The sequence below is a fragment of the Arsukibacterium tuosuense genome (assembly GCF_900215315.1).
In the GTDB taxonomy this organism is placed as follows: Bacteria; Pseudomonadota; Gammaproteobacteria; order Enterobacterales; family Alteromonadaceae; genus Alishewanella; species Alishewanella tuosuense.
The window spans coordinates 518,321-973,570 of record NZ_OBEB01000001.1 but is presented as its reverse complement, the minus strand read 5'-3'; the positions used below and the strand labels follow the sequence as shown (position 1 = coordinate 973,570).

Genomic DNA, 455,250 nt, shown 5'->3' with positions numbered 1-455,250 from the left:
GAAGCCGGCCACAAGATGAGTCATCCCTTAGACTTCGAGTCTACTAAAGGGTCGTTGGAGACCACAACGTTGATAGGTGAGGTGTGGAAGCGTGGTGACACGTTAAGCTAACTCATACTAATTGCCCGAGAGGCTTAACCATACAACGCCCAAGATGTTTTAGAAGTACAGTGTGAGAACTTAATCAGCTTGCTAAATATAGGAACATGTTTTTATCAATTCCTGTCATGGAATTGACCAGACAAAAAAGCACAAGAGTGCCGCACTGAAGGGCGTTAAAGCATGTTCCATACAGTTTTTTGCCTGGTGGCAATAGCGCTGTGGACCCACCTGATCCCATTCCGAACTCAGAAGTGAAACGCAGCTGCGACGATGGTAGTGTGGCATTCGCCATGCGAGAGTAGTACACCGCCAGGCTCCCAATAAAGCCAAAGAGCCCACTCAATCGAGTGGGCTTTTTGCTTTATCCGCTGCGCGGGTGTACTGCTCTCCCACGCCGGCCACAGCCCCTGCGGGGTGTGGCATTGTGCAGACCATCCCTGGCCTGCATCGCTTCGCGACCTGCCTGCGGCAGTCCAAATTCGTTCCTGACGAATTTGTCGCCATGCGAGAGTAGTACACTGATGTCGGTCTTTTGACAAGCCAACCCCTGTGTTTCGCCCTTCGGGCCGTCGCACGCGACGTCCTAAAACGCTCCCGGCGTTTTAGTGCTCGCCCCATCCCTGGGGCTCGTCCCGTTGGGACCTGCCTGCGGCAGTCCTAAAACGCTCCCGGCGTTTTAGTCGCCATGCTGATTCTGCGTATTAAATATCTATCATATATTTAGTCGATGACAGCTTCGGGCTCGTAATAACCTCCCCCTTTGCAAAAGGGGGATTGAGGGGGATTTGTTTAGTCGGCATTTATGCTAAATTAACTAAACCTAGTCTGCTATGTACGTTTTATATGCATTTGAACTACCTGACGCGTTTTTTAGCTTTACCTTTAAACAGGCTTTTGTATAATGGCGCCTCCAACGCTAGGGGCATAGTTCCAATTGGTAGAACAGCGGTCTCCAAAACCGATGGTTGGGGGTTCGAATCCCTCTGCCCCTGCCACTTCTCTTTATTATGAATATATCAGCAAGCCAGGCTCAGTTACTTCGTCAGCTTAATATTAAACCGCTGCATGCTCGGTCGTCTTTTTTTCCCGAGTCAGCTAATCACGCTGCAATTGAAACCTCAGATACTGCGCAGTTGTTGCAGCCTGACGAATGTCTATTAAGTTCTGATATTAAACACCTGCTAGCACAGACTGCTGTGTCTGAATGGCTACTCGACCCCGCTAGCAGCCAATGTGCGCTTAACGATAACGGTAGCCTACTGGTGACCCCATCACTTACCGCACTGCAACAAGCCGCCATTAAGCGACAGCTTTGGGCATTGTTGCAACAACACTTAGCTGACGATGCTGATTAAGCCCCTGACGCTTTCAGATATTCCCGCTTTGCTGGCAATAGAAACGGTGGCGAATCGTTATCCGTGGACTGACGGTGTATTTAAATCCTGCTTCGGCAGCCAGTATTTTAATTTTGGCTTGTTCGATGATGATCAACTGTTGGGCTTTTATTTTGGCCAGTTTATTGCCATTGAAAGTCAGCTATTTAATATCTGTGTTAGTGCCAAAGTGCAAGGTAAAGGGCTTGGAGGGAAGTTGCTTGCTCATTTTATTACACAATCTGAGCAGCGTAATGCTGCAGAGGCCTGGCTGGAAGTAAGGGCTTCTAATCAGTCTGCAATCCATCTGTATCAGAAGCATGGTTTTATTGAGGCGGGCTGCCGGCCAAACTACTATAGCAGCGCTACTGGTAAAGAAGATGCCATAATGATGTGTTTACCGCTTAGCTTTACAAATTAATCCCATGCTGTGCCAGCGGCAGTGATGCTGCTATAATCCCCGACAATTATTTTTCGTTGCTTTGCCAGCCAGCGCTCTGGTTGTTAACTGATATTGGATACCATGAATAAAGATAAATTTCTGCATGAAATAGACAGCAGACGTACCTTCGCTATTATTTCGCACCCCGATGCCGGTAAAACCACCATCACTGAAAAGGTGCTACTTTTTGGACATCTGATCCAGAAAGCCGGTACAGTAAAAGGTAAAAAATCTGGCCAGTTTGCGACCTCTGACTGGATGGAAATGGAGAAGGAACGTGGTATCTCTGTTACCACCTCGGTTATGCAGTTTCCGTATAATGACTGTCTGGTAAACCTGCTTGATACCCCGGGTCACGAAGATTTTTCGGAAGATACCTATCGTACTTTAACCGCAGTAGACTCCTGTTTAATGGTCATCGATGGCGCCAAAGGTGTTGAAGACCGGACTATTAAACTGATGGAGGTTACCCGGCTGCGGGATACGCCTATCATCACCTTTATGAACAAGATGGACCGTGATATCCGCGACCCGGTCGATTTGCTCGATGAAGTAGAAAGCGTGTTAAAAATCGCCTGCGCACCCATTACCTGGCCTATTGGCTCGGGTAAAGAATTTAAAGGTGTTTATCATATTCTGCGGGATGAAATTATTTTGTATAAGTCGGGCATGGGCCACACCATCCAGGACTTAGATGTTATAAAAGGTCTTAACAATTTGGAGCTGGATAAGCGAATAGGTTACTACGCCGCACAGCTACGCGATGAGATGGAGCTGGTACAGGGTGCCAGTAATGAGTTTGATCAGGACATGTTCCTTAAAGGCGAGCTTACCCCGGTGTTTTTCGGTACAGCACTTGGTAACTTTGGTGTTGATCATATGCTGGATGGCCTGACGGAGTGGGCACCTAAGCCCCAATCCCGTTTAACTAACAGCCGTAAAGTTGAGCCAGGCGAGCCTGGTTTTAGTGGTTTTGTTTTTAAAATTCAGGCCAACATGGATCCGAAACACCGCGATCGGGTGGCGTTTTTACGGATTGTTTCCGGTAAGTATGAAAAAGGCATGAAAGTGCGGCATGTCCGGATTGGCAAAGATGTGCTGATCCCACAAGCACTGACATTCCTGGCCGGCGATCGCGAGCATCTGGATGAAGCTTACCCGGGCGACATTATTGGTTTACATAACCATGGCACTATTAAAATTGGCGACACCTTCACCACTGGGGAGGATATGCAGTTTAGCGGCATTCCAAACTTTGCGCCTGAGTTATTCCGCCGAATCCGGTTACGTGACCCATTAAAACAAAAACAGTTGCTTAAAGGCCTGGTGCAATTGTCGGAAGAGGGCGCGGTACAGGTATTCCGGCCACTGGATACTAATGATCTAATCGTTGGCGCGGTGGGTGTGCTGCAGTTTGATGTGGTGGTTAGCCGCTTAAAGTCGGAGTACAACGTTGATGCCCTGTATGAGAGTGTTAACGTCGCCACAGCACGCTGGGTATACAGCGACGATGGTAAGGCCTTGCAGGAGTTTCAGAATAAAGCCAGCGCGAACCTGGCACTGGATGGCGGTGATAATCTTACCTACATAGCGCCAACGATGGTTAACCTGAACCTGGCAACTGAGCGCTACCCGAAAATCTCTTTCCAGAAAACCCGTGAACACTAACAGGCCGGTGATATGAATATTAAGCAACTTCTTACTGACAGAACTTTAGCCGCCTTTACTGCATTAGGTTTACCGGAAGGGACAAATCCAGCGGTGACCCAAAGTACCAGGCCTGAGTTTGGTGAGTACCAGATAAACGGCGCTATGGGCGCGGCTAAGTTACTAAAAACCAACCCCAGAGAGCTGGCTGGCAAACTGCTGGCATTGCTCGATCTTAACGATATTGCTGAGAAAGCAGAGATAGCCGGCCCGGGCTTTATTAATGTGTCGCTGAAAGCCGATTGGCTGGCGCAGCAGCTAAAGCTTGCTGCCGGCGACAAGCGTCTTGGGGTTAGTATTAATAAACAGCCACAAACGGTCGTGGTAGATTACTCGGCGCCTAACTTAGCCAAAGAGATGCACGTTGGTCATTTACGCTCAACCATTATTGGCGATGCCGTAGTTCGTACCCTGGAATTCTGGGGTGATAAAGTCATTCGGCAGAACCATATGGGCGACTGGGGTACCCAGTTTGGTATGCTGATTGCGCATCTGGAAGATAAGATAGCCGCCGGCGTAGATTTAGAGCAGGTGGCATTGGCCGATCTCGAGGACTTTTACCGCGAAGCAAAAAAACGCTTTGATGACGAAGCCGGCTTTGCCGATAAGTCTCGCGAGTATGTAGTGAAACTGCAAAGTGGTGACAGCCACTGCCAAAAGCTGTGGCAGCTGTTTATTGATACCTCAATTAAACACAGTGACGAGGTATATCAGAAACTGAATGTGACATTGAAGCATGCTGATATTAAGCCAGAAAGTGCTTACAACAGCATGTTGCATGGCATCGTCGACGATTTAAAACAGCAGAAGCTGGCTGTTGAGAGCATGGGCGCGTTGGTGGTGTTTTTAACTGAGCTGGCCGACAAAGAAGGCAATCCGTCACCCTTTATTGTCCAGAAAACCGGTGGTGGCTTTTTATATGCAACTACCGATCTGGCCGCTTGTCAGTACCGCAGTCATGAGTTAGCAGCAGACCGGATAATTATTTTTACTGATGCGCGCCAGGCGCTGCACTTTAAACAGGTCGAGTTGGTGTCACGTAAAGCGGGATACCTGCGAGATAATACGGCTTATGATCACTGCCCCTTTGGCACCATGATGGGTGAAGACGGCAAACCTTTTAAAACCCGCACCGGTGGTACCGTTAAACTGGCCGACTTACTGGAAGAAGCCGTGGTAAGAGCTAATACCGTATTGCAGGATAAAGCCACTGATTTAACTGCTGACGAAATTGCTGAGATTGCCAATAAAGTAGGCATTGGCGCGGTCAAATTTGCTGACTTATCAAAAAACCGTACCAGCGACTATATTTTCAGCTGGGATGCCATGCTTAGCTTTGAAGGCGCCACCGCGCCGTATTTGCAATATGCTTATACCCGGGTGCGCAGTATTTTGCGTAAAGCTGAAGTGGCTGATAATTTCAGTGCAGAAATCCTGGTTCAGTCGGTTCAGGAGAAACAGCTGGCAGTTAAGCTGCTGCGGCTGGAAGAAACCCTGCAAATGGTAATAAAAGACGCCCAGCCAAATTTGCTGTGTAACTATCTATATGAGCTGGCTAGTTTGTATATGAGTTTCTACGAGGCCTGCCCCATCCTTAAAGAGGGGGTTGAACCAGAATTACGCGACAGCCGTTTAATGCTCAGTATTTTAGCATCCAAAGTACTGCAGCAAGGCTTAGACTTGCTGGGTATTGAGGTAATGGAGCGCATGTAATGAAAATAGACGATATTCGCCGCAGTTACACTAAAGATAAGTTGGATGCAGATAAGCTTAATTCAGATCCAATTGCCCAGTTCGAGTTGTGGTTGAAAGATGCCATAGCAGCAGAGCTGCCAGACCCGACGGCAATGTGTGTAGCGAGTGTCGACAGCGAAGGCCAGCCGTCACAGCGGCTGGTATTGCTAAAAGATGTTAATCAGGATGGCTTTACCTTTTACACCAACCTTGGCAGCCGCAAGGCAACGGAGCTGGGTGCTAACCCTAAGGTGTGCCTGCACTTCCCATGGCACCCGTTAGAGCGGCAGGTTATTGTCTATGGTACGGCCGAGCGGGTGCCTAATAGCCAGGTAATGAAATACTTTTTGTCGCGGCCCAAAGAAAGCCAGTTGGCAGCATGGGCATCAGAGCAAAGCCGACCGGTATCGACCCGCCATGCGCTGCTGCAGAAATTTGCTGAGATTAAACATAAGTTTCAACACGGTGAAGTACCACTGCCATCGTTCTGGGGCGGCTTTTTAGTGCGGCCGCACAAAATAGAATTCTGGCAGGGCGGCGAGCACCGGCTGCATGATCGCTTTATGTACCGTAAGTCTGCCGATGACAGCTGGGATATAGAAAGGTTATGCCCGTAACCAGTGTCAGGCAAGCCACGGTTAAGCTGTTTGACAGCCATTGCCATCTTGATTTACCAGAGCTTGCTAAAGCGGAAGCACTTCATTGGCAACAAGCACAAGATGCTGGTGTCTCTGCCTTAGTTATTCCGGCGGTTGAACAAGCCGCCTGGAATAATCTGCTTAACTTGCATCATAGCCAACCAAATTGGCATATCGCGCTGGGGATTCACCCCTGGTGGGCAGCTAAACATAAGCTAGTTGATATAGAGCGGCTTAATCAGTTGCTGCAACAGCATGCCGGTGAAGTATGTGCTGTAGGTGAAATAGGCCTCGACTTTGCGCTGGCTGAAGATACATTTGACAGACAACAACAGTTGTTTGCAGCACAGATTACTCTGGCAAAACAATTTGCTAAACCAGTAATTTTACATCACCGTAAAAGCCAACCCCAGCTGCTGGCAGAGCTGAAAAGACAACAGTTTACTGAAGGCGGCATCTTACATGCATTCTCGGGCAGCCAGCAGCAAGCGGGGGCTTTTCTGGATATGGGTTTTAAGTTGGGTATTGGCGGTACTATAACCTATGAACGGGCTCAGAAAACCCGTAACACCGTGCAAAAGTTGCCATTGAGTAGTTTCGTGCTGGAAACCGACGCGCCTGCGATGCCGCTGGCAGGTTTTCAGGGGGAAATTAACACCCCCGCTCAGTTGTGCCGTATTTTCGAAGAGTTTTGTTTACTTAGAACCGAATCCGCAGAACAGATTGCTGTAACACTTTGGCAAAACTCGGTTGAGGTTTTACGGCTTGGTCAAGCGAAAGCTTTGTCTGGATAAACGCGAGAAACTGCGACGCAACAAATATCCAATCAGGCCGGTTACCAGCAATAGTAATAACAAGTGCTGCATCAGTTTTTGCCAGCGGGTAAAACTTGGATTTAACTTGGTATCAGGTTGCAAGCTAATCTTAATATAACCAAGTAGTTGCTGCTCGCTGCGGATTTCCTGAACCAGAGGCACTAGAGGTTGGCTGGCAAACTTACCATACATTACTCTGGCCGCGGCACTTGCTTCGGACCAGCTGATACGCACCCCATTACTGTCGTAAAACACTACGTCGTACAGAAAAGGGCTGGCAGCAATATTGCGGGTCAATTGTTCCAGACCATCTAACTGATCATTTTCTATCAGATAAGCTGCAGCCTGCGACAAGGTAAGCAAATTCTCCCGCATCAATTGTTCAGCCTGGCTTTGCAGAATGGCCTGCCCCTGCTGACTGGTTTGAACCCAACTATGCAATACGAACCAAATACCAACTACCGCAATAGCTAATTGAACCAGCTTAATAAAACTTGAAGTGGAGCTTGGTATTGCGATATTGTTCTGCATATTTTTTTAAACAAACAACTGCTGCTGGCCCGGATGCGCTAAGCATGCCATGGTATTAACTTCAAGTATAGGTTACCCATTGTCGTTTTCAATTTCCGTCAGGCCAACGCAGCTGGCCGGTGCGTACATCACCACACTATTGACTGAGCACTCTGCGCTACGGCTTCAAGCCGATGGTCCGCAGCTGCTTTTGCAAAAAACGCCGTCCGTAAAGTCAGGGGTTGACGCTACACCAGAGCCCATCAAGCCAGCGGAGCTGAGTGGTTATTCAATCCGTTTGTTTGGCAAGCCGGTAGATGGCGCACTACTTTACGAATTTTGCCGGTTAATCCCGACGGATACCGGCATAATAGCTTCATTGCTACAACCACATCCACAATTACCCGCAGGCGTGCTTATTCAGCTCACTGCTGCGCTATCAGCTGAGCTGCAGCAGCGTTTATTTGCTTTTGCTGCTGAGCAGCAGATTGAATTGGTTTATCTGGACCAGGGAGTAACGTTATCAAAACCTGGCTTGCTGGTAATGGATATGGACTCTACCGCTATCAGTATTGAGTGTATTGATGAAATTGCTGCGCTGGCCGGCGTGGGTCCACAGGTGGCTGCTATTACTGCGCGGGCGATGAATGGCGAGCTGGATTTTGCAGCCAGTTTAACCGAGCGGGTAGCAGCATTAAAAGGTGCGCCGCAATCAGTTTTGCAGCGGGTGTTAGACGATTTACCCCTGATGCCGGGTTTAACCGAGCTGGTTAGCACCTTGCAGCAACAACAATGGCGGGTTGCTATTGCCTCAGGAGGCTTTACTTACTTTACTGATGTACTTCAGCAGCGATTAGCGCTGACAGCCACTTTTGCCAATGTACTGGAAATTAAAAATGGCGTATTAACTGGCAAGGTGGTCGGCGATATAGTTGACGCCAATACTAAAGCCAGAGCGGTAAGCCTACTGGCTGAAACTTATGGTATAGCAGCATGCCAGACCGTTGCTATTGGTGATGGCGCTAATGATTTACCAATGTTAAAAACGGCAGCACTTGGTGTAGCGTTTCATGCCAAACCTAAAGTACAAACTGCAGTTTCAGCCAGAATAAACCAGGGGTCATTACTACAATTGTTATACTTACTGGACCCTGCATGAAGCACCAGCAAAGCTCAATGTATGTTGATCTGCAGCAGTATCAGCTGCATCTAAGACGTTTAATACCACTGCAAAATGCACTAAGCCCGGTGTTGTTTTTGCACGGAGCAATCGAAAATGGCCGTATTTTCTACAGCCATTCAGGCAAAGGCTTAGCGTGTTATCTGGCTGATCAGGGCTTTATTGGCTACTGTGCTGATTTCGCTGGCCGGGGCTTATCGCAACCGCAGCTGAGTACGGGTTTTAACCAGAGTCAGCATCAGGTCATTACCCGGGATATTCCGGCATTAATTGAGTTCGTTTATCAGCAGCATCAGCAACCGTTAACTGTCATTGCTCATTCCTGGGGTGGCGTGCTTTTGGCTGCGTCTCTGGCCCGCTTCCCCGGGTTAATCAGTAAAGTACGGGCCAAAGTGTATTTTGGTACAAAAAGGGTTATCAGTATTCAGAGCATTGAGCGCAAAATTAAAATAGATTGGCTCTGGAACCGGCTTGCTCCATGGCTGGGCCGTAAGTATGGTTATATACCGGCAAAGCAATGGCGCTTTGGCGCAGACAATGAACCAACAGAGTTTCTATCAGATACGATTAACTGGATAAAAGGCGCGCCTTACGCTGATATAACCGATGGTTTTGATTATGCCGCGGCCAGCAAGCAGACTGATTGGCCCCCAAGTTGGCACTTTGCCGCGGTAAAAGATACCGTGCTGGGTCATCCGGCTGACGTACAGAACTTTATTCAGGAAACCGGCCAACAGCATGGTAAATATACTTTGCTGGGCCGTGCGCAAGGTTATTTACAGGATTACGATCATATTTCTATGCTTACTCACCCTAGTGCCAACGAAGATCATTTTGTTCAGTTAAATCATTGGCTGGTCAATCTGGCTGAGTAAGCCGGTTGACCGGTGCTACGTCAGCTCTGGCGGCTATCTCTGAGTTGTTGCTGGCGCAGACTCGTGTCATCCACATGCTCCAGGCAACCGTAGCGCCACGCCAACTCTTTGCTGATATCAACTGCATCACCCACTCCGGCGACACTCCAGAGCTCCTCTTCCAGCGTTTTGGCCCTATGAATTGCGTACACACTGATATAACTTATTTCTCGGGCGATATAGTCTGTGTCGGGCCGTCCGGTACGGGACAAAAATAAGCGGAATGCAAACAGGGTTGCTTCGCGCAGAGTATTTGTAATAAATGCCTGTTTTTGTTGCTCGTTATCGAACTCATAGTCGTAATAACTTTCCAGAGAAGCGGCTGACGTTGCTGTAGTTCTTGGCGCTTTGATATAGAGCTCATAACTTTTCGGCGGATCAAACCGTTTCATTGCTTTCAGCTGCTGGGCAAATTGCAAATTGGCGGTGCTGTTTTTCAGTAACAGCTCGAGATCAAGCGGACCATTTTTACTGTGTTGTAATAACAAGGTGTGCAACGCGTTTGGGGTTGCCCCCTGCGCTATAACATTTAGTTCGTAACGAATGCCTTTTCTGTGTAAATAAAAAGCAAAGTTGTTTAGCGCCTTTAAATACATACTGCGTAATGCTTCTGACAGCCCCGGGTATTTCGGGGTTTCTTCCGCCAGGGTTAACTTCGCCCGGTTATTCTGGATTAATTGTTGAAAAAACTGCTTTCCGGTATGACCATCTTCTGTGGGAAGGGCGCGCAGATTCATAATAGTATGGCTTTTACTAACAGCCATGACTTCATAGGGCAACTGAGTCAACTGGTGTTTACTGGTGATTTTTTGCAAATCAACCAGATCCAGCTGCACAATGTCGCCTTTATTGTATTTTACCGGCTCTACTGTTTCTATCTGTAAGCCACCGGTAGAAAAGTCCCGGCTAAATCCCGCTACCATCTGCTCATTTTGATGCAGCTGCACTGTGGTTTTGTATAAATATCGTGATTCAGCCCGCAAATTTATATATTGCACGGGTATCGCTTCACAGGGCGGCACTTGCGCCAATTTGCGATGACCAAATTGATTTAACTGGCTTAAATTAGCTGGGTTATAGTTATATTGCTGGTAGTTAACCGCATTATTCGCGCTAATATCTGTCAGGCTGGCAATATATCGCAGGTTTTTTATTACACCTTGCACTAAGGGCGACAAAACGGGTTTAGCCTCAGCTTGCTCTGTTTTTTGCTGGGCTTTGGGCAAGGTAAAGGTTGCGGTAGCGTGCTGAGCTGTGGTTTTAATCAGATTTAAATGAAATACCCGCCAGCTAGGTTTGGTAGCACCGAAACCGAAAAATGTATCCCGCAATTCAGGCGCGGCCAGCAACTCTTCAGCCGTTGCAGAGTAGTAATACAGTTTGCCTTTGGCTGCATGGGTAAAGCAGTACAGAATGGTTGAGCGTTCGGGGCCGGGCTGCGCTAACAGTGGTTTTAAGCGTTTAACTGATAATAGTGTTATCAGTACCGAGCGTTGCTGTTCATCCAGAAAATAATGCCACACTGACTTATTGTAATCAGTTGTCAGGGCAAAACGGGGGCTCACCGCTCCCTCATTGACAGCAAGATAAACCGGCAGGCTGTTCAGCCTTGGCAGGTAGAATTGCTCATAACCTTTAGTGGTAACGGCGTCAGTAGTATTATCTAAATTAACTTTATAACGGCGCTTATTGCCATGAATAAATTTCTCTAAAAAGTTACTGAAGTTCTGGTCTTGTTCGGTTGGCAGCTTTTTCAGGCGCCAGTAATTTACTTTGTCCAACTGCTCAACATCTACCAGGGTATATTGAATACCCTGAGGAATATCGAGGGTAAATTCCTGTTCTAAACCTGTAAAGTTAATAGTTACGGTATCGCCGGGTTCTGCTGTTCTGCCCTTGGGGATTTTCAATTTACAGCCTGAAATAGACAGGTCGCTGGTGGTGGCGACAAAGCGACTGTCATTTATTTTAACCTCAACATCAATGCCAAAGTTCATCCGTTCTTCAGTACGGTTTACATAATGGCCAAAGGTTACTAATTTGGCCGCACCTTGTTCACCCGGCGTTGCAGCAGAGCTGTTATCGTCACCTGACTCATTGGTTTGCAATGCAGATTTAACCCGTTGCGCCGTTTCTTTTTTATGCATTACCCGAAAGTTGTTGTCGGCGTTCATTACTTCTTCATAGACACCGAGAGTGTAGCCACCATATTGTTTAATACCATTTTCAAATATCTGAATGGCTTTGTCGTCCATATAATGGGTCTTTTCCCGATAAACAAATGGACGAACTTCACCATCAACATGGCCGCGTAAATCAATAAAATAGTCGCATGGCTGTGCCATGCGCTTCAATTCCATTTTCAACAGAAATTGTTTAGATTTGGGCAAGTCTGATGTCAGCAAGCTGAAAACCTGATCAAACTCCGCAGAGTTCATCAGGCTTTTCATGCGCTCAATTACACCAACATACTCTTTCAGGTCTTCAGCGGTCATAGTTTCATTATTCAGATGCCAAAATTCAGGCGTCTTCTGGTTATAATCGTAGTACGCTACGTTGTTATAAATTGAAAAGCAATATCTGTGCCTTTCTTTCAAATTAGGATTTTTGGTAATGGCAAAAGTGAAAACAGCTTACGTCTGCAATGAGTGTGGGGCCGACTTTATGCGCTGGCAAGGTCAGTGTAATGAGTGTGGTGCCTGGAACAGCATTACAGAAATCAGGCTGGGAACAGCGAAAACCAGCGGAACCCGCCAGGGGTATGCTGGCGCTGCTCAGGCCAGAGTAATGCGGCTGGATGAGGTTGACCTGCAGGAGGTACCACGTTTCAGCTCCGGCTTTGCCGAGTTCGACCGGGTGCTGGGAGGAGGCATTGTGCCGGGCTCAGCCATTTTAATTGGTGGGGCACCAGGTGCCGGTAAAAGTACCTTATTGTTACAGTTAATGTGTGGTCTGGCAGAGCAGGGCAGTGCGCTCTATGTTACGGGCGAAGAGTCGTTACAACAGGTGGCGATGCGGGCTCAGCGTTTAGGCTTACCCAGCACCAATCTGAAGATGCTGGCAGAGACTAATGTTGAGACTGTTTGCTTACTGGCGCAGCAGGAAAAGCCACGGATCATGGTTATCGATTCTATTCAGGTGATGCACCTGGCTGATATTCAGTCCGCGCCTGGCAGTGTGTCGCAGGTAAGAGAAAGTGCTGCGTTTTTAACGCGCTTTGCCAAGCAATACAATATTGCCATTATAATGGTTGGTCACGTAACTAAAGATGGCTCATTGGCAGGGCCTAAGGTGCTGGAGCACTGTATTGACTGCTCGGTGATGCTGGAGGGCGATACCGATAGCCGCTATCGCACTTTACGAGGTAACAAAAACCGCTTTGGCCCTGTCAACGAACTGGGTGTTTTTGCGATGACCGGCCAGGGCATGAAAGAAGTAAAAAACCCTTCAGCAATTTTTCTGACCCGCAGTAAAGAAGATCAGTCCGGCAGCATTGTTATGGTGCTGTGGGAAGGTACCCGGCCATTGCTGGTAGAAATTCAGGGGCTGGTCGACCATTCACCACTGAATAATCCGCGTCGGGTTACTTTGGGGATGGAGCAGAATCGCATCTCAATGCTGCTTGCGGTGATGCACCGCCATGCAGGCATTCAGATGGCCGACCAGGACGTATTTGTCAATGTGGTTGGTGGTGTTAAAGTTAATGAGACCAGTGCTGATTTAGCGACGCTGCTGGCGCTGGTGTCCAGTTTCCGTGACAAGCCACTCCCAAATGATTTAGTGGTTTTTGGGGAAGTCGGCCTGGCAGGTGAGATCCGCCCGGTGCCAAGCGGTATCGAACGTCTGAAAGAAGCAGCGAAGCATGGCTTTAAAAGAGCCATAGTGCCGATGGGCAATAAACCTAAAGAGAACATTCAGGGCATGGAGGTTGTGGCAGTGTCTAAACTGGCAGAGGCATTAGAAGCAATTTAAAGCTATTGTCATTGTATTTCGAAAAAGCCCCGGTATTGTCCGGGGCTTTTTTATCAGAATCGGTTGTTCGCCGGAAAGTTATGTTTCAGCACTTTAAAGGTATCCGTTTTCAACTTGTCCAGACCCAGCTTGTCATAGCTTTCTACCATTACTTCCAGCGCCTGCTCAACATGGGGAGAGTCACGATAGTATTCCACTACATACTTACCCCGGTTGGCTGCTGCCAGATATGCGCCACGGCGCATATAATAATCTGCAATCATTAGCTCGTGACGTGCCAGGGTATCTTTAATCTGGACCATCCGTTTTTTGGCTTCAGTGCTGTATTTACTGGCTGGATAGTTAGTAACCAGAATTTTGAAATCATCAAATGCCTGACGGGTACTGCTTAAATCGCGGTCTGCCCGGTCAATCCCAAAAAATTCCTGAAAACTATTTTCATCAGCTTTTAAATTAGCTAAACCGCGCATGTAATAAACATAGTCCAGGTCAGGCTGATTAGGGTTAAGCCGGATAAAACGGTCAATACTGGCTAATGCTTGTGGCAAATTGCCACTTTTATAATACGCATAAATTAAATCAAGCTGCACCTGGCGCGCCAATGGACCGAACGGATAACGCGACTCTACCGCCTGTAACAACTCAACCGCTCTGTTGTACAAGCCGTTATCTAATACTTCTTTTGCCTGCTGGTACATTGCCTGAGCAGTCTGGGTACCTGGGTCAGGCTGAGTGGGCTTACCCGCACAGGCGCTTAATGCTAAAGAAACAACAACTATCAGTAAAAATTTCGCTTTCATGTAAAAATCCGTAACTACTTGGCTAAATGGCTGTCTAGTCGGGTGTAAAATCGCTAAAATGACCGTTATTGCGATTCTACCCCAGATAAGTTGGGGTTGCACACAGGATAACTGCTTCCGTCATGACAAAACAGATAAAACTTTCACAAATCGTCCCTGATGACTTTTATGGTAAGCGCTTAGATCAGGCTTTAGCCGAAATGTTCCCGGATTATTCTCGATCCCGGATAAAAGAGTGGATCCTGGCCGATGCTGTGCAGCTGGACCAGAGTGTTCATAACCTGCCGAAATTCAAGGTTGTCGGTGGCGAACAGGTTGATATTATTGCAGATATTGTCGAAGAGCAACGTTTTGGCGCTGAACCGATAGCACTGGATATTTTGCATGAAGATGAACATATTCTGGTGATAAATAAACCTGCCGGGCTGGTAGTGCACCCGGGTGCCGGTAATGCTGATGGCACCTTGCTAAATGCGTTATTACACCATTGTCCATCTATTGCCGAGGTGCCACGGGCCGGCATTATCCACCGTCTGGACAAAGATACCACGGGTTTAATGGTGGTGGCGAAAACCATTCCGGCGCAAACCCATTTGGTTGAAGCGATGCAGGCGCGGGAAATTACCCGCGAATATGAAGCCATTTGTTACGGCAAAATGACCGGCGGCGGTTTTGTTAATCAGCCAATAGGCCGCCACCAGACAAAACGGACCCAAATGGCGGTAATTGACGGTGGCAAGCCTGCTGTGACCCATTACCGGGTGATGGAAAAATATCGTGGCCATACCCGGTTACGGTTACGGCTGGAAACGGGCCGTACCCATCAGATCCGGGTGCATATGGCGTTTATAAATCACTCCTTAGTCGGCGATCCGGTATACGGCGGTCGGCCGCGACCACCCCGTAAAGCGGCAGAGAGTTTGCTGGTCATGCTACGCAATTTTAAGCGCCAGGCTTTACATGCAGCTATGTTGCGGTTAGCGCATCCGATAACCAGTGAAATTCTGGAATGGCATGCGCCGTTACCTGATGATTTGGTTGAGCTAAATGCAGCACTGCGGGCCGATACCTTGCTGCATGGTATGGACGAAGCCTGAGATGACAGCTTCTGTGCTGGCGACGCCTGAGTTGCTGACTCCCGCCTGGCCGGCACCTGTCAATGTGAAGGCCGTCAGCTCTACCCGGCCAGGTGGCTGTTCAGTTGGGCCATTCCACAGCCTGAATTTAGGTAACCATGTGGGGGATGATCCTGCGGCAGTCAGCTACAACCGCAAGCTGTTTCAGGCTATAGCAAAAATGCCAGGCCAGCCAGGGTGGCTTAATCAAACCCACAGCACCAGATGTGTAACGCTTTCATCAGGCGTTACCAAAGCTGTTAATGCTGATGCCAGTTTCAGCCAGCAGCCAGGGCTTGTTTGCACCGTAATGACTGCCGACTGCTTACCATTGCTGATATGTAACCAGGCCGGCACTGAAGTTGCAGCTGTGCACGCTGGCTGGCGCGGCTTATGCGATGGCGTGATAGAAAACACCTTAAAACTGTTTAGCCACCCGGCCAATTGTCTGGCATGGTTGGGGCCTGCTATCAGCCAGGCTGCTTTTGAAGTGGGCGCTGAAGTGCGCGCAGCCTTTATGCAGCAGGACCCCGCTGCTGGCCGTGCTTTTGTCGCTGGCGAGCAGGGGAAATGGCAGGCAGATTTATATCTGTTGGCTCGCCAGCGCCTGGCACGCTGTGGTGTAACTGCGGTTTATGGTGGAGAGCACTGTACTTACCAGCAAGCCCGCGATTTTTTTTCCTATCGGCGCGATGGCCAAACCGGCAGAATGGCTACTGCTATCTGGCTTGAGTAAGACGTCAGTAGCTAAAGGCTAAGTTGTTTTTCTGATCTAAGTCAAATTTTTGACGTTTGTTGCTTGATATTTGCCCAATTCCACCCAATCTTACTACACATCTAGGTTACATGATGTGGAGCTAAGCATGCGTTTAGACAAATTTACCAGTAAATTCCAGGAAGCTATCGCCGATGCACAATCATTGGCGCTGGGCCGTGATCAGCAGTTTATCGAGCCGGTGCATTTAATGTTCGCCCTGTTAAATCAGGAGGGGGGCACTGTCCGTGATTTGCTGAATAAAATCGCGATTAACTTTAATGAGCTTCGCGCCAAAGTCAGCAAGGCGATTGAACACCTGCCGCGGGTAGAGGGCGAGGGTACCAATTTGCAATTGTCTGCTGCAACTGCCCAGCTGTTGCAGCAATGCGATAAATTTGCTCAAAAACGCAAAGACCAGTTTATTTCCAGTGAGCTGTTTGTGCTGGCTGCGACAGAAGATAAGACTGAGCTTGGTAATATTCTGCGCTTGCTTGGGGTAACTAAAGACAAAGTGAATGCAGCAATCGAAGACATCCGGGCAGGTCAGAATGTCGATGATCCGAATGCTGAGGATAGCCGCCAGGCATTAACCAAATACACTATCGATCTTACTGCCCGCGCTGAAGCCGGTAAACTAGACCCGGTTATTGGCCGCGATGAAGAGATCCGTCGCTGCATTCAGGTATTGCAGCGCCGGACTAAAAATAACCCGGTACTTATTGGTGAGCCAGGTGTCGGCAAAACCGCTATTGTCGAAGGATTGGCACTACGGATAATTAATAAAGAAGTGCCTGAAGGCCTGAAGAACAAACGGGTATTGTCCCTGGATATGGGCTCCTTACTGGCGGGTGCCAAATATCGCGGCGAATTTGAAGAGCGTTTAAAAGCGGTATTAAATGAACTGGCTAAAGAAGAAGGCCAGGTTATTTTGTTTATTGATGAAATTCATACCATGGTGGGTGCCGGTAAAGCAGAAGGTGCTATGGATGCCGGCAATATGCTGAAACCCGCATTGGCCCGTGGTGAATTACATTGTCTTGGCGCCACCACCTTAGACGAGTACCGCAAGTATATTGAAAAGGATGCGGCGCTGGAGCGGCGTTTTCAAAAAGTATTGGTAGAAGAACCCAGTGTTGAAGATACCATTGCAATTTTGCGTGGCTTGAAAGAGCGCTATGAGTTACACCACGCTGTCGAAATTACCGATCCTGCTATTGTGGCCGCGGCAACCTTATCGCATCGCTATGTCAGCGACAGACAACTACCTGACAAAGCGATAGATTTAATCGACGAGGCCGCATCCAGCATCCGGATGCAAATGGATTCAAAACCAGAGGAACTTGATCGACTGGAGCGGCGGATCATTCAGCTGAAACTGGAAGATAATGCCCTGGCTAAAGAGTCGGACGAGGGCAGTAAAAAGCGCCGGGACATTATTCAGGAGCAAATTCAGGAGCTCGATAAGAATTATAACGAGCTTGATGAGGTCTGGGAGTCTGAAAAAGCGGCGCTACAAGGTACCCAGAATATTAAAGCTGAGTTAGAGCAAGCAAGGCTGGACTTAGAAGTTGCCCGCAGGGTAAGTGATCTGCAGCGGATGTCCGAGTTGCAGTATGGTCGCATTCCTGAGCTGGAAAAGCGGCTGGATTTAGCCAGCCAGGCTGAAATGCAGGAGATGACCTTACTGCGTCATAAAGTCACCGAGCAGGAAATTGCCGATGTGCTGTCTAAAGCTACCGGTATTCCGGTCAGTAAAATGCTGGAGGGTGAGCGCGATAAGTTGTTACGGATGGAAGACGCATTGCACGGTACTGTAGTTGGTCAACATGAGGCGGTAACTGCGGTAGCCAATGCGATACGGCGCTCCCGCGCCGGCCTGGCTGATCCTAACAAACCTATTGGTTCTTTCCTGTTTCTGGGGCCAACCGGGGTAGGTAAAACCGAGCTCACCAAGTCACTGGCGCAGTTCTTATTCGACAGCCCAGATGCAATGGTGCGGATTGATATGTCAGAGTTTATGGAAAAACACGCCGTGTCCCGGCTGGTGGGGGCACCTCCTGGCTATGTTGGCTACGAAGAGGGCGGCTATTTAACTGAGGCGGTGCGCCGTAAACCTTACTCGGTGATCCTGTTGGATGAGGTTGAGAAAGCCCATCCGGATGTATTTAATATTCTGCTGCAGGTGCTGGATGATGGCAGGTTAACTGATGGTCAGGGCCGGACTGTTGACTTTAAAAACAGCGTAATTATTATGACGTCCAACCTGGGCTCAGACTTGATTCAGGAACATTATCAGGAATATAGCTACCAGCAAATGAAAGACATGCTGATGGGGGTATTGAGCAAACAGTTCCGGCCAGAGTTTCTGAACCGGTTAGATGAGGCAGTAGTTTTTCACCCGCTGGATACCGGTCAAATTAAGAAAATTGCCCGGATCCAACTTGGCAGGCTGGAAAAGCGGTTGCAGGATCGTCAGTTCGAACTGGAAGTATCCGAGGCCGCGCTGGATAAACTGGCGGCAGTGGGTTTTGACCCTTTATTTGGCGCCAGGCCGTTAAAAAGGGCTATTCAGCAACATCTGGAAAACCCGTTAGCGCAAACGTTGTTACAGGGTACTATGCTACCCGGTGCGACTATTAAAGTTGATCATGATGGCGAGCAATTTGTTATTACCAGTTAACCTGTGTTAGCAACACTAAGCACTAACAGAACAACCGCAACGACGAGACTATAGTCTTATTGTTGCGGTTTTCTTTAAATTTCTTTTTACTGCCAACTGGTTAATTGCTGAAAGTGCAGCAACTTTTGCCCTCTGCCTATCCATGTTAGGGTAAGTCCCTTATAATCTACTTATTGCTAATCAGAAAAGATCTTTTATGACAGATTCAAACAGTACTGACACAGGCCCCCGCAAAGGCATTTATCTGCTGCCAAACCTGCTGACAACAGGTGGCTTATTTGCAGGTTTTTTCGCAATAGTCTCGTCAATGAATGGCCGCTTTGAAGCTGCTGCGGTGGCAATTTTTATCGCGATGATTTTTGACGGACTGGATGGCCGTGTTGCCCGGCTGACGAACACCCAAAGTGAATTTGGCGCCCAGTACGATAGTATGTCAGATATGCTGTCATTTGGTGTTGCGCCGGCGCTGGTTGCCTACAATTGGGGGCTGGTAGATTTAGGTAAATTTGGTTGGCTGGCTGCATTTGTTTTTGTGGCTTGCGCGGCGCTGCGCCTGGCACGTTTTAACGCAAACCTGAGTGTTACCGATGGCCGTTTTTTTCAGGGGTTAGCCAGCCCGGCTGCGGCGGCAATTATTGCCGGTATGGTATGGACAGGGTCAATTTATGAGATAAATGGCGATAAAATTGGTTATCTGGTTGGCTTGCTTACTATAGTTACCGGCTTACTGATGGTGAGTAATTTTCGCTATCATTCATTTAAAGACGTTAACTGGCGCGATCGGGTATCGTTTTTAGCGATATTGTGTGTGGTACTGGTGTTTGTCGTTATTGCCGCCCGTCCGGCAGAAATGTTATTTGGTATCTTTTTTATCTATGCCTGCTCCGGTCCCGTTACTACCATACGAAGTGTGCGCAAGCTAAAGTTGGAACATGTGGTTGGTGATACTAATGATGCTGATTTTGCTGACGAGCTACAGGAACGCAATGATGCAGTAAAAGTTGACGAGCCTGACAACGAACCGCAGCAGTAGCTAGCGTTTTAGTGTGTAAAATTAACTACCGACAAATTTAGCGAAGAAATAGTGCCGTTACTTTTTAAAGTAACGGCACTATTGTTATCGGCCAAAGCTCTTGTTTAAGCTTCTGATTTCACTAGCCTTTTGCTGAAGTTGCTGACTGTTTTCAGCAACGATTTTTATATTGGCCAGATTGCCATCGGCAATATTTTGAATAGCAGCCACATTAGCTTCGACATCCTGAGCTACTGCTCCTTGCTGGGTGGCCGCGGTGGCTATCTGGCCAGAGAGATTGGTAATGGTATTCATCATGCTGACAATTTCTGCTAGCTGCAGCTGACTTTGCTGAGTTTGGCTAACTGACAACTCAGTTTGCTGCTTACTTTGTTGCATCACTTTGCCCCAACTTAGCAGCGTTTGCTGAATCTCAGCAATAGACAATTTAATTTGTTCTGTCGCTTTATGGGTGCGGGTTGATAAGGCTCTTACTTCATCTGCGACCACTGCGAAACCCCGGCCATGCTCGCCGGCTCTGGCTGCTTCAATAGCGGCATTAAGTGCCAGTAAATTGGTTTGATCCGCAATACCCTGAATTTCAGTCATCACCGTGCCAATTCGTTCTGCTTCCGTTGCCAGGCTATCTGCGGTATTCGCCGCGCCACTCACCTCTGTAGCTAACTGCTGAACAGTGCTGGCAGTTTGTTGCATCGCTTGTTTGGCCAATTCGCAAATTGCATGAGTGTCAGCAACATGCTGGTTCGTATCCACCGTTCGGCCTGCAATGTCCTGTACGGTGGCGTTCAATTGATGGATAGCAGCAGCAATACTAATCAGTTGCTGGTGTTGCCGGGCAACGCCTTGTTCCGTTAGTTTTACCGCCTCAGTCTGGCTTTCGGCAATATGACTAAGTACTGCTGTGCTGTCCATGGTCCGGCCTAATACCGTTCTTAAGCGGGCCTGCAACATCTTGTTTTGAAAATCTGCAATACCAAATGGGCCGAAGCCGGAGTAAATCCAGCGGGAGACGCTGTCAAATTGTTGTTTTTGCTGTTGCAGTTTGTCAGGAATAACCACTAGTTCGTCGTAAAAGCAAACCAGCAAGATAATCGGCAGTAGGATTGCAAGTAGAAATGCCACGCCAAAAAACCAACTACCTACTGCCAGGACTATTATTGAAAGCAGCGCAGCCACCAGCCGTTTCAAACCGAAATTGCTGCGCCAGTCAGATGGCGTTTTACCTGCCAGCATTGCCGGATAACTCAGTTCCGCCCGTTTGACAGTCTGACTGTCTGGTTTAACCCGCACAGATTGATAGCCGACCAGTTTATCCTGTTGAAAAATAGGAGTGACAAAAGCATCCACCCAATAGTAACGACCGTCTTTGCAGCGGTTTTTTACAATCCCCCGCCACGACTCTCCCTTTTTTAGCTTTTGCCATAAGTCGGCAAAGGCGGCAGCCGGCATATCCGGATGACGAACAATATTATGATTTTTACCAATCATTTCTTCCGCACTGTAGCCGGCAATTTTACAAAAAGCGGGGTTGGCGTAAGTTACAACACCCCGCAGGTCGGTGGTCGACACCAGTTCTTCATTGGCGGAGTAGCTTATTTCTTCGTTGATTAAATGGCTGTTGCGGCGATTCATGCTGCTCCTGGAGGGTTTTGCGGTCTGTTCTACAATAGTACTGTAAATAATAGTTTATTTCAGCAAACTCACCCGCACATTCGGGTTGTTGAGCGCACTGTCATGACAAAGAGATTGTTGAAATTACTTCCGCGCGGTAAATTAGCAACCATGCTTGAGATTTTGAGGTTGCCACCCCATGTTGGATGGCACAATTTAAAAGTAAGGGTTCCACTTGGCTGATATCCTGCAACATCGTCTGCATGCGCTGGCGACCGATAAAAATAAAGATGCTGTAGTTGGGATAAAGCGAGGTATAGAACGCGAAACCCTGCGCATTAATCACGACGGTAGTCTGGCATTGACACCGCATCCTGCCAGCCTTGGTTCTGCATTAACGCATCCCTGGATCACCACTGACTTTTCCGAGTCGCTGCTTGAGTTTATCACGCCGGCCAGTGACAAGATCGAGACCACCCTGGCTCAGTTAGCAGATATCCATCGCTATACGGTGAAACAGCTGGGAGAGGAAGGTCTCTGGCCAGCCAGTATGCCGTGTTTTATCGATCAGGACACCACCATACCGTTAGCGCAATATGGCAGTTCTAACGTTGGCCGGATGAAGACCTTATACCGCAAAGGTCTGCATAACCGTTATGGCAGTATGATGCAGGCAATAAGCGGCGTGCATTATAACTTCTCATTACCACAAAGTTTTTGGTTGTTATACCAGCAACAGCTTGGTGATCAGAGTCCATTACAAGACTTTATTTCAGAACAATATCTGGCACTTATTCGCAATTACAAGCGCCATGCCTGGCTTATTGTTTATCTGTTTGGTGCGTCGCCTGCCATGTGTAAATCATTTCTGGCGGGGCGCAGTTCACGCTATCCGTTTCAACAGCTTGGTAAAGGTACACTGTATATGCCTTATGCTACCTCGTTGCGGATGAGTGACTTAGGTTATACCAACAGCGCCCAGTCAAGCCTGAGTATCACCTATAACAGCTTACCGGAATATATTGCGGGTTTGCACAATGCCGTTAGTCAGCCATCGGCTGAGTATCAGGATATTGGTGTTAAGAAAAATGATGAGTATCAGCAACTCAATGGCAATGTGTTGCAGATTGAAAACGAATTTTACTCAACTATCCGGCCAAAACGAACCACTGAATCGGGTGAGCGGCCGACCTGCGCTTTGGCCAAGCGTGGGGTTGAGTATATCGAAGTGAGGGCGTTAGACGTTAATCCCTTTAGCCCGATAGGTATAACTGCTGAGCAAATGCGGTTTCTGGATGTATTTTTACTTTATTGTTTATTACAGGACAGTCCGACACTGTCTGATGAGCAACAAATGGTGACAGAGCAGAATCTGCGTAGAGTGGTCACTGATGGCCGGCGTATTAATCTGGAGTTAATTCACGACGGTAATAACAGATTAATGCTGGATTGGGCCGAGCAAATATTTGCCGATATGATGCCAATAGCTAACTGGCTGGATGCCGCTTACCAGGGGACAGCATACCAGGCTGCCTTAAAACAGTATTACCTGTGCTTACTGGACCCGGCGCAAACCTTTTCAGGCAAATTGTTAAACCAACTACTATCTTCCCAACAGGATAATGGTCATTTTATGTTGGCGAAGGCCGGGCAATACCGGACAGCGCTACTTAAAGAAGATTATCAGTTTTACACTGCCGCAGATTTTTCCGCGGCGGCAATAGATTCAGTGCAGCAACAGCAGCAGATTGAAGCGGCTGATACCCTGAGTTTTGACCAGTATATTACCGAGTATTTTGCGGAGGTACCTGCCTGCAGTTAGCTGATCATGGCATCTGATAAAGCAATTTAAATGAAGAACTGTAAAAAAAACGGCTGCCAGGTGGCAGCCGCTAAAAGGAGAATCCAGGGAATAACAAAAACTTGGTTTGCATCCTTGCATCCTGTTAGAATCAGCTCGATGAATAAAGTTCAAATTAGCCATAAGTACTTTAAAACTGCAGTTGCAATAACATTAACCGTGGTGCTCGTCGGCTGTAGTACGTCTCCTCCACAGAACACCTCTGATATATGCGAAATTTTCCGGGAAAACCGTTCCTGGTATAAAGCAGCGGCAGCAGCCAGTGATAAGTGGGGAATGCCGATAGCGTTGCCGATGAGTATCATGTATCAGGAAAGCAGCTTTAAACATAACGCCAGGCCACCTATGCGCTGGTTCCTGGGGTTTATTCCCTATGGCCGCGCCAGCTCAGCTTATGGTTACTCGCAGGCAAAAACCGTTACCTGGGATGAGTATGTTAAAGAAGCTGATCGGTTCTGGGCCAGTCGTAATGATTTTGCGGATGCTATCGACTTTATGGGGTGGTATATCGATAAAACCCACCGGCTGAATAAAGTATCGAAGTGGGATGGCTATAATCAATACCTGAATTACCATGAGGGCTGGGGCGGTTACCGGCGTGGCAGTTATAAAAATAAAGCCTGGTTACTAACGGTAGCACGCCGGGTTGACGACCGGGCCAAGATATATAGCGCCCAGCTGAAACAATGTGAACAGGAATTACAGCGAGGCTGGTTATGGCGGCTGTTCTTCGGTTAATCATGCCGCCTGAAGTCAGGGTATGTTGTCAGTTGGATTATTAGCTTAATGGGCTGATTTTTTTGCAGCCGCTTTCTTCGGATTGACTAACAGCCGGACACTTTTAATCATATTGTCCTGCACATCAACAATTTCCATTGGATAACCCGCCAGTTTTACACAGAGTTGGCCCTGTGGAATTTCCTCAAGATACTCAAGAATTAAGCCATTTAGCGTTTTCGGACCATCGGTTGGAAATGCCATTTTCATTTCCCGGTTTAAATCCCGCAAGTTGATACTGCCATCAATTAAAAAGGTGCCATCGGGCTGGGCCAGGATATCCTCGTTGGTGTCTTCAGCAATGTCTGTAGTGAATTCGCCAACCACTTCTTCTAAGATATCAGCCAGGGTAACCAGACCCTGAATATCACCATATTCATCTACCACCAGGCCTATCCGGTCCTTGGCGCCCTGAAACTTCAATAATTGGGTGTTGAGGGGGGTACCTTCCGGGATGAAATATATTTCACTGGCAGCGCGTAACAGCGAAGCTTTAGTTAGTTGTTCTTTAATTAATAAACGCATCAGTTCGCGCGGGTGAACAAAGCCGATGGCATCGTCAATATTATCCCGATAAAGTAAAATACGACTGTACTGAAAATTAGCCAGCTGCCGTTCGATATCTTTCCATTCATCGTTAATATCGATGCCGACAATCTCATTGCGCGGGATCATAATATCTTCAACGGTCGCATTTTCCAAATCCAGCACGCCAACCAGCATATTCTGATGCTGCTCCGGGATCAGTGCACCGGCTTCATATACCACTGTGCGCAGTTCTTCCGCGCTTAAACTATTGCCCTGGTGCCTTTCCGGGCTGACACCGAGTAAGTTAAGCAGACCATTGGTGACTTTATTCAGTGCCCAGACAAATGGATAAAAAATCTTCAGTAAAACAGATAATACTGCTGATGTTGGCAGTGCTACTTTTTCCGGATGTAATGCGGCTAAGGTTTTTGGCGTGACTTCTGCGAAAATTAAGATAACCACAGTCAACACAATTGGCGCTATAGCGACGCCATAGTCGCCATACAGTCTGACGCCTATAATTGTCGCCACAGTTGAAGCGAAAATATTAACCAGATTATTGCCAATCAGGATAAGGCCTATTAAGCGGTCCGGACGTTTTAACAGCTGAGTAACCCGCAGCGCGGCCTTGTTTTTTGCATTGGTCAGGTGTTTAAGGCGGTACGGGTTAACAGACATCATGCCTGTTTCAGAACCTGAGAAGTAAGCGGAAAGCACAATTAGTACGCCTAAAATTATAAACAGCGTACTGGTCGATATGTCGTCCAAAAGCTAAATACCTTTATTACCAAACATCAGTTTGCATCTTAACAGCAGTTTAGCGCCGGGCGCCATTAAAAACCGTTAAATTCAGCCTAGCCGGTCAATTATCACTTCTTTAACAAAGCGGCTGCCAAAATAAGCCAGAGTTAGCAGGCTGGTGCCAATTATCGTTAGGGTAATAGCGGTCTTGCCGCGCCAGCCTTTGCGGGCGTGGCCCCAGCATAAGCTGACAAAAACCAGAAAAGCCAGAGTGCTTAGCACGGTCTTATGCAGATTGGCTTTGTCCAACCAGTTGTCAATAAATACCACCCCTATAGCCAAAGCAAGGCCCAGTAGCACAGTACCTGCCATTAACAGCCGAAACTGGATTGCTTCTGCCTGCATTAAAGGAGGTAAATACTGGCTTACCGGGATGAAATCTTTTTGCTTAAGCTTAGTGCTGATGTAACTGACCTGAAAGGAATATAAGGTTGCCATGGTAAGTACCACATAAGCCAGAAATGCCACGGTAATATGCACCAGCAGACTAATGTTTTGTTCAAAGTGTTGTAGCTGCAAGTCCTGAGGCACCAGCAAGGTGGCAATTTGCATTAACGCAGCAAAACCGTATACCACAGGTAGCAGTAGTATGGTGGGGGTGCGCAGCGCGGTCAGGGTGACGGCAACTGTTACCAACCAGCACACCAGGGAACTGACATTTATCAGGCTGAAGTTCTGACCGGCCGGGGTAAACAGGGTTTGGGTCAGGGCCAGCATATGTAATACCAGGCCAACCATACCGGCACTGAACATCAATTTAAAATGCGGACCTTTGGGATGAAACAACCGCATTAACACTGAGCCTGTCGCCAGTAAATAGGCAGCCAATGCGAATAAGGGAAGCAGTCCAGTCATCATTAACAATCCTGTAATTCAGTTAGTTGGCTATTGTATGGTAACTGTTTAGCAATGCCCAGTAGTTATACCGGGGAGTTACCACTTGCAACTTTAGCATGTGATAAGCGGCTGACGTAACTGGCTGGCTGCGTTATAATCGACGCAATAGTTGAATACGGGTAATAAAAATGTTTGAGAACCTGTCTGATCGGTTAAGTAAAACCTTAAAAAATATCAGTGGCCGCGGCCGGCTGACGGAAGACAATATTAAAGACACCTTGCGCGAAGTCAGGATGGCTTTATTAGAAGCAGACGTTGCGTTACCGGTGGTACGGGATTTTGTTGCCAACGTAAAAGAGCGCTCAGTAGGGTTGGAGGTTAGTAAAAGTCTGACCCCGGGCCAGGAGTTTCTTAAAATTGTCCGTAAAGCTTTGGAAGAAGCGATGGGCGAAGCCAACGAAGAGCTGGCGCTAAATACCCAACCGCCTGCGGTGGTACTGATGGCCGGTTTGCAGGGCGCCGGTAAAACGACCTCTGTCGCGAAACTGGCAAAATTTTTAAAAGAGCGCAAAAAGAAAAAAGTATTAGTGGTATCGGCGGATATTTACCGGCCTGCAGCCATTAAGCAGCTGGAAACGCTGGCTGCAGATGTTGGGGTAGAGTTTTTTCCCAGTGACTTAACTCAGCAGCCGGTCGCTATTGTTAATGCCGCTATTGCTCACGCCCGTACCCGGATGTTTGATGTGCTGCTGGTCGATACCGCCGGTCGTTTGCATGTTGACAGCGATATGATGAACGAGATCAAAGCGCTGCATGCCGCGGTTAAACCGATAGAAACGCTGTTTGTGGTCGATGCGATGACCGGTCAGGATGCGGCCAATACTGCGAAAGCCTTTAATGAAGCATTGCCACTAACCGGGGTTATCTTAACCAAGGCCGATGGTGATGCCCGTGGCGGTGCGGCGTTATCTATTCGTCATATCACCGGTAAGCCGATTAAATTTATTGGTACCGGCGAGAAAACCGATGCGTTAGAACCCTTTCACCCGGACCGGATTGCCTCGCGTATTTTAGGTATGGGCGATGTGCTTAGCTTAATCGAAGATCTGGAACAGAAAGTCGATAAAGATAAAGCGGCGAAAATGGCCCAGAAGATGATGAAAGGCAAAGGCTTTTCGTTGGAAGATTTTCGGGACCAGTTAGTGCAGATGCGCGGCATGGGCGGTATGATGTCGCTGATGGACAAGTTGCCTGGTATGAAAAACCTGCCGGCAGGTGCCGCCGGCCAGCTGGATGAGAAGCAGTTTGTCCGGATGGAAGCTATTATTAACTCGATGACTCCAAAAGAGCGCAATTACCCGGACCTTATTAAAGGTTCGCGTAAAAAGCGAATTGCCGCTGGCTCCGGCTGTCAGGTGCAGGATATCAACAAGTTGCTGAAACAATTTATGCAGATGCAGAAAATGATGAAGCAGATGTCTGGCAAAGGCGGCATGATGAAAATGATGCGTGGTCTGGGCGGCAAACTGCCACCGGGGATGTTACCCCCGCGCTAAACAGGCTAACGGACCCGCTGCAAAGCCTGAAATGGCTTGCATTTGCAGCAAAAATCCGTACAATGCAGCAGCCCTTCAGTCTGACTGGGGGCTTTATTATTTTTTAAAACCTGAACGATTATTTTTAGAGGACGGTATGGTAACTATTCGTTTACAACGTGGTGGCGCGAAAAAGCGTCCATTTTACCAAGTTGTGGTAGCGGACAGCCGTTTTGCTCGTGACGGCCGCTTTATTGAGCGCGTGGGTTTCTTTAACCCAATCGCTGGCGGTACTGAAGAGAAACTGCGTCTGGACCTGGAGCGTGTTGATCACTGGGTAGCACAAGGTGCTGCATTAAGTGACCGCGTTGCAAACCTGGTAAAAACCGCTAAGAAAGCAGCTGCTTAATTAGCAATTTGGTGTGGAGTGGTAACCTTGAGTGACAAAGACGACAAAGACTTAGTTGTCCTTGGTAAGTTTGGTGCCGTATACGGCATTAATGGCTGGCTTAAGGTAAATGCTTACACCGACATCCCGGAAGGGATATTTGACTACACACCCTGGCAGATTAAATTGCAGGGTAACTGGCTACCGGTGCAGGTTGCAAGCTGGAAGCGCCATAGTAATGGCCTGATAGCGAAACTGGACGGCATCAATGACCGTGACTTAGCCCAGCGTTATGTTAACGCTGAAATTGCGGTAACAGCGCAGGCGCTACCTTCATTAGAAGATGGCGATTACTACTGGAAAGATCTGATGGGTCTGGCCGTAGTAAACGAAGCGGGTTATCACTTAGGTGAAGTGTCGGACATGATGGAAACAGGCTCGAACGACGTTATCGTGGTGAAAGCCAACCGGACAGATGCATTTGGTAAGAAAGAGCGTTTGTTGCCGTTTTTAACCGATACAGTGGTAAAAAGCGTCAACCTGGCTGAAAAGCGGATTATTGTTGACTGGGACCCGGCGTTTTAATGCAGGAAAACACTAAACTCTGGCTTGGCGTAGTAACGTTATTTCCAGAGATGTTTGATGCAATAACGCAATACGGGGTAACCGGCCGGGCAGTAAAGCAGGGCATTATGCAGTTACAATGCTACAACCCGCGGGATTTTACCACGGATAAGCATCGTACCGTTGATGACCGGCCTTATGGCGGTGGCCCGGGCATGTTAATGATGGTTCAGCCTCTGACCGAAGCAATTCGGGCGGCAAAACAAGCCGCAGGAGGCAAGGTTCACACCATCTACTTATCGCCGCAGGGCCGTAAGTTAGATCAACAAGGTGTGGCTGAGCTGGCCGCGCACGATAAGCTACTATTAGTAGCTGGCCGTTACGAAGGCATTGATGAGCGCGTAATCGAAAGCGAAATTGACGAAGAATGGTCAGTGGGTGATTACGTGTTAAGTGGGGGCGAGTTGCCGGCGATGACACTGATTGATGCAGTATCTCGCTTAGTACCTGGTGTACTTGGGCACGACTTATCCGCAGCGCAGGATTCATTTTCTGACGGCTTGCTGGACTGTCCGCATTATACCCGGCCTGAGGTGTTAGCCAATAAACAGGTGCCGTCAGTTTTACTGAGCGGTAACCACGAAGAAATCAGACGCTGGCGTTTGAAACAGGCTCTTGGTAGAACCTGGTTAAGACGGCCAGATATATTAAAACCCCTGGCTCTGACTAAGGAGCAACGCAAATTACTGGCTGAGTTTCAACAGGAACACCAGGCGTTGCAGCAGCAAGATAGTTAATTCCAGGTAAAGTGAGATTGTTATGAGCAAAGTTAGCCAAAACATCATCAAACAACTTGAAGATGAACAATTAAAGCAAGACGTTCCAGCCTTCGCGCCGGGCGACACTGTTGTAGTTCAGGTTAAAGTTAAAGAAGGCGACAAAAGCCGTCTGCAGGCATACGAAGGCGTAGTTATTGCCAAGCGTAACCGTGGTCTGCATTCAGCCTTCACCGTCCGTAAAATTTCTAACGGCGAAGGTGTTGAGCGTGTATTCCAGACGCACAGCCCGTTAATTGACAGTATTACTGTTAAACGCCGTGGTGCGGTTCGCCGTGCTAAGCTTTACTATTTACGCGATCGTTCAGGTAAATCAGCGCGTATCCGCGAAAAGCTTAACTAAGCAACCCGTAAAGGCCGGCATATGCCGGCCTTTTTCTTATGACGTTAACTCAAGCTCCACTCACTAAGCCGGTATTACAGCTGTTAAAAAATCAGCTGGCCAGCCTGATCCACTCTGCAATGTCTGCGAACCGGGTTGACACCCTGACCGAGCAGTATTTAATGTCCCGCCTGGGACTAAAACTCAGTACTGACAGCGAACTCAGCCCCGATTTACAGCGTTTTCAACAGCATTTTGTGCTGTACCACTTATTGTACCGTTTACAAACGGAGTGGCTTGCCACTGGCGAAGGCTTTCTGAGTATTGGCCTGGCAAAGGTAAGCTTGCTTGATACCGGATCAGCGAATACCGCAATACTGGCCGCGGATACTGATAACCGCAGCCGGCGCGAGTACTACACCGACTGGCAAAACTTTTATGCCATGAGTGAGCAATTGTTGGATGACTATCTGCAGCAGTTCTGGCAGTTTTACAGCAAAGGCGAAAGGGACGAACCTCAACTTAGCCCGGCGCAGGCTGAGGAGCTATTGCAACTAACGCACGGTTTCAACCTGGCCCAGCTGAAAAAAGCATATCGCAGCCAGGCGTTGTTATATCATCCCGATCGTCATACCGATCGCACTAAGGGCAATGCTGCTAAATTTATTCGAATTCGTCAGGCCTATCAGTTGCTGCTACGACAATTTTAAAGTCGATGCCCACCTGTATCTAATTATTTACACTTTTAATTTGCTGAAAATAAGTCAGCTATTGCGTATTTATTGGTCTGCAATGGGTTGACGCTAATAGCTTAGATCTTTAGTATGCACAAATCGTATTTAATTAATTACGTGCTGTATTTATAAGTTTACATCAAAGCGTCAGACCAGTTATTACGTCGTTTTTATCTATGCTTAAACACCAGCACAACAGTATCCAGTGGAGTTAGCATGAGCCAGATCGTTGATGATTTAAGAATAGTGGCAACCAAGCCATTAAGCCCGCCGGCAGTAATGAAAAAAGCCCTGCCATTGTCCGAGCAGGGAGCGGATTTTGTCGCCCGGGCCCGGGCTGATATTGCCAATATAGTGCATGGTCGTGATAAAAGGCTGTTAGTCGTTACAGGGCCCTGCTCAATTCATGATCCGGTAGCGGCAATTGAATACGCCACTAAGTTAAAAGCCTTACAGCAACAATACATCGACAGTTTATACATTGTTATGCGGGTCTATTTTGAAAAGCCGCGTACCACAGTAGGCTGGAAAGGCTTCATCAATGACCCGCACCTGGACGATTCGTTTGATCTTGAGACTGGTTTAACCTGGGGGCGTGAGCTGTTGTTAAAAATGGTTGAAATGGAACTGCCGACTGCTACTGAGGCACTGGATCCGATCAGCCCACAGTATTTATCCGATTTGATTAGCTGGGCAGCAATAGGAGCCCGTACCGTTGAGTCACAAACCCACCGGGAAATGGCCAGTGGTCTGTCGATGCCGGTTGGCTTTAAAAATGGTACCGATGGTAATTTAAACGTGGCACTGAATGGCTTACAGTCGGCGGCCAGTGGCCATAGTTTTATCGGTATTAATCAACGTGGTGAAGTAAGCCTGGTGCAAACCGCCGGTAATCCGGATGGTCATATTATTTTGCGTGGTGGGGTTAAGCCTAATTATGATGCTGACAGTGTTAACGCTGCTTTGGCCGAGCTGGATAAACTGAATTTACCACACGGCATAGTAGTGGACTGCAGCCATGGTAACTCGAATAAAGATCATAATCGCCAGCCAGCAGTGGCCGAAGCGGTGTTATCACAGCGACTGGCCGGCACCGAAGCAATTATTGGCATTATGCTGGAAAGTCATTTATCTGGTGGTCGCCAAAATCTGACTAATGGCAAAGCCGAGCACTATGGTGTTTCGGTAACCGATGCCTGTATTGATTGGGATACGACAGCGCAGCTATTGGCCAGTTTGCACCAGCAAATGCAACGTTTGGTGGCAGCAGCCTAGCATGGGTAAATAACAGCATGGACAAACAACAACAGGCACAGCAAGAGTTAGCGCCGCTACGAGAGCAAATTGACAGCATTGACATTAAATTGGTGCAATTACTTGCTGAACGGGCCAAGGTAACGGCGCAAGTCGGCAGGGTAAAACAACAATTTGCCTTGCCGGTTTACGTGCCAGAGCGTGAGCAGCTGTTGTTGGCAGCCCGACGCGAGCAGGCACTGGCGCAGCAGGTTTCTCCGGAGCTGGTTGAAGATGTGCTGCGCCGGATAATGCGCGAGTCTTACGCGACTCAGGAAAGCCACTTCGTGTGCTGCCGGCCTGGCGGCGGCAAAGTTGTAGTAGTCGGTGGCGCCGGCGCGCTGGGCCAGCGCTTTGTCAGTTTATTTCAGCGCTCTGGTTATCAGGTGGTGGTGTTGGAGCAAGCCGACTGGCCAGAGGCCAGTGCGTTATGCGCTGATGCGGCTCTGGTGCTGGTTGCCGTGCCAATCACCTTAACTGAGCAAGTGATTAACCAGCTACCGGCTTTGCCAGCAGATTGCGTACTGGCCGATATTACCAGTATTAAGCAGCAGCCTCTGGCAGCGATGCTGGCTAAGCACCAAGGCCCGGTTGTTGGCTTACACCCGATGTTCGGCCCGGATATTACCAATCTGGTAAAACAGGTCGTGGTGGTATGTGATGGCCGGGCAGCTGAACAGTATCAGTGGCTATTACAGCAACTGCGGGTGTGGGGGGCTGAGTTAGCCAGCCAGAGTGCGTTTGAACACGATAAGGCGATGCAGCTTATTCAGGCGATGCGCCACTTTTCATCGCTGGTATACGGCAGCCATTTAGCGGACGAGCAGGCTGATTTAGCGCAGCTGCTACAGTTAAGTTCACCAATATACCGGTTGGAGCTGGCGATGGTAGGACGCTTATTTGCCCAGAATGCAGAGCTGTATGCCGATATTATGCTGTCTTCGGCTGATGTAACCGCATTGCTGGAGCGCTACCAGCAGCGCTTTAGTGAGCTGCTGCAATTGCTGAAAAACCAGGACAAAGCCGGTTTAATGGCTCAGTTTGCCAAAGGCCAGCAGTTTTTCGGCGAACTGGCCGGCCAGTTTCTGCAGGAAAGTAAGCAACTGCTGCAAAAGGCAGCCGATAGCCGCAGCTAGGTTGCTGATCTGAAATTGGGGTTTTACTCGGGCTGAGTTTGCCCTAACTCATAGTAATCATAAATCAGTTGCCAGGCGTGTTCCGGGGTGTCGGCATACTGAATCAACTCTAAGTCCTGCGGACTGATTAAGCCCTGTTCTGCCAGCATGTCGAAGTTAATCAGTTTTTGCCAGAACGCTTTGTCGTACAAAATAACCGGCACCCGTTCGGCTTTCTTAGTTTGAATCAGGGTTAAGGTTTCAAATAACTCATCCAGGGTGCCGAATCCACCAGGAAAAGCGACTAATGCTCTGGCTCGCTGCAAGAAATGCATTTTACGAATGGCAAAGTAGTGAAACTGAAAACAAAAATGCGGGGTAATGTACGGGTTAGGGTTCTGCTCTTTTGGTAACACGATGTTTAAACCGATACTCTCACCGCCGGCTGCCATGGCGCCGCGGTTTGCCGCTTCCATTACCCCAGGGCCGCCGCCACTGATAATCATTAAGGCACTATCCTGGTGTTTATTGCTGTGGTCAGTCACCAGCTGTGAAAAGTGCTGTGAAGCCAGATAGTATTCACTGTTTTTCTGGTCGCGTTTTGCCTGCTGCAGTGTCAGTTGCAAGGCCTTATCGTCTGGCTGCTTAGCCAGGGTCTGTTCGGCCAGCTCCAGGTTTTTATTAGCCTGCTCAGGTGCCAGAAAGCGGGCACTGCCAAACACGACAATAGTCGCTTTAACCCCATGTTGCTCTAAAACCAGCTGTGGTTTCAGGTATTCCAGCTGCAGCCGGACATGGCGCAAATCGTCCTGCATTAAAAAGGTATCGTCAGCAAAAGCCAGTTTATAAGAGTCATGGTCTTGCAGTTTGGCAATGGCTTGCTGTGACTCTTCCGCTGACGTGAAATGGCGTTTATATAGGCTATGCGCGTCGGACATAACGGCTCCTGCAAAGTGGTGTTTACCACAAACTAACAATATGTTTGATATAGACTAATCTTTTAGCAGGCAAGATGCGATATAAAACAGCAACACAGTAAAGGGATGCCAATATGTCTGTAGCCAATTTAACTTTTTTGGGCGCTGCCGGTCAGGTGACCGGTTCCTGCTATCTTATCGAACATAATCAACAGCGTATTTTGCTGGACTGCGGCATGACGCAGGGCGCTGATCAGGTAAGGGAGTGGCATAAATTCCGGTTTGCTTTTAAACCTAAAGATATTGATCTGGTTATTTTATCTCATGCCCATATTGATCACAGCGGCTTGCTGCCACTACTGGTTGCCAAAGGCTTTAAAGGCAAAATAATTTGTACACCTGGCACAGCAGAGCTATTGCCGGTATTACTGAAAGACTCGGTCGGCCTGTATTTAAAAGATTTGGAATGGCAGAACAAAAAAGCAGCGCGTGGTGGCAAAAAGCAGCATGACCCGGTAATGACAGTGGCTGATGCCGAGCGGGTAAGTGAACTGGTGCAACCGCTGACTTATCGCAAGCGACTGGTGCCTCTGCCCGGGTTGGAGCTTGAATTTGCTGATGCCGGACATATTCTGGGTTCGGCTATTGTCCAACTGTGGATAAAGGGGCCTCAGGCAATGCGTAAGCTGGTGTTTTCGGGTGATCTAGGCAATCCTGCCACGGTGTTAATGCATGACCCAACAGAGATTGGTCAGGCAGATATTGTATTGCTGGAAAGTACCTACGGTAACCGCGACCACCAAACCATAGACAATACAGTGGAGGAGTTTGCAACTGCGCTGGAGCAGGCTTACCACGATGGTGGCAATGTATTTATTCCCGCTTTTGCGTTAGGTCGCTCGCAGGAAGTACTGTACTACCTGGCACTGTTGCATCATCAGGGACGTTTAAAGCAGCAGGCAATCTTTTTAGATAGCCCGATGGCCATCAGCATTACTAATATTTATAACGATTACCTGCATGCGCTTGATCAGGCCGACTTAGACAAATTAGGTGCCGGGCGCAGCCTGCAACAATTACTGCCGATGTTAAAACTGACACCGAAAGTTGAAGACTCTATGGCAATTAACCGGGTAACTCATGGTGCCATTATTATCGCAGGCAGTGGTATGTGTAACGGTGGCCGGATAGTGCATCACTTTAAACATAATCTGTGGAAAAATACCAATCACCTTATATTTGTTGGCTTTCAGGCTCGTGGCACCCTGGGCCGACGACTGGTTGACGGTGAAAAGCGGGTTAAAATGTTTGGCCAGGATATCGTGGTGAAAGCTCAGGTGCATACCATTGGCGGCTTCTCAGCCCATGCCGGTCAGAGTGAGTTGCTGGCCTGGGCTGAAGCCATCGGTGGCCAGCCCCAATTTTACCTGGTGCATGGTGAGCCGGAAGCGCAGCAGGTGTTGCAGGAAAAATTGCAGCAGCTGGGCATCAATGCCCTGATCCCTGCCAAAGGTGACAGTATTAAGTTGTAACCGGATATGTTTTAGCATTGGCAAATGGTTGTCAGCGGGTACAATGCGGGACTGAATTGAAAAAAGGACTGTCATGAAACGGATAACGATAGCTGCCTTACTGCTTAGTCTTGGACTGAGCGCCGAGCCTGTAGAACTGCAACATGAAGTTGCAGCATTGTGGCAGCAAGATGACTTTGCCGCTGCTAAAGTGCTGTTGGTGGATAAAGTTAATCGCCAAACCAAAGATGCCTGGTTGCTGGCAGCGCTCGGGCGCAGCGAACTGGAGCTGGGGCAAGCTTCTGAGGCAGAGGAATTGCTGGCCAGAGCGATAAAAATTGAAGCCGACAACGCCCGCTATCAGTTCTGGTTTGGCCGGGCGAGTTGCGACAGTGCTCAGCAAGCCAGTATGTTCAGTGCCCTGGGGTATGCTAAGCGCTGCCGCAAAGCTTTTGAACAAGCTGTATCTCTTGCTCCGGCAGAGACCGGCTACCTGAAAGCATTGGGTAAATATTATGCCCAGGCCCCCGGTATTGCCGGCGGTGATAAGGAGCAGGCACTGGCAATCGCCGCAAGATTAGAACAACAAGATCCATTGCAGGGTCAGCTGTTGCAGCTGGAAGTATTATTCAGTGCAGAAGATACGGCTGCCGCAGAACAATTAATAAATAACAGTGAGTTGTTGCAAAGCCGGCCTGAGCCGTACTTTATGCGCGGTATTCAACTGGCACAAAGTCGTGATTACCCGGCCGCGATGGCTGAATTCAGCAAAGCCAGCCAGCAAGCTGTTGCTGATGATGATGGCAAGCGCAACCGCTTACTGGCGTTGTATCAGCTTGGCCGGGCCAGTGTGATGGCGAAAGCAGAGTATCAGCAGGGTATCGATGCATTGACCGAGTTTTTAGCAGATGGCAGCCTGCAGGACTTTAACGAATGGGCGCAGTTCCGGTTAAGCCAGTTGTATCTGGCGCAGGATCAGCGGCACCAGGCTGAAGCGATTTTAATACCACTGCTGGACACAACCCGGGATGACAACCTGAAGTCTGAAATTAAAAAAATCCTCTGAACTAACAGGGCTATGCTGATGGAGCCTAACTAATGGTCGCAAAGCTTGGCGGTATTCACCATGTGGCAATAATTTGCAGTGATTATCCGCGCAGTAAGGCTTTTTACAATAAATTACTGGGTATCCAGATAATTGCTGAAAACTACCGGTCGGAGCGTGAATCGTGGAAGCTCGATTTACAACTTGCCGATGGTAGCAAGCTGGAACTATTCAGTTTTCCCAATCCGCCGGTCAGGCCCAGCCAGCCAGAGGCGCAGGGATTGCGTCATCTGGCATTTAAAGTAGCAAACCTGGCAGACTACGTTGCTTATTTAACAGCAAATGGCGTTAAGGTAGAGCCGGTGCGCATTGACGAATATACCGGTAAAGCCTTTACCTTTTTTCAGGACCCGGATGGCCTGCCTTTAGAGTTATATCAGCAGTAGCACAGGAGACGACATGGCATTACAACTTATTCCACTTATTAAAGTGTTAGGGCCTTATCTGACAACTATTGCCACTACAGCTATCCCAGCTTTTACCGCTAAACCTGCAGCAGCAAAAGCCGATCCGGTGCAGGCTCAGCAAATCAGTGAATTGCAGCAGGCTGTAACTAAAAACGCTCAGTCACTGCACACCCTTGCTGAGCAGTTGCAAAAGGTAATAGCACTGGCTGAGCAGGCCTCCAAAGAGGCCGAGCGCCAGATCACTACTTATAAGTTGTTAGTTATCGGCAGTGCATTGATTTCAGTTGTCGCCATTGTTATTGCCGCTTACAGTCTGCTGAGCTGAGCTGAGTCAGCTGGCGCTGACCTGCGTTGGCTCAATGTCCTCACTGGGGTAGCAGCCTAATACTTTGACGAATTTGGTTATATTGTTCAGCTCTTCCAGGGCACGGGTCATAGCATAGTCTGCCAGATTGGCGAAAACATCCACGTAAAACATCTCTTCCCACGGGTTGCCCGGAATTGGTCGTGATTCCAGCTTGGCCATACTGATACCATGTTGTTTTAATACCAGTAACGCCTCGACCAAAGCGCCCGGTTGCTGGCCGGTGTACATTATAAATGTGGTTTTAGCAGGGATGGCTTTGGCTACGCTAACTGGTTTGCGGGCGACCACAATAAAGCGGCTGACATTGTCTTTTTGGTTAGCTAAATCCCGCGCCAGCACCTCAAGCCCATACAACTGGCCGCCTTCTTCACCGCCAATGGCAATAACAGTTGGGTCTTGCCGCTCTTTTACTTTGACAAAAGCCGCTGATGAACTGTCACAGTAATCGATTTTCACATTCGACAACCCCAGCAAATACTGGCTGCACTGGGCGATAACCTGTGGGTGAGCACACACCTGACGCACCTTACTCAGCTCCGCCCCAGGGATCCCCAACAAACAATGCGCGATAGGATGGGTCAGCTCGCCAACAATAGATAAACGGGTATGTTGCAACAGATCGAATACCTCGTTAATTGAGCCTGAGGAGGTATTTTCTATGGGTAGCAGGGCATACTCGGCATGGCCGGTTTCCACCGCTTGAACAATTTCGTTAAAGCTATCACAGCCAAGCTCAATAATCCTTTCTGCCCGGCGGGTAAAGTATTTCTGAGTAGCCCAGTAACTGTAAGAGCCCTGACCGCCAAGAAAGGCAACCCGCACGCTGGGGCCGTTTTCGCCATTTAACTGTCCCTGTACCTTGGCTTGTTGCTGCAGTACTGAGTCTTCAATAATGACATGATAAATGCGGGTAACGTACTGTGCATCTATGCCCAGCGCTTTACCCTGAGCAATCAGTGATAGCAGCAACTCCTGTTCGCGTTTCTGATCGCGAATGGGCTTATTCTGACCCAGCTTTGCATCTGCTACGGCCAGCGCCAGTTCACGTCGTTTCGCCAGTAATTGCAGTAATTGTTGGTCGGTGCTACTGATTGCCTGGCGAATATCGTCCAGTTCCATGATGTTTCCTTTTTAATAAATCTGCCAGTAAGCAGCAAAATAAATGGATAAAGATTTCGCGCAAAAAAAAACCTCCCTTAGGGGAGGTTTCTTGCCATTTGTGCACGCACGGCCAGTTACCTCCCCTAAGGGGTGGTAAAGCTAACAAAACCGAGAGTGCGATTAATTATTTTCATACCTAGCACCATAATCCGTCTGGATGGCCAAAGTCAAGCATCAGGTACCAACCTTAACTGGTATTTTTTCGGTCCGGGTAAAAACGGCAACGCTACTTCATTTAACCAGTATTGATGATCGGCCCGGTAAAACGGCGATAATGGATGGCCTGACTGGCCGGCAGGGATAGTCAGAATACCATCCTGTTCATGACCAGGCGCCACGACCATCCGTTGTGACTGGCCAAAGGAGGGCAGTTGCACCCGGGGCATATGGCGATCACCGGCAAACTCAGACGCTGGCATATTCAGCCAGTCACCAATCAGCGGAATAGCGCTACTTAGCGGATGGCGGATTTTTGCCTGGTTCTGTCTACCCCAGCGGCTGTCCTGCAGACTGCCATGTTGTTGTTCCAGTTGTTGTTTACTATCGAGTACCGCCTTGACCAATAATTGCGACCAGTCAGAAAAACCAGCCGGCAGGGTGTCTGTGCGGCGAGCCTGCAACATGGCCCAGGCAGGCGTTTCCAATGAAAATTTTAAGTTGGCGCTGCGGCTGCCTTGTTGTTCAAGCAGCGCAGATAAAGGGGCAAACAGCAGTTCTATGGTTTGCTGCCGGAACTGCTGCACCAGGGTATAGCCAATATCATCAGCGGCAGCATAGCGGCTACTCTGGCTGAGCAATAAACGATACTCTGCCAGTTGATGTTCGGCAGTGACTTCAGGTGTCAGCACGTCCAGCAGCAGTTGTTGCCAGCGACCTAAAAACAGGGCGCGATTATCTAATTGGATCTGGTGCATTGCCTGCTCATCCAGCTGGCCCTTATTAAGCAGGTTATTGCGTATTTGCTGGCCGCGGGCGCCTAAATCATAGCCGCCATTGCCCAGTAAACGATAAGCCTCGCCGCCAACACTGCGGGCATTGGCGGTCCACAACACGCCGGCTTCAGGGTTGTAGATCCGCGGATACTGCTCTGAGCTAAGGTTTGCGGACCAGAAATTACTGCCGTCGCTCCAGTCCTGGGCGGTATCCCAGTCTGTTACCTGCCGTCCGGGCAAAGGCCCCAGTGGCGTCCAGCCAATATTGCCATCTTTATCGGCAACTAACAGGTTCTGGGTCGGAATACCGGTGATAGCCCCCAACGCCAGCGCTTGTTCTGTGGTCCTGGTGGTTTCTAATTTAAGCAAATTAAAATTTACCGCATTGTTATCGTAAGCCACCCAGCGCAAGGCAAATGTATGCTCACCATAGTTAATGAAAGGTCCCCATTGGGTTTCCTGCAACTGTAGTGAGTAATCTTCAGCGCCTTTAATTTTAATAGTCTCGTAGTGGTTTTGCAGCGGCTGCCAGCCATGTTCAGTTAAATAGGATTTACCGTCCTCTGATAGCTGCAGTTTAATTAAATCGTGCCAATCAGCAGTACTATTGGTAAAGCCCCAGGCAATATGACCGTTGCTGCCTACCACAATAGCGGGCGCGCCGGCCAGACTTAATCCTGTTACCTGTTGCCACTCATTGTCCTGACGCCAGTTCAATTGCACCTTATACCAGGTGCCGGGTGCTCTGATAGTTAAATGCATATCGTTAGCAACAATTGCTTTGCCGTGGCTGGTTAGCCGGCCCATTACCGCCATATTGTTGCTGCCTAAATCAGCGCTGTCTTTCGGGGTGCATTCAATGCATGGCCCCGCGGCGCGTAAAACCTCCGGATAAGGGGCATCGGGCAGGCTTACCGGAGTCACTTCTGAATTATCAATTGCCGCCTGCCAGTCGCTGCTGTGCTGTTGTAAAAACTGAAACCAGGACTCTGGTATCGCCTGACGCAAGACCGTCATGGCATATTCATCCCGGCCCATCTTGCCCTGCAACTCCAGATACATATTATAAATTACCAGAATAGAATCGGTTTCCTGCCAAGGCATGGCGTCAGCACCTAGCAGATGATATTCAAAAGGCACTGAAGCTAATGATGCCAGGCCATCATTCACCCCACGGCTGTAGGCACTGAGGATCTGCAAGTCTGCTGCTGAAAACTCTGTCAAAGTGGTTGCCGCCCGTTCAGCAAAGCGGTGACGGCGCCGTTCAATATCAGTGGCCAGTGCCCGCTCACCAAATAACTCGGCTAATGTGCCTGAGGCGCTGCGCCTGGCCAGGTCCATCTGAAAAAAACGTTCCTGGGCATGCGCAAAACCCATACCATAAGCTGCATCATTGCGATCGGCAGCGGAAACACTCAGGTAACCCAGGGCATCACGGTCAAGATTAACCGGGTTGGCCACGGCTGCCGGATACTCACCCTGGTACAGCGGTAAACTGAGTCTCAGCCAGAAATAACTGGTTACAGCTACCCCAAAAATAATTACCACGGTTGTTAGCAGCAGCCATTTAATTCCTTTCATCATCTTGATCCGCTATCATAAAATCAAAAAGTTAGCATAGCAGGAGCACTCCAGATGGCGCAAAGAATAAAAGTATGGGATGGCGCAGTACGGTTTTTCCACTGGGCTATGGTATTGCTGGTGGCCGGGCTCTGGTTTAGCGGCAGTGAGGGTTACATTGCGCTGCATCAGATACTGGCTTATTGTCTGGCGTCGCTGTTGGTGGCGCGGATAGGTTGGGGAATTTGGGGCAGTCAGACAGCCAGGTTCAGCCAGTTTGCCGCCAGTCCGCAGGCCGCTATCAAATATCTGGGCAATGCGCGGCCCGTAGTCGGCCACAATCCGGCGTCATCCTATATGATATTTACCTTGTTGGCGTTGTTACTACTTCAGATCATCAGCGGTCTTGCCACTTTTGACAACAGCTATATGAGTGACGGCCCGCTAGTGGCATTACTGCCGGCCAGCTGGGTTGATCTGGCCTCAGCCATTCATCAAGTTAATATTGACATTATTCTGATTCTGGTAACGGTTCATATCGGCTTTGCGCTGTGGCATAGCTGGCGCCATGACAATGTAATTAAAACCATGGTTACCGGTAATTCAAAGGTCTCAGATGCTCCGCAGCCACGTTTGCGTAATAGCTGGAGCTTTTTTGCAATGCTGGCAGTGTTGTTGTTGATAGTATATTACTGGCAGGGCAGGGCGTTACTGGCGCTGCTGTAGCGGCAGCGCCATAACGAAACTACTCTTTATAATTGTCGTGGCAGGCTTTGCAATTGCGGGCAAAGTTGCCAAATGCCTTGCGCAATTCATTTTTATCGCCTGTTTGGGCTGCAGCTTGTAACGTGCCGGCATCGGCAGCCAGTTTCTCGCCACGCTCCAGAAAATCGTCCAGATTTTTCCAGATATCTGCTTTGGCATCGCCACCACCCTGCTCGGTGCCGGCAACCTGAAAGGCTTCCCATGGTAAAGTGGTAACCAGTACTAAGGCATCAGCACGTTTCTGAACCCGGGCAGCATCATAGGTCACTTCTCCTTTAATCATTTCATTAATATCCGCCATATTGTGGCGGATAAGCTGAAACGCCGCCTGACGATACTTTACAGCATCCTTTGCATCGGTAAAGGCAGTTGCCGCCGTTAATGGCGTGGAAATAAGCAGGGCAGCGATGCCGGCAAATATGGCTTTTTTCATTTGTTCGTTCTCTTTTGTTGGTTTTGCATGCAATAATGTTAAAGTAATTACAATAGCTCTCGGCTAGAGTCTGTTGTACCAGACTGAATTTACTATAACAATAGCAAGGTCGCTTCATTGAAGGATGTAAACACTAAACCAACAGGGATGAACTCGCTGGGGCTTAAATTCTCAGTTGTTGTGTTTATTGCAATTACCGTGGCAGGCTTGGTGTTTGCTTATGCCGTGCTATGGTTGCAGGAGCAAGCCCTTTCAGAACAACAACTGACCGCAGTGCAACGAACTGCAAAGAATTACGCTCGCCAGGTAGACGCTAAACTGGATGACAAAGAAAAAGCGGCAATATTAGCCAGCCAGGTAATCAGTCGCTATTTAACTGAGCAACGCCGTGCTACCGGCAATATACCCCGGCCAGGCAGCGATAACATAGTTCGTCAGCAGGACAGTTTCTCCGCTGCCACAATACCTGCGGCTAACCTTAAGGCAAACACCTCTTTATTGTTCAGCCACAGTCAGCTGTTGTGGCAACAATTGTCACCGCTAATGTTGCAGGAGTTCTCGGCATTTTATTTTGTCAGTGAACAGCAGTTTATCCGGGTTGCACCGGCCGACTTGTTACAACAACTTAATCCACAACATGATTTAACTGCCGACCTATATTACCGGGATGCTATTCCTGACAATAACCCTGCTAAATTACCGCGCTGGACACCGGTGTATTATCACCCTATCTGGCAAGAGTGGGTTATCAGCATTTTGGTCCCGGTATTTGTCAAAGAGCAGTTTGTTGGGGTCAGTGTTGCAGACTTAGAGTTAAGTGAACTAACCCGCAATACCAATGATATTGGTTACTGGAGTCGCCATACTCAGACGTTACTGTTTGATGCTGCTGGTCAGGCAATCGCCGCGGAAGGGGGGATCAACACCAGCCAGGTCGCAGGAAATATGCTGTATCCGGGAGAGCCTGTAGCCAAGCCCGCGCTACGTGAACATATCAGGAAAACACTGCAACCGTCGCTGCCAGATGTTAGCGCCGACAACAAGTATTTGTTTGCTGCCGCCCCCCTGAAACATCTTAACTGGCAGGCAGCGGTATACGTCGACAAAGCACAGGTGATGGCTACCCTTAAGCAGTTTCGTGGTCGGGTGGTGGTAATATTTATTGCGGTTGCCATCGCTCTGGCAGCCCTGCTACATCTGGTTAGTTATCAGTTTGTATTAAAACGGTTGAACCGCTTATCGGGTGCGGTGGTTAAGCTTAGCCGTGGCGATATTCAACAAGTAGGTTTAGATAACAATAAAGATGAGATTGGCGTATTAAACCGGGCTTTTGCCGGTATGTCTGCCGAAATTGCCCAGCTGGTAACGGGGCTGAATGCCCGTATAGCAGAGAAAGAGCAAGCAGAGCGCGCTGCCCGAAAGTTAAGCAAGGCGGTGTCTTTTTCCAGCTCAGGTATTCTGCTGACTGATCCACATCTGAATATCGAGTACCTCAACCCCTTTCTGACCGATTTGCTGGGCTGTGATGAGCGCAGCGTGGTGGATCAGCCACTTAACATATTGCTGGCAGATGAAATGGAGCAGCTTAGCACCGAAATTACCCAGACATTGTCTGAGCGTCAGCACTGGCGGGGCGATATTTTACTGCAGCATCAAAAGCTGCCCGCCAGACAGTTCTGGGTGTCGCTGGCAATCGCCCCTATCAGGGACGAAATTGGCACTTTGCTAAATTACGTCTGTGCGATGCAGGATATTTCTTTTATTAAGCAAAGCCAGAAGCAAATGGAGCATCTGGCTTATTACGACATCTTAACCGGGCTGGCTAACCGGAGTTATTTCCGGGATCAGCTGCGCAAAGCCATTGCCATGGCCCATCGTGGGTACTATAACTTTGCCCTGTTGTATTTTGACTTAGATGAGTTTAAACGGATAAATGATACTCTCGGTCACGACGCGGGAGATGAGCTGCTTAAAGAAGTTGCCAGGCGGCTGACTTCCCGCCTGCGTGAGGAAGACACCATAGCGCGGCTGGGCGGAGATGAATTCGCGGTAATTTTAAGCGGCATCAAAGACCGGCAGCAGGCCTCAACTATTGCCACTAATTTACAGCAGGCATTTCATGAGCCGGTTAAACTAGGCCACCATGATGTTGCTATCAGTGCCAGTATCGGTATTACAGTAGCGCCGGAAGATGCTTCAGAAGAAGAGCTGTTGTTGAAACATGCCGATTTGGCGATGTATGAAGCCAAAGCCCGTGGCAAAAATACCTTCCACTTTTTCAGCCAGGATTTAAATGATGCGGCCAACGAGCGGCTGCAAATTGAAAATCAGTTACGGGAAGCAATCCGCGAAAATCAGTTTCTTCTCTATTTCCAGCCTAAAGTAGATATCCGTACCGAAATCATTACCGGCTACGAAACGTTGATCCGTTGGCTACGCCCTGACAATACCCTGGTGCCACCCGTTAAGTTTATCCCGGTAGCGGAAAGTACAGGCCTGATTGTCCAGATAGGCGAGTGGATAATCTGGGAGGCCTGCCGTTTTCTGGCTCGCCAGCAAAGCCGGGGTTATGATGTGACCTTGTCAATCAACTTATCAGTTCGCCAGTTTAATGATCAGGATCTGCCATTGATTGTTGAGCGCGTGTTAAAGCGCACGGGCGTAAAACCGCGGGCGGTGATCTTTGAAATTACCGAAAGTATGCTGATGGGTGACACCGATGCGGCTATTAACCAGTTAAATCAGTTGAAACGTCTCGGCGTGTCTTTATCTATTGACGACTTTGGTACAGGCTATTCATCGCTAAGCTATTTAAAACGTTTCCCGGTGGATGAACTGAAAATAGACCGTTCTTTCGTTAAGGATATCCCTCAGGATCGCAACGACATGGATATTGTCGCAGCGATTATCGCGATGGCCCAGAAAATGAATCTGCGCGTAGTCGCTGAAGGGGTGGAAACCGCTCAGCAGGTAGAATTCCTGCGCAACAATGGTTGCTTTGAAGTACAGGGATATTTTTACAGCATGCCGTTGGCCGAGCAGGAGCTTAGCCAGCTAAATTACACAGTTAACACCTAAATATAATTAATATCTAAAATATAATAAAATCAGGAAACGTTTATGACACCAGCTCGCCTGTCCATGTTCAGCATGGCTCTGCTTGGTGCTTTTTGCACAGGTAGTATTGCCGACCAGACTTCACCGCAATTAGGGATCCGCGATAAAACGCCGAACCGGGTTGCTTTAATCAATGCCACAGTGGTAACCGAGCCGGGTAAAAGCCTGCCCTCAGCTATGGTGTTAATCCGTGATGGTAAAATTGAAAGCGTCAGTAGCAAGATAGGGGTACCTGACGGTTATCAGACTATTGATTTAAGTGGTTATCACCTGTATCCGGGGTTTATTGACCCATACAGTCAGTATGGTGTGCCCGAAGCCGGCAAAACGGAAGGCTTTAGTTTTGGTGGTAAGCCGGTATATGAAAACGAGCGGGTGGGTGGCAATGCTGCTAATGACGCTATTCATGCGCAGCAGCGCTGGGCAGATAAGTTTAAGCCTGACCCCAAAGCAGCCGATGAGTTGCTGAAACAGGGCTTTACCGTCGTGCAGGCTGCACGCCATGACGGTATTTTCAGGGGCACCGGTTTTGTTGCATCACTTGATAGCGGCCTGCCGAACGACCTGATCCTGAAAGCTGACAGCCAGCAGTTTATGTCATTCAGTAAAGGCAGCTCGAAACAGAGCTATCCGTCATCGCTGATGGGCAGCATTGCCCTTATTCGTCAGACATTTGCCGATGCCAACTGGTACCAGGCGGCGCAAAGCAAAGAAGACTTCCGCTTCGTTAACGGCGGGGTAGAGTATAATGCCGCGCTGGCTAATGTGGCGAAGGCGCCGCAACGAGGGGTGTTATTTGATACCAGTGACGAGCGGGCCCTGCTAAGGGCAGACAAGTTACTGGCCGAATTTAATATCAGCAACGCTGCTATTTTAGGTTCTGGTCATGAATATAACCGTCTGGCTGCAGTAAAAGCCAGTGGCCGCACCCTGGTATTGCCACTGACTTTTCCGGCTGCACCGGAAGTGACGCTACCTGATCAGCATCTTGACGTTAGCCTGGCCGATTTGCGCCACTGGGAACGTGCGCCGGCTAATCCGGCGGCGCTGGCAGAGGCTGGGGTGCGTTTTGCCCTGACCAGCCATGGCCTGAAGAAAAAAGAAGACTTCTTACCTAACCTGCGTACCGCTGTTAAACATGGTCTGAGCCAGCAACAGGCGTTGGCAGCATTAACAACTGTGCCAGCCAGCATGCTCGGTCTGGACCAGCAATTAGGTAAAATTGCCAGTGGTTATCAGGCCGATATCGTGGTCAGCCGTGGCGACCTGTTCGCAGATGGTGAAATTGTCGCTACCTGGCTGCGTGGCAAGCTGCGCGAGTTTACCCCGCTTGATGCACCACAATTTGCCGGCAATTATCAGTTGAATGTGGCAGGCAATAACTTTGAACTGACCCTCAGCGGCCATGCCCCGAAAGTTAAGGGCGAGCTGAAACTGGCTGAACAGAAAGTAGAATTAAAACATCTGGTGGTACAGGGCCAGAATCTGCAATTCAGCGCATCGCTGCAAAAGTTGATGGGTACCACTGAAGTTGCCCAGTTCAGCGGTGTTTTACGTGGCACAGCATTAACCGGTCGCTGGCAACAGGCTGACGGCAGTCAGCTGACAGTAAACGCTGAACGGACGGCTGCCCCAGCTACCGAGCCTAAAGCTGATAAGATGCCTGCGCCGATGGTATCGAAACTGACGTATCCAAACCGGGCATTTGGCCGGGAAAGCTTGCCCCAGCAGCAAAACCTGCATATTAAAAATGCCACGCTGTGGACAGCAACCGAGCAAGGGGTACTAGAAAACGCAGATATTATTGTCCGGGATGGCAAAATAAGCCGGATTGGTCAGCAGCTAAGTACCCCGCGAGGCTATACCATTATTGATGGCAAGGATATGCATGTTACGCCCGGCATTATTGATGAGCACTCACATATTGCCACCGAGCAGGGTGTTAATGAAGGGAGTCATGCCAATACCGCGGAAGTTCACATCGGTGATGTGGTTAATCCGGATGATATCAATATCTATCGTGGTTTGGCCGGCGGCGTAACAACAGTGCAGTTATTGCATGGCAGTGCCAACCCAATCGGCGGCCGGGCGCAAATTATCAGCTTGCGTTGGGGTGAGGCGGCTGAAGGTATTAAGTTTGCCGGCGCCCCGGGCAGCATTAAGTTTGCACTGGGCGAAAACGTTAAGCAATCAAATTGGGGCAGTGAGTTTACCAGCCGCTATCCGCAAAGCCGGATTGGGGTCGATACCTTTATCCGAGACAACTTTCAGGCAGCAAAAGAGTATCAGGCCAACTGGCAGGCATACAATAAACTGTCTAAGCGCAAGCAAAGCAAAGTGCAGGCGCCACGGCGCGATTACCAATTGGACACGCTGGTCGAAATTCTCGAAGGCAAGCGGCATATCCATACTCACTCCTACGTTGCATCAGAGATTTTAATGCTGATTGAAGTAGCCGAAGAGATGGGCTTTAACGTTCAGACTTTTACCCATATTCTGGAAGGCTACAAAGTCGCCAGCGAAATGCAGAAACATGGCGCCAGTGTATCGACCTTTGCTGACTGGTGGGGGTTTAAAATGGAAGTGAATGACGCTATCCCAACTAACACGTGTCTGATGCACGAACAGGGGCTGTTAGTCAGTGTTAACTCTGATGATCCGGGCCTGTTACGCCGCTTAAATCAGGAAGCGGCTAAATCACCGATGTATTGTGGTATGGACGAACATGAGGCCTTGAAAATGGTGACCATTAACCCCGCCAAACAGCTGAAAATTGATGACAAAGTGGGTTCGCTGGCCGAAGGTAAGCAAGCTGATTTAGTGTTGTGGGATGACCATCCATTGTCGGTTTATGCTCAGGTGCAACAAACCTGGATTGCCGGTGCCCGTTATTTTGACCGCAGTGAAGATCTTGCGCTGCGCTCTGCTCAGGATGCTGAAAAGCAGCAGCTGATCCAAAAAGTGCTGACTGCAGGTGATTCTGCCCGCAATGGCGTTGCCAATGGTTACAAGCAGGATGACCCGGTTTGGCATTGCGAAGATAATGCTGACTGGCTAAAACTGCGTTTTGGTCACGATGCTGAGCATGCCGGTCATGCGCATAGCAGCAATCATCAGTATCTGCAGCATTAGGGAGTAGCATAAGCGATGAAAATATTAAGCAAAATTGTCATGCTGGCAACAGTACTGACGTCAGCAACGGTAGCGGCAGTAAACCCGGTACCCGGTACTAAACAACAACTGCCTCTGTTGTTGCAAAATGCCACTGTACACAGTGTTAGTTCAGCGCCTTCACAGCAGGATGTGTTGCTGGTTGACGGCAAAATAGCGGCTGTGGGCACAAATTTGCCTGTGCCAGCGGATGCGCAGCAGTTAGATCTGACCGGAAAGCATCTTTACCCGGGGTTAATTGCCCTGATTAATCAGCTGGGTTTAATTGAAGTTGAGGCTGTGCGGGCTACCCGTGATGATCGGGAAACCAGCTCGACCAATCCGGATTTACAGGTGCAGGTAGCCTATAACGCCGATTCGGTAGTGATCCCGACAATTCGCAGCAATGGCTTTAGTCACAGCCTGATTTATCCTGATGGCGCCATGTTAACCGGCCGCTCGGCGTTAATGCAGCTGGATGCCTGGAACTGGCAGGATGCCACAGTGCAAGCTAATGTCGGGCTGCATGTTAGCTGGCCGCGGATGAGTATTCAGGATGGCTGGTGGGTAAGGGACAGTGCCGAGAAGCAACGGGAAAACCAGCAGAAAAAATTAGCCGAGTTGCATCAGTATTTTGAACAGGCTCATGCTTATTATCTGGCGGAACAAGCGGGTTTAAACACCGGGAAAGATTCGCGCTGGCATGCCATGCTGGAGTTTTTTAACGGTGACTTGCCGCTATTTGTCCACGCGGACGACCCACGGCAAATTCGTCAGGCCATGCTGCTGGCAGAAAAATATCAGGTACGGTTAGTAATAGTTGGCGGCCGCGACAGCTGGCGCTTAGCCGATGAGCTGGCTAAAGCCAAGGTGGATGTGATTTACACCGCACCTTATGGCCTGCCCACCCGTGGTGATGAAGCTTACGATCAGGCGTTTTCGGTACCCGGCCAGTTGCGGCAGGCCGGTGTCCGGATTGCCCTGTCATTAGACGGCTTCTGGGATACCCGTAATCTGGTATTTGCCGCCGGCCATGTTACCCGTTACGGCCTGAGCAGCGAAGATGCCTTGCGTGCCCTGACCCTGGATGCAGCAGCGATTGCCGGCGTCTCTGACCGGCTGGGCAGTATTGAGGTGGGTAAAAGTGCCAGTTTAGTGGTGTCAGATGGTGATATTTTTGATTATCGTGGCCATAAAATTGAACACTTATGGATTGATGGCCGTAAAGTCGATCTGAATAATCATCATAAACAGCTGCACGAGCGGTTTAAGCAGCGTTATAACAACGCAGAGTAAACACGCTCAGGTAATATTTAGTAATTAAAAGTACTTATTAGCGTTACAACTGTACTTGAAGGTGAGAACAGGTTTGCCCTAAGCCGACCGTTGAAGCCCTGGACGGGCGGAAACGAGACCCCAGGGATGGGTTCACGACGTGTCGGCGTGGGCTAACCTGTTTGAGCCGGCTTCCTAACCTCACTGGTACTTTTTTCGGAGAATCCATGTTGTATAAATTAACCAGCGGCGTCACTTTGGCGCTGTTACTAAGCGCCTGCTCTGTTGGCAATCAATCTGAGCAACCACTTAACGCCCGTCCGGCAGCGATTGCAGCCCACCTGCAGTTTCTGGCCAGTGACGAGCTGGAAGGGCGCGATACCGGCAGCCGTGGCCATCAAATCGCCTCAAATTATATTGCCAGTCAGTTTCAGGCACTGGGGTTAGCGCCGGCAGGTGATAACAACAGTTATTTTCAGCAGGTACCGCTGCGCTCAGCCCGGCTGCAGCAGGAAAGCGTCAAACTGAGCTTTCAACGTGGTGATCAGACGCGGCAGCTAAGCTACCCGCAGCAGTTTTTCAGTGGCGCCACTATTGGTCAGACAGAGGTTGCAGTGACCGCGCCTCTGGTATTTGTCAGTTACGGTTTGGTGTCTGAGGAGTTTGCTTTAGATGATTATGCCGGGCTTGATGTTGAGGGCAAGATTGTCGTACAACTGGCCGGTTTACCGGCATCACTGCCAAGCGAAGAGCGGGCTTACCTGGGGAGTATCAAAGGCAAGCTGGCAGCTGAGCGCGGTGCCATCGGTGTCATTACCATTCACACACCACAGCAGGAGAAAACCCGGCCCTATGCCAATAGCCTGCTTTATCTTAATACGCCACGCTTAGCCTGGCTGAATGCTGAGGGCGAGCCCGGTAATGGCAATAGTAAGTTGCAAGCGGGGGCTTATCTGCATCCAGATGCTGCTGCCAGCTTATTTGAGCAGGAACAACAAAGCCTGGCTGATATTTTCAGTATGCTTGAGGCGGACCAGCATCCGCGTGGTTTTGAGTTAAGCAGTGAAGCCGGTTTAAGCTCGGCCAGTAGTCATCAGCAAATCAGCAGCCCCAATGTGGTCGCGCTACTGCAGGGTAGCGATCCAGATTTACGCAATGAATATGTGGTGATTACTGCCCACTCGGATCATATTGGCTTTAGCAACGACTTACGTTCAGACGATAAAATTAACAATGGCGCTATGGATAACGCAGCCGGTATGGCGATTTTGCTGGAAACTGCCCGGATGTTCAGCGAGCTGGCGGTAAAGCCAAAGCGCTCAATCTTGTTTGTGGTGGTTACCGCTGAAGAGAGAGGGTTACTTGGCGCCGATTACTTTGCCCATAACCCAACCCGGCCAATGCAGAGCCTGGTAGCAAATGTTAATCTGGATATGCCGGTATTGTTATATCCGTTTGCTGACTTAATTGCCTTTGGTGCTAATCATTCCACCTTGGGCGACGTCGTTGCTAACGCAGCCGCTAAAGAAGGTATTGCACTAAGTGCCGACCCGATGCCGGAGCAGGCGATTTTTACCCGTTCAGATCATTTTACCCTGGTAAAACAAGGGGTGCCGGCAGTGTTTTTAATGACCGGCTTCACCTCGAAAGATCCACAGCAGGACGGGGCGAAAATCTGGGGCAGCTTCTTTGCCAAGCATTATCACAAGCCATCAGATGATATTGCCACTTTAAGTGAAGAGTATGGTCCAATCCGCTACGATGCTGGCGCGGTGTTTGCTGATATTAATTTTAATATCGCCCTGGATATAGCCAATACGCCACAGCGGCCGTTGTGGAAGGCCGACAGCTTTTTTAATAAGGTGTTTGGTAAAGACTATAACCGCCAATAGACAGACCGACAGGCAGCCTGAAGGCTGCCTGTCGGGTTTAAAGCATTACTGCTCCAGCAGTTTAAACAGTAATGCTTTTACCAGCTCGGGCTCGAAAGGTTTGTCACACATGGCATTAACGCCGGACTGGGCAATATTACTTAAGTGGGTGTCGTTGGCTTCGCTGGTGACCATTAACACCGGAATATGTGATTGCTGGCTGTTCTCGCGGATGTACTGGGTTAACTCCCGGCCATTTACTTCCGGCATATTGTAGTCCGTTACCACCAAATCAAACATCTGCTGTTTTAGGATCTCAATAGCTTGCTGGCCATCTTCTGCTTCTGTTAAATGCTGAATACCTAAATTGCTAAGTACCCGTTTAATATGGTTGCGCGCCAATCTGCTGTCATCAACCACCAGCACTCTGATGTCATGGACATCAAATAATGATAGTTCAAGCTCACTGGGGCTTAATAAGTCTATGGCAGCATTTAACGCCTTGCCCAAATGCGCGGTAGTAAAAGGTTTCGGTAGAATAGCTACCACGCCAGATTGTTTAAATTCTTCTAAAGTCGCTTTGCGGGTCTCGCTGGACACCAGCATAAACGGGATCTCAGCCAGCTTTGGGTTTTGCTTAATTTTATGCAGCAGATCAAGCGCGGTGCCATCGGCAAAATGCAACGCACAGGCAATTAAATCGGGTTGATGTTCACTCAGTTTTAAAAAGGCACTGCTGACTGAATTGGCCTCGCTGATATGCTGCACTTGTTCCTGTAAGAGGTGGCGACTGATAATTTTACGTTGGGTATCTGACGGCTCAACCAGCAGAATATGCAGATCTGAAGGTGACAATTGTTGCATGATAATTCCTATAGCTTACGCTGACTACAACAGCAGTTGACTTAACCGCCAGACCATTTAACGTTAAAACCGAGCTGGCTTAAATGCTGCTCAATAAGTTGTCGTTTATCGGCCTGAATTTCAATAATGCCATCTTTAACGGCGCCACCGCAGGCACACTTCTTTTTTAACGCTGCACATATTTCAGTAAGTTCAGTTACTGGTTTTGCGATACCGCTGATAGTAAGTACCGTTTTACCGCCGCGGCCCTTTTTTTCCCTACGTAGCCGTATTGCGCCATCAGGATAAGCAATACCGCCCGTTTCAGCCGGTTTGGGTTTTACCACTTTGCCCTGGTCGGTGCTGTATACAAGATTGTCGCTGCTATCATTTTCAGGGTTGCTGGCACTGCGGCCCAGCTGTTGTTGCCAGTCGGCGAGGGAGATTTTCTGAGCCATAACCTATGTTGAAACCATAAAGGGTTGGTTGCAATTAGCGCCAGCTTACCGAGCGAATGACATAGCAGCAAGTTTTTCTCAGGCTGACTTGGCTTTTTAAGCGCTTCTGCTAAAATAGCGCCTCTTTTAGAAATCTGGATGGCTATAGCCCGGTGAAGTATGCAGGCATTTGAATATTTACAACGCAGTGGGTTGCTGGACGAGTATGGCGATATCAGCGCAGAGGTTGAACATATCAGGCGGGGCTTAACTGACTATCTGCAGACGGCAAGCGGCGAGGTGCACTGGCAATTTCAGGTGCCGGAGCTGGGTGAGGGGGGAGCCTGCAGTTTATTTGGTCAGCTGGCGGCCGAACCCTATTCGTTGTTGCCAATTTTAGGTGGCCAAACCCCGGCTAACCAACTTGCGCTGAGTAAACTGAGTGCTATTGCCGGCTACTATCGGGAGTATAGTGGTCAGGACTGGTTTGGTATTTATCAGGCACGGCCGAATGTCGACGCTGAGCAGGTGCTGGTGAAGCTGGCTTACTACGGTGCACCTTCGCGGCCAGAGTTTCCACTTAACAGCGAATTTGCCAAAATCAGTAACAACAGTACCGTTGGTTTGTCCGGCCGGGCCCGGGTGATCAACAGTGTGCCTGACTATTTAGCGGCAGGAGGTGAATATTATACCTGCGATCCTAAAGTACAGGCCGAAGCCTGTTTGCCTCTGTTTGACCAATCAGGCAAAATAGCCGGTATTGTCGATGCCGAGCATTTTCAACAAGCCATTTTTACGTCTGCTGCGATGGCGTTACTGGTGGCGGTGTGTCTGGTCGTGCCGGAGTATTTACCATAAGTACGTTACCCTACGTCAGTTAACAGAATAAGTAAGTTACCAAAATAAGTTACGCTAACAAGTTACCCAAGCAAGTAAGCACGCCGCTTACTTTTATTGAACATTTTAACCAGGTAGAGCCTTATGTTTTCTCAGTTACAATCGGTTGCCACTGATCCTATTCTGGGCCTGATGGCCGAATACAAAGCAGATCCGAACCCGAACAAGGTAGATTTAGGGGTAGGGGTGTATAAAGATGAACAGGGCCATACCGCGGTACTTAAATGTGTCAAAGAAGCTGAGGCACTGCGCCTGCAACAGGAAGACAGCAAAACCTATATTGGTATGGCCGGTGATCTTAATTTTAATGCGCATATTGAAAAACTGGCGTTTGGCCCGGCGCATCAGGTGTTACTGGCTAACCGGGTTACCACCGCCCACACCCCAGGCGGCACCGGCGCCCTGCGGGTCGCCGCCGAATTTATTAAACGGGCTAACCCCAATGCGACTATCTGGGTTACCACGCCTACCTGGGCAAATCATATTTCTTTGTTTCAGGCTGCGGGTTTAAAGGTTAGAGAATACGCCTATTATGACTACAACACAAAAGGTCTGCAGACCGAGCAAATGTTTGCCGACCTGAATAACATCCCGGCCGGTGATGTGGTGCTGGTGCATGCCTGCTGTCACAACCCCAGTGGTATGGATTTAAATTTTGAACAGTGGCAACGCTTTACTGCCATTGCTAAAGAGCGTGGCTTTACCCCGTTAGTGGATATGGCCTATCAGGGTTTTGGTACCGGTCTGGATGAAGATGCTGCGGGCCTGCGTTATCTGGCTGATAACGTGCCGGAGTTATTGTTGTGCAGTTCGTGTTCAAAGAACTTTGGCTTGTACCGCGAGCGGATTGGTGCAGTCAGTATAGTGGCGACAGACAGCAAGGTCGCCGAGATTGCCCGGGTTAATTTGTTAAGTGTGGTGCGTAGCATCTATTCAATGCCACCGGCTCATGGCGCTATTATTGTCAGCCATATTCTGGATAGCAACGAGCTGACCGCGTTATGGCATCAGGAACTGGCCGAAATGCGCAACCGGATCAATGATTACCGCCAGCTGATTATTGATAAATTAGCGGCAGAAGGAGTAACGGACGATTTCAGCTTTATTACCCGCCAGCATGGTATGTTCAGCTTCCTGGGCATCACTAAAGCACAAATCGACCGCTTAAAAGCCGAATTCAGTATCTATATGGTCGGCTCAAGCCGGGTAAGCATAGCTGGCTTGAACCATAGCAATATCGATTACTTCGCCAGGTCGGTAGCCACTGTCCTGAAAGGCTGATCTGAACGTATCAGCCAGCAATTATAACTGAACCGCCATTCTTAAAACTAAGAGTGGCGGTTTTTTATTTCATCAGGCTGCTAAAAAGCTGGCGGAATTTAGCCATTTTCGGAGCAATTATAAACTGACAGTAACCTTGCTCCGGGTTTTGTAAAAAATAACCCTGATGATAATCTTCTGCCGGATAAAAAGTACCGGCGGGGCTCAGTTCTGTCACAATCGGCTGGTCAAACAACTGCTCTGTGGTTAGCTCATTGATAATATTACGAGCTGTTTCTGCCTGTTGTTCACTATGGAAAAACACCACAGAGCGATATTGAGTACCAACGTCATTGCCCTGGCGGTTGAGCTGAGTAGGGTCATGTAGCGCAAAAAACACCTGACACAATTGCTTAAAACTAATCTGCTCAGGGTTAAACTGCACCTGAACCACCTCAGCATGGCCGGTAGTGCCGGTGCAGATACTCCGATAGTCTGGATTGACAGTGTGGCCGCCCATGTAACCGCTAATCGCTTGTTTCACGCCGTTAAGCTGATTCAGCGCAGATTCCAGACACCAGAAACAACCGGCACCAAAAGTCGCAATTTCGTTGCTCATTATTACTCCGCTATTGTTGATATTAGGTTGGCTACTGCGTTTATTTACAAGTTTGCCACTGATTTTACAGATCGACAGGCTATAGCATAACGTACCAGAGAGCATAGCGGTTTGCTAATCAAGGAAGCTTTTATGACAGTGGCAGTAATTGGGGCAGGTATGGCAGGGGCCGCTGCGGCCAGTACCCTCAACATGGCCGGGATCCCCGTGGATGTTTTTGATAAAGGCCGGTCGCCCGGCGGCAGGATGAGCTCTAAGCGCAATGGCCAGAGTTATCTTGATTTAGGTGCCCAGTATTTTACGGCACGAAGTACCGCATTCGTGCAGCAGGTTGAACAATGGCTGGCAGCGGATGTAGTGAGACGCTGGCCGGCAGATTGCTATCGCTATGAGCTTGGCCGCTTAGCAGAGTCAGTCGATCAGACCACCCGCTACATTGGCTGTCCGTCAATGCAGGCACCGGTAAAAGCTTTACTGGACAATAATCCGGTACATTTAGACTGTCGGATCAGCCGACTGCGTTATTTGCAGGAAGACTCCACAACCGAAGCCGCTGGCTGGTATTTGTTTGACCAGCACAACAACAGTTTCGGGCCATACCAGGCCCTGATATCAACGTTGCCACCGGTGCAGTTACAGACACTGCTGGCAACGGTATCTCAACCCGGTGAGCCTGCTTATGGTGAACTGCATAGTCTGATAACTCAGCTGCAGCCCCGGGTTTTGTTGCCGTGCTGGGCGGTAAATATGCAATTGGCTGCGCCGTTACAAACCCGGGCTGACGCGGTGTTTGTAAAAGAAGGCAATATCAGCTGGCTGGCCCGGCAAAACAGTAAGCCAGGTCGGGCCACTACCTCTGACAACTGGCTGGTGCATTTTAGTCCGCAGTGCTCTGCCTTGCTCTTGCAGGCAGAGCCGGCGCAGCTGACCGCGCTTGCTAAAGCTGAAATGGAATTGATATTTCAGCAGACAATTACAGTCACTGGCGCCCTGACTCATCGTTGGCTTTATGCCCAGATAAACCCGGCAGTTACCCAGGTTAAGGTCGATTACAGCTCCGGCTTAAAGCTGGCCATTGCCGGTGACTGGCTGTTAGGTGGCAGGGTGGAGAATGCCTGGTTAAGCGGAGTAGCAGCGGCAAAAGAGGTATTAGCTGATGTCTGAAAACATTTTGATTATTGGTGGCGGTAGTGGCATTGGCCAGGGTTTGGTGCAGCATTATTTGCAACAAGGAGATGAGGTACAGGCGATTAGCCGCCGTGCCTGCCCGGCCTCGCTGACAAAGTCAGATCTGAACTGGCTGCAGCTGAACAGCACTGAGGGCGAAACGCGGGAAGATGCTGAAGAAAATGTGATTAACCAAGCAGTGGCAGAGGCGCTTAAGGGGCAACCAGGCATAATTTTTATCTGTCAGGGCTGGTTGCACGATAACCAGCATGGCCCGGAGAAAACTCTGCGTCAATTAACCGCTGCACAAATGCAGAAAAGTTTTGCTATCAATGTAATGCAGCCAGCGTTGTACTTAAAAGCATTATTTGGCTATCTGACCAAACAAGACCAGGTAAAGGTATTGGTGCTCAGTGCTAAAGTGGGCAGCATTACTGACAATCAGCTGGGTGGCTGGTTCAGCTACCGGGCCAGTAAAGCAGCCATAAATATGCTGGTTAAAACCAGCAGTATTGAACTTGGCCGGTATAATAAAACCGCAGCATTGGTCAGCGTCCATCCCGGCACAACTGACACTGCGCTATCTGCGCCATTTCAGGCCAATATTCCGGCCGGGCAACTGCAAACGGCGGCCGCTACCGCCAAACGACTGGCTGCGGTAGCGGCACAGTTAACAGCCCGGCACAGCGGGCAATTGCTGAACTGGGATGGCAGCGTTTTGCCCTTTTAGGTTGTCGACTGTAGTTATTTAGGAACCACCTCATCAGCTGCATGCTCGTCTGGTGCTTGTTGCTCCAGACGCTCCAGTTCCCGGCTAAGGGCTTTTGGTGAGCCGGTATTGCGGGCTATCGCAATATAGGTTACCGGTACAACATACAGGGTAAGTAAGGTGGCCAGTGCTACCCCGCAGAAAATGACCATACCTATTACCATCCGGCTTTCTGAGCCCGGACCGGTAGCAATAATCAGTGGTAAGCTGCTCATAATGGTAGTAAAGCATGTCATGGTAATAGGCCGTAAGCGCTGTATCGCTGCCCGGCGCACGGCATCTTCAAAGGCTACACCGGCATCACGCAACTGGTTAGCAAATTCCACAATCAGAATGCCATTTTTCGCTACCAGGCCTATCAGCATCACCAGACCAATCTGACTGTAGATATTTAATGACATATCAAAGAAATACAAACCTGATAGCGCGCCAACCAACCCGAGCGGAACGGTGATCATAATCACCAGCGGATGAATAAAGCTTTCAAACTGCGCGGCCAGTACCAGATAGGTAATCACCAGTGCCAGCATAAAGACTAACAAGGTTGATTCGCCACTTTCCTGAAACAGTTGCGATTCGCCTTTGTAATCGATGCCGACAGTGTCCTGAATCTCTGTCTGTACTATGGTTTCCAGATACTCCAGTGCTTCACCAAGGCTGTAACCCGGGGCCAGGCTGGCAGAGATGGTAATGGAGCGCATCCGGTTATAGCGGTTTAATGCCGCGGCAGTGGCCTCTTCGCGCAGGGTTACCAGGTTGTCCAGTGGAATTAGCTGGCCAGTACTGTCAGAGCGGATGAACACGTCTTTAATGGTGCCCGGTGCTTGGAAGTCATCATCCCAGCCTTCCAGAATAACGTCGTACTCGCGGCCGCGGTCTAAAAAGGTGGTAACCCGTCTGCCACCCAGCATGGCCTCAAGGGCCCGGCCAATAGCGCCAACCGAGATCCCCAGATCGCCGGCCCGCTCGGTGTTAATCTCTACTAATACCTGAGGTACGGTTTCTTTGTAGTCGTGATCCAGCATCAGTAAGTTGCGGTTTTCGCTGGCTTTGTTAATAACGGTATCGCGCCAGCGTGCCAGCTCTTCATAGGTGTTGCCCTGTAACACAAACTGTACCGGCCGGCTGCCACCGCCACCACCGCCTAGGCCACTGCGCATAAAGGTGAACGCACGGACATCAGGCAGTTCGTTGATCTTTGCCGCAACTTCCGGCATCAGTTCGGCGGTGCGCCTTTTACCATTACTCCAGTTCTCCGCGCCAACTATGGCAATACCGCCACTGCCACCCCAGCCTGGCACCCGGATTAATAAGCGATTAAATTCACCGTCTTCATAATAGGGCATCAGAATATCTTCAATCAGTCGCATATTGCGGCTGTTACTCTGATAGCTGGCGCCTTCAGCGGGGGTCATCGAAATAAAGAAGGTACCCCGGTCTTCCGACGGCGCCAGTTCAGATGGCAGCATTTTCACCAGCTGATAGCTGGCAACAAAGCAAAGCACAACCACAACTAATACCGGCCAGCGCGTCCGGGTCACCACGTTAAGTTGCTTGCGATAGCCGTTTTCAAGTTTGGCAAAGCCACTGTGCAACGCCTGGCCAAGTTTTGATTCACGCTTACGATGTTGCAGCAGTTTACTGCACAGCATCGGCGAAAGGGTAAGAGCTGTGACACTGGAAAACGCCACTGCCGCGGCAATGGCCAGGGCAAATTCGGTAAACAGTTTGCCCAACTGACCTTGCATAAACACTAGCGGCACAAACACTGATATCAGGACCAGTGTGGTGGCAATAACAGCAAAGCCGACCTCTCGGGCGCCACGGTAAGCTGCCAGTAACGGCGCCTCACCGGTCTCAATCCGCCGGTAAATATTTTCAAGCACTACAATCGAGTCATCAACCACCAGACCAATCGCCAGTACCATTGCCAGCAGGGTCAGTAGGTTAATCGAAAAATCCAGTGCAAACAGCACTGTTACTGCAGCGACCAGGGCAACGGGTACCGTGATTGCCGGAATAAAGGTTGCCCTGATATTGCCAAGAAACAGGAAGATAACCAGCACCACCATGCCCATCGCAATACCCAGGGTGTTATACACTTCTTTAATTGACTCAGAGATAAACAGCGAGGAGTCGTAGCCGGGTTCAATGGTAGTACCTTGTGGCAACTGCGCTTTAATCCGCTCCATTTCTGCCCGCGCGCTTTTAACCACTTCCAGGGTATTGGCTTTCGACTGTTTAATAATGCCGATACCTAACAGGTTTTTACCATCGCCGCGGAACTCACTTTCTTCATTTTCTGAGGTCAGCATGACATCGGCGATTTCACCGAGGCGGACCAGATAGTTATTTTCACCCCGCTTTATCACCAGCCGTCGGAAGTCCTGCTCGGTTTTATAAGTGCGGATAACCCGTACCGTAAAGTCGCGATCAACTGACTTAATGTTTCCGGCCGGTAACTCGACGTTTTCATTACGCAGTACGCTTTCAATATCCTGCACAGTAACGCCACGAGCCGCCATGGCATCGCGATCCAGCCAGACCCGCATCGCATAATCGCGGGAACCGCCTAACTGGATCCTGGCGACCCCATCAACCACGGAGAAGCGCTCGACGATATAGCGGTTGGCGTAATCAGTCAGCTCCAGGGTGGTCATGTTTTCGCTGTTCAGCACAAACCAGGCTATGGTGTCTTCGTCAGCATTGGCTTTAGACACTTCAGGTGGGTCGGCCTGATCAGGCAAATTATTTAACGCCCGTGAAACCCGGTCCCGGACATCATTGGCAGCGGAGTCGATGTCACGCTCAACATTAAACTCAATGGTAATGCTGGACCGGCCATTACGGCTATTAGAGTTAATGCTTTTAATACCCTCTACGCCGCTGATCCGGTCTTCCAGCAACTGGGTTATTTTGGTTTCAACTATTTCTGCAGACGCGCCGGGGTAGTTGGTGTTAATGCTGACGATGGGCGAGTCAATGTCAGGAAACTCACGCAGAGGTAGCATGGTAAAACAAACTATACCAAACACCACCAGCAGCAAGTTAACAACGGTTGCAAATACCGGCCGTTTAACCGATAAATCTGATAACAGCATTATCGCGCTCCGACTTTGTTAATAACGACACCCGGCCGGATCTTCTGAATACCTTCGACCACGATTTCTTCGCCTTCTTCCAGCCCTGATAGAACTTCGACCCAGCCGGGAATACGCTGGCCAACTTCTATCTCACGCTGACTGACGGTGTTATCGCTATTAACCACGAACACAAACTGTTTGTTTTGCTGAGGAATTAAAGCACGCTCAGAAATTTGTAATGCCGGTGTGTTGGCCAGTTCTACGTTAACTTTAAGCAGCATACCTGGCCGTAAGCGTAAATCGCTATTATCCAGGGTAGCATGCACTCTGATAGAGCGGGTTACCGGGTCCAACCGGGTATCAATTGCACTCACTTCGCCAATAAAGTCGACATTGCCATATGCCACGTTAGTAACATTTACCGACATACCACGTTTAATTTCTGCCAGGTAATGTTCAGCAACACTAAACTCTACTTTGAGGGTATTTAGATCGTCGAGCGTCGTCAGCACGGTACCTGTGTTGACATACGCACCCTGGCTTACCTGGCGCAGGCCAAGATAGCCATCAAAAGGCGCTCGAATGGTCAGCTCGTTCAGCTGCGCTTTGGCAATATCTAATTGCGCCAGCGTGGTATTAACGCGGGTCTGCTGCTCATCCAGCAGCGACTGTGCAGTAGCCTGGGTGGTAGCCAGGTTTTGCAACCGGTCGAGTTGGCGGCGCTGATCGGTCAGGACTGCTGATAACTCAGCCACTCTGGCCAGCTGTTGTATATTGTTTAACCGGGCTATAATATCACCGGCTTTTACCTGCTTGCCTTCCTGGATGTTCAGCTCAATTAAGAAATCGCTGGCTGGTGCCACAATCTGCACAGAATTATTAGCCAGGCCACTGCCTAAAGAGGTAATTTTCCTGATCATCGGTTTAACAGATACTTCAGCAGTACTGACTGCGACAGGCGCGCCTGCACCTCTGCCTGATGTTGGCCCTTGTTGCTGTTGCCAGTACAGGTAGCCCAGAAAAACAGCCAGGGCTATTAAAATGACCCAAATAAGACGAGAATGAATTTTTGTCACAATGACTCCGCATACCGCATAATAATACTTTGTGTGTATTGTATGTTTTTAATGGTGAAACAGATGATCTGTTATCGCAATCACGGCGGCGTTGGTCGTATTCCAGCGCCTTTTGCACTGATCCAGTATAACAGTTGCTACTGTACTGCCAGGTAGAGGATAGAAAACAATGGGGCAAACAGGCTATTGGTGAATAAATGGAACCGATTTTAGTCAGTCAGACAAGTCATCAGGGGGGCGCCAGGTTGCTGCTGTCCGGAGCTGGCGCCTTGCTGGGGCTGGTGCTTTTTACTGTGTTGTTTGCAGGACAGTTTAGTTTGTGGCTGGCAATTGCCTATATTGCCGCTGCAATGGCGATATTTCTGGGCTTCGCTAAGTTGGCAGAGCCACGGCATTTTCTCAAGTGTGACGAGCAGGGCGTGCACTATTATCACCGTTACGGCAGCTGGCTGTTACCGTGGAACAGTTTTATGTATTGCGCGGTACCGCAGCTGGAACAGCATGACTTGTCTTTTATCGGCTTTAAAGTGACAGACTATGATGCCGTGCTGCAGCCATTGCGGCTGAGGTTGGCTGTGCGATTAATGACCGAGCAGCGACCCTTGTTTATATCCGCGGTTAAACAAGGTTGTGCTACAGGGCAGTGCGCCAGCGAATTACTGGCAGAAAAAGATACGTTCGCTACTGAAAACCAGCAGTACAGTGGCATAAAAGCAGTTTTTGGGCAAAGAATGCTACGTCTGGCGCAAGCCAGTGGCTTTGATTTATTTGTACCAAGTTCACTCACAGCGGAGCAGACCAGCGCGCTTTGCCAGCAAATTAATAGGGCTCGCTTACAAATAATACAGAATACAGCTACCTAGACACACCGCTGACTGTGTATCATAATAAGCCAAACCTCTTTTCTGGCAGGATGGTGCATGAACAGCTACGATAAAGCATTTCTGGTAAGCGGGCGTAATACCCTGATCCATAAAAATAAAAAACTTGATTTAATCGTGATTAACGATGATAACGACCCGCCATTGATCATCACCCGCCATGGCGTAAAAATGTTTCAGGATGCGGTGCCGACCAATAAGGTTGAAGCGAAAGAGCGTTATATGGAGATAGTTGATATTTCCAGTACCGATGTGTTTGGTGAAACCAAAACCTTGTTGTTTGTGCAGGCGTTGAACAATAAAGAATATAAGGTTGACTATAGCAAGAAAGGTACAGATTTGTTTATCCGGATCCACCAGGACAACTATATCTAGCTTTTTTAGCTTCTGAGGCCCTGAAATGCAGTAAGGGCTTGCCTTTCTGCCTGATATTTGCTTCATTAAGCATAATACTTTCGTCGTAGTACAAGCAGACTATCCACATGCAATTTTCTGAGCACGATAATACTATAAAAATAACGGTGCCGGTCTCGTTAACGGCCATCAGTGCAGCCGAAATTCAGCAACAAATAAATAATCATGGTTATGAGCGTTGCCTGGTGTTGCAGGACCAGCTTACTAATCTGTTGGTCGAGTATCAGCAAATTCAGCAGAAGATCAAAGAAAACCTGATAGCTGAGAATAGCAAAGAATTAAGCTACCGGATTGCTGAAAAACGCGACGCTCAACTCACCTTTGACATCAGCGAAGATAAAATGATGGCCACAGCCATTATAACCGCAGCCTGGGGTGGGGCACCTGTATCAGCCAACGATCTTGTTAAAAGTGCCCAGGCAAATGGCATTGTTTTTGGTTTTAGCAAAGAACAAATTATAAAACTGGTCTCTTATGCCGCTAAAGCCGAGCCCGGCAGTAAAGTTAAGCTGATGATTGCCCGTGGTCGGGCAATGGTGCCCGGCGCCAATTCCCGTTTCGAGCCGCTATTAGCAGAAATGGAAAGTCGCCGGAACCGACCGGTAGTTAAAACAGATGAAAAGGCTGATCTTCGCGATTTCGGTGTTATTCCGGCTATCAGAACCGGCGAAGCCATAATGCGCCGTCATCCGCCTACTGCTGGCGTGGCGGGCATGCTGGTCAGTGGTGAAATGATTCCGGCAACGCCTGGTCTGCAATTAGAGTGGCAACTGGGTGAAGGGGTTGAGTTAGCGCCGGCAGACGGCGATTTGCTTTTAGCAGCACGGGATGGTTTACCACGAGTCATTGAAGCCGGTGCGACGGTTGATGAAGTGTTTACTGTTAAGAACGTCGATTTAGCAACCGGCCATATCGTGTTTCGCGGTTCGGTAGTGGTAAATGGCAGTGTGACAGAAGGTATGAAAGTCGTCGCCGGCGGTAATGTTTTTGTTAAAGGTATGGTTGAGGGAACGTTAATTGAAGCCGGAGGTGATATCACCATTAATGGCTCGGTAATCGGTCACCAGCTTGCTCAGGCCGATCAGCAAAGCGAATACAGCACTGAATTAAAAGCGGTTGGTGATATTCAGTGTAATCTGGCTCAGTATAGCCGGATTAGCTGCGGTGGTAATCTTTATGTCAGTAAACAACTCATGCACTGTGCGGTTGAAGCTGCAATAGTTTATGCCGGACCGGAAGATAACCCCAATGGTAAGTTAGTAGGCGGCTATTTTTATCTGGATCTGGGGCTGTTCTGTGGCAACCTTGGCGCGCCTTCCAGTAGTGCCGTGTTAGTAAAGTTAAACCGGCAGCTTGACCCGATTGTCGAAAAACAAGAGGTGCTGCGTGCCAGTGTCGCTGCGGAACGGACTGAAATGGAAGAATTACGTCAGCAACTGGAAAAACTGAAAAAAATTGAAGGTAATGCTCAGATAGAAATGCGTCGCCTTGAATTGGTCGCCAAATTTGAAGAGCATCGCGAGCTGGCAGTGTCGTTAATTAATGACATTAAAATACTGGAGGCGCAACGCCAGGAAAAACTGGCGGAGTTGCTGATTGTGGTGCGGCAACAACTGTTTTCGGCAGTCGAAATTCATTTTGGTAAAGAACAGGTTAAAAGCCGGCGCGAATATGGTCCATCCAAAGTGGTATTAGTTGACGGCCATCCCTCCATTGAACCGCTGTAATGAGCCGTTGTAAATAGTGATACGCGACAAGCGGTATCCGCTGTGCGGCACAAGGTAGTGCCAATGTCGCGGCTATCAATTAGGCTGTATAAGTGTGTTTAAAGAGATTGTTGTTGTGAAAGCTATACTGCTTATTTTTATCCTGAGCTTACCATCTTTGGCCTTTGCAGATTGCAATATGGCATTTCGCTATGGCTTGCTGATTGCGCCAGACCATATCCGTTTTATGCAGAACACCCGAACCTTTGTCCAGATTAATAATGATCGCCAGTTGTTTGTGGCCGGAGAGTGGGTACATTTGACAGATGACGATACTGAACTGCTGCAACAATACAGCCAGGGGCTACGCAAGTTTGTGCCTGAAATTGTTAGTCTTGCCGTGGATGGGGTTGAAGTGGGGCTGTCGAGCATTGAGTCTATGCTGTCAGGTCTGGGCAGTAAATCACAACAGGCAGAATGGCAGGCGTTAATCCGCGAAACCACATTTCAGTTTATGTCACGCTTTGTCCGTACCGGAGAATACTTTTATCTGGCGCCGCAAAGTTTGAATGAACTGGATCATTTCTTAAACCGCGAATTAAAACCACAGCTAAGTAATCTGGCTCGTCATACCGTTGGGGCGGTCTGGGGGGCACTACGCGATGCGTTGCGTCAGTCTGACAGTAACTTTGAACGCACCGACAATCAGGGCCTGGAATCGGTAGAGCAACTGGTTGATAATATTAGTTTTGGACTGGATGAAAAGGCAATTGAACTGGAAGCCAAATCGGCACTTTTCTGTCAGCGCATGCGGGAACTGGATGAAATTGAAACCAGCCTGCAACAGCGGGTGCCGTTGCTAAGCCAGTATGACGTGGTCACTGAGAAAAACTAAACTTACTGTTTAGCTGAACTTCTTTTTTAAAACCACAGTGATTGTTCGCGCTAAACGACGCCGTATTCATCCCGCAGGGCCGCTGGCATGGCGTTGTCTACCTCATCACTTATCGCATCCAGGGTTTTCTCAGCTTCATCCAGTGAGCTTACTTCAGCCACGTGAAATAATGCTTCGCCTTCATTGACCAGCGGTAAGTTATTGCGGCCTATCACCACGCCATCAAAGGTTGCCGGAATAGCGACCTCAAAATCAGAGTAGGGCGAGTATATATGCGCCATAATATCGCCGGTTTTCACCGTTTGACCCAACGTGACGTAATAGCGGGCAATACCATCATGCTCAGCCCGCACCCAGCTGCTTTTCTTCGAGAACACTGAACGGTTTTTCGGTGCTTTCGTTCTGCCGCTGAGCATACCTAAGTCCTGCATCACGTTAACGATGCCGCGCACCCCGATTTTTATCGATTGTTCATCAAAGCGCAGCGCTTCGCCTGCCTCGTACAATAATAACGGAATGCCCAGGTTGTTAGCGGTACCTCGCATGGTGCCATCGCGGCTGGCGGCTTTAATAATAACCGGGGCATTGAATACCTCTGCCATCCGCAGCGCGGTTTTATCTTTGGCGCTGGCCCGCACCTGCGGCAGGTTAGCGCGGTGAATAGCACCGGTGTGTAAATCAATGGCATGGGTACAGCATTTAAGAATTTTATCGGTAAACTGATAAGCCATCCGGCTGCCAAGCGAGCCTTTTTCACTGCCGGGGAAACTGCGGTTTAAATCGCGCCGGTCTGGCAAATAACGTGACTGCTGGACAAAACCGTAGGTATTGACGATAGGCACCACAATTAAAGTGCCCTTAATCCGGTTTAACCTGGGAAGTTTTAGCAAACGCCGGCAAATTTCCACGCCGTTAATTTCGTCACCATGTAAGGCCGCGGTAATTAACAGCACAGGCCCTTCCTGGCGGCCATGGATAACATGGGCGCCAATATTCAGCTCGGTGTGGGTATACAGCTTACCAAACGGGATATCGACCACCGCCCGGCTACCTGCCGCAATTTTGTCAGGTCCGAGGGTAAAAGCAGCACGGCTGTTCATTAGCCTGTTCCTTTGGTTTTGGCTTTACGCCGGGTTTTATGCGTCGCCACTTTTTTCTCTAAAAAGCTGATAATAAGGCCAGCGACATCTTTGCTGGTGGCACTTTCAATGCCTTCCAGCCCGGGCGAGCTGTTTACTTCCATTACCACCGGGCCATGGTTTGAGCGTAGTAAATCCACGCCGGCCACATTTAAGCCCATGGTTTTGGCAGCATGCACTGCCGTATTACGCTCTTCCGGGGTTAACCGCACTACGGTGGCGGAGCCGCCGCGGTGCAGGTTCGAGCGAAACTCACCTTCTTTCGCCTGACGTTTCATCGCCGCAACAATTTTATCGCCTACCACAAAACAGCGGATATCCGCGCCCTTGGCTTCTTTGATATATTCCTGCACCAGAATATTGGCATTCAGGCCCATAAAGGCCTCTATAACGCTTTCAGCCGCGGTGCGGGTTTCGGCCAGCACCACGCCTATGCCCTGGGTGCCTTCCAGCAGTTTAATCACCAGCGGCGCACCGCCCACCATGTCGATTAAATCGGGGATATCACCAGGTTTATCAGCAAAGCCGGTTATCGGTAAGCCAATGCCCTGGCGGGCCAGCAATTGCATGGAGCGCAACTTGTCGCGGGCCCGGCCGATAGCGACCGATTCATTCAGTGAATAAACCCCCATCATTTCAAACTGGCGCAGTACCGCCGTGCCATAAAATGTAATAGAGGCGCCAATCCGTGGGATCACGGCATCAAAACCGTCCAGCACTTCACCTTTATAATGAATAGAGGAATTGGAGCGGTTAATATTCATGTAGCAGCTTAATGGGTCTATTACCTGCACCTGGTGGCCGGCTGCTTCGGCTGCGGCAACCAGCCGTTTAGTCGAATACAGTTCAGCATTTCGCGACAATATCGCAATTTTCATGCACTCTCCGTTAAAATTAAATTAGGGCTGCGACTTAAGCCATCAGAAACTACGCTAGTAAAAACTAGGCTAGTAAAAATAAAGATCCCAGGCCCAGGAACGCAAAAAAGCCGACAACGTCGGTAACGGTTGTCAGAATAACAGAGCCAGACAGCGCCGGGTCGATATCCAGCTTCTCCAGCCAGATAGGAATAAACACCCCGGAAATGGCCGCTGCGATAATGTTGATGACAATAGCCAGGCCAATGACGCCGCCAATAATCCAGTCACCAAACCAGAAATAGGTGATAACGGCAATTACTAACGCCCACAGCACCCCGTTAATTGCCCCTACGCCGAGCTCTTTACGAAACAACATCATATAGGTTTGCGGAGTGATCTGCTCCAGCGCCAGGCCACGGATCATTAAGGTTAAGGTCTGGCTACCGGCTATGCCTCCCATACTGGCGACAATGGGCATTAACACGGCCAGCGCCACCACTTGTTGCAGGGTGGCTTCAAACAGGCCAATGGTCCACGCTGCCAGAAAGGCGGTTAACAGGTTAATCCCCAACCACAAGGCCCGCCGTTTTGCGCTGTCAAACACCGGCGCGAATAAATCTTCTTCTTCGTCCAGACCGGCTGTATGCATAAACTGGCTTTCCAACGCCCGGCGCACGTTCTCCAGTGCTTCACCAATAGACAATCGGCCCAATAGCTTGTCGTCAGCATCCACTACCGCCAGCGCCGTGTAGCCAGAGCGCGACACGATATCAGAGCCTTGTTCCAGTTCCATCTCGCCGGTTACCACGGGGGCTTCTTTGTCCAGAAAGTTTTCCACCGGTAAATGACTGGGTTGGCCCAGCAGGGCGGTAGCATGCACCAGCCCGGCGTAACGGCCGGTGCGGTCTATGACAAACAGTGCGTCCTGATATTCGGCATCGTCAGCCAGCTTACGAAACATTCTGATGCCATCGCGTACTTTGGCATTTTTATTGATGATCAGTAAATCGTGGTCAGCGTAGCGGCCACACTGGTCATCGTCATAGGTTAGTGCTGTTTCTAACCAGCTGCGCTGGCTGGCGTCCAGTCGCGAGCAGGCATAGTTATAAATCCGTTGTGGTAGTTCATCCAGTAACTCAATTAAGTCATCAACTTCCATGCCCTCAACCAGGGTACGCAGTTGTTGCTCATCAAGTTGCTTAAAAATGTTTTCCCGGGCATCTACCCGCATGTAAGTCAGGGCGGCGACCTGATCGTCGGGGTGTAACTCAAGCCAGGTGCTGACCCGTTGCTCAACCGGCATTGCCTCCAGTACCAGGGCAATTTCTTCCGGTTCCAGCTGGCTGATTTTCTCGATCAGCGAGCTGCTGTCCTCATCAGTCAAGCTGCCGCGGACAATATCCTCAATATCCAGTAGCGGGTTTTCTGCCATTGCAAATCCTTATTACCACCAGTTTTTAAACTTAAACCAGAACAGGCCGCCCACGCCCAGCACGGCCATGGCTAACAGTGCATAATAGTAACCATTGGGGTTAACCAGCTCAGGTATATTAACAAAGTTCATTCCGTACAAACCGGCAATAAAGGTCAGTGGAATAAATATTGTGCTGACCATCGTCAGTACTTTCATTCTTTCGTTAATCTGGTGCGACGTAGTGGACATGTAACCTTCAACCAAATCGCTCAGCTGATCATAATACAAATCGGTCATACTATGCAGCCGCTCAAACTTTTCATAAAAATCACGCACATCCGGCCCGCTGAAGTGATTTAGCAGCGGGCTTTTTTCTTCATACAAGGCATCGGCAAAAATATCTTTCTGATATGCCAGATTGCGGTTTATTTTCCGAAGCACCGAGCGGTAACGCATCATCAGGGCCATTTGCTCGTCACTGCCCCGTTGCAGCATGTTGTCCTCCAGTTCGCTTAGTACGTCCTCAAACGCGATCAGCTTTTCCAGATAGCTACCCGACACCGCTAAAATAAGGTGTTTTACCCAATCGGTAACAATCAGGCTTTGGCCCGCCGCAATTTTAGGGGTAAGTTGCTCGAGCAGTGAGGCACTTTGACAACGCACCAGGCTAATTAAAACTTGCTTAGAGTATAACAAGTTAACCTGGGCACTGCTGCTGTATTCGCTGAAATCAGGGTCGGCATAACCGCGCAGGATCAGCAGGCTGAAATCAGGTTGAGTTTCCAGTTTAGGCGGGTGGCGCTGCCGACTGAAATCTTCAGCCAGAGTGGGAGCGATGGCAAAACGGTGCAGTACCTGCTGTATTTCTTCAGGTGTAGCCTCATTCAGGTTAAGCCAGACTCTGGCATCAGCGCTAAGTTGGGTCGGTAGTCTGGCAAAACTGATTTGCTGCCAGCTATTGGTTTCCGGTTCAAAATAATTGAGTAAAATCATATTGCTGTTCCAAGCCGGGCATAATGATTACAGCATACCCAGCTTGGCGCTGTTTGGCGAAATTTTATGGTCGTTCAGACCATAAATTAATGCCGACAATGGATGCTGGTATTAATTCCTGGTGCCAAATTTTTCGTGCTCACCAAGATCAGGTTTTTCTCCTTTAACCTTGGCCGTCATGGTTTTAACACTTTTCATCATTTTGCTGCTGTCACTATCCCAGTGCTCGCCTTTTTGTACTTTAACTTCCAGCATACCGACATTGGCAGCGTCTTTTCCTTCTGGAAACCAGGCGGCCACAAAGGTGTTCCAGTATTTATCAATCAGGGTTTTGTCACTAACGGTACGACCAACCCCGGTCAGGGACACATACGTCTGGTTATCAGGGTCGGCAAAGGTTACACAAACATCATGGTCCTTCGCTACTTCCATTACTTTTTCTGATTCAAGATCAGTATAAAACCATAAGGTGCCATCGTATTCATCCTGCACCAATACCATAGGGCGGGCGCGCAGCTCACTGCCATGTAACGTGGTTAACATACCGGTTTTGATATCTTTGATAAGATTCCAGATTTTTTGCTTATGTTCAGGGCTCGACATTGTTCCTCCTTTTTTGTCTGAAAAGCCTGGGCAGGCCATCATTGCCTTAGCTAAACCCTAGCATAAAAACCGCGACTTCGTTTTTCAGGTCCAAAATAGATAACTAAACAGCAAAAAGCCGGTCAGGATTCCTGACCGGCTTTTTAATTCTTCGTTGCTTAATTACTCGGGCTTAGCGGCCGCGATATAGTCGTCTACCAGCTGCTCCAGTACATCCAGTGGCACGGCGCCATTGCGCAGCACTACGTCGTGGAAGTCGCGGATATCAAACTGCTCGCCCAGCGCAGTTTTGGCTTTTTCGCGCAGCTCCAGAATTTTAATCATGCCGATTTTATAGGCAGTCGCCTGGCCTGGCAGCACGATATAACGCTCGATAGCTTTGGTGGCATCGGTGGCAGAATTCGGGGTGTTGTCTACCAGATACTGAATAGCCTGTTCGCGGGTCCACTCTTTAGCGTGAATACCGGTATCAACTACTAAACGGCAGGCGCGCCACAGCTCCATCGCCAACCGGCCAAAGTCAGAGTAGGGGTCCTGGTATAAGCCAATTTCTTTTGGCAGTACCTCACTGTACAGGCCCCAGCCTTCTATGTAGGCGGTGTACCCACCAAAGCGGCGGAACTTGGGCATATCTTCCAGCTCCTGAGCGATGGCCAGTTGCATATGATGGCCGGGAATACCTTCATGATAGGCCAGTGCTTCTAACTGATAGGTCGGCATGTCCTGCATTTGATACAGGTTGGCATAGTAAACGCCAGGGCGGCTACCATCCATTGATGGCCGCTGGTAAAAGGCTTTGCCGGCGCTTTTTTCGCGAAACGGCTCAACCGCTTTGACTATCATATCGGCGCTGGGTTTTACCCGGAACAATTCGTCCAGCCTGCCTTTCATATCGTCGATAACCCGGGTCGCTTCAGCCAGATAGGCGGCGCGGCCTTCATCGCTGTCAGGATAGTAGAATTGTGGATCTTCCCGCATAAACACGAAGAACTCAGCTAAGCTGCCATCAAACTCAACCTGTTGCATAATGTCGCGCATTTCCGCATGAATACGGGCTACTTCATCCAGGCCCAGCTGATGAATTTGCTCTGCGGTTAAGTCGGTGGTGGTGATCCGCTGCAGCCGGTGCTGATAAAAGGCAGCCCCGTCGTCAAAACGCCAGACGCCATCATCAGTGGTGGCCTGCTGCTGCAAATTCTGCAAGTAGTTAATCAGGCTTTGGTAAGCCGGGCCGACGCTGGTTAGCAGCGCAACGCTGGCTTCATCCACCAGTAATTTTTCTTCAACTGCATCCAACTCTAACGCCTGTACTTTCTTTTTAAAGTCGGCCAGCAGGGTGCTGTCATCACCGGGGTTAAAAGGCGCGCCATCAATCACATTCCGGCTGCCGCTGATCACGTGGTCAAATACAAATTCAGGGATGATAATGTTTTTCTCAGCGCGTTTAGTCAGTTGCTGCTGTAACTGACTAAACAATAGTGTCACGTTATTTAAACGGCTGATGTAAGCTTTGGCGTCGCTGACATCCTCTACTTTATGCTGATTGATCAGTAATGATGGCACCAGCGAATGAATACCATACATCTGGTTTACCGGATAGCTGTATAAGCGCCACTTGCTATCCTCCAGACTGTTTTGTAAATCCTGCTGCATTAGCTGATAACTGAGGGCCGTGTCAGGGTCCAGCTGGCTTTGGTCGATAGCGCTTAGCAGATCAAGGTGATTACGGGTCATGGTCAGTTCAGCTTCATAAGCTGCATCACTTAAATCCTGCCATTTATCGTAGTCATCTTTAATACCCAGCCGGGTTTGCAGCACCGGATCGAGACGGACCCGTTCCATATAAATTTGCTCAAACAACTGATTGGCCTGCTCGTTAACGTCAAGCTGAACTACCGCAGTTTGCTCACCGGTCAGCCCTGGCTGAGTGGTTTTCGGACCGCAGCCACCTGCTAATGCCAGGCTGACGGCCAATGGGATTAAAGCGAGAGTGCGAAAAGTTGTCTTTTTCATAGTAGGTCCTGTGTTGTCGTTATTATCCGTTACCAGATGTTACTAATTTATGCCCGCTGGCTAAACTGTTAAAGCTGAACTAATCAATAAAAAGCGTAAGCAGGTCATTCAGATAACGGGCACCTTTATCAGTAATTTGCCAGTGCTGACCCGTATCCAGCAGCAGTTGCTGTGTTACTGCGGTATCAATGGCAGGTGCTATACCACTGACCGGCAAACCGGTATAGGCCGTAAAGTCCGAATGCGGGCAGGGCTCCAGTAAGCGAAACCGGTTCATAAAAAATTCAAAGGGTCTGTCTTCAGCAGGCACTTGCTCTTTGCTGTCAAGATAACCGCGACTGATATCCATATAGCCCTTCGGATGTTTAATTTTAACCGTGCGTATAATGGCATTGCGGGTTGCTAAGGTTATTTTGCCATGAGCGCCGCAGCCAATTCCCAGATAATCGCCGTAACGCCAGTAATTCAGGTTGTGCCGGCACTGATGCCCGGGTTTGGCGTAAGCTGAAATTTCATACTGCTGATAACCGTGTTGCTGCAACAATGCCAAACCCTGCTGCTGGATGTCCCACAGTGTATCATCAGCGGGTAATACCGGCGGACGCGAGGCAAACGCCGTGTTGGGTTCTATAGTTAACTGATACCAGGATAAATGCGGTGGTGCCAGCGCAATGGCCTGGCGCAAATCGGCCAGGGCGCCGTTAATATCTTGCCCGGGCAAACCGTGCATTAAATCGAGATTATAGCTACCAAGGGGCAAGCTGCTGGCCAGTTTAGCGGCCCGGATAGCTTCGTCACAATCGTGAATACGCCCCAGGGCTTTTAATTGTGCGGTCTGAAAGCTTTGCACGCCAATAGAAAAACGGGTTACCCCGGCGCTGACATAACCGGCAAACCGGTCTGCTTCAACAGTGCCGGGGTTAGCCTCCATTGTTACTTCCATATCCTCGTTGCAGTTTAAGCGTTGCTTAACCCCCTCGAGGATCCGGCTGATGCCGGCTGCGGAAAATACACTGGGCGTACCGCCACCAATAAAAATGCTGCTTACCGGGCGCTGGCCTACCAGCTGCAAATCCTGGTCTAAATCGGCCAACAAATGGGCAATGTATTCCTGCTCCGGTATGCCTTGTTTCACCGCATGCGAATTAAAATCACAATACGGGCATTTTTGAATACACCAGGGAATATGAATGTACAGCGACAGCGGTGGTAACTGCAGGCTCACTTAACCTGCCTGCTGGGGCTTTAAAAGTGCTATCAGCTGGCGCAATGCCTGGCCCCGGTGGCTGAGCGAGGCTTTTTGCTCTTTACTCAGCTCGGCAGCACTGACTGAGTGGCCAGCCGGAATAAATACCGGGTCGTAACCAAAGCCACCATCACCCCGGACTGTCTCGCTGATTTTGCCCTGCCAGATCCCGTGACAAACCAGCGGGGTAGGGTCACTGGCATGGCGCAGATACACCAGGACACAATGAAACTGGGCACTGCGTTCATGCGCTGGAATGCCATGCATCTCGTGTAATAATTTGCTGATATTATTGCTATCGGTTGCCGCTTCACCACTGTAACGCGCCGAGTAAATACCGGGCTCACCGCCCAGCGCATCAACAGCAATACCGGAATCATCGGCAATGGCAGGTAAGCCCGTTACCAATGAGGCATGGCGGGCTTTTATAATGGCATTTTCAATAAACGTGAGGCCGGTCTCATCAGCGTCTGACACACCCAGTTCCTGCTGCGGTACTATTTGTAACTGATAAGGTAAAAGTAGGGCACTAAGCTCAGTTATTTTACCTTTGTTTGAACTGGCAAGAACTAGTTTTTGCATGTCTTCCGGGCTTTAATAATGGTTAAATGTTAATCGACAAAAAACGTATGACTGAATGTCAGCTGCTGTTGCTGATTTCCCTGGCCAATATTGATAGTAAAATTATACAGCTGTTCATTCTGATAAGGTACCGTTGCCAGATAATAAACTGCATCGCCTTCCACTACCTGATTAAACTCCAGCTCGCGCTGCCGGCCAAACAAGTCTTTTGCTATACCGCTAATTGCTACTTGTTGTGCTTGCTGGCTGGCGCTGTCCAGTATTGAAATATTGATAACGCCGTTAAATTTGCTACGTTGGATCTCATTCTCAACGGCTATTTCCGGCGTTAAAAAAGTGGCCGGAAAGGCGATGTAATGCACATCCCAATTACCCAGTTTCTTCATTTGTTCAGCATCAGCCTGGGTACTTACAAGTAACATCAACACACCAAAGAACAGTGCTAAATAACCTGAATTTTTCATATTTTTGCTCCTGTTACTATTGTTAGCTTGTTGCCCGCTCTCTGCAGGTGAGATTACAGGCCCCGGAAAATGTCGCTAAATAAAAGATTAATAAACTGAATAGCGATAATTAAAACAAACACCGATAAATCGAGGCCGCCCATTGGTGGTATTATTTTTCTAACCGGCCGCAGTAGGGGCTCTGTCAGTTGGTGCATCACCAGTTCTATCGGATTATTGCCCTGGCTGAACCAGCTTAATAATGCCCGGATAATTAAAATCCAGAACAACAGATTAAGCGTTTCTTTTAGCAGCACCAATAGTCCGCTGATAAAGGTCGCCGGTATCTGAATGCTGCCAACCAGCACCAATTGCAATACGATAAGTTTAGCTACCGCCACCAGATACGCCAACACGACCGTCGCTGTATCGAGTTTGCCGATGCTGGGAATTAACCGCCTTAACGGCAGCACCGCCGGATTAGTTACTTTGACAATAAACTGGCTGAACGGGTTGTAGAAGTCGGCTCTGGCCAACTGCAACCACGCTCGCAAAATAACCAGCATTAACAGTAAGTTAAAAGCAGTATTAATTAAAAACAGCATAGCCTGCATGATGGGCTCTCCGGCAACTTAAATTTGTTGTGCCATTTCTTCAGCACGTTTAATAGCGGCATACATGGCGTCGGCGACCATTTTTTCCAAGCCCTGATCAGCAAAGGTGGTCACTGCTTCATGGGTAGTACCGCCTTTCGACGTAACGTTGGCCCGCAACTGCGCAAAGCTTTCGTCGCTCTCTAATGCCATGGTCGCGGCACCCAGTGCTGTTTTCGCGACCATAGCTTTGGCTTGTTCCGGTGCAAACCCGAGCTTTTCAGCCACCTGTTGCATCGACTGCATAAAGAAGAAGAAGTAAGCCGGTGAGCTGCCCGTGACGGCGATAATGTGGTTAATTTGCGCTTCCTGTTCCAGCCAGACATTCATGCCGGTGCCACTGAACATATGGTCAACAAAGGCGCGCTCATAGTTAGAGCAGCGGCTGGGGAACAGCCCGGTGACACCCTGGCCGACTAACGATGGAGTATTAGGCATGGCGCGGACTAATCTTACCTGACCCAGCCACTGCTCATAGCGTTTTACTTCAATACCCGCCGCTATGGTTACAAACAGCTTTTCCTGAATCTCAGGCGCACTTTGTAGCAGTTTCTCGCATAAATCCTGCATCATCTGCGGTTTTACTGCTAACACAATGATATCGGCTTTGGTTACTGCTTCAATGTTATCCAGGGTAGTATTGATACCGTAATCAGCAGCCAGAGCGGTTAACTTTGGCTGGCTGCGGTTTGCGGCAATAATATTCGCTGCCGGGTAGCCGGCATTTACCATGGCGGCAATGACACAGCGTGCCATATTGCCTGCGCCGATAAAGGCGACGGTGTTGTCATTCATTTCTTTCATAAGTCCTTGCGCCAAAAATTGCGGTGCCTAATCTTATCATAGTTGCGCCATATTGCAGAGCAAGCGGCCAGTCGTCTGACATGCCCATTGATAGTTCAGTTGCGCCAGGGTGTTGTTGTCGCAGCTTTTTTGACAGTTGTTGCATTGCGGCAAAGGCCCGTTCACTGTCCCCAGGGGCCGGTATAGCCATCAGCCCTCGTAACTGCAGTTGTGGTAACTTCGCCACAGCGGTCGCTAATTCAGGCAGCTGGGCGGCACTGATACCGGCTTTGCTATCTTCATCACTGATATTAATTTGCAGCAACACCTGCAAAGGCTTTTGCGAGGCAGGGCGCTGGGCTGACAAACGTTCAGCTATTTTTAAGCGGTCAATACTGTGCACCCAGCTGGCATGCTCTGCCACTAACCGGGTTTTATTTGATTGCAGTGGCCCGATAAAGTGCCACTCCAGCTCTGGCAGAGCAGTGAGTTGTTCAGCTTTACTGAGCAATTCTTGCGGATAGTTCTCGCCAAACTGGCGCTGACCTGCTTGATAGGCTGCAGTTATTGCGCTGACCGGTTTGGTTTTACTGACGGCGATAAGTTGCACACTTTGCGGATCGCGCTGAAGCTGGCGGCAATTTTCTGCAATGTTGTGATAGGCGGCGCTCAGTTGTTCTGCTATGTTATTCATATTTGTTGGCAAGTTGGAGTAGATATTGTCATGGATATTACCGAATTATTAGCCTTTAGTGTGGAACATAAAGCATCAGATTTACACCTTTCTGCTGGCGTACCGCCGCTTATCCGGGTTGATGGCGATGTTCGTAAACTTAATATACCGCCGCTGACTCATAAGGAAGTACATGCACTGGTGTACGAAATTATGACGGATAAACAACGTAAAGAATACGAAGAGAATCTCGAATCAGATTTTTCGTTCGAAGTGCCGAACCTGGCACGGTTCCGGGTTAATGCTTTTGTGCAGAACCGCGGCGCGTCAGCGGTATTCCGGACCATCCCCAGTGACGTACTTACCTTAGATGATTTGGGCGCGCCGGATATTTTCAAGACTATTTCTGAAAACCCACGTGGTCTGGTGCTGGTAACAGGCCCGACCGGTTCGGGTAAAAGTACCACCCTGGCGGCGATGGTTGATTATATTAATACCATGCGTCACGATCATATTTTAACCATTGAAGACCCGATAGAATTTGTCCATAACAACAAACTTTGTCTGGTGAACCAGCGCGAGGTGCACCGCGATACCCATAGCTTTAGCAATGCCTTGCGTTCTGCTTTACGGGAAGATCCAGACGTTATTCTGGTGGGTGAATTACGGGATTTGGAAACTATCCGGCTGGCGATGACAGCTGCCGAAACCGGTCACCTGGTTTTTGGTACTTTGCACACCACGTCTGCGCCTAAAACCATTGACCGGATTATCGACGTATTCCCGGGTGAAGAAAAAGATATGGTGCGTTCGATGTTGTCAGAATCGCTACGAGCCGTTATTTCACAAACGCTGCTGAAAAAAATTGGCGGTGGCCGGATAGCCGCCCATGAAATTATGGTTGGCGTGCCGGCTATCCGTAATTTAATCCGGGAAGACAAAATTGCCCAAATGTATTCTGTAATTCAAACGGGTGCCTCCCATGGTATGCAAACCATGGATCAGTGCCTGCTTAATCTGGTAAACCGTGGTTTAATTTCACAAAAAGATGCGCAAACCAAAGCTCAGGACAAAAACACCTTTGGCGCTATGGGCCGGATTTAGAGCCGTCTACTGTAATTGATAAATTGGAATTGACGGAATGGAACTGACAGATTTTTTAACAAAAATGGTAAAAATGGGTGCCTCTGATATGTTTGTCACTGCCGGTATGCCGGTAGCTGCAAAGATCAATGGTGAAATGACCCCTATTGATGATATACCGCTGACCGATGCGGCATCACTGGAGCTGGTGCTGGATGCGATGAATGAAAAGCAGCAGCACGAGTTTAATCACAGTAAAGAATGTAACTTTGCGATTGCCAACGATGCTGGCCGGTTCCGGATTTCTGCATTCTGGCAACGTGATCAGGCAGGAATGGTGGTACGACGCATTGTTACCACCATTCCAAGTGCAGATGAACTTGGCCTGCCACCCATTATGAAAGACATTATTATGTCAAAACGTGGCCTGGTGCTGTTTGTAGGTGGCACCGGTACCGGTAAGTCGACGTCACTGGCGGCATTATTGGGTTATCGGAATAAAAACTCCAAGGGCCACATTCTTACTATTGAAGATCCGATTGAATTTGTGCATGAGCACCAGAAAAGCCTGGTAACCCAGCGTGAAGTTGGCATCGACACCGAGTCATTTGAGGCCGCGCTGAAAAGCTCATTGCGTCAGGCTCCCGACGTTATTCTGATTGGTGAAATCCGTAGCCAGGACACCATGGAATATGCCTTGTCGTTTGCTGAAACCGGCCATTTGTGTATCGCTACCTTGCACGCCAATAATGCTAACCAGGCCATTGACCGGATAATGCATTTAGTACCAAAAGAAATGCATGACAAACTGCGCTTTGACTTGTCACTTAACTTACGGGCGATAGTGGCTCAGCAACTTATTCCTACTGCCGATGGCCAGGGCCGGGTTGCTGCAATAGAAGTGTTGCTGAATTCACCGCTGGTCGCAGATTTAATTGCCCGTGGTGAAGTGGGCGACATCAAGGCCGTAATGAGTAAATCCCGTGAGCTTGGCATGCAAACCTTTGATCAGGCATTGTATGATATGTATCAACGCGGTGATATCAGCTACGCCGATGCCATTCACCATGCTGATTCGCCCAACGATTTACGTCTGATGATAAAACTGCGTAACAATGAAACCAAAGGTGCCGGCTTCTTATCCGGCGTAACACTGGAAGGTTTTGAAAATAAAGACGATAAATAGTTTTTAGCTTGCGTCTATAAACAGCAGGCCGCTTTAATCAGGCGCCCTGCTGATAGCGTTTTTTTAGTATAAGAACCCGCTTGATATAGGCCTGCGTTTCGGCAAAAGGTGGTACCCCCTGATGCCGCCTGACATTACCTGGTCCGGCATTATAGGCTGCCAGACTAAGCGTTAAATCACCATTATATTGTTTAAGTAATTTCGCTAGGTAAGTACTACCACCCTGAATATTTTGCTCAGGCGATAGAGGGTCGCTAATGCCCAGCATTGCCGCTGTATCTGGCATCAACTGCATTAAACCAATAGCGCCCCGCTTCGATAAAGCTGATGGCTGAAAGGCTGACTCAGCATGAATAATTGCCCGGATCAGTGCGGGATCAAGTTTTTGCTCGAGTGCCACCCGATCAATGATTCGATTATAGGGCCGGACAAATAGAGGCGTTTTATACCAGTTGATACTTGAGTTGGGATCGCAGGCGAAACAATCAAAATGCAGCTGCTGATAAGGCCGGTTAAGCGGTCTTCGGTCTGAGAACAGCACTGTGCCATCAGCCTGATTTGATTTAAACACAGCGATACTATTAGCCGCCGTTGCTTTCGCTGTTGGCGATATTTTGGGTTGCTGCAGCGGCCGGGCTGAGTCAGGGCTTAGTTTCAGTTGGCGCTTAGGCTCGCTGCCGGCGTCAGTGCTTTGTTGCATAGCGCTAAGCAGCAACGGGCAAAGCAACACCCCCACCCAGCATGTTTTTGCAGCTAAACCTGACAATTGCTTTTATCCATCTGAAGCGTTATGTACCGTTAGATTGCCACTAAAATCCTATTCTGGTCAAATCTGTTAAGCCGCCCGGTCCTTTTTAAGTTGTCTGCTCAGAAAGAGTAGCAGCAATGCTACTGTCAGTAGCACCATTGGCAAACTGATGCTGCGCCACAGGCTGACATTAAGCCCGGGTAGCCAGAAAGCAGCGGCAACCACAGCTTTATCTGCAAGTTGGGCGGCGTAGTAGCTTATCGCTACAAAAGACAAGCCTTCCACTACCTGCTGTAATTTCAGTTGCTGCCGGGCTTTTTTATCCATTGACACCAACAGCTGCTGGTTTTGCTGCTCTAGCTTTAAGTTAATCCGGGTACGTAAAAGTTCCGTTGAGCGGCCAAGCCGGGCGCTGAGCGCTGTCTGTCGGAGCTGCACTGACTCGCTGGTCCGAAAGGCCGGTGTCAGCCGGCGTTCGGTAAAATCCTGCAGCGAAATCAAATCGCTGATCGCTGTTTCATCCAACGCTTTCAGCCTGTCCTGGGTAAGCTGATAGTAAGCGGCTGTTGCGGACAACCGGGAACTGGTCTCCGCTATTAAGTGCTCGGTCTGGGCGGCCAACTGACTAATCTGATTAAGTAGCCGCTCATCATTATCCCGCTCTTGCTCTATGCGCTGGGTAAGCCCGGATAATTGCTGCTCCAGACTATTCAGTTTATGTAAGGCCTGGCGCGCCACCGGCCAGCCTAACAACGACAGTTTACGGTAGTTTCCGAGGTCAAATAGCTGTTGGGCCAGCCGTCCCAGCCTGGCAGCGCTTAAGCCATAGTCAACCAATAGCAACCTGCCAGCCCCCTCTGCATGTTTCTGAAAGTCGGTCCAGATCCTGGCTTTTTCGTCGGCCAGCATGCTGCTGATACAGGTTTCATCGTTAAAATAGCGACTAATTTCTCCTTTGGCTGGCAGGGCTTTGGCAGGAATCACAGTTAGTTGTACCACCCGAAAAACCTGACCTGGTAATTCATCAAACCAGTCGCGACTGGGTAAAAAACTTAGCGGATCGTCAAACAGCGCGGGTGCTGTGCCGGGCAGAATAAAAGTGTAGCTCGAGAACTCGCCGTGACGCTCCCAGCGCAGTGTGCCGGCAAATAACGAGATATTCAGATCCTGATCGGTCTCGGTTAAATGAGCACCCTGTTGTTCAGCCTGTTGCTGCATCAGGCTGAATTCCAGCTGGCGTGACGCACTGGCTACGGTAAAAGTAAAATGACATAACCGGCAGGGCGCATTGAGTGCCGGAAAAGTCCGCTGTCGAAGTTCTTTGTCCAGTACATCCCGCAATGGATGATTACGTAAGGTCAGTTTGCTCATAGTCATGTCCTCAATCGCAGAAAACCGTAAAGGCAATAAGTCGGTTAGCGTAGAATAAGCAGATCCTGTGCCAGTTGGTTGCCGGCCAAATCTTTAGCTGCAGCTTGCACCTAACTCATTACAATGGTTTGAATTATCTGTGACGCTTTGGCTGAATAGGCTGGTTAAAGCCGCAATAAGCTTGTACTAAAACAACGCATGCTGCTGCAAGATGGGGCAGTGTCGGGTAATATTAGCCCCTTGCTTCTATGTATGATCCGGACTGCTGCTATGGCGCGCACCTTTAATAAAACCTTATTGCTGGCAATTTGCAGCGTGCTGTTGGCAATGGTCACCATTCAAAGCGGAGCCTCACTGGCTAAGCAGCTTTTTCCATTAATTGGACCAGACGGTACCACTGCGTTGCGCCTTGGCTTCTCTGCCATGGTGTTGTGGCTGGTATTCCGGCCCTGGCGGGCGTTGCCGGTGGGCCGTGACTGGCAGGCCATTATTATTTATGGCCTGTGCCTGGGCGGCATGAATATTTTGTTTTATCTGGCGATAGCCCGTATTCCGCTGGGAATCGGGGTAGCGCTGGAGTTTACCGGGCCATTGGCGATAGCCTTACTGGCCTCCCGCCGTAAAAGGGATTTATTCTGGGTAGCTTGTGCTATCGCCGGCATATTGCTGCTGTTGCCGGACATGCGCGGTGCAGATGCGCTAGATCCCGTTGGCGTAATACTGGCCCTGGCAGCAGGTGCCTGCTGGGCTGGTTATATTTTATTTGGCAAAAAAACCGGCTCTCAAGCATCGGGTGGTATTACTGTAGCGCTGGGGATGACTGTCGCAGCGCTGGTGCTGGTGCCGCTTGGCGCAGTGACGCAGGGCATGGCATTACTCAGCTGGCAGGTGCTGCCGCTCGGATTACTGGTAGGCGTATTATCCAGTGCCATTCCGTACTCATTGGAAATGGTGGCGCTACGTCATATGACGTCGCAAAACTTCAGTGTATTTATGAGTATGGAGCCCGCTATCGCGGCGCTGGCTGGCTTTCTTATTCTGGCGGAGTTACTAACATTGTGGCAATGGCTGGCGATTTTACTGGTCATTACGGCGTCGCTTGGCAGCTCATTAACGGCCGGCAGAGCGGAAAAAGCCCCGCCGGTCATTTCGGAACACTAAGCAGCGCAATGGTGCAAAGCACTGCTTTGGAATCGCCAGTTACATTTTTGGCATGATAACGCTGTCCAGTACATGGATTACGCCATTACTGGTTTTAATATCAGTAGCGATAACTTCCGCACCGTTGACATAGACTTTGCCCATTTTTACTTCAATAGCAATATCCTGACCCTGCACGGTAGTGGCAGAATCCATTTTAACCACATCTGCGGCCATTACGTTACCGGCTACTACGTGGTAGGTTAATACCTTGGTTAATGCGGCTTTATCAGCAACCAATGCGTTTAGATCAGCCGCTGGAATTTTCGCAAAAGCCGCATCGTTCGGGGCAAATACGGTGAACGGGCCTTCGCCTTTTAACGTGTCGACCAAATCGGCAGCTTTAACTGCTGTAACTAAAGTAGTGAAATCGCCGGCAGCAACCGCTGTATCGACAATATCGGCAGATTTTTTATGATTGTGCGCCTGCACAGTCAGCATTAACGAAGCGAGCAACAGCGAACCGGTAAGTAGTTGTGAGACTTTCATGATGTTTCCTTCTGTTACATTTTTCAGGACAAAGTTGTCGCAACTAATAACGCCCTAACCAACCAAAGCGATCAGTTTGTTCATAAAAAAGCCCGTCAACTTGCGCTGACGGGCTTATTAAATGTTGCTGATTGGCAGTTACCGACCTGCAATAACCTGGTTCACGTTACTACCTTTCAGCTTTGGGCTGGCTCAGCTGCGCCAGAGGCTTCAGGTTGTAACTGATAATCTCGCGCCAGCAGTAAATACATTGCTGGCACAACATACAGGGTAAATAAGGTCCCTATGGTCATGCCACTGGCAATCACCAGTCCCATCGCGTAGCGCGAGCCAGCGCCGGCTCCGGTAGCAATAAGTAGCGGGATCATTGCCAGGACTGTGGCCGCGGTGGTCATTAAAATAGGCCTTAAGCGAATTGAGGTCGCCTCTTCAATGGCGTCACGCTTGCTGCGTCCGTCCAGTTGTAACTGATTGGCAAACTCAACGATTAAAATACCATGCTTAGCAATAAGACCTACCAGGGTGAGTAAGCCCACCTGAGTATAAATATTGATACTGGTAAAGCCTAAGCTGGTAAAGATTAATGCACCACAGACACTCATTGGTACTGTGACCATGATAATGATAGCGTTTTTAAACGATTCGAATTGCGCTGCCAGGATCAGGAATATTACAATCAATGCGAAAAAGAAGGTAACGACCAATTGCTGGCCTTCGGCCTTAAATTGCCGCGACTGGCCAGCATAATCAACACTGAAGCCGGCAGGCATTACCTCCGCGGCTATCTGATCCAACACGGCCAGGGCATCGCCTAATGGCACACCAGGGCGTGGCACACCTGATATTTTCACTGCGTTAAGCTGCTGAAAACCTTTCAGCGCCTGGGGTTGGACCGACTCGGTTAAGCTAACCAGAGAGGATAGTGGCACCAGTTCGCCATCCCGGTTACGGGTGTAAAAGTCTTTTAGCTGCTCCGGGTTTAGCCGCTCACTGCGTGACACCTGAGGGATAACCCGGTACGAGCGATTGTCCAGGGCAAAGCGGCCGGCATCGGCCCCTGACATCATACTGCCCAGATCAGCGGCAATTTGCTGCATTGATACCCCCATCAGCGCGGCTTTTTCACGGTCGACCTGCACTGTCTGCCGCGGCCGGTTTATTTTCAGGTCACTGTCGACAAAAATAAACCGACCTGACGCCATTGCCCGGCCCAGGATTTCCTGCACCACGTCCTGCAAGGCAGCAAACGGCTGGGTTGAACCGACAATAAACTCGACCGGGGTACCACCGCCCGGTGACGGCAGGGAAGGCGGCACCAGCGCAAAGCTGTTAATGCCTGGCAGGTCTGCCATAAAGGGCTGAATATCCTGTTCCAGCACAGTTGCTGTGGTGCGTTCGCGCTGGTCCCAGGGCGCCAACACAAAGCCAGCGATGGCATTATTAGTGCTACCGGTACCATTAATAATAAAAATATTTTTTATCTCTGGTGCCACCGTACTGAGTTTATTCAGCTCGCTGGTATTTTTTTCCAGATAATCCAGGGTTGCAAAGCTGTCTGCTTCCAGAATAGAAAACACAAAGCCCTGGTCCTCAGGCGGCTCCAGTTCTGACGGGCTGGTAGTAAATAAAAAGTAGCAGGATACCAGCACGATAGCGCCGAACGTCAGGACTACCGGCAAATAGTTCAGGGTACCATGTAACTGCCGTTGATAGCCGCTACGCAGCTTGTCAAAGCGCTGATCCAACCAGTGTTCCAGCGAGTTTTCATTCTGCTCATCGCTTTGGTGTGCTTTTAAAATATAAGCACACATCACCGGTGACAGCGTCAGCGCCACCACACCGGACAAAATAACCGATGCAGCCAGGGTAAAGGCAAACTCAACAAATAACACCCCGGTTAGCCCGCCGACAAAGCCAATAGGTAAAAATACCGCAACCAGGGTGGTAGACATGGTGATAATGGGCCAGGCCAGTTCGCGGGCACCCAGTATGGCGGCATTGATGCGTGACTTACCCTGTTCGATGTGGCGGTGAATGTTCTCCAGCATAATAATGGCATCGTCTACCACAATGCCGATCGCCAGTACCATTGCCAGTAAGGTTAACAGGTTTATCGTGAAACCGAGCAGCCACATTAAGAAGAAAGTACCAACTAATGATACCGGTATGGCCACCGCCGGAATAATAACGCTGCGCATCGAGCCTAAAAAGGCGTAAATGACCAGAATGACAATAACCAGCGCCAATACGATTGAAATAACCACTTCGTCGATAGCGTTTTCAATATATTCGGTAGAATCGTATGGAATATCGGCATCCAGCCCTTCTGGCAACTGTGGAATAATATCGCGGTCCCAGATTTTTCTTACCTCAGCTATTACGTCTAACGCATTGGCGTCTGGTGAGATTTCAATACCCATAAAGGTCGCAGCCAGCCCATTAAAGCTAACCGAGCTGTCGTAGCTTTCTGCACCTAACTCTACCGTTGCCACATCTTTTAACCGAACCAATGCTTCGCTATCGGCGCTTATTACTAAATCGGCGAACTCTTCAGCACTACGTAAGTCAGTTGCGGCATTTAAATCTACGGCTACCATCTGGCCTTTCGTCCGGCCCAGCGCCGCCAGGACATTGTTACTGCGCAGTGAGTTGCTGATATCAGAGCCGGTAATGCCAAATGCCGCCATCTTGGCCGGGTCCAGCCAGATACGCATGGCAAAGGTGCGGGCGCCAAGAATTTCCGCCCGTTGTACCCCAGGAATAGTGGCCAGTTGTGGCTCAATGACCCGTACCAGGTAGTCAGTGATTTGGTTATTGCCCAGCACTTCGGAATAAAACGACAGGTACATGGCCGCTGTGTCCTGGCCTACCTTCAGAGAAATAACCGGATCGCGGGCATTTTCCGGTAGCTCAGAGCGAACTTTATTCACCTGAGCTGCGATCTGGGTCAGTGCTTCATTCGGGTCGTAATCCAGCCGTAAAAACGCTTCAACGGTGCTGGAACCGGCGACAGAAGTTGAAACCAGATAGTCTATCCCCTCAGCGGAAGCTATTTCCCGCTCCAGTGGGGTAGTAATAAAGCCCTGAATAAGATCAGCATCAGCGCCGACATAAACAGTATTAACTGTCACGACCGCGTTCTGAATTTCCGGAAACTGCCGCACATTCATATCCATGATGGCGCGCAGGCCTAACAGGATAATAAACAAGCTGACGACCGATGCTAAAATCGGCTTTTTTATAAATACATCAGTAAAGCGCATTGTGGTCTGTCCTTACTGGTTAGCCGGTTCTGGATTGGGGTTTGCAGTCGGGGTTGCCTGTTGTTTGTCGCTGATTTTAACTTCAGCACCATTACGTAACTTCAGCAAGCCTGAGGTAGCAATCTTGTCGCCTGCGCTAAGGCCATCGGTAATGGCAATAACATCGCCACGGGTCTGGCCGGTACTGACAAATCGCTGATGGGCGGTAAGTTTGCCGTCGTTGTCGCGGATGACAAATACTGAATTGCCATAAGGATTAAACTGAATGGCGGTTTGCGGCACCAGAGTAACTTTTTTGCTCTGGCCCGTATCCATCTGCACCCGGGCAAACATACCTGGCCGCAATTTATGATCAGGGTTAGCAAAGGTTGCCTGCACTTCAACGCTCCGGCTGGACTGCCGCACTGCCGGCGCAATTGCGGTAATTTCACCGCTGAATTGCTGCTCGCCCCAGGCATCGACACTAACGGTTAATTGCTGGCCTTTGCTGATGCTGGCAAGTTGCTGCTCGGGCAGACTGAAATTCAGATATATAGGGTCAAGTGATTGTAACGACACGACGTTATCGCCGGGAGACACCAACTGGCCGAGGCTCACCTGCCGGATACCGGTAATGCCGTCAAAGGGGGCATGAATGGTCTTCTGAGCGATCCGTGCCTGCTGTGAGGCCACTGCAGCTTTTGCCTGAGCGGCTTCACTTTCCCGCCGGCGGACATCCAGCTCCGATACGCCTTTGTCGCGCAGTAAGGTTTGCAGCCGGTCCAGCTCAAGTTCTGCCAGTTTCTGTGCTGCTGCCAGGCGGGTTAAGTCTGCCTGGTCGACACTGTCATCCAGCATTAACAATAACTGGCCTTTGCGCACCTCACTGGCATTATCGAACTGAATACTGGTAATAATGCCGCTGGCTTCAGTGGAAAGCTCGGTACTGTTAACCGCAGCAAAATTGCCCACCGCGCTGACAAAAGGCAGCCACTGCGCAGTGGTAACCGTTGTGGCGGTAATAGTAGCAACCGGCATCGGCATAGTGTCAAAATACTGGTTCATAAAATAATTGCCAACTGCCTTATAACCGAAAATGCCGCCGAAAATCAGGCCGGCAACAATCAGCATCAGAAACATGCGCTTATACATGGATTCTCCTTATCAAATATCAGGGCTAAGTATAACTATTATTGCTGCCTTTATTTGTGAAATTTAGTAACACTATCTGTGTTGGTTTTAATGCTTATAACCGCAGAGTTAATAGTACTGACGACCTGCAGTTATGGTTTATCGTACACCACTGTTATTTGGCCAATTGCGTTAAATAAAACAGAATATCCACATTAAACGTGATCCAGCTTCAGGCAGGACGGTAAAATTTTCGCTATACCTGTATCAGGGTGCTGATGTTAGCCCGACTATTATTATAACCGGACAAGGAGTTATTTTTATGACCATTACGACCGTTGCCGAACTAATGACAGCAGACCCTCTATGCGTGCTTCGTAGCGCCAGTCTGAAAGATGCTCATGATTTAATGCGCCAGAAAAACGTGCGGCATATTCCGGTAATTGACGCTAATGGCGAGCTGGTTGGGATGCTAACCCAGAAAATAATGATCGCTAAGGTGATGGGGCTAATGGCTCAGTATGGCGCTGTGGCATTAGAACGCAAAGAAAAACAGCTGTTGGTAAGCGAGTTAATGGCGACTGATTTTGCAGCTGTCAACGCTGAACAATCGCTCTCTGATGTCGCTGACTTTTTTGTGTCTAACCGTCATGGTTGCTTACCAGTAGTAGACAGTGCTAATAAGATTATTGGTATTTTAACCTCCTCGGACTTTGTCAGGTTGGCAGCGCGCTTGTTAAAAGCAAAGCCTCAGGGCTGATACCAGCAAAACTGATTTTTGCCGCGGCTCTTCGCCTGGTACATTGCCGCGTCTGCCTGGCGTAGCAATAAGTCGGCAGCTGTCTGTTCGCCACTGAACAGCACCAGGCCAATACTGCTATTGCAACAGTGGCTTAGCTTTTTTTCTTTATCAATCATCAGTGGTTCACTAATAGTTGCTGCTATTTTAATTGCGACCTGTTCGGCACGTTGCCTGCAATTTGCTTTGTTACTGGCAATCTCATGTAAAACAACAATAAATTCATCGCCACCAAACCTGGCTACGGTATCGGCTTCCCGTACCACCTGACCAATACGCTCTCCCACCTGACAAAGCACCTGATCACCGGTTTTATGACCATATAAATCATTTACCGGTTTGAAATTGTCCAAATCAATAAACATCATGGCGCAATAATTTTTACTGCGTTTGCTGTTTACAATAGCGTGGTGCAAACGTTCCTCCAGTAAGCGTCGGTTGGGCAGCCCGGTTAAATCATCGTAAAACGCCAACCGGCGAATTTTTTCTGCCGACACGCTGCGGTCGATTGCCAACTCGGCCAGATTACTGTATCTGGTAATTTGCTGACGTTGGCTGGCAGTGGGTTGGCAAGGTTCGCTATGATAAATACCAAAAGTACCCAGTACTTTGCCTTCGGCGTTTTTTATCGGCTGCGACCAGCAGGCGGCCAGATTGGCGGCCTGGGTTAACTCCAGAAAGGGCTGCCAGTAAGGATGGCTGTTAATGTCTTCGACGATTACCGGCTCACCGGTGTAAGCCGCTGTGCCGCAAGACCCCTGGCCGATACCAATGGCCAGATTATCTACTGCCTCATTATAGAAATCAGGCAGGGAGGGCGCCGCACCGTGCCGCAAATGCTGGCCGGTTGGATCCAACAACAATACTGAGCAGCGCATGCCCGGGTGCAGTAATTCAATTTGCCTGACCATACAAGTTAAAATGTCGGTTAGCCCCGCCCCCTGACTTATCTGGCTTAGAATCAGATTTTGTAGCTCAAGTTCCTGCGTGCGCTCGGCAATCTGTTGCTCAACGGTATTAACGGTATGGGCATAGCGTTTATTGGCCATGCTAAGCTCGGCAATTTGTTGTGCCAGTGAGGTCAGTAAATTTAATAGCGCGGGAAGTTTTTCTTCTGCCACTATTGGCACTTCTGCTATCGCACTGAGGTATTCCTGTTCACTGAATCCAAGTTCCTGCCCCTGGGAGGTAAAGAATGCTAAATCGGGTTCAGTCAGAAAGAATTGGCCAATAAATAAATTAGCGAGATGAACATCATCGACAATAAGTGGCGTTGAGCAGTCAGTTAAGCCATTGCCACATTTGTACAACGCGTAATTGCTGCCTTGCTGTAACTGGCTTGCTAAGTCTATGTCGCTCTCGTGGCAGCGCTGGCGGCTGGTTTTATTTACCCGGTGAAACTGAATACAGGCGCGTTGCCATTTCGATGATGCGAGTATTTTGCCGTCTAACCCCACCAAAGCAATAGCGATCCCCATCGCGTCAAGAAAGTGATCAAACAAGCTGTTTAAACGGGAAAAGTCTATTTCTGCTGCGAGATTGCTGGCGGCATTGTCAGGGGCTGAACGCTGTGATTTGTTCCAGTCAGCGGCCAGAGGATCAAGCATTTGAATTAAGCTGGATTCTTTAAGCAAATACTTACTATGTTTAGCCATTGAATCTTAATTTTAGTTGTCATAATTGAGATTAACCAGTTTTAAGCAAACTTTACTATAAAAAAACCTCTGCCAGGCAGAGGTTTTTTACAAAGATAAAGATACAGTAATGGCGGTTTACCCGCCCAGCTGGCTATTGAACGCCGATTTCCTTCAACAGTGCCGTTGCTTTATCTACCTGTTGCATTTGCCATAGCATAAAGCGATGGTCTACCTGAATAGAACGGGTGTTAGCCGGATTATAATCCCAGTCTGAGATGATTGAATCCAGCGTACCATCAAACGCCAGGCCGACAAATTCGCCTTTGCTGTTTAAAATTGCTGAACCTGAATTGCCGCCGGTAATATCCAGGGTAGCCAGATAGTTCACTGGCACTGAATTCAGGCCAGGCTCCAGATAACGCCCGTAGTTTTTGGCTTTTATTGCCGCAAGTTGCTCGGCTGGCGCATTAAACTCACCTTCACCCGTCGCTTTGGCAGTAATACCGCGCAGGGTGGTAAATGGCGCCCAGGCGTTGCCGTCTTCGTTACCATGCGCCCGGCCTTTTACATTACCGTAGGTAACTCGCAACGTGCTGTTAGCGTCCGGATAAACAGCTTTCCCTTGCGCTTGCATAAAGGCCATCTTTGCCCGCATGTAACTGGCATAGGCCTGTTGGATCTTGCCGCCAAGTTCTTCCTCTTCCGCTTCCTGTTTTAAGTCAGCCTTGTACAAGGCAACTGCAGCGCTCACGAATGGATCGGCACTCTGGCTAAATTGCGCTGGTGTGCTGTCAATTAATGCTGTCCGGTTACTTAACTCAGTCAAACCAGTATTGGCGTACCAGCTATCAATAAGCGCTGCCAGTTCACTGTTGCTCATGCTACCTTTAATACCGAGAGCGCTGTCAAAGTCGGCATTGCGCTGTTTTTTCGGCAGGGCAACGTACTTCGTCAGATTATGTAAATCCAGTGCTTTTTCAACGCTGACATCAAAGTTGCGTTCCATGCCGGCGACAAAAGCTTTAAAGCGTGGGATATCCCGTTGCTGATAACCGGCTTTGCGCTCGGTGTCAGGCTTGGTACTTTCCTGTGCTAAACGGTATAAATAGCGGGATACAGTTAGTAAGCGTGGCGTAGCGTTGTTAAGGGCATAATCGGCACGGGCTTTAAGATGTTGTTCGGCTAATAGTTTGTCAATGGTTATCAGGTCTTTGGCGTAAGCTTTTTTGTTATCACGACTGCTGTTAACCCATGAAGTCAGGGCCTGATGCTCAGCTGTTTTCCGTTGTAGAAAGTCACTTTCTGCAAAGCTGTCGAGCATACCCTGACGGTTTTTCATGTAATTGTTAAGGCCCGCCACTCTGCTGGCGTATTTAAGCTCAGCATCTTTGTTGGTTGACGTCACCCGGTCAATGATTGCCAGCGTGTCTTTAAACTGTTGTACGGTATTAGGGTAGCTCCACTCAAAGGTTTCACTTACTTCTGAGGGTAGCCGATGACGGTTAGTCCGGCCCGGGTAACCCAGCGCCATAACAAAATCACCCTCTTCTAAACCTTTGGCTGCCAGCTTAAGGTAATGGTCTGGCTTATAAGGAACATTGTCTTGATGGTAATCAGCAGACTTACCATCCGGGCTTACATAGGCCCGTAAAAAGCCATAATCGCCGGTATGACGGGGCCACATCCAGTTGTCAGTGTCGCCACCGAATTTGCCCACACCCTCTGCCGGGGCATGCACCAGCCGCACGTCCTTAATTTCCAGCTGTTTAATCAGGTAATATTCCAGGCTACCGTAATAAGCGGCTACCCGGCAGCGGTGGCCTTCATCCTGCTCACACTCCGCTATTAATTTTTTCTGGTTTACTTCTATTGCGTCAATCCGTTTTTTGCCGCTCAGTTTGGCGGTTGCTGCGTCAATAACTTGCGTCGTGACATTATCTACAGCTTTGGTGACATATACCCGACTGCCTGGGGCTGCAGGAACTTCGTCAGCCATTTTTGATGCCAGAAAGCCGTTGGCAAGTAAATCGTTTTCGGGGGTGGAATTGTGGGCAATACTGTTATAAACACAGTGATGATTGGTAACGACCAGTCCTTCAGGCGATACAAATGATGCAGAGCATCCTCCCAGACTGACGATCGCCGCCATCGGAAATTCAGTAAGTTTGGTCAGGTTTGCCGGGTTCAGCGCTAAGCCAGCAGTTTCTAATTCTGCGGCAATATCAGGCAGCTGCTGCGGCATCCACATGCCCTCATCAGCCATTGCCATGCTACTGGCAAGCGCCAGTAATAACAGGGATCTTTTCATAATAACTCTTATTCTACGTTGTAGCGTATTATACGCGGGTCGACGCTATACTCGGTGTCAGCAAACATCTTGTCAAGACACTGGCAACCTGTGCACCACTATAATCAGCTAGCTATCGGGTTTTGTGCGGCGGGGTGTCACTGAACCACTTTTCTATGGTTAGCCGTACTAATTTAGGCTGATCTTAAGTTAACCGTGTTTTTTTTGTTCTGAGACAAATAAATTTGCTTAAAAGTTATGCCAATTTTGCCGGTTATAGCCTACGCTCTATTTGGCAATGATAAAAATAATCAATGGTTTCATTCCGGTAATATACTATATAAGCAGCTGATGATGTATGAAGCCGCCAATATAGTTCAGCGAGGTAATAATGAGAAAAAGTTTGTTAGCCCTGTCATTCGCAGTTGCTTTGGTTCCGGCTACTGCATACTCCAATACCACTATCAACGGTTTCGCTTCAATCAAAGCGGGTATCACCACCGGCAGCGATGAGCAATTGTACGGCTATGACGACACCCTGGATTTTAAAAATGAAAGCCTGATTGCACTGCAGGTTAAATCAGATTTGGGCGAAAAGTTATCGGTTACTGCGCAGTTGCTTGGGCGGGGCAGGGATGATTTTGATGTTGGTTTTGAATGGGCGTTTATCAGCTATCAGCTCAGCGACAATATGACGATTAACGCCGGAAGACTGCGTACGCCTTTTTATAAGTATTCTGATTTTAAGGATGTTGGCTACGCCTACGACTGGTTGCGGGTGCCGCAAGGCGTTTATGGCCTGGGTTTTGACACTATTGAGGGGTTAACATTTTATCGCACCGCGCAGCTGGGCAATGTCGATTCTACCTTGCAACTTATTTTTGGTGGTTATGATGGTAACGCCAGCCTGAGCGGCGCTCAGGTCAGTGCTCAGATTGACAATATTGCCGGGATAACCTGGGAGCTGGCGAAAGACTCTTTCAGCGCCCGCTTCGCCTATTTAACCGGTAAAACCAGTATTGATACCTCACCGGTAACTCTCGCGCCGGATTTTACTGTTGGTAATTTATATCAGGCCCTGACAGCAAATGGTCTGGCACCCATCGTGACGGCAATCGATATCGACGATGAAAGCTCTAACTTTATTGGTGTTGGCCTGACTTATGATGACAGTAACTGGATTGCGGTTGCTGAATATACCCGGGTTGAAGTAGAAAATAGCTTTATTTCTACCCAGAAAAACTGGTACGTGTCGTTGGGCAAACGTTTTGATAGCTTTACCCCTTATGTTTCCTATGAACGTGAAAATAATGATGCGGTGGTAAGCATTTACCAGCCGTATACTGCTGTATTACCACCGCAACTGCTGGTGCCGGTTCAGGGGCTGGTAGCCAGTCAGGAGCGGGATGCCAGCACCTGGAATGTTGGTGTTCGTTACGATTTTCATCCTTCCGCTGCTTTTAAAGCACAGTTTAGTTCTGAAGATAATGACACCACCGGCCAGCGTAACGGCGTACTGGCACTTGGTGTCGACTTGGTTTTTTAAGGAGCCTTTATGTTGAGCAGATACTTAGCCATTGTTTTACTCCTTGCAGCTTCTGGCGCCGTGATGCCAGTCGCCGCTGACATAGCTGTTATTGTGAACCCGGCCAACACCACAGCGCTGACTAATGATGAGCTGACCCGTCTTTATACTGGCCGTTCATCAGCACTGGCTGCGGTTAATATTGCAGAAAGCTCGCCATTACGTGGCCAGTTTGATGAAAAAGGAGTGGGTCGTTCTTCCGCTCAGTTAAAGGCCCATTGGTCTAAACTGGTATTTACCGGCAAAGGAACCCCACCTCTGGAATTAGCAACAGAAGCGGCGGTAATTGAGCATGTCGCACAGAACCCGAATGCTATTGGCTATGTTGATGCCACCAGCGTAACAGATGCAGTAAAAGTTGTCCTTACCCTGAACTAACTGCGGCATTGCAGGCAGTTTGCTGGTTGGCGTAAAAGAGTATTGTTATGAAAAATATGTCGATAGTGATGAAGATCTGGCTGGTTATCGGCCTGGCAGTAATTGCATTTTCAACGGTAGTGGCGGTCAGTGTGTTTTTTACAGCAAAAAATAACGCCACTACGCAAAGTATGCGGGACTACATGTATGAAACGTCTAAATTGGCGTCGCAGGTTCACTCAGGTTTTAATTCTCTGGATGAGTTTTTTACTCAGGCAGTGACCTTGTCAGATCCTGATTTACTGGCCACGGCGCAACAACACAGCAATAAGTTGCAACAGAACCTGGAACGGCTGAAAGCCCTTAACCCCCGCCAGCAGCAATTGCTGAATGATTTACAACAAGATGCCACCGATTATGCCAGCCTGGCTGGTGGCATTGCCCAGCAGTTCATAGATGGTAACGTCGACTTTGCCAAAATTCAGGCCAGTGTTGCTACTAAAACTGAGCAGTTTGAAAGTTTAAACACACGCTTTACTCAGTTTGAACAACAGGCTGATGAGCGCTTTTCCCAGGCAATTGAAGATATGTCCGATAATATGGACCTGGCATTAACCGTGATTCTGGCGCTCGGTAGTGTGCTGATACTGTTAACGGCGGGCCTTGGCCATTTTATTGCCAGTCGGATCAGCAACTCAGCCAGAACTTTGGGGGTTTCACTGGCAGAACTGGCCAGTGGAAAAGGCAATCTTGCCAGCCGTTTGCCGGTAACCGGTAATGATGAGCTGGGTGTCGTAGCTAAGCAGTTTAACTTGTTTATTCAAATGCTGCAGACGTCTTTTAACGATTTAGCCAAGACCATAGAGCCATTAAACCGCAGCGCCAAAGATCTTGCTTCAGGCATGAACAATATGGAGAAAATGACCCTGGAGCAGTCTGATAATTCAGAAACTGTCAGCCACAGCATGGCAGAGATGCAGTTGTCGGTGCAGGATATCAGTCAATCGGCCAATGATGCTGCCACCGGCGCAGGTAAAGCAAATGAGCTGGCGAAGCTGGGTTTGGACAAAACCAGCCATGCCGTGAAATACTCGCAGGGTTTGTCTGACGAAATTAAGCATGCTCAGGATGTTATCACCGAGTTGGCTGAGAAAACCAAAAATGTTACTGAAATTCTGAAAAGCATCAACGATATTGCTGATCAAACTAACTTACTGGCATTAAATGCGGCAATCGAAGCGGCCAGAGCAGGAGAACATGGCAGAGGTTTCTCAGTGGTTGCTGATGAAGTACGCAACCTATCGTCGAAAACAGCGAAATCCGTCACCATGGTGCAGGAAGTACTGCGGCAACTGAATGATAATGTCAGTGGTGCGGTCAGTATTATGAGCCAGGCAGTCAGTAATGCTGAACATTCAGCCAGTCTGGCCGCCGATGCCGGCACCTCGATCGAGCAAATTAATCAGGAAGTGCAGCAAATCAGCATGTTGAATGCGCAGATTGCTGCAGCCACGGAACAACAAACCATGGTTGCCGAGCAAATCGCCAGTAATACCGCTAAAATGATAGGATCATTTGCCCAAACTAAGAGCTTGCAGTTGAGTGTGCATGGTATTTCAGACGATTTACGGGTACTGTCCGAATCTCTGGTAACTGTCAGCTCGAAATTTGAGACCTGATTTTAACGCAACCCAGGTTGCAGAGAGGAACCACCATGAGTTCATTAATGAGTTCAGTAGACCAGAGAACCAATATCGTTGGTCAGAACCGTCTGGAATTACTGATTTTCCGTTTAACCGGGCAGCAACCTTATGGCATTAACGTGTTTAAGGTCAGAGAAGTCATTCAGTGCCCGCAATTAACCGATATGCCAGGTGCCAATGCTCATGTCCGCGGCATTGCCCACTTAAGGGGTATTCCGGTTACCGTTATCGACCTGAGCAAAGCAACGGGTGGTAAGGCAATCGAAGATCTGAGCAAAGCTTATATACTGGTTACCGAATATAATCGTGCAACACAAGGGTTTCTGGTAGGGGGGATTGACCGTATCGTTAATATTAACTGGGAGCAAATTATGCCCCCGCCGAAAGGCGCCGGACGTAATCACTACCTGACGGCAGTAACCCAACTGGACGATAAACTCATCCAGATACTGGATGTAGAAAAGGTGTTTGCTGAAATATCACCGCCAGATGAAGAAGTGAGCGAACAGATTAAGCAACGCAAATCAGAGCGCGACTTATCCAAACTGACTGTATTGGTTGCAGACGACTCAGCGGTAGCCCGTAACCAGGTGAAACGAGCATTAAGCTCAATTGGCATTAATGTTGAACTGGTGAATGATGGTCGTTTGGCATTAAACTGGTTGTTGGCAAAAGCTGAAGAACTGGGTGGCGATATCTCGGACCATGTACCACTGCTGATCTCTGATATTGAAATGCCGGAAATGGATGGCTACACCCTGACAGCTGAAGTGAAAGCGCATGAACATCTGAAAAATGTCCATATTGTGCTGCATTCATCGCTGAGCGGCGTATTTAACGAGGCGATGGTGAAAAAGGTTGGTGCGGATCAGTTTATTGCTAAGTTTCACCCGGATGAACTGGCCTCAGCGGTTCAGCACTGGATGGCTATAGATTAAATCTTGCTATCAAAATAGCGCCGCAAGGCGCTATTTTTTTGCAAATTATTCAGCGCATCGCTGCTAATTATGGCGTTGTTGTAATACTTTAATCACATCGTTTAATTCCAATTGCTGGCTGCGCAGCAGAACCAGTAGGTGAAATAGTAAATCTGCAGCTTCGTTAGCCAGCTCTTCCTTGTCGCCGGCCATCGCGGCCAGTGCCGATTCAACCCCTTCTTCGCCTACTTTCTGGGCGATGCGTTTGACACCTTTAGCAAACAGACTGGCAGTGTAGCTGCTGGCCGGATCGGCGCCTTCACGGCTTTGAATAACCTGTTCTAAATCATATAAAAAACTGAGCTGAGGGCTGTTGGCGGTGTTGTCGTGCCAGCAGGTTTCAGTGCCGACATGGCAGGTCGGGCCCTGTGGCTTGGCCAGTACTAAAATGCTATCGCTATCGCAGTCGCTGGCAATGCTGACCAGCTGCAGGGTATTACCAGAGCTTTCGCCTTTGGTCCACAGCCGCTGTTTGCTGCGACTGAAAAAAGTCACCTGGCCACTTTGTAGGGTATGCGCAAGTGCTTGCGGGTTCATATAACCCTGCATCAGTACTTTACCGGAAACGGCATGTTGCACTATTGCCGGCAGTAACTGGTTTTCGGGCCAGCTAAGCTGGCTGATTTGTTCTTGGTTCATAGGTAACCTTTATTTGTTGTTGTGGTTACGACGTGTGCGTTTGTCGGCTCTGAGGTTTAGCTGCACACAGAGACGCCGTAAATACATCCATGTAGGCTCCTCTGTGACATCCCTGCCACAGACGCTCTGTTTAGCAGCTAAGCCTCGTCGCTGGAGACACTCGCTTTGCGGATGGCACGAGCAGAGCAAGCGCGGATGTACTTTTTTCAGCGACCGTTGCAGGCCAGGCCGGACAAATTCGTCAGGAACGAATTTGAACAGCTCCGCTGGCCCGAAGGGTGAACTTCATGGATGAAGTTCATAACCGAGCCCCATGGACGGTTAATGGCGTGTCGCAGAAAAAAATGTACGCAGCGATTGCGCTTTCGAAGCGCTTGCCTCAGTCTGTGTCAGATCCGTATCTGTTTAAGGCCGGATACTTACCCCATCGGCAATCAGTTTCGCTTTTAACGCGGCAATCTCAATAATCGCTTTGTGAAACACACTGGCTGCCAACGCGCCATCGACATCGGCTTGCTGAAACACCTGAGTAAAATGCTCCATAGTGCCTGCGCCGCCACTGGCAATCAACGGCACTTTACAGACATCGCGAATGCTTTTTAACTGGGCAATATCATAACCCTGGCGCACGCCGTCCTGGTTCATGCAGTTAAGCACAATCTCGCCTGCGCCACGCGCCTGCACTTCAGCCACCCAATCGCGGGTAAGCCAGCGGGTTTTCTGGGTACGGCTCTCATCACCAGTGAACTGATATACCTGATACTGGCCGGAAGCGACATCAAAAAAGCTGTCGATACCCACTACCACACACTGCTGGCCGAACACATGATTAAGCTCACTAATCAGCTCAGGGCGGGCCAGGGCAGGGCTGTTAACTGAGACTTTATCAGCGCCCATTTCCAGAATTTTGCCGGCATCGACCACACTTTTAATGCCACCGGCGACACAAAACGGAATGTCGATAACCTCGGCTATCCGCCTGACCCAGCTTTTATCAACCACCCGGCCATCACTCGAGGCAGTAATATCATAAAATACCAGCTCATCGGCGCCGGCTTCGGCATAACGCTGGGCTAAGGGAACAATATCGCCAATAATTTCATGGTTACGAAACTGCACACCCTTAACCACCTTGCCATCGCGCACATCTAAACAGGGAATTAACCGTTTTGCCAGCATGCAATGGCCTCCTTCAGGGTAAATTTACCTTCCAGCAACGAGCGGCCGAGGATCACTCCGGCCACGCCACTGCCGGTTAAGGCTTTAATATCAGCCAGCGAGCCAATACCGCCAGAGGCTTGCCACTGGATCTGTGGATAATGGGCGGTCAGTTCGCGATAAAGCGCCACATTTGAACCGCTCAAGGTACCATCGCGGCTGATATCGGTGCACAGCACATGCTTTGCACCGGCGGCAATATAATCGTCCAGTACCTGTTCCAGCGTAACGTCAGACTGCTCAATCCAACCGTGTGACGGCAGTGTTTTCTCGCCTTTATCGTTAATAGCGACATCCAGTGCCAGCACAATCTGCTCGCCACCGTATTTGCGGATCCAGCCCTGAACCAGTTCGGGTTCGCGAATGGCCAGGCTGCCAATCACTACCCGGCCGGCGCCGGCATCAAGTAAATCAATGACATCCTGTTCACTGCGAACACCCCCGCCAACCTGAATATGCAAGGGTGATGCTGTCATTAGTTCGGTTAACAGCGCCAACTGGCGTTTACTGGCATCTTTAGCACCGGACAAATCAACAATATGCAGCCAGTCGCTGCCATCCTGGGCATATTGGTTACGCAAGTTTATCGGGCTGAACTGGTATTCTGTTGTGTTGTCGTAGCGGCCCTGATAAAGGCGGACCACGGTACCCTCTATTAAATCTATTGCCGGAATAATCACAATTGCCACTCCAGGAAATTCTGTAATAAGCGGGCGCCGGTTTTGCCGGACCGTTCCGGGTGAAACTGGGCGCCAGCCACGTTATCTTTGCCAATTACCGCGGCAAAATCACTGCCATAATTACAAAGTGCAAGTGAATGCTTACTTGGTGCTACGGCAAAACTATGGACAAAATACACATAGTCACTGCTGGTGAAACCCTTCATAAGCGGGTGACTGCTAATATTGTGCAGGGTATTCCAGCCCATATGTGGTAGGCGTAAACCGGCACTTTGCATTGGCAGCACGTCACCCGGTATCAGGTTTAAACAGGGCACGTCACCTTCCATACTATGGCTGCTTAACATTTGCATGCCTAAGCAGATGCCCAGCAAGGGTTGCTGCAGGCTTTGCAGGGTGTCGATAAGATTGCTGTGTTGCAGTTGGGCCATAGCGTTGTGAGCCGTACCCACACCTGGCAACACGACTTTGTCGGCAGCTTTAATTACCGCGGCCTCCCGGCTGATTGTGGCCTCAACCCCCAGTCGCTTAAATGCAAAGTATACCGAGCTGATATTGGCGCAACCGGTATCTACGATCACCAATTGCATTACAATACTCCCTTAGAGCTTGGCAGTGCTTCGCCGGACACGGTAATAGCCTGGCGCAAGGCGCGGCCAAAGGCTTTAAACAGGCCCTCAACCATATGGTGCTTATTGCCCGCGGTAATCGATAAATGCAGGCTAATCAACATAGCATCACTTATTGAGCGGAAAAAGTGCGGTACCATTTCCAGATTTAAACCGCCAACGCTGCCTTCGCCTAACTCAGCATCAAATTTAAACAGCGGCCGGCCGGATAAATCCAGCACGCATTCGGCCCGGCATTCATCCATTGGCAGCACAAAACCAAAACGATTTATGCCTCTTTTATTGCCGAGCGCCTGTTTTAATGCCTGGCCCAGCGCCAGGGCGGTATCTTCGACACTGTGGTGATCATCAATATGGAGATCACCCTCAACCCTTACCTGCAGTGAAAAACCGCCGTGGGTGGCAATTTGCTCCAGCATATGGTCGAAAAAGCCGACGCCGGTGTTAAAGCTGTTGTTACCACTGCTATCCAGATCAACGCTGATTGCAATATCGGTTTCCCGGGTAGTACGCCTGACAGTCGCCTGACGGCCGCGGCTTAGCAGCCGTTGGGTTATCTCACTCCAGCCCAGGTTATCACGGTTATACTGAAATGACGGCAGCCCCATATTGTCAGCCAGTTGCACGTCGGTTAGCCGATCGCCAATGACATAAGAATTGGTAAAATCTATTTTCCCTTGTTGCAGGTAGTCTTTTACCAGCCCCAGTTTCGGCTTGCGGCAACTGCAGTTATCCTGCTCAAAATGCGGACAAATCAGCACGTCAGCAAAGTCAATCCCTTGCGACGTTAGCAGCTGCATCATTTTGTTGTGCGGCGCATCGAAGGTATCGCGCGGAAAGCTATCCGTGCCCAGGCCATCCTGGTTGGTCACCATCACCAGCTGGTAACCGGCGGCTTGCAGTTTCAGCAGGGCAGGCACCAGGCCGGGCTCGTAGGCGAGCTTTTCCAGGCTGTCGAGCTGCTTGTCGATTGGTGGCTCTTCCACCATGGTGCCGTCGCGGTCAATAAATAAAATAGGCTGGCCACTCATGCGTGTTCTCTCTTTTCAAGGTTTTCAGGATCAGGTTTGTCTTCAGAAAAATACTGTTGCATGGCTGTCGCCAGGCGCTGCATTTCGTCAGGGCTGCCAATCGACACCCGCACTACCTGGGATAACCCCAGTTGGCTGGACTGATTCCGGATCAGAATATCGGCATTAATCAGCGCGGCAACGCAGTCTGCGGCGTCGGCAACCTGCAGTAAGACATAGTTGGCATTACTGGGCCATACTCTTTGCACACCCGGTAGTTGCTGCGCTGCGCCGATAAAATCGTTGCGAAGCTTGTTAATCGTCTTAACGCTGTGCTGCATCTGCACAATACCTTGTGCTGATAAAGCCTGAGCGGCAATTTGCGCTACCGGCTCAGCAATCGGGTAGGGTGCGATCATTTTTTTCAGAGCGCAGATTACCGCCGGCGCAGCCAGGGTAAAACCACAGCGCAAGCCGGCCAGACCAAAAGCTTTGGACAGGGTGCGCAGCACCACTAAATGCGGGTAGCGACTGAGCAAAGGCACTACAGATGCTTCAGGTGAAAATTCAATGTAGGCTTCATCGACCACCACCAGCGCTTTGCCTTTGAAATGCTCCAGCACGGCGATAATTTGCTGGCGTGGGATCAAATCACCGGTTGGGTTGTTCGGGCTGCAGATAAACACCAGTTTAGGTTCGGTAGCAAAAATACCGGCCAGATCCAGCTGTTCACTGTTTAACAGCAACACTTTATTGACCGCCGTCTGGTTACTTTGTGCACTTATCGCATACATGCCATAGGTGGGCGGGCAAATGGTAATGCTGTCAATTTTAGGTTCGCAGAAACTGCGGATCAACAGCTCAATGCCTTCATCAGCACCCCGGCTAACCAACACCTGCTCCGGCGATACGCCGGCATAGGCCGCATAAGCATTGATTACCGCTTGTGGCTGACAAGACGGGTAACGGTTAAAGGTGCCATCCAGCTGATATGCCGGTGCCAGGGCATTTTCGTTGGCGTTGAGCCACACTGCGCCGCCACTCATACTGCTGCGGGCCGAGGCGTAAGGTACGAGATCTTTTACCAGCTGCCGGGCAAGGTTGTTTATTTCAGGAACGGTCAGTTCAGACATGCTTACTCTCCGCCAGGACTATTATTGTTTGCTGTTGAGCCATTAAGTGTCGCCAGGCGCAGGCGCACAGCGTTGGCGTGCGCAGTTAAACTCTCAGCTTCGGCTAAAGTCACAATGGCCGGGCCAATGTTGCGCATACCGGTGGCTGATAATTTTTGCACAGTATAACGACGATAGAAGTCAGTTAATGACAAACTTGATACCGTTTTGCTGTACCCGTAAGTGGGCAGGACATGGTTGGTACCACTGGCATAATCACCCGCTGATTCCGGAGTCCACTGGCCGACAAAAATGCTGGCCGCACTGGTAAACTGCTCCACCAGCTCATCGTCAACAGCTGTTTGCACAATTAAATGCTCCGGGGCGTAGGCGTTGGTCACTTCGACAGCCTGCTTTAAATCGGCCGTTAAAATATAACGGCTGTAGCTCAGTGCCGCTTCGGCAATAGCTTTGCGTGGTAATTCAGCCAGTTGTTTAGCGACCTCCGCTTGTACCATCGTAATCAGCTCTGCACTGTCACTGACTAACACAACCTGTGAGTCCGGGCCGTGTTCAGCCTGCGATAGTAAATCGGCAGCAACGAAGGCCGGGTTAGCACTGTTGTCAGCCAGCACCAGTACCTCAGAGGGGCCGGCCGGCATATCAATCATCGCGCCTTTTACATCCTGACTCACCTGTTGTTTGGCCTCGGTAACATAACGATTGCCAGGGCCAAAAATCTTATCTACTTTCGCAATACTTTCAGTGCCATAGGCCAGAGCTGCAATAGCCTGAGCACCACCTATGGTATAAATTTCAGTAATACCGCACAGCTCAGCGGCATACAGTATTTCCGGGGCTATATCATCAGCGGCGGGTTTACCCGGTGGGGTGACCAGCACGGGGCGCGGACAAGCTGCGAGCTGGGCGGGCACCCCCAGCATCAGCACGGTGGAAGGCAGGGGCGCACTGCCACCGGGAATATACAAACCTACCGCACTGATAGCCTGGCTCTTCAGCTGGCAGACCACGCCGCTGCTGGTTTCCACTTCAATATCCCGTGGCAGCTGAGCAGCATGAAATTTCCGGATATTGTCATAAGCCAGCTCGATGGCAGCCTTGCGCTCAGGCAGTAAAGTTGCCAGTACGCTGCGCTTTTTGCTGTCACTCAACCGTAGCGGGTTGTCTGTTAAACCATCAAACTGCTGACTGTATGCGCGCAGGGCCTGGTCACCCTGCTGTTTTACCGAAGCAATAATGGTCCGTACCTGTTCTGATAAACCGGCCGAGTCCGCCAGTTCAGGCCGGGTAAGCGCGGCTTGTTGTTGCTCGCTGGACAATTGCGGCCAGTTAAACACGCCAGCAGAAGTAGTAGCCATAGTTGTAGCCATCGTTACTCCATCATTTTTTCAATTGGCAACACTAAAATGGAACTGGCACCCAGTGCCTTTAATTGCTCCATGGTTTCCCAGAATAAGGTTTCGCTGCTTACCACATGAATGGCCACCATATGATCATTGCCAGCCAGCGGCAGCATGGTTGGATTTTCCGCGCCGGGTAACAGGGCAATCACTTCATCTAAGCGGGCGCGCGGTGCATGCAGCATTATGTACTTGCTTTCATTGGCTTGCATCACGCCATTAATGCGCGGCATCAGTTTATCAATCAGTTTCAGCTGCTTGCTGTCGGTTAATTCTTTGCGCTGAATAAGCACTGCTTTGCTGCGGTAAATAACATCTACTTCTTTTAAACCATTGGCTTCCAGCGTCGCGCCGGTTGACACTAAATCACAAATCGCATCTGCTAAACCTGCGCGTGGGGCAACCTCTACCGAGCCCTTTAAATTGACTACCCGGGCATTAACGCCTTGCTGTTTTAAATAACGGCCCAACAATCTGGGGTAGGTGGTCGCAATAGTTTTGCCATCAAGTGACGCCGGCCCCCGGTACTCATCTTCTTGTGGGACGGCAATGGATAAGCGGCAACCGCCAAAATCCAGCCGCTTTAATACCGTGTAATCGAAACTATCGTTGTCCAGCTGGCGCTGCAGCGATTCTTCTTCCAGTACGTTTTCGCCAACAATGCCTAAGTCACAAACACCGTCCATTACCAGGCCGGGAATATCATCATCGCGGACCCGCAGGATATCAATGTCCATATTTTCAACATGGGCTATCAGACGTTGTTCGCGCAAGTTTATCTTTAAACCGCAACTGGTAAAAAGGGCCTGGGAATCAACCGATAAACGGCCAGATTTCTGCATTGCGATACGTAAGCGTTTACTTTCTGTTGCCGGACTCATAATGGTCTCCATGACGATATTTAAAAATGGATAATATAATAAACAAAAACCCCGGGCCTGGGCTCGGGGTTTTTGTTACGTTACCACCGGAGCGCCAGACTTCAGCCCTCCGAAATATCGGACGGCTAGTGCCTATGATGGTGGTGCAGGGTAGTAACGTTAAGCATTATCTGATTCTTGCGTATTAAGATGTTATACAAGTTACCTGCGAAGCAGCTAAAGTGCAAGCGCGATATGCCGAACATAATTTCAAGCAAAACCTGTTATTATATTGATATATAATGCTTTTAATTATTAAGCCGCTTATTTTTCCATAAATAATTTTTCGAGGTTAACTCGATTTGTGAATTTCGAGGTTAAAATACGGTCAACTTGTATAGTCAATGAGTTGCACTATTCAAGTTTTTTGTTAAGAGGCCGATAACATAGTAATGAATTTTTAGGGGGCAGTTATGGACGCTTTTATGCCGTTTGTACAACGGGTGCCAGGCACGCCGGTTGAGCCTGATCCAAAGCAGGTGGTACCGGTGTTTAAAGAAGCCAGGTTAAGCCCGCTAAAACCGAATGAACAAAAATATCTTATTATGCGCCGGCCATCGTTCAACAGAGGCAGGCGTGCTGAAGATTATCCGGAGCCGCCTTACACGACGCCGGAAGAGGAACAACATGTAGATAAAGACGGCCACCTTGATATTTTTGTCTGAATTTTTCTGCTGATAAAGGCATAATAGCGCTCTTTTTTTAAACCAGGTGCTGTAGTGACGACCTTAAACCCCAGCCTGAAGCAGCAAACCCATGATGAGTAATCTGGCCCGACAGGTGCTGGCTGCGTTCGCGGAAAAGGGCAAGCTTGCCAGCAATATTTCAGGCTTTAACCCGCGTGCTGCTCAGTTGCAGATGGCTGAGGCGGTTGCCGAAGCCATTTCCGGCAACACGGCATTGGTTGTCGAAGCCGGAACGGGCACCGGCAAAACCTATGCCTATCTGGTGCCGGCGTTACTTGCTGGCAAAAAAGTTATTTTGTCTACCGGTACTAAAAACCTGCAGGAGCAACTCTTTCTGCGCGATTTGCCCAAAGTGCAGCAGGCGCTGGCCAGTCCAATTCACAGCGCCTTATTAAAAGGCCGCGCCAATTACTTATGCTTGTTTCGTTTAGAGCAACATTACAACCATGTGCCGGTGCAGGACGAGCAATTAATTCAGGATTTAAGCCTGATTAAAAAGTGGTCATCTGAAACCCAGTCGGGCGATATTGGTGAGCTCAGTTATATTGCCGAAGACTCAAAAGCCTTGCCTTACGTGACCAGCACCACCGACAACTGTCTTGGTAAAGACTGCCCGGTATATGAAGACTGCCATTTACTTAAAGCCCGTAAAAATGCCCAGGCAGCTGACTTAGTGGTAGTAAACCATCACTTATTTTTCGCCGACTTAGCGCTAAAAGACACCGGTTTTGGTGAACTGCTGCCGCAGATGGATGTCATTATCTTCGATGAAGCACACCAACTGCCTGATATAGCCAGTGACTACTTTGGCGAGCAGGTATCCAGCCGTTTACTGCTGGATTTGTGCAAAGATTTAGAGCTGGCCTGTAAAACTGAGCTGCGCGATCACCCACAATTAGTAAAAGTGGCAGAAAAGCTGGCCAGTTTAGTGCGTGACTGGCGGCTGCAGTTTGCGGCAGACCCCAGTCGTGGCAACTGGCGTGATTTAGCTCAGCAGGCGCCGATGCAAACTGCGCTCACCCGGGTAAATGATGCTATCGACATGCTGTATCAGGTATTAAAAAGCAGCCTGGGCCGCAGTGATACCGTAGATAATGTTTTTGAGCGGCTGGCGCAACTGAAAAACCGCTTGCTGAAAATGCAGGATTTAAGTCAGACCGGGGTAAGTTTATGGTACGAAACCAGTCGGCTGCATGTCAGTTTGCATTTAACGCCGCTAAGCATAGCTGATCGTTTTAAAGCGATAGTGGCGGCTGAGCAGCGCAGCTGGATTTTCACTTCTGCCACCTTGTCAGTTAACGAAGGCTTTAACCATTACACCGCGCAGATGGGACTGGATGATGCCCAGACTTTGCTGCTGGAAAGCCCGTTCGATTATGCCAGCCAGGCCATGTTATGCCTGCCGCGATATTTACCGGAACCGCATCAGCAGCAAATGGGCCCGGCGTTACTTGAATTAGCGGTAAAGCTGATTAAAGCCAATAATGGTCGTTGTTTCTTTTTATTTACCAGCCATCGTATGTTGCAGTGGATGGCCAATGCACTGCCAGAACAGATTAGTCAGCCGGTGTTGGTGCAGGGCAGTACTGGTAAGCGCTTGTTGCTGGAGCAATTTGTTACCCTGGACAACGCAGTGCTGCTGGGTACCGGCAGCTTCTGGGAAGGGGTAGATGTGCGTGGTAATACGCTAAGTTGCGTGATTATCGATAAACTGCCGTTTGCATCACCCGACGACCCGTTGTTACAGGCACGCAGCGAAGATTGTCAGCGCCGCGGCCTGGACCCGTTTAGCACGGTGCAATTGCCGCAGGCGGTTATCACCCTGAAGCAGGGCGTAGGCCGGCTTATCCGTGATGTCACCGATCGTGGCGTGCTGGTTATCTGCGACAACCGCCTGGTGACCCGGCCCTATGGCAGTGTATTTCTAAAGAGTTTGCCGCCGATGCGTCGTACCCGCTCGCTGGATGACGCAGTAGCGTTTTTACAACAGACAAGACAGGAAAATTAAAGTGAAGTTACTGGCACTGGATACCTCAACTGAAGCTTGTTCAGTGGCCCTGCTCCAACAGGGCCATATTATTGCGCTGGACGAGGTGTGTCCGCAGCAGCACAGCAAAAGAGTGTTGCCAATGATAGACAGCCTGCTGGCTGAGGCTGGCCTTAGCTTGAACATGCTGGATGGTATCGTGTTTGGTCGCGGGCCGGGTAGCTTTACCGGGGTGCGGATTGGGGTCTCGGTGGCCCAGGGCCTGGCGTTTGGCGCGGACTTACCGGTGTTTGGTGTCTCGACTCTGGCTGCAATGGCACAGGCTGCGGTGCGGATACATCAGGCTAGTCAGATTGTTGCAGCTATAGATGCCAGAATGGCAGAAGTGTATCTGGCCAGCTTTAGCAGCGACAGTAATGGCGAGTTGCAACAATTAACTGCCGAACAGGCGATTAAACCGCAACTATTGGCGCCACTTGGCTTAAGTGACAAAGTAGTAGCGGTTGGCACGGGCTGGCAAACGTATGCCACTGAGCTGATGCGGGCGCAGCCAGCCGATATTGCCAGTGACATTTTGTATCCTTCTGCCCGGGATATGCTAACCCTGGCACAGCCAGCTTTTAGCCAGGGGCTTTTTGTCAGTGCCGAACGGGCTGAGCCCGTCTATGTGCGGGACGAAGTCAGCTGGAAAAAATTACCCGGCAGATAAAACACTTGGTTAAATTGGCAAACTGGTTATAATTAAGCCAGTTTGCTTACTATGAAGATGTTATGAGCCTGACTGTAAATCAAAGCCTGAATGCCACCGCTAATGTTGCCAGCGTATTTGCTGGTACTGAGCAGCGTCGTGCGCCATTACAGGATGACAGTCGGTTAGCTGGATCGACAAATACCAGTGCAGGCACAGGTATCCGGGCCAGTCAGCAGGTAATTAATCAGCTGGATAATGAGCGCAATCAACAAAGCAACTTTCAAAACAGTAATAGCAGCCGCGGTCAGCAAGCAGTTGCAGCCTATCAGAGTCAACAGAACGAACAGCGTCGGGCTGAAGTTCAGTCGTTGTTGGGCGTTGATCTTTACGCCTGAACCAATCCAGCCTCCATGTCTTTGCGTACAATCCTGTTAATAACATCGATATAAACTGCCAGGCAGTTTCGTTATAAGGATATATCATGGCTAAAATTTGTCTGATCACCGGTGCCAGCTCCGGCATGGGCAAAGCAACAGCATTGCGTTATGCCAATAATGGCTGGCAGGTTTACGCTGTCGCCCGTTCAACCGACAAACTGGCAGAACTGGCTGCACAAAATGCCAACATTAAACCGGTAAGTTTAGATGTCACTGACAGCGTCGCACTCGCCAGTTGGGCGGCAGCCTTACCCGCTGGCCAGAAAATAGATGTTGCGATTCTCAATGCCGGAACCTGTGAGTATGTCGATGCAGACGATCTTGATCTGGCTGCATTTGAACGTACCTTTGCGGTCAATGTTCAGGGGGTCGTTTGCTGCACCCGTTATTTATTGCCACTGCTGAACACAGGAAGTCATCCAACGCTGGCTATTGTCAGTTCAATGTCGCATTTTTTTCCGTTTACCCGCGCCGAGGCTTATGGCGCCAGTAAGGCTGCGGTTGCCTATTTTGCTGACAGCTTACGGGTTGACTTAGCTGACACCGATATTAATGTTTGTTTAATTGAGCCCGGTTTTATTGATACACCCCTTACCCGGAAAAACGATTTCGAGATGCCATTTCTGATGGCGCCTGAAAAAGCAGCCAGCCGGATTTTTGATGGTATCAACGCCGGTAAAAGCCGCTTACGCTTTCCGCGGCGGTTAAGTTTTGTGTTAAAAGCGCTCGGGTTACTGCCTTACGGGCTGCGGAACAAACTGGCTAAGAAGATGAAACAACAATGAGTAATGTTAGCTCAGCAGTGCCTGCAGGTTACTTAAGTCCACGCAGGGGTATTCACTGGCGCTCAATTATCGGTTTTGAACTGGCCTGGTTGGCGCTGGTGTATTTTCAAACCCTGGCGATAGTGCCGGCACTGGCTTATTTGTTATATGGTTTATATCTGCTGCCCAATCGTGCGCGACTGGCAGTATTGCTGATAACGCTGGCAGGTCTTGCGGTTGATGCAATACTGGTCTCTTTACAGGTTATTTCGTTCAGCGGAAGTAGCTTACTGCCGGGTTGGTTTTTACTGCTATGGGCATTGTTTTCGCTGGCTGCGGTAGAAACCATGGCGGGATTTTTACGGCCATGGTGGTTGGGGTTTTTACTGGGAGCCAGTGGCGGCCCGTTGTCTTATCTGGGCGGTGCCGCGTTAAGCGGCGGTGTATTGTATTTTCCGTTAGCGGCTTGGTCCTTTGTGGTTATGGTTATCATATGGGGTATTATCGGCGTGATACTGGGGTATAGCAGGAGGTTTTATGCACAAGCTGGTAGTTAGTATAGTGGCACTGGGCTTTGCGGGCATGTTGGCAGCAAAGCCTGATTTGACCACCGTGGGTGAGGGCAGTTATCGCTATTTATTCTGGCAGTTATACGATGCCAGACTGGCCAGCACAGATGGCAGCTTCAGTGATTATCAGCAAACCCGTCCGTTGTTACTGGAGTTAACTTACAAGCGTGATATCAGTAAAGACCAGTTTATTGAAGCCACAGTTGAGCAGTGGCAAGAACTGGATCGTAGCAGTGAGCAGCAGCAACAGCAATGGGCGAAGAGTCTTGATAAGCTGTGGCGCGATGTAAAAGAAGGTGACCGGTTAGCGGCACTTTATACTGAGCAGGGCCATGTACAATTTTATTTTAACGACACCGATATTGGCATAGTGGAAGATAAAGAATTTGCCCCGGCTTTTTTTGATATCTGGCTGCACCCTGACACTACCGCCCCGAAATTACGTCGCCAGTTGATTGAACCTGAGTGAGAACCAACTTGCTCTAAGCTAACCGTTGAAGCCCTGGACGGGCGGAAACGAGCCCCCATGGATGGGTTTACGGCGTGTTAGCGTGAGCAAATTGGTTCGTTTCAATTCTGCAAACACAATCAGCTACTTAGTTTGTTGAATATATTGAATCAGTTTTTTGGCGATGGCGGTATTATCCATAAAACCGTTAAATTCGCCGGCATGTTTACCATACGCCATAACGGGCACATCCGCTGCAGTATGGCCACCACTGGTCCAGCCGGTTAGTGAGGCATCACTGATGAACTGCAATATCTGGCTGCGGCCAACTTTTTCATCTTCGTTGGCAAGCGCCGTTAGCAGCATTTGCAGCTGTGCTTTATCGAGGCTGATACCCGTCAGCTCTGTATAACGCTTGCTGATTTCCTGCTGGTTTTCCAGTTGACGCAGCTGCTTGGCTATTTCCCGCCCTGTTGCTTTCACTTGCTTAATCACGTCAGTGCGCCACTGATAAACACCATTGGCGCCTAATGACAAGCCGCCGGTTTCGTGATCAGCGGTAACAATTAATAAGGTATCCGGGTTGGCATCAACGTAGGCTTTAGCAACTTCAATCGCTTTGGCAAAGTCATGCATTTCCGCCATGGCACAGGCAATGTCATTATCGTGACCACACCAGTCAATCTGGCTGCCTTCTACCATCAGTACGAAGCCCTTATCTGCCTTTGATAGCAGCTGCAGCGCTTTGTCCGTCAGGGGCGCTAACATGCTGTCATAACTGGTGTTGAGTACAGCAGGTAATGCGTCCTCAGTAAGTAACGCGATTGCCGGTATACGGGTCAGACTGTCCAGTTGACGATAGTCATCAGTATACTGGTAGCCAAGTTCAGTGAAGCCATCAATAAGATTACGGTCTTGCCGTACAAAGTATTTAGTGCCTCCGCCAATAATTAAATCGGCAACCGGTTTGCCTTCAATCCGGTAATCCAGGTACATATCGGCTATGTCGTTCATATTACGCCGACTTTTATTGTGTGCCAGAAATGACGCCGGTGTAGCATGGTTAACCTGTGAGCTGGCGACAATACCGTTTGCTTTGCCAAGCCGTTTTGCCAGCTGCATCATGGTACCAATTGGAATATGTTGGCGGTTAACGGCAATCGCGCCGTTATAGCTTTTAACACCGGTTGCAAGGGCTGTTGCACCGGCTGCCGAATCGGTAACCAGGGTATCATCATCAGGGTAGGTACTGGCCATGCCGGTCAGTAAATCGTCATAAACGGTATTGGCTACCTCGGTTGCAGCCGGGTCGTGCTGATAATAGCGGTAGGCCGCAACATATGACGGCCCCATGCCATCACCAATCATATAAATAATATTCTGTGGGGCAGCTACCACGTTTAATGGTAATAAACTTGCCAGTGCCAGACACAACAAAGTTGGGCGCATTGCTTAACCTCAATCTTTTTTAAATTAACTTAAGTGTACGTTAACTCCTATGGCCAACCAAGTGTCATGAGATAAGCTGTCGTTATTTTCACTTAAGAATTCAATTAAGATTATCAATTGAGTGTTTTGCTGGACAATTTTCAGCAGTGCAGGCTATCTTAGAACGATTGCGTTGTGCTGTGGTCATACAAGTATGATGTGTTGTAAGCTGAATAGCAGTAAAAGGAAGCTATGAAAAATATAATAATAAACATAGTACTGACATTGGGGCTGAGTCTTAGCTGGCAAACGCTGGCGGCAGAGCCTGATCCGCGGCAGAAACTAAGCGAGTTAGCACTTAGCAGTGAACGTAGCGCTGAGCATATCGCTCGTAACCAGTATCGACATCCAGCCGAAACGTTGAATTTTTTTGGCTTGAAGCCAGATATGGCAGTGCTTGAAGTATGGCCTGGCCGCGGTTGGTATACGGAAATTCTGGCGCCTTATTTAAAAGAGCAGGGCCATTTTACTATCGCCCAGTTCCGCCAGGATGATGGCACGTTAAAAGGGGAACGGGCGAAGTTCTGGGCACGCTTGAGTGCAAAACTGTCCGAAAGAATTCTTGAAAACGAAGCGTTTTTCGGCACAGTACACGAGGTTGAACTTGACCCACCATATCTGCAGCCAGCTTTAGCTACAGCGCAATTTGACATGGTGCTGTCGTTTCGTAATGCCCATATCTGGGATGAAAGCGGCCATTTATCTGCAACCTTGCAAACCTTGTATGATCTGATTAAACCCGGTGGCGTATTGGGTTTAGTTGAACACAGAGCTGCACCCTTATCAGATACCACCAGCGTGGCAGTAGAAGGGTACCTTGACGAAGCTTACGTGATTGCCGCTGCAGAGCAGGTTGGCTTTCAACTGGCAGCGCGCAGTGAAATTAATGCCAACTTGCTTGATAGCAAAGATCACCCGAAAGGGGTGTATACTTTGCCCCCTACACTGGCGCTGGGCAATTACGATCGGGAAACCTATCTTGCTATTGGTGAAAGTGACCGGATGACCCTGAAATTTATTAAACCCGCTGATTAACTCTGATTAAAAAGCATCTGCAGCAAGCTAATTGTGCAAGGCGGGCAATTGTGGGATGATTAGCACTAGAGTAAATACTCAACATTAGGCTTATTCCCCGGCAGTAATACACAATCATTTATTGCAGGCAGCCATATTTATAACTATAAAATAATAACCTTAATAGAAAGGAGAGGACGGTGGATAAAGTTTGGTTAAAGCGTTACCCGTCAGGTGTGCCCGCAGAAATTGATGCTGATCATTACCCTTCCCTGCTTGATATCTTTTCCCAGAGTATCAGTCAGTTTGCTGACAAAACTGCGTTTATCAACATGGGTAAAAGTGTCAGTTACCGTGAACTGGACAAATTAAGCAAGGCTTTTGCTGCTTATTTGCAAAAAGAACTTGGCCTGAAAAAAGGTGACGCTGTTGCCATTATGATGCCGAATTTGTTGCAATACCCGGTCGTGTTAATGGGGGTGTTGCGGGCAGGCTGTACAGTCGTTAACGTTAACCCGCTGTATACTCCCCGTGAATTACAGCATCAGTTAACTGATTCAAAAGCCAAGGCTATTGTCATTGTCGATAACTTTGCTCATACCCTTGCTGCTGTAGAGAAACAGGTCAATTTGGAACATATTATCCTGACCAAAATGGGTGATATGTTGGGTATGGTTAAAGGCACTATTGTCAACCTGGTTGTAAAACACGTTAAAAAGCTGGTGCCGGCTTACTCGTTAAGTAAGTTTGTTACTTTTAATGCGGTACTGGAGAAAGGGCAGCATTTAAAATATCAGAAACCGGATGTCAGCGGCGCAGATATCGCTTTTTTGCAGTATACCGGCGGTACAACCGGCGTGTCGAAAGGTGCTATGTTAACCCACCGCAATATGGTAGCAAACCTGGAGCAGTGTAGTGCCTTCCTGGATTGTTTCCTCGACAAAGGTAAAGAGCATGTGGTTACAGCCCTGCCGCTTTATCATATCTTCGCCTTAACGGCGAATTTCTTTACCTTCTTTAAATATGGTGGCACTAATTTATTAATTACCAATCCACGTGATATGCCGGCTTTTGTTAAAGAACTGTCGAAATTTCCGTTTACTGCTATTACCGGCGTCAATACCCTGTTTAATGGCTTGCTGAACACGCCCGGTTTTGCGGAGTTAGATTTCAGTCGTTTAAAGCTGTCGTTAGGCGGTGGTATGGCAGTACAGCGTCCTGTGGCAGAGCGCTGGAAAAAAGTGACTAAAACCCGTTTACTCGAAGGCTATGGCTTAACAGAATGTTGCCCGCTGGTTACCTTAAGCCCGTTCGATTTAGCTGATTTCAACGGTAGTATCGGCCTGCCGGCACCTTCAACCTTAATTCGTTTAGTAGACGAAGAGGGCAAAGATGTTGCGGCTGGCGAGCCAGGTGAAATGCTGGTTCAGGGCCCACAAGTGATGCTGGGTTATTTAAACCGGCCTGAGGAAACTGCTAAAACGGTTAAAGATGGTTGGTTATATACCGGTGACATTGCAACAATGGATGACGAAGGTTTCTTCTACATTGTTGATCGCAAAAAAGACATGATTATCGTCTCCGGCTTTAACGTATTTCCGAATGAAATTGAAGAAGTGGTGGCAATGGACGAAAAGGTGCTGGAAGTGGCAGCTGTCGGCGTTGCTAATGAGGCGTCCGGTGAAATTGTGAAGGTGGTTATTGTCAAAAAAGACCCGACACTGACTGAAGAAGACGTAATTGCGCATTGCAAACAACATTTAACGGGCTACAAAGTACCAAAACTGGTAGAATTCCGGGAAGAATTACCGAAAACCAATGTTGGTAAGATCCTGCGCCGCGAGCTGCGGGATTAATCCAGAGCCGGCTTTTGCCGGCTTTGTTTTTATGAGATGTATGCATGAGTTATGTAATAACCGATAACCGCAGCCTGGCTCAGTATTGTCAGAATGCTGCCGGCCAGAGCGCACTGGCAGTCGATTCTGAATTTATCCGCCAAAGTACCTTGTATCCCAAGCTGGGGCTAATTCAGTTGTTTGACGGCAAACAGCTTGCGCTGGTTGACCCCCTGACCATTACTGACTGGCAGCCTTTGGCGCAGTTATTTGCAGATGAAACCATCGTTAAAACCCTGCATTCCTGTACGGAAGATCTGGAAGCACTGGCGACCATTGGCATCCACCATATTCAGCCATTATTTGATACTCAGCTGGCTGCAGAGTTATTGGGGTGGGGCAGTAGTATCGGTTATGCCAAACTGGTAGAGCGGGCTACCGGCGAAGTATTGGATAAAAGTGAGTCGCGCACCGACTGGTTAGCCCGGCCCCTGGCGGTTAAGCAACTGGAGTATGCCGCCAACGACGTAACGTATTTGTTGCCGTTGTATCAGCATTTAATGGAGCAGTTTACCAACCCGGCTTTATTACCATTATTATTGGCCGAAGGTCAGCAACTGCAGCAGCGACGGGCAAATCCGTTACCTCCTCGCTTAAAATATCTGGAAGTGAAAAACGGTTCACTGTTACGCAGCCGTGAGCTGGCGGTATTGCGTGAACTGGTAGCATGGCGGCTGGACTACGCAGCCAGTCGTGATTTAGCACTTGGCCTTGTTATCAAAGACTTTCAGATGCTGGAGCTGGCAAAACGCAAGCCGGGTTCGGTTGAGAGTTTACTGAATATTCCGGGAATGACCGGCCGTGATTTGCGCCGGCATGCCAAAACCCTCATCGAATTAATAGAGCTGGCAAAGCAACTACCGCAAGATGGCTGCCCGCAGGCTTATTATCATCTGGAGCATTTTCCCGGCGAAAAAGTGGTGCTGGCAGAACTGAGCCAGGCTATTAAGGAAACTGCGGCTGAAACCGCTATTCCCGCAGCATTCTTATCGGTTCGGCGACAGCTGCATGAATATTTTAACTGGTGTTGGCGGGTGACAGATCAAGAGAGAACGTTACTGCCGCTGCCAGAGTATTTAACAGGCTGGCGCCAGCAATTGCTTTTACCTCATTTGCCAGTTCCGGCGCATGTGCAAAATTTGATAAAAAATTTGGAATAAACGTTATTAGTTATCAATCAGATCAATAGAAAATATTGGCTAATTTATACACAAATTTGCAATTAAAAAAGCTGATCCCTTTCAGATTTATGTGACGTAAACATTACGCAACTAATAACTGAAGGGTAATAACCATGAAAGGAATACTAAAATTTGCCGTTCCGGCAGTTTTAACTTTATCACTTACAGGTTGTTTTGACAGTGATTCAGATTTACCAACACCGACTCCACCGCCACCACCACCGCCAGTAGTTGATGCTACCCTGCGGGTTATCCACGCGTCATTTGATGCCCCGGCAGTAAATGTCAGTGTGAATGGCGATGTAGCCATTGAAAACCTGGCCTATGGCAGCAGTTCCGAGAACTTTAGCTTACCGCCTGCCGACTACGCGGTAGCGGTCGACGCTATTTTGCCGGGTGAGGGTAACACCGCAACTGTAATAGATGTTGCCGAGTTGGCATTGGCAGAGGCCACCAATTACAAGGTGTTTGCAGTAGGCTTAGTTGCCGATGAAACCCTGGCGCCATTAGTAGTAACGTCTGATGTAGCCGATTTAGCCGAAGGTAACGTCCGGCTGCAAGTTGTGCATGCTGCCTCGGCAGCGCCAGCAGTAGATATTCATGTTACAGCGCCTGATGACGAGCTGGGTGCACCGCTTACCACCCTGGCGTTCACTGAATTTACCGAAGCCCTGGATGTTCCTGCCGGTGATTACCGGGTGCGAATTACCCTGCCGGGTACCGACACTGTCGTTTTTGACAGCAACACCCTGGAGCTGTCCGGTGGTATGGATTTAGTGGTTGCCGCCATTAACAGTGAGTACTCAGGTGCGTCACCGGTATCATTAATTGCCGTAACACCAGAGGGCGATGTATTACCTATTCTGGATGACGGCACAACCTCTTCACTGCGGGTGGTACATAATGTCTCAGATGCGCCGGCAGTTGATGTCGTAGTTAATGATAACTTCGCCGAGCCATTGGTATCAGACTTAGCTTTCCCGGATTTCACCGGTTATGTTGCGCCAGCGCCCGGCGACTACAATGTTAAAGTTGCAGTCGCTAATACTGAGACTGCAGTAATAGATGCTGATGTAACGCTGGAAGCGGGTGCGTTTTACTCTGTGCTGGCGGTTGGCTCACTAAGTGATGCCGATGATTTTGCCATCGAGCCGCTTATTCTGATGGACAACACCCGTACTGTAGCAACTGAAGCCCGTGTTCGCATCGTCCATGGTTCTACCCTGGCTGGCAATGTTGATATCTATGTCACAGCCGATGGTAATATTGCCGATGTAATGCCAGCTTTCAGCGACGTGCCGTTTAAAGCAGAAACCGGCTATGTGCCACTGGCCGCAGGTGAATATTTTGTAACAGTAACCCCAACCGGTACCAAAACCGCTGCCATTGAAACCGGCGCCCTGATGCTGGAAGCGAATAAAATTTACACCGCCATTGCCCGCGACGGCGCCGGCTTAATGGGTGTAGGTTTAACAGTAATGGATGGTTTTGTAGCAGAGTAATAAGCCACTTTAACGGTTCTGTATAAGTCGCTTAAAAACGCCCGCATTAGCGGGCGTTTTTGTATCGGTTATTTTTAATTATTAGCAGTGAAATATTTTGCCTTTTTATGATCACATTTTTACGATGATTCTGCCTTGAATCTTACCTGCCAGTAACGCTGAGGCGGTATCAATGACTTCATCTAACGAAATAACCTGGCTTATGGCGTTAAAATCTTCCGGGCTGAGTATTTCACTCAAATGCTGCCATGCCTGCACGCGATCAGCCAACGGCCGCATTACGCTATCAATGCCGTATAAGGTCACCCCGCGCAGAATAAAGGGGGCAACGGATGATGGAAAGTCCATGCCCTGCGCCAAACCACAGGCCGCAACGGCACCACCATAGCGGGTGCTGGCACAGGCATTTGCCAGGGTGTGACTTCCCACACAATCTACCACAGCGGCCCAGCGCTCTTTTTGTAGCGGTTTTCCTGGCTCACTCAGCTGGCTGCGTGGCAAAATTTCTACCGCGCCAAGTTTTTTAAGGTAGGCACTTTCATCTGGCCGCCCCGTAGCCGCAACTACCTGATAGCCGAGTTTCGTTAATATCCGCACCGCATAGCTACCCACACCGCCATTCGCGCCGGTAACCAGCACTTCGCCATGCTGAGGGGTAATCCCGTGCTTTTGCAGTGCCAATACGCACAACATGGCCGTGTAGCCGGCGGTGCCCACTGCCATTGCATTTTCAGGGGTTAAACTTGCAGGCAGAGAAATCAGCCAGCTGCTGTCGAGGCGGGCTTTTTGTGCCAGGCCGCCCCAGTGTCTTTCACCAACACCAAAACCATTTAGCAATACCTTATCGCCGACGTTAAAGCGCGCAGAGTCAGATTGCAGCACCTCACCTACAAGATCAATGCCAGGTACCATAGGAAAACTGCGCACCACCGGCGCTTTACCGGTAATGGCCAGTGCGTCTTTATAATTGATGGTACTGGCCAGTACGTTAACCGTAACATCACCTGCTGGCAGTTGCTGTTCGTCTACATCGCTTAATACTGCGTGATACCCGTGCTCGTCTTTATTAATTAAAATGGCTTTAAACATGTATTGCTCCAATAAGACTTATCTATTTAGTGTCTCAGTTAAAATATCTTGTCCAGACTAAAAATGAGCGATGTTTAGTCACTTTGCAAGTGACAGGTCACTGATGCTGGTATGTTGCAGGAGGAAATAAAAAGCCCGCAATAAGCGGGCTGGTTATTATTATAACGTTTAAAAAGCTTAACGCTTATCATCCGGGAAGGTGACGTTGAGTTCCAGTACTGAGATCTGGTCGCCGCGCTGCTCCAGCGATACAGCGATTTGATCAGCCGGAATATCAACGTATTTACGGATAACTTCCAGAATATCGCGTTCCAGTTGCGGCAGATAATCCGGGCCGTTACGACGCTTGCGCTCGTGCGCGACAATAATCTGCAGCCGCTCTTTGGCGGTATTGGCGGTGTTTTTCTTAGTTGAGCGAAAATAATCCAGTAATGACATCAGTTATCCTCCGAAAATCCTTTTAATAAAGCCCTTTTTCTCCACGGTAAGAAAACGGAACGGCACTTGCTCGCCTAATAAGCGCTTTATGGTATCCAGATAGGCCTGGCCGGCGTCGCTGTCTTTATCCAGAATTACCGGCTGGCCCGAGTTAGAGGCATTTAATACTGCCTGTGATTCGGGAATAACACCCACTAATTCAATTGCCAGAATTTCTTTTACGTCCTCAACGCTCAGCATTTCGCCTTTTTCTACCCGCTCCGGGTTATAGCGGGTTAGCAGTAAATGCTCTTTAATGCCTTCCAGGCCCTGTTCAGCCCGGCGTGATTTGCTGGATAACATGCCAAGGATCCGGTCAGAGTCGCGCACTGATGAAACTTCAGGGTTAGTTACTACTACCGCTTCATCGGCAAAATACAGCGCCATCATCGCGCCGGATTCAATACCGGCCGGTGAGTCACAAATAATAAAGTCGAAGTCTTTGGCCAGCTCGTTTAATACTTTCTCGACACCTTCACGGGTCAGCGCGTCTTTATCGCGGGTTTGAGACGCGGGTAATATAAACAGATTATCGGTGCGCTTATCTTTGATCAGCGTTTGTTTTAAATTGGCTTCGCCATTAATCACATTCACAAAGTCGTACACTACCCGGCGCTCGCAACCCATTATTAAGTCGAGGTTACGCAGGCCGATATCAAAATCGACGATAACGGTTTTATGGCCGGCCAGCGCCAGGCCGGTGCCAATAGCGGCACTGGATGTGGTTTTGCCAACACCGCCTTTACCCGATGTAACCACAATAATTTTTGCCATAGTGAGTATCCTTACACTAATTCAGAGATGACTAAGCTATCGTCCTGCATCTTAATGCAGGCTGATTTGCCCCAAAATTTGCCCTGCAAACTATCACTGAGCCAGTAATTACCGGCAATAGACACTAATTCTGCCTGCAGGTTATAACAATAAATTCGCTTGCTGGTATCGCCACTGGCACCGGCTATCGCCTTGCCCCGTAGCGAGCCATAGATATGAATGTTGCCATCGGCGATCACTTCTGCACCGGCACCAACCGCTCCTTTAACGATTAAGTCGGTACCTTTGGCATAAATTTGCTGGCCAGAGCGCACCGTTTGCTCAACGACTTTGCTGTCCATGGTCGCGGCTACTGCAGCAACCGCAGAATTGTTGGCAGCGGATGTGTTGTCAGCAACCTCAGCAGCCGGGTTTTGGGCAGGTTGTTGCACGGCTGCCGGCTCTTTTGCTTTTATGCTGGCTTTACCCGCTTGCAATACAGCCAGGCCGGCGGCATGGGCTGCGGCTTTTTGCCCGGCATTGGCCGCAGTTACCCCAACTAATACCAGCTTAAGCTCCATAAACAGGTGTTTTAATGAGGCAAAGTCGGGAGTTTGGCTAACATCGCTAAGGTTGAGGACGATAGGGGCCTGCAGAAAAAATGCAGGCGCTTGCGCCAGTTTGGCGCTTAATAATTTTTGCAGGGTTGCCACGCTTAAATCAGCACAGTGCAACACTGACATAGGGAATAAACTCCCTTTCAGTTCTAACGAATTATCAGACATAAAACTATCGGCGCACGCGTTATTTTTGTCACTGCGATAAGCAGTATTATTTATGCACCTGACGTACTGGTCAGTGCGCATTACCTGTGCTTCATGTTATAGTTTCGCCCTCTGTTAGGCAAGGTAGCGAAGACGTTTTATTGATGTTATGTGTTGTTTATAAAAGCCCGCGCAAAGAGGGCACTTACCTGTATGTTGAACGGCGCGACGATTTCAGTCCAGTGCCCGCTGCTTTAATGACCACTTTTGGTAAGCCGCAGCTGGTAACCATACTTAATTTGGCAAAGCGGGAACATTTGGCCCAGGTTGATATTCATAAGTTACGTTCTGCTCTCAGTTCACAGGGGTTTTATCTGCAGTTACCACCCCCACCCGAAAACCTGCTGGCTCAGCATAAAGCCAGTATCCAGACAGAAAAAGGTTAGTATGAAATTAAAATTAGCGCTGAAAAACCTTGGCTTGCCAGCATTGTTGGCAAGCAGTTTAATCCATCCTGCTGGCAGTATTGCTGCAACCAGCCAGACCAGCAATCAGCCTGAAGCAGCGGCTGCTGAGCAACCGGCTAAGCCCAGCTTTGAACAATACACGGCAGCTTTACGGCAGGAGGCTGAGCAAAAAGGCTATGATCAGGCCCTGCTGGATGAAGTGTTCAGCTCGTTAACTTTTCACGAGCGGGTGGTAAAAGCGGATCAGAGCCAGCCTGAAGTCGTTGAAACCCTCAGTACCTATTTGCCCAAGCGGGTAAGTGATATCAGGATCACCATGGCCCGGGGCTTTTATAAGCAGTATTTGCCAGAGCTGGAAAAAATTGGTGAAAAATATGGTGTGCAGCCACGCTTTATTGTTGCCCTGTGGGGGCTGGAGAGCAGCTTCGGCCGCTTTATGGGCAATTATTCCATTCCGTCTGCGTTAGCCACCCTGGCATATGATGGCCGGCGCGAAACCTTTTTCCGCCAGGAATTTTTTAATGCGTTGGATATTCTGGCCGAGGGCCATATCAGCTTTGCCGATATGAAAGGGTCCTGGGCCGGCGCGATGGGCCAGAGCCAGTTTATGCCAAGCTCATTTCTGGCCTATGCCCAGGATGGTGACGGTGATGGTAAAAAAGATATCTGGACCAATCAGCTGGATGTGTTTGCGTCGATTGCCAACTATTTAAAACAGCAGGACTGGGATAACAGTATTACCTGGGGACGGGAAGTGGTATTGCCCGAAGGGTTTGATGCCGGTTTGGCCATTCAACGTGGCAGCCTGGCGCGGACCGCCTGGCTAGGGCGCTGGAACGACTCTGCCCGCAGCCTGGCCAAATGGAATGAGCTGGGGGTGCGCCGGCTAAATGGCACAGACTTACCTGCGCGGGATTTACAAGCTGCCCTGGTACTGCCAGATGGCGAGGGTGGCCGGGCCTTTTTAGGTTATGACAACTATAAAAGCCTGATGCACTGGAACCGCTCTTATTACTTTGTTACTAGTGTTGGCTACCTGGCCGACCTGATTATTGCTGAGTAAACAATGAGCTATTTTCATCAGCACATCGATGGCAGCCCGCTGGCGCTACCATTGGGTAAAGTAGTGTGTATTGGTCAGAATTATCAGGATCATATTGCCGAAATGCAGAGTAAAACTGCTGCTGAGGCATTATTTTTTATTAAACCCGCTACGGCATTGTGCCCGCTGGCACCGGCTTTTGCTATTCCGACCGGGCGTGGCGCGGTGCATAATGAGCTGGAAATAGCGGTACTGATCAATAAGCCACTAACTGCGGCGTCGGCTGAGCAGGTTGCTGCTGCAATTTGGGGCTACAGTCTGGCGTTGGATTTAACCCTGCGCGACGTGCAGGCGAATTTAAAGCAACTGGGCCGGCCCTGGGAAGTCGCCAAAGGCTTTGACGGTGCCTGTCCGGTGGCCGGTTTTGTGCCGGCAGCCGATATTGCCCATCCGCAGCAGCTGGATTTTAGTTTAGCCGTTAACGGTGTGGAGCGACAGCACGGCAACAGTGCCAATATGATCCGCGGCATCAGTCAGCTGATCAGTGAAATGTCACAGCACTTTACCCTCTTGCCCGGTGATATGGTGCTTACCGGTACGCCGGCGGGTGTCGGGCCTTTACAAGCTGGCGATCAGCTGCGGCTGCAACTGGCCGACTATTTAACCGTAACGACAAAGGTAAGTTAACAATGGCATTAGCAGAGCGCTACTGGGAAACAAAAACCCTCGATGAAATGAACACCGAGGAATGGGAAGCGCTGTGCGATGGCTGTGCAAAATGCTGTCTGAATAAATTTATTGATGATGATGAAGAGCAGGGGCCTACCAGCGTGTTAAAGGCTGATGAGCAGGTGCAGTACACCAATATTGGCTGCCGCTATCTGAACAGCCACAAGTGTGAATGCACTGAGTACAGCCAGCGCAGTGTGCTGGTGCCCGACTGTATTCAGCTGACTAAAGCAAACCTGAAAGACATTTTCTTTATGCCGACCAGCTGTGCTTATCGCCGTCTGCATGAAGGCCGCGGCTTGCCCAGCTGGCATCCGCTTTTGAACAATGGTAAAAAAAGCCTGATGCATAAAAAGCAAATGTCAGTGCGTAATAAAACCATCTGTGAAACCCAGGTAGATATGGATAATTTTGAAGATTTTATTGTTCGCTGGCCATTAAACGATTTAGATTAGCAGTTAAATACAGTAACAACGCATCCTAACAACAATAATAATGCCGGGCACAAATGCGCTTAAAACACATTAAACTGGCGGGCTTTAAGTCCTTCGTTGACCCAACTCAGGTACCTTTTCCTGAACAGATGACGGCCGTAGTCGGCCCGAACGGCTGCGGTAAATCTAATGTGATTGATGCGGTGCGCTGGGTACTGGGTGAGAGCTCGGCGAAAAACCTGCGCGGCGACGCCATGACCGATGTTATTTTTAATGGCTCAGGCCAGCGCAAGCCGGTTTCTCAGGCAACGGTTGAGCTGGTTTTTGAAAACACCGAAGGCCGGCTTAGTGGCAATATGGCCGATCGCAGTGAAATTTCCATTAAACGGCTGGTTACCCGCGAAGCGCAGTCTACTTATTTTCTAAATGGCAGCAAATGCCGCCGGCGGGACATTACCGATATTTTTCTGGGCACTGGCCTCGGGCCACGCAGTTACGCCATTATCGAGCAAGGCATGATCTCGCGGCTGATAGAATCCAAGCCACAGGAATTACGGGTATTTATTGAAGAAGCCGCCGGCATTTCCAAGTATAAAGAGCGTAGGCGCGAAACCGAAAACCGGATTAAACATACCCGGGAGAACCTCGACCGGCTGGCCGATGTGCGTGAAGAGCTGGCGAAGAATATCGACAAATTAAAACGCCAGGCCAGCACCGCCCAGCGTTATAAAGAACTCAAAGCGCAGGAGCGCAAACTTAAAGCAGAGCTTACCACCTTAAAATGGCTGCGCTTTAATAACCAGTTAACAGAGCTGGAACAGCAGTTAGTGCTGCAGGAAACCGAGCTGGAGAAATACCAGGCCGGCATGCAGGGCGAGCAGCGCATACTTATTGAATTAAAAGAGCAAACCACCGATGCCCGCCAGCAAGCTGAGCTGCAGCAAAGTCGCTTTTATCAGCTGGGCAATACCATTAGCCGGCTGGAGCAACAAATTCTGCATCAGCGCCAGCAGCAACAGATCCTCAGCAGCCAGCTGCAGCAAAAACAACAAGCCCTGGCAGACAGCGAGCAGTTTATCGGTACTGAGCAGCAACAGCTGGCAGAGCTGATTAGTGAGCAACAGCAGCATAGTCCGGAGTTAGCGCTGAGCGAAGAGCAACTGGCCGAGCTTGAGCAACAGTTACAGCAGGCGCAGGCTTATCTGACTGAACAACAACAGCAGTGGCAACAGTGGCAACAGCAGCATTTTAACCTGCGCCAACAGCAACAGCAGGCGCAGTTAGCCTGGCAAAACGCCAGTAATCAGGCCGGCCAGTACCAGAGCCAGTTAGCGCAGCGCCAGCAACAATCAGCGCAGTTACAACAGCAGCAACCTGAGCAGAGTATTGAGGCCATTACCGCCCGGCAGCAGCAATTAACTGCTGCCAGCGAGGCCGCTATGCAGGACGTTGAACAGGCCCGGTTAGCGGCGGAGCAAATGGCAAGCCACAGCGCCACACTGAAGCAGCAGTTAGCGGCCATCGCTACCCGGCAACAGATTTTAACACAGGAACAGCAGCGACTGGTGGCACTTGATGGCCGCCAGCAACAAAACCAGCAGGCATTACTGGCGCAGTTAGTGGTGCAGCCGGGCTGGGCTGGCGCAGTAGCGGCTGCGCTTGGTGCCTTGCAACACGCCGGCATTAGCGCTGATGCAGCAGAAAGCGAAAACTTTTGTTATGTCAGGGCACCACATTTACCAGCAGAAAAGTCATTAGAAAACAGCCTGCCCGCACAGCCGGGTACCCTGGCCAGTGTGATTAGCGACGGCTGTTACCCTGATTATTTTCAGACAATTCAACTCGCCGACAATCTGGCCCTGGCCCAGGGCATTGCCGCTAAACTTAGCCCAGGCCAATCGGTGATCACCGCTGAGGGGCATTGGCTCGGTCAGAACTGGGGCCATAGCAGCAATAGTGACAGCACCGACTCCAGCCTGCTGCGCCGCGAGCGGCTAACCGCGATTACTACTGAACTAACTGAATTGAGCAATGAGCAGGATTTATTAAGTGAGCAGTCAGCTGCAGCACAGCAAGCTGACAGTGAAGCGCGCCACGCATTAACAGAGCAACAGCAGTTACTTGCCGAATTACGCCAACAGTTGCAACAGGCCGATACCGAACGTCAGTTGCAGGCTCAGGCTGCAAAAATAGCCCGGCAGCAGCAATTACAGCTGGCGGCGGAATGTCAGCAACTTAGCAGTCGTCTTCTTGAGCTGGAAACCGAACTGGCAGTGTTAGAGGAACGTCAACAGCAAGCAGAGGATACGCTGGCTGAGCATGCGGACGCGGAGCATGTGTTGCAACAGGCGCAGCAGCAGGCACAGCTGGCGCTGCAGCAGAGCAGTCAGCGTTTTGAACAGCAAAAAGAGCATTGCCGGCAATTACACACCCAGTTAACTCTGGCTGAGCGGCAACAGCAAAGCCTGAGTCAGAACCTGAGCCGGGCGCAGCTGCAATTAGCCCAGCTACGGGAGCAAATAGTTGGCTTAGAGCGGCAGCTTGCTGACAATAATGAGCCGGAAATTTTGTTGCAGGAGCAGTTGCAGGAAGCGCTGTTAAGCCGTGAAGATGCCGAGCAGGCCATGGTGGCCGCCACTGATTTACTGGCGGGTTTAGAGCAGCAGATGCGCGAGCTGGAGCAAGGCCAGCAGGGCATTATGCAGCAGCTTAACCAGAAACGACAACAGATTGAGTCGTTGCGCCTTGACGCCGAGGGTTGTCGGATCCGGGCTAACAATATGCTGGAACTGTTGCGGGAACAGCAGGTCAATATTAAAGATGTGATACCACAATTGGCGGCCGACGCTGCTGAAAGCCAGTGGCAGCAGCAACTGGATAAAACCGTTGAAGCGGTCAGCCGCTTAGGAGCGATAAACCTGGCGGCGATTGACGAATATGAGCAACAGGCAGAGCGTAAGCGTTACCTGGACAGCCAGCACGATGATTTAACCTCGGCACTGGACACTCTGGAAAATGCGATGCGCAAAATTGATAAGGAAACCCGGCAGAAGTTTAAAGACACCTTTGAACAGGTAAACGAAGGGCTGAAAGGGCTGTTTCCCAAGGTATTTGGCGGCGGCAGTGCTTATCTGGATCTGACCGAAGATGACTTACTGGAAACCGGTGTTACTATCATGGCCAGACCGCCGGGCAAAAAAAACAGCACAATTCATTTATTATCGGGTGGTGAAAAAGCGCTAACGGCCTTATCATTGGTGTTTTCAATATTCAGACTGAATCCGGCACCGTTTTGTATGCTGGATGAGGTAGATGCACCGTTAGATGACGCTAACGTCGGCCGGTTTTGTAATCTGGTGCGGGAAATGTCAGCAACGGTGCAGTTTATATATATTAGCCACAATAAAATTGCCATGGAGATGGCAGCACAGCTGATGGGCGTGACCATGCAAGAGCCTGGAGTATCGCGGGTAGTGGCTGTGGATGTGGATGATGCTGTCAAGCTGGCAGTAGCCTGATAACATAATAAGGTACGACTATGGCTGATGAGTTAAGATTAGTGTTAATTATTTTAGGGGCGCTGGTGTTAGGCGGTCTGTTTATTCATGGGCTTTGGACGGTACGGAAAAATAACCGCCAGGCTGGCCATCGCTATCATCCTGATACTACGCCAACGGCAGAGCCAGAGCATAGCGAAGGGTTTGATGATTTAGGCGTAGGTCCGGTGCGGGTCTTGAAATCGCGCAGTGGTAATGTTGACGGAGCCGCAGGCCCTGAGCGGACAGAGCCGAAAATCAGCCCGGCTTCAACCCATTCTCAAACGGTAACTCAGCCAAAAAACAGCCGTTCTGCCAGTGATCTGGCCCGGCAACAGCCAGAGTTCGATTTCGACGGCCCGGCAGAAAAAACTGAACCGGCAATAAACTTCAGTGCCCTGGCTGATGACGAAAGCCCGCGCAGCCGACAGCCTGAAAACGATTCTACAACTAAACCGGCAGAGCCGGAGCAGAAACCGGCTCATCAGCCATCTGAAGTGCTTATTTTGTATGTGTTGTTACCAGAGGGACGTGATATCAAAGGTCCCGACTTATTGTCGGCATTGTTACCTCTTGGTTTTAAATATGGCGATATGGATATTTTTCACCGTCATCTGGACAGCGCAGGCGGCGGTGAGGTGCTATTCAGCCTGGCCAACATGTTTAACCCCGGCACCTTTGATTTAGAGCAGATAGATAAAATCAGCACCCGCGGTTTAAGTTTGTTTATGACCTTGCCCGGCCCGGGTGAGCCGCTGCAGAATTTTAACCTGATGCACAATGCCGCCAAAAAGCTGGCCGAGGAGTTCGGTGGCCAGGTTCTGGATGGCCAGCGCAGCGTATTAACCGTACAAACCGTTCGGCACTACGTGGATAAAATTCGTGAATTTCAGCGCCAGCAGCTGATTCATGGCTAGCGGGTGCTATTTATCAAGTACGGCAGGGCTCTCCCTGCCGTTTTTGTTCCCGAAAATGTGTTTTTTAAAACCCTGACAGAATAAGCGCTATGACAACTTCAGATAACAATAATATCGCAGCTCAGTTGCAGCAACTGCGTCAGCAATTACAACAGTACAATTATCAGTACTATGTGCTGGATGATCCCAGTGTGCCGGATGCTGAGTACGACCGGTTATTTCAGCAATTAGTCAGCCTGGAGCAAGCTCACCCAGAGCTTATTACTGCTGACTCTCCCAGCCAGCGCGTTGGCGCAGCGCCGTTAGCCAAATTCAGTCAGGTTAGCCATAGCGTGCCAATGTTGTCCCTGGATAATGCCTTTGAAGATGCTGACTTTCTGGCCTTCAGCAAACGGATAGCTGAGCGGATTGACAGTGCAGACGAGTTTGCCTATTGCTGCGAGCCAAAGCTTGACGGTCTGGCGGTAGCGATTCGTTATGAAAACGGCCTGTTGGTGCAGGCGGCGACCCGTGGTGATGGCTTTACCGGAGAAGATATCACCAGCAATGTTAAAACGATCCGGGCAGTGCCGCTGCAACTAAATGGCAAAGTACCAGAGGTGCTGGAAGTGCGCGGTGAGGTGTTTATGCCACTGGCCGGTTTTCAGGCCATGAATGACAAAGCGCGGCAGGCGGGTGACAAAGTGTTTGCCAATCCGCGTAATGCTGCCGCCGGCAGCTTACGCCAGCTGGATCCGAAAATTACTGCCGCCCGGCCGCTGATGTTTTATGCCTACGGCATTGGTGCCATCAGCGATAGTGATGAGCGGCTGGATAACCAAAGCCATTACCAACGCTTAATGCAGTTGAGAAACTGGGGCTTACCGGTGTGTCCGGAAGTGCAACTGGTTAACGGCAGTGAGGCGGCACTGGCTTACTACCGGCAAATAGGCGAGAAGCGCAGCCAGTTACCGTATGAAATAGACGGCGTGGTAATTAAAGTGACGTCGCTGGCGCAGCAGCAGGCGCTGGGTTTTGTGGCGCGGGCGCCGCGTTGGGCCATTGCCTTTAAATTTCCGGCGCAGGAGCAGTTGACGACGTTGCTGGATGTCGAGTTTCAGGTCGGCCGTACCGGTGCTATTACTCCGGTAGCGCGCCTGACACCGGTTGTGGTGGGTGGGGTGACAGTCAGTAATGCCACCTTACACAATCAGGATGAAATTAACCGGCTGGGTATTAAAGTAGGTGACACTGTTACCGTGCGCCGGGCGGGCGATGTTATCCCGCAAATTGTTGCGGTATTAACAGAGCGCCGGCCGTTGGATGCCCGGGATATTTTATTTCCCGAGACATGCCCGGTATGTGGCTCAGCTGTAGAGCGGGTCAGTGGCGAGGCTGTGGCCCGTTGCAGTGGCGGTTTATTTTGTCCGGCACAGCTTAAAGAATCGATTAAACATTTTGTCAGCCGTAAAGCCATCGATATTGATGGCCTGGGCGATAAGCTGGTGGAGCAGTTGGTTGAGCAGCAGCTGATTAAAACCCCGGCCGATATTTACACGCTGGATATGCCGGCGTTAATTGGCTTAGACCGCATGGCAGAAAAGTCGGCATTAAAGCTGTTAAACGCTATTAAAGCATCGTGTCAGACCAGCTTGCCGCGCTTTATTTATGCGCTGGGTATTCGCGAAGTTGGTGAAGCAACTGCGCTTAATCTGGCCCAGCATTTTGGCAGCCTGCCCGCCATTATGAACGCCAGTCTGGAACAACTGCTGGCAGTAAACGACGTGGGCAAGGTAGTGGCAGAGCACCTGCAAAGCTTTTTTGCCGAGCCACATAACCAGCAGGTTATCGCCCAGCTGCAGCAGGTGGGTATTTATTGGCCCGATATTACCGTACAGCAGGCATCGGCTCAGCCGCTGGCTGGCCAGACGGTGGTGTTAACCGGAACGCTTAGTAGCATGGGGCGGGATGATGCTAAAGCCCGTCTGCAACAATTGGGTGCCAAGGTATCCGGCTCGGTGTCGGCGAAAACCCATGCGGTTATTGCCGGCGATAATGCTGGCTCTAAATTGGCCAAGGCGAACGAGCTGAAGGTGCCAGTGTGGACTGAGCAACAGATGTTAGATTTATTCAGTAGTAACGGAGTGACCTGATGCTGGAGTTGTTGTATCAGCTATTAACCGACTGGGGCTTATTGTTCCGGCCTTATATCCGCGATATTGCGCTGGCAATGGTGGCAACCTGCCTGGTGGTGTTCGGGGATGATATTAACCGCTTTATCCGCCGCCAGATAAGCAGCCTGCACTTTATCTGGCGTACGGGTATTTTTATTCTGGTTTGCGCCTTTGGTTACGGTGCCATCACGATATTCCTGACCCCGGTAGTAGCGGGCTTACTGGTGCGCCTAACCAATATTGAACTGCCCTGGGTTTGTCTGGCAATTTTTATTGCGCTTGGCATGCTGGCGCAGCGTAAGCGCCAGGTTTAATATGATGGTGGCCGCATTCAGATGAGTTCCCAACAGTACTGGCCTTTACTAGACAGTAACGGCTTATTACAGATACCGCTGCGCTTTTACGCCTTACTGTTGTTATTGCTGAGGCCTTATCTGTGTTGGGTAACAGAGCTTAGTATGATGCGCTCACAGCATAGTTTGCTGGGGCAGTTTTACCCGCGGCAGCATGATTTTTTGCTGGCCTGCCTGATAGCACTGCCGTTACTGTTATTGGTGGCGGCGTTAAGTCAGCGCCGGCCAAAAGGGCAGCGTTTCTGGTTTTATTTGTGGCGTCCCGGGCTGTGGCTGCTGTGGTTGGTGACGCTCGCTGATTTTGCTCACAGCATCAGTGGCCTGGATGGTGATGTTATTCTGGATGCACCGTGGCGGCTGATAGCGCCAATGTTGTTAGTGCTGGCTATGCTGTGGCTGGCATTCAGTAAAAGCCTGCCGGCTATTTTTAAAGAATGGCCAGAGCCGGTGCCGGCTAAAAAGAGCACTAAAGCAGTTTAGGCGTGTTGGTTTAAATGTTTTTGTTTTAGTTGCTGGTAGCGCTGCAATTGTTCAGGTTTTAAGTTACTGGTCTCGATCAGCTGCTGGCACTGATTCAGCAGCTGTTGCTTGCTGGACGGCGCACAAAGTGGTCGTGGGCTGGTTAACAGAGTTTGCCATAAGTTTAGCGCGATGCCGGCATTTTTTGGCATGACCTTGTAGGCGAGTTTGAACGCATCAAAGGCTTCCTGCCAATTGCCATGCTTATAAAGGGTGACCGCATTGTTGTTCAACTCACGCGGGCCAAGCCGCATGGCTAAACGCTCTTGTTGCTCTTGTTGGATATAGGCATTAAATAAGGGATCGGCCAGTTGCCGCTGACAGTGGTCGCTTATCTGGCTGAATAATTCAGCCGAGGCCTGGCTTAAGCCGACTTCATGCAAGGCTTTGGCCCGATCCAGCGCGCCTTCCACCGAGTCTATTTTTTGTAGGGGCTGCAGTGCGCTCAGCATGGCCTGGGCTTTGTCTTTATGATCCTGCAAATACAACAGTCTGGCCTGCAGCACCTGTTGCTGACTTTCCAGTGCGCCATGGCTGCCGTTGGTATACTGGCGTTGCACGGTGCTAAGTGACACCGCGGCCTGGCGGTTCAAACGGCTGCTTTGCTCTTCATCATCTACGCTCAGGGCAAAATCAATACTGGCCCGGGCCAGGGTTAAGTATAAATCGGGCTGCTCATACATTGAATAACGGGCGTACTTCACCATATCACGCGCTGCCCGGTACTGGTTTTCATAGTCGTGGTTTATCCGGGACAGCTGCAATAATTTCTGTTGGCGAAACATATTACGGGGTGCCAGCTCAGCCGCCTCCAGTAAATGTTGCTGCGCTTGCTGAAAATGCTGCTGCTTAAATTCCAGCTCGGCCAGTAAATCCAGTGCAAACAAGCGGCTTTCTGAGCGCTCCAGCAAGGCCTCCAGCTCAGTAAAGGCCTGCTGCTCCTTACCCTGAGCCAAATGGCAACGTACCAGGCCCATTCTGGCCCAGCTGAAGGGCTGAATATTTAACATGGCACTGAAAAATTTTTCGGCAATGCTGTAATCGCTCTGGCTTAGCAGCACATCGCCTTTTAAACGAAGCAATAATGGGAACAGCTTATGCTGCTGTGCATCAGCCAGTTGCAGATCTATGGCTGCCAGTGCTTTCTGGTCGTCCTTGGCATCCAGTGCCTGATACACCTCACGCAGCTGTTGCTTACGGCGTAAAACCCGCTCTATCCTCAGTTGTAAGTCTTTAATCACGAAAGGTTTTGCCAGAAACTCGTCGGGCTGCAGCTCAATCACGCTGTGTACCAGCGATGGGTCGGTTTCGGCACTGATAAAAATAATGGCACAGCTAAGCTGTTGCAGGCCTTTGGCTTTAATTTCTTCATATAGCTGAAAGCCATCTTTGCCTTGTTGCTGGTTGTGGGCGCAGATAATTAAGTCAAACTGATTATCCCGGCACAGGTTTAACGCCACGTTGGCCCGCTCGGCCAGAAAAATATTCTGATAGCCAAGCTGCTCCAGGGCAAAGCGTAAAAAGCCCTGAGCTAAACTTTGGTCGTCTATCACCAGAATACGTTCATCGCGGCGCGGCGCTGTGTTCATGCAGTAAAGGGTTCCAACCGGGGATTAAATCACTTTGCTTACTATAGCAAGTTTTGGCTTTGGCAACAGCAGAACAATGGCATAACGTAAACGGCAGTTAGTTGCTGCTTATGCGAACGGAAATAGCGCTGGATAAAAACTGTATTTTAGCTTGATAAGCAACTAGTGTTTACAAGTAGTCGATGAAGTGAAATAGGAGTTCAATTAAACATTCTGCAAAGGGATCCGAAAATGAAAAGAATTACATTAATTCCGCTGGCATTTTTGTTCTTGCTGTGTACGGTTGTAAATGCAGCAGACACTGCGCTGGTTATCTCGCATAAAGACAAAAATCTGCAATGGGGAGCCTGTCCTGATTTCATCCCAAAAGGCTGTGAATTAGCAGTTTTACAAGGTGACCCAGCCAAAAAAAACACTGATGTCTTCTTTAAAGTGCCTGCCGACTTTGAAATACCCCATCATATGCATACCTCAGTGGAGCGCATAGTTTTGGTGTCTGGCACGCTTGATGTCATGTATGACAATCAGGAGAAAGTTACCATTAATACCGGGGAATATGCCTACGGCCCGGCCCAGCTGCCCCATTCTGCCTATTGCCATAAAGGTGAAGCCTGTGTGTTGTATATCGGCTTTGTTGAGCCGCTTGACGCCATTCCTGTGGCAAGCGCAGCGACTAAATAGCTGGGGCAGGCAAATAACAACCACTTCCACACCGGCATCATTGTATGATGCCGGATTTCGGAATAACGCATTTTAATTAATTTATTGATGACTGTTGGTTAATTTATAGTTACCATTGCTGCACTTCACAGTAATGGAATTGTTTATGAGAAAGCAGTGTTTTATTAAAAGCCTCGCAGTATTAGCATTACTTACAAGCTTACCTGCCTGCACCGCAGAGGCAAAAACTACCTTGTCGTTTAGTGCCGATTATAAAATTGCCATTCCCCAATCATTTCTTGCTGACGCCACCGTGTTTGCTACTGACGAATTAGCCGTTAAATCTGCTTCCGGCCAATTGTTTGCCGGCAAAGTGTTGTCTGCAGACTCAGAGCAGCTACCCGCTGATTTTGATTTTAGTCTTTACCCGGATTACTTGCTTAAGTTAAAGGCGGTAGCTGGGCTAAGTTCAGAACTAAGAGCAGTCTTTGAGAACTCAGCTGCCGAGATTGATTACAGCTATGGCCTGGCAAATATCGAAGTAGAGCAGCAAGAAGGCTGGAAGCTTTTCAGCCTGTGCAAAGAGCAGCGCTGTCTGGCTTATGTAATGAAAGACGACAACGTGGAATATATTCTCTCTGTTCATGCTCAGGGGATGAGCAGAGCCGATTTTACCGGTTTAATAAAAGGAGGTTTGCATGTTGAAAACTAATGAAAAAGAGCGCTTGTACGAACTTGTTACGGCGATGATTGGTGAAGATGCTTCGATTAAAGCTTATAAAAGCGGATTTAACCAGAACACGGTAGTCGTAGTTGAAGAGATGATTGCCGCCAGTATTAAGTGCAATGCGAATATGAAAAAGTTGATATCAGACCTGCTTGGTGTTTCCGGAACCTTAACCAAGGGCTGGTTGAGTAAAACGCTTGCTACTGCAAACCGAAATGTATCCATCACAGAGCTAAAGGGCTATGGCTGTCTGGTTTCTGTAAAGTCGCGTTGGAAAATTGCGATTATCAACAGCACTATTTAAAAGTATTTCTAGCAAATGAAATTTATTACTCATACTGCTGATAAATGTCATTAAGCTCTAAGCACCGCAATGTACTTGAACTTGTCGCCCCGAGGCCCAAACATATCTTGAGAGGGTTATTAGCTGGATTGCCAGTTAACTAGCGTTATTGCTAACTTATGGAGGATTAATGAAAAAAGTACTGATATTCGTAACCAACCACGGTACCTTGGGTGATACCGATGAAGCTAACGGCACCTTTTCTCCTGAGCTTACCCATGCACTGGATGTGCTACTGAAAGCCGATGTTTATTATGATCTGGTCTCTGTTAAAGGTGGCAAAGCGCCTTTATATGGTACTGACATCGAAGATGATGAAGTGAATGCCAGAATTCTGGCCAATGATGAGTTTCAGAAACGGATCAACAATACGCTGGTGGCATCGAAAGTAAACGTAGATGACTATGATGCTATTTTCTATCCGGGTGGCTTTGGCTTATTGTCAGATTTGGCAACTGACCAGACAGTAGCAATGTTAAGCGCCCGCCATTATGAAAACGGAGGGATATTGGCCGCGGTATGTCATGGCCCGGCGGGGTTGCTGCCAATTACCCTGAGTGATGGCCAGAAGCTGCTTGAAAATACAGTGGTAACCGGCTTTACCCGGGAAGAAGAAGTAGACTATGGCACTATCGACAAGATCCCGTTTTTACTGGAAGAGTCGTTAACGCGGGCAGCAAAGCAGTATCGCAAAGGCCAGCCTTGGGCTGAACTGGTTGTTGAAGATAACAGAGTTATAACTGGTCAGAACCCGGCCAGCGCCCATGCAGTGGCAGCAGCGCTGGTAAAACAGTTGGTGTAGTTTAGGGTGACCTTGCCGCTACTTTTAAAAACGTCCTTTTACAGGGCGTTTTTTGGTAGTGCGTTTGGCCTGGAGTGCGCTAAAGTATCATCATCATAAAAAACAGGTACGAATTATGTCGCTAGCGTCAATTATGACCAGAAAAGTGCAAGTGACAACGGAAGGCGCGACCTTAGCAAGCTTGCGTACCTTATTTATTGAGGCAAAATTTCAGCATGTGCCGGTGGTGAACAGCCTGCAGCAGCCGATAGGTATTGTGTCGGTTAAAGATTATTTTAAAGCGGTAAGTTCAGTAATGGATACGGCGTCTGAAAGCACTATCGAGTTGTATATGCAAAAGCGTAAGGTCAGCCAGGTGATGTCGTCACCCGTGTTCAGCGTGCCGCAGGATACCGGTATTTTGCAGGCAGCCAGTATTCTGGTTGAACGCAATATCAGTTGTTTGCTGGTTATCGATAGCCAGAAAAAGTTAATTGGCATAGTGTCGTGGAAAGATATTATGCGGCGGATTGTCCAGGCCCAACAAAAGAAACAACAACAACCAGAGCAAAAGAAATAATGAATATAGAAGTGGTGGATTGTACTGGGTTCGAACCAGTGACCCCCGCCTTGTAAGGGCGGTGCTCTCCCAGCTGAGCTAACAATCCACGGGAGAAAAACTGTGGCATCAAATTGGTGGATTGTACTGGGTTCGAACCAGTGACCCCCGCCTTGTAAGGGCGGTGCTCTCCCAGCTGAGCTAACAATCCACGCTGTTTGATGGCGCTCATTATAGGGAGCATGAATTTACTGTCAACTTTATTTTTTAAAAAGCGGTTTGATTGCTGCAAAAGTAAACATCAGCGGCTTTTGGGTTGAAATGGCCGATGAATGGCTGTGCGCAGGTGGTGCATCATTACGTCAGCATTGTTACAATAGCGCCATCTCTGTTTTTGCCTATTTTGGAATAATTATGTCGTTAGTTACCCGTTTTGCGCCGAGCCCTACCGGTTATCTGCATGTTGGTGGTGCCCGTACAGCATTATACAGTTGGCTCTATGCTAAAAAGCGCGGTGGTAAGTTTATTCTGCGGATTGAAGATACTGATATTGAGCGCTCTAATCAGGCATCAGTTGATGCAATTTTAGAAGGTATGCAGTGGTTGGGCCTTGAGCATGACGAGGGCCCATACTATCAGACCCAGCGCTTTGACTTGTACAAAGAAGTTGTGGCGCAGTTGCTGGCTGACGGTAAAGCATATAAATGTTTTTGTACGGCAGAAGAAGTCGACGCAATGCGCGAAGCGCAAATGGCGGCCGGCGAAAAACCAAAATACAATGGCATGTGGCGTGACCGTACTGATCATCCGGCAGACAAACCTTTTGTGATCCGCTTTAAAAACCCGCAACAGGGCGTAGTGGTCATCGAAGACATGATTAAAGGCCGGATAGAAATTGCCAACAGTGAACTGGACGATTTAATTATTGCCCGCAGTGATGGTACGCCAACTTATAACTTAACGGTTGTGGTGGATGACTGGAAAATGGGGATCACTCATGTGATCCGTGGCGACGACCATGTTAACAACACACCAAGACAAATGAATATTCTGGCCGCGTTGGGTGCCGAAATCCCCAAGTATGCCCATGTGCCGATGATCCTGGGCGATGACGGTAAACGTTTATCTAAACGCCATGGTGCTGTTGGCGTAATGCAGTATCGGGATAACGGCTTTTTGCCTGAGGCACTTATTAACTATCTGGTGCGGCTGGGTTGGTCGCATGGCGATCAGGAAATTTTCAGCAAAACCGAATTGGTTGAGCTATTTGATTTAGCTGACTGCAACCGGGCGCCATCTGCGTTTAACACCGAGAAACTGTTGTGGTTAAACCAACACTATATCAAAACCCTGCCGCCAGCACGGGTAGCAGCTGAGCTGCAGTGGCATTTAACTGTCCAGCAACTGGATACCAGCAAAGGCCCGGCTATTGAAGCGGTAATAGGTGTGCAGGGCGAACGGGTAAAAACCTTAACCGAACTGGTTGAAGTCAGTCGTTATTTTTATGAAGACTTCAGCGACTTTGAAGAAAATGCGGCTAAAAAACATTTACGACCAGTTGCCGCAGAGCCACTGGCGTTAGTTAAAGAAAAACTGGCTGAGCTGACAGACTGGCAGGTCGAGCCTATTCACCACGCCATTAATGCTGCCGCCGAGCAGTTAGGGCTGGGTATGGGCAAGGTGGGTATGCCAATGCGGGTTGCAGTTACCGGTGGTGGTAATTCACCGGCGTTAGATCAAACCTTATGGTTGATTGGTCGGGAACGTACCTTAGCCAGAATTGACATGGCGCTGCAATTTATCAGTAAACGGGCAGAGGCTAACTAATCCTGTGTTAAAGCGGCTAGCTGTTATATTGCTTTTGGCGGTTGCGTTTGTGGCCGTCATACCGGTGTATGCCGAGGGTGATGCTGACGGTAACTCTGATAGTGATGGTGTTGCGGCAGGCGACTCACCAACGTTTCAGTTGCCGCTGGATTTTCTGGGTACCATTGGTGGCGATATCGAGCTGGGTTTACTGGTAAACACCGGCAATACCGAGGCGCATGCAATCCGGATAAACAGTGAATTGCAGCATGAGATGGAGTATTTTCGTAATAAATATCAGCTTTATGGCCGTATTCAGCGCAGCAAAGTACTGAACCCGGTAACGCAACATAATGATAACGTCACCACTGCTAAACGTTATGGTATTACCGGTCAGAGCAATTATAAGTTTCTGGTTGGCCGCCAGTCTGTATTTGGCCGTGGTGCTTATTTGTATGATAAGTTCGGTGCGTTCAGAGTACAGAGTTCACTGGCAGTGGGTTATGCCAACCGGGTATACGAAATGCAAACTAACTACATTGATCTGGAAACCGGCCCGGGTTTTGCGCATCAGCGCAGTAGCAGCGGTGTCACTAACACTGGTTTGATCTGGTTTCTGGCATTTAACCTGGAGCAGAAAATTTACGAGGGCAGCAGTTTCAGGCAAACTTTTGAAGGTTCGGTGTCACTGGATGGCGCTAACTCTACTTTTGTCAGTCGCAGCAGCATTACTTCGCAGTTATTCGATAAATTGTCGATGCGCTTCAGCTTTGTGGCCCGCCATAACTCTAGGCCTGAAGGCAATTTAAAAACCATGGACACTGAAACTGCAGCGTCCCTGGTTTATACTTTTTAATTAATAACTTAGTGCAGTACCCGCGCCCTTAACGTGCCCGGAATGGCTTTTAACTCATTTAATGCCAGTTCATGATCTTCAGAATCAACATCAATTACCACATAACCGATATCCTGCACTGTCTGTAAATACTGGCCCGAGATATTGATATTATGCTTGGCAAAGGTCTCGTTGATTTTAGTCATCATGCCGGGCTGGTTCTTGTGAATATGCAGCAGACGTGAGCGGCCTTTATGTTCAGGTAACGACACCTCGGGGAAGTTAACTGCAGATAAGGTAGAGCCGTTATCGCTGTACTTCACCATCTTGCCGGCAACTTCATAGCCTATGTTTTCCTGTGCTTCCTGAGTAGAGCCACCGATATGCGGGGTAAGCAGCACATTATCAAAGGCGCGCAGGGGCGAGATAAATTCTTCGTCATTGCCTTTCGGTTCAACCGGAAATACATCAATAGCCGCGCCAGCCAGTTTTTTGCTTTGTAAGCTGGCCGTTAACGCATCAATATCCACTACCGTGCCGCGCGAGGCATTAATTAAAATGGCACCTTGTTTCATCTGCGCCAGTTCAGCTTCGGCAATCATATTTTTAGTTTGCGGCGTTTCCGGCACATGCAGGCTGATAACATCAGACGTGCTGAGTAAAGTGGTTAGATCGACCTGATTGGCATTGCCCAGCACCAGTTTGCTTTCAATATCGTAAAACTGTACCCGCATGCCGATATGCTCAGCCATAATGCTTAGCTGCGTACCGATGTGGCCATAACCGATAATGCCCAGGGTTTTACCGCGGGCCTCGTAAGAATTATCAGCGGTTTTTAACCATTCGCCACGATGGGCTGCGGCATTGCGCTGCGGAATACCGCGCAGCAGCATAATCATCTGGCCTAATACCAGCTCAGCAACTGAGCGGGTGTTGGAAAACGGCGCATTAAATACCGGGATAGCGCGCTTTAACGCTGCGTCCAAATCGACCTGATTGGTGCCAATACAAAAACAGCCAATCGCCATCAGTTTATTGGCGGCTTCCAGTACCCGTTCGGTTAACTGGGTACGTGAACGAATACCAACAAAATGTGCTTCGCTGATCCTCTCGATTAACTGATCTTCAGGTAATGAGGTTTTCAGATATTCAATATTGGTATAGCCCTGATTTTTAAAGGTTTGTACTGCACTCTGGTGTAAGCCTTCCAGCAGCAGAATTTTAATTTTATCTTTGGCCAGCGAATATTTTTCCATTGTTTTCTCGATACATTAATTTAAAAAAAGTAGCGGTATGTGTAACCGATTATGCTGCTGCAGCTTATTTCATTACTCACTTAATGACTTTGGTGCCACTGCTGCTGCCAACCAGCACAATGTCGGCCGGACGACGGGCGAACAGGCCATTGGTGACAATACCAACAATATTATTCAGTTGCTGCTCAAGCTGCAGCGGATCGGTAATTTGCAAGTCATGCGCATCGATTATCTGGTTGCCATTGTCAGTAATTACGCCCTGGCGCAATACCGGTGTTGCGCCGAGTTTTTTTAGTTCACGGCTAACGTAGCTGCTGGCCATCGGAATAACTTCAATCGGCAGTGGAAAGCAGCCCAGCACGTCAACCTGTTTAGTGCTATCGACAATACAGACAAAGGTTTTGGCAACGGCAGCGACAATTTTTTCGCGGGTCAGGGCAGCGCCGCCGCCTTTAATCATCTGCTTCTGGCCATTAATCTCATCGGCGCCATCGACATAGATGCTAAGCTCGCTGACTTCGTTTAAATCAAGCACCGCAATACCCAATTGTTTAAGTTTGGCGGTTGACTGCTCTGAACTTGAAACTGCACCACGAATATCACTTTTAATGCTAGCCAGGGCATCGATAAAATGATTAACGGTAGAGCCGGTACCCACCCCGACAATACTGTCTTTGCTGATAAATTCCAGGGCAGCCCAGGCAGCGTGGCGTTTCATTTCATCTTGAGTCATAACAGGTCTCTTTTATAGCAGCGGGTTTTAGCGTTTAGCCGTACAGATGGATATTATATCGAAAGCATGGTCAGACAAAAAGGCAAAAGCCGAAAAAGTGCAAAACAGATTAACGAAAATCAAAATACTTAGCAGGGGTTATCAGCTGCTGCAGCGGAATATCCCAGGCCGCAACCGGCACAGCAGCAACTTGCTGGCAGTTATGCGCCAGGCCGATAACCTGACAGCCGCTGTCAGCTGGCAGTTGTGCCAGAGTACGATCATAAAAACCGCCGCCCATGCCCAGCCGGTTGCCTATGGCATCAAATGCCACCAGCGGGGTAAAAATAATGTCGAGTGCAGCAACGGGCATCACCCTGGCGCAATTAAGTTGCGGCTCAGGAATATTGAAACGGTTTATCTGCATTACGCTGCTGCGGTCGTAGTGCAGAAACAGCAGGTAACCTGGGCAAAAAGGGTGTAATACCGGCAGGTAGACGTCTTTACCGGCTTGCCACAATGCTTTTATTAATGGTTCGGTATTCAGCTCGGCGTCGTTGGCCAGATAAAGTGCGAAATGTTGCTTTGCCAGTAAGCTGTCATTGCCGGATATGTGGTGGGCCAGCTCAGTTGCGGCTTCTGTTTGCTCAGCTGCAGATAATTGCTGGCGTAACTGACGCACATGCTGGCGCAGGGCCTGACGGGTTTGAGGTAATGTTGGCGGAACAGGTTGCTGCAGGTGGGACATCAGATTACCTTTGCTGCCAATAACGCTGAAGTACACAGAAATACAAGGAAGTAGGGTTCTCCAGATTGCCGTTAGTTATTTAAGCCCTTGAACCCAGGGTTCAAGGCGGAAGACTCATGGTTGCCGTAGGCTTCCCGGTACAAGCCGGGCCTGCACAAAAGCCACACAAAAGAATTCCTGGATAAAACAATTATCGGCTCAGGGACGTCAATAACATTACAAACAACCCAGAGAACGCAATAAGTATAGCAGCTGAGTTGTCAGCTTATAAGGGGGCAGCCAACAAATGCTTAGCGGATGTGCAGATAACCGACAGCAGTAAAGGTACTGCTGCTTACTGGCAGTTGAGCTGCGGCAGTGGTAGGATATTGCCGAGTAAATTTGTGAAGACTAAGCTATGACTGACCCTCTTATCCAAAGTTATGATCGCTGGAGCAGTGAGCTGGAGCAGGCTCACGTTATGGCCTCGGCCGCAGAGCTGCATGGTCTGATTGCCGGTATGTTAAGTGCCGGAGTAAAAGCTGACGCCAGATCGTTGCTGCCGGTGCTGTACGATTTTCTGAACGATGGCCAGGCTTTACCGGTTGCCCTGGAAAAGCAGGTGCAGTTGTTAGTTGATGCCACCGCAGCCAGTCTGAACCAGGGTGATTTTTCTTTTAGTGTGCTATTGCCCAGCGATGATGATGCCTTGTTTGAACGGTTAGAAGCGCTGGTGGAATGGTCACAGGCGTTTTTAGTGGGGTTTGCGGTGCAGCAAACCGATTTATCGCTGGTATCAGAAGATGTGCGTGAAGCATTGGATCAGCTAACGGAAGTGACCCGGGTCGATATTCATACCGTAACCGATGGCAGCAAAGATGAGAACGAAGAAGCTTATTATCTGGTGCTGGAGCATGTGCGGATTATGGCGTTGTGTTGTTTTAATGAAGTCGGTCTGAAATACAGCCCGCAGCCACCGCATGGCAAAACGCTGCATTAACATCGCTTTGCCTGTTCACTTTTACCCTGAAGGATAGCAATGGAAAACTCTGTTTTTGTTCAGCGGCGAGCGCAGCTAATTGCGGCGTTGCAGCCTGATTCCGTGGCCTTGATCAGTGCTGCCAGCGAACAAAGCCGCAGCCGCGATACCGAGTATCCGTTTCGCCAGCATAGCGACTTCTGGTACTACACTGGCTTTAACGAACCTGATGCCTTACTTATTATCTCTAACCGCACAGATTTAGCGCCAGCGCTACTTTTATGCCGTGACAAAGACCCGGCGCAGGAAGTATGGCATGGGCGCAGGCTGGGCCCGGCGGCAGCCAGCGAAACCATGCAACTGCAGGCGGCAGCACTGACTGAGCAAAGCACCTTGTTACAGCAGGCAATCAATGGCAGCACGGCGGTTTACCTGCATTTAACTGAAAACAGTGCACTGCTCCAGCAGGTTACTGAGCAGATCCAACTGCTGAAGCAACGGGAAAAGCGCGGCGATGTGGCGCCAACACAACTGGTTGATATCGCTCAGCTGACTGCAGCGCAGCGCCTTATTAAAGATCGGAGCGAAATTGCTGTGATGCGCCGGGCAGGACAAATCAGCGCTCAGGCGCATATCCGGGCCATGCAGTATTGCCGGCCGGGGCGGTTTGAGTATCAGCTGGAAGCGGAAATTCTGCATCACTTTGCCCTGAATGGTGCCCGTCATCCGGCCTATAACAGTATTGTCGGCAGCGGTGAAAATGGCTGTATTTTGCATTACACCGACAACAGCAGTGAGCTTAAGGCAGGCGATTTAGTGCTGATTGATGCCGGCTGTGAACTGCAGGGCTATGCCGCTGATATCAGCCGGACTTTTCCGGTATCTGGCAAGTTCAGTCCGGAGCAAGCTGAACTGTATCAGCTGGTACTGGATGCGCAGTATGCCGCCTGTAATGCGGTGCAGCCAGGCAGTAATTTTGCGAAAGTGACTGCCGCGGCCGAACAGGTACTGACCGAAGGCTTGCTGGGGCTGGGTATTTTGCAAGGCGAGCTGCAGCAGCTTATCGCCGATAAAGCCTGTAAACAGTATTTTATTCACGGCATTGGCCACTGGCTGGGGCTGGACGTGCATGATGTTGGTGCCTATAAAGTTAACGGTTCTGATGGTGAAACGGCAGAACAGCCATTTGTGCCCGGCATGCTGCTGACGATTGAACCTGGCTTATACATTCCTCACGGCAGTCCAACCGAGCCGCGCTGGTGGGATTTGGCTATCCGGATTGAAGATAATCTGCTGGTAACCGCAGAGGGTCATGACAATCTGACTACCGCGGTTCCAAAAGAGATTGATGCCATTGAGCAGTTGATGGCCGCAAGTGGTGGCAGCAACTGATGCCGGCAACTATAGTTGGCAAAAACCATTTTGATATTATTATCGCAGGCGGCGGCATGGCCGGAAGCCTGCTGGCCTGGTGTTTGAGCCAGGCCCGGCCAGAGTGGCAAATTGGGATTGTCGAAAGGCAAGACAACCACCCCGGCACTGTGCCAGCCAGTTTTGACAGCCGCAGTATTGCCCTGGCTGCAGGCAGCGTCAGCTTGTTACAACGCTGGGGGCTATGGCAGGAACTCGGCGCTAAAGCCTGTCCGATTGAGCAGATTTGGGTGTCGGATCGCGGCCATTTCGGTAAAACGCAGTTAACCGCCAGTGAGTATCAGCAAGCGGCACTGGGCCAGGTGTTAGAAGTGGAGCATCTGGGCAACTTGCTTAGCACTAAGCTGGCTAATCATCCCAATATTACTTACTTTCAACCCGACTTTATTACCGCTATTACTCCGACCATTTCGTGCCAGACTGTGCAGCTGCAAAGTGGAGCGAAGCTTACGGCCAATTTACTGCTTATTGCTGAAGGCGGCTTATCGCAAAGCCGGCAGTTAGCCGGTTTTAGCGTCAGCAGTGACGATTATCAGCAAAGCGCAATTATTGCCAATCTGGGATTAGCGCAGGCTCATAATAATACCGCTTTTGAGCGCTTTACCGAACATGGCCCTATTGCCCTGTTGCCGCTAACAGCCCAGCGCTACTCGCTAGTCTGGACGGTAGCACGCGATGATGTTGCAGGCTTGCTAGCGCTGGATGACCAGGCTTTTACCACCGCTATTCAACAGGCTTTTGGTTACCGGGCCGGGCTATTTACTGTAACCGGTGCCCGGGCGCATTATCCGCTGGCCCTGCGCCGGCCTGATGAAATAGTGCGCCATCGCGCTGCCTTGCTGGGGAATAGCTTACATAATTTACACCCGATTGCCGGTCAGGGGTTTAACCTGGCTATCCGTGATATTCAGGCCTTGCTGCTGGCGCTCAATGAGGCCACAGATCCTGGTGATTACAAGGTGTTACGTGACTATCAACAACTGCGCGAGCAGGACATTAAGCGGGTGGTCTGGTTTACCGATGCATTGGTCCGGGGCTTTTCCAATAATTCCAGGCTGATAGCGCTGGCCCGCAATGCCGGGCTGGCGGCAATGCTGCTGTGCGATCCATTAAAACGGCCGCTTGCCATGCAGGCGATGGGCCAGGGACAACCTTATGCAAAATACTGATGTCACAATAGTCGGCGGCGGTAGCGCCGGCCTGACGCTGGCTCTGCTTCTGGCCAGGCAGCAACTGCGGGTGGTGCTGGTAGAAAAAGGCCCGGCGCCCTCGCTGACAGACGCTGCACCGGATTATCAGCGGGTCAGCGCCCTGAATATGGCCTCGCGCTCTTTGTTCCAACAATTAGGGATCTGGCCGCAACTACTGGCCGGCGCGGCAGCCTATACCGATATGCAGGTGTGGGAAGCCGATAGCTTCGCCAAAATTGGTTTTACGGCGGCAGAGCAGCAACTTGAGGCGCTCGGTTACATTTGTGATAACGAGCATATTCGCCAGTTACTATTTAGTCAGCTACAACAGTGCAGTAACGTCCAGTGCTATTTTGATGTGGCAATCAGCCAGCTTAAGCAGGGCGAGCGCGACGTAATGCTGCAACTAGATAACAGCGAGCTTATTTTAAGCCAGTTACTGGTTGGCGCTGATGGGGTTAATTCCTTTGTGCGCCAGCAAATGCAGTTGCCATTAACCCATTGGGATTATCAGCATACCGCTATTGTTGCCAAAATTCGCTGCGCCGAGCCACACCAGCTTACTGCGCGTCAGGTGTTTCTTCCCAGCGGCCCGCTGGCGCTGTTACCACTGCCAGACAGCAATTTATGCTCTATTGTCTGGAGTGCCGAAACCAATGAAGCTGAGCGCTTAATGGCGCTGGATGATACTGCCTTTGTGCAGGCACTTTGCGCTGCAACTCAGGCGGTATTGGGGCCGGTTGAACTTTGCAGCCAGCGTCAGGCCTTTGGTTTAACCATGCGTTATGCCAGCCGCTGGCAACGGGGCAGGGTTGTACTGGTAGCTGATGCGGCGCACAGTATTCACCCGTTGGCAGGCCAGGGTATGAATTTAGGCCTGATGGACGTGGCGGCACTGGCCCAGTTAATTGGCGCTCAGCAAGCAGCGGGGGAAGATATTGGTGCAAACCCCATGCTGCGCCGTTATGAGCGCTGGCGCAAAGCGGAAGCACAAAGCATGATAGTAGCGATGGAAGCTTTTAAACGTGGTTTTACCGCCAAACCACCGCTGGCCAAACTGTTGCGCGGCCTGGGTTTAGTAGCGACAGATCGCCTGCCATGGCTTAAACAGCAATTGATGGCCCATGCGCTTGGCCTGAAAGGCGACTTACCCGAGCTGGTAAAAAATTAGCTTAATCCTGGTGACGCGTCAGCTAACTTATCAGCTAACGATTTGCCTTAGTTTTATTTGTAACAGTAGCTGTCGCATTACAAAAAGTAATCCAAATTGGGCTGTTTGCTGCAGGGGCTATGCGGTATAATCGAGCGGTATTTTTTAGTCTCAAGCTTGGCATTTTTATGTAATAGCCTGAAAAATAAGGCTTATTGCTATTGTTGGTTTTACCGCTTGTGGCCCTCACAATAAGTAGGAAAAAATAATGGCTCAAAAAACCGCGTTACATGCCAGCCACCTTGCTGCTGGTGCCAAAATGGTCGACTTTTTTGGCTGGGATATGCCAATTAACTACGGCTCACAAATTGAAGAGCACCACGCCGTTCGCCGCGACGCCGGTATGTTTGACGTTTCTCATATGACCATTGTTGACTTAACCGGGAGCAAAACCCGGGAGTTTTTACGCTATTTACTGGCAAACGATGTGGCTAAACTGACTATCCCTGGCAAAGCGCTGTACACCGGCATGCTGAACCAGAGTGGCGGCGTCATTGACGATTTAATTGTTTACTATATGCAGGATGAGTTTTTCCGGTTAGTGGTGAATTCGGCTACCCGTGAGAAAGACCTGGCGCATATAACCGCTGAGGCGAAAGCCTTTGATGTGACCGTGACCGAACGTCCGGAATACGCAATGATTGCAGTGCAGGGCCCGAATGCTAAAGCCAAAGTGGCTACCTTATTAAGCGCTGAGCAACAAGCTGCGGTTGACGGTATGAAGCCGTTTTTTGGTAAGCAGGCTGGCGATTTATTTATTGCTACCACCGGTTACACTGGCGAAGATGGTTACGAAATTGCCATGCCTGAAGAGCAGGCCGCTGATGTCTGGCAAAAACTGCTGGATGCCGGTGTTGCTCCTGCCGGTTTAGGTGCCCGTGATACCCTGCGTCTGGAAGCCGGCATGAATTTATATGGCCAGGATATGGACGAGACGGTATCGCCACTGGCGGCTAACATGGGCTGGACCATTGCCTGGAACCCGGAAGACCGAAACTTTATTGGCCGCGCGGCGTTAGCCGAACAAAAAGCAGCGGGTACCGATAAGCTGGTTGGCCTGGTTATGGAGCAAAAGGGTGTGCTACGCCACGGCCAGCGGGTGGTGGTTGACGGCGGTGAAGGTATTATTACCTCGGGTACCTTTTCACCGACTTTAGGTTACAGTATTGCCATGGCGCGGGTACCTGCGAACACTGGTGACACGGCTGAAGTGGATATTCGCGGCAAACTGGTTAGTGTCAAAGTGGTTAAACCGGCTTTTGTGCGCATGGGTAAAAAAGTCATCTAAAATAAAACACGTAGCACATCACGTAATAACTAAATTAGAAAGTTAAAGACAGCTAAGGAATTGATAATGAGCACTATCCCTACAGAATTAAAATATGCGGCCAGCCACGAATGGGTTCGCAATGATGGTGACGGTATTTTCACCGTAGGTATTACCGAGCATGCCCAGGAGTTGCTGGGTGATATGGTATTTGTTGAGCTGCCGGAAGTAGGTGACAGTGTGACCCAGGGAGATGATTGCGCTGTAGCGGAATCGGTAAAGGCCGCCTCTGACATCTACGCACCGCTGTCTGGCGAAGTGGTAGAAGTTAACGACGCACTGGCCGACTCACCCGAGCAGGTTAACGCCAGCCCGTATACCGACGGCTGGATGTTTAAAATTAAAGCCAGTGACGAAGCTGAGTTGGAAGCGTTATTAGACGCTGCCGGTTACAAAAGCAGCATCGACGAAGCTTAATTAACAGATCGCTCCAGCATAAAGCCCCGTATACATCGGGGCTTTATCTTACTAACAGCTGTGCTGCACGCTGTATTATTACTAGGACATTCAAAGCATGACCCATACCGCTGTGAAAACCCTGTCGCAACTTGCGAACCACGACGAATTTATTCAACGCCACATTGGCCCGGATGAGGCAGAAACTGCCGCTATGCTGGCTGAACTGGGTGTTGATAGCATGGAAACGCTGATTGCCCAAACCGTTCCGGCCAGTATCCGCTTACCCAAGCCACTGGCCACCGGTAACAGCCGCACTGAAAATGATGCCTTAACCCATTTAAAAGCGGTGGCAGCGAAAAACAAAATGTATAAGTCATACATTGGTATGGGTTATCACCCGACGTTAACCCCGAATGTTATTTTGCGTAATGTGCTGGAAAACCCGGGTTGGTACACGGCGTACACGCCATATCAGCCTGAAATTGCCCAGGGCCGCTTAGAAGCGCTGTTAAATTTCCAGCAAATGTCGCTGGACTTAACCGGCATGGAGCTGGCCAGTGCCTCGTTACTGGACGAAGCCACCGCCGCCGCCGAAGCCATGGCCCTGGCCAAGCGGGTCAGTAAAAGCAAAGCGAATTTGTATTTTATTAGCGACGATGTGCACCCGCAAACTATCGACGTGGTAAAAACCCGCGCCGAAATGTTTGGCTTTGATATCGTGATTGGCAAAGCCAGCGATGCGGCCAACCATGAGGTGTTTGGTGCATTAATTCAGTACCCTACCACTAACGGTGATATCCGCAACGACAGCGCCTTAATTGCTGAGCTACAGGCGAAAAAAGCGGTAGTGGCAGTAGCGACTGATCCAATGGCCTTAATGCTGTTAAAATCACCAGGCGAGCTGGGTGCCGACGTGGTGCTGGGTTCAATGCAACGCTTTGGTGTACCAATGGCCTATGGCGGCCCGCATGCGGCTTTCTTTGCTACCCGCGATGCCTATAAACGCTCGATGCCGGGCCGGATTATCGGGGTGTCGAAAGACCGTCGCGGTGATCAGGCGCTCAGAATGGCGATGCAAACCCGCGAGCAACATATCCGCCGCGAAAAAGCGAACTCGAACATTTGTACTGCCCAGGTATTACTGGCTAATATCGCCTCGTTCTATGCGGTATATCATGGCCCGCAAGGCTTAAAAGATATTGCTGAACGCATTCACCGCAGTGCCGATATTTTTGCTGCCGGCATCAAAGCCAAAGGCGTTGAGTTAGTAAACAGTCACTGGTTCGATACCGTTACCTTTAAAGTCAGCGACCGTGCTGCCGTGGTTAAGCGGGCGCTGGCCGCCGGCGTTAACCTGCGCACCGACGTCAGCGACAGCCTGGCAGTCAGTTTCAGCGAAGCCACGCAGGCTGCTGATCTTGCTGAGCTGTTTGATATCGTGCTAGGCACTGGTCACGGTTTAAGCGTGGAAACGCTGGATAGCGAGATCGTCGCCAATGGCTCTGCATCTATTCCAGCTGAGCTGGCACGTACCACAGCGCTGTTAAGCCACCCGGTATTTAATCAGTATCACAGTGAAACTGAGATGCTGCGCTATATCAAAAAACTGGAAAACAAAGATTTAGCCCTTAATCATTCAATGATTTCCCTGGGCTCGTGCACCATGAAGCTGAACGCGACCGCCGAGATGATCCCGATCACCTGGCCGGAGTTTGGTTCACTGCATCCGTTCGTGCCGCGCGATCAGGCCGAAGGGTATTATGAGATGATCACTGAGCTGGGCGACTGGCTGGTGAATATTACCGGTTACGACAATATCTCAATGCAGCCTAACTCAGGTGCTCAGGGTGAGTACGCCGGTATGGTAGCTATTCGTAAGTACCACGAAAGCCGTGGCGAAGGTCATCGTAATATCTGTTTAATTCCGGTTTCAGCGCACGGTACTAACCCGGCCACTGCCGCCATGGCCAGCTACGATGTGGTACTGGTTGACTGCGACAAGTCGGGCAATATCGACATGGCCGATTTAAAAGCCAAGGCAGCGGAAGTGGGCGATCGCCTGGCGGCCATCATGGTGACCTATCCGTCTACTCATGGTGTGTTTGAAGAAAGTATTCAGGAGCTGTGCGACATCGTTCACTCTTACGGTGGCCAGGTGTATATGGACGGCGCCAATATGAATGCCCAGGTAGGTTTAACCTCGCCAGGCTTTATCGGTTCAGACGTATCGCACTTAAACCTGCATAAAACCTTCTGTATTCCGCACGGCGGCGGCGGCCCGGGCATGGGCCCAATCGGCGTGAAAAGCCATTTAGCGCCATTTTTACCTAACCACCCGGTAGTAAAAATTGACGGCACCGGAGATAACAACGGTGCAGTAGCGGCAGCCCAGTTCGGCAGCGCCGGTATTTTACCTATCAGCTGGATGTATATCGCGATGATGGGCGGCGAAGGCTTAAAACAGGCTACGGAATTTGCGATTTTAACTGCCAACTATATGGCGAAAAAGCTCGACCCGTTGTTCCCGGTACTGTACCGCGGCACCAACGGCCGGGTAGCCCACGAATGTATTATCGATATCCGGCCGTTAAAAGACGCCAGCGGTATTACGGAAATGGATATTGCCAAGCGCTTAATGGACTACGGTTACCACTCGCCCACCATGAGCTTCCCGGTTGCCGGCACCCTGATGATTGAGCCTACGGAATCAGAAAGCAAAGCCGAGCTGGATAAGTTTATTGAAGCGATGACCAGTATCCGCGCCGAGATTGCCAAAGTAGAAGCAGGTGAGTGGACAGTGGATAACAACCCACTGGCTTACGCGCCGCACACTATGGCTGATATTCTCGACCCGGCCTGGGACCGCGCCTACGAGCGCAACTACGGCGCCTTCCCGGTAGCTTATGTCGCCGAGAACAAGTTCTGGCCAACCGTTACCCGGATTGACGACGTATACGGCGACCGGAATTTAATGTGCGCATGTCCTAGTCCGGAAGCGTATCGGTAAGCGTTTAGTTCTTCTAGTGCACACTATAAAACCCCGGCCTGAGAGCTGGGGTTTTTTATGGGGATTGCTTGTGGTTAATATGAGGTTGGTTTTGCTGATAGACTGCTAAGTGCCAAAAGCAGACATAGAGCCAAGTTTGATTTACTTTAAAGCAGTCCTATAGGCACCTGTTTAAGTGACAGCTATTTGTGTTAACCGTACCAACATTTATTGAATCCGAATTTATCAAAGCGGCTGCTAAATTTTTTGGAAGGTAACAGATATTTGTAAATCATTACTTCATTAACTGGGAGTCGCACGGTATGATTTAAAAATTAATAATGCAGCAGTATTGGAAATCGACGTTATGTTTCAGGGAAGATTGTCTAAAAAGCTCGTGTTCTGCATTATGCTAATAAGTGGCGTTTTCACTCTACTTTCAACCTCCTACACTGTTTACCATGATTACAGAAATAGAATCTCGGCGTTAGAACAGCAAGTTAAGGATATAGTTGATTCATACGAACAGCCGCTCGGTGTTGCAATTTATAAATCACAAACGTTAATAGTGACGCTAATTTTAGAAACTTTTCGAGGCCTATCTGATGAGTATTTAGCAGCAGCTAAAGACAGCGACGGCAAAAATGTTATGACGGTAGCTAATATAGAGCAAGATGAAATTATGGGCAAAATGAACGCCCTTGGAACTCGAAATAATTATTTCACTTACAAAAAAGAAATTGATTTTGGCTTGTCGAAATACGTTACAAACGGAGAGGTGGTAGTAATAGAGGGATACGTTGGCTCTATTGAGGTAACAGTGAGTACAGAGCATGTTAAGAGGGAGATTATCGGTAATATTAAAACCATTCTTGTTGCCCAGTTTATTAAGACATTGATAGTTTCGCTCTTCATTCTTTTCTTAATCGATAAACTCATATTAAGTCGTCAAATCAGAATAGTTAATTGGCTACGTGAGTTTTCGAAAAACCAGAGTATTGACCCGCTTCAATTGCGAAAGACAATTCATCCAGACGAGCTGGATGACATGACTTACGTCATAAATGACATGGGCTCTAAAATCGTCTCCCATCAGAAATCGCTTGAAAATACCGTCAATGACCGAACAAGAGAGTTAGTTGTTAAGAACACTGAACTAGAAAATGCCCAGAAAGAGTTACATTTGATGCTTCACTCAAAGAGCTTAGCGTTAAATCACATAGAAGAAACCTTATCTACTGCTCTTTGGGAGACTGATATTTTCGGCAATATCATCAGCATGTCTGAAAGCTTGGATAAAAATGTTCTAAGAACTGATAGCGGGACAAATGTACTTCGTCTGAGCGAAGTGGTCTCATTGCCTAGATCAAAAAATAAAGATTCATTTGATAAGGTATTAAAAGGTATTTTTGACTCCAGAGAGCCGTTTACCATTCATGATACAGAAATTAAAAATTCTTTCGGTAACCGCATTTCGATTCGATTAGATGGGCGGCCAAAAATTATTGATGGTGCATTTACCGGCTATAACGGAACTATCACAGATATCTCGTCCGAGAAAAAATTACGAATGCTTGCTTACAGTGACGGATTAACCGGTTTGGCAAACCGATTGGCGTTAGAGCATCACTTTGAAAAAACGCAGCAGCGCGCAAAAAGGCTTAATTTCTCGAACGGGATTATGGCTCTGGATTTAGATTTCTTTAAATCGATAAATGACAATTATGGTCACGCAGTTGGTGATGATGTGCTAAAAGCTGTGGCTTTGAGTTTATCGGATTGTGTGCGGGAGGAAGACTGTGTAGCGAGAATTGGGGGAGAAGAATTCGTTGTCTTAGTTCAAGGTGTGACATTAGAAGGCTTAATTACTTTAGCTGAACGAATCAACGAATCAGTTCGCTCTTTGCGGCCAAGCTCATTACCAATTGAACGAAAAATAACGGTATCAATAGGACTCACCATCGTCGCCTTAAATGAGCAACTTAGCGACGCGCTCAAGAGAGCAGATGATTTTTTGTACATGTCAAAGAAAAACGGGCGTGATACGGTGTCTTATGATTCAAAATAATTGAACACTTTCTTCTGTTTAACTATTTGACATTAGTTAGCCTCGTTGAGATTGGCGCACTAAAATGTCCGCAATTCGCTCAAAGCAGACCTCCGTTTGGGATGCTCAGTGAGTTTGATGTACACAGAAGAGGGCGGAGACAAGTCTTGTCTTTTGCCAATCAGGATAATCCTATTTATATAAACCGACTCCTTTCTTGACGATCACGATCCTTTCTATCAAAAATCACTCTTGTTATTTTCAATTAATTAACGTTTAATAAACCGAATTTATATTCGACTTGTCGGTGATTGAGCAGGTCTGCAACATGACATTTGTTGGCAATCGATGCGCGACGTCTTAAAAAATAACTAATAATCAAGGAGCTAACATGCTGAACTTTGAAGTCTTGTGGAGAAACTTTCCTGAGAAAAAGAATTTGCAAGGCAAATGTCGGAATGCACAAGATACAAGCTCGGCCCCCTTTGACAATTATTGCGCCATATTGCTGAGCGAAGCGTTGATAAAATGCGGGGTGTCTACTGCTGGCTCTAATGCGACAAAATGCTGGTCACATCAGGGTATGAAACATATTTTACTTGCTGAGCAGTTAGCTGAATGGTTGAATAAATCCAATATTGGTGGGCTAGGTAGTGTGGAAAAAATCAGCCCCGCAAGTTTTTAAGAAGATCTGCAGGATAGAACCGGAATAATTTTTTTCAAAGATTACTGGCGCAGGGGCAGTGAGACTTTCCCGAATAGAAGCGGTGACCATATCGATTTGTGGAATAAAGATGAAATAACCAGTTCTTCGATGTTGACCAGGGGCATTCTTGAGTTTTTCGGCCGGGTGAGTGATTTTAGCGACTCAAAAGAGATCTGGTTTTGGGAGGTTAGGTAATTGCTATGAAAAAACTCGCCATTTATGCACTGCTTGCTGTTGTCACCTTTATCATAAATTTTACCATTTACAACTTGTCGTTTAATTCGCAAGCTACGCCGTTCCTGCATGAAGAGCAGAGAGTTGAAAGCGGCTTACTGATGTTGAAAACCACCTTGCCTGCATACTTTATTGCTGCTGTTGTTATTGCGGCGATGTTTTATTGGTTAGGAAAGCGCAGGTAGTGCGCTTTAGAATAAGTACATGCGGGTGTAGGGTCACAGCGGGTGTAGGGTCAAGTCTTGCCTTTTGCCAATCCAGAAAGGCAACAAACAAAACCTGACGCCGAGACTCGTTATAACTCAACACTTAGGGAAAATTATTTTTCTACCACGGCGTTATACCCCAACTAACAAAGATAACACTCAGTACAATTGCAGAAAGGCCCAAAAGAACAAAGCCGATTAGCGAGCGTTTTCTAAGGGGGCTGTTTTTATGCGCTTTTAGCGTGAGCACAAGCGATGCGATACCCATTAATCCTGCCAACAGCACCAGCAATGCACCAATACCGGCTGGTGGCGCAAAACCAGCAATAAGACTAACCTCGCTGATTTCAATTGCAGCTTGAACACCCAGCCCAATCAGCCCGACACCCACTAGTAAAACAAGCGTCGTGATAAAAGCGATAAGCCGGGGCGTTACCGGGCCAAGGCCTGGCACGTCGACATTGCTTGAGCTAAAGCGTCTGGTAATAGCACCCCAGGAAATCATGATGAAACCTAATAAGGAAATAATGATAGGCGCAGCCGCAAGCAAGCCAGGGACAACAACATTCTTTGGCTCATCCATAGCGCGTGCTGCCAGCTTTAAATGGATATCCGTTTGCAGGTAATCCAAAAACTCTGGTGGCGCTACACCTTCTTCAAGGCAAGATGCATCTAATTCAGCAAGATTTTGGCCTGGCTCGTCGAAAAAGTCAGTAAGTACTCGCGATGCACATTCAGACATGGAACGGGTAGGGCCGTGGCCGGCGTAAGGCACGATGATTAAGCGGCCGTTGCTAAAGCCTGGTGCAATTCGCTCAGCCAGCGCTGGCGGGGTGATTGGATCCCAATCGCCGTTAACCACCAATGTTGGAATATTGCTTTGAATAAGTTGATAGTCCTTGCGATCTCGCGGTGCTAAACCTGCCTCAACGCAGGCGTCGGCCATTAATTGGGAGCCCTCGACTGAAAACGCGCCCTCAGTAAAACCAAAATCTTCTTGCAGATCCTCTGCAGCAATACTGGCTTCGGCAGCCATGTAACCATCGTTGCAACGTATCGCGCTGCCCATACCCAGGCCAGAACTGCGGGAAAATCCTCCTTCGCCATTTGCTAAGGCCTGAAATACTTCGTCGTCCCTGCTGTTAATTATATCGACTAAGCCACGCATAACCGATGGAATAGCGGGGTGTTCGTCTTGTTCATACAGCATAGAGAACGGTGCAAAAGCGGCAATTAACGCCGGCACCTGCGCTTTACCCGATGGAAACAGCTCCTCGTCAAACGCATCCACCATAACAGGGTTAGCAATGAGGGCATTACCTGCAGCGTAAAACGCCTGCTCTAAGCCGTCACAAATTGAAGCGCCCTGACGCTCACATTCTGTAAATACATTCTGATGGTTGCGCGCAACCCAGCGGTGAATGCGCATTAAATCGCCCAGGTCATTAGGTACAATGGCATCGAGCACCAAAGCCCGTATTCCTTCAGGGTCTACATTGACTAACATTTGCCCTAAATGACTGCCGTAGCTAATGCCCCACACATTCCACGAATCGAACCCTAAAGCCTGGCGAAGCGCGCGCACATCTCTGGCATTCTCGACCGTATTGTAGGCGCTTAAATCGACACCCCGGTTGGTAGCCGCTGCAAAACATGCCTTCATTCGCTGCGCATTTTCAATTTCTTGCGCTTTTTGATTATCAGCAAGCACTAGTTCGCGGCTGGTGGAATCGTAATATGGACAAAGCTCTTCAGAATCGCCTATACCGCGTTGATTAAGAATGTATAAATCCCGGGTTTTGGTTAAGTCATGCTTTAAAAAGCGTTTTACATAAAATTCTATGCCCGCGCCAGGCCCGCCGGTAAGGTAGATAATGGGATCTGCTCTTGACTCAAGTACTTGCTCATCCTCTTTGGCTGATGTGTCATCTTCATCAATATCGAGACTCGCCTGGGCAGTAATGTGGGTGAAAATGATCCGAAGTAAACGACTCTCGGGCACTTCTCTGTTTTCCGGCACCGTAATAAAGCCGCAACGCACTCTGCCTGGCTCATAATCGATTTCATTTTTAAAAGGACAAACAACATTGGTAACGTCGCTGACATAATCGTTTATAAAAGCGTTGGTGCTTACTTCAACTGCCGGTGATTCCTGGGCGAAAGCTTGGGTGGATAAACCAAATACAAGTAATACTAAGAGGTATAGCTGTTTGCTCTTTGTCATTGTAAATACCTTATTATTGTCGTTTTCAGGTGATACAGCATAGGGTTTAAGAGGACGGTACTGATGCATCGTACTTTATAAATTACAGTCCGCCTATAAGAATCAAAAGAGTCAATCAAAAGGGGCAGTGTCAGTAATTTTTACAGATATTGAATACTATTTTGAAATAATTAAATTAGCTGCCTCTAAGGTTATGATAACTATGCTGATGCTGTTTTGGCGCATTTTTTGCTACGCATTTTTCGCACGAAGGAAACTAAAATAATATAGGAAGTATATGAAAAACATAATGTTAAAGCTTTGTATTTTGATTGTTTTGGTTGTGATGCAATTTGGTCAATCTGCATTTGCTACCATTATCACCTTAGATGATATTCCGCTGGATTTTCGCTCACAGAATCTACCGTCTTACACTGAAGGTAATTTTGTTATTTCGGCCAGTTGTACCGACTGTTTGAACGTATTCAGTACTACTGAGCCAAATGCTGGCTATGGTGCAAGTACTGCAGCTGCAGGTTGGGGCGCATCAGAGCGCTTTCTGGAAACCTGGAATACTGATGTTATCTTCAGCCTGGCCAGAACCTCAGGCAGTATGTTCAACTTCACGGGATTTGATATCGGCTGGTTCGACAATAACATTTCTAATGCAAGCTGGAGCGTTAAAGCATTCGATGCAATGGGTAACTTGCTTGCGGATGATGTATACACCGGCAAAGGGCACTTTGATTTCGAATATGTGAATGTGTCGTCTGTGACCTTTCAAAATAATGGTGGTTTTAGCTCATTTGATAATCTGGTGGTGTCTGTACCGGCGCCATCTGCATTTCTGCTATTCATCGCTGGTTTTGCCGGGTTAATTGTTGCCAGACGACGCAAGTAACGACTTATTTCATAGGAATACTTGTTACCGTAATATCTAAAAATCCCGGCCAGCAAGCCGGGTTTTTTTATGCAAACGTAATTCTACCAAATATGGTATTTGGTCTGCTCCCTTAGTTTGTACTTCGCTCACGTTCATCCATAGTGACTTTATCTCTAAGTAGCCAGGTGCCGTTTTCTTTAGTTATGATATAGGTTGTATTTATTCTTCTTGTTGGGGTTACCACTTCATTGATAACTTGTCCTTCCCTTTCGTGATATTGATGAACTACAACCACGTCAGGCCTTAAAAATTTTATTTCAGGATCACGCCTAACACTTACAAATGAAGCAGCGTAACCTGCGTTTGAATGTAATCTTTTTTCAAAACTCGTTATCGTATCCTTGCCGCGAAATACCCGGCCAAACGCTTGTAACCAACGACCATCTTCCGACCATATTTTTTCTCTCTCCTTAAAATTTCCACTTTTTGAATGAATATCAATGATATTTTTAATGGCCAAGCGATCCTCAGCAGTTATTTGAAGTTGTTCCTGTATGCTTGAAGTTAGAATCGTTTCAGTTTTTTCTTCCTGTTGAGCACAACCAACCAAAATTACGGTGAGAAAGATTAAATTTATGTTTTTCATATTTTTTTAATTAGTGCCAGCATTTAGGTATGCGTGAGTATAGTAGAGGAGAAAGGAAAAAGGGGGGAAGCTGATTATGGACTTCCGTTTAAACACAAAACACTCCCTGGATATTCGTCAGTCAGCGCTCAGACAGATAAGAGAGCGTTGCGGTATACTTTACCCAGCGGCGACAAACCAACAAAACCATACACCAGGCAATTAAGGGCCACACAATGAGCAAGATTTACGTGCTACATGAAAACAATGAATGGACAGTTCATTTACAAAACAGACTAGATGAATTGAATTACCCTTATGAGTTATGGCATTTGGATGAAGGCTCAATCGATTTATCGGCTGAGCCACCACAAGGCGTTTTTTATAATCGTATGAGTGCATCGTCACATACCAGAGATCACCGCTTTGCCCCTGAACTGGCTGGCGCGGTTATCACCTGGTTGGAATATCATGGCCGTAAAGTAATAAACGGCAGTCGTGCCTTGAGTTTAGAGATCAGCAAAGTACAGCAATACTTAGCTTTAGAGAAAGCAGGCATAGCGACGCCAAAAACCATTGCCGCAGTAGGAAAAAAGCACATTATTGAAGCGGCAAACTCGCTTGGCATGAGCTCATTTATAACCAAGCATAATCGTGCTGGCAAAGGCCAGGGCGTGCAATTATTTCACTCGGTACAGGCACTGCAAGACTATCTTGACGGTCCTGATTTTGATGCACCGGTTGATGGTATTACCCTGATTCAGCAATATATTAAGGCAACCGAACCTTTTATCATCCGGCACGAGTTTATTGGCGGCAAGTTTTTGTATGCGGTTAAAGTTGATACCTCTGAAGGCTTCGAACTTTGCCCGGCCGATGCTTGCGCAATTGGTGATATGTTTTGCCCCACTGACGAAACACCAACACAGCCCAAGGCTAAATTTGAAATACTACAAAATTATCGGCCCGCGTTTATTGAACAGTATGAAATGTTCCTTAACGCAAATGCTATTCAGGTTGCGGGTATCGAGGCAATCCAGGATGCTGATGGCAACAGCTATGCCTATGATGTGAACACCAATACTAATTACAATTCAGACGCTGAGGCAAAAGCGGGGCAATTTGCCATGCGTGAGCTGGCACAGTATTTAAAAGCTGAGTTAGATAAATTAGCGTTGTAAGCATTCGGTTGCGGTCAGAACAACGTTAAACTGAATCGTCGCTTTTCTCCTATAAACGCCGTCCAGATTTTTTAAGCTTATGAAAGCTTCACTCGTCAGAACCTAAAGCCAATTGACGATTGAAGTCAAAAAGGCTACATTCGTAGCTTATTTGGCTTCATAAAGGTTTGCTATGCCGTCACTTGCTGATCTGCTGTTTAAAGAATATCGCCGCCAGGTATTGGCCTTACTATTGTTGCGGCCAGATCAATCGTATCATGTACGTGAAATTGCCCGCCTGACTAATACCCAACCCGGCACCTTACATAAAGAGCTAACTAAACTGGCTGACGCCGGTATCTTAAAAAAGGCGTTGCAGGGTAATCAGCTCTACTATCAGGCAGATACCAACTGTATAGTATTTGAAGAACTTGCCAGCATTATGCGTAAAACCAGTGGTTTAGTCGATGTGCTTCGTCTGGCGTTACAGCCAGTTACCGGGCAACTGCAGTTTGCTGCGGTATATGGCTCTGTTGCCAGCGGTAAAGCAACAGCCAATAGCGATGTTGATTTGTTATTAGTTGGTGATCTCGGCTTTGCTGAAGCCATTAAACTGCTGTATCCGGCGCAGCAACAACTTGGCCGCGAGATTAACCCTAAACTATATTCATTAAATGAATGGCACAAGGCGGTAGCAGGGCAGTCCGGTTTTATCCAACAGCTACTGACAGACCCTTTACTACCTATAGTGGGAAACATGGATGACGTTAGATAATCTGATAGGCAAGCTACTTGAGAGAATTGAGCCAGATCCAATAGCTATTAAGCGTTTGTTGGACGCAGCAGAGCGAAACATAGTAGATGCTGAATTGATTCAGCTTAGCAACGAAAACCGTTTTGACGTCGCTTATAAAGCCATAATGCAACTGGCCAATGCCGCATTACAGGCATCGGGGTTCAGAACCCTAACCAGTAAACCTGGTCATCACCAGACGATGATCCAGTCACTGGTGAAAACTGTCGGAATAGAAACAGACAGAATGATTGTGCTGGATGCCCTGCGCAAACAGCGCAATATTGCAGATTATTCAGGTGATCTGGTAGAAGATGCTGCTGTTGCTGAATGTATTTCACAGGCAAAACAATTGTTGGCCCTTACAAAGGATTGGCTCAGGAATCATTAAAGGATATTTGGGTGAGTTGTGTTTTGCAGGTGTAGAGTCAGGTCTAATGTGATGACTCGCCTCCCATCCTGTCTTAGGATGTAGGTGACCAAACCGATAGAGGCGAATCATCATGACTATCAAAACATTAGGAGTAGATCTTGGCAAGTTCAGTTGTCATGTTATTGGGCAGGATCAGCATGGCAAAATCGTTGAGAAACGCAAAGTCGCATTGACTAAGTTTGCGGAGTATCTGATAAATTTGCCACCCTGTGCGATATTTTTCGAAGCGTGTGGCGGTGCTCATCATTGGTGTCGTAAGGCCAGAAGCCTGGGCCATATGAGTAAAATGATACCAGCCCAATTTGTTAAACCCTTCGTAAAGTCGAACAAGAATGACTTTAACGATGCAGAAGCCATTTGTGAAGCCGCACAGCGGCCAACAATGCGTTTTGCTCATCTACGTAGCGAAGCTCAGCAAGCTTTTGGCTGTTTACTTAAATTACGTGAACAGCTCGTTGAGGAGCGCACAGCCATCAGTAATCAGGCACATACTTTTTTGTTGGAGTTTGGTATTCAGCAGAACAAAGGGCGAGGCTTTATCAGTAAAGTGGCTGATATTACTGAAGATGCAGAGTTTGATTTACCCGCAGCATTACGCTGCGCCCTGTTCCGGCTCGTTCAGCGTTATAAAATGATTGATAATGAAATCAGTGAATTGGAATGGGAAATCACAGCAATAAATAATCAAAATGACAACTGTAAACGGATGCAAAGCATCCCGGGGGTTGGTTTAATCACCTCGAGTTTTATTGAGGCCTGGGTAGGTAATGGCGCACAGTTTAAAACTGCCAGAGACTTTGCAGCCTGGGCCGGATTAGTACCAAAACAGAAATCAACAGGAGATAAAACTAACCTGTTGGGAATTAGTAAGCGCGGCAATTCAACCTTGCGAAAATACCTAATTCACGGCGCACGTTCGGTTATTCAATGGAAGCTCGAAGAAGATCATGCCTGGAGCCCATGGATAAAAAAATTGCTGGCCAGCAAGAAAAAGACGGTGGCTGTAGTGGCAATGGCTAATAAGTTAGCCCGGATAATCTGGGCCGTGCTGACGAAAGAGCAGAATTACGCAGCACACGCTGTTTAAACCGGGTCACACCGAGTTTGCAACACGATGGCAATAAGGCAACAACCATGATCGGAAACCTGGCAAATTCTAAAGCACAATGTTGCTGAAGGTCTTATGAGGACGATGATGGGCGAACAACATAGCGGGCTTGCACAACAAAAAAGTGCAAACTGACCCCGGATACATTGACGCAGACTTATTTGTTATCAGTGCTTGCAATCAGGAGGCGAGTCATACATTGCCTTTTGCCAATCCCCAAAGGCAAGAAACAAGACCTGAATCCGATACGCGTAAATTACAATGTCGCACACCCTTATTAGTTGTCTCTATTGCTCAATGGCTTTTTCCGGCACTAAATCCGGGTTCCATTTTCTAAAGGTGTTGTCTAAAAAGTCATTGGCAAGCTGCTCAAACTCAGGGTGTTGGCTCATTCCGTAAAAGGCGGGTGCAGTTAAGATAAACTTCTCAATCCCTATCAAGTCTGTATCCAGCATTGGCTGGCGCTTAAACATACTCTGAGTTTGCTGCAGGGAAATATCGCCAGTGAAATCCATAAGCCATGCACAGAACCAACTGACCTTATTTTGAGTTTGTTGGCATAGGGAATTTGCATTAGCAAGGCTAGTTTGCAGTGCCAGTGCATAACTGTCGTCGCCCTGGCGTTTTTTAATGGCTGCATAGTCATAAGGCTCAGCTTGATTAAGATCAACGCGTTGCATAAACTCCTCTGCGCTTACCCCTGCCAACTGCTGCTGTTGTTCATACAAGGTTTCGTCGCCTAACAGCAGCTTATAATATGTCAGTAATTCGGTTTTTGTAGACTCACTTATCGCTAATTGTTGATAACGCTGTTGCTGTTGTTCGTTGAGTTTGCCGCGCTTATCTAAATCCAGTAGTAATAAAAAGGCGTTAAAGAATTGTTCTGCATAATCCGGCGACTGGCGTAATTCTTTGGCCATATAGTCCAGCGCGGTATCGATATTGCCGCTCAGGATATTGACTGCAGATTTTGCCCTTCTATAGTCTGCGCTGGGCTCGCCGCGATAGTCGTTAACCAGGGCTAAGGTCGCTTTAATATCCTGTTGGTAGGCGTAACTAAAATAAAGGTTGCTGACGAAGTTCAGTGAGCTGTCAGGAAAGAGCCGTTCCATTCTAGATAACAGTGGCTGAGCTTTCTCCGGCTGTTCCGTTACTGAATACAAATACACCAGGTTGGACATATTGACCTGACTTTGTGGATTGGTTTTCAGTATCTGCTCCCGGCGCAGAATCATATCCTGGTAGTTATCCAGCCTTAACGTACTGATATTTTGAATGAGCGGGTCGTTGGGAGCTTGTTCATAAGCTTGCTGAAACAGAATTTTACTTATTGCGAGCTTAATATTGTTCTCAGCTTGGTTTGCCATTACCAGCGTTTTAAGTGGAAAGTCTGGTGCGGCCAATAGCTCCCAAAACAAGCGTTCCGTTTCTGCCTGGCGCACTTCAGCCGTAAAGCCACCATATTGTAAACCAAAAGTATACACTACGTAGAGTTGCGCCTTAGCCAGATAAAACTGTGGGTCCAGTTTAATCGCTTGTTGCAATAAGTCAGCGGCTTGTTCTATTGATTCCGATGTGCGCTGATAAGCCAGCTCCCGCCCCTGAATAAATAACTAATAGGCGTCGGGATTGGTGGTCATACCGGCTTCATGTTCAACCTGTTCGGGCAACAGATTTAGTTTGAGTGCCTGGGTAATGGCAAAGGTCAGCTCATCTTGCAGGGCAAAAATACTGGTGAGTTCGCGATCATAGGTTTGTGACCAGATATGTGCGCCAGTGGCAACTTCAATTAATTGCGCGGTAATACGCACCTTGTCTTTGTCTTTGCGCACGCTGCCTTCAAGAACGTAATTAACATTAAGGAGTTCGCCGATTTTGCGAATATCAGTTTGGCTGCCTTTAAAGTTAAACGAAGAGGTACGGGATATCACCACCAACTGATTTAAACGCGCCAATGAGTTAAGGATTTCTTCGGCAATGCCATCACCAAAATAGCCCTGGGAATTATCCCGACTCATATCTTCAAACGGTAATACGGCTATAGAGCGCTCTAAACTGTCATCGGCTGAACTGACAAACCAGTTTTGGTAAGAGATAAACGCCAATGCCACCGCTAACGCGGCGGCTAAAATATAATTAATTTTACTGCCGGTTTGCTCACGAATAGACTCGCTAACGTCCACCTCATGAGTGCGTTTAAGCCCCTCAGGTGTCAGTTCAAAGGCCCAGGCAAAAATACAGACAAACGGAAAGGCAATCGCCAGAATGACGGTGGTAATGGTACTGAATAAAGTAGGCAGATGTAAGGCGGGCGAAATAACCGCAACAATTTGCAGGATAATCCAGCAGGTAACCAGATAAACACTGGCAACCTTGAATACATTACGGCGTTTTAGCTCAGTAAATAATGTCATGCGTCCTGCTCATTATTTTTTGTAAGTTAACCTTAAAGGATAAACGGCAGTAGTACAATTAATGTACGAATATATTCATGCTTGAAACCACACGATGCTATTTGCCACCGAACTTACTAAGTACGATCAGAATTAACAGCTGAGCCTGTACCTGCTATTGTGTCGACTGTTTATACCAACGCGTTTATATGATTTGGAGCCAACGTGAAAATCATCCGCAGTAAAGACTTTACCGCCAGCCGCGCCTGGGGCGCTTTGGATATCGCTAGTATGAATGGCATTACCACCCGCTTGCACTGGACAAATCAGCCTTATAAATGGCATATCAATGATGGTGAAGAAGTGTTTGTGGTGCTTGATGGCATGGTAGATATGCATTACCGCCAGGATGGCACCGAACAGGTTAGCCGGTTAGATGCCGGTGATATTTTTTACGCTGGTATTGGCTGTGAGCATGTCGCTCATCCGGTGGGCGAGGCACGGATTTTAGTGATAGAAACAGCGGGTAGTGTGTAACAGGTTTTGCCGCGCTAAGAAAATGACAACGACAATGACAATAACAATCCGATTAATTAAACCGGCAGATATTATGGCAGTCGTGGCACTACAGGATAGCTGCTACAGCGACGCCTTATATGAAAGCCCGACCCTATTGCAGCAACGTTTAAGTGTCGCTGCCGACAGTTGCTGGCTGGCTGAAAACGCTAACGGCCAGTTATTAGCTTATTTATTTAGTTATCCGTCAATCAATGGCCAGATTACGCCGTTGGCGGCGGCTTTCACATTAACTGCTTTGCCTGAACTGCTATACCTGCATGATATGGCCGTAAACCCGGCAGCGCGTGGGCTGGGGCTGGCCAGTCGCTTGCTTGCTACCGCTAAGCAGCACGCATTAAGCCAGGGCTTGACGAAACTGGCCCTGGTAGCCGTGCAGGGCTCGGTACCATACTGGCAGCGAAAAGGTTTCAGGGTAGTCACTAAGCTAACCGATAGCGCAGAGCACGCTCTGAGCAGCTACCAGGGTGAACAAGCGCGTTATATGCAAGCTGCGCTGCTTAGCGATACAAAAGGCTAAAGGGGGGCTTTTGGATATTATCGATACCTTTATCGCACCTGCCTGCAATGAACCTGTGCATATTATGTATCAGGATCAGTACATTTTATTGATCAGCAAACCTGCTGGCTTACTAAGTTTATCGGGTAAAAATCCGCTTAACCGCGATTCGGTGCACTATCGTTTAGTGAATGGTCGGTTGGTACATGGCCAGCCTGGAGTAAGTCCGGCGTTGCCGCAGGCCAAATTACCGCACCGGTTAGATTTTGGTACCTCGGGTATTATGGTGGTGGCGCTGACTCCAGATGCCACCGCGCAGCTTAATAAGCAGTTTCAAGATGGTAAAGTGCAAAAGCACTACACCGCCATGTTGGAAGGCTGGGTTAGCGCTGACGAAGGGGTAATAAACGCGCCGATTGCCAAAGATAACAGCCAGTTCCCGCGGGTGAACATTTGTGAGCGCACCGGCAAAGCCGCGACCAGCCAGTTTAAAGTATTAAAACGGTTAGCTGAGCCACGGCGCAGCCTGGTGCAATTTACCCCGCTTAGCGGCCGCACCCATCAGCTGCGTATTCATAGCCTGAGCATCGGCCATCCGATCCTGGGATGTGATTTGTACCACAGTGACAGCAGTCAACAGCTGGCAGACCGGTTATTACTGCACGCCAGTGATATCTATTTTGAACATCCGGTAACCGGCGAGCCTTGCCACGGACACTGTGCCAGCCCTTTTTAAAAAAATAGCCCTAGCGTGTTTAAAATAATTTAAAAATATTTGTCAGGTTTTATTAGTGCTCATCGACTAAGGGGGTAAGCAAATAACAAAGAGGCTTTTTTATGACAACTATTACTGTAGCTAACCAAACAAATTCAATGCTGTTTACCCAATGGCTTTCTCAGGGTTGGACGTTATTCACACAAGCGCCGCTCAAATTATTTTTTACTTTACTGGCCTTAATGGTTATAGCAGGGTTGTTTCAAGTCTTGCCTGCGCCAACAGGGTTGTTGGTTTCAAAGTGGGTCGGGGCTTGCTTCGCTGCGTTAGTTTGGCCCATGCTAGATCAACTCGCTAAAACCGGTTCTTTTTCCTTCAAAGGATTGTTGGCTTATTCTGGCTGGAAGTATGTACCACTTATCGGCTTGGTATTAATGGCTCCGTTCGTTTTTCAAGTCGGTGTCGCGACCGCCATGCTCGGTAATGCAGGTTTTAATTTAATTATTTTTGGTGAGATTGCTGCAGTCACACCTTGGCAAGTTGCTTGTATTTTCGCTTCTTCCGCCCCTCTGATGGTGCTGCTGATGTTTGTTCCTGCGCATTTATTGCTAGAGCATACATCACCAAAAGATGCATTATCAAAAGGCGTGAAAATGGTATTAACAGCTTGGCAGCCAATGGTAGTATTGATGATTATCAACGCAGTAGTACTCTTTCTGGCACCCTTTACCTTTGCATTAAGTGCGATACTGTTAAGCCCATTATTGGTTTGTGTTAATTATCAGGCTTATCAATCGTTACACCATCACTAGGCAATGTGCTTTTTAAAACTAACAGCAAGGACGCTAAGTGACTCACGCTATTAATATCGAAAAATTATTAACTGAATATGCGCCGTTTTTGGCGCGTATTGTTGCAATTCACGAAGCTAACCCGTCATTAAGAGAAGACTTACTGCAAGAGATTAGTCTTGCCGTATGGCGTGCCTTAGAGAGCTACCGGGGGGAGGCCAGTATTAAAACCTTTGTCGCTCGTATTGCACATAACAGAGGGGTTGATCATGTGTTAAGAGAAACCCGCCGCAATGATTCCATTAATGACCTGCAGTCTGTTGACGAATTACCAACAACGATGACGCAAGCAAACAACGATATGCAATTAGATTTTATTTCTGCCTTATACCGTTTGCCGTTAGGTTATCGGCAGGTAATAACGATGCAATTAGAAGGCTTTACCCAGGCGGAAATAGGCGAAGTCTTAGGTTTAAATGAATCGGCCGTTGCTAAGCGTGCCAGTCGCGCTCGTCAGCAACTGGAAAAACTTTTTTAGAGAAATACTATTTAGAGAAATACAATGGATGACAAATTCAAAAATTGGCAGCAGCAGTATCAGCAATGTACCCCCGACATTGATACCCAGCTATTAATTAAGCAGGTAGCAATAGCGCAGAAAAAGGAAAGGTTAAAAGCATACTCAGAACTTGTTTTGGGGGCAGCGGTTAGTTTGTACTGCATTTATGCAGCCGTGATGTTTGCCCAAAGCCTGATTGCTACAGTGCTATTTGCACTTCTTAGTGTTGTGCCAATAAGTTTTAGTATGTGGAGCTTTAAACTAAGACAAAAACAATGGCAGCAACAAAGTGTTGATGTAAACCAATTACTGGCAATAAAGCGGCAGCATTTGTTTGCCCAATTACGCTACTGGCGAATGAACGCAATTGTCGTTTGCCTGTTATGGCTGGCATTATTAATGCTGCCGATGTTCGATTACTTTTTTGCCAGCAATGAGACTCATTGGATTGTAATAGCTTGCATAAATGGGCTTGTAGTTAGTGCCACATTAGCCAGATTTTTTTATTTAAAAAGCAAATTAAGTAAGCGTTTAAACGACATTTCTGCCTTGTTAGGGATAAATTAAATATTTGATTTAATACTACATATTAATCAATATAGTATGTGCATTAACGAGCAATGGCGGGTGTTGCAATTGTTATCTCTGCATGGCGGATACAACACTCTTCCTCACTCCCCGGCTCCTTCAAAAGAGCTTCTATCCTCTATTTAGTTCAGCCGATGACAGTGCCTGAAACTGCCACTACAATAACCTGCAATACCTGTTACTGACACGGTAAACCTAAGGAGCCTGACGTGGAATTAGATATTTTTATTGTTGATGCTTTTACCAGAGAGCAGTTTAAAGGCAACTCTGCCGCAGTGGTGCCACTGCAACAATGGCTGGCGCCTGGGATAATGCAAAATATTGCTGCTGAGAATAATCTTTCCGAAACAGCCTTTATCCGGGCATTATCGACCAATAAATATGAAATTCGCTGGTTTTCACCGTTAACCGAAATCGACTTTTGTGGCCACGCCACGTTAGCGGCATCCTATGTGATATTTAATCAGCTGGGCGGGCAGGGGGAAGTTGAGTTTGTTACCAGAGAAGTGGGATCCTTATTTGTAAATCAGCATAGCGACGGCAGAATTGAAATGAGTTTCCCCAACCAGTGCCCGCAAGTGATTGAGCAGGTGCCGGGTGCGCTGTTAGCAGGTTTATCAGTAGCACCGATTAAGGTACTAAAAAACCGCCAGGCCTATTTTGCGATAATGGCATCGGAGCAGGATGTCAAAAACCTGAGCTATCGCTCAGAGCAGTTAAAGCAATTGGCGCCTTTTGATGTGGTAGTTAGCGCTAAAGCCAGTTCCACCACCAACACCTATGAGTATGACTTTATTTCCCGCTACTTCTGGCCGGCGAACGGTGGAGATGAAGATCCGGTAACCGGATCTATTCATGCCGGGCTGGCGCCTTATTGGGCGAAGCAGTTGGCTAAAGATGAGTTGGTGGCTTACCAGGCATCAGCTCGCGGCGGCATTTTATTTTGCAGCATTAGCAATGACCGGGTGTTAGTGTCAGGGTTTGCTGTGCTCTATCTCAAAGGCACAGCTTACATTTAGTAGAAAGCTTATTCGCAATCAACATTTATTGTTCTGTTACAAAGCGCTGACTTCTGGCAACGGTAGCAGTATAAATAGGTAAATTTACGGTGGTATCGCAAATCTCAATTCATAGAATATGCGTAATAGCCGCGCTTATTATATAACGCGCTAAACCGCCGGAGAATTGTATGACAATGTTGTTGCAAAGCCTGAAAATCCGCTCGTTGCTGGTACTGGGTTTTTCCTTCACGCTGGTTATTACCCTTGTTATCGCAATAGTGGGTGGTGTGGCACTGCAGTCGGTGGTTGACCGGGTGGATAAAGCTGATGATGCCAACCGTATTATTAAACAGGTGCTAGCGCTTCGGCTGGCAGAAAAAAACTTTGTGCTTGCCGGAAAAACAGAGCAGCAGCAAGAAGTTGTACATACGTTGGCACTAATTCAGTCCCAGCTTGATGAGACCAGTGGCCAGTTTACAGATTCTGAAAATCTTGACCAGTTAACTGAGCTTAATAATAATATTGCACTGTATCGCAGAGCCTTTACTGCACTAACTCTGGCTGATACTAATGCCAAGCTAAAACGGACTGAAATGGAGCAACTGGCGCAGCAGCTGGAACAAGATCTGAATAAGTTCAGGGCGCTGCAAAAAAAGCAGGTACAGCAATTGCTGGCATCAGGTGCAGATATTAGCGCTGTAACGGATGAGCTTAACGAGGCCGACAATGCTAACCGTCTGATTAAATATTTGTTAGATACCCGGCGTGATGAAAAAAATATGCTGCTGGGTAACAACGAAGTGGCAGCAAAGCAAGTAAGGGCGGGTTTGTCAGATGCAAGCCAACTTGCTGATAGCATTTTACAAAACACCGAGCGCCAGGACAGCAAGCAGGTGGTACAGCAAGTTATAGAAGGCTGGCAACGTTACGCCAATGCCTTCAACGCATTTTATCAATATTATAGCGAGCGCCAGCAACTGGACCGACAGCTTACTGATTCAGCGAGAACACTGGTTGATACCGCTGAAGCACTGCGGGCTGATCAACGCAATGAGCTTGACCGCGATACTGGATTTTCATATCAGTTGCTGCTTCTAGGCGGCACAGCAGCACTAGTCATTTCGGCCTTAGTTGCCTGGTTATTAATCCGGGTTATTACCAAGCCATTAAAACATGTCTATAAAGCCATGCTTGATGTTGCACAGGGCGAGGGCGACCTTACCCGGCGATTACCAGTCAAAGGTAAAAATGAGCTGGCATTGCTTGCTGGTGCTTTTAACGAGTTTGCCGAAAAAATGCGTAGCGCCATTGAAACAGTAGCCGGTAAAGTAATGCAGTTATCCAGTGCTAGTGAAGAGCTCTCGGTAACATCAGACCAGTCAAGTGAGGCGATACAACAGCAGCGCTTGCAGACAGACTCACTGGCCGCAGCCATGGAGCAAATGGCTGCAACAACGATGGAGGTAGCACGAAATATTGCCAGCAGTAATGTCATGGCAGAGGAGGCAAAGCAACAAGCTGATGCTGGGACAGAGATTGTGTCAAACTCGGTGCAACAGGTACATAATGTAGCATTGCAAATAACTCAGGCTGCTGAAATTGTTAAACAACTGGCGACTCAGGCACAGGGTGTGTCGTCCGTGCTGGATGTGATTAATAGCCTGGCAGATCAAACCAATTTGCTGGCATTAAATGCCGCTATCGAAGCTGCCAGAGCAGGGGAGAACGGCCGGGGTTTTGCAGTGGTTGCCAGTGAAGTAAGAGTGCTTGCCGGTAAAACCCAAAGCTCAGCTGCTGAGATAAGGGATATGATTGAGCAACTGGAACAAAGCGCCAAACAGTCCGTCGAGGTTATGCAAAATTGTGCAAACGGTACCGGTCAGGCTACCACATTAAGCCAACAGTCGGGGCAGGCATTAAGCAGTATTAGCGATTCAATTAACGATATGTTGGATGTCAGTACCCAAATTGCCAGCGCAGCCGAGCAGCAGCGCGCGACCACTGAGGATATGAACCGCAACACTCAGATGATCCGTGATTTAGCAACACAAAATGCCGATGCTATTAAGCAAACGTCCGCTACAACCCGTGAGCTGGCTGGTATGGCGGAAGAACTGCAGGTAATGACAGGGCAGTTCAGAATTAATTGACGCTGCAGCAAAGTGACGCTAAACAACCGTTAATTTTTGCAGGACCACAAGATAACCACTGCAGCGGAATCGGTAATATCACAGCGGTATTGCTCCAGCGCGTTAACTGTAAAATAGTGGTCTTATTTGGTAAGGGCATTTTTATGCACAAGCACCTTGGGCATATTCTGCCGCAGGCACCAAAGCCTAAACTACAAATTGGCGATTCTGGCTAAAAGCTCTGCTGTATTATAGGGTTTGGCAATAAAACTGAAAGGGCTCGCAGCGCCTTGTTCATGCGGCCCAACGCCAGAATATCCCGACGTCAGCAGAATTTTAATATCGGGCTGAAGTGTGCTGGCAAGGTGTGCCAGGGTGCTGCCTGATATCGCACCCGGGGTGACAATATCAGAAAATATATAATTGAAGTGATGGTGTTCTATTTGCAGCTTCGCCTCATCGGCTGTTGGCACAGCCATAACATCATATCCTGCCCGCTGCAGTACGACCGTTAAATGTTGCAGCAGTAGTTCATCATCTTCCACCAGCAGCAAGCGGTCTTTCTGCAGCAATGAACCTTTATTGGCCGTTTGTGCAGCTGCAGTGTGCACAGGTATCAGCAGGCAGATACTACAACCTTTGGACGCGTTGTCATCAATATACGCGGTACCGCCAGATTGCTGCATAAAGCCGTAGACAAAACTTAACCCTAAACCAAAGCCTTCACCCACCATTTTAGTGGTAAAAAATGGTTCAAAGGCTTTTTGCCGCACATTATCAGCCATACCCGGGCCGTTATCCGTTACCCGCAGTTGCACATAATAAGGCTGAGTTAACTTATACTGGGTAAACACCTCTGGCAAAGCGGGCTCTGTAGTCAGAACAATTTTACCACCGTGCGGCATCGCCTCTCTGGCATTTATCACCAAACTTAACAGGGCGAGAGAAAAATGCTCTTTGTCAAGTTCGATCATCGACTGTTCATCTAACTGTTGCCAGCTAAGTTCTATTGAATCGTTCAGCGCATGGCGCAGCAGTGGTATGGCGCTCTCTACTAGTACTGCCAGTGATAGTTTTTCCGGCTTTAACAGTTGACGCCGGCCAAACGCCAGTAAATGCCTAGTCAGATTGGTTGCTTTTTGCGCCGCTTGCAAACATAGCTGTGCTGATTTTAATGCCGCTGGTTGTTGCTGCAATGTCTCTGTCAGCAGCTCAGTATTACTGATAATTACGGTAAACAAATTATTAAAATCATGTGCTATACCACCGGTAAGTTTAGCCAGGGCATCCAACTGTTGCGCTTGTTGTTGTAAATTTGTAGAGCGCTCAAGTTGCGCCGCCAGTTGCTTTTGCCGGCTAATGTCCCGGAAATAGACCGCCAGGCCATTGTGGGTGGGGTAGGCAGTCACATCAAAATGGCAATCTAATGGCGCAAAATATTCATCAAATTGTACTGTAACTTTGTTTGTAGCAGCGAGTTCATATTGCTGTTGAAACACTGAACCAACCGCTTCAGGGTAACAATGCCAGACATTTTTATCCAGCAGGTTGCGTTTGGGCTTGCGTAATAATTGTTCGGCAGTTCGATTGATAAAGATAAAGCGCCAGTTATCATCGAGCAGAAAAAATGCATCTGAGATTTGCTCCAGGGTGTCGTATAAGTCTTGCTGTACTTCCGCCAGTTGGTCTTTGGTGCGGATCAGCTCGTCAACATCCTGAAAGGCCCCCTGCACGGCGACAATCTGGCCCTTATCATCATACTCAGCCTCGCCGATAGCCCGCACCCACAGGGCGTTACCATGCAGATCAATAAGCTGGCAAATCTCGTCATAGCCAGTGCCATATTGGGCGCAGCGGTTAAACCTTTCTTTCACCAGTTGCCGGTAGGCAGGAGCATAAAAATTAATGGCTTGCTCGGCTGGCATGGTCTGCGGTTGCGAGAAACCATGGATTGCTGCGGTTTGCTCAGACCATTGCGCCTGGTTAGTTTCTAAGTCAACCCGCCAGCCACCTAAGCGGCCGGAGCGGCTGGCGATAGCTAATAAGCGTGATGATCGTTCCAGTTGCTCGCGCTGGTTTTTTTCTGCTTGTAACAAGCCATAGTTTTCAGATTCCAGCTTTAACTGCCTGGTAACGTCCCTTGCACACACCATGACAGCGTCAGTGCCGTCAATTGCGGTTAAATGCGAAGTGATTTCGACAAAAAGTACTTTACCGCTTTTGGTTAGATGACGCCAAACCCCGGCTTTTTTGCAGCCCGAGCTTCCCCCGGCAATGGTTGCCTGAAGTGCCGGCAGGTCCTCTGCCGGGCGAATATCGGCGATGGTCATTGCCAGAAATTCCTGCTCGCTGTAACCATACTTTTGTATTGCAGCGTTATTTACCGCCAGGTATTTCAGCGTTGTGCGTTCATACAACCACATTGGCTCTGGATTATCGTAAAAAAAACTGCTAAACAAAGCACTATGGTTAGAGAGTAAATTGATATTCATTGCAAGCACCTGCGTTGACATAACTCAAGTTTACGATGTTTAATATTAAAAGCTATTAGTAAAATTACTTAGTAACATTGTTCGGCGAATAGCTTAAAACATAAGTTAACAAGTGCGTTGGATTGAGCCTGTTAATAATTAAGGAAAAGTTCAGGGAATGAAATTAGTTATAACAATTGTTGTCGTCGGGCTGTTCTTATTTCTGCTAAGTCGCGTCTTGCTGATGCCAAAGCTACCGGATGAGCTTACTCTGGGCTACAGCCAGGAAGCGCCGTACTCTTATTTAGATGAAAGCGCGGAATTAAAAGGTATTTTTGTTACAGCGGCGCATGATATTACCGAAGAGCTGCAGGTTGATAATGTTCACTGGTTGTTACATGATTTTTTTCAATTGTTTACCAGTCTGAAGGGCAAGCGTATCGATGTTATAGCTGCCGGCATTACCATTACGCCACAGCGGGCTGCAAGCTTATGTTTTACCGAGCCTTTATTGCAGGCACGCTCGGCTTTGCTGGTGCTGGCAGATGCCGCGACTGCGGCTGGCATTACTAAAGATCCACAACATAAGATTGCAGTACTTGCTGACTCAATAGAACACAAGTTATTTGCAGAGCAGGGATATTCGTTGGTATTGGTCAGCTCCGTCAGGGAGGGCGCTGAGGCAATACTGCAAAAAAAAGCACTGGCTTTGGCGTTGACTGAGCCGGCCATAGTGCGGTTGATGCAGCGTTATCCCGAGCAATTTAAATTAGCGCTGGCACCTGGGATGCCGGTATTTGAGCATTATTCGGCTTTTGCGTTTCACCCTGACAATGCCAGCTTAGTAGAGCAGTGGAACCGGGCGCAACGCCAGTTGCAGCAGCAGGCAGAGTTCAAAGCTGAAGTGGAAGCACAGGGCTTTATCGTGCCGCAATTTTCACACACTATTACAGACGATTGTTATGCCGTTTAAAAAAGAGCGGCAATTAATGCGCCGGCTTGAGTTAATTTATCTGGCCATTTTTGTGCTGTCAGTATTGTTATTAGGCCTGTTTATACTGCGCGATCACGCCGTAAGGCAGTTAAACCAGCAGCTACAAACGTTACATTATGCGCGCCAGGATTTTGATGCCGGCGCACTGCATATACTGTTGGCAGATACCAGCCTTGTGCAATGGCAAAGAGAAGTCGGCCAGCAACGTTTTGCGCAAGCGTTGGCAAGTTTACTGGAAATTGCCAGTGAGCATGTCAATAGCCGCAGCAGCTTGCAGCAAGAGATTCTGCAGATTAAGCAAAGCATGGAGCTTTTATTATCCCTGAGCACAGCGCCTGAGGCTGAACTAAGCCAGCAAATTATTAGGTTACGGTTAAACATAGAGCAGTTGTATACACTCCTGAATGCGGAGCTGCAACGGGAGCTTAAAAACAGCCGTTACTGGTTTTTGAGCCTGGTGTTTAGTGCAATATTGTTGGTAGCAGGGTTGTTTATAACGCTGTTACGTACCGAGCGCAAACGTGCGCGGTTTCATAAGGAGTTATATGACTCCGAACATCGTTTATCCTTGATTGCTGACAATATTGATGAGGTTTTCTGGCTTAAAAATGCCGAAACGGGTGAATTGCTATATTTGTCTTCAACTTTTGAGAAGTTATGGCAGCTTCCAGTCCGTGATATTCATGCCAACCCGGATATATGGCTGCAAAGAGTACATCCTGATGATAGGCAGAGTGTGCATGAAGCGATAGCGCAGTCGCGCTTGCAGTCAGTTAGTGTTGATTTCAGAATAGTGCAACCAGATGATGAAATTAAGTGGGTATGCGACCGGCTTTTTCCGGTAAGCACATTTAACGATAACAATGAAGTTATACAGCTTATTATTGTTATCGAATCTGATATTACGCAGGCAAAACTGTTAAATGAAAAATTAAGTATTGCCCAGAAACTAGAATCCCTGGGTAAGCTGACCGGTGGTATAGCGCACGACTTTAATAACCTGCTGACCGTTATTATGGGTAATGCTCAGCTAATTAATGATTTGCTGCTACCCGACTCTCCATTGTCCGAAATTGCCGCTCTTATTGTTAAAGCCGCCGAACGGGGGGCGTCCTTAAACCGGCAGCTACTGGCGTTTGCCAGCAAACAGCAGCTAAAACCGGAGAAAATTGACGTTTGTGAACTGCTATCCGATATGCAGCATTTGCTGCGCCGCACGATGGGCGACAGTATCCGGATTGACTATCAGCCTTGCCCCAACGATGTTTATTGTTTTGTTGATGCCGGTCAGTTGCAAAATGCGCTAATAAATCTCTGTATCAACGCCAAAGATGCGATGCCGGCCGGTGGCACTATTAGCATTAGTCTGCAGCGTTCAGATGACAATAATTATGCGGTAATACACGTGGCAGATACAGGAGAGGGCATTGCTGATAGCGTGCTACCGCATATTTTTGAACCATTTTTTACCACCAAAGCAAAACAGAAGGGCAGTGGCCTGGGGCTTAGCATGGTTTATGGCTTTGTAAAGCAATCGGGTGGCAACATAAAGGTAAAAAGCCTAAAAAGCCAGGGTAGCTGCTTTACCCTGTTATTGCCTTTGTGTACTGACAGCGAGAATGCTGGCAGTATTGAAAACGTTCTGGAGCAGCCCCTTAAGGCAGGTAAAAAATTACTGCTTGTGGAAGATGACGATATGGTGCGTGATAGCGTATTACAAATGCTTGGTAATACCGACTATAGTGTTGTTTCTGCGGCAAATGCTGACAGCGGTTTAGCCTTATTAAATGAACATCTTGATTTTGATATAATGCTGACCGATATCATAATGCCGGGGCAGTTAAACGGCATAGCGCTGGCAGATTACGTGCAGCAGCATTTTCCTGAGATTGCCATTATCCTCACCTCCGGTTATGTTGGTGATTTACAGCAGCAGTACAGCAGTTTTGCCAGCTATGCTTTTTTGGCTAAGCCATTTAGTAAAACCCAGTTGCTTACTGCCCTGGCGCAACTTGAGACGCATTGACGGCGGCTTGCTTCTCGGTATATTTAACCGCGCGTTGCTGCGCTAAATCAAGCTTCATATACAACTGTTGTATTGAGCTGAGTTCACCCATTTTACAGTCCAACTCGGTGGCGGCGTAGCTGAAAGGTATATTGTGCTGTTTTTTATCTTGTTCAGCCGCTGCCAGATTAAAAAAAGCAGTTATCGCCATCTCGATTAACTCTGCATCCTGAGCAACATGCAGAATAATAAAGCTATTTTCTTCAACTCTGGCAATAAGGTCGGCCCCGGCAAAGCTCTTTTTTATCAGCTTTGCGGTCTCCCGGATAATCCGGTCATAGTAAAGGTTAAAAATGTCGGCATGTTCCGGACTGTCAAAATGAACTTTAATATTAACAAGTTGCATATGTAATTGATGGTTTTGACACAGTTTAAGCAACGATAGCGCTCTGTTATCAAAACTGGCACGGTTTTTCAACTGGGTTAGCGGGTCCAGGGTCATTTTGCTATTCCTCGTTAATTCGTCTTCCAGCATAGTTGCCAGGTCCTGCAGCGCCTCGGCATCAAAGTTTGTTACTGGCCTGGGATCAAAATCCAGCATGCATAATGAGCCTATTACGACACCATTCGGGGCTTTAATAGCGTGGCCGGCATAAAAACGGACAAATGGCTTGCCAATCACCATGTTATTCTGGTTAGTTTCGGTATTAAACAGGGTATCAGCAACAAAAAAACTGCCGCTATGTCGGATAGCCAGTTCGCATAAGGCACCGTTGCGCTCGATTTCATTGTGCTTCATGCCAATTTTCGATTTGTACCAGATGCGGTGTTGATCAACTAATGACAGGGTACAAACTGGCACGGCAAAGATTCGTTGGGTCAGCCGGATAATCCGGTCAAAGCGCTCTTCAGGTGCCGAGTCCAGAATATCCAACGCCCGCAATGCTTTGAGACGCGCCAACTCTTTATCATCCTGATGCCTCACTACCCAGTCTTCAACCTGACTGGGTGTTAAAGGCCGGGCGATATAAAAACCCTGGGCGGAGTCACAGTGCTTTTTCTGTAAAAAAGCCAGGGTCTGCCTGTCCTCTATGCCTTCTGCGGTCACGGACAATCCGAGCGCATGGGCCATATCGATAACACTGCTGATTACCAGCCGCGATTCTTTGCTTTCTGCCGCAGTACCGACAAAATTTTTGTCAATTTTAAGCTCGGAAAAAGGCAGCCTGACCAGCTGTAAAATTGATGAGTAGCCAGTACCAAAGTCATCGATGGATAACTGAAAGCCATATAGCCGCAGCCGGGTAAGCGTATCCAGCGAGGCTATCGGGTCAGACATAGCGGCTGTTTCGGTCAGTTCCAGGATGATATTACCGGGTTCAACGTTGCAACGTGCGCACTGCGCAATCAGATAGCTAAAAATATCTGAATGAGCAATGCTAAGCGCAGAAATATTAATAGCAAGTTTTAACACCTTGTTATTGAGGTTTTGTGAATGTTGGCCGGCGCTTGACACAAATCCGGCAAACCAGGGCACCGCCGTATTAATGACAAATTGCGTCAGACGGTCGATGAGACCATGTTGCTCACACAATGGAATAAACTGCTCCGGGCTTATTTCGCCTAAACCAGGCAAATTTAAGCGGCACAGTGCTTCAAATCCAACCAGACTACTGGTTCTGCAGTCAATTTTGGGTTGGTAGACCAGATAAAAATTTTGCAGCTCGAACGCTCGTTCCAGCTCCGCAACAGACAAAACGGCTTTTTGTGGCTGATGGATGCGTTGGTTCAGTTGTGCCGCAGTGGTATGTTTGCCAAGCAACTGCCGTAACGTTTCTGGCGTAAAGGGTTTGGCCAGAGTGCCCAGCACTTTGAAGCCATGGCTGCTGGCAGAGCGGGAAGCGGCTTCCAGTAAACGTTGGTGCGCGCCGCTAAGCACTATTACATCTGGTTTATTAATGGAGGGAGCTAAATCGGTTAGCACGGTTATTCCGTCAGTATCGCCCAGTAATAAATCGACTATGACCACCTGAGGGCGCCAACTGCTTACCAGGCTTAAAAAGCTGCTGCTGTCGTATACTGACTGCACCTGATGTCCGGCAAACCTGATGATATGCTCCAGCGTCAGGCAATTATCAGCATCGTCGTCCAGTACCAGTACTTTAAGCATTTTGTTCACCTGCAGCTTTAAACAGGTTTTAGCCTAGACGTTTTAGGGGGGACGGCACATCGGTATATTTACGTATTTTGCTCTGCAATATTTGCCAAAACAACTAACCGGGTCAGTTGGGCAACAGTTTTTATATTCAACTTTACAAATACGCTGGCTTTATGGGCCTCTACGGTGCGGGCGCTAATATAAAGTTTTTCAGCAATACTGGTGGCTGATAAGCCTTCAGCCGCCAGTCTGGCTATAGCCAGTTCGCGCTCTGATAAAGCACTCAATGCCTGACGGGCTGCTTTTACCGGTTCAGCCTGAGTGCGTTTTAAGTGATGCTGCGCTATTGCTGTTTGGATGGTTTCCAGCAGCACCGGATTACTGACAGGTTTTTGTAAGAACGTAAAAGCGCCGCTGGCCATAGCCTGCACGGCTGAATCAATATCGGCAGCACCACTTAAAAAAATAACCGGTAAATCAATCTGTTGTTGCCGTAAACGTTGCTGCAGTTCAAGCCCGTCTATTTCTGGCATCCGCAGATCCACGATTAAGCAGCCTTGCTGGACATCTTTTACGTTTGCTAAAAAGGTTGTGGCAGTTAAATAGGTTTTGACGGTATAACCGGAACAAAACAGCACGTTTTTTAGTGTTTCCAGAACCAGTTCATCATCGTCAACGATATAAATTTTACTATTTATATTAGGCATTTATAAAATAAGTCGTGCTTATTTGCAATTTTTGTAAAGGTACCAGCTTTCAGCAATTTACGCCAGTTTTGCTGCTGCTTTATCCGCCAAACCAGCACATATTTATTCAGCTGTAACAAATAATACTTAATCCTCTCACTGTGAAATTAGGTAATTTTACCAATAGGCGCAGCCTACAATACTACCTATTATCCGCTGCAGATCAGCGCAACAAATGAAAATAGTTCGGTTGAGGAGACTGACAAGTATGGAATTTATGGTTAGCGACGCCACTAAAAGCCCGCCTGTATCAAAGCTGGTAGCCGCTACTGGCATTATCGTCGCCCTGACCGCCCAATATGCCGTTTCTGCGAGTGTTTATGCGTTGTTGCTAAATGCGGCTTCACTATTATCCCTGGTCATTTTTTATCAGTTTCAATTCAATCGCCAACACAGCAGTCTGTTGCAGCAACAACAGGCCCACCGCCAGTTGCTGAAGAAAGTGCCCCCGCCAGAATATGAGGCTGCTTATAACTGTCTGATGGACAACCTTGATGCGGTGCTGCCAGTCTGGCAGTGCATTCTGGCAACCAGTAATGAGGATATGACCAATGCCACTCAGGCACTCAGTGAACATTTTAGCGATATTAATTTTGCAGTTGAGCAAGGAATGCAGAACGCAAATGATGATGCGGTGCAACAGCGCCAGCAGCGGATTAATAAAGTAGCGCTGGCCGCCAGGGATAGTTTTGACACACTGAAAGTAGCTATAGAAACCGGCGGCAAGCGTGACACTGAAACCTTAAATGTGCTGGAGCAACTGGTCAGTGGTTTGCAGAGTGTGGAAGGCCGGGTAAGCGAGGTGCAGAAAATTGCCTCACAAATTAACTTATTGTCGTTAAATGCAGCTATTGAGGCAGCCAGAGCCGGCGAGGCTGGCCGCGGTTTTGCCGTAGTAGCCGACGAGGTGCGTAAGCTTGCTAATTTTTCTGCGGAGATTGGCCAGCAAATTAATAGTTCAGTAAATGAATTTGGTGAGCAGCTAAAAGCGGCAATAGGGCAGGCTCGCACCTCTGTCACAGAAAGCCGGGGCCAACAACAGCAAAATCTGGGTGTAATAGACAGCACAATGGCGCAGATCAGCAGCGAGCTGGATGTTATCAGCAGTGATACCAGTAGCTTGCTGGCACTACGGCAACAGGTAGCCGGCCATATGCAGGAAGTGGTGTACCATCTGCAGTTTCAGGACCGGTTAAGCCAGGTGTTGCAGCACACCAATGAAGCCCTGGAAGAGCTACAGCAATTGTTGGAGCGCAATAAATACAACAAATTGGGTTTACTGGCCAGTGCAACTGAGCTACTGGAACACATGCAAAGCAGAGCCACCACCGATTTAGAGCGCAAGGCGCTTGGTATGTTGCATCAAGACTACAGAAATACTGAATCTGAATTAACTTTTTTTTAATCGAGGAAAAAACTGATGAGTAAAACCATCCTGGTTGTTGATGATTCCGCATCGGTCAGACAAGTGGTGTCACTGGCGTTGAAAAGTGCCGGACATCAGGTGATTGAAGCCGTAGATGGTGTGGATGCACTGAAAAAGTTAGATGATAACAAAAAGGTTCATCTGATAGTCAGTGACGTCAATATGCCCAATATGGACGGCTTAAGTTTTGTTAAAGCAGCTAAGGCGAAAGCGGAATATCGTTTTACCCCGGTGCTGATGCTGACGACAGAATCGGGCGAAGATAAAAAAGCCGAAGGCAAAGCCATAGGCGTAAAAGCCTGGCTGGTAAAGCCGTTTAAGCCGGAGTTATTGCTCTCTGCCGTAACTAAACTGGCCTGAGGCTAAGACTATGCAAACTGATGACATTCGTTTAGCGCCGGCCAGCCTGACCATTTTCGATGTCCGTCAGCTGGAGGATACCCTGCAAACCAGTCTGAGCAATAACCAGCACTTAATTATTGATCTACAACAGTTAGCCGAGCTGGATGCTGCCGGTATGCAATGGTTAATGAGTTTAGCGCAGCGTGGTTTAATCCGGGAGCAGCGCTTACAGCTGTTAGAGCCAAACGCCTTTTGTCTTGAGCAACTTAGTTTGATGGGATTAACAGAGTTGATTGGAGGCGAAAATGACAGATCCAATTAATACCTTCAGAGCAGAAGCGAAAGAGCATTTAGATGCCCTGGAGCAGGCATTGCTGGATTTGGAGCTTGAGCCGGATAACGCTGGTCAGATAGCCGCCGCGTTCAGAGCGATGCACACCATAAAAGGCTCGGCCGGCATGGTGGGATTTGATCATCTGTCCTACTTTACTCACCATCTGGAAAACCTGTTTGAGTCAGTTCGTAATGGCAAAGTGGCACTAACGCCAGAGCTTTGCCAATGGGTACTGCAGGCTGCCGATCACATTGGTGATTTGTTGCTAAATACCGAGCCCGGCGCTGAATTAACCCTGATAAGTGAAACTATCCTGGCGAAACTGGCCGATGTAATGCCGGCAAACATGGTTGCCGCGCCAGTGGCGGCAACGCAGAAAAAATCAACAAAGACCGTTAAGGTTCAGCTTTATCGTATCGATATTAAACCGCATCAGCAGTCGTTCTGTGAGGGGCTGGATATATTTCCTGTGCTGCGTGAGCTGAATGAGCTGGGAAGCTGTCATACAACCTGCTTTTTTTCTGACACTTTTGTGGCAGACAATTTTGACCCGGAAAGCTGCTATTTGCATCTACAGGTACTGTTATCAACCACGAAAAACAAAGACGCCATCGCTGATGCGTTTATTTTTGTCAATGAAGACTGGTCAGTGCAGATTGTCAAAATAGAGCCGGAAGAAGCACACCGGCTGGGCGATTTGCTGGTTGCCCAGGGCGTAGTTGAAGCCAAAGTCGTTGACGAGATTCTGCAAAGCCAACCAAAAACCGGTGAGCTACTAAGCGGTTCCGGTCTGGTAAAGCCCGAACAGGTGCAGCGCGCCCTGGCCGAGCAGCAATATATCCGTAATCAGGCTGGCAGCAGCGAAGAGCAAAGCATCCGGGTGCCGCAACACAAACTGGACGCGTTGATGGATCAGGTGGGGGAACTGGTGATTTTGCAGGCCAGTCTGGATCAGCTGGCGCTAAGTAGCGGCAATGATCGCTTAGCGGAGCTGGCCGAAGAGCTGAATCGTTTGTCCAATGGTTTACGTGATATTGCTTTTGATATCCGGATGCTGCCTATTGGCAGCACCTTCGCCCGTTTTCGCCGTCTGGTAAGAGATTTAAGCCGCGACTTAGGCAAAGAAGTGTTACTGGAAACCAACGGTGCTGAGACTGAGCTTGACAAGGTGGTGCTGGACAAACTGGCAGACCCGTTAGTGCATATGCTGCGCAACAGCCTGGACCATGGCATTGAAAACCCAGAGCAGCGCCGCTTAGCCGGTAAACCGGAAAAAGGTGTTATCAGCTTATCGGCCAGTCATTATCAGGGCCAGATCCTGATTGAGATAACGGATGATGGCAAAGGTCTTGATCCAGAAAAAATTCTGGCCAAGGCTACTGAACGTGGCTTGGTTGCAGAAGATGCTGTGCTGGACGTGTCGGACATTTACCCGCTGATATTTGCTGCCGGTTTTTCCACCGCAGACAAGGTGTCTGATGTCTCCGGCCGCGGTGTTGGCATGGATGTGGTAAGAAGCGCGATAGATGCCCTGCAGGGACAAATTCATATTGAATCCGAGCCCGGCAAGGGCACCCGTTTTCGCATTCTGCTACCGATGACGTTATCAATAATCGATGGCCTTATGGTGGCAGTGTCTGAGCAGCGCTTTATTGTGCCACTTAATATGGTTGAGGAATGTATTGAGACCATAGAAACCGAGGCGCACCCCCGCAGCGATACTTGCTTGATACAGCACCGTGGCCAGCTGATACCGCGGCTGCGGCTGCGCGACAAATTCAGTCTGCCAGGTAAGCGGCCCGCTATTGAGCAAACCGTGATAGTGCGGGTAGGCGACGAAGCCATTGGCATTACGGTTGATGAAGTAATAGGCAATCATCAGACTGTAATCCGAAATCTCGGTCGGTTATACCGGGATGCGCCAGGTGTTATGGGCGCTACCATTCTTGGCGATGGTGGCATAGCAATGATTCTGGACTTGTTGTCGCTGGCTGTAACAGCGCGCAAGCGTGACATGAATAATTAAGCAAAAGGATCGATAACATGATACGCATAGGCATTAAAACACTGCTGTACATCGCATTTGCGCTGCTGATTGCCCTGCTGGCGGTTACCAGTTATATGGGCTTAAGCGCCTTAGACCGGGCGCGGGATCGCTTAAACGAAACCATAGACGGCCCGGCGGCCAAGGTGCGGCTATCCGGCCAGATCCGGGCTAATTTACTGGAGCTGGACCGGCTACAAAAAGATTACATTATTGCGTTTACCGCAGACAGGAAGACGCAGTTTGAAATGGCGATTGGTGAAACGACGACAAAATTTGATCAGCGCCTGCCTGAGCTTGAGGCGTTGGTAAGTGCTGAAGGCAAGGAGGTGCTGCAAACCCTTAAAACAGCGCTGGCAGAGTACCGGGCAGTTGCGCGGCAAGTGCGCTCGATTTCAGCACTGACAGAAGATTCTGGTGCCAACAAAGAAGATATAGACCGCACAGACCGTGAGGCCTATCTACTGTTGGAAAGTAAAGGCGTACCTGCACTGAACACGGTTGAAACCGCGGTTCGTAAACTGGTGGAAATTAACGAACTGGATATGGTTGATTCGCAACAACGGGCTGAGCTGCGCTATCAGGAAACCAGAACCCGCTTGCTTACCACCTTATTGGTGTCTTTTATTCTGGCTGTATTAGCCGCTGTAATTATTATTTTGCGGATAAATTTGGTAAGCCGGTTAGCCGTGGCTATCGGTGAGGGTGACTTAAATCAGCAGTTTAACCCTAATGCCTCTGATGCTGACATTTATGGTGTACTGCGCAATATGAATGGCAAATTGCGGGAAATAGTCGGTGAGATTAAGGAGTCATCTGGCAACGTCACTGCCGGCAGTATTGAGCTTAGCAGTACTGGTCAGCAGATTGCGCAGGGGGCGACCGAGCAGGCCGCCTCACTGGAAGAAATTTCATCAAGTATGGAGCAGATGAGCGCCAATATTTCGCAGACGGCAGATAACGCCCGGCAAACAGAGCAAATTGCCCGTAAAGCTGCCACTGACGCCGACTCAACCGGTGAAGCGGTACGCAGTTCAGTGACGGCAATGAAAGATATTGTTGAAAAAATAGGCATTATCAGTGAGATAGCGCGGCAAACGAACTTGCTGGCGCTGAACGCCGCTATTGAAGCTGCGCGGGCTGGTGAGCATGGCAAAGGCTTTACCGTAGTAGCTGCAGAAGTGCGGAAACTGGCCGAGCGCAGCCAGAAAGCTGCCGGTGAAATTGTTGAGCGCTCAAAAAACAGCCTGGATGTATCGGAAAAGGCCGGAGCTATGCTGGCCGAGCTGGTGCCGAATATTCAGCGCACGTCAGATTTAGTACAGGAAATTAGCGCTGCTGCCTTAGAGCAGGACAAAGGCGCAGCTGAAATTAACCGTGCCTTACAGCAACTGGACCAGGTAGTGCAGCAATCTGCCGCTTCCGCAGAAGAGCTGGCGGCAACCTCTGAAGAGCTGTCTGCTCAGGCTGAGCAAATGAATGCCTCGGTCGAGTTTTTCCGGGTTGATAACCAACCTGGCGTGAAAACGACAACAGGCCGCAAGAGCAAAGAAGGACAAAAGAATCAGCCAATGAAAAAACGTCCGCTGTCGGCTAAACTGGCAAGCGCCGGTGGTGTTGCGTTGGATTTGGATGATGATGAAGATTTTGTGCGTTATTGAGGTGAATCATGGAAAAACATCAGTTAGCACATCATGACGTCAGTAACCTGCAAGTACTTTCGTTTATGCTCGATAACGAATGGTTTGGCGTTGAAATCAGTGGTATTCAGGAGGTGCTGGAATTTCGTCAGGTAACCAAAGTACCCAGAACTCCGGACTACATGTTGGGGGTAATAAATCTGCGCGGCAAGGTGATCCCGGTAGTGGATTTAGGCAAGCATTTTGATATGCCGGCTAAACCACCTACCCTGGATACCTGCATCATTATTATCCATGTCGATATTGATGGTGAGTCGACCCCTTTGGGCATAATGGCGGATGAAGTAAAAGAAGTGGTGGATATCGCTATTAAAGATATCAGCCCGCCGCCACGTATTGGCAACCGGATTAACAGTGCCTTTATTTATGGCATGGCAAAACATGATGATGCCTTTCTTATTTTATTAAAGCTTAGCCGGATATTCTCTGCCGACGAGCTGAGTAAAGTAGCTGTACAGGTAGACGAAGTGCCAGAGCTGGCAACAGATAATGCTGAGCAGGGTTAAGCATTATGCCAGCACTGTTTGCACAGCCGGATAGCTTAACCGATAAAGACCATAAGCGGGTGGCCAGTTTTGTGGAGCAGGTGGCCGGCATTCAGTTGCCGGTGTATAAACGTCAGCTTATTGAAACCCGCCTGCGTAAGCGTTTAAAAGCCTGTGGTATCAAGCGGATTACCGATTATTTAGACTTTGTGTTGTCGGAGCAGGGTAAAGCAGAACAGACGGCACTGATTGATGTTATTACTACTAACAAAACTGACTTTTTCCGCGAGCCGGCGCATTTTGATTATTTAACCGGTTTTATTTCGCAGCAGTTGACGCGTGGGCATTATCGGCGCGCGCCTTTAAAGTTATGGAGCGCTGCCTGCAGCAGTGGCGAAGAGCCTTATACCCTGGCCATGCTGCTAACTGAGTTACAGCAGGACTGGCCAGATTTTGACTTTAGTATTCGCGCCACTGATATCTGCTCTACGGTGTTAGGCAAAGCGCAAAATGCGGTGTACTGGCACGACAGAATAGCACCGATAGCTGAGGCGCTTAGAAAAAAATACCTGCTGAAAAGCAAGGACCCGACGAAGAAGCTGTTTCGAATTGTTAAACCGCTGCGGCAAAAAGTCGACTTTAGTTTGTTTAACCTGATTAACGGCACCTACCCCGGCGAGCAGCAATTCGACATGATTTTCTGCCGTAATGTGATGATTTATTTTAATGAGCAGGACCGGGCTAAAGTGGTGCGCAATCTGGTTTCTTGCCTGGTGCCTGGTGGGCTGCTATTTCTGGGGCATTCAGAAACCGTGGGCAATCAGCGTATAGGCCTTCGTGCAGTAAGTCCTACTGTGTATCAGCGGGTGGCTTAAATGATCAAAGTACTGATTGTTGATGATTCTGCCGTGGTGCGCCAGGGGCTGAGTGAGATCTTCAGCAGTGAGGCCGACATAGAGGTAATAGGTACGGCTGCCGACCCTTTCGTCGCGGTTGAGAAAATGCGCCAGCTAAAACCGGATGTCATTACGCTGGATATTGAAATGCCGCGGATGGATGGCCTGACTTTTTTGCGTAAAATTATGTCGCAACACCCGATACCGGTGGTGATTTGCTCGTCTTTGGTATCAGAGCGTTCAGACACCCAGCTTAAAGCGCTGGAATATGGTGCTGTGGATATTATCCTTAAGCCCAAGTTGGGTACCAAAGCTTTTTTGTTTGAGAGCCGCCAGCTGATTACTGACGCTATTCGCGGCGCTGCCCAGGCAAAAGTAAAGTTACTTGGCGTGAAAAAAGTCACCAGCCCTAAACTTTCAGCAGATGCGGTATTACCATCTGTGCCATTAAAAGCGATGGCAGAAACTACTGAGAAAGTCATCGTTGTCGGCGCTTCAACCGGTGGTACAGAAGCGATACGGGTGCTACTACAAAGCATGCCGGCAGATTGCCCGGCAATTGCCATCGTACAGCATATGCCTGAGGGGTTTACCCGCTCTTTTGCTGACCGGCTTAATCAGTTGTGCCGTATTCAGGTAAAAGAAGCCGAAACCGGTGATACCTTATTGCGGGGCCATGCACTTATCGCACCTGGTAACCGCCATATGCTGATAAAGCGCAGTGGTGCCCGCTATTATATTGAGTTGCGCGAGGGCCCGCTGGTCAGTCGCCACCGGCCATCGGTAAATGTGTTATTTCGCTCGGCAGCCCAGCATCTTGGCGCTAATGCGATAGGGGTAATGTTAACCGGTATGGGCGATGACGGTGCTGATGGCATGCTGGAAATGAAGCAGGCCGGCGCTGCGACAGTAGGGCAGGATGAGGCGACATCAGTGGTTTATGGCATGCCTAAAGAGGCCTTCAAGCGCGGTGCAATTGATGTGCAATTACCACTGGAGCAGATTGGCAGCAAGGTATTAGCAATAAGTTTGAAAAGGTAATTAACAAAGTATGCCAACAAGTTATAACAAGCCACCTATTGTCCTGCATGCCGGTGAGTTAGTGTTTGGTCGCGGCAGGCGCTTACTGCATACTTTGCTGGGGTCTTGCGTCGCCATAACATTGTGGCACCCGCATAAGCGGCTGGGGGGTATGTGCCATTTTGCCTTACCCGCTGCGCCTGATGGCAGTATTCCGGGCGAACCTGATGCCCGCTATGCCACTGATTGCGTAGCATTGTTTAAAAAATTAGCTGCGGAGCGCCAGACATCATTAAGTGACTATCAGGCCCGTATTTTTGGTGGCGGCAATATGTTGCAAAGCGCACGGTTGAGCAGTGCGGAATTTGCAGAGGTGCAAAAAAGCCCGATTGGCGATACTAACTGTAGTCAGGCTTTTAGTTTGCTGATTGCTGAAGGGGTAAAAATTATTGAAGCTGACGTGGGTGAAAATGGTTATCGTAAAGTGTCGTTTGATCCACACAGCGGTAAGGCACGTTCAGTTTTTTTTGATGTTGCTAAGGTTTAGCCGGCTGCTCTTCCTCACTCATCAGCTTGCCAAACCCGCTCTTGTAGTAAATCAAGGTAGGGACCAGCTTCAGGATCATCATTAAACCAGAGCCCCAGCACTTTTAAAAACTCCGGGTGCCGGCGCACCAGGGGCAGTACCTGATTTATCTTTGCTATTGCCGCCCGGCCCCATTCGGTATTGGTACAACCGATAGCGCCAAGCACATGCTGGCCCTGGGTTTCTGCAATAGGCAGAAAGACCAAATTGCCGGCGGCATTCTCCGCTTTATCAAAATTATGCAGGATCTGATACTCAAGGGTGTAGTCAATCCGGCCCTTTTTAATCATCGACAATATGGCTACTGTCGCATTTTCACCGGTGTGTGCAATCCGGCTAATCTCATTTTGTAATGCTTGATCTAAAATATTTTGTACTGCAGGGTAATGACGGCCATCAGGATAGCCAAAGCGAAAAGAACGGTCATTTATTAAACTGGCAAGACGGACCGGATTACCATGTCGTGCTTGTATAGTGCGCGCCTTCTCAGTGGTGGTGATAATGCCGTGTGGATGATAAAAGTGAGTGGGCTCGCTTTGAATCGTCTCGCCTGGAGTGGGCCGATAAATCATGCACGGAAAGCATTGATTTGCTTTGCGTTGAAATTGCTGGCGAATGCGTGTTTGTGGCAGCACATAACGGTTGCTCGCAAGTTCGGGAAGATGTTCATTTACGACATCTATTAATGCATCACATATTCCCAGACCGGCATGCGGGCCATCTAAAATATGAAAGGGTGGTGCGCTGTTAATCACCCATTCCAGAGACTGGATTTGATATTGCGCACGCTCCCCGGCTGCAACCGGCGCTATATAGCCTGGCGTTAACGTCGCCAGTAATAGCAAATACCGTTTGAGCAACATTTCAGTCTCCTCCATATAAGCAACATCACAGTCAGGTGGCCGGAATTATTACATATTGTCAGAAATCGCGGCTGAACCCAATATTAGCGTCATTGCAGAGTTGTGAAGATGCTTACACTTCTATACGGTTATTTGTTGTCCTTCAGTTCAATGAATCCAGTTAATCTTCGCCGACGCCTGCTTTACCTGGCCGTTTTACTGCTGCACTTTCGCTGCATTATATGCTTCTGTACCCCATAACGGCACGGTAGACAGGCTGTGTTTAAAGCTGCCCGAGGTTTCTTTGGTGGAGTAGGACACATACATCAGGGTTTGGTTTTCGGTGTCCAGAATACGACGGATCTTCATGCTTTTAAAAAAGATACTTTTTGACTTGGTAAACAGCACTTCACCGTTGCTGCTCTTATCTATCCTGGCAATCATGTCAGCGGTAATAGGGCCGGTCTGGCGACAGGCGATCGAGCTGTCAGACGGATCGGCAAAGTCCAGGTTGGCTTCAATGCTGGAGACATGACAGGTAACGCCAGTTACCAGCGGGTCGTTAATGGCATCCAGTTTTATATCTTTGGTGGTAAAGATACCGAGGGAGACGTCGCCCACTTCGTTTTTGTCACAACCGGTAAGTATCAGCAACAGTAGTCCACAGTAAATAGCGCGCATAGTAAGGTTTCCTCGGGTTAATTGTTTCCATTATGCAATTATTCCAATATTGCCATCAGCAAGCTTAACATTGTTATCAGCAAAATTTGTGAATCATACGCTGTGCAATTTTATCGTAACTTGTACCAATCTTTTTGGTTTGCGAGAGACATAAAGCCCTGTTTTCTCCCCAAAGACATAGGTAAACTCAAATTTACACAGACTTTTTCCATTCTGTTGGCAAAGCAAAGGTAAATTGATGAATAAAGACTTTTTCGAGCACAAGGCCGCTGTCTACGAAAGTGATGACAACAGAGTGTCAAATGTCGACAGTATCGCCAATACGATAATTAAAAACATCAAACTCGATCGGACTATGCATCTGATGGATTTTGGCTCAGGCACGGGCTTGTTGCTTGAGCGAATCGCGCCCTATGTCAACAAGATTACCGCAGTCGATATCTCAGCAGCAATGAATGAACAGCTGGCAAAAAAACAAGCACGTATCGCTTGTGACGTTGAAATAATGCCAGTTGATTTAAGCGTTACAGTTATATCCGGCAAATTTGATGGCATTATATCATCAATGACAATGCACCATGTGCACGACATCAATGCGATGTTTATTAAGTTTTATGCGCTGCTTAATAATGGTGGATTTATTGCCATATCCGATCTTGATACTGAAGACGGTAGTTTTCATACAGAAGAGACCGGCGTTTACCACCTGGGCTTTGATCGGCAGGCTATTGCGTTAGCTGCTCAACAAGCTGGTTTTCTGGATGTTAACACCGAAGATGCCAGTGTTGTTCATAAACCACATGGTCAGTACCCAGTGTTTTTATTGACCGCGAAGAAAAAGTAGTGAGATTCATGTACTACGCTTATAGCTGATTTATGTTACGCACTGCTGGTAATAGCCGGCTGTTTATTTTTGCAGCTTAAGTATTGTGCTTAAATGTGCAGCTAAATAGCAGATAGTGGCAGTTATCTGCGGCTTATCCATGTAGAATGCGCGCATTATTTAGCGCGTTCAGCTTTTGAGTGCATATCCGTAGGAATTTTAATGAAAAAAACATTCGCTTTAACTCACTCTAAGCTGAACACGGCCCGTCTGGTTGATGCCATTAAGCATGAAATTAAAAAGTACCTGGCCAGAGAGCGGCGTAAAACCTTGCCTGAGGGCAAAGATTACTGGACCTTTGATTGCCGCTTTGGTGCCTCAGCAGAAGAGGCTGAAAAGATTTTCACCTCGGAAATTAATAAACATATTGATACTGCAGTAACGCAGGAGTTGCCGGCGTTTTATATAGAAATTCTGGCCCGGGCTTGTAACCATAAGCCGCGCGATACTGATGTTACAGCAGACTGATTTTTTCAAACTGCTGCCCTGATTTATAACTGTAGCGAAGCTACAGAGGAACCCTGATGCAATTTTCATCGTTAGATTTAGCTGCGGATTTACAACGTGCTCTGGTCGAATATGGCTACAGCGAAATGACGCCGGTACAAAGCCAGGCCATAGTGCCGGCACGCCGTGGTAAGGATTTACAGGTAACGGCGCAAACCGGTACTGGTAAAACCGCCGCTTTTGCTATTCCGGTATTACAACGGATGCTGGATAACCCCAAAGCCACCGAGGAGCGTCGACCGCGGGCGCTGATCCTGACGCCTACCCGCGAACTGGCCGAGCAAATTGGCGTGGCAATAACGGCCTACGCCAGGTTTCTGCCAATTAGCGTTACGGCACTATACGGTGGCGTAAAAATGGGTGGCCAGGCTAATAAATTAACCGCCGGTGTTGATATTGTTATCAGCACCCCTGGCCGCTTGCTAGAGCACCTGGCGCTGGGCAATGTCATTCTTAGTGACGTAGAATTTGTGGTGCTGGATGAAGCCGACCGCATGTTAGATATGGGCTTTAGTACCGATGTGCTGAAGTTACTGGAAATGACGGCAAGCAAGCGCCAGACCTTGCTGTTTTCCGCCACCACCTCACCGGCAGTCAATGAGTTATCGCATAAAATTCTGAAGAATCATCAGCAAATCCGGGTGGCCAAAACTAACAGTGCCGCAGATACGGTAAACCATGTAGTTTATCCGGTGGAAGAAAGCCGTAAAATCGAGTTGTTTGAGCAGCTGTTAGCGGAAAATAACTGGTTTCAGGTGTTGGTGTTTACCAGCACCAAAGAACAGGCCGACCGCTTATTAGCTGGCCTGCAACAACGCAAAATTGAGGCTGCAGTGTGCCATGGCGATAAAAGTCAGGGTGCCAGACGCCGCGCTATCGCCGATTTTAAATCGGCCAGGTTGCAGGTATTAATTTCAACAGAAGTGGCGGCGCGGGGTTTGGATATTCAGGGCCTGGATTATGTAGTGAATTTTAACCTGCCATATTTGCCGGAAGACTACGTACACCGGATTGGCCGCACCGGCCGGGCAGGGGCTTCAGGTACTGCCATTTCTTTTGTCAGCCGTGAAGAAGAGCAAACCTTAGAGCGCATTCAAAAGCTGATTGGGGTGGACATTAAACGCATTGTTAAGCCCGGTTTTGAGGTGAGTAACCGCGAGTCGCTGTTAAAAAGTATCTCGCGTAAAGTGCTGTCAGGCCGTTCCAATAAAGCGACTGAAACCGTGATTAACCTGGAAACTGCAAAAAAGAGCCGGACCAAAGCGAAGCCCAAAGCAAACGCTAAAGTTAAACCGCGTTAACAGCTTTTCGCGCCAGCAATTGTCTGCAACAACCTGCTTGCTCAAACCTGAATGTGTTCCTGTTCAGGTTTGGGCTTTGCTAACTTGCTTATACTCCCGCACCTGTTTTTAGCTGCCCCGTTAGCGCACCACTCTTCGTTCTTCACTCTTAACTTTTTGTGCGTCACGCTAAACTCAAATCTTCTGCTTATATGGCAAGCTTAGCCGGCTAAAGCCTGCGCAAATTCTGGCATTGCACTGAACTTTGATGCACGGCGCTGCTGATAAGTTAAGCAACTAAATAACATTCCATAATAACAAATGATAATTATTATCATTTGCATTGATCTTTGTCCGCTTTTCCGTTTACCATATGTCCGACAATTTTCGAGCGGTATTGCTCAGGGACATGAGGGGACAACAAAAATGAAGCACGTAACACCAACTAAACTGGCTTTACTTATTGGCGCCAGCTTATCGACGCCGGTTTGGGGGGAGTTAGCCAACGCTCCGGATGGTATTGAACATATAGTGGTCACCGCGTCAGGTTTTGAGCAGAAGCTGACTGATGCGCCAGCCAGTATTTCAGTTATTACTCAGGAAGAAATTCGTCAGCGCTCTTTTACCAGTCTGCTGGACGCAGTGAAGTATCAGGAAGGCATTGATATTGGCACTACCCGCGATAAAACCGGCCAGGGTTCGGTTAGTATGCGGGGGCTTACCGGCGAATATACCCTGCTGCTGATCGATGGTCGTCGTCAGAATAATCATGGTGATATTTATCCGAATAATTTTGGTGGCAACGCGTTTAATCATGTGCCGCCTCTGGCCGCTATTGACCGTATTGAAGTGATCCGCGGCCCGGCCTCGACCCTGTATGGTGCCGATGCGCTGGGTGGGGTCATTAATGTTATTACCAAGAAGCACACTGAAAACTGGACCGGCGAAGTCAGTATGGGTCGCAGCGTGCAATCGGATGATAGTTTTGGTAATGACTTTACTGCTGAAGTGTCACTAATGGGCCCGCTGATTGACAACGTGCTGAGCCTGGGGCTGCGCGCCAGTCTTTACGACCAGCAAGCTTCGTCACCGGCTTTTGCGCCGGCAATTGACCCGAACGGCAATGTGATCGTGCGGGAGCTTGGTTTTGGTGGCGGTGGCCGTACCGTTGATAACAAAGATGAACATATCGGTTTCTCACTTTCCTGGACCCCGGCCGATAATCAGCGGCTGAAGTTTGACTACGATATCTCTAACCAGATATACGACAATACCCCCAGCTATGATCTTGCAAACGATACTATTGTCTATCCGCTGGGCACCAAAGACAGCATAGAAGCATTGTGGCAGGCTAGTAGGGGGCAGGTTAATCCGCGGGCGGGTTATGCTGCTGATCAGGAGTTTGATCGCAGTTGGTGGTCTTTGGCATATGATGCTGACTGGCGCTTTGGTTCAGGGATGTTTGCACTGTCCTATGTTGATACCGCTAATAATGGTCGTACTTTGCCCCTGAGCGTAGCTGAGCGTTTATTGTTGCAGCAAATGTTCGACGGTACCGGTGACTACGCCGGCTTAAGTGAACAAGAACGCCGTGATCTGGCAGAGGATACTTTTTTACCCCGTCCGGCGCGCCCGCTTGAGAGTAATCAGTACACCCTGGATGTGCGCTTTGATATTCCGCTTAATGCATTGGGCTACCACAACCTGGTGCTAGGTGGCCAGTTGATAGATGGTGAGCTGCACGATGGCGTATTCGGCCTGGAAGATGGTAACGCCGGTGCTGTGCAGGACCAGGAGATGTACTCCTTGTTTGTTGAAGACAACTGGATGCTGACCGATGACTTTACCCTGACAGCCGGGGTACGTTACGACCAGCACGATACGTTTGGCAGCCAGGTATCACCACGACTTTACGCGGTGTATAGCATCAATTCACAGTGGACAGTAAAAGGTGGCGTCAGCACCGGCTACAAAACCCCGAACACCACCGATTTATATGACGGTATTACCGGGTTTGGTGGCCAGGGTACCAGCCCTTTTGCCGGCAACCCCGGCTTACAACCAGAAACCAGCGTCAATTCGGAGATTGCCCTGTACTGGAGCTCTGCTGAGCTGGACCACAACTTTAATATCACCTTCTTTACAACCCGGTTTGAAGACAAGATTGCCCGTGGCGACACCATTCAGAGTTGCAGCCAGACCGGCGGCGTGCGCCCTTGCGTAAATTTAGGCGAGTACGACCAGCTGGGGTATCAGACCTACAGCCAGAAAATAAATATTGATAAGGTAGATATTCAGGGGGTAGAGGTTGCTGGCCGTTATCAGGTCTCGCCTGACTGGTCGTTGCAGGGTAACTATACCTGGACTGACAGTGAGCAGAAAAGTGGCCCTGAAGCTGGCCTGCCACTGACTAATACCGCCGAGCATATGGCTAACGTGCGGCTTAAATGGACAGTCGCTGATAACCTGCAACTGTATCTGCAGGGCGAGCTGCGCTCAGACCGTTACCGTGGCTACGACAGCGTTATTGAACAGGAACTCTATTACCAGAATTACAGTTTGCTGAATCTGGGGGCCAGCTACAACCTGACTGAGATGGTACGGTTTGATTTTCGTATCAACAACCTGCTTGATCGTGACTTCACGTCTTACAGCACCCTCTTTAACGACTTAAACGGCGATGGCGAGTATGACTATGTCACCGGCCGTGGCGCGGTCAGTGAAGTGGTGTTTACCGATGATTACAACGTCAAAGACAAAGCCCGTAACGTCTGGCTCGGTATGACGGTTAGCTTCTGATGCGTTTGAATATTGGCTCGGTTCGACAGTGGCACTGGATAAGTGCCGCCGTCACGCTGTCAGGCATGCTGCTGTTTGCGATTACCGGTATTACCTTAAACCATGCGGCTGATATTAGCGGCACTACCCGGGTAACCACTGTTGAAATGGCCGTGCCGGCACCGGTGCTGAAACGCTTGCAACAGTTGCCGGAAGGTAAGGTGATGCTACCAGCAGATTTACACAACTACTTGCGAAAGCAGGGGGTGACAATGCCACCGCAGCAGTCGGGAGAGTGGGACGGTATTGAGTTTTATGTCGCGATGCCCGGGCCTGGTGCTGATGCCTGGCTGGCAATTGATACTGGCCTTGCTGAGTTTACTTATGAGCGAACCGACCGCGGTTGGGTGGCCTACTTTAACGACCTGCACAAAGGTCGGGATACTGGTGCCGTGTGGTTCTGGTTTATTGATATTTTTGCCCTGGTTTGTGTGGTGTTTTGTATTACCGGGCTGATTCTGCTGTTCCGGCAGGGGCCACACCGGCCGATGACCTGGCCCATGGTTACCTTAGGCGCACTTATACCGGTAGTCATTATGCTGGTATTTATATAAATAAGGGACATTAACAATGCGTAAATTCTGGATGGCATTAACAGTCGTGATGATAAGTTTCCAAGCTTTCGCCGCTGACGTTAATTTAACAGTAACCTTGCCACGGCTGAACGTGGCGGAGTATCACCCACCTTATGTGGCGGTGTGGATTGAGGATGACCGCCGCCAGGCAACCCAGGTTGCGGTCTGGTTCGACCTGGCTTTAGCAAACGGCGAAGGCCAGCAATGGCTGAAAGACTTACGTGAGTGGTGGCGTCGCGGTGGCCGGGCCCTGAGTATGCCGGTAGACGGCCTGACCGGCGCTACTAAAGGCCCGGGGCAACATACCATCAGTACCCGGTTGCAACATGCGCTGGCAGCGTTACCTGCCGGAAAATACACCATCAAGGTAGAGGCAGCCCGGGAAGTCGGCGGCCGTGAGGTGCTGCAGTTGCCAATAACACTGCCGTTAGATGAGCAGCGTTTACCAATGGTGGTTGCAGGGCAAAGCGAGCTGCAGTCAATTCGCTTACATAAATAATTTGTTAGATCAGCAAACTGAGGATAAAAATAATGCGTTTACAATTCATGCTGTTAACTGCCATTGCGGCGCTAGTGGTTGCAACTTCAGCGAATGCACATCGTGCCTGGCTGGAGCCAAGTGCGACTGTCCTGTCCGGTGATGATGCCGTGGTAACGATTGATGCGGCAATTTCTAATACGTTGTTTCACCCAGATCATGTGGCGATGCCGCTGGATGGTATTACAGTAACCGGCCCGGATGGTGAACCGGTGCAGATGATAAACGCGGCAAAAGGGCGTTATCGCAGTGTATTTGACGTAGAGCTTGCACAGCAGGGGACTTACAGAATCGCCCGGGCCAATGGTGGCTTACGCGCGTTCTGGCGGGATAAAGAAGGTAACCGGAAAATGTGGCCGGGGCGGGGGCAGCAGGCTGATGAATCTGAATTCGCTGCTGCTGTGCCAGCCGATGCAACGGATCTGAAGGTGTCACGCAGCTGGCGCAGGGTTGAAACCTTTGTCACCGTAGGTGCACCAACAACAGATGCATTGCAACCGGTTATGCAGGGGTTAGAGCTGATACCGCTGACCCATCCAAACGACCTGTATGCAACCGAAACGGCAACCTTTAAGCTGTTAATTGATGGTGAGCCGGCGGCGGGGGCTGAAGTGGAAGTGGTTCCCGGTGGCATGCGATATCGTAACAGTCAGGATCTGATCAAGTCTGTTGCCAACGCCCGCGGCGAAATCAACATTACCTGGCCGCAGGCCGGTATGTATTTTCTGGAAGCCAGCTACAGTGATCAGAAAGCGGCTGCACCGGCGACCATTCGAAGCGGTGGCTACTCAGCGACTTTTGAGGTATTGCCGCTGTAATGATTACGTTAGCCGTTGTGCTTTGTCTGAGCTGGTTGGTCTGGACGCTAAGCGTTGTCTGGCGCCACCGCCAACCCCGTACCGCTGTGGCCGCCCTGCAGCCAGTGCTGGTGGCTTATGCCAGCCAGACCGGCTCTGCCCGGGCGCTTGCCTTGCAGCAGCAATTGGCCCTGGGCGGGCCGGCGCAGGCCAGTGTTATGCCGTTATCGGAACTTGTGCCAAAGCAGTTGTCGCAGGTGCAGAAAGCGGTGTTTGTGGTCAGTACTTATGGTGATGGCGAACCGCCTGATAATGGCCGGCGTTTCTACCGCGAATTACAGGCACTGACTGCAGCCAGCGGCCACAGTAGCAACGGCCAACTGTTCAGCTCACTTGCCTATGATGTGCTGGCGCTCGGTGACAGTCGTTACCCGAAGTTTTGTCAGTTTGGTGCCGATTTGTACCAGCTGCTGGCCCGGCTAGGGGCCAAGGCAAGTTTGCCGCTGCAGACCCGGGATCAGCAACAGGCTGCACAACTAACCGACAACCCCTGGCAAAGCTGGCAGCTGGCAGCACGCACCCGCTTAAATACCGAATCGCAACCCGGTTTGTTTCAGCTGCGCTTTACCTGCAGCGAGCCGCTACCCTGCTGGCGGGCCGGTGATCTTGTTGCTATTAAACCGGACAACAACGAGCAGGCCACCGTGCGTCGATATTCGGTAGCGTCAGTGCCGGCTGACAATGAGCTGCAGCTGGTGGTGCGTCAGCAGGTTACCGAGCATGGTGAGCTGGGGCTTTGCTCCGGCTGGCTGACGTTGACGGCTGAGATAGGGCAGCAGGTAAATTTACAGGTTGTGGCCAATCCGTCTTGTTATATTAATGAGCATCAGGCACCGCTATTGTTAATTGCTGCCGGCAGTGGCCTGGCCGGCATTCGGGGCCATCTGGCTGAACGGGCGCAACAGGCCGGGCCAGGGCCAGTGTGGCTTATTTATGGTGAGCGCGACGCAGATCCCAATCAGAGATTGCATAGCGAGCTTGCGCTGTGGCAGCAACGCGGCGTAATAACTATGTTTGATTGGGCATTTTCGCGTGACAGCGAAAAGCCGGCATATGTCCAGGATGTGATGCGGAATAAAATAGATGAAATTAAGGGTTTTATTGGTGTCAGTGGCCGCGTATATGTTTGTGGACGCTATGAAGGCATGGGCACAGCTGTCGATACTATGCTCCGGACAGCTCTGGGGCCTGAAGAGTATCAGCAATTCGTTGCCCAGGGCCGCTACCACCGCGATTTATATTAGTTTCGGCTCCAACTTTTGCTGGAAGAAAGGGCCCGCAGGCCCTTTCTTTAGATATGTGAGTAAGTTCAACACTTAACACTTAACACTTAACACTTAACACTTAACGATCCAGGTTCATTACCTTAGTCCAGGCTTTAACAAAGTCGTCGACAAACTTCTGTTTCGACGTGTCAAAGGCATATACCTCGGCTACGGCACGTAACTCAGAGTTTGAACCAAAGATTAAATCTACTGACGTTGCTGACCACTTTTTATTTCCCGACTTGCGATCAAAACCTTCGTAGATACCGTCAGTATCAGACTTTTTCCATACGGTAGACATATCCAGCAGGTTAACGAAGAAGTCGTTATTTAAGGTACCGGGTTTATCGGTAAATACACCATGCTTAGCCCCCTGATAGTTTGCATCAAGTGAGCGCAGACCACCGACCAATACCGTCATTTCCGGTACGCTTAAATCCAGTTGATCAGCTTTATCAACCAGCATTTCTGTTGGTGATTTATAGCTGGCATCGGCGTCAAAGTAGTTTCTGAAACCGTCAGCGGTCAGCTCCAGCAAGCTGAAAGCATTAACGTCAGTCATTTCCTGCGTAGCATCACCACGACCTGGTTTAAATGGCACGGTAATGTTATAACCGGCGTCTTTGGCCGCTTTTTCAATGGCAGCCGCACCACCCAGCACAATTAAATCAGCCAGTGATACTTTTCTTCTGCTTTTGTTAAATTCAGTCTGAATACCTTGCAGGGTATCGAGTACCTTAGCGGTCTCAGCCGGGTTATTTACCGCCCAATCCTTTTGTGGCGTTAACGCAAGGCGGGCACCGTTGGCTCCACCACGCATATCGCTGTTACGGTAGCTGGCAGCAGAGCCCCAGGCTACGCGTACCAGTTCTGGTACGGTCAAGTCCGTGTCTAAAATTTTAGCTTTTAACGCTTTAACATCCCGCTCGTTAATAGTGGACTCGGTTTTCTGATCTATCGGGTCTTGCCAGATCAACACTTCTTGAGGTACTTCTTTACCTAAGAAATTACGTGGCGGACCCATGTCACGGTGGGTTAGTTTGTACCAGGCTTTGGCAAATGCCAGGCGGTATTCTTCCGGATCAGCTAAGAAGCGCTCGGCGATCTTGCGATATTCCGGATCAAACTTCAGCGCTAAGTCGGCAGTGGTCATCACCGGTGGGTTAAACTTACCCTCGACATGCGCATCCGCTACCGCTGTATGCAGCGACTCATCAGTTGGTATCCACTGAATTGCACCAGCCGGGCTACGGGTCTGTTTCCATTCGAAGTTAAGCAGATTGCTTAAATACAGCGAAGTCCAGCGGGTTGGAGCCTGGGTCCAGGCGCCTTCCAGGCCGCTGGTGACGGTATCTTCCGAATGGCCTTTACCGCATTTGTTTTTCCAGCCAAAGCCTTGCTCTTCAATGCCTGCTGCCGCGGGTTCGGCACCCACGCAATCTGCTGGTTTGTGTGCACCATGCATTTTGCCAAAAGTATGGCCGCCGGCAATTAATGCCAGGGTTTCTTCATCGTTCATTGCCATACGTTCGAAGGCTACCCGGATATTTTTTGCTGAACCCAGTGGGTCTGGTACACCTCTTGGCCCTTCCGGGTTAACGTAGATCAGGCCCATATGGGTGGCGCCTAATGGCCGTTGCAATTTACCGTCTTTATCTTCCCGATCACTGGCCAGCATTTCAACTTCTGGTCCCCAGTACACCATGTCGGGTTCCCAGTCATCCGCCCGGCCACCGGCAAAACCATAAGTTTGAAAACCCATGTTCTCCAGCGCCACATTACCAGCAAGTACTATTAAATCTGACCACGACAGTGCCTCACCATATTTTTGTTTTACCGGCCAGAGTAAACGCCGCGCTTTATCCAGACTTGCGTTATCCGGCCAGCTGTTTAGTGGCTCAAAGCGTTGCTGGCCACCGCCGGCCCCGCCGCGGCCATCCAGCGTGCGGTAGGTCCCGGCACTGTGCCAGGTCATCCGGATAAAAAACGGACCATAATTGCCAAAGTCGGCTGGCCACCAGTCTTGGGACTCGGTAAGCAACGCATCGATATCTTGTTTCACTTTAGCCAGGTCGAGTTTGCTAAAGGCATCAGCGTAACTGAAGTTAGCACCATAGGGGTTAGAACGGGCATCGTGATCACGCAGTGGCGTTAAATCAAGTTGATTTGGCCACCAAAACTGATTATTTCTGGCGGCCGTGCCTTTGGCTGCCCCTGTGGCAACAGCACCTTGCGGTTTGGCCATTTCAGGTTTTTGTGGCTCGTTGGCAAAAGCAGCACCTGATGCCAGCAGCATGCTCATCATGCCTGCCAGGAGCGTTTTAGTAAATTGTAGTTTTTTCATTGTTCGCTTCCTATAAATTAACGTTTTGTCGTTATACACAGTTGCGTTTTGGTACCGATAAAAGACATTGCCCAATGGCTCTGGGCAGAACCAGCAGGCAACCGGTATTATCCAAGCTGAAATGGCTCAATATCATCTGCTTAGAGGTATTACCGTGTAGATAGTATAGTAAGCTGCTGATAGTTTTATGTGAATTAAACAGATTGTTCTAATCTATAAAGTCGATTTATGCTGGGTCGACTGGCCACAGTGGTGTATGGTATCTGGCATTAGTCGTTATGTTGTTCAATGCACTATCAGAGGACAGGATTATGATCTCAGTGTGGTTGTTAAACAGTGTGATTGTCGCGATTGTGGTTACCATTCACTACGAGTTTTTATACCGGCTTACTGTAAATATTCCAAAGCTGAATATTAAACACCGTTACCGGATTGTAGTGGGGGTTTTTGGCGCTCTGATTGCCCATTCGCTGGAGATTTGGGTGTTTGCTATGGCGTATTACTTAATGCACAACGCTGATGGCTGGGGCGAGCTCAGTGGTAATTTTGATGGCAGCCTGATGGACTGCGTCTATTTCTCTTTTACGGTATACAGCACTGTTGGTTTTGGCGATATTGCCCCCCTGGGCGAACTACGGTTTTTAACCGGTATTGAATCACTGACCGGCTTAGTGCTAATTACCTGGACCGCGTCGTTTTTGTTTTTTGAGATGCAACGGGACTGGAGCAGTCGTAAGTAGTTATTCAATACCGGCAGTCTACCGGCTTAATCGACACCGTTCGCCGATACAGCTGCGTCAGATATATACCAGAGTCTGGTGTACTAAACGGCTGTTCACTGCGTACAATGCTTATCTTTTCCAGATAAAGGATGCTGTTTTGACTGTCCGCTTACCTGCAGACTTATTGCCAGGCCCGAATGATTTATGGTTTTTACCGCTGGGCGGCTGTGGCGAAATTGGTATGAACCTTAACCTGTACGGCCATGACAGCCGCTGGTTAATGGTTGATTGCGGCGTAACCTTTTATAACCCACTGCAGCCGACAGCCAGCCCGATTACTGCGGAAGTGCAGGCTGCCGATCCGACATTTATTGCTAAGCGCAAAGAGCTGCTGGCTGGGATTATTATTACCCACGCCCATGAAGACCATATTGGTGCTTTACCCTTTTTATGGCCACGTTTTGGCTGCCCGGTGTATTGCACACCTTTTGCTGCAGAAATTTTGCGCCGTAAAATCGCCAACAGTGGCTTATCGCAGGATATGCCAATTATTGAAATTCCACCCGGTGGCACCTGCAATATCGGGCCTTTTTCAATTAACTGGCTGAATATCACCCATTCGATACCTGAGCCGCAGGCGCTGTTAATCAGTACGGCTGCAGGCAAGGTATTTCATACTGCCGACTGGAAGATAGACAAGGCGCCGATGACCGGCCGGCCTTTTAAGCCCCAGGTATTTAAGCGGCTGGCGGGTCAGGATATTACCGCTATGGTGTGTGATTCGACCAACGCTTTAAAACCGGGTTTTTCTGAGTCTGAAACGGCTTGCTATCAGGGCTTGTATCAGGTGATTAGTGCAGAGAAACAGCGGGTGGTGGTAAGCGGCTTTAGCAGTAATATCGGCCGGCTGATTAGCCTGGGCCATATTGCCAGGCGCACCGGCCGCTATTTAGCCCTGTTTGGCAGGGCGATGGAGAATATGGTTGGTGCAGCCCGCGCTTGCGGCTACTGGCCGGATGATATTCCGTTGATTGAGCCTTCGCATGTTGGCTATTTGCCGGCTAACGAAGTACTGGTTGTGGCCACTGGCAGTCAGGGCGAGTCGCGGGCCGCACTTAGCCGGCTGGCTCAGCATCGGCATCCACACTTACTGCTTGAAGAGAATGATCTGGTGCTGTTCAGCGCTATTCTGATCCCTGGAAATGAAATGTTGGTCAGCCGCTTGATAGCGCAGTTAAACATGCTGAAAGTACGTACCCTGCAAAGTGCCGACAGTGCCGAGCTTATTCATGTGTCGGGCCATCCGAATCAGGGCGAGCTGGACTTACTCTACCGCTATGTCCAACCGGCCATAGCTGTGCCGGTGCATGGCGAAGCCGCACATATTCAGGCCAATGCCGGCGTAGCCCGTGCCGCGGGCGTACCGCAGCAATTTACCGGCCAGAATGGTGACTTATTTGTGCTGGCACCCCAGCCACGGGTTTGGCCACAGGCGGTAACCGCTGGCCGGATTGCGGTAGAGCATTAGCCAATCAGTCTGAAATTTAAAATTGTGATGGTAACTACTTTTGGTTACTTTATTTCAATGTAACCAATAACGGTTAGGTTGAAATACTATTTTGAGTACGGGATTTACCAGCATGTTTGCCATACCCCCCAGCCCGCGGCTGTGCTTTACTCTGTTAACGGAGCAGGATGCCGGGCTGTTATTTAAAGTCGATCAGGACGAAGAGGTAATGCGTTATCTGAATGGTGGTAAACGCACCTCTATGCAGCAAATTACCGAAATATTTCTGCCACGCATGGCACAGTATCGTAGCCCTGAGCGGGGCTTTGGGATCTGGCAGGTACGCCGGCTTGAAGACAATGCTTATCTGGGTTGGGTGCTTATCAGGCCTATGGGGTTTAATACCAACACACCAAGCAACGACGAGCTGGAAATTGGCTGGCGTTTTATGCGGCCTTACTGGGGCCAGGGTTATGCCAGCGAAGCGGCGGCGGCAGTGGCTGCAACTGTGGTGGCGCGTAATCCTGCTGTTAATTATTTATCGGCTGTTGCCATGCCGGACAATGCCGGCTCCATTGGGGTAATGCGTAAATTAGGTATGCAGTTTATTAAACGCTATTTGCACCAGGATGCATTGGGCGAGGTTGATGCGGTGCTATACAGGAAGAATACTAATGAAAATAGCTAAATTTTTACCCTGGGTTGGCGCAGTAAGCTGCGGCCTGGCGTTGCAGGTAAGTGCCAATACTATTTATCTGGTGCGCCATGCTGAAAAGCAGGATGGTAGCAAAGACCCGGCGCTTTCAGAGTGCGGTCAGGCCAGGGCTGCCGCACTGGCGCAGTATTTTAGCGACATTCCGCTGCAGGCGGTATTCGCCACGCCTTATCAGCGCACCCAACAAACCGCTGCGGCGGTCGCCAATAGCAAACAACTGCCGGTAGTCAGCTACGATCCGGGGAAGCCCGCCAAGTTGCAACGGCAATTAGCGGCTTACACCCAGCCGGTGTTGATCGTTGGCCATAGCAACACTGTACCAGAACTGGTAACGCTGTTAAGCGGCATTGAGATGGCACCGTTAACGGAACAACAATACGGCTTATTGTATCAGGTGCAACTGGGCGAGCAGGCCAGTGTTACGCTGCGCCAGCAACCCTTTGCCTGCGGTAAATAAATTGCCACCAGAGCAGGTATTTAAGTAGCAGGGTCAATCGGCACCCGGCCCGCTTAGCCGGTAAGCGGCAACAGTATTGCCAGCAAAGGTGGGCACGTAAAGCGTGCGGCTTTGTGGATCCCAGCCAATATCAGCGGTATTCAGTTTTTGGGTTCGGGTATCCAGCAGCTCAGTCATGTTGCCATCGGCATACACATAATAAATAATGCCGGCCCAGCAGCTGACAATAAAATCACCATTGCCAACCGGTTCTAAACCATCGGCCCGTTCGGCGAAACCTTTAGTAAATTGTGCTATTTCACCACTTTTGTCAGCTTTTAGCAGCAAATCGGCGGCAGCGATATAGAGATCGCTACCGGTACTTTTTAAACCATTCGCGGCAACGATATTCTGCAGCCAGATACTGATCTCCCCGTCAGCGTATTTATAGATATAGTTTTTCCGCGTGTCAGAAATATACACTACGCCGTCGTCATCTACTGTTACATCATTCAGAAACACCGCATCCGGAGCCGGTATTTTTGCTGTTACTTTGGCGCTGGCAATATCAATAATGACCAGTTCGGTTAAATCAGCGACATACAGTTTGCCATCAAACTGCGCCAAACCCTTGGGGGCATTTAAGCCGCGTAGCCAGTTATGCTGGCGCAGAGTACCGTCGGTATTTAGCAGTGCTATACCACCTTCGCCATCAGCCGCATTGCCGGCGCCATCAATTTCAGACACAAACAGGAAGTTATCATCCTGCTGCTGATGCACCAGTACTGATTCCGGCACCCTGAACCCGTCAGTTTGCCACAGTAGTTCCAGCTTAGGGGCTGCGCTCAGAGGCAGGGTGATACTAAATAACAGGGCCAGATATTTGTTCATTGCTGCTAACTCCGCTGGGTTTATCTTGAAAATGTTATCAACGGCCAGCATAACGTGCTGACAAGCAGATTGCGATTATCTATAAAAGATTATCGTACATTTGCAGTGTACTGAATATTCGACTGACTAATAACATCCGCCAATTTGCACAAGCCCATGACGTTAATGATGTCATAAAGGGCACCTTGTTTGTATTTAATAAAGATACAAAGATGAACTTAAAAGACTTATTGTTAATAAAATAGCTAATATGATATGTAATAAAATGTGGTTTTACAGTATCTGAATTTATATTGGGAAACCATATTGCAATTAAATACTTTGCGGCTAGCTTTAGTAATGTGTCCACTTCGATATCTTAAGAGGCCAACATGAAGAGAAGCAGCAAAATCAAATTCTTAGGTTTTAGTTTAACGGCGTTTAGTGTGGCAGTCGTAACACCCCTGCATGCAGAAGTGAGTTATAGCTTTAACGGCTTTGGTACGATAGCAGCGGGTAAAGTGTTATCCGGTAATGTCACTGATCCCAATTTTGTCAGTTACAAGTGTCCATGCTTTATTACCGATTACAATAACGGAGGGATATACGAGAGAAATGATGGCTGGAGTATTCAGGAAGAAACCAGGCTAGGGGCACAACTAAATATCAATTTTACTGACAGGCTCTCGCTGGTAACACAGGTTATGGCACGTGCGGTAGACAGTGAATTTAGTCTGGAATGGGCTTATCTGTCATATGATCTGACAGACAAGTTTACTATTCAGGCTGGTCGCAAGCGCATCCCCTTATATTACTATTCAGAGTTTCAGGATGTTGGCTTTGCTTATATCTGGCTAAGACCACCGCAAGCACTTTATGGCTGGGAAGCAAGCAATTACAACGGGGCTAACCTGCGCTACACCGACAACTTTACTAACTGGAGTGTAACCGCAAACCTTTATGCCGGTAGTGAAACTGTTGATGATGCGCCTTATAACGCTTTGTACGATACCGTGCCGCAAGACAGTAAATGGGACAAGATCCGCGGTATGGATATAGAACTGAACCGCGACTGGTTTACTGCCAGGCTTATCTACATGACGTCAGAAAACAGTACCACGGAGCGACCAGACAGCAATGCTTTTTATAGCCCGCCCACCGATCAAACCGTCCTGGGGTTATCGTTAAACGCTGATTTTGGTGATTGGTTTATATTGTCAGAGATGAACCTGAACAAACGTGAAGACAAAGCCGATGGCTTAGTTATTCGCTCTCCAGCCTCTATGCTGGGTGTCGGCTACCGATACGGCAAATGGACGCCATTTGTCAGCTGGTCCAGGTTCTGGGATAAATCGAACGATCTTGAATTGTATGAACCTGAGCGTTTTACTGATACGTCGTTCACGCTGCGTTACGATATAAACAGCAGTAGTTCGATCAAAACTCAGCTTAACCGGATTAAAGACAAGTCACTGTATAATTTTGTTGGCGATAGCACTGTTGCTGCCATTTCATATGATTTCATTTTTTAACATAGCACCTGGCGGAGAAAATTTATGAAAGCAGTCATTCTATTTTGCATGGTGTTAATGGGCTCAGCACATGCTGACATTATCATTATCGGCCATCCATCTAATAGCAACAGTGTTAGCGTTGAAGAGTTACAACGACTTTATACCGGGAAGAGCAGTAGTTTTGCAGATGGTGAGTCAGCATTACCATTGAATCTCAGTGATGCCAATACGGTAAGGACCCGTTTTGACGAAAAGGCGCTGGGAAGGTCATCCAGTCAGATTAAAGCCTATTGGTCCAAGTTGGTATTTACCGGCAAAGGCACGCCTCCAAAAGAGGTCGATAGCGAAGCAGAAATGGTTAAGTTGGTTAGCAGCAACCCTAATTTACTGGGTTATGTCAGTAGCAGCACCGATGTATCCGGGGTAAAAGTGCTACTGAAGATTGAGTAAGTAACGCATAAATAGGGACGATAGGCGCTGACACATCATTATCACCAGACATATTGTACGCTGTGATGATGTCGTCAGACGCCGCGCTTTATACAAGCGAACAGCGCGTTGCCTGCTGCGTTGTCCCATAGAGTTATTCTATCGTAATCGTGCGCCAGAATGTGCACGTCAAAGTATGGGCAAAGTAGTGCTTGTAATTCTGCAAAGCTGATAGCAACCATAATATGCTGATCCTGCCAGAGCTGGGTACCTTCAACGCTGGTTCTGGCAATACTTAACTTTAATGCCTGTTGCTCGCCACTGCCGCTATAGTGCCAGCCTGATTCAAATACAAACTGGCTATTGTCGAACCGGGTACTGTGGCGTACGGCAGACAGATTACAGATTGTGTCCTTATCCACCGCATTAAATACAAACAGCCCACCCGGTACCAGCGCCTGGTATACGCTGGCAATGCATTGTTTTAACGCATTAATGCTGGCACTGTAATGAATTGAATATAAAAAACAGGTAATCAAATCAACTGGGTTGTCTAACGTAAACTGACACATGTCTTGCAACATAAAGCTGGCGTCAGGACAACGCGCCCGAGCCAGTTCAAGCATCGGCTGATTCAAATCCAGGCCGCTGCATTGGTAGCCAAAGTCGATAAAATGCCTGATATGTGGTCCGGTGCCACAAGCTAAATCAAGATGATGGTTATTGCCGTTACCAAGCATTTTGTTTAGGCGGTGTACACTGCTACTTTGCGCCAGATAGTTGATATCACGGCACATCAGATCATAGTAGCCTGATAAATCAGTGTACAGAGCATTAGTCGATAGCATAGCGGCATACTACTGGCGCGGAATTTTGGTGGCGCATGATATAGCAATTCAGCGGGTTTGCGTAGCGTGATTACGCGGCCAGGGGCGCAATAGTCGCAAAAAAACAGAATGATCCTCGCCATCAGTCTGATTTGCTATCAGCCAGCGGCTACAATGTAAAACTACTGAGCGATTTCTTCATATCGGTCGCCATCTGCCGCAGTTGCTGGCTTGATACCGATAACTCAGCAGATTTTTCAGTCGTGCTTTGTACTGCATCAGCGATATTTTCCATATTCTGATTAATAGTACCGGAAACGGCTGCCAACTCTTCAGTAGCACTGGCCAATTGGTCATTCACATCGGTAATGCTGGAAACTGCTGTATTTATCCGTTTTAGGGCAGCACTGGCTTGTTGCGAGCACGCTATTGTTTGCTCAGTTTCGGTTTTACTTTGCGCCATAGAATCAACCGCATTGGCAGAGTCTTGCTGGATCCCCTGAATTCGCTGGTTAATATCCTGGGTGGACGCCTGGGAGCGGCTGGCCAGCGTACGGACTTCATCAGCAACCACAGCAAAACCACGACCCATTTCTCCGGCGCGGGCTGCCTCAATAGCGGCGTTCAGCGCTAACAGATTTGTTTGTTCGGCAATCGCGCCAATAACGTCGGTTACTGCGCCCACTTCTTCGCCCCGTTTTGATAGCTGGCCGATAACGTCTGCCACTTGTTCCAGCTTTAATTTCAGGGCATCAATAGCGGTAATGGTTTGTTCCACCGCGGTGACGCCGTTGCGGGCTTCGTCATCTGCATCTCTGGCAGCTTTGGCGGCAGTGGTCGCACTGCGGGCCATATCTTCACAGGTTGCAGTCATCTGGTGTACTGCCGTTGCTACCTGCGCGGTCTGGTCCATTACACTTTGTAAAATGTGCTGTGTTTGCTGGCTGGTTTCGTCCAGCGTTTGCGATTGTGCGGCCAGTTGCTCTGCCATCGCCGATTGCTGGCCAATAATCTGCCGCAATTGGTTAATTAAGCCACTCAGTGCTGCCAGTAAACTGTCGTTATCTCCCGGACGCAGTGCCAGGTTAACTGAGAAATCACCTGCAGCTACCTGCTGCACCAGCTGTTTGGTGCTGGCAACTTCACCACCCAACGCCCGTAGTAACCAACGCCGGATATACAACGAGATACCCACGGTCAGGGCGATAACAATAAAAACCAATACTCCAACCTGTGCCGCTATGCCCCAGAAGGCAGCTTTTACATCATCAATATAAATACCAGAGCCGAGGACCCAGCCCCACTTGTCATCTTTAGCCACATAAGACAATTTGGTATACCGCTCTTCGGTAACCCCGCCGCCCGCTAATGGTTTGGTCCACTGATATTCGACAAAGCCGTCGCCGTAACGGCCTATCACATCAACGAAGCTGACAAATAAATTAGCATTATCCAACGGCTGTTGTTCACTGCCATCGCGGTTGCGCATTAAGGTGGCATAGTTAAAATTGGGCCGGTCCAGCACAGTACCATCCAGGCTGGGCACCGTAGGGTGCATCACCATGGTCGGGATCGGCCTGCCGGTGTCGTTAATCCAGATATACTCGGTACCGTCATAACGGATAGCCCTGATAGCCGCCATGGCCTGTTGCTGTGCCTGCTCTGTGCTGATGGCACCGCTTTGCTCCAGCGCCTGGTAATGTCTGATCAGGCTCATGCCACTGTCAATGACCGCGACCACCCGGTCTTCACGACCTTCAATCAGACTGTTATTAAGTGCGTTGAGTGCTACTGCAGCCAGCACCAGAAAACCAACTAACGCCAACAAAGGCATGCTGAGTAGACGTCCACCAACGGTATTCCAGAAGCTCATATCACACCTCTAAGGCTATTATTATCATTAGTTTTACCGATATTTCATTTGTTTAACCCGGTTTATCAAAATTGAGCATAGCAACTTTGGTTGAAGTTGCCACATAGCCGATAATCTTTCGCTAACCGGCAGAAGAGCTTGCTATGATGAGCCTTTAGTTGATGTTAAGCGTAATGACTTATCTGTGCAGCTTATCCGCTGTCGATTTGAGGTGATATGAATAGTTCTCCCAAACACTCTGTTAATTTCGCGCAGGCGGTACTGCCGTGGCTGGCTGATTTTTTAGTACCCTACCGCTGGCGGGTAGCGGCAGCGATGCTGTTTTTGCTGATTGGTGCGCTGGCCTGGCTGGCGTTGGGGCAGGGCGTAAGGCTGTTGGTTGACGAAGGCTTTGTTGGTGGGAATGCCGGCCGGCTGAATTCGATTATTCTGCTGATTTTGGTGATCACCTGTGTCAGTGCCACAGCGGTGTTCAGCCGGTTTTATCTGATGACCTGGCTCGGTGAGCGGGTCAGTGCCGATATTCGCAATCATGTTTACCAGCATATGCTGAAGCTATCGCCGGCCTTTTACAGTGAAACCCGCACTGGTGAGGTGATTTCCCGCTTTACCGCCGACACCACAGTACTGCAAACGGTGGTGGGTTCCAGCTTTTCGATGGCGTTGCGATCCTTCGTTACCGCTATCGGCGGTTTGCTGATGATGGCTTTTACCAGTTTGAAAATGACGGCATTAGTGTCAATTGCCGTGCCGCTGGTGTTGGTGCCCATTTTTGTATTGGGGCGAAAAGTACGGCGGATGGCCCGGGCCAGCCAGGACCGGCTGGCCGACATTGGCGCCCATGTGGATGAAAGCCTGCATGAAATTCACACGGTGCAGGCTTATGGTCATGAAAGCCTCGATCAGCAATTGTTTGCTGACAAAATTGAGCAGGTCATGGCCGCGGCAAAGCAGCGGATCTTTTATCGGGCGCTGTTAATTGGTTTGGTAATGCTCCTGAGTATCAGCGCGGTAACCCTGGTCGGCTGGGCAGGGGCACTGGATGTACTGGCAGGGCGGATAAGCGCTGGCGAGCTGACCGCTTTTTTATTTTATGCTGTGGTGGTCGCAGGGGCGGTTGCTACCATTAGTGAAGTCATTGGTGAAATTCAGCGGGCAGCGGGCGCGACTGAGCGGCTTATTGAATTATCCAACATGCCGGTAGAGATAACAGCCCCGGTTGCTGCGGCGCAGTTAACGAAACCGGTGGCCGGCAGCTTACTGTTTGACGACGTGAGTTTTTACTATCCGCAGGTACCGGACAGCACAGTATTGCAGCAGCTTAAACTGCATATCAACGCGGGGGAGCGGGTGGCGTTGGTGGGGCCGAGTGGTGCCGGTAAAACGACGTTATTTCAGTTATTGCAGCGTTTTTACAATTTACCGATAGGCAGGATTTTACTCGACGGTATCGATATCAGTACGCTCGACCCTGCTGAACTGCGGGCGCAATTTGCGCTGGTACCGCAGGATGCGGTTATTTTTGCCAGCAGTGTACTGGAAAATGTTCGTTATGGCCGGCCCGATGCCAGCGAGCAACAGGTGATAGCAGCCTGTAAAGCCGCCGAAGCGGATGAGTTTATTCAGCAGCTAGCCGGGGGGTATCAAAGCCAGTTGGGCGAGCGTGGCGTTAGGTTGTCGGGGGGCCAAAAGCAACGTATTGCCATAGCACGGGCTCTTCTGGCTGACCGGCCAGTATTATTGCTGGATGAAGCCACCAGTGCACTGGATGCGGCCAGCGAGCACTATGTAAAACAAGCACTGGAGCATCTGATGCAGGGTAAAACTACGTTGATTATTGCCCACCGTCTCAGCACGGTGTTGCATGCCGACCGTATTCTGGTACTGGATAAAGGTAAGCTGATTGCGTCGGGTAAACATAGCGAGCTGATGCACAGCTGCCCGTTGTATCAGCAACTGGCGGCGTTACAGTTTTTAAAGGCCGACAGTGCTGATTAATTATTATTCTGACTAACTATTATTGCAGCAGTGCCTCGTATATCAGCGTCATAATGGTGCCATAGCGGCCGGTTTCAAAACTATCGCCCGCAAATTCATAGCTTGTGCCACTGTCGGTAATGGGGCTGTGCTTTTTGTTAGTCAGTAGCACCACCATTAAATTATGGGCCGGGTCAATCAGGGTGGCGGTGCCGGTCCAGCCGGTGTGGCCGTAAGCATAGTCACTGGCATAAGCGCCAAAATGCCAGCTTAAATCGCCGCCTGCAGCCGTGCGCCAGCCCAGACCAAAGCGATGATCATAGCCTGATGGCCGGGTAAACTGTTGCACTACTGCCGGGCTGAAAAACCGCTGCCAGCCATAACCGCCTTGTTGCGCTACAACACTCATAAGTACGGCCAGATCGCGGGCACTGGCGAATAATCCGGCGTGGCCGGCCACACCCTGCAGTGCATGAAAGGCTTTTTCATCGTGCACCTGTCCCCGCAACACACCTTGCCGGTTGGCTGGAAAATTTACCCGGCCGCCGCGGCTGTTACCATCAAGCTCAGTGGCGGCGATTCTGACTGGCCCTACGCCCTTTTGCAAAGGGTTAAATAACACGTTATTTAACCCCAGCGGCCGGTAAAATTGCTGTTCCAGGTAACGGTCCAACGGCATGGTGGTTAATCTTTCAATCAACAGTCCCAGCAGCATAAAGTTCACGTCGCTGTAGCGTGCGGTTTTGGCGCGGTCGCTGCTAAATGGTACTTGCCCCAGCAGCAATTGATCGGTGTATGCCTTATTAAGTGAGTAAAACAGTGGGCCATTGCGGTTGTCGGGCCGGTGAAAGTGTACTTCAGGTGCATAACCACTGGTGTGGTTCAGCAAATCGCTGACCAGACGTTGTTCACGACCATCACCCAGATATTCCGGCAGGTAGTCAGTCAGTGGCCGGTTTATATCCAGCATGCCGCTACTGACCAGCTGCATCACCGCATAGGTCGTGGCATACATTTTAGTGTTGGAGGCAATATCAAACAATGTTGTAGTCTTCAGGGGTTCCGGCTCAGGCGATGCTGTGCCGTCTGCCTGATAACGCAGGGCGTAGCCATAAGCGGTTTCTTTAATGATCTGGCCATCTTTTACAATCAGCAGTACAGCACCGGGAAAACCTGCAGCAACTTCTTCGGTAATTAACTGGTCAATTTTACTGAAGCGTTGGGAGTTTGCCGCTGTCGCCACTGGTTGGTTGTTAAGTTCGGGGTAGGGCACGGCAATAGTGAGTTGAGCCGTAGCCGGTTGCAACGAAATTAATTGCAGATGGTTGCCACCACTCCGGGTATAGGGCGAAATATCAATTTTAAAGGGCTGACCATGCTCAGGTCGCGTTAACCGCAGCCTCTGGCCGTTAATGGCTATTGTTGCCGTTTCAGTGTGTTTAAGATCAACTAACAACATGCCCTGACCTTGCCAGCTGCTAAACAGGCGCCGGTTATTCACTCCCTTACGGCTACTGCGCTGTTCCGGCCAATGCACAAAGTGTTGACCGGCTTGTTCTGCCAGGGCCAGTTGCTCGGCGCCAGTCAGCGGTTGCGCCAGCGGATGGTTAATTCCATCCGGTGCCATGGCGCAGCCGCTAAGTACCAGCAGCAGGAGCATGATAATTAACCGCATCTGATTACCTTCACTACATTCGCCAGATAGCTGTTATCTGTTCAGAATAGATTCACTATACCAAGTTAGTCTTAAAACCCGAAATCTTGTTATTTAACTTATTTCGGTAATGGTTAATAAGGTGTAACATTCGTTACCGGAAAGGGAGAAGCATTTACCAGCAGTATGAGGGATTATGGAAGTTGGATTAGGATACAGCAATTGTGAAGATGCATTTATCGCTGGAAAGCAGGCTGCACAGAGCGCGTTAACGCAAGCAGCATTTGCTGAGGCGGATTTAGTGTTGGCCTTTTGCAGCGGTGCGCTGGACCATCAGGCGTTCTATCGTGGCTTGCGTGCTGTACTGGGTCAGGATGTTAATATTTTCGGCGGCTCTGCTATTGGCGTAATTACCAATTTGCATTTGTCTTATCAGGGGTACCCTGCGGCTGTTGCCGTGTTAAAATTTCAGGATAACTATTGCCAGATGGCAGTAGCTACCGGCTTGTTCAACAGCCCGTTTAACGCCGGCGAGCAGTTAGCACAGGCACTGCCAACTATGACCGATGCCTGTTTATTATTACTGCTTTATGATTCAATTAAATTTTCCGGTTCAGAAAACGTTGCGCCGGTAATGAACCCGTCTGCACCACTGCTCAGGGGGTTAGAGCTGAACTTGGCCGCCGCACTGCCTATTGCCGGAGCCGGGTTGCTTGGCGATCAGGGCTTTGGCCACACCCAGCAATTCTGTGGTAAAGCTATTGCTCAGCAAAGTGCCAGCGCCCTGGTGTTTGGTGGTAATTTAAGCTCTTACATTGGAGTTATGCATGGTTGCCAGCCGCTAAGCAGCCAGCGCTATACTATTACCGGCATTTTTGGCCAGTTTTTATATACGCTGGATGGCAAACCCGCGGTCGAGGTTATCGATCAGGCGTTTGGCAGTAGCAACTGGCGACGTCATTCACCGGTCAGCCGGCTTTGCCTCGGGATCCCAGCGGCTGATGCAGATGTCAGCGATGGCAACGCATTCAGTAACCGGCTGATTAGCGGTGTTTTGCCCAACGAAGAGGGCATTATTTTATTCGAACCCGATATGCATGAGGGGATGCAAATTCAGCTGATGCGCCGCAGTCCTGCATTAAGCCGGGCGTCTGCCAGAACCAGTACTGAGGCGTTGCTACAGCAAATAAAGCAGGATGGCAGGCAGCCGTTGTTAGCGCTTTATATGGATTGTGCCGGCCGTATTGCTCAGCCTGCCCCGGTTTCTGCAAATGAACCTGTTCCGGCAACAGCAGGTCAGGAAGATGCCAGAGAAGTGCAAAGCCTGCTGAATGAAGCCAGAATTCCACTACTGGGGTTCTACTGTGGGGTAGAGATTGCGCCCCAGGCTGGCAAAAGCCGGGGCTTAGACTGGAGTGGGGTGCTGGTTATCTTAGCCAGATAACGCTTATTTTGTTGTCGTATCGCCGGCAAATTGCTGGCGCAGGTAGCGAATGATATCGTCTGACTCATATAACCATTGCACGTTGCGCTCGGTCTCAATTGGCGAGTCGGTGGCAGCAATTCGCAGACAGGGTACTTTCACCCGGCCACCGCCATTTTGCAGCTCGTTGCGGTGCGAAACATTATGCTGCGCATCACGTTTTTCAATATTCAGCCCCAGCCGCGCCATTTCTTTGCGTACTTTAATGCAAAACGGACAGGCAGAAAACTGATACAACGCCAGTTGCTGACAAGCCTGATCTGTCTTCAGTTGTTGCTCTGGGCTGCGGCTTATCGCCTTTGGCGTAGTTAACCATTCAGACAGCAGCATAAAAGGGGTGAGAATTAGTCGGATTAAACGAAAAAATAAACGAACAAACAAACGCATTATTCACTCTGCAGGTAATTAATTTCGGGCGCTATTGTATCATTATCTTGGTACGGTAGCCTAGCTGCGATAGGCTGTGCTGAATAGCAGGAGGATTGAGTTGAATTATCTGGCCCATGCAGTTTTAGCAAAACCTAATCAGTACTCGTTGGTGGGTAATCTGCTGGGTGACTTCTGTAAAGGGGTTTGTGTTGAGGCCCTGCATCCGGCCATTAAAGCAGGGCTTTATAATCATCGTGCTACTGACCGTTTTACTGACCATCATCCGCTGGTTAAGGCCGCCAAGGCCCAATTTTCGCCAGCACGGCGGCGGTTTGCTGCGGTGGCACTGGATGTGTTGTTTGACCATTTTTTAATCCGGCACTGGCAGCAGTTTTACCCTGAACCTTTCGGAGAGTACAAAGCGCGTTTATATTTTAAACTGAGTGGGGCAATGCCGCTGATGCCGGTGCCAATGCGTGAAACCATGCAACGGGTTTGCAGCAATGACTGGTTTGCCAGTTATCAGCAGCTACCACGGCTGGGTCAGGCGCTGGATCATATTGCCAGCCGCATCCGTTTTGCCAATAACTTTGGCGGTATTATTACTGAAATTACCCCGCGCTATGCAGCGCTGGAACACGACTTTTTACAGTTTTATCCGCAGCTGCAACACCATATCCAGCAACTGGCAATTGAACAGCATCAATAGGGAATGACTATGCCGCAGCAAATTTTAGATTTTTGGTTCAAAGAAATCAGCCCCAGCCAATGGTGGGCCAAAGACCCGCAATTTGATCAGTTGATCGCCAGCCGTTTTGGTGACTTACTGCAACAAGCTGCCAGCGGCGAGTTGTATCACTGGCGTAATGATGCCAAAGGCCGATTGGCGGAAATTATTGTGCTCGACCAGTTTTCCCGCAATATTTTTCGCGATACCGCGACAGCGTTCTCGAAGGATCCCATGGCATTGGTGTTGGCGCAGGAAGCTGTGACAGCAGGCGTTCTGCAACATCTGTCGGCAGACGAGCGCAGCTTTTTATTACTGCCCTATATGCACAGCGAATCACCAACGATTCATAAACTGGCAGAATCGCTTTATAAAACACATGCACCGGACACTAATTACCAGTTTGAACTGAAACATAAAGCTATTATCGACCGCTTTGGCCGCTATCCGCATCGCAATGCGATATTGCGCAGAACATCGACAGCTGCAGAGCTTGAGTTTTTAAAACAGCCCGGTTCCGGCTTTTAGTTTTTTGGTGCGGCGATGTCAGTTCGGTTTTTTTCCGGTTGCTGTCTGGCAGCATTATATTTTTTGATTGCCCGGTTTAATTTCCGCATAAAATCCGGGTTATCGGCGAGATAGGCTTTACTGATATAAATTCCGTAAGGCAGTTGAATATGTTTATGAATATTGTATTGCGTTTTATCGCGCTGATATTTATTAATTAACGTGGTAGCGGTTAATGCCGGCAGCATAATGGCGTCGACCCGGCCATGGTCCAGCAAATTAAATAACCCTCTGATATCGCTGGTACCCGGGGTTATCTGGTATTGCTGCAGGGCTAACCAGCGGTAGATATTACTGTTCTTCTGGGCTGAGACAACAGCAAGGTCTTTAAATTGCTCGCTGTCTGGCTGAATATCATGCCGTTTTGCCAACCAAACCCAGGCCCAGTCGGTAAAAAAAAGAGGCTCGGAGTATTCAGCCAGCGCACTGCGCTCAGGGCTCTCGGTAGCCAGCAACATGGCATCCAGCTGCTTATTCTCCATATCGATTAACGAGCGGCCAAAGTGCGGTACTGCTTCAGCGTGGTATTCGACACCCAGTTCAGCCATTAAGTCGGTAAATGCCTGATAACCCTCACCGGCAATTTCTTTATTCTGGACATAGGTATAAGGGGGATAATCAGGCACCGCAACCCGCAGGGTTTGGCAAAGCAAGCTGAAGCTGGCGCAGCATCCTGTTACCAGTATGCTGCTAACCAACAGATATTGTGCCAGTTTACTGGCACAAGAATAAAACAAGGTGGTTTGCATAGAGCCCCACTCTAGTTAATAACATTAATCAATGACAACGCTAAATAATTTTATTCTAAAAAGTATAGCTCCATATTCAGATTATTTTTAATAAAATATTCTTTCCCTATCATCTGGTCAGCCTGTCCGCCCATGGGGCAGCTGATAATCTATATCGGGGCCGGCGGGTACCACCTGGCTTGGATTGATCATGGTATGGCTGAAATAATAATGCCGTTTAATATGATAGAAATTAACGGTATCTGCCACACCGGGCCACTGATAAAGCTCGCGGGTGAATCCAGAAAGATTCGGGTAGTCGGCCAGCCGCTGTTTATTGCACTTAAAGTGGCCATGGTACACGGCGTCAAAGCGGATCAGGGTGGTAAACAGGCGCCAGTCTGCTTCGGTTAGCAGTTCGCCGGTAAGGTAGCGGTTTTTACTTAATATCGATTCAACCTTATCAAGGGCAGCAAACAACTGCTGATAGGCCTTTTCATAAGCTTGCTGGCGGGTCGCAAAGCCGCAGCGATAGACGCCATTGTTAATGTTGTTGTAAACCAGCTCGTTAATCTCATTAATTTGCGGCTGTAAATCTGCCGGATAAAAATCGTGGTTATTGCCAGTAAGTTGATTAAAAGCTGTGTTCAGCATGCGGATAATATCTGCTGATTCATTGCTGACAATGCGGTTTTGCTGCTTGTCCCATAGCAGCGGCACAGTAACCCGACCGGTGTAATCCGCCTGATGCCGGGTGTACAGCTGGTGTAAATAGTCATGGTTAAACAGACTGTCGCCGGTGCTATGGTTGCTTTGATCAAATTCCCAGCCATGTTCCAGCATATCAGGGCTGACAACCGACACGCTGATGTACTGGGTCAGGTCTTTTAACTGCAGAAAAATCAGGGTGCGATGTGCCCAGGGACAGGCCAGTGAAACATACAGATGGTAGCGGCCTTTTTCTGCTTTAAAGCCTGCATCGCCGGTGTGGCCAGCGCTGCCGTCACTGGTTATCCAGTTTCGCAACTGGGCACTTTCCCGTTTAAATTCACCATCGTTACTGTCGGTGTCGTACCATTTATCCTGCCAGTTACCGTTAACCAGTAAACCCATGTCAGACTCCTGTTTAAGTATTGAATATTATTCACACTGTAGCCAACTGAGCCGGTAACGGCTATCTGATAATAGTGGCAGGTTTATTCGACAAATTAGAACATAGCGGGTTTCAGCCAGCAGCGGGCGCCCGCCAAGCGCAGCGAATTGATGACTAAGCGCAGCGAATTAGTGACCAGGCGCAGCGAATTAATGATTAAACGCAGCGAATTGATAAACTAACGACGGCAAATTGCCTGTCGTGCTAAAAAGCGCTAGCGTAGGCTAAGATTTAAAAAGGAGTGAGCAGTATGACGGTAAGTCAGGAATACGATATTGGAGTAGCGGGACAGCCCTGGGGCCCGGCAGAAAAAGCACAGTGGCTGACCCGCCAGCAACTGCGGCGCAGTTATCAGCAACAAGTACTGGCCCGGCTGGAGCAGGTCGCGCCCGGCTTTGCGCGTCAGCAATATGCTGAGCTGGATTACCGCCAGTATGGTGCCAGCATTTATCCGTTGTATGCGTTTAGTAATGGTGACAACCCGGATAAACCGACTGTGATCGTTACCGGTGGGGTACATGGCTATGAAACCAGCGGCGTGCAGGGGGCTATCCGGTTTTTGCAAACGGCAGCGAGCCAGTATAGTTCGCACTTTAATTTAGTGGTGCTGCCTTGTATCAGCCCCTGGGGCTACGAAACCATTAACCGCTGGAACCCATTAGCGCTGGACCCGAACCGCAATTTTACTGCCGACAGCCCGGTAGCGGAGGCTGCGGCCGTGGTCAGCTATTTACAACAGCTACAGCAACCCATCCTGGCCCATATCGATTTACATGAGACTACTGACTCGGATAACAGCGAATTCCGGCCGGCAAAAGCAGCACGCGATGGTGAGGTTAATACCAACTGGGATATCCCCGACGGCTTTTATTTAGTCGGCGACAGCGCCAAGCCGGTGGCTGATTTTCAGCAGGCAATTAATCAGGCGGTCAGCCAGGTTACCCAGATAGCACCGGCAGACAGTAACGGCTGTTTAATTGGCGAGCCAATCAGTCAGCCCGGGGTGGTCAACTACCCGAAAAAAGCATTGGGCTTATGCGGGGGTATTACCGATGCCCGTTATGTCACCACGACCGAAGTGTACCCGGACAGTCCGAATGCCAGCCCGGAGCAGTGTATTGAGGCGCAGGTAGTCGCCATTGTCGCGGCGCTGGACTATTTAAAAGCGAATGGCCATTAATACTGCGCTATCAGCGCATAGTTAATAAAGCTTGCTATACTGGTTTGGCGTTTTAATTTTTTGACCAAGATCTGCATACATAGCGGGTGATGTCTGGTTTTCCGGTTTGCAACAAGGAAGACAACATGGACAACCCGGTTATTATTTTACACGGTTGGAGCGACAATAGTCGCTCTTTTACCGCTGTCAGTAGATTTATCAAGCAGTTACCTAATAAAAAGACCGTGCATTTACACCTGGGTGACTGGCTGTCGATGCACGACGATGTTACCTATACCGATTTAGCCACGGCCATGCAGCGTGCCTGGCATGAGATGGGTTTGCCCACCGACGACCGCAGTATTGATATAGTGGTGCACAGCACCGGCGCCCTGGTGGCCCGGCAATGGCTGACCCAGTTTTACAGCGCCAGCCATAACCCGGTAAAACGCTTTGTGATGATGGCGCCGGCTAATTTTGGCTCGCATTTAGCCCATAAAGGCCGTAGCTTTTTCGGCCGCGCCATTAAAGGCTGGGGCCAGCCCGGTTTTCAGACCGGCACCCAGATTTTAAAAGGCCTGGAGTTAGCCTCACCCTATAGTCAACAGCTGGCCTTTCAGGATTTATTTGGCGCAGAAAGTTGGTACGGCGCTGGCAAAATTCTGGCTACGGTAATGATTGGCAATACCGGTTATTCCGGGGTCAGTGCTATTGCTAACGAACCGGGTTCAGACGGCACGGTTAGGATCAGCGGCGCTAACCTGAATTGCAGCCGGATAGAGCTGGCGCTGGATGAGCAGCAATGTGTATTACCCGGCAGTTTGCGCTACAGCCAGAGTAAAGGCGATATCGCGCTGGCCATTATGGACAAAGAAAATCACAGCACCCTGGTGTTTAAAGACAAAGGGCCCCGCAACCCGCTAACCGAAACTATTCTGGCAAAGGCCCTGCAAGTGGAAGATACCGATTATCAGAGTGTCGGTGACAGCTTCGGCTGGCAGCAACAGATTATTTCGCTTGACCCCGGCGCAGCAGAGCGCAGCCCGCAGCGCAGCCAGGTAGTTTGTCAGCTAACTGATCACCTGGCCAATAGCGTGCAGGATTATTTTGTCGAGTTTTACCGCACCGGTAAAAAAGACGAGAAATTTGAGCAGCAGCTGTATCAGCAGTTTTTATGCGGGGTGCATGCCTACAGTGACAACGCGGCTTATCGCACCCTGTATTTTAATCTGGCTACCCTTACCGAAATGCGCCAGCGCTATCAGCTGGACAAGTTGTACCTTAGCTTTAATGCCGAACCGCATTACAAACCACCACGCCAGCCGGTCGGTTATGCCAGTGTTGCCGCCACCGACACTGCCGGTTTAAAGCTGGAACCGGATAATATCGATTGGGTATTTGTACCGCACCAGACCGTGCTGCTGCAAGTGGTGATGCAGCGCAGTATTGATGCCAGTGTATTTAAACTGCGCCGCTAACACTTGGCGCCGTCACTGTATTTAACAAGGAGTTAAATATGAACAATGTTAAGGCAATACTGTTATTTCTTACCCTGGTGTGTAGTCAGTTATCTTTATTAGTGTATAGCGCAGCTGCTGAAGCTGAGTTAATCCGCAATGCCGGTAAAGGCAGTATTTCGATTAGTTTCCCGACCTGGGTAACCATGGTGCCGGAGACCGAGCTGGTGGTCGGTTTATTACGGGAAGAATATTATGCCGCCGGGGTGCCGCAAGCAAGCAGAGGCCCTGGTGAGTATTATATTTCGGCGGTGCCGGAAGAAGACTGTATCGTCTATCTGGATGGCAATACCCCCTTTGAAGGTGACCCTTGCTACTGGCAGTTTTATCAGGGGGAAATGCTGGACCTGTTTGGTTATACCCAGAGTTTTTTTGCCGACGCGCAGTCGCTGCTAAGCTGGACTATCAGTAATGGCTCCGACTCCTGGGTATTTAGCGGGGCGGATGTGGAAGTCGAAGAGGGGTTAGTTTTACAAACCCGGCGCGAGATTTATATGAATGCCGCCATGCCAGCTGGTTTACTGCCGGGTGAGTATACCTTAACGGCCAGCCTGGATATCACCGCACCCGACGGTTATGTGTTTTACAATATTGACACCTTGATCAGCGAGCCGGCCTGTATTCCGGAGCTGGGAGGTTGTTTTCGCTTTGGCAGCAGTTTTGGCGATAGCTGGCTGGTAACCAGCGATCCTGAGCGGTTTGTGGTGCTGCCGCTGGCGGTATCTGAACCGGCAACATTTGGTTTGTTTTCGTTGCTGTTGTTATTACTGTATCGCCGGGCGGGCCGGGTTTAATTAAAACACAGGCTAATCAGGCGAGTTAGGTAATGTAGTTTGCAGCTTAGCCGCCGCTTTCGCCCGATGCTGCTGCAGGCCTTGCTCAATGGTATTGAATAAAGCTTTCGCCTCCGTTGTATCGGCTATTGGCGCCAGTAACGGGTCATGCCGGCTCCACCATTGACGCCAGCCCTGGTTTACTGCTGCAGTGAGTTCGCTTAACGCTTTGGCTGTTTGATTTTGTAATGCCGCCAACCGGGCATTAAGGTAACGGCGGTAAATATCCTGATAACCATTGGGGCCCGCTGGTGGCAGGCTATCATTGCACTGCTGTAGTAATTTTGCCGCGGCTTCAGCTTGCTTGCGCTGTTGATAAGCCCAGGCAATCTCTAAGGCGGGGCTGCACATCGGCAGGCTCAGTAAGTCGCTGGGATCAAAATACTGATGTGCTTGCAGCAGTAGCTCAATACCTTGTTCCTTATCACCCACTAATAACTGATACCAGCCGGCTTCAAATGCCACCCAGGGATCTTCTGGGTTAGCGGATAGCTGAAATGCTATTAATGAAAACAACTCATTATATTGTTGGCTACGCAGCAGAAATGTTGGTTCGTAGCGTGGGTCTGAAGTTTGTCGCTTTGCCGTTTCCAGCATATCCAGTTCGATCAGCAGTCCGATCGCACTACGATGGTAGTTACTGTTATCCGGCGATAAGCGGTAAGCCTGCTGCCAATAGTTCAGACTATCTGCCAACTCGCCAGTCTGGGTCAGCAAGTCCGCCAGGCCTGCGTAGCCCATGGGCGAGTCGGGAAAGTCGGCGATTAGCTGGCGGTATTGCTGCTCAGCACTTGTTAGCTCACCACGTTCCGCCAGTTTAAAGGCCAGATTATATTGGTGGGTAATGGCTATCGGGTCGAGTTTATGCGCCTGCTGCAGTGCCTGCCAGGCATCCTGGCTGCGGCCCAGTTGCTCCAGTGCAGCAAAGCGCCACAAGTGAGCGCTGGCTAAACTGGGGTTCAGGCTTAGTGCTTTATTTAGCGCCGGCAGGGCAGCGTCAGTTTCACCTTTTAAATAAAACAGCATCAGACCACGCACCGCATGGGCTTCGGCCAGTTCGGGGGCCCGTACCAGGGCTTTGGCCAAATGCTGTTCTGCTAAAGTAGCAGCAATATCGGCTTTTAAAATACCAAAGCCGGCGCTGCCCTCAGCCAGTAAAATAATGGTGTCGGCCAATGCAACGTAGGCCATCGCGTATTCCGGATCCAACGCAATAGCCTGCTCGAATAAACGGCGGGCTTCTTTAATAGATTCGGTCGTTTGCAGCCGGTATTGCTCGCGGCCGCGCAGGTACATCAGGTAGGCATCACTGCTGGCGGTATTGTTCAGGTTTTTCAGGCTGCCGGCTGCCAGATAGCGCTCCTGCAGCAGATTAACAATGGCCCGGGCAATTTCGGTTTCAATGGCAAAAATATCAGTAAGCTCTCGTGAGAAGCTCTGGGTCCACAGGGTCATACCGTCGCTGGTACTGATTAACTCCACCCGCAGCCGCAACTGGTTACCGCTTTTGTGAATGCTGCCACTGAGTAAGGTTTCGACCTGTAACCGCTTGCCAATATCGACCGGCAGTAAATTCTGGCGGGCCAGACTAAAACCCGCGCTGGCCGAGGCAACCTGCAGTCCGGACATCTGGCCAAGCAGGCTGGCCAGCTCTTCGGTAACCCCGGCCGCCAGGTACTGCTGGTCGTTATCGGGGCTTTGATCCCGAAACGGCAATACGGCAATAGATGAGGCTTTAACGCTGCTGACCAGGCCCTCGGTTCGCTTAACATAATCGGTACGGGCACTATTAAAATAGTGATAGCCAAGCATAATAGAGCCGGCAAACACCACCGCAAACCCCAGCCACCATTTCAGGCCCAGTGGTTTAGGTGTTTCAGTGGTGTCAACTTCAGTTACTTTAATGCCCTGTGGCGTGATATCAAAATACCATGACAGGTAAAATACCACCGGGAAACAGGCGAATAAAAAGATGGTCAGGCTGGTAGCCACCAGCGGGCTTAAATTAAGTAACGGGGTGACCACAGCAATAATTTGTAATAGCAGCCAGATCAGGCCCAGAAAGGGGATAAGAGTTTGAATAACTTTACGCCGGCGTAATTCTGATAAAAACCGCATTACCACTTTCACTGTTGTCTCCCTGACTTCACCCGCTGTGCCGCTATGAGCTTATTATATTAAATTAAGATAATTTAGCAGCTTAACCCTAACCGGATAAGCCTAGCAGGGGTTGGCAATTTTCACCAAGCAAAGCCACGAAAAGTTTGTTAAACAGGCGTTTGGGTTGCTTTAGCAACAGATGCAGCGGGATCAGCGCGGTGTTGTCGCAGCATGTTGCCGGTGCCATGCGTCATAATGGCTGAGAACCTGCTCCGGCGTATCGGTATACCAGCCATAACCCAGGCGTCGTTCCAGTGATACCTGATGGACATCATAAACCACTATGCCATCACGGTCGGCAAACAGCGCTTTATTGCTGCCAATTTCGGCAAACCTCGGCCAGATCCGGTGGCTGCCGGGCCGGTCAAGCAATACCCGCTTAGTCGGGTGCCACAGCTTATCTGCCAGTTGATGCTGTAAAAACCAGTTGGCGGCCTGCTGCACAGCATTTATTACCGCCGCTGAGGGCTGTTCAATCCGCATTAACAGCCGGGTAATTGCTGCACTTTCGGCAGTAGACAGCGCCACCATTTCATAAGCGCGGGCAGGTGCAGGGGTAAGGCTGCGATGATGATACTGACCGGCCCAGATAGTCATGCCTGCAGCAGTATTGACCTGAAGTTTAAGCAACAAGGCGATGCCATGGTCAAATCGCCGGCTGGCCTGTTGCCGGATAGTATCGCTGACAAAGGCGAAGTCGCCTGTTTGCCTGCTGACATCCAGCAGCAGGTTTAAAATATCGGCGCTAACACCATCATTCAGGGTGATATGATCGTGATAACCGCCGCGTAGCGGGTAGGTTTGCGGCCAGCCGCCATTAGGATACTGCGCGTTGAAAACAAGCTGTAACCCGCGATAAAAAGCGCTGGCATACTCTTGCTGGCTGGTGGCAGTGTAAGCCCGGGCCAGTACCCGCAGCTGCGTAGTGGTAGCGCTGTTATCAAAGGTAGGCACGTAATTGGGTTCGACCCCGAAATGCTGGCCGGGCTGGCGCGGCTGACTCATATCGGTGCGTTTTGACCAGCCCCCCGACGGCGTTTGTAAACTCAGCATACTTTGTAGCAGGGCGGTGCCTTCCGCTGTCTGATACCAGCTGGCAGGGACATTGTTATCAAAACCAAAACGGCGGGCAGGCGCTGGTAATGCCGCTTTATTTTGGCCAAGCCGGACTAATTCAGCCTGAATAGCGGCGGTATCATTTTGCAGCGTTTGGGCCGATTGCTGGTAATAGTGCTGCCAGGCAGCCTCATCCGTTTCGGCAACAGCAAAGGGCGATAACAGGCAACATAAACACAGCAGTAACACAGGTAACGCAAACATAGATTCGCTCCGATAATAATGAGCCACGCTAAGGCGTTGCTAACAATCATTCAAGGGCTTTTGCTGATAACGACCGCATTGCTTCGTATATGGAATTAATCATTGATTGCAGCTGTCAGTGCGGGGGCTGCTGCGCTACTGTAGCTACTCATAGTGCTCTGTCAGGTTAAACCATGTTAAAAATAATGCTCGTTTTACTGTTCCACTGGCCGGTTGTGATAGCGGCTGCCAGCACGCCCGCCGATCCCGTCTCCTTAGCGCCCAATGCACTTGCACCCGATTCAGCCTTACCTGACTTTTATCAGCAGTTACAGCAGCAACAACGCTATCCGGCGAGCTGGGCTTCTGGCAATTTTACTGAGCTGAGCCAGTGGCGGGATAATGGCCGCGCCATTTTGCGGCAAAGTTTATTGTGGCCAGAACAAGTGGTCGATTATGCGCCGGTACTGCTGAAAACTGAACAGCGTGATGGCTATCGGGCAGAACTCTGGTCGGTACAGCTAACCAGCCACAGCAGGACCAACCTGCTGCTGTTAAGGCCGGAACAACAAGTAGAACCGGCCAGGCCGCTGCCCGCCATGTTGCTGTTGCACGACCACGGGGCCCGCTTTGATATTGGTAAAGAAAAAATGATCCGGCCTTTTGCTGATGATCCGCGGCTGGCGGCCGCCGGCAAATGGAGCGAGCGCTATTTTTCCGGGCGTTTTATCGGCGATGAGCTGGCAAAACAAGGCTACCTGGTGGTCGCGGCGGATACCCTGGGCTGGAGTGACCGCGGGCCGATTGAGTTTGCACAACAACAGGCGCTGGCAAGTAACTTTTTATTAATGGGCCGTTCGCTGGCAGGCTTTGCCGCCTTCGAAGATTTACAACTGGTGCGGTTTATCCGGCAGCTGCCGGCGGTAGACCCTGAACGGCTGGGCGTGCTGGGTTTTTCGATGGGAGCATTTCGGGCCTGGCAGCTGGCGGCGTTAACTGATGATATTAAAGCCGGCGTTGCTGTGGCCTGGCTTAATCGCTATCAGCAGCTGCTGGTGCCCGGCAATAATATAGTGGGTGGGCAGTCGGCTTTTTATATGTTGCATCCGGGCCTGGCTGGCCAGCTTGATATTCCCGATGTGGCCAGCCTGGCGGCACCCAAAGCGATGTTATTTATTAATGGTGGCCAGGACCCGCTGATGCCGGTCGAGGGTGTCAACGCAGCTTATCAGCGGATGACGCAGGTTTGGCAGGCTTATGATGCCAGCGCTGCCCTGACCACTAAAATGTGGCCGCAATATGGCCATGAGTTTACTGCACAGCAACAGCAGCAGGCCTTTGCCTGGCTGGCGCAGCAATTACAAACCGGAAAATAGTGCCACCTACCGCAAATCTAAAGTGTTTCAAAATATGTCCAGCGTGATGACTCAGCCTGCTTTAACACTTAAGATGCGCTTGTAAACAAAATGACAACAAGAATAAATCTGGAGAAACTGATTTTGAAATTATCTAAAATAGTGCTGGCAATGGGCCTGGTAGCCGGTATCAGTGCCTGTAGTCAGCAACCCCCTGCATCGCAGCTGCCGCAAGGCGTAAAACTGATAACTGAACATACCCAGCAAAAAGACGGGGTGTCGGTACCTTATAAAAAATATCAGCTGGATAACGGCTTAACGGTAGTCGTGCATGAAGATCATTCTGATCCGCTGGTACATGTCGATGTCACCTACCATGTCGGTTCCGCCAGGGAAGAGCTGGGTAAATCAGGTTTTGCCCACTTTTTTGAACATATGATGTTTCAGGGCTCTGAAAACGTCGGTGATGAAGAGCACTTCCGGATTGTTACTGAAGCCGGCGGTACCTTAAATGGCACCACCAATTCTGACCGTACCAATTACTTCCAGACGGTACCGTCGAATCAGCTGGAAAAAATGCTGTGGTTAGAAGCAGACCGGATGGGTTTTCTACTGGATGCAGTAACCGAGCAGAAATTTGAAGTGCAACGTGAAACGGTGAAAAACGAACGTGGCCAGCGGGTAGATAACCGTCCTTATGGCCGGCTTGGCGAGCGGGTGTCTCAGGCCTTGTATCCTGTAGGCCACCCATATTCATGGCCGGTTATTGGTTATATGGATGATTTAAACCGCGCTAACGTAAATGACGTGAAAGCCTTCTTTTTGCGCTGGTATGGCCCTAACAATGCCACTGTCACTATAGGTGGAGCGGTGACGGCTAATGAAGTGTTGCCATTGGTTGAGCAGTATTTCGGTTCTATTCCTCGGGGGCCGGACGTCACCGCTGCCCCCAAACAGCCGGTATCACTGGACAGCGACCGTTACATCTCAATGGAAGATAACGTCCATTTACCACTGATTTATATGTCTTACCCTACCGTCTACTTGCGCCATGAAGATGAAGCGGCGCTGGATGTGCTGGCGGAAATCCTGGGTGGCGGCAAAAACTCTATTTTCTATAAAAACCTGGTAAAAACTCAGATAGCTGTGCAAGCCAATGTTAATCACCCTTGTGCGGAACTGGCCTGTACTTTCAATTTGTTAGCGCTGCCACACCCGGCGTCAGGTAAAAATCTGGCAGATATTGAAGCGCTGATCCGGCAAAGCCTGACAGAGTTTGAACAGCGCGGTGTCAATGACGACGACTTGTTAAAAGTGAAGGCTCAAATGGAGGCCAACACTATATATGGCCTGCAAAGCGTGTCTGGTAAAGTCAGTCAGCTGGCGATTAATGAAACCCTGACCGGCAACCCGGATAACCTGCAAAACGATTTAAACCGGGTTAATAAGGTAAGCAAAGAAGACGTGATGCGGGTTTATAATACTTACCTGAAAGGTAAAGGCTCAGTGGTGATGTCAGTGGTACCGCGGGGCAAACTGGATTTAATTGCCGCAGCTGACAATTTCAGCCCACAAGTAATGGATTTTGGTGGCCCGTCACAAACCAGCGCCGAGGATTTACAGGTCCGCCGGGCAACGGATGACTTTGATCGCAGTGTTGAACCGCAAGCCGGCGTTAACCCTGCTGTTACGGTACCCGCATACTGGCAAAGCAGTCTGGATAACGGCATTAAAGTACTGGGGGCGGCCAGCGATGAAACGCCTACAACCGCCATGTTGTTAAAACTGAATAGCGGCCTGTACTACGAAAGCCCGGATAAAACCGGCTTAAGCAGTATGTTAACTGCGATGCTGAATGAAGATACCACTAACTTTACCGGCGAAGAAATTGCCCTGGAGCTGGAAAAGCTGGGCAGTTATATCAGTATCAGTTCCAGTGATGAACATATTCAGCTGTATGTATTAAGCCTGAGCAAGAATCTGGATAAGACCATTGATTTACTGATGGAAAAAATGTTGCGGCCCGCTTTTAAAGAGGATGATTTCAATCGGCTGAAACAGCAACGGTTGCAGGGTATTCAGCAATCAGAGAAAAATGCGGGTTACCTGGCCAGCAATGCCTTTCGCAAATTAATGTATGGTGACAGCATTTTAGGGCAGCCAGGTGGTGGTACCTTAGCCAGTGTCACTAACCTGAGCCTGGAAGATGTTAAAGCCTATTACCAAAGCCACTTTAAACCCGATGGCGGCCAGTTAATCGTGGTGTCAGATTTAGCCAAAACTAAGCTGCAACAGGCTATTGCGCCACTTACCGGCTTTACCGGTACAGCGCCGGCAGTGAATGTGCAGGTGCCGGCTGATAGCAGTCGCGGTTCAGTAATTTATCTGGTGCATAAAGATGACTCACCGCAGTCCGAAATCCGGATTGGTAAACGCAGTTTATCTGAGGATATTACCGGTGAATACTTTAAAACCGGTCTGGCGAATTTTACCATCGGCGGTAACTTTAACAGCAGGATCAACCTGAATCTGCGCGAAGACAAAGGTTACACTTATGGTGCCCGCACCGGTTTCAGCGCCGACGGTTACACCGGGGTATTCGTTGCCTCTGCTGCAGTGCGCGCTGATGCCACTGCCGCGTCGGTTAAAGAGTTTATCGATGAGCTTAACCGCTTCAGTGCTGAGGGCGTAACTGATCCGGAGCTGGCGTTTATGCGCCGGGCACTGAATCAGCGTGATGCGTTAAAGTATGAAACACCCAATGCCAAGCTGGGTTTTTTAGCGCAGATCCTGCAGCATGATTTAGCGCCAACCTTTGTTGATGAGCGCAACGCCATTATTGCCAACATCAGTAAACAACAGATAAACCAACTGGCGCAACAACACTTTGATCCGAAGGAAATGGTGATAGTGGTAGTGGGTGACTCAGCGGTACTGCGACCAGAACTGGAAGCACTGGGTTATCCGGTGGAAGATTTATCTTTATAAGATAATTGGTTAAACAAAACGCCACCTGCCGGTGGCGTTTTTATTTCCGGGCTTTTATTGTGGAATGCACCGGGGTATTACTGGCATTTTGCAGGCTAAGCCCCTAAAGTGGCTGGGTATCAGGTTTAAAGGGAAAGATTAATGTTTATCGGATTATGGCTGGCCAGCTTGCTGTTAGCAGTATTAACTTTACTGCCATTGTGGCGGTTTGAAGCCTGGTGGGTGCGTGGTCTGGATTTTCCACGGCTGCAACTGGCCGTGCTGGCTTTGCTTATTATTGTGGTGCAGCTGCTGCTGATCGATTTCAGCCAGGCAAGCCAATGGCCGATGCTGCTGGTGAGTGCTGGCTGCCTGATGTTTCAGTTGTGGTGGATAGTGCCCTACACGCCATTGTTTCGCAAAGAGGTGATGGCCACGGCGGCTGAAAGTGACAGCCCGTGCATTGCTATTCTTAATGCTAATGTGCTGGCGTCTAACCGCAATGCTCAGGCGTTAATTGAGTTGGTCCGGCAGCATCAGCCAGATATTCTGGTTACGCTGGAATCCGATAGCTGGTGGCAGCAACAACTTGACCAGCTTAGTGATGATTATCCTTACAGCGTAAAGTGTCCGCTTGACAATTTATACGGTATGCACGTTTACTCACGCCTGCCGCTGCACAATCCGTCATTGCAGTTTTTGGTGGAGGAAGGCGTTCCCTCGGTTCATGCCGAAGCAGAGTTAACAGATGGTAGCCGGATTGCCGTACATTTTTTGCATCCGGCACCACCCAGTCCCACTGAAAATGCCAGCTCAGCAGAGCGGGATGCTGAATTGCTGGTGGTCGCTGCCAGCGTTAAACAGGTTAAAACACCGGTGATTGTTGCCGGTGATTTAAATGACGTGGCCTGGTCGGAAACTACGCGCTTGTTCCGTAAAATCAGTGGCTTACTCGATCCCAGGATCGGGCGGGGTATGTATAACAGCTTTCATGCCGACTATCCGTTTATGCGCTGGCCGCTGGATCATTTATTTCATAGCAGCCACTTTACCTTGCAGCAGCTACAGCGTTTGCCGTCTATCGGCTCTGATCACTTTCCAATGTTGATCCGTTTATGTTACACCGGCCGGCAACAGCCGCAGGATGGTGTGGACCCGGATCAGGATGACAAAGAGCTGGCGCAGGATAAAATGACAGCCCAGGCGGTAGTACCTGAACAGGTTCACCGCCCTGAAGCGCTGGCGGTAACCCGGTAACCGGCAAAATAGCTGATTTCAGCGTTTTATGAGCGTCATTTTTGCAAACCATAAAACTGCTGAACCAGCAGATTAACAACGGATTATTTATGCAATATTCAGTACTTGGCAGCAGCAACATTGAAGTATCCCGGGTTTGTCTGGGCACTATGACCTGGGGTACCCAGAATACCCAGCAAGATGCCGACGAACAGCTGGCGTTCGCCCTGGCGCAGGGCGTTAATTTTATTGATACCGCTGAAATGTATTCAGTGCCACCAACAGCTGAGTCCTATGGCGCGACTGAACGAATAATTGGTGACTGGCTTAGTCGCAACCGTGACCAAAGAGCAAAAATTATCCTGGCCACTAAAATGGCCGGCAGTGGTTTATCCTATATTCGTGGCGGCGGCATAATGACGCCCGCAACATTGCAGCAGGCCGTAGATGACTCGTTAACACGATTGCAAACCGACTATCTCGATTTGTACCAGCTGCACTGGCCAAACCGGGTATCGCCGCACTTCGGTAAGCACAGCGTTGGCCGTATTGGTTTTTCTGAGGTAAATGCCACAGAGCAAACAGAGCAAATCCTCGGTTTACTGCAGGCGCTGGATAGCTGTGTAAAAGCCGGCAAAATCCGCCATTGCGGCTTATCTAATGAAACGCCCTGGGGTATCAGCCAGTATCTTAAACTCAGTGCTGAGCATAACTTACCGCGCATGGTATCGATTCAGAACGAATTCAGCGTACTGCATACCAAAGACTGGCCTTATTTAATTGAACAATGCCAGCATGAAAATATCGCCTATTTACCGTGGTCACCGCTGGCTGGCGGGGCGTTAACGGGCAAATACCTGAATGGCGCAAGGCCAGCGGGGAGTCGCTGGAGTATGCTGCAGCGCAATGGTTTGTTTCGCGACACGCCACAATCTTCAGAGGCGATAGCGGCATTTACTGAGCTGGCTGGCAGTCATCAGTTAGACCCCGCTACCCTGGCGTTAGCTTGGGTAAATCAGGTAGAGGGTGTTACCTCAACCATTATCGGCGCCACCAGCCTGGCGCAGCTGCAGCAGAATATCGCCGCCTTTGGTGTAAAGATGAGTCCGGCACTAAGCGACGATATCAATCGGTATCTGCAACAGCACCCTATGCCTTTTTAGCAAGGCCAACCAGGATAGCCTATGGCATTTTTAGCCTTTACCCACGAGCTAACCGATTTAAACCTGGCTTATTATGGCCAGCATCGACTCACTCGTCTGGCATGCCACAGTCAATGTATCGTTGGTTGTGATCAGCATGGTTAAGGAGACGGTGATGTCCTGGCAAACTCTGGGCATGTTGGCTGTAGTAGTGGTGGTTTCCATAGTATTCTTTGTCGCGCTGAGCCTATTGCTGCGTCGTCAGGTGCGTGTAGCGCAGCAAAGTCGTGTTCAGGCCAACGGCAAGGTACAACAGCTTAATCAACGCTGGCAGCGGATTGCTTCCAGAGTGCCGGGACTGGTATATGAGTTCCGTTTAGATAATGACGGCAATTTTACCTTCCCTTATGCCAGTGACACCATCAATGAGATTTATGGTGTGACGCCGGAGCAAGCCAGACTTGATGCCATGATGGTATTGCAGGCAATTCACCCTGATGATCAGGAGGCAGTGCTACAGTCAATTTATAGCTCTGCAGCCGACTTAAGCCTGTGGCACCAGGAACACCGGGTGGTAACCGCTGACGGCCAGACTCGCTGGCTGCTTGGTAATGCACAACCACAACGGGATAACGGCGGGGTAAGTTGGAGTGGCTTTATCACCGATATTTCTGCCCGCAAACAAACAGAGCAGCGAATCAGGCAGCTGGCGTATTACGATCCGCTGACCGGCCTGCTGAATCGCGGCAAAATTCAGCAGGAATTACAACAGCTCTGTGATGAGTTGGACCCTGAAGAGCATTTCGTTGCCGTTGTTTTAATTGATATAGACAACTTTAAACGGCTGAACGATACGCAGGGGCATCAGGCCGGAGATGAACTGCTGAAGCAGGTCGCCACACGTTTAACCAAAGCAATACCGCCAGACAGCAGCTGTGGCCGGATAAGCAGCGATGAATTTGTGTTGTTACTGGCAACATTGCCGGCTGAACAACAACAGGTACTGACGACATTGGAGCAACTTTGCAGCCAGTTACGTCAGCAATTGCAACAGCCTTTTCAGTTAAACCAACACTACTATCACTGTTGCTTTTCATTTGGCTATGCTCTGGCCGACTGCACTGGGGGGTCTTCCGATGAACTGTTAAAACGGGCTGATATTGCGTTGTCTCATGCCAAACAGAATGGCGGTAACAGCCAGATGTGTTTTTCACCGGCGATGACAGAACAAATACAACAACGTTATGCGCTGGAATCTGCACTGGCAAACGCAGTCGCGGCGGCGCAATTGCAATTACATTATCAGCCGCAACTGGCAGATAGCGGTCAGGTTATTGGCGTTGAAGCTTTATTGCGCTGGCAGCATCCTGAGTTAGGCGCTGTTTCACCAGCGCAATTTATTCCGCTGGCAGAAGCCAATGGCCAGATTGAAGCCATCGGCCAATGGGTATTGCAAAATGCCTGCTCGCAATTACAGCAATGGCAGAATGATCCACAATTGGCGGGTTTAACCATGTCGGTTAACATCAGTGCCCGCCAGTTCTATCTGCCGGATTTTGTCGGCACAGTACAGCAATGCCTGCAGCAATATCAGTTGATACCAGAATTACTGATCCTGGAACTGACCGAGGGCCTGGTACTGGCTAATCTGGATGACGCCGTTGCCAGAATGCAGCAAATTAAACAACTGGGCGTCCGTTTTTCGATGGACGACTTTGGTACCGGCTATTCATCCTTGTCATATTTATCAAGACTTCCGTTTGATGAAGTAAAAATTGATCAGTACTTTGTTCGCAGTGGCAGCTCGGCCAATCCCCGGGATTGGGTTATCGTTGATGCTATCATCGGCATCGCCAACACTTATGGCATGAAATTGGTAGCAGAGGGGGTAGAAACCGAAGCACAGCGTCAGTTACTGCAAAAAAGTGGTTGTCGCTGTTATCAGGGGTATTTATTTGCCCGGCCGGCACCGGTTGCAGAAACTGAAGAGTGGATAAAGCAGCAATATCGTTAATTGACATTTTGTTGACTTGTAATAAATTTCTCACTACTTCAACAATTTCAACTCTTGTTTAGATCGCAAGTTAGCATTAAGCTGATTTAAATATAAGCATTCTCTGTTTACTGTCGGAATAAAAACGCCATGCAGCAAATGATCGAAAAAGCTACTAATTTACCTAGTATTCCTGAAGTGGTGCAAAAGCTCATTGCCAGTATGAACGATGACGATGTATCTACCGAAAAGCTGGCCAATATTATTACCAGCGATCAGGCCATTACCGCCAAAGTATTGCGACTGGCAAATTCGGCACGTTATGGTGGTCAGCGTAAAGTGGGCTCGGTTAAAGATGCGCTGGTAGTATTGGGGCGGGATGCGTTGCGAACGCTGGTGTTGTCTATCGGTTTAGTATCCAGTTTTAAAGCGCCGCCCAGCTTTGATTTAAAAGCGTATTGGCGTCGCTCTTTTATGTTGGCCAACCGGGCGAAGTGGCTTGCTAAATTGTTGAAAGTTGATGCTGAAGTGGCTTACACCTGTGGTCTGCTGCATGGCATTGGTGAGTATCTTATTCATATTGTAAAACCTGATCTTGCTCAGGTTATTGATCAACAGGTTGCAGCAGGGGCTCCCAGGCGTAAAACTGAGCAGGAGTTGTTCGGCTTCGATTACACTACAGCGGGTAGTGAACTGGCTAAATACTGGAAATTCCCGGACGAAATAGCCGATGCTATCCTGTGGCAGCAACAACCCGCTGGCAGCGGTGTCTTGTTACCGTTCGCTTCGTTAATTTACCTGTCGCGATATATGATCAATCATAATGAAAAAGTCAAAGACGGTGTGTTTGATGACTTCCCGGTAAAACTTATTCACGCTTCGCATCTGAGTTTAGAAGCGGTGTACGCCAGGATGACTGACTTTACCGAAGACGATGACGATATCATGGCGATGCTGTTACATAACGAATAGAAAAAGAGCGTTGTATCCGGCATGTTTATAACTGTTTAGCTCACTGATAACGTAAGTAGTACATACATCACGAAATGACTGACAGTGACTACCAGGGTTAAGGCATTGCGCAGGCTCTGATAAGACTTGCTGTAACGCTGGTTAATGCCCGAGCTGAATTCGGTTATCCGTAGCAGGACAAATAGCAAGGCATGCAGCAGTAAGAAATAGCCAGGGATAAATGTCAGGCCGATAATACTGATTACTGGAAAGCTGACGGCCAGCATAGCCAGTTTGTTGCCAGCTGCGGTGTCTTCAGGCCGATATAGCACTGGCCATAATACGCCAGCCATAAAGCCTAAAATCAGCGCGCTGTATACCTGATACAGCAGTAGTAACGGCGTGCTGCCAGCCTGCCACTGCATATGATATGCCAGTGGCAGCAAGACAAACGGCAGCAGGCCGGCGTAGCCCAGGGTGTTGACCAGTTTCATGCGTTGTCCTTAGCTGTTAGCGTCGATGGCTTGATGATTTGCGTCGTCCGATCCGGCATATAGCAGTTCCAGCCGCTCCTGCTCGGTTAAAATACCGGTAAGAATGGTGCGGCGGCGCAGTTTGCGCATCCGCTCGCCTTCGTCCAGCAGTTCCCGTCGGAACAGTTCGGGCTGGTCAATGCAATCAAGAATACTGTGCCAGTGAATATAACCGCTGTGCCGCAGCTGGCCGGCATGATAGCGTTGCTCCAGCCGCTGATATATCGCGGGTAAGCCAGACGGGTCGGCCAGTAACTTGTCGACCATCACCTGATGCAGCCGCAGAATCTGCCTGTCTGTTGCATCATGTTGTTTGGTAGTGGGGCGGTTACGCCCTGGCCTGCGCGGTCTCACAAGGCGCAATTGCCATCAGAGCAATTTGCCCGGCTGCGCGCCCACATCCCATAAGCTTTACTGGCCAGCCAGTAACAGGGGGTGAACCTGAGAAATGCCACCAGTTTGCGGTAACCCGCCAGTTGCCAGTAATGCAGGCTGGCATCGATACCGACGATAAAATGATCCTGATCCCATAAATGAATTTGTTGCATCATCGCGCCTTTACTTACCCCGGCAAAGCCGTTAAAGCCATCTGCACTGATGTCGACCAGTTGCAGATGTGGGGTCAGTTTTGGCGCCAGGGCGCTGATTTCGCGCTGGCACAGCTTACAGCTGCCATCATAAAACAATTTTTTCATTATGCGTTTCAGTTAAAACCGTTGTGGCACCTGTTACGGTGCCAGCTGGTTTTAGATCAATGTTTAGATCAGTGTTACTTATCCAGCAGCTCGTCTACGCTGCCCTGAGCCAGCGGGTGATAACCCGGTCGGGCTTTTTGGTACACCGCCTGGGCAAAGGCCAGCCCCTCTGGCGTAGTGGCCAGTTGTTTATACAGTGGAATAATCAGTTTACGCCGGCCAATGCCGATTAAGTATTGCTCCAGTTGCGGCAAAACCTGCTGATAACCTGTTTTCAGCGCCAGTAAATACCAGGCATGGGCAATTTCACTGTTAGTTGACGTGGTCAGCCCAAAGCTGTTATCGAGCGCTGCCATTTGTTCAGCACTGATGCTAAGTGGCAGGTTGTTGATGAAATACAACCACTCGTGCACGGTCCAGTTGGCAGTGGGCAGGCTGCTAAGTTCTGTACTGCCGGCCAGCCAGTTGCTGGCATGTTGTTGTACCTGGGTAAAGGCATCAGATTGCGGTATTGGTGTGCTTTCTGGCAAACCGGGTTGGTAAATCCAGGCTTTGGCTTGCTCAGGCGATACCACGCCCGGGTGCTGTTGCAGCAGGTTTTTATCTAAGTAGTTAACAAAAGTTGCGGTATCGATACTTTTAAACGCATAGTCGGCAAAGTACTTTCGCACGAAAGGGTCAAATTTATCACGGCCGAATTGCTGCTCCAGATACATTAAAAACAGCTGGCCTTTGGTATAAGGTACACCACTGAACGCATCGTCCGGATCGCGACCCTGCAGGTCAATATGCAGGATGCTGTCATTGGCACTTAATACTTGCAGTTCGTCCTGCAGCGCCTGCACCGATAAAGCCTGCTCCATTATGGCGCGATCAGTACCAAACACCTGCTCCATAATCCGGTTTTCAACATAGGAGGTAAAGCCCTCGTTTAACCACAGATCACGCCAGGTGGCGTTGGTTACCAGATTGCCCGACCAGGAATGCGCCAGTTCGTGGGCAATAAGATTCACCAGGCTACCGTCACCGGCCACCACGGTAGGGGTAATAAAACTGAGCACCGGGTTTTCCATGCCGCCAAACGGGAAACTGGGCGGTAAAATCAGTAAATCGTAGCGGCCCCAACGGTATTCGCCATAAAGTTTTTCGGTAGCGTCACCCATGGCCTGGGTGCTGGCAAATTCGTCGGCTGAGGCCTTAAGAATATAAGGCTCGGCATAGACACCGGTTTGCTCGCTCATCGCTTTAAACTGCAAATCACCGGCGGCGATGGCAATTAAATACGCTGGTATCGGTTGCGGCATATAAAACTGGTAATCACCATCACGGGCGGTGGCCGGATCGTTCGGGGCGCTCATCACGACCAACACCTTATCGGTAGTCTGAATACGAGCGCTGTAGCTCATGCGTACTGCCGGTGTGTCCTGAACCGGGATCCAGCTGCGGCCATGAATGGCCTGGTTCTGACTGAACATAAAAGGCGTAGTTTTACCGGCAGTTTGCTCAGGGCTTAACCATTGCAACCCAGAAGCTTGTGGGGCTGAGCGGTAATGAATACGCAGCATTTGTGGCTGAAACGCCGGGCTGACAGTTAGTTTACTGCCCAGCACCGGATCTCGTGCCGCCAGTTTAAACGGCACTTTTTGCCAGCTGCCATCGCGCTGTTTGCCATATACCCGTTCAATGGTTAAATCGCGGGTATCCAGATAAACCTCGGTTTTATCATTCACCAGCCAGTTAAGCTGTAAATCTGCGAATCCGCTCAAGGTTTTTTGCTCAAAATCCATGGCCAGATCAAGGTGCAGGTGGCTGACCGTTACCTGATGATAATTAGCGTAGGTATAACTATCGCCAACGGCAGCGGCGCTGGGGCTTATTATATTGGTTAGCAGCAAGGCGCAGAGTAGTATCAGACGGTTAAGCATAGTATTCCTCGGGTGCAATGTAAGTAGCACGCACTCAGTTGTAAGTGCAGCAGTGTGCTTCAGTGTAATGCGAATACGCTGTCAGGCAAAGGCTCAGTTGTTTGCAATGGTAGCAGCATCAAAACTTGTAAGGCCGCACACCTTTGGTTATGTTGAAGAGACAGTAAACCACAAGGCAGGCTTATGTTAACAAAATGGGGTTGGCAATTATTGCAGCTAAGTCGCAAGTTGTGGGTGCGGACATCGCTGTTTACCCTGCTGGCATTTTTTACCCCGGGGCTGGGGGTGTTGCTAAGTGGCTTTATTCCCGACAGCCTGGGTGGCACCATCGGCAGCGACGCGGCCGAGAAAATTCTGACTATTTTAGCGACCAGTATGCTGACCGTTACCACTTTCTCGCTCAGTGTGATGGTCGCGGCGTTTAACGCTGCCTCTACCGGCGTATCGCCACGGGCAACCCGGTTGCTGATGGCCGACAGTACCACTCAGAATGCCCTGGCAACCTTTGTTGGCTCATTTTTATACAGCATTGTTGGCATTGTCCTGTTAAGTGCCGATGTCTATGGCGAAACGGGCCGGGTAGTGCTGTTTATTATGACTATTGGCATTATTTTGCTGATAGTGGTGACGATTCTGATCTGGATAGAGCACTTGTCGGGCCTTGGCCGGGTAGGTGAAACTGCCAACCGGGTGGAAGATGAGGCATATCGTGCTGTAAAGCGCTGCGAGCATCACCCCTGGCTGGATGCGAATCAGCTGAATGATTTGGCCGATATTCCAAACGATGCAAAGGCTGTGTGCACCAGCGAGATAGGCTATATCCAGCATATTGATATTAAAGCGCTGAACGACTGGGCTACTGAGCATAACACCCGGGTCTATATCAGCAGCCTGCCTGGCACCTTTGTCCACAAAGACCAGCCATTAATGTGGTTAAGTGGCGGTAATGCCGCGCCGGATAAAAAGTTGTTCGATGCGTTTTATCTGAGCGATTTTCGCAGTTTTGACCAGGATCCGCGCTTTGGGGTTATTGTGCTGGCCGAGATTGCCTCTAAGGCATTATCGCCGGGTATTAATGACCCGGGCACGGCGATAGAAATCATTGGCCGTGGGGTCAGAGTGCTAAGCAACTGGCCGCCGGAAAATTGCCAGACCGAGGTGAAATATTCGCGGGTGTGGGCACCAGAAGTGAAACTGGATGAGCTGTTTGATGACTTTTTTACTTCCATTGCTCGCGATGGTGCAGCCAACATTGAAGTACAAATAAGGTTACAAAAAGCTTTTCTGGCACTGGCGGGGTACGGTGCTGCATTTAAACGTTGCGCCAGAGCACACGCCGCTGCTGCACTGGCCCGGGCGGAGCTGGCAATCAGCTATCAGCCGGATATTGATTTGCTGCAGCAGCTGAATAAGCAGTTAACCTGATTACCGGCAGAGCCCCAGGTTGATAAAGGTAGCAATGGCTGCTTTTAGCCGCTTCAGGCTGCTGGTTTGTTCAGGCGAGGTGTCGTAAAGCCAGCCAATAAATACCGTGGTAAACAGCGCGCTTAGCGCCAGCTCCTGAGCAATCCGTTTGCTACCACTGGCTTGCAGGCCTGCCAGTTCGCGCAACCACTGCACCGTGCGGCTAATTCGCAGCAGTGCCGCGGCCTGTAAATGAACATGACCCGGTTCCAGCTTGTAATACAGCATTTGCCGGGTAAGTTGCTGGTAAGGTGCTAAGGCGTTCAACCAGCTGCGAATAGCCAGTTCCAGTTTCTCCGCTGCATTGCTGCCACCGGCCAGCTCAGTGTTAAACATTGCCTGATCGGCCCGGTCAAACCAGGCATCTGCCAATTCATCTTTTTGCGTTACGACTTTCGCCAACTCAGCCACATCAATATTTAAACTGTTGGCCAGCGCCGTTAATTGCAGGCCTTCCCAACCCGTTTGTTCAGCCAGTTGCAAGGCGCGGTCGACAAGTTGTTGTTTATCCACAGGCATTACCATGTTGCCTCATCTGTTGGTCAGGTTGCTGATTAAGTATAGTGGCTTGAGCTGCAGCGCTGGTAAAAGATGGCTTGTTATTGCAAAAGGCTTTGGGTATGTTGGCATATTGATCTTTCAGCAGGTTTTATGATGTCCGGGTTTTCTGCCATTAAATTAACAGAGTTCAGTCATGGTGCGGGTTGTGGCTGCAAAATCTCTCCTCAAGTGCTCGATACCATGCTTAAAACTAATATCAGTTTCACTGATCCTAAGTTGCTGGTGGGTAATAGCAGTAAAGATGATGCAGCAGCCTATGATCTTGGTGATGGCAGCGCACTGCTCAGTACTACCGACTTTTTTATGCCAATTGTTGACGATGCCTTTGATTTTGGTCGAATAGCAGCATGCAACGCCATCAGCGACATTTATGCGATGGGCGGGCAACCATTACTAGCTATTGCTATCTTAGGCTGGCCGGTGAACCGGTTGCCGGCAGAATTGGCGCAACAAGTATTGGAAGGGGCGCGCCATACCTGCAAAGAGGCCGGCATTATGCTGGCCGGCGGGCACAGTATCGACGCGCCGGAACCGATGTTTGGCCTGGCGGTAAGCGGCAGGGTCAATATCAGCCATTTAAAACGAAATAATCAGGCGCGGGCGGGCGATCGTTTGTATTTAACGAAGCCGCTGGGGGTGGGTATTTTAACCACGGCTCAGAAGCAAAAAAAGTTGAGACCCGAACATGCCACTCTGGCGACAGACGTGATGGTGCAGTTAAATCGTATCGGCGCTGATCTTGCAAAGCTTGATGGCATTTCTGCTATGACCGATGTAACGGGATTCGGCCTGCTGGGACATCTGCTGGAAATGTGTGAGGGCAGCGATCTGAATGCCATCCTGCACAGTGCGCAAATACCAGTACTGCCCAGTGTAATGGAATATATTGCTCTGGGGTGTGTACCGGGTGGCAGTGGCCGTAATTTTGCCAGCTACGGTGCGAAAGTATCACCGCTATCTGCAGAACAGCAGGCGTTGTTATGCGACCCGCAAACCAGTGGCGGTTTGTTGCTGGCGGTAAGCCCGTCGGCTGAGGCTGCCGTGATTCAACTGGCGTTAGAATACGATCTGGTTTTACAGCCGATTGGTGAGCTGACAGCAGCAGATAAAGGCCATCGTATTAGTGTCTGCTAAGGGCTCGCAAATGTCGGCTGGCTTACCGCAGGCAGATAACTATCTTGAGATACTGCGCCAGCAAATACCATTACTGGATTTACGCGCTCCGTCAGAGTTTAGCCGCGGTGCGTTTACCAATAGTGTTAATTTGCCGCTAATGAGTGATAGTGAGCGTGCTGCTGTTGGTACCTGTTATAAGCTGCAGGGGCAGCAAGCTGCTATTGCGCTTGGCCATCAGCTGGTGCAGGGCGACGTAAAAGCGGCCCGGGTGAATGCCTGGCATAATTTTGCCCTGGCGAACCCTCAGGGCATGCTGTATTGCGCCCGGGGTGGTTTACGTTCACAGATTGCCCAGCAGTGGCTGGCTGAAAGCGGTGTGGATTACCCTCGGGTGACAGGCGGCTTTAAAGCACTGCGGCAGGCGGCAATTACGGCGATTGAGCAGGCCAGTTCCCGGCCTGTGCTAATGCTGGCAGGGCCAACTGGCAGTGGTAAAACCCGGCTGCTACGTACGCTTAACGCCGTCGATCTGGAGGCGCTGGCCAATCATCGCGGTTCAGCCTTTGGCCGGAAACTGGCGGCACAACCATCACAAATCCGTTTTGAAAATGATTTAGCCAGTGCGCTGTTGCAAGTACAGGCTGCTCATCCTCCTTATTTATTACTGGAAGATGAAAGCCTGTTAATTGGTCAGCGTAGTATCCCGCAAAAGCTGTTCCAGACCATGCAACATAGCCCGTTAATCCTACTGGACGAACCGTTATCCTCAAGGATTGAGGTGATTGTACAGGACTATATCGTCGATTTACTGCAAGAGGCAATGGACGCAGATGTTGCTAATGGCTTTAATGTGTTCAGTACCATGTTGCAACAGGCGATGGCGCGGATCCGAAAACGGCTGGGAGGTCTGCTATACAGCAAGCTTGCAGAATTGTTGTTGCAGGCGCTGGCTGAACAACGCCGCTGTGGTGACATCAGCTTGCATCGGAGCTGGATAGCGCTGTTGCTGACTGACTACTACGATCCGATGTATCACTATCAGTTACAAAAGCGCGACGCCAGAGTATTAATGCGGGGCAGTGCCTCTGAGCTGCTGCAGTGGTGGCAGCAGCTGGCCCGCTAATTGCGGGCAAAACGGCCCAGTTGCTGCTGTAAATATTGGGGTCAGATAACAATTAAATTCCAGACTGTTATTCAGCTAATTAATATCTGACCCTAATTATTTGAGCCAGTTTTTATCACGGCTAATTTCAGCTTTTTATCACTAATTGCGGGCAAATCTGCCCAATTGTTGCTGGGTGCGGGCGGTGCCAGTGAGTAAGTCTTTCGCTGCCTGGTCAATTGATGCCATTTGCTGATGAGCATCGCTGGTTACTTTTTCTATTGCACTTAAGTGCTGGTGAGTTTGCTGGTAGCGCTGTTCCAGTTGCAGCACGGTCTGGCTGATATTCTGAATACCATTTTTTGCTTGCTGCAGCTCTTGCTGCAAGTTACTGAATTCACTGCTGGTATCAGCAATTTGCTGTTGTGCCTGCTGCGCTTGCTGGTTCAGGCTTTGCGATTCGGTGCGGGTTTCACCCACCAGTTGCTCCATTTCATTTAAAAAGCCGGAAATTTGTTTAGTGGCATCGTTTACTTTGGCGGCCAGAGTACGTACTTCATCGGCAACGACCGCAAAGCCACGGCCGGCATCACCGGCACGGGCGGCTTCAATGGCGGCATTTAACGCCAGCAAGTTGGTTTGGTCGGAAAAGGTTTCTACCATCACCAGAATTTGCCGCACATTTTCGGAGTTTTTGTGCAGACCATTAATGGTGGTGCCAAAGGTGTCGAGCAATTTGACGATACCCGATAACTGGCCGCTAAGTTGTTGCATCTGGCCGCTGGCCACTTTGGCTTTATCAACGGCATGGCCGGACACCTGATTTACCTCATCACCGTGCTGGACAATTTCGGCCAGATTATCCAGTACCTGATCGCTGTCGCGCCGAATTTGGCCGCTGCGTTTTTCGGTATCCTGTAAATGCTGGCGGGTGCTTTTAACCGCTGAAGACACCTGCTCGTTAACCTGATGGGTTTCCCGGGCCTGCTGGTGAATATCACCTAACAACACGCCCAGCTGGCCGACAAACTGGTTGTATTCTTCTGACAGGGTTCGGAATTCGTCAAAGGTAAACGCTGGCAGGCGCAGGTTCAGATCAGTGCCTTTGCGATTGGTGTCATGCAGGGCGGCAACCAGGGTTTTTACCGGCCGCACAAATAAATGATGCATATAGCCAATGGTGAATATAAAGGCACTTAATCCGAGCACCAGTAATATCCACCAGCTGCCAGTAGCACCGCCTTCTGGATATGCCATATATAGGGCAAGCAAGAAAAAAATAGCTAAGAAGCTGATATTACCCACAATTTTTCGGCTTAATGTGCCAAAAAACGTGCGTTCAATAAAAAGATAAAGGGAGGTAAAGCCGCTCATAAGGTAATAAACCCTGCCAGGATAAACTGAGTAAAATCAGCATAACACAGCATTTAGCTGCTCGCGAGCGTGCTAGTTAGCGGCGGTTTGATCTGAAGTAAGGGCAGGGCAGATAGCGGACTGAGTGAGTTGTGGAACGCAATGACAATCAGGCCTGTTAAGGTATTTGCTGTGTTGTTTACCGTGCACTAAACTGATTAAAAATTAACCAGGGGTGATTTTTATGCAGCGGCGTGAATTTCTGACCAAATCCTCGTTAGTGCTCGGTAGCAGCCTGCTACCCTTACCTGTTTTACTTCAGGCCAAGTCGGCACAAAGTGCTGCAGTCTTGCCAGTAAAAGCTGGCGACTGGCCTGCCTTGCGACAACTGTTTGCTCTGAGTTACGACTACATTCATCTGGCGACCTTTTTACTGGCATCGCATCCTAAACCGGTTGCAGAGGCAATAGAAAGGCACCGCCATGCGTTTGATGTGAATCCTGCTGATTACTGGCATCAGCACTTTATGACGATAGAAGGCGACATTGCTAATACCGCTGCACAGTATATGGGAGGCCGTGGCGAGCAAATAGCCCTGACTGACAGCACTACCATGGGCCTGGCAATGGTATACAGCGGCTTACAATTGCGCCCGGGCGATGAAATTTTACAAACAGTGCATGACCATTATTCAACTGACTTGTCGTTGCAGTTAAGGGCAGAGCGCACCGGCGCCAAAGTGCGGCAAGTAGCGCTGTATGACAAGCCGGCAGAAGTGTCGGTTGATCAGGTTGTCAGCAGATTAAAAGCTGCTATTAATGCGGCTACTAAGGTAGTGGCGGTTACCTGGGTGCATTCTTCCACCGGTGTGAAACTGCCGGTGCGTGCTATCGCTGATATGCTGGCTGAGCTGAACAAGCAGCGGGACGAGGCCGATCACATCCTGTTTTGTGTTGATGGCGTGCACGGTTTTGGCATCGAGGATGTCGATGTGACGACGCTGGGTTGTGATTTCTTTATTGCCGGTACCCATAAATGGCTGTTTGGTCCACGCGGTACCGGTGTTATCTGGGGCAGTGATAAAGGCTGGGCCAGCTGCAAAGCCGTGATCCCCAGCTTCAGCCGCTCCTACGATGTCTGGCTGGGTGGCAGTACTCAGGATCAGGTGCCGGTTGGCGCCCATATGACACCGGGCGGTTTTCACTCCTTTGAACATCGCTGGGCCTTGCCTGAAGCATTTCAGCTGCACCTGCAACTGGGAAAAGCTAATGTTCAGCAACGTATTCACCAGTTAAACAGCCAGACCAAGCAAGGACTGCAACAGATCAAAGGGGTAACCCTGCATACACCGATGGCGCCAGAATTATCATCAGGTATGGTATGTTTTGACTACAAAGATATGGCAGCGGATGACGTTGTTAAGGCGATGCACGCTAAGGGTATTATTATCAGCAGCACGCCGTACCGTCAGTCATATGCCCGTTTTGCCCCCAGCCTGATTAATAACGAGCAGGAGATTGAGCAGACGCTGGCGGCATTACGCACTGTTTAGCACACACAATAAAGGTTGTTAGAAAATAACTTTGTCCGCCATGCCACACCAGGTGTAATCGCCGAATTAAAAATGCTCGGGATTACTCGGTTGGCCTGGCCTTTTTATAAGGAATCGCTTTTATTCTATACGCACTTTGGCTTATGTCTGGATTATCTATTTCAATAACAGCCTCCTTACCTACAGCAACCTTAAGAGTGGGGGATGCGACCGTGACGGATTCGTTGTTTATATTTTCTACTAGTTCCAGCTCCAGCAAAATTACGTCACCAAGATCTGTCGCTTTATAATTGAATGAAAAGCCATCATTAAATTTGAAAGATACTTTTTCTGCAAATTCTGACCAAATCTCTAGTTTAGCTGAGTGCCTATCTTCGGTACGGTATTCTCCTGAGGCTTCTCTGTTGTATAAAATATCTATGTCAAACGCTAATAACGAACCGATTTCTTCCGGGTTTGCATGCGCTGGTTTGTTATCTCTGTCTGGAATTGCTGTAGCAAGTGTGTTCCATGAAATAGCGGTGGTCATCGCAAAGATTGATAGTGCAAAAAGCAGTTTGTTGCTGAAGTTCATTTTTCGGTTTTCCTTTAAGAGCTTAATTCTGGAGGTAGTTGATGTTTCAATAGATACAATGTTTGAAGCTAATTGACTGGTTTTGTGTAAACCAATAAATAGGGTTAAAGATGAAAGATCGTTGATATATCTATCTTTGCCATATTTTTTACTGGCTTCTTCATCACAGAGTGCTTCGATATAAAAGCGATTCAAATCTACCATTTTGCCAACCAGTGGATTCCACCAGAAAAGGCATGAGCAAAACTCCAAAATTAAAAGCCGCAGATTGTCGTTTCGTTTCCAGTGCTGCTTTTCGTGAGCAACAATGAGATCAATAAAGCTCTTTTCTTGTATTTTATCTGAGATGACAATAATTGGATTCAGCACTCCCAGTAAATATCCCCCCAGATGATATTTTGTTGAAAAAACAGGGATCTCATGCTGGTTAGTAAGACTATGCAAAGGCATCAGAGCGTTGCTTATTAGCAGCTTCCTTTTCCAGTTATATAATCTAAGCAGTCGATACATGAAAATGAGGAACCCAAGCGAAATCAGGGTGTTAAATGTCATTTTAATTATGAAATCTATATTTACTCGCTTAGAAGAAATGTCAGCTGCAGTACCGGCCAAAGCGCTATTTGTAAATGAAACGATAATTGGTTCGGCTAATACTGAACCAGGGATAAGACCCGCAATAAGGCTATAAGGAATAAACCATACCAGAATAGCGAATAATGACATGAGGTAATTTGCTTTTGCAGATAGCTTTACAAATTTCATTAATGAAATTGCACTGACAAATATTAAAATATTGACTAAAAAGTAGCTCCACATCTACTTGAGTTCCTTCTTCTTTTCTCTTAATACCGACTCCAGGTACTCTATGTCTTTAATGCTTAGTTCTTCTTGCTCAATAATGTGTGCAACCAAAGGCCTGCTTTTCCCCAGGAAAACTCTATTAATAAATTCTTTGATAAGTGGAGTACGCACATTTTGCTTTTCCATCACGGGAAGATAAAAAATAATCCTGCCCTCAGAACGACTACGAGTAACAGCTTCTTTTTTTTCTAATCTATCGATAATTGTTTTTACTGTTGAGTACTTTACCGCTCTTTTTTTTTCAATAATTTTATGAATTTCAGGAGCGCTTGCTTCCTTCAATTCCCAAAATATTTGCATTACTTCCAGTTCGAAATCAGATAGAGACATACTAACCATAACACAAGTCTACACGTGTAGAGATGCTAATCTACAACTGTAGAGAATGCAATAGTTAAACTCAGATAGCGCTGTTAGAACCGAAACTCTTGGTAAAGAGTGGGACGACAGACTTGTAATCGTCAAAACATTCAGCTTTTTTCTTGCCTTTTCAAAAATATCTATTAAAGTGATATCAAAATAATATCACAATGAATGGGGTGGGGTATGTTGAAGGAACGAATGATTAACAGTAAAGATGGCTTTGGCATGATCGCCGTGTTGTTTGTGCTGCAAGCACTGATGCTGGCCGCGGTGGCGGTAATGCCCGGTTTGGTGAAGGTGGTATTTTTGCTGGCCGCGATTGTGGTACTGGTGTGTTGGTTTGGCTTTTATATGGTGCACCCGAATCAGTCGGCGGTATTGCAGTTGTTTGGCCGCTATGTCGGCACCGATTTAAATAATGGTTTGCGCTGGTCTAACCCGTTATATAGCAAGCAGAAAGTGTCGCTGCGGGTACGCAACTTTGAAAGCAGTAAAATGAAGGTGAATGATAGTTCCGGCAACCCGGTGGAAATTGCTGCAGTGGTGGTGTGGAAAGTCGTCGACAGCGCCGAAGCGGTATTTGAAGTGGATAACTATGAAAACTTTGTCAGCATTCAAAGCGAGTCAGCTATCCGGCATTTAGCCTCCAGTTATGCCTATGATGCCGGCAATGATGACGATATCAGTTTGCGCAGCAGTACTGATGAAGTAACAGAGCTTTTGAAAAATGAAATTCAGGCCCGCTTAAATAAAGCCGGGGTGCAGGTGCTTGAGTCGCGCATTAGCCACCTGGCTTATGCCCAGGAAATTGCCAGTGCCATGCTGCAGCGCCAGCAGGCAGCAGCGATAGTCGCAGCACGCCGGCAAATTGTGGAAGGTGCCGTGGGCATGGTGGAGTCGGCACTGGAGAGTTTGTCAGAGCGCAATGTTGTTGAGCTGGATGACGAGCGCAAAGCCGCCATGGTCGGTAATTTACTGGTGGTGTTATGTGGTGATCATCATGTGCAGCCGGTATTAAATACCGGTAGCTTGTACTAGTAGGGGCGCTTGTGGCAAAAAAAGCCTTCGCCCTCCGGTTAGACGACAAACTGCTCAGCGCCTTGCAGCGCTGGGCAGACGATGAGTTTCGCAGCGTTAATGGTCAGATAGAATACCTGCTGCATGACGCACTGCGTAAAGCAGGGCGTCTGCCAGCAAAAAAGCCTGAAGTTTCTGACCACAACTCTGACAAATACTCTGACGATAAAGCAGAGTAACGGGCAGCAACATGCTGCACGATCAGCTATGCTTAGTTGTTAATTGAAAGTTTTTGACTGAAAATTGTCGGTACAGACAAGCTATCAGAGTTTGTCTGGCAGGATGACCACGTTTTTCGTTGCAGCTAACCCAAAGGAACTGACTATGCATACCCTCATGAATACAATTGGCGGAAAAGTATTGCTGCCATTAGCTTTAGTGGCCTCAATCGTGTTGTTAGCCGGTTGCGACCGGGCGGGCCAGCAGATGGCTCCGGGCCCGGAAGATGCCGCTGCCGGTGATATCACAGGGCCTGATAAGCCGTTAGGGGAGGTCATGGAGTTTGACGGCTACACTATGCGGGCCAATATCACTCGCGCTGATGTGTTAAGCGATACGATGGCCCGGCAGTATGGTATAGCAGCTAACCCTGACCTTGCGTTGCTGAATCTGGTTATTCAGGATGATAGTGAAGCCCGCCAGGACGCTACCGTTGAGGCGACAGTGAGCGTACAGTACGAAAACCTGCTTGGCCAAACTCAGGTGGTTGATATAAGGGCAGTTGAGGCCGATGGCTATATCTCCTATGTTGGTACGCTTGATGCCAGCTCGCAGCGAGTTTTTCAGCTGAGTATAAAGGCGCAGCCGGACGGAACAGAACAGATGCTGGAAATGCACTTTGCAGCACAACTGGACTGGTAAGCATTTTCTAAACTGATAAACAACCACAGTTGTACAAACGCCGGTTGTTGACTAGGCTTTTTACATTCGAAACCGCTAAAGTCTATTCTATTTTGAAAACCTTTCTTCGCGAGCTGAAACGGCGTGCCGTTGTTAAATCGATACTGGTTTATCTGGGGTTAAGCTGGTTACTGCTGCAAATTATTGCGGTATTAACCAGTACTCTGGCCCTTAATCCTTTGCTGGGTTCAGCCGTTTTTGTGTTACTGCTCTGCTGCCTGCCGCTGGTTATTTATCTGGCCTGGTACTTTGATATTAGCTTTAGCGGTATTAAACGCTCTGCCAGTGTAAATGAACAAGATAAACCCGCTGCAGCGCCTGGTGGCCCCCAGTGGGTCGGTTTAGTGTTAGTGATGCTGCTAAGTGGCTATGTTGGTGTTGAGTATTATGGAGTGCTTAAGCAGCAACAGCTGGCAAAGCAACAGGCATTAACTGAAGCGAGCCAGGCAAGTACCAGTACTATTGCGGTGCTGCCGTTTAGTGATGACAGCGAGGCGCAGGACCAGGGCTATTTAGCGCTGGGCTTAGCGGAAGAGATGACCAGTTTGCTCGGCAGTGCTGCCAATTTTAAAGTGTCGGCCTCGCGCTCCAGCCAGTTTTTAACTGAGCAGGGTTTAACCGCACAACAAATTGGCCAGCGCTTGCAGGTTGATACTGTGCTGACCGGCAGTGTTAACGCCACCAACAATCGGCTGAATGTGCGGGTGCAGTTGCTGGATGTGAAAAGCGGCAGCACCCTGTGGAGCAATAGCTATGCCCGTGAGTTAGCTGACGTGGCGAAGTTAGAACAGGATATTGGCCGCTCAGTGGTTAACCAGTTACAGGATAGCTACGCCGCAGCCGGTAGCTTTGAAAATTTAGCCGGTACCCGCAGTGCCGATGCCTATGTACTGTACTTAAAAGGCCGCGAGCAGTACCGCAAACAAACCACTGAATCGATGCAGCAGGCCAGGCAGTTATTTGAGCAGGCGGTAGCGCTGGACCCTGAATATGCTAATGGCTATGTTGGGCTGGCGGATACCTTGTTGTTATTGGCAGAGGGAGAGGCTGGAGAGGCAGGTTTTGGCGTGATTAAAGCTGATATAGCAACAAGTATGGCTCAGCAAAATATTGATAAAGCACTGACCCGCCAGCCAGAGATGGCTGCGGCATATGCAGTTAAAGGTCTAATATATGCCATGAGTGGGGATTTAGACGGTGCAATTGCCGATTATGACCGAGCAATTGAATTGAATCCCAGCCTCGCAATTGCCTATATGTGGAAATTCTTGGCACTTAATTCGTTGCAGCGCTTTGATGAGTCGTTACAGGCATTGGAGCATGCACAGCAACTTGATCCGCTGTTTCAGACCAATAGTTATAATTTAGGCCGTGCGCTCACCCGGGTTGGCCGCTTTGACGAGGCTGCGGCTATTTTTCAACAAATGAAAATCGATTATCCAGAATCGACTTTTGCTTATCAGGGCCTGGCAGATCTTTATTTTAGTCAAGGTAATTTGGTGGGTGCGATCCGTGAAACTAAGACAGCAAGCCAACTTTCTCCCGACGATCAACGGTTAGCCCATAAATTGATTAGTCCGCTGTTAAATCTTGGGTTAGCGGACATCGTAAAACAGATGGCAAACGATCCGAACTTAAAGAGTACGGTAGAGTTGTATCCACAAACTTTATTAATCCTGGAAAAAAATTTTGATGAGTTATTTGAGCAAGTGGACTTCAGTGTGGCCGCTAACCCCGAAGACTATTGGGTTCAGTTTGAAGCCGGCTGGTATCACTCGTTGTTTGGTGATAAGCAAAAAGCTGTGATGCTATTTACTGAAAAAACTAATCTGATCGAGCAGGCGGATATGTTTGGTATGCCTTACTGTTCGCCAGCGATTGAAATTGCCTGGGCAGAGCAGGAGCAGGGTAATACGCAAAGCGCGCTCGATTTGAAAGCGCAGTGTAAAGCATTAATGACTGAGCAATTACAGTCGTCGATAGTTTATTCTGAATTATATTATCTGGCAGCGCGAATAAATGCGCTGGAGGGTAATAAGACTGCAGCGATTAATGCACTGTCAGAAGCCTTAGATAAAGGCTGGCGGGAATACTGGACTAAATATGATCCGCTTCTTCAAAGTCTTACAAACGAGCCTGAGTTTCAAAAGTTAATCCAGTTTCTGGATAACGATTTGGCCAGGCAAAGGGGGGAGGCGCTAAAATTATTTAGTGAGTAATATCGCCTTAAGAAACAAAACGGGTTTTTGCCCGTTTTGTTTTTTTAATAAAATTTCAGTGTGAAAATATTAGTTTTAGGATTTGCGTAGTCTTCTTAAGTTCATAGCAAATAAGCCCACCAACAACAGAGCTATAGACGCCGGGGCGTTAACCGGGGTTACCGGGCCGGTATCAGCTGGCAGAATGCGGAGCATTTCACCATCAGAGAAAAACGACATCGGCGGGTCATTCACTTCTGAATCGTTTCTGTAGACATTGGTATAACCACATACCTCAATAAAGGGATCAATGCCTGCATCAGGATTAGTGGGATCAAAGTCCGGGTTTGGTTTTTCAATACATTTTTCTTCAAATACGATTTCATAGCCGGGCTCGGTACTGGTCCAGAAAAACCGGCCCTGGCTGGACGATAAGCTGACAGAAACATAGGCCATATAGTCACCCGGGGCAAAATCCATGGTGGGTAGCGTATTTAAGGTGACCCAGCCATTATTAATGGTGCCATCCGGAGTCACCAGATCACCTGCGGTATTAATATCGCCTGGCAGGGAAACACCATCAATTAGCCAGTTAACGTTGTAGCTGACATCAGGCGTATCAAAATACAGGCTGAAAAAGCCAAACATATCCAGCGCATCACCCTGGGCAAATTCCCAGACACAGGGCTCGCCATAAATTGCGAACTCTAGTGCAGCCACCTCGGCGTCAAATTGGGCTTCGGTAATCCGGCCATAACTTAATTCGGTTCGCCAATAATCAATATCTTGTTCCAAATTATCTAAATCGTCCTGGGTGTAGCCTTTTATGCAGTCATTAGGTACCGCGCCTAAGCCCCGGCCGCCACCGCCGACGGCCCGCATAATGCTGTTAGCAGCAAAAGGGCTGTCAAATTCAAAAGCCGAGTCAATAATACCCACTTCATTTAAATATTGATTATCGACATAATAAAACGCCTGGGAGAAGTTTCTGCTGAAATCGCCTCTGCCGCCAGACCTGACAAGAGTCGCCTCAGCAAACTGGGCAAACAAAAACAACGCTAACAATGGCAGGGTAAGTAGTTTTAGTTTAGCGGACATATGTAATCCCTTCTGTTTAACATAAGTGCTTGCAAAAGTGTTTGCATAAGTATTTGCATAAGTACTTGGCACAAGTATTTAACGCAAAACCTGATTGTTACACTTGCCAATTGCGGGACTGAAAGAATAGGTAAGTGACTACATAAACGGCCGAACTGAACAGCTTATATAAAAGATATCTTTATAAGTTGGACTTAATAAGCAAGATTTAATCCATAAACAAGATATGATATAAATACAAATGGTTAGCAGGTAGATGGCTAAGCTTTAACCAATAAGTTGCAAAGAATACTGACAGTAAATAATTGATCTGGCACAGCGCAAGGCAGCGAGGTAGTTGCTAAGGTATTATGATACGTCTTAGCGAGTGTTGACTATGCATGTTCCCGAATCGCCGTTATGGCACCAGCAGGAGGCTACTGCGCTTTGTCGCCAGTTTGCGGTGCAGCAAAAACAGGGATTGACTGCAGCGCAGGTAGCACAAGCGCGCGAGCAGTACGGTGCCAATATATTGCCTGCCAAAAAACCGCTAGCTGCCTGGCGGCGTTTGCTGCGCCAATTTAATAACTTACTGATTTATGTGTTGCTGGTGGCAGCCGTGCTGGCCGGGTTGCTGGCAGAATATCTGGATGCTGCGGTAATTCTGGCGGTGGTTGTGGTTAATGCCACTATCGGTTTTGTGCAGGAAGGCCAGGCCGAAAAAGCCTTGCACGCCATCGGCGCTATGCTGTCGAGCAAGGCCCGGGTGTTGCGTAGCGGTGTGACTGAGCTGCTGCCAGCCAGCGAGCTGGTGCCGGGTGATATCGTTATTTTAGAGGCGGGAGACAAGGTGCCGGCCGATATGCGGCTGTTGCTGGTGTTTAACTTGCAGGTGCAGGAAGCGGCGCTGACTGGCGAGTCGGTAGCGGTGGCAAAGCACAGCGCAGTAATGACTGGCAATGTGGTACTGGCCGACCGGCGCAATATGGTTTACAGCGGCACTTTGGTAAGCCAGGGCCGGGCGGTGGCGCTGGTGGTAGCCACGGGGACTGCGACCGAACTGGGTCGGATTAACCAGATGCTAAGCAGTGTTGCTCCCCTGACGACCCCTTTGGTAAAGCAAATTTCAACGTTCGCCCGGTACCAGACGCTGATTGTGTTGTTAATGGCGATACTGGTATTTGTGCTGGGTTACCTGCGTGACTATTCGTTAAATTACCTGTTTATGGCGGTGGTCAGTCTGGTGGTTGCGGCCATTCCTGAAGGGTTACCAACCATTTTAACGGTAGCGCTGGCCATTGGCGTAACCCGGATGGCTAAACGTAATGCCATTATTCGCCGCTTACCGGCCGTAGAAACGCTGGGGGCGGTATCGGTTATTTGTTCTGATAAAACCGGCACCTTAACCTTAAATGAAATGATGGTAAGTCAGATAGTGTTACCAGGGCAGCGCCTAAACGTTAGCGGCAGTGGTTATAGTCCGGCCGGCACTGTCGGTGATGAAGATCAGGAGGCAACTGACGACGACATAAACACCAGTAACAAGCAGCTAAGCTGGCTGTGCCGGGCGGCATTGTTATGTAACGACGCGCGGCTGACAGAACGCGATAACAGCTGGCATATTCAGGGTGACCCTATGGAAGCTGCGTTACTGGTGCTGGCAGAAAAAGCCGGGCTGGAGCGGGCGCAGCAAGTGGCTCAGTTTCCAAGACATGATGAAATTCCGTTTGATGCGGCGCACAAATATATGGCGACTTTACACAGTGATCATCAGGGCCGCGGTTACATCCTGCTTAAAGGCGCGCCGGAAGCGGTGCTGGCACTGTGCAGCAGCGTATATGTCAGCGACACAGAGGCTGGCGAAGCCCTTGATATGACTGATTGGCAACAACAGGTAGAACATATTGCCCGGGATGGCCAACGGGTACTGGCATTAGCAATAAAATGCTTAGACGCGCAGCAAACCCTGTTAAATCAGCAGGATCTGGAAACGGGTGTTCAGCTGTTAGGCCTGGTCGGCTTAATCGACCCGCCGCGGCCGGAAGCCATCAGTGCTATTGCCAGCTGTCAGCAGGCCGGGATCCGGGTGAAAATGATTACCGGTGATCATGCTGCCACAGCGGCGGCAATCGCTGCCCAGCTCGGGCTGGCAAACAGCGATATCGTTATAACCGGTGCTGAGCTGGATAAGCTTAACGACAGGCAACTGGCAGAGCGTATTGCCAAGACCGCAGTATTTGCCCGTGCTACTCCAGAGCACAAGCTGCGGTTGGTAACGGCGCTGCAACTGCAGGGGGAAGTGGTGGCGATGACGGGCGATGGGGTGAATGATGCGCCAGCGCTAAAACGGGCCAATGTTGGCATTGCGATGGGCCAGGGGGGCACAGAAGCCGCGCGCGAGGCCAGTGAGATGGTATTACTGGATGATAATTTCGCTACCATTGCCAGGGCGGTAGCGGCCGGGCGTAATGTTTATGACAACCTGAAAAAGGCGATTGCTTTTATTCTGCCGGTAAACGGTGGTGAATCGCTGGCGATAATCCTGGCACTGTTGCTGGCGGTAACTCTGCCTATTATGCCGTTGCAAATTTTATGGGTGAATATGGTCAGCTCTATAGGCCTGGCGCTGGCATTGGCGTTTGAGCCGCCTGAGCATAACCTGATGCAGCGGCCGCCCAGGCCAATTGATGAGGCGCTGGTATCCAGATTTGTGCTGTGGCGGGTGTTACTGGTGTCGGTGCTGTTTACCACCGGTATTTTCGCAGTATTTAACTGGGCTATTGCCCAGCAACTTAGTGTCGACTATGCCCGCACCATGGCTGTTAATACGCTGGTTGCGATGGAAGTCTGGTACTTATTCAGTGTCCGTTATATGCAGGGGCCATCGTTGTCACTGCAGGGCATTAAGGGCACCAAACCGGTATTGATGGCAGTCACTTTGGTATTTGGTTTACAGTTACTGTTTACCTACCAGCCGCATTTGCAGCAACTGTTTAATACCGAGCCGTTACAGTTTAAGCATGGTTTAATTTGTGTGGCGGTGGGGGTAGTGATATTTGCTCTGCTTGAGTTGGAGAAATGGCTTAAGTTAAGGCGAACGAGTCGCCAGCAGCTTAGCTAGCGCTGCAGGTTATGCTGTTTTAGCCAGTAATCAGACATAAAAAAACCGCTGCAAAGCAGCGGTTTTTGGTTTTAAGGCTGAGAATTACAAACCGAGCTTCGTCGGCATAGCCGGTGCGGTGCTGTGATCGGCCGGAGGGTTGGCTTTCAGCTCGCTTAGGGTGTGCTCTATGGCACGTTCTAACTGAACATCGACGCCTTTGTTAACGGCGATAGGATCCAGTTCCACTTCAATATCCGGCGCGACGCCTTCGTTCTCTACCCGCCATTCACCATCCGGGGTATAGAAGCGGAAGAACGGTACGACATGGAAGCCGCCATCAATCATCGGTGGGTTAGTGGAAATACCAATTAAGCCACCCCAGGTACGGGTGCCGATGGTTTTACCCAAACCAAGGCGTTTAAATGACCAGGGCAGGAAGTCGCCGCCTGAGCCGGCGTCCTGATCGATCAGCATGGTTTTCGGGCCGTAAATGCCGGCGCCCGGGGTGGTGAATATCAGGCCATCGCGGTCTTTCCAGCCGGATAAAAACGGTCGGGCCAGAATTTCGGTGATGTAATTCGCCGCCTGGCCGCCACCGTTTTTGCGCTCATCCAGAATAACTGCCGGTTTATCGGTTTGAGCAAAGAACATCCGGTTAAAGAAGTAAAACCCACCATCGGCGGTATTCGGCAGATACACATAGGCCACCTTGCCATCAGTTTTATCTGCGACCAGTTTGCGGTTGTGCTCTACCCAGTGCCATAAGCGCAGCTGGTTTTCACTGGCTACCGGCTCGACGGTAATATTGCGGCGGTTTTTGCCACGGGCATCGTCGGCAATGCTTAGTACCACCTGCTTACCCTGAGTATTATCCAGCAGCGCAAACACATTGTCGCTGGCAGTTAACTCGCGGCCATTAATGGCCAGCAAATAGTCGTCGGCTTCGGCACTGGCGCCGGGTACATTTAAGGGCGCTTTTAAGAACGGGCTCCAGCGATCACCCTGGTAAACCGTTTTAAACTGGTACTTACCATTACGGATGGTAAAATCGGCGCCGAGCAAGCCTACTTTACTGCTGCCTTCCTGATGGACATCACCACCACCAATCCGGTTGTGGCCAACCTGCAGCTCAGCAATCATTTGTACCAGTACGTCGTTTAAGTCTTCCCGGCGCTGCACATGAGCCAGCATTGGCTGATACTTATCGTAAATAGCCTGCCAGTCAATGCCATGCATATTGGCATCGTAGAAGTATTCCTTTTGCATGCGCCAGGCATCATCAAAAATTTGCTGCCACTCTTTGGCCGGGTCAATAAAGCTGCGTACTTCGGCCAGCGCTACCGGTTTTGCTTCCGGTTTGGCTTTGGCATCACCGACTTCCAGTTTATTTGGCATGCTGATCATTAAGATCTTTTTGCCATCGCTACTTAAGTTGTAACTGGCAATATCCTGCTTAACGCTTTCGGCCTTTTTCTCTTCAAAATCAAAGCGGTGTAGGGTGGCACTATTGCGGCCATCAGTACCTGGCAGCTCGTTACTGCTACCCGGCTGAGTCCGCTCCAGATAAAACAGTGCACCATCGTCGGCCACTGTTAAATTATCGTAGTTGCGCTCAGCCACCGGAATGGCGACTATCCGATCCTGCAGGCCGTTAAGATCAAGTTTTAGCGGTTTTACTGCTGGTTTATCATCCTCTTTGCCTTTTTTGCTGTCTTTTTTATTGTCTTCAGCAGCAGCTGATTTTTTTGGCTCATCGCCGGTTTTTGGCAGCAACGGGGATTTACCATCGCTGGCCAGCACATAGGCATAAATGGCTTTGCGCACCGGGCGTTCGCGGGTCGATAAATCGAGGCCCACCTGCGACGGACCGGTATTAACCGAGGCGGTAAAGTATAAGTAATCCTGAGTAAAAACCGGATTGTCAGCTTCACTCATACCGTCAGTGATCTGGCTGGTTTTATTACTCTGAAAATCAAATAATTTGATTTGGCTGAAATAGTTCTCGCCTGATACGGTGTAAGCCAGATAACCGCTGTCTGGCGAAAATGACACATTAAAATTGGTCCGTCGCAACGAGGTATCAAGTTTCTGGCTGCGTTTGGTTTTCAGGTTAAAGGCATACAGGTTTAAATGGTTGTCGTGATAGGCAATCAGGTTACCATCGGGCGAGAAGCTGAGCAGATTAAAATAGCCGCTGTCAGATAATGTAAACACTTGTGGTTTGCTTAAGCCGTCCTGATTTTCTAATACTAACTGGTGCTTATTGCCGGCATCAGAAATATAAGCCACTTTGCTGCCATCCGGGCTCCATAAGCCATCAAATTCCCGCACGCCGCTGCTTTGGGTCAGGTTGCGAGTGCTGCCATCTTTTACCGGTACGGTGAAAACATCACCCCTGGCACTAACCACCACCCTTTGGCCGGTAGTAGACAACCTGGCGCTGGTTAAGGTTTTGCTGGCATCTTTCCACTGCGGCCGCTTCTGGGCCGACTGAGTAGTGATATTAATGGTAATTGGCTGGCTCTGGCCGCTGTTAACATCAAACTGATGTAAAAAGCCGCCGGCTTCATACACTATGCTGTTGCCATGGCCGGCTGCGCTGCGCAGGTCCCAGTCGGTGTTGTTGGTAAGCTGAGTAACCTGCTTGTCACTGTAGCGGAACAGATTTACCGCCGTGTTATCACGGTCTGATAAGAAATACACGGTGTCACCGAGCCAGAACGGGTTAAATTCATTGGCATTAGGGTGGGGGATTTTCTCCAGCTGCTGTTTTTCCAGGTCGATAATCCAGACCGGCGGTGTGCTGCCACCGCGATGTAAACGCCAGCCACTGGCGCCGCTGTAGGCCATATTGTTCGGCCGGTAAGCCAGTTTTTTGCCATCATTAGACAGCTCGCCTTCAAAAGCCACCGCTTCCATCAACTTGCTGGGGTAGCCACCATCGACGCTAATTTGGTACAGCTGATTACTGCGGCTGTTGGCAATTTCCCGGTTAGAGGCAAACAGCACGCTTTTGCCATCGGGGCTCCAGCCATTAACTGTATCAGCACCAGGGTGAAAGGTCAGCCGGGTGGCCGGGCCGCCCGTTGCCGGCATAACATAGACATCGGTGTTGTTGTCGTAGCTGGCAGAGAAGGCAATCCAGTTGCCATCGGGCGAAAATTTTGGCGCAAACTCACTGGCCGGGTGGCTGGTAAGCTGGCGTGGGTTCTGGCCATTACGATCGGTTAACCAGATATCACCGCCATAAACAAAAGCCAGATGATTAGCAGAAATATCAGGTTGTTGTAGTAAGCGGGTGCCGCTAGCTGCGCTGGCAGCACTGATGACAGTGGCATTGAGCGCAAGACTGAGGCCGCATAATAGTGCTACTTTTCTAAGTTTAAACATAAGTGTCCCTTGGTTTTTATCAGGATTTTTTTATTGACGCTTTTTATTAACAGGGTTTTAGTAATAGCACAGCAGGGCAGCAAGGTTGAATAAAAACTGTAAGCAGAGTTTTCTATGCGACTAATGCATTGCATAAGCAAAACAAAAGCCGCACAGAGTTTGCAGCGGGGTTACATCAGAACGCGCTGCTGATTAAATAGCCGGTATAGCCAAAAAATACCGCCAGTAACAGGGCGCCTTCCAGTCGGTTAATCCGGCCTGCTTTTTTAATGCCGATACCCAGCACTAGCAAGGCGACGGTTAAACCAAACATCAAAGTCCAGTCACGACTGAGCACTACTGCATCGACTGCCATCGGCTCAATTAATGCCGCAATACCGACCACGGCCAGGGTGTTAAACAGGTTAGAACCAATAATATTACCCAGAGCAATGTCGTGCTCGCCTTTTTTAATCGCCATCAATGATGAGGCGAGCTCAGGCAACGAGGTACCAACGGCCACCACGGTCAGGCCGATCACCAGATCGCTGACGCCAAGACCCTGAGCAATATACACTGCACCATAGACCAGAAAGCGGGAGGCGATAATTAACAGTACCAAGCCCAACACCAGCCAGAAAAGGGCTTGTTTTAAAGTCATGCTGTTGCCGCTTAGCTCGGTGTCAACATCGGCTGCCAGCGCATCCTGTGGGTTGCGCATACCTTGCCAGACTGACCAGGCCATTACGAGAGCAAATACGCCCAGTAAACACCAGGCATCAAGCCGGCTTAACTGATGATCAAACAGCTGCCAGCCGGCAAACAGGGTGATCGCCAGCAGTAACGGCAATTCTTTTTTAATGACCTGCGAGTGGACATTAATCGGGCTAATAAGGGCAACTAAGCCGATAATCAGCGCAATATTGGTAATGTTAGAGCCATAAGCATTGCCCAGAGCTAAAGCCGGGTTGCCGTCTGCGGTGGCCATGGCTGAAACCACCATCTCCGGCGCCGAGGTACCAAAGCCCACCACCAGCATACCGATTAGCAGCGGTGGCATACCACCAAAACGCGCTGCTGCTGCGGCGCCATCGACGAAACGATCGGCGCTCCAGACCAGTAACGCCAGGCCAGAAAGTAGCGCTAACACTGCCAGTAACATAAAGTTTTCCCGCTTATAAATAATGCTGGTTAGCATATCAGTTGTCACGCCGTTTGCCAGTGGCCAACCCGGCTGGGGAGAACTATTTTTTAAGGGCTATACTAAACCCTTGTTAACTGTTCAGCGTACCGGACTTTGCGTGCGATATTGCTATCGTAAATCAGACAGCTGGAAATCAGGAAGAAAACTATGAATAACAATAAAAACGTAAAACCTGCTGCTATCCCGGATAAAGCTTACGAGTTGTACGACAAATATGCCCATGGTTTATTAAACCGGCGGGATTTTCTGACGGCTATTGGCGGCTTGGCGTTAAGCACCGCAGCAGCTGCGAGTATTCTGGGTGGTTTAATGCCAAATTATGCGCTGGCTGAGCAGGTGTCCTTTAACGATCCGGATATTACTGCCCGTTACCAGACCTTTGCCTCGCCGGATGGCCATGGCGAGGGGCGCGGCTACCTGGTTACGCCTGCTAAAGCTGAAGCAAAGCTGCCAACGGTGCTGGTTATTCATGAAAACAGAGGTTTAAACCCCTATATTAAAGATGTCGCCCGCCGCTTAGCAAAAGCCGGTTTTATCGCTTTTGCTCCGGACGCATTATGGCCGCTTGGCGGCTATCCGGGTAACGATGACGAGGGCCGGCAAATGCAAGGGAGTATGGACAGAGAGAAAATTGTCGCCGATTTAAAAGCGGCTGCCCGCTGGCTGAAACGGCTGGATGCCGGCAATGGCAAGCTGGGTGTTGTGGGCTTCTGTTTTGGCGGTGCCATGACTGGCCTGCTGGCGGCCGAGTTGCCAGAAGTAGTTGATGCCGGTGTACCTTTTTATGGCTCGCCACCTCCGGCTGATAAAATAGCTGATATCAAAGCGCCATTACTGGTGCAGTTAGGGGCGTTGGATAGCCGGGTAAATGAACGATGGCCTGAGGCCGAAGCCTTGATGCAACAGCACAAGGTGGCGTACCAGGTACATCGGTACCCGGACTCGCATCATGGCTTTCATAATGATTCTACTGCCCGCTACAACAAAGAAATGGCCGAGCTGGCGTGGCAGCGCACCCTGGCATTTTTCCACCAGCACCTGGGTTGACACTTACCGCCATGACAAAAAAGCTGACTGGAAGGTTGGGGTTCTGGCCGCTCGAATATCCCTGGCGGTGCCACATGAGTTAAGGTGCAGGATGGCATTAGCGCCGGAGTTGATAGCTGCTGGTAAAGCCGGAAAATTTTCGCTATAACCTGTTTTATCCTTTTTCCTGCAAGGTTAGCCTGATGACAGAACAGCATGTACCCCTGACTGATTTTATTGAGTATCCACCTGAGCAAATGTTGGCGCGGGCAGCGCAGCATCTGGCAGATTTGCGCCGGCGTCACTCTATCCGCAAGTTTTCCAGCCGGCCAGTGGCGCGTGAGCTGATAGAGCAATGCATCCTGGCTGCGGGTTCAGCCCCCAGTGGTGCTAATCATCAACCGTGGCATTTTGTTGCTATTCACAGTCCGGAGGTAAAACAACACATTCGTATTGAAGCGGAAGCGTTAGAGCAAGGCTTTTACGCCGGCCGGGCCCCAGAGGAATGGCTGGATGCGTTAAAACCACTGGGCACTGATGCTAACAAAGCCTATTTAGAAACCGCCCCCTGGTTGATTGCCGTGTTTAGCAAAAAGCGCGGTGGCATAGAAGAACAGGACGACAAAAATAATTACTATGTGCATGAGTCAGTCGGGCTGGCCACCGGTTTTTTGCTGCAGGCGCTGCATCATGCTGGCCTTGGCACCTTAACCCATACGCCCAAGCCTATGAGTTTTCTCAGCAAAATATGCGGCCGTGACAGTGATAACGAGCGGCCTTACATGCTGATTGTGACCGGCTACCCGGCCGAAGATGCCACAGTGCCTCAGCATGCGCTGAAGAAAAAAACACTGCAGCAGATTTGCAGTTTTCTTTAGGGCATGTTGACGTTTGCTGGTTGTTAAACATCCCGTTCAGGCAGTTAGCGCTATACAGGCGTATTGGCACAACTGATACACAAGGTGGTAAACGGCACGGCGTTCAGGCGCTCCACGCCGATGTCCTCACCACACTGGCTGCAGTGCAGGTATTCGCCGTGCTCCATCCGCTGCAGCGCAATATTAATTTGTTTCAGCTCTTCTGCCGCATTGTGTTCCAGCGAGTTCAGTACCTGCTCGTTCTCACGCTCGGCGGCCTGCTCGGCCGAATCAGCGCTACGACCTTGCTGAAAATCATGATGAATGGCGTTTAGCTGGCGCTCTAACTGCACCTTCTGTACTAATAATTTATGTTTTAATTGTTGTAGTGGCATAACGCCCCCCTTTTTTTACCCGATAGTTAAAGCATAGACGGCTTTTGCACGGCAGGGGTTGATCTGGCTCATGTCTGCTGCTGTTGCTGTAACTGCCACATTCTGGCGTATTCGCCCTGGCGGGCAATTAACTGTTGGTGGTTACCTTGTTCTGCCAACATGCCATCTTTTAACACAATAATGTTATCGGCATCAGTAATGGTAGACAGACGGTGGGCAATAACCAGGCTGGTATGGTTGCGGGCAACCTCCCGCATCGCCTGCAAAATAGCTTGCTCAGAGCTGGAGTCGAGTGCCGAGGTTGCTTCATCAAATACCAGAACGGGCGATTTTTTTAAAATGGCCCGGGCAATAGCGATCCGTTGTTTCTCACCACCCGATACTTTCAGACCCCGCTCACCGACAATAGTCGCATCACCTTGTGGCAGGCTATCGATAAAGCTGCGTAAGTGAGCCAGGGCGATGGCCTGGTCAACATCAGCAGCGCTGGCATCCGGGTTACCGTACTGAATATTGTCGCGGATACTGCTGTTAAACAGCACGGTGTCTTGCGGCACTATAGCAATTGCCTGGCGCAGGCTGTCCAGGGTGACGGTGTTGATATCCTGATCATCAATAGTAATCTGGCCGCCTGTCAGCGGGTAAAAGCGGTAAAGTAAACGGGCAAGGGTACTTTTGCCAGCGCCACTTGCGCCGACAATCGCCACTTTGCTGCCGGCAGGCACGCTAAAACTGAGCCCCTTTAAAATAGCGCGGTTGGCCTGATAACCAAACCGGATATTGTGAAACTGCACCGAACCTTGTTGCACCTTAAGCACTGTCGCGTCGGGACGGTCTGTGATAGCAGGTTTACGGCCAAGCAGGCCAAGCATATTTTCTAAATCGGTCAGGGCGCGGCGAATTTCGCGATATACAAAGCCTAAAAAATTAAGCGGTAAAAACAGCTGAATCATATAAGCGTTAACCATGACCAGTTCGCCCAGGCTAATGTTACCCGCGCGCACTTCTGCTGCGGCCAGCCACATCAGGCTGGTGATGGCAGCGGCGATGATTAACGCCTGGCCAGAGTTTAACGCCAGCAGACTTAAACGGTTTTTCAGACGGGCCTGCTCCCAGCTTGCCAGAAAACCATCATAAATTTTTGCCTCATAGGCTTCGTTATTGAAGTATTTAACTGTTTCGTAATTCAGCAGGCTGTCTACCGCCCGGCTGTTAGTGGTGTTGTCAGCCTGGTTCGCTTCGCGGATAAACTTATTGCGCCATTCGGTAACGGATACGGTGAAAAAAATGTATAACCCGACCGCAATAACGGTAATAACCGCATAAAGGGGTGAAAACAGCAGGCTGAAAATAACCGCCACTGCCAGAATTTCAAACAGGGTCGGCACGATATTAAACATTAGAAAGCGCATCAGGAAGCTCAGGCCATTGCTGCCGCGCTCAATATCCCGGCTAATGCCACCGGTTTGCCGGTCGAGGTGAAAAGCCAGCTCCAGGCTATGTAAATGTTTAAACACTTTTAAGCCAATCTGTCGCATGGCATGCTCGGTAACCCGGCCAAACAATGCATCCCGCAGCTCACCAAAAAACACCGACGCAAACCGCAAGCCGCCATATAGCAACAGTAACGCGGCGGGCAATACCACCAAAGCACTGACGTTGGCATCGAGCGCATCAATAATTTCTTTTAATGCCCACGGCATAATTAACGTCGCCGCTTTAGCGGCGATAAGCGCCAGCACCGCCAGCACAACCCGGCCTTTAAACGCCATTAAATAAGGCCAGAGCGTTGCAACGGTCTGGCCTAGTTTAAGTGCCTCGGGGCGCTTTTGCGGTTCGGGTTGTTTTGCTGTACTTCGCATACCGCGCATAGTCTGCTCTTATTCGGGGTTATTCATCGCTATTATGCATAAGTACACAGGTAAGCGGTATCCTGGTTTACCTTTACCTGAAATTTTACATTAGCTGCGACTTCAAAAAACTGACCGCTATTAAAGGTTAGCCAGGTTGTCGCGCCGGGTAATAACACTGTAAGCGCACCGCTGATCACGGTCATTACTTCATGCTGACTGGTAGCAAATTCATATTCGCCGGGGGCCATTACTCCCACTGTGGCAGGTAATTTTTCGCCAGCGAAAGCGATAGAGGCAACTTTGCCATCAAAATACTGATTAACGTTAAACATGACATCTCCTTAAATTGAGGTTTGCTAGTAAACCTGAAAACCCTGCGGTTTCATAGTAAAAAAAACTGACAATCAAATGTAAAATATTAAGTTAATTGTTTTTTTAAAAGGTTAATGAAAGTGACATAAATTAGCGCTATGGTGAGTTGCTTTTTTTTATTTTAAATAACAATAATCTCAGGGATCCGCGATGAAAAAAACTATTTTAGCTGCCAGTATAGCGCTGCTATTGGCACCCACAGCACATGCTGAGCTCTTTATCTCCGAATATGTTGAAGGTTCTGGTAACAATAAAGCGTTGGAGTTTTATAACCCTACCGATGCCACATTAAACCTGGCAGATTACCGGCTCAACGTATTTTTTAACGGTAATACCAATGCTGGCTTCAGCACCGCTTTAGAAGGTGAGCTACCAGCCGGCGCAACCTATGTCTTTGCATCTGCCAATGCAACTGCTGAGTTGGTGGCACTGGCTGATCAGACAACCGGCGCCGGACTATGGAACGGCGATGATACGATTACCCTGACCAAAAGTGGCGTTGTTATTGACAGTATCGGCCAGTTGGGTGTTGATCCGGGTTCAGCCTGGGGTTCAGGTAGCATAACGACCGCCAACGATACATTGCGCCGTGCCGCAGTCAGCTACGACGCGGATCCGTCTGATACTTTTGAGCCGGCTGAGCAATGGCTGGGATTTGCGCAAAACGATTTTAGTGATATTGGTTTATTTAATGGTGAAGGCGGTGGACCAGTTGACCCGGGTCCGGATCCAGAGCCGGATCCAGAGTTTGATTTAAGCTGTGGCGCGCCATTTACGCCAATCCATCAAATTCAGGGAAGTGGTGATGCCAGTCCGCTAGTGGGCCAGACGCTGGTTGTAGAGGCCGTGGTTACTCAAACTCTGCCGGGTCTGCAGGGCTTTAATATTCAGTCTGTACCGGGTGCCGAAGACAACGACCCAATGACCTCGGAAGGGGTGTTTGTATACACTGGCAGTGCAAACCTGGCAGTCGCTAGTGGTCAGCGGGTAAGGTTACAGGCCAATGTCGCTGAATTCTTTAGCATGACTCAGCTAACCGGTATTGCCGCCACTGTTGATTGCGGTACTGCGCCAATTCCGGTTGCAACTGAGTTACAGTTACCGGTACCCGATATGGCATACTGGGAAGCGCATGAAGGTATGCTGGTCAGCTTTTCCCAGCCATTAACGGTAAATGAAACCTTTACCCTGGGTCGTTTTGGCGAGCTTACCCTGGCTGATGGCCGTCGTTATACGCCTACTCAGGTTGTCGCACCAGGTGCAGAGGCTATTGCTCTGGCTGCTGCCCATCAACTTAACCGGATTATTCTGGATGACAACAGCACGGTGCAAAACCCGGCGCTGGTGCCTTATCCTGCGCCAGCACTGAGTGCAGCAAACCCGGTACGCGGGGGCGATACTGTTGTTGGTTTAACCGGCACGTTGTATTACTCGTTTAATGAATACCGGATTATGCCAAGTGCACCGGTAACTATCGTTGCGGCTAATCCAAGAAGCGCTGAACCGACGTTACTGGCTGACGGTAATGTAAAAGTAGCCAGCTTTAATGTGCTGAATTACTTTAATGGTGACGGTGCAGGTGGCGGTTTCCCAACGCCGCGCGGTGCTGACTCTGCTGCTGAGTTTGAACGGCAGAGAGATAAAATTCTGGCGGCGATGGCAGGTTTGGATGCCAGCGTAATCGGCCTGATGGAGCTGGAAAATGATGGTTTTGCCAGCACCTCGGCAATCGCTGATTTAGTGAGCGGCTTGCGCCAGGTCACCGGGCAGGCAGACTGGCAGTTTGTGCAACCTGCGGTAAGTGCCATTGGTACTGATGCAATTACCGTCGGACTGCTTTACCGCGCAGATTTACTGGCGCCGGTTGAGGCGGCCCGGCTACTTAACTCGGACAATTCGGCACTAGACATTAGTGGTCAGCCACTGTTTGATGACAACCGTAACCGGCCAATGCTAGCCCAGCGCTTCCGCCTGCTGGAAAATAACGCTGAATTTGCGGTAATGGTTAATCACCTGAAATCTAAAGGCTCTGGTTGTGGTGCTGCAGATGGTGATACAGGCGATGGTCAGGGTAACTGTAACCTGAGCCGGACCCGTGCGGCTGAAGCAATTGGGATTTTTGCTGATCAGCACTTTGCTGATATTCCGGCGCTGGTTATCGGCGATTTGAATGCATACGCGAAAGAAGACCCCATTACTACTCTGGCGACAGCCGGTTATTTCAATGTGTTTGAAGTGCTTGGTAAGACCGGTAGCTACGGCTATGTGTTCCAGGGACTGGCCGGTTCGTTAGATCATGCATTACTAAATCAGTATGCACTGGACGTGGTGGCTGATGCTGCGAAATGGAACATCAATGCTGATGAGCCTATCGCGCTGGACTACAACACTGAGTTTAAAACCGAGCAGCAAATTTTTGATTATTATGCTCCGGATGCGTATCGCTCGTCAGATCATGATCCGGTAATAGTAACGCTGCAACTTGAGGAGAGTTTCCGGGCTGCCGATCTTGACCAGAACGGTGTGATTGACCGCAACGATATCAGTCTGTTTCAGCAGTTACTCAGACAAGGCGGCGGGTTGTCGTTAACTTTCGATTTTAATAATGATGGCCGTGTCGATCAGCGTGACATCAGAGCAATGACTGCACTGTGTGACATGCCACGTTGTGTAACCCCTCAATAATATAATGGAGAATAACAAAATGAAATCAATTGTACTTGCGCTATGTTTACTGTTTAGTGGTTTAAGCCACGCCACGCTAATTCAGCTTGCTACCGAAAGAAGTGATTATCAAATCGGTGAAACCATTGTCGTTAGCTTGTCCGTCAGTGACGTTACCGAGACGCTGGGCGGCTTCTGGGCCGAAATTTTATACCCAACTTCTGCTTTATCGCTGCTTGACTGGCAATTTGGCGAGGGTTTTGATGATGGCTTCGGTAGCAGCCCGTTTGCTGATCATGATGCCAGCAGCGGTACTCTGTATCTTGAGGAGTACGCTGATTTATGGGCTGACGAGTCGATTCTGGAAGGCTTACAAGGCAGTAGCTTTGTGTTAGCGACATTCAGTTTTCTGGCAACAGAGGCCGGAAACATCCTGTTAAGCTTTAACCCTGCAGAGTTTGGCGCTATAAATTTCGATAACGACTTTATTGATGTCAGTACTGCAGATTTAAACTTTACGGTAAATGCAGTGCAGGTGCCAGTACCGACTACAGCAATCCTGATGATTGCTGGCATGGCGCTGTTACTGCGTCGTAAACAGCTTAATAATTAAAGTATGTAGTGTTTCTTAACAAGCTTTAAAATAAAAGGGCCAGTCTGCAGACTGGCCCTTTTTACTTAACTAATACCTAATACCTAATAACTTTAAACTTAAGCCGCTTTGGTCTTTTTGCTTTGCTCTGCATTCAGCGCATCAGCACCATTGGGTTGCTGGGTCAGGCTGTTATCGGCGGCCAGATACTCCGGTTCGAAGTCATCAACATTAATCACAAATAAGCGGCCTTCTTCAGCTAAGCGCAGTTTGGCGGCTTCTTCCTGGCTGATTATGCCAAGTTCCAGGCCTAAATCCGCAACTTCGTGCAACCGGTAGAACGGCAGACGCTTATTTGCTGCTTTACTGACTTTATCAAATAACGGTTCAGCAGCCAGAATATCCAGCAGAACCTGTTCAACCCGGCCTAACTGATTGCCTGGCTCGTTGGTCAGATACAAATGCAGGCCTAAACGTGAGCGGGCTTCACATGGGGTTTGCATAATACGGGCAACCTGATGCTCCACTTTATCTGACGCTTTACGTAAGGTACGGCCCCATGGGAACACTACCCGTTTCAGCACTACACCGACTAAGCGATTAGGGAAGTTATCAAATAACTCGTCCAGCGCCAGTTGGGCTTTGGCCAGGTTGTCTTCACAAGCCCACTGTACCAGAGGTAAGTCCTGGACCTGGCGGCCTTCATCGTTGAAGCGCTTTAACACTGCAGAGGTTAAGTACAACATGCTTAAGATATCACCGAGGCGGGCTGAAATCCGCTCGCGGCGTTTTAAGTCACCACCCAGGGTAGCCATAGCCACATCTGACATCAGGGCCATAGCGGCACTGAACCGGTTCATTTGCTTATAGTATTTCGCGGTAGCATCGTTATATGGCGCATGGCTGAACATGCCACCGGTTAACGACAACCAGAACGTACGGAAGAAGTTACTGATGGCAAAACCGATATGACCAAATACCGCTTTATCAAAGGCAGTAATTGCTGCACCTTCATCGTCCAGCTGCGCGGCTTGCAATTCAGCCAGTACATAAGGATGGCAACGGATTGCGCCCTGACCGTAGATAATCATATTACGGGTTAAGATATTGGCGCCTTCAACGGTAATTGCAACCGGCGCACCCTGATAACCGCGGGCCAGGTAGTTATTCGGCCCCATACAAATACCTTTACCACCGTGTACATCCATTGCATCGTTGATGGCAATCCGCATCCGTTCAGTCATATGGTATTTGGTAATTGCGGAGATAACTGACGGCTTCTCGCCTAAATCGATAGCGCCAACTGACATGGTGGTGGAGGCATCTGCCATATAGGCATAACCGCCAATCCGGGCCATGGCTTCTTCTACGCCTTCCATCTTACCGATAGGCAGTTTGAACTGACGGCGAATTCGGGCATAGGCACCGGTTGCCATTGCCGCAGCTTTGATGCCACCCGTGCTGTTAGAGGGCAGGGTAATGGCCCGGCCTACTGACAAACATTCAACCAGCATCTTCCAGCCCTGGCCAACCATCGGCGCACCACCGATGATATAGTCCAGCGGCACAAAAATATCGTCACCCTGAGTCGGACCATTCTGGAACGGCACGTTCAACGGGAAATGACGACGGCCAATTTTAACACCCGGGGTATTGGCTGGAATTAACGCACAGGTAATACCCAGTTCTTCTTTATCACCCAGCAATTTTTCAGGGTCGTACAGTTTGAAGGCTAAGCCTAAAACAGTCGCAATAGGCGCCAGAGTAATATAACGCTTGTTCCAGGTCAGGCGCATTCCCAACACTTCTTTACCGTGCCACTCGCCTTTGCAAACAATACCAAAGTCGGGAATGGCACCGGCGTCAGAGCCTGCTTCCGGGCTGGTCAGTGCAAAGCATGGTACGTCCACGCCTTTGGCCAGCCGCGGTAAATAATGGTTTTTCTGCTCGTCAGTACCATAATGCTGCAGCAATTCGCCCGGGCCTAACGAGTTAGGCACGCCAACAATGCTCGACAGCATCATGCTCTTACTGGTCAGTTTTTGCAGTACACAAGATTGGGCATACGCTGAGAATTCCAGACCACCATATTTTTTGGCGATGATCATGGCAAAAAAGCCTTTGCTCTTCAGATAGTCGTACACTTCAGGCGATAAATCAGCACGTTCGTGAGTGCTGTGCCAGTCATCGACCATGGCCAGCAGTTCTTCCACCGGACCATCGAGGAAAGCCTGCTCTTCTGCACTTAGCCGTGGCTTGGGAAAATTATGCATTTTGTGCCAGTCAGGGTTGCCACGGAAGAGGTCCGCTTCCCACCAGGTAGTGCCGGCATCAATGGCTTCTTTTTCAGTGGTCGACATTTCCGGCATAATTTTGCGATAAATCGCCAATACCGGTTTGGTAATGTATTGCTGACGAACACTGGCAATATTTAACGGCAATGCAATAGCTAAAAATACCAGCCAGCTAAAAAAGCCTGCGGTATCGGCAATGCTGCCAACCACTAATAACCCGGCAATTGCCGCGGTAAACATGGTTAAGCTGGCGCGATAGTACGCTAAAACACCGATTGCCACGACGATGGCAAGCACTAAAAAGAACACATTCATTGTTAACTCCCAAAAAAGAGGTCAGACCACTAGTGGTTAAGCTTAGATTGCTTTGGAAAAAGTTGCAAGTGATATCCGGCTTTTCTCTGTGCAATTTACTGCAAACGAAACATAACAATTATTTGTACGCAGCCGGACAGCAAGCTGGCTCAGTCTGGCGTAATAACCGGTGGTTAATTGGGGGACTGCTCAACAGAAGACGAACAGCGCCCGGCATTGATGTTTACCATAAATGCCGGCGCTAGCTGATGTATAAAGGATGATTATTCGGGAGTAGTGAACTCAAGTTTATGTAATTGCACATCAAATTGTTCGACGTTGTCTTCGCCACGCCATAAGCGTACCAGCATATAGTCGAGCTCTGGCGCAACCCAGGCGTAAACTTGTTTTTCCGGATCGTCCATTCTGGCGATGCGTAAAGTTCGCACTGTGCCATAGGGCAGGGCCAGTGGTTCTTCCATGACCACTTTATAATGATAGGTCTTGCTGTTGCCGTTACGGTTTAATACTTCGTAAAAAAATTCTGTTTTACCAGCACGTAAATCCAACACTAATTGCTGGTGATAACTAAGCGGATCCAGCCAGTCATCCTGCCAGCTGTCAGCTTTAAGTTCTCTTTCTTTGCCAACTGTCAGTTGCTTTTTGACCGGATCTAAATGTAATTCATAGTGGCGACTGGGGCCGGTACCCCGACGCTTCATGACGTAGTCAAGTGGCTGGACCTGGTTATTGTTAATCTCAAAATTACTGGTTTCCTGCCGTTTATCACTGAAAATAAGCCAGCTGATATCACTGCTGTAACCCATTTGATAACGGCCATCACTGAATTTAAGGTAACGATTGGCTTCACCGTGGTTTTTGCCGGCACGGTATACCAGGTAATCGGCAGTAAATTGACGAAACTGGCTTGCTGAGTCAGCTGTTATAGCATCAGCGGTGGTTTGAGCGTGAGTTAATCCGGAATGAGTAAGCAGGCTGGTCAAAAACAATGACGCCATCAGGCGCCATTTAAGATTCGTCCTCATCGTTCGCATATCCTTGTTCCGACAATAAATTATTATCTAACCATGCCTTATCGCCGCGTTGTTGTAAACGGTTTTGACAGAACCAGCGAATAACCAGTGGATATAGCTGATGTTCCTGCTCGTGTACTCTGGCCGCGACCGTCTTGACATCGTCTCCGGGGAATACCGGCACTTTAGCTTGTAAAATTACCGGCCCACCATCAAGTTGCTCTGTGACAAAATGCACACTACAGCCATGTTCGCTGTCGCCCGCATCAATTGCTCTCTGGTGAGTGTTTAATCCCTGATACTTCGGCAGCAAAGAAGGATGAATGTTCAATAATTTTCCGCTGTAATGGCTGACAAAACCGGCGGTAAGGATGCGCATAAAGCCGGCAAGTACCACCAGGTCTGGTTGGTAGCTATCGATAAGCTGCATTAATTCTTTGTCATAGGCATCGCGGCTGGCAAAGTTTTTATGGCTAAGGGCATGATTAGCAATGCCAGCATCAGCGGCGCGTTGCAAGCCGAACACTGCGGTTTTGTTGGAGATAACCGCAGTAACCCGGCCAGCGATGAAACCACTGGCGCAGGCATCAATGACTGCTTGCAGGTTAGAACCGTTTCCTGAAATCAGTACTACTATAGATTTCATCGACAGCCCTATTCGTTAATAATTACGAGGTCTTCGTCGGCACCCGCGCTCTGGATTTCGCCCAGATGCCAGGCTGTTTCCCCTGCTGCCTGCAAGCTGGCTAATGCCGGCTCTAACTGCGCTGCAGGAACAACTAATAGCATGCCAACACCGCAGTTAAAGGTGCGGTACATTTCGTGCCGGCTGATATTACCTTGTTGCTGCAACCAGTTAAAAATGGCAGGCCACTGCCAGCTTTTACCGTTGATCACTGCTTTGGTATCAGCAGGCAACACCCGCGGGATATTTTCCCAGAAGCCACCGCCGGTAATATGGCAAAGGGCATGCACCGGCATTTGTTTAATTAAGGCCAACAGGTTTTTAACGTAAATTCGGGTCGGCTCCAGTAAATGGTCTGCCAGGCTTTTGCCTTCCAGCAGGGTATCTGCTGACTGGCCACTGACTTCCAGCACCTTACGAATAAGTGAAAAGCCATTCGAGTGCGGCCCTGATGATGCCAGAGCAATTAACTGATCGCCGGCTTTTACCTTGCTGCCATCAATAATGTCGGCTTTCTCAACCACGCCGACGCAAAAGCCGGCGATATCGTAGTCATCACCATGGTACATGCCTGGCATCTCAGCGGTTTCACCGCCAACCAAAGCACAACCTGACTGGACACAACCTTCAGCGATGCCGGCAACCACAGCTGACGCAGTATTAACGTCAAGTTTGCCAGTGGCATAGTAATCAAGGAAAAACAGCGGTTCTGCGCCTTGTACGACTAAATCATTAACACACATAGCCACTAAATCGATACCTACGCCGTCATGACGTTTTAAATCCATTGCCAGCCGTAACTTGGTGCCCACGCCGTCAGTACCGGACACCAGTACCGGTTCTTTATAACCTGCCGGAATTTGACATAAGGCGCCAAAACCCCCTAAGCCTCCCATGACTTCCGGACGGGTGGTGCGTTTAACCGCGCCTTTAATCCGTTCTACCAGGGCATTGCCGGCATCTATATCAACTCCGGCGTCTTTGTAGCTTAAAGATGTGTTGTGCTCGCTCACGGCTTTCCTCAATTGGCTTAGTTGGTTGGCAGAATCGGCGCGTATTTTACCTGTATAATGGCGCCGACAAAAGCATTACTGCATGACATTTGCAGCAGCCTGTTTTACATAGTCGACAACACTAATGGTATCGTCCTGAATAATCTTATGGTAACACACTGACGCGAATGGAAATTCTTTGTCAGATAGTTGCACTGCTATATAGGGTGCTGCGCTATCTGCGGTATTACTATGCCAGTTGCCACCGTAGTTTTTGATAAAAATCTCACCAATGTAAGCGCCAATAATATTGCTTAAGGTAAAAATCAGCTCCGGCGAATGGCTTTGTTGTTGTTGATGCTGATGTAAAGTAGCCAGTACGGTATCAACGTCTTGAAGACTTGCCATACTGAAATCGAGTTCAAACTGGTGCTGCTCGGCAACATAACCGACAGCATCCCGGGCGGCATCCTGCATCAGTTTGCTTATTTCATTAGTTTGCATAGAAATCCCTATTTAAGGTGTTCGGCCAGAATTAACTGGCGTAATTGTTTACTGCCTGGCCCCAGAGTTTCTTCCTGTGGGGTTAACAGCGACATCGGTACCAGTCGTTCCGAACTATTGTTTAGTTGGATCTGAACCAGGTTACCGCTTGCCAGTGCCTCGGCTGCCACGAAATCCGGTAGCCAGCAAAACCCCAGGCCCAGCTGCAGAATCTCGATGGCTTCATTAAAGTTATCTACCGTCCAGCGTTGTTCGGCTTTTAACCAGCCGATATTTTCCATCGGTTTTTGCGCAGTATCGCGGATGACAATTTGTAAATACTGGCTAAGCTGGTTCTGCTCAAGTGTTGGCAGGCTTGCCAGTTCATGGGTCGCGCCGACAACCGGGATAAAACGGCTGACGTACAGGGGTTCACCCAGATAACCTTTCGGCATGACACCAGCAATAACCAGATCGGCTTTTTTCTGGACAATCACTTCACTGGTACCGGTTAATACCGTATCAATAATCTGCACCCGGCTACCACGGCTTAGCGGATAAAACTTTTGCAACGCCCGGTATAAATACTGCTTGGGGTAGGCGAGCTCTACCGCAACCCGTATTTCCGGCTCCCAACCCTGTTCAATGTTGTCGGCTAACAGCTCAAGATCTTCAATTTGCTGGGTCAACACCCGTGAACGTCGCAGCATTACCTCGCCCGCATCGGTAAGCTGGGCTTTGCGGCCAATCACTTCCAGCAGTTCTACCCCGAGCTGCGATTGCAATTTTGCTACCGCATGATTAAGTGATGACTGACTTTTATTCAGTAAATCGGCGGCCTGAGCATAGCCACCGGCATCGACCACAGCCTGCAAAATACGCCATTGTTCCAGGGTTGAGCGGGGGCGATAGGGCATAGCGGGCAGGATCCTGTATCAATTTAAACCGTGGCAGTGATTACCGCGCGAAGTGGCGCCGGATAACCTTCAATGGTTTTACTATGGTCAGTCGGGTCAAGAAAATCAATTAAACTTTCATTTTCCATCCACGACGTTGCCCGTTGCTCTGCCAGACTAGTCATAGTTAAATCAACTACTTTCGGGTTTTTAAATCCCAGCCTGCTTAACCAGTGACACAATGCCAGGGTGCTTGGAATAAACCAGACATTCCGCATTTTGGCATAGCGCTCACCCGGCACTAAAACGTGGTGTTCGTCTCCTTCCACCACCAGGGTTTCCAGAATGAGTTCACCACCCGGACGCAGTTGTTGCTTTAACTGCTGCAGAAAATCAATTGGCGAGCGTCGGTGGTACAGCACCCCCATCGAGAACACGGTATCAAACTGGGCGATAGCAGGCATATCGTCGATACCAACTGGTATAAGATGAACATCCGGGTCCGGGTTAAAATGCTTAATCGCCTGAAACTGGCTGTAGAACAGCTGAGAAGGGTCGATGCCTACCACAAATTGGGCACCGGCACCGCGCATTCGCCATAAATGGTAGCCACTGCCGCAGCCGACATCCAGCACAGTGCGGCCAGATAACGGGCTGATATGCGGTAATACCCGGTCCCATTTGAAATCTGACCGCCATTCGGTATCAATCTCGATACCATGAATGTTGAACGGGCCTTTGCGCCAGGGTTTTAGTTGCTGCAACAAATAGCGGATCCGCTCTGTTTCCCCGCTGCTGATATCTGCAGCCGCACCAAACTGCACAGCATTGCTCAGTTCAATAGTGCTGACGTCGGTAGCGGGCAGATTGCTAATGACTTTTTGCCACTGTTTAAAGTCACCATGTAAGGCATGCTTTTGCCAGTCAGCTAACTGCGCCGGTAGCGTTTGCAACCAGCTATGCAGCTTATTTGTTGCTAACTTAGCGTAAAATGGGGTGAAATCGAGCATGGGTTATCCCTGTATTAATCAGCAGGCTTACTTGATTGCGAGCATTGAGCAAAAGTTAAAACACTGAAACCATAAGCTTTGCTCAACAAAACCGGCCTGCTGCAGCCGCTGCTGATGCTGTGCCAGGGTATCGGGTTTCATCACGTTTTCCAGTGCCGAGCGTTTCTGGCTTATTTCCAGTTCGCTGTAGCCGTTAGCCCGTTTAAAATCGAGGTGTAAATCAACCAGCAAATCATTAGTGGCAGTGCTGTGAGCAACAAACTTTTCAGACAGGATCAATACGCCGCCTGGTTTTAAGCCCCGGTAAATAGTGTTGATCAGGGTATCCCGATGTTCAGGCGCCAGAAATTGCAAGGTGAAGTTGATCACCACCACTGCTGCGTTCTCAATAGCAATATAACGGATGTCTGCCAGTTCCAGACTAACCGGCACTTCAGAACGAAAGGCCAGCAGGTGGCGCTCACAGCGTTCCAGCATGGCTTTACTGTTGTCCACCGCAATCAGCCGCGCCCCGGCAGCACTGATATTACGGCGCATTGCTAAACTGGCAGTGCCAAGCGAGCAACCTAAGTCATAAAAATTACTATCTGCTTGCTGATAACGTGCGGTTAACTTGCCAATAGTCTGAATAATGGTCTGGTAGCCCGGGATAGAGCGCTGAATCATGTCAGGAAAAACTTCGGCTACCTGATCGTCAAACCGAAAATCCTGGATCTGAGCTAAAGGCTCGGCATAAATATGATCTTTTTGCATAAATTGAAGCACCGGTGTTGCGCGGCAACAGGTCAAGCGCGCGGTATAAATTAAGCCACTAGTTTACCTGATTTGTTGCAGGCAGCCAAAAGCTAACGATACCGTCGGATAAAACAAAGTTGTTATGACTGAACCCGGCTTAACTTGACCAATGCTAAGAGTCAGGGTACAACCATATGACAATAACTATCAGTATAAACACATGATCAGACGTTTATTATTTAATGCTGCATTGCTGTTGTGTTTTGTCTTTTATGCCCCGGCGAATGCCGGAGCAGAGACATTGAGAGTTGCTCTGAGTAATGACACCTATCCCTATATGTTTGTTGATGAGCAGGGCCAGCCAAAGGGCCTGATTGTTGACTACTGGCGTGAAATTGCCCGGCAGCAGCAGTTTAATATTGAATTTGTCATGGCAGCCTGGCCAGAGACGGTGGCCTTATTAAATGCAGGTGAAGTAGACCTGCATGGCGGTATGGCCTACACCGAACAGCGGGCAAAAGATTACAACCTGCACAGCATTAATATAACAATCTACAGTAATGTTTTTGTGCACCGTGATTTGTTGCGGGTGCAAACCCTGAAAGATTTAACGGCTTACGCGATTGGTGTGGTAGAAAAATCCAGCCATGAGTCCACGCTTGCCCGGCAGTTACCCAAGGCGCTGTTGCGAAAATACCCTAATGTGACGCAGATGTATGACGCGGCTCTGGCTGGCGAACTGAAAGCCTTTGCTGCGCTGGACCGTTTACCACCGCGTTATCATGCTTTTCAGAATTTAAACAATCAGTTTCCGTTATATAAAAAGCTACCATTACAAGCTATTGATCTGGTGTTCGGCGTACCATTAGATTCGCCGCTCAATGCCAGATTAGAGCAATATGCTGCGGCAGTGTCAGCCTCGACATTAAATGCGCTGGAGCGAAAATGGCTGGGCTTCAAAGTAGATAATGAGAATACGTTGCTGCTGGGATTATCGGTGCTGAATCCACCGTTTATGGATGTATCAGCGCAGGGCGAAGCCAGCGGCTTACTGGTTGACTTATGGCGCTTATGGTCAGAGAAGACCGGCACCAGTATTGCCTTTGTGCCCGATAATTCAGATGACAGCCTGAGCAGTCTGGCGAATCAGCGGATTGATGCCCATATTGGGTTTCCTGCCATTGAAAGCCTGAGCCCGCAACTGGCTAAAGCCTATCATTTATATAGCTTTAGTACCGCCTACTACAGGCTGAAAAACAGGGGTTTTCCGCAATTAGACAGCCAATACAATGGCAATATTGGTATTTATAGCAATGCCACCTATCTGGTTGAGTTACAGCAGCAATATCCAGCCGCAGTTTTTAAGCGCTACCCTTCACTTGAGTCATTAACTCAGGCAACGATTGATGGCGATATCGACGGCTTTTTCGGCGCCGAGGTAATAGCGAATGTTCGCCTGAACCAGCTTAATCTGGCAAATGATTTTGTTGTGGCGCCGGCTACCCGTATCTTTGCACCGCTTTATGCATTAACCCACGTTGATAACCCCGAACTGGCAGAACAGATCAGGGAAGGTTTTAACCAGATTTCATTGGCAGAACTAATCGACATTGAAAAAAAATGGGTAAAACTGGCCGAGCAAAGCTACTACGCGGACTTTAGAAACAAAATTCCACTGACGCCTGAAGAGCGAAACTGGTTAGCAGCGCATAAGCCATTACGGGTTGGCATTATCAGTAACTGGCCGCCAATGGAGTTTGTCGATGAAGAGGGCAATGTTGCCGGAGTCAGTCAGGAAATTTTGCAGATTTTAGCCGAGCGGCTGAATATTGAGTTTGAACTCAGACCTTACGATCAATTCGAGGATATTCTTCAAGACATAGAACAGCGTAATTTAGATCTTGTTGCAAATATTTCACCCAAAGCAGAGCGGGAGGTTTTTGCCCGTTTTACTGAACCCTTCTGGTCAGTTAATTGGGCGGTGATAGGCCACATTAACAGCGAAAATATCACCACTGCATCCCAGCTAAGCGGCAAACGGGTTGCCGTTTTTCGTGATTATCAGCTGGCTAAAGATTTAACTGGCATTGTGGCCGGTTCTGAGGTGATTACTATCAGCGATTTAGCTGATGGTATCCGCTTACTCCAGAATAACCGGGTTGACTTTGTGCTGGATTCAGTTGAAGCGGGTAGCCGGGCGCTGAAACAATCTAATGCTATCAATTTAAGGATGCAACTGATTGATGATTTACCTGATTATCCTTCGCTGGTGGCGGTGCGTAGTGACTATCAGCCACTGGTAGCCATTTTAAATAAGGGGCTGCGCAGCATAGGCGAGACGGAGCGGGCACAGATTTATCAGCACTGGTTCGATTTTGAGATAACCCAGGGTATCGACCGCAAACGGCTGCATCAGATTATCTGGCAAGTGGTAGCAATAGCATTAGTATTTTTAACCGTGTTCATCAGCTGGAACTTGTTTTTACGGCGGGAAGTTAATCTGCGCCGGGATGCTGAACATAAGATGCGCTATATGGCTACCCATGATGACCTCACAGGGTTACCAAACCGCAGCTTGCTCAGAGAGCGGATTGACCTGGCAGTAGAGCAACATAGCCGTGACAATGAAATATTAGCGGTACTTTTTCTCGATCTTGATGGCTTTAAAGCGGTAAATGACCGGCATGGCCATGACGCTGGTGATGAGTTGTTACTGAAACTGGCCGGGGTGCTGGAGGGCTGTGTCCGCAAAAGCGATATGGTAGCCCGGCTGGGGGGCGATGAGTTTGTGGTGCTGCTGACTGCGCTGCTGCATAGCGATGATGCGGCCATCGTTGCTGAGAAAATTCTTTATCAGCTAAATAAGCCGCTGCAGTTATCATTTGGCCAGGTAACAGTAGGCGTCAGTATTGGCATAGCGATATATCCACACGACGCCACGAACAGTGTTGCCTTATTAAAACAAGCCGACAAGCAAATGTACCTGGCTAAGCAGCAGGGTAAGAATGGTTACAGTTTTACCGAACGAGAGTTTTCGTGAACGGGCAGTGACATTAAGCGCTATTTCTATATAATTGGCGGTCATTTTACAGCGGCTGACCAAAGAGATAGAAGGAAGGGTTAATGCGTAGCCAATACTGTGGTTTTTTAAATGCCCAACATGCCGGGCAACAAGTTTCATTATGTGGCTGGGTTAACCGGCGCCGGGATCTCGGTGGCGTTATTTTTATCGATTTGCGTGACCGTGAAGGCATGGTTCAGGTGATTTGCGATCCGGATCTGCCAGAATTATTTGAGCTGGCCTATACCCTGCGGAACGAATTCTGTATTCAGATAACAGGTGAAGTACGGTTGCGGCCGGCATCGCAAATTAATGCAGATATGGCCACCGGTGAAGTAGAAGTATATGCCAGTGGTTTAACCATTTTAAATAAAGCGGCGCCGTTACCACTGGATTTTAATCACGATAACAGCGAAGAACAGCGGCTTAAGTACCGTTATCTGGATCTGCGCCGTCCAGTTATGAGCGAGCGCCTGAAGTTCCGCGCCCGGGTAACCAGCTTTGTCCGTAATTTTATGGACAGCAACGGCTTTTTAGATGTCGAAACCCCTATTTTAACCAAAGCAACGCCGGAAGGCGCCCGCGATTATCTGGTACCAAGCCGCACCCATAAAGGCCAGTTTTTTGCGTTGCCGCAATCGCCACAGCTGTTTAAACAATTGCTGATGATGTCTGGTCTGGATCGCTACTATCAAATTGTAAAATGTTTCCGGGATGAAGATTTGCGGGCCGACCGTCAGCCTGAATTTACCCAGATTGATATTGAAACCTCCTTTATGAGTGCTGAGCAGGTCATGGCTGTGACCGAGCAGATGGTTCAGCAGTTGTTCCTGCAGCAACTTGAGGTTGACCTGGGCACATTTCCACAGATGACATTCCATGAAGCGATGCGTTTATATGGCTCTGACAAGCCGGATTTACGTAACCCGATGCAGTTTGTTGATATTGCTGACCTGGTAAAAGACGTTGAGTTTAAAGTGTTTTCCGGCCCGGCAAATGATCCGAAAGGCCGGGTTGTGGCACTGAAAGTGCCGGCAGCTGCCGATAAAGTATCGCGCAAGGACATTGATAACTACACCAGTTTTGTTGGTATTTATGGTGCTAAAGGCCTGGCCTGGATGAAGGTCAATGATATCAGTGCCGGTAGCGACGGTGTGCAATCGCCGGTGGCCAAGTTTTTAACGGCCGATATTATCAACAGCATGCTTGAGCGCACGGCAGCAGAGAACGGCGATATGATTTTCTTTGGTGCCGACAGCTATAAAGTGGTGTGTGAGGCAATGGGCGCATTGCGCCTGAAACTGGGTGAAGACCTGGGCTTAACTGTTCCGGGCTGGAAGCCACTGTGGGTTGTTGATTTCCCGATGTTTGAAGAGAACGATGATGGCAGTCACACCGCCGTGCATCATCCGTTTACTTCGCCTTTAGATACCGCGGCGTTTATGGCGACACCGGTTGCCGAGCTTGACCACACTAATTTATTATCCAATGCCTATGATATGGTGCTGAATGGTACAGAATTAGGTGGTGGCTCAGTCCGTATTCACAGTGCAGATGTGCAGGCAAAAGTCTTTAAATTACTGGGCATCAGTGATGAAGAAGCGGCAGAGAAGTTTGGTTTCTTACTGGAAGCGTTAAAATTTGGTGCGCCACCGCATGCGGGGCTGGCATTTGGTCTGGATCGGCTGGTCATGCTGATGACCGGTGCAACGTCTATCCGGGATGTGATGGCTTTCCCTAAAACAGCAACCGCTGCTTGTCCATTAACTGATGCACCAGGCGAAGCGAATCCTGCGCAGCTGGCAGAGCTCAGTATTCAGGTTATTAAAAAACCGTAATTCGCAGATCGTTGTGAAGCTGCGGCAACGCTCGTTACCATAATGAGTTGCCGCAGCATTTTGCCCCTAAGCGAGGAGTTAAATATGGCCGGCCATAGTAAATGGGCGAACATGAAGCATCGTAAAGCCCGCCAGGATGCCAAAAAAAGTAAAATTTTTACCAAAATTATTCGTGAACTAACCGTTTCAGCCCGCAGCAATCCTGATATCAGTGCCAACCCGCGGTTACGGCTGGCGGTAGATAAAGCGCTGTCGGAAAATATGACCCGTGACACCATTGACCGCGCAATTAAACGCGGTGCCGGGGCGACGGAAGGCGAAAACTACGAAGAACTGGTATATGAAGGCTACGGCCCGAATGGGGTCGCTATTATTGTTGAAACCATGACTGACAATAATAAAAGAACGGTTGCAGATGTGCGCAACGCCTTTACTAAGAATAATGGAAATTTAGGTACGTCCGGCTCTGTCGCCTATTTATTTGCCCGGCGTGGCGTGTTGCTGTTTGCGCCGGGGGTGGATGAAGATGCCTTGCTTGATGCGGCGCTGGAAGCGGGAGCCGACGATGTGCAAAATCATGAAGACGGCAGTATTGAGGTGTTTACCAGTCCGGAGCAATACAACGATATCAAAGACAGTTTAACGGCCGCCGGTTTTACCGCCGACAATGCTGAGATAGATATGATCCCATCAATCCGGGCCCAGATAGATGCCGATAACGTCGGTCGTTTTTTTAAGCTAATCGATATGCTGGAAGATTCCGACGATGTACAGAATGTCTACCACAATGCTGAGATAAGTGACGACTTGCTCGGCGAGCACAGCTAACGGTGAATATTATTCTGGGGATTGACCCCGGCAGTCGTCTTACCGGTTACGGTGTGGTGCGCCAGCAAGGCAACAAGTTCGTTTATCTGGCCAGCGGTTGTATCCGGCTGGGCACGGATGAGCTGCCGGAGCGGTTGTTACGAATTTTCAACGGTATTTCAGAAATCATTACCCAAACCCAGCCTACAGTATTTGCTATAGAGCAGGTTTTTATGGCGCGTAACCCTGACTCTGCTTTAAAGCTGGGACAGGCCCGCGGTGCCGCTATTGTTGCTGCAAAACATGCCGGGCTTGAGGTATTTGAATATTCAGCGCGCCAGGTTAAGCAGGCCGTTGTTGGCACCGGCGCGGCTGACAAAGCCCAGGTGCAGCATATGGTGCGCTCATTGTTGCAGCTTAGTGCCAGCCCGCAGGCAGATGCTGCCGATGCGCTTGCAGTGGCCTTATGTCACGGGCATACTCAGCAAAGCTTAGTGGCGTTAGCTGGCCAGGCCAGTAAAACGGTACGCCGCCGCTTGCGCTGAAGCGGCCGTGCCCGCTGTCACTTTACAAGCTAAGTTGACACTTAACATACTAAAAAGAAGAACTGCCTGATGATTGGACGTTTACAAGGTGTTTTACTGGAAAAGCAGGCGCCTGATATTTTGCTTGATGTGGCCGGCGTAGGCTACGAAGTTCAGTTGCCCCTTACCAGCTTTTACCAGTTGCCAGAGCCAGGCAGTCAGACAACTATTTATACTCACTTCGTGGTGCGGGAAGATGCCCAGTTGCTATACGGTTTTATTACCCAGACGGAGCGCAGCTTATTCCGGCAACTGATTAAAGCTAACGGGGTCGGTCCGAAACTGGCATTGACTATTTTGTCCGGGATGACTGCCCAGCAATTTGTCCATTGTGTCCTGCATGACGAAATAACGACTCTGGTAAAGTTACCCGGGGTTGGCAAGAAAACCGCCGAGCGCTTAGTAATTGAAATGCGTGACCGCTTAAAAGACTGGGGTGTTGGCAATACACCGGTAACAGATAAGCTGACATTGGCAGGAGAAGACGCGATATTTGCACCACCTGCCAGTGCAGAACAAGATGCATTAGGTGCCTTGCTGGCGCTGGGTTACAGTCAGGCACAGGCCAGCAAAGCAGTAAAGTTAGTTAAACGCGCCGACATGAGCAGCGAGCAGCTGATCATGGCTGCCCTTAAAAGTATGATATAGCCAAGATGATTGAAGCTGATCGAATGATCCAGGGTAATGCGACCCGCGAAGATGAAGTAATAGACCGGGCTATCCGGCCGAAAACCCTGGCCGATTATACTGGCCAACAGCATGTGCGCGAACAAATGGCTATTTTTATCGAGGCAGCGCGGGGGCGGGGGGATCCACTGGATCACTTACTTATTTTTGGCCCCCCTGGCCTGGGTAAAACCACTCTGGCGATGATCGTTGCTAACGAAATGGGGGTAAATATTAAAAGTACCTCCGGTCCGGTGCTGGAAAAAGCCGGTGATTTAGCGGCGCTGCTTACCAATCTTGAACAAAATGATGTGCTGTTTATTGACGAGATCCATCGTCTGAGCCCGGTTGTTGAAGAAATTTTGTATCCGGCGATGGAAGACTATCAGCTGGACATTATGATAGGCGAGGGCCCTGCTGCCCGCTCTATTAAGCTGGAGTTACCGCCCTTTACCCTGATTGGCGCCACCACCCGTGCCGGTGCCTTAACGTCACCCCTGCGTGACCGCTTTGGTATCGTGCAGCGGCTGGAGTTTTATAAAGTGGACGAACTGAGCGATATTATTCAGCGTTCAGCGTTATACCTTAATTTGCAATTAGCTAAAGATGCGGCAACAGAAATAGCCAGACGCTCACGCGGTACCCCGCGCATTGCCAACCGTTTGCTGCGCCGGGTACGGGATTACGCTCAGGTTAAATCCGATGGTACCGTCTCGGTTGAGATTGCCGGCCAGGCATTGCAAATGGTGGACGTCGATGCCGAAGGTTTCGACTACATGGATCGCAAGCTTATTCTGGCCATTATTGATAAGTTTATGGGTGGCCCGGTCGGGCTGGACAATTTAGCGGCGGCCATTGGTGAAGAGAAAGAAACCATTGAAGATGTAATAGAGCCGTTTTTAATTCAGCAGGGCTTTATTCAGCGCACGCCACGTGGCCGGATAGCCTCACCAAGAGCTTATCAGCACTTCGGCTTCGACTTACCCAAATCAGAATGAATTATCGCATCGAATTCGCAAACTATTTGGTACTACAGCTAGGCGGCAAATGAGCGACCTGGGACGCCAGCCCGGCCCCATGAGCATAGTTACCTATGCGATTGGGTCGGACTGGCGCACCAGCGAGGGAGTGAAGCCAACAACGCTGTAGTGCCAAATAGGACGCGAATAAAAAAAAGCCCGCTCAGAGAGCGGGCAAAGCAACAAGTTGAAGGAGTGCTTCAATAAATCCAGGGAACATGCTTAACAGCAGCAAAACTAATCTTAGCTATCAGTCATACTGCGAAGTGAACTTTACTAAACAAGGTAACCCTCTTACCTTGCCTTTGCGCTAGCTCAGAACACGGGGCCTATGTTAAGGAGTTTGAGTAATTACTTCAAACGAGAAAAATTAGCACTTAGTTATTAGAATAACTAATGTGAAGAGGGTATGGTGTTGCTGCTTAATTAACCAGTCAGCAAAGCTGTTTTTAAACAAGGCCTTTATTCATCTGTGATTAAGTTTAAATGTGGATGATAGCTCGGATTACTTTTTGTGGTTTGTGTTGTGGTTTGTGTTGTGGTTTATGAGTGCTTCTATTGAAATAAACTGAGTTGACAACAAATTGAACTTCAACGGGGCATCAGGGTCTGCTTTTTGACCATGATGCAAGAGGTCGTTGCAAATAAATATAATTGCAGTGGAGTGGGGTTAGCCATTGAGTTTGGCCAGCCGGCTAATTATCATACGCAGCAACAAAAGATGTGACTACAAATGCCAGATAAGAACTTCGAATTCCCAATACGGGTATATTATGAAGATACTGATGCCGGTGGCATCGTTTACTACGCTAATTACCTGAAATTTTTTGAAAGAGCCCGCACTGAATGGTTACGGGCTCTGGGTGTTGAGCAGGATATATTGTTGTCAAATAATATCGCCTTTGTTGTTACTCAGGTTTTAATGAACAACAAAAAAAGTGCAGGTTTTAATGAATTATTGACGGTATCGAGTCAAATCAGTACCTTAAAGTCAGCAAGTATCATTTTTTCCCAGCAAATTTATAATGCTTCGGCCCAGTTAGTGTGTCAGGCTGAAATAAAAGTTGCCTGTATTGACAAGCAGGCCATGAAAGCCCGGCCTATGCCGGCCGAAATTGCAGAGGTGTTAACGCGTGTCAGGTGAAATTTCCATTCTTCATTTATTACTCGATGCCAGTATTGTGGTGCAGGCTGTAATGTTAATTTTAGTTGGTATGTCGGTTGCCTCCTGGAGCATGATTTTCAAAAGAAAAAAAGTACTGAAAGAAGCGCTGACGGACGCCAAGAAATTTGAAGATAAATTCTGGTCCGGAATTGATCTGTCGAAGCTGTATGCCGAAGTCAGTGCCCGCCAGAGCAATATTGGCTTAGAGGCTTTATTTAAAGCGGGTTTTAAAGAGTTTGCCCGGCTACACAAAAGCAGCCGGCAACAACCCGCTGCGTTAATGGAAGGCGCGCAACGGGCAATGCGGGTCGGTCTGTCGCGCGAAGTAGAACGACTGGAAACCAATTTACCTTTCCTGGCGACTGTAGGGTCTATCAGCCCTTACATTGGTTTATTCGGTACCGTATGGGGCATCATGAATTCTTTTATTGCCCTGGGCGCGGTGCAACAAGCCACGTTAGCCATGGTGGCCCCCGGTATTGCCGAGGCGCTTATCGCTACGGCTATCGGTTTGTTTGCCGCTATTCCGGCGGTTATTGCCTATAACAAATTTTCCCACCAGGTTGAACTGCTCGAGAGCAGTTACGTCAACTTTGTTGAAGAGTTTTCTAACATCCTGCACCGACAGGCTGTTAACAGCACAGAGGCTGCGTAATGTACGTCCGGAAAAAACGGCGGATGATGGCTGAAATAAACGTGGTGCCATACATTGATGTTATGCTGGTGCTGCTGGTTATTTTTATGGTGACGACGCCGTTAATTACCCAGGGCGTTAAAGTAGAGTTGCCAAAGTCGGCGGCCGAGCCAATTGCCCAGATGACGGAAGGCAAAACACCATTGGTGGCCACGGTAGACAGTGATGGTTTGTATTACTTTGAGAAAGACGGCAACCAGCAAGGACCTTTTACCTCAGCAGAACTGCAGGTAGAAGTGGCAAGTTGGCTGACAATTGAACCGGGTACTCAGGTAATTGTGAAAGGGGATAAAGCGGTAAGCTATGAGGCCGTTATCCGCCTGATTAATGTTTTGAAAAATGCCGGCGCGCCGGCAGTGGGTTTAATGACTGATAATGAAGTTTAATAAGCTTAAACCAGCACTGACAACGCCATTAGCAAAATCGCTGACGTTACACGTCGCCATTTTGCTGTTGCTGATCTTTGGCGCCAATATAAGTTTTAAGCGCAAAACGGTTGAGCTGTCTGTCAGTACTGAGCAGGCAGTCGAGACTAATCCGGCTCCGGTGGAAGCGGTAGCAATTGATCGCAAACAGCTGGAGCAGCGGGTTGCTGAAATTCAGAAAAATCGTGATGACGCAAAAAAAGCTGAGGAAGATCGGATTGCCGCGCTAGAGCGCAGAGCTAAGCAGGCTGAGCGTAACCGGGCTGCAGAAGAAGAGCGCTTAAAACGCGTTGCTGAGCAGAAACGCCAGGCAGATGAAGCCGCACGTAAATCCAAGGCTGCAGCTGCAGAGGCGCAAAAGCAGCAGCAGGCAGAAGCAGCGAAAGCTAAGCAGGCAGAAGAAGCCCGTAAAGCCCGCGAGGCAGAGCAGAAAAAAGCAGAAGCTGCCGCTAAAGCTGCAGAAGAGCGCCGACGCTTAGCTGCTGAAGCCGAAGCGAAAGAACAGGCCGAGCGGGAACGCAAGGCACGGGAAGCCAGAGAGCAGGCCGAGCGTGAGCGGCAGTTACAGGAACAAATGGCCAAAGAGGCTGAAGCAAGACGCCAGGCCCGGGCGCAGCAGGCGGTGACAGAAGTACAGCGCTATACGGCGATGATCCGTGATGCAATTCAACGTAACTTATTGGTAGATGAAAACATGCGCGGTAAAACGGCCCGGATTAATATCAGGCTGGCAAGCAGCGGCTTTGTGACAGACGTGCGTTATGTCAGTGGTGACCGTCAGGTAGCAGACGCCGCCATCCGAGCAGTAAACCGGGCAGGAACCTTGCCGGTTTCGACTGATCCTGATGTTTATAATCAACTGAAAGATATAACTTTAACGGTGGCACCAGAATTTTGATGATGACTAATTTACTTAAAAAGACCTTACTCCTGGCACTCCTATTGGTTCCGGCGCTGGCCCGCGCGTCGCTGGAAATTGTGATTACCGAAGGCATAGATTCTGCCAGGCCAGTGGCCATTTTACCTTTCAGTTTTAATGGCACCACCAGGCCAAATGAAAACCTGGCAGAGATTGTGTCCGCCGATTTGATGCGCAGTGGTAAATTCAGCCCGTTAGCCAGTATAAAGATGCCGCAGCGGCCGGCTAAAGCCAGTGAAATAGACTATGCGGCATGGGCGCGTGAAGGCGTTGAAGCCATTGTCATGGGCCAGATTAACGAGATCGGTATTGACCGCTACACGGTAAGTTTTGAGCTGATAGATGTGCTAAAAGGTAACAGCGGCCCCAGTTCGCAAATGCTCAATGCCGGTAAACTGGTCACCAGCAACGAACACGTACTGGATAGCCGGGAAACCACCATTAATGGCAGCCAGTTCCGCCAGTATGCCCACCGGATCAGCGATATTGTTTATGAAAAGCTGACCGGCGAGCGCGGCGCTTTCTTAACGAAAATTGCTTATGTGCTGGTGCGGCCGGACAACGAATTCCCTTATCAGTTAGTGGTCGCCGACTACGACGGTGTTAATGAACAAATATTGCTGCGTTCGAAAGAGCCGTTAATGTCGCCCAGCTGGTCACCCGATGGTACCAAGCTGGCCTATGTTACCTTTGAGCGTCGGCAGGCTCAGATTTTTATCCAGGATATTTACAGTGGCCGGCGTACCGTCGTCAGCACCTTTCCGGGCATAAACGGCGCACCAGTCTGGTCACCGGATGGTGAGAGCCTTGCCCTGGTATTGTCCAGAGATGGTAACCCTGAAATTTATACTTTAAATATTGCTACCAAGGCGTTACGTCGGATAACCAATCAGCGCGCTATCGATACTGAGCCTAACTGGTCACCCGATGGCAAGGAACTGGTGTTCAGTTCGGACAGAGGTGGCAATCCCCAGCTATATAGCGTAAATTTAGCAACAGGCACTACCAGACGGTTGACTTTTGAAGGTGAGATGAATCTGGCGGGCGCCTATACACCCGATGGCAGCACTATCGTAATGGTGAACCGGACTCAGGGCCAGTATCATATTGCAAAAATGGATCGGCAAAGCCGCTTTTTGCAGGTGCTGACTAAAACCAATCTGGATGAGTCACCCAGTATTGCGCCAAATGGTTCGATGATTATTTACAGCACTATGCATGGTTCGTCGCAGGTGTTGGCACTGGTTTCAATGGATGGACGCTTTAAAGCCCGACTGCCGGCGATAGATGGACAGGTTAAATCGCCAGCCTGGTCACCTTTTTTATAAAACAAAAACGTGGTTAACTTACTAAGGACAACAAAATGAACTTAAACAAAGTGTTAAAGGCTTTATTAGTCGCAGTACCTGTGATGACATTAGCCGCCTGTAGCTCAACGTCATCAACTTCTGCTGACGATGCCCGCACCTCAGAAGCTGCTGAGCAGGTCACCGAAACTGTACAGGTTGAAACTGCCGAGCCAGTTGTCAGCCCTGCTGAGCAAATGCGTCAGAAACTGGAAGCATTGCGCCAGGAAAACACCATTTATTTCGATTTCGACCGGGCTACCGTTCGTCCTGAGTTCGTTGAAGTACTGGAAGCTCATGGTACCTTTTTACGGGCTAACCCAAGCGTCCGTGTGACCATCGAAGGTCATTCTGATGAGCGCGGTACCCCAGAGTACAACATTGCGTTAGGTGAGCGTCGTGCTCAGGCAGTGGTATCTTATTTACAAAACCTGGGTGTGTCTGCCGGCCAGTTGTCTACCGTTAGCTACGGTGAAGAGAAGCCAGTTGACAGATCACGTACAGAGACAGGTTTTGCTAAAAACCGTCGTGCAGTACTGGTTTACTAATAGTTAATAACAAAAAAGAGTGATCATGACAGTAAATAAAACACTGTGGGTTGCTCTGTCCTTAGTGAGTAGCGGTGCCTGGGCTAACCCGGCACCGGTTACTGAGCTGGGCAGAAATATCACGCCAAACCAGCAACTTGCCAGCCCTGGCAGCGGTACGCTGGAGCAACGTCTGGCAACATTGGAGCGGGTGGTAGAAGCCCGGGCCCAGGGTCAGATGCAGATGCAGCAGCAATTAAATTTATTGCTGGATGAAGTCAGCCAGATCCGTGGGGTTACGGAAACACACACCTACCAGCTGGATGAAATGCTGCAACGCCAACGCGATTTATATCAGGAAATTGATCGCAGGGTAGGGGCGCTGCAAACCAGTACTGCCGCCCAACCGCCTGTTTCCAGCGATGTTAACAGCATACCTACCGTTTCCTATTCTTCAAATATGTCAGAAAACGATGCTTACGATAAAGCCGTAAATATGGTATTGAAGGATCGGCGTTACGATGCGGCTATCCCTGAGTTTGAAGCCTTTATCAAAAACTACCCCAACTCCGGCTACGCGCCCAATGCCCATTACTGGCTGGGACAGTTATTGTTTAATAACAATGACCTGGCAAAGGCCAAAACCCATTTTGAGCGGGTTGTATCTAACTTTGAGACCTCTAATAAAGTGCCTGATGCCCTGTTAAAGCTGGGGCAGGTCGCAGAGCGGGAAAATAATAAAGACGCGGCAAGGCGGTTTTATCAGCAGTTAGTCAACGATCACGCCTCGGCTACGTCCGCCCGACTGGCGCAAGAACGACTGGACGCACTGAAATAAGTCGTAGCAGCCAACCCTCAGGTTGGCTTTGTTGTTTCATATCGCTGGCTTTTTGCGCAGTCAGGCCAGGATGGCAGCCTTTTTAACAATTTTCGGTTGCACTGGCGCCGTAAATCAGTAAGATATGCGTCCGCGGTGAGGGTCGTTAGCTCAGTTGGTAGAGCAGTTGACTTTTAATCAATTGGTCGCTGGTTCGAATCCAGCACGACCCACCAAACCGCACAGACAAGTACACCGAAGTGGGTCGTTAGCTCAGTTGGTAGAGCAGTTGACTTTTAATCAATTGGTCGCTGGTTCGAATCCAGCACGACCCACCACTTCGCGTTTACCTTGTTTGGGTCGTTAGCTCAGTTGGTAGAGCAGTTGACTTTTAATCAATTGGTCGCTGGTTCGAATCCAGCACGACCCACCACTTCGCGTTTACCTTGTTTGGGTCGTTAGCTCAGTTGGTAGAGCAGTTGACTTTTAATCAATTGGTCGCTGGTTCGAATCCAGCACGACCCACCAAACACCCCCTAAACACCTCTATGTTAAATACTGTTATTGCCAGCTTGCCGAGTGTATAATACGTGCCTTTTTACGCAACCGGTCAGGTGTTATGACGCAGTCGATGTATTTTAGCGAGCAGGATTTCAGGTTCCCCAGAAAACCTGTGCCTTTGTCTGCAGATGAAAAGGTCGAATATAAAACCCGGATTAAAGCGCTGCTACAGCAAAAAAATGCTGTGCTGGTCGCCCATTACTATACCGATCCGGAAATTCAGGCCCTGGCTGAAGAAACCGGCGGCTGCGTGTCAGACTCACTGGAAATGGCCCGTTTTGGTAACGAACACCCGGCAGAGACATTAATTGTTGCCGGCGTTAAGTTTATGGGCGAAACCGCGAAAATTCTGACCCCGAATAAAACCGTACTGATGCCGACACTTGAGGCCACCTGTTCCCTGGACTTAGGCTGCCCGGCAGAGCCGTTTTCAGCGTTTTGCGACGCCCATCCAGACCGGGTAGTGGTGGTGTATGCCAATACCTCTGCGGCGGTTAAAGCGCGCGCTGACTGGGTGGTTACCTCGTCTATTGCCCTGGATGTGGTCGATTACTTAGATAGCCAGGGTAAAAAAATTCTGTGGGGCCCGGATAAGCACCTGGGTGCTTATGTGCAAAAGCAAACCGGCGCTGATATGTTGCTTTGGGACGCCGCCTGTATCGTCCACGACGAGTTTAAAGCCAATGCGTTAGTCGAGCTGAAAAAGCAGCACCCGGAAGCGGCAGTGCTGGTGCACCCGGAGTCTCCTGACAGCGTAGTACAACTGGCCGATGCTGTGGGCTCCACCAGTCAGCTGATTAAAGCCAGCCAGACCCTGCCGAACAGCACCTTTATTGTCGCGACCGACAAAGGCATTTTTTATAAGATGCAACAGCAGATGCCGGACCGTACCTTTATCGAAGCCCCAACCGGCGGTAACGGCGCCACCTGCCGCAGCTGCGCTCACTGCCCCTGGATGGCAATGAACGGCTTAAAAGCGATTGAGGCAGCGTTAACCGACACCACCGGCCATGAGATCTTTGTCGATGCAGCCCTGCGCGAAAAAGCCTTAGTGCCGCTGAACCGGATGCTGAACTTCGCTAAAGAGCTAAAAATGCAGGTAAAAGGCAACGCTTAAGCTAAAACGGGCTGTGACTGCTTAAAAAGCAGCCATAAACAAAGCACTTATAGATATAACAGTTGCAGCGCGCGGTGAATTTCCCTAGTATAGCCGCGCTTGCAACGCAAGTTCCGGAGAGATGGCTGAGTGGCTGAAGGCGCACGCCTGGAAAGTGTGTTTAGGTTAACCCCTAACGAGGGTTCGAATCCCTCTCTCTCCGCCAATCAAATGAAAAAGGCCCACGCAATTGCGTGGGCCTTTTTCATTTAAGCGTCGAGACGAGGATTTGGTTCGAACCCTGCGGTTCGACCAACTTGTCAGGAACAAGTTGGAACGCACTTCAGTGCGGCCCGCAGGGCCAGAACCAGGGATGGTTCTGGTAATCCCTCTCTCTCGACCACAAAGCGTGGGCCTTTTTTCATTTAACGCGGCAGAGATCGAGGATTTGGTTCGAACCCTGAGGTTCGACCAACTCGCCGGGAGCGAGTTGGAACGCACTTTAGTGCGGCCCCAAAGGGCCAGAACCAGGGATGGTTCTGGTAATCCCTCTCTTGACCACAAAGCGTGGGCCTTTTTCATTTAAGCGTCGAGACGAGGATTTGGTTCGGACCCTGAGGTTCGACCTCCTGGCTCAACAAATCAGCGGGTTGCGAGGACATCGCATGTTAGATTCGACGAGGTGTTAACAAAGTTCTTAAAGCCATACGCACGTAGCAGGGTTTCAAGGTCTTGTTGCTGACTCCAGCGGCGGTTAACTTCATAAAACAAGGCTGTGGCATTGCTTAGTAAGCCGGATGCCACCAGCGCTTCAAACACTATTTTTTCATGCCCTTCGACATCGACTTTAATAATTAAATCAGATTCCGCAGGGATTAATGTTGTTAGCTTATCAGGGCCAAGGGTGGCGATAGTTTCTGTAAATCGAAACCAGCGGGGCAGCTTACGTAATGTAGCGGCGCCACTGTGCCATGGTTTTTTGATTATATTGCTGCTGCCTGTTTCGACAGAAACAGCGGCATTAATGGGATGGACAATATCTGCCACATTATTGACATCAAGGTTCGTCTTCAAAAGTGAAAAGGTGCTGGCGACAGGCTCGAATGCGAAAACTTTGGTGCAGTGTTTGTTGTGGCCGGCAAGAATAGAATAAAGGCCCTGATTTGCGCCGATATCAACAAAAGTAAAGGGCTTACGCTGGCCATTTAAGTAGTCTACCAATAGTGTATCGTATGAGCCTCTTTGGCAAAAATGGAAGGTCGCATCCAACCAGTTTTTACGCAGCAGAATGCCATAATGAGAACGGACAAAGCCAACAGGAGGCTTGGTCAACGCAGGACCAGGGATAGATTTTTCTAACTTGCGACACTGGACAGTATCGAGTAAGCCTTTCAATTCAGACATAGAAACTCCTATTGCCAACCATGCTAATTTAGCTCGGAATTATGACAAACTTAATACGTCTGTTATCTAAGATACATTTTCAGGATTAAAAGTAACATTTAACTGCAAGCGGGCAGGCAAGGGCCGTTGCTGTCATCTACACTAAGTTTTTTAATGCACTACCAGTGGGGATATTTATGGCAAATGAAGGCTATCACGAACCGGTCGGGGAACTTAGTGATGAAACGCGCGATATGCACCGGGCTATTACGTCATTAATGGAAGAGTTGGAAGCGGTCGATTGGTATAACCAGCGGGTTGATGCCTGTAACGATGAGCAGTTGAAACAAATTCTTATTCATAACCGGGATGAAGAAAAAGAACATGCAGCCATGGTGCTTGAATGGATTAGACGAAGAGATCCTCACTTTGATAAGCAGCTAAAAGATTATTTGTTTACTGATAAACCAATTGCTCACAAATAATTATGGAGCAGCCCTTTTCGCTTATTCGAAGGGCTGCTGTTACTGCGGGCTAAAGCCGGGGCGCCGTTGACTAATACTAACTTACTTACCCATTAGCTCGCCAACCGTATTGGCACCAAATGTCGTATCTGTTTTGCGATCAAAGGCCACGTTGCACATCGAGCCACCACGGCCGCACAGGTTGCCCGGAATTCGGGAGCCGGTACTACCCTGATAATATAAATTTAATGAATTAAGCTGGGTGACGATATTACTAAGCTCAGAGTTAACATCAAGCTGCTCGCCCCGTACTTCAATAACTTCAATATCATCAATTTGTTTTAAGTTCGCCAGCACCGGCTGGACCAGCGCGACCAGTTCAGGTTCGGGTTGGGTTGATATTTGCTCCAGGGCATTGATGATTTCATCTAAGCGCTGCCTGGAGTCGGCATAGCCTTTCAGTGCCAGATTTTTATAAAGCACGCCGGCCCGGGCCAGATCGGATTCAATGCCGATACCACTTACCAGCAATTGCGCCAGCAAATAGCGGGCCGGGCTGTAGTGTTGCTCGTTTGCTGTCTCAAGCAGGGCAATGGCCTCTTTATCGGTTTGTGGCATATCCTGTGCCAGCAATAATTTTGCTTTATCTGTTAGTGCCGGGCCAAATTCCGTTTTTGCGGCCCGATCCAGTAACTCATCCGCTTTGGCGATGTCCTGCCCGAAGATAAAGCCCTGGCGCAGCCAGATAGACATCTGGTGCATACCCATCGGCTCGCGCCAGCGTACCGCTTGCTTAATATGGCGGCGGGCTTTTTTTATATCCTGCTCGACACCTTCGCCTTTGGCATAAGCAACGGCCACAATAGTGGCAGCTTCGCCGCTGCCGTAATGTGCCATTTTTTCCAGTTTTTTAAATTCTGACTGGCAGTTGGCGCTGCCACAAAAGCCGGCTGGCTGATTTGCGGCACTAGTTATAAAAGGGGCCAAAAGTAGGGTAGCCGTTAACGCTATTACTAACCCGATGCTGGTTATTCGCATTGTCTTAACTCCTGTATCAATGGTTTAGGTTAAATACGCCCTACTGAGTCGATCTGAAATTGAGAGGGGTAAATACAGTGTTGCGATTCAGCAAGCCACCCATGGTATCGTTAGTAGCGACGCTGCAGTTTGTAACACCGCGACCGCATAGTTGACCAGGGATCCGGGTGCCGGTCAGACGCCTTTCGTAAAGATTCAGTGAGTCGAGCTGGGCCACGATATTAGTAAACTCAGACTTAACGCTGAACTGCTTACCCTGTACTTTAAACACTTCAATATCATTAATTTGCTTTAAATCTGCCAGTAGCGGCTGTACCCGTGCAACCAATTCACGGTCGGCTTTTTCGTCTGCAACACGTTGAGTGGTTTGCTCCAGCGCGGTGATGATCTGATCCAGCTGCTGCCTGGAATCAGCATAGCCTTTCAGCGCCAGGCTTTTATAAATACGGGCAGCGCGGGCCAGATCCGACTCCACGGCGACGCCGCTGACCAGCAACTGTGCCAACAGGTATTGTCCCGGGCTGTAGTATTGTTCTGCTGCCTGCTCCAGCAAGTCGATAGCTTTTTTATCTGCTTGCGGCGTGTTTTTCGCCAGCAATAATTTTGCTTTATCTGTTAAGGCAGGGCCAAACTCTGCTCTGACGGCGCGGTTTAGCAATTCATCAGCTTTACGGATATCCTGCTCAAATACAAAGCCCTGACGCAGCCAGATTGACATCTGGTGCATGCCCATCGGTTCGCGCCAGCGTACTGCTTGTTTAATTTGCTGGCGGGCTTTTTCAATATCATGCCCGACCCCTTCGCCGGTGGCGTAAGCAAGGGCAACGATAGTGGCAGCCTCACCACTGCCATAGCGAGCCATTTCTTCCAGCTTTTTAAATTCAGCCTGGCAGCTGGCGCTTTCGCAAAAGCCGGCTTGAGCATCAGCAGCCATGGCCGTAACGGGTATAAAAAGTAAGGTACTACTTAAGGCTAGCGCCAACCCAATTTTGGTTTTTCTCATTGTTCTGGTTCCTGTTGTTGGCCCTCAGTATCACGCTGTGTTCACTATAGTACAGCTGAGAGAAGAGGGTAAGCTAACAATTGCAGCCGTTTAGCGCTGCCCTGTTTAGTGTCCGTGTTATAGGTAAGACGAACGGCCTTCTAGAAATGTGACAAATTAACTGTATTTATCCAAACTTTATTTCACAATTCAGCTTCAGCTCAGTTTGCCCGGCCTATGCTTGGCCTGTATTCGCAGTTTGAGGGTGACAACAGGGGCTCTATCCTGAGCGCTACTTTCTGGCTGCTATTTTTTCAAAGTGCAGGAGTCTGCTATGAGTGTTTCCAAGCAAAGTGATGTGCCACAACAACAATTTTTTTATCAGCAAAACCAGACAGTAGATTTAACCCAGCAGGAGCGCAGAGCGCTAAGCCTGGTGTGGAATGATGATAGTGTCGATGCGAACAAGGCCGGGCAGCGGGATGCAGACACCGCCCACTGCGCAGTGCTGGGTTATAACTGATATTTAACAGCGTTTATTTACCTGAAACAGACTGGACTTGCCTGGAGCTGACTGGCTGATTAGAATCGACGTCTTGATGTTTAACCCGCGAGTCAGAGACCAGGCATGAATAAAAATATTGTTACCAACGGCTTAGCTGCGTTAGTTGTTGCTGCAGGTTGGTTTTGGCAACAGCCGTTGTTGCTGAGTGTGGGCTTGTTTGCGTTATCAGGCGCCTTAACCAATTGGCTTGCAATTCATATGTTGTTTGAAAAAGTGCCGTTGCTGTATGGCTCAGGCGTTATTCCGGCACGGTTTACCGAGTTTAAGGCCGGCATTTATCAACTGGTGATGACTCAGTTTTTCAGTAGCGACAATATTGAGCGTTTTATTACTGCCCGACAGCATGGTCAGCCCGGCGATGAAAGTCAGCCGGCGTTCGATTTTGAGCCGGTAATTGCAAAAACTGACTTATCGCCCGCTTTCGATTCCTTACTAAAAGTCGTTGAGCAATCGTCGTTCGGTAATATGCTCAACATGTTTGGTGGCAGCGCCGCTTTATTGCCATTAAAAGAACCTTTTATTGCCCGGTTAAAAGAGGCGTTAACCGATGTCTCCCGCAGTGAAGAGTTTAACCAGCTGGTGCTGGCCCAGCTTGACCAGCCTGAACAGCTGCAAAGTATCCGTGACCAGGTAGAAACCATCGTGCAGCAACGGCTGGCTGAGCTTACCCCAGAGCTGGTGAAACAGATTATTCAGCAGATGATCCGCCAGCATTTAGGCTGGCTGGTAGTATGGGGCGGGGTATTTGGTGGTCTGATAGGGTTAGTGGCTGCGTTTATCCAGTAACGATTATTGAGTCGCATCAGAGTAACTATGACATCGCAAAGCGGGCGCCCTGCAGATGGGGGTAATCCATCTAAAGGGTGCCCGTGTTGCCTGAGCCTTATTGTTTGGCAGCGTAGGCTTCTGCCTGACGCCAGACCCGCAACAGGTTACCTGACAGAATTTTATCAATATCAGCTTCGCTATAACCGCGCTCGAGCAAGCCGGCAATCAGGTTAGGATAGCTGGCCACGTCTTTCAGGCCCTCAGGCAATGAGTCGCCAACCCCGTCGTAATCAGAACCAATACCCACATAATCGATACCCACCAGTTTTACCACGTGATCAATATGATCCAGCACGGTTTCCAGGGTAGCAAACGGGTAGGGTTGCTGCTCACGAAAAACCTTAGCAAAGGCGGCATCGTTGGCTACGCCGGCTTTTTCAGCTGCGGCTTTGCGCATAGCACCATACTGATTGGCAATGGCCGTAACGAAAGATGAACCGAAATTAATCTGAATAACGCCGCCATTTTTGGCCAGCGCTTTAATCATGTCATCATCCATATTGCGCTCGAAACCCGGCACAAAGCTGCGTAGCGACGAGTGGGAGGCAATAACCGGTACTTTGCTCAGTGCCACCGTCTGATAAAACGCATCGTCTGAGACATGGGAGATATCAATCATCATGCCGATATTATTCATTGCTACTACCAGCTCTTTGCCAAACGGGCTTAAGCCCTGCCAGCGACGGCGTAAGTCGTAACTGGAGTCAGATATATGGTTACTCTCAGAATGCGCCAGGGTGATGTAGCGAATACCTCGCTGATAAAAATGGCGTAAGTTGGCTAAGTCGCCGGCGATAGGGGTGCCGTTTTCCATGCCAAGTGCCAGGGAAATTTTACCATTGCCAAACTGGGCTAGCGCATCGTCAGTGCTATGGGCCATGGCAAACTTATCCGGTGCCCGGCCTGCCAGGGCTTCCATATTATCAATCAGCTGGTTCGCCAGCTGATAGCCGCCACCGCTGCGCTCGTAAGAGGCCGGAATATACACCGACATAAAAGGCACATTTAGCCCGCCTGCACGGGCCCGGGGGTAATCAAACTCGCCCCGCTCAGTGGCCTGGCTGACATCCTCCCAGTCTTTATGTAGCCGGTAAGGTACATCGATGTGGGTGTCGATAATCATCCTGTTTTGGGCAATTAAGCGGGCGCGTTGGGCAACGCTCAGCTCGCTGGCAGCCGGTTGCGTGGCAGCAGGACTGTTCAGCTGGCCCGGACTGCTGCAGGCGGTAAGCCCGGCACTTAGTAGCGCAATGCAAAGTAAAGAGAGGCGGGGAGTCATTGGTGGGTCCTTCTGGTTAATATGGCTGACCATAATATGCTATGCTGCGCCCTGAAAATCCAGCCCGGAGTTGTCGTTATGTTAAACCGTTTTTTATTCTGTCTGCTGCTGGTGTTGTCACTGCCGGTTGTTGCAGGTAACAGTGTGGATCTGGAAACCACCATGAAAAACATGGGGCTGGCGTTAAAACAAGCCAGAGAAGCAGCCAGTCCGCAGGCTGCTAAACCTTTTATCGGCGAACTGACGAAGCTGACTGAACAGGCAAAAACAGCACGATTTCCAGAAGATAAGGCACAAACGTACCTGGAAGGGCTGGATAAAGTGCTGCTGACGTTACAGCGCGCCCGGATTGCAGCTGACGCAGGAGATGAACAGCAACTGCAGCAGGCGCTGACTGAAGTGGATAAGCTACGTCGTCATTACCATAAACAGCGCAAAGTCAGCTTCTGGCAACTGCTGTTTGGTTAAAGCCAGCTTAGCCGGCTAAACCAACATAGACGTTTTGCACATCGTCGTCTGCGTCAATGGCGTCCAGAAACGCTTCAACCTCAGCGCGTTGTTCATCGTCTAAAGTTACCGGGTTATTGGCCCGGTATACCAGTTTAGCGGTCAGCACAGTGTAACCAAATTCCGGCAGGGCTTTAGCGACCATGTCTAAATCGGTGGCTTCAGTTAAAAACACCACTTCGTTATCTGCAGCATCATCACCCGTTTCAAAATCCTGGGCACCGGCTTCAATGGCTGCTAACTCAATGTCGGCATCCGGGCTGTTGGCTTCGGCTTCAATCTGGCCTAAGTGCTTAAAATCCCATGATACGGCGCCTGAGGTGGCCAGCTGGCCTTTGCGGAATAACTGGCGGATACTCTGAGCGCTGCGATTTTTATTATCGGTTAAACATTCAACGATCACCGGTACCTGATGCGGCGCAAAGCCTTCGTACACTACGGTTTCATAATTAGCGGGGCCATCGAGTAAGCCGGCGCCTTTTTTAATCGCCCGTTCCAGGGTGTCTTTTGGCATCGACGCTTTTTTGGCGGTATCAATGGCAGAACGCAACTTGGCATTCATATCCGGATCAGCGCCGTTGCGGGCGGCGACGGCAATTTCTTTTGCCAGTTTGGTAAATATCCGGCCCTTAGCGTTAGCGGCGTCTTGCTTATGTTTGGCTTTCCATTGTGCGCCCATTGTCGCGCTCCTGTATTCTTAAGTATTAAAACTAAGTATTGAAAAAAAGTGGTCAAAACGAACAGGGCGCTAGTCTAGCCAATTGCAGGCTTTTATAGCAAGCTTAAGCGCTAAACAGCCGTGGATTTTAATAAATGGCTGAAATAGCGCAGCAGTTTAAACCAAAGCAGGGCAGAGAACGTTTAACCAGACTGATAAGACAGCCAGCCTAAACCGGATTTTTTAAATGAAAGCACACTCAGCAATAACAACACGCCCGGCAATTAAAGCAGTGGTATTTGATCTGGATGGCACCCTGGTTGACTCGCGGCTGGATTTCAGCGCTATCTGCAGTGATATTGGCTGGCCTGCCGGCACGCCGTTACTGGAGCAGCTGGCGACGGTCAGCTGCCTGACTGAGAAAGCGCGGGTGGAGCAGATTATTCATCAGCATGAACTGGCAGGGGCCGAGGCCGCCAGCTGGATCCCGGGGGCATTGCAGAGCCTGCAGCAGTTGCAACAACAAGGCTGGCCACTGGCCATTTTAACCCGCAATATGCGCCTTGCTACTGAACGGGTGATCAGCCGGTTGCAGATCCCAATCAGCCTGGTGCTGACCCGTGAAGATTGTGCGGCAAAGCCGGATCCGGCAGGGTTACGGTTGATAGCACAGCAGTTACAGGTTAACTGTACTGATATTTTATATGTTGGCGATTATTTATTTGATTTGCAGGTGGCGGCCAATGCAGGTAGCTTATCCTGCCTGTACCTGAATGGGGCTAATCAGCAGTTTGTTGACCAGGCCAATTTCCATATCAATCACTTTAATCAGTTGCCAGTACTGGTGAACAAAATAAGCGGACGTACCTAGGGCGTGTTGACGTTTGGTGGTTGTTTTTGCAGCTGAGTGGCTGGTATTTCTAACCAGCAAACGTCAACACGCCCTAAATGTTTGCAACGCTGTTAAGCGTTGTTGCATACAGTGGATGTTAGGTTTGAAATGCCTGTTATTTAAGCAATTTAGTTGCATTATGGCCATTAAAGCCCCTATATTAGCGGCATAATTATAAAAAAGTTCAGGGTAGACAAGTGTGCTGGCAAGATTAAAAAGCAATTTTTATCTGGCGATGATAAGCCTGGTCGGGCTGATGATTTCCGTATGTGTTACTCCCTACGGGATTTACCGGCTGTTGACCGGCAATATCGTGGTGGGTATTGCCGATCTGGTTATGGTGTCGATCAGTATCTGCTGTGTAATTTACGCCTGGCGTACGGACAACACCAAAGGCCCCGGCCTGATTATGGCCATGGCGTTTTGCGTCGGCGCCATACTGGTCTGTATTAACCTGGGTGTTGACGGCGTATTCTGGGTTTATCCTTTTATTGTATTTATCTTTTTTCTGGTTTCCCCGTTCAAAGCCTTATTAATGTTGTTGTTATCATTATCAGTGTTAGTGGGCGTTGCGTTATTTAATCCGGGCCAGATTTTTGCCAGCACTTTTCAGTTAGTGTCGTTTACCGTTACCTGCTTAATTACCAGTCTGTTCGCTTATGTTTTTGCCTATCGCACCCAAACCCAGCGTGAAGCACTGAAAGTGCTGGCTACCACCGATAGTCTGACTGGCGCTGCTAACCGCAGAACCTTAGATGAAGCCTTAATGTCGGCAATTGTTCAGCACAGAAAAAACGCTACAGAATATGGTCTGATGCTACTTGACCTGGATTACTTTAAAAACATTAACGACAACTACGGCCATAAAACCGGTGACAATGTGTTAACTGAGCTGGTGCCGGTTCTGAAAAAGATGGTACGCCAGCGCGATACGGTATTCCGCTTTGGTGGTGAAGAATTTGTGGTGTTGCTGGCCGACATTAAGCAAGCAGACTTGCACAAGCTGGCCGATAAAATACGCCTTGGCGTGAATGAGCAGCTGGGTTTACCAGACGGTAAAAAACTAACAACCTCTATTGGTATCGCTGTGTTGCAAAATGATGAAAGCTGGGAGAGCTGGCTGCACCGGGCCGATTTAGCGCTGTACCAGGCGAAAAGCCAGGGCAGAAACCAGGTGGTTGCTGCCCAGATAGATAGCGATGTTTAAGCCAGCAACACCTGCAGGCAACCGGGTTTTAGTAGCCTTTATCTGTCGCCAGTTGACTGGCACGCTCTGCCCGTTTAGGGTCATCGGCCACCTGCCAACCCTGTAAGTTCTGCTTAATTAATTGATATAACGCGCTAATATGGGCCGGCCGGTCGTTTAATGCGCTGATATACTGATACTGCTCGCCACCGGCCTCGATAAAGTATTCATGATTCTCTTCAGCAATCTCTTCAATGGTTTCCAGGCAATCTGCGGCAAAACCGGGACAAAACACCTGCACGGATTTTACGCCCTGGCCAGGCAACGCTTTTAAGGTTTCATCGGTGTAAGGCTTTAGCCATTCTTCCCGGCCAAAACGTGACTGAAAGGTGGTCATGTACTCATCTTTGGTAAGGCCCAGAGCTTCGGCAATTAAACGGGAGCTTTTATAGCACTCACAATGATAGGGGTCGCCATTTAGTAAATAGCGTTTCGGGATACCATGATAAGAAAACATCAGTTTATCGGCGCGGCCATGCTCAGCCCAGTGTTGTTTAATGCGCTCTGCGCACGCGGCAATATAGCCGTTGTCATCATGATAATGCGAAATAAACCGCATGTCAGGCAACCAGCGCCGCTGGCTGAAATCTTTTGCCAGTTCATCAAAAGTGGAAGCCGAGGTGGAGGCCGAGTACTGCGGGTATAACGGCAGTACCAGAATTTTCCGCACGCCCTGGCTAAACATCTTATCTAACACTGAGGCAAATGACGGATTACCATAGCGCATCGCAAAATCAACCACCACATCGGTTCTGCCTTCTTTGGCAAATTCGTGGGCTATGGCGTCTGCTTGCGCTTTGGTATGAAACAACAGCGGAGAGCCTTGCTCGGTAAACACGGTGGCATAGGCTTTAGCCGAGCGACGCGGCCTTATTTGCAAAATAACCCCGTTTAAAATAAACCACCATAACAGCCGCGGTACTTCGACTACTCGGGGATCTGATAAGAACTGTTTCAGGTAGCGTTTCAATGCCTTTGGCGTCGGTTCATCCGGGGTGCCCAGGTTGGTCAGCAGCACCCCAATTTTATCTGTAGCACTGTGCTGATAATTCGGGTTATTAATAAAAGCCATAGCTGTCACTTCAATTAGCTGGAATAAACAGCCAGAGCATACGCGCCCGGCTGCGGATTGGTTTGGTATTGATGCTGTGATGGTAACAGCTTCGCGTGATTAACTGGAACTAAAAATGCTTTGAGCATACCGGGTTACTGGTAAAGTGGCCACTATGCCGGTAAGCTTTTGATTAATAGCTTCAGGCAGAATGGGTAGCATATGCAGACAACGCCACGTCCTAACAACCACAGCAAGCTTAAAAGACTGCTGGCATACAGTATTGCAGTGCTATTGGCGGCAGCACTTGGCAGTATAGTGCAGAGTCAGTTTAATTTAGTGGCTATAGCGGGCCTGGTAGAACAGCTGCCAGCTGGCGACTGGTTGTATACCGTCTGGTTCGATTTGCGCTCTTTTACCCCAACTATGCTGGTGATTATGGCGCCGGTATTACTGCTGGCCCTGCTTGCCAGCCGGTTATTACACACTACCGTCGGTGTCAGCCGGCTCTGGCTGGCCGTTGGCTGCAGCCTGGTCGGTTTGCTGCTGGCGCTGTGGGCCATTAATAATCTGGCGCCGATGCCGACCCTGATTGCCGCCAGCCGAGGCGTGTTTGGCAGTCTGGCACTGGCCTTGTGCGCTGGTGCAGGTGCAGCGATTTATGTCAGGTTAACCAGCCGCGGCAATATGTAACGATGAGGCGTAATATGAAAAAAATTATCATACCGGCTTTACTGTTTCTGCTGCTGTCAGTAAAAGGGCAGGCCGTGCCGTATCAGGTTATTACGGTGGCCGACGATCTTAACTATCCCTGGTCGTTAGCATTTCTGCCGGACGGTAGCCTGTTGGTCACAGAGCGTACTGGTAAGTTAAAGCAGTTTTCGGCAACAGGTGAGGTAACAGCCGACGTTGCACCCGTCTTGCCAGAACTTTATGTAGCAGCGCAGGGCGGTCTGCTGGAAGTGTTAGTACCGTCAGCTTACAGCCAGAACCAACAGCTATTAATCAGTTATGTTTGTGGCGATGCCAACGCGAATACTGTTTGTCTGGCAACCGCTCGCTGGCAAGCACAACAATTAACGGATATTCGTCAGATATTTAAAGCTGAGCCGTACCGCAAGGGCGCCGCGCATTATGGTGGCCGGATGCTGCAACTGCCCGATGGCAGCATTTTGCTGACCCTGGGCGATGGCTTTGATTACCGTGAGCAGGCACAGAACCCGGTTAATCATCTGGGAAAAATTGTCCGGCTGCAGCCTGATGGCAGCGTGCCGGCTGACAACCCTTTTATTGATCAGCCCGGCTATGCCAGCGAAATATACAGTATGGGGCATCGTAATGTGCAGGGAATTGTCTGGGATGCTGCCAGCAGTCGGGTATACAGCCACGAGCATGGCCCACGCGGTGGTGATGAGCTGAATAATATTCAGGCCGGTAAAAATTACGGCTGGCCGGTCGCCACCCGGGGTATCGATTACACCGGCGCCAGAGTATCGCCATTCCGGCAATATCCGGGCATGGTTGAACCCATCTGGCACTGGAGCCCGTCTATTGCGCCTGCCGGCTTGACGCTATATCAGGGTGAATTGTTTCCGGCCTGGCAGGGCAACCTGTTTATTACTGCGTTAGCAGGTAAGGCGTTACATCGGCTGGAAATGGTAAACGGCAAGGTGGTGAGCGAGCAACTGCTGCTAACCGAGCTTAACAGCAGATTGCGCGATGTACGCAGCGGTCCGGATGGCGCTTTATATATCCTGACCGATAGTGCCAGTGGCAAGCTGTTGCGGCTATTACCAGCACCGCAGCAGGCTGGCGACTAGTTAGTGCTGATGGCCGCCTTCTCCATGCGCATGGCCATGGGCAATTTCTTCGCTGCTAGCCGGGCGGACGTTTAACACCTCTACCTTAAAGGTCAGGGTTTTGCCTGCCAGCGGGTGGTTAACGTCAATTTGTGCTTTAAACATGCCTACTTTCACTACAGTAACCTGACGTTGACCTTCTTCAGTCTGAACCCAGGCCTTCATGCCTGGCTGCCATTTTTTGGCTCCGTGTAAGTATTTTACCTGAATGTCCTGAATAGCATTGGCCTTCACCTCACCGTAGGCATCTTCCGGTGCCAGGGTCAGCTCAAGGGTATCACCGGCGGTCTTGCCTTCCAGCGCCGCTTCTAACTTTGGCAGCATTTGCTGCTGGCCATGCATATAAAGTAACGGCGAGCTGCCTTTCGAGCTTTCCAGCTCGCCGCTTTCGTCGCTAAGGCTATAGTGAAACTGAACTACTGCGTTGTTGCTGATATTCATAGTAGGGATCTTTCAGATAGAAAATTGACGTGCATTATAACCAACCGCTGCCGAAAACCATAGCGCAGAAAGCCCCCCGCAGTAAGCTGGCGGGGGGCAAGTCAGTTAACTGGCTGCTTTCATTTGCTGGATAAAGCTTTTCAGTTCGCTGAGCAGCTGTTCCGGTTGTTGCAGGTTTTTCTCCAGAATTTTGACAATGGCCGAGCCGCAAATCGCCCCGGCTGCACCATTGGCAATGGCATCTTTAACATGGGCCGGCGTTGAAATACCAAACCCAAGTAGTGGTGGCGCCGGATTATAAGCCCGGATCCGGGCGATTAACTCAGCGGTCGGCATCGCAGCCTGGGTTTCCGTGCCCGTTACGCCGGCCCGGCTAAGCAGGTAGGTGTAGCCGCGGCCATAAGAAGCAATGGCCCGTAAGTCATCATCGTCAACATTTGGCGGCACAATAAAAATAGGGGCAATATCGTGGGCCATGGCCGCCTGGCGGAACATTTTACTCTCGTGCAGCGGGACATCGGCGATCAGTACTGAATCGACGCCGGCAGCGGCCGCCTGGCTATAGAAGTTATCTAAGCCACGGGCCATTACCAGGTTAGAATAAAGCAGTAAGCCAATCGGAATATCGGCGTTGTACTCCCGGATTTTGCGGATAATCTCAAAGCTGATGGCCGGGGTAACGCCTGCCGCCATTGCCCGGATATTCGCATTTTGAATAGTCGGGCCGTCGGCGATAGGATCTGAGAACGGAATACCCAGCTCCAGTGCATCAGCACCGCCATCTATCAGGGTTTTAATAATCTCAAACGACAGCTCCGGGCCCGGGTCGCCCACGGTAACAAAGGGCACGAAAGCACCGCGTTGCTCTGCGGCAAGCCGGTTAAACATCTGTTGATAACGTTGCATTTAGTGCGCTCCCTCTGCTGCTTTGTTCGCTGTTTGATCTGCCGCTTGTTCTGCCAGAATACTGTGGACATGGCTTAAATCTTTATCGCCGCGGCCAGATAAGTTAACCAGCAACACCATAGGTTCGGTGGCATCTTTGGCCATTTTCAAGGCATGCGCCAACGCATGTGAGCTCTCCAGTGCTGGGATTATGCCCTCAGCCATGGCCAGATGCTGAAATGCCGCTAAGGCTTCATCGTCATTGACGGCCACATACTCGGCGCGGCCGGTTTGCTGCAAATGCGTGTGCTGCGGGCCGACTGCCGGGTAGTCCAGGCCGGCAGAAACCGAGTATGACTCTTCAATCTGGCCGTCACTGGTTTGCATAATGGCGGTGTAGGCACCGTGTAAGATGCCGTAGCTACCGGTACTTAGCGCCGCACCATGCTGATGGGTATTAATACCTTTACCACCGGGTTCAACCCCAATTAAGCGCACGCCTTCTTCTTTAATAAAGTCAGCGAAAATACCAATGGCGTTGGAACCGCCACCAACACAGGCAATGACTGCATCAGGCAGCTTACCTTCGGCTTTAAGAATTTGCTGTTTGGCTTCTTCGCCAATCATTTTCTGAAATTCACGCACGATAGTCGGGAACGGGTGTGGCCCGGCAGCGGTGCCCAGCATGTAATGGCTGGTAGCATAGCTGGCTGACCAGTCACGCATCGCTTCGTTTACTGCATCTTTTAAGGTGCCTGAGCCGGCGGTAACCGGAATAACCGTCGCGCCCATTAGTTTCATCCGGAATACGTTAGGCTGCTGGCGGTCGATATCTTTGGCACCCATGTAAATGCGGCACTTTAACCCCAGTAAGGCACATGCCAGCGCCGTTGCCACACCGTGCTGACCGGCGCCGGTTTCGGCTATCACTTCTTTTTTGCCCATCCGCTTGGTTAGCAGGGCCTGGCCCAATACCTGATTAGTTTTATGGGCGCCACCATGCAGTAAATCCTCCCGCTTCATATAAATTTTCACCAGCGGGTTCGGCGATAAATTGCGGCACAGGGTCAGCGGGGTCGGCCGGCCGGCATATTCGGTCAGCAATTGCTGAAATTCGGCGTCAAAGGCCGGGTCTTGCAGCGCATCAACAAAGGCTTGCTCCAGTTGCTTTAACGCGGGCACTAACAGTTGCGGTACAAACATGCCGCCGTACTGGCCAAAATAAGGGTTTAGTTTAAGCTCGCTCATAATACTGCTCTCTGTGTTGTCTGCTCTGTTTGCTTTTTTTGCTCAGAAGTTAAAGCACCCCGGTACTGGAACCTTCTTATCTTTGCAAAAGCCGCATGAATTTTTGTGCTGTCTTTAATCCCTGGTGCGCTTTCCAGACCTGAATTCATATCTAACCCCGCTACCGGCAACGTAAGTGCTTCGCTTAGGTTGTCGGGGCTAAGCCCGCCGGCCAGCATAATGGGCAGTTTGGTCAGCTTTTCCAGTGGTTGTTGTAACAGTTGCCAGTTGAATATTTCGCCGCTACCGCCATGGCTGGCAGGGTGGTACGTATCCAGTAACAGCCGGTCTGCCAGTTCAGTAAAGTGTGGCAATGAATCTGCGATACGATAGGCTTTCCAGATCTGACAGCCTACCGGCAGCGCAGCACGCAGCGCGCGGATATCGTCATCAGTTTCACTACCATGCAGCTGTACCGCACTTAATTGCAGGGTTTTGGCTGCGGCTGCAATTTCGCTAAGCGGCGCATCAACAAACACACCAACAAAGTTGAGCGGCGCCGCTGCCACCAGCTCTTTTGCCTGTTGCATGCTGATACAACGCTTCGAGGCCGGCGCAAAAATTAAGCCGCCATAATAAGCTCCGGCCTGCCAGGCGGCGCCAACATCTTCTGGCCGGGTTAAACCACATACTTTATGTTCGCCAACGATTAATTTGCGGGCGGCAGCGGCTAAGTCATCTTGCGCCATCAGGGAGCTGCCAACCAGAAACGCATCGGCCACCGGCTGTAACTGCCGCACTTGCTGGTTAGTATAAATGCCTGACTCTGATACCACAGTAACCCCATCTGGGATCAGTTCAGACAACACAAAGCTGGTATTTAAGTCGGTGCTCAGATCGCGCAGGTTGCGGTTATTAATGCCAATAAGTTCAGCGCCGAGCTTAACGGCCCGGCGGGTTTCTGTTTCATTGCTGACTTCAGTCAGCACCGTCATATTCAGTTCAGCAGCTAAAGCAGCCAGGGGCCGGTAGGCGTCATCGCTTAACACCGATAACATCAGCAGCACCGCATCGGCGCCATGCAGCCGCCCCAGATAAATCTGATAGGGGTCGATAATAAAGTCTTTGTGCAGCAACGGCTTATCGCTTAACTTACGCATTGTCGCCAGATTCTGATAACTGCCCTGAAAAAACTGCTGATCGGTCAGCACTGAAATACAGTCGGCATAGTGGTTATACACCTCGTTTATTTCGGCTAAATCGAACTGCGCTCTGATCACGCCTTTCGACGGTGAGGCCTTTTTACACTCCAGAATAAAACGGCTGCCGGGCTGTTGCAGGGCAGCCAGAAAATCATTAGTGCTTGGGGTTATCTGATTAGCAAACTGCTGCAGGGGTTTTGCCTGCTTCAGGCCTGCTACTTCCGTCGTTTTGTGCTGAATAATTTTTGCCAGTACCCCGGTCAGCTGTTCGTTGTTTATCAGCTCGTCGCTTAAATGCTCAGCCATGACTCATTTCCTTAAACTGTTGCAAGGTTTGCATTGCCTTACCGCTGGCTAAACATTCCAGCACGGCGCGGGTATTGACCGCCAGATTGTCGCCAAGGCCGGCTATTTTCAGCATAGCGGCCACATTCATCGCCACCGCCTGGTTATGGGCGCTCTGGCCGTGGCCAGAGAGAATTGCCAGGGTGGCTGCGGCATTCTCCGCTGGCGTGCCACCGGCCAGGCTACTGAGTGGCTGCACGTTTAAGCCAAAATCTTCCGGGCTTAGGGTAAACTCGGTTATCTGCCCCTCTTTCAGCTGGCAAACATAGGTATTACCATGCAGCGCAACCTCGTCACAGCCACTGCCATGCACCACCCAGGCTGCTTTGGTACCTAGTTGCTGCAGTGCTTCAGCCATTACCCGGCACAAAGCCGGATCATACACCCCTAGCAACTGAAAATCAGGTGCGGCCGGGTTGACCAGCGGCCCCAGTAAGTTAAACAGGGTACGGCTTTTCAGCGCCTGGCGCACCGGCATCGCATGTTTAATGCCAGCATGGTACTGCGGGGCGAATAAAAAGCTGCAGTTACTGGCTTTCAGGGTTGCCAGGGCCTGCACAGGCGCTTGCTGAATGTTGACCCCCAGTTGTTCCAGCAAATCTGCTGAGCCTGAACTGGACGAGACACTGCGGTTACCATGCTTAATAACCGGCAGGCCCATACTGGCGCCGACAATGGCCGCGGTGGTTGAAATATTAATGGTATTGCTGCCATCACCACCGGTGCCGCAGCAATCAATACTGCCGGCAATGGTTTCAGGAAATGGCAGTGCGGCCTGGCGCAGGGCTTTAGCGGCGCCTGCAATTTCTGCGGCGGTTTCGCCGCGCATTTTCAGCGCTACCAGCAAGGCCGTGAGCAATACCGGCTCTACGTCGCCGTTAACCACAGCGCTGAAAAAGCTTTCGCTCTGGCTCTGAGTTAACGGTTTACCGGTCAGCACTTGCTGTACCTGCTCCTGCACCGGCTGTGGCACCTGCTCTGTTAATCCAGCGCTCGTCATGCGTCACTCCTTAATAAATAGCTGATACTTTGCTGCAGCAAGGGCTTGCCTAAGGTGGTCAGGATAGACTCAGGATGAAACTGAAAGCCCAGCATGCGTTGTTGTTCATGAATAATCGCCATCGGGATATGCCGGTCTGTACCAATACAGCTCAGGGCATTCGGCAGCTCTGTTGCCATCAGCGAGTGATAGCGGGCAACCGAAAACGGATTAGGCAAGCCGGCAAAGACCGGGTGGGGCGCCACATTAATACTGGCCGTTTTACCATGCACTGTCTCGCCGGCGCGACCTACCAGGCCGCCATAATGCTCGGTGATAGCCTGATGGCCCAGACAAATGCCCAGTACCGGATACTGGCCTGCTACTAATTTTAACAATGCCGGCATGCAGCCAGCGTCCGCCGGGGCGCCGGGGCCGGGTGATAACACTAACAGTACCGGACCGGTTTCCTGCTGCATCTTGGCGAATATATAACTGGCCGGCACCGTATTGCGGTATAGCTTGATCTCAAAACCTAACTGGGCAAACTCATCCACCAGGTTGTAGGTAAAGGAGTCGATATTGTCTAATAAATACAGAGTGGTCATGATGCTGTAATGCTCCTGCGATGTTCCTACCTGGACGGTTAATGGCCTGCCGCCATAATGGCGCTGATCACGGCTTGGGCTTTATTGCGGGTTTCTTCGGTTTCCAGTTCGGCTACCGAATCAAATACCACCCCCGCGCCGGCCTGAATATAAGCGGTATTATTGGCAACATAAGCCGAGCGGATCACAATGCAGCTGTCAAAATCGCCATTGCCGGTTAAATAACCGACGGCACCACCATAACTGCCACGGCGCTGGCGTTCTACGTTGCGGATCAGCTCAGCTGCTTTGACTTTTGGCGCGCCGACTAAGGTGCCCATATTCATACATGCCTGGTAAGCATGCAGTGCATCCAGTTCCGGCTTTAAGGTACCAATTACCCGCGACACCAGATGCATTACATAAGAGTAGCGGTCTACTTTTAGCAGCTCCTTAACATAGCGGCTGCCCGGCACACTGATTCTGGCAACGTCATTGCGGGCTAAATCGACCAGCATTAAATGCTCGGCTTTTTCTTTGTCATCCTGGCGCAGTTCCAGCTCAATCCGGCTGTCTAAATCGCGGTCAATACTGCCATCGGCTTTAAAACCGCGGCGGCGGGTACCGGCAATCGGGTAAATTTCCACCTGACGGTTACTGGCACTGAATTTCAGCGCCGACTCCGGGGATGCGCCAAATAATTGAAAGGCCGGATCTTTAAGATAAAACATATAAGGACTGGGGTTCAGCTGCTTTAATTTGGCATATGCAGCCAGCGGGTTGGGGCAGGGCAGGCTGAAACAGCGTGATGGTACCACCTGAAACACATCGCCACTGACAATATGCTCTTTTAACGCTTCAACCTGAGTGCTGAATTCGGCATCACTGATATCTACCTGCAGCTGGCTGTCATCGCCCGGCTTGCCGGTTGCCAACGGCGCTGGTTCAGCCAGCCGCTGTCTCAGCTGCTCCAGCCGCTTGCCGATAACAAAATAGGTTGCCGGCGCTTGCTCACCACAAAATACGTTACCAATCAGCTGGCTTTGCTGACGTTGGTGATCAAGCACTAATAAGGTTTCCGCCAGATAAAACAGATAATCCGGGCACTGGTTATTGCCATTGCCCACCTCTGGTAACTGTTCAACGTTAGCTACCATGTCATAACCAATGACTCCGGCCAACATAATGGCAAAGTCAGCTTCGTTGTTCTGCTCGGCGCTTTGCTGGCTGTGGCTGGTTAGCTGATGCTGAATAACCCGCAGTACAGCAAACGGATTAGGCTGCATTAAGCGGCTTACTTCATCCAGCAAGGGGTCTGGCTGGCTGAAACTGAGGCTAAGGCTGTTATCTGTGCGGGTGACGTTGGCTACGTCTGCAAGTTTTTCTGCCAGAAAAGGCAAAAGGGTGCTGCCGTTCTGACTTAACGCGTTAATTTCAACCTGCATGCCATTACATTCAATCCGCAGCGCGGCATCAAGCAACATCAGGCTTTTCAGGTTGTCTTTGCTGTCTATTTCGGCTGACTCAAGCAGCACAGCGCTGGCACTATCAGCACTTAAGCTGGCAAAGGTGGCCAGCGCGTCGGCATGATATGGCGCCGCCATGCTGATACTGGCCACTTCGCCTTGCTGGTCGGTAATATGACTGAAAATCATAATGTTATTCTCTTAAAATAAAAAAACCCGCTTCTTATCAGGAAACGGGCTTAGGTAATTAAAGCTAATACAACGCCTACACACGCCCGTTGGGTATGTGCCACCACCAGTTGGTCAGGTTAAAAGCGTTTGTTAATTGCATTGAGTTTAATCACGGGTTATTACAATAAAGTTGCCACATAAAACCGCGAAATGTGGCGCGCGTCAAGTGCTGTTTTGTTATAACACAGAAATAAAAGCGTATAAGCGGCCAGAAGGCTTAATTTTGTCGCGTTTCATTTTGCGTTAGCTTTTTCCAGCTCGGTTAATTGTTGCCATATTTGTTCACTTTGCTCGGTTAAATCCGCATATAAGCGCATATCACCGTTGCGCTGGGCATGCATCGCTTGTTCCAGCTTGCTGTCGTAGGCCTTACGTAATTTTTTTGCCGGATTGGGTTTCAGAAAGCCGAACATAGTTTCACCTCAGGATAGATTTGCAGGAGATTACGCAGGCTAAGCCGCTCTGGTTCAAAAGCTGATATCAGCGATGCTTTGCCAAACGGCTACCCTGTGCGACAATACCAGCCTTATAAAGAGGTGCCGATGAAATATGATTTACACAGCCATACCCTGTGCTCAGACGGCGTACTGTCGCCTGCTGAACTGGTTGCGCGGGCGGTGGAACGCGGTGTTGATGCGCTGGCGATAACTGACCATGACACCGTTGCCGGTTTAACAGCAGCCCGGCAGGCTATTAACCAGCAGCAACTGGCATTGCGGCTGATTAATGGCGTGGAAATTTCTACCCGTTGGCAGCAACTGGAAATTCATATTGTAGGCCTGAATATTAACCCGGACTGCCCGCAGTTTTTAGCCCGACTGGCCTCGCAGCAACAACAACGGCTGGAGCGCGCCGAAGAAATGGCCAGACGCCTGGCAAAAAGTCAAATTCCGGATGTGCTGCCTGCTGTTATGGAACTGGCCAATGGTGCAGCAATTACCCGTACCCACTTCGCCCGCCATCTGGTTAACATTGGCAAAGCCAGTTCAATGAACGATGTGTTTAAGAAGTATCTGGGCCGCGGTAAAACCGGCTATGTGCCCAGTAACTGGGTAGAAATGGCCGAGGCGGTGCAATGGATCCATGATGCCGGCGGTGTCGCCGTGCTGGCCCATCCGTTAAAATATAAACTGACCACCAAATGGGTAAAACGCCTGGCTGAACAATTTGCAGCTGCCGGTGGCGATGCGATGGAAATTATTTCGCCACAGCAAACCCCGGTGCAAAAGCGCGAGCTTTGGGCGTTATGTCAGTTACATGGCTTAACGGCGTCGGTAGGTTCTGATTTTCATCAGCAAACCAGCTGGAATGATCTTGGAAAAAATCTATATTTAACTGATGATGTTACGCCGGTTTGGCATAACTGGGCGTTAAATTAAATAAAAAACAACGATAGAAGAACAATACATGAGCCAATTTTTTCATATTCACCCCGAGAACCCGCAGCAGCGTCTGTTAAAACAAGCCGTGCAAATTATTAAGCAAGGTGGTGTTGTGGTTTATCCAACCGACAGTGGTTATGCGCTGGGTTGTCATGTGGGCGACAAAAGTGCCATGGACAAAATAACCCAGATTCGTCAAATCAGCGGTGACCATCATTTTACCCTGATGTGCCGCGACTTATCTGAGTTGTCAGTATACGCCAAAGTTGAAAATACCGCGTTTCGACTGATTAAAAACAATACCCCTGGTGCCTATACTTTTATTTTGCGTGGTACTAAAGAAGTGCCACGACGTTTGTTAAATGACAAGAAAAAAACCATTGGCCTTAGGATCCCGGAAAATAAAATTGCCCAGGCACTGTTGGCTGAATTAGGTGAGCCTTTGCTGTCGACCAGTTTAATTTTACCGGGTCAGCGTTTCGCTGAGGCCGATCCCGATGATATGCGCTCGCAACTGGAACGCCAGGTTGACCTGATAATGCATGGCGGCGTGATTGGCGAAGCACCCACTACTGTGGTCGATTTATCAGAAGAGGGCGCAACAGTGCTGCGGGAAGGCCGTGGCGATCCGACGCCCTTTTTGTGACGCCGAAGCTGTAATAAGCAATGAGCAACCAGCCTGCTAGCTTAACAGTGCAACAACCTTTGCCGCTGGCCTTTGTCCGCGGCGAGGCGGTGCATCAACGTCCGGATGACTTATATATTCCGCCTGATGCGCTGGAAGTGCTGCTGGATGCGTTTGAAGGGCCGCTCGATTTTTTACTGTATTTAATCCGCAAGCATAAGTTTGATATCGTCGACTTACCGGTTAACGAAATTACCCTGCAATATATGGAATATATTGACCTGATGCAGGGCCTGAATTTTGAACTGGCAGCCGAATATCTGGTGATGGCTGCTATGCTGGCCGAGATAAAATCGCGGCTGTTGCTGCCTAAACATACCCAGCATGATGACGAAGAGCTGGACCCGCGGGCTGAACTGATCCGCCGCCTGCAGGAATATGAGGTGTACAAGCAGGCCGCCAGCGAACTGGACAGCCTGCCACGGGATGAGCGCGACTATTTCAATGCCCGGGCAGCCCTTGCCGATAATTTCAGCCCATTGGTCGTGCTGCCCGAGGTGGAACTGAGCGAGCTGGTCATGGCGTTAAAAAGCATTATGCAACGGGCTAAAGACTTTCAGCATCATCATATTAAACGTGAGCATTTGTCGACCCGCGAGCGGATGAGCCGGATTTTAGATTTACTGGCACAGCATCAGGGCTACCTGGCGTTTGAACAGTGCTTTGAACTGAGCGAGGGGCGGCAAGGCGTGGTTGTCAGTTTTCTGGCCATCCTGGAATTGACTAAAGAAAAACTGGTTGAACTTACCCAGGTTGCAGCCTATGGCCAAATTCATGTCAAATTAGCCCGGGAACACTGCTGATGGCCCAGAAAATCAATGATATTCAACTGTTACAGCTGATTGAAGCGGCTATTTTTGCCAGCGAACAACCGCTTGGCGTGGCTGAACTGCAAGCTTCAGTGCTGCAACGTTTTACTGTCAGTAAAAGCCGGATAGATGCTACAATTCGTCAGTTGCAACAGGATTACAGTGCCCGCGGCATTCAGCTGCTGGAAACCGCTTCGGGTTTTCGCTTTCAAACCCGGCCTGAACTCAGTGATGATTTAGCCCAGCTCTGGCCAGAACGTTCAGCCCGTTATTCCCGCGCTGTGCTGGAAACCCTGGCGTTAATTGCCTATAAACAACCACTAACCCGTGGCGAAATTGAAGAAGTACGTGGCGTAACCGTCAGTACCCAGATTATCCGTACCTTACTGGATCGCGGCTGGGTAAAAGTGGTGGGCCATAAGGAAGTACCCGGCCGGCCGGGACTGTATGCCACTACGGCGTTATTTTTAGATTATTTTGGCTTAAAAAGCCTCAGCGATTTGCCGCCACTGCCGGAATTTACCGAGCTGACGGCCGATCTTCTTCCCACCGTCGAGATGACAGGAGAGTTACACTAATGAGTGATAAAATCAGCAGCGAAAAACTGCAAAAAGTATTAGCCCGTGCCGGCGTCGGCTCGCGCCGGGAAATGGAAGACTGGATCAGCAAAGGCCGGGTGACCGTTGATGGTAAACCTGCCAGCCTGGGCGATCGGGTAAGCACCGCTCAGGCCGTGCGGGTTGACGGCCACCCGGTGCAACTGGCCAGTGAAGAGCAGCAAATCTGCCGGGTGCTGGCCTATCATAAGCCTGAGGGCGAAATTTGTTCACGCACTGACCCTGAAGGCCGGCCTACCGTGTTTGCCCGCTTACCAAAAATTAAAGGCGCCCGCTGGATAGCCATCGGCCGGCTGGATATTAACACCTCAGGTTTATTGTTGTTCACCACAGACGGTGAGCTGGCCAACCGCTTAATGCACCCTAAATTTGAAGTCGAACGCGAGTACGCAGTACGGGTATTTGGCGATATTAACGATGCGATGATCCAACGGCTGCGTACCGGGGTCGAGCTGGAAGATGGTAAAGCCAACTTTAAGAAAGTCAAAGCCTTACCGGGCGAAGGCATTAACCGCTGGTTTCATGTGGTGCTAACCGAGGGCCGTAACCGTGAAGTGCGGCGTATGTGGGAATCGCAGGGCGCTGTGGTCAGCCGGCTGATCCGGGTGCGCTACGGCGATTTACTGCTGCCAAAGCACATTCCGGCCGGCGGTTATGCTGAATATCCACTGGACGAGGTTAACTACCTGCGTAAGTTAGTGCACCTGGGCCCGGAGGAGCAAACCCTGGTTAAAAGCGAAGATCGCACTGAACGGCGCCGTCGCTTAGCCAGTATGAAACGGGCGGTGCGTAAACACCAGATCGCCGAGAAAACCCCGGCTAAAAAAGAGCCTAAGCCAAAGCCCGCAGCCAAACCGCAGCGCGCACCGGCCAGCAAAGGTAAATCAACCCAACGCCAGCCCACTGGCAAAAAGCCCACCCGGCAGGGCCAAAGCTGAAATAACCCTTTATAAATAAGGCGCTGCGGCGCCTTTTTTTGTTGCTTACTCATGGCATTCGATCATCCCGTTGCATGATCAATTTCTATACTAGTGAAATAACCGTTAACTTTTAATTACAAAAAAACAGTGTTTTTAAGTTACAGTAGGCATATTCAGCTAAAAGGGAGTTAGTAATGTCTGTTAAACCGTTTTTGGTAGTGTGTGGCTTATGCCTGAGCACAATGCTAATCAGCGCTTGTGGCGGCAGCAGTAGTTCAGCGGTACAGGAGCCGCCGCCTCCACCGCCAGTATCGCCCACGCCGCCGGTTAGTCTTAGTTATCAGGGGCTGGATGGTTTTATTATTAATGAGTTGTATCAGCATAGCGGCGTGTTAGTGGCTGCCAGTGATGATGGCGTGCATCGCCAGAATAGCAGTGGTAACTGGATTGCTGCGGGCCTGGAGGGCTATGACGTTATGGCCATGAGCCTGCTGACCGAGCAGCACTGGCTGGCGTCAACCGTTAAAACCAACCAGGACGATTTGCCAGCATACTTACTGTTTGAAAGCTTCAATGGCGGTAGTGACTGGCACGAAGTTGATTATCAGTTTGGCCAGGCGGGGGAGAACGAGGCCATATATGCGTTGCTGTATGATAATGCAGAGCAGGTGGTTTATGCCACGGGCATAGATGTGCTGGCCAGCTCCACTGATATGGGCCAGACCTGGAAAGCGGTACATGGTGATTTTGGCGGTTTTGGTCAGCCGAAAAGCGCCCTGACTCAGTCTGCTGATGGCCAGACTATCTGGTATGGTGGCCAGGGCGCTATCGAAAATGGAGTGTTCTATCAATATGATGTGACAACCCGCCAGGCTATTCTGCACAGCGACTTATTTCCCAACCCCAGCTCGATTAAAGCCATTCGTTATGCCCCTGACGACCCGCAAACGGTTTATGTCAGCGCCGAGGGCGGTATTGTCCGTAGTAACGATCATGGTCAGAGCTGGCAGGCGGTGCTCGATAACGTCAACTTTCGGTTTTACTTTGATCTGATTATTGACCCTGATAACCCGGAGCGTATCTATACAGCTGGCTGGGCTAAAAACTTCACGGAGCCACAACCGCTTATTATTGAATGGACTGACGATGGCGGTGCCAGCTGGCAGCAATATGAATATCCGGAGCAGGCATTTTTTGGTGGGGTGCGAAGTATGATCCTGGTTGAGGAAAACCAGCAGCAGGTTATTTATTTTGGCTTGTTTAAAGGCGGCATTATGCGCATGCCGCTACCTTAATTTCGTTACTAAAAAGCCGGAGCTGGCTAGTTGTCCGGCCTGCTAACTGTCGGAGTAGCCATCCGGATTCTGGCTTTGCCAGCGCCAGCTGTCCCGCACCATGTCGTCCAGGGTTTTCTCTGCCCGCCAGCCCAGCAGTTTTAAGGCTTTGTCTGGCATGGCATAGCAACTGGCAATATCGCCGGGGCGGCGGGGCGCAATCTGATAGGGCACGTCGACATTGTTGACACTACTGAACGCTTTAACCATATCCAGCACGCTGTAGCCAGTGCCGGTACCCAGGTTAATGGCTGCAATACCCTGATTGGTTTCAAGATACTGCAGGGCTTTCAGGTGACCCGCGGCTAAATCAACCACATGAATATAGTCACGCACGCCGGTACCGTCCGGGGTGGGGTAGTCGTCACCAAAAATACTCAGTTTGTCGCGTTTCCCTACTGCCACCTGTGAGATAAATGGCATCAGGTTATTTGGAATACCATTCGGGTCTTCGCCAATCTGGCCACTGCTGTCGGCACCGACCGGGTTAAAATAGCGCAGCAGAGTAATGCCCCAGTCAGGCTCGGCCTTAACCAAATCTTCCAGAATGTGTTCAATCATCAGTTTGCTCTGGCCATAGGGGTTGGTAGCAGAGCGTGACGAAGTTTCGGCAATGGGTACTTTTTTGGCATCGCCATAAACCGTGGCAGAGGAGCTGAATACCAGCTTTTTAACCTTGAATTCGCGCATTACCCGGCACAGGGTCACAGTGCCGGCGACATTGTTATCATAGTAGTGCAGTGGCATTGCTACAGACTCACCTACTGCTTTTAAACCGGCAAAATGCACTACCGTGCTTACCTGATATTGCCGGAATACCGCGCTTAGTGCCGCTTCATCTCTTATATCGCCGCTGACACTGATAATGTCAGCACCAGCCAGTTGCGCTACCCGTTGTAAAGCAGCGGTAGAGCTGTTGCTGTAATTATCGAAACTAATAACCTGATAACCGGCCCGCAGCAATGCGAGGGCGGTATGGCTGCCGATATAACCAGCGCCACCTGTTAATAAAACATATGTCATTTAGGGTAATACCCGCTTAAAAGGCTTAACGGTTGATTTAACGTAAACACCAGCGGTCAGGTATGGGTCACTGTCGGCCCAGTTTTGGGCATCTGCCAGTGAGTTAAATTCGGCTACCACTAGCGAGCCGGTAAAGCCGGCGCCACCGGGTTCATTGCTGTCAATTGCCGGTAACGGGCCGGCGAGTAATAACCGACCCGCTTCATTTAAGGCCTGCAGCCGGGCCAGATGAGCCGGTCGGGTTGCCAGCCGGTTTTCCAGACTATTGGCCGCATCTTCAGAGTAAATCATATAAAACATGGTAAAACCTGCTTGCTGTTTCGTCGCTGCAAGATAGCAGATCCAAAAGCCAAAACCAATTAGCAATGGCTTTGCGAAAGGTTGGACTAGGATTTGCCGCAGCCTGCTGTTAGCATGCTGTGCGAACAAAATAAAAATAGCAAAAAAACTATTCTAATAAAAAGATTCAGGGAGTCCGCAATCCAATGAAACGTGAACAATTCAGCTCCAGTCTGGGGTTTATCCTGGCAGCCGCAGGTTCGGCCGTCGGCATAGGTAACCTGGTGGCTTTTCCGGTGATGGCCAGTAAAAATGGCGGTGCCGCCTTTTTAATTATTTATGCCTTTTTTGTATTTTTTGTCTGCTTACCGGTAATGCTGGCCGAGATGAGTCTGGGTCGGCATACCCGGCAAAACCCGCTGGGCGCTTATACTGAAATCGGCCAGAACCGGGCCTGGCGCACCGTTGGTTGGTTGTCGGTTATCACCCCCTTTATGATTGGGGTGTTTTATCTGGTTATCACCGTCTGGATTGCCGGATATTTGGGTAAAGCCATCATGGGCCAGCTGGATCAGCTGGCTGATCCCAACGGCTTTGGTGTATTTATTAACAGCAACGAGCTGTTTGCCTATATGGCGCTGGTAGTGGGGCTGACCTTTTTAATTCTGCAGGGTGGGGTAAAAAAAGGCATAGAAAAAGCCACGACGGTGTTAATGCCATTACTGTTTGTGATGCTGATAGCGTTGGTGATTTACGTGCTGACTCTGGAAAACGCTATGTTAGGTGTTAAGTTTTTCCTGGTACCGGACTTTAGCAAGATTACAGGTCAGGTGTTAAATGGGGCATTGGCCCAGGCGTTTTTCTCACTGTCCCTAGCAATGGGTATTTTAATTACCTATGGCTCTTATATTCAGAAAAATAATAATATTGTTTCTGCCGGTAAGATGGTGGCGGGGTTGTCCTTGCTGGTAGCTTGTTGCTCTGGCTTATTGATTTTACCTGCCGCCTTTTCGTTTAACCCGGATATTGAAATCAGCGAGCTGTCTGAGTCGAGCATTGGCATGATTTTTATGTTTCTGCCAAAAATCTTTTTAGCACTGCAGGCTGACATTGGTTACTTTGGCGCATCGTTTATTGCCTCGTTTTTCTTCCTGCTGGTGTTCTTCGCGGCGATGACGTCGCTGGTATCCATTATTGAAGTACCGGTTGCCAGCATTATGGATGGCAAAGGCTTAAGCCGGCGTAAGGCGCTGTACTCGTTGGGTGCCGCGATGGTGGTACTGGCAGTAATAAGTGCATTGTCATTTGGTCGTATCGACTGGCTGAGTAACATTCTGAGTTACGGTGGTAATACCAAGTCGTTTTTCGATTTAATATACGATATGTTTTATGAAACGATCCTGCCATTAAACGGCTTATTGCTGTGTTTGTTTGTAATTTATCGCTGGAAAAAACACAATCTGGATGCGGAAATGAGCCAGGGTAATGCCAGCTTTGCCGGTTCGTTCCTGCAAAAATATGTGAATTTTTCGCTGGGTACCTTTATTCCAGTGATCCTGGCGATTATTTTTATTAATACCGTGCTGACCATCTATTTTGGCTACAACATGCTGACGGTGTTTTTTAGCTCGATTGGTTTTAATTAAGCAAGATTAGTAAATAGTTTATCTAAAAAAGAACCCGCCTTTGGCGGGTTCTTTGTTATCGGTTATCAGCAGGCCTGGCGTTTAGTCGTCCTGCGTCTGTCTGGCATTTTGCTCAAACAACTGTTGGCGCATGGCACTAAACTGGCTTTGGCACAGGGCAAAGGTGATGGGCCGGGTAATCAGCATATAAACAGGCGCTACCAGCAGGGCATAACCCAGAATGGCCCAGCCATCTGCCCGGGCGACCAGAATAAACAGGCCGAATATAATGATTAATTTCAGCGTATTTAAACCGACTTTAGTTGGTGTCGGCAGTTTATCGGCAGCTGCACGCACGACCTGCATACGCTGGGCAAAATTAAGGCCTTGTAACTCCGGAATTTTCTGGCTGGAAAAATACAACATGACATGTCCCTACTTGGCAAAAAAAAGCATGGCAAAAACGGCCGCTCTGGCAGCAGGCGGCCATTATATACCCAAAATCATTGAAATTGCAGGTAGGCGGCAAGTGAGTGAACCCCCATAAGCATAGATGTCTATGTGATTGGGGGGAGTGAGCGTAGCCAACACCGCTGCAGCTTCAAGGATGACGGGTATATCCATTAATTACAGCCAAATCCTAATTGTCGATCAGTAGTGCCTTATTAGCGAAGCGTTATTTTGCCATCAGCCCCCGTTTTATCATGCAATCGGCAATTTCACTAAGGCTGGCCGGGTCGTCGATGGTGGACGGCACCACGTATTCCTCACCATCGGCAATTTGTCTGAGTAACTTGCGCAGAATTTTACCCGAGCGGGTTTTGGGTAAACGCGGCACGATTAACGCCTGTTTAAAGCAGGCCAGCGCACCTATTTGTTCACGTACCCGCTGCACCAGTTCTGTTTGCAGTTGCTGCTCTGTAATATCGACGCCGTTTTTAAGTAAAATAAAGCCCACCGGCTGCTGGCCTTTTAACGGATCGGCCAGGCCAATGACGCAACATTCGGCCACCGCCGGGTGGCTGGCGACAATTTCTTCCATTTCGCCGGTTGATAAGCGGTGGCCGGCGACGTTAATCACATCATCAGTACGGCCCATCACATACAGGTAGCCGTCGTCATCCAGATAGCCACCATCGCCACTGGCGTAGTAACCGGGGAACTGACGCAAATAGCCGCTGGTAAAACGCTCCGGGTTTTGCCAGATGGTGGTCAGACAGCCCGGCGGCAGTGGCAGTTTTAGCGCAATATTACCCTGCTGGTTCGCAGGCAGCGGCTGGCCGTTATGGTCCAGTATCGCCACCTGGAAGCCCGGCACCGGCACCGTAGCCGAGCCGGCTTTGCTGGCCAACAGCTCTATACCTGCCGGATTGGCACTTATGGCCCAGCCGGTTTCGGTTTGCCACCAGTGGTCAATTACCGGCTTTTGGCTGTGTTCAACCGTCCAGTCGTAGGTCGCCGGATCGAGCCGTTCACCTGCCATATATATCCGCTCCAATGCGCTCAGGTCATAGTTTTTTAGAAGCTTAGCATCAGGGTCTTCTTTGCGAATGGCCCGAAAGGCGGTGGGCGCCGCAAACAGAGCTTTAACTTTGTACTCGGCGCAAACTCGCCAGAATGCCCCGGCATCCGGGGTATAGACCGGCTTGCCTTCATATAACACGCTGGTGCAACCGGCTAGCAAGGGGCCGTAGACAATATAAGAATGGCCGACCACCCAGCCAACATCGGAAGCGGCCCAGAACACATCACCCGGTGCCATACCATAAATGGCCTGCATACTGTAATGCAACGCCACGGCATGGCCGCCGTTGTCGCGCACCACGCCTTTGGGCTTACCGGTGGTGCCTGAGGTATACAGAATATACAGCGGATCGGTGCTTTTTACCGGCACACACGCCGCAGGTTCAGCACTTTGCATTAAATGCTGCCAGTCATAATCACGGCCGGCCTGCAAGTCGGCCGTAAGCTCGGGACGCTGCCAGATAATACAACTATAGGGCTGGTGTTCAGCCAGTTCAAGCGCGTTATCCAGCAGAGGTTTGTAGGCGATTACCCGGTTAACTTCAATACCGCAGGAAGCCGATACAATGACTTTCGGGCTGGCGTCATCTATCCGCACTGCCAGCTCGTGCGCGGCAAAGCCACCAAACACCACCGAATGGACAGCACCCAACCGGGCTACCGCCAGCATGGCGATAACGGCCTGCGGGATCATTGGCATATAGATAACCACCCGATCGCCTTTTTCGACACCACGTGCTTTTAATACCCCGGCAAACAGCGCGACCTGGTCCGTCAGTTGCTGATAAGTAAATTGCTGCTTGCTATTGGTGACCGGTGAGTCATAAATCAAGGCAGTCTGGTCGCCGCGGCCCTGGGTTAAATGATAGTCGAGCGCCAGATATGCGGTATTCAACTCACCGTCGGCAAACCATTGGTATTGCTCGCCTTGTATATGCAAAATCTGACCCGGAGCCTGATACCAGGCTAAGCGGTTGGCTTTTTCAGCCCAGAATTGCTGCGGTTGCTGGCAAGCTGCCTGATACTCGGTTTGATAAGACATGGGTATGGTTCTCGTGGCTGCGGTTTTACGTACCTTACCGAAAAACCGCAGTGCTGCCACTTAGACTTATGGCTAATCGGGCAGCAGGTTCAGCCAGTTTACTTGATACAGATCATGCCGGCGGTCTTTTAAGTTGGTGACCGAGCCTTCATTACGAATTTGCTTTAAACGGTCCAGATCCAAATCAGAGAACATCAGCATTTCAGTGTTAGGTGTGGTTTCAGACATCACCGCATCGTGTGGAAAGGCAAAATCAGACGGCGAGAACACCGCCGACTGCGCATATTGTACGTCGAGGTTGTCCACTTGTGGCAGGTTACCGCAGCTGCCGCAAATGACCACGTAACATTCGTTTTCAATCGCCCTGGCCATAGCGCAGTGTTTAACCCGCAAAAAACCATTTTTGGTATCGGTCCAGAACGGCACAAATAACACATCCATATCTTGCTGGGCCAGTACCCTGCTCAGCTCCGGGAATTCAACATCGTAGCAAATTAAAATACCCACCCGGCCGGCATCGGTGTCAAACACCTGCAGCTTATCGCCGCCTTCAATTACCCAGTCGCGCCGCTCATGCGGGGTAATATGAATTTTACTCTGGCAATCTACGGTGCCATCCCGCCGGCATAAAAAACTGACATTAAATAAGCTGTCGCCTTCCAGCACCGGCATTGAGCCGGTAATAATATTAATATTGTAGCTGACGGCCATATCCGACATGGCGGCTTTAAAACGCTCAGTAAAGCCGGCCAGAAAGCGGATAGCGGCAGTCTGATTTGATTTATCGGGGCACAGCCCCATCAGCGGCGCGTTAAAAAACTCCGGAAACAACGCAAAGTCACTCTGATAATCGGCCAGCGCATCAACAAAGTACTCGACTTGCTGCAGCATTTGCTCAACGGAGGAGACTTCACGCATTTGCCATTGCACGGCGCCAATTCTGATTTGGGTTTTGCGACTGTTCAGCCCGGCCTGAACCGGCTCATAAAAAATATTATTCCATTCCAGCAAGGTCGCATAACCTTGCGAACTCTCATCTTCAGGCAGATATTTTTTTAGCAAACGTTTTAACTGAAAGTCGTTCGACAACTGGAAACTTAAAATCGGGTCATAAATTTCCCGGCATTTTACCGCTTCCAGATACTCCGCCGCCGACATTTCACTGCTGTGTTGCTGATAATTCGGAATGCGGCCACCGGCGATAATAGCGCGTAAATTTAACTGGCGGCATAACTCTTTGCGGGCATCGTACAGGCGGCGACCCAGCCGGTAACCACGGTAGTCGGGGTGGATCATTAAATCCAGGCCATACAGCGCATCACCAGTTTTATCGTGCAAAATGGTTTCGCGTTTGCCGATTAAATCATCATAGGTGTGGGGGTTGCTAAAGCGGTCATAGTTAACCTGTACCGTTAACGCCAGGCCAATAATTTCCTCATGGTCAATCAGGCAAATCTGGCCTTCGGCAAAGTCTTTAATAAGCTTATTAATGGTGTGCTCCGGCCAGGCGCCACCAATGTCATGGTACACCCGATCCATCAATGCCTGGACCTGGGGGTAGTCAGTGGCGGCTAGGTGGCGGATCTTTAAATGCAGATCGTCGCGCATAATAAGGGCTCCTGTTACTTGGGTGACTAAAACCATATCACCAAATCAGCAGTGGGTAAAAGCGGCTGCTCATTTGAGTTTTTATAGTATCTTCAATAGTATTGGGCAGGTCGCCGCCAAAAAGGATCTTTCGGGTATGATATTTCAGCGAATGACGGATATGGCAATGCTCAGCATCCTGGCTGCCCTGGTCTGGGCTGCATTAACTCAAAACCAGGGTTGGTGGTTTTTTCTGCCGCTATGGCTGTTAATGCTAATCTGGCAGTACTTTGCCAGGTTAACCTTACCCTCAGTGCGTTTACAGGTCTTACCCGGTTTTATCTGGTTTTTTTTCAGGCAGTTAGTGCTGGGCGCCTTTGACGTGGGCTGGCGTGCGCTGGCAAGAGAACCGCAATTCAGTCCGCAGTGGCAATCCTACTCCATGAGCTTAACCAAACCGGCCAGTCAGCGTTTACTGGCCAGTTTGATTAGCTTACTGCCCGGCACCTGCAGTGCCGGAGTGGAGCAAGATCCGCAACAACCCGATCAATTACTGCTGCATGTGCTGGATCAGCACGCTGACTGGCAAACCGGGGTTAGGGCATTGGAGCAGCAGCTTACCAGGCTGCTTAAACAAGAAACCAGGGCAGGTGACACATTATGATGATACTGGCTGTCGCCCTGTTATTGACTATGCTGCTTGGGTTGTGGCGGGTAATTAAAGGGCCTGCATTATTAGATCGCTTACTGGCAGTGCAGCTATTTGGTACTACCGGCGTGGCGATATGTCTGGTGCTGGCGCAGGCGCTGAACCAACCCGCGCTGCGTGATGTGGCGCTGGTGCTGGCGGTATTGGCTGCTGCAGCGCCAGCGGCTCTGGTACAGCGCTTAAAACAGAGTAGCGCCAAAATTGCCGATAATGCCAAGGAGCGGTCATGAGTGTTGGCGGCGAACTCAGTGTGATCAGCACCCTGCTAAGTAGCGCGCTATTGTTGACCGGCTTGCTGTTTTTTATCGCCGGTAGCGTGGCCATGCTGCGCTTTCCTGACAGCTACAGCCGGTTACATGCGGTAACCAAAGCCGATTCACTTGGTCTGGGATCAATTATTGCCGGCCTGATGTTTTACTGTAACTGGTGGCAGAACCTGTTAATGCTGCTGATCTGGTTACTGGTACTGGCGTCTGGCACGGTATCCTGTCAGTTGCTGGCCCGCTTTTGTAAAACCAAGCAGGATCAGGCATGAGTCTGCTGCTATTTGATGTGCTGCTGTGCGGCTTGTTGTTGGCTCTGGCGCTGGCCAGTGTGTTAAGCCGGCAATTAAGCCATGCGGTTATTTTATACATCGCCTTTGGCCTGCTAATGGCCCTGACCTGGGCCCGGCTGGCGGCGCCAGACTTAGCGCTGGCCGAGGCTGCCATCGGTGCCGGGTTAACCGGTGCCCTGTGTTTTACCGCGCTGGCCCGCCAGGGCAAGCTGGCTGCCAGCCCCACGCTTAGTTGGCAGCAGCGCTGCTGGCCGGCATTGTTTGTGTTAGTGACATTGTTCGGCTTACTGCTGCTGGTGTTGCAACTTCCTGCCAAGCCTGGCCCGTTACCCGCACTGGTCATGCAGCAGCTGGCTGCAAGTGGAGTCAGTCATCCGGTAACAGCGGTATTACTTAATTTTCGCTCCTGGGACACCTTGCTCGAACTGCTGGTATTGCTACTGGCTTTGTTAGGCACGCTGCAGGTTGCGCCGGCACCGGTGTACCAAAGCAGTTGGGTACTGAGTCGCAGCTGGAGTCAGTTACTGGCGCCGCTGATTATTGTGCTGGCAGGCTACTTATTGTGGGCAGGTGCCCATCAACCAGGCGGCGCGTTTCAGGCTGGTGCCTTGCTGGCTGCCGGAGCGGTAGTACTGAAGTTAAACCACCAACTCAACTGGTTGGCCTGGCGCAATATCTGGGTACGGTTTTTTGCTATTGCCGGCCTGACAGTATTTGTTGCTGCAGTGCTGACCGCCTGGTTGCTATCAGGCGCTTTAGCCGAGCCTGTCTGGCTGCGCTGGCCGCCTGAACTTGCGAAGTACATTATTCTGCTGATTGAAATTTTTGCCACGCTGGCTATCGCGATTACCCTGACGTTACTGGTGGTTGCCGAGCAGCCGGCCACTCCGCTGAGCCTGGCCCGCCAGGAAGATGATGAGGCCGCTGATGGTTGAGTTCAGCAGCTCGCTCAACTTGTTTTTGGCTACCGCGGCGACGCTGGTGGCGATTGGCGTTTACGGTTTTATCGTTGGCCCTGAACCGCTGCGCCGGATTGTGGCGCTGAATATTATCAGTGCCGGCATCTTTATGTTGATGGTGGTGCTGGCTTATCGCAGCGCCGGGCCCGACGCTGTAAGTACGTTGGCTGATCCGGTGCTGCACGCTTTGGTGCTTACCGGCCTGGTGGTGGCGGTAAGTGCTACGGCATTTGCCCTGGCCCTGCTGGCCCGGCTCGGTAAGACAACGGCTGACAGGCCGGAGGAGCCAGGGCCATGATGATACTGCTGCTGGTACTGCCGTTGGCAGCGGCCTTACTGATGTTGCTCTGGCCCAGAATAGCGCCGCTGCTGGCGCTGTTTTCGGCTGCTGTCTGCAGCTTTCTTGCCCTGCAGCTGTTGCTGCAGGTCAGTGAGCAGGGCACCCGCTACTGGCTGTTAGCTGGCTGGCCCTCTGGCTTGGCTATTGCCTGGCAGGCCGATACCCTGAGTTGCCTGCTTATTTTACTTACTGCTGTGCTGCAGCTATTGGTCGGTTTTTATGCGTTTGCTACCCGCGCCCGCGATAAACTCAGCCAGGGTTTCTGGCCGCTCAGTAGCCTATTGCAGCTAAGTCTGACGGCTCTGTGGTTATCCCGGGATTTATTTAACCTGTATGTTTGTCTGGAGCTGTTGGCACTGGTTGCGGTGGCGCTGGTCAGTCTGTCCGGGCGTAAAGCGATTAAACCGGCCCTTAATTATCTGTTGCTGTCGCTGTTTGGCTCGCTTTGCTACTTGCTCGGGGTGGTGCTGTTGTATGGTGCCTATGGCCGGCTGGATATCGCGGGCTTAGTCAGCCAGTGGCAGCCAAACTTGCTGACCAACAGCGCCTTACTGCTGATGAGTCTGGGGTTAATGTTAAAAGCGGCGCTCTGGCCGCTGCATGGCTGGCTGCCGGCAGCTCATGCTGCTGCTCCCGCGCCGGTCAGCGCGTTATTATCGGCGTTGGTGGTCAAAGGGCCGCTGTTTATTCTATGCCTGCTCTGGCTGCAGCTGGCCAGTACCGAGCAGGCACAGGCTATGGCGCCACTGTTTGCCGGTGCGGGGTTGGCGGCCTTGCTGTTCGGTGGCTGGTCGGCGCTACGCACGCCTTTTGCTAAAAATCTGGTGGCGTATTCTACGGTGGCGCAACTGGGCTATGCCACTCTGGCGCTTGGCCTGATGCTGAAGTTTGATCAACCGCTGATTTTCGCCGCCTTGTGGCTGTTTGTGCTGGCCCATGCGCTGGCCAAGGCGGCCTGCTTTTTAGCAATTGGTGAGATGAGTGGCACCCTGGGGGGGAAAAGGCTGACTACGCTAAAAGGCGCCAGCCAGACCATGCCTCTTGCTATGTTTGCCTTTGCCGTTGCCGGCGGCAGCCTGATAGGTTTGCCACCCAGTGGCGGCTTTCTGGCCAAATGGGCGCTGTTGCAAGGTTTATGGCTGCAGGAGCAGCAGCTATTCTGGCCGTTGGCTCTGGTGCTTGCAACCTTGCTATCGGCTGCCTATGTGTTTCGGGTCGTGGTGTTAGCGTTTGACCGGGCCGATCCGGTTGCGCCGGATTTTTCGCCGCAGGTACTGCCGCAGTGGCTGGCATTGCTGCCGGCCTTAGCAGTTTGGGCCATGGCGTTGTTTAGCGAGCCTTTGCTCTTACTGTTGCGGTTGGAGGCATTATGAGCCCGTTCTGGTTAAGCTACTTGCCGCTGGCCATTATATTAAGTTCATTGTTGCCTGGTTTAATTATTTTTACCTTGAAAGAGCAACAGGTAAAACTGCGGATAGCCCTGAACCTGCTCGGGGTGACAGTGAAGCTGGTGCTGGTGCTGATCATGTGGCAGGCGGTAAAAGCCGGCGCTGTTTTTTATTTCAGTGTGCCGTTTTTGCCCGGTGCCGAACTCGTGTTGCAAGGTGACGCCTTATCACTACTGTTTGTCGTATTGTCATCGGTACTCTGGCTCGCCACCACGATTTATGCCATTGGTTATCTGGAGAACTCGCCACTTCGCTCGCGTTTCTTTGGCTATTTCAGTTTGTGCGTCAGTGCTACGGTTGGCTTGGCACTGTCGGGCAATCTGGTCAGCTTTTTGCTGTTTTATGAACTATTGACCCTGGCAACCTTTCCGCTGGTGGTGCACAGGGGCACGCCGGAAGCATTAGCTGCGGGTAGGCGCTATCTGGCCTACACCCTGAGCGGCGGTTTACTGCTGCTGACCGGTGTCGCCTTGCTGCATTCTCTGGTGCAAAGCCCGCAGTTTATCCCCGGTGGCTATGTCAGTGCTGTTGTTAGCGAGCACGCCGGGCTGTTGCAGCTGGCCTTTGGCCTGATGATTGCCGGGCTGGGCGTAAAAGCAGCATTATTGCCGCTGCATGGCTGGTTACCGCAAGCCATGGTGGCACCCGCGCCGGTCAGTGCCTTGCTGCATGCAGTGGCCGTGGTTAAGGCCGGTGCTTTTGGCATTATCCGGCTGGTATACGATGTGTTCGGCGTCGACAGTATGCAGCAGTTGCAACTGGCCGAGCCATTAATGTTGTTAGCGGCGACCACTATTTTATATGGTTCCTGGCGGGCGCTGGCGCAGCAGGATATCAAAAAACGGCTGGCATATTCGACCATCAGTCAGGTCTCCTATATTACCGTTGGCGTGGCAATGCTGGGGCCGCTGGCCGCTGTGGGGGGGCTGGTGCATCTGGTACACCAGGGCGTGATGAAAATTACCCTGTTTTTCTGTGCCGGCAATTACGCGGAAACTCTGGGTGTGCATAAAATCAACGAATTAAATGGTGCAGGCCGGCGTATGCCACTGACCTCTGTTGCGTTTACCGTAGCGGCGCTGGGGATGATTGGTATTCCGCCGACTGCTGGTTTTATCAGTAAATGGTATTTGGGGCTTGGCGCTGTAGCAACCGACAATAGCCTGATGCTACTGGTATTTGTATTTTCAGGCTTATTAAACGCCGCTTACTTTCTGCCCATTGTTTATCGTTTATGGTTCTTACCCCAGGGTGGTAACTGGCCAAAAGAGCAGCGGCTGTCAGCAACCCTGGAAACCCACTGGATGTTACTGTTACCCATGCTGTTTACTGCGGTATTAATTATTCTGATGGGGGTGTTTGCCAGTACCGGCGTCAGTCCGCTCAGCTGGACCCAGCTGATCGTTGAGCGGGAGTTCAGTTATGATTGATTTATCTGCCTGGCTGTGGCCGGGAGCCGGGCTGGGTCTGGTGACTGAGCTACAGCAGCTTTGGTGGTACTTCAGTTCAGGACTATGGTTGGTTGCCGCCGTATTCAGCCTGTCATTTATGGCGAAAACACCGCAGAAAGGCCGTTACTGGTTGTTTTTTGGGTTGAGCTTTGCCGGCAATATGTTGTTAATTGCTGCACTTGATGCCATCAGCTTTTATATCGGCTTTAGCGTTATGAGCTTATCAGCTTATGGTTTGGTGGTGCACAGTGGCGATAAATCAGCGCGCCGCGCGGGCCGCTTGTATCTGCAGCTGGCGGTAATGGGTGAGTTATTATTGTTTGCGGCGCTGATCCTGCGGGCCAGTGCCGCCGATGGCCAGTATGACTGGCAGAGCTGGCAGCAGGTGCCGCTGGATCATCTGACGATTCTGCTGACTATTGCCGGCCTTGGTTTAAAAGCCGGCTTCTGGCCCTTACACATCTGGTTACCGCAAGCGCACCCCGCAGCGCCGGCCCCTGCCAGCGCTGTACTGTCCGGGGCAATGATTAAAGCCGGTGTGCTGGGGTTAGTGCTGTTTTTGCCTGGCGGTGATCCGCAGCTCCAACTCTGGGTGCCTTATATGATATGCCTGGGGTTTTTCTCCGCCGGCTTTGGCGTGCTGGCCAGTCTGCTGTATCGTCAGCCGAAAGTTATCCTGGCCTATTCCTCGGTCAGTCAGGTCGGCTATGTCGTTATTCTGGTAGCACTGGCCTGGACTGACAATGCAGCAGCTGTGTTACCGGTGCTGATGGCCTATGCTGCCCATCATGCCGTTGCCAAAGGGGCATTGTTCTTATTTTCCGGCATAAATGCCAGACAACGGCTGCCCGCTTACTGGCAGTTACTATTCTGGCTGCCGGCACTGGCGTTAATGGCGATACCGTTAAGCGGCGGCGCAGCAATTAAAACTGCTTTAAAAGGCTTGTTCAGTACCACGACCCTGCCCGGCTGGCTGGATAGCGGCATGCTGGCGGGCTTGTTAAGCCTGGGTGCCCTGTTAACTGCGTTGTTGTTTTTGCATCTGGCTGCCATGTTGCGCCAGCAACAGCGACGGCTTGGCCCGGGCACCGGCAGGCCCGATTTCGCCATGCACTGGCAGGGGGCGTGCGTATTGTTACTGATCCTGGTGTTAATCTGGTTACCGTGGCAATGGCAGCCGCTGCTGCAGCTAAGTTTAACAACGCTGGCCTGGCCGACAATCTGGACCTTGTGCTGGCCGCTGGTACTGGCACTGCTGCTGGTTGCGCTGGTGCGCTGGCAGCAATGGCAGCTGCCACCGCATTATTACGACCGCAACAGTAGTGTACTGTTATGGTCGTTGTGGCTGAAGCGCTTATATCAGCCTCAGCAGCAATGGCAGATGGCGCAATTGCAGTTAAACTGGCGGCCGGTTGAACGCGCGTTAAACCGGCTGGCGCCCGATAATGTGGTCGGCGCCAGTGCGCTGTTAATTGTCGTGCTGTTGGTGGTGGCAAGTGCATTCTGGTGAATAATCCAGACGCTGGCAGATTAGGCTGATGCGGCTATCTGGGTAGGGCAGGGCCTTTAATTGTAATATAATCAACCATATTCTGACGAATTGCCCCTTGTAAATCATCGGTCAGTGGCTGGCGGGCGGCTTCGTAGTCACAGCGCAAGCCGGTTATGGCGTATACCTGGTTGCGACCATTAACTTTACTTAAGTACAGCGCCATATCGGCGATTTGCAGGGCCCGCTCCCAGTTAAGTTCGGTTTCGTCAATGCCGGCAAAAGGTAAATGAATAAAACCACCACTGGCACTAACCGGGATCATTTTGTCTTCAGCCAGCACTGGCTCACTGGCAATAACTTCAAGAATGCGCTGACAAAAGCCGGCCACTTGCTCGGGTACAATGTTGTCCAGATAAAGCAGAAACTCTTCGCCGCCCCAGCGGATCACAAGATCTTCCTCCCGGCAAACTTTGGTCAGGCGGGCACTGAGTTGTTGCAGCACTTCATCACCAGCGGCATGACCGTGACTGTCGTTAATTTTTTTAAAATAGTCGATATCCAGCAGTAAAAACCCATTGGCATGCGCAATGTTATCACGCTGGCGCCGGCCAAACTTGCTGCGCCGCTGCATATGCTCCTGCAACGCCCGGCGATTAAACAGGCCGGTCAACGGGTCTCGTAATGACTGGTACTCCAGTTTTTTGTTGGCTTCGCGTAATTTTCGGTTCGACTGCCGTACTTTGCGATATAGCTGATACAGCAGGATGGCGGCAAAAATAAGTACCAGAGCGAACAAAGCGGTTAGTTGTTGCTGTAATTTCTGGTTATCCAATAGCTGGGCTTTTAAGTTGTTCTCCTGCTCTAAAATGGTGATCAGCTGACTTTTTGCCTTAGTATCATAACGGTTTTGCAATTCAGCAACACTTTTTTCCCGTTCAGCCGTCAAAATCTCTGCCCGTAAGGCCAGCTGTTGTTGCAAGGTCTCGGCCTGTTGCTGATATTCCCCCGCCTCTGCATAGGCTTCAGCCAGGGCTTCCAGTAAGGGTTCATAATGCGCTTTGGTATCGTTGTTCTTAAAGTACGCCAGCGCCGTTAACATCCGGTCCAGGCCAGCGCTATGCTGGCCTTCCATTACCTCGATATAGCCAAGGTTATATTCCATAATCTGGCCGTTATAATCATCGTCCAGCGCTTTAGCCCGGGCAGCAGCTTCCTGCAATACTGCTTTGGCTTCGGTGTATTTTTTCTGGTCAATGTAAATTGACCCCAGGTTATTCTCGAAGGTCAGTTCAATACTGGAGTTGGCAGCCGTTTTCGCCGCAGCAATACCCAGTTTATTGATGGCAACCGCACTTTCCAGATCCTGCTGCTCAGCAACGACAAACCCCAGCAGTAAATACAACGGCGGCAGTTCTTTTTCGAACTGGTATTTCTTAGCATCGGCAATCAGTTCTTCAGCCAGGCTTTTGGTTTCAGGCCATTTTTTAAGATCGGCATAGACATGAGCAATACTGAAATTTAAATAGAAACGACGGCGCAGGGTAAACTGGTCATCAGTGGCAATAACGGCGTCAAGCGCCCGGGTTAAATGTTGCAAAGCACGTTCATACTGGTTATCGGCTTTAAACAGTTCCCCGAGTAAATTATGAACGTAATACCGTACTCTGGGGATAAGCGCATGTTCAACAACCAGTTCCAGCCTGTCGGCTTTCAGCACTGCAGCTGATAACTCGCGTTGATAAAAGATAAATTCAATTTCGGTGGCGTAAATCTCACTTAACGCATCAGCGCTATCGGTTTGTGCGGTTAAAGCCAGTAATTCAGTAAGTAAAGCATCGGCTTGCAGCTGCTGTTGCTGGTACAGCAAAGCAGTGGCCTGGTATGACATCAGCCGCACTCTGCTGGTCAGTGGGAAATCAGTTTGTGCTTCCAGGTAATAACGATTGAATACCTCCTGCAAAAACAGGTCAGCTGCGGCTACGTCATCACGCAATAACAGCAGATATTGGTCCAGCTGCTGCTCTAAAACCTGTTCAGTGGTTTGTTGTTGCGCGCTAACGGGGCAGAGGCTCAGACTCAGCATCAGAGCAAGTACAGCCAGCAGGCGGGGAAACGGCAGGGGGCTTAACGTTGAGTTGAAAAACATATGCCGGTCCCAAGTGAAATTAGTTAGTTGAAGATAGCGTATTTTATCAGCAATTACAGCAAACAATGCGACATAGTGACCGCTTCTGTCTGAATATTTTCAGTTGCTTAGGGTTATTAGCAGCTGATTAAAGCTATAATAACAACCGTGTTGTTTAAGACTGGCAAAATGGTTTGCCGTAAGTTTTCTGGAAGCGTTATGAGTACCCTGGAATATCTGTTTATAATGTTGCTGCTGGTGGCTGCCAGTTCATTTTTTTCAGTATCTGAAATAGCCCTGGCCGCATCGCGTAAAATGCGCTTACGCTTAATGGCGACACAGGGCGATGTCAGCGCTGAAAAAGTACTGATGCTGCAGGAGCACCCGGGTAATTTCTTTACCGTGGTGCAAATTGGCTTAAACGCGGTAGCGATTCTCGGTGGTATTCTCGGTGAGTCTGCGTTTACCCCTTACTTCTTATCACTGCTGGCCATTTTTGCTGATGCCAGCTGGGTGCCGGCAGCCGCTTTTGGTTTATCGGTATTCTTTGTCACGTCATTGTTTATTTTATTTGCCGACTTAATGCCGAAGCGGCTGGCGATGATTGCGCCGGAAAAAATCGCAGTGAAAATCGTCCAGCCCATGCTGCTGTTGATTTTACTGCTTAAACCTTTTGTCTGGCTATTTAATGGCCTGGCCAATTTGTTCTTCAGCTTGTTTAATGTGCCGACCATGCGTAAGGACGATATTACACCCGATGATATTATGGCGATGATGGATGCAGGCGCCCAGGCCGGGGTGCTGCAGCAACATGAACATCAGTTGCTGGAAAATGTGTTTGATATGGAATCGCGCACGGTGACGTCAGCGATGACCGCCCGGGAAAGCCTGATTTTTTTTACCAATAACGAGTCGCAGGACAATATAAAAGCAAAAATTGCCGAACACCCGCATGCTAAGTTTATTGTTTGTGATGAAGTACTGGATCGGGTCGTAGGCTATGTCGATACCCGGGATATTTTAATGCAGGTGCTGCATGACCAGCCTATTTCGTTGAAAAAAGAGGGTATAGTCCGCTCGCCGCTAATCATCCCTGATACCTTGTCGTTATATGAGGCACTGGAACACTTTAAATCTACCGGGGTCGATTTTGCGATTATTATGAACGAATATGCCCTGGTGGTCGGGATTATTACCTTAAAAGATGTGATGAGTATCGTGATGGGCGAGCTGGTCAGTTCAGAAGAAGAACAGATAGTAAAACGTGATGCCAACTCCTGGCTGGTGGAAGGTTTAACCCCGCTGGCCGATGTGATGCGGGTATTGGATATCGACAGCTTTCCGAATCCGGAAAACTACGAAACCATTGCCGGTTTTATGATGTTTACCCTGCGCAAAATTCCCAAGCGCACAGACTTTGTGTTGCATGGCGGCTACAAATTTGAAGTGGTCGATATCGACAGCTATAAAATCGACCAGTTGCTGGTAACCCGGATTGATAACCCGGAAAACTAAGGTAGTTAGTCCGGGCTGCTGATTAGCGGGTAGGGTTGTCTGGCTCAGCAGTGTCGTCTGGCAAGTCAGGGCTAGACTCCGCTGCCTGCTCAGCCAGTTCCAGCATTTTCTGCCGGAAGTTGTCCAGGCCCGCCATCACTTTGGCGTAGGTCTGGTCGACCCCCTCAGCCACTTCACCTTCATAAACCTTTAAGCCTTTCAGAATATCTTTGGCATCAGCAAAGCCTTTTTCGATACCGCCGCCAATGACTTCTAAAAAGCTGTCCAGTTGCTCCTGCTCTGAACGGTCCGGATTCAGCTCTTTATAGCGGCTATAAAAGCTGGTAGCAAATGCAACAATGCGCTCGGCAGTGGCCTCTGGTGAGGTATCAATGCCGGAGTCATAGATTTTCTGGGCGGCGTTTTCACCAAATACCGGCTCAAGCTCAGCATTAATGCCTTCCAATGCTGTTTTATACAGCAAACTAAGCGAGTCGTTATTGCTGCTGAGTGAGACTCGCTCGTTGGCTTTTAATATTGCTACATTCTGGGCCTGACGGGCAGTGCCGGCGTCATCAGCAATGCCTTTGCTGCCGGTATTCTTGTTCTCAACATTTTTGTTTTCAATGTTTTTACCAGCATTGCTGGCAGCAGGGGCTGTACTTGGGGTAATAGCCATAATGATGACCTCTTGTCACATAAGCCGGTTTTCAGTACCGACGGTTAATTAAACTATAGCGTAACGAGGTTATCGGCCAGGCTTGCTGAAACTTTACTGTTATTTGAACTTTTTAATTGCTAATCGTCATCAGGCTAATGACATCGACTGCGGACATCTGCATAATCCGGTGAGCTTTGCCGGAATTCAGCGTGAAGCAGATAATTCTAATAATACTGGGGAATCCATGACTGTAAATAGCTCTGACGCTCTGGCGCCAGCCAATCAGCCACAGTTTCTCGGCCATCCGGTCGGGCTTTACGTGTGCTTTCTCACTGAAATGTGGGAGCGCTTTTCGTTCTACGGCATGAAATATTTGCTGTTGTTGTATTTAACCAAGTATCACTTATTCAGCGACGCAGGTGGTCTGGATGTACTGGGTAGCTATGCTGGCTTAGTTTACGCCATGCCGGTTATTGGCGGTATGCTTGCTGACCGTTATCTGGGGATGCGCAAAGCGGTCACCTTTGGGGCCATTTTGTTATGCCTTGGTCATCTGGGGTTAGCCTATGAAGGCTTTCAGGCCTACATAGAAGATGGTGTGGTGGTGCAGGATACTGGTGCTATTCAGGTGTTTTACTTTTCGCTGGCACTGATCATTATGGGTGTGGGGTTTTTAAAACCTAATATCTCGACTATCGTTGGTCAGCTTTATGGCCAGGGTGATGCCCGGCGTGATTCTGGTTTTACTATTTTTTATATGGGCATTAATACCGGCTCTTTTATCGCTACTTTGCTGGTCACCTACATTGGTGAAGTTTACGGCTGGGGCTGGGGTTTCGGCCTGGCAGGCATTGGCATGGTACTGGGCCTAATCGTATTTTTAGCGGGTCAGAAATACCTGTACGGTTATGCCGAACCTAATGACCCGGTGATGTTAAAAGAAAAGGTTTTTGCCTTTCTTGACCGGGAGTGGCTGATTTATCTGGCGACCCTGCCTGCACTTTTTGTAGTGTGGCAACTGGTTCAATACAATCCTGTGGTGCACAGTGTTTTGCTGGGTCTGTCCTTTATTGTACTGGCCGGCATCATCTGGTTTATGGTTAAAGAATGCACCAAAGTAGAACGCGACCGGATGCTGGTGCTGATAGTGCTGACGTTTTCAACCGTGGTGTTCTGGGCCTTGTTTGAACAGTCTGCATCGTCGATGACCCTTTACGCTGACCGGGTAATGGACCGTAATGTATTTGGTTTTGAAACCACGGCCGGCCAGTATGGCGCCTTAAACCCATTGTTTATTATTACTTTAGCCCCTCTGTTTGCCTGGTTGTGGATCGCTCTTGGTAAACGTAATCTGGAACCCAGCACGCCGGTTAAATTTGCTCTGGGCATTATGCAGGCAGGTTTAGGCTTTGGCGCACTGGTTCTGGGTGCCCAATTTCCAAACGAAGCCGGGCTGGTCGGTGCCGGCTGGATGGTGCTGGCGTATATGCTGCATACCATGGGCGAATTATGTTTATCGCCCGTTGGTTTGTCGGCGGTGACTAAGCTGGCAGTGCACAAGGTGGTCGGTGTCATGATGGGAGCCTGGTTCCTGGCAACGGCCTACTCAGAATTGCTGGCGACCCAGCTGGCAAAACTGGCGGCCATTGATACGCCGAGTGGTGAAGTGGCTGATGTCGGGGCGGCGCTGGCAGGCTATACTGAGCTATTCAGCTTCCTGATGTATGTTGGTATTGCTATTGGGGTGTTTATGTTGTTGCTCAGCCCCTGGCTGAAAAAACGGATGCACGGCGTAAATTAACCCTGGCAGTCAGCTAAGGGTAACAAAGGGGGCGCATTATTAATGCGCCCCCTTACTTTTCGGTGTTAACCAGCGTTCCACGGTGCCACTGAAGCCTTAAAATGACCGCTAAACTTGTGCTGCGCAGTAGCATAAAGACGGATAATGCTGCCCAAAGAGCATGGTTTTGCCAGTGTTGCAGCAGGTAAAAACTGCCGGCAAAACTCAACAGGGCGATGACCATACTGTTGCGCAGGGTTTTACCCTGGGTAGCGCCAATAAATACCCCGTCCAGAAAATAAGCCCAGCAGGCCAATAACGGCAGTAAAATCATCCAGCCCAGATAAAGTGCTGCATGCTGCTGCACTTCAGGCAGTGACGTAAGCAAGCCGACAAAATTATTACCGAATAAGCCGTAACCTGCACTAAATATAATAGCCAGCAGCAAGCACCACAGCGCCAGTAAACCGAGGGTATTGCCGAGCAGGCGACTATCGCGCGCCCCTATGGCTTTTCCTACCAGACTCTCTGCTGCATAGGCCAGACCGTCCATAGCATAGGACACCAGCATTAAAAAACTCAGCAATACGGCGTTAGCCGCAACGGTATTATCGCCATAGGCGGCACCCTGAAAGGCGATAAACACAAAAACGCTTTGCAGGCATAAACTGCGCAGAAAAATATCACGGTTTAGCGCAAATAATCGCTTGAGCCCAGCCAGCTTACTAAGCTGGTTTAGCATAGCTGCCAGTAAATCCTGCGTTGGCAGGCGGCGTAGCAGCAAATAGCCACCGAGCAGCAGGCCGCCGTAATCTGCGACCACTGATGCGGCGGCAATGCCGGCAACCTGCCAGCCAAAACCCAATACAAACACTAAGTCGAGGATGATATTTAAAAGGTTGGTGACAATTAACATCCACATCGGGTAACGGGCATTTTGCCGGCCTAAAAACCAGCCCATTAATACCAGATTGATTAAGGTTGCCGGTGCGCTCCAGATCCGGATGCCAAAGTACAGCTGCGCTTGCTGGTTTACCTGGCTACTGGCGTCACTAAAGCTAAAAGCCAGCTGGGCCAGTGGCCATTGCAACAGTAACAACAGTGCAGCCAGTAACAGCGCTACTAACAGGCTCTGGCTTAAACACTGTAACTGGCCTGCGCTATCGTTGGCACCATAAGCCTGAGCGGTCAGGCCGGTGGTGCTCATCCGTAAAAAGCCCAGCAGAAAAAACAGCAGGCTGATTAAACTGGAACCTAGCGCCACCCCACCCAGATACCAGGCATGCGCTAAATGACCACTGACTGCGGTATCGACCAGCGCCAGTAATGGTACTGACAAATTCGATAACACCATCGGCAGGGCAATAGCGGCCACTTTTTTTTGTAGTGGGGCATTTAAAAATAATGATAGCAAGCCGGGGCCTTTCTTAGTTAAACCAAGGCTATGATACACGGCTTATGGCGTGATGCCACCGGGTAAGTTGCCCTGATGCCAGCTCGTCAGCGCTATCTAAAGCCAGTATACTGTGGCTTTGCTAAAAGCGGACCCCGCATTGTGATTGAGTATAAATCGGCCGCGTTTTATCGTAGTTGTTTTGCGCTGTGTCTGGCAGCCATAGTGGTATTTGCCAATTTGCATTTACTGCAACCCCTGCTGCCGCAGCTTAGCCGGGATTTTCAGTTAAGCCCGCTGCAAGCCAGCCTTAGTTATACCATTGCTACCCTGGGGCTGGGCTTATCCTTATTGGTTTACGCCTCGTTATCTGATGCCTGGGGCCGTAAATCGCTGTTATTGCTGACCTTGCTGGGTATGACTGTCAGCACCCTGGCGCTGACCCAGGTTGAAAGCTTCGGCGCCCTGTTATGCTGGCGGGCGGTGCAGGGTATTTGCCTGGGTGGCCTGCCGGCTATCGCCATTGCCTGGATGGGCGAAGAGTATTCCACGCCAGCATTGGTCACGGCCGTCGGGTATTACATCAGTGCCAATTCACTGGGCGGTATCGGTGGCCGTTTGCTGGCCGGGGGCCTGGCTGATCTGGGCCACTGGCAATGGGTGTTCTGGCCAATGGCTCTGTTAAGTGCGCTCAGTTGCTACTTTATCTGGCGTTATCTGCCGCAATCTACGCATTTTACCCGCCAGCCGTTCCGGCTCCGGCAAGCGCTGAGTAATCATGGCTATCACCTGCGCCAGCCGCTGCTATTGTTGACCTACCTGATTGGCGGCCTGAATTTTCTGGTATTTTTAAATCAGTACACCTATATCAGTTTTGTGCTGGCCGCGCCGCCATACCTGCTTAGCAGCAGTATGCTGGGGTTATTATTTATCACCTATTTCAGCGGTACGGTCGGTTCAGTGTTATCTGCAAAAATTGCCCGGCGCATGTCAGCACCACTGGCGATGGCCCTGGGTATCGTGCTGATGATGTTTGGCAGCCTGGTCACCCTGCATAGCCAGCTACCAGTTATTGTCAGTGGCTTTTTTATCAGCGCTTTTGGCTTTTTTCTGTGTCACTCACTGGCCAGCAGTTGGGTAAACCAACATGCTAAGCGCGCTAAAGCCAGTGCCAGTGCGCTGTACCTGGTGTTTTATTATGTCGGCGCCAGTATTGGCAGTATTTATCTGCAACCGTTCTGGCAATGGTCCGGCTGGTCAGGTGTGGTACTGGCTTCCCTGCTGATGTATAGCCTTACCTTAAGTCTGGCATGGTGGTTGTGGCGCCACAGTAGCCGTTAATTTCAAAATAATAACTGTGGTATTTAAACCTTTCCCGCCAGGCTTACGACTAATCTGCTAATACTGATAAAAATTGAATATTAAACCCAGACAAAAGGCAGTTATGGCAATGGAGCTGGCGCAGGTAATTGCAGCCGCAAAACAAGGCGACAAGCAAGCGTTTTACCAGCTTTATCAGCAGTATATCGGCCGGGTGTATGCTATTTGCTGGCGCTTACTAGCCAATAAGCAACAGGCTGAAGATGCCAGCCAGGAGGTGTTTATAAAGGTATGGCAGCAATTGCCTGCTTTTCGTGGTGACAGCAGTTTTGCCACCTGGTTGCATAGTGTGGCTACCCGCACAGCTATTGATCACTGGCGCCAGCAAAAATATCTGCGGCTGACCGACCGCAATGAGCAACAATGGGCTGAGCAGGAGCAGCAGGTCGGGCAGACAGCGCAAACTGTCGCCTGCAGCGGCGAGATGGCAGTGTTGGAGCAGGCCATTTTACGCTTACCCGCGCAGGCCCGGGCGGTATTTGTGTTGTTTGCGCTGGAGGGCTACCAGCATCAGGAAATTGCCGATTTATTAAATATTGCCGAGGGCAGTTCTAAAGCCCAGTACCACCGGGCCAGACAATTGCTTCAGGAGTGGTTAGCCGATGAATGAACAGCAACTTGAATTAGCGCTGCAGCAGCTTGAGCGCAATATTCAGCCAGAACGTGATTTATGGCCGGATATAACAGCCCGGCTGGACACGTTAGACAAGCCGGCAACGGCAGCGAGTGCAGCGGCCAACAGGCCAGGTTTACTGAGCCTGGCCAGTGCTGCCGCGCTGGTATTAGTGGCGCTGGTTGCCTGGCAACTGGTTGTGTTGCCGCTACCGGCACAGCGCTCTGCTGCCATGCCTTCAGCAGAGCTGATGTTACTGCAGGTATTCGAGCAGCAAAAATCCCGGCAGCTGGCACAGGTAACTGCCATTGCAGAAGGTTTCGACAACTGGCAGCAGCAATTATCAGTCTGGGATCAGGCCATCGCTCAGGTGCGCCGGGCCCTGCAACTTTATCCGGATGAACCGCAGCTGTTAGCGCAGTTGCAACAGTTATACCAACAGCAACTGGCGTATATCGAACGCGCCACCTTGCAACAACCCCAAATAAATAGTTAGAAAGTTAAGGAGAATAGTATGCAAAAAGTTACCCGGTTCGGGCTAAGCGCTTTTTTCAGCAGTGTATTGCTTTGTATGAGTTTGCTGGCGTGGGCGGACTCAAGAGAGGTGGTAAACGAAAGCCATAATGTCAGCGCCAATGAAAAAATATATATTGAAGTGATGAGCGGCGAAATTAGCATTAAGGCCGTGCCGGCCAGTAAGTTTACTGTAAATGGCAAACTGGATGGTAAAGCCACCGGCTATGTGCTGGACACCAAAGACGGCTTCAGCCGCTTTGAAATGACCATGCCACGCCAGGTAAATTACAGCACTAAAGATAAAGACAATATGGCGGAGCTCAGTTTCGAAGTGCCGGTCGGTAGTAGCGTTGAGTTCAAAGGCGTTAATGGTAATGTTGAGGTAACCGGTATTCATGGCAGTAGTGAGATCAGTACCGTCAATGGCAAGATTAGTGCTGATGACTTACGCACCAGTGTTAAGCTGCGTACCGTTAACGGCGAAATAAAGGTTAACGGCGCTCGTGGCCAGATTGAGCTTAATTCAGTCAATGGTGAAATCGAAGATAAAGGCTCCAGTGGCCGGCTGCGCTACGAAGTGGTTAACGGCAAAATTAACGGCCAGAGCAGTGCAGAAGAAGTCAGTATCAGCACAGTTAATGGTGATGCGAAACTGGAACTTGATGGCACTAAGCAACTTAAGCTCAGTACGGTAAATGGTGAAATTGAAGCTAAACTGCGCGGTGTTGCCAGCCCAAGAGTCAGCGGTAGCAGCGTCAGCGGCGATATTGAATTGAAGTTGGAAAGCAACACCAGTGCCCGCATTGACTTACGGGCATCAGCGGGTGGCAGCATTGACAATAAACTGAGCAGTGACAAAGCTACTAAAGCAAAGTATGGCCCGGCCCGCAGCCTGCAGTTTACCCTGGGCAATGGCGATGGCAGTGTGGAACTCACCACCGTCAGCGGTGATATTAAGCTGGAGAAGTTGTAATCAACATTACGGGCAGCTGCGGGTGGCTTGCCATGTCAAATCACCAGGCCGCGTAAGCGGCCTTGTTTATTCAGGTTTAGGGCTCTTCAGCAGAAAATTAGAGTTTTTATCAGGGGAAGTACTTCGGATAATTGGTACGGTTAAACGGCTTCAGATTGTATTGAGGTTGCAGAAAAGCAACTAAATCAACCAATTCATTCACTGTCATGACATCATTATAATTGCGCATTAAAGACTGACCGTCGTCATCAATGTAACCTTCACGTTTGAAGCCCGGAGCGATCTTATGCGAAGGGTTAATGATTGAGCTAACAAGCTCACCATAAGTTTTGATCTTAGTGACATCGCCGCCCAATGGTACTTTTTTTGGTAAATGTTGCTCAGCATTGCTGTCAGCTACTCCCTGCAGGGTATGACAGGATAGACATTGATAAGAAATAAATACCGCTTTTCCGGCTTCAACATTACCCTCTGGCAAGCTAAAACCTCTGGGTGACTCCGGGCCTTCTGAGCAGGCAATTAGTGCGAGGGCTGTTAACAATATCAGTATGACTTTCATTGTTTTCTCCATGCGGGTGGCTAAGACCAGTTTTTATTGGTCATTTAATAATCAGCCTAGTCCATTCTGGCAAATACAGATTGATGAGGATCAATTTTCATTGATGTTTTGCAGGTCAGTTATTTCGGCAGCTGTTAATTCCCGGTACTGCCCAACCGCCAGCTCCCCTAGTGGCAGGTCGCCGATGGCGGTGCGTTTTAACGCGGTAACCCGGTAACCCAGCGCTTTACACATATAGCGAATTTGCCGGTGCAGGCCCTGGGTCAGAATAATTTTAAATTGGCTGGTACCAGTGGCGCTCACCTGACAGGGCCGCGACTGGTAGTGGTTGGTGCCAAGCTGCCAGCTGACGCCCGCGGCCATCTGGCCGATGAAATCTGCAGTTAACGGTTTGTCTGTGTCAACCTGGTAGGTTTTGCTGTGCTGATAATCGGGGTGCATTAACCGCTGACACAGCGCGCCGTCGTTGCTAAGTAACAACATACCACTGGAGTCTTTATCGAGCCGGCCTACTGCAAACAGGCGCAGCGGAAGGGTTTTTAACAGCTGATGCAAACTGGCCGGGTCATCTGGCCGGTTATTACAATCGATGCCGACAGGTTTATGGTACAACATGTAACTAAGCGGTGGTGGCGCGAGAAGGGGGATATCGTCTATTAAGATGCGATCAGAATCGTCTATCAGGTCAGTATGCCTGGCGGCTATACCATTTACATTCACCCGGCCGGCAGTTATTAACCGCTCAGCGGCGCGGCGTGAACAGTGGCCGTTTTGGGCAATCCATTTTGCCAGGCGATGTTTAGTTTGTGGTCTGCTATTCAACAGGGTCTGCTTACTGTTATCTGCAAAACGCAATATTAGCGTACTCAGATAATAAAAAGCAGCACTCAGGGCATTTTGTAATAATACTGCCATTAATAGCTGTCAGACTTAGCCCTGTTACACCTTCCTTCCTGGATATTTTCACTCGGTTAGTGATGGGAGCTTCGGCTCCCGGTTTTTTCTGCCATCTTACTGATTTAGTTTTTTTCTTCGGTTAACCGGGTCGGATAACTCTGATAAATCAGCTGCACTGTCTCGTTAATCGCTTGCTGTGGGTTTGCCATGGCTTTTTTCGTCAGCCGGCCGTCAATCAGGCCTTGCCATACCAGCCGTTGTTCACTGGCATCAATAACATCAATTGTCACTGTACCTACTTTATACTCGGTTTTTTCTAATTGATTGCCAAATAGCGGAATACCAAACATAAAACTGCTGCTTCTGCCGTAATAGCCGTAACCGGCATTAATTGAAAACGGTGAGCTGCGCACATCACTGCGGGTTTCCACGTTGGTCATATAATTAACTAACAGCTGTGGATTTTGCTCACTGTACTGATAACCCAGCGCGGCCATCTCGGTATTAATAGCACTTTTAAAATGCTGGTCTAATAAGGTGGTATAGGCTTTAGTTTCAGCATCTTCAGTTTTTGCCTGTTCTGCCAGCGGTTCAGCCGAAGCGGCTTGCTCAGTTGCAGCGCGCTCTTCCGGGCTGGGCTGATAGAAGCCATAAGTCTGATACTGTTGAAAATTAACAGTCCGATCATAATCTACCATGGCCTGACGTGTGCTGGAACACGCGCTAAGCCCAAGTAACAGCGCAGCGCTAAGGCTGAAAATACGAACCTGCGTGTTATTAAAAATAGCCATAATTGCCTCTTAACAGCGTAAAACAATAACTTAAGTGTATAGTAGCTAAGACCCAAAGCTAAACAATAAGTTTGGTTAATTTGTAAAGCTGTAGTTCAGTAACGGTAAAACGAAGAGTGTAGTTCAGGGGGATGAACCCTGGCTGAGTGTTGGCACTCAGCCAGACCCTGCAAAGCAGGGCGGCAGATCAGGCGGTATTAAAACCGGTAATTAAACTGCACGGCCAGTAATTGTCCTTTGTTGCTGTACTGCCCCTGATAGCCGCTGGCGTAAAGTGGCTCATTCTGCACATTATATTCACGCTCATTTACCGACACATCACCGGTAAACAAATAACCATAAGCAATATCCATCGTTAACTGTTCAGTAAACTGCCAGTTACCGCCCACGGTAAGCCATACCCGGTCATCAGTCGGGATCCGGGCTGTTTTGTGTTCTGATGCAATCGGATTTTCGTCAAACGCCACTCCGGCTTTCAGGGTAAGCTCGGGCTGGAGAATATAGGTTGCCCCCAGCGCGAATGACCAGCTGTTTTGCCATTGCTGCGGAATATAGCCAATGTAACCAGCACTGTTCAGGTTGGGTGGCCGCTGGGTATTTAACGAGATACTCGGCGCCGGGTCGTTACTGACAATATCGATGCTCTGAAACTCGCTCCATTCGGTCCAGGCCAGGCTTAGCTGGACAGATAAGGCTTTGGTCAGTTGCTGATCCAGGCTGAATGCCGCACTGGCCGGCGTGGTAAGGGCTAATTGGCTGGCTTCTGTTAACTGGCTGGTTGCGGCCAGTTTGCCGGTGCTTAAATCGATAGCCGGTAATTGTGGCGCTACCACCTGATAATTCGGATTGCCCGCAGCGCTGGCGCCGGTGATAGGGGTATTGGTAATGACTGAATCACCTTGCAGCTGGTACCGTACTGGAGAATGCCAGGTCAGTGCTAACCGGGTGCCGGCAACCGGCTCGCCGTGAATGCCCAGGGTATAACCAACGGCAAAATCATCGCCGGCAACTTCGTACTGACTGTTGCAGTATGCGTCGTTATATACCGGTGCGCCGAACATGGCGTTGGTGGCTGCCTCGCCAAGCTCACACAAACCGCTGTGATCTTTGTATTTCGATAAGGTGCCTTCAATATGGTTTATCGATATGCCAGCACCGACAGACCACTTCTCATTTAACTTATAACCCACCGCAGGTTGCAGGCTTAATACCTGAATTGCCGTTTCATCGGCAAAGTAGCGGCCAACAAAATCGTTGTCGTAATTTGATGACAAGCCAAACGGCACATAAAAGCCAATGCCCCAGCTCAGTTGTTCCGACAGCTTGTTGGCGTAAAACACAAAAGGGACCAGCTCATTTAAACTATTTGCCCCTTCTGATCGTCCAACTACAGGTTGGCCGTTAGCACTTTGCGCGCTGGCATTGCGGTAGTTAGTTTTAGCGTTAATCAGGTTTAAACCGGCTGATAGCTCAGCGCCGCTGAGTCTGGTTAACGCGGCCGGGTTAGAATACACCAGGCTGGCATCGGTAATTTGGGCACCGCGTCCAGCATAGGCGTTGCCCATGCTACTGACCGATTGCTCAAATAATTTGTAACCTTCGGCAGATACACTGGCACTGCTGATGGTAAGTATTACAGCCAGGCTGAGGCGGCTTTTAGATAAATTCATGTGCTTACTCCGTAATTAACGTTTTGTCATTATAGAGAGGTCAGACCTTAGAGTATATGCACTATTTCCTGCTGTTTGGCCCATTTAACGCAATAACTCGCTATTTTTCACCAAATTTTAGCGTAACTCGCCAACTGCGGGGTGCCAATAATATTTGATTACATATTAAAGCTGTTTAACTGATTGAAATTAAATAATAAAAATATAAAATTCAGGCTGGCACAGGCTCTGCATTAGTCGCTACCAGTAGTAACAACTGATTTGAAATGCCGTTAGCCAACAACCTGACGGTAAGTGCATAACAAGGACCTAATAAAATGAAAAAGTTAACTCTGGTTGTGGCGTTATTCAGCTCTGCCGTTTTTTTAACAGGCTGTAATCAGGCCAACAGCAGCAGCAACAGTGATACCGCGGAAGTCATCGCAATACCGGTGGAAGCGTCCCTGGCACGCCGTGGCGAAATCAGCAGCAGTTACCACACCAATGCCACCCTGGCGGCGCGGGCGGAAACCGACGTTATCAGTAAAAGCAGCGGCATCGTCCAGCAAGTACTGGTGGAAGAGGGTGACTACGTTGAGGCTGGCCAGTTACTGGCAGTGCTGGAAAATGAGCGGCAGCGCTTTATGCTGGCCAAAGAGCAAGCCGAATTAAGCCGGTTGGATAGTGAACTGCAACGGATGGCTGAAATGTACCAGCGCAAATTAATCAGTACCGATGTGTATGAAAAGCTGCGTTGGCAACATGACTCAGTTAAAGCTTCTGTAGATTTAGCGGAGTTAAGCGTACGCGAAACTGAAATTCGTGCCCCTATCAGCGGCGTTGTGTCCCGTCGTTATGTAAAAACGGGTCAGTTAATAAGCCAGATGGCACCGCAGTCATTGTTTCATCTGGTAGCCAATGCAGAGCTGGAAGCCGTGGTCCATATCCCGGAGCAACAACTGGCGCAGGCGAAAGCGGGTCAGGCAGCCATTCTGCGTTTTGCCGGCATGTTACCGGTTAAAGCCAATGTTAGTCGTATTTCACCGGTGGTTGACGCCCAGTCAGGCACAGTGCGCACCACCCTGATTATCGACAACAGTGTCGGAGAGTTGCGCCCTGGCATGTTTGCCCAGGTAGAACTGAAATTTGATGTTAAACCAGAAGCGCTGCTGGTGCCTAAGCGGGCTATTATCACCATCGATAATCAGCACAGCGTGTTTGTGGTCGATGCTGAGGATAAAGTCAGCCGCAAAGCCGTGCATCTTGGTTACAGTTCAGATAGCACAGTTGAAATTTTAGATGGCGTGGCCACGGGCGAGAAAGTTGTTGTTGCCGGACAGGGCGCCCTGAAAGATCAAAGCTTAGTGACGGTAGTGACGACCCGCGAATTTTAACTGCTACGCCCGGCATTGCCGGGCAGTTAACCCCAGTAATGAACAAAAAATAAGAAAATACTGAAAAGGAATCGATTATGAAACTGGTTGATGTAGCGGTAGCGCGCCCGGTCACAATATGGATGTTTACCTTTGGCATCCTGTTATTTGGCTTAGTGTCCGCCGGACGACTGGCCGTTAATTTACTGCCTGACTTATCCTATCCCAGCTTAACCATTCGTACTGAATATCTGGGCGCGGCGCCGGTTGAAGTTGAGCAGCTGGTCAGCAAACCCATTGAGGAAGCACTGGGTATTGTCAAAGGCGTCCATAGAGTGCAATCCGTATCGCGCTCTGGCCGCTCTGATGTGGTACTGGAGTTTGACTGGGGCACAGATATGGACCTGGCCATGCTGGAAGTACGGGAAAAGCTTGACGTACTGATGCTGCCGCTGGATATAGAAAAACCACTTTTACTGCGTTTTAACCCTAACTTAGACCCGGTGGTAAGGTTAGCATTAAGTCGGGAAGCTGGCATCAGCAGCGAGCGAGAGCTGGTGTCGCTGCGTACTTACGCTGAAGAAGATTTACGCCGCAAACTGGAAGCGATGCCTGGTATCGCAGCGGTGCGGCCGGACGGCGGTTTAAACCAGGAAATTCAGGTACTGGTCGACCCGAATAAACTAAGCCAGCTGCAGCTGGATATCGGTTTAATCAGCAGCCGGCTGGCCGAGGAAAACATCAATCTGGCTGGTGGCCGGCTGGAAACCCCGGGTTACGATTTTCTGGTAAGAACCATTAACCAGTTTGCCGATTTATCCGCGATTGAAAACCTCTATCTGGCGACGGTCGGCAATTCACAAATTCGCTTAAAAGATGTCGCCACCGTGGTCGATGCCTATGCTGATCGCAAAAGCGTGACTTACGTTAACGGCGCTGAAGCCATTGAAGTTGCCATTTATAAGGAGGGGGATGCCAACACTGTTAAAGTTGCAGAATCGCTGCTGGCGCAGTTGCCTGAACTACGCAAAGGGCTGCCGCAGGATTACAGTCTGACCCTGGTGTACGACCAGTCTGCCTTTATTAAACAGGCGATCAGTGAAGTGAAGTCGGCCGGCATAGTCGGTGGTTTACTGGCGATGCTGGTGTTGTATTTATTTTTGCGTAATGTCTGGGCTACGGTAATTATTTCGGTATCTATTCCCGTTTCAATTATAGCTACTTTTAATCTGATGTACGGTCAGGGTATTACCCTGAATATGATGAGCCTGGGCGGCATTGCCCTGGCCGTCGGTCTACTGGTCGATAACGCCATCGTGGTGCTGGAAAACATAGCCCGCCACAAAGAGCAGGGTAAATCTGCGCCCGAGGCAGCGAGAACCGGTACCGGCGAAGTGGCGATGGCGATCACTGCCTCAACCCTGACCACCGTCGCGGTGTTTTTTCCGCTGGTGTTTGTAGAAGGAATTGCCGGCCAGCTTTTTAAAGATCAGGCGTTAACAGTTACTTTTGCTTTATTAGTCTCGCTGGTGGTGGCGCTGACCCTGATCCCAACTATGGCGGCCCGTCAGCGCCGGGTTAGTAGTGCTGCCGAAGTTGAACCGGCAGCAGCCAGCGTAAAAGGCACCCGCTGGTATCATAAACTGGGCCGTATCTTGTGGTGGGTGCCCGGGATGATTTTTAAAGGCCTCTATTTCATCTTACTTGGCCTGCTAAGCCTGTTTACGTTGCTGTGGCGGGCAGTCAGCCGGGTCCTCGGGCTGGTATTTAAACCGCTGCTGTTTGTGGTTAAAGCTGGTCTGGACGGTCTTACCCGCGCTTATCGCCGTTTACTAAGTGGCGCACTGCAGGCTAAATGGCTGACCATTGGCAGCACCTTGTTGGTGGCAGGGTTATGTTACAGCTTGTTACCACGCCTAGGTGCCGATGTGATCCCGGAGCTGAGTCAGGGCGAATTTTATGTTGAAGTGCAACTGCCGATTGGCAGTGCCATTGAACAAACCGATGCTGTGCTAAAAGAACTGGCAGCAGTTGCCACACCGCTGGCCGGGGTTGCTCGTAGTTACGGCCAGGTAGGAACCGGTGCCCAGATGACAGTAGACCCGGCCATTGGCGGCAGCCACTGGGGCCGGTTGAACATTGTGATGCTGCCCGGCACTGATGCCCGGGCCGAACAGCAGGTAACTGAACAGTTACGCCAGCATATTGCTGGTATGGCCGGGGTTAAAGCCCGTTTCGATAAGCCGGAACTATTTAGTTTTGCTACCCCGCTGGAAATTGAGTTAACTGGCTTTGAACTGGCCGAACTGAAGCAGGCTGCTGATCAGCTGCTGACAAGCCTGGCTGCGGAGCCGCGTTTTACTGATGTTAAAACCAGCCTGCGGCCGGGACAGCCGGAAATAACCCTCTACTTTGACCATGCCCGGCTGGCACAGCTTGGCATGACGGCGCAGCAGGTCGCAAAACGGGTAGCGGTGTATGTTGGTGGCGAAGTCGCGGGCCAGTATTCGGTGAATGACCGCAAAATCGATATCCGGGTTCGTCTGGCTGAGGAATACCGGCAAAATGAGCAACAGTTAGCATCGCTGATTATTAACCCGGGCAGTGCCCAGCCATTACCTTTGTCGGCAGTAGCCGATATTCGTCGCGAACTTGGCCCCAGCGAAATTACCCGGGTTGCCCAGCAACGGGTGGCTATTGTCAGTGCTAACCTGGCTTTTGGTGACTTAGAGCAAGCCACCGCCAGCGCCCGTGCCATTGTAGCAAAGCAAAGCCTGCCATTTGGCGTTAGCGCCATGGTGGCCGGCCAGAGCGAAGAAATGCAGCGGGCCTATAGCTCACTGACTATGGCATTGTTACTGGCTGTTTTCCTGGTGTACTTAGTAATGGCCTCACAGTTTGAGAATCTGCTGCAGCCGCTGCTTATTTTATTTACGGTACCGCTGGCCGGTGCCGGCGCTATTCTTGGCTTGTGGTTAACCGATACCCGGTTGTCCGTCATCGTGTTTATTGGTCTGATTATGCTGGCTGGTATTGTGGTTAACAATGCCATTGTGCTGATCGACCGGATTAACCAGTTACGGCAGAGCGGAATGGCGTTAACCGACGCGATTATTGAAGGCGGCGCCAGCCGTTTGCGGCCGGTACTGATGACCACTCTGACTACGGTATTGGGCTTACTGCCAATGGCGCTGGGTGGCGGCGACGGCAGTGAAATCCGCGCTCCGATGGCTGTTACCGTTATTTTTGGCTTACTGTTATCGACCTTACTGACTCTGGTATTTATTCCGGTGTTATATGGATTATTCAGCCGGCAACAGCAAGCTGCTGAGCCGGCTGTGGTAGCGGGCAATACGCAGGAGGCGGTATGACTGAGAAACCCTTAGCCATTACCCGGCTGGCATTAAGCCGGCCGGTTACCGTCACTATGTTATTTATTTCGTTGCTGTTATTCGGCGGCCTGGCCAGCCGGTTACTGCCACTGGAGATGTTCCCGGGTATTGATATTCCGCAGTTATATGTCAATGTGCCGTATAACAATGCCAGCCCGGCGGAAGTTGAGCGGCTGATCACCCGGCCGCTGGAAGAAGCACTGGCGACGGTCAGCGGTATTAAACAAATGCGCAGTTTTTCCAATGAAAACAGCGGTGAGGTGTCACTGGAGTTTAACTGGAGTGAAAATATCGGCAGTAAGAGCCTGGAAGTGCGCGAGCGGATAGATACAGTGCGCCATTTACTGCCGGATGATGTGGAGCGGGTGCTGGTATTTCAGTTCAATACTGACGATATGCCGATATTTCAGTTACGGATATCGTCTGAGCGTGACCTGGCTATGGCCTACGACTTGCTGGAGCAGCAGATAAAGCGGCCGCTGGAACGGGTGCAGGGGGTGTCAAAGGTTGAATTATATGGGGTGGAGAAACGCCAGGTCATTATCAGGCTTGACCCGGATAAACTAAAAGCGCTGAATGTGGATGCCAATGCATTATTGGCGCAGCTGCGGGGCAGTAACTTTGCCCTGACCGCCGGCGAGCTTAGAAACGCTGAACAGAGTGTTTTAATTAAGCCGTTGGGAGAGTACCGCGAGCTGGCTGAAATTGAACGGCTGCCGGTGCGGCCGGGTTTAATGCTGCGTGACGTCGCCAGCATCGCCCTGGAACTGCCAAAGCGGGAAGACGGTCGGCACTTAAACCAGACTTATGCCGTCGGCATGAATGTGTTTAAAGAGTCGGGAGCTAATCTGGTTGAGGTTGCTAAGGCCGCAATGGCCGTGGTGGAAGCGGCCGACAGCAATCCGGCTTTTAACGGTATAAATCTGTACATTATGGACGATGTCGCGGATGGTGTTACAACCTCACTTAAAGACTTATTAATGGCCGGAGCAATTGGCGCTTTGTTGTCTTTTGTGGTGCTGTACTTATTTTTGCGGCATTTGACCACCACCCTGGTGGTCGTACTGTCGGTACCCAGTGCCATTATTATTGCGCTGGGCGCCATGTACTTTATGGGTTACAGCCTGAATATCCTCAGCATGATGGGTTTAATGCTGGCCATAGGGATGCTGGTTGATAATGCGGTGGTGGTTACCGAGAGTATTTTTCGTGAGCGCGCGGCAGGGGGCGATATCCGGGCTGCCACCGAGCGCGGTGTGCGCCGGGTAAGCCTGGCAGTGCTGGCCGGCACCGCCACTACGGCTATCGTGTTTTTACCAAATATTATCGGCCAGAAAATGCAGCTGACTATTTTCCTTGAGCACGTGGCAATTGCCATTTGTCTGTGTCTGGCGATTTCGCTGGTGATGGCACTAAGCCTGATCCCATTGTTAACCACCAAATTAAAAGCTATTCCGGTTGAGAACGCTAACGGCAGCAAGCTGGATCGCCTATACAAGCGCAGCCTGCAAGGGGTAATGAACTGGCCAAAACTGTCGGCACTGGCTGCTGTGCTGGTGCTGGCCAGTATAGTTGTGCCAATGGGCTCTATGGGATCAGACGACGGTGATGATGGCGACAATGGCCGGTTGTTTCTTAACTATCATATTCAGGGCAATTACAGCCTGGAAGAAGTGCGCGATGAAGTCAGTCTGATGGAGGCTTACCTGTACAGCCGGCAGGACGAGCTGCATATCGAGTCGGTTTACAGCTACTACACCGCCGGTTATGCCATGTCGATTATCTTATTAAAAGAGCAGCCGCCGCTGAGCCTGACCCAGCTAAAAGATAAAATTCGCAGCGACTGGCCCACGTTGGTGCGGGCCCGACCCGTGTTTGGCTGGGGCGGCGGCGGTGGTATGCAATTGCATTTGCTGGGTAATTCTACTGAAGTACTGATGGAATTATCTGAAATGCTGGTGCCCATGCTGCAAGGGTTACCCAGTCTGGAAGATGTTACCTCTGATTTAACCGATGGCCAGCAGGAAGTACAAATTATCCTCAACCACCAGCAACTGGAACGTTATGGTGTCAGTGCGCAGCAAGTGGCACAAAGTGTATCACTGGCCCTGCGTGGGGTTAATTTACGCACCTTTCGCAGTCCGGAACAGGGCGAACTGCTGCTGCGGCTGATTTATGACGAGAAAATCAGCCAGTCGGTTGCAGAATTAGAGCAGCTGCCGGTGACCAGCGCCAATGGCGTGCCGATAACCCTGGCACAACTGGCTGACTTAAACATTATGCCGCGATTATCCAGCATCCGCCGCTTTGACCGGGCTACTGGTGTCGCCATTCAGATGAACCCGGCCAAAGATTCCGATATGGACAAAGCCCGGGCCGATATTGAACAGCTGATGAAAAGTGTGGCCCTGCCGGAAGGTTACCGCTGGTCGTTTCGTGGCAGTTTTCAGCGCCAGGACGAGGAGCAACAGGTAATGATGGTCAATATGCTGCTGGCAGTAGCGATGATCTACATTGTGATGGCGGCATTATTTGAATCTTTGTTACTGCCCACTGCAGTCATTGGTTCGTTGCTGTTCTCCCTGGTAGGGGTGTTCTGGACCTTCCTGTTAACCGGCACCGGTATGGGGGTGATGGGCATGATTGGTATGCTGGTGCTGATGGGAATTGTGGTCAACAACGGTATAGTACTGGTGGACAGGATAAATCAGGACCGCGAGTTGCTGCCATTGCAGGACCTGAAAACCACTATTATTCATGCCTGTGAAGCGCGCTTAAAACCGATACTGATGACAGTGTCAACCACAGTGCTGGGCTTGTTGCCGCTGGCAATGGGTGGCACCCAGATTGGTGGCGGTGGCCCCAGCTATGCGCCGATGGCGATTGCCATCATTGGCGGGCTGCTATTCTCAACCTTAACCAGCTTACTGTTAGTGCCGTTAACCTACTACGGTTTATTGAAACTGCGTGCTGCCTGCGGCCGGCTGGTCAACCGCAGCCGCAAAATCAGTGACAAAGTGTTACTGGCGGCCAAAACCGGACCACAACCTCCGGGCTAATTTAACGTTGCGGCCGGCGGGCAGAGTTCATACAATGCCTGCCGCCTTTCGCAAGTTCGCCACCGAGAGTTGTAATGGACGCTTTATTTTCATCGTTTTCTGCCGTCGCCATCGCTGAAATTGGCGACAAAACCCAATTGTTATCGTTATTTCTGGCGGCACGGTTTCGGGCCAAAGGCGCCATTATTGCCGGTATTCTGGTGGCGACTTTACTTAACCATGCGGCATCAGCCTGGCTGGGTGTCTGGCTGGCACAGTTTATCGCGCCGGCGATTGGCCCCTGGTTACTCGGCGGCTCTTTTATTGTGGTTGGTTTATGGCTGCTTATTCCTGATAAAGATGACAGTAATGAGACCGGGGTACTGAAATACGGAGCTTTTGCGGCCAGTTGTATTTTGTTTTTTCTGGCCGAAATCGGTGATAAAACCCAGATTGCGACCGTTATTCTGGCGGCGACCTTTGAGGACGCAGTCTGGATGGTAATTTGGGGTACCACCCTTGGCATGCTGGCGGCCAATGTGCCGGTGGTATATGCCGGCAGCTGGCTGCTGCAAAAAGTGTCGCTGGACTGGGCCCGGCGTGTCGCTTGCGCGGTCTTTATCATCCTGGGGGTGCTAACCATACTCTCAGCATAAAGAATTTACGCTGCCCGTTATCAGCCAGGGTTCAGCCGGGATCGGTTCTGATAGCGTCACGCAATACAAAAATGCTGGCGTTTACCGGCAACCGGAGAGAATTATTATGATAAAAACAATACTGTTTGGCGCAGGTTTATTGGCCTTTGTTCCTGCCTATGCTGCTACGGTGCTGACCGACCAAAACCTGAGCCGGTTGGAAGCGGCTCTACCGAAGCTGGCGCAAATAAAACAGGATGATGTAGGCTCGTTGCACAAGGTAAGGCTGCAGCGCCACTGTGACTGGCCGCGCCATGCGACTGAGATGAGGGCCCAGCAGCAGGGTAAAAGCTACCTGGCCGAGGTGGATAATATTCTGGCTGAACATCAGTTAAGCCCGGCATTATTTATGGAACTCACAGCCAAAAGCAGCTGGCCATTGCTGCAGTCATTGCAACCGGTATTAGCAGTTACCCGGCAAACCTTACCGTTTTTACCGCAAGCGCAGCAGGAGCAGGCCCGGCAATTGCTGGCCCAGACTGACAATATGACACAGGTGGTAGAACCGTGTTTATCTGAGGCGGACAGCAAGGCGCTGCGCCAGCATCAACATCGGTTAATTGCCCTGGCCAGCAAACTGCCGGGCAGTATTTTACCGGCGCAGCCGGGTGCTGCAGGCAAGCCTGACTAACCCCATTTCGCCGTGGAACAAACATGGAAGGAACAGGATGAATAGTGTCACAATTCTGGTTGATGTACAGAATATCTACTACACCAGCCGCCAGGCTTTTGGCAAAAGCTTTGACTACAACGCATTCTGGGCACAGGTGACAGCCGGGCGCAAGGTGGATAAAGCCATCGCCTATGCCATAGACCGCGGTGATGAAAAACAGCGCCAGTTCCAGAATATTCTGCGGGCTATCGGTTTTGAAGTAAAACTGAAACCCTTTATTCAGCGCGCTGATGGCTCAGCCAAGGGCGACTGGGACGTTGGCATTACCCTGGATGCTATTGAATACGGCCAGCACAGTGATGTGCTGGTGCTGGCCTCGGGTGACGGCGACTTTGCCCTGCTGGCCGAGCGCCTGATCAGCAAATACCAGACTGAAGTAGAGGTTTATGGTGTCCCAAGCCTGACGGCGCAGGCCCTGGTTAACGCCGCCAGCCGTTTTATACCCATTGGCCCGGAACTATTGCTCGGTTAAGCCCGAAAACCATTTTCATATCTACGCTGATTATATTGATCCTATCATAATTGTAACTACAGGTAGGCTATGCTTTAGCTTGGTAACCGCGATGCAATATTGCTAACGGAGGTATTTTGACTGAAGGTGTAACCAACTTACTGGGTAACTGGCCAGAATGGTGTGCGGTAGCGATTGAGCTGCTGGGCATTGGTATTATTACTGTTATTGCCGTGTATTCGTTGTTGCATGGCGTTATCCGGCTGATTAAGCGTGATTCACCCCGTGCTATCCAGCAGGAAATTCGCCAACGACTGGGGCGGGGTATTTTACTGGGGCTGGAGTTTTTGATTGCAGCCGATATTATTCATACGGTTGCCGTTGAGCTGACGTTCTCTACTGTCGGCGTGCTGGCGCTGGTAGTGCTAATCCGGACATTTTTAAGTTTTACCCTCGAGGTAGAACTTACCGGCAAATGGCCCTGGCAGCTGGCCAGTTCAGAAACGCCGGAATAATGTTGTGTTAATCCGGCGCCAGATTGGCTGAAGGCTAAGCGGCGCCGGCTAAAAACTGACATTTAACCGCTAACATATTACATGACACTGCTGATTGCATCACGTGCACTGCGATACAGCGCCGCCAGCGTTTTATCAAATACCCAGCGAATAAATTTATAGCTAAGGTCGGTAACTGTAGTAACCGCCTGACGGGCAAAGACTAACATATGGCCTAATAGGCCCCTGGCTTGCTCGGCGTATTTTGCTGATGCTTTGGCGATACTTTCCAGCGAGCGGGCCAGCAGATCGTAAAATGTTAAACTGGTGCCAATGCTTGCTTGCGCCAGAACTGCCGTGTAATAACCGGCGTCTTTTAACAATGTTATCAGCGCAGCACTGATTTTATCTGCCCAGTAAGTGGAAAATGATGCCTGATTCCGGTTTTCATATTTAAGCCGGATCTGGGCTAAATTCACAGCAGAGCGTTTATTCAGCGCTTGCCAGTTGCGGCTATTGGCGGTATTCAGATAGCCGGGCGACTTATTTTCAGCCATACCATGGGCTTCAACACTGATGCCGCTGCCGCTGTCCAGCCGGTATTCAGTGCCGGCATAAGGAGCATGAATAAAAGGCCACAGCGGAATCATCGGCACCGGATCTGCGCCATGCGTGCAACGATAAATCGCGTTAATAGTACCGGTATGCTTCTTTGCAAACGCATGCATACCGACCCGTGGGGCACCAAAGGTATACAAATTGACATTACATTTGTAGCTGTTTTTCAGCCAGTCTGCGGTCAGTGACGCTAAAGCGCCGCCCAGACTATGGCCTACGCAATGCACAGTCGCCCCGGCATTGCCAGCTAGTAGTGGTGCTAATATTTTTTCCAGTGCGCCTTTCATAGAGTGAAAAGCTTTGTTAAAACCAGCATGTACCACAGTGTTATTGTCGCCCCCGCTAAGGCCGATATTGGCGTTTGTCAGCCAGTCCCGGTTTATTTGGGTACCCCTTATTGTGACAACATAATCTTTAGCAAATTGATTAATGCCTTTACCAACCAAAGCAAAGCCGGTGGTTTTATTGAACAGGCTGAATAAACTACCACCAGAAACCCCTGTTACCGGCCCTTCTGACAAGTCAAAGTTAAAGCAATTACGCAGTTCATAGTTGCCCATGTTCAGCCGGTAAATACCTGAAGCTGAAGGCCGTTCAATCTGATAGACAATATCTGCCAGTTCGGCAGCAACACGCGGGGTAAGTGCAGTCACAAGTCATATCCTTATTCAGTAATGAGAGTAAGCTGTTCGTCGTTCCAGCGGCAAATACTAAAGGTGCTGTGGGGAAAATCTGGTTTTTCGATATTGCTGAATACCTGTTCCAGCTCTTTATTATTAAGGTCACACTGCAATGAAGAAAGCTTTTTTACTACAGCTTGTTGTGGCGTTATGCTGGAGGTAGTCAGGTACCAAAGCAGGTATTGTTTATCCTGATAGCGCAGACTGATAACTTGTCGGGTGCGCATCTCCATCAGACTATCTGGCTTGCGGGAGCGGATATATTTCTCTGGAAAACTAAAGCTGCCATCCTCTGCAGTGTAGGCTTTGTCAACATAGTCTTTGTCGTAAGTAAGTTCGCGCAGCACTTCTGCACCCGTTACAGGTTTACCATCGAGTAAAACGGTACCCTGTACCGCCGGAGATAAATGGACATCGGTTTTTTTCAGCCAACTAAACATATCTGCCATAGCCTGTTGTGAGAAAATAATCAGAACTGTTACGCTGAACGTCACCAGCATTAACGGCACCGGTTTACGCCAGCAATTTAAATCAGCCATTTTCATTCCGGCTCATGTAACGTTGCTAAAATATAACAAATAACAATTTATTGTAAACACATTATTGTTAAGTTTTGATGAAGCAGCCGCGGGCGATCAGGCAGCTGCTGTATTTACCGGGCTACGACGCAGTTACTTGCGATAATACCGGACAGTTTGGCTGTCCGGTATAATTAGAACCGCGAGTAGCCAGCATTAATGCTGGTTTTGTCAGCAGTGTCAGCAGTGTCAGCAGTGTCAGGCAGATGTAGGTAGCAGAGCATCATCCAGCTGGTTAGCCCGCATGGCCGCTTCCCTGGCATAAAGCCGCTGCACATAGGCAGTAAAAGCGGGCCGTTCTTCAACGGTTTTAAATTGGATCCCCCAGCCAATATGGCTGCCAACGTAGACATCTGCCGCGGTAAATTGCTCACCACAAATATAGGGCCCATTGTTAAGTGCTGTTTCCAGGGTATTCAGCATATCCTGATAAAAACCACAGCCGACCGCCTGCACATTTTCGTCATCAATTCGCCAGTCATATGCTTTTGCCGTGGTGGCCATTTCCATCGGCCCTGCCGCAAAGAACAACCAGCGGTAGTAAGTGCCGCGCTTTGGGCTGTCAGTTGCCGGTGCCAGTTGCTTATCGGCGAAATAGTCCGCCAGATAAGCGCATATTGCTGCCGTTTCAGTAACCACTAAATCGCCATGGGTGATTACCGGAACCTTGCCCAGAGGGTTCAGCGCTAAAAATTCGGCTGATTTAATTTCAGCACCATATTCCAGCACTTTAACTGTGTAGGGCACGTTCAGTTCCTCCAATAGCCAGCGAATAATCCGGCCGCGTGAATTCGGGTTAGTGTACAAAGTAAGTTGAGGCATGTTGCTGTTCCTTGTGGGTTAATAACGTCAGAATAGTTGCGACTAATCAGCAAAGTGATAGTGCAGTCAGGCGGGTTTAACCCGCCTGCAAGCCACTTTAATTTCTATGTAGGACAGAACATGTCCTAATTGTTTGCTATATTTTCTGCCAGGTTAACCATACTGAGTAAAAGAATGAAGCAAGTGGTGGAGAAGTGAGCGCGCCAACGGTGCGGGTGCTGAGCTTACTGGAGCTGTTGCAGTCTAATAATCAGCTTAGCGGCAGCGAGCTGGCCAGCCATCTGGGGGTGGATAAACGAACCGTGAGGCGCTATATCCGGGTGCTGGAAGACCTGGGTATTCCGGTGACCTCTGAGCACGGCTGCAGCGGCGGCTATATGCTGGTGGCGGGGTATAAATTGCCGCCGATGATGTTTACCAATGAAGAAACGCTGGCGTTATCGCTTGGTCTGTTAGCGGCGAAGAACCTGAGACTGGCAGATACCGAAGCGGCAATAAGCGGTGTGCAGGCCAAGCTGGAACGGGTTATGCCAGCGAAACTGAAGTCGCGGGCCAGAGCTATAGCCGGCAATATTAATATCATGCTGCCTGTGGCTGCAGCTGACACCCCGCGCCAGCATCTTGAGCCGCTACTTAATGCTATTGAGCAGCAATACTCGGTAATCATTAGTTATGCTGCCAATCAACAGCCGCCAATAACCCGTCAGGTAGACCCCTATGGTTTACTGTTTCGCCAGGGCCGCTGGTACATGAGTGGCTATTGTCATTTACGGCAGGAGCTGCGCACCTTCCGCCTGGACCGCTTACACCATGTCGAGCCGCTTACTGATAGTTTTATTCGCCCGGCCGACTTCAACAGTGCAGAACATTTTCAGCACAGCCTGAACAATATGGCAGGTAATATGGATGTGCAGGTACTACTGCACACTGATCAACGTACAGCAGCAGAAGTGTTAGGCGCCATGGCCGGCATGCTGAAACCGCAGAATGGGGGGTTATTACTTAACAGCCGCACCGACAGCAGCGACTGCTTCGCCTTGTGGTTAAGCCAGTTACCTTTTGATTTCAGCATAATTCAGCCGCCAGAGTTGAAACAGGCGCTGAAGCGCCATGCTGATAAACTAATGCAATTTGCCGGGAACTAGCTTAACTGTTCTCTCCGACTCATTTTAACGAGTAATAAAGGATAAAATAAAAACTCTTGATTTACATTTAAATGCAGGCATAGTTTAAGTGTATTACAAAATAATAAGGAAAGGGCAATGAATTTTATCAAGAGATGGTGCCTGACAATATTATGCCTGTTAGCTGCTATGGGCTGTTATCTGCTTGGTATTCCGGCAGGAGGACTTGCTTTTCTGTTGCTTGGAGCCATTTTTGAAACTGCCTTCTGGGTTCGGCTATACCAACAACACTCTTAAAACGCATAAACTGGATTGGAAACAAAAAACTAATGGAATTGTTTAAAAATCGGATATTGCCGTTAATACTTGGTTCTCTGTTCGTAGTTGCCTCAATTGTTATTATCGGTATTGGCGCGGCAGTGCCGGTATCGGCTGACTTGTTAACGCCACTAGTTAAATCGCTGGGCATGTTTGCTTTTGCCTTGGTTGACCTGGTTACTATTGCTATTCCGCTGGCGGCAGCATTTCTGGTGCTGGCCGTAGTTAGCCGGTTAATCAACAGAGCAGCTGATGCAACATTCTACGCCCTGTTGCTGGCACCATTCATGTTATTTGACTTGTATTATCTGTTGTTTAATACCATCACCTTAACAGGTTTGATGAACATTGTTCCCAGATACATCCTGCTGGGTGTTTGTTTTTACTTTTTAGTTCGCAGCAGCCCAAAAGTGGCATACTAACTTAGCCTTACCACTTGTATTTATCCTGCCACACCCGGTTTTACCGGCCTTATTCTGCCAGTAGTATTTAACTGTAGCGGCTAGTGACTGAAGCGCGGCTATGGTTAACGCAGATACCGTTTATCAGAAAAGCTAACCGTTAGTCTGGCCAGACTATAAAACTAAAGCAAAAATTTTATATGCTGATGTTGGCTAAAGTGCGAACCAGGCCAAAGCGAGGTTGATAAGGGATCGGTCAACCAGACATCGTGTTCGTCATATCACAAAGGTGCGTACCTAATGCAAACTGCTCTTATTGAAAGGCGCCAGTCGACTAGGGAAATACAACCGTTCTGGGATGAACTTAATCTGGCACAAAAATTTTCTGCGGCCGAACTGCAGCGTTTTGGCTATGAACTGGCTTTCATTCGTCACGGTACTGCAGGTAATTTGGCCGTTTTACGAGCCGGTGATCGGTTTGCCGCCATTGATCAAGAGGGGCAGATTGATATTGCACCCAATATCGCCTTACGTCATTAAACTTCAACGGCAGCTGTTTTAACGCAGTATCCAGCAAATCAACACAAGGAAAGGGCATTGGCTGCTACTTATCGCGATAGCCCAGTTGTAAAAATTATTCGGCTGCAACGTATTGGGTTTTGGCGAAAGAGCTTTCGGCGGTAGAGCTGCCAAGTTGACGTAACCAATGATCGACCGGTAATGGTCTGGAGAAGTAATATCCCTGCATCATTTGCGCCCCCAGAGACTGCAAGAAACGACGTTGGATATCCGTTTCCACACCTTCAATAATAACTGCTAGCTTTAAGGTTTTGGCCATTTGCATTACTGACTGAATAAGCTGGGTCTGACGTTGATCTGCAGGAATGTTTTGCAAAAAGGTTCTGTCGAGTTTAATTGTGCTTACGGGTAGTTGGCTTAAGGTGCTCAGTGATGCCTGGCCGGTACCAAAATCATCCAGGGCAATGTCGTAACCTAACCGAGTCAGAACTAATAGCTTGTTAAATAATGGCTGCTGATGGCGGACAACACTATTCTCGGTGAGCTCCAGGCTGAGCATGCTCAGCAATTGAGGCTGGTGTGTGGCAATATCTATCAGCGTGTTGTAAAACTCATCACAAAGCAAGTCAGAGCCGGTCAGATTAATAGCGATAGGGTAGGCAAAGCGCTGCTGCTGAAACTGCTTAATAATTGTCACCGCCTTCGCTAATACGCAAAGTGATAGTTGTACAATAAAGCCATATTGCTCAGCCAACGCTACCAAATTGTCAGGAGCAATAAAGTTGCCATCATCATCTTGCCAGCGCAGTAAGGCCTCAAAGCTGATAATACTGCCATCGGGCTTAACTTTAGGTTGTAACCACAAAGTTGGCGTATCTAACTGCAGTGCCTTTTTAAACGCGGCCAGCAGTTTTAATTGCTGATTGCGCTGCTCCAGAATGTCGGCCTGATAATAAGATACAGGCCTGGTATAAGCATCGGCTGATTCCAGTGCGGCTTCACATTGCTCCAGCATCAGCTCTGGTGTTGCCAAAGTGTGATTCGAGATACTTACCCCCATTTCATACATCGGCTGCAGGATGCCAGTGCTAAGGCTTAACTGTTTTGGTAGTAAACGTTGAATGTTGAGCACTTCATCACTGAAAGATGTGCTTTGCTCTGGCATGGGCCGCCACAGTATAAACTTAACCCCACGCAATCTGGCAGTCAGAGTGTTTTCAATAAAGGCGAGTTGGAAATCACGGGCAAATACTGCTAACAGCTCATCACCCGCCTGGTAACTATGGGCATGGTTAAAAGCCTTAATATTGGCCAATCGGACAATAACCATAAGGCTGCCTGCTTTACATTCACCATATTGTTTTACCAGCTGCAGAAAAAAATTTTGTTCCGGAAGTGCCGTCAGCGTATCGTAATTTCGCCATAAATTTTGTTTTTGATCGTTGGACGTGAGTTTTCGATGGAGTTCTTTCAGCGGGGTTATGTTGTCCAGTTGAACTATATGATGCTGTTGAGTTCGACACAGATGATTTAACAATATATGAATAGGAGGGTTCGTCTGTAAGGTACATTCTGCTTCATGGCCAAGCCAGAAGCAGGGTTGTGCATTGCCACTTACTTTCAATAAATCTTTAATATTGTAACCAGATGAATCATCAATTCTTAGCAGACTTTTAGCTTTGGTATTGGCTTTTAAAATTGCACCCTGACTGCTAACCAGCAAGGTAGCCTTGGCCTGATGATCAAAAATGTCTTCATATAAATTATTACTTTGACTAATAATGTCATTTTGCTGTTTTAACGCTACAGCATTACGCTTTAACGTACTTATCACCCGCATAACCGCAAGGGGGATACAGAGATTAAAAAATAAAAATAACAAGCTGTGCAAATAAGCCGGGGTGGCTGGCAAGGTTATAGATATATTAAATAAATTGATTGGCCCGACACCAAACAGCAGATACGAGAATGGAATAATATTAAACAACATGACGAGCATCGTCAGCGTACGCGAAAATAACAACATGGCTATTACCGGTGCCGTATAGACAAAAATAACCCCAAGTTTTGACAGTTCAAAGTCATCGATAAACAGCAGCATACATAAGCCTGCGCCAAACACCGTAAGCAACAATATAATTTTGCTTAGTCGCAGTGACTTTTTTGAAAAATAGAGGGCAAATAACAACACGAGGTAAAAGCCTGAAGTAATGGCGATGATGTACCAGGCCCTTATCTGATAAGCTTGCCAGGAGCTATGTATGACAATTGTTAATACAAGTAACAAACCAGATATCAGAATTATTCGTAATACGCTTTGCTGGAGGAGATAGACAGATGCTGAATTTAAATCAGCTTCAGTTAACATCACTAACTGCTTAATACGGCTTAACATATTTTTATCCGTGATAAAAAAAGAAAGGCTGCATCCTGCAGAGCACTCACTGGGGTAATTGTTAACCAATTCCTTGTTTGTTCCCGCTATGTTAACGAATGAAAACGGGTGTGGCAATGTGCGAGGTGCAGATATTTTTCAAATATGGAATTCTAATTGTATGAATTACAGTTATTTATGCTTTCTCATTTGTTATCAGAACATCTGAAAAGAAAATTAAAATGCAACACCTTTAACCAGGGGTGGTGAAGACTATTTTTTATTTAACATGGCTTTTAAATCAGCAAACGGGTTATGGGTAGCCGCAGCCACTTTTTGTTCAGTGGTACCGCCGTACATCACGTATTCGTGGAATTTATTGTGTTCGTTGTCATGACAATATATACAGAGTAACTCCCAGTTACTGCCGTCCGCCGGGTTGTTGCTATGATTATGATCAATGTGATGCACGGTCAGCTCGCGCAGGTTTGAGTGGACAAACTCGCGGGCACAGCGACCACATACCCAGGGGTACATTTTTAATGCTTTATCACGATAGCCTTGTTCTTGTTGTTGGTAAGCCTGGGCGCCGCTACTGTTTTTACTCATAAATGTCTGCTCTTTCTGGTTTCACTATTTCCTGACACCAAGCATACCTCAGCTACCATCTGGCGACACTGGTTTTCAGCATCAATTATGCCGGTAATCCTTAATTATACTGCCATATAAACCCATTTCGGCCTCATGGCCCGGTTCGCGCCAACTTTCTAATAATGCTGCCTGATACCAGGCCTGCATTGCCGGCAGCGCCAGCAGGTGCTTGACATACGCCATGCCATTTTCGCTTAGCTTAAGATCATAACTTTGCACCCGAAATGCCACCGGGGCAAAAAACGCATCAACAGCAGTAAAAGAGGTACCTGTAAGAAAAGGACCGCCAAACTGGTTCAGCCCCTGGCGCCACAATTCGTCCAGCCGCGTCAGGTCTGTTGCCAGCTCAGTGGGCGGGTTATGTAACTGCACTCTGGCGCCACAATTCATGGTGCAAACATTGCGCAGGGTACTGAAACCAGCATGCATTTCACTGGCGGCACAACGGGCATAATTGCGGGCGGCAGCATCTGCCGGCCAGACCCCGACATGCCGCTCGGCCAGATATTCGACAATTCCCAACGATTCCCACACCACGGTATCGCCATCATGCAGGCATGGCACTTTTGCTGTTGGCGAGAACTGGCGGAAATTATCATAGTTGTCGACCTGGAATTGCTGCAATTTTTCGTCGAACGGAATACTCAGCTGTTGCATCAATAACCAGGGCCGAAGCGACCAGGACGAGTAATTTTTGTTGGCAATAAACAGTTGATACACAGGCACCTCCACGGCTAAGTGGTTAAAGATTACGCTGGTTGGAACCTGGCTTCAAGCATCAGATAGTTTGAGTTTCAGTAACTGCAGACGGTGACTTAGCACAGGTTACCGAGCCTCAATCTGAAAATGTCAGATAAAAAACTTGCAGCGGTTGATTACATCTGTAATAGTAAATGTATTACAAGTGTAATTCATGGGGCGAATAATGATAGAAATAAGCAATGCTGAGCTCAGTGTAATGCAGGTACTTTGGCAACAGCAGCCACGAAGCGCTAACGAGGTGGTAGCTGCACTTGGCAATGAAAAAGACTGGCATGAGAAAACCGTTAAAACTCTGCTTAACCGGCTGGTAAGCAAAGGCGCATTAGGCTTTGATAAAGATGGCCGGGCATATTTGTATTTTCCGTTGATTACCGAACAGGATTATCAACTGCAACAGAGCCGCACTTTTGTTGAGCGTTTATTTGCCGGACGGGTCGCGCCATTGGTTGCAGGCTTTGCCAGCCAGAACAAGCTTAATGCCGATGACGTGCAGCAGTTAAAGCAATTGATTGCCGACTGGGAGCAGGAGCAGCGCCATGACTGATTATCTGTTGCAGCTTAGCTTACCGTTATCGCTATTGCTGCTGTTATTACTGGTAGCGCAGCATCTGCTGCTTAAGCCACTCGGCGCCCGCACTATTTATGCGTTGTGGGCTGCGGTACCCATTTTATTGCTGCTAAGTGTCTTATCACCGCTGTTGCCGGTTATGCTGGCGCCCCAAGTGCTTCAGCGGTATCAGGTTAGCTTACAACAGCTATCGACGACGGCAACAGCTGTCAACTGGCTATTTTGGCTGTGGTTATCCGGTGTTATGCTGTGTGTGAGTTTTCTGCTGCTTAGTTATCTTAACAATCGGGCACTGTTTAACCGGGCTAAGCCGGTCCAACAGGCCTTTGTTCCTGTCCGCTGCCGGCTTGCCAAAAATAATAGCGGACCTTATATCACTGGCGTTATCTCAGCCAACATTGTATTACCCCATGATTTCTTCCGCCGTTTTGATGCGTTGCAGCAACAGCTTATTTTGCAGCATGAGTTAACGCATTGGCGCAGGGGAGACCTACATCTTAACTACCTGGCACTTGCCGTGCTCAGCGTCTTCTGGTTCAACCCACTGGTATGGCTGGCTTATCAGCAGTACCGTCAGGCGCAGGAACTGGCCTGCGATGCGGTAGTAACTAATCATGCCAGCAAGGCAGAAAAAATTGCTTATGGTTATGCCTTACTAAGCAATACCCAGCAAGCGCCATTGTACTGGTGGCCGCTTACTCATCACTATGGAGATTTTAACACTATGAAACAACGTATTATGCAGTTGCAACATCAGCAAGGGTTTAGCAAAGCCATCGTACTCAGCACTATGGCGCTGGTGGTTGCAGCAACTTTGTTGATACAGCAGCCGGTTCTGGCCGGTAGTAATAAAACCCAGACGTTAGCGCCTGTTATGCGCATAGAACCACGCTACCCAATTAAGGCTGCTGAGCAGGGTATTGCAGGATATGTGCGGCTTAAATTTGATGTCGATGCACAAGGCAAAGTGTTCAACGCCAGTGTAGTGAAATCCAGTCCTGAGCGGGTATTTGATAAAGAGGCACTGCGTGCACTGGAACAATGGCAGTACACGGCGACCGGAAGGGTGCATAAAGACCAGTTACTACAGCTCGATTTTGAGCTGGATGTCGCAAAGCCGGATCTGGAGCGGATTAGCGTAACACCGCCGCCACCAAAAAAAGCCGATGGGATGGGCTGATAATGAGCACACTGTAAATGTGATAAAGCAGCGCTTATACCTGCAGTGCCAGATAATGGCGCTGCTTTATTGCATTTAAATAGCAGCATACTCACCCAAAGCCAATTGTGATGTTTAAATCATTTACGTAACTGCCGGGCTTTGGTTTTACTTTTCGTATAATAATCGATTTACCCTTATGTAAATTAAAATATTTTATTTTATATTTTTGTTTCCATCTATTCTGTCAGGAATTTTAACAGCAGTTGTTGCAAGAAAGCCAAACTTCTATCTTTTCTCTTTCTTAATCATTCAATTATTGAGTTGGCAAGTATTATGCATTTTCAGGATGATTTTCAAATGGAATGATGTCCCTGGAGAATAATGATGAAAATGTTAATCAACAGATGCAATATCAAAGCACTGATTGCTGCGTTGTCGTTGGCTATGGCATGGCAGAGTCATGCTGCACTAATTACGTTTGGCGGGCAGACTCCCACTGATGGCTCTCAGCAAACGTCGGCAGAAGTGCCAGACTCGGCCTGGATCAATCCGGATGGTTCATCATCGGGCAATGTTGTTACCAATATCATTGACCCGTCTTCACAATGGTTTGTTGAAACCTTTGATCAGGCAACACAAAATCCGTTTCTACCGGCCGGGATCTATGATGATAGCGGAATAAGCTGGCTGGAAATCAGGAATGCCGGTTGCGGTATTAATTCTGGTGGAGCCCTCGATATCAGTGGTGCCGGTGGCTTTGGGGTGCAGCAGGGCAATACCGCGCAGGCTGCTCATGACAATGCAAATTCAACCTGCTTTGCTTACGCGCCACACTATGGTGTAACGCCGGCAAATGCCGATGCACTGATTGACTATACCAACTTTATTGCTTCGCAAAGCCTCGGAACATATATCGGTTACCTCGGCCTGTATTTTGGCAGTATCGACACTTATAATTCATTGCAGTTCGGCAATATTAATGACAGCGATGAGTTTGTTGCCATTGACTTCACTCTGAATGGAGAAACCTATAGCACGTTAACCGGAACAACTATTCTCGATGAATTACAACTGGTATCAGGTGACAGAGATGGCTCAAACCGCTATGTGAATATCTTTTTCGATGCAACTGAACAATTCACCGCATTTCGAATGATAAACACTACTACCAGAGCGTTTGAAGTTGATAATATTGTGGTGGGTTTCAGCTCTGCAGTGAATGTGCCAGGTCCTGGTACTCTGGGTATTCTCGGCTTAGGTTTGCTCGGTATCAGATTTTGCCGTAAATCTAAAGTGTCAGTGTAAGATAGCAAGCCGCAATCGGTTGAACCAACAGTAAAAATACCCCTGAAAACCTGTGGCAGTCATGTCGCAGGTTTTTTTATGAATTTCATTATATTTCCGATAAGATATTAGGTGTTGTATTAACACTGCGGCGTCAGATTGCATCTGACAGAAGGTAAACATGCTCGCCAGACTGATATTTCTTATGTTGCTGTTACTGGGTAGTTATTTGCTGTTGTCAGTCTGGTTTAGCGCAGAGCGGCCACAGCCGCATGTGCTGAAACAAATGGCAGAAAAAGCCATGCGCCAGCAATTGTGCCAAACCCCGGTGCTCTGGCGCGTTGGCCAGCTTGACCCTGCCTTTGCGCTGACAGCTGAGCAAGCCGAACAGGCCGCTCATAATGCGGCGAGCTCATGGAACAGGGCTATAGGGCAGGAGCTGTTCCGCTATGACAGCGTAGCAGGTTTCCCGATCAATTTTCATTATGACGAGCGGCAGCAACAGATGCTGCAGCAGGCTATGCTTGAGCGCAACATCCAGCGCTACGACAGCAATATCGATCAACGTGCGGCAACACTGAGCCAGCAAAGCCAACAACTACAGCAGCGCCAGCGTGAGTTTACCCAGCAAAACCAGCAGTTTGCCGCCGATATCGCTACATTTAACCAGCAAGCTGCCAACGCCAGCCAGGCTAATCTGGCAGCGCTGCAACAGCAACAGCGACGGCTTCAGCAGCGCGAGCAGCAATTGCAACAGCAGGCACAGCGTTTAAATGAACAACAGGCACAATTGCAGCGCGAACAAGACTATCTTAATGCCACCGTGGCGGATCGTAATGCACTATTGTCAGATCAGCCGCCACCATTGGCCGCTGAAGTCGGTTTAATGGAAATTATCAACGGTCGGCGCAACATGACTATTTTCGCTTACAGCACCACAAATGCCTTGCAACTGACCATGGGCCACGAATTTGGTCACGCTCTGGGGCTCGGCCACACTGATAACGACACCGCAATAATGCATTACGCGCTGAACCCGCAGCAAACAGGCCCGAAAGCAGAAGATGTTGCAGCCCTGAAGCAGCAATGCGGGTTTTAAGCACGGACACTTGACAGCTTAAGGTGATGGCTTGATGCTGAAGCTGTTTTCATTGCAATCCAGAGGGATGCTATGCCACGTCAGCGTGCAGCCAGTTCAGTAATATGGCACGTGGTTATTATTATATTGGCCGGTGAGCTGATTTTTGCGTTGCCCTTTCATCTGGCGCGTTTTTTTCGCCCGACCTTTTTACAGGCCTTTGATTTAAGCAATGCTCAGCTGGGCGATATTTTTGCCGTTTACGGTGTGGTGGCCATGCTCTGTTATTTTCCTGGCGGCATTATTGCCGATAAGGTGGCACCCAACCGCTTAATGAGTATGTCCTTGCTGGCAACCGCGCTGGGTGGCGCTTATATGTGGACCGGGCCCGCTGTTACCGGTTTGGCACTGCTGTTTGGCTACTGGGGTTGCACCACCATTTTACTGTTTTGGGCGGCGATGATAAAAGCGACGCGCATTGCTGCGCCTGCTGCCCGGCAGGGCCTGGCGTTTGGTGTGCTTGACGGCGGCCGGGGCCTGGTTGCCAGTGTGTTTGCCAGTGGCGCAGTGCTGCTGTTGGGGCGGTATACAATAATGGCGGACGGTAACTTTGCCAGTGCGACCGAGGCGCTGGCGTCACTTCGCAGCCTGATAATTTATTACAGCGTGCTAACCGTGATAACCGCCGGCCTGGCCTGGTTTTTTATCAGCAGTATCAGAGCGCAACCTGAGGCAGGGCAACAAGTACCAACGTCTGCGATGCTGGGCGAAACCCTGACAAACCCATTGCTATGGTTACAGGCCGGCGTGGTGATTTGTGCATATTGCGGCTATAAATCGTTGGATAATTATGGCCTGTTTGTGGTGAAAACCTTTAACTGGTCACAGCTGGAGGCCGCTCAGTTTACCACGGCGGCCAGCTATCTGCGGCCGGTTGTGGCAGTGGCGGCGGGCCTACTGGCAGACCGGATCCGGGCCAGTCGTCTGACATTAGGGCTGTTTAGTGCGCTGGCCCTCAGTTTTGCCAGTATAGCGGCACTGACTGAGCTGTATCCGGCAGTTATGCTGCTAACAATGATGTTAGTGCTAACTTTTGTTGGCGTATTTGCCCTGCGGGCAGTGTATTTTGCCTTAATTGATGAAAGCCGGATGCGGCTGGGTGCTACAGGCACAGCGGTGGGTGTTATTTCGTTGCTGGGGTTTACCCCGGATGTGTTTTTCGCGCCGCTAACCGGACGCATGTTAGATAATCCGGACAACGGCTTTGCCGGCTATTTCTTATTGATGGCACTGATTATGTTGTTGGGTACCCTCTGTGCGTGGTTGTTAGTCAACAAAATGAGCCAGAAGCAGGCGCTGGCACCTGCCAAACCTAGTTGCCGGAGCTAGCTTGTACCCAGCAGTTTGAGTGCCTGGTGCAGATAAAGCCTAAGCAACATATTCGATAACACAAATTCGGTTGCCAAAGACCAGGCTTTGTTAATTTCTCAGCCTAACTTTTTTGCAGTCCTTAATTTAATAAAGCAGAATAAAAATTACGTTAAACATAAAATAAATATTGTAATTTATAAATTTAACGGCTATTTTTCAGGCAGGATACAACCTGTGAGCTGATTATGACTGCCAATACTTTATACCGATTGACCCATTTATCCCTGGCGATCACCCTGATACTGACGCTAATTACGGCCATTATTGCTTTGGCCCTACCATTTTTTGATGAGCACTTACTTAGCCAATGGCAGATTGAACTAGCTAATTCTGCTGGGCCAAACGAAGCAGAACTTACTGCAAACGAATGGTGGATTGTGAAAAACCAGGGCATGTTGACGATGCAAACCTCAGGGGTTGGTCTTGCAATTAGCCGCGCTGTAACAATTTTGCTGGTTGGCGGTTTAATAAGTTACGCCTTGTACGGTTTACGTGGATTTTTTGCCGGCTTACGCTCAGAGCGGCCGTTTCAGGCGTCAACGCCTGCGCTGTTAAAGAAAGTAGGGTATTCATTTATCGCGCTTGCGATAGTGCTTTACCTGGAAGTGCCAGCCCGCTTTTACCTGTTTATCCCTGACGCTGCGGATATTGCTGATTATTATGGTACCCATATAAAAGTATCTCCGCCTGCTGCTGAGGCATTTTTTATAATTCCAACTCTGCATTGGGGCCTGATTGTCGCTGGCATATTTCTGTTAGCTATCGCAAGGGCATTTGCCTTGGGATTGTCATTACAAACCGAAAACGACGAGATTATCTGATGCCGATTATTGTAAACCTCGATGTAATGATGGCTCGTCGCAAGATGAAAATGAAAGATCTGGCCGACGCCGTTGACATATCGCAGACCAACCTGTCGCTGTTAAAAAACAGTCATGTCCGCGGCATTCGCTTCAATACCCTGGCTAAGTTATGTAAGGTTTTAGACTGTCAGCCCGGTGACATACTGGAATATAAGGAGGATTAATCATGAAATGGCTTGCCCTAATGGTGGTGTGCGGGTTACTCACTGCATGCCAGAACTACGATGTTGCTAAGCTCGACGATATTCCGTCTGAGGTAAAACAAAGCGTGCGTGCTGCGGTAGATAACCAGCATCGTCCGGGCGTGGTTATTGCTTTACTAAACCCCCAAGGCACTTATTTTTACCACTATGGTGTGGCGCAGGCGGGCGGCCAGGTGACTCTTTCAGAAAATTCACAGTTTGCTATTGGCTCACTAACCAAACTTTTCACGGTAGAACTGTTTGAGGCTTTGGAGAGAAAAGGGGTTGTTACGCAACAGACGGTAGTTTCTGAGATTTGGCCAACAGTGCGTGATAATGCAGAGACACGGCTTGTTTATTTAGCGAGTCACACGGCCGCTCTGCCACGAGATATACCGCAAGCTACCCTTGCTGAAAACAATGCAGATAGCTTGCTGAACACTCTGTCACGCAATGCCAGTTTACCGGCCGACTATTCATATTCCAGTGTGGGCATGGCTATTCTGGGGATATCACTGGCAGAAGTCAGTGGCTCTAGTTTGCAGGATGAGCTGAATAAACAAGTAATCACTGCCCTGAAATTACCCGGCACAGCTTACGAGCCGGATAAAGCCGCACTTGCGGCTCGCCATCAAACTACCACTGCAGTTGAGTCATCGATTGTTGTGCCCGACATTGCCTATGGCGCTGGCGGTCTGTACTCAACAGCAAAAGACTTAACCCGCTTGTTAAAAAATGAGATGAGTCAGCCAGAGCATTTGGGCTGGAAGCTTTTTAAGGATAAAAATTTTGCCGCTTTTTATCATGGCGGAGACGGTAACGGGCATCAGGCATTTATTGCGTTTCGGCCGGACAATGGAGTCGGTGTGGTTTTACTGAGTAATTCTTCCTCAGATGACGCACTGCAGGATATTGCGCTGCACCTTATCGACCCCCGGATAGACTTGCCAGACTTTGCACATCGTCCCCGCCAGCAGCTAAGCAGCGAGGCATTGGCCGCTTTTACCGGCAATTACCGACTACTGGAGGATAATGATAGTAACCATATTGAAATAAGCCTTGCCGATGGCCGTCTGGTATATCAGGAACTCACTGCTGCAGGTGACATGGTTAGAAAAACGCCCTTGTATGCTATAGACGATAAAACGTTTGAGTTAGCCGATGTACCGGTCACTATTTCGTTTACCAGCACGGAGAGCAACGCCAACGCGACACTGAGCTTTGGCGAGCAAGCCTTTACTATGGTGCGGTCAGACTGAATACTGTTTGTGATAAAGATTTCCTGTATCGTATCTTGCTCAGCTTCATGCAACTTAAGGAATGCTATGCGAATAACCCTGTCAGCCGTTTTGCTGCTTCTATCGTTTAACAGTGTGGCTAAAGACTGCGTTGTGCTGTTGCATGGTTTGGCCCGCACCGCCGCTGCAATGGAAACTATGCAGCAGGCGCTTGATGACGCTGGTTACCATACTGTCAATGTCGATTACCCCTCACGAGAGCACGCTATCGAGGTGTTAGCGCCTATGGTTATTCCTCCGGCGTTGGTGCAGTGCCGGGAAAAGCAGACTGATGTTATTCACTTTGTTACCCATTCGATGGGCGGCATTTTGTTGCGCCAGTATCTGCAGGACAATGTTATAGCCGGCTTAGGCAGGGTAGTAATGATGGGGCCGCCAAACCAGGGTAGCCAGGTGGTAGACAATTTAAAAGATGTGCCGGGTTTTGAAGCCTTTAACGGCCCGGCCGGTATGCAGCTGGGTACCGGCAAGCAGGACGTACCAAAGCAGCTGGGGCCGGTAAACTTTGAACTGGGTATTATCGCCGGCACCAGCTCTATCAATCTTTTATTGTCCAACTTTTTGCCTAACCCTGATGACGGCAAGGTGTCGGTTGAGAACACTAAAGTACAAGGCATGTGTGCCCTGGTTACGGTAGCGGTATCGCACCCGTTTCTGATGAAACGGCAAACGGTAATTAAGCAGGCACTGCACTTTTTAAAAGCAGGTAAATTTAGCGGCGATAATGCCCGGCAGTTTGATTGCCCGGCGCAAAAAAGTCTGGAAGCTGAAACGATTTAACGCATTCAACAAGTTTTGCCGGAGGAAACTCTCAGGGTGTGAATTTATTGTTTAATTAATGTTTGATATTTGGTTTTTATTTTGGCAGTATCTACCTCATTCCAATTTAGTGGAGTAAAGAATGGAAAATTATAACGAAACAGAAATCACTGACTTAGAAGCTATTAAGAGCTTTGTTGATGCTCTGGGCTCTCAGAAAAGCGAACTGGTTCTTACCAAGAATGGAAAAACCTTAGGCGCTATTCTTACCGCGGAGCAATACGAATGGTTTCTTGATCAATTAGACAATAACACTGATGTCAGCTTTGTTGACGAGCGAAGTAAAGATTTAAGTGGTTCTCAAAGTCTGCAAGATTTCGTGACCGGGTCATTTCCGCTTTAGAACAAATCGCGGAGAATCCAAAATTGCATGGTGCTATTTTATTAACCGGTTATGTTGATACATACAGATACCGTGTTGGTCATCACCGGATTGTTTACCGAATAAACGATACAGAATTAGAAGTCCTCATCCTCGATGCTAAACCAAGAGGCGAGGTGTATAAAAAGTACTAAGGCATTTTCTAGACTGTTAGTATCAGCTATTACCAATTCTCATCAGGTTTCACCACAATAGGGCAGCATCATTGCGCCCTCAGTTTTCTGGCCACTAGTATTTATCTGGACAATCAACCCTAAAGGTGTACTATGTACATCTGCAGTGGCTTACAAGGAGGTAAGTTTTGACATGGCATGCCATCGAGTTTATCGAAACATCGGTGTTTACCAAGCAGATCAAGCAAATTGCTACTGATGACGAACTTAGGATACTGCAACAAGATCTTATTGCTCAGCCGATGAAGGGCGATCTAATCTCAGGCACTGGAGGGCTACGCAAGGTGCGCATGGCAACTGACGGCCAAGGGAAAAGTGGTAGCGCCAGAGTCATCTATTTTCTGGCAACGGCAGAAATTATCTATTTGTTGCTGGCCTATGCCAAAAACGAAAAAGACAGCCTGACTGCAGCTGAAAAAGCCGATTTAAAACAGTTAACCAAGTTACTTAAAGGCGAGGTGTAGTATGAGTATCTTTAATGATTTAAAGAATTCTCTGGCCGAAGCGGTGGATATTAAGCAAGGCCGAAAACAAGCAAGCCGGATAACCCGCTATGAAGTGGCTGATGTTAAAACCCTGCGCGAAAGCTTAGCCATCACTCAGGCGCAATTAGCCCAGGCACTGGGCACCAGTGTTGATACTATTAAAAGCTGGGAAAGCAAACGCCGCAACCCAACTGGCCTGGCCGCCAAAGTGCTGGCTACTATTCAGGATAACCCCGAGTTCTACCATCAACTGGCCGCGCATTAAGCTGGCTGGTACACCAAACCATCTTACGGGCGCATTATTGCGCCCTTTGTTTTTGCAGCAAATAAAGCCTTGACCAAGCTTGGCTTTTCGGCAAATGTAATCGGCAATTTAAGCGTGAAAAGGTAAAATAATGAAATTAGCAGCGTTAATCTTACTGGCAACAGCTTTACTACTGACAGGTTGTGCCCCAGAAGTAGGCTCGAAAAAATGGTGTGAGCAGTTAGAAAACAAACCCAAAGGCGACTGGAGCGCCAACGAAGCGAAAGACTTTGCCAAACACTGCATTTTTCGCTCAGACGAATAGGGCATGTTAATGCTGGCATAGTGCCGGCATAGCGCACAGCACTGAAAAATATTAAGTAGCCTGAAATGAAGATAACAACTTCTTATTTAACTATGGTTCCACTCACCGCAGCCGACTGGCCGTTGTTTCAAGCTTTGCACACTGAGGCTGATGTAATTGCTTTGTGTTTTGATCCGCCGACTGAAGCTGAGCTGCAACAAAAGTTTCAGCATCGGTTAACGCCCTGGCATAACGCCGCTGAACATTGGCTGTGTCTTACCATTATTTTGCGTGAAACAGGGCAAGCGATAGGCGTCACCGGCTTGTGTTTAACCAGTGGCGAAGCAGAAGTGGGCTATCTGCTGTTGCCGCAGTTTTATGGCAGGGGTTTTGGCACTGAATCGCTAACGGCGCTAGTAGACTGGGCGAAAGCAACCCAGGACATTGTTAAATTTAAAGCAGTGGTCACTGAGGGCAATGTTGGTTCAGAGCGGGTATTGGAAAAAGCAGGTTTTAGTCTGGCAGCAATAATACCGGATGCCCATACCATTGCCGGTAAGCGTTATGCCGATCATATTTATTATCATCAGGCTGTCTGATACTAATTGAAAGCAAAATTAAAGCTTGGGCTACTATTGTAGCTTGGAGCGCAAGCCGCAACCCAACCGGCCTGTCTGCCAAAGTGCTGGCTACTATCCAGGATAACCCCCGAGTTCTACCATCAACTGGCCGCGGATTAAGCTGGCCGCCACAGCAAAACAACGTACGGGCGCATTATTGCGTCCTTGTTCTTCGCGTAATCGCTACGAGCTGATAAAAACAGACTTCTTTTCTTGTGTTTCTTTTAATTCACAATTAATTGTCATTTAGAGTTATTGAATTGAAAATATAGCCTTTAACCTATATATGTTTTAAGCTATATTAGCTAAGGACAGCTTATGTAAGCAGGCAAAGAAATCGTTTTTATCAAACTATGATAGCGCTGGCTGATGAGGAATTTCGTAAGCATTTACAGGCATTGCAGCAGGAGTAACGGTTATGGCAAGAACACTGGAACAAATACTGGCGCAGGAAAAACCTGAAGTAGTGGCAAGTGCCAAAGAGCAGGCTGCTGAAATATTGCTGAATATTCACCTGGCAGAATTACGTGAACGTATGAATCTGACTCAGAAAGACATTGCTGCAGCACTTAATGTGAAACAGCCTTCGGTATCTGATATGGAGAAACCGGGCCGCGATCTTAAGTTATCATCGCTTAAACGCTATGTAGAAGCCTCTGGCGGTAAACTACGGTTAGATATCGAACTGCCGGACGGCACTCATTACGGTTTTACGGTATAGACAACAACCCTGGGTTCTACCACCAACTGGCCGTACATTAAGCTGGCCAGTACATCAAACCAAAGTAGGGGCGCATTATTGCGCCCTTAGTTTTGCAGCAAATAAACCCTTGACCAGGTTAAATTTTTTGTCAAATATAGCCGGGAAAAGATTGTCTGAACGTTTTTAGCGCCATACCAGTCGTTCGGGCAAATAAAAACGCTTGACCATAAGCTTAAACAACCAAGGAAAGAAAATTGAAAAATTGTCTGATACTGATATTAGTTTTATTCGTTATTTCTTTTAGTGCTTTTTCTAAGGAAGTTTTATACGAAATCCCGACTTCAGGTATAAAAATATCAGCAACTAAAAACGTTAAAAAAGTAGATGGTGCAGGAACGAATGTTCAATTTTTCCTGGAGGACCGAAATATATTTTCTACAGCCTTTGTCCATAAAGATACTCGAAATCCCTATCCGTTACTTGAAGATTTTGCTGAACTATTCTATAGAAAAATGTATGCAAGGGTTGAACACCAAGTTGTAAATAGTCAAAAGGTTGTCGGGGAGTTTTCTAATATCAATATTGCTGGTGTTGAGTACTTGATTGAGTCGGAAAATAGCAAGTGTGAGTTATTTGTAGCATACGCCATCGGAAACCAAACGTATGTAATGTTCAATTATTCTGATGAGGTAAGTGAAAACTCAGATTGTAAGAACACAAGCGATAAGCTGAAGAATGCAGCGTGGGGGGTAACTTCCAGTATTTTTATTACTGAAATTTAGATCTTTTATGAGGTAGTAGGCAATATATTAGCTAGATGCTAGATGCTAGATGCTAGATGCTAGAGCTTAATCAGTTGGGGGCGCATTATTGCGCCCTTATTTTTTCAGCAAATAAAGCCTTGACCAAGTTCAGTTTTTCGGTAAATGTGACAGTGAATTTAAGTTAACTTAGCTGCTATTTGCACAGGGTAACTCCGAGCAAACCATATACTTGGTTTTTATCAGGGAAATACAGATGAAGCATTTGAAGGGACGCTGGCGATTACTGCTTAGAGGCCCTAAACACATCATTTTAATGATGGCTATTTCATGGTTTACTTATTGGTATTTTGGATATTCTCAAACTTGCTGGGAACGCTACGATTTAGCTTGTATGTCCTCAGATACCAGTGAGCTAGTTTGGAAAATTGCAATAGCTTTATCGCAGTTCGCTGGCATTGGGCTTCTGTTGTTGGACCTAGACAAAAAATTACACTCGCTCACAGGCACTAAATTATTGGTGTATTTTTCAGACAAACTGAAAGCTTGGTGGCGGTTGTGGTTTAAGCAAAAGCACTCCATAAAAGTCGAATCTATGTTGCCGATGTTTCACGCTGTAGGCGATGTCAGTTTCACACATAAAAAAGCAAATATTTCCATTGAAGAGCGGTTAGCAGAAATCGAAAAAACACTTGATATACATAGAAAAGCCATCGCAACAGAGGCTGATGATAGAAGGCGGCTAGAAGGTCACGTGAATGAGAGTGTTAAACGACTTGAATCTGTTATTACGCAACGCAGCGACCATCTGCTGGATAAGGTGAAGGAAATTCATGTTGGTGGCTATACAACGCAGGCTTGGTCAATTTTTCTGATTCTATATTCTGCAGTACTAGGTGTATTTGTGTAAGTCCAACCTATTGTAAAAAATTGAATTTTTGCGTGAGAGATTTATGCGCCAATTAGAACTTACCACCATTCGCCTTTCCCCGTCACTCCTTGTATAATACGCGCCCTTGCTTCACTCAGGTGCCTAATTTATGTCCACTGCTGCTATCGTTTCCCGCAAATCTGCCCCTGTAGCACGGATGGCGCCTGAGCGTGACTTATTCTCTTATCCAAAATACTGGGCCGAGTGCTATGGCACGGCGCCGTTTTTACCGATGTCACGCAAAGAAATGGACCAGCTTGGCTGGGACAGCTGCGATGTCATTCTGGTTGTGGGCGATGCCTATGTTGACCACCCCAGCTTTGGTATGGCGGTAGTCGGGCGGATGTTAGAAGCCCAGGGTTACCGGGTTGGCCTGATTTGTCAGCCGGACTGGCATAGCAAAGATGACTTTATGCGCCTGGGCAAGCCGAACCTGTTTTATGGGGTGTCGGCCGGCAATATGGATTCGATGATTAACCGCTACACCGCCGATAAAAAGTTGCGCCATGACGATGCCTATACCGCTGGTGATATTGGCGGCAAGCGGCCAGACCGCGCCGTTACGGTATATACTCAGCGCTGCAAAGAAGCCTATAAAGATGTGCCGGTCATTATTGGTGGCATTGAAGCCAGTTTGCGCCGCATTGCCCACTATGATTACTGGTCAGAGAAAATACGCCGCTCGGTCATATTTGACGCTAAAGCCGATATTTTAATTTATGGTAATGCCGAGCGGCCGTTAATTGAAGTGGCGTACCGGATTGCCAGCGGCATACCAGTCAGTGAAATTCAGGATGTGCGCGGCACCGCGGTTATCCGCAAAGAGCCGTTGCCCGGTTGGCGTGGCGTGGACTCCACCGCCATTGATAAAATTGGCAAGATAGACCCGATTTCTAACCCTTACGGCGCCGATGATGTTGGCTGTAGCAGCTACTCTGAGTTTGCCAAGGCTGGCATTGATTTAAGCAAGCCAGCCGATGTGGAAGCCAAGCCAATAATGGTGCAGCCAGCGCGACAAAAGCCGTGGGAGCAAACCTACGTTAAACTGCCGGCGTTTGAGCAGGTAAGCGTTAATAAACCGCTGTATGCCCATGCCTCACGCATTTTACACCAGGAAACGAATCCGGGTTGTGCCCGTGCCATTATGCAGCGCCATGGCGACCGCCATTTGTGGGTAAACCCACCGGCGTTTCCACTTAGCACTGAAGAGATGGACTTGGTGTTTGGCCTGCCATATCAGCGGGTGCCGCACCCGGTGTATGGCAAGGAGAAAATTCCTGCTTACGAGATGATTAAAACCTCGGTCAATATTATGCGCGGCTGCTTTGGTGGCTGCTCGTTCTGCTCAATTACCGAACACGAAGGCCGGGTTATTCAAAGCCGCTCGAAAGAATCGATAATGCAGGAGATAAAGGATATTCGCGACAAAGTACCCGGGTTTACCGGCGTGATATCCGATCTTGGCGGCCCAACCGCCAATATGTATCGCTTAAACTGTAAAAATCCAAAAGCCGAGCAAACCTGTCGCAGGCCTTCTTGTGTATATCCGACCATATGCGAGCATATGGATACTGATCAAAGCCCGACGGTTGAGTTGTACCGTGAGGCCCGTAATTTACCCGGCATTAAGAAAGTGCTGATTGCCTCGGGTGTGCGTTATGATTTGGCCGTGGAAGACCCGAACTATGTGCGCGAACTGGTGCAGCACCATGTCGGCGGCTATTTAAAAATAGCACCGGAGCATACCGAAGAAGGCCCATTATCGAAGATGATGAAACCGGGCATGGGTGCCTATGACAAATTTAAAGAAATGTTTGACCGTTTCAGTAAAGAAGCCGGTAAAGAGCAGTATTTAATTCCGTATTTTATTGCCGCCCACCCGGGTACCACCGATATGGATATGGTGAACTTAGCATTGTGGTTAAAAGAGCGTGATTTTAAGCTGGATCAGGTGCAGAACTTTTACCCCAGCCCAATGGCCAACGCGACCACCATTTACCATACTGAAATGAACTCGCTGAAAAACATTAATAAAGCCAATGACGAAGTGGTGCCGGTGCCAAAAGGCGAGCGGCAGCGCCGGTTGCACAAGGCAATACTGCGCTACCATGACCCGAAAGGCTGGCCGCAAATTCGTGAAGCGTTGATTAAAATGGGCTTAAAGCACTTAATTGGCCGCAGCAAAGGCTGTTTAGTGCCGGAAGAAAGCAAAGACGAGCTGTTTAAAAAGCCTGGTAAAGGCGGGAAGCCGGCGCTTAGCCGCCACACCGGCTTAAACCCGGCGGCAAAGGCGATTGCTAAAAATGGCAAAAAACCATTTGGGCCTAAAGCCAGCAAGGTCAGCGACAATTCAGGCAGGGTGCAGGGTAAAACAGCTGGCAAAAGCACTCAGCGGTCTAAAGGCTAATGCAGCGGCTGTTTTTCAGCCTTAAGTTTACTGCCTCGCAGCAACAGCAGTTGCTCCCATATCAGCAGCAAGCGTTAAAAATTTGCCCCGAAAGCAAAGCGGTTGACAGTGATAATCTGCATTTAACCTTGTTTTTCTTAGGTCAGGTTGACGCTATAAAGCAGCAGCACCTGGTAGCGACTGCGCAACAGATTAAGGCAGAGGCGTTTAGCCTGACTCTGGATTATCTGGCTTGTTTTGCCAGGCCGAAAATTCTTTACCTGGCACCGTCGATTATTGCCCCTGAATTACTTCAACTCCAGCAACAACTGGCAAGCATCTGTAATGTCGCAGGATTTAGCGAAATACACGATAAGTACCGGCCGCATATTACCCTGGCACGCCATGCATTATGTCCGGCTACTCTTCCGCTGCCGGTGCAGCCGTTAGCACTGGCTGTAAGCCAGTTTGCATTGTATTTATCTGCTCAGCAGGAAGGCCGCATAAGGTACCAGCCGCTATATAGCTTTTCTTTGTTATAACAACTCTTTACCAGCAAGCGGTTAAGTGTTTTAGCACAAGCTGCTATAGTTCATCAGTGATTAATTTTCGCCGGTTATACTCGGCGTATCTCTGGTTTTTTCCGTGGTTATAAATACCGTGCTTTAACAAGGATTGGTTATGCCTGCCTCTGGTTCATCTGCGAATAATGTATTTCGCGCAATATTTGGTTCGGTTAACTGGGCGGCACCTGCCTGGCTGACCCGGTTAAAGCATACAGCGAAAACCCGGCCCGGCCGGTTCTGGGGGGCGGTGGCTCTGCTGCTGATATTGCTGGCGGCGCTGGTGGCCGGCTATTGCTATTATCAGCAATTGCCCAAGCCATTGCAGGTAAAGGCACAGGTGATTAGCCCGGAGCTGGGCCATTATCAGGACGATGTCGAGCAACCGACACCGTTATTGCTGCAATTCAGTTATGACTTTGAGGGTGTTGATAGTACATCGATGCCAGCGCCTATGCTGTCTGCGGCCCGGCTCGACTTAATTGGCGAAGTGCTAAGCGAGGGCGTAACCATTAGTCCGGCCATTGCCGGTAAATGGTTGTGGCAGGATGATAATACCCTGACTTTTACCCCTGAGCAGGCCTGGCCGGCAGGTCAGAAGTACACTGTTAAACTGGAAAAGCGACTTTTTAACCCGGAAATTAAGCTGGCCCAGCAGCAGTACCGCTTTACTACAGTGCCGTTGACGGTTGAAATTAACCGGCTGCGTTTTTACCAGAACCCCACTGAGCCGACCAGCCGGCAAATTGTCGCTACCCTGAACTTCAGCCATCCGGTAGAGCTGGAAAGTGCCCGCCAACAGCTGAGTATGCTAATGCGTCCAGATGGCGCTGATAGCAGCCAAAAGCCACAAGCACTGCCTTTTAGTTTAAGTGCCGATAAAAGCGGTCGTGAGGTGTATGTGCAATCTGAAGCCATTACCTTGCCAGCTCAGGAGCAATATTTAACGCTGCAGCTAAAAGCCGGGGTAAAGGCTGTGCAGGGTGACGCTAAAACGGACGATGCTGCTGAAGCACAGCTGTTGGTACCAGACAGTGGCAGTTTTTTAAAAGTCAGTGAACTGCGCACCGACATTGTCAGAAGCGCTGAGCAACAGCTTGAGCAACAACCAGAGCAAATGCTGTTGTTGAGTTTTACCGACCGGCTTAATCGCAGCGAACTGCAAAACAAATTAAAACTGTATGTTCTGCCGAAAAACCCAAGGCGTAAGTCCAACTACTGGGCGCCAGGCGAGGTGAACAGCACGGTATTGCAACAGGCCAGCCTGGTTGACTTTGAGCTAATGCCCACCGCTCTGCCACATGACAATGCTTTTAGCATTAAGCTTGATTTACCGCCTGGTCAGCATCTGTTTGTCAGTGTACCCGCTGGCTTGCAGTCGGTTAGTGACTTTACCCTGGCCAATGAATACCGGGCCGTGGTGCAGGCACCGGCGTATCCGAAAGAAGCGCGGATAGTCGGCGAAGGTGCCATGTTAACCCTCAGTGGTGAGCAGAAGCTGCAGTTGCTTAGCCGCGGCGTTAAAGGTGTCCGGGTAAAATTACATAAACTGCTGCCAGAGCAGCTGAACCATTTAATTACCCAGACCGGTGGCGATATCAGCCAGCCTTCATTTCATAACTACAACTTTAATCAGAGTAATATCACCAGTTTACAGCAGCATACATACGCAGTAAGCAGTGCATCACCGGCGCAAGCCAGTTATCAGGCACTGGCCTTAACGCCCTACCTGCAGCAAGCGGGTATGGGCCTGTTTTTTATTGAGCTTAGCGAGTTTGATCCGGCACGGCCGGATGTGGAAGGCCAGCAGCTGGATAAACGACTGGTGCTGGTGACCGATTTAGGCCTGCTGGTAAAACATAACAGTGATAGTAGCCAGCAGCTGTTTGTGCTGTCACTGGCCGATGGTAAGCCGGTAGCGGGGGCAGATGTGGCGCTGCTTGGTCGTAATGGCGTGGCGCTGTTCGAAGCAACAACCGATGCGCGTGGCACAGTCAGCTTTGCCAAAACCAACGAATTTAACCGCGAGCGTCAACCGACGGTGTATCGGGTAAACCGCAGCCGCAATGGTGTGGTTGATACCAGCTTTATTCCGTTTGACCGCTACACCCGCCAGCTTGATTACTCCAAGTTTAATACCAGTGGTCAGTATCAGAGCCCGGATGATGCCAAAAGTTTAAGTGCATATATGTTCAGTGATCGTGGCATTTACCGGCCGGGCGAGCAGGTAAAGCTGGCTGCCATTGTCCGCCATGGCGATTTAAGTGCCGCTGACGGTGGCTTGCCATTGAAAGTGCAGGTACAGGGGCCGCGTGGCAATACGTTCTGGCAGCAAAACTTCAGTTTGAGCGGCCGCGGTATGCACAGTTTTGAGCTGGACACCCAGCCTCACAGTGATACCGGTAATTATCATGCCAGTGTCAGTTTGCTCGACAGTAAAGGCAATACTCAGCGTCATCTGGGCTCGGTAAGTTTTACTGTGGAAGAATTTCAGCCTGACACCATGAAAATCAGCAGCGAGTTCGTGCAGGGTGATGCTGCGGTGAACGCTAAGGGCTGGTTACACCCGGCTGATTTAAGCTTACAAGTGCAACTGGATAATTTATTTGGTACCCCGGCGCAGCAGAGGCGGGTAGCAGCCAGGCTGGAATTGATCCCACGTAGCTTCAGTTTCAGTGAATACCCGGATTATCAGGTTCTCAGCCCGCAGCAAGACAATGTTAAAGCAGAGCGGGTGCAGCAAAGCCTGGAGGAGCAACAAACTGATGCCGATGGTAAAGCCGCCTTTGCGCTGGGGCTGGAGCAATATGCCGGTGGTACCTATCAACTTGTGGTGACCACTGAGGGTTTTGAAGCGGGTGGCGGGCGCAGCGTGCAACAACGGCTAAGCAGTTTGTTATCACCTTTACCGCAGCTGGTGGCTGTTAAGGCCGATGGTGAACTGACCTATCTTAAAAAGCAGCAACAGCGCAGTGTTAATTTTATTGCGATTGATAATAGCCTGAGCCAAATCGGCCTGGACGATCTTACTCTGCAGCTGATTGAAAAACGCCCGGTAACCAGCCTGGTAAAACAGAACGATGGTACTTATCTGTACCAAAGTATCGTTCAGGATATAACGCTTGACCAAACGCCATTTACGATTGCCGGGCAGGGTACCGATTACCGCTTGCCGACAGAGACCCCGGGCGATTTTGAGCTGCAACTTGCTGACAGCAATGGCAATGTGCTGGGCAGCCTGGCCTTTAGCGTGGTTGGCGCCGGTAACATCAGTGCCATGCTGGAAAAAAATGCGGCGTTAACGGTGAAGCTGGATAAAAGCGATTACAAAGCCGGCGAGTGGATTGAGCTGAATATCACTGCACCTTATACCGGCAGTGGTTTAATCAGTATTGAAAGCGATAAAGTGCATGCTTTCAGCTGGTTTAGTGCCGACACAACCAGCAGTATGCAGCGTATTCGCTTACCTGAAGGACTTGAAGGCAATGCCTACGTCAATGTCAGCTTTGTCCGGGCCGCTGATTCTGATGCCTTGTTTGTCAGCCCGCTTAGTTATGCAGTGGTACCCTTTAATATTGACCGCAGTCGTCGTCAGCTCGAGATAAGCCTGGTGGCGCCGGCCGAAGTGCGGCCGGGCAAGCCTTTTAACGTCAGTTATCAGGCTAATCAGCCGGCCGATATGCTGATTTACGGGGTGGATCAGGGCATATTGCAGGTGGCAGACTATCAGTTGCCGGATCCGTTAAGTCACTTTTTACAAAAGCGGGCACTGCAGGTACGCAGTTTGCAGATGCTCGATCTTATTTTGCCGGAATTCAGTCTGCTGCAACGCCAGTTAGCCGGGGTAGGTGGTGATGACCGGGAGCGAATGGCGATGGCTGCAGATATGATGCTGCAGAAAAACCTGAATCCGTTTGCCCGCCGGGCTGAGCAGCCCGGGGTGTTCTGGTTAGGGCTGGTAAAAGCCGGTCCCGATATGCAGCAACAGCAGGTACAGGTTCCAGCCAGTTTCAGCGGTAATTTAAAGCTGATGGCGGTTGCGGTAAGTGATACCGCACTGGGGGCGCAAAGTGCCGATATCCGGGTGCGCGGGCCCTTTGTGTTAACACCGGAAGTATTACAAAGTGCCGCGCCCGGCGATGAATTTGAAGTCAGTGTTTCGGTTGCCAATGGTGTAAAAGGCTCAGGCGATAATGCTGATATCAACGTCAGCCTGACCTTGCCTGACGGCTTAACCGCTAAAGGCCCACTACAGCAAAAGCTGCAAATCAGCGAAGGCAGTGAGCAGAGCGCCCGCTTTCGTTTAAAAGGCGGCGCCGCGCCGGGGGCCTTTGACATAAGCTTCAGTGCCCGCTATCAGCAGGCAGAGCTGCTGGAGGAGTCAAGCCGGGAGGTCAGTTTAAGTATCCGGCCGGCCAGCCATTATCAGACAACGCTGAATGCCGGCTATACCGATAAAACGCCGCTGACCTTAACCACCCGCTACCCGCTGCATAGTGAATTTGCCACACTTAATGTGGCGGCCTCAGCTAACCCCTTGGTGCTGGCTGAAAGCTTTACCGATTATCTGGCAAACTACCCGCATGGTTGCACCGAGCAGGTGGTGTCGCAGGTATTCCCGTGGCTGGGGTTGGTGCAACAACCGGGATATCAGGCACGCCTGCCAATGGTGCAACAGCAGTTTGCCGAGTTAATTCAGAAACTGGCTGAGCGCCAGCAAAGCGATGGCGGTTTCAGCTTCTGGCCAGGGGGTTATCACACCGCTGATTTCCCCAGTATTTATGTAATGCACTTTTTAATGGCTGCCCGCGAGCAGGGGCTGGCGGTGCCGGACTATCTGTACCGCCAGGGGCTGAGTTATTTACGCGAGGTGGCGCGGCAAAGCGGTGGCAATTTGTATCAGGCAAGGCTGCGTGCCAACGCCATCTACCTGTTAACCCGCAGCGGTGAGGTAACCACTAACTATCTGGTCGAGCTGCATGAGCGGCTGCAACAACAACATCAGCAAGCCTGGCAGACAGATATTACCGCAATGTATATGGCAGCCAGTTATCAGCTGATGCAACAACCGGAAGTGGCCCGGGGCTTAATTGGCGATTACCGGCTGGGAGAGAGCTCGGACATGCAGCAGGCCTATTTGCAGCGGCTGAATTCGCAACGCATCGCCAACCCGCTACCGCCTTTTGCCAACCCGGCATTTCAACCGCAGCTGAGCATGGATGCGCAGTATGTGTATCTGTTGGCCAAGCATTTTAGCGAGCAGGCGAAAGCGCTGGATGGCGAACAGATTGTTAAACTGCTGCAACCGGTATTTGACGGCCAGTACAATACTATTGGTTCGGCCTATGCGGTGCTGGCGCTGTCAGCCTATAGCCAGCTGGATACTGTTGCTAACGCCGCTATGCCCCGTTTTTATCAACTGACGGCGGCAGGTGAGCGCACTGAACTAGCCGCTGCTGATAACCGCAGTAGCTTGCCACGGTTTGCCTTTGGCAGTGATGCTGAAAAGCTGCTGATAACTGCTGAGAATGATAAGAAGGCGCCGCTGTTTTATGCACTGAGTGAAAGCGGTTTTGCTAAAACAGCACCTGCAGAGTCAGAGGCTGAGCAGTTAGAAGTGGTGCGTGATTATTTAAATAGCAAAGGTGAGGTGGTTAGCCAGGCGTGGCAGGGCGACGAGCTGACGGTAAGGTTACGGCTGCGCAGCACCAATAATAGCTGGCACAATAATGTGGCAGTAGTGGATTTACTGCCAGCCGGCTTTAGTGTGGTACGCAGCTCAGTAGCCCGGCAACAAGGGCGCTGGCGGGCCGATTATGTTGATATTCGCGAAGACAGGGTAGTTTATTACGCTGGCTTCGGCCCACAAATGACCGAACTTCGCTATCAGGTTAAAGTTACCGCGGCCGGTGATTTTACTGTGCCGGCGGTAGCCGCCCAGTCGATGTATGACCGCAGTGTTCGGGCCAATACTGCCGCCGGCCGTTTTGTGGTTGAGCCGGCGTTGTAGGGTCAGCGACCGATGAGCTCAGGCGCTATTAGTTCAGTTGCTGTTATTTCAGGCACTGCTGGCTCAGGCCGGCGCAGTACAATGCTAAGACTGCTGCGCTGGCTGCTGTTGTCAGTGCTGGCGTTATTAATGTTGCTGGCGCTGCTGTTGGGGTTTTCCAGCAAACCTGATTTATATGGCGGTTATCAGCAGGGTCGCGCCTATTTTGCGGCAAACGGCGAACTGCTGAGTTTGCAGCTGGCGGACGATCAGCGCTATCGCTTAAAACTGCCGTTGCAGGATATTGCGCCGGCGTTACAACAAGCCACACTATTGTATGAAGATCGCGATTTTTACCAGCACTTTGGCCTGGATGTCAGCGCAATAGCCCGGGCATTCTGGCAAAGTGTAGTGCGCCAGGGGCGGCGTCAGGGTGCCTCGACCATCAGTATGCAGCTGGCCCGGCTTCGCTATAAACTTAACACCAGTAACCTTGCAGGTAAATTACGCCAGGTCGCTTACGCGCTCTATCTGGAGCGCCACTTCAGTAAAGATCAGCTGCTGGAAGCCTATTTTAACTATGCACCCTATGGCGGTAATATTGAAGGGGTGGCCGCTGCCAGCCTGATTTACTTTGGCAAAGAAGCGGCTGATCTCACCTTACCAGAAGCACTGGCACTAAGTGTTATTCCGCAAAACCCTAATCTGCGCAGCCCGCTTAGCAACAATGGCCAGCAGCAACTGGAGCATGCCCGGCAGCGACTGACCGCCATCTGGCAACAGCAGCCTGAGGCAGTTAAGCTGGGATCAGAGCCGCAACTGCCATTAGATTTACCCTTACACTATTTTACCCGGGCCGACATCCCGCAGTTGGCACCGCATTTTGTTAATCAGCTGCGCCAGCAAGGTCGGCAACAAGGTCGTTTTTATACCAGCCTGCAGTTGCCGCTACAGCAACGCTTTGAGCAGCAACTCAGTCGTTATTTAAAACGCCAGCAAGCGAAAGGCATTAATAATGCCAGTGCCTTACTGATTAAGCGCAGTACATTGCAGGTACTGGCCTGGTTGGGCTCGGCAGATTTTAATAGTGAGGCGATTGCCGGCCAGGTCGATGGCGTGACGGCACAGCGCTCTCCCGGCTCGGCGTTAAAACCCTTTGTGTATGCATTGGCACTGCAGCAGGGGCTTATTCATCCGCAAAGTTTACTAACCGACTTACCCCGCCGTTATGGCAGCTTTAACCCGGAAAACTTTGATCGTCAGTTTACCGGGCCGGTATCGGCGACCACGGCGCTGATTAACAGTCGCAATTTACCGGCAGTGCAACTGCAGGCTCAGCTGCAACAACCTGATTTTTACCAGTGGCTGGCGACTGCCGGCGTGCCGTTAAACCAGCCTGCCAGCCATTATGGTTTAGCACTGGTGCTGGGCGGCATGGAGCTGAGCATGGCGCAACTGGTACAGCTCTATGCCATGCTGGGCAACGGCGGACTCTGGCAGCCGCTGGCCTGGCAGCAGCAACCTGATCAGGCTGAACAACCGCAGCTGTTATTAAGCCCGGAAGCCGCGTTTTTAACCCTTGATATGTTGCGCCAGCACCCGCGGGTGCAAAGTGGTTTACTTAGTGAGCTGACAGTACAACATCCGGTTGCCTGGAAAACCGGGACCTCTTATGCATTTCGCGATGCCTGGGCCATTGGCTTGAGCGGTGACTATGTGCTGGCAGTCTGGCTGGGTAATTTTGATGGTAGTAGTAACCCCAACTTAGTCGGGCGCACGGCTGCCGGGCCGTTATTTTTTGAGTTAATGGCGCTGTTGCCGGATAACGCCCCGGAGAATACGCGGTTATTCAGCGCTGCAGCCAGTTTAAACCTGAAAAAAGTGCCGCTATGCCGTCGCAGTGGCGATTTACCCAACAAATATTGCCCGCAAACCGAGCCCGGCTGGTTTATCCCCGGGGTCTCCCCAATTAAGGTTTCAGAGGTGCACCGTGCTGTGCCGGTTGATCTTGCCAGCGGTCTGCGGGCTTGTATGCATCAACCGGGATTAACGGAGCTTAAGGTATTTGAATTCTGGCCCTCTGAGGTCAGCAAAGCACTGCAGCAGGCTGGCATTGTGCTGGCCAAACCGCCACCTTATCAGCAGGCTTGCCCGGATAAGCTGCTGTTAAGCCGCCAGCCCCCGCAAATTCGTTCACCGCAACCGCAGTTGACCTATCTGGTAGAGCAACAAGTTAATGCTGATGCAGATAAAAAATTGGCTCAGCAAAAAATTGCCCTGCAGGCCAGTTTTGATGGTGCGGTAACCCAGGCCCACTGGTTTGCCAATAATCGATACCTGGGAGCGGTAGCGCCCGGCGAAACCCTGTTCTGGCAGGGGCAGCCTGGTCAGGTTAAGTTAACCGTGGTCGACGATTTAGGCGGCGCAGCCAGTGTTACCATCCGGGTAAGCGAGGCGGCAACGTTAACCGCGGTTACGCAGCAGGTAAGTAGCGAATAAATCCTGCTTCGCCAGCCAGGTTCGTTCGACCTGCCAGCCGGCTGATGCTGCCAGCTGGCAAAATTCATCCGGGGTGTATTTATACGAATTCTCGGTATGAATACTTTCGCCGGCGGCAAAAGCCACTGAACTGCCAAGTACATCGACCACCTGCTCAGAGGTGCTGACCAGATGCATCTCAACCCGGCCCTGACCGGCATTATAAAAAGCGTAATGCTCGAATTTTTCAGGGGTAAAGTTAGCACCCAGTTCGCGGTTAATCCGGCTTAAAATATTGCGGTTAAATTTGGCAGTAATGCCTTGTGCATCATTGTAAGCGTTGTGCAGATAAAGTGGTGATTTCTTAGTATCTACTCCGATAAGCAGGCAACTGTCGGGCCCGAGGGTAAAGCGGGCATTTTTTAAAAAACTGGCTGCTTGTGCCGGACAAAAATTACCGATGGTGGAGCCGGGGAAAAAGCCTACTTTTTGCTGGTTTCCGATAACCGGTAGTTCCACCGGAAAGCAAAAATCGCCGACGACCGGCAACACCGCTAAATCCGGAAAGTCTGACTGTAATTGCTGACTGGCCATCTCCAGATGAATACCGCTGATATCAATGGGGATAAACTGGCGGATACTGCTGATAGCGCTGAGCAGTGGCTTAATTTTTACCAGTGAACCTGCGCCAAATTCCACTATGGTGCAGTCGGCGGTGAAAGTGCCGGCTAAATCTGTTGCTACTTGAGGCAGTAAGTCCAGTTCTGTCTGGTACGGATAATACTCGGGTAGCTGACAAATCTGGTCAAAATAATCTGAGCCCTGTTGATCATAAAAGTATTTAGCGTGCAGTTGTTTTTGCGGTAAGGCCAGGCCATGTAATACATCGTCGGCAAAGCCGCGATCCACTACCGGGGTAAGAGGGGCCAGGTTGAAATCCGTTGCTTGAAACAGCGACTGAGCTGAATGCATTATTGATCCTCCGCTAATCTGAGTCCGCTGAATTGCCAGCGTTGCTGGGGGTGAAAAAAATTACGGTAACTGTTACGTAACTGTTGGCGGGGCGAGGCACAGGAGCCGCCGCGCAGCACAAACTGGTTGGCCATAAATTTACCGTTATATTCGGCCAGCTCGCCCTGTGCAGCGTTAAAGCCGGGGTAGCCGCTGTAAGGGCTTTGGGTCCATTCCCAGACATCACCAAACAGCTTCTGAAAACCTGGTTGGCTGGCACAAGCGGTAGGTCGCCAGATATGTTGCTCCAGAAAATTAGCGTCAGCCATAGCGTCGGGCTGCGCGGCGGCGATAACTTCCCATTCCTGCTCGCGTGGCAGGCGCTTACCCGCCCAGCGGGCATAAGCATCAGCTTCGTAGTAACTGATATGACAAACCGGTGCTGAGAGATTAACTGGCTGCAGGCCATTAACAGTGAAGCTGAGCCACTGTTGCTGCTGTTGTTGCCAGTACAGCGGGGCTTGCCACTGTTGCTGCTGGCAGCAATGCCAGCCGTCAGACAGCCACAGCAAAGGGTTCTGATAGCCGCCATCATCAATAAACTGCTGCCATTCGCCATTGGTTACCGGCCGGCTGGCCAGTTTAAAGGGCTGCAAATGGTACGGGTGCCGGGGCTTTTCACAATCGTAGCTAAAGCCCTGATCCGTAGCGCCTATCTGCAGCAGCCCGCCTTCGTGGCATAGCATTTGTAGCGGAGGAGCATGCTTTTCACAGGCATGCTGGCCAGCAGGCGCTTGCTGCATGGCCGGCGCCAAGGGGTTAGCTGATAATAAATGCAGCAGATCGGTTAACATCAGTTCCTGATGCTGCATTTCATGGTGCAAACCAATAGTCAGTAACTCTGCCACCCCGGGGAGCTGGCGCTGCAGTAATGCAGCCATATGCTGCTCAATATGCTGCCGGTAAGCCAGGATGTCCTGCAGCGGTGGCCGGGTTAGTAAGCCTCGGGCAGGGCGGGCATGGCGGGGTCCAATCGCATCATAGTAAGAGTTAAACAGATAAGAGTAGTCGTCATTAAACTGTGAGTAATTTTCGCAGAAAGGTTGCAGCAGGAAATGCTCAAAAAACCAGCTGGTATGCGCCAGGTGCCATTTTAGCGGACTGGCATCGGGCATGGACTGTACCACCATATCTTCGGCAGATAAGCCTTCAGTCAGGGCTAAAGTCTGACGGCGTACCTGCTGGAAGCTATTAATTGCATCCTGTTGATTGCTGTTGTTATTAAAGTCCATTTTACTCCTCTTAACTAACGGGTATTTATCAGTTTAGCAGGCATATTGTGTTAATAAAGGGTTGCAATTCAATTTAGCATTATTTGGCAGGTTTATTTCAAAATGATGAACGGGTAGAATATTCGACAGACACCCTCCGTCGACCAGCTAAATGTGGGTCGACCAGCTAAGTGAATAATAAATGCAATGCCACCATTTTCAGGCTAAACGCTGTCAATCCTGCCAGTGGCTGGCAAAACCCTACCCACAACAACTGGCTGATAAACAGCAGCAGCTGACAGCATTATTAACCGCATTTCAGCCTGAGCAAATGCTGGCCCCGGTGGCAAGTGCTGAGCAGGGCTTTCGCTATAAAGCCAAAATGGTGGTGCTCGGCACCTTGGATGATCCCATCCTGGGCATTGTTAATGCTCAGGGGGAACAAGTCGATTTAGCCGATTGTCCGTTGTATCCAAATAGCTTTGCGCCGGTGTTTGCTTTGTGCAAAGATTTTATCCGCCGCGCCAATCTTACCCCTTACGACATTGCCAGCCGCCTTGGTGAACTGAAATATATTTTACTTAGCCAAAGCCTGCATAGTGGCCGCTTCATGCTGCGTTTTGTGCTGCGCTCAAAAAACTGTCTGGCCTCTGTAACCAAACATTTGCCCTGGTTAGCGCAGCAATTGCCTGAACTTGAGCTCTGCTCAGTCAATATACAGCCGGCAGCGGCAGCTATTCTGGAAGGCCCGCAAGAGATTGTGCTAACGGCGCAAACTGTGCTGGCCGAGCAGCTGAATCAGGTGCCGCTTTACCTGCAGCCGCAGAGCTTTTTCCAGACCCAACCGGTGATGGCAGCAAATTTATACCAAACTGCCGCCCGCTGGGCAGCAGAGCTGCAGCAACAGTTGGGTGAATTTCAGCAGATCTGGGATCTGTTTTGCGGCGTCGGTGGCTTTGGTTTGCACCTGGTTAAACCCGGTCAAACATTAGTGGGAATTGAAATTGCACCAGCAGCCATAGCCAGCGCTAAGCGTTCGGCAGCTGAGCTGGGCCTGGCTGATGTCAGCTTTCAGGCTCTGGACGCCAGTGCTTTTGCTAATGCCGCAGCAAAGGCCCCCGATTTACTGGTGGTTAACCCGCCACGACGCGGTTTAGGGGCAGCGTTATGTCAGGATATCGACCGGCTGGCGCCAGACTGGCTCCTTTATTCCAGTTGTAATGCAGCAACTTTGGCGCAGGATTTAGCTGGGCTCAAGCACTATAAATTAATAAAAGTACAGCTGTTTGATATGTTTGCGCATAGCAGCCACTATGAAGTGCTAAACTTAGTCCAGCGGGTTAATGTGAAAGATACAGCTCAATTCGTTTCTTAAAGAAATTATCCTGCTGCATCTGGCTCAAATTATTGTTAATTTTCTTTGCCATTTCAGGATTAATCTTACTAATCGCACAGTAGTTATCTACTGGAGTTGACCAAAAAGTTGATGCTGTAAGTAAGGGTTGATGTTTAAGTGCATAATATTGGTACGTTATACTGTCTGCGATTACGGCATCGAGACGTCCTTGTTGCAACCGCTCCAGATTCTGTTGCAAACTAATTGCATCATCTCGATAAAGTTGATTGGCGGCAAATGCAGCCTCTAGTTGTGGATAGATAAAACCGCGTGTTGTACCAATTCGCTTTTTATATAATGTTGCCATGCTGGTAAAGGGGGTTTCGTTCTGGCGGCTGACCAATACCTCTGTGGTTTGATAAAGCGATACTGACCAATCAAAGTTTTCCGGTTTTGTTACCCAGGCTGGATTAAGAAAACACCAAATGTCCGCTTCGTCTTCATTTAGCCAGCTTTCAACACGGCCTCTGGGGATGGGGAAATGTTTAACCTCAGCATCAAGCCGGCGTCCAAGTTCCTCCAGGGTATCTATTACCAGGCCGCTGTACTCCTGATTTGAGGTAATCATGATATATGGCGGGGTATTGCTTTCACTGATAATTGCCCGCAGGGTTTCCGCGTTTACGCTGAACGAGGTTGTGATAATCAGCAAAACCAGACAGATAATTTTCATGTGTTTCTCTAAAAAGTTAATACTCATCTTCCATTTGAATTTAATACCACAGCATTCATTGCTGTTTATACAATTTAATATGTTGTCAGAAAAATCACTCTGCTGCGAGCCTGTTACTGTACTGCAATAAAACTTTCACCTTGCGTCGGTATGAAATTGAATTATACTGTATTTACATACAGTATTTTGAGGTGGCAATGTCGGCTTTATTAGATCAGCTAACCCGGCGTCAGCTGTTATGGCATGGCGATAGCCAGCAACTTGCCTATCAGGCGGTTGCTTCGGGTTATCCTGAGCTGGACCAGCAGTTAGCTGGTGGCTTGCCGGCAACCGGCCTGATTGATATTCAAACCGACGCCGGCATTGGCGAGTTGCGTTTACTGTTACCTTATTTGCAGCAACAACAGCAACACTCGCAGCGTTTACTGGTATTTATTGCACCACCGGCTGAGTTAAGTGCAGATATGCTGGCCGGGGCCGGACTTGATCTCAGCCAGTTACTGATTATTACCCCGGGCCAGCAAGCTGCGGCAACCGCTAACGTGGCTGCCAGGCATAAAAAGTCTGCTGAAAAAAATCAATCTGCCAAAAAGTTTTCCGTGCAGCAACAGGCGCTATGGGCCGCTGAGCAGTGCCTGCAAAGTGGTTGTTGCGCGACGGTGCTGCTTTGGCCGGCGGCGATAAGTTTAGCCCAGGCCAGACGTTTGCAACTGGCGGCAGAGCAAGGCGCAGCCAGTATGGTTGTGTTCAGAAATGCCAGCCAGACCTTAAGTTTGCCGGTAAATTTAAGTATCCGCCTGCAGCCGGATCCTCTGGGGCTGCAGGTCACGGTACTTAAACGCAAAGGCAGCTGGCCGGCGGCGCCGTTTCAGGTAAACATGCAACAAAAATGGCCGGCACTATGTTTAAGTGGAACTTCAGGCGAACCGATGCGCCGGGCTGGCTAAGATGGCTCTGTTTCTTTATTTACATTTTCCGGCGTTGCAGCTGGATAACCTGCAACACTTAGCTGAAAATAGCCAGCATGTAGCCATTGCTCTGGTTGACCAGCAGCATCAACTGCTGCAGTTAAATAAAGCGGCGTTAACAGCCGGCCTTAAATTACAGATGGGCCTGGCCAGTGCGGCGGCGCTGTGTCCGGATTTGCAGCTACTACCTTATCAGCCTGAACAACAAGTAAAAGTGCTAAAATCGGTGGCGCAACAGTTGTATCAGTTAAGCGCTGATATCGCCCTCGACCCACCGTCAGGGTTGATTTTGCGGTTGGATGGGATGCTGCAGCTTTATGACGGTCTTCAATCTTACTGGCAGGCACTAAATGAACAGCTGGCAATGTTGGCTTATCGTTATCAGTACAGCTGTGGTGCTACTCCTTATGCCGCTAAGTGCCTGGCTTATCAGCAAGCCAATCTAATTACCACCGATAATGCCAGCCTGTTAGCAGCGATTAAAGCCAGCCCGCTTAAGGCAACCGAGCTAACCGAGCCACAGCAGCAACAAATGATCCGACTCGGTATTCATACTCTGGGCCAGTTACTGGCGCTGCCGCCAGCTGAGCTGGCCCGGCGCTTTGACAGTCAGCTGCTCAGTTATCTGGGGCGGCTGCGCGGTGATTATTATCATGCGCTGGAGTATCTGCAGCCAGATCCCGGTTTTAGCCGTTACCTGGAGCTGTTATACGACATCAGCGATAGTACAGTGTTGGCCAAGCCGTTAGCTAAATTATTATTGCAACTTGAGCAGCAGCTCAACCGGGCTAATTGTCAGTGTTATCAGCTGCTACTGACGTTATTTTTTCGGGATAGCCCGCAACTGCAGCTAAGTATCGGTTCGGCTCAGGGCGAATACAAAGCTACTGCCTGGTTACAGCTGTGCCAGTTGCAACTGGAAAACCTGCCTTTGCCTGAGCCGGTGTATGGCTTACAGCTGGATGTAAATCACTTTGCCGGCCAGCAACGATCCACTGGAGCGTTATTTGAGCAGCAGGATGCCAGGATGTCGGCGTTGCAGTTGTTATCATTGTTACAGGCGCGTTTAGGCCGCTCTGCGGTTAGCGGTTTAACCTTGCAAAACCAGCATTTACCCGAGCAGGCCAGTCAACGCTGTTTACCTCTTGTTAAAGGCCAGACGAGTCCTTCGGCCTTAGTGCTACGACCAGCATTTTTAATACTTAAACCAGAGCCACTGACTGAACCGGTGACCATTAGCCAGGGACCAGAGCGGTTGTGCCCGGACGGCTGGCAGCTTACTGGCCAACGCGATTACTATATTGGTCGTAACCAGCAGGGCCAGTGGTTATGGCTGTTTCGCAATGCCCGCCAGCAGTGGTTTGTCCATGGCTGGTTTAGTTAAATGGCCACGGAGCAGGTATGAAGTACGCAGAGCTGTTTTGTCAAAGCCATTTTAGTTTTCTGCAGGGCGCGTCAAGTCCACAAGAGCTGGTAACGCAGGCCGCGGCACTGGGCTATCAGGCGCTGGCTATTACCGATGAGTGTTCGGTAGCCGGTGTAGTGCGGGCGTACCGGGCTATTAACGAGCAGCAACTGAGCCTGAAGTTAATCGTTGGCAGTGTGTTTAAGCTGGATAAGCTGCAGCTGGTGCTGTTATGCCCGACCAAGACAGCTTACAGCGAGCTGTGCCGGGTCATTACTAATGCCAGAAGGCGCAGCAGTAAAGGCGAGTATCAGCTAACCGAATGGGATTTAATGTCGGTTAAGCACTGCTTTGTGTTATGGCTGCCCAGTGGTGATAACGACAGTGATCACTACTGGGGCGACTGGCTGCAGAAATATCACAGCGGCCGGCTCTGGCTGGCAATGCGCCGGCAGTTAACCCATAACGAACAAGCGTTTACAGACTATTGTCAGCAGTTAGCCAGTCAATACCAGCTGCCACAGCTAAGCTGCGGCGCGGTATTAATGCATTTACCTGAGCGGCTGGCCTTACAACATTGCGTAAGTGCCATCAGGGCGGGTAAGCCAGTACGAGAGCTTGGCCGCGAGTTGCTGAGTAATGCCGAGCGGGCATTAAGGCCGCTGGCAAAACTGGCAAAACTTTTTCCCCCAGGCTGGCTGAGCGAAAGCTGCGCTATAGCACAGCGCTGCAGTTTTAAGCTGAGTGAGCTGAAATATCAGTATCCGGCCGAGCTGGTACCAGAGGGGCAGACCGCCAGCAGTTACTTGCGAAAACTGGTTGAGCAGGGCAGTAAAATCCGGTTTAGCGACGGCGTACCGCCGCGGGTGCAAGCTTTAATTGATAAAGAACTGGCACTTATAGCAGAGCTTAACTACGAGTATTTTTTCCTGACCATTTACGATGTGGTGCAGTTTGCCCAAAATCGCAATATTTTATATCAGGGCCGCGGCTCCGCAGCTAATTCAGTGGTGTGTTATTGCCTGCAAATTACTGCCGTCGATCCCAGGCAAATTCAGGTGTTATTTGAGCGGTTTTTATCGAAAGAGCGCCAGGAGCCGCCAGATATCGATGTGGATTTTGAACATGAACGCCGCGAAGAGATTATTCAGTATTTGTATCAGAAATACGGCCGTGAGCGCGCAGCCCTGGCCGCCACGGTGATCAGTTACCGCTTTAAAAGTGCCTTACGTGATGTCGGAAAAGCTCTGGGTTTACCGGTTAGCCAGCTGGATTTTCTGATTAAAAATATTCAAAGGCGTAACCCGGCAACCAGCTGGCAGCAGCAATTAAACACGCTGGGGCTGGATACGGACAGCCAGACCACCCGCCAGTTGGTGCAGTTAGTCGACGAGCTGCGTGGTTTTCCGCGCCATTTATCGCAGCATGTCGGCGGTTTTGTGATCTCCGAAGGCCCGTTATACGAGCTGGTACCGGTGGAAAACGCTGCTATGAGCGACAGAACCGTGATCCAGTGGGATAAAGACGATTTAGAAACGCTGGAGCTATTAAAAGTTGATGTACTGGCGCTGGGTATGCTTACGGCTATCCGCAAATGTTTTAGTTTGGTACAGCAGCATTATCAGCGAACTCTAAGTATTGCAGGCATTAATGCGCTGGGTGATGATCCGGCGGTATATCAGCTGATCCAACAGGCCGATACTGTTGGCTTATTTCAGATCGAATCGCGGGCGCAAATGAGTATGTTGCCGCGCCTGAAGCCAGCCTGTTATTACGATTTAGTGGTGCAAATTGCCATAGTGCGGCCCGGACCCATTCAGGGTGATATGGTGCATCCGTATTTAAAACGGCGCAATGGCATTGAGCCGGTAAGTTATCCGTCTGCTGAAGTTGAGCAGGTGCTAAGCCGAACCATGGGCGTACCGATATTTCAGGAGCAGGTGATAGCTCTGGCGATGGTGGCGGCCGGTTTTAGCGGTGGCGAAGCTGATCAGCTGCGCCGGGCGATGGCCAGCTGGAAGAAAACCGGCGAGCTGCTGCAATTTAAAGACAAGCTGATTAACGGCATGCTAAGCCGCGGTTATCAGCTGGAATTTGCCGAGCGGATTTACCAGCAAATTTGTGGCTTTGGCGAGTACGGTTTTCCTGAGTCGCATTCGGCCAGCTTCGCTGTGCTGGCTTATATCTCGGCCTGGTTAAAACATTATTATCCGGCCGCTTTTTATACGGCGTTACTGAACAGCTTACCAATGGGCTTTTACAGCCCGTCGCAATTGTTACAAGATGCCAAAAGGCATCAGGTAGCAGTATTGCCGGTATGTGTTAATGGCTCACTCTGGGATTATGATTTGCAGCCCTATCAGCAGGATTATGCCATTCGCCTGGGTTTTCGGCAGGTAAAAGGCTTAAGCGCTGCCGGTGCTGAGCTATTGCTAAAACACTGCCCGCCAGCAGGGTATAGTTCGCTTAGCCAGTTGCGCCAGGCGGGGCTGAACAGCAGCGATATGCAGGCCCTGGCCAGTGCCAATGCACTAACCACCATTAGCGGCGACCGGTACAATAGCCGCTGGCAGCTGTTGGATAAGCAGCAGAGTTTGCCGCTTTTTTGTCAGGAAGCTACTGATGATGCCAGCGCTGCGGTGGCAGAAGCGCCGGCGAAGTACCGGGGGGCGCTATTGCCAGCCCCGTCAGAGATAGACGAGGTGCTGGAAGATTATGCTGCTACCGGACTCAGTTTGCAGCAGCACCCGATAGCGCTGTTGCGCCGGGCCGGCAAATTACCGCGCAGTATTACTGCTGATGCGCTAAGTGCAGTGCGGCATAAAAGCCCGGTACGGATTAGCGGCCTGGTAACGTTGCGGCAAAGGCCGGGCACAGCCGCCGGGGTGACTTTTATCTCGCTGGAAGATGAAACCGGTACGGCCAATGTTGTGGTATGGCTGGCCACGGCGCAGGCGCAGCAACAGGCTTTTTTAACGGCGCAAATATTACAGGTAGACGGCATTTTAGAGCGCGAAGGCGAGGTCACTCATGTGATTGCCGGCCGCCTGACCAATTTAAGCCACGAATTAGCCGCCTTTGCCAGTAAGTCGCGGGATTTTCACTAGCTGCTTTTTTAGCAACCCCATTATTAACTCAGCAAGATAATCTGCTACAGTGCCTGTGTTTTTTAAGATGAGTTAAAGCCTTACCATGCTTTTCGGCTATTTTTCACTTTTTACCACCGGCTTTATTGCCGCAACCTTATTACCGGCCTCCTCTGAGGTACTATTGCTAGCCTTAGCGCAGCAAGGTTATGCCCCCCTGGGGCTGTGGCTGGCTGCCACCAGCGGCAATACGCTGGGCTCATGTCTGAACTGGTATCTGGGAAAAGAGTTATTACGCTTTCAGCATAAACGCTGGTTTCCGGTAAGCCCTGAGCAGTTAGCCAAAGCTGAATTGCATTTTCAACGCTACGGCAGCTGGAGCCTGTTACTGGCCTGGTTGCCGATAGTCGGCGATCCGCTAACCCTGGTAGCCGGCACCCTGCGGGTTCGTTTTGGTCTGTTTTTACTGCTGGTGACACTGGGCAAGGGCGCCCGCTATGCGGTGTTGTTATATTTAGCCAGCAAGATGTTTTAAGGCTGTTTTAATCGCTAAAATCCTTTTGTCCTTAAAACCACTGATGGCCCGGCAATTACGCCGGGCTTGCCGCTTAAAATTGCAAGCCAAAAATCTGAATTACCCCTACGGCGATCAGATAAATAGCCACAACATAGTTAAGTAACTTAGGTTTGATCAGTATCAGAATACCGGCAATGATGGAGAGTACTGGAATAAGGTCGATGTGGAGCGTCATGAGCTGGTCCTTTTATGAGTGATTCCAAATCATTGTGCGGCCTGGCAGGGATTATAGCAATTCATTAAACTGCCGATACAGCGCTTATTTTTATTGGCTTTATAAGGCCAGATCCGTCATCATTAGCCAATAATTTACTGACAGGACATTATTATGGAATACCAATTATCAACTGAAGAACTCAGCCGGATTGTGGCACTGGATGCCGAGCAGCGTTATGACTACTTTATTCAGGCGGTAGCCGATTTAGAAGAGATCTGGATATTAACTGACGAAGAAGGCTTTGTATTGGTAAGCGCCGAAGAGGAACGTTGTATTCCGGTATGGCCTCATGCCGAACTGGCCGAACAATGGATAGAAGGCGAGTGGCAGCATTGCACTGCAAAAGCGATTGACGTTAAAACCTGGCTGGATAAATGGACCTCAGGCTTAATTGGCGACGACCTGGCAATTGCGGTGTTACCTGATGCGGACGGCCCGGGCGTGGTCGTTATGCCGGATGAGCTGTCTGAAACTTTAATTGATGAAATGAGCGACGACGCCTGAGCGACACTTTTACTTATCTCATCAATTAAGTCGCTATTTCACTAATTCATTGCCGGTGGCGTTACCGCCGGCAAATGCCATTAAATTCTCACTGGTAATAGTGCTAATCTGGGCCAGCGCCTCTTTAGTGAAAAATGCCTGATGGCTGGTGATCAGTACATTCGGAAAAGTCAGCAGCCGTTTAAACACATCATCATCTATTACCTGTTCAGATAAATTCTCAAAAAAGATATCTGCTTCCTGTTCGTACACATCCAGCCCCAGATAACCAATTTTCCGGCTTTTTAAACCTTGAATGACGGTTTTGGTATTCACCAGGCCGCCGCGGCTGGTATTGATCAGCATTACGCCATCACGCATTTTTGCCAGTGAATCGGAATTAATCAGGTGTTTGGTTGCCGGGTTCAGCGGACAGTGCAGGCTGATAATATCGCTTTGGGCATACAGCTCATTCAGGCTGACATAACTGTCTGCCAGCTCATCCGTTGGTTCGACATCATAACAAAGCAGCTTGCAGCCAAAGCCTTTTAAAATACGGGCGGTGGCCAACCCTATCCGGCCGGTACCAATTAAGCCGACAGTTTTGCCATGCATATTAAAACCGAGTAAACCGTCGATAGCGAAGTTGTCATCCCGCACCCTGTTAAAGGCTTTATGCAGTTTGCGGTTGAGGGTCAGCATCATTGCCACAGTGTGCTCTGCTACCGCTTCCGGCGAGTAAGCAGGGACCCGGGCAATCCGGATGCCCAGGGCTTTGGCGGTATCCAGGTCAACATTGTTAAAACCAGCGCAACGCAGCGCTACCATTTCAATGCCCATAGCCGACATCTGCTGTAATACGTCAGCTGATAAATCATCATTTACAAAAGCACAGATAGCGTGGCAACCCTGGGCCAGTTTGACATTCAGCGCATTTAAGCGGCTGTCAAAATAGCTGAATTGCAGGCTGGGATCGGCCCACTGCGTAAAGCCATCCTGATCATATTTTTTGGCACTGAACACGGCAACTTTCATTGGTAACCCCACACTTGCTTGCGACCCGTTATTTTCGGATAAGTGTAGATCAGCTGAAGTTATCATAATTAGCGCCAGATCAAAGTTACAGCAGTTCTTCTATAGCCTGAGCTATGCTGCCGGGTTTAGTACGGGGAGCGTAGCGTTTAACCACTTCGCCCTGCTTGTTGATCAGAAACTTGGTAAAGTTCCATTTAATGGCCCGGGTTTTAAGTAAGCCGCGGGCGCTGTCTTTTAAATGCTCAAACAATGGTGAGGCTTTTAAGCCATTGACGTTAATTTTGGCCATTACCGGAAAGCTTAAACCATAGTTTAGCTGACAAAACTGCTGAATGTCGTTATTGTCGCCCGGCTCCTGGCTGCCAAACTGGTTGCAGGGGAAGGCCAGGATCACAAAACCGCGATCTTTAAATTGCTGATACAACTCTTCCAGCTGCTGATACTGCGGGGTGAAGCCACATTGGCTGGCGGTGTTAACGATAAGCACGACTTTGCCACGGTACGATGCCAGGTCGACTTCCTGGCCCTGGCCATTTTTGACTTTGAATTGATGAATATTGGTCATTCTGCTTCCCGATTAAATATTACGTTCAGAGAGTTCAGCTCTTTAGTACGGCTTGTTGTCACTAAGCTGCTTTCTTTTATCTGACTAAGTTTGTAAGCTAACAGCCTATCATTCCACAGCAATAAGTCATTTTTATGTCAATTGAAAGCAAAGGTAAAGTCGCATTTATTGGTTTAGGTGTAATGGGTTACCCGATGGCGGGCTATTTACAGCAAAAAGGTTACCAGGTTACGGTTTACAACCGTACCGCCAGTAAAGCAGCTGCCTGGGTCAAACAATATGGTGGTAGTCATGCAGCCACCCCGGCACAAGCAGCTTCGGATGCCAGCCTGGTGTTTGTATGTGTCGGCAATGATGATGATGTGCGCTCAGTAACTTACGGTGACGATGGCGTGCTTGCTACCATGCAACCAGGCAGCGTGCTGACCGACCATACCACAGCCTCTGCGGAATTAGCCCGCGAGCTCAGTAAAGCCTGTAGCGCTAAACAAGTTGGTTTTTTAGATGCGCCGGTATCAGGTGGCCAGGCCGGCGCTGAAAATGGCGTATTAACGGTAATGCTGGGTGGCGAGCCTGCGGCTTTTGACAAAGCTGAAGCGGCCATCATGAGTTATGCCCGCTGCGCTAAGCTCCTGGGGCCGGCTGGCTCTGGTCAATTAGCGAAAATGGTTAACCAGATTTGTATTGCCGGGGTAGTGCAGGGCCTGGCAGAGGCACTTAATTTTGCCCAGAATGCCGGCTTAGACGGCGCGGCAGTAGTGGAGGTGATCTCACAAGGTGCTGCTTCGTCCTGGCAAATGCAAAACCGCTCGCTGACCATGCTCGATGGCAAATACGACTTTGGCTTTGCCGTTGACTGGATGCGTAAAGATTTAGGCATCGCCTTAAATGAAGCCCGTAAAAACGGCAGTCATTTGCCGCTTACCGCATTAGTTGACCAGTTTTACAGCGAAGTACAGCAAATGGGCGGCAGCCGTTGGGATACTTCCAGTTTGCTGGCCAGGTTAAAGCGCTGAAATTAATGTAAATAATGACGCTTTTTCTTGCTAATTTAATTCGCATTCGCCAAGATGTCAGCGTTTTTTTATTTAGTAAGATATTTTTTTGAATTCAACTGCAATTATTGACAATAAAATCGGTGTTGAATTGCCGGAAGGTGTCAGCCTTACTTTGGTACCTGCTGGTATTGCAGTAAGAACTGCGGCTTTTTTTATCGATTTTATCTTTCGGGCATTAATTTTTATTGCCGCTGCCCTGGTGTTAAGCCAGATTGGCCAGGCGGGTGAAGGCATCCTGCTGGTAACATTGTTTATTCTTAACTGGTGTTATTACATTTTCTTTGAATATCGCAGCGGTGCTTCTCCCGGTAAGCGCCGGATGAATCTTAAGGTGGTGGCAGACAATGGTTTGCCTGCCGGCTTTACCGCTATTTTGCTTCGCAATCTGTTGCGTCCAGTTGATATGTTTCCCATTGGTTACGCTCTGGGGCTGCTATCAATGATCTTGAGCCAGAACTTTAAACGGTTGGGCGACTGGGCAGGTGGCACCATGGTGGTATATAAGCAGCAAATTCAATCCCTACCCAAAACCAGCGGCCAGGCATTAACTCAGGCACCACAGCCTCTTGCGACCTCTGAACAGGCAGTTATTTTAGATTTCTGGTTACGCCACGGCAGCTTGTCAGTGCAGCGGCAACAGGAATTAGCTGAGCTTGTAATCAATGCCCTTGATATTGAAACTGATGATCCTGTCGCTTATTTATGTGCATTAGGTGCCTATTACGCCGGTGAGAAAGTATGAAGCAGTCTCAGTTCGTCAGACAGCGTGAGACACTCTGGCTTCAGCTGGAACAAGAGCTAAGCGCAGGCAGTTTTGCCAACCCTGAGTTATTTCCGGCCGCATACCGGCAGTTATGCAGCGATCTGAGTCTTGCCCGTAGCCGGCAATATAGCCCTGTCTTAGTTGCCCGTTTAAACCAATTAGTTGCGCTGGGCCAGCAGCACTTATATCAGAATAATCAACCGGTTTGGCTTGCTTTACGTCAGTTAATCGGTGTCAGGGCATTGCAGGCTTGCTATCAGTTCCGAAAATGGATTTGGCTGAATTTAATTTTGTTTTACGGCTTGGGGCTGGCAGCCGCACTGTTTGTCTGCAGTTCTGCTGATAACATCAATTATTTTATGTCGGCAGCGGATATTGAAAAATTCAGTGAGATGTATGACCCGGCAAGCCGGGAGGCAGGCTCTGGTCGTAATGCTCAGTCTGATGTATTGATGTTTGGCTTTTATATTTACAACAATATCGGTATAGCGTTTCAAACCTTTGCCGGTGGCCTGTTTTTCTGTATTGGTGCGTTATTTTATATTGTTTACAACGGGCTTTATCTGGGAGCCGTTGCCGGTCATATGATCAATATGGGGTTTAATGAAACGTTCTTTTCATTTGTTATTGGTCATGGTTCGGTTGAGTTAACGGCAATAGTGTTAAGTGGTGCTGCAGGTTGTCGTTTGGGTTTTAGTTTACTGGTCCCTGGCATTTATGATCGGCTTACCGCATTAAAACTGGTTGCCCATCAGGTTATGCCTATTGTGGCCGTGGCATTTGTGATGCTGGTGCTGGCGGCCGGTATCGAAGCGTTCTGGTCGCCCCGGCAGCTGGCGGCTGACGTGAAGTATATCGTAGGTGCAATCGGCTGGGCTGCGGTATTTTACTGGTTGTACCGGGGGACAGTGCTTGGACGTTAAGCAGTTAATTGTTGAGCCGCAAGTCCGTTCGCCCTGGCAGGTATTTGATCTTGCGGTCCGTTGTTACCGGCTAATGTGGCTGCCACTGTCGTTGTTATGGTTACTGCTGGCGTTACCGCTGACTTTGCTGGTGACGTTACTCGCCGATCCTATGCTGGCGGCAGCAGTGGTTTGGCTTTGCAAGCCGTTGTTAGAACGGCCGTTGCTGCACTATGTCAGCCGTGCTGTGTTTTCAGAACAGCCCGCAATTCGCTCATGTCTTGGCGCATTGCGGGTTGGAGGCTGGTGGCAGATGCTGCTGAGTATTACCTGGTATCGGTTAGCCTGGCGCCGGGCTTTTTTAGCGCCGGTGTTGTTACTCGAGCAGCAACAGGGCGACGCCCGCAGCAACAGAACCAAAACGTTAAAACGACTATATAATGACCGCCAGGGCTACTGGCTGGTTTTTTGTTTACATCTCGAGTTTTTGCTGGCGCTGGTTATGTCGCTACTGGTATATAGTTTTTTACCTGCTGGCGCGGTACCTGGCTGGATTAGCAGTATTCAACTACTGGAAAGCAACAGCGGCGGTTACATTATGCTGGTGCTGACCCTGCTATCTTACAGTCTGGTCGCACCGCTGTTTGTGTTGGGTGGTTTTCTTACTTACATTAATCGCCGAATCGCCCTAGAGGCGTGGGACCTTGAGTTAAAGTTTCGCAAAATAGCCCTCCGTTTAAAAGCGGCGACAACCACTGTTGCTCTGCTGCTGTGTTTTACTTTAGGTGTGATGCCGCAACCATTGAGTGCCAGTACCAATCCGGACACCAGTCCCGTGGCAACTGCCGGCCAAGATGCCTCGGACACTGTCGCACCGGCACTTTATCAACCGGAATGCAAAGAGCAGATCCGGCAGCAGATTGAGCAGATTTATCAGGAGCAAGAGCTGATAAATTATACCAGCAGTTGGGTTCAGGACGAGACAGAGGAAACTGAGCCCGGCGATGGTGACTGGCTGGCTTTTTTAGCATTTATTGGTGAGGGGCTGGGGGTTCTTGGCTGGTTATGTATTATTGCGGTCACACTGGGATTACTGTATTGGCTTTATCTGAACTATGAACGGCTGTTTCGGCCATTTATGGCTAAGGTCCAGCCTGTTGAGCCGACTATTCCGCTAATGTTTGCCGATTTACCTGCTGAGATAAACCGGGATGATTTACTGGCTCAGGCCAGGTACTACCATCAGCAAGCTAACGCCCGTTTAATGCTGGCATGTCTGCTCCGGTTTGCCCTGCATCATATCCAGCAGCACTATCCGGTAAGGTTGTCTGTCACTATGACTGAACATGAATGTCTGCATGCAATCAGCCAAAGCACACCGGAGCAGATATGTCTGACAACCCGCCGGCTGATCGAGTCATGGATTGTGATTGCCTGGGGACATCAACAGCTATCCCTTGCAAGCCTGGACGCTATTCTGGCTGAGCTTGAAAGCTGGCAACAGCAGGCTGCTACGGTATGAAAAAACTGCTACTGCTGTTTAGCGCCGCGATACTGCTGATTATTATCTGGGCTTTGAGCCGGGGGCAGTGGCAACTGGTTACGGAAGAAAATGGCCTGAGTAGCCGGGCAATCAGTCAGCCATGGCTGGCCTCAGAATTACTATTACAGCAACACGATCGCTCGTTATCTGAGCTGTCTGATGTTGCACAGCTGAAGCCAATATTAGCGTCAGGCCGATCTGCGGATCTTGTGCTGGTTATCAATGAAAATCTGTTGCGTTTTAGCCCCGAATTAGCGGATGAGCTACTGGCATGGACCCGGGCCGGTGGCCATCTGGTGTATCAATTGTCTGCTGATAACCGCAGACAAGTTGCCAGCAACAGCCTGACCCAAGCGTTTGAACTTGATATTGATGTGTCCGGAGCTTACGTGCAGCAATACTGGCATATCATGGTCAGAAACACTTTTGTAGAGGCGACGGCGAACTTTAAAGGCGGTCAGTTAGACCTGGCTGTTATGCCTGATTCCCGCATTGAGCGCTGTACCGGCTCTGTTATGACAGTACAGGAAAACGACGACAAGCCGTCGGATGCTTTTGTTGCCTGCCAGTTTGCGTCTGACAGTGGCAAAGTCACCTTTACCAGCCAACTGCTGTTTATGCAGAACAGTTTGCTGGATAAAGCTGACAATGGATTATTTATGCTGACGTTGTTGGCTGATGCCAGGCAGCTGGTGGTAATGAAAGACCCTGGTACCCTGCTGTGGTTTCAGCGCCTGTGGTTGTGGAACTGGCCGGCATGGATCTTAGTGTTACTGAGCCTGGGCCTGCTGTTCTGGCGGCTGGCACAGCGTCTGTCCCCCCCGGTGCGGCCACTAAGCACGCGTGACAATCTGTTTGAACAGCATCTGCACGCCAGTGGAGACTTTCTGATGCGGCAGATGCCGGCACAATGGTTAAAACAGCAACTGATGCAGGATGTACTGTGGTTATCTGAGCGGCGTTATCCGGGCTTTTCCCGTTTGCCCGAAACGGAGCAGCAGCAGCTGATAGCAAGCTGGTGCAATGTATCGTTACAGCAACTTAATCAATTCTTTAATCAGCCCTGGCCTGCCAGATCCGTTGCTATTGCTGAGTATATAGGGTTCTGGCAAACAATAAGGAAAGCAATATGACAGCGTTAGGTGCGCAGCAAACAGAACAGATCCGGGATACGATCTCGGCGATACGGCAAAACATTCAGCAGGTGCTGGTAGGACAGCATGAGATTGTTGATGATGTTATTGCGGTGCTGCTGGCGGGCGGACATGTCCTGCTTGAAGGTGTGCCGGGCTTAGGCAAAACCTTACTGGTACGGGCGTTAGCACGATCTGTCGATGTTGAGTTCAGCCGGATCCAGTTTACCCCGGACCTGATGCCGTCTGATGTGGTCGGTCACAGTTTGTATAACATGGGGAAGGGCGAGTTTGAACTGAAAAAAGGACCTGCTTATACCAACATATTGCTGGCCGACGAAATTAACCGGGCGCCGGCTAAGACACAGGCAGCGTTGCTGGAAGTGATGCAGGAGCTGCAAATTACCATAGATGGAACCAGTATGGTTTTGGATGCGCCTTTTATGGTAATGGCAACCCAAAACCCGCTGGATCAGGAAGGCACTTATCCGTTACCGGAAGCTGAGTTGGATCGGTTTATGGTAAAGCTTAAGCTGGGCTACCCCAGTCTTGAGCAGGAGTTGAAATTACTATTGCTTAACACTGGTGGCGAGTCGAACGAGGCACAGGTCAGCACCCTGCAGCCAGTGATCAATGGAACCCAGCTGATGCAATTACGTACTCTGGCGACCAAGGTGCTGGTTGATGACAAGCTGTACAGGTACGTACTGGATATTGTCAGAAAAACCCGCAGTTGGCCAGGGGTGCTGCATGGTGCCGGGGTTCGGGCAAGTATTAATATGATTAAGCTGGCCAAGGTCCGGGCCCTGATGAATGGACGCGAGTTTGTGATACCAGATGATATTAAATTATCTGCAAAGCCGATATTACGGCACCGGATTATTTTGTCGGCCGAAGCAGAGCTGGAAGGGACTAATGAAGACGACATTATCAGCGCTATTCTGATGAAGACTGAAGTGCCCCGCGAATGAACCCGGTTGTTATTCGCCCGTCGAACCGGCTGCTTCTGGCTATGTCTGGCATAACTTTAGCCATTATAACGCTGGGAATGCTGGATACCAGTGTGTCATTGCAATTAGCGGTTGCTGCCATACTGCTAGCGGTTTTATTGCTGACAGCTTGGCTTGAATGGACCCGGCTCAAGCAGTTTATGCCGGTTACCGTGCAACGCATTCTGCCGCATAATCTCAATTTGAATTGTCAGTTCAGTTATCAGCTGATTATCGAAAACCATGCGCAGCAAAGTATCCAGCTGAGTGTCGCAGAACGCATGCCAGAGCACTGGCTGCGCCAGCAGCGGCAGTTTCACTGCAGGCTGGCAGCCAGGGAAAAACTCAGGTTTGAATATCAGGTAACGCCCAGCCGCCGTGGCCCGGTAGAACTTGAGGGCACGGATATCCGCTTGCAGTTTCCCCGTGGTCTGTGGCAGGCCAGAAGATATATACCGGCTGAGCAGCGGGTTAAAGTGTATCCCGATTTTTCGGTGCTGATGAAATCGCCGGCACTCAGTGGCGTCGGTAGTTTGCCGGTACCCGGGATAAAAGTTTTTAATAAGCGGGGCAGTGGCACAGAGTTTCGTCATTTGCGGGAATATCGGGTAGGTGACAGCCAAAATCAGATTGACTGGCAGGCTTCAAGCCGGCGCTTAAAACTGATTGCCCGTGAATTTCAGGAAGAGCAAAGCCAGCAGGTTATAGTGATGCTCGACAGCGGACGGCGTATGCATGTCGAAACAGAGGTCGGGACCCATTTTGATGCGGCATTAAGTGCCATTTTACTGCTGGCGCATTCGATATTAAAGAATGGCGACTGGTTTAGTATGCAGTCGTTCGGTGCGGCTGAACGTTGGCTGGCTAACGTCAGAAGTGTCCGGGATATCTCTCAGGTGATGCAGCATTTCTATGATTTATATCCTTCTGATATCAGCCCTGATTACCTGTTGGCTGCCCGCCAGTTGATTGCAAAGAAGCCAAAGCGCGCGCTGGTGTTGATCGTGACCACACTCCAGGACGAAGATTTTTCTGATTTATTGCCCGCAGTCAGATTACTTCAGCAGCATCATCTGGTCGGGGTTATTCATATTGAAAACGAAGCTATACGGCAAAAGCTGAATGAGCCTGTGACAACAGCTGCGGAAGCTAACAGCTATCTGGGGGCTGTGCAGTTAAATCAGTTATTCCAAAGGAACTGGCAACGCTTACAGAAGGAACATGTGTTATGTATCAGCAGCAGAGCAAAAGACCTGCTGCCACAAAGCCTGAACGCTTATCTGCGGGTTAAGCGCTCAGGCATGCTTTAAAATCAGCTATTGCTGCTGGTTACGTCGATTGCTTCATTAATTTTATATTGCAGATAAATGGTGCTGAAAAAGAAAGTCAGGATAGGCCCGATTCGGGCATTATGGCCTTCTTTCCCGAAAATATCATGTAATCTGTTTCTAATGCTATAAGCCACAATTAAGTAAATGATCCAGTAGGCAATACTGATGGTATTTTCAATCAATGCATAGCTGGTATCAGAGAACCCTGCAACGAAACCGAGCACAAAGCTTCCCACTAACAGTACTACCAAAACATAAACCAATTCTATGGCAATAGGTCTGCTTTGGATCTGGTTTAAAGTACTGGTTCTTGAGTAAAGCCACCATAGTGGGTAAATACCAAAAGTCACAATACTAAGTAAAAATACCCACCAGGCTGAAAACCGGGGCAGTTGTCTCAGGTTATTGCTGTTTAACGGTGTATTCAGCTCTGCAGACGGAGCAGCATACGGGTTGGAAATCGAGTCACTCATTTAACATCCTTTTATTTTCTTGTTAAGAAAGAGGATTCTAATGATAAGAAAATAAAAGTAAATGCTATTTTTATAATTAAACGGAACAAAATTAGTTAATAATGTCAGTTTGTTGGCCAGCTTAAAGCAGAAAGCAAAAAAGGCGCCTCAGCGCCCTTGTTTGCGGTTCAGTTGTTAACTAAACACCATCTCCGGTATTTCGCCTTCAACCACCAGCTTGCCGCCGGTTTTTTGCTGAATTTCTTCAACGCTAATACCCGGGGCGCGTTCTAACAGGTGGAAAGCGCCATTGCGTACTTCCAGCACCGCTAAATCAGTAACGATTTTTTTAACGCAGCCGACGCCAGTCAGTGGCAGGGTGCAGCTTTCCAGCAGTTTGCTGTTACCGTATTTGTCGGCGTGAGTCATGGTGACCACGATGTTCTGAGCGCCGGCGACCAGGTCCATCGCGCCGCCCATGCCTTTTACCAGTTTACCCGGGATCATCCAGCTGGCGATGTTGCCGTTCTGGTCAACTTCAAAAGCACCTAGCACGGTTAAATCAACATGGCCGCCACGGATCATGGCAAAGCTTTCTGCTGAGTTGAAAATGGCGGCGCCTTTAATGGCGGTAACGGTTTCTTTGCCGGCGTTAATCATATCGGCATCGAGCTCTGCTTCTGTCGGGTAGGGCCCCATACCGAGCAGGCCGTTTTCGGATTGCAGCATGACTTCAATGCCAGCAGGCACATAGTTGGCCACCAGGGTAGGAATACCGATACCCAGGTTAACGTAGTAACCATCTTCTAATTCTTGCGCCACGCGCATTGCAATGTGTTCACGAGATAAAGCCATGGTTGCCTCCTTAACCTTGCCGCACCATACGACGTTCGATACGTTTTTCAAAGCTGCCTTTGATCACGCGCTGCACGTAAATACCCGGGGTGTGAATTTGCGACGGTTCCAGCTCGCCCGGCTCGACAATTTCTTCCACTTCTGCCACGGTAATTTTGCCGGCAGTTGCCGCCATTGGGTTGAAGTTCATTGAGGTGTGACGAAATACCAGGTTGCCGTAACGGTCTGCTTTCCAGGCGCGTACGATGGCAAAATCGCCGGTAATGGCGGGTTCCAGTACATAGTTACGGCCATTAATTTCGCGGGTTTCTTTACCTTCAGCAACTGGAGTACCGTAGCCGGTGGCGGTGAAAAATGCCGGTATGCCAGCACCGCCAGCACGCATTTTTTCGGCCAAAGTGCCTTGTGGGGTCAGTTCCACTTCCAGCTCGCCGCTGAGCAGTTGCTTTTCAAACAGGGCGTTTTCACCAACATAAGAGGCAACCATTTTTTTGATTTGCCGATCTTCCAGCAAAATGCCTAAACCAAAGCCGTCAACGCCGCAGTTGTTGGACACTACTGTTAAGTCGGTGGTGCCCATTTTTTTAATCTGGGCAATTAAGCCTTCCGGAATACCACATAAACCAAAGCCACCGGCAATCACGGTCATCCCGTCCTGCAGGCCGGCCATGGCGTCTTCGTAGCTGTGTACGACTTTATTAAACCCTGCCATTTGTTGTCCTCTGTTCTTTGCTGAACTTAATTTTAGAGCCGTTCTTCGATTTCGCTGCTGCTACGTGTATTTTTGTCTGCGACACGCCGTGAACCCCTCCCTGGGGGCTCGTTTCCGCCCGTCCAGGGCTTCAACGGTCTCAGAAAAAATCACATCCGCATCCGCTTACTTCGGAGTAAAGGGAAGCGCGCAGTACACTTTGGCCGGAACCGTGTTTTTCATGGATGAAAAACAGGAGCCCCCATGGATGGGTTTACGGCGTGTTTCGGCAAAGTTGTACGGAGTGCTTACCGTGTTCGAAGAACCTTAGTTGCTGCTGTTAACTAACTACCAGTTTGCGTGCACTTTGCCTTTAACGCCAATCCTACTTTAGAACTAGGCTGCTTCCCCAGCTTACCGGTAATAAACCAACCAGCCTGTGCCAGTGCGGTTAAATCTACCCCGTGTTCAATGCCCAGACCATTCAGCAGATACACCACATCTTCAGTAGCGACATTACCTGAAGCACCTGCAGCATAAGGGCAGCCGCCCAAACCGGCCACGGCACTGTCGATTATGCTAATGCCCCGGTTAAGCGCGACATAAATATTAGTCAGGGCCTGGCCATAGGTATCATGAAAATGCACCGCTAACTTTTCGGCCGGTACCATAGAGAGCACGGCATCCAGCATAGCGTTAACTTTTTTCGGTGTGCCGACACCTATGGTATCGCCCAGTGAAATTTCATAGCAGCCCATCTCCAGTAGCGCTTTAGCCACCAGTGCCACCTCCGTTGGGGCCACCTCGCCCTGGTAAGGACAGCCGACCACACAAGAGACATAACCGCGCACTTTAATGCCGTCAGCCTGGGCTGCTTCAACCACCGGCGCAAAGCGCTCCAGGCTTTCACTGATACTGCAGTTAATATTTTTCTGGCTGAACGCCTCAGATGCCGCGCCAAAAATCGCCACTTCAGTGGCACCCGCAGCTTTAGCGGCTTCGTAACCTTTTAAATTTGGGGTAAGCGCCGCATAGGTAACGCCGGCTTTGCGGTTGATGCCGGCAAAAACCTCAGTGGAGTCGGCCATTTGTGGCACCCATTTGGGGGAGACAAAGGCGCCACTTTCAATGTAACTGTGGCCGGCAGCGCTTAGCATGTCAATTAAGGCAATTTTATCGGCCGTGCTGACGCTTTGCTCGTTTTGCAGGCCATCACGCGGGCCTACTTCCACTATCCGAACGCGTTGCGGTAAGCTCATGCTTCCTCCGGGCTGAAATCGACCAGTTCGGCGCCGTCTTTAACTAAATCGCCTGTGCCATAGAATACCTCATTTACCACGCCATCTTTCGGCGCCTTAATGCTGTATTCCATTTTCATCGCTTCCATGATCACCAGGGTATCGCCGGCTTTAACTGTAGCTCCGGCTTTGGTCATAACCGCGACAATAGTGCCGTTCATCGGTGCTGTTAAGCTGCCGACATGCTCGCTGCCATCGGGCTCCGGCGTCACTTCAGTGCGGTAGATAAAGTCGTAGCGATGGTGTTTAATAAAGATGCTTATCGTGTCCTGATACCGGCTGACCCGCACTTTGGTTTTATGATCCCCCAGGGTAGCGCTTAGCTCATCACCGTTAAGCTCAGCCAGACAGCAAATTTGCTGGCCCTGCAACTCAACAACATAATGCTGTTGCTGCTCGCGAATGGTCAGCTGCTGTGCTTTGTCGTCGTGGATTAAATTCAGCACTACTGTTGGCGTTTCGTTTAAACGCCAGCCATGGCTGTATTGCCAGGGGCTTGGGCTGCTGTGGCTTGGCAGCGGCGCTTTTTGCTGCTCTAAAATAAATAAAGCTGCCAGCACCAGCGCTTGGTTGTTTTCTTTGTTGGCTGGTGCGAACAGCGTGTCCTGATGATGATTAATAAAGTTGGTATCAAGCTCGGCCGCTTTAAATGCCGGGTGCTCGGTTAAGCTGGTTAAAAAACTTAAATTGGTGGTGACACCGGCAATCCGGTAATCGTCCAGCGCGCGTAGCATGCGGGCAATGGCCCGATCGCGGCTTTCATCCCAGACAATGAGTTTGGCAATCATCGGGTCGTAGTAGGGCGATACTTCGTCATTTTCGACCACACCAGTATCTACCCGCACATAACGGCTGGCTTCAGGCTGGCGTAAATACGTCAGCTTGCCGGTTTGTGGCAGGAAGTCGTTATCGGGGTCTTCTGCATAGACCCGCACTTCAATGGCATGGCCATCAATTTGCACTTCATCCTGACTTAGCGGTAGGGCTTCATCTGCAGCCACTAACAGCTGCCACTTTACTAAGTCCTGACCGGTGATCATTTCGGTTACCGGATGCTCTACCTGTAGCCGGGTGTTCATTTCCATAAAATAGAAGGAGCCGTCTTCATCAAACAAAAACTCGACGGTACCGGCACCGCGATAATCTATTGCTTTGGCAGCTTTTACCGCAGCTTCACCCATGGCTTTACGCTGCTCGCTGCTAAAATTCGGTGCTGGCGCTTCTTCAATCACTTTCTGGTGGCGGCGCTGAATGGAGCAGTCACGTTCGGCTAAATACACCGCATTGCCGTGGTTATCGCAAAATACCTGAATTTCGATATGCCGTGGCTTGGTTAAGTAGCGCTCTATCAGCATTTTATCATTACCAAAGCCGGCTTTGGCTTCCCGCCGGGCACTGGCCAGGGCGTCAGAAAATTCTTCTTTTTTCCAGACCACCCGCATGCCTTTACCACCGCCACCGTAGGCGGCTTTTAACAGCTGCGGATAACCAATTTTGGCTGACTCACTGCCAAGTTTGTCATCGGACTGATCATCACCATGATAGCCCGGCACCAGCGGCACGCCGGCATCGGCCATAATTTTCTTGGCGGCGCTTTTTGAGCCCATCGCCGTAATGGCAGCAACCGGTGGGCCGATAAACACCACACCGGCATCAGCACAGGCTTTAGCAAACTCTTCGTTTTCCGATAAAAAGCCGTAACCCGGGTGAATGGCTTCAGCGCCACTTTGTTTGGCAATATCAATAATTTTATCGCTGCGCAGGTAAGAGTCTTTGCTGGGAGCAGGGCCGAGTAAATAGGCTTCGTCGGCCATCCGCACATGGCGGGCATTGGCGTCGGCTTCTGAGTACACGGCAACGCAGCGAATGCCAAGTTTATGGGCGGTGTCGATAACCCGACAGGCAATTTCGCCACGGTTAGCGATTAATATTTTCCGGAACATACTTATTTGTCCTTTAGCTTGGCGTTTGCCTGAGCATTATTCTGCAACCAGTTGGGGCGGCGCTTTTCAAGAAAAGCACCCAGGCCTTCCTGACCTTCTGCCGACACCCGAATTTCAGCAATCGCCTGGGTAGTGTGGGCCACGACATTGTTGCTGATTTTGCGGTTATAAATATTATGAATAAGAGTTTTCGCTGCGCTGATTGCTGCCGGGCTGTTTTGCAGCAAGCCGTCAACAAGGGCATCGGCTTTTTCGTTAAGTTCACTGGCGCTGGTTACTTCATGCAGTAAACCCAGCTGTTTGGCCGTGTCGGCACTAAAACGCTCGGCAGTTAAAAAATAGCGCCGGCTTTGCCGCTCGCCCAGAGCTCGCATGACATAGGGGCTGATCACGGCAGGAATAAGACCAATTTTCACTTCACTTAAACAAAAACTGGCGTTGTCACTGGCAATGGCGATATCGCAACAGGCCACCAGGCCCACTGCACCGCCAAAGGCTGCACCTTGCACTACGGCAACAGTAGGCTTAGGGAATTTATCCAGCTTGTGCATTAACATGGCCAGCTCGTTGGCGTCGTCCAGATTTTGCGCGTAGTCTTTTTCGGCCATCGAGCGCATCCAGTTTAAATCGGCACCGGCAGAGAAGTTTTTGCCATTGGCATTTAACAGCAATATCCGAACATCCGGATTAGCAGCCAGTTGGTCGAGTATCTGAATAAGCTCGGCAATCATCAGATCATCGAAGGCGTTGTGCACTTCGGGCCGGTTTAACGTTAAGCTGGCCACGCCGCGCTGCTCGATACTGACTTGGGTGTAAACCTGGTTCATCTTTTCTCCGAAAGTGTTAATGCAACCTGAGACTGTTTTTCTTCGGCATGCGGTTGCTGCGAGCTTCAGTTCTTTCAACCGGCAATCGCGCCGTACAACTTTGCCAGAACACGCCGTAAACCCATCCATGGGGGCTCCTGTTTTTCATCCATGAAAAACACGGTTCTGGCCAAAGTGCACTGTGCGCTTGCCTCTACCGGTGAACCAGCAAGCGCGTATGTGCTTTTTTCTGAGACCGTTGCAGGCCATGGATGGCCGGAAAGGAGCCCCATGGACGGTTTATGGCGTGTCGCAGAAAAAATGGACGGAGCGATTGCGGCATCGATAGCCACCAATCTGCCCCCATCACAACTATCTACTACATCCTAAACACACCAAACTTAGTTTCTTCAATCGGCGCATTCAGTGCTGCAGCTAACGCCAGGCCCACTGTCATCCGGGTTTGGGCCGGGTCAATAATACCGTCATCCCACAAACGACCGCTGGCGTAGTAGGGGTGTCCCTGCTTTTCATACTGCTCAACAATCGGCTTTTTCAGGGCTTTTTCCGCTTCCGACGACAGCGTCTCGCCTTTACGGGCTAAGCCATCTTTGGTGACCTGCGCCATTACTCCAGCGGCTTGCTCGCCACCCATCACCGAAATGCGGGCATTGGGCCACATCCACATCATCGTAGGATCATAAGCGCGGCCGCACATACCGTAGTTACCGGCGCCATAACTGCCGCCAATTAACACGGTAAATTTCGGCACTTTGGCACAGCTTACTGCCATTACCATCTTGGCGCCGTGCTTGGCGATACCTTCAGCTTCGTACTTTTTGCCGACCATAAAGCCGGTAATGTTCTGTAAAAACAGCAGCGGAATTTTGCGCTGGGCACACAGCTCAATAAAATGGGCACCTTTTTGTGCAGACTCAGAAAACAAAATCCCATTATTGGCAACGATGCCTACCGGATAGCCGAAGATACGTGCAAAACCGCAGACTAACGTCGCGCCGTAGTACTGCTTAAACTCGTCAAAATCTGAGCCATCAACAATCCGGGCAATCACTTCTTTGACATCAAACGGCTTGCGCAAATCAGTACCAACAATGCCGTACAGCTCTTTGGCATCATAAAGCGGCTCTTGTGGCGCTTTTACATCCATTGGCTCTGGCGCTGGGCGATTTAAGCGTGACACCGCATTGCGGGCCAGTTGCAGCGCGTGCTCATCATTTAAGGCATAGTGATCGGCCACGCCGGAGATTTTACAGTGGACATCAGCACCGCCCAACTCCTCGGCTGAGACTTCTTCACCGGTAGCGGCTTTAACCAGCGGCGGCCCGGCTAAGAAGATAGTGCCTTGCTCTTTAACGATAATGCTTTCATCGGCCATTGCCGGCACATAAGCACCACCGGCGGTACACAGGCCCATGACCACCGCAATTTGCGGAATACCTTTGGCTGACATATTAGCCTGGTTAAAGAAAATGCGGCCAAAGTGCAGCTTATCGGGGAACACATCATCCTGGCGTGGCAGGTTAGCACCGCCAGAGTCGACCAGATAGATACAGGGTAGGTGACAGCGCTCGGCTATTTCCTGCGCCCGTAAGTGTTTTTTCACGGTAAGTGGGTAGTAAGTACCGCCTTTCACCGTGGCGTCGTTGGCAACAATCATGCACTCAACACCACTGACCCGGCCAATGCCAGCTACTACGCCCGCGCTTGGCACGTAGTCGTCATAACATTCCCAGCCGGCAAACTGGCCCACTTCTAAAAAGGGTGAGCCCGGGTCCAGCAGCTTCTGAATGCGCTCACGCACAAACAATTTGCCGCGGGCAGTATGACGGGCAATTAACGCCTCACCGCCACCGAGTTTAATTTGTTGTACTTTGCTGTTCAGATCGTCCACTACGGCTTGCATCGCCTCAGCGTTTTTCTGAAATTCCTCTGTACGCGGATTAATTTTGCTAGCGATCCTGGTCATATCAGTTCGACTCAGTAAATAGCTCGCGGCCAATCAGCATCCGGCGGATTTCTGAGGTGCCGGCGCCAATTTCATACAGCTTGGCGTCGCGCAATAAACGACCGGTAGGGTATTCGTTAATATAGCCATTGCCGCCTAACAGTTGAATGGCATCCAGCGCCATTTTGGTCGCCAGCTCTGCCGAATATAAAATTACTGCTGCAGCATCTTTTCGGGTGGTTTCGCCGCGATCGCAGGCTTTGGCTACGGTATAAACATAAGATTTTGCCGCGTTCATCTGGGTGTACATATCGGCCAGCTTGCCCTGTACCAGCTGGAATTCGCCAATGGCCTGGCCAAACTGCTTACGGTCGTGAATGTAAGGCACGACTACGTCCATACAGGCCTGCATAATGCCCAGAGGGCCGGCTGCCAGTACTACGCGTTCGTAATCCAGGCCGCTCATTAATACTTTCACGCCGCCGCCAATCTGGCCCAGCACGTTTTCGGCCGGTACTTCGCAATCTTCGAATACCAGCTCACAGGTGTTAGAACCACGCATGCCTAACTTATCCAGCTTCTGCGCGGTGCTGAAACCCTTAGTGCCGCGCTCAACGATAAAGGCGGTAATGCCTTTGCTGCCGGCGTTAATGTCGGTTTTCGCATAAATGACATAAGTGTGGGCGTCGGGGCCGTTGGTGATCCACATTTTATTGCCGTTTAAAATGTATTTATCACCTTTTAATTCAGCGCGTAGCTTCATGCTGACCACATCTGAGCCGGCATTAGGTTCGCTCATTGCCAGCGCGCCGATATGTTCACCCGAGCACAGCTTAGGCAGGTACTTCAGTTTTTGTTCTTCAGTACCGTTACGGAAAATCTGGTTAACACACAAGTTAGAGTGGGCGCCGTAAGACAAGCCGACCGAAGCCGAAGCCCGGCTGATTTCTTCCAGTGCCACCACATGCTCTAAATAGCCTAAACCTGAGCCGCCGTACTTTTCATCAACGGTAATGCCCAGCAAACCTAAGTCACCAAATTTACGCCATAACTCATTCGGGAATTCGTTAACCTGGTCAATGTGTTCAGCACGCGGTGCTATTTCTTCGCGGGCGAAGGCATTTACCTGCTCGCGGATCATATCGACGGTTTCGCCTAAATCGAAGTTCAGGCCTTTGTAACTGCTAATCATGGTAAATCCCCGTTTGCTGTGTACTGAAAACTGCCTAAACAGTTTTGGATTGTTTGGCGTCGGCTAAGGTGTCGCGGCAACGTTTTTCAACGGTAACCAGCTCCATTAGCACCACTTTAATGTCGTCCAGTTGCTGATGCAGTTCGGTTTTCTTCTGCTCGATTAACTTCAGCATGGTATTTAATTGGGTGACGCTGCTTTTATCCGCGTCGTATAGTTCAAATAACTGGCCGGTTTCAGCCAGGCTAAAACCAAGCCGTTTGCCGCGCAGGATAAGCTTCAGCCGCACCCGGTCGCGTTTGCTGTAAATACGGGTCTGGCCATTGCGCAAAGGTGAAAGCAGCCGCTGATCTTCGTAAAACCGAATGCTGCGGGTGGTAATGTCGAACTCTTTAGCCAGCTCGCTGATACTGTAGGTTTTTTCTTCTTTTTCTGTCATGACTGCCTTCCCGAAAAACGCCATCAACTATAAGTGAAGTTTACGTAAAGGTAAAGCTGTGGTCTGGCGCTGAAAATGGATAAACAAGCTATTTGGCTGGCTTTGTAAAGCAAAAATGCCAGAGTTTGCTGGTCCGACTGTACAGTTTAATGAACCATTTCCCGAACTATAACCGGCCAACACTACCATAGTGCTAGATGGTTGACGTTGGCGTAAACGTAAATTTGGTGTAGGCTCTTGGGCATCTTTTCAGGCCAACCTTATACAGGAGAGCGAAATGGCTTCTGACAATAAAGAACACAACCAGCAAAACAATATTGTAATTGTTGCCGCTAAGCGCACCGCCATGGGCGGTTTTATGGGCGGCTTAACCGACGTTGATGCGACCGTACTGGGTGCGACTGCCATTAAAGCGGCGTTAGAGCAGGCAGGTTTCAGCGGCGATAAAGTCAGTGAAGTGATTATGGGTAATGTGCTGCCAGCCGGTTTAGGCCAGGCCCCGGCGCGCCAGGCCACGTTAAAAGCCGGCTTACCGTTAAGCGCCGGTGCGACCACTATCAATAAAGTATGTGGTTCGGGCCTTAAAGCCGTCATGCTGGCCAGCGATTTATTAAAAGTCGGCAGCGCCGATGTTGTCGTAGCCGGTGGCATGGAGTCGATGTCAAACGCCCCTTATTTGCTGCCGAAAGCCCGCAGTGGTTACCGGATGGGCCATGGCGAAATAAAAGATCATATGATGCTGGACGGCCTGGAAAATGCCTATGACGGTAAAGCAATGGGTTGTTTTGCTCAGGGCACAGCTGATGAAAAAGGCATAACCCGCGAGCAGATGGACGCCTTTGCGGTGCAATCGACGACCCGTGCCCAGCAGGCAATTACCAGCGGTGCTTTTGACGCTGAAATTGCCCCGGTAAGCTTCCAGACCCGTAAAGGTGAAATGACCTTTAAGGTCGACGAGCAGCCAGGTAATGCCAAACTGGATAAAATTCCGGGCTTACGGCCGGCCTTCGCTAAAGACGGCACCATTACGGCGGCGAACTCCAGCTCTATTTCTGATGGCGCGGCGGCATTGGTGTTAATGCGCGAAGGCGATGCCAAAGCCCAGGGCGCTACCATTCTGGCCCGCGTTGTGGCGCACAGCACTAACTCAATGGAACCGGCGCTGTTTACCGTTGCCCCGGTTGGTGCGATGCAAAAAGTGTTGCAAAAAGCCGGCTGGGATAAAGAGCAAGTCGATTTGTGGGAAATTAACGAAGCCTTTGCCATGGTAACCATGCTGGCCATTAACGAGTTGGGCCTGGACGAAGCCAAAGTAAACGTTAACGGCGGTGCCTGTGCCCTGGGCCACCCGATTGGTGCGTCAGGCGCCCGTATTCTGGTTACCCTTATTCATGCGCTGCGTAACCGCGGCCTGAGCAAAGGCGTCGCCTCGCTGTGTATTGGTGGCGGTGAAGCCGTCGCCTTAGCAGTTGAAGTTCTGTAAATCAGAGCAGTATAAGAAATAAGGAGTGAGGTTGGGAACCCGATAGCACAGCCACAGAGTGTCTGAAGATTTGTGCAACAAATCTGAGTTGCTGTGGCGAGCACAGCGGGTATCGCAACCGATCTCTTTGCACCGAAATACCGCCGTTCAGCACAACCTCTTATTAAACATATAACAGGCTGATGGCACACCCAACAACCGGGAGAAGCAATATGACACAACAGGTTAAGCATTTTATCGACGGCGAGTTCGTCACCTCAAACAGTGACAAACTGATCCCCGTCACTAACCCGGCTACTCAGGAAGTGATTGCCCAGGTACCTTGCGCCACAGCAGAGGAAATGACCCGGGCAGTAGAATCGGCCAAGGCCGCTTTTTTAACCTGGAAAGAAGTACCGGTATCAGAGCGCGCCCGTTTAATGATGCGCTTTGCCCATTTATTAAAAGAGCACCAGGGCGAAATTGCCGACATTATCTGTCAGGAACTGGGTAAAACCGTTGAAGACGCTAAAGGCGATGTCTGGCGTGGTATTGAAGTGGTTGAACAAGCCGCCAATATTCCGTCATTGATGATGGGCGAAACCGTTGAAAACGTGGCGCGCAGTATCGACACCTACAGCTACATTCAGCCATTAGGCGTCTGTGCCGGTATCACCCCCTTTAACTTCCCGGCAATGATCCCACTGTGGATGTTCCCAATGGCCATTGCCTGCGGTAACACCTTTATTTTAAAGCCGTCTGAGCAAGACCCGATGACGGTTAACAAAATTGCCGAACTGTTTGTGCAGGCTGGCGCGCCTAAAGGCGTATTACAGGTTGTGCACGGCGCCAAAGAGCAGGTAGATGCGATACTGCACCACCCGGATATTAAAGCCATTTCGTTTGTCGGTTCAGTCAATGTCGGTCAGTATATCTACAAAACCGGCACCGACAATTTAAAACGGGTACAGGCCTTTGCCGGCGCAAAAAACCATATGGTGATAATGCCCGATGCTAATAAACAGCAGGTAGTTAATGCCCTGGTTGGTGCCTCAGTGGGCGCGGCCGGTCAGCGCTGCATGGCGATTTCGGTAGCGGTATTTGTGGGTACTGCAGCAGAGTGGATCCCGGAGGTAGCGGCTGCCATTGGCAAAGTACGACCAGGTGTTTATACCGACCCGAACGCGGCTTACGGCCCGCAAATCAGCCCGCAGGCCCGTGCCCGGGTATTATCATTGATTGAACAGGGTAAAAAAGAAGGCGCCACCTGTGTGCTGGATGGCTCTGACTGTAAAGTGGAAGGCTATCCGGATGGTAACTGGGTAGGCCCGACCGTGTTTAGTAATGTCACTACCGAGATGGAAATTTATAAGCAGGAAATTTTTGGCCCGGTGTTAACCACCATGCAGGTGCCGACCCTGCAGGAAGCGCTGAAAGTGGTAAACGACAGCCCGTACGGTAACGGTACCTCTATCTTTACCGCCAGTGGCGCGGCTGCCCGCAAGTATCAGCATGAAGTGGAAGTAGGTCAGGTAGGGATTAACATTCCTATTCCGGTGCCACTGCCATTCTTCTCGTTTACCGGCTGGAAAGGCTCGTTTTACGGTGATCAGCATGCTTATGGTAAGCAGGCGGTGCGTTTCTATACTGAGACCAAAACCATTACTGCCCGTTGGTTTGATGACGATATTCCGGTATCTGGCCCGAATATGTCGATTAACCTGCGTTAACGTATCCAGGCGGGTGGCAGACTTTACTAAGCCGACCGTTGGAGGCCATGGATGGCCGGAAACGAGCCCCAGGGAAGGTTTATAGCGTGTCGGCGTGTAAAGTGTGCTGCCAAGCCCCAGATGGTTTGAACAAAATTATAAGGTGCACCGACACCACAACCTGAAAAGGTATATAAATGAATTTCAATTTAACAGAAGACCAACAAGCCTTTGTTGATGTGGCCAAACAGTTTGCCGAACAAGAACTGGCGCCGCATGCCGCAAAGTGGGACCGGGATCATCACTTCCCAAAAGACGTGATTCAAAAAGCCGGTGAGCTGGGCTTTTGCTCGCTGTATACCGCCGAAGACGACGGCGGTATGGGTTTATCCCGCTTAGACTCGTCTATTATTTTCGAGCAACTGGCGATGGGCTGTACTGCCACTACTGCCATGCTGACTATTCACAATATGGCCACCTGGATGATAGCAACCTGGGGTACCAGTGATGCTAAAGCGCAGTGGGTAGAGCACCTGGTTACCGGCCAGAAACTGGCGTCTTACTGCTTAACTGAGCCTGGTTCTGGCTCAGATGCGGCTGGTTTACGTACCTCTGCCAAAAAAGATGGCAGTGACTACGTACTCAACGGCTCGAAGATGTTTATCTCTGGCGCCGGTGAAACTGAAGTATTGGTGGTGATGGCCCGTACCGGTGAAGCTGGTCCGAAAGGCATTTCAGCCTTTATTGTACCGGCTGACGCCAAAGGGGTTATTTACGGCAAAGCCGAAGAGAAAATGGGCTGGAACGCCCAGCCAACCCGCTTAATTACGTTTGAAGACGTGCGCATTCCAGCCCATTATTTGCTGGGCAATGAAGGCGAAGGGTTTGGCTTTGCCATGAAAGGCCTGGACGGTGGCCGGATTAATATCGCTACTTGTTCTATTGGTACTGCGCAACAGGCGCTAAACACTGCCCGTAACTATATGCTGGAGCGTCAGCAATTTGGTAAGCCACTGGCGGCGTTTCAGGCGCTGCAATTTAAGCTGGCGGATATGGCCACTGAGTTAGTGGCAGCACGTCAGTTGGTGCGTTTAGCGGCGTTTAAGCTAGACCAGCAAGACGGCGAAGCTACCGCTTACTGTGCCATGGCCAAACGCTTTGCCACTGACGTTGGCTTTCAGGTCTGCGATCAGGCACTGCAGCTGCACGGCGGCTATGGCTACATTAAAGAGTATCCGCTGGAGCGGCATTTCCGCGATGTGCGGGTGCATCAGATCCTGGAAGGCACCAATGAAATTATGCGGCTGATTATCGGCCGGCGGTTACTGGATGAAGCCGCAGGCGACATTCTGTAACCAAGACAACGGATAATGTTCGTGGTTTAGCGAAAAGGTGAACCAGGTTTGTTCACGCCGACACGCCGTAAACCCATCCCTGGGGGCTCGTTTCCGCCCGTCCAGGGCTTCAACGGTCGGCTTAGAACAAACCTTATTCACCTCATTCAACTTCCGAGTATTGCCAACAAAAGGAGACTGGAATGGCTCAATTAAAACTGGAAAAGCGCGGTCATACGGCGCTTATTACCATGGCAAACCCGCCAGCCAACACCTGGACCCACGCCAGCTTAACCGAGCTGCGCGATACGGTTATCAGCCTGAACAATGATAAAAATATCTATGCTTTAGTGATTACCGGCGAAGGTGACAAATTCTTCTCAGCTGGCGCCGATTTAAAACTGTTTGCTGATGGCGATAAAGCCGTCGCGAGCGATATGGCGCGGATTTTTGGTGAAGCCTTTGAAACCTTAAGTGCCTTTCGTGGCGTGTCGATTGCGGCTATTAACGGCTATGCGATGGGCGGCGGTTTGGAAGTGGCGCTGGCTTGTGATATCCGGATTGCCGAACAACAAGCGCAAATGGCGCTGCCAGAAGCCAAAGTAGGCTTACTGCCGTGTGCGGGTGGTACCCAGAATCTGGCCTGGCTGGTCGGTGAAGGTTGGGCCAAGCGGATGATTTTATGCGGCGAGCGGCTTAATGCTGAAACAGCGCTGCAAATTGGTCTGGTAGAAGAAGTAGTACCCACAGGCACGGTGTTAGAAGCAGCCCTGGCGCTGGCCGATAAAGTGGCTAGCCAAAGCCCGGTGGCGGTAACCGCCTGTAAAAAGCTTATTCAGCAGGGCCGTACCGGCAATATTAATGCAGCCTTGCCATTAGAGCGCGAGTTGTTTGTCGGCTTGTTCGACACTAAAGATCAGGTTGAAGGCGTGCAGGCCTTCTTAGAAAAACGCCAGGCCAACTGGGTAAACGGGTGATGAGCATGAGTACAGACGTAGTGTTATATCAAGAACTTACGGCTGACAATGGCAAGAAAATTGCGGTTGCTACCCTTAACTCGGAAAAGTCGTTAAATGCGTTAAGTTTGCCGATGGTCGAGTCGTTACTGCCACAAATGCAGGCCTGGAAGGACGATCCGAGCATAGCGATGGTGTTGCTGCAAGGTGCTGGTGATAAAGCGTTTTGCGCCGGTGGTGATATCCGTGATTTATATCAGGCGATGAAAGAAAGCCCGGATTACTATCACCCCTATGTGGAAGAGTTTTTCACCAAAGAATATACCCTCGATTACCTGATCCATACGTTCGACAAGCCGGTGCTGGTTTGGGGCAATGGTATTGTGATGGGCGGCGGCCTCGGTCTGATGGCAGGCGCGTCGCACCGGGTAGTCACCGGTAGCAGCCGGATAGCGATGCCGGAAATGGCAATTGGCCTATACCCCGATGTTGGTGCCAGCTGGTTTTTAAACCGGATGCCGCCGGGCTGCGGCATCTTTTTAGGCTTAACCGGCGCGTCGATTAACGCTGCAGATGCAAAATTTATCCATCTGGCCGATCATTTTATATTGCACGAAGATAAACCGGCGCTGGTTGATAAGCTGTTGACGGTGAAGTGGGGCGAAACCGTCGCCCTTAATCATCAGAAGTTGTCAGATGTTTTACGCGGTGCTGAAGAGCAGTGCCGCACCAAAATGCCGTTAAGCCAGATCCGGCCGCATCAAAGTACAATTACAGCGCTGGCAGATATCAACAGCCTGCCACAAGTGATTAGCGCCATTAATGCCATTGAAGGCGACGATAAGTGGCTGGTAAAAGCCAAGCAATCGCTTGCCTATGGCAGCCCGATCACCGCTCATATCGTGTTTAAGCTGCTGCAACTGGGCCAGAGTAAAATCCTGGCCGACAGTTTCCGGTTAGAGCTGGGCATTAGCGTGCAATGCGGCCAACTGGGTGAGTTTCAGGAAGGGGTGCGTGCTTTACTGATTGATAAAGACTTAACCCCGAAATGGCAGTACCCGAGCGTAGCCGAGGTACCTGCTGAGGTTATCGAGTTACTATTTAGTTCGCCATGGCCGGATAATGAGCATCCGCTAAAAGACTTAGGTTTGTTGGACAGCTAATTTTTAAAGACAACAGCAAGGGATTTATTATGGCTAAAGTTGCATTTATTGGTTTAGGAAACATGGGTGGCCCAATGGCCACTAACTTATTAAAAGCCGGCCACGATGTTACCGCATTTGATTTATCCGCAGCGGCGCTGGCGCAGATAAAAGCGGAAGGCGCTAAAGTCGCCGATTCTGCCAGAGAGGCGGTTGCCGGCACCGACTATGTTATTTCGATGCTACCGGCGGCTAAGCATGTCATCGGCTTGTATCTGGGTGAACAGGGCATTGCCAGTGCTATCAGCAAACAAGCACTGGTTATCGATTGTTCTACTATCGATGCCGAAAGTGCCCGTACAGTAGGCATAGGCTTAGCCGAGCAGGGCATTGCTTTTATCGATGCACCTGTTTCCGGCGGAGTAGGCGGCGCTAAAGCCGGTACCTTAACCTTTATTGTTGGTGGCGCCAGCCAGGACTTTCAAAATGCCCACACTGTCCTTAGCAATATGGGTAAGAACCTGTTCCATGCCGGGGCGATTGGCGCAGGCCAGGTAGCGAAAATTTGCAATAATATGCTACTTAGCATTTTAATGGCGGGCACTTCTGAAGCGCTGCAAATGGGCATTAATAATGGCCTGGATCCAAAAGTATTGTCAGACATTATGCTGAAAAGCTCGGGCCGTAACTGGACGCTGGAGCTATACAACCCTTGTCCGGGGGTGATGGACAATGTGCCGTCATCCAAGGATTATCAGGGTGGCTTTATGGTCGACCTGATGGCCAAAGATTTAGGCCTGGCGCTGGAAGCGGCTAACCATAGCGGCAGCGACACCCCTTTAGGTGAGTTGGCGCATAGTTTATACGTGAAACATCAGCAGGCCGGTAACGGCAAACTGGATTTTTCCAGTATTTTTAAGATGTTTGCTAAAGCCGATTAAATAACACGCAAGTACTCCGAATGTTTTCTCCGGGACACGCCGTAAATACGTCCCTGTAGGCTCCTGTTTTTCATCCATGAAAAACACGGTCCGGCAGAAAAATTCTGCGCACTTGCTCACTGAGAAGTATCAAGCGAGTACGGATGTACTTTTTTCAGTGACCGTTGAAGGCCATGGATGGCCGGAACCGAGCCCCAGGGATGGCTCGTGGCGTGTCACAGAAAAAATGTATGCAGTAATCGCGGCTACGGAGAAATGAATGAAGCTGCAAAACAAAACCATCGTAATTACCGGCGGCGCTCAGGGTTTGGGCCTGGAAATGGCGCGTATGTGCGCTGCTGAGGGTGCCAAACTGGCGCTAATTGATATGAATGCCGAGCAGCTAGCGGCGGCGAAAGCTGAGCTTTCAGCCACAACGACAGTACATACTTACAGCGCCAATGTGGCCGACGAAGCTCAAGTCGAGGAGACTTTCAGCCAAATCGACAGCGATTTTGATGGCATCGACGGCCTGATTAACAACGCTGGTATTTTGCGTGACGGCCTGCTGCTGAAATACAAAGACGGTGAGCTGGTTAGTAAAATGTCACTGGCGCAGTTTCAATCGGTAATCGACGTTAACTTAACCGGGGTTTTCCTGTGCGGCCGCGAAGCGGCTGCAGTAATGGTTAAGCGCGGTACTAAGGGCGTTATTATTAATATGTCGAGTGTCGCCCGTGGCGGCAATATGGGCCAGACTAATTACGCCGCGTCTAAAGCCGGCGTGGTGGCGATGACAGTAACCTGGGCCCGTGAGCTCGGCCGCTTCGGTATTCGGGTTGGTGCTATCGCCCCTGGCGTTATCCGCACCGCCATGACCGACGCTATGAAACCAGAAGCGCGCGACCGCTTAGAGAAAATGAAACCGGTAGGCCGCTTGGGCGAAGCCAGCGAAATCGCTCACACCGCCAAGTACATTTTCGAAAACGACTTTTTCACCGGTCGGGTAGTAGAAATAGACGGTGGCATCAGCATGTAAGCTGCTTGCTGCTGGAAACGAAAAAGGCGCCGCGGCGCCTTTTTGTTTTTGTATAGGTTATTAAGATTAATTGACTTTTTTAAAGAAAACTATTGCTAATGTACCTTGATGGCTGGCAGCATAGCGTTGTATTTTATTTAGGAAAATCATTGAGCAGTATCGTGATGACAAAGAAATTGAATAACGGCTTTACCTTAATAGAACTGATAATAGTGATTGTTATTCTGGGCGTGTTAGCGGTAGTGTCTGCTCCGCGTTTTATTAACCTTAGTTCAGATAGCAATGAGGCTGTACTGGAAGGGTTGGGTGGTGCGATGCTGGATGCTGCTAATCTGGTTTACGCGAAAGCCATTATTCAGAATGTACAGGCTGATGCAACGGCAAATGTTGATTTAGACGGTGACGGGGCTGACGATATTGCCACCGTATTTGGCTATCCCAGTGGTAACAGAACGACCGGTGTTTCTAATGCACTCGAGCTTGGTGATGACTGGGCTTATTCTGATATTTTCCCCGGTGTCGCATTACATGTTACCAGCGCCTCGTTGGCGGGCTTCAGCGGCGTAACTAATAATAATATCCCGATAACCCGAACCGCGTGTTTTCTGACCTATCGGCCACCGGGCAGCGCAGGATTAGAGCCAACAATAACTTATACAACCAGCGGTTGCTAACAATAGCTAAGGACACCGTCAGCGCAGACGGAACAGACGTTAACTGAGCAAGGCAATGCCGTAGTTTTGTTGTTATGTCGTGATAACCATGCAGGAAATAGATTAGCAACCTTTGAAACTGAGCGGCAAAATTAGTCATGCTGCTTTCTTAGTAGTTTCTACTATACTTCGGTGGCTCTTTGTTTGTTTATGATGTGAGCGGTAATTATCATTATTAAAAGGAAATTTAAAATGAAAAATATACTTATCACACTGTTATGTCTGGTTTTTAGTTTTGCAGTCTGTGCAAAAGACCGATTAGATATATATGAAGACTACGACCTCGGCACTGAAATAATGATGGTGACCACTGTCAAAGTCGACGCCAATATGGGTGATGTTTACCTGGCAGGGTTGAAGAACAGCTGGGTTAAAGCCGTTAAAATCCAAAAAGAGCTGGGATATATAAAAGACTGGAAAATCTATGGTAGTGATTTGCCCATGAGTGGTGAATTCAATATGCTGTTAGTTGTGACGTTTAACAATAGTGCTGACCTGGAACCCAGCAAGAAAAAGTATGACGCATTTATGAAAAAATGGAGTGACGCAGACGACAAGATGTCCAGAGAAATCTCTGCTAAATACCCTGAAGTAAGAACCATAACGGGTGAGTACCAGTTGCGTGAAATAGTAATGAAATAATTTGTCTACCCTTGTGCTGATGTATTCTTAGCAGATTTTTGCAGGCAGCAGTTACAAAATTTAATCGTATTAACGCCAACATAATCTGTTGGCGTTTTTTGTGGCGTCTTCTGTTAACTTAAATTCAAGTTATGTGATAGTTTAACTTATAAGAAATGGATACATAACAAGGAACTTGGCATGAAAACCTGCTTACTAGGTGCATTACTTTTACTGACCCCGGCGTTACTTACCCCAACTTTTGCTATCGCTGACGATAAAGCTGAACTTACTGCACTGCTGGGTGAGTTTTTAGATGGCGCCACCCGTAACGATCCGGCTATTCATAATAAATACTGGGCTGACGAGCTGATATACACCAGCTCAAGCGGCACCCGCTTTGGTAAAGCTGAGCTGATGCAATCAGTAAACAGCCGTGGCGAGCTAAAAGCAGATGAAATAGGCATGCGCTACAGCAGCGAAGATGTGCAAATTCTGCAATACGGCGACACTGCCGTAGTCGCCTTTACCCTGGTAGGCACCTCAGACACCGAAACCCTGCGCTTTCTAAACAGCGGTACTTTTATTCGGAAAAATGGTAAGTGGCAGGCAGTGAACTGGCAGGCGACAAAGAAAGCGGAGTAGTGATGAAACACTATTTACTGATATACCACACCGCTGCTGATTATCTGCAACGCCGTGCTGAATTTCGCCCGGCCCATCTGGCACTGGCATGGCAATCTGCTGAACGTGGCGAGCTACTACTTGGCGGCGCCGTTGGCGAGCCGGCAGACAGCGCACTGCTGCTGTTTCGTTGCGACAGTGCCGACATTCCGACAGCGTTTGCCAAAGCGGACCCTTACGTAGTAAACGGTCTGGTAAAAAGCTGGCAGGTTAAACCCTGGCATACGGTAGTAGGTGAGGGCGCGGCCAATCCGGTAAAAACATAGACAGCATTAAAAGCTACCATAATCATCAGTTTAACCAGGTAGCCGTCATTCAACAGATAAATTCCTTCACCGTCTTAGATCAGGTTAATTGCAGATATTACTGAGAAGCCTAATTAATATCCGGGTTAAATGTTATTAAACACATTCAATACCTTTCGAATTCTATGTTTATGTGCCAGATTAATTAAGTTAATCCTAAATACTTAAAGATAATTCCAAAGACAAACTTTATTTGTTTAACCAGTAGGACAATCACAATGACAATATCCGTTATCGGTACGGGCGTCGGACGCACCGGCACCTACTCGCTAAAACTGGCTATCAATCAACTTGGCGCTGGCCCATGTCACCATATGGAGGAAGTTCTACATAAAATGCCTGTCCAGGTTCCTCTGTGGTCGGCGGCATTAGGTGGACAGCCCGACTGGCAAAAAATTTACAGCGGCTATTTGAGTGCGGTTGATTGGCCTACCGCTGGTTTCTTTCGCGAATTACTTAAAGCTTATCCTACAGCCAGGTTTATCTTGACTCATCGCAGTCCCGAAAGCTGGGCAGATAGTTTTGGTTCAACAATCTTTAAGTTGATATCAGAAAGGGATCAGGCACCGCCTGAAATGAAGGAATGGCTTGAAATGGCAGCTGGTGTCATTGCTAAAACCGGATTTCCAGAAGGCCTCGACCGCGATGGCCTTATTAAGGCTTTTAATGCCCATAACGAGGCGGTAAAAAATACGATCCCCGCCAAACAACTACTCGTCTATGAGGTAAAAGAAGGGTGGGGCCCACTCTGTAAATTTCTTGGTAAACCGATTCCTTCAGAGCCGTTTCCGCGCACCAATGATCGCGCAGAATTCTGGGACCGCGTTGCGGGAAAAATCTGATGTTCAAGGAATAGGTCGTATCCGATATTTCACCAGTGCTCTAAACCTTTACTGTATTAAAAGGTCATTCACGGCGATACCAAAAAACGGCGCGGCTTAATTTTCACCTAAATGTCTGCCATAGCGCCGTAGCACAATTGCAAATGGACCCTCTATGTCTATCGCTATCAGTCGTCCGTCGTTTGAGTGCCAGAACCAGACGTTGAATGATCAAACCAAATATCTAAATTCATAGATTAAGCTTCATCCAATTCTAAAGACATTGACGGGTGTCTTTGAGATTGTACAAAGACCAGAGACGCGGCTGACTAGAACCAAAACTGACGATGGCAAGGAAAAACATTCATTATGAAGCTTATAATTTTCTTGATTGTGAGTATTACCATTTTTATTGGTGTGGGTTTTTTTCTTACCGGAAAAGTAGGGCTTGAGCAGTGGCTTGGAACAGCAATTATCAGTGGTATCGGTTTGCGTTGGATATATCAGTTTATGTTTGGAGTTAAAATGCATGGACCGTATATCGGCCAAGCATTGCTGGTTGAGGTACACTCACTACCAAGATTTGTATTATTTTTAATTGGCTTAGCTTTATATTTGGGAGGCGTGTTTCTTTGAAGGCAGTATGAACACCATATAGCGCCAGACGTAATTGTACCTCAGTAACTAAACCGTTGTGGCTATTCTACTCAAAACAAAATTAACCTGAATTTCCGCTTCACGCTCATAGCGGACTAAGGCTTTAAGAACTTCCTAGCTGAAAATAAAGTCAATAATAACAGTGCTAATCATCAGATAGACAGATAGAAATACCCACGCCGCTAGCCACCAGTCTTTACGGCTGGCGTATTTCTTAACTTCTACCGGATTTAAAAGTGGATCGCGGGAGTTATTAAATCCGCAAATCGGTAAAAAAATCGCCCAGGCGTACCACATTACCCGCCAGCCCGGGCCGTCCCACTTACTTATTGTATCTTTCTGAGCCGCCCTCATTTTGCGCTCTATAGGCCGCATGCTGAACATTGCAAAAATCAGCCATGAAATAACAGATGAAACCAACATTAACCCGAAAAGATTACTTAGCAATGAAAACTCAATTTCGCTCTCTGTCACAATCTGGTTCTCGTAATTTGATCATATCGCTTACCAAAAAAGTTTTGTGCTGATTCATCAGCATGCTTTGATAAATTATATCCAGCATATAACCCAACCCCAATTAAACATACCCAGCCAACAGGCCCCAGCGCAAGCTTGATACCAATACTAACAGCAAGTTTGCCGACACCAACACCGGTTATCACTGATGCGGACAGTCCCGCGCTTTGAACTATTGCTTCTCTGGTTCCATCGCCACCACTGGCATATACATTATTTACTTTGTTTACCCTGAAACCCGCGTCGATGACAATAGCGCCATTACCCAGAATGCGGCTGTATCGGGCGTAGTTATTCAGGGCGACAACTTGCTGTGAGGTGCTGACCTGCAAGGTATTGGCGGTACGCTGGCTACCCGCTGAATTACCGTGCATATTGCGGCCACTTTTGGCGACATTAATGCTGCGATCGACATTCGCGAGTGAAGTTTTGGTGTTGCTGGCTTTGTTAAGTGCAGCATAGCGCTTTAACTGGGCCTGGAAGCGTGTAATCAAATCTGCATGCGCCGCACGAACTGCCGCTTCTTTGGCTGCAACTAGCGGGTTATGGGCGCCTCTGGCACGTGCGCCGCTAACCGCGCTTTTGGCCTGACTTGATTGATGTAAATCTTCCAGTGCAACCTGATATTTTATTAATGCTTTTTGCAAAGCACTGCTTTGCTCACCTGCTAAGCTGATTGCAGCCGCCGCAGCTGGTAAACCATGTAGCTCAATCCGTTCCATTACTGGCTTAATATGTTCATCAACGGTTTGCGCAATGGGTAAGGTGTATTCTTCATAATGAGAATAGGTTTGGGCGATACGCTGCTGCGCGGCGAGAGGCATGGCCGACATAATTGTTAAGCCACCCTGCAACCCCAAAAAAAGCGGCGCTACCTCAATAGCAGCGCCGCATCGTGGTTAAAGGTGGTTTAACGGCTTAAAAGAACCCTAATGGATCTTCACTGTAACTCACCAGCAGGTTTTTCGTTTGCTGGTAATGATTAAGCGCCAGCTTATGGGTTTCGCGGCCGATACCCGATTTTTTATAGCCACCAAAGGCGGCGTGTGCCGGGTACATGTGATAACAGTTGGTCCACACTCTTCCTGCTTCAATTTTCCGGCCAAAATGATAAGCCCGGTTCATGTTGCGGGTCCAGACGCCGGCACCTAAACCAAACTCGGAACTGTTGGCCAGCGCCAGGGCTTCTGCTTCATCTTTAAACGTCGACATTGAAATGACCGGGCCAAAAATTTCCTCCTGGAAGACCCGCATGTCGTTGGTGCCTTTCAGGATGGTGGGTTGAATGTAAAAACCGCCATTAAATTCATCGCCTAATTGTTCAATGCTGCCACCGGTGAGTACCGTGGCACCTTCTTTTTTACCAATTTCAATGTAGCTTAAGATTTTCTCAAACTGGGCCTGTGACGCCTGAGCACCGACCATCGTTTCGCTATCCAGCGGATTACCGCGTTTTATCTGTAAGGTACGCGCCAGAATTCGCTCGATAAACTGCTCGTAAATATCTTCCTGAATAAACAACCGTGACGGACAGGTACACACTTCACCCTGGTTGAAATAAGCCAGCACTGCACCTTCAATAGCTTTGCTGAGGAAAGCATCATCTTTATCCATTACATCGTTAAAGAAGATATTCGGGGATTTACCGCCCAGCTCTACAGTGGACGGAATAATATTATCTGCAGCACATTTAAGAATATGCGAGCCTACCGGGGTAGAACCGGTAAAGGCAATTTTGGCAATCCGGCTGCTGGTCGCCAGCGCTTCGCCTGCTTCTCTGCCAAAGCCATTCACCACATTGAGTACGCCCGCCGGCAGTAAATCGCCAATCAGCTCCATCAGCACCAGAATAGACGCCGGTGTTTGTTCTGCGGGTTTTAGTATTACGCAGTTACCTGCAGCCAGAGCGGGAGCCAGTTTCCATGCTGCCATCAAGATAGGGAAATTCCACGGAATGATCTGGCCGACCACTCCTAATGGTTCATGAAAGTGATAAGCCACCGTGGTTTCATCTATCTCGCCAATACTGCCTTCCTGAGCCCGGATACAGCCGGCAAAATAACGGAAATGATCGGCGGCCAGGGGAATATCTGCCGCCAGGGTTTCGCGAATGGCCTTACCGTTATCCCAGGATTCTGCGACAGCCAGCATTTCTAAGTTTTGTTCTATCCGATCGGCAATTTTCAGTAAAATATTGCTTCGTGCGGTGACTGACGTCGTGCCCCAGGCGGCTTTTGCCTGGTGGGCTTTATCGATTGCCAACTCTATATCTTCTTTATCAGAGCGGGGAATTTTACAAAATACTTTACCGTTGACCGGACTAATATTGTCAAAGTATTTACCGTTAACCGGCGCTACCCATTCACCGCCAATGTAATTGCCATATTCCGCTTTAAAGTTAACAAGTGCGTCTGCCGTACCTGGATTTGCATAAATCATGATATGTCCTCTGTCCAAATTGTTGACTAAAATCAGCGGTGAGTTATTGTTTATTTAACCGCCATCACACAACCTTAGCTGAGCGGGCTAACGCAGGCTTGATTTCCAGTCCAGACTTTTTGATTATCAGTCCAGCAGCAGATCCAGAAAGCGGCAAGCAGAGGCACTAAGCGATACTATGAATACATCTGTACTCACCAGAAAACGGCAACGCCTTAATGTACTTATTGAAAATAAAGTAAGTTTTGCGGGAGAACATGCAGAGCTGAGTATTTATGATACTTATCAGGATGCGCAAAAAGTGGCGTTGCATTCCAGTGAGTTACTTTTTTGCGGCATGATTAGTGGCAAAAAAATTATGCATGTAGCCGACAGTCATTACCACAGTGCCTTTTTACCCAACCAGTCTTTTGTACTGGCACCTCGGCAGAAGGTGCTTATAGACTTTCCTGATGCTTCACTCACTAAACCCACTACCTGCCTGGCGATTGAAATTAGTACCGATAAGATCCGTAACGTTGTTGATGCCCTTAATTTTCAGCAAGAAATTAGTCATGATGATTTTTTTCAGTACGTGCCAAAGTTAGTTCACAGCCAGCATAATATTCAGACCCAGCAATTGCTGGAGCGAATGATCACGCTTTTTAGTGAAAACGAACAGCATCGTGATTACCTGATCGATTTATCATTAAATGAACTGATAACCCGGTTATTACAGCAGCAAAGCCGCGATGTCATGCTGGCAAATTGTCAGCAGCAAACAACAACTCCGCTTGGCAATGTACTTATTTATATTGAACAGCACTTAAGCGACACGATAGAAATAAACACCTTGTGCAAAATAGCCTGCATGAGCCGCAGCAAATTTTATCAGCAGTTTAAACTTGCGTTTGGAGTAACACCTGCAGTTTGGCAGCAGCAACTGCGCTTACAAAAAGCCTACCGATTATTACAAACCGGCGAGCGGATCAGCCAGGTGTGTTATCAGTTAGGTTTTAATGACCCCAGTCACTTTAGCCGGGTGTTTAAAAATGCCTTTGGCTCTGCTCCGAAACATGTCATTAAACAACGTCATTAAGGTAACCAGGCTATATACCGGTAATGCAGTACGGTCGATATAATTCCGGTAACCTGTGCCTGGCTTCAAACTAGAGAACGAAGGTGAACAATGCGTAAAGTTAAACAAATAAACTTCAGTATTGTGATTAACGCGCCAATAGAGTTGGTGTGGCAGCGGATGTTTGATGATACCGGTTTTCGGATCTGGACGGCGGCCTTTTGCGAAGGCTCATACTATGAGGGCAAGTGGCAACAGGGGGAACCCATCCGGTTTTTATCGCCGTCTGGCGATGGCATGGTGGCGACGATTGCTGAGCTGGAACCACTTAAATTTGTGTCGATTAAACATCTGGGTTTTGTAGTTGCCGGCAAAGATGACTTTAGCAGTGAGCAGGTTAGCAGCTGGGCGCCGGCCTTTGAAAATTACTATTTTAAAACGGTGCCAGAGGGGACCGAACTGAAAATTGAGCAGGAAATTGACCCGTCGTATGATGAGTTTATGTCAAGCCGCTGGCCTGTAGCACTACAAAAACTAAAAGCCTTATGTGAACAGGTCTGAACTTGGTGACGGGCTGTTGGTCATACTGGGCGTTACGTAATAAACAAGGGAAGTTATGAAAAAACTTAAACAGCTGTGGCGGGATAACCGCGGCCTTATTGTGTTTATCAGTTTAATGTTTGTATTCAGAAGTGCAGTTGCTGACTGGAACGATGTGCCATCCGGTTCAATGCAGCCGACCATTGAAATTGGTGATCGGATTTTAGTGAATAAAATGGCTTATGATTTGCGCCTGCCATTTAGCACCGTATCAATGCTGAAGCTGGCCGACCCGAAGCGCGGCGATATTGTGATATTCGCTTCAGAAGCGGCCGATAACCGTCTGGTTAAAAGAGTTGTTGGCATGCCGGGCGATGTGGTCGCCATGCAGCATAATGTGCTGAGTATTAATGGCAAGCGGGTGGGTTATATTGAGTCGGATCCGGCCGCTGCAGCAGCGGAATCAGAGCCGGGTAATGAGGTGCTGTTAACCGAGCAACTGGGCGGTGTTGCTCATGCCGTTAAATTAGCCCCGGTATCGAGTGGTTTGGCTAACTTTGCGCCGGTGCAGGTACCCGCAGGGCATTATCTGGTACTGGGTGATAATCGCGATAACAGTGCCGACTCGCGGGTAATTGGTTTTGTGCCGCGGCACGAGATTGTCGGCCGTGCCGGCAAGGTGTTGTTCTCTCTGGATTATGATAACTACTACCTGCCACGGCGCGAACGCTTTTTAGCCTCTCTATAATATTTCAGATTACCTGACATAGCCGCCGTGCGGCTATGTTGCATTTTTTCTTGCCGGGTCGGTTGCCTGATCTGGTCTTTTCTGCGGTTTCGGGTTAACTAATCAAGCTAAGTGCGTCAGCGCACCGACGTTAACTCTCTCCGGTTGTACTTTAGGCGTTCATCCTGAATTCCAGCTCAGATGGCGATTCAGACCCTTTCCGGTAATGATGCCGGACAGATGCTGTAATGAAACGGTTATATCGGACATCCTGGCCGACAGCCTTAGTCTATTCGACGGAGATTCACATGAAAAAGTTAACGTCTATTATTTTTTATGCCCTGGTTACGCCTGCAATAACCTTGGGTGCAGGCTCTGTTTTGGCGCAGGACGCCAGCGTCCGCGTCGCAAAAAGCGACCAGAGTACCCCGCGGACAGATCAGGCTGACAAAACTGAGAAAAAGGACATGTACAGAGATACTGACCGTAACAATATGCCGGATAACTCGCGCATGAAAAATCAGGACTACATGACTACTGTACCGGCGAACGCAATGCACGCCAGCCGTCTGCTTGGCGCAGAGGTGCAGACCAACAATGATGAAGATATTGGTGAGGTGGTTGATCTGATTGTTGACAGCAACGGCCAGATTAAAGCAGTTATTGTCAGTGTTGGTGGCTTCCTTGGCATGGGTGAGAAAGAAGTTGCGCTGGGATGGGACCATGTAAAACGCTCTGGCAAAGCAGGCGAGCAGGAATTACGCATTGATGTTAACCGTGATGAATTAAAAGCTGCGCCAAACTTTGAAAGAAGGGATTAAATTCAGGACATACTTTTAATCCTGCATAACCTGAAAGGCAGGGGCGAAAGCCTCTGCCTTTCTCGTTTCTGAGGTTAAGACTCGCTGCTCCCCTGACTTAACTAAAGCATATCATCACGGGCATTTTCTGCGCACGCTGCTGATCACCCCATGCGTGGTAAGTGGCGATGAGCCGCGATAGCGTTGATAAAGGCTGGCGCAATACCGGCAGCATTTGTGCAGTCTGTTAGCAGCACACCCTTGTCATCATCCTTATTGGCTTTAATGCCGGCCATATCCAGCAATTGCTTCGCGGCACCTAGGGCCAGGATAGTTTTACCGTGGCGGAACGCGTCTTTTATAAATGCCATGGTATCGGGGTTGTCAGACAGGGCCTGCACGGCCTTGCGGCCATCAGTCAGCACCAGCGCATCGAACAGCACCGAGGGAGAGTTTTCCATCGATTTATTCGCCGCTATTTTTTTACCGTTGGTGGCGCTGAACACGCCGACGCGTGGCCCGACAAAATGTACTACCGCATCGGCTTTGGTCAGCGCACTGTGCAAAGCAACCAGTGAGGCATGGTCTGCATCATCTTCAATCAATACCGCTATTTGCCGGCTGCTGATGCCGGCATCGCCAGGGTGGGCGGTCAGTGACAGTGGCAACGACACTATGACTTCTGGCTCCGGCGGATCGGCGAACGCTTTAGGCATGGCTTTGGGTAAAGTCATGCCGAGACCGGCAGCAACTTTAGCAGCCAGCTCTTCAGACACATTCAGTAACGACGACAACATCCGCTCACGAATAGCAGCAACCTCGACTTTACTCAGTTCAAAACGAAAAGCCGCGATAATATGGGTTTGCTCAACCTCGGTCTGGCTATTAAAAAACAACCTGGCCTGAGCATAGTGCTCAGCAAACTTTTCTGGCTTGCCTCGTACTTTGTCAGCACTGACGGTCTCGGGGAACGAGCTAAACCCCCTTGCTGCAGTGTTACTGGCGCCGGCCTGAAACGGGCAGCCACCGCCTAACGAATTAGGTTCATACGCAACCCGACCGCGATTTATGGCCTGGCGGTGTAAGCCATCGCGTTGGTTGTTGTGTAATGAGGCAAGCGGGCTGTTAATGGGTATTTCATGAAAGTTAGGGCCGCCCAGACGGGTGATCTGGGTATCAACGTAGGAATGAATGCGCCCGGCGAGTAGCGGGTCGTTAGAGAAGTCGATGCCCGGAATAATATGCGCAGTGCAAAAGGCAACCTGCTCGGTCTCAGCAAAAAAATTGTCAGGATTGCGGTTCAGCACCATCCGCCCGACCGGGATCAGTGGCACCAGTTCCTCAGGGATCAGTTTGGTGGCATCGAGTACATCAAAACTGAAGCTGTCAGCTTGTTGCTCGCTGAAAATTTGCAGTCCAAGTTCCCATTCCGGAAATTGACCCGACTCAATGGCTTCCCACAAATCACGCCGGTGAAAATCAGGATCGGCGCCAGATATTTTTACTGCTTCATCCCACACCAGCGAATGGGTACCCAGTAGTGGCTTCCAGTGGAATTTACAGAAAACGGATTCGCCCTGTTCGTTAACCAGCCTGAAGGTATGCACACCAAAGCCCTGCATCATCCGGTAGCTGCGGGGAATGCCCCGGTCTGACATGATCCACATTAACATATGGGTTGATTCAGGCATTAATGAGACAAAGTCCCAGAAGGTGTCATGTGCTGACGCTGCTTGTGGCATGCCATGATGAGGTTCGGGCTTAACAGCATGAACTAAATCGGGAAACTTCATTGCGTCCTGAATAAAGAACACCGGGATGTTATTGCCGACCAGGTCCCAGTTACCCTCGTCAGTATAAAATTTTACCGCAAACCCCCTGGCATCCCGGGCGGTGTCTTTTGAACCGCGTTCACCCGCGACAGTCGAGAAACGAACAAACACCGGAGTCACTTTGCCTTTTTCGCTAAACGGGGCGGCACAGGTATATTTTGTGAATTCATCATAAGCTTCAAAATAACCATGCGCGGCTGAGCCACGGGCATGGACGACCCGCTCAGGGATCCGCTCATGATCAAAATGGGTAATTTTCTCACGCAGAATAAAGTCTTCCAGTAATGAAGGTCCGCGTAAGCCTACTTTAAGGGTGTTTTGATTGTCGCTAAGCCGCACGCCCTGGTTAGTGGTTAACGGCTGGTCACTGTCATCGACCCGGGCCCGTTCCAGCGAGCTAGTGGTTGCATTGCTACCCAGCGGCGCGGCGTCGCCGGTTTTTGCATTACCGCTATGTTCAGTGCTGCTGCTGGCAGTCAGCGCAGCAGAGTCTGGTGTTGCGGTCGCACCTGCCGGTGGTGTCGAAGCATTCTCAAGACCATATTCGGTCGCTTTAGTGTTGTTATACGGTGTAGCGGCGACGAAATCTTCTGCTGCTTTAGCCTGCTTAGCGACCACGTAATTTGTCATCAGCAGGCCGTCATTTTCAGCGCTAATGTCTGACGTTTTGTCCGACAACGAGGTGTGTTTTTTAGTTGTTTTACCGTCTGGCATTTTTTTTGTGGCCATATCAATACTCCGTTGCAATAGGGCGTCCGGACAAGCAAATGCCCGGACTACTGGCTTTTGGAAGATTGTGGCTGGACAGGGGGGCGGTGTCTGTACGCTAACGTACGGTCGGCTATGACTTCTGAGCAAATTTTTTAATCGACTGTTAAATAAATTGTTGCTGTTATGTTGGCTGGCGTACAGAGAAAGGCTATTTGCTCCGCTAATCTGAGGTTTCACCCTGTGCAGGAGTCAAACGGTTTGGCCGTTGATTCTTGCCGCAGAGCCTGGACGGAACTTTTAGCAGGAGGGACTTTAAATGATTAATGAAACTATGCAGACGAGCGGCACCGTGAATGCCGCCGGGAACGTGCCATCCCATGTCATGTTGTTAAGTGCCGACAGTATTACCGGTGATGAAGTTTGTAATTTACAGGACGAAAAACTCGGCAAAATCCAGAACATTATGCTTGATACCGGCGAGGGTAAGATCCGTTACGCCGTGCTTTCTGCAGGTGGTTTTCTGGGAATGGGAGATCGTCTGTTTGCAGTGCCGTGGAAGGCGTTAAAACTGGATGCGGAAAACAAACGCTTTTTACTGGATGCCGATGCCGAGCGAATCAAAAACGCCCCCGGCTTCGACAAAGATAACTGGCCAAATATGGCTGACGCCAGCTGGAATTCGAGCGTCGAGTCATACTACGCCAGGTAATGATGCTCTGGTAATGAAATACCAGAAACCGTGTTCCACCGCTCAAAATGAGCAACTTTTTTATTATTACACTATCAGGAGGCCTATCATGGCTAATCAAAACGATCAAAGTGGCCGTCCTTCAATGGACGAAGAAAAGCGTCAAAGTGGTACCGATAAAGATCAGAAAAACCAACAAAAACCGGACCAGGCAAAGCCCGGCACCGGCCCTGGCCAGAACAAGAAACCTGGACAGTAGACAGGTTATAACTTGTAAGTAAAAAACCCGGCAGCAATGCCGGGTTTTGTTACTGTCTGACAGTAACAACAAACTGCTGATTAACTATTCGCTTTTGGCCGCGGGGTTCGAACCACAAGCTGCGGATAATGCTCACAGAGTATCGCAACATAGTGCTGGAATTTAACCTTGCTCGACTTCTCAAGCACACAAGCTTTGAGCAACTTAATCGCTTGCTTGCAGTAACGCAGATATTTGACCGGCAGCTTGTCACATTTACTGGCCGTTTGCAGAATATTCAGGGCGATGATGGTATTTGTTGGCATATGATCAAAGGTTTCACAAAACAAGCTGACGGCCTGAATAAAAAAACCATTTTCGTAGGCATCGGCTGCTTCAGCGCTAATCTGTTTAATGGTTGCTTTTAATTCCTCATGCCTGATTTTTTCCATCTTCAGCATAATTTTCTGGGTTTCAGTCAGATAATCATCGTTGACCAGATAACTGGCCAGTTTATCGATATAAAACTGACTGCTGTGAATATCTCCCAGCTCAAAATACGCTTTAGCAGCATCCATACAACTGTCGATGGTCATGACTTCTGCTTTGTCGGCAACACCATTATCAAGCAACGGCTGGCGGGCCTCTATTAACTGGCCTTTTGCCGCCAGGATACGACTGCGCACCACATTAATGGCTTTTTGCCAGCCCGTGTCAGCAAACCGTTTACCGACGCTGTCGAGTAACTGACTGGCATTTTGCAGAATAACGGTGCGCTCCAGCGGGTTTTTGCTGTAAGCGACATCTATCAAACTGCGGGCGTGGTTCAGATAATTTTCAGCAGACTCCTCAACAGAGTACCGGGCGGCAGCGACCAGCTTGCCATTGATGCGGGCTGCTGCTTCTTTATCGCCAATAATCACGTTAAGGTTGCTGAGTGTACGTTGCCGTTTAATATTTTGTGGTGATAGTAAAACCGCCTGATACAAGGTTTGCTGGGCCGCTTCGTAGCGACCATATTTGACCATCAGATGTGACAGCCAGTCGAGTGCTTCAACCTTGGTAATGTCGTACTGGGTTAAATCAGCCAGTTGTAACTCGGTATCATCCCAGCGTTCCAGATAAAATGCTGCGATGGCTGCGCCAAGCCGGGCCCAGGGCAGTGCTTTGTCTGTTAATACACTTTTATAAAAACGCTCGGCTTGCTGATACTGACCTGTTTTTAGCAACAATTCGCCTTTGATCCGCAAAGCCTGAAACGCAAACTCGGGTTTATTGCTGACCACGCTGTCGCATTCTTTAATTGCTTCTTTGTCGTTATTTTCAAACAGGCTTAAATACACCTTTCTCAGGGCGATTTTTTGTTTTACAGCCCGGATAATACGCTCATTTAAAATAGGAAAGGTGAAAGGTTTTAAAATGTAATCGTCAGGTTGTAATTCAATAACACCATGCACCAACTGACGCTGGCTTTCGGCGCTGATAATAATAAAACAGCACAGGGGGGGCATTAGCGCTTGCTGCTTCAGTGTTTCAAATAACTGATAACCATCCTTACCCTCTCCCAGATTAAAGTCACAAAGAATAAAATCGTAAGGGATATCATGACAGCGGGTCAGCGCATCATTCGCGTCGCGGCTTAAGTGAATGGCCTCAAAACCCATTTGTTGCAGCATGCCTTTTACCGACGCGCGCACGGCAGCACTGTCTTCAACAACAAGAACCTGCTTACATCGAAAAAAACTGGCATCCATGGCACTACTCAGCGGCGAAGAGTTATCGCTAAAGGCGAACAATATTGCTGATAGTAGCGTTATTTTAATGTGCAGGCAAAGCAATGAATGTAACAAAGACGTCGCGATTCCGGGCTGCTGATCCCAGCTAAAGCCGGCAGAAATTAATCTGTTATTTGTTCTGCTACGTAACAGAAATGGTTGAAGCGTATCGAGTATTAATAACAACAAATAACGGAGCATTGCCATGCATTACCATCGCGTAGCCCATTTGAACCGGCAGGAAGTGCGGATCGATGAAATTACTATCCATTCTTTTGAAATGGGCGTTTATCTGGTTGAAGTGGTATTTGACAGCCGCAAGGGCTTTATCGTGGATGACAATAACCGGCCACAACAATTTCACAGTGTTGAGGAAGTTAAACAGGCGTTGACCGAATGTGTGGTACGCCAGGCATTTCTGGTGCATCAGTCCGCCTATGACGAGATGTGTGGCGGCCCTGAAAAAGTGGACAATACCCTTAGCATTGCTGTCCACTTTGGCCGCTCTGTTGACTAGAGCGTGTTGACGTTTGCTGCCGGGGTTAAGTGCTGCTGCAATAATTGCCACATTTTGTTGTTGCGCTGTTTTAACTGCGCAGCGCGCTCTGCCAGTTGAGGTAGAATCTCGTCTTTGCTGGCCAGCAATAAATCAATATTCAGGCACAGGCTGTTCGCCGTAAGCTGTTCTATGCAGAAATCTGCCATGGCGAAGTCACTCATCATGGCATGATATTTATGACTCCAACTGGTGGCGATACAAGGCACGCCCTGGCTTAACGCATTTACCGCACCATGAAAGCGTGAGCTGATGACCAGTTCAGCACCACCGATAAACGCCTTCAACGCAAGCGGGTCCTCTATTTGGACTAAACCACAGGGCGATAATTTGGCAATTTCAGCGCAAAGCTCTGCGTCCTCCCGTCCTTCATGATTGACCAGTATCACCTGATAACCCAGCACCGTAAGTTTGTCTGCTGCCGCAGCGAATGCGCCAACGTAACCAGCCCGCATTGCTTCTGCGTCAGCATGGTTATACTTAGACACGACTTTAGAGTTTGGAATCAGGGCTGCGTAGGGTTTGGCAATAGCCGGAACTTCATGGTTTGCCTGAGGGGTTAAACCGACGGTAAAGTCCGGCGTCAGTACAACACTGGCTGGCAATGGGCTGATACAGCTCTGCAAATGACTGAGGGACACCGGGTCCCGCACGAAAATCAGTCTGGCATGCTGAATAATATCCCGCATAGCGGTTTTGCTTTGTTCGCTGGCAAAAGGACCAAATGCTTGCGGCATAAAGATAAAGGGCTTACCGGCGGCATTAAAGCGTTTTACTTCTTTGGCTGTATTTTGCAGAAACTGCAGCGGCCACTGGTCGCCATAGGCAAAACCACTGGCTTCTAACACAATGTCGACATCGCGCTCAGTGACCATACCGTAACGCTTAAACAGCCGTTGAATAACACCGGGTAATTTGCCAATCAGGCCGGTTAAATCAATGCCTTTACGCCGGAACGCCAGTTTTTGCCAGGCGCCAAGCCGGGCCCGCTCCGGATACGGTAAATTCGGCCCGGGTGATAACACCAACTGATAGTCTGGCAGACTTTTTAAGCCATCCAGGCAGGCCAGTAACATCAGATAGGCGCCTTTATTCCGGAATTGGACACCTTTAATTTCAACCAGTAGTGGCTTGCTCATATAAAACCCTTTCAGTGATGGCCAGTCTTGCGCACTGTTATAAGTTGCCAAAGCTGTGCGCGGGTACTGGCGAAGATGAATAAAAAGAAAAAGGAAGCGAAGGCATAAGAAACCAGGGTTGCCCAGGCAGCACCAACGATACCCATGGAGGGGATAAGCCAGAAATTCAGGCCGATATTTAACAGCGCACCGATACCATGGCTAAGCAGCGACAATTGCTCTTGCTCGGTAATAACCAGGTGCTGACTGATTAAATAGCGGACAAAAATAAAACAACCCGCCCAGATATGAATACGCAGCACGTCAATAGCGGCGCTGAAATCGTCACCAAACAATAAGCTGATTAACCAGGGCGCTGCAACTGTCATCAATAAGGCGATGCTGAACGCTGCGCTGAAAAAAAGCAGCGCAAAGCGGCGCAATTTTAAGTAGTAGGGCGTTAAGCCCTGTTGATAAGCTTTAAGCATATCCGGGTAGTAGCGGGTGGCGAGGGTTGCCGGAAATACATACCAAAGCTCTGACAGCCTGCTGGCAGCGGCATAAATACCTGCCTGCTCGGTGCCGGCCATCGCTCCGAGCATCACAATGTCAATTTTAAGATAAACCACCGCGACAATGCCGGACAACCAAAGCCAACTGGCGCGCTTTAGCAGAGGTGAAATCTGAGCAGCATCAAACCAGCGGGGATGATAGGGCGGCCAGCGGGCGTCACCGGGCGTAAACGGTTGCTGCTTATAGCGGTACAGCAGATATTGTGCGATACCGACCAGCATAAATTCGATGCCGGTTATCAGTAATAAACTGGCAATGCCAAAACCACTGTACAGTAACGCCAGTTTGGCGCCAAAGCTGCACAAAGTAATAGTGGTTTTCAGGTAGGCCGTGCTGCGGAACGTTCCCTGATAATTTAAGTAGAATTCAAACAGCAGCAAGCCAAAAAAACTTTGCAGTAAAAACAGTACCGGAATGGCAATCGCAGTATTGCCACTGAACATGTCAGGGTACAGCAGATAAAATCCCAGCAGCATCAGGCTGCCACCCATTAAACCCAGCGCCAGTCGCAGGGTAACCGCGCTGTACAGCAAGGTCATTGCCTGCTGGCCATTTTGCTGTTGTACCATGCGCCGGATCACATTGTTGTTCAAACCCATACTGGTTAGCGGCACTAAAAATGCGCTCCAGGCCATCACGATAGAATAAATACCCAGCTCACTGGCGCCCAATACCCGGGCTACAAAAATTGTTAATACTGCGGCCGCCAGCAGCTTAACCAGCCGGTCTCCGAGCATGGCGGTTGCCCTGGCGAGCAGGATTTTTTTTAGCATAATGTGCTCACTAAGGATGGCGTTTTGAAAATCACGTTAGCGCCGGTTGGCATAGTTGTGACGAATGGCAGAAATAATTCGCCAGATATTCTGCAACAGGCCAATATAAAGCGCAAATATCAGCAAAAACAGCAGCAGCATAGCCACTTCGGGCACAAGCAAATATTCACCAATGATACCAATACAGGCAAAAATCCAGGCCAGAGCAGTAATTAAAATAAGTGATTCGCGGGAGTTAAGCCCAAGCCGCAGCGAAATATGATGCAGATGTTCGCGGTCGGCCTGAAAAGGGGACTGGCCTTTTAAAATTCGCCGCAACATGATAGCCACCATATCCATTAATGGAATGGCGATTAACCATAGTGCGGTAACCGGCCGGAAACTGGCTGTTTCACTTTGGGTACTGATCAGGAGCAACCAGATCACCGACAGTCCAATCAGCATGCTGCCAGCATCACCCATAAAGATTTTTTTATCTTTCAGCCAACCCAGATTAAAGGCCAGATAAGGCAACAGTGCTGCAATAAATACCAGTGGTAATAAGGCCTGTTCTGCCTGGCCCCATAACAACATAAAGAGCGCGATACTGCCAAAGCTCACCATACTGAGTAAGCCGGCAAGGCCATCAATACCATCAGTCATATTAAAAGCATTGATGGCGGCAATGACCGCTATTAAGGTAAAAGGAATGCCAAAAATACCGAGTTCTACTGTACCAAATCCAAAGATATTACCCAGATTACTGATGTGTAAATCGAGGCTGTAAATCATTGCCAGCCCTATAATGAGCTGGACAACCAGTCGTAATTTCACACTTAAATCCATGGCATCATCAAAGGCGCCAAGTATAACAATCACCGCGGCACAAGCCAGATAGTAGCCAAGCATAGTGTCCGTAGATATATAATTCGCCAATACCAGTAATAATGTCAGGTAAATTGCCAGGCCACCGATCAATGGCACAGCACCTGTATGTTGTTTGCGGCCCTTTGGCATGTCCAGTAAGCCAAATTTCGGCGCCAATGGCCGTAAAATCAGGATAGCCAGTAAGCTGGCGACTATTGCCAGCATTACAGTATAAATTGATTCAGGTAGTGGCATGCTTGTTCCATATGTTCCGGGTTATTCAGCCTGACGTCAGCTGTTATCGGTTTATAATCAGACTTGCTACTAACTTAACTGATTAGTTGCAGCTAATTAGCTATAAACTAAGTGTTTTTAATAGCCATTGCGCTTATTGTAGTCAGGAGTACTGGCTTTTGGACAGCAAAACCTTGAATAGCAAACCCAGCGTATTAATTATCACCAATATGGGCCCGAAACCGGCTGCCCCGTTTCAGGGCCTGTTTGTCCGCCAGCAAGTTGATGCGCTGGCAAGTCTTCAGCCTGGTTACCATTTTATGCGTTGGCATACTGACTCAAGGCTGAACCGGCTATTAAAATATCCGGTATTTTTTGCCGACTTTGTCTGGCGCTTCCTGTTTACCCGGCATAAATACATGATTTTGCATGTACATTTTTTTTACCCAACCATCTGGCTGGCACTGCTGTATAAGGCGCTGCGCAACCCGGCAGCTAAAATTGTAGTCACGTGTCATGGCAGCGATATTTACAAGTATCAGCCACCCGGGTTCTGGTATCGCTGGTGTGCCACCAAGGTACAGCACTGGATTTTTACCAGTCGTGCCCTGCAAAACCGCTTTAGCCTGGATTGCCGGCAAAGTACAGTACTGTCGGCCGGGATTGCCGATAGCTTTGCAAGCTCAGAACAGCTTGATTTCAGCAGTAAAACGATAGACTTACTGTATGTTGGCAGTCTGGACCATAACAAGGGCATTGATCGCTTGATCGCGTTATTACCTTATCTGAAGGGTAAAAAAGTGGTTATCGCCGGCATGGGCCCTATGCTCAAGCAGTTAAATCAGGCGGTAACGCCATACCCTGATGTCAGGATCCTTGGCCCACAAACTGCCAATGAACTGGCTGGTTTATATCAGCAGGCCCGGTGTTTTATCAGCTTGTCACGCAATGAGTCGTTTGGTCTGGTGATGGCCGAAGCGATGGCCTGCTATACCCCGGTTGTTGCCACCTTTACCGATGGTGCAGCGGCGCAGCTACGAAGTGATGAAAATGGTTTTCTGGTGGCACAAAACAGCGAACAAACACCGCTGAATGAACAACAACTTATTGCTGAGTTGCAGAGCGCTTTAAGCAAGGTGTGGCAACTGTCTCCCGCTCGTTATCAGCAGATGCAGCTGGCAGCCAGAGCCTGGGCTGAGCAATGTTTAGTCAGCGACGTTGCCGCTAAATTAATTAATCTTTATCAGGAAATGTGATTTATGCCAGATGCAACGCAAACCGACATGCCCGAGCAGGTAAAAATTGGTGTAATAAACGTAGCGGCGTTTAACAACATGGCTGCGCTGCTGGGGTATATTGTACCGGCTGAAGGTCCGGTTTTTGCCGGTTCTGCTGTTGCCATTAATCCTGAAAAAGTACTGAGCGCCAGCCGTAACCCACAGCTGCGCGAGGTTATTGAAGCTGCCGATATTCGTTATGCTGATGGTATTGGTGTGGTTAAGGCAATGCGCCGTCGTTTAGGCCGCCATGTCGAGCGGATCCCGGGGTGTGAGTTGTGGCAGGAGCTGATGCTGCGGGCGGCGCATTATCAGGTGCCGGTATTTATTATCGGTGCTAAACCAGAGGTGCTGGCGCAAACCCGCGACAAGCTCATTGCAGCAGGAACCAGGCTGGCGGGGGCAGTAGACGGTTATTTCAGTGACGAAGCTGCGTTAATTGACCAACTTAAACACACTAAGCCGCGAATTGTCAGCGTGGCCATGGGCTCGCCCAGGCAGGAGTTATTAATTCAACGGCTGCGGCAGGCTCACCCTGATTGTTTTTATATGGGAGTAGGGGGGACGTACGATGTTTATACCGGCAATGTGAAACGCGCGCCGGCACTGTGGTGTAAACTGAATCTGGAATGGGCATACCGTTTGGTATTGCAGCCCAGTCGGATTGGTCGTCAACTCGGCCTATTGCGCTATTTATGGTGGTACTGGACTGGCAAGGTGTAACAGGATGACAAGCATGAACTCACAACAAGACTGGCCGTTAATCAGCGTGTATATGCCAACTTTTAACCGGCTGGCGATGGCAACCCGGGCTATTGATTCTGTGCTGGCGCAGGATTATCCCAATTTTGAATTATTGGTAGTAGACGACTCTTCAACAGATGACACCTGGCCCAGCCTGACCAATAAATACGTTAATGATGACCGGGTACGGTTTTTCCGCCAGCCTGAGGGCAAAGGAGCCTGTGCTGCCCGCAACCGGGCAATTAACGAAGCAAAAGGCGAATTTGTTACCGGAATAGATGATGATGATGAATTTTTACCTCATCGCCTGAGCAGTTTATACAAGGCATACGACCCGCAGTACAGTTGTGTCTGTTCGGGCTATATCTGGGATTACGGCAGCGTCCGCAAAACCTTATTCGCCCGGGATGAAGTGGTGACGCTTAGCAGCTTACTTGATTTGCATACGTTATCTAACCAGGCACTGGTTGAGCGTGATCGGATGTTACAACTGCAGGGGTTTGATGAAGGTCTGGCCGCCTTTCAGGATTATGATATGTGGGTGCGGGTAGTGGCTGCTTTCGGGCCGGCGCGGCGGATTAGCGATGCCAGTTATAAGGTGAATGTGGGCCATGAGCTGGGCAGGATCACCAATTCACCAAAACGGCTGGATGCGCATAAGCAGTTTGTTGCCAAGCACCGGCCGTTGATGAGTGAACGCAACTTACAGAACCAGATGTTCTACCGGCTGATGATGGAAAAACGCCCGCTGGGGTTGTTTGAGTTGCTGCGCCAATGCCGCTTTGGCTTGCAGAAGTTAAAATGGCGCTATTACTTTAAGCAAAAAATGGCATGGTTAAGCAGTATGCGGATCCGGCTGTTCAGTAAAGGCCTGGCGGGGTTATTTAAAAAATAATGTTGTCAGCGCTATTACCGAACTCAATTTCCGCTGGTCTTGTACCCAGGCTGACTTCTGTCAGCTGGCCTGCTTTGTTGCTGTTTTATCTGGCACCATGGTTTTTGCTGATCGACAGTATCAGCGGCGCTCTGCAACAGACTCCCCTGGCATTGCCCTGGTCTTTACTCTTTAAAGCATTGTTGTTAAGTCTGCTGATCTGGCAATTAATCCTCTGGCGTTGTATAAGTCTGCTGCTGATATCTGGCTTGCTGCTGTTAGCGCTGGCTGGACCAGCGTACAGCTATCTGACTATCCCGGCACTGAGCAGCCGCGGAGCAGGTCATTTTATTGCCTCGGAATTGCCATTGCTGGTTAAAGCATTGGCGCCACTGCTGGCCTTTGGTTTTTTCCGGCAGTTTTGCCGGCGTTACCCCGATGCCTTTGTGGTGATGACCGACCGGTTGATGTTGCTTAGCTACGGTGTCATTTTGCTTAACCTGGCGTTGGGGTTGGCGGGATTGGGTTATACGGCTTATCAGCCCATGGACAATGTTGCTCAGCCATTTTTAGGGTTAAAAGGTTTTTTCTATTCAACGAACGAACTGGCTGTGGTGTTACTGGTGGTCAGTGGCTGGTTATTGTGGCGCAGCTGGCCAACACACAAAGCCCGCTATATGATGATTAGCCTGTTAACCCTGGCTAGTGCAATGTTGCTGCTGACCAAAACCGGGCTGCTGGGTAGCCTGCTGCTGGTAGTCTGCATCCCGTTATTGGCGGCGAAGCCGGGTTTTTACCGGCAATACTACCGACAATTGTTAGTTTGCCTGCTGCTGGCGCTGATCACACTGCTGCTGGTTATCTGGTACGCTGAACCGCTGTTACGGGCTGCGGGTTTATACGATAAGCTGGCCTATGCCTATCAGCAACGCGGTGTGCTGGGGATTTTACTGTCATCGCGCGACTTATATTTAACCGTTGTCTGGCAGCAGACTGAACAGCACTATGAGCTGCTCCACCGGCTGTTCGGGGTAGGGGTAGCCGGGGTCAGTGTGTTGCTGAAAAAATACTTTATTGAAATTGACCTGTTCGATTTACTGATGTTTTATGGCCTGGCGGGCGGGCTGATATTCAGCCTGACATTTGGCCGGTTCTTTTACAGCAGCGTTGCGCAATTAGCCGTGCACCCGCTGGCCGCGACCGTGTTGTTTATTAATATAGTATTGCTGGGGGTAGCCATGCTGGCAGGACATGTTGTGACATCGGGCATGCTCTGGTTACCCTGGGCGTTAGTTAATGCGGCTGTATACAACGCACGTTTAGCAACGTCAGTAACAGGCGGCAAACCAGCAGTGGCACGGGGGCCTGATGAAAGATCTGCTTGAACCTTTTTTGTACCCACAAAATATTTTTCTGTACGGCTTGTTAGTGGCCTGTATTTTCTACCGGAAAAAAGGCCTGTGGCTGCTATTACTGGGCTTTTATCTGGCCGGCAATACTTACTTTGCGAATATGGTTCGCGGCCACTATGCTGCGCAAATTGGTGGTAGTAGTTTGCCGCAAACCGCCAGTACCTATGTTGTGTTGGGCTGTGGTGGCTCTGCAGAAACCTTACCGGCCTGTGGCCGCGCCAGGCTGGACCGGTTGGCGCAAAGCCTGGGCGGACAGACCGCGCCGGTAATCATTACCACCCGCTACTGTCAGCCTTATCAGGATTATCTGCTAAGCCAGCAGCAACAGCCGCTGGTAATTGATTGCTTTGACGCAGGTGATAACACCTATCAGGAATTCAGCAGCTTAACTCAGCGCCTCAGTCAACGACAACGTTTGCAGTTTGTTACCAGTGATTTTCACGGCTGGCGGGTAACTAAGTTAATTAATTATCATCAGCTTAATGCCGGACTAAGCACCGTCAGCAGCCAGACGTTCCGGCCACTTAATTGTGGCTGGAACTGTATGTTCACTGTGAATCTGAGTAACTATGATTTATACAGTAAACTCACCGCCGAATACGCCAGCTATCTGGTGTGGCGCGTTAGCGCAAAGACTGCAATATGGCAGCAATAGTGTGCCCGGCGTCATCCAGATAGCGCTGAAGCAGGTTAACAGGCATTGGTCTGGCAAATAAATAGCCCTGAATTAACTGGCAATGACGCTGCTGCAAATAATCTAACTGGTCAATTGTTTCGACCCCTTCGGCAATACAGTCAAGCGACAAGTTATCTGCCAGGGTCAGAATGGTATCTAAAATGGCATGAGGTTTTGTCGGGACTAAGTCGCGGATAAAGCGCCGGTCAATTTTTATTAAATCTATCGGAAAGTCCTGCAGATAAGTCAGCGACGAATGGCCGGTGCCAAAGTCGTCAAGATACAAGCTGAAACCAGCATCCTTTAGCTGATGCATGGTATCTATCGCCAGTTTACGGTTGGTCATAATGGCACTTTCGGTAATTTCCAGCTTTATCCGCGGTAACAGTTCTGGTTTTCCGGCCAGTAATGCCTGAAGTTGGCTGGCTAAATTAACACTGCATAACTGAACCGCTGATAAATTTACTGATAAGGCCAGCTGATGACCTGCCGCATCGAGCTGTTGCAAATCAGACAACGCCTGGCGTAACGATTGCCAGGTTAACTGGTCAATCAGCCCCAGCTGTTCAGCCAGTAAGATAAACTGATTTGGCGGCACCATCTTGCCATTGTTGTTCCATCGCAACAGCAGTTCAATACTGGTGACTTCAGCAGTATTGATGTTGACAACCGGCTGATAGTAATTTTGTAACTGCTGAGCGTTGAGTGCCTGCTTAAACTGGTGCTCCAGGGTCAGATTATGCAATGCCAGTTGCTGCATGGTGGCCTGATACAGTAAATAAGGCTGCTGGCTCTGGGCTTTAGCATGATACATGGCAATATCTGCCTGTTTTAACAGATCTGTCGCGTTGCTGCTATCGGCCGGATAACGACTCACGCCGATACTGCAACTGATACTAAGTAACTCATTATCTAATGGCAGGGGTTTTTCCAGTTGCTGCAGTACCTGTTGTAATAATCCGGGCAATTGCTCAACCTGCTGCAAGCTCAGTACCAGTACAAATTCATCGCTACCCAGGTGGGCCAGAATATCAGTTGGCCGTTTTACATTTTGCAAGCGGCTGGCTATAACCTGTAATACTTGGTCGCCCTTTTCATGGCCGAAAGAATCATTTATCTGTTTAAAGCGGTTAAGGTCAATAAAACACAGTGCAACAACGGATTGCGACTGCAGGGCATCTGTTAATAACGCTAATAACATTTTGCGGTTTGGCAAACCAGTCAGACTGTCATGGTGGGTTAGCTGTGTCAGCGCTTGCTCGGTTAACTTGCGGGCGGTGATATTAGTATAAATACCAGTAATTTGCTTGGCGCAGCTTATACCGGGCTGAGTGACTTTACCGACATCTTTAAACCATAGCCAATTGTCCTCCTGATCTTTAACCCGGTAAATCAGGTTAAATTGCTCTGTTTCCTGTTGTAACAGTTCCAGCCAGTTGCGCTGATAATCATTGCGATCGTCCGGGTGGATCAGCTCAACATACTCTCTGAAATGAATGCCGTTATCTGGTTGGTTGGCACCCAGCAGCGTCAGGCGGGCCTGATGAAAAATGCGATCGTCTTCTGCCTGCCACTGCCAGATATTGCTATCAGCGGTTTCAAGAGCCAGCATCAAGCGTTGTTCAGATTGCTGCAGTTGCTGGTTGTGATTTAACAGCAACTGGCGTTGTTGCTGGCGGCGGTAGAACCAGTAGCCAATAGCGGACAGTAACAGAAGTAAATAGAGACTTTTAGCAAGGCTACTGAGCCACGGCGCCGCTCTCACCACAATTTCAACATATGCTGGTGCAGTATATTGTTCTTTTAACGGGTCGAATGCTGTAACGGTTAATAAGTGCCGGCCTGCTTTTAACTGTGGTAGTAATAAAGTGGGCTGATGACTGGTAAAAGCCGGAATGGCTGAAGGTCCGGTCAGTTCAAAACGATAGCGGGTTTGGTTTTGTTGCTTGTAACTAAAGGTAGATAAGTAAATCTGTAAGCCGTAATCCCGGTGATCAAGCTCAATATGAGCTGTGTTAAGCGGTTGCAACAAGTCGGGGAGCTTTCTTGACATCAGACTCAGATGACTTACGGCAAGTTCTCTTACCTTATTTTGATGGTGAATAAACTGCCCGGGGTCAAATAAGGTTACACCTTTCATAGAGCCAAATGCTAATTTGCCATCAGGCAGCGTCGCGTGCACCATGCCGTTGAATTCATTACCTACCAACCCATCGAGGACAGTGAATTGTCTGAAGTTATCGGCCTCGATATTGTAACGCCATAAACCACGGTGGCTGCTCAGCCATAAATATCCCATGTGGTCGGCCTGCATGGCGTACAGCGAGTAGGCTGGTAAATCGTCGCGGAATTTTTGCTGTTTTACTGCTAATGTCTCGCTGTCTAGTTCTACCAGCGCTTGTTGATAAAACAGCAACCATATACTATCGCCGAGTACGACCATGCTCTCGAGATAGCTGGACTCACGTTGCATGCCTTCAGGCAACTGATAGAGTAATTGCAGTTGAGTTGTTTCAAAATTATAACGCCAGATTGCAGCATCAAAACTGATAATAAGTGAATTAATGTTTTGGGGATCAATGGAGTAAATATTGCTGTAACTCACCTTTTTTGCGGCTTCATCCAGCACAGATAACGGGCGTATGTCAGCACCATCCGCACTGATCCTGAAAAATCCATTGTCATTTTTTAAAAATAAATTTCCCCGCCTATCTGCTGCCATGCCGTAAGGAGGCTCTGCTAATTGTGCGGCAACCTCGGGGCTTTCAACATATTCTTCCTGCAGCGTTTTACGGTTAAATAGCCGGATGTTTTCATCTGTCATTAACCAGAGCCGCTTTTCGTTGCCAGGCAAAATATGATTGATGGTGGCGTTGTAACTGACAGCATCAGGATCAACATTAACCAGATAGCGGCTAACTTGATTGTCAGACAGCTCAATTCGGTTTAAACCATTCTGACTGCCGGCCCACAGCACATCATTGTCACTTAGCAGGCTGTATATAATTGGGTGACTAAGTTGCTGTTGAATACCAATGTTGGTAAATCGTTGTTGCCGTGGTTGCCAGTAGTAAGCGCCGTCACCCCGTATTGCCAGCCAGAAATTACCATACTCATCTTGAGCAAAATCGTAGACGGTATCGTCATAATGTGGCTGAGGGGTCTGAGAAGGTTGAAACAAGGTATTTAAGGTTAAGTCATCTGCTAAATGCAGTAAGCCTTTACTGCTTGCCAACATTAAGCCGCCTTGTGGCGCTGGCTTTATCAACCAGAACGTTGCATCGGCTATCACTTTCTCACTGACAACCTTCAACGCTGCATCATTAACAGGTACGTCGAGGTCTTCTATTGCGATCCTGTGCAAACCCGCTCTTGTACCGACATAGAGAAAGTGTTGGTTTAGGTGTAAGGATATATTTTCACGTTGTTTGGCAGAAACATTGCCTGTTAAAAAATGAATTTGTTGGTATTTGCCAGTGGCTAAATTCAGTCGCCAGAGTTGCTCAGTACTGGCAATATAAATATGGTCGCCAACTTGCAATATGTCCCAAATAAAATGGGTATAAATATCATCACTTGGTAAGGTAAATACGCTTACAAGTTGCTCGTTATGAAGCTGAAAGACAGTGTTGAAGTTAGCATAAATCATATTTCCGGCTTTATCTTGCCTGATAACATAGATCATCTGGCTGTATTTATCTGACACACTTTCTTCAATTTGTTGCAATGGTGTAATGCTGTTATCGTGCAAATCAAGCTGCAACAAACCATGGTCGGCAGACGCCAGGTGCATAACACCGGGCCGGACAAACATGAAATCTTCAATTGAAGTCGTTTCCGCCAGTAAACCAAAGCGAATGGGATTAACCCGATAGCCATCATAGCTGTCGAGGCCATCTTCGTTG

The 455,250-nt window shown here is 49.4% G+C and carries 410 protein-coding genes, 8 tRNA genes, 2 rRNA genes, 1 other RNA gene and 2 pseudogenes (1 of these 423 running past the window's edge); 272 read left to right on the top strand and 151 right to left on the bottom strand.

All coding sequences use genetic code 11. The annotated features are described in order from the left end of the window. From CRO03_RS04515 to CRO03_RS04475, 9 genes are all read left to right on the top strand, one after another. A 23S ribosomal RNA gene (locus CRO03_RS04515) occupies positions 1-142 on the top strand; the annotation flags it as partial. A 160-nt stretch (positions 143-302) separates the two neighbouring features. After that, positions 303-417: ribosomal RNA gene (gene rrf, locus CRO03_RS04510) — 5S ribosomal RNA — on the top strand. Between the two features lie 603 nt (positions 418-1,020). Further along, positions 1,021-1,097: transfer RNA gene (locus CRO03_RS04505), tRNA-Trp, on the top strand. A 12-nt stretch (positions 1,098-1,109) separates the two neighbouring features. Then, positions 1,110-1,457, top strand: a complete 348-nt coding sequence (locus CRO03_RS04500; protein WP_097110327.1) for a hypothetical protein — start codon at positions 1,110-1,112, stop codon at positions 1,455-1,457. After that, entirely contained in the window at positions 1,447-1,896 is a 450-nt protein-coding gene (gene rimI, locus CRO03_RS04495; protein ID WP_097110326.1) for a ribosomal protein S18-alanine N-acetyltransferase, read from the top strand. Before CRO03_RS04500 ends, rimI begins: the two co-directional genes overlap by 11 nt. A gap of 102 nt (positions 1,897-1,998) precedes the next feature. After that, on the top strand, positions 1,999-3,585 hold the full coding sequence (gene prfC, locus CRO03_RS04490) for a peptide chain release factor 3 (RefSeq protein ID WP_097110325.1): 1,587 nt from the start codon (positions 1,999-2,001) through the stop codon (positions 3,583-3,585). A 12-nt stretch (positions 3,586-3,597) separates the two neighbouring features. After that, positions 3,598-5,337, top strand: coding sequence for an arginine--tRNA ligase (argS, locus tag CRO03_RS04485; protein WP_097110324.1), 1,740 nt, complete (start codon positions 3,598-3,600; stop codon positions 5,335-5,337). Then, positions 5,337-5,975, top strand: a complete 639-nt coding sequence (pdxH, locus tag CRO03_RS04480; RefSeq protein WP_097110323.1) for a pyridoxamine 5'-phosphate oxidase — start codon at positions 5,337-5,339, stop codon at positions 5,973-5,975. The genes argS and pdxH overlap by 1 nt, the downstream gene beginning before the upstream one ends. After that, positions 5,966-6,790: a TatD family hydrolase gene (locus CRO03_RS04475; protein ID WP_097110322.1), complete on the top strand. Its 825-nt coding sequence runs from the start codon at positions 5,966-5,968 to the stop codon at positions 6,788-6,790. Before pdxH ends, CRO03_RS04475 begins: the two co-directional genes overlap by 10 nt. Here CRO03_RS04475 and CRO03_RS04470 read toward each other — a convergent pair. Continuing rightward, entirely contained in the window at positions 6,755-7,342 is a 588-nt protein-coding gene (locus CRO03_RS04470) for an AhpA/YtjB family protein (protein WP_097110321.1), read from the bottom strand. The two genes, CRO03_RS04475 and CRO03_RS04470, sit on opposite strands and share 36 nt — an antisense overlap. 49 nt (positions 7,343-7,391) lie before the next feature. Between CRO03_RS04470 and serB the strand changes: the two genes are divergently transcribed. Further along, positions 7,392-8,480 carry a phosphoserine phosphatase SerB gene (serB, locus tag CRO03_RS04465; RefSeq protein WP_097110320.1) on the top strand — a complete coding sequence of 363 codons (1,089 nt, stop codon included), beginning with the start codon at positions 7,392-7,394 and terminating at the stop codon, positions 8,478-8,480. Next, positions 8,477-9,376 (top strand): alpha/beta fold hydrolase, encoded by a 900-nt coding sequence (locus tag CRO03_RS04460; protein ID WP_097110319.1) that lies wholly within the window; start codon positions 8,477-8,479, stop codon positions 9,374-9,376. The genes serB and CRO03_RS04460 overlap by 4 nt, the downstream gene beginning before the upstream one ends. Before the next feature lie 20 nt (positions 9,377-9,396). Here CRO03_RS04460 and CRO03_RS04455 read toward each other — a convergent pair whose 3' ends face one another. Further along, positions 9,397-11,910 (bottom strand): PilZ domain-containing protein, encoded by a 2,514-nt coding sequence (locus CRO03_RS04455; protein WP_097110318.1) that lies wholly within the window; start codon positions 11,908-11,910, stop codon positions 9,397-9,399. Between the two features lie 118 nt (positions 11,911-12,028). Between CRO03_RS04455 and radA the strand changes: the two genes are divergently transcribed. Then, positions 12,029-13,387 (top strand): DNA repair protein RadA, encoded by a 1,359-nt coding sequence (gene radA / locus CRO03_RS04450; protein WP_097110317.1) that lies wholly within the window; start codon positions 12,029-12,031, stop codon positions 13,385-13,387. Between the two features lie 53 nt (positions 13,388-13,440). Here radA and CRO03_RS04445 read toward each other — a convergent pair whose 3' ends face one another. Next, entirely contained in the window at positions 13,441-14,187 is a 747-nt protein-coding gene (locus CRO03_RS04445; RefSeq protein WP_097110316.1) for an outer membrane protein assembly factor BamD, read from the bottom strand. A 122-nt stretch (positions 14,188-14,309) separates the two neighbouring features. On the opposite strand from CRO03_RS04445, the gene rluD reads away from it, so the two are divergent. The 4 genes from rluD to pssA all read left to right on the top strand — a co-directional run bounded on the left by rluD (position 14,310) and on the right by pssA (position 19,772). Next, on the top strand, positions 14,310-15,284 hold the full coding sequence (gene rluD, locus CRO03_RS04440; protein WP_097110315.1) for a 23S rRNA pseudouridine(1911/1915/1917) synthase RluD: 975 nt from the start codon (positions 14,310-14,312) through the stop codon (positions 15,282-15,284). 1 nt (position 15,285) lies between these two features. Further along, positions 15,286-16,038, top strand: a complete 753-nt coding sequence (gene pgeF, locus CRO03_RS04435) for a peptidoglycan editing factor PgeF (protein ID WP_097110314.1) — start codon at positions 15,286-15,288, stop codon at positions 16,036-16,038. 127 nt (positions 16,039-16,165) lie between these two features. Further along, on the top strand, positions 16,166-18,739 hold the full coding sequence (gene clpB / locus CRO03_RS04430; protein WP_097110313.1) for an ATP-dependent chaperone ClpB: 2,574 nt from the start codon (positions 16,166-16,168) through the stop codon (positions 18,737-18,739). Between the two features lie 196 nt (positions 18,740-18,935). Next, complete coding sequence (gene pssA / locus CRO03_RS04425) at positions 18,936-19,772, top strand: CDP-diacylglycerol--serine O-phosphatidyltransferase (protein WP_097110312.1); 837 nt, start codon at positions 18,936-18,938, stop codon at positions 19,770-19,772. Positions 19,773-19,856: 84 nt separating this feature from the next. Here pssA and CRO03_RS04420 read toward each other — a convergent pair whose 3' ends face one another. Beyond that, on the bottom strand, positions 19,857-21,404 hold the full coding sequence (locus CRO03_RS04420; protein WP_097110311.1) for a methyl-accepting chemotaxis protein: 1,548 nt from the start codon (positions 21,402-21,404) through the stop codon (positions 19,857-19,859). Positions 21,405-21,618: 214 nt separating this feature from the next. On the opposite strand from CRO03_RS04420, the gene gshA reads away from it, so the two are divergent. After that, positions 21,619-23,205, top strand: a complete 1,587-nt coding sequence (gshA, locus tag CRO03_RS04415) for a glutamate--cysteine ligase (protein ID WP_097110310.1) — start codon at positions 21,619-21,621, stop codon at positions 23,203-23,205. A gap of 138 nt (positions 23,206-23,343) precedes the next feature. Then, a complete protein-coding gene (locus CRO03_RS04410) occupies positions 23,344-23,982 on the top strand; it encodes a transglycosylase SLT domain-containing protein (RefSeq protein WP_097110309.1) in 639 nt (212 codons plus the stop codon). Positions 23,983-24,027: 45 nt separating this feature from the next. Here CRO03_RS04410 and CRO03_RS04405 read toward each other — a convergent pair whose 3' ends face one another. Both CRO03_RS04405 and CRO03_RS04400 read right to left on the bottom strand, forming a co-directional pair. Beyond that, positions 24,028-25,317, bottom strand: a complete 1,290-nt coding sequence (locus CRO03_RS04405; RefSeq protein WP_097110308.1) for an HlyC/CorC family transporter — start codon at positions 25,315-25,317, stop codon at positions 24,028-24,030. Between the two features lie 81 nt (positions 25,318-25,398). Next, positions 25,399-26,208: a cytochrome C assembly family protein gene (locus CRO03_RS04400; protein ID WP_170948934.1), complete on the bottom strand. Its 810-nt coding sequence runs from the start codon at positions 26,206-26,208 to the stop codon at positions 25,399-25,401. Between the two features lie 167 nt (positions 26,209-26,375). Here CRO03_RS04400 and ffh point away from each other — a divergent pair, with 167 nt between their 5' ends. From ffh to tyrA, 8 genes are all read left to right on the top strand, one after another. Further along, positions 26,376-27,743, top strand: coding sequence for a signal recognition particle protein (ffh, locus tag CRO03_RS04395; RefSeq protein ID WP_097110307.1), 1,368 nt, complete (start codon positions 26,376-26,378; stop codon positions 27,741-27,743). Positions 27,744-27,879: 136 nt separating this feature from the next. Next, positions 27,880-28,131, top strand: a complete 252-nt coding sequence (rpsP, locus tag CRO03_RS04390) for a 30S ribosomal protein S16 (protein WP_026349270.1) — start codon at positions 27,880-27,882, stop codon at positions 28,129-28,131. 27 nt (positions 28,132-28,158) lie between these two features. Further along, a complete protein-coding gene (gene rimM / locus CRO03_RS04385) occupies positions 28,159-28,695 on the top strand; it encodes a ribosome maturation factor RimM (protein WP_097110438.1) in 537 nt (178 codons plus the stop codon). Continuing rightward, on the top strand, positions 28,695-29,471 hold the full coding sequence (trmD, locus tag CRO03_RS04380) for a tRNA (guanosine(37)-N1)-methyltransferase TrmD (protein WP_097110306.1): 777 nt from the start codon (positions 28,695-28,697) through the stop codon (positions 29,469-29,471). Before rimM ends, trmD begins: the two co-directional genes overlap by 1 nt. 22 nt (positions 29,472-29,493) lie before the next feature. Then, positions 29,494-29,853 (top strand): 50S ribosomal protein L19, encoded by a 360-nt coding sequence (rplS, locus tag CRO03_RS04375; protein WP_097110305.1) that lies wholly within the window; start codon positions 29,494-29,496, stop codon positions 29,851-29,853. Positions 29,854-29,891: 38 nt separating this feature from the next. Next, a complete protein-coding gene (locus CRO03_RS04370) occupies positions 29,892-30,542 on the top strand; it encodes a DNA-J related domain-containing protein (protein ID WP_097110304.1) in 651 nt (216 codons plus the stop codon). Between the two features lie 240 nt (positions 30,543-30,782). Further along, positions 30,783-31,841 carry a 3-deoxy-7-phosphoheptulonate synthase gene (locus CRO03_RS04365; protein ID WP_097110303.1) on the top strand — a complete coding sequence of 353 codons (1,059 nt, stop codon included), beginning with the start codon at positions 30,783-30,785 and terminating at the stop codon, positions 31,839-31,841. A gap of 17 nt (positions 31,842-31,858) precedes the next feature. After that, entirely contained in the window at positions 31,859-32,995 is a 1,137-nt protein-coding gene (gene tyrA, locus CRO03_RS04360) for a bifunctional chorismate mutase/prephenate dehydrogenase (protein WP_097110302.1), read from the top strand. 23 nt (positions 32,996-33,018) lie between these two features. Here tyrA and CRO03_RS04355 read toward each other — a convergent pair whose 3' ends face one another. After that, positions 33,019-33,912: an LOG family protein gene (locus CRO03_RS04355; protein ID WP_097110301.1), complete on the bottom strand. Its 894-nt coding sequence runs from the start codon at positions 33,910-33,912 to the stop codon at positions 33,019-33,021. Positions 33,913-34,025: 113 nt separating this feature from the next. Here CRO03_RS04355 and CRO03_RS04350 point away from each other — a divergent pair, with 113 nt between their 5' ends. The 4 genes from CRO03_RS04350 to CRO03_RS04335 all read left to right on the top strand — a co-directional run bounded on the left by CRO03_RS04350 (position 34,026) and on the right by CRO03_RS04335 (position 37,239). Then, positions 34,026-35,423 carry an MBL fold metallo-hydrolase RNA specificity domain-containing protein gene (locus tag CRO03_RS04350; RefSeq protein WP_097110300.1) on the top strand — a complete coding sequence of 466 codons (1,398 nt, stop codon included), beginning with the start codon at positions 34,026-34,028 and terminating at the stop codon, positions 35,421-35,423. Between the two features lie 73 nt (positions 35,424-35,496). Continuing rightward, positions 35,497-36,468, top strand: a complete 972-nt coding sequence (locus tag CRO03_RS04345; RefSeq protein WP_097110299.1) for a tetratricopeptide repeat protein — start codon at positions 35,497-35,499, stop codon at positions 36,466-36,468. 32 nt (positions 36,469-36,500) lie between these two features. Beyond that, complete coding sequence (gloA2, locus tag CRO03_RS04340) at positions 36,501-36,893, top strand: SMU1112c/YaeR family gloxylase I-like metalloprotein (protein ID WP_097110298.1); 393 nt, start codon at positions 36,501-36,503, stop codon at positions 36,891-36,893. Positions 36,894-36,906: 13 nt separating this feature from the next. After that, positions 36,907-37,239, top strand: a complete 333-nt coding sequence (locus CRO03_RS04335; protein WP_097110297.1) for a hypothetical protein — start codon at positions 36,907-36,909, stop codon at positions 37,237-37,239. A gap of 6 nt (positions 37,240-37,245) precedes the next feature. Here the strand turns inward: CRO03_RS04335 and CRO03_RS04330 are convergent, their stop codons facing one another. Further along, positions 37,246-38,400, bottom strand: a complete 1,155-nt coding sequence (locus CRO03_RS04330) for a chorismate mutase (RefSeq protein WP_097110296.1) — start codon at positions 38,398-38,400, stop codon at positions 37,246-37,248. A 209-nt stretch (positions 38,401-38,609) separates the two neighbouring features. Beyond that, positions 38,610-40,958 carry a penicillin acylase family protein gene (locus CRO03_RS04325; RefSeq protein ID WP_170948933.1) on the bottom strand — a complete coding sequence of 783 codons (2,349 nt, stop codon included), beginning with the start codon at positions 40,956-40,958 and terminating at the stop codon, positions 38,610-38,612. Positions 40,959-41,009: 51 nt separating this feature from the next. On the opposite strand from CRO03_RS04325, the gene CRO03_RS04320 reads away from it, so the two are divergent. Then, positions 41,010-41,660, top strand: coding sequence for a cytochrome b/b6 domain-containing protein (locus tag CRO03_RS04320; protein ID WP_097110294.1), 651 nt, complete (start codon positions 41,010-41,012; stop codon positions 41,658-41,660). A gap of 19 nt (positions 41,661-41,679) precedes the next feature. On the opposite strand, the gene CRO03_RS04315 is transcribed toward CRO03_RS04320, so the two are convergent. Continuing rightward, positions 41,680-42,132, bottom strand: a complete 453-nt coding sequence (locus tag CRO03_RS04315; RefSeq protein ID WP_097110293.1) for a c-type cytochrome — start codon at positions 42,130-42,132, stop codon at positions 41,680-41,682. 117 nt (positions 42,133-42,249) lie between these two features. On the opposite strand from CRO03_RS04315, the gene CRO03_RS04310 reads away from it, so the two are divergent. From CRO03_RS04310 to CRO03_RS04295, 4 genes are all read left to right on the top strand, one after another. After that, entirely contained in the window at positions 42,250-45,210 is a 2,961-nt protein-coding gene (locus CRO03_RS04310; RefSeq protein ID WP_097110292.1) for a bifunctional diguanylate cyclase/phosphodiesterase, read from the top strand. A 42-nt stretch (positions 45,211-45,252) separates the two neighbouring features. Further along, a complete protein-coding gene (locus CRO03_RS04305; RefSeq protein ID WP_097110291.1) occupies positions 45,253-48,381 on the top strand; it encodes an amidohydrolase family protein in 3,129 nt (1,042 codons plus the stop codon). 15 nt (positions 48,382-48,396) lie between these two features. After that, on the top strand, positions 48,397-49,695 hold the full coding sequence (locus CRO03_RS04300; RefSeq protein WP_097110290.1) for an amidohydrolase family protein: 1,299 nt from the start codon (positions 48,397-48,399) through the stop codon (positions 49,693-49,695). A gap of 206 nt (positions 49,696-49,901) precedes the next feature. Beyond that, entirely contained in the window at positions 49,902-51,566 is a 1,665-nt protein-coding gene (locus CRO03_RS04295; protein WP_097110289.1) for a M28 family metallopeptidase, read from the top strand. 45 nt (positions 51,567-51,611) lie between these two features. Here the strand turns inward: CRO03_RS04295 and CRO03_RS04290 are convergent, their stop codons facing one another. Together CRO03_RS04290 and CRO03_RS04285 are read right to left on the bottom strand one after the other, a co-directional pair. Then, on the bottom strand, positions 51,612-52,409 hold the full coding sequence (locus CRO03_RS04290) for a response regulator (RefSeq protein ID WP_097110288.1): 798 nt from the start codon (positions 52,407-52,409) through the stop codon (positions 51,612-51,614). Between the two features lie 41 nt (positions 52,410-52,450). Then, the gene (locus CRO03_RS04285; protein ID WP_097110287.1) at positions 52,451-52,846 is read right to left on the bottom strand and encodes a translation initiation factor; all 396 of its coding nucleotides are present in this window, start codon (positions 52,844-52,846) and stop codon (positions 52,451-52,453) included. A gap of 159 nt (positions 52,847-53,005) precedes the next feature. On the opposite strand from CRO03_RS04285, the gene CRO03_RS04280 reads away from it, so the two are divergent. After that, a complete protein-coding gene (locus CRO03_RS04280) occupies positions 53,006-53,683 on the top strand; it encodes a GAF domain-containing protein (protein ID WP_097110286.1) in 678 nt (225 codons plus the stop codon). A gap of 123 nt (positions 53,684-53,806) precedes the next feature. Beyond that, entirely contained in the window at positions 53,807-55,003 is a 1,197-nt protein-coding gene (locus CRO03_RS04275) for an amino acid aminotransferase (protein ID WP_097110285.1), read from the top strand. A 64-nt stretch (positions 55,004-55,067) separates the two neighbouring features. Here CRO03_RS04275 and msrA read toward each other — a convergent pair whose 3' ends face one another. Next, complete coding sequence (gene msrA / locus CRO03_RS04270) at positions 55,068-55,601, bottom strand: peptide-methionine (S)-S-oxide reductase MsrA (protein ID WP_097110436.1); 534 nt, start codon at positions 55,599-55,601, stop codon at positions 55,068-55,070. A gap of 132 nt (positions 55,602-55,733) precedes the next feature. On the opposite strand from msrA, the gene CRO03_RS04265 reads away from it, so the two are divergent. Continuing rightward, complete coding sequence (locus CRO03_RS04265; protein WP_097110284.1) at positions 55,734-56,765, top strand: NAD(P)/FAD-dependent oxidoreductase; 1,032 nt, start codon at positions 55,734-55,736, stop codon at positions 56,763-56,765. Then, entirely contained in the window at positions 56,758-57,498 is a 741-nt protein-coding gene (locus CRO03_RS04260) for an SDR family NAD(P)-dependent oxidoreductase (protein ID WP_097110283.1), read from the top strand. Before CRO03_RS04265 ends, CRO03_RS04260 begins: the two co-directional genes overlap by 8 nt. A gap of 14 nt (positions 57,499-57,512) precedes the next feature. Here CRO03_RS04260 and CRO03_RS04255 read toward each other — a convergent pair whose 3' ends face one another. Together CRO03_RS04255 and CRO03_RS04250 are read right to left on the bottom strand one after the other, a co-directional pair. Continuing rightward, positions 57,513-60,638, bottom strand: a complete 3,126-nt coding sequence (locus tag CRO03_RS04255; protein ID WP_097110282.1) for an efflux RND transporter permease subunit — start codon at positions 60,636-60,638, stop codon at positions 57,513-57,515. Next, complete coding sequence (locus CRO03_RS04250) at positions 60,638-61,696, bottom strand: efflux RND transporter periplasmic adaptor subunit (RefSeq protein ID WP_097110281.1); 1,059 nt, start codon at positions 61,694-61,696, stop codon at positions 60,638-60,640. Before CRO03_RS04250 ends, CRO03_RS04255 begins: the two co-directional genes overlap by 1 nt. 197 nt (positions 61,697-61,893) lie before the next feature. On the opposite strand from CRO03_RS04250, the gene CRO03_RS04245 reads away from it, so the two are divergent. The 4 genes from CRO03_RS04245 (at position 61,894) to CRO03_RS04230 (ending at position 65,592) form a co-directional block, all read left to right on the top strand. Further along, complete coding sequence (locus CRO03_RS04245; protein WP_097110280.1) at positions 61,894-62,559, top strand: DUF2982 domain-containing protein; 666 nt, start codon at positions 61,894-61,896, stop codon at positions 62,557-62,559. 57 nt (positions 62,560-62,616) lie between these two features. Continuing rightward, positions 62,617-62,952: a hypothetical protein gene (locus tag CRO03_RS04240; protein WP_097110279.1), complete on the top strand. Its 336-nt coding sequence runs from the start codon at positions 62,617-62,619 to the stop codon at positions 62,950-62,952. 107 nt (positions 62,953-63,059) lie between these two features. After that, on the top strand, positions 63,060-64,718 hold the full coding sequence (locus tag CRO03_RS04235) for a FapA family protein (RefSeq protein WP_097110278.1): 1,659 nt from the start codon (positions 63,060-63,062) through the stop codon (positions 64,716-64,718). 115 nt (positions 64,719-64,833) lie between these two features. Continuing rightward, a complete protein-coding gene (locus CRO03_RS04230) occupies positions 64,834-65,592 on the top strand; it encodes a DUF2884 family protein (RefSeq protein WP_097110434.1) in 759 nt (252 codons plus the stop codon). Positions 65,593-65,642: 50 nt separating this feature from the next. On the opposite strand, the gene CRO03_RS04225 is transcribed toward CRO03_RS04230, so the two are convergent. The 12 genes from CRO03_RS04225 to CRO03_RS04170 form a co-directional block, all read right to left on the bottom strand. Continuing rightward, positions 65,643-66,692, bottom strand: coding sequence for a succinylglutamate desuccinylase/aspartoacylase family protein (locus CRO03_RS04225; RefSeq protein ID WP_097110277.1), 1,050 nt, complete (start codon positions 66,690-66,692; stop codon positions 65,643-65,645). Then, the gene (gene rimK / locus CRO03_RS04220) at positions 66,692-67,609 is read right to left on the bottom strand and encodes a 30S ribosomal protein S6--L-glutamate ligase (RefSeq protein ID WP_097110276.1); all 918 of its coding nucleotides are present in this window, start codon (positions 67,607-67,609) and stop codon (positions 66,692-66,694) included. Before rimK ends, CRO03_RS04225 begins: the two co-directional genes overlap by 1 nt. A gap of 64 nt (positions 67,610-67,673) precedes the next feature. After that, complete coding sequence (gene mgtE / locus CRO03_RS04215; protein ID WP_097110275.1) at positions 67,674-69,023, bottom strand: magnesium transporter; 1,350 nt, start codon at positions 69,021-69,023, stop codon at positions 67,674-67,676. Positions 69,024-69,035: 12 nt separating this feature from the next. Continuing rightward, positions 69,036-69,998, bottom strand: coding sequence for a magnesium transporter CorA family protein (locus CRO03_RS04210; protein ID WP_097110274.1), 963 nt, complete (start codon positions 69,996-69,998; stop codon positions 69,036-69,038). Between the two features lie 111 nt (positions 69,999-70,109). Further along, on the bottom strand, positions 70,110-70,601 hold the full coding sequence (locus CRO03_RS04205; protein ID WP_097110273.1) for a pyridoxamine 5'-phosphate oxidase family protein: 492 nt from the start codon (positions 70,599-70,601) through the stop codon (positions 70,110-70,112). A gap of 162 nt (positions 70,602-70,763) precedes the next feature. After that, on the bottom strand, positions 70,764-72,614 hold the full coding sequence (locus CRO03_RS04200) for a DUF885 domain-containing protein (protein WP_097110272.1): 1,851 nt from the start codon (positions 72,612-72,614) through the stop codon (positions 70,764-70,766). Positions 72,615-72,693: 79 nt separating this feature from the next. Continuing rightward, positions 72,694-73,839, bottom strand: coding sequence for a radical SAM family heme chaperone HemW (gene hemW, locus CRO03_RS04195; RefSeq protein ID WP_097110271.1), 1,146 nt, complete (start codon positions 73,837-73,839; stop codon positions 72,694-72,696). After that, on the bottom strand, positions 73,840-74,442 hold the full coding sequence (gene rdgB / locus CRO03_RS04190; protein WP_097110270.1) for an RdgB/HAM1 family non-canonical purine NTP pyrophosphatase: 603 nt from the start codon (positions 74,440-74,442) through the stop codon (positions 73,840-73,842). Between the two features lie 29 nt (positions 74,443-74,471). Then, positions 74,472-74,906: a DUF4426 domain-containing protein gene (locus CRO03_RS04185; RefSeq protein ID WP_097110269.1), complete on the bottom strand. Its 435-nt coding sequence runs from the start codon at positions 74,904-74,906 to the stop codon at positions 74,472-74,474. 53 nt (positions 74,907-74,959) lie between these two features. Beyond that, positions 74,960-75,499 (bottom strand): YggT family protein, encoded by a 540-nt coding sequence (locus CRO03_RS04180; RefSeq protein WP_097110268.1) that lies wholly within the window; start codon positions 75,497-75,499, stop codon positions 74,960-74,962. Positions 75,500-75,517: 18 nt separating this feature from the next. Next, entirely contained in the window at positions 75,518-76,342 is an 825-nt protein-coding gene (gene proC / locus CRO03_RS04175) for a pyrroline-5-carboxylate reductase (RefSeq protein WP_097110267.1), read from the bottom strand. After that, positions 76,326-77,015 carry a YggS family pyridoxal phosphate-dependent enzyme gene (locus CRO03_RS04170; protein ID WP_097110266.1) on the bottom strand — a complete coding sequence of 230 codons (690 nt, stop codon included), beginning with the start codon at positions 77,013-77,015 and terminating at the stop codon, positions 76,326-76,328. Before CRO03_RS04170 ends, proC begins: the two co-directional genes overlap by 17 nt. Before the next feature lie 30 nt (positions 77,016-77,045). On the opposite strand from CRO03_RS04170, the gene CRO03_RS04165 reads away from it, so the two are divergent. Both CRO03_RS04165 and CRO03_RS04160 read left to right on the top strand, forming a co-directional pair. Continuing rightward, positions 77,046-78,098, top strand: a complete 1,053-nt coding sequence (locus tag CRO03_RS04165; RefSeq protein WP_097110265.1) for a type IV pilus twitching motility protein PilT — start codon at positions 77,046-77,048, stop codon at positions 78,096-78,098. Between the two features lie 37 nt (positions 78,099-78,135). Beyond that, complete coding sequence (locus CRO03_RS04160) at positions 78,136-79,263, top strand: PilT/PilU family type 4a pilus ATPase (protein ID WP_097110264.1); 1,128 nt, start codon at positions 78,136-78,138, stop codon at positions 79,261-79,263. 37 nt (positions 79,264-79,300) lie between these two features. Here the strand turns inward: CRO03_RS04160 and CRO03_RS04155 are convergent, their stop codons facing one another. Further along, a complete protein-coding gene (locus CRO03_RS04155; protein WP_170948932.1) occupies positions 79,301-80,029 on the bottom strand; it encodes a lytic transglycosylase domain-containing protein in 729 nt (242 codons plus the stop codon). A gap of 69 nt (positions 80,030-80,098) precedes the next feature. Then, on the bottom strand, positions 80,099-81,382 hold the full coding sequence (locus CRO03_RS04150) for a DUF3422 family protein (protein ID WP_097110262.1): 1,284 nt from the start codon (positions 81,380-81,382) through the stop codon (positions 80,099-80,101). A 270-nt stretch (positions 81,383-81,652) separates the two neighbouring features. Here CRO03_RS04150 and CRO03_RS04145 point away from each other — a divergent pair, with 270 nt between their 5' ends. After that, complete coding sequence (locus CRO03_RS04145; protein WP_097110432.1) at positions 81,653-82,543, top strand: EamA family transporter; 891 nt, start codon at positions 81,653-81,655, stop codon at positions 82,541-82,543. A gap of 39 nt (positions 82,544-82,582) precedes the next feature. On the opposite strand, the gene CRO03_RS04140 is transcribed toward CRO03_RS04145, so the two are convergent. From CRO03_RS04140 to CRO03_RS04130, 3 genes are all read right to left on the bottom strand, one after another. Further along, positions 82,583-83,071 (bottom strand): fasciclin domain-containing protein, encoded by a 489-nt coding sequence (locus CRO03_RS04140; protein WP_097110261.1) that lies wholly within the window; start codon positions 83,069-83,071, stop codon positions 82,583-82,585. A gap of 176 nt (positions 83,072-83,247) precedes the next feature. Next, a complete protein-coding gene (locus CRO03_RS04135; RefSeq protein ID WP_097110260.1) occupies positions 83,248-86,334 on the bottom strand; it encodes an efflux RND transporter permease subunit in 3,087 nt (1,028 codons plus the stop codon). Positions 86,335-86,346: 12 nt separating this feature from the next. Continuing rightward, on the bottom strand, positions 86,347-87,465 hold the full coding sequence (locus CRO03_RS04130) for an efflux RND transporter periplasmic adaptor subunit (RefSeq protein WP_097110259.1): 1,119 nt from the start codon (positions 87,463-87,465) through the stop codon (positions 86,347-86,349). 301 nt (positions 87,466-87,766) lie between these two features. Here CRO03_RS04130 and CRO03_RS04125 point away from each other — a divergent pair, with 301 nt between their 5' ends. After that, the gene (locus tag CRO03_RS04125) at positions 87,767-88,204 is read left to right on the top strand and encodes a CBS domain-containing protein (protein WP_097110258.1); all 438 of its coding nucleotides are present in this window, start codon (positions 87,767-87,769) and stop codon (positions 88,202-88,204) included. Here CRO03_RS04125 and CRO03_RS04120 read toward each other — a convergent pair. Together CRO03_RS04120 and CRO03_RS04115 are read right to left on the bottom strand one after the other, a co-directional pair. Next, a complete protein-coding gene (locus tag CRO03_RS04120) occupies positions 88,195-89,850 on the bottom strand; it encodes a diguanylate cyclase domain-containing protein (RefSeq protein WP_245861440.1) in 1,656 nt (551 codons plus the stop codon). The two genes, CRO03_RS04125 and CRO03_RS04120, sit on opposite strands and share 10 nt — an antisense overlap. A 181-nt stretch (positions 89,851-90,031) precedes the next feature. Then, a complete protein-coding gene (locus tag CRO03_RS04115; protein ID WP_097110256.1) occupies positions 90,032-92,188 on the bottom strand; it encodes a S46 family peptidase in 2,157 nt (718 codons plus the stop codon). Positions 92,189-92,558: 370 nt separating this feature from the next. Between CRO03_RS04115 and CRO03_RS04110 the strand changes: the two genes are divergently transcribed. The 4 genes from CRO03_RS04110 to CRO03_RS04095 are packed head-to-tail and all read left to right on the top strand — an operon-like array spanning position 92,559 to position 96,750. Further along, positions 92,559-93,713 carry a porin gene (locus CRO03_RS04110; protein ID WP_097110255.1) on the top strand — a complete coding sequence of 385 codons (1,155 nt, stop codon included), beginning with the start codon at positions 92,559-92,561 and terminating at the stop codon, positions 93,711-93,713. Between the two features lie 9 nt (positions 93,714-93,722). Continuing rightward, on the top strand, positions 93,723-94,130 hold the full coding sequence (locus tag CRO03_RS04105) for a type 2 periplasmic-binding domain-containing protein (RefSeq protein ID WP_097110254.1): 408 nt from the start codon (positions 93,723-93,725) through the stop codon (positions 94,128-94,130). A gap of 47 nt (positions 94,131-94,177) precedes the next feature. Further along, entirely contained in the window at positions 94,178-95,788 is a 1,611-nt protein-coding gene (locus CRO03_RS04100; protein WP_097110253.1) for a methyl-accepting chemotaxis protein, read from the top strand. A 35-nt stretch (positions 95,789-95,823) separates the two neighbouring features. After that, positions 95,824-96,750, top strand: coding sequence for a chemotaxis protein CheV (locus tag CRO03_RS04095; protein WP_097110252.1), 927 nt, complete (start codon positions 95,824-95,826; stop codon positions 96,748-96,750). A 63-nt stretch (positions 96,751-96,813) separates the two neighbouring features. Here CRO03_RS04095 and hisIE read toward each other — a convergent pair whose 3' ends face one another. From hisIE to hisG, 8 genes are all read right to left on the bottom strand, one after another. Continuing rightward, entirely contained in the window at positions 96,814-97,428 is a 615-nt protein-coding gene (hisIE, locus tag CRO03_RS04090; RefSeq protein ID WP_097110251.1) for a bifunctional phosphoribosyl-AMP cyclohydrolase/phosphoribosyl-ATP diphosphatase HisIE, read from the bottom strand. Between the two features lie 405 nt (positions 97,429-97,833). Next, on the bottom strand, positions 97,834-98,607 hold the full coding sequence (gene hisF, locus CRO03_RS04085) for an imidazole glycerol phosphate synthase subunit HisF (protein WP_097110250.1): 774 nt from the start codon (positions 98,605-98,607) through the stop codon (positions 97,834-97,836). Then, positions 98,589-99,335, bottom strand: a complete 747-nt coding sequence (gene hisA, locus CRO03_RS04080; RefSeq protein ID WP_245861436.1) for a 1-(5-phosphoribosyl)-5-[(5-phosphoribosylamino)methylideneamino]imidazole-4-carboxamide isomerase — start codon at positions 99,333-99,335, stop codon at positions 98,589-98,591. Before hisA ends, hisF begins: the two co-directional genes overlap by 19 nt. Then, the gene (gene hisH / locus CRO03_RS04075; RefSeq protein WP_097110248.1) at positions 99,323-99,916 is read right to left on the bottom strand and encodes an imidazole glycerol phosphate synthase subunit HisH; all 594 of its coding nucleotides are present in this window, start codon (positions 99,914-99,916) and stop codon (positions 99,323-99,325) included. The genes hisA and hisH overlap by 13 nt, the downstream gene beginning before the upstream one ends. Further along, positions 99,916-100,986, bottom strand: a complete 1,071-nt coding sequence (gene hisB, locus CRO03_RS04070) for a bifunctional histidinol-phosphatase/imidazoleglycerol-phosphate dehydratase HisB (RefSeq protein WP_097110247.1) — start codon at positions 100,984-100,986, stop codon at positions 99,916-99,918. The genes hisH and hisB overlap by 1 nt, the downstream gene beginning before the upstream one ends. Further along, positions 100,983-102,098: a histidinol-phosphate transaminase gene (hisC, locus tag CRO03_RS04065; RefSeq protein WP_097110246.1), complete on the bottom strand. Its 1,116-nt coding sequence runs from the start codon at positions 102,096-102,098 to the stop codon at positions 100,983-100,985. The genes hisB and hisC overlap by 4 nt, the downstream gene beginning before the upstream one ends. A 2-nt stretch (positions 102,099-102,100) precedes the next feature. Then, positions 102,101-103,468: a histidinol dehydrogenase gene (gene hisD, locus CRO03_RS04060; RefSeq protein WP_212682326.1), complete on the bottom strand. Its 1,368-nt coding sequence runs from the start codon at positions 103,466-103,468 to the stop codon at positions 102,101-102,103. Between the two features lie 2 nt (positions 103,469-103,470). After that, complete coding sequence (hisG, locus tag CRO03_RS04055) at positions 103,471-104,379, bottom strand: ATP phosphoribosyltransferase (RefSeq protein ID WP_097110245.1); 909 nt, start codon at positions 104,377-104,379, stop codon at positions 103,471-103,473. A 464-nt stretch (positions 104,380-104,843) separates the two neighbouring features. Here hisG and CRO03_RS04050 point away from each other — a divergent pair, with 464 nt between their 5' ends. The 7 genes from CRO03_RS04050 (at position 104,844) to CRO03_RS04020 (ending at position 110,021) form a co-directional block, all read left to right on the top strand. Continuing rightward, positions 104,844-105,083: a hypothetical protein gene (locus tag CRO03_RS04050; protein WP_245861434.1), complete on the top strand. Its 240-nt coding sequence runs from the start codon at positions 104,844-104,846 to the stop codon at positions 105,081-105,083. Between the two features lie 91 nt (positions 105,084-105,174). Beyond that, positions 105,175-107,112: a DNA repair helicase YoaA gene (gene yoaA, locus CRO03_RS04045; RefSeq protein WP_097110243.1), complete on the top strand. Its 1,938-nt coding sequence runs from the start codon at positions 105,175-105,177 to the stop codon at positions 107,110-107,112. Position 107,113: 1 nt separating this feature from the next. After that, on the top strand, positions 107,114-107,800 hold the full coding sequence (gene tsaB, locus CRO03_RS04040) for a tRNA (adenosine(37)-N6)-threonylcarbamoyltransferase complex dimerization subunit type 1 TsaB (protein ID WP_097110242.1): 687 nt from the start codon (positions 107,114-107,116) through the stop codon (positions 107,798-107,800). 62 nt (positions 107,801-107,862) lie between these two features. Then, the gene (locus tag CRO03_RS04035; RefSeq protein WP_097110241.1) at positions 107,863-108,177 is read left to right on the top strand and encodes a hypothetical protein; all 315 of its coding nucleotides are present in this window, start codon (positions 107,863-107,865) and stop codon (positions 108,175-108,177) included. An 86-nt stretch (positions 108,178-108,263) separates the two neighbouring features. Further along, positions 108,264-109,004, top strand: coding sequence for an SDR family NAD(P)-dependent oxidoreductase (locus CRO03_RS04030; protein WP_097110240.1), 741 nt, complete (start codon positions 108,264-108,266; stop codon positions 109,002-109,004). Further along, on the top strand, positions 109,001-109,540 hold the full coding sequence (locus tag CRO03_RS04025; protein ID WP_097110239.1) for a DUF2878 family protein: 540 nt from the start codon (positions 109,001-109,003) through the stop codon (positions 109,538-109,540). Before CRO03_RS04030 ends, CRO03_RS04025 begins: the two co-directional genes overlap by 4 nt. Continuing rightward, a complete protein-coding gene (locus CRO03_RS04020; RefSeq protein ID WP_245861431.1) occupies positions 109,521-110,021 on the top strand; it encodes a chalcone isomerase family protein in 501 nt (166 codons plus the stop codon). The genes CRO03_RS04025 and CRO03_RS04020 overlap by 20 nt, the downstream gene beginning before the upstream one ends. A gap of 123 nt (positions 110,022-110,144) precedes the next feature. Here CRO03_RS04020 and CRO03_RS04015 read toward each other — a convergent pair whose 3' ends face one another. Next, positions 110,145-111,449, bottom strand: coding sequence for an alkaline phosphatase (locus tag CRO03_RS04015; protein ID WP_097110238.1), 1,305 nt, complete (start codon positions 111,447-111,449; stop codon positions 110,145-110,147). A 231-nt stretch (positions 111,450-111,680) separates the two neighbouring features. Here CRO03_RS04015 and CRO03_RS04010 point away from each other — a divergent pair, with 231 nt between their 5' ends. The 4 genes from CRO03_RS04010 to CRO03_RS03995 all read left to right on the top strand — a co-directional run bounded on the left by CRO03_RS04010 (position 111,681) and on the right by CRO03_RS03995 (position 117,080). After that, the gene (locus tag CRO03_RS04010; RefSeq protein ID WP_097110237.1) at positions 111,681-112,523 is read left to right on the top strand and encodes a class I SAM-dependent methyltransferase; all 843 of its coding nucleotides are present in this window, start codon (positions 111,681-111,683) and stop codon (positions 112,521-112,523) included. Positions 112,524-112,702: 179 nt separating this feature from the next. Further along, complete coding sequence (fadD, locus tag CRO03_RS04005; RefSeq protein WP_097110236.1) at positions 112,703-114,358, top strand: long-chain-fatty-acid--CoA ligase FadD; 1,656 nt, start codon at positions 112,703-112,705, stop codon at positions 114,356-114,358. Positions 114,359-114,402: 44 nt separating this feature from the next. Further along, positions 114,403-115,557, top strand: coding sequence for a ribonuclease D (gene rnd / locus CRO03_RS04000; protein ID WP_097110235.1), 1,155 nt, complete (start codon positions 114,403-114,405; stop codon positions 115,555-115,557). Between the two features lie 134 nt (positions 115,558-115,691). Beyond that, a complete protein-coding gene (locus CRO03_RS03995) occupies positions 115,692-117,080 on the top strand; it encodes a DUF4397 domain-containing protein (protein WP_097110234.1) in 1,389 nt (462 codons plus the stop codon). A gap of 111 nt (positions 117,081-117,191) precedes the next feature. Here the strand turns inward: CRO03_RS03995 and acuI are convergent, their stop codons facing one another. From acuI to minC, 4 genes are all read right to left on the bottom strand, one after another. Next, the gene (acuI, locus tag CRO03_RS03990) at positions 117,192-118,169 is read right to left on the bottom strand and encodes an acrylyl-CoA reductase (NADPH) (RefSeq protein ID WP_097110233.1); all 978 of its coding nucleotides are present in this window, start codon (positions 118,167-118,169) and stop codon (positions 117,192-117,194) included. A 177-nt stretch (positions 118,170-118,346) separates the two neighbouring features. Then, complete coding sequence (gene minE, locus CRO03_RS03985) at positions 118,347-118,607, bottom strand: cell division topological specificity factor MinE (RefSeq protein ID WP_097110232.1); 261 nt, start codon at positions 118,605-118,607, stop codon at positions 118,347-118,349. A gap of 3 nt (positions 118,608-118,610) precedes the next feature. After that, entirely contained in the window at positions 118,611-119,420 is an 810-nt protein-coding gene (minD, locus tag CRO03_RS03980) for a septum site-determining protein MinD (protein ID WP_097110231.1), read from the bottom strand. An 11-nt stretch (positions 119,421-119,431) separates the two neighbouring features. Next, positions 119,432-120,142, bottom strand: a complete 711-nt coding sequence (minC, locus tag CRO03_RS03975; RefSeq protein ID WP_245861428.1) for a septum site-determining protein MinC — start codon at positions 120,140-120,142, stop codon at positions 119,432-119,434. A 185-nt stretch (positions 120,143-120,327) separates the two neighbouring features. On the opposite strand from minC, the gene CRO03_RS03970 reads away from it, so the two are divergent. From CRO03_RS03970 to CRO03_RS03930, 9 genes are all read left to right on the top strand, one after another. Then, positions 120,328-120,609 (top strand): YcgL domain-containing protein, encoded by a 282-nt coding sequence (locus tag CRO03_RS03970; protein ID WP_097110230.1) that lies wholly within the window; start codon positions 120,328-120,330, stop codon positions 120,607-120,609. Position 120,610: 1 nt separating this feature from the next. Further along, positions 120,611-121,693 (top strand): lytic murein transglycosylase, encoded by a 1,083-nt coding sequence (locus CRO03_RS03965; RefSeq protein ID WP_097110229.1) that lies wholly within the window; start codon positions 120,611-120,613, stop codon positions 121,691-121,693. Between the two features lie 3 nt (positions 121,694-121,696). Further along, positions 121,697-122,359, top strand: coding sequence for a fumarylacetoacetate hydrolase family protein (locus CRO03_RS03960; RefSeq protein ID WP_097110228.1), 663 nt, complete (start codon positions 121,697-121,699; stop codon positions 122,357-122,359). 2 nt (positions 122,360-122,361) lie between these two features. After that, a complete protein-coding gene (locus tag CRO03_RS03955) occupies positions 122,362-122,856 on the top strand; it encodes a YcgN family cysteine cluster protein (RefSeq protein ID WP_097110227.1) in 495 nt (164 codons plus the stop codon). A gap of 53 nt (positions 122,857-122,909) precedes the next feature. Then, positions 122,910-126,353: a chromosome segregation protein SMC gene (gene smc / locus CRO03_RS03950; protein ID WP_097110226.1), complete on the top strand. Its 3,444-nt coding sequence runs from the start codon at positions 122,910-122,912 to the stop codon at positions 126,351-126,353. Positions 126,354-126,373: 20 nt separating this feature from the next. After that, a complete protein-coding gene (gene zipA / locus CRO03_RS03945) occupies positions 126,374-127,288 on the top strand; it encodes a cell division protein ZipA (RefSeq protein ID WP_097110225.1) in 915 nt (304 codons plus the stop codon). Between the two features lie 89 nt (positions 127,289-127,377). Then, on the top strand, positions 127,378-129,420 hold the full coding sequence (gene ligA, locus CRO03_RS03940) for an NAD-dependent DNA ligase LigA (RefSeq protein ID WP_097110224.1): 2,043 nt from the start codon (positions 127,378-127,380) through the stop codon (positions 129,418-129,420). Then, positions 129,420-129,755, top strand: coding sequence for a DUF3392 domain-containing protein (locus CRO03_RS03935; protein WP_097110223.1), 336 nt, complete (start codon positions 129,420-129,422; stop codon positions 129,753-129,755). The genes ligA and CRO03_RS03935 overlap by 1 nt, the downstream gene beginning before the upstream one ends. A gap of 21 nt (positions 129,756-129,776) precedes the next feature. Further along, on the top strand, positions 129,777-130,274 hold the full coding sequence (locus tag CRO03_RS03930) for a DUF2919 family protein (protein WP_097110222.1): 498 nt from the start codon (positions 129,777-129,779) through the stop codon (positions 130,272-130,274). Here CRO03_RS03930 and CRO03_RS03925 read toward each other — a convergent pair. After that, positions 130,271-131,902 (bottom strand): response regulator, encoded by a 1,632-nt coding sequence (locus CRO03_RS03925; protein WP_097110221.1) that lies wholly within the window; start codon positions 131,900-131,902, stop codon positions 130,271-130,273. The genes CRO03_RS03930 and CRO03_RS03925 overlap by 4 nt on opposite strands. 231 nt (positions 131,903-132,133) lie before the next feature. Here CRO03_RS03925 and CRO03_RS03920 point away from each other — a divergent pair, with 231 nt between their 5' ends. The 5 genes from CRO03_RS03920 (at position 132,134) to CRO03_RS03900 (ending at position 134,993) form a co-directional block, all read left to right on the top strand. After that, positions 132,134-132,583, top strand: a complete 450-nt coding sequence (locus CRO03_RS03920) for a cupin domain-containing protein (protein WP_097110220.1) — start codon at positions 132,134-132,136, stop codon at positions 132,581-132,583. A 145-nt stretch (positions 132,584-132,728) separates the two neighbouring features. After that, positions 132,729-133,274, top strand: coding sequence for a hypothetical protein (locus CRO03_RS03915; protein WP_097110219.1), 546 nt, complete (start codon positions 132,729-132,731; stop codon positions 133,272-133,274). Next, complete coding sequence (locus tag CRO03_RS03910; RefSeq protein ID WP_097110218.1) at positions 133,261-133,593, top strand: hypothetical protein; 333 nt, start codon at positions 133,261-133,263, stop codon at positions 133,591-133,593. The genes CRO03_RS03915 and CRO03_RS03910 overlap by 14 nt, the downstream gene beginning before the upstream one ends. Before the next feature lie 169 nt (positions 133,594-133,762). Beyond that, positions 133,763-134,434 carry a type 1 glutamine amidotransferase domain-containing protein gene (locus tag CRO03_RS03905; RefSeq protein ID WP_097110217.1) on the top strand — a complete coding sequence of 224 codons (672 nt, stop codon included), beginning with the start codon at positions 133,763-133,765 and terminating at the stop codon, positions 134,432-134,434. Positions 134,435-134,549: 115 nt separating this feature from the next. Continuing rightward, positions 134,550-134,993 (top strand): CBS domain-containing protein, encoded by a 444-nt coding sequence (locus CRO03_RS03900; protein ID WP_097110216.1) that lies wholly within the window; start codon positions 134,550-134,552, stop codon positions 134,991-134,993. Positions 134,994-135,005: 12 nt separating this feature from the next. Here the strand turns inward: CRO03_RS03900 and CRO03_RS03895 are convergent. Further along, positions 135,006-135,081: transfer RNA gene (locus CRO03_RS03895), tRNA-Val, on the bottom strand. 26 nt (positions 135,082-135,107) lie between these two features. Further along, positions 135,108-135,183 (bottom strand) — tRNA-Val (locus tag CRO03_RS03890). A 203-nt stretch (positions 135,184-135,386) separates the two neighbouring features. Here CRO03_RS03890 and gltX point away from each other — a divergent pair. Further along, positions 135,387-136,799 carry a glutamate--tRNA ligase gene (gene gltX, locus CRO03_RS03885; protein WP_097110426.1) on the top strand — a complete coding sequence of 471 codons (1,413 nt, stop codon included), beginning with the start codon at positions 135,387-135,389 and terminating at the stop codon, positions 136,797-136,799. A 49-nt stretch (positions 136,800-136,848) separates the two neighbouring features. Continuing rightward, positions 136,849-137,634 (top strand): DUF481 domain-containing protein, encoded by a 786-nt coding sequence (locus CRO03_RS03880; RefSeq protein ID WP_245861425.1) that lies wholly within the window; start codon positions 136,849-136,851, stop codon positions 137,632-137,634. An 8-nt stretch (positions 137,635-137,642) separates the two neighbouring features. On the opposite strand, the gene serA is transcribed toward CRO03_RS03880, so the two are convergent. The 4 genes from serA to ssrS all read right to left on the bottom strand — a co-directional run bounded on the left by serA (position 137,643) and on the right by ssrS (position 140,566). Then, positions 137,643-138,869: a phosphoglycerate dehydrogenase gene (serA, locus tag CRO03_RS03875; RefSeq protein WP_097110215.1), complete on the bottom strand. Its 1,227-nt coding sequence runs from the start codon at positions 138,867-138,869 to the stop codon at positions 137,643-137,645. 76 nt (positions 138,870-138,945) lie between these two features. Beyond that, positions 138,946-139,602, bottom strand: coding sequence for a ribose-5-phosphate isomerase RpiA (rpiA, locus tag CRO03_RS03870; protein ID WP_097110214.1), 657 nt, complete (start codon positions 139,600-139,602; stop codon positions 138,946-138,948). Between the two features lie 109 nt (positions 139,603-139,711). Then, on the bottom strand, positions 139,712-140,329 hold the full coding sequence (locus tag CRO03_RS03865) for a 5-formyltetrahydrofolate cyclo-ligase (protein ID WP_097110422.1): 618 nt from the start codon (positions 140,327-140,329) through the stop codon (positions 139,712-139,714). A gap of 53 nt (positions 140,330-140,382) precedes the next feature. Continuing rightward, positions 140,383-140,566: non-coding RNA, 6S RNA (ssrS, locus tag CRO03_RS03860), on the bottom strand. Positions 140,567-140,726: 160 nt separating this feature from the next. On the opposite strand from ssrS, the gene CRO03_RS03855 reads away from it, so the two are divergent. The 10 genes and pseudogenes from CRO03_RS03855 (at position 140,727) to CRO03_RS03810 (ending at position 153,002) form a co-directional block, all read left to right on the top strand. Further along, complete coding sequence (locus CRO03_RS03855) at positions 140,727-141,308, top strand: UPF0149 family protein (RefSeq protein ID WP_097110213.1); 582 nt, start codon at positions 140,727-140,729, stop codon at positions 141,306-141,308. A 39-nt stretch (positions 141,309-141,347) separates the two neighbouring features. Beyond that, positions 141,348-142,679 carry a Xaa-Pro aminopeptidase gene (pepP, locus tag CRO03_RS03850; protein ID WP_097110212.1) on the top strand — a complete coding sequence of 444 codons (1,332 nt, stop codon included), beginning with the start codon at positions 141,348-141,350 and terminating at the stop codon, positions 142,677-142,679. Beyond that, positions 142,679-143,887, top strand: a complete 1,209-nt coding sequence (gene ubiH / locus CRO03_RS03845; RefSeq protein WP_097110211.1) for a 2-octaprenyl-6-methoxyphenyl hydroxylase — start codon at positions 142,679-142,681, stop codon at positions 143,885-143,887. Before pepP ends, ubiH begins: the two co-directional genes overlap by 1 nt. Next, positions 143,874-145,079: an FAD-dependent oxidoreductase gene (locus CRO03_RS03840; protein WP_097110210.1), complete on the top strand. Its 1,206-nt coding sequence runs from the start codon at positions 143,874-143,876 to the stop codon at positions 145,077-145,079. The genes ubiH and CRO03_RS03840 overlap by 14 nt, the downstream gene beginning before the upstream one ends. A 247-nt stretch (positions 145,080-145,326) precedes the next feature. Beyond that, complete coding sequence (gene gcvT / locus CRO03_RS03835; RefSeq protein WP_097110209.1) at positions 145,327-146,406, top strand: glycine cleavage system aminomethyltransferase GcvT; 1,080 nt, start codon at positions 145,327-145,329, stop codon at positions 146,404-146,406. Between the two features lie 66 nt (positions 146,407-146,472). Continuing rightward, positions 146,473-146,862 carry a glycine cleavage system protein GcvH gene (gene gcvH / locus CRO03_RS03830; RefSeq protein ID WP_097110208.1) on the top strand — a complete coding sequence of 130 codons (390 nt, stop codon included), beginning with the start codon at positions 146,473-146,475 and terminating at the stop codon, positions 146,860-146,862. 97 nt (positions 146,863-146,959) lie between these two features. Then, complete coding sequence (gene gcvP, locus CRO03_RS03825; RefSeq protein ID WP_097110207.1) at positions 146,960-149,851, top strand: aminomethyl-transferring glycine dehydrogenase; 2,892 nt, start codon at positions 146,960-146,962, stop codon at positions 149,849-149,851. Positions 149,852-150,182: 331 nt separating this feature from the next. Continuing rightward, complete coding sequence (locus tag CRO03_RS03820) at positions 150,183-151,898, top strand: GGDEF domain-containing protein (RefSeq protein WP_141397721.1); 1,716 nt, start codon at positions 150,183-150,185, stop codon at positions 151,896-151,898. Between the two features lie 370 nt (positions 151,899-152,268). Then, positions 152,269-152,778, top strand: a pseudogene (locus CRO03_RS18495) (type VI secretion system amidase effector protein Tae4). Between the two features lie 5 nt (positions 152,779-152,783). After that, entirely contained in the window at positions 152,784-153,002 is a 219-nt protein-coding gene (locus CRO03_RS03810) for a hypothetical protein (protein WP_097110205.1), read from the top strand. A gap of 142 nt (positions 153,003-153,144) precedes the next feature. Here CRO03_RS03810 and CRO03_RS03805 read toward each other — a convergent pair whose 3' ends face one another. Beyond that, the gene (locus CRO03_RS03805) at positions 153,145-155,247 is read right to left on the bottom strand and encodes an alpha/beta fold hydrolase (RefSeq protein ID WP_170948931.1); all 2,103 of its coding nucleotides are present in this window, start codon (positions 155,245-155,247) and stop codon (positions 153,145-153,147) included. 277 nt (positions 155,248-155,524) lie between these two features. On the opposite strand from CRO03_RS03805, the gene CRO03_RS03800 reads away from it, so the two are divergent. Further along, positions 155,525-156,127, top strand: coding sequence for a PEP-CTERM sorting domain-containing protein (locus CRO03_RS03800; protein WP_097110203.1), 603 nt, complete (start codon positions 155,525-155,527; stop codon positions 156,125-156,127). 112 nt (positions 156,128-156,239) lie between these two features. Here the strand turns inward: CRO03_RS03800 and CRO03_RS03795 are convergent, their stop codons facing one another. Then, positions 156,240-156,755 (bottom strand): DUF4440 domain-containing protein, encoded by a 516-nt coding sequence (locus CRO03_RS03795; protein WP_097110202.1) that lies wholly within the window; start codon positions 156,753-156,755, stop codon positions 156,240-156,242. 215 nt (positions 156,756-156,970) lie between these two features. Between CRO03_RS03795 and CRO03_RS03790 the strand changes: the two genes are divergently transcribed. The 4 genes from CRO03_RS03790 (at position 156,971) to CRO03_RS03775 (ending at position 160,207) form a co-directional block, all read left to right on the top strand. Then, positions 156,971-157,915, top strand: coding sequence for an ATP-grasp domain-containing protein (locus tag CRO03_RS03790; protein WP_097110201.1), 945 nt, complete (start codon positions 156,971-156,973; stop codon positions 157,913-157,915). 172 nt (positions 157,916-158,087) lie between these two features. Further along, a complete protein-coding gene (locus tag CRO03_RS03785) occupies positions 158,088-158,669 on the top strand; it encodes a nucleotidyltransferase domain-containing protein (protein WP_097110200.1) in 582 nt (193 codons plus the stop codon). Beyond that, the gene (locus CRO03_RS03780) at positions 158,656-159,078 is read left to right on the top strand and encodes a DNA-binding protein (protein WP_097110199.1); all 423 of its coding nucleotides are present in this window, start codon (positions 158,656-158,658) and stop codon (positions 159,076-159,078) included. Before CRO03_RS03785 ends, CRO03_RS03780 begins: the two co-directional genes overlap by 14 nt. 112 nt (positions 159,079-159,190) lie before the next feature. Further along, positions 159,191-160,207, top strand: coding sequence for an IS110 family RNA-guided transposase (locus tag CRO03_RS03775; protein WP_097110198.1), 1,017 nt, complete (start codon positions 159,191-159,193; stop codon positions 160,205-160,207). A 308-nt stretch (positions 160,208-160,515) separates the two neighbouring features. On the opposite strand, the gene CRO03_RS03770 is transcribed toward CRO03_RS03775, so the two are convergent. Further along, on the bottom strand, positions 160,516-161,772 hold the full coding sequence (locus CRO03_RS03770; protein WP_097110197.1) for a tetratricopeptide repeat protein: 1,257 nt from the start codon (positions 161,770-161,772) through the stop codon (positions 160,516-160,518). A gap of 69 nt (positions 161,773-161,841) precedes the next feature. Continuing rightward, positions 161,842-162,642: a hypothetical protein gene (locus CRO03_RS03765; RefSeq protein ID WP_097110196.1), complete on the bottom strand. Its 801-nt coding sequence runs from the start codon at positions 162,640-162,642 to the stop codon at positions 161,842-161,844. A 204-nt stretch (positions 162,643-162,846) separates the two neighbouring features. On the opposite strand from CRO03_RS03765, the gene CRO03_RS03760 reads away from it, so the two are divergent. From CRO03_RS03760 to CRO03_RS03725, 8 genes are all read left to right on the top strand, one after another. Further along, complete coding sequence (locus CRO03_RS03760) at positions 162,847-163,158, top strand: cupin domain-containing protein (protein WP_097110195.1); 312 nt, start codon at positions 162,847-162,849, stop codon at positions 163,156-163,158. Positions 163,159-163,192: 34 nt separating this feature from the next. Continuing rightward, positions 163,193-163,717, top strand: coding sequence for a GNAT family N-acetyltransferase (locus CRO03_RS03755; RefSeq protein ID WP_097110194.1), 525 nt, complete (start codon positions 163,193-163,195; stop codon positions 163,715-163,717). Positions 163,718-163,727: 10 nt separating this feature from the next. Continuing rightward, complete coding sequence (locus CRO03_RS03750) at positions 163,728-164,432, top strand: RluA family pseudouridine synthase (protein ID WP_212682324.1); 705 nt, start codon at positions 163,728-163,730, stop codon at positions 164,430-164,432. Positions 164,433-164,533: 101 nt separating this feature from the next. Then, positions 164,534-165,223: a hypothetical protein gene (locus tag CRO03_RS03745; protein ID WP_097110193.1), complete on the top strand. Its 690-nt coding sequence runs from the start codon at positions 164,534-164,536 to the stop codon at positions 165,221-165,223. Positions 165,224-165,260: 37 nt separating this feature from the next. Continuing rightward, a complete protein-coding gene (locus tag CRO03_RS03740; protein ID WP_097110192.1) occupies positions 165,261-165,740 on the top strand; it encodes an RNA polymerase sigma factor in 480 nt (159 codons plus the stop codon). Positions 165,741-165,764: 24 nt separating this feature from the next. Next, positions 165,765-166,328: a hypothetical protein gene (locus tag CRO03_RS03735; RefSeq protein ID WP_097110191.1), complete on the top strand. Its 564-nt coding sequence runs from the start codon at positions 165,765-165,767 to the stop codon at positions 166,326-166,328. A 230-nt stretch (positions 166,329-166,558) separates the two neighbouring features. Beyond that, on the top strand, positions 166,559-167,368 hold the full coding sequence (locus CRO03_RS03730) for a PhzF family phenazine biosynthesis protein (protein WP_097110190.1): 810 nt from the start codon (positions 166,559-166,561) through the stop codon (positions 167,366-167,368). A 170-nt stretch (positions 167,369-167,538) separates the two neighbouring features. Then, positions 167,539-169,500 (top strand): HAMP domain-containing methyl-accepting chemotaxis protein, encoded by a 1,962-nt coding sequence (locus CRO03_RS03725; RefSeq protein WP_097110189.1) that lies wholly within the window; start codon positions 167,539-167,541, stop codon positions 169,498-169,500. Positions 169,501-169,691: 191 nt separating this feature from the next. Here CRO03_RS03725 and CRO03_RS03715 read toward each other — a convergent pair whose 3' ends face one another. Beyond that, entirely contained in the window at positions 169,692-171,971 is a 2,280-nt protein-coding gene (locus CRO03_RS03715) for a PAS domain S-box protein (protein WP_170948930.1), read from the bottom strand. Between the two features lie 157 nt (positions 171,972-172,128). On the opposite strand from CRO03_RS03715, the gene CRO03_RS03710 reads away from it, so the two are divergent. Together CRO03_RS03710 and CRO03_RS03705 are read left to right on the top strand one after the other, a co-directional pair. Next, on the top strand, positions 172,129-172,923 hold the full coding sequence (locus tag CRO03_RS03710; protein ID WP_097110186.1) for a transporter substrate-binding domain-containing protein: 795 nt from the start codon (positions 172,129-172,131) through the stop codon (positions 172,921-172,923). Beyond that, entirely contained in the window at positions 172,913-174,970 is a 2,058-nt protein-coding gene (locus tag CRO03_RS03705; RefSeq protein ID WP_097110185.1) for a hybrid sensor histidine kinase/response regulator, read from the top strand. The genes CRO03_RS03710 and CRO03_RS03705 overlap by 11 nt, the downstream gene beginning before the upstream one ends. Here CRO03_RS03705 and CRO03_RS03700 read toward each other — a convergent pair. Together CRO03_RS03700 and CRO03_RS03695 are read right to left on the bottom strand one after the other, a co-directional pair. Then, positions 174,939-177,119: an EAL domain-containing protein gene (locus tag CRO03_RS03700; RefSeq protein ID WP_097110184.1), complete on the bottom strand. Its 2,181-nt coding sequence runs from the start codon at positions 177,117-177,119 to the stop codon at positions 174,939-174,941. The two genes, CRO03_RS03705 and CRO03_RS03700, sit on opposite strands and share 32 nt — an antisense overlap. Before the next feature lie 68 nt (positions 177,120-177,187). Beyond that, complete coding sequence (locus tag CRO03_RS03695) at positions 177,188-177,814, bottom strand: response regulator transcription factor (RefSeq protein WP_097110183.1); 627 nt, start codon at positions 177,812-177,814, stop codon at positions 177,188-177,190. Between the two features lie 247 nt (positions 177,815-178,061). On the opposite strand from CRO03_RS03695, the gene CRO03_RS18490 reads away from it, so the two are divergent. Genes CRO03_RS18490 through CRO03_RS03650 form a run of 9 tightly spaced genes read left to right on the top strand, consistent with a single transcriptional unit; the run spans position 178,062 to position 186,647 of the window. Then, entirely contained in the window at positions 178,062-179,258 is a 1,197-nt protein-coding gene (locus CRO03_RS18490; protein WP_170948929.1) for a methyl-accepting chemotaxis protein, read from the top strand. Positions 179,259-179,273: 15 nt separating this feature from the next. After that, positions 179,274-179,639 (top strand): response regulator, encoded by a 366-nt coding sequence (locus CRO03_RS03685; protein ID WP_097110181.1) that lies wholly within the window; start codon positions 179,274-179,276, stop codon positions 179,637-179,639. A gap of 10 nt (positions 179,640-179,649) precedes the next feature. Continuing rightward, a complete protein-coding gene (locus CRO03_RS03680; protein WP_097110180.1) occupies positions 179,650-179,943 on the top strand; it encodes an STAS domain-containing protein in 294 nt (97 codons plus the stop codon). Further along, positions 179,927-181,981: a chemotaxis protein CheA gene (locus CRO03_RS03675; RefSeq protein ID WP_097110179.1), complete on the top strand. Its 2,055-nt coding sequence runs from the start codon at positions 179,927-179,929 to the stop codon at positions 181,979-181,981. Before CRO03_RS03680 ends, CRO03_RS03675 begins: the two co-directional genes overlap by 17 nt. A 17-nt stretch (positions 181,982-181,998) precedes the next feature. Continuing rightward, positions 181,999-183,660: a methyl-accepting chemotaxis protein gene (locus tag CRO03_RS03670; RefSeq protein WP_097110178.1), complete on the top strand. Its 1,662-nt coding sequence runs from the start codon at positions 181,999-182,001 to the stop codon at positions 183,658-183,660. A gap of 8 nt (positions 183,661-183,668) precedes the next feature. Then, complete coding sequence (locus CRO03_RS03665; protein WP_212682323.1) at positions 183,669-184,205, top strand: chemotaxis protein CheW; 537 nt, start codon at positions 183,669-183,671, stop codon at positions 184,203-184,205. 5 nt (positions 184,206-184,210) lie between these two features. After that, positions 184,211-185,059: a CheR family methyltransferase gene (locus CRO03_RS03660; RefSeq protein WP_097110176.1), complete on the top strand. Its 849-nt coding sequence runs from the start codon at positions 184,211-184,213 to the stop codon at positions 185,057-185,059. Then, positions 185,060-186,121: a protein-glutamate methylesterase/protein-glutamine glutaminase gene (locus tag CRO03_RS03655; protein WP_097110175.1), complete on the top strand. Its 1,062-nt coding sequence runs from the start codon at positions 185,060-185,062 to the stop codon at positions 186,119-186,121. A 10-nt stretch (positions 186,122-186,131) separates the two neighbouring features. After that, positions 186,132-186,647 carry a chemotaxis protein CheD gene (locus CRO03_RS03650; protein WP_097110174.1) on the top strand — a complete coding sequence of 172 codons (516 nt, stop codon included), beginning with the start codon at positions 186,132-186,134 and terminating at the stop codon, positions 186,645-186,647. A gap of 14 nt (positions 186,648-186,661) precedes the next feature. Here the strand turns inward: CRO03_RS03650 and CRO03_RS03645 are convergent, their stop codons facing one another. Together CRO03_RS03645 and CRO03_RS03640 are read right to left on the bottom strand one after the other, a co-directional pair. After that, positions 186,662-187,549 (bottom strand): ABC transporter substrate-binding protein, encoded by an 888-nt coding sequence (locus tag CRO03_RS03645; RefSeq protein WP_097110173.1) that lies wholly within the window; start codon positions 187,547-187,549, stop codon positions 186,662-186,664. A 195-nt stretch (positions 187,550-187,744) separates the two neighbouring features. Further along, positions 187,745-188,209: a CreA family protein gene (locus CRO03_RS03640; protein WP_097110172.1), complete on the bottom strand. Its 465-nt coding sequence runs from the start codon at positions 188,207-188,209 to the stop codon at positions 187,745-187,747. A 238-nt stretch (positions 188,210-188,447) separates the two neighbouring features. Here CRO03_RS03640 and CRO03_RS03635 point away from each other — a divergent pair, with 238 nt between their 5' ends. The 8 genes from CRO03_RS03635 (at position 188,448) to CRO03_RS03600 (ending at position 196,931) form a co-directional block, all read left to right on the top strand. Beyond that, positions 188,448-189,053 carry a class I SAM-dependent DNA methyltransferase gene (locus CRO03_RS03635; RefSeq protein ID WP_097110171.1) on the top strand — a complete coding sequence of 202 codons (606 nt, stop codon included), beginning with the start codon at positions 188,448-188,450 and terminating at the stop codon, positions 189,051-189,053. Positions 189,054-189,254: 201 nt separating this feature from the next. Next, the gene (locus CRO03_RS03630; protein ID WP_097110170.1) at positions 189,255-189,560 is read left to right on the top strand and encodes a DUF6172 family protein; all 306 of its coding nucleotides are present in this window, start codon (positions 189,255-189,257) and stop codon (positions 189,558-189,560) included. A 56-nt stretch (positions 189,561-189,616) separates the two neighbouring features. After that, positions 189,617-190,900, top strand: coding sequence for a DEAD/DEAH box helicase (locus tag CRO03_RS03625; RefSeq protein WP_097110169.1), 1,284 nt, complete (start codon positions 189,617-189,619; stop codon positions 190,898-190,900). A gap of 405 nt (positions 190,901-191,305) precedes the next feature. Continuing rightward, positions 191,306-193,678, top strand: coding sequence for a TonB-dependent receptor domain-containing protein (locus tag CRO03_RS03620; RefSeq protein ID WP_097110168.1), 2,373 nt, complete (start codon positions 191,306-191,308; stop codon positions 193,676-193,678). After that, positions 193,678-194,271 (top strand): PepSY-associated TM helix domain-containing protein, encoded by a 594-nt coding sequence (locus CRO03_RS03615; protein ID WP_097110167.1) that lies wholly within the window; start codon positions 193,678-193,680, stop codon positions 194,269-194,271. Before CRO03_RS03620 ends, CRO03_RS03615 begins: the two co-directional genes overlap by 1 nt. Positions 194,272-194,287: 16 nt before the next feature. Next, positions 194,288-194,791, top strand: coding sequence for a DUF2271 domain-containing protein (locus CRO03_RS03610; protein WP_097110166.1), 504 nt, complete (start codon positions 194,288-194,290; stop codon positions 194,789-194,791). A 32-nt stretch (positions 194,792-194,823) separates the two neighbouring features. After that, positions 194,824-195,648: a DUF4198 domain-containing protein gene (locus CRO03_RS03605; protein WP_097110165.1), complete on the top strand. Its 825-nt coding sequence runs from the start codon at positions 194,824-194,826 to the stop codon at positions 195,646-195,648. Further along, positions 195,648-196,931, top strand: a complete 1,284-nt coding sequence (locus CRO03_RS03600; RefSeq protein ID WP_097110164.1) for an NADPH cytochrome P450 oxidoreductase family protein — start codon at positions 195,648-195,650, stop codon at positions 196,929-196,931. Before CRO03_RS03605 ends, CRO03_RS03600 begins: the two co-directional genes overlap by 1 nt. A 100-nt stretch (positions 196,932-197,031) precedes the next feature. Here CRO03_RS03600 and katG read toward each other — a convergent pair whose 3' ends face one another. Then, complete coding sequence (gene katG / locus CRO03_RS03595) at positions 197,032-199,296, bottom strand: catalase/peroxidase HPI (RefSeq protein WP_097110163.1); 2,265 nt, start codon at positions 199,294-199,296, stop codon at positions 197,032-197,034. A 311-nt stretch (positions 199,297-199,607) separates the two neighbouring features. Here katG and CRO03_RS03590 point away from each other — a divergent pair, with 311 nt between their 5' ends. The 4 genes from CRO03_RS03590 to CRO03_RS03575 all read left to right on the top strand — a co-directional run bounded on the left by CRO03_RS03590 (position 199,608) and on the right by CRO03_RS03575 (position 202,697). Beyond that, positions 199,608-200,036 (top strand): potassium channel family protein, encoded by a 429-nt coding sequence (locus CRO03_RS03590; protein ID WP_097110162.1) that lies wholly within the window; start codon positions 199,608-199,610, stop codon positions 200,034-200,036. Positions 200,037-200,175: 139 nt separating this feature from the next. After that, the gene (locus CRO03_RS03585) at positions 200,176-201,546 is read left to right on the top strand and encodes a ribonuclease J (protein ID WP_097110161.1); all 1,371 of its coding nucleotides are present in this window, start codon (positions 200,176-200,178) and stop codon (positions 201,544-201,546) included. 112 nt (positions 201,547-201,658) lie between these two features. After that, entirely contained in the window at positions 201,659-202,213 is a 555-nt protein-coding gene (locus CRO03_RS03580; RefSeq protein ID WP_097110160.1) for a GNAT family N-acetyltransferase, read from the top strand. Then, positions 202,200-202,697, top strand: a complete 498-nt coding sequence (locus tag CRO03_RS03575) for a phosphoglycerate mutase family protein (RefSeq protein WP_097110159.1) — start codon at positions 202,200-202,202, stop codon at positions 202,695-202,697. The genes CRO03_RS03580 and CRO03_RS03575 overlap by 14 nt, the downstream gene beginning before the upstream one ends. 33 nt (positions 202,698-202,730) lie before the next feature. Here CRO03_RS03575 and CRO03_RS03570 read toward each other — a convergent pair whose 3' ends face one another. Beyond that, entirely contained in the window at positions 202,731-203,567 is an 837-nt protein-coding gene (locus tag CRO03_RS03570) for an SMP-30/gluconolactonase/LRE family protein (RefSeq protein WP_097110418.1), read from the bottom strand. Positions 203,568-203,938: 371 nt separating this feature from the next. Between CRO03_RS03570 and CRO03_RS03565 the strand changes: the two genes are divergently transcribed. Continuing rightward, positions 203,939-205,078 carry a TonB-dependent receptor gene (locus tag CRO03_RS03565; protein WP_097110158.1) on the top strand — a complete coding sequence of 380 codons (1,140 nt, stop codon included), beginning with the start codon at positions 203,939-203,941 and terminating at the stop codon, positions 205,076-205,078. Between the two features lie 24 nt (positions 205,079-205,102). Beyond that, a complete protein-coding gene (locus CRO03_RS03560; RefSeq protein ID WP_097110157.1) occupies positions 205,103-205,510 on the top strand; it encodes a type 2 periplasmic-binding domain-containing protein in 408 nt (135 codons plus the stop codon). A gap of 74 nt (positions 205,511-205,584) precedes the next feature. Here CRO03_RS03560 and CRO03_RS03555 read toward each other — a convergent pair whose 3' ends face one another. Both CRO03_RS03555 and CRO03_RS03550 read right to left on the bottom strand, forming a co-directional pair. Beyond that, complete coding sequence (locus CRO03_RS03555; RefSeq protein ID WP_097110156.1) at positions 205,585-206,337, bottom strand: class I SAM-dependent DNA methyltransferase; 753 nt, start codon at positions 206,335-206,337, stop codon at positions 205,585-205,587. A gap of 148 nt (positions 206,338-206,485) precedes the next feature. Beyond that, complete coding sequence (locus tag CRO03_RS03550) at positions 206,486-208,189, bottom strand: methyl-accepting chemotaxis protein (protein ID WP_097110155.1); 1,704 nt, start codon at positions 208,187-208,189, stop codon at positions 206,486-206,488. 216 nt (positions 208,190-208,405) lie between these two features. Between CRO03_RS03550 and CRO03_RS03545 the strand changes: the two genes are divergently transcribed. Next, positions 208,406-210,187, top strand: a complete 1,782-nt coding sequence (locus CRO03_RS03545; RefSeq protein WP_097110154.1) for an ABC transporter transmembrane domain-containing protein — start codon at positions 208,406-208,408, stop codon at positions 210,185-210,187. Between the two features lie 19 nt (positions 210,188-210,206). Here CRO03_RS03545 and pbp4b read toward each other — a convergent pair whose 3' ends face one another. Beyond that, positions 210,207-211,841, bottom strand: a complete 1,635-nt coding sequence (pbp4b, locus tag CRO03_RS03540) for a penicillin binding protein PBP4B (protein ID WP_212682322.1) — start codon at positions 211,839-211,841, stop codon at positions 210,207-210,209. A gap of 175 nt (positions 211,842-212,016) precedes the next feature. Here pbp4b and CRO03_RS03535 point away from each other — a divergent pair, with 175 nt between their 5' ends. Continuing rightward, positions 212,017-213,264 carry an FIST signal transduction protein gene (locus CRO03_RS03535; RefSeq protein ID WP_097110153.1) on the top strand — a complete coding sequence of 416 codons (1,248 nt, stop codon included), beginning with the start codon at positions 212,017-212,019 and terminating at the stop codon, positions 213,262-213,264. Positions 213,265-213,267: 3 nt separating this feature from the next. Here the strand turns inward: CRO03_RS03535 and CRO03_RS03530 are convergent, their stop codons facing one another. Continuing rightward, a complete protein-coding gene (locus tag CRO03_RS03530; RefSeq protein ID WP_097110152.1) occupies positions 213,268-213,690 on the bottom strand; it encodes a glutaredoxin family protein in 423 nt (140 codons plus the stop codon). Positions 213,691-213,790: 100 nt separating this feature from the next. Between CRO03_RS03530 and CRO03_RS03525 the strand changes: the two genes are divergently transcribed. Beyond that, a complete protein-coding gene (locus CRO03_RS03525; protein WP_097110151.1) occupies positions 213,791-214,381 on the top strand; it encodes an acyl carrier protein phosphodiesterase in 591 nt (196 codons plus the stop codon). 9 nt (positions 214,382-214,390) lie between these two features. Next, entirely contained in the window at positions 214,391-214,927 is a 537-nt protein-coding gene (locus tag CRO03_RS03520; protein WP_097110415.1) for a DUF924 family protein, read from the top strand. On the opposite strand, the gene CRO03_RS03515 is transcribed toward CRO03_RS03520, so the two are convergent. Both CRO03_RS03515 and CRO03_RS03510 read right to left on the bottom strand, forming a co-directional pair. Next, on the bottom strand, positions 214,924-215,715 hold the full coding sequence (locus tag CRO03_RS03515) for a substrate-binding periplasmic protein (RefSeq protein WP_097110150.1): 792 nt from the start codon (positions 215,713-215,715) through the stop codon (positions 214,924-214,926). The two genes, CRO03_RS03520 and CRO03_RS03515, sit on opposite strands and share 4 nt — an antisense overlap. Positions 215,716-215,832: 117 nt before the next feature. Further along, a complete protein-coding gene (locus CRO03_RS03510) occupies positions 215,833-216,807 on the bottom strand; it encodes a glutathione S-transferase family protein (RefSeq protein WP_097110149.1) in 975 nt (324 codons plus the stop codon). 290 nt (positions 216,808-217,097) lie between these two features. On the opposite strand from CRO03_RS03510, the gene CRO03_RS03505 reads away from it, so the two are divergent. The 3 genes from CRO03_RS03505 (at position 217,098) to CRO03_RS03495 (ending at position 220,317) form a co-directional block, all read left to right on the top strand. Continuing rightward, a complete protein-coding gene (locus CRO03_RS03505) occupies positions 217,098-218,027 on the top strand; it encodes a M14 family metallopeptidase (protein ID WP_097110148.1) in 930 nt (309 codons plus the stop codon). 125 nt (positions 218,028-218,152) lie between these two features. Further along, positions 218,153-219,484 carry an esterase/lipase family protein gene (locus tag CRO03_RS03500; RefSeq protein WP_097110147.1) on the top strand — a complete coding sequence of 444 codons (1,332 nt, stop codon included), beginning with the start codon at positions 218,153-218,155 and terminating at the stop codon, positions 219,482-219,484. Positions 219,485-219,522: 38 nt separating this feature from the next. Beyond that, the gene (locus CRO03_RS03495) at positions 219,523-220,317 is read left to right on the top strand and encodes a hypothetical protein (RefSeq protein ID WP_097110146.1); all 795 of its coding nucleotides are present in this window, start codon (positions 219,523-219,525) and stop codon (positions 220,315-220,317) included. A gap of 12 nt (positions 220,318-220,329) precedes the next feature. On the opposite strand, the gene CRO03_RS03490 is transcribed toward CRO03_RS03495, so the two are convergent. Both CRO03_RS03490 and pelA read right to left on the bottom strand, forming a co-directional pair. Continuing rightward, positions 220,330-222,486 carry a tetratricopeptide repeat protein gene (locus tag CRO03_RS03490; protein ID WP_097110145.1) on the bottom strand — a complete coding sequence of 719 codons (2,157 nt, stop codon included), beginning with the start codon at positions 222,484-222,486 and terminating at the stop codon, positions 220,330-220,332. A 180-nt stretch (positions 222,487-222,666) separates the two neighbouring features. Then, positions 222,667-223,836: a pectate lyase gene (pelA, locus tag CRO03_RS03485; protein WP_097110144.1), complete on the bottom strand. Its 1,170-nt coding sequence runs from the start codon at positions 223,834-223,836 to the stop codon at positions 222,667-222,669. Positions 223,837-224,009: 173 nt separating this feature from the next. On the opposite strand from pelA, the gene CRO03_RS03480 reads away from it, so the two are divergent. From CRO03_RS03480 to CRO03_RS03455, 7 genes are all read left to right on the top strand, one after another. After that, positions 224,010-225,191, top strand: coding sequence for a dienelactone hydrolase family protein (locus CRO03_RS03480; RefSeq protein WP_212682319.1), 1,182 nt, complete (start codon positions 224,010-224,012; stop codon positions 225,189-225,191). A 123-nt stretch (positions 225,192-225,314) separates the two neighbouring features. Continuing rightward, positions 225,315-228,158: a M16 family metallopeptidase gene (locus tag CRO03_RS03475; protein ID WP_097110411.1), complete on the top strand. Its 2,844-nt coding sequence runs from the start codon at positions 225,315-225,317 to the stop codon at positions 228,156-228,158. Between the two features lie 141 nt (positions 228,159-228,299). After that, entirely contained in the window at positions 228,300-229,394 is a 1,095-nt protein-coding gene (locus tag CRO03_RS03470) for an endonuclease/exonuclease/phosphatase family protein (RefSeq protein WP_097110143.1), read from the top strand. Positions 229,395-229,483: 89 nt separating this feature from the next. Beyond that, positions 229,484-230,536 (top strand): aldo/keto reductase, encoded by a 1,053-nt coding sequence (locus CRO03_RS03465; protein ID WP_097110409.1) that lies wholly within the window; start codon positions 229,484-229,486, stop codon positions 230,534-230,536. A 21-nt stretch (positions 230,537-230,557) separates the two neighbouring features. Beyond that, positions 230,558-230,680 carry a hypothetical protein gene (locus CRO03_RS18595; protein WP_281256365.1) on the top strand — a complete coding sequence of 41 codons (123 nt, stop codon included), beginning with the start codon at positions 230,558-230,560 and terminating at the stop codon, positions 230,678-230,680. 10 nt (positions 230,681-230,690) lie between these two features. Then, a complete protein-coding gene (locus CRO03_RS03460) occupies positions 230,691-232,529 on the top strand; it encodes a putative bifunctional diguanylate cyclase/phosphodiesterase (RefSeq protein WP_170948928.1) in 1,839 nt (612 codons plus the stop codon). Positions 232,530-232,658: 129 nt separating this feature from the next. After that, the gene (locus CRO03_RS03455) at positions 232,659-233,480 is read left to right on the top strand and encodes an HDOD domain-containing protein (RefSeq protein WP_097110141.1); all 822 of its coding nucleotides are present in this window, start codon (positions 232,659-232,661) and stop codon (positions 233,478-233,480) included. Positions 233,481-233,515: 35 nt separating this feature from the next. Here CRO03_RS03455 and CRO03_RS03450 read toward each other — a convergent pair whose 3' ends face one another. From CRO03_RS03450 to CRO03_RS03435, 4 genes are all read right to left on the bottom strand, one after another. After that, entirely contained in the window at positions 233,516-233,953 is a 438-nt protein-coding gene (locus CRO03_RS03450; RefSeq protein ID WP_097110140.1) for a DUF3429 domain-containing protein, read from the bottom strand. A 9-nt stretch (positions 233,954-233,962) separates the two neighbouring features. Beyond that, positions 233,963-234,346: a hypothetical protein gene (locus CRO03_RS03445; protein ID WP_097110139.1), complete on the bottom strand. Its 384-nt coding sequence runs from the start codon at positions 234,344-234,346 to the stop codon at positions 233,963-233,965. Continuing rightward, entirely contained in the window at positions 234,343-234,687 is a 345-nt protein-coding gene (locus CRO03_RS03440) for a thiol-disulfide oxidoreductase DCC family protein (RefSeq protein WP_097110138.1), read from the bottom strand. Before CRO03_RS03440 ends, CRO03_RS03445 begins: the two co-directional genes overlap by 4 nt. Before the next feature lie 74 nt (positions 234,688-234,761). Beyond that, positions 234,762-236,612, bottom strand: coding sequence for a M1 family metallopeptidase (locus CRO03_RS03435; RefSeq protein WP_097110137.1), 1,851 nt, complete (start codon positions 236,610-236,612; stop codon positions 234,762-234,764). Positions 236,613-236,795: 183 nt separating this feature from the next. Between CRO03_RS03435 and CRO03_RS03430 the strand changes: the two genes are divergently transcribed. After that, entirely contained in the window at positions 236,796-238,037 is a 1,242-nt protein-coding gene (locus tag CRO03_RS03430) for a DUF2254 domain-containing protein (protein ID WP_097110136.1), read from the top strand. Here CRO03_RS03430 and CRO03_RS03425 read toward each other — a convergent pair whose 3' ends face one another. Further along, positions 238,038-238,601 carry a TetR family transcriptional regulator gene (locus CRO03_RS03425; RefSeq protein ID WP_097110135.1) on the bottom strand — a complete coding sequence of 188 codons (564 nt, stop codon included), beginning with the start codon at positions 238,599-238,601 and terminating at the stop codon, positions 238,038-238,040. It abuts the gene before it with no gap. Between the two features lie 129 nt (positions 238,602-238,730). Here CRO03_RS03425 and selD point away from each other — a divergent pair, with 129 nt between their 5' ends. Together selD and mnmH are read left to right on the top strand one after the other, a co-directional pair. Further along, a complete protein-coding gene (gene selD / locus CRO03_RS03420) occupies positions 238,731-239,771 on the top strand; it encodes a selenide, water dikinase SelD (RefSeq protein ID WP_097110407.1) in 1,041 nt (346 codons plus the stop codon). 10 nt (positions 239,772-239,781) lie between these two features. Next, positions 239,782-240,876, top strand: coding sequence for a tRNA 2-selenouridine(34) synthase MnmH (mnmH, locus tag CRO03_RS03415; protein WP_097110134.1), 1,095 nt, complete (start codon positions 239,782-239,784; stop codon positions 240,874-240,876). A gap of 141 nt (positions 240,877-241,017) precedes the next feature. On the opposite strand, the gene CRO03_RS03410 is transcribed toward mnmH, so the two are convergent. Further along, positions 241,018-242,112, bottom strand: coding sequence for a methyl-accepting chemotaxis protein (locus tag CRO03_RS03410; RefSeq protein WP_245861419.1), 1,095 nt, complete (start codon positions 242,110-242,112; stop codon positions 241,018-241,020). 340 nt (positions 242,113-242,452) lie between these two features. Between CRO03_RS03410 and CRO03_RS03405 the strand changes: the two genes are divergently transcribed. After that, entirely contained in the window at positions 242,453-243,760 is a 1,308-nt protein-coding gene (locus CRO03_RS03405) for an aminotransferase class V-fold PLP-dependent enzyme (protein WP_097110132.1), read from the top strand. A gap of 82 nt (positions 243,761-243,842) precedes the next feature. Here the strand turns inward: CRO03_RS03405 and CRO03_RS03400 are convergent, their stop codons facing one another. Continuing rightward, positions 243,843-245,150, bottom strand: a complete 1,308-nt coding sequence (locus CRO03_RS03400) for a M56 family metallopeptidase (protein WP_097110131.1) — start codon at positions 245,148-245,150, stop codon at positions 243,843-243,845. Further along, positions 245,151-245,525 carry a BlaI/MecI/CopY family transcriptional regulator gene (locus CRO03_RS03395; RefSeq protein ID WP_245861417.1) on the bottom strand — a complete coding sequence of 125 codons (375 nt, stop codon included), beginning with the start codon at positions 245,523-245,525 and terminating at the stop codon, positions 245,151-245,153. A gap of 216 nt (positions 245,526-245,741) precedes the next feature. On the opposite strand from CRO03_RS03395, the gene CRO03_RS03390 reads away from it, so the two are divergent. From CRO03_RS03390 to CRO03_RS03375, 4 genes are all read left to right on the top strand, one after another. Further along, positions 245,742-246,596 (top strand): SPFH domain-containing protein, encoded by an 855-nt coding sequence (locus CRO03_RS03390; protein ID WP_170948927.1) that lies wholly within the window; start codon positions 245,742-245,744, stop codon positions 246,594-246,596. Positions 246,597-246,607: 11 nt separating this feature from the next. Next, a complete protein-coding gene (locus CRO03_RS03385; RefSeq protein WP_097110129.1) occupies positions 246,608-246,814 on the top strand; it encodes a type II toxin-antitoxin system antitoxin in 207 nt (68 codons plus the stop codon). Positions 246,815-246,959: 145 nt separating this feature from the next. Then, entirely contained in the window at positions 246,960-247,496 is a 537-nt protein-coding gene (locus CRO03_RS03380) for a DUF4426 domain-containing protein (protein ID WP_097110128.1), read from the top strand. Between the two features lie 92 nt (positions 247,497-247,588). Further along, complete coding sequence (locus tag CRO03_RS03375; protein WP_097110404.1) at positions 247,589-249,754, top strand: tetratricopeptide repeat protein; 2,166 nt, start codon at positions 247,589-247,591, stop codon at positions 249,752-249,754. Positions 249,755-249,829: 75 nt separating this feature from the next. Here CRO03_RS03375 and CRO03_RS03370 read toward each other — a convergent pair whose 3' ends face one another. Beyond that, entirely contained in the window at positions 249,830-250,831 is a 1,002-nt protein-coding gene (locus CRO03_RS03370) for a hypothetical protein (protein WP_097110127.1), read from the bottom strand. A gap of 376 nt (positions 250,832-251,207) precedes the next feature. On the opposite strand from CRO03_RS03370, the gene CRO03_RS03365 reads away from it, so the two are divergent. Next, a complete protein-coding gene (locus CRO03_RS03365; protein ID WP_097110126.1) occupies positions 251,208-253,931 on the top strand; it encodes a cation-translocating P-type ATPase in 2,724 nt (907 codons plus the stop codon). A gap of 84 nt (positions 253,932-254,015) precedes the next feature. On the opposite strand, the gene CRO03_RS03360 is transcribed toward CRO03_RS03365, so the two are convergent. Then, positions 254,016-257,303 carry a S41 family peptidase gene (locus CRO03_RS03360; RefSeq protein WP_170948926.1) on the bottom strand — a complete coding sequence of 1,096 codons (3,288 nt, stop codon included), beginning with the start codon at positions 257,301-257,303 and terminating at the stop codon, positions 254,016-254,018. A 175-nt stretch (positions 257,304-257,478) separates the two neighbouring features. Then, complete coding sequence (locus CRO03_RS03355) at positions 257,479-258,444, bottom strand: calcium/sodium antiporter (RefSeq protein ID WP_097110402.1); 966 nt, start codon at positions 258,442-258,444, stop codon at positions 257,479-257,481. A gap of 189 nt (positions 258,445-258,633) precedes the next feature. Here CRO03_RS03355 and CRO03_RS03350 point away from each other — a divergent pair, with 189 nt between their 5' ends. Next, complete coding sequence (locus tag CRO03_RS03350) at positions 258,634-259,533, top strand: dienelactone hydrolase family protein (protein ID WP_097110125.1); 900 nt, start codon at positions 258,634-258,636, stop codon at positions 259,531-259,533. 182 nt (positions 259,534-259,715) lie between these two features. Beyond that, entirely contained in the window at positions 259,716-260,390 is a 675-nt protein-coding gene (locus CRO03_RS03345; RefSeq protein WP_097110124.1) for a nitroreductase family protein, read from the top strand. Between the two features lie 50 nt (positions 260,391-260,440). On the opposite strand, the gene CRO03_RS03340 is transcribed toward CRO03_RS03345, so the two are convergent. From CRO03_RS03340 to ppnP, 3 genes are all read right to left on the bottom strand, one after another. Further along, a complete protein-coding gene (locus CRO03_RS03340; RefSeq protein WP_097110123.1) occupies positions 260,441-260,764 on the bottom strand; it encodes a TraR/DksA family transcriptional regulator in 324 nt (107 codons plus the stop codon). Between the two features lie 68 nt (positions 260,765-260,832). Further along, positions 260,833-262,635 carry an ABCB family ABC transporter ATP-binding protein/permease gene (locus CRO03_RS03335; protein WP_212682318.1) on the bottom strand — a complete coding sequence of 601 codons (1,803 nt, stop codon included), beginning with the start codon at positions 262,633-262,635 and terminating at the stop codon, positions 260,833-260,835. A gap of 32 nt (positions 262,636-262,667) precedes the next feature. Next, entirely contained in the window at positions 262,668-262,949 is a 282-nt protein-coding gene (gene ppnP, locus CRO03_RS03330; RefSeq protein ID WP_097110122.1) for a pyrimidine/purine nucleoside phosphorylase, read from the bottom strand. Positions 262,950-263,139: 190 nt separating this feature from the next. Here ppnP and CRO03_RS03325 point away from each other — a divergent pair, with 190 nt between their 5' ends. Together CRO03_RS03325 and CRO03_RS03320 are read left to right on the top strand one after the other, a co-directional pair. Further along, the gene (locus tag CRO03_RS03325; protein ID WP_097110121.1) at positions 263,140-265,674 is read left to right on the top strand and encodes an ExeM/NucH family extracellular endonuclease; all 2,535 of its coding nucleotides are present in this window, start codon (positions 263,140-263,142) and stop codon (positions 265,672-265,674) included. Between the two features lie 19 nt (positions 265,675-265,693). Further along, positions 265,694-266,266, top strand: coding sequence for a PEP-CTERM sorting domain-containing protein (locus CRO03_RS03320; RefSeq protein WP_097110120.1), 573 nt, complete (start codon positions 265,694-265,696; stop codon positions 266,264-266,266). 98 nt (positions 266,267-266,364) lie between these two features. On the opposite strand, the gene fadE is transcribed toward CRO03_RS03320, so the two are convergent. From fadE to cmoA, 8 genes are all read right to left on the bottom strand, one after another. Then, on the bottom strand, positions 266,365-268,854 hold the full coding sequence (fadE, locus tag CRO03_RS03315; protein ID WP_097110119.1) for an acyl-CoA dehydrogenase FadE: 2,490 nt from the start codon (positions 268,852-268,854) through the stop codon (positions 266,365-266,367). Between the two features lie 263 nt (positions 268,855-269,117). Then, positions 269,118-269,879, bottom strand: a complete 762-nt coding sequence (locus tag CRO03_RS03310; protein WP_097110118.1) for a DUF3108 domain-containing protein — start codon at positions 269,877-269,879, stop codon at positions 269,118-269,120. After that, on the bottom strand, positions 269,863-270,513 hold the full coding sequence (gene purN, locus CRO03_RS03305) for a phosphoribosylglycinamide formyltransferase (protein WP_097110117.1): 651 nt from the start codon (positions 270,511-270,513) through the stop codon (positions 269,863-269,865). The genes CRO03_RS03310 and purN overlap by 17 nt, the downstream gene beginning before the upstream one ends. Before the next feature lie 8 nt (positions 270,514-270,521). After that, positions 270,522-271,565, bottom strand: coding sequence for a phosphoribosylformylglycinamidine cyclo-ligase (purM, locus tag CRO03_RS03300; protein WP_097110116.1), 1,044 nt, complete (start codon positions 271,563-271,565; stop codon positions 270,522-270,524). Positions 271,566-271,640: 75 nt separating this feature from the next. Next, complete coding sequence (locus tag CRO03_RS03295) at positions 271,641-272,048, bottom strand: hypothetical protein (protein ID WP_097110115.1); 408 nt, start codon at positions 272,046-272,048, stop codon at positions 271,641-271,643. Positions 272,049-272,056: 8 nt separating this feature from the next. Next, positions 272,057-272,944, bottom strand: coding sequence for a LysR family transcriptional regulator (locus CRO03_RS03290; RefSeq protein ID WP_097110114.1), 888 nt, complete (start codon positions 272,942-272,944; stop codon positions 272,057-272,059). A 23-nt stretch (positions 272,945-272,967) separates the two neighbouring features. Continuing rightward, entirely contained in the window at positions 272,968-273,933 is a 966-nt protein-coding gene (cmoB, locus tag CRO03_RS03285; RefSeq protein ID WP_097110113.1) for a tRNA 5-methoxyuridine(34)/uridine 5-oxyacetic acid(34) synthase CmoB, read from the bottom strand. 27 nt (positions 273,934-273,960) lie between these two features. Then, positions 273,961-274,686 carry a carboxy-S-adenosyl-L-methionine synthase CmoA gene (gene cmoA, locus CRO03_RS03280; protein WP_097110112.1) on the bottom strand — a complete coding sequence of 242 codons (726 nt, stop codon included), beginning with the start codon at positions 274,684-274,686 and terminating at the stop codon, positions 273,961-273,963. Positions 274,687-274,888: 202 nt separating this feature from the next. On the opposite strand from cmoA, the gene CRO03_RS03275 reads away from it, so the two are divergent. The 19 genes from CRO03_RS03275 (at position 274,889) to CRO03_RS03185 (ending at position 290,419) form a co-directional block, all read left to right on the top strand. After that, positions 274,889-277,708 carry a transporter substrate-binding domain-containing protein gene (locus CRO03_RS03275; RefSeq protein WP_097110111.1) on the top strand — a complete coding sequence of 940 codons (2,820 nt, stop codon included), beginning with the start codon at positions 274,889-274,891 and terminating at the stop codon, positions 277,706-277,708. An 83-nt stretch (positions 277,709-277,791) separates the two neighbouring features. Continuing rightward, complete coding sequence (aspS, locus tag CRO03_RS03270; protein WP_097110110.1) at positions 277,792-279,567, top strand: aspartate--tRNA ligase; 1,776 nt, start codon at positions 277,792-277,794, stop codon at positions 279,565-279,567. A gap of 84 nt (positions 279,568-279,651) precedes the next feature. After that, positions 279,652-280,395 carry a YebC/PmpR family DNA-binding transcriptional regulator gene (locus CRO03_RS03265; RefSeq protein WP_097110109.1) on the top strand — a complete coding sequence of 248 codons (744 nt, stop codon included), beginning with the start codon at positions 279,652-279,654 and terminating at the stop codon, positions 280,393-280,395. Between the two features lie 2 nt (positions 280,396-280,397). Next, entirely contained in the window at positions 280,398-280,919 is a 522-nt protein-coding gene (ruvC, locus tag CRO03_RS03260; RefSeq protein WP_019676075.1) for a crossover junction endodeoxyribonuclease RuvC, read from the top strand. 69 nt (positions 280,920-280,988) lie between these two features. After that, positions 280,989-281,606 (top strand): Holliday junction branch migration protein RuvA, encoded by a 618-nt coding sequence (ruvA, locus tag CRO03_RS03255; protein WP_097110108.1) that lies wholly within the window; start codon positions 280,989-280,991, stop codon positions 281,604-281,606. A 5-nt stretch (positions 281,607-281,611) separates the two neighbouring features. Continuing rightward, positions 281,612-282,622 carry a Holliday junction branch migration DNA helicase RuvB gene (gene ruvB, locus CRO03_RS03250; protein WP_097110107.1) on the top strand — a complete coding sequence of 337 codons (1,011 nt, stop codon included), beginning with the start codon at positions 281,612-281,614 and terminating at the stop codon, positions 282,620-282,622. A 754-nt stretch (positions 282,623-283,376) separates the two neighbouring features. Further along, the gene (gene ybgC / locus CRO03_RS03245) at positions 283,377-283,787 is read left to right on the top strand and encodes a tol-pal system-associated acyl-CoA thioesterase (RefSeq protein ID WP_097110106.1); all 411 of its coding nucleotides are present in this window, start codon (positions 283,377-283,379) and stop codon (positions 283,785-283,787) included. After that, positions 283,777-284,463: a protein TolQ gene (tolQ, locus tag CRO03_RS03240; RefSeq protein WP_097110105.1), complete on the top strand. Its 687-nt coding sequence runs from the start codon at positions 283,777-283,779 to the stop codon at positions 284,461-284,463. Before ybgC ends, tolQ begins: the two co-directional genes overlap by 11 nt. Further along, entirely contained in the window at positions 284,463-284,888 is a 426-nt protein-coding gene (gene tolR / locus CRO03_RS03235; protein ID WP_097110104.1) for a protein TolR, read from the top strand. The genes tolQ and tolR overlap by 1 nt, the downstream gene beginning before the upstream one ends. Next, positions 284,878-285,825, top strand: coding sequence for a cell envelope integrity protein TolA (tolA, locus tag CRO03_RS03230; RefSeq protein WP_097110103.1), 948 nt, complete (start codon positions 284,878-284,880; stop codon positions 285,823-285,825). Before tolR ends, tolA begins: the two co-directional genes overlap by 11 nt. Next, positions 285,825-287,174 (top strand): Tol-Pal system beta propeller repeat protein TolB, encoded by a 1,350-nt coding sequence (gene tolB, locus CRO03_RS03225; protein WP_245861415.1) that lies wholly within the window; start codon positions 285,825-285,827, stop codon positions 287,172-287,174. Before tolA ends, tolB begins: the two co-directional genes overlap by 1 nt. A 35-nt stretch (positions 287,175-287,209) precedes the next feature. Then, the gene (gene pal, locus CRO03_RS03220; RefSeq protein ID WP_097110102.1) at positions 287,210-287,740 is read left to right on the top strand and encodes a peptidoglycan-associated lipoprotein Pal; all 531 of its coding nucleotides are present in this window, start codon (positions 287,210-287,212) and stop codon (positions 287,738-287,740) included. Between the two features lie 25 nt (positions 287,741-287,765). Next, positions 287,766-288,557 (top strand): tol-pal system protein YbgF, encoded by a 792-nt coding sequence (gene ybgF / locus CRO03_RS03215; RefSeq protein WP_097110101.1) that lies wholly within the window; start codon positions 287,766-287,768, stop codon positions 288,555-288,557. Between the two features lie 139 nt (positions 288,558-288,696). After that, positions 288,697-288,772, top strand: a tRNA-Lys gene (locus CRO03_RS03210). Positions 288,773-288,798: 26 nt separating this feature from the next. Then, a tRNA-Lys gene (locus CRO03_RS03205) sits at positions 288,799-288,874 on the top strand. 19 nt (positions 288,875-288,893) lie between these two features. Then, positions 288,894-288,969 (top strand) — tRNA-Lys (locus CRO03_RS03200). Between the two features lie 19 nt (positions 288,970-288,988). Continuing rightward, positions 288,989-289,064, top strand: a tRNA-Lys gene (locus CRO03_RS03195). A 91-nt stretch (positions 289,065-289,155) separates the two neighbouring features. Then, positions 289,156-290,214 carry a quinolinate synthase NadA gene (gene nadA, locus CRO03_RS03190; RefSeq protein WP_097110100.1) on the top strand — a complete coding sequence of 353 codons (1,059 nt, stop codon included), beginning with the start codon at positions 289,156-289,158 and terminating at the stop codon, positions 290,212-290,214. A gap of 115 nt (positions 290,215-290,329) precedes the next feature. Then, positions 290,330-290,419, top strand: a tRNA-Ser gene (locus CRO03_RS03185). A gap of 416 nt (positions 290,420-290,835) precedes the next feature. Here the strand turns inward: CRO03_RS03185 and CRO03_RS03175 are convergent. Beyond that, the gene (locus CRO03_RS03175) at positions 290,836-291,597 is read right to left on the bottom strand and encodes an FkbM family methyltransferase (RefSeq protein WP_097110098.1); all 762 of its coding nucleotides are present in this window, start codon (positions 291,595-291,597) and stop codon (positions 290,836-290,838) included. Positions 291,598-291,773: 176 nt separating this feature from the next. Here CRO03_RS03175 and CRO03_RS03170 point away from each other — a divergent pair, with 176 nt between their 5' ends. Then, on the top strand, positions 291,774-292,061 hold the full coding sequence (locus CRO03_RS03170; RefSeq protein WP_097110097.1) for an encapsulin-associated ferritin-like protein: 288 nt from the start codon (positions 291,774-291,776) through the stop codon (positions 292,059-292,061). Between the two features lie 81 nt (positions 292,062-292,142). On the opposite strand, the gene CRO03_RS03165 is transcribed toward CRO03_RS03170, so the two are convergent. Then, complete coding sequence (locus tag CRO03_RS03165) at positions 292,143-293,078, bottom strand: tetratricopeptide repeat protein (protein WP_212682317.1); 936 nt, start codon at positions 293,076-293,078, stop codon at positions 292,143-292,145. Between the two features lie 40 nt (positions 293,079-293,118). Next, positions 293,119-294,081 carry a tetratricopeptide repeat protein gene (locus CRO03_RS03160; RefSeq protein WP_097110096.1) on the bottom strand — a complete coding sequence of 321 codons (963 nt, stop codon included), beginning with the start codon at positions 294,079-294,081 and terminating at the stop codon, positions 293,119-293,121. Between the two features lie 313 nt (positions 294,082-294,394). Between CRO03_RS03160 and CRO03_RS03155 the strand changes: the two genes are divergently transcribed. Next, a complete protein-coding gene (locus CRO03_RS03155) occupies positions 294,395-294,583 on the top strand; it encodes a hypothetical protein (RefSeq protein ID WP_097110095.1) in 189 nt (62 codons plus the stop codon). 105 nt (positions 294,584-294,688) lie between these two features. Continuing rightward, the gene (locus CRO03_RS03150) at positions 294,689-295,411 is read left to right on the top strand and encodes a DUF445 domain-containing protein (protein WP_097110094.1); all 723 of its coding nucleotides are present in this window, start codon (positions 294,689-294,691) and stop codon (positions 295,409-295,411) included. 97 nt (positions 295,412-295,508) lie between these two features. On the opposite strand, the gene CRO03_RS03145 is transcribed toward CRO03_RS03150, so the two are convergent. Continuing rightward, entirely contained in the window at positions 295,509-296,732 is a 1,224-nt protein-coding gene (locus CRO03_RS03145) for a dipeptidase (protein ID WP_097110396.1), read from the bottom strand. A 78-nt stretch (positions 296,733-296,810) separates the two neighbouring features. Between CRO03_RS03145 and CRO03_RS03140 the strand changes: the two genes are divergently transcribed. Continuing rightward, complete coding sequence (locus tag CRO03_RS03140) at positions 296,811-297,200, top strand: cytochrome b562 (RefSeq protein WP_097110093.1); 390 nt, start codon at positions 296,811-296,813, stop codon at positions 297,198-297,200. Between the two features lie 7 nt (positions 297,201-297,207). Here CRO03_RS03140 and CRO03_RS03135 read toward each other — a convergent pair whose 3' ends face one another. After that, positions 297,208-297,918 (bottom strand): YebC/PmpR family DNA-binding transcriptional regulator, encoded by a 711-nt coding sequence (locus CRO03_RS03135; protein WP_097110092.1) that lies wholly within the window; start codon positions 297,916-297,918, stop codon positions 297,208-297,210. A gap of 226 nt (positions 297,919-298,144) precedes the next feature. Here CRO03_RS03135 and CRO03_RS03130 point away from each other — a divergent pair, with 226 nt between their 5' ends. Both CRO03_RS03130 and CRO03_RS03125 read left to right on the top strand, forming a co-directional pair. After that, on the top strand, positions 298,145-298,768 hold the full coding sequence (locus CRO03_RS03130; RefSeq protein ID WP_097110091.1) for an HAD family hydrolase: 624 nt from the start codon (positions 298,145-298,147) through the stop codon (positions 298,766-298,768). Between the two features lie 220 nt (positions 298,769-298,988). Further along, positions 298,989-299,996 (top strand): GGDEF domain-containing protein, encoded by a 1,008-nt coding sequence (locus CRO03_RS03125; protein ID WP_097110090.1) that lies wholly within the window; start codon positions 298,989-298,991, stop codon positions 299,994-299,996. A 28-nt stretch (positions 299,997-300,024) separates the two neighbouring features. On the opposite strand, the gene hemH is transcribed toward CRO03_RS03125, so the two are convergent. Continuing rightward, a complete protein-coding gene (hemH, locus tag CRO03_RS03120) occupies positions 300,025-301,107 on the bottom strand; it encodes a ferrochelatase (protein WP_097110089.1) in 1,083 nt (360 codons plus the stop codon). Positions 301,108-301,308: 201 nt separating this feature from the next. Between hemH and CRO03_RS03115 the strand changes: the two genes are divergently transcribed. Both CRO03_RS03115 and CRO03_RS03110 read left to right on the top strand, forming a co-directional pair. Next, positions 301,309-301,779, top strand: a complete 471-nt coding sequence (locus CRO03_RS03115; RefSeq protein ID WP_097110088.1) for a hypothetical protein — start codon at positions 301,309-301,311, stop codon at positions 301,777-301,779. 14 nt (positions 301,780-301,793) lie between these two features. Further along, positions 301,794-302,906: a PQQ-dependent sugar dehydrogenase gene (locus CRO03_RS03110; protein ID WP_212682316.1), complete on the top strand. Its 1,113-nt coding sequence runs from the start codon at positions 301,794-301,796 to the stop codon at positions 302,904-302,906. On the opposite strand, the gene CRO03_RS03105 is transcribed toward CRO03_RS03110, so the two are convergent. From CRO03_RS03105 to CRO03_RS03070, 8 genes are all read right to left on the bottom strand, one after another. Next, positions 302,907-303,386, bottom strand: coding sequence for an FKBP-type peptidyl-prolyl cis-trans isomerase (locus tag CRO03_RS03105; protein ID WP_097110086.1), 480 nt, complete (start codon positions 303,384-303,386; stop codon positions 302,907-302,909). It abuts the gene before it with no gap. Between the two features lie 105 nt (positions 303,387-303,491). Beyond that, complete coding sequence (gene trpA / locus CRO03_RS03100; protein ID WP_097110085.1) at positions 303,492-304,292, bottom strand: tryptophan synthase subunit alpha; 801 nt, start codon at positions 304,290-304,292, stop codon at positions 303,492-303,494. Further along, entirely contained in the window at positions 304,293-305,519 is a 1,227-nt protein-coding gene (gene trpB / locus CRO03_RS03095) for a tryptophan synthase subunit beta (RefSeq protein ID WP_097110084.1), read from the bottom strand. Then, complete coding sequence (gene trpCF, locus CRO03_RS03090; protein WP_097110083.1) at positions 305,516-307,006, bottom strand: bifunctional indole-3-glycerol-phosphate synthase TrpC/phosphoribosylanthranilate isomerase TrpF; 1,491 nt, start codon at positions 307,004-307,006, stop codon at positions 305,516-305,518. Before trpCF ends, trpB begins: the two co-directional genes overlap by 4 nt. After that, positions 306,999-308,045: an anthranilate phosphoribosyltransferase gene (gene trpD / locus CRO03_RS03085; protein WP_097110082.1), complete on the bottom strand. Its 1,047-nt coding sequence runs from the start codon at positions 308,043-308,045 to the stop codon at positions 306,999-307,001. The genes trpCF and trpD overlap by 8 nt, the downstream gene beginning before the upstream one ends. Beyond that, on the bottom strand, positions 308,042-308,632 hold the full coding sequence (locus tag CRO03_RS03080) for an aminodeoxychorismate/anthranilate synthase component II (RefSeq protein ID WP_097110081.1): 591 nt from the start codon (positions 308,630-308,632) through the stop codon (positions 308,042-308,044). The genes trpD and CRO03_RS03080 overlap by 4 nt, the downstream gene beginning before the upstream one ends. Positions 308,633-308,670: 38 nt before the next feature. Beyond that, positions 308,671-310,266 (bottom strand): anthranilate synthase component 1, encoded by a 1,596-nt coding sequence (locus CRO03_RS03075; RefSeq protein ID WP_097110080.1) that lies wholly within the window; start codon positions 310,264-310,266, stop codon positions 308,671-308,673. A gap of 275 nt (positions 310,267-310,541) precedes the next feature. Then, entirely contained in the window at positions 310,542-310,721 is a 180-nt protein-coding gene (locus CRO03_RS03070) for a DUF6435 family protein (RefSeq protein WP_097110079.1), read from the bottom strand. Between the two features lie 129 nt (positions 310,722-310,850). Here CRO03_RS03070 and rnm point away from each other — a divergent pair, with 129 nt between their 5' ends. The 6 genes from rnm to CRO03_RS03040 all read left to right on the top strand — a co-directional run bounded on the left by rnm (position 310,851) and on the right by CRO03_RS03040 (position 316,016). After that, on the top strand, positions 310,851-311,687 hold the full coding sequence (rnm, locus tag CRO03_RS03065) for an RNase RNM (RefSeq protein ID WP_097110078.1): 837 nt from the start codon (positions 310,851-310,853) through the stop codon (positions 311,685-311,687). A gap of 28 nt (positions 311,688-311,715) precedes the next feature. Next, positions 311,716-312,336 carry an L-threonylcarbamoyladenylate synthase gene (locus CRO03_RS03060; RefSeq protein ID WP_097110077.1) on the top strand — a complete coding sequence of 207 codons (621 nt, stop codon included), beginning with the start codon at positions 311,716-311,718 and terminating at the stop codon, positions 312,334-312,336. Between the two features lie 20 nt (positions 312,337-312,356). Further along, entirely contained in the window at positions 312,357-313,178 is an 822-nt protein-coding gene (locus CRO03_RS03055) for a segregation and condensation protein A (protein ID WP_097110076.1), read from the top strand. Beyond that, positions 313,178-313,762 (top strand): SMC-Scp complex subunit ScpB, encoded by a 585-nt coding sequence (gene scpB, locus CRO03_RS03050; RefSeq protein WP_097110075.1) that lies wholly within the window; start codon positions 313,178-313,180, stop codon positions 313,760-313,762. The genes CRO03_RS03055 and scpB overlap by 1 nt, the downstream gene beginning before the upstream one ends. Continuing rightward, on the top strand, positions 313,762-314,739 hold the full coding sequence (gene rluB, locus CRO03_RS03045) for a 23S rRNA pseudouridine(2605) synthase RluB (RefSeq protein WP_097110074.1): 978 nt from the start codon (positions 313,762-313,764) through the stop codon (positions 314,737-314,739). The genes scpB and rluB overlap by 1 nt, the downstream gene beginning before the upstream one ends. Before the next feature lie 176 nt (positions 314,740-314,915). Then, positions 314,916-316,016 (top strand): WD40/YVTN/BNR-like repeat-containing protein, encoded by a 1,101-nt coding sequence (locus tag CRO03_RS03040; protein WP_097110073.1) that lies wholly within the window; start codon positions 314,916-314,918, stop codon positions 316,014-316,016. 42 nt (positions 316,017-316,058) lie between these two features. Here CRO03_RS03040 and galE read toward each other — a convergent pair whose 3' ends face one another. Together galE and CRO03_RS03030 are read right to left on the bottom strand one after the other, a co-directional pair. Further along, a complete protein-coding gene (galE, locus tag CRO03_RS03035; protein WP_097110072.1) occupies positions 316,059-317,078 on the bottom strand; it encodes a UDP-glucose 4-epimerase GalE in 1,020 nt (339 codons plus the stop codon). Further along, entirely contained in the window at positions 317,079-317,378 is a 300-nt protein-coding gene (locus CRO03_RS03030) for a YciI family protein (protein WP_097110394.1), read from the bottom strand. 185 nt (positions 317,379-317,563) lie between these two features. Here CRO03_RS03030 and CRO03_RS03025 point away from each other — a divergent pair, with 185 nt between their 5' ends. Next, positions 317,564-319,003 carry a sodium-dependent transporter gene (locus tag CRO03_RS03025; protein WP_097110071.1) on the top strand — a complete coding sequence of 480 codons (1,440 nt, stop codon included), beginning with the start codon at positions 317,564-317,566 and terminating at the stop codon, positions 319,001-319,003. 81 nt (positions 319,004-319,084) lie between these two features. Here CRO03_RS03025 and CRO03_RS03020 read toward each other — a convergent pair whose 3' ends face one another. The 3 genes from CRO03_RS03020 to CRO03_RS03010 all read right to left on the bottom strand — a co-directional run bounded on the left by CRO03_RS03020 (position 319,085) and on the right by CRO03_RS03010 (position 323,156). Then, positions 319,085-319,408: a DUF6170 family protein gene (locus CRO03_RS03020; RefSeq protein ID WP_097110070.1), complete on the bottom strand. Its 324-nt coding sequence runs from the start codon at positions 319,406-319,408 to the stop codon at positions 319,085-319,087. 250 nt (positions 319,409-319,658) lie between these two features. After that, positions 319,659-321,548: a propionyl-CoA synthetase gene (locus CRO03_RS03015; RefSeq protein WP_097110069.1), complete on the bottom strand. Its 1,890-nt coding sequence runs from the start codon at positions 321,546-321,548 to the stop codon at positions 319,659-319,661. A 72-nt stretch (positions 321,549-321,620) separates the two neighbouring features. Continuing rightward, a complete protein-coding gene (locus CRO03_RS03010; protein WP_097110068.1) occupies positions 321,621-323,156 on the bottom strand; it encodes a carbon-nitrogen hydrolase family protein in 1,536 nt (511 codons plus the stop codon). A 136-nt stretch (positions 323,157-323,292) separates the two neighbouring features. Here CRO03_RS03010 and CRO03_RS03005 point away from each other — a divergent pair, with 136 nt between their 5' ends. From CRO03_RS03005 to CRO03_RS02970, 8 genes are read left to right on the top strand one after another with little or no spacing between them, the layout of a single operon-like run. Beyond that, positions 323,293-323,799, top strand: coding sequence for a Na+/H+ antiporter subunit E (locus tag CRO03_RS03005; RefSeq protein ID WP_097110392.1), 507 nt, complete (start codon positions 323,293-323,295; stop codon positions 323,797-323,799). Beyond that, complete coding sequence (locus tag CRO03_RS03000) at positions 323,796-324,074, top strand: MrpF/PhaF family protein (protein ID WP_097110067.1); 279 nt, start codon at positions 323,796-323,798, stop codon at positions 324,072-324,074. Before CRO03_RS03005 ends, CRO03_RS03000 begins: the two co-directional genes overlap by 4 nt. A gap of 20 nt (positions 324,075-324,094) precedes the next feature. After that, the gene (locus CRO03_RS02995; protein WP_097110391.1) at positions 324,095-324,379 is read left to right on the top strand and encodes a cation:proton antiporter; all 285 of its coding nucleotides are present in this window, start codon (positions 324,095-324,097) and stop codon (positions 324,377-324,379) included. Then, on the top strand, positions 324,376-325,335 hold the full coding sequence (locus CRO03_RS02990) for a Na(+)/H(+) antiporter subunit B (protein ID WP_097110066.1): 960 nt from the start codon (positions 324,376-324,378) through the stop codon (positions 325,333-325,335). Before CRO03_RS02995 ends, CRO03_RS02990 begins: the two co-directional genes overlap by 4 nt. Next, positions 325,328-325,657, top strand: coding sequence for an NADH-quinone oxidoreductase subunit K (locus tag CRO03_RS02985; RefSeq protein WP_097110389.1), 330 nt, complete (start codon positions 325,328-325,330; stop codon positions 325,655-325,657). Before CRO03_RS02990 ends, CRO03_RS02985 begins: the two co-directional genes overlap by 8 nt. Further along, positions 325,654-327,072: a complex I subunit 5 family protein gene (locus tag CRO03_RS02980; RefSeq protein ID WP_097110065.1), complete on the top strand. Its 1,419-nt coding sequence runs from the start codon at positions 325,654-325,656 to the stop codon at positions 327,070-327,072. The genes CRO03_RS02985 and CRO03_RS02980 overlap by 4 nt, the downstream gene beginning before the upstream one ends. Continuing rightward, positions 327,069-328,577 carry a complex I subunit 5 family protein gene (locus CRO03_RS02975; RefSeq protein WP_097110064.1) on the top strand — a complete coding sequence of 503 codons (1,509 nt, stop codon included), beginning with the start codon at positions 327,069-327,071 and terminating at the stop codon, positions 328,575-328,577. Before CRO03_RS02980 ends, CRO03_RS02975 begins: the two co-directional genes overlap by 4 nt. Continuing rightward, positions 328,570-330,108, top strand: a complete 1,539-nt coding sequence (locus CRO03_RS02970; protein ID WP_097110063.1) for a complex I subunit 5 family protein — start codon at positions 328,570-328,572, stop codon at positions 330,106-330,108. Before CRO03_RS02975 ends, CRO03_RS02970 begins: the two co-directional genes overlap by 8 nt. A gap of 34 nt (positions 330,109-330,142) precedes the next feature. Here the strand turns inward: CRO03_RS02970 and CRO03_RS02965 are convergent, their stop codons facing one another. Next, positions 330,143-332,236: a tetratricopeptide repeat-containing diguanylate cyclase gene (locus tag CRO03_RS02965; protein WP_097110388.1), complete on the bottom strand. Its 2,094-nt coding sequence runs from the start codon at positions 332,234-332,236 to the stop codon at positions 330,143-330,145. A gap of 198 nt (positions 332,237-332,434) precedes the next feature. Between CRO03_RS02965 and paeA the strand changes: the two genes are divergently transcribed. Next, positions 332,435-333,730, top strand: a complete 1,296-nt coding sequence (paeA, locus tag CRO03_RS02960; protein WP_097110062.1) for a polyamine export protein PaeA — start codon at positions 332,435-332,437, stop codon at positions 333,728-333,730. Positions 333,731-333,752: 22 nt separating this feature from the next. Here paeA and CRO03_RS02955 read toward each other — a convergent pair whose 3' ends face one another. Next, complete coding sequence (locus CRO03_RS02955; protein WP_097110061.1) at positions 333,753-334,388, bottom strand: DUF5610 domain-containing protein; 636 nt, start codon at positions 334,386-334,388, stop codon at positions 333,753-333,755. 226 nt (positions 334,389-334,614) lie between these two features. Here CRO03_RS02955 and CRO03_RS02950 point away from each other — a divergent pair, with 226 nt between their 5' ends. Then, positions 334,615-336,171: a peptide MFS transporter gene (locus CRO03_RS02950; RefSeq protein WP_097110387.1), complete on the top strand. Its 1,557-nt coding sequence runs from the start codon at positions 334,615-334,617 to the stop codon at positions 336,169-336,171. A gap of 52 nt (positions 336,172-336,223) precedes the next feature. Here the strand turns inward: CRO03_RS02950 and dinF are convergent, their stop codons facing one another. After that, on the bottom strand, positions 336,224-337,564 hold the full coding sequence (dinF, locus tag CRO03_RS02945) for an MATE family efflux transporter DinF (RefSeq protein WP_170948925.1): 1,341 nt from the start codon (positions 337,562-337,564) through the stop codon (positions 336,224-336,226). 141 nt (positions 337,565-337,705) lie between these two features. On the opposite strand from dinF, the gene CRO03_RS02940 reads away from it, so the two are divergent. From CRO03_RS02940 to CRO03_RS02925, 4 genes are all read left to right on the top strand, one after another. Beyond that, positions 337,706-338,884 carry an MFS transporter gene (locus CRO03_RS02940; protein ID WP_097110385.1) on the top strand — a complete coding sequence of 393 codons (1,179 nt, stop codon included), beginning with the start codon at positions 337,706-337,708 and terminating at the stop codon, positions 338,882-338,884. A gap of 103 nt (positions 338,885-338,987) precedes the next feature. Beyond that, complete coding sequence (locus CRO03_RS02935; RefSeq protein ID WP_097110059.1) at positions 338,988-339,533, top strand: RNA polymerase sigma factor; 546 nt, start codon at positions 338,988-338,990, stop codon at positions 339,531-339,533. Beyond that, positions 339,526-340,032: a hypothetical protein gene (locus CRO03_RS02930; RefSeq protein WP_097110058.1), complete on the top strand. Its 507-nt coding sequence runs from the start codon at positions 339,526-339,528 to the stop codon at positions 340,030-340,032. The genes CRO03_RS02935 and CRO03_RS02930 overlap by 8 nt, the downstream gene beginning before the upstream one ends. Before the next feature lie 18 nt (positions 340,033-340,050). After that, entirely contained in the window at positions 340,051-341,025 is a 975-nt protein-coding gene (locus tag CRO03_RS02925) for a DUF4097 family beta strand repeat-containing protein (RefSeq protein WP_097110057.1), read from the top strand. Positions 341,026-341,134: 109 nt separating this feature from the next. Here the strand turns inward: CRO03_RS02925 and CRO03_RS02920 are convergent, their stop codons facing one another. The 4 genes from CRO03_RS02920 to CRO03_RS02905 form a co-directional block, all read right to left on the bottom strand. Beyond that, the gene (locus CRO03_RS02920) at positions 341,135-341,584 is read right to left on the bottom strand and encodes a c-type cytochrome (RefSeq protein WP_097110056.1); all 450 of its coding nucleotides are present in this window, start codon (positions 341,582-341,584) and stop codon (positions 341,135-341,137) included. A gap of 90 nt (positions 341,585-341,674) precedes the next feature. Further along, entirely contained in the window at positions 341,675-342,499 is an 825-nt protein-coding gene (locus tag CRO03_RS02915; protein WP_097110055.1) for a pseudouridine synthase, read from the bottom strand. 104 nt (positions 342,500-342,603) lie between these two features. Beyond that, complete coding sequence (locus CRO03_RS02910; protein WP_097110054.1) at positions 342,604-343,272, bottom strand: DUF4136 domain-containing protein; 669 nt, start codon at positions 343,270-343,272, stop codon at positions 342,604-342,606. A 197-nt stretch (positions 343,273-343,469) separates the two neighbouring features. After that, positions 343,470-344,942, bottom strand: a complete 1,473-nt coding sequence (locus tag CRO03_RS02905; protein WP_097110053.1) for an OmpP1/FadL family transporter — start codon at positions 344,940-344,942, stop codon at positions 343,470-343,472. Between the two features lie 317 nt (positions 344,943-345,259). Between CRO03_RS02905 and CRO03_RS02900 the strand changes: the two genes are divergently transcribed. The 7 genes from CRO03_RS02900 to CRO03_RS02870 all read left to right on the top strand — a co-directional run bounded on the left by CRO03_RS02900 (position 345,260) and on the right by CRO03_RS02870 (position 355,058). Further along, on the top strand, positions 345,260-346,315 hold the full coding sequence (locus CRO03_RS02900) for an efflux RND transporter periplasmic adaptor subunit (RefSeq protein WP_097110052.1): 1,056 nt from the start codon (positions 345,260-345,262) through the stop codon (positions 346,313-346,315). 77 nt (positions 346,316-346,392) lie between these two features. After that, positions 346,393-349,665 carry an efflux RND transporter permease subunit gene (locus CRO03_RS02895; protein ID WP_097110051.1) on the top strand — a complete coding sequence of 1,091 codons (3,273 nt, stop codon included), beginning with the start codon at positions 346,393-346,395 and terminating at the stop codon, positions 349,663-349,665. After that, positions 349,662-352,745, top strand: coding sequence for an efflux RND transporter permease subunit (locus tag CRO03_RS02890; protein WP_097110050.1), 3,084 nt, complete (start codon positions 349,662-349,664; stop codon positions 352,743-352,745). The genes CRO03_RS02895 and CRO03_RS02890 overlap by 4 nt, the downstream gene beginning before the upstream one ends. A 74-nt stretch (positions 352,746-352,819) precedes the next feature. Next, complete coding sequence (locus CRO03_RS02885) at positions 352,820-353,380, top strand: TMEM165/GDT1 family protein (RefSeq protein ID WP_097110049.1); 561 nt, start codon at positions 352,820-352,822, stop codon at positions 353,378-353,380. Between the two features lie 106 nt (positions 353,381-353,486). Beyond that, the gene (locus CRO03_RS02880; RefSeq protein ID WP_097110048.1) at positions 353,487-354,050 is read left to right on the top strand and encodes a hypothetical protein; all 564 of its coding nucleotides are present in this window, start codon (positions 353,487-353,489) and stop codon (positions 354,048-354,050) included. A 37-nt stretch (positions 354,051-354,087) separates the two neighbouring features. Beyond that, positions 354,088-354,564, top strand: a complete 477-nt coding sequence (locus tag CRO03_RS02875) for an NYN domain-containing protein (protein ID WP_097110047.1) — start codon at positions 354,088-354,090, stop codon at positions 354,562-354,564. 116 nt (positions 354,565-354,680) lie between these two features. After that, complete coding sequence (locus CRO03_RS02870; protein ID WP_097110046.1) at positions 354,681-355,058, top strand: DUF1622 domain-containing protein; 378 nt, start codon at positions 354,681-354,683, stop codon at positions 355,056-355,058. A 77-nt stretch (positions 355,059-355,135) separates the two neighbouring features. Here the strand turns inward: CRO03_RS02870 and CRO03_RS02865 are convergent, their stop codons facing one another. The 3 genes from CRO03_RS02865 to CRO03_RS02855 all read right to left on the bottom strand — a co-directional run bounded on the left by CRO03_RS02865 (position 355,136) and on the right by CRO03_RS02855 (position 357,735). After that, complete coding sequence (locus tag CRO03_RS02865) at positions 355,136-356,308, bottom strand: lipase family protein (protein ID WP_097110045.1); 1,173 nt, start codon at positions 356,306-356,308, stop codon at positions 355,136-355,138. Between the two features lie 11 nt (positions 356,309-356,319). Further along, positions 356,320-356,874 carry a DUF4198 domain-containing protein gene (locus tag CRO03_RS02860; protein ID WP_245861410.1) on the bottom strand — a complete coding sequence of 185 codons (555 nt, stop codon included), beginning with the start codon at positions 356,872-356,874 and terminating at the stop codon, positions 356,320-356,322. 237 nt (positions 356,875-357,111) lie between these two features. Then, positions 357,112-357,735 (bottom strand): glutathione S-transferase family protein, encoded by a 624-nt coding sequence (locus CRO03_RS02855; protein WP_097110044.1) that lies wholly within the window; start codon positions 357,733-357,735, stop codon positions 357,112-357,114. A 194-nt stretch (positions 357,736-357,929) separates the two neighbouring features. Between CRO03_RS02855 and CRO03_RS02850 the strand changes: the two genes are divergently transcribed. The 3 genes from CRO03_RS02850 (at position 357,930) to CRO03_RS02840 (ending at position 360,118) form a co-directional block, all read left to right on the top strand. Next, positions 357,930-358,880, top strand: coding sequence for a helix-turn-helix transcriptional regulator (locus CRO03_RS02850; RefSeq protein ID WP_097110043.1), 951 nt, complete (start codon positions 357,930-357,932; stop codon positions 358,878-358,880). Positions 358,881-359,188: 308 nt separating this feature from the next. Further along, positions 359,189-359,599 (top strand): hypothetical protein, encoded by a 411-nt coding sequence (locus CRO03_RS02845; RefSeq protein ID WP_097110042.1) that lies wholly within the window; start codon positions 359,189-359,191, stop codon positions 359,597-359,599. Positions 359,600-359,878: 279 nt separating this feature from the next. Then, entirely contained in the window at positions 359,879-360,118 is a 240-nt protein-coding gene (locus CRO03_RS02840; RefSeq protein WP_097110041.1) for a hypothetical protein, read from the top strand. A 94-nt stretch (positions 360,119-360,212) separates the two neighbouring features. Here CRO03_RS02840 and CRO03_RS02835 read toward each other — a convergent pair whose 3' ends face one another. The 3 genes from CRO03_RS02835 to CRO03_RS02825 form a co-directional block, all read right to left on the bottom strand. Then, positions 360,213-362,198 (bottom strand): EAL domain-containing protein, encoded by a 1,986-nt coding sequence (locus CRO03_RS02835; RefSeq protein WP_170948924.1) that lies wholly within the window; start codon positions 362,196-362,198, stop codon positions 360,213-360,215. A gap of 546 nt (positions 362,199-362,744) precedes the next feature. Continuing rightward, entirely contained in the window at positions 362,745-363,080 is a 336-nt protein-coding gene (locus CRO03_RS02830; RefSeq protein ID WP_097110039.1) for a YajD family HNH nuclease, read from the bottom strand. Between the two features lie 81 nt (positions 363,081-363,161). After that, on the bottom strand, positions 363,162-363,842 hold the full coding sequence (locus CRO03_RS02825; protein WP_170948923.1) for a glutathione S-transferase family protein: 681 nt from the start codon (positions 363,840-363,842) through the stop codon (positions 363,162-363,164). Between the two features lie 205 nt (positions 363,843-364,047). Between CRO03_RS02825 and CRO03_RS02820 the strand changes: the two genes are divergently transcribed. The 23 genes and pseudogenes from CRO03_RS02820 to pbpC all read left to right on the top strand — a co-directional run bounded on the left by CRO03_RS02820 (position 364,048) and on the right by pbpC (position 388,609). Further along, positions 364,048-364,428 carry a BlaI/MecI/CopY family transcriptional regulator gene (locus tag CRO03_RS02820; protein WP_170948922.1) on the top strand — a complete coding sequence of 127 codons (381 nt, stop codon included), beginning with the start codon at positions 364,048-364,050 and terminating at the stop codon, positions 364,426-364,428. Further along, positions 364,421-365,632 carry a M56 family metallopeptidase gene (locus CRO03_RS02815; protein ID WP_097110036.1) on the top strand — a complete coding sequence of 404 codons (1,212 nt, stop codon included), beginning with the start codon at positions 364,421-364,423 and terminating at the stop codon, positions 365,630-365,632. Before CRO03_RS02820 ends, CRO03_RS02815 begins: the two co-directional genes overlap by 8 nt. A 363-nt stretch (positions 365,633-365,995) precedes the next feature. After that, a complete protein-coding gene (locus CRO03_RS02810; RefSeq protein ID WP_141397719.1) occupies positions 365,996-366,919 on the top strand; it encodes an Npun_F0296 family exosortase-dependent surface protein in 924 nt (307 codons plus the stop codon). Between the two features lie 184 nt (positions 366,920-367,103). Then, positions 367,104-367,997 carry a matrixin family metalloprotease gene (locus CRO03_RS02805; protein ID WP_245861407.1) on the top strand — a complete coding sequence of 298 codons (894 nt, stop codon included), beginning with the start codon at positions 367,104-367,106 and terminating at the stop codon, positions 367,995-367,997. 72 nt (positions 367,998-368,069) lie between these two features. Continuing rightward, complete coding sequence (locus CRO03_RS02800) at positions 368,070-369,365, top strand: MFS transporter (protein ID WP_097110033.1); 1,296 nt, start codon at positions 368,070-368,072, stop codon at positions 369,363-369,365. Between the two features lie 227 nt (positions 369,366-369,592). Beyond that, entirely contained in the window at positions 369,593-370,228 is a 636-nt protein-coding gene (locus CRO03_RS02795) for a DUF2975 domain-containing protein (RefSeq protein ID WP_097110032.1), read from the top strand. Then, positions 370,228-370,434 carry a helix-turn-helix domain-containing protein gene (locus CRO03_RS02790; protein WP_097110031.1) on the top strand — a complete coding sequence of 69 codons (207 nt, stop codon included), beginning with the start codon at positions 370,228-370,230 and terminating at the stop codon, positions 370,432-370,434. The genes CRO03_RS02795 and CRO03_RS02790 overlap by 1 nt, the downstream gene beginning before the upstream one ends. A 2-nt stretch (positions 370,435-370,436) precedes the next feature. Beyond that, positions 370,437-371,711 (top strand): serine hydrolase domain-containing protein, encoded by a 1,275-nt coding sequence (locus tag CRO03_RS02785; RefSeq protein WP_097110030.1) that lies wholly within the window; start codon positions 370,437-370,439, stop codon positions 371,709-371,711. A gap of 66 nt (positions 371,712-371,777) precedes the next feature. Then, positions 371,778-372,530, top strand: coding sequence for an esterase/lipase family protein (locus CRO03_RS02780; protein WP_097110029.1), 753 nt, complete (start codon positions 371,778-371,780; stop codon positions 372,528-372,530). A 121-nt stretch (positions 372,531-372,651) separates the two neighbouring features. Continuing rightward, complete coding sequence (locus CRO03_RS02775) at positions 372,652-372,912, top strand: hypothetical protein (protein WP_097110028.1); 261 nt, start codon at positions 372,652-372,654, stop codon at positions 372,910-372,912. A gap of 23 nt (positions 372,913-372,935) precedes the next feature. Continuing rightward, complete coding sequence (locus tag CRO03_RS18675; protein WP_425426971.1) at positions 372,936-373,085, top strand: type II toxin-antitoxin system RelE family toxin; 150 nt, start codon at positions 372,936-372,938, stop codon at positions 373,083-373,085. Positions 373,086-373,252: 167 nt separating this feature from the next. Beyond that, entirely contained in the window at positions 373,253-373,588 is a 336-nt protein-coding gene (locus CRO03_RS02765) for a type II toxin-antitoxin system RelE/ParE family toxin (RefSeq protein ID WP_097110026.1), read from the top strand. Between the two features lies 1 nt (position 373,589). Next, complete coding sequence (gene nadS, locus CRO03_RS02760) at positions 373,590-373,874, top strand: NadS family protein (RefSeq protein WP_097110025.1); 285 nt, start codon at positions 373,590-373,592, stop codon at positions 373,872-373,874. A 130-nt stretch (positions 373,875-374,004) separates the two neighbouring features. Continuing rightward, on the top strand, positions 374,005-374,178 hold the full coding sequence (locus tag CRO03_RS02755; RefSeq protein WP_097110024.1) for a DUF3012 domain-containing protein: 174 nt from the start codon (positions 374,005-374,007) through the stop codon (positions 374,176-374,178). A gap of 65 nt (positions 374,179-374,243) precedes the next feature. Continuing rightward, complete coding sequence (locus tag CRO03_RS02750) at positions 374,244-374,756, top strand: GNAT family N-acetyltransferase (RefSeq protein WP_097110023.1); 513 nt, start codon at positions 374,244-374,246, stop codon at positions 374,754-374,756. Positions 374,757-374,788: 32 nt separating this feature from the next. After that, positions 374,789-374,897, top strand: a pseudogene (locus tag CRO03_RS18665) (NadS family protein); the annotation flags it as partial. Between the two features lie 298 nt (positions 374,898-375,195). After that, positions 375,196-375,498 (top strand): XRE family transcriptional regulator, encoded by a 303-nt coding sequence (locus tag CRO03_RS02745; protein WP_097110022.1) that lies wholly within the window; start codon positions 375,196-375,198, stop codon positions 375,496-375,498. A 236-nt stretch (positions 375,499-375,734) separates the two neighbouring features. Then, complete coding sequence (locus CRO03_RS02740; RefSeq protein WP_097110021.1) at positions 375,735-376,262, top strand: hypothetical protein; 528 nt, start codon at positions 375,735-375,737, stop codon at positions 376,260-376,262. 235 nt (positions 376,263-376,497) lie between these two features. Then, positions 376,498-377,151, top strand: a complete 654-nt coding sequence (locus CRO03_RS02735) for a hypothetical protein (protein ID WP_097110020.1) — start codon at positions 376,498-376,500, stop codon at positions 377,149-377,151. Positions 377,152-377,329: 178 nt separating this feature from the next. Beyond that, positions 377,330-379,579 carry a YgiQ family radical SAM protein gene (locus CRO03_RS02730; protein WP_097110382.1) on the top strand — a complete coding sequence of 750 codons (2,250 nt, stop codon included), beginning with the start codon at positions 377,330-377,332 and terminating at the stop codon, positions 379,577-379,579. Further along, a complete protein-coding gene (gene thpR, locus CRO03_RS02725) occupies positions 379,579-380,100 on the top strand; it encodes an RNA 2',3'-cyclic phosphodiesterase (RefSeq protein WP_097110019.1) in 522 nt (173 codons plus the stop codon). Before CRO03_RS02730 ends, thpR begins: the two co-directional genes overlap by 1 nt. 139 nt (positions 380,101-380,239) lie before the next feature. After that, positions 380,240-386,131 (top strand): alpha-2-macroglobulin, encoded by a 5,892-nt coding sequence (locus CRO03_RS02720; protein ID WP_097110018.1) that lies wholly within the window; start codon positions 380,240-380,242, stop codon positions 386,129-386,131. 81 nt (positions 386,132-386,212) lie between these two features. Then, complete coding sequence (gene pbpC, locus CRO03_RS02715) at positions 386,213-388,609, top strand: penicillin-binding protein 1C (RefSeq protein WP_170948921.1); 2,397 nt, start codon at positions 386,213-386,215, stop codon at positions 388,607-388,609. Here the strand turns inward: pbpC and egtD are convergent. After that, positions 388,574-389,560 (bottom strand): L-histidine N(alpha)-methyltransferase, encoded by a 987-nt coding sequence (gene egtD, locus CRO03_RS02710; protein ID WP_097110016.1) that lies wholly within the window; start codon positions 389,558-389,560, stop codon positions 388,574-388,576. The genes pbpC and egtD overlap by 36 nt on opposite strands. Beyond that, positions 389,560-390,831, bottom strand: a complete 1,272-nt coding sequence (gene egtB / locus CRO03_RS02705; protein WP_097110015.1) for an ergothioneine biosynthesis protein EgtB — start codon at positions 390,829-390,831, stop codon at positions 389,560-389,562. Before egtB ends, egtD begins: the two co-directional genes overlap by 1 nt. 181 nt (positions 390,832-391,012) lie before the next feature. On the opposite strand from egtB, the gene rlmC reads away from it, so the two are divergent. Beyond that, positions 391,013-392,185, top strand: coding sequence for a 23S rRNA (uracil(747)-C(5))-methyltransferase RlmC (gene rlmC / locus CRO03_RS02700; protein WP_097110014.1), 1,173 nt, complete (start codon positions 391,013-391,015; stop codon positions 392,183-392,185). Here the strand turns inward: rlmC and CRO03_RS02695 are convergent. Then, a complete protein-coding gene (locus CRO03_RS02695) occupies positions 392,151-392,906 on the bottom strand; it encodes a substrate-binding periplasmic protein (RefSeq protein ID WP_097110013.1) in 756 nt (251 codons plus the stop codon). The two genes, rlmC and CRO03_RS02695, sit on opposite strands and share 35 nt — an antisense overlap. 170 nt (positions 392,907-393,076) lie before the next feature. Here CRO03_RS02695 and CRO03_RS02690 point away from each other — a divergent pair, with 170 nt between their 5' ends. The 4 genes from CRO03_RS02690 to CRO03_RS02675 all read left to right on the top strand — a co-directional run bounded on the left by CRO03_RS02690 (position 393,077) and on the right by CRO03_RS02675 (position 398,873). Then, positions 393,077-393,826, top strand: coding sequence for a recombinase RecA (locus CRO03_RS02690; RefSeq protein WP_097110381.1), 750 nt, complete (start codon positions 393,077-393,079; stop codon positions 393,824-393,826). A 1-nt stretch (position 393,827) separates the two neighbouring features. Then, complete coding sequence (locus CRO03_RS02685; RefSeq protein ID WP_097110012.1) at positions 393,828-395,231, top strand: Y-family DNA polymerase; 1,404 nt, start codon at positions 393,828-393,830, stop codon at positions 395,229-395,231. A 17-nt stretch (positions 395,232-395,248) separates the two neighbouring features. Then, positions 395,249-398,359 (top strand): error-prone DNA polymerase, encoded by a 3,111-nt coding sequence (locus CRO03_RS02680; protein ID WP_097110011.1) that lies wholly within the window; start codon positions 395,249-395,251, stop codon positions 398,357-398,359. A gap of 85 nt (positions 398,360-398,444) precedes the next feature. Further along, positions 398,445-398,873 (top strand): YqaA family protein, encoded by a 429-nt coding sequence (locus CRO03_RS02675; protein ID WP_097110010.1) that lies wholly within the window; start codon positions 398,445-398,447, stop codon positions 398,871-398,873. 73 nt (positions 398,874-398,946) lie between these two features. Here the strand turns inward: CRO03_RS02675 and CRO03_RS02670 are convergent, their stop codons facing one another. Next, positions 398,947-399,090, bottom strand: a complete 144-nt coding sequence (locus CRO03_RS02670; RefSeq protein WP_097110009.1) for a DUF3096 domain-containing protein — start codon at positions 399,088-399,090, stop codon at positions 398,947-398,949. 153 nt (positions 399,091-399,243) lie between these two features. Here CRO03_RS02670 and CRO03_RS02665 point away from each other — a divergent pair, with 153 nt between their 5' ends. Continuing rightward, on the top strand, positions 399,244-399,636 hold the full coding sequence (locus CRO03_RS02665) for a DUF2750 domain-containing protein (RefSeq protein ID WP_097110008.1): 393 nt from the start codon (positions 399,244-399,246) through the stop codon (positions 399,634-399,636). A 33-nt stretch (positions 399,637-399,669) separates the two neighbouring features. On the opposite strand, the gene CRO03_RS02660 is transcribed toward CRO03_RS02665, so the two are convergent. Together CRO03_RS02660 and CRO03_RS02655 are read right to left on the bottom strand one after the other, a co-directional pair. Beyond that, positions 399,670-400,650 (bottom strand): 2-hydroxyacid dehydrogenase, encoded by a 981-nt coding sequence (locus CRO03_RS02660; RefSeq protein WP_097110007.1) that lies wholly within the window; start codon positions 400,648-400,650, stop codon positions 399,670-399,672. A gap of 85 nt (positions 400,651-400,735) precedes the next feature. Then, the gene (locus tag CRO03_RS02655) at positions 400,736-401,215 is read right to left on the bottom strand and encodes a glutathione peroxidase (RefSeq protein ID WP_097110006.1); all 480 of its coding nucleotides are present in this window, start codon (positions 401,213-401,215) and stop codon (positions 400,736-400,738) included. A 134-nt stretch (positions 401,216-401,349) separates the two neighbouring features. On the opposite strand from CRO03_RS02655, the gene CRO03_RS02650 reads away from it, so the two are divergent. From CRO03_RS02650 to CRO03_RS02620, 7 genes are all read left to right on the top strand, one after another. Then, a complete protein-coding gene (locus CRO03_RS02650; protein WP_097110005.1) occupies positions 401,350-402,231 on the top strand; it encodes an NAD(P)-dependent oxidoreductase in 882 nt (293 codons plus the stop codon). Positions 402,232-402,319: 88 nt separating this feature from the next. Next, a complete protein-coding gene (locus tag CRO03_RS02645) occupies positions 402,320-403,015 on the top strand; it encodes an RDD family protein (RefSeq protein WP_170948920.1) in 696 nt (231 codons plus the stop codon). Further along, the gene (locus CRO03_RS02640) at positions 403,012-403,959 is read left to right on the top strand and encodes a stage II sporulation protein M (RefSeq protein ID WP_097110003.1); all 948 of its coding nucleotides are present in this window, start codon (positions 403,012-403,014) and stop codon (positions 403,957-403,959) included. The genes CRO03_RS02645 and CRO03_RS02640 overlap by 4 nt, the downstream gene beginning before the upstream one ends. Then, positions 403,949-405,460 carry a hypothetical protein gene (locus tag CRO03_RS02635; RefSeq protein ID WP_097110002.1) on the top strand — a complete coding sequence of 504 codons (1,512 nt, stop codon included), beginning with the start codon at positions 403,949-403,951 and terminating at the stop codon, positions 405,458-405,460. The genes CRO03_RS02640 and CRO03_RS02635 overlap by 11 nt, the downstream gene beginning before the upstream one ends. Next, on the top strand, positions 405,457-406,614 hold the full coding sequence (locus tag CRO03_RS02630; protein ID WP_097110001.1) for a DUF4350 domain-containing protein: 1,158 nt from the start codon (positions 405,457-405,459) through the stop codon (positions 406,612-406,614). The genes CRO03_RS02635 and CRO03_RS02630 overlap by 4 nt, the downstream gene beginning before the upstream one ends. Continuing rightward, positions 406,611-407,585, top strand: a complete 975-nt coding sequence (locus CRO03_RS02625; protein WP_097110000.1) for an AAA family ATPase — start codon at positions 406,611-406,613, stop codon at positions 407,583-407,585. Before CRO03_RS02630 ends, CRO03_RS02625 begins: the two co-directional genes overlap by 4 nt. Positions 407,586-407,626: 41 nt before the next feature. Next, a complete protein-coding gene (locus tag CRO03_RS02620) occupies positions 407,627-408,913 on the top strand; it encodes a DUF58 domain-containing protein (protein ID WP_170948919.1) in 1,287 nt (428 codons plus the stop codon). A gap of 2 nt (positions 408,914-408,915) precedes the next feature. Here CRO03_RS02620 and CRO03_RS02615 read toward each other — a convergent pair whose 3' ends face one another. From CRO03_RS02615 to CRO03_RS02575, 9 genes are all read right to left on the bottom strand, one after another. Then, the gene (locus tag CRO03_RS02615) at positions 408,916-409,407 is read right to left on the bottom strand and encodes a DUF4234 domain-containing protein (RefSeq protein ID WP_097109998.1); all 492 of its coding nucleotides are present in this window, start codon (positions 409,405-409,407) and stop codon (positions 408,916-408,918) included. Positions 409,408-409,581: 174 nt separating this feature from the next. Next, on the bottom strand, positions 409,582-410,241 hold the full coding sequence (locus CRO03_RS02610; protein ID WP_097109997.1) for a CoA transferase subunit B: 660 nt from the start codon (positions 410,239-410,241) through the stop codon (positions 409,582-409,584). A gap of 10 nt (positions 410,242-410,251) precedes the next feature. Further along, entirely contained in the window at positions 410,252-410,953 is a 702-nt protein-coding gene (locus tag CRO03_RS02605; RefSeq protein WP_019677359.1) for a CoA transferase subunit A, read from the bottom strand. Between the two features lie 323 nt (positions 410,954-411,276). Then, positions 411,277-412,191 carry a hydroxymethylglutaryl-CoA lyase gene (locus CRO03_RS02600; protein WP_097109996.1) on the bottom strand — a complete coding sequence of 305 codons (915 nt, stop codon included), beginning with the start codon at positions 412,189-412,191 and terminating at the stop codon, positions 411,277-411,279. Then, positions 412,188-414,173, bottom strand: a complete 1,986-nt coding sequence (locus CRO03_RS02595) for an acetyl/propionyl/methylcrotonyl-CoA carboxylase subunit alpha (protein WP_097109995.1) — start codon at positions 414,171-414,173, stop codon at positions 412,188-412,190. Before CRO03_RS02595 ends, CRO03_RS02600 begins: the two co-directional genes overlap by 4 nt. Positions 414,174-414,175: 2 nt before the next feature. Then, positions 414,176-415,000 (bottom strand): enoyl-CoA hydratase/isomerase family protein, encoded by an 825-nt coding sequence (locus CRO03_RS02590; RefSeq protein ID WP_097109994.1) that lies wholly within the window; start codon positions 414,998-415,000, stop codon positions 414,176-414,178. A gap of 358 nt (positions 415,001-415,358) precedes the next feature. Further along, positions 415,359-416,966: a carboxyl transferase domain-containing protein gene (locus CRO03_RS02585; protein ID WP_097109993.1), complete on the bottom strand. Its 1,608-nt coding sequence runs from the start codon at positions 416,964-416,966 to the stop codon at positions 415,359-415,361. Position 416,967: 1 nt separating this feature from the next. Further along, positions 416,968-418,137: an isovaleryl-CoA dehydrogenase gene (locus CRO03_RS02580; RefSeq protein WP_097109992.1), complete on the bottom strand. Its 1,170-nt coding sequence runs from the start codon at positions 418,135-418,137 to the stop codon at positions 416,968-416,970. A gap of 34 nt (positions 418,138-418,171) precedes the next feature. Next, on the bottom strand, positions 418,172-418,576 hold the full coding sequence (locus tag CRO03_RS02575; protein WP_097109991.1) for a MerR family transcriptional regulator: 405 nt from the start codon (positions 418,574-418,576) through the stop codon (positions 418,172-418,174). Positions 418,577-418,853: 277 nt separating this feature from the next. Between CRO03_RS02575 and CRO03_RS02570 the strand changes: the two genes are divergently transcribed. The 13 genes from CRO03_RS02570 to CRO03_RS02505 all read left to right on the top strand — a co-directional run bounded on the left by CRO03_RS02570 (position 418,854) and on the right by CRO03_RS02505 (position 430,918). Further along, positions 418,854-420,059 carry a thiolase family protein gene (locus CRO03_RS02570; RefSeq protein ID WP_097109990.1) on the top strand — a complete coding sequence of 402 codons (1,206 nt, stop codon included), beginning with the start codon at positions 418,854-418,856 and terminating at the stop codon, positions 420,057-420,059. Positions 420,060-420,271: 212 nt separating this feature from the next. Next, positions 420,272-421,768 carry a CoA-acylating methylmalonate-semialdehyde dehydrogenase gene (locus CRO03_RS02565; RefSeq protein WP_097109989.1) on the top strand — a complete coding sequence of 499 codons (1,497 nt, stop codon included), beginning with the start codon at positions 420,272-420,274 and terminating at the stop codon, positions 421,766-421,768. Between the two features lie 176 nt (positions 421,769-421,944). After that, positions 421,945-423,102: an acyl-CoA dehydrogenase family protein gene (locus CRO03_RS02560; protein ID WP_097109988.1), complete on the top strand. Its 1,158-nt coding sequence runs from the start codon at positions 421,945-421,947 to the stop codon at positions 423,100-423,102. Positions 423,103-423,284: 182 nt separating this feature from the next. Then, positions 423,285-424,058, top strand: coding sequence for an enoyl-CoA hydratase (locus CRO03_RS02555; RefSeq protein ID WP_097109987.1), 774 nt, complete (start codon positions 423,285-423,287; stop codon positions 424,056-424,058). A gap of 5 nt (positions 424,059-424,063) precedes the next feature. Further along, positions 424,064-425,200 (top strand): enoyl-CoA hydratase/isomerase family protein, encoded by a 1,137-nt coding sequence (locus CRO03_RS02550; RefSeq protein WP_245861404.1) that lies wholly within the window; start codon positions 424,064-424,066, stop codon positions 425,198-425,200. Positions 425,201-425,229: 29 nt separating this feature from the next. Beyond that, positions 425,230-426,120, top strand: a complete 891-nt coding sequence (mmsB, locus tag CRO03_RS02545) for a 3-hydroxyisobutyrate dehydrogenase (protein ID WP_097109985.1) — start codon at positions 425,230-425,232, stop codon at positions 426,118-426,120. Positions 426,121-426,379: 259 nt separating this feature from the next. Next, entirely contained in the window at positions 426,380-427,138 is a 759-nt protein-coding gene (locus CRO03_RS02535; RefSeq protein WP_097109983.1) for an SDR family oxidoreductase, read from the top strand. 164 nt (positions 427,139-427,302) lie between these two features. Continuing rightward, the gene (locus tag CRO03_RS18590; protein WP_097109982.1) at positions 427,303-427,812 is read left to right on the top strand and encodes a prepilin-type N-terminal cleavage/methylation domain-containing protein; all 510 of its coding nucleotides are present in this window, start codon (positions 427,303-427,305) and stop codon (positions 427,810-427,812) included. 231 nt (positions 427,813-428,043) lie between these two features. Next, positions 428,044-428,493, top strand: coding sequence for a hypothetical protein (locus tag CRO03_RS02525; RefSeq protein ID WP_097109981.1), 450 nt, complete (start codon positions 428,044-428,046; stop codon positions 428,491-428,493). Between the two features lie 180 nt (positions 428,494-428,673). Then, positions 428,674-429,117, top strand: coding sequence for a nuclear transport factor 2 family protein (locus CRO03_RS02520; RefSeq protein WP_212682314.1), 444 nt, complete (start codon positions 428,674-428,676; stop codon positions 429,115-429,117). Positions 429,118-429,119: 2 nt separating this feature from the next. Further along, entirely contained in the window at positions 429,120-429,422 is a 303-nt protein-coding gene (locus CRO03_RS02515) for a YciI-like protein (RefSeq protein ID WP_097109980.1), read from the top strand. Between the two features lie 257 nt (positions 429,423-429,679). Next, complete coding sequence (locus tag CRO03_RS02510) at positions 429,680-430,303, top strand: sulfotransferase family protein (protein ID WP_097109979.1); 624 nt, start codon at positions 429,680-429,682, stop codon at positions 430,301-430,303. 348 nt (positions 430,304-430,651) lie between these two features. Next, positions 430,652-430,918 carry a hypothetical protein gene (locus CRO03_RS02505; RefSeq protein ID WP_097109978.1) on the top strand — a complete coding sequence of 89 codons (267 nt, stop codon included), beginning with the start codon at positions 430,652-430,654 and terminating at the stop codon, positions 430,916-430,918. Between the two features lie 135 nt (positions 430,919-431,053). Here the strand turns inward: CRO03_RS02505 and CRO03_RS02500 are convergent, their stop codons facing one another. From CRO03_RS02500 to exaC, 3 genes are all read right to left on the bottom strand, one after another. After that, on the bottom strand, positions 431,054-431,413 hold the full coding sequence (locus tag CRO03_RS02500) for a hypothetical protein (protein WP_097109977.1): 360 nt from the start codon (positions 431,411-431,413) through the stop codon (positions 431,054-431,056). Continuing rightward, the gene (locus tag CRO03_RS02495) at positions 431,410-432,288 is read right to left on the bottom strand and encodes a hypothetical protein (RefSeq protein WP_097109976.1); all 879 of its coding nucleotides are present in this window, start codon (positions 432,286-432,288) and stop codon (positions 431,410-431,412) included. The genes CRO03_RS02500 and CRO03_RS02495 overlap by 4 nt, the downstream gene beginning before the upstream one ends. An 85-nt stretch (positions 432,289-432,373) precedes the next feature. Next, positions 432,374-433,894 carry an acetaldehyde dehydrogenase ExaC gene (gene exaC, locus CRO03_RS02490; RefSeq protein WP_097109975.1) on the bottom strand — a complete coding sequence of 507 codons (1,521 nt, stop codon included), beginning with the start codon at positions 433,892-433,894 and terminating at the stop codon, positions 432,374-432,376. A 178-nt stretch (positions 433,895-434,072) separates the two neighbouring features. Here exaC and CRO03_RS02485 point away from each other — a divergent pair, with 178 nt between their 5' ends. The 4 genes from CRO03_RS02485 to CRO03_RS02470 all read left to right on the top strand — a co-directional run bounded on the left by CRO03_RS02485 (position 434,073) and on the right by CRO03_RS02470 (position 437,039). After that, on the top strand, positions 434,073-434,972 hold the full coding sequence (locus CRO03_RS02485) for an AraC family transcriptional regulator (protein WP_097109974.1): 900 nt from the start codon (positions 434,073-434,075) through the stop codon (positions 434,970-434,972). Between the two features lie 90 nt (positions 434,973-435,062). Then, positions 435,063-435,512, top strand: a complete 450-nt coding sequence (locus tag CRO03_RS02480; protein WP_097109973.1) for an SRPBCC family protein — start codon at positions 435,063-435,065, stop codon at positions 435,510-435,512. A gap of 55 nt (positions 435,513-435,567) precedes the next feature. Further along, complete coding sequence (lepB, locus tag CRO03_RS02475) at positions 435,568-436,239, top strand: signal peptidase I (protein ID WP_097109972.1); 672 nt, start codon at positions 435,568-435,570, stop codon at positions 436,237-436,239. A gap of 287 nt (positions 436,240-436,526) precedes the next feature. After that, complete coding sequence (locus tag CRO03_RS02470) at positions 436,527-437,039, top strand: PRC-barrel domain-containing protein (protein WP_097109971.1); 513 nt, start codon at positions 436,527-436,529, stop codon at positions 437,037-437,039. 143 nt (positions 437,040-437,182) lie between these two features. Here CRO03_RS02470 and CRO03_RS02465 read toward each other — a convergent pair whose 3' ends face one another. Next, positions 437,183-439,579 carry a catalase gene (locus CRO03_RS02465; RefSeq protein ID WP_245861402.1) on the bottom strand — a complete coding sequence of 799 codons (2,397 nt, stop codon included), beginning with the start codon at positions 439,577-439,579 and terminating at the stop codon, positions 437,183-437,185. Positions 439,580-439,892: 313 nt separating this feature from the next. Between CRO03_RS02465 and CRO03_RS02460 the strand changes: the two genes are divergently transcribed. Together CRO03_RS02460 and CRO03_RS18415 are read left to right on the top strand one after the other, a co-directional pair. Next, a complete protein-coding gene (locus CRO03_RS02460) occupies positions 439,893-440,270 on the top strand; it encodes a PRC-barrel domain-containing protein (RefSeq protein ID WP_342745178.1) in 378 nt (125 codons plus the stop codon). Between the two features lie 88 nt (positions 440,271-440,358). Then, entirely contained in the window at positions 440,359-440,508 is a 150-nt protein-coding gene (locus CRO03_RS18415; protein ID WP_170948918.1) for a hypothetical protein, read from the top strand. A gap of 80 nt (positions 440,509-440,588) precedes the next feature. Here the strand turns inward: CRO03_RS18415 and CRO03_RS02455 are convergent, their stop codons facing one another. Then, positions 440,589-442,469: a tetratricopeptide repeat-containing response regulator gene (locus tag CRO03_RS02455; RefSeq protein ID WP_245861399.1), complete on the bottom strand. Its 1,881-nt coding sequence runs from the start codon at positions 442,467-442,469 to the stop codon at positions 440,589-440,591. Between CRO03_RS02455 and CRO03_RS02450 the strand changes: the two genes are divergently transcribed. After that, positions 442,468-442,779: a DUF6482 family protein gene (locus CRO03_RS02450; RefSeq protein ID WP_097109969.1), complete on the top strand. Its 312-nt coding sequence runs from the start codon at positions 442,468-442,470 to the stop codon at positions 442,777-442,779. The two genes, CRO03_RS02455 and CRO03_RS02450, sit on opposite strands and share 2 nt — an antisense overlap. On the opposite strand, the gene CRO03_RS02445 is transcribed toward CRO03_RS02450, so the two are convergent. The 3 genes from CRO03_RS02445 to wecA are packed head-to-tail and all read right to left on the bottom strand — an operon-like array spanning position 442,776 to position 446,383. Continuing rightward, the gene (locus CRO03_RS02445; protein ID WP_097109968.1) at positions 442,776-443,957 is read right to left on the bottom strand and encodes a polysaccharide pyruvyl transferase family protein; all 1,182 of its coding nucleotides are present in this window, start codon (positions 443,955-443,957) and stop codon (positions 442,776-442,778) included. The two genes, CRO03_RS02450 and CRO03_RS02445, sit on opposite strands and share 4 nt — an antisense overlap. 11 nt (positions 443,958-443,968) lie before the next feature. Continuing rightward, positions 443,969-445,282 (bottom strand): flippase, encoded by a 1,314-nt coding sequence (locus CRO03_RS02440; protein ID WP_097109967.1) that lies wholly within the window; start codon positions 445,280-445,282, stop codon positions 443,969-443,971. A gap of 36 nt (positions 445,283-445,318) precedes the next feature. Beyond that, complete coding sequence (gene wecA / locus CRO03_RS02435; RefSeq protein WP_170948917.1) at positions 445,319-446,383, bottom strand: UDP-N-acetylglucosamine--undecaprenyl-phosphate N-acetylglucosaminephosphotransferase; 1,065 nt, start codon at positions 446,381-446,383, stop codon at positions 445,319-445,321. Between the two features lie 158 nt (positions 446,384-446,541). On the opposite strand from wecA, the gene CRO03_RS02430 reads away from it, so the two are divergent. The 5 genes from CRO03_RS02430 to CRO03_RS02410 all read left to right on the top strand — a co-directional run bounded on the left by CRO03_RS02430 (position 446,542) and on the right by CRO03_RS02410 (position 451,324). Continuing rightward, a complete protein-coding gene (locus CRO03_RS02430) occupies positions 446,542-447,618 on the top strand; it encodes a glycosyltransferase family 4 protein (protein ID WP_245861397.1) in 1,077 nt (358 codons plus the stop codon). Between the two features lie 3 nt (positions 447,619-447,621). After that, entirely contained in the window at positions 447,622-448,362 is a 741-nt protein-coding gene (locus tag CRO03_RS02425) for a WecB/TagA/CpsF family glycosyltransferase (protein WP_097109966.1), read from the top strand. A gap of 13 nt (positions 448,363-448,375) precedes the next feature. Beyond that, complete coding sequence (locus CRO03_RS02420) at positions 448,376-449,278, top strand: glycosyltransferase (protein ID WP_097109965.1); 903 nt, start codon at positions 448,376-448,378, stop codon at positions 449,276-449,278. Positions 449,279-449,352: 74 nt separating this feature from the next. Continuing rightward, a complete protein-coding gene (locus CRO03_RS02415; RefSeq protein ID WP_170948916.1) occupies positions 449,353-450,642 on the top strand; it encodes an O-antigen ligase family protein in 1,290 nt (429 codons plus the stop codon). Further along, positions 450,626-451,324, top strand: a complete 699-nt coding sequence (locus CRO03_RS02410) for a YdcF family protein (RefSeq protein WP_097109963.1) — start codon at positions 450,626-450,628, stop codon at positions 451,322-451,324. The genes CRO03_RS02415 and CRO03_RS02410 overlap by 17 nt, the downstream gene beginning before the upstream one ends. Here the strand turns inward: CRO03_RS02410 and CRO03_RS02405 are convergent. Beyond that, a protein-coding gene (locus CRO03_RS02405; RefSeq protein ID WP_097109962.1) for an EAL domain-containing protein crosses the window boundary here: on the bottom strand, positions 451,293-455,250 show its 3' portion. The gene runs 194 nt beyond the window's last position; the window shows 3,958 of its 4,152 coding nt (coding positions 195-4,152); its start codon lies beyond the right edge, outside the window; the stop codon is at positions 451,293-451,295. The two genes, CRO03_RS02410 and CRO03_RS02405, sit on opposite strands and share 32 nt — an antisense overlap.

Coding starts and splice junctions, on each gene's coding strand:
- CRO03_RS04500 (WP_097110327.1), top strand. CDS start 1,110: ATGAATATATCAGCAAGCCAGGCTCAGTTACTTCGTCAGCTTAATATT.
- rimI (WP_097110326.1), top strand. CDS start 1,447: ATGCTGATTAAGCCCCTGACGCTTTCAGATATTCCCGCTTTGCTGGCA.
- prfC (WP_097110325.1), top strand. CDS start 1,999: ATGAATAAAGATAAATTTCTGCATGAAATAGACAGCAGACGTACCTTC.
- argS (WP_097110324.1), top strand. CDS start 3,598: ATGAATATTAAGCAACTTCTTACTGACAGAACTTTAGCCGCCTTTACT.
- pdxH (WP_097110323.1), top strand. CDS start 5,337: ATGAAAATAGACGATATTCGCCGCAGTTACACTAAAGATAAGTTGGAT.
- CRO03_RS04475 (WP_097110322.1), top strand. CDS start 5,966: ATGCCCGTAACCAGTGTCAGGCAAGCCACGGTTAAGCTGTTTGACAGC.
- CRO03_RS04470 (WP_097110321.1), bottom strand. CDS start 7,342: ATGCAGAACAATATCGCAATACCAAGCTCCACTTCAAGTTTTATTAAG.
- serB (WP_097110320.1), top strand. CDS start 7,392: ATGGTATTAACTTCAAGTATAGGTTACCCATTGTCGTTTTCAATTTCC.
- CRO03_RS04460 (WP_097110319.1), top strand. CDS start 8,477: ATGAAGCACCAGCAAAGCTCAATGTATGTTGATCTGCAGCAGTATCAG.
- CRO03_RS04455 (WP_097110318.1), bottom strand. CDS start 11,910: ATGACCGCTGAAGACCTGAAAGAGTATGTTGGTGTAATTGAGCGCATG.
- radA (WP_097110317.1), top strand. CDS start 12,029: ATGGCAAAAGTGAAAACAGCTTACGTCTGCAATGAGTGTGGGGCCGAC.
- CRO03_RS04445 (WP_097110316.1), bottom strand. CDS start 14,187: ATGAAAGCGAAATTTTTACTGATAGTTGTTGTTTCTTTAGCATTAAGC.
- rluD (WP_097110315.1), top strand. CDS start 14,310: ATGACAAAACAGATAAAACTTTCACAAATCGTCCCTGATGACTTTTAT.
- pgeF (WP_097110314.1), top strand. CDS start 15,286: ATGACAGCTTCTGTGCTGGCGACGCCTGAGTTGCTGACTCCCGCCTGG.
- clpB (WP_097110313.1), top strand. CDS start 16,166: ATGCGTTTAGACAAATTTACCAGTAAATTCCAGGAAGCTATCGCCGAT.
- pssA (WP_097110312.1), top strand. CDS start 18,936: ATGACAGATTCAAACAGTACTGACACAGGCCCCCGCAAAGGCATTTAT.
- CRO03_RS04420 (WP_097110311.1), bottom strand. CDS start 21,404: ATGAATCGCCGCAACAGCCATTTAATCAACGAAGAAATAAGCTACTCC.
- CRO03_RS04410 (WP_097110309.1), top strand. CDS start 23,344: ATGAATAAAGTTCAAATTAGCCATAAGTACTTTAAAACTGCAGTTGCA.
- CRO03_RS04400 (WP_170948934.1), bottom strand. CDS start 26,208: ATGATGACTGGACTGCTTCCCTTATTCGCATTGGCTGCCTATTTACTG.
- ffh (WP_097110307.1), top strand. CDS start 26,376: ATGTTTGAGAACCTGTCTGATCGGTTAAGTAAAACCTTAAAAAATATC.
- rpsP (WP_026349270.1), top strand. CDS start 27,880: ATGGTAACTATTCGTTTACAACGTGGTGGCGCGAAAAAGCGTCCATTT.
- trmD (WP_097110306.1), top strand. CDS start 28,695: ATGCAGGAAAACACTAAACTCTGGCTTGGCGTAGTAACGTTATTTCCA.
- rplS (WP_097110305.1), top strand. CDS start 29,494: ATGAGCAAAGTTAGCCAAAACATCATCAAACAACTTGAAGATGAACAA.
- CRO03_RS04370 (WP_097110304.1), top strand. CDS start 29,892: ATGACGTTAACTCAAGCTCCACTCACTAAGCCGGTATTACAGCTGTTA.
- CRO03_RS04365 (WP_097110303.1), top strand. CDS start 30,783: ATGAGCCAGATCGTTGATGATTTAAGAATAGTGGCAACCAAGCCATTA.
- tyrA (WP_097110302.1), top strand. CDS start 31,859: ATGGACAAACAACAACAGGCACAGCAAGAGTTAGCGCCGCTACGAGAG.
- CRO03_RS04355 (WP_097110301.1), bottom strand. CDS start 33,912: ATGTCCGACGCGCATAGCCTATATAAACGCCATTTCACGTCAGCGGAA.
- CRO03_RS04350 (WP_097110300.1), top strand. CDS start 34,026: ATGTCTGTAGCCAATTTAACTTTTTTGGGCGCTGCCGGTCAGGTGACC.
- CRO03_RS04345 (WP_097110299.1), top strand. CDS start 35,497: ATGAAACGGATAACGATAGCTGCCTTACTGCTTAGTCTTGGACTGAGC.
- gloA2 (WP_097110298.1), top strand. CDS start 36,501: ATGGTCGCAAAGCTTGGCGGTATTCACCATGTGGCAATAATTTGCAGT.
- CRO03_RS04335 (WP_097110297.1), top strand. CDS start 36,907: ATGGCATTACAACTTATTCCACTTATTAAAGTGTTAGGGCCTTATCTG.
- CRO03_RS04330 (WP_097110296.1), bottom strand. CDS start 38,400: ATGGAACTGGACGATATTCGCCAGGCAATCAGTAGCACCGACCAACAA.
- CRO03_RS04325 (WP_170948933.1), bottom strand. CDS start 40,958: ATGATGAAAGGAATTAAATGGCTGCTGCTAACAACCGTGGTAATTATT.
- CRO03_RS04320 (WP_097110294.1), top strand. CDS start 41,010: ATGGCGCAAAGAATAAAAGTATGGGATGGCGCAGTACGGTTTTTCCAC.
- CRO03_RS04315 (WP_097110293.1), bottom strand. CDS start 42,132: ATGAAAAAAGCCATATTTGCCGGCATCGCTGCCCTGCTTATTTCCACG.
- CRO03_RS04305 (WP_097110291.1), top strand. CDS start 45,253: ATGACACCAGCTCGCCTGTCCATGTTCAGCATGGCTCTGCTTGGTGCT.
- CRO03_RS04300 (WP_097110290.1), top strand. CDS start 48,397: ATGAAAATATTAAGCAAAATTGTCATGCTGGCAACAGTACTGACGTCA.
- CRO03_RS04295 (WP_097110289.1), top strand. CDS start 49,902: ATGTTGTATAAATTAACCAGCGGCGTCACTTTGGCGCTGTTACTAAGC.
- CRO03_RS04290 (WP_097110288.1), bottom strand. CDS start 52,409: ATGCAACAATTGTCACCTTCAGATCTGCATATTCTGCTGGTTGAGCCG.
- CRO03_RS04285 (WP_097110287.1), bottom strand. CDS start 52,846: ATGGCTCAGAAAATCTCCCTCGCCGACTGGCAACAACAGCTGGGCCGC.
- CRO03_RS04280 (WP_097110286.1), top strand. CDS start 53,006: ATGCAGGCATTTGAATATTTACAACGCAGTGGGTTGCTGGACGAGTAT.
- CRO03_RS04275 (WP_097110285.1), top strand. CDS start 53,807: ATGTTTTCTCAGTTACAATCGGTTGCCACTGATCCTATTCTGGGCCTG.
- msrA (WP_097110436.1), bottom strand. CDS start 55,601: ATGAGCAACGAAATTGCGACTTTTGGTGCCGGTTGTTTCTGGTGTCTG.
- CRO03_RS04265 (WP_097110284.1), top strand. CDS start 55,734: ATGACAGTGGCAGTAATTGGGGCAGGTATGGCAGGGGCCGCTGCGGCC.
- CRO03_RS04260 (WP_097110283.1), top strand. CDS start 56,758: ATGTCTGAAAACATTTTGATTATTGGTGGCGGTAGTGGCATTGGCCAG.
- CRO03_RS04255 (WP_097110282.1), bottom strand. CDS start 60,638: ATGCTGTTATCAGATTTATCGGTTAAACGGCCGGTATTTGCAACCGTT.
- CRO03_RS04245 (WP_097110280.1), top strand. CDS start 61,894: ATGGAACCGATTTTAGTCAGTCAGACAAGTCATCAGGGGGGCGCCAGG.
- CRO03_RS04240 (WP_097110279.1), top strand. CDS start 62,617: ATGAACAGCTACGATAAAGCATTTCTGGTAAGCGGGCGTAATACCCTG.
- CRO03_RS04235 (WP_097110278.1), top strand. CDS start 63,060: ATGCAATTTTCTGAGCACGATAATACTATAAAAATAACGGTGCCGGTC.
- CRO03_RS04225 (WP_097110277.1), bottom strand. CDS start 66,692: ATGAACAGCCGTGCTGCTTTTACCCTCGGACCTGACAAAATTGCGGCA.
- rimK (WP_097110276.1), bottom strand. CDS start 67,609: ATGAAAATTGCGATATTGTCGCGAAATGCTGAACTGTATTCGACTAAA.
- mgtE (WP_097110275.1), bottom strand. CDS start 69,023: ATGGCAGAAAACCCGCTACTGGATATTGAGGATATTGTCCGCGGCAGC.
- CRO03_RS04210 (WP_097110274.1), bottom strand. CDS start 69,998: ATGATTTTACTCAATTATTTTGAACCGGAAACCAATAGCTGGCAGCAA.
- CRO03_RS04205 (WP_097110273.1), bottom strand. CDS start 70,601: ATGTCGAGCCCTGAACATAAGCAAAAAATCTGGAATCTTATCAAAGAT.
- CRO03_RS04200 (WP_097110272.1), bottom strand. CDS start 72,614: ATGAAAAAGACAACTTTTCGCACTCTCGCTTTAATCCCATTGGCCGTC.
- rdgB (WP_097110270.1), bottom strand. CDS start 74,442: ATGCAAAAACTAGTTCTTGCCAGTTCAAACAAAGGTAAAATAACTGAG.
- CRO03_RS04185 (WP_097110269.1), bottom strand. CDS start 74,906: ATGAAAAATTCAGGTTATTTAGCACTGTTCTTTGGTGTGTTGATGTTA.
- CRO03_RS04180 (WP_097110268.1), bottom strand. CDS start 75,499: ATGCAGGCTATGCTGTTTTTAATTAATACTGCTTTTAACTTACTGTTA.
- proC (WP_097110267.1), bottom strand. CDS start 76,342: ATGAAAGAAATGAATGACAACACCGTCGCCTTTATCGGCGCAGGCAAT.
- CRO03_RS04170 (WP_097110266.1), bottom strand. CDS start 77,015: ATGAATAACATAGCAGAACAACTGAGCGCCGCCTATCACAACATTGCA.
- CRO03_RS04165 (WP_097110265.1), top strand. CDS start 77,046: ATGGATATTACCGAATTATTAGCCTTTAGTGTGGAACATAAAGCATCA.
- CRO03_RS04160 (WP_097110264.1), top strand. CDS start 78,136: ATGGAACTGACAGATTTTTTAACAAAAATGGTAAAAATGGGTGCCTCT.
- CRO03_RS04150 (WP_097110262.1), bottom strand. CDS start 81,382: ATGAGCAAACTGACCTTACGTAATCATCCATTGCGGGATGTACTGGAC.
- CRO03_RS04145 (WP_097110432.1), top strand. CDS start 81,653: ATGGCGCGCACCTTTAATAAAACCTTATTGCTGGCAATTTGCAGCGTG.
- CRO03_RS04140 (WP_097110261.1), bottom strand. CDS start 83,071: ATGAAAGTCTCACAACTACTTACCGGTTCGCTGTTGCTCGCTTCGTTA.
- CRO03_RS04135 (WP_097110260.1), bottom strand. CDS start 86,334: ATGCGCTTTACTGATGTATTTATAAAAAAGCCGATTTTAGCATCGGTC.
- CRO03_RS04130 (WP_097110259.1), bottom strand. CDS start 87,465: ATGTATAAGCGCATGTTTCTGATGCTGATTGTTGCCGGCCTGATTTTC.
- CRO03_RS04125 (WP_097110258.1), top strand. CDS start 87,767: ATGACCATTACGACCGTTGCCGAACTAATGACAGCAGACCCTCTATGC.
- CRO03_RS04120 (WP_245861440.1), bottom strand. CDS start 89,850: ATGCTTGATCCTCTGGCCGCTGACTGGAACAAATCACAGCGTTCAGCC.
- CRO03_RS04115 (WP_097110256.1), bottom strand. CDS start 92,188: ATGAAAAGATCCCTGTTATTACTGGCGCTTGCCAGTAGCATGGCAATG.
- CRO03_RS04110 (WP_097110255.1), top strand. CDS start 92,559: ATGAGAAAAAGTTTGTTAGCCCTGTCATTCGCAGTTGCTTTGGTTCCG.
- CRO03_RS04105 (WP_097110254.1), top strand. CDS start 93,723: ATGTTGAGCAGATACTTAGCCATTGTTTTACTCCTTGCAGCTTCTGGC.
- CRO03_RS04100 (WP_097110253.1), top strand. CDS start 94,178: ATGAAAAATATGTCGATAGTGATGAAGATCTGGCTGGTTATCGGCCTG.
- CRO03_RS04095 (WP_097110252.1), top strand. CDS start 95,824: ATGAGTTCATTAATGAGTTCAGTAGACCAGAGAACCAATATCGTTGGT.
- hisIE (WP_097110251.1), bottom strand. CDS start 97,428: ATGAACCAAGAACAAATCAGCCAGCTTAGCTGGCCCGAAAACCAGTTA.
- hisF (WP_097110250.1), bottom strand. CDS start 98,607: ATGCTGGCAAAACGGTTAATTCCCTGTTTAGATGTGCGCGATGGCAAG.
- hisH (WP_097110248.1), bottom strand. CDS start 99,916: ATGCAATTGGTGATCGTAGATACCGGTTGCGCCAATATCAGCTCGGTA.
- hisB (WP_097110247.1), bottom strand. CDS start 100,986: ATGAGTGGCCAGCCTATTTTATTTATTGACCGCGACGGCACCATGGTG.
- hisC (WP_097110246.1), bottom strand. CDS start 102,098: ATGTCTGAACTGACCGTTCCTGAAATAAACAACCTTGCCCGGCAGCTG.
- hisD (WP_212682326.1), bottom strand. CDS start 103,468: ATGGCTACAACTATGGCTACTACTTCTGCTGGCGTGTTTAACTGGCCG.
- hisG (WP_097110245.1), bottom strand. CDS start 104,379: ATGAGTCCGGCAACAGAAAGTAAACGCTTACGTATCGCAATGCAGAAA.
- CRO03_RS04050 (WP_245861434.1), top strand. CDS start 104,844: ATGCCGTTTGTACAACGGGTGCCAGGCACGCCGGTTGAGCCTGATCCA.
- yoaA (WP_097110243.1), top strand. CDS start 105,175: ATGATGAGTAATCTGGCCCGACAGGTGCTGGCTGCGTTCGCGGAAAAG.
- CRO03_RS04035 (WP_097110241.1), top strand. CDS start 107,863: ATGAGCCTGACTGTAAATCAAAGCCTGAATGCCACCGCTAATGTTGCC.
- CRO03_RS04030 (WP_097110240.1), top strand. CDS start 108,264: ATGGCTAAAATTTGTCTGATCACCGGTGCCAGCTCCGGCATGGGCAAA.
- CRO03_RS04025 (WP_097110239.1), top strand. CDS start 109,001: ATGAGTAATGTTAGCTCAGCAGTGCCTGCAGGTTACTTAAGTCCACGC.
- CRO03_RS04020 (WP_245861431.1), top strand. CDS start 109,521: ATGCACAAGCTGGTAGTTAGTATAGTGGCACTGGGCTTTGCGGGCATG.
- CRO03_RS04015 (WP_097110238.1), bottom strand. CDS start 111,449: ATGCGCCCAACTTTGTTGTGTCTGGCACTGGCAAGTTTATTACCATTA.
- CRO03_RS04010 (WP_097110237.1), top strand. CDS start 111,681: ATGAAAAATATAATAATAAACATAGTACTGACATTGGGGCTGAGTCTT.
- rnd (WP_097110235.1), top strand. CDS start 114,403: ATGAGTTATGTAATAACCGATAACCGCAGCCTGGCTCAGTATTGTCAG.
- CRO03_RS03995 (WP_097110234.1), top strand. CDS start 115,692: ATGAAAGGAATACTAAAATTTGCCGTTCCGGCAGTTTTAACTTTATCA.
- acuI (WP_097110233.1), bottom strand. CDS start 118,169: ATGTTTAAAGCCATTTTAATTAATAAAGACGAGCACGGGTATCACGCA.
- minE (WP_097110232.1), bottom strand. CDS start 118,607: ATGTCATTACTGGATTATTTTCGCTCAACTAAGAAAAACACCGCCAAT.
- minD (WP_097110231.1), bottom strand. CDS start 119,420: ATGGCAAAAATTATTGTGGTTACATCGGGTAAAGGCGGTGTTGGCAAA.
- minC (WP_245861428.1), bottom strand. CDS start 120,142: ATGTCAGTGTTGCACTGTGCTGATTTAAGCGTGGCAACCCTGCAAAAA.
- CRO03_RS03970 (WP_097110230.1), top strand. CDS start 120,328: ATGTTATGTGTTGTTTATAAAAGCCCGCGCAAAGAGGGCACTTACCTG.
- CRO03_RS03965 (WP_097110229.1), top strand. CDS start 120,611: ATGAAATTAAAATTAGCGCTGAAAAACCTTGGCTTGCCAGCATTGTTG.
- CRO03_RS03960 (WP_097110228.1), top strand. CDS start 121,697: ATGAGCTATTTTCATCAGCACATCGATGGCAGCCCGCTGGCGCTACCA.
- CRO03_RS03955 (WP_097110227.1), top strand. CDS start 122,362: ATGGCATTAGCAGAGCGCTACTGGGAAACAAAAACCCTCGATGAAATG.
- smc (WP_097110226.1), top strand. CDS start 122,910: ATGCGCTTAAAACACATTAAACTGGCGGGCTTTAAGTCCTTCGTTGAC.
- zipA (WP_097110225.1), top strand. CDS start 126,374: ATGGCTGATGAGTTAAGATTAGTGTTAATTATTTTAGGGGCGCTGGTG.
- ligA (WP_097110224.1), top strand. CDS start 127,378: ATGACAACTTCAGATAACAATAATATCGCAGCTCAGTTGCAGCAACTG.
- CRO03_RS03935 (WP_097110223.1), top strand. CDS start 129,420: ATGCTGGAGTTGTTGTATCAGCTATTAACCGACTGGGGCTTATTGTTC.
- CRO03_RS03930 (WP_097110222.1), top strand. CDS start 129,777: ATGAGTTCCCAACAGTACTGGCCTTTACTAGACAGTAACGGCTTATTA.
- CRO03_RS03925 (WP_097110221.1), bottom strand. CDS start 131,902: ATGAACACAGCGCCGCGCCGCGATGAACGTATTCTGGTGATAGACGAC.
- CRO03_RS03920 (WP_097110220.1), top strand. CDS start 132,134: ATGAAAAGAATTACATTAATTCCGCTGGCATTTTTGTTCTTGCTGTGT.
- CRO03_RS03915 (WP_097110219.1), top strand. CDS start 132,729: ATGAGAAAGCAGTGTTTTATTAAAAGCCTCGCAGTATTAGCATTACTT.
- CRO03_RS03910 (WP_097110218.1), top strand. CDS start 133,261: ATGTTGAAAACTAATGAAAAAGAGCGCTTGTACGAACTTGTTACGGCG.
- CRO03_RS03905 (WP_097110217.1), top strand. CDS start 133,763: ATGAAAAAAGTACTGATATTCGTAACCAACCACGGTACCTTGGGTGAT.
- CRO03_RS03900 (WP_097110216.1), top strand. CDS start 134,550: ATGTCGCTAGCGTCAATTATGACCAGAAAAGTGCAAGTGACAACGGAA.
- gltX (WP_097110426.1), top strand. CDS start 135,387: ATGTCGTTAGTTACCCGTTTTGCGCCGAGCCCTACCGGTTATCTGCAT.
- serA (WP_097110215.1), bottom strand. CDS start 138,869: ATGGAAAAATATTCGCTGGCCAAAGATAAAATTAAAATTCTGCTGCTG.
- rpiA (WP_097110214.1), bottom strand. CDS start 139,602: ATGACTCAAGATGAAATGAAACGCCACGCTGCCTGGGCTGCCCTGGAA.
- CRO03_RS03865 (WP_097110422.1), bottom strand. CDS start 140,329: ATGTCCCACCTGCAGCAACCTGTTCCGCCAACATTACCTCAAACCCGT.
- CRO03_RS03855 (WP_097110213.1), top strand. CDS start 140,727: ATGACTGACCCTCTTATCCAAAGTTATGATCGCTGGAGCAGTGAGCTG.
- pepP (WP_097110212.1), top strand. CDS start 141,348: ATGGAAAACTCTGTTTTTGTTCAGCGGCGAGCGCAGCTAATTGCGGCG.
- ubiH (WP_097110211.1), top strand. CDS start 142,679: ATGCCGGCAACTATAGTTGGCAAAAACCATTTTGATATTATTATCGCA.
- CRO03_RS03840 (WP_097110210.1), top strand. CDS start 143,874: ATGCAAAATACTGATGTCACAATAGTCGGCGGCGGTAGCGCCGGCCTG.
- gcvT (WP_097110209.1), top strand. CDS start 145,327: ATGGCTCAAAAAACCGCGTTACATGCCAGCCACCTTGCTGCTGGTGCC.
- gcvH (WP_097110208.1), top strand. CDS start 146,473: ATGAGCACTATCCCTACAGAATTAAAATATGCGGCCAGCCACGAATGG.
- gcvP (WP_097110207.1), top strand. CDS start 146,960: ATGACCCATACCGCTGTGAAAACCCTGTCGCAACTTGCGAACCACGAC.
- CRO03_RS03810 (WP_097110205.1), top strand. CDS start 152,784: ATGAAAAAACTCGCCATTTATGCACTGCTTGCTGTTGTCACCTTTATC.
- CRO03_RS03805 (WP_170948931.1), bottom strand. CDS start 155,247: ATGACAAAGAGCAAACAGCTATACCTCTTAGTATTACTTGTATTTGGT.
- CRO03_RS03800 (WP_097110203.1), top strand. CDS start 155,525: ATGAAAAACATAATGTTAAAGCTTTGTATTTTGATTGTTTTGGTTGTG.
- CRO03_RS03795 (WP_097110202.1), bottom strand. CDS start 156,755: ATGAAAAACATAAATTTAATCTTTCTCACCGTAATTTTGGTTGGTTGT.
- CRO03_RS03790 (WP_097110201.1), top strand. CDS start 156,971: ATGAGCAAGATTTACGTGCTACATGAAAACAATGAATGGACAGTTCAT.
- CRO03_RS03785 (WP_097110200.1), top strand. CDS start 158,088: ATGCCGTCACTTGCTGATCTGCTGTTTAAAGAATATCGCCGCCAGGTA.
- CRO03_RS03780 (WP_097110199.1), top strand. CDS start 158,656: ATGACGTTAGATAATCTGATAGGCAAGCTACTTGAGAGAATTGAGCCA.
- CRO03_RS03775 (WP_097110198.1), top strand. CDS start 159,191: ATGACTATCAAAACATTAGGAGTAGATCTTGGCAAGTTCAGTTGTCAT.
- CRO03_RS03765 (WP_097110196.1), bottom strand. CDS start 162,642: ATGACATTATTTACTGAGCTAAAACGCCGTAATGTATTCAAGGTTGCC.
- CRO03_RS03755 (WP_097110194.1), top strand. CDS start 163,193: ATGACAATAACAATCCGATTAATTAAACCGGCAGATATTATGGCAGTC.
- CRO03_RS03745 (WP_097110193.1), top strand. CDS start 164,534: ATGACAACTATTACTGTAGCTAACCAAACAAATTCAATGCTGTTTACC.
- CRO03_RS03735 (WP_097110191.1), top strand. CDS start 165,765: ATGGATGACAAATTCAAAAATTGGCAGCAGCAGTATCAGCAATGTACC.
- CRO03_RS03725 (WP_097110189.1), top strand. CDS start 167,539: ATGACAATGTTGTTGCAAAGCCTGAAAATCCGCTCGTTGCTGGTACTG.
- CRO03_RS03715 (WP_170948930.1), bottom strand. CDS start 171,971: ATGAATATCAATTTACTCTCTAACCATAGTGCTTTGTTTAGCAGTTTT.
- CRO03_RS03710 (WP_097110186.1), top strand. CDS start 172,129: ATGAAATTAGTTATAACAATTGTTGTCGTCGGGCTGTTCTTATTTCTG.
- CRO03_RS03705 (WP_097110185.1), top strand. CDS start 172,913: ATGCCGTTTAAAAAAGAGCGGCAATTAATGCGCCGGCTTGAGTTAATT.
- CRO03_RS03700 (WP_097110184.1), bottom strand. CDS start 177,119: ATGCTTAAAGTACTGGTACTGGACGACGATGCTGATAATTGCCTGACG.
- CRO03_RS03695 (WP_097110183.1), bottom strand. CDS start 177,814: ATGCCTAATATAAATAGTAAAATTTATATCGTTGACGATGATGAACTG.
- CRO03_RS18490 (WP_170948929.1), top strand. CDS start 178,062: ATGGAATTTATGGTTAGCGACGCCACTAAAAGCCCGCCTGTATCAAAG.
- CRO03_RS03685 (WP_097110181.1), top strand. CDS start 179,274: ATGAGTAAAACCATCCTGGTTGTTGATGATTCCGCATCGGTCAGACAA.
- CRO03_RS03680 (WP_097110180.1), top strand. CDS start 179,650: ATGCAAACTGATGACATTCGTTTAGCGCCGGCCAGCCTGACCATTTTC.
- CRO03_RS03675 (WP_097110179.1), top strand. CDS start 179,927: ATGACAGATCCAATTAATACCTTCAGAGCAGAAGCGAAAGAGCATTTA.
- CRO03_RS03670 (WP_097110178.1), top strand. CDS start 181,999: ATGATACGCATAGGCATTAAAACACTGCTGTACATCGCATTTGCGCTG.
- CRO03_RS03665 (WP_212682323.1), top strand. CDS start 183,669: ATGGAAAAACATCAGTTAGCACATCATGACGTCAGTAACCTGCAAGTA.
- CRO03_RS03660 (WP_097110176.1), top strand. CDS start 184,211: ATGCCAGCACTGTTTGCACAGCCGGATAGCTTAACCGATAAAGACCAT.
- CRO03_RS03655 (WP_097110175.1), top strand. CDS start 185,060: ATGATCAAAGTACTGATTGTTGATGATTCTGCCGTGGTGCGCCAGGGG.
- CRO03_RS03650 (WP_097110174.1), top strand. CDS start 186,132: ATGCCAACAAGTTATAACAAGCCACCTATTGTCCTGCATGCCGGTGAG.
- CRO03_RS03645 (WP_097110173.1), bottom strand. CDS start 187,549: ATGTTGCTCAAACGGTATTTGCTATTACTGGCGACGTTAACGCCAGGC.
- CRO03_RS03640 (WP_097110172.1), bottom strand. CDS start 188,209: ATGCGCGCTATTTACTGTGGACTACTGTTGCTGATACTTACCGGTTGT.
- CRO03_RS03635 (WP_097110171.1), top strand. CDS start 188,448: ATGAATAAAGACTTTTTCGAGCACAAGGCCGCTGTCTACGAAAGTGAT.
- CRO03_RS03630 (WP_097110170.1), top strand. CDS start 189,255: ATGAAAAAAACATTCGCTTTAACTCACTCTAAGCTGAACACGGCCCGT.
- CRO03_RS03625 (WP_097110169.1), top strand. CDS start 189,617: ATGCAATTTTCATCGTTAGATTTAGCTGCGGATTTACAACGTGCTCTG.
- CRO03_RS03620 (WP_097110168.1), top strand. CDS start 191,306: ATGAAGCACGTAACACCAACTAAACTGGCTTTACTTATTGGCGCCAGC.
- CRO03_RS03615 (WP_097110167.1), top strand. CDS start 193,678: ATGCGTTTGAATATTGGCTCGGTTCGACAGTGGCACTGGATAAGTGCC.
- CRO03_RS03610 (WP_097110166.1), top strand. CDS start 194,288: ATGCGTAAATTCTGGATGGCATTAACAGTCGTGATGATAAGTTTCCAA.
- CRO03_RS03605 (WP_097110165.1), top strand. CDS start 194,824: ATGCGTTTACAATTCATGCTGTTAACTGCCATTGCGGCGCTAGTGGTT.
- CRO03_RS03600 (WP_097110164.1), top strand. CDS start 195,648: ATGATTACGTTAGCCGTTGTGCTTTGTCTGAGCTGGTTGGTCTGGACG.
- katG (WP_097110163.1), bottom strand. CDS start 199,296: ATGAAAAAACTACAATTTACTAAAACGCTCCTGGCAGGCATGATGAGC.
- CRO03_RS03590 (WP_097110162.1), top strand. CDS start 199,608: ATGATCTCAGTGTGGTTGTTAAACAGTGTGATTGTCGCGATTGTGGTT.
- CRO03_RS03580 (WP_097110160.1), top strand. CDS start 201,659: ATGTTTGCCATACCCCCCAGCCCGCGGCTGTGCTTTACTCTGTTAACG.
- CRO03_RS03575 (WP_097110159.1), top strand. CDS start 202,200: ATGAAAATAGCTAAATTTTTACCCTGGGTTGGCGCAGTAAGCTGCGGC.
- CRO03_RS03570 (WP_097110418.1), bottom strand. CDS start 203,567: ATGAACAAATATCTGGCCCTGTTATTTAGTATCACCCTGCCTCTGAGC.
- CRO03_RS03565 (WP_097110158.1), top strand. CDS start 203,939: ATGAAGAGAAGCAGCAAAATCAAATTCTTAGGTTTTAGTTTAACGGCG.
- CRO03_RS03560 (WP_097110157.1), top strand. CDS start 205,103: ATGAAAGCAGTCATTCTATTTTGCATGGTGTTAATGGGCTCAGCACAT.
- CRO03_RS03555 (WP_097110156.1), bottom strand. CDS start 206,337: ATGCTATCGACTAATGCTCTGTACACTGATTTATCAGGCTACTATGAT.
- CRO03_RS03550 (WP_097110155.1), bottom strand. CDS start 208,189: ATGAGCTTCTGGAATACCGTTGGTGGACGTCTACTCAGCATGCCTTTG.
- CRO03_RS03545 (WP_097110154.1), top strand. CDS start 208,406: ATGAATAGTTCTCCCAAACACTCTGTTAATTTCGCGCAGGCGGTACTG.
- pbp4b (WP_212682322.1), bottom strand. CDS start 211,841: ATGCGGTTAATTATCATGCTCCTGCTGCTGGTACTTAGCGGCTGCGCC.
- CRO03_RS03535 (WP_097110153.1), top strand. CDS start 212,017: ATGGAAGTTGGATTAGGATACAGCAATTGTGAAGATGCATTTATCGCT.
- CRO03_RS03530 (WP_097110152.1), bottom strand. CDS start 213,690: ATGCGTTTGTTTGTTCGTTTATTTTTTCGTTTAATCCGACTAATTCTC.
- CRO03_RS03520 (WP_097110415.1), top strand. CDS start 214,391: ATGCCGCAGCAAATTTTAGATTTTTGGTTCAAAGAAATCAGCCCCAGC.
- CRO03_RS03515 (WP_097110150.1), bottom strand. CDS start 215,715: ATGCAAACCACCTTGTTTTATTCTTGTGCCAGTAAACTGGCACAATAT.
- CRO03_RS03510 (WP_097110149.1), bottom strand. CDS start 216,807: ATGGGTTTACTGGTTAACGGTAACTGGCAGGATAAATGGTACGACACC.
- CRO03_RS03505 (WP_097110148.1), top strand. CDS start 217,098: ATGACGGTAAGTCAGGAATACGATATTGGAGTAGCGGGACAGCCCTGG.
- CRO03_RS03500 (WP_097110147.1), top strand. CDS start 218,153: ATGGACAACCCGGTTATTATTTTACACGGTTGGAGCGACAATAGTCGC.
- CRO03_RS03495 (WP_097110146.1), top strand. CDS start 219,523: ATGAACAATGTTAAGGCAATACTGTTATTTCTTACCCTGGTGTGTAGT.
- pelA (WP_097110144.1), bottom strand. CDS start 223,836: ATGTTTGCGTTACCTGTGTTACTGCTGTGTTTATGTTGCCTGTTATCG.
- CRO03_RS03480 (WP_212682319.1), top strand. CDS start 224,010: ATGTTAAAAATAATGCTCGTTTTACTGTTCCACTGGCCGGTTGTGATA.
- CRO03_RS03470 (WP_097110143.1), top strand. CDS start 228,300: ATGTTTATCGGATTATGGCTGGCCAGCTTGCTGTTAGCAGTATTAACT.
- CRO03_RS03465 (WP_097110409.1), top strand. CDS start 229,484: ATGCAATATTCAGTACTTGGCAGCAGCAACATTGAAGTATCCCGGGTT.
- CRO03_RS18595 (WP_281256365.1), top strand. CDS start 230,558: ATGGCATTTTTAGCCTTTACCCACGAGCTAACCGATTTAAACCTGGCT.
- CRO03_RS03460 (WP_170948928.1), top strand. CDS start 230,691: ATGTCCTGGCAAACTCTGGGCATGTTGGCTGTAGTAGTGGTGGTTTCC.
- CRO03_RS03455 (WP_097110141.1), top strand. CDS start 232,659: ATGCAGCAAATGATCGAAAAAGCTACTAATTTACCTAGTATTCCTGAA.
- CRO03_RS03450 (WP_097110140.1), bottom strand. CDS start 233,953: ATGAAACTGGTCAACACCCTGGGCTACGCCGGCCTGCTGCCGTTTGTC.
- CRO03_RS03440 (WP_097110138.1), bottom strand. CDS start 234,687: ATGAAAAAATTGTTTTATGATGGCAGCTGTAAGCTGTGCCAGCGCGAA.
- CRO03_RS03435 (WP_097110137.1), bottom strand. CDS start 236,612: ATGCTTAACCGTCTGATACTACTCTGCGCCTTGCTGCTAACCAATATA.
- CRO03_RS03430 (WP_097110136.1), top strand. CDS start 236,796: ATGTTAACAAAATGGGGTTGGCAATTATTGCAGCTAAGTCGCAAGTTG.
- CRO03_RS03425 (WP_097110135.1), bottom strand. CDS start 238,601: ATGGTAATGCCTGTGGATAAACAACAACTTGTCGACCGCGCCTTGCAA.
- selD (WP_097110407.1), top strand. CDS start 238,731: ATGTCCGGGTTTTCTGCCATTAAATTAACAGAGTTCAGTCATGGTGCG.
- mnmH (WP_097110134.1), top strand. CDS start 239,782: ATGTCGGCTGGCTTACCGCAGGCAGATAACTATCTTGAGATACTGCGC.
- CRO03_RS03410 (WP_245861419.1), bottom strand. CDS start 242,112: ATGGCATATCCAGAAGGCGGTGCTACTGGCAGCTGGTGGATATTACTG.
- CRO03_RS03405 (WP_097110132.1), top strand. CDS start 242,453: ATGCAGCGGCGTGAATTTCTGACCAAATCCTCGTTAGTGCTCGGTAGC.
- CRO03_RS03400 (WP_097110131.1), bottom strand. CDS start 245,150: ATGTGGAGCTACTTTTTAGTCAATATTTTAATATTTGTCAGTGCAATT.
- CRO03_RS03395 (WP_245861417.1), bottom strand. CDS start 245,525: ATGTCTCTATCTGATTTCGAACTGGAAGTAATGCAAATATTTTGGGAA.
- CRO03_RS03390 (WP_170948927.1), top strand. CDS start 245,742: ATGTTGAAGGAACGAATGATTAACAGTAAAGATGGCTTTGGCATGATC.
- CRO03_RS03380 (WP_097110128.1), top strand. CDS start 246,960: ATGCATACCCTCATGAATACAATTGGCGGAAAAGTATTGCTGCCATTA.
- CRO03_RS03370 (WP_097110127.1), bottom strand. CDS start 250,831: ATGTCCGCTAAACTAAAACTACTTACCCTGCCATTGTTAGCGTTGTTT.
- CRO03_RS03365 (WP_097110126.1), top strand. CDS start 251,208: ATGCATGTTCCCGAATCGCCGTTATGGCACCAGCAGGAGGCTACTGCG.
- CRO03_RS03360 (WP_170948926.1), bottom strand. CDS start 257,303: ATGTTTAAACTTAGAAAAGTAGCACTATTATGCGGCCTCAGTCTTGCG.
- CRO03_RS03355 (WP_097110402.1), bottom strand. CDS start 258,444: ATGTTACTGGCAGTGTTAGCGCTACTTTCTGGCCTGGCGTTACTGGTC.
- CRO03_RS03350 (WP_097110125.1), top strand. CDS start 258,634: ATGAATAACAATAAAAACGTAAAACCTGCTGCTATCCCGGATAAAGCT.
- CRO03_RS03345 (WP_097110124.1), top strand. CDS start 259,716: ATGACAGAACAGCATGTACCCCTGACTGATTTTATTGAGTATCCACCT.
- CRO03_RS03340 (WP_097110123.1), bottom strand. CDS start 260,764: ATGCCACTACAACAATTAAAACATAAATTATTAGTACAGAAGGTGCAG.
- CRO03_RS03335 (WP_212682318.1), bottom strand. CDS start 262,635: ATGCGCGGTATGCGAAGTACAGCAAAACAACCCGAACCGCAAAAGCGC.
- ppnP (WP_097110122.1), bottom strand. CDS start 262,949: ATGTTTAACGTTAATCAGTATTTTGATGGCAAAGTTGCCTCTATCGCT.
- CRO03_RS03325 (WP_097110121.1), top strand. CDS start 263,140: ATGAAAAAAACTATTTTAGCTGCCAGTATAGCGCTGCTATTGGCACCC.
- CRO03_RS03320 (WP_097110120.1), top strand. CDS start 265,694: ATGAAATCAATTGTACTTGCGCTATGTTTACTGTTTAGTGGTTTAAGC.
- fadE (WP_097110119.1), bottom strand. CDS start 268,854: ATGAATGTGTTCTTTTTAGTGCTTGCCATCGTCGTGGCAATCGGTGTT.
- CRO03_RS03310 (WP_097110118.1), bottom strand. CDS start 269,879: ATGAGGACGAATCTTAAATGGCGCCTGATGGCGTCATTGTTTTTGACC.
- purN (WP_097110117.1), bottom strand. CDS start 270,513: ATGAAATCTATAGTAGTACTGATTTCAGGAAACGGTTCTAACCTGCAA.
- CRO03_RS03295 (WP_097110115.1), bottom strand. CDS start 272,048: ATGCAAACTAATGAAATAAGCAAACTGATGCAGGATGCCGCCCGGGAT.
- CRO03_RS03290 (WP_097110114.1), bottom strand. CDS start 272,944: ATGCCCTATCGCCCCCGCTCAACCCTGGAACAATGGCGTATTTTGCAG.
- cmoB (WP_097110113.1), bottom strand. CDS start 273,933: ATGCTCGATTTCACCCCATTTTACGCTAAGTTAGCAACAAATAAGCTG.
- cmoA (WP_097110112.1), bottom strand. CDS start 274,686: ATGCAAAAAGATCATATTTATGCCGAGCCTTTAGCTCAGATCCAGGAT.
- CRO03_RS03275 (WP_097110111.1), top strand. CDS start 274,889: ATGATCAGACGTTTATTATTTAATGCTGCATTGCTGTTGTGTTTTGTC.
- aspS (WP_097110110.1), top strand. CDS start 277,792: ATGCGTAGCCAATACTGTGGTTTTTTAAATGCCCAACATGCCGGGCAA.
- CRO03_RS03265 (WP_097110109.1), top strand. CDS start 279,652: ATGGCCGGCCATAGTAAATGGGCGAACATGAAGCATCGTAAAGCCCGC.
- ruvA (WP_097110108.1), top strand. CDS start 280,989: ATGATTGGACGTTTACAAGGTGTTTTACTGGAAAAGCAGGCGCCTGAT.
- ruvB (WP_097110107.1), top strand. CDS start 281,612: ATGATTGAAGCTGATCGAATGATCCAGGGTAATGCGACCCGCGAAGAT.
- ybgC (WP_097110106.1), top strand. CDS start 283,377: ATGCCAGATAAGAACTTCGAATTCCCAATACGGGTATATTATGAAGAT.
- tolR (WP_097110104.1), top strand. CDS start 284,463: ATGTACGTCCGGAAAAAACGGCGGATGATGGCTGAAATAAACGTGGTG.
- tolA (WP_097110103.1), top strand. CDS start 284,878: ATGAAGTTTAATAAGCTTAAACCAGCACTGACAACGCCATTAGCAAAA.
- tolB (WP_245861415.1), top strand. CDS start 285,825: ATGATGACTAATTTACTTAAAAAGACCTTACTCCTGGCACTCCTATTG.
- pal (WP_097110102.1), top strand. CDS start 287,210: ATGAACTTAAACAAAGTGTTAAAGGCTTTATTAGTCGCAGTACCTGTG.
- ybgF (WP_097110101.1), top strand. CDS start 287,766: ATGACAGTAAATAAAACACTGTGGGTTGCTCTGTCCTTAGTGAGTAGC.
- nadA (WP_097110100.1), top strand. CDS start 289,156: ATGACGCAGTCGATGTATTTTAGCGAGCAGGATTTCAGGTTCCCCAGA.
- CRO03_RS03175 (WP_097110098.1), bottom strand. CDS start 291,597: ATGTCTGAATTGAAAGGCTTACTCGATACTGTCCAGTGTCGCAAGTTA.
- CRO03_RS03170 (WP_097110097.1), top strand. CDS start 291,774: ATGGCAAATGAAGGCTATCACGAACCGGTCGGGGAACTTAGTGATGAA.
- CRO03_RS03165 (WP_212682317.1), bottom strand. CDS start 293,078: ATGCGAATAACCAGCATCGGGTTAGTAATAGCGTTAACGGCTACCCTA.
- CRO03_RS03160 (WP_097110096.1), bottom strand. CDS start 294,081: ATGAGAAAAACCAAAATTGGGTTGGCGCTAGCCTTAAGTAGTACCTTA.
- CRO03_RS03155 (WP_097110095.1), top strand. CDS start 294,395: ATGAGTGTTTCCAAGCAAAGTGATGTGCCACAACAACAATTTTTTTAT.
- CRO03_RS03150 (WP_097110094.1), top strand. CDS start 294,689: ATGAATAAAAATATTGTTACCAACGGCTTAGCTGCGTTAGTTGTTGCT.
- CRO03_RS03145 (WP_097110396.1), bottom strand. CDS start 296,732: ATGACTCCCCGCCTCTCTTTACTTTGCATTGCGCTACTAAGTGCCGGG.
- CRO03_RS03140 (WP_097110093.1), top strand. CDS start 296,811: ATGTTAAACCGTTTTTTATTCTGTCTGCTGCTGGTGTTGTCACTGCCG.
- CRO03_RS03135 (WP_097110092.1), bottom strand. CDS start 297,918: ATGGGCGCACAATGGAAAGCCAAACATAAGCAAGACGCCGCTAACGCT.
- CRO03_RS03130 (WP_097110091.1), top strand. CDS start 298,145: ATGAAAGCACACTCAGCAATAACAACACGCCCGGCAATTAAAGCAGTG.
- hemH (WP_097110089.1), bottom strand. CDS start 301,107: ATGGCTTTTATTAATAACCCGAATTATCAGCACAGTGCTACAGATAAA.
- CRO03_RS03115 (WP_097110088.1), top strand. CDS start 301,309: ATGCAGACAACGCCACGTCCTAACAACCACAGCAAGCTTAAAAGACTG.
- CRO03_RS03110 (WP_212682316.1), top strand. CDS start 301,794: ATGAAAAAAATTATCATACCGGCTTTACTGTTTCTGCTGCTGTCAGTA.
- CRO03_RS03105 (WP_097110086.1), bottom strand. CDS start 303,386: ATGAATATCAGCAACAACGCAGTAGTTCAGTTTCACTATAGCCTTAGC.
- trpA (WP_097110085.1), bottom strand. CDS start 304,292: ATGCAACGTTATCAACAGATGTTTAACCGGCTTGCCGCAGAGCAACGC.
- trpB (WP_097110084.1), bottom strand. CDS start 305,519: ATGAGCGAGCTTAAACTAAACCCTTATTTTGGCCAGTACGGCGGCATG.
- trpCF (WP_097110083.1), bottom strand. CDS start 307,006: ATGGCTGAGCATTTAAGCGACGAGCTGATAAACAACGAACAGCTGACC.
- trpD (WP_097110082.1), bottom strand. CDS start 308,045: ATGACGAGCGCTGGATTAACAGAGCAGGTGCCACAGCCGGTGCAGGAG.
- CRO03_RS03080 (WP_097110081.1), bottom strand. CDS start 308,632: ATGACCACTCTGTATTTATTAGACAATATCGACTCCTTTACCTACAAC.
- CRO03_RS03075 (WP_097110080.1), bottom strand. CDS start 310,266: ATGATTTTCAGTCATATTACCGACCAGCAAGGCGAAGTGGCCAGTATC.
- CRO03_RS03070 (WP_097110079.1), bottom strand. CDS start 310,721: ATGTTCGGCTTTCTGAAACCCAATCCGGCAAAAAAATTACGTAAGGCC.
- rnm (WP_097110078.1), top strand. CDS start 310,851: ATGAAATATGATTTACACAGCCATACCCTGTGCTCAGACGGCGTACTG.
- CRO03_RS03060 (WP_097110077.1), top strand. CDS start 311,716: ATGAGCCAATTTTTTCATATTCACCCCGAGAACCCGCAGCAGCGTCTG.
- CRO03_RS03055 (WP_097110076.1), top strand. CDS start 312,357: ATGAGCAACCAGCCTGCTAGCTTAACAGTGCAACAACCTTTGCCGCTG.
- scpB (WP_097110075.1), top strand. CDS start 313,178: ATGGCCCAGAAAATCAATGATATTCAACTGTTACAGCTGATTGAAGCG.
- rluB (WP_097110074.1), top strand. CDS start 313,762: ATGAGTGATAAAATCAGCAGCGAAAAACTGCAAAAAGTATTAGCCCGT.
- CRO03_RS03040 (WP_097110073.1), top strand. CDS start 314,916: ATGTCTGTTAAACCGTTTTTGGTAGTGTGTGGCTTATGCCTGAGCACA.
- galE (WP_097110072.1), bottom strand. CDS start 317,078: ATGACATATGTTTTATTAACAGGTGGCGCTGGTTATATCGGCAGCCAT.
- CRO03_RS03030 (WP_097110394.1), bottom strand. CDS start 317,378: ATGTTTTATATGATTTACTCTGAAGATGCGGCCAATAGTCTGGAAAAC.
- CRO03_RS03025 (WP_097110071.1), top strand. CDS start 317,564: ATGAAACGTGAACAATTCAGCTCCAGTCTGGGGTTTATCCTGGCAGCC.
- CRO03_RS03020 (WP_097110070.1), bottom strand. CDS start 319,408: ATGTTGTATTTTTCCAGCCAGAAAATTCCGGAGTTACAAGGCCTTAAT.
- CRO03_RS03015 (WP_097110069.1), bottom strand. CDS start 321,548: ATGTCTTATCAAACCGAGTATCAGGCAGCTTGCCAGCAACCGCAGCAA.
- CRO03_RS03010 (WP_097110068.1), bottom strand. CDS start 323,156: ATGCGCGACGATCTGCATTTAAAGATCCGCCACCTAGCCGCCACTGAC.
- CRO03_RS03005 (WP_097110392.1), top strand. CDS start 323,293: ATGATATTTCAGCGAATGACGGATATGGCAATGCTCAGCATCCTGGCT.
- CRO03_RS03000 (WP_097110067.1), top strand. CDS start 323,796: ATGATGATACTGGCTGTCGCCCTGTTATTGACTATGCTGCTTGGGTTG.
- CRO03_RS02990 (WP_097110066.1), top strand. CDS start 324,376: ATGAGTCTGCTGCTATTTGATGTGCTGCTGTGCGGCTTGTTGTTGGCT.
- CRO03_RS02985 (WP_097110389.1), top strand. CDS start 325,328: ATGGTTGAGTTCAGCAGCTCGCTCAACTTGTTTTTGGCTACCGCGGCG.
- CRO03_RS02980 (WP_097110065.1), top strand. CDS start 325,654: ATGATGATACTGCTGCTGGTACTGCCGTTGGCAGCGGCCTTACTGATG.
- CRO03_RS02975 (WP_097110064.1), top strand. CDS start 327,069: ATGAGCCCGTTCTGGTTAAGCTACTTGCCGCTGGCCATTATATTAAGT.
- CRO03_RS02970 (WP_097110063.1), top strand. CDS start 328,570: ATGATTGATTTATCTGCCTGGCTGTGGCCGGGAGCCGGGCTGGGTCTG.
- CRO03_RS02965 (WP_097110388.1), bottom strand. CDS start 332,236: ATGTTTTTCAACTCAACGTTAAGCCCCCTGCCGTTTCCCCGCCTGCTG.
- paeA (WP_097110062.1), top strand. CDS start 332,435: ATGAGTACCCTGGAATATCTGTTTATAATGTTGCTGCTGGTGGCTGCC.
- CRO03_RS02955 (WP_097110061.1), bottom strand. CDS start 334,388: ATGGCTATTACCCCAAGTACAGCCCCTGCTGCCAGCAATGCTGGTAAA.
- CRO03_RS02950 (WP_097110387.1), top strand. CDS start 334,615: ATGACTGTAAATAGCTCTGACGCTCTGGCGCCAGCCAATCAGCCACAG.
- CRO03_RS02935 (WP_097110059.1), top strand. CDS start 338,988: ATGGCAATGGAGCTGGCGCAGGTAATTGCAGCCGCAAAACAAGGCGAC.
- CRO03_RS02930 (WP_097110058.1), top strand. CDS start 339,526: ATGAATGAACAGCAACTTGAATTAGCGCTGCAGCAGCTTGAGCGCAAT.
- CRO03_RS02925 (WP_097110057.1), top strand. CDS start 340,051: ATGCAAAAAGTTACCCGGTTCGGGCTAAGCGCTTTTTTCAGCAGTGTA.
- CRO03_RS02920 (WP_097110056.1), bottom strand. CDS start 341,584: ATGAAAGTCATACTGATATTGTTAACAGCCCTCGCACTAATTGCCTGC.
- CRO03_RS02915 (WP_097110055.1), bottom strand. CDS start 342,499: ATGGCAGTATTATTACAAAATGCCCTGAGTGCTGCTTTTTATTATCTG.
- CRO03_RS02910 (WP_097110054.1), bottom strand. CDS start 343,272: ATGGCTATTTTTAATAACACGCAGGTTCGTATTTTCAGCCTTAGCGCT.
- CRO03_RS02905 (WP_097110053.1), bottom strand. CDS start 344,942: ATGAATTTATCTAAAAGCCGCCTCAGCCTGGCTGTAATACTTACCATC.
- CRO03_RS02900 (WP_097110052.1), top strand. CDS start 345,260: ATGAAAAAGTTAACTCTGGTTGTGGCGTTATTCAGCTCTGCCGTTTTT.
- CRO03_RS02895 (WP_097110051.1), top strand. CDS start 346,393: ATGAAACTGGTTGATGTAGCGGTAGCGCGCCCGGTCACAATATGGATG.
- CRO03_RS02890 (WP_097110050.1), top strand. CDS start 349,662: ATGACTGAGAAACCCTTAGCCATTACCCGGCTGGCATTAAGCCGGCCG.
- CRO03_RS02885 (WP_097110049.1), top strand. CDS start 352,820: ATGGACGCTTTATTTTCATCGTTTTCTGCCGTCGCCATCGCTGAAATT.
- CRO03_RS02880 (WP_097110048.1), top strand. CDS start 353,487: ATGATAAAAACAATACTGTTTGGCGCAGGTTTATTGGCCTTTGTTCCT.
- CRO03_RS02875 (WP_097110047.1), top strand. CDS start 354,088: ATGAATAGTGTCACAATTCTGGTTGATGTACAGAATATCTACTACACC.
- CRO03_RS02860 (WP_245861410.1), bottom strand. CDS start 356,874: ATGGCTGATTTAAATTGCTGGCGTAAACCGGTGCCGTTAATGCTGGTG.
- CRO03_RS02855 (WP_097110044.1), bottom strand. CDS start 357,735: ATGCCTCAACTTACTTTGTACACTAACCCGAATTCACGCGGCCGGATT.
- CRO03_RS02845 (WP_097110042.1), top strand. CDS start 359,189: ATGGAATTGTTTAAAAATCGGATATTGCCGTTAATACTTGGTTCTCTG.
- CRO03_RS02840 (WP_097110041.1), top strand. CDS start 359,879: ATGCAAACTGCTCTTATTGAAAGGCGCCAGTCGACTAGGGAAATACAA.
- CRO03_RS02835 (WP_170948924.1), bottom strand. CDS start 362,198: ATGCTGCTGTTTATCGATGACTTTGAACTGTCAAAACTTGGGGTTATT.
- CRO03_RS02830 (WP_097110039.1), bottom strand. CDS start 363,080: ATGAGTAAAAACAGTAGCGGCGCCCAGGCTTACCAACAACAAGAACAA.
- CRO03_RS02820 (WP_170948922.1), top strand. CDS start 364,048: ATGATAGAAATAAGCAATGCTGAGCTCAGTGTAATGCAGGTACTTTGG.
- CRO03_RS02815 (WP_097110036.1), top strand. CDS start 364,421: ATGACTGATTATCTGTTGCAGCTTAGCTTACCGTTATCGCTATTGCTG.
- CRO03_RS02810 (WP_141397719.1), top strand. CDS start 365,996: ATGATGAAAATGTTAATCAACAGATGCAATATCAAAGCACTGATTGCT.
- CRO03_RS02805 (WP_245861407.1), top strand. CDS start 367,104: ATGTTGCTGTTACTGGGTAGTTATTTGCTGTTGTCAGTCTGGTTTAGC.
- CRO03_RS02800 (WP_097110033.1), top strand. CDS start 368,070: ATGCCACGTCAGCGTGCAGCCAGTTCAGTAATATGGCACGTGGTTATT.
- CRO03_RS02795 (WP_097110032.1), top strand. CDS start 369,593: ATGACTGCCAATACTTTATACCGATTGACCCATTTATCCCTGGCGATC.
- CRO03_RS02790 (WP_097110031.1), top strand. CDS start 370,228: ATGCCGATTATTGTAAACCTCGATGTAATGATGGCTCGTCGCAAGATG.
- CRO03_RS02785 (WP_097110030.1), top strand. CDS start 370,437: ATGAAATGGCTTGCCCTAATGGTGGTGTGCGGGTTACTCACTGCATGC.
- CRO03_RS02780 (WP_097110029.1), top strand. CDS start 371,778: ATGCGAATAACCCTGTCAGCCGTTTTGCTGCTTCTATCGTTTAACAGT.
- CRO03_RS02775 (WP_097110028.1), top strand. CDS start 372,652: ATGGAAAATTATAACGAAACAGAAATCACTGACTTAGAAGCTATTAAG.
- nadS (WP_097110025.1), top strand. CDS start 373,590: ATGAGTATCTTTAATGATTTAAAGAATTCTCTGGCCGAAGCGGTGGAT.
- CRO03_RS02755 (WP_097110024.1), top strand. CDS start 374,005: ATGAAATTAGCAGCGTTAATCTTACTGGCAACAGCTTTACTACTGACA.
- CRO03_RS02750 (WP_097110023.1), top strand. CDS start 374,244: ATGAAGATAACAACTTCTTATTTAACTATGGTTCCACTCACCGCAGCC.
- CRO03_RS02745 (WP_097110022.1), top strand. CDS start 375,196: ATGGCAAGAACACTGGAACAAATACTGGCGCAGGAAAAACCTGAAGTA.
- CRO03_RS02735 (WP_097110020.1), top strand. CDS start 376,498: ATGAAGCATTTGAAGGGACGCTGGCGATTACTGCTTAGAGGCCCTAAA.
- CRO03_RS02730 (WP_097110382.1), top strand. CDS start 377,330: ATGGCGCCTGAGCGTGACTTATTCTCTTATCCAAAATACTGGGCCGAG.
- thpR (WP_097110019.1), top strand. CDS start 379,579: ATGCAGCGGCTGTTTTTCAGCCTTAAGTTTACTGCCTCGCAGCAACAG.
- CRO03_RS02720 (WP_097110018.1), top strand. CDS start 380,240: ATGCCTGCCTCTGGTTCATCTGCGAATAATGTATTTCGCGCAATATTT.
- pbpC (WP_170948921.1), top strand. CDS start 386,213: ATGCTAAGACTGCTGCGCTGGCTGCTGTTGTCAGTGCTGGCGTTATTA.
- egtD (WP_097110016.1), bottom strand. CDS start 389,560: ATGCATTCAGCTCAGTCGCTGTTTCAAGCAACGGATTTCAACCTGGCC.
- egtB (WP_097110015.1), bottom strand. CDS start 390,831: ATGGACTTTAATAACAACAGCAATCAACAGGATGCAATTAATAGCTTC.
- rlmC (WP_097110014.1), top strand. CDS start 391,013: ATGCAATGCCACCATTTTCAGGCTAAACGCTGTCAATCCTGCCAGTGG.
- CRO03_RS02695 (WP_097110013.1), bottom strand. CDS start 392,906: ATGAGTATTAACTTTTTAGAGAAACACATGAAAATTATCTGTCTGGTT.
- CRO03_RS02690 (WP_097110381.1), top strand. CDS start 393,077: ATGTCGGCTTTATTAGATCAGCTAACCCGGCGTCAGCTGTTATGGCAT.
- CRO03_RS02685 (WP_097110012.1), top strand. CDS start 393,828: ATGGCTCTGTTTCTTTATTTACATTTTCCGGCGTTGCAGCTGGATAAC.
- CRO03_RS02680 (WP_097110011.1), top strand. CDS start 395,249: ATGAAGTACGCAGAGCTGTTTTGTCAAAGCCATTTTAGTTTTCTGCAG.
- CRO03_RS02675 (WP_097110010.1), top strand. CDS start 398,445: ATGCTTTTCGGCTATTTTTCACTTTTTACCACCGGCTTTATTGCCGCA.
- CRO03_RS02670 (WP_097110009.1), bottom strand. CDS start 399,090: ATGACGCTCCACATCGACCTTATTCCAGTACTCTCCATCATTGCCGGT.
- CRO03_RS02665 (WP_097110008.1), top strand. CDS start 399,244: ATGGAATACCAATTATCAACTGAAGAACTCAGCCGGATTGTGGCACTG.
- CRO03_RS02660 (WP_097110007.1), bottom strand. CDS start 400,650: ATGAAAGTTGCCGTGTTCAGTGCCAAAAAATATGATCAGGATGGCTTT.
- CRO03_RS02655 (WP_097110006.1), bottom strand. CDS start 401,215: ATGACCAATATTCATCAATTCAAAGTCAAAAATGGCCAGGGCCAGGAA.
- CRO03_RS02650 (WP_097110005.1), top strand. CDS start 401,350: ATGTCAATTGAAAGCAAAGGTAAAGTCGCATTTATTGGTTTAGGTGTA.
- CRO03_RS02640 (WP_097110003.1), top strand. CDS start 403,012: ATGAAGCAGTCTCAGTTCGTCAGACAGCGTGAGACACTCTGGCTTCAG.
- CRO03_RS02630 (WP_097110001.1), top strand. CDS start 405,457: ATGAAAAAACTGCTACTGCTGTTTAGCGCCGCGATACTGCTGATTATT.
- CRO03_RS02625 (WP_097110000.1), top strand. CDS start 406,611: ATGACAGCGTTAGGTGCGCAGCAAACAGAACAGATCCGGGATACGATC.
- CRO03_RS02620 (WP_170948919.1), top strand. CDS start 407,627: ATGTCTGGCATAACTTTAGCCATTATAACGCTGGGAATGCTGGATACC.
- CRO03_RS02615 (WP_097109998.1), bottom strand. CDS start 409,407: ATGAGTGACTCGATTTCCAACCCGTATGCTGCTCCGTCTGCAGAGCTG.
- CRO03_RS02610 (WP_097109997.1), bottom strand. CDS start 410,241: ATGGCTTTATCTCGTGAACACATTGCAATGCGCGTGGCGCAAGAATTA.
- CRO03_RS02605 (WP_019677359.1), bottom strand. CDS start 410,953: ATGGCAGGGTTTAATAAAGTCGTACACAGCTACGAAGACGCCATGGCC.
- CRO03_RS02600 (WP_097109996.1), bottom strand. CDS start 412,191: ATGAGCTTACCGCAACGCGTTCGGATAGTGGAAGTAGGCCCGCGTGAT.
- CRO03_RS02595 (WP_097109995.1), bottom strand. CDS start 414,173: ATGTTCCGGAAAATATTAATCGCTAACCGTGGCGAAATTGCCTGTCGG.
- CRO03_RS02590 (WP_097109994.1), bottom strand. CDS start 415,000: ATGAACCAGGTTTACACCCAAGTCAGTATCGAGCAGCGCGGCGTGGCC.
- CRO03_RS02585 (WP_097109993.1), bottom strand. CDS start 416,966: ATGACCAGGATCGCTAGCAAAATTAATCCGCGTACAGAGGAATTTCAG.
- CRO03_RS02580 (WP_097109992.1), bottom strand. CDS start 418,137: ATGATTAGCAGTTACAAAGGCCTGAACTTCGATTTAGGCGAAACCGTC.
- CRO03_RS02575 (WP_097109991.1), bottom strand. CDS start 418,576: ATGACAGAAAAAGAAGAAAAAACCTACAGTATCAGCGAGCTGGCTAAA.
- CRO03_RS02570 (WP_097109990.1), top strand. CDS start 418,854: ATGGCTTCTGACAATAAAGAACACAACCAGCAAAACAATATTGTAATT.
- CRO03_RS02565 (WP_097109989.1), top strand. CDS start 420,272: ATGACACAACAGGTTAAGCATTTTATCGACGGCGAGTTCGTCACCTCA.
- CRO03_RS02560 (WP_097109988.1), top strand. CDS start 421,945: ATGAATTTCAATTTAACAGAAGACCAACAAGCCTTTGTTGATGTGGCC.
- CRO03_RS02555 (WP_097109987.1), top strand. CDS start 423,285: ATGGCTCAATTAAAACTGGAAAAGCGCGGTCATACGGCGCTTATTACC.
- CRO03_RS02550 (WP_245861404.1), top strand. CDS start 424,064: ATGAGTACAGACGTAGTGTTATATCAAGAACTTACGGCTGACAATGGC.
- mmsB (WP_097109985.1), top strand. CDS start 425,230: ATGGCTAAAGTTGCATTTATTGGTTTAGGAAACATGGGTGGCCCAATG.
- CRO03_RS02535 (WP_097109983.1), top strand. CDS start 426,380: ATGAAGCTGCAAAACAAAACCATCGTAATTACCGGCGGCGCTCAGGGT.
- CRO03_RS18590 (WP_097109982.1), top strand. CDS start 427,303: ATGACAAAGAAATTGAATAACGGCTTTACCTTAATAGAACTGATAATA.
- CRO03_RS02525 (WP_097109981.1), top strand. CDS start 428,044: ATGAAAAATATACTTATCACACTGTTATGTCTGGTTTTTAGTTTTGCA.
- CRO03_RS02520 (WP_212682314.1), top strand. CDS start 428,674: ATGAAAACCTGCTTACTAGGTGCATTACTTTTACTGACCCCGGCGTTA.
- CRO03_RS02515 (WP_097109980.1), top strand. CDS start 429,120: ATGAAACACTATTTACTGATATACCACACCGCTGCTGATTATCTGCAA.
- CRO03_RS02510 (WP_097109979.1), top strand. CDS start 429,680: ATGACAATATCCGTTATCGGTACGGGCGTCGGACGCACCGGCACCTAC.
- CRO03_RS02505 (WP_097109978.1), top strand. CDS start 430,652: ATGAAGCTTATAATTTTCTTGATTGTGAGTATTACCATTTTTATTGGT.
- CRO03_RS02495 (WP_097109976.1), bottom strand. CDS start 432,288: ATGTCGGCCATGCCTCTCGCCGCGCAGCAGCGTATCGCCCAAACCTAT.
- exaC (WP_097109975.1), bottom strand. CDS start 433,894: ATGATTTATGCAAATCCAGGTACGGCAGACGCACTTGTTAACTTTAAA.
- CRO03_RS02485 (WP_097109974.1), top strand. CDS start 434,073: ATGAATACATCTGTACTCACCAGAAAACGGCAACGCCTTAATGTACTT.
- CRO03_RS02480 (WP_097109973.1), top strand. CDS start 435,063: ATGCGTAAAGTTAAACAAATAAACTTCAGTATTGTGATTAACGCGCCA.
- lepB (WP_097109972.1), top strand. CDS start 435,568: ATGAAAAAACTTAAACAGCTGTGGCGGGATAACCGCGGCCTTATTGTG.
- CRO03_RS02470 (WP_097109971.1), top strand. CDS start 436,527: ATGAAAAAGTTAACGTCTATTATTTTTTATGCCCTGGTTACGCCTGCA.
- CRO03_RS02465 (WP_245861402.1), bottom strand. CDS start 439,579: ATGGCCACAAAAAAAATGCCAGACGGTAAAACAACTAAAAAACACACC.
- CRO03_RS02460 (WP_342745178.1), top strand. CDS start 439,893: ATGCAGACGAGCGGCACCGTGAATGCCGCCGGGAACGTGCCATCCCAT.
- CRO03_RS18415 (WP_170948918.1), top strand. CDS start 440,359: ATGGCTAATCAAAACGATCAAAGTGGCCGTCCTTCAATGGACGAAGAA.
- CRO03_RS02450 (WP_097109969.1), top strand. CDS start 442,468: ATGCATTACCATCGCGTAGCCCATTTGAACCGGCAGGAAGTGCGGATC.
- CRO03_RS02455 (WP_245861399.1), bottom strand. CDS start 442,469: ATGGCAATGCTCCGTTATTTGTTGTTATTAATACTCGATACGCTTCAA.
- CRO03_RS02445 (WP_097109968.1), bottom strand. CDS start 443,957: ATGAGCAAGCCACTACTGGTTGAAATTAAAGGTGTCCAATTCCGGAAT.
- CRO03_RS02440 (WP_097109967.1), bottom strand. CDS start 445,282: ATGCTAAAAAAAATCCTGCTCGCCAGGGCAACCGCCATGCTCGGAGAC.
- wecA (WP_170948917.1), bottom strand. CDS start 446,383: ATGCCACTACCTGAATCAATTTATACTGTAATGCTGGCAATAGTCGCC.
- CRO03_RS02425 (WP_097109966.1), top strand. CDS start 447,622: ATGCCAGATGCAACGCAAACCGACATGCCCGAGCAGGTAAAAATTGGT.
- CRO03_RS02420 (WP_097109965.1), top strand. CDS start 448,376: ATGAACTCACAACAAGACTGGCCGTTAATCAGCGTGTATATGCCAACT.
- CRO03_RS02410 (WP_097109963.1), top strand. CDS start 450,626: ATGAAAGATCTGCTTGAACCTTTTTTGTACCCACAAAATATTTTTCTG.